We start from the raw sequence: 461,373 nt of genomic DNA, 5'->3' as shown, positions 1-461,373 counted from the left end.
GGGCAAGATGTTTATCCAACCATATCTGTTTAATGCTGTTAAATTCCAACAATGAAATTTTCCCTGCTTGATAAGCCATTTCAGCGATACGTAAACTTTCTTTGGTCGCAGGTAAAACGGTTTGATCAAATTGTTTAATTGAATCAATCAAGTTAGAGATTTCTATAGCTTTATTTTCTAGATCAATTTTAGAATTACGCGTGATCAATTCAGAAAGTGCTTCAGCATTTGTTTGTTCTGCTTGGGCAAGTGCAATGTTTCCCTTATTACGGTTGAAAACCGATAATGGAATAGAGGTTGATACCAAAAATACTTTATCACTGGTTTCTTGATAGTTACGTACACCCACCCCAAATGTGATGTCTGGTACAGCCTCTTTTTTCGCGAGATCAAATTGCGTTTGGGCTAATTGCTTTTTAATCGATGCTTCTTGCTCAGATAAACTGACTTTATCTGAAAAATTAATACTCAAAGGAACTTCAATTGCAGCTTCAGGAAGTGCAGTGATAAATTTTCCACAGAGATTTTTTTGGAATTGAACTTTTTTAAGTTCATTTTGGTGACGTAATTTAGCCTCAGAGGATAAAGCTGAACTCAGTTGCACATCTGATGGAATCACCCGTCCAAATTTTAATTTCTCATTTAATACATTCGCTTGGCGTGCATTCAATTTACTTTCAGTGGAATAAATCTCTGCACGTTTTGACGCTATATACCAATTTGACATACATAAACGTAAATCGGCTTTTAGTTCAGCTTGGCGTTTAACAATTTCAAATTGATTACTATTGCCCTGAAAACCCGCCAATTGTTTACGTAAAGCAAGTTTATTATTGAGAGGAATGTCCTGCGATAGACCAATCATTGTTGTTGGTCCATCTAGTTGTTTCAAATCCGAATTACCAAGATTATCTAATTCAACATTAAACGTTGGATTAGACAATCTACCTGCATATTTTTGATTAATTTCATATGCTTGCTGAGACTTTTGTAAACTCTTCAAAATTGAATCGTTTAAAATTACCTGTTGTTGTAGCTGTGCGTAATTAGATTCTGCAAATAATTGAGTCGCTGTTGCTACTAAACCACAGGCAAGGAATATCTGATATTTTTTAGACATGACTTCACCTATACAAAAAAAATGGAAATTATTTTTTGTATAGGTGAATCAATTTCTTAGAACAATTAGATCTTTTGTAAATGTATAGGAATTAAATAAATAGAATATTCTTTTCCTAAAATCGTATACACGAATTGGCCTTTCAAATAGCCCCAGAAAAAGTAATATAAGAGGAAAAATAAAACTTAAAATAAATATGGGATCAATCGTAAAGTGATTCTCGGTTTGATCTGGTTTTATTGAATGATGAAACTGTGGTTCATCATAGCTTTTCCAATTATGATTTTTAGTATCGTCTATAGACGATTTTTGGTCATCTTCATGATGAACCAAAGACCATTGACTTGAATCTTCAGCTTCAACAAAAATATTCAATTCATGATGATGATCAATATTTTTAGCAAAAACTGGCGCCCACGTATAAATCCCCGTCGTTGTTATAGCAAACAAAAACAGGACAAATACGAGAATAAGTTTTGATAACTTATTAGCTAGCATATGATCGAATCACTTAATGATTAGCGAAAGAATACTGAATCGAGTTTCAAATGTAAATCTTTGACTGATTAATTTCAGTAAAACAACAATTGATTATACAAAGTGAAAGCATTTTTTACTTTGCCTAATAGCTTGACCTGCTTCTTACTCAGAACACATTTTTACTTCTATACACATTCTAGATTACTAGGACTTACGCATTGACGGATTCAAAAAAGTATTAAAATACTTTATAAAGTATCTGTGATCAGACGAATTAAACATGCTTCTACAGCAACTTGTACATTACCCATTTATATGGGCTTTCTCATGACAGAACCGAACTCTATTAGCTGCACACAACTTGCCGAGACTTATAACATCTCGCATGATAGTGTAAATCGCTTTCTAGAACGTGAAGACTACACACCTCACGACCTATATCAAGAAGCAATTCAACATATTGATAATAATAAACTTATAGTCAGTATTGATGATACTGTTTTAGATAAACCCTATAGTCAACATATGGACTTGGTTAGCTATTTTTGGTCAGGCAAACACCACCGATCCGTCAAGGGTATTAATCTCATTACCTTGTATGCGACAGATCAGAATGGTCAAAATATTCCAATTAATTTCCGAATTTATGACAAATCTGAAAGTAAAACCAAGAATGATTACTTTATGGATATGTTAAGTGAAGTACTCAGTTGGGGTGCAAAGATTCAATTTATTACAGGTGATAGTTGGTATTCATCGACTGGAAATCTAAAAACCATAAGAAAATATGGTATTCGATTTATGTTTGGTATCGACTGTAACCGTAAGGTTTCCCCAGAAAAAGGACAATGGTTTCAACTGCGTTTATTGCCAAATTTCCATCAGGGTCAAGTGGTCTGGCTCAAAGATTTTGGCTTTGTACAATTATTTAAGACTCAGTTAAAAGAACAGCAGAGGTTTTATATTGTGCATCAAGATGAAGATGATTTATTGTCCTTTGAGGGTTTTCATGAATTACATTCAAGTCATTGGAAAATAGAGCAATATCACCGGGTGATTAAACAGGTTTGTCATATTGAAAAGTTTCAAGTAAGACGATCTAAACTGATTTTGAATCATATTTTTTCAGCCTTGATGGCCTACGTCGAGATACAAAAGAACCAGTTTGAGCGGATCTTTGAAAATGTATATCGTTGGCAGAAGAAATTATTTAGACCAGTTATCAAAAACTTCATTGATGACTTTATTCTCGATAAAAATCATCTGCTACCACAGAGAATCTATAAATAATAGTGCGTAAGTCCTAATTACTTATAAAAATTTAAACTCTAAACTTAAAGATCATGCATAATAATTTTAGATAAATTGAACAGGTTAATTTTATGGACCCTTCGCCGAGTATCAACTCAAGAAAAAGCAATATTCCTAATAGACTCATTAGAGGTACAAACTGATGGAGTTTTTGTTAGACCCTGGAATTTGGATTGGCTTATTAACGCTGATCGTTCTAGAAATTGTTCTTGGTATTGATAATCTGGTCTTTATTGCTATTTTGGCCGATAAGCTTCCTCCAGAGCAACGTGATAAAGCCCGTGTAATAGGACTTTCCCTTGCACTCTTAATGCGATTAGGCTTGTTATTTGCAATTTCTTGGTTAGTCACTTTAACAAAACCTCTGATTACAATCTTTGATTGGACATTCTCCGGACGTGATTTAATTCTTTTACTTGGTGGTTTATTCCTGCTTTATAAAGCAGTCAGTGAGCTGCATGAAAGGATGGAAGGCCATACTGAAGTTCAAGTGACTACGAATGTTGTGTATGCAAGCTTCACAGCAGTTGTTGCACAAATCGTAGTATTGGATGCGGTTTTCTCTCTTGATTCTGTTATTACTGCGATTGGGATGGTTGATAATATTTATGTGATGATGGTAGCTATGATTGTAGCTATGGTTGTTATGTTAGTTGCTTCTAAACCTTTGACTCGTTTTGTAAATCGTCATCCAACAGTAATCATCCTTTGTTTAAGTTTCTTACTCTTAATTGGTATCAGTTTGATAGCAGAAGGCTTTGGTTTCCATATTCCTAAGGGCTATATTTATGCAGGTATTGGTGTCGCGATCTTAATTGAAGCGTTTAATCAGTTCTCTCAGCGTAATGCTAGAAAGCACGAATCCAAAATTCCATTACGCCATCGTACTGCAGACTCAATTTTAAGAATGATGGGTGGAAAAATGGAAACTATCTCAGATAGTGCCCATCATGCTGAAGCCCAAGAAGCATTTGCGGATGAAGAGCGTTACATGATTGGTGGTGTATTAACACTGGCTGAACGATCTGTAGCAACGATTATGACTCCTCGCAGTCAAATCTCTTGGATAAATATTAATGAAACACCTGAGAAGATTCGTGAGCAGATACTGTCTGTTCCACACAGTTTGTTCCCAGTGTGTCGAGGTAGCTTAGATAAGGTCTTGAGTGTAGTTCGTGCTAAAGAAATATTAGAAGGGCTTTGTTGCACAAACCTATCTGTAAAGGCTTTTTCAGCGATATAATTTTCAAATGAAGAAGCCTACACACAAAATCTACCGCACAACCAATTGGCCCGCATATAACCGAGCACTCATGAGTCGCGGAAATATTGCCATTTGGTTTGATCCTGCTACGCAATGGTATGCTCCATCAAAAGGCAAACAAGGGCGAAATCAAACCTACTCCGACGCAGCTATCCAATGCTGCTTAATGATTAAATCCTTATTCCGTCTATCTTTACGTATGGTCACTGGCTTTGTGCAAAGTCTGATTAAACTTTGCGGATTAAATTGGACCGCACCAGATTACAGTACGCTTTGTAGAAGACAAAAGCATATTGATATTGCAATCAGCTACCAAAAAAGTAGCGATGGGCTGCATCTACTCGTAGACTCTACAGGCATGAAGTTTCTAGGTGAGGGCGAATGGAAACGCAAGAAACATGGAGCTGAATATCGTCGCCAATGGCGTAAACTACATATTGGTATAGATGCCAAAACCCTACAAATACGCGCTATTCAGCTCACAACCAATAATGTCAGTGATTCACAGGTGCTTGGTGATTTACTTAATCAGATTCCACAAGATGAGCAGATTGACTCTGTTTATACCGATGGAGCTTATGACACCAAGCAATGCCGTCAGGTCATTGCAGATCGGCAAGCACATGCGGTGATTCCACCTAGAAAAAATGCGAAACCATGGAAAGATACAAAGAGTAGCTCGCTAGAGCGAAATGAATTACTTCGAACAGTTAAACGTTTAGGCAGGACACTATGGAAAAAATGGTCAGGCTATCATCGGCGAAGTTTGGTTGAAACTAAGATGCACTGCATTAAATTATTAGGAGATAAACTCAGTGCAAGGAGTTTTGATAGCCAAGTGAATGAGATCCATGCACGTGTAGCAGTCCTTAACAGATTTACGGAATTAGGTCGACCACTTACCCAAGTTACGCCTTAAATTTGGCTCAATTAGGGGCGCTTTGCATTTCAAATCTTTGTGCAACAAAGCCAGCCCAAAATAGAAATGTCCGGTTTCTCCAAAGTAAAAATGTCCGCTTTTAGAATATGCACTTTTGCGATTATTGAAGCGGACGGTTTGATATGTTGGTGTCTATGTCGGATAAAGAACTTAAACGATTGTCGGTCTTGCAGGAAATCTGCGATCAACGCATAACTCAATCCCAGGCTGCTCAGCTACTTCATATTTCAGAACGTCAGATCAGACGCTTACTGCAGAAATACAAAGCTCAAGGCCCAGCTGCATTAGCCCATGCTGGTCGTGGCCAAACCAGCAACTGCAAACTTCCTGAAGAACTCAGACTCAAGTGCCTCAATATTGTTTCGGATCAACTCCATGGTTTCGGACCCACTTTAGCGCATGAAAAGCTCACTACCGTTCATGGATTCGATCTTTCAGTGGAAACCCTGCGTTGCTGGATGATTGCAGCCGATTTATGGATTCCTCGCTCCAAGCGCCTGAAACGCCCATATCAGCCTCGATATAACCGAGATTGTTATGGTGAACTGGTACAAATCGATGGCTCACACCATGACTGGTTTGAAGGAAGAGCCGCTAAATGCTGTCTGCTAGTCTTTATCGATGATGCCACAGGCAAATTGCAGCATTTACGCTTCTGTGAATCAGAATCAGCCTTTGACTATATGATTTCGACACGCTTGTATGTTGAACAGCATGGTAAGCCTTTAGCGTTTTACAGCGACAAACATTCAGTCTTTAGGGTGAATCAAAGCAGCAAGAAAGACAGCAAGATTACCCAGTTTGGACGCGTACTCAGTACCCTCAATATCGATATCATCTTCGCTAACTCCCCTCAGGCCAAAGGACGGGTGGAACGGGCCAACAGAACCCTTCAGGACCGTCTGATTAAGGAGATGCGCCTGGAAGGTATCAGTTCGATTGCAGATGCGAATAAGTGGTTACCCTGCTTTATTGAGCAGTTCAATCTCAAGTTTGCAAAGATGGCCTTTAATCCTAAGAACTTACACCGCTCTGCCACCGAAACAGCTGAGCAATTAGATGATATTTTTACCTGGCGAGAGCCACGTAGAGTCACCAATAGCCTGACCATTACTTATGATAAATGTGTATATCTCCTGGAGAGTACAGAAGAAAACCAGAGGCTGATTGGTAAATATCTTGAGTTTCTAGAATACCCGGATGGTACTGTAGCCATCATGCATGAAGGCCGGAAGATCAATTACAGCATCTTCGATAAATTAAGTCAGCTCAACCAGCGAGAGATTGTTGAGAATAAACGGTTGGGTGCTGTTCTGAATCATATCCAACAACAGCATGAAGAACTGGAACAACAAAACAAACGCAATCGTTCTCAAAAGATGCCAAGCAGACGTGCACAGAAAACAGCAATTCAACAACGAAATCTGAATCCTGTGCTTGACTTGGAAATGTCCATATAGGACATTTCTATTTGGTTATTAGGTAGGACATTTCTACTTGGGAATAACAACTTGATATTTATCATTAAATTTCAGTATATTAGATCAAGCCGTTGTGGGGCATAGGGTACCAGAGCGGCTTTTTATTGATTATTTATGTTCCACGCTTAAAATTCGAACAATGTTTCATGATTTTTATAAGTTAAACTAAATTTAGTTGCCAATCCCAATAAGCTATTCACTAACTTGTAAATATCGGTATACCGCCTGACGACTAATCCCAAAAGCTTTTCCTAATGCCATTTTTGATGGATACTTCCCTTCCCTCCATGCTTGTCGTAAAGCTTCAGCTTGGTCAGGCTGGCACTGTTGCAAATAGGCTGACATGATAAGCTAAATATCTTATTTATTTCGAGATACAGCAGATGAATCCCTTCCACGGTCGGCACTTTCAAGGTGAAATCATTCTTTGGGCTGTTCGTTGGTATTGTAAATATGGCATCAGCTATCGTGAACTTCAGGAAATGTTGGCCGAACGTGGTGTGAATGTCGATCACACCACGATTTATCGCTGGGTTCAGCGTTATGCTCCAGAAATGGAAAAACGTTTACGTTGGTATTGGCGTAATCCTACAGATCGACATTTATGGCATCTGGATGAAACTTACGTAAAAGTGAATGGCAAATGGGCATATCTATACCGTGCAGTTGACCAACGTGGCCATACTCTTGATTTCTATCTTTCTGCTAGACGAAATACCCATTCAGCTTATTGTTTTCTTGGTAAGATTTTGAATCATGTCAAAAAATGGCAGATTCCACGAGTCATAAACACTGATAAGGCTCATACCTATGGCCGTGCTTTGTCGCGACTAAAACAGGAAGGAAAGTGTCCTGAAGACCTGGACCATCGACAGATTAAATACAAGAATAACGTGATTGAATGTGATCATGGCAAGCTCAAACGGATCATCAAGGCTACGTTGGGATTCAAGTCTATGAAAACGGCTTATGCCACAATTAAAGGAATTGAGGTTATGCGTGCTCTACGCAAAGGACAAGCTTCATTATTTTATAACGGTAATATTCTAGGAGAAGTTTGGCTAGTAAATAGAGTTTTCGGTCTCTAAGCTTTTTTGAAGGGAAAATCATCGACTCAGATCCCTATTTGCAACAGTGCCGTTAAGGCTATCTGTCGTAACAAATAGCCTTAACCATCTACTTGCAGTTAAGCAATTTGAGCACCTAGTGCTGGGAATACATCTGTAAACAACAGACCAATCAATTGTTGTCCAGTAGGAGTAGACCAGTCTTGCGCGATTTCAGCCATGAGCGTATTAGTAGCTGTGAGTACAACGCCTGCATCGTGCATACGCTGACGAGAAAACTCTTCTGACAAATCACTTGGTGAGCCAGAAGCATCCATCACAGCTTGCACAGAAAAACCTTCAGTTGCAGCATCTATTGCTGGAAAAATAAGGCAGACATCTGTAGTAACACCCGCCATAATTAGATTTTTGCGACCTGTTGCAACCACTGCATCATGGAATTCTTTATAGGCCCAAGCATTAACTACACCTGGACGCTTAACACGAGCTTCATAAGCTTCAGGTAAAATCTCTGCGATTTCTGGCAGAATTGGTCCTTGAGCATTCTCTTCTTGGCTAGAGGTAATAACTACCGGCATGCCAAGAATCTTAGCCATCTTAGCCAATGCAATTGACTGCTTAGCAGCAAGTTCCTTGTCTATATTTTTGATCAGTTGCATCGTACCAACTTGATGATCAATAAGTAGTAATGCTGAATTTTCAGCAGTAAAGTATTGGTTAGTCATAGTAAATTCCTTCTTTGGATTGGATTAAGCAAATAGCGGAGGTCCGCTGAACAATACGATATGGGCATTGCCTTGTATGGCTTTAAACGTCATATCGCGAGAAACTTTTTGGGCTGGGAATACTGGAAGTTTAAGACTCTCTGGATTAAATTCTTGACCTTCTACTTCAAACATTCCCGCTATAGGCATGGCAAACATGTTGTGACCAATAGCAATTGGTACAGTGATCTCAGCACCATCTTGTAGTGAAATATCGAGCATCGTCACTTCAGTTGGTGGGTTCATTGGGGAATGAACATCACCATAACTACCTAATGGCACACGTACTTTTGCGTTTGATAGGTGAATTACAGGGACATCTTGAGCCTCAAGAATTAATGGAAAAGGCTCAATTTGACTGTTAGATTCAGAGAGATCTACAAAAAATTGTAATCCATGGACAGTTTTTCCAACCTCAGCAGGAACTTCTTCGTGTGATACACCACGACCTGCCGTGGTCCAATGTAGTCCCCCTGCCTGAATGAGATTCTGGGTCCCAATGGAGTCACGATTCGCCATTCCTGTTTCAGAATCTTCTAACAAGTAAGAGACAGCTGACATGCCCTGATGACGGTGAGGAGGGAAAGTCGGAGCATTCATCCAATAGTGATCGACACCAAGGATTGGAGAAATAAGCGATTCTTGCGTACGTAATCCATAGCCATGAAATTGACGACCATGGTTAGCGCGTTGAACTTGAGCGATAACAATAGACATAATTGCAGCCTTTAAATTTCAGTAGATGTATTTAAAGTTGGATAATCGACATAACCTTGTGCATCACCACCGTAATATGTCGTATTATCCGCTTCATTCATTGGTAAATTCTGTTGCAGACGACTTACAAAGTCAGGGTTCGCGAGGATCATTTGTCCATAAGACTCTAGATCTGCTAAACCTGATTCGATATCTGTTCCGATGTTTTCGCGCGGACGTCCAGGGCGGTTAATGATTAATGCCTGTGTCCATATTTGACGTATATCTTGCAAAAGTTCTTCATTGCCAAGATGCATAACATGTAAATATACGAGTCCTAGTTTATTAAGCTCTTTCACGAGATAACGATATAATTCAGGGCCTTCTTGACCTTCATCAATTCCCCAAAGCAGCGCGCCTGGAGAAAGACGAATCGCGGTTTTATCGGCACCAATTTCTTCTACAATGGCAGTTGCTACTTCAATGGCAAATCGAGCGCGATTCTCAATAGACCCACCATATTCATCAGTACGAGTGTTTGCACTTGGTGCAAAAAATTGTTGAATCAGGTAGGCATTGGCACCATGAATTTCCACACCATCAGCACCTGCTTCAATCGCACAACGGGCAGCATGTCTAAAATCTTGAACAGTCTGTTTGATTTCTTCCGTTGTCAGAGCACAAGGAACTGGAATTTCTTGCATTCCAGTTGGTGTGAATGTACCTGTCCCTGGAGCAATTGATGAAGGTGCTACAGCTTGACGATGATGCGGAGTATTATCTGGGTGTGACATACGACCAGCATGCATCAGTTGAATGAAAATATGGCCACCTTTAGCATGGATTGCATCAGTAATTTTTTTCCAGCCCGCAATATGTGAATCTGTATAAATACCAGGTGTTGCTAAATAGCCCTGGCCATCTTCAGAGGGTTGTGCGCCTTCTGCAATGATTAATCCAACACTTGCACGTTGAGTATAGTATTCGGTTGCTAATTCGCCAGGTGTCCCATCAAACTGAGCACGTGATCGTGTCATTGGTGCCATAGCTAGTCGATTTGCTAATTGATACTGACCGATACGAATAGGTTTAAATATTTGATTCATGATTCATTGTCCAATAAATTGATTTAGATAATTTGATGTAACTTAGTCTGATTTTCTTAGATACGAACTTGACCGCCATCTGCTGCAATCGTTTGACCTGTAACAAAGCCTGAGTCTGTAGAGCATAAGAATGAAACCACTCCAACGATGTCCTGTGGTTCAATCATTCGAGGAATTGCTTGCTGTTTTGGTAAGTACTCAAAAATATCTGCGTTAATTCCATGCATAGTTTTGGTATTGGTTAAACCAGGTGCAATCGCGTTAACGTTTATGCCAAAAGCACCTACTTCACTAGCCAACGCACGAGTAAAACCAATCACACCACCTTTGCTTGCGATATAAGCTGTCATCTCTGGCGCATTCAGCCAAAATGTTGTACTTGCTACATTTACAATTCTGCCAAAATGATTATTTTTCATGACAGGAACAAATGCTTTGCTCATCAGAAATGCGCCATCTAAGTTGACAGAAATCACTTTTTTCCATGTTTCATAATCGGTATCTTCAAATGATTTCCATGGATAAATTCCAGCATTGTTCACTAATGCGGCAACAGGAGGCATATTAGCTGCAACCTCAGTTGCAAATTTTTGAGTGGACTCTGGTGAGGTGACATCAACAATAGCGGAGAAAAATTTACGTCCTTCTGCTGCAACAAGTTGACGAGTTGCGGCTGCATCTACAACGTCTGCAACAGCAATATCGAAACCATCGGCAGCTAATCGTTGAGCATAAGCTTGACCAATACCATTTGCTGCACCAGTGATGACAGCAGTTCCTTTAGACATGTCACTATTCCTTATTAAAAGTTAAATATGCCAGTAAGTAGAAATAGTATTAACGAGTTAGCCTTTGAGATAAATATGGTAAAATGGAAATCATTAATCCATTAATGGGATAATTCGGATGGAATTTCTTAATGATATGGCGTTGTTCGTAGAAGTTTGCAAAGTGATGAGTTTTAGAAAAGCTGCGGATAACTTGAATATGCCAAGTTCAACATTATCAAGAAGAATTAGTCATTTAGAAAAAGAAATAGGTTTACGATTGCTCCATCGGACAACACGGAAAGTGGAGCTAACAGAAGCAGGCCAAGTCTATTTTGAGCGTTGTAAACGAATTGTAAGTGAAGCGCTACTGGCTCATGAACAGCTTGGAGAAATGCTATCTAAACCCAGTGGATTGCTACGTATTTCTTTACCAGTTGATTTTGGAGCAATGATTTTGGCTCCACTACTAACAGAATTCGCAGAACTTTATCCTGGCATTAACTTTGAAATTGATTTGACCTCTAAACTGGTTGATCTAGTTGCACAGAATATTGATGTAGCTATTCGAATGGGGAATCCACCAGGTTCAAATTTAATCGGCCATAAATTAATGCAATTTCGAGGACAACTTTATGCATCCGCAGATTATTTAGAAAAACATGGACACCCTAATCATCCTAACGATTTAGCACATCATCAATGTCTGAGCTTTCCTAACAATTTAGTGTGGAAATTGAATCATAAAAATGAAGCTGTAGAAGTTAAGATTAGTGGACGATTCATGCTGAATAGTGTTGGTATGATGCGAAAATTGTCAATTCTGGGCCAGGGAATTATTTTTACACCTCATGAGATAGTTCATGATGATGTTAATAAGGGGTTATTAGTACCAATTCTTACTGAATGGCAGGGCGATTTTTTACCTGTTTATGCACTGACAGAAACTCGTTTACTTCCTGCAAAAGTTCGAGTTTTTATTGATTTTTTACGAGAAAAATTAATGAATTTTACAAGTCACTCTGGCTTTGTTGCATAAAGTTTTGAAAGATAGAGCGATCCTAATTGAGCCAAATTCAAGTGACAACTTGGGTGTGAGGGCGCCCCAATTCTGTGAATTTGTTCAAGACGGCTACGCGTGCATGAATCTCATTCACCTGACTAGGAAAACTCCTTGCTGGGGTCATCAATACAGATAAAGCAGCGACCTATGGCCATGCTTTATCACGGTTAAAGCTGACTTTTTCAACCTGGTTTTTTGATTAGAAATTAAAGCTTTTTCTAAAGATTCATTAAATTTTTTGCAGAAATCATCCAAAATACAAAATACAAAATACAAAATACAAAATACAAAATACAAAATAATTCGGTAATATGATCCATTGAGAAGCCTTGTTTTATAACATTTTGTCTTGAGAACCAATATGTTACAAAAACAGGGCTTTTTTTCTACTCTTTTTTTATATCGAACTCAGGTTAATTATAGTCGCCAATTTCAACTGAGTTCCTCTCCGGCTTTTAAATAGCGGTATACCGCTTGGCGGCTAATTCCAAATGCCTGGCCTAATGCCATTTTTGAAGGATACTGCCCTTCCTTCCATGCTTGTCGCAAAGCTTCAGCTTTATCAGGCTTCAATTTATGTACCCGGCCTTTGTACTTCCCTTGAACAGAGGCGAGTTTAATTCCTTCCTTTTGCCTTTCTAGAATGATTTCACGTTCAAATTGCGCAAAAGCACCCATCAGTTGCAGCATCAAATTATCCATCGGCGTGGATTGGGCAGTAAAAGTAATATTCTCTTTTACAAACTGGATGGCGATCCCTCTTTTGACCAGTTTATCTACTTCAGTGACCAAATCTTTTAGACTTCGTGCAAAACGATCCATGGAATGTACAATCACCCTGTCTCCTTCCCGGACATAGTTCAACATTTCTTGAAATTTCGGTCGGTCGGTATTTTTACCCGAAGCACGGTCAACAAAAATCCGGTCGACTTCAATTCCCTCAAGTTGACGCCCTGTATTTTGCTCGACCGAACTCACTCGCACATAACCTACTTTTTGGCCTTTCACTCTTTCACGCCCCAATTAGATAAAAATGAACAATTTCGTAAATTATAAATCTTAAATATCAAAGTTACATGTTATATATGGTTAAAAATCATTTAAATGTTACATATTTTTAAGAACTTTTATATTGTTACTTTAGGGTGTAGTCTAAAGTAACAGAATGAATATTCTGCCCCCGATAGAAACAGCCGTACTCAGGGGGGAGATTTTTTTGATGTGCAGGTGCCGACCCTTACCAGAAGGCACTGTTGAAAATAACCACGAATCGTAAGCTGAATACTCTTTTAGCTAAAGGAGCAGCATATGAATTCTTTCCATAAAATTTAGGCTTGTATACCCAGAAAAATGTGGAACTTCTTAGGTTTCATACATGAGGATTTTGATAGGCTCACTGACTATTTTAAATTGTGTGCCTTAACTCTCTGTTCTAAAAGGCTATTCAGAATTTTTAGACTGTTTATTTTGAACATTCTTTTTACTCTGTGGTGGCGATGCCGTAATTGGACCTTGCAAGATGCATGGTCGTGTATGGGCGATGTCCAGAAAGAATTTGACTCAAAACTATTTTAGTTGGGAAGGAATGCTAAAAATTGGAGATTGATACATCTCATCGTTTGTTTAAATATTTTTTGATTAAATTTTCCCTTTAAAAATTCCATTTTTTTTAATGTCTTAACTTGTATTTAATATAGAAGATCCCCATAACAACAAAAGCACTACAGGAATACAACAATATGGCGAATCCACAAAAACACTATGCTAAGTTCCACACAAATATTCGATTAGGTCGTTATGACGAAGAAAGTACATTACGTGAAAAACGTGACCTTTTGATTAGCACCTTAAAAGATGAACTCAAAAAGGATCCAAATGGTCCTCAATTTGTTGAATACTTTAATCAAGGTAGTTATGCCTTGGGCACAGGGATTAAGCCTAAGAATGGAGATTATGATATTGATGTAGGAGTTTTATTAGATTGTGACAAAGAGGAATATGGCTCAGTAGAAATTAAAAAAATTGTTAGAGATGCTTTAACTCATTCAAATAGTAATGTGGTTCCGTTAATTAGACCACTCAATTCAGTTTTATAAGTGATAAATCCGCTCTAAATATTTAAATTATGCTGCCATTACTTTTAGTAAATGTTGATCATAAAATTCATCCGGTGTTGCCTTATTCAAACTTGAATGAGGACGTATCATGTTATAAAAATCCAAATATTCAGCAATTGATTGTTTCGCTTGTTTAACCGTATCGTAAGCCTTCAAATAGACTTCCTCATGCTTCACGCTGCGCCATAAACGCTCAATCATTACATTATCCATCCATCGTCCTTTCCCATCCATACTGATACGGATATTTCGCAATTTTAACTCATTCAAAAATGCCTCGCTTGTGAATTGACTGCCTTGGTCTGTATTAAACACCTCAGGACAACCATATTTCACAATTGCTTCTTGCAACGCATCTATGCAAAAGTCTGTTTCCATACTGATCGATACTCGATGAGCCAGTACTTTACGACTATGCCAATCTATAATTGCACACAGATAGACAAAGCCTTTAGCCATAGGAATGTACGTGATATCTGTACACCAGACTTGATTAGAGTGATCGATGACCATGTTTTTCAACAGATATGGGAAAATACGGTGTGCAAGATTAGGCTTACTGGTATTGGGTTTTGGATACAAGGCATGTATTCCCATCAAGCGCATTAAACGTCGGACTTTACGCCGACCTATTTGATGTCCTTGACGCTGTAGCATATCTCGTATCATTCGACTGCCCATAAATGGGTAGTCGAGATGAATTTCATCGATTAGACGCATCCAACTCAAATCAGTTGATGAAATCTCTTTGGGCTTGTAATACAACGTACTGCGATTGATTTGAATCAATTGCGATTGTTGTCGTACCGAAAGTTGATGGGTCTTATCGATCATTTTTTGCCGCTCAGCTGCCCTATTTTTCTGAGCGCACCTTCTAAAAAATCAATTTGCAATGCCTGATGTCCTATCTTGGCATGTAGAGCTTTGAGGTCAATCTCTGGTTCTTGTTGTGCTGTTGGTCGTGAAAAAATATTGACTGATTGCTCAAGCAGTTGATTTTTCCAATCGATGATTTGGTTTTGATGTAAATCGAATTGAGTAGAAAGTTCAGCGAGTGTGTGGTCGCCTTTAATTGCTGCGAGAGCAACTTTAACTTTAAACTCTGCTGAATGATTACGACGTTTTCTTCGTGTCATGGTTGACTCCAAAAACAAGCATTTCCCATGCTTATTGGGGAGTAGATTATCACTTATAGGCGTGGTCTAAAATCCTAGAACCACATCATAGAACTGTAACGATCAAACGACCTTGCGTAACTGTCACTTATCTCAAAAATGGTAGTCCCGATTATCATGTAGATCTGCCCATCTACGCTGAAGACGACAAAGGCAATATGTATCTAGCTCGAGGTAAGGAATTCTCCTCTGAAGACCTTAAGACTTGGGATATTTCAAATCCTACTGAACTTACCGATACAATTTTGGGAAAATTTGAAGATGATTCAGATTTACGTCATCAGTTTAGACGATGTACTCGCTACTTGAAACAATGGCGAAATGAGAAAGGTCTAGATTTTTTTAAGAGTATTGCTATCACTACAGCTGTATATGAGCATATAACAGCTGAAGATTATGAGAATGATAATAAGGTATTACTTTCTATAGTAAATAATGTATTAGATCAATTCACTACCTTTAGCATTGATCCAGAAAATAACGAGTATTACTTCAGACTCGTAATTAATTTACCTGCACATCAAGGTGTAGACTTACTCGAAAAATTGACCCGAAAACAAATGGAGCACTTAAAATCAAAACTTGAAGATTTAAAATCATCTTTAGAAGCTGTAAATGAGGAAACTGATACAGTAGAAGCTTGCAAAATTTTAAATAAAACTTTTGGAAGTCAATTCCCTATCCCTGAAATACAAGAAGTGTCCGAACCAGTAGTACAAACTTATTACACTCAAGAAGGAAAATCTGCTTAGGAAAACTCAATGTTTTTTGATAACCCAAAGTTAGACAATATTGAAAAGCTATTAAGTGAACATGGAGCTCAAAATATCCATGTCACTTCTATTACTAAGGATTGGGTTAATCTAAAATTTGATTTTCTCATTAATACACAACAGGTTTGCCTTGGTCTAATTTTTCAAAATAGAGCTAATTGGACGATACCTCCCATTTTTAGAATATTGACACGACCAATGTCTGCCTTAGATCATGTGAGTCAAAGTGGGGAAATTTGTACTACGGATCATCAAGGTGAAAACTTTGAAGGCTATAGACATAAAGAACTTATTACTGAATTCTTTGAAAGGGCTATAGATATACTCAAGCAATCTTTTATTAATTTTCAATTAAACAACCGAGTAAGCTTGTATAACGAACTAGAAGGATATTTAGGCAGCACTCAAAATATAAATGAGGATGTAATATTACATTGCGACCCTACTTCTACATTTAATTTATATGGTTGGTTAAGAAAATCATCAAAAGGGAATCATCAAATATTAGAGCATATTGATGATGGCGATAGTTCTTACATAAACCACAACCAGCTCACAAAAGTAAAAATTCATAAGATATTATTAGAAGATGCTTCTGTTTTCCCCATACCAGATATAGGAGATTATTTTAATGAGGACTATTTTCTAAAAATTGTTAATACCCTCTCTAATGAGAACAAACGATCTTTGTTAAAACAAGGCAATCATTATGCCCTAGTGGGAATTCCAAATGAACATGGATTTGCTTATGTGATTTTTTATTATGCCATTTGGTATTCTTTCAAAGAAAAAGTATCCTTCTAATGTGGTTCCGTTAATTAGACCACTCAATTCAGTTTTATAAGTGATAAATCCGCTCTAAATATTTAAATTATGCTGCCATTACTTTTAGTAAATGTTGATCATAAAATTCATCCGGTGTTGCCTTATTCAAACTTGAATGAGGACGTATCATGTTATAAAAATCCAAATATTCAGCAATTGATTGTTTCGCTTGTTTAACCGTATCGTAAGCCTTCAAATAGACTTCCTCATGCTTCACGCTGCGCCATAAACGCTCAATCATTACATTATCCATCCATCGTCCTTTCCCATCCATACTGATACGGATATTTCGCAATTTTAACTCATTCAAAAATGCCTCGCTTGTGAATTGACTGCCTTGGTCTGTATTAAACACCTCAGGACAACCATATTTCACAATTGCTTCTTGCAACGCATCTATGCAAAAGTCTGTTTCCATACTGATCGATACTCGATGAGCCAGTACTTTACGACTATGCCAATCTATAATTGCACACAGATAGACAAAGCCTTTAGCCATAGGAATGTACGTGATATCTGTACACCAGACTTGATTAGAGTGATCGATGACCATGTTTTTCAACAGATATGGGAAAATACGGTGTGCAAGATTAGGCTTACTGGTATTGGGTTTTGGATACAAGGCATGTATTCCCATCAAGCGCATTAAACGTCGGACTTTACGCCGACCTATTTGATGTCCTTGACGCTGTAGCATATCTCGTATCATTCGACTGCCCATAAATGGGTAGTCGAGATGAATTTCATCGATTAGACGCATCCAACTCAAATCAGTTGATGAAATCTCTTTGGGCTTGTAATACAACGTACTGCGATTGATTTGAATCAATTGCGATTGTTGTCGTACCGAAAGTTGATGGGTCTTATCGATCATTTTTTGCCGCTCAGCTGCCCTATTTTTCTGAGCGCACCTTCTAAAAAATCAATTTGCAATGCCTGATGTCCTATCTTGGCATGTAGAGCTTTGAGGTCAATCTCTGGTTCTTGTTGTGCTGTTGGTCGTGAAAAAATATTGACTGATTGCTCAAGCAGTTGATTTTTCCAATCGATGATTTGGTTTTGATGTAAATCGAATTGAGTAGAAAGTTCAGCGAGTGTGTGGTCGCCTTTAATTGCTGCGAGAGCAACTTTAACTTTAAACTCTGCTGAATGATTACGACGTTTTCTTCGTGTCATGGTTGACTCCAAAAACAAGCATTTCCCATGCTTATTGGGGAGTAGATTATCACTTATAGGCGTGGTCTAAAATCCTAGAACCACATCACTTCAAAGGCTTTAAAGTCTCTTTAACACAAAGAGCGTGGATAGATTATTTATTAAATAGAACGGGGCAAGAGAAAAAAACAAGACATATAGCGATTATCGGATGTGGGGCTTTAGGCTCAAAGATTGCAGAGATATTAGCTCAAACAGGCGTAAATAAATTTTCTTTCATAGATCCAGAGCTTTTAAAAACAGATAATATTTATCGTCATTCTTTAGGTTTGCAGTATGTTAATACCTATAAATCTACTTCTTTAGCTAATAAGTTTTTAATAGAAAGGCCCGGATTAACTATTTTTCCATTCGTAAGCCATGGTGAAAGCTGGATAAAATCAAAAATTACTGAAGATATTGATACTATCATCATAGCAATTGGCCATACTCCTACTGAGATTTCTCTCGTAAAAACTATTTATGAAATAAGTGCAAACATTCAAGTAATAATAGGCTGGTTAGAACCTTATGATTTAGGTGGACATTTTATTTCTTTCAATAATAAATATGTAGGATGTTTAAACTGCTTATATTTTGATGAAAAATCAAATAAAAGTCTTACCCCTATGTATAAATATGTACAATCTGGACAGCTAATTGCTAAAAATATTACAGGGTGTGCTGGTGCATTTACCCCCTTCTCTTCTTTAAATTGCATGAAGCTAGCAAGCTATATTTCTGAATATGTCCTGAATCAACAATTAGGATTTGTTTCTATTTCTGGCGACAATCAGAATGCAAATAAAAATGGAATAATTACTACCCCTTTTTATAATTCAGTAAATAATTCAAATGGAATTAATATATTGAATTTAAAAGAAATTTATAAAGAAGTATGCCCATGTTGCAATACATAACTCAATGGAGGATTAAATGTGACACACCTACAGGCCAAGTCTTTATTATTCAAGCAAATGTTTTAAAGAGTTTAAAGCAATTTATACAATTAGAATCAGATTCTCCAGAATCGGGTGGCATTCTAATTGGAAGAACAGACATAGAAACTAAAGCTAAAATCATTGAAAGCTTTACCTCTCCTATGGAAGGAGACTGTCAAACACGTATGTCTTTCTTTAGGTCAAAGTCCCACCAATATGCTTTAATACAAGCTTGGAACGAATCTAAAAAATTCTATAATTTTCAAGGCCTATGGCATACACATCCTGAAGATGTACCAACACCCTCTCCAACCGATTTAAGGGATATAGATACTGTTCTAAATGGCATTACCAATCTTAATGACCCAGTTTTATATTTAATAATCGGAAGAGTAAAAACTGGAATCTGGATTGGTAGAAAAAATTTTAAAATCAAACTGTTAGGTTATATTGAGTTAAATTGAAAATGCAACTAGACCCATCCCTAAGTTTACAGACTTCTTTATCAGCAATAGATGATTTATCAAATGCAAATAAATATATAGAAGAAATTTTAAAGCATATTTGTATAGATTCATTAGGTGTATTAGTTGATGAAGAACGTAAAAATATAATTTTTGTCTTATTGAAAAATAAAAGCCCTGAAAGTTTTTTCCGTATAATTCTCAATTATGATGATACTTTAACTTTTGTCCGAAGATTGCTTGCCAAAAAAATTTCCATTTATGCACGCTTTCTTCAAGGTCACATAATTGATGCCCACACTCTACATGATTTTGAAAAGTTAAAAGAAACATGGAATTTAACCTCCTCTCAAGAGAGCGAAGTTAAAGATGTAGATTTTGTTCCTAGAAAGATTCCTAAACAAAAACCAAACCCTGTAAACCAATTAGAATATTTCATAAAAAGAATTTTTGATTTTGAGCATCTTACAGGTAGGGGTAACGATTTATCTGAAAAAGATAAAAACCAGATTTATCTCTCAAGTCATGGCCGATGTATGTTTAAAGGATGTGGTGCAAAATTAAACATAGATGAAATAACTGGATTTGAAGGTACATATGGCGTTTTAGCTCATAATGTTGCAGCATCAGAAAATTCTACTCGCGGTATCCCCTTCTTCTCATATCAACTATCAGATGATCCAACGAATATTTTATTATTATGTGAAAAACATCATAGGTTAATTGATAAAGTTGCTGGCGCAGAATATACAGCTTCAAGACTCTCGCAAATGAGAAGTAATTTCATAGCACAATGCGAAGATTTATTAGATTCTTTAAGCTTTACTCCTATGCCAGTGTATTTATTTTTCTGGCCCGTGAATCGCAATATTCCTCAGTCTCCTTCACGACGTGATATTGCAAGCTGCCTTCTCCCATTAAAATCTATTTTGCATAAAGATAAGACACTAATTCATGAACCATTACCAGCTCATTTAAGAGCTTCAGCTGATGAGTTCTATAAAAAGTATTTTTTAGAAGAATTTGAAGTTCAAACAGAACAATTACTTAGGGAAACTAAATTTGATGATAAGAGAGTAGCTATTTTTGGCTTCGGCCCTATGCCATGCCTAATAGCATTAGGAAGTAAATTAGGAAATAAAGGGAAATTTATACCTATGCTTATGTATAGGGATGGAAGTTGTTGGATGTGGCCTGATCTTATATGTACAACCAAAGCGTATGAAATTAATAATTTCAGTGAAATAGAAGATTGTACTGAAATTACTATTAGATTGAATCTCACTGCTGATCCAGAAACCTCTAAAAATAAGGCTGTTGAATTAGGACATCCGGTAATTAATATTACTGCTAAACCAGAATATATGGGGAATGGAGCAATAAGAAATCCTGAACGAGGACTAAGTTTCATGCAAGATATTCATGCGTTATTTCATAGTCTAACAGATAAAGGAATTACCAAAATTCATGTCTTACCATGTGCATCCAATGCTGCTTGTATATGGTTTGGACAAGCATTTGATCTGCATCATCCTGAAATGGTTATTTATGATTACTTAAATAATTCAATGGTTCCAAGACTTCAAATTCGAAATAATGGAAGCAAGAATGAAATCGCTGTAATTTAAACAGTATATTTGATAGTACTTTCATACCATTAGATTTAAATATGACATTAGTAAATGGAGTTTAGCTCTAATGGGGCTTTGTTGCATAAATATCTAAGACTATGATTTTGTTTAATTTATTTTTGGATTAAAATTTAAACAAATCCTTAAAAATCAGTATCTTGAAGAATGTTTATACAACAAAGCCACTTATCATCGGAAGAATATGCAGGCTATTCAACTCTGTGCATCAGATGAATATCACCTAAGACAACGCAATAAAATAGAAACATTATTCAGCTTATTGAAGGGGCAATACAATTTAGTGACGAGTAAAGCACGTAGTCTTCATGGATTTCTGAGTGGAATTTACGCCTCACTATGTGCATATCAATTAACCCATCGAAATAAGCCAACAATTCAAATTAAGGAATCATCGGCTTAAGCAGGATTCGGGTTACTTAAATACTTGTTCTTATATTGCTCATATGGTTAGTGAGAATGAAATCAAGACAATTTATAAGAGCTTATTAGTACTACAATTATCAAAATGATTAAGTCCATCCCTAAAATTTATAGAACAACTATTTATTATCCTCACATCTAGCCCTGATCAATCGAAGAAATATCACGATTTAGTGCTGATACCCATTCGCTGGCTTTCTACAAAGTCTAATCGAACTATGTGAATTTTGAGGAAGCACTTCTACTCGTTATTTTGCAAAAATTGAAATTTTCCAATAGGTTCATGAACCTATTTTTCAATGAAAATTAAAATGTTTTATAAATTATTAAATTTTATAGATATATCTTGTGTTTTATTTATGAACTAGACTTTTGGTGAACATAAGTTAAATAGCATATCCAAGACTGTAGCCTACGCAACCTCAGTTGGTGCTACAGCTCGACATTGTGAATCTCAGTAAAATTATATTCACAATGCCGAGTACGCTAATGAACATAATATACGTTATGCCGAAATCTACGCACGCAACCTATCAATGTGATGATCTAACTTTATAAAAAATTGTTTAAGCTGATCTATTTCTTTATCGTTATCTAATTCTGAATTTTGCAGTTGTTCTAGGACTGTCTCCAGTAGATCGCGCATGTACTCATAGTCGGCTCTGGTGAGTGTGCCCTTGTTTCTGTCATAGCTGACTGTTTTGTACAAATGTTGGTTTACACGCATAAATCTTTACCGGCATCTTATTAATGGGGGTTTTCAATCCCCACTGTAAACTCGCTGTATTCGATTGTTTTTTGTTCTCAGGCAGATCAATCTCGTTGAATTGACTGTCAAAATTCCTTGAACTGAGTTTATCGCCTAATAACTTGATGCACAGCGTGACCATTTTTTCCATAGTGTCCTGCCTAGATGGTCAAAATACCTTCAATCTTAAGCTTTTAATCACTAGATGGCTGAATAATCTTGTGAACGATATGCTCATGTGTCGGTACGAGGCCAGCTTTTAAGCCAAGTGGTTTAAACACCTTATCTAACACGACCTGAGTCAGTTGACCTTTGTCCTGTTCAATGTCGGTTAAAGTACGCCGACTGATTCCAACCATTGCTGCATATTTTTCTTGAGATAGCCCCAATACATTTTTGCGCAAGTGGTTCAGCAGTTGCCCCAAGGTAATTTTACCGAATAAATATTGCGTATATAAATCAATGAGCAATTGCTGACGGTCAAGTGGCTGATTTTCCTTTTTCATAATAGCTCCCATCGACTCAATTTGGCTTCAATAAAGTCATATCCTAGACCTGGCATATCTATAATCGTTTGGGGAACACCTTTATTGATTAATTGCTGTTTGAGACCAATAAGTTTGCTCGCCAATGTTTTCAATGTACTTAAAGATATTTGTGGTTCACACCAATGTGCAAGATTTCGGCTAATACTTTCCCAGCGGTATTCCCCTCCTTCTTCATACGGACTTCCCCATGTTGTTGATCTCGTGACAACTTCTGGATCGGCTTTCATTGGGGCAAAGTCGTAAATTGGAGCAAGAAATATTCGTCCTGATTTTTTTAAGAATGACGTATTACGGCCGTGATTATCTGAGTTACCAAAAATGATATTCAGCAAATCCCTTTGTAACCACTCACAAACGAATTGCGAAGAATCAAAGTTTTTGTCCACCGATTTTAATAAGGTACAAAGCGTGTCTATGACCTCAAAATGATTCAAATGGCTCCCTGATGTTTTATTCAATACGGAATAAACTGACTCAAGCCCGAGTCGATGCCATTGTTGATTACGCCACTCTGTGTCAAATCTCGGCAACCATAACGAAGGGTATTTCTGACCTTCAATCAGCTTCATCTGAGAAGTTTCAATTGTTGTAAATCCAAGTTCATTCAGGACATGATAAAAATGATATTCTGCTCTCAATATGTCGCAATCTATTGCACTACGCTTATTTCGAGGGAATTTAACTAGATAATGCTGATCTGGTTCATCAAAAGAATTTTGATAGGTATCAATCCAAACTTGCTGATCCTTTGACACGCGAATTAATAGTTTTGGAGCCTCACCTCCTGCACCAGTTGCACCGCCACTAATTGCACCCATTTGTTGTGCGTATTCGAGAAAATCAACATTTCGTTCTGTAACATCACCAGTAGTGAACTTGCGTAAGTGTAATGTTGATTCTGGATTGATCGGAGGAACTGACTCCTTAACTCTTAGATTCCCTACAGGAGCAATTGTGCCCTTTTCTAATAAAGTAAAATCTTGTTCTGCTGGCGAAAGTTTTTGCAGACCTAGATATTGCACTAAATAACGTCGAGCAGCACCAGATGGAACAATATCATCTAAAAAACTAAACCAGACTTTCGATTCATGTTGAATAAGAATCTGAACAGGAAGTGCTAAGCTACATGCATGTTCATCTCTCTTATCTAGATAAGAAATGGCATATTCTAATTCGTAGGATAACTCACTCGCACTTGCAGAACCTTTATGTGGTTCTAATATCTTGAGTTCTGCTATATCTAGCCATTCTGTATCGAGAAGAGCTTGAATCGTTAATTTTTCCATAAATATTAATAAGCAAATATTTTCTCAAAAATATCATAAAATAAAAAAAATGCGAATATATTTGCGCATTTCTATGATAATTTAAATTAAATGAGCAAATATTTGCTCGATAAATAGCTAAAATTTCTTCCAATACTACAAATATAAAGCTCGTCCAAATCAGACAGTAAACAAAACATGTGCCTTAAGATCTCTAATAGTAGACTTGATCTGGTAATGGTTTATACGAGCGCGATCCATGGTGAAAAATGAAGCCACGTTGCTGGCGAGCGATTCTGTGAAGTAACCATTTTTGGCTTTAGTTGTGAATGAATCCTGCTATTTCAGCGCACATCAATGTTAATTATGTTTAAATTTCAACCCACTCATTTTTCAACTAGCTCAGGTTATAATGATGACCTCCAAAAATATGGTTGATCTATTATGAACGCCTCCAATGACCCTTTGCACGGCAAAAAACTTGCTGACATTTTGGATGAATTATTGGATTACTACGGTGGCTTTGAAGGCTTAAGTCGTAAAATTGAAATTAGATGTTTTTGTATAGATCCAAGTATTAAGTCATCATTACGGTTTTTACGTACCACACCATGGGCACGTGAAAAAGTTGAAAGCTTATATTTGTATGTCTTACGCCAAAAAACCAAACAAAAATCGTAGCTATCAAAACCCAGCCTCAGCATAATATTTTATACCAAATACTAGGCTGTATGATCAAAATCATACTGGCACTCTACACTGTAAATTTGAGAATGAATCTGTACGTACAGGCTCATTCCCTATCGCTAAAGATATTAGGAATAGCTATATAGAGCTTATTTCTAGCTTATTCAAATTTGTCGTTAAAATTAGGCTTTACTACGGATGAACAATAATTTTGACTGCAGACTCATTATTATGAATCAGTGTTTCAAAGCCTTTAGAAACAAGATCATCTAATGCAATACGTTGGGTAATAAAAGGTTCTAGATTAATCTTATCTTGCTCGACTAAGCGGATGGTTTCCTGATGGTCATTTACATAAGCAATCGTGCCACGAATATCTAGCTCTTTCATAACCACACTATGCACATTAATTGTGGCAGGATGGCTCCAAATCGAAACGATAACGACCACACCAGTTGGTTTCATTGCAGCCACCAGTGTATCCATGACTTTATTGACACTACTACATTCAAAAGCGACATCAACTCCGCGTTCTTCCGTAATTTTCATTACTTCAGCAACCACATCAACTTGGGAAGGATCTAATACATAATCTGCAACACCCGCTTCTATCGCTTTTTCTTTACGTTTTGCACTCAACTCAGTAATGATGACCGTGAGACCTTTGGCCTTTAAAATGGCTGATAAAAGCAAGCCTATAGGGCCTGCGCCACCAACCAGTGCGATATCGCCAGCTTTTGCACCACTTCTGACATAGGCATGATGACCGACAGATAAAGGTTCTATCAATGCTGCTTGGTCTAAGGGAATATCATTTGAAATAGGATGTACCCAACGTCGTTGAACTGCAATTTTTTCAGAAAGACCGCCGCCACGTCCGCCTAAACCAATAAAGTTCATATTTTTTGATAAATGATACTTATCATTCGGGCCAGTCGGGACATCATCCGCAATAATATAGGGTTCAACTACGACATGTTGTCCAATTTGGATATCGTCTACACCCTCACCAACTGCATAAACTACGCCTGAAAATTCATGTCCCATTGTTACAGGTGCAGATTCTCCCGAAATTGGATGTGGATGACCACAAGGTGGAATAAAAATAGGGCCTTCCATGAATTCATGTAAATCTGTACCGCAAATACCGCACCATGCAACTTGAATTCCAACTGTGCCTGGAAGTACTTTCGGTTCAGGGATATCTTCAATTCGAATATCCCCTCGATCATAAAAACGAGCTGCTTTCATTGTGTATTCCTCATGTTGATATTAACGGTAAACCATTCCACCATCTGTCAAAATAGACTGACCTGTAATATAGTTTGCATCCTCGCTGGCTAAAAATGCAACTAATGCAGCCACGTCATCTGGTGTTTCAGCACGTCCTAAAGCAATACCATCTACATATTTTTTATACGTTTGACCAATTGGTGCACCTGTAATTTCAGAGAACCGCTGATCTATTTCGACCCACATGTCTGTACCAACAACACCCGGACAATAACTATTTACAGTAATTTCAACACTGGCATATTCTTTAGCCGCAGCTTGCGTCAATGCACGAACTGCAAATTTAGTTGCCGAATAAACACCGAGTAAAGCAAAGCCTTCATGACCTGCTATTGAGCATGCATTAATAATTTTTCCAGCCTGTTGGCGTTGTTTAAATTTATTTGCTGCGGCTTGAATCCCCCAAAGTACACCACCAACATTGATGTTCATAATTTGGTTAAATTCATTCGGTGTTACTTCTGCCAAAGCTTTAACTTGTGCAATACCTGCATTATTGATCATGATATCAAAACCATTAAGTGTCGATTCGGCATGATCAATTGCATGACTTACTTGTATTGGATCTGAAATATCCGCAATAAATGTGGTGACTTTTACGCCAAAGGCTTCAACCTCTTTTTGAACAGCATTTAACTTTTCTTGATGAAGATCGACCAAGGCAATATGAACACCTTCTTGTGCTAAACGTAAGGCAATACCACGTCCAATTCCTTGTGCTGCACCCGTAATTAATGCAACTTTATTGTTTAAACCTCTAGGCATGTTCCGACTCCTTAGATATGAATGGCACGTTGCATTGCCGACAAGACCGACTCATGCATCGCCTCAGATAAAGTAGGATGTGGGAAAATGACCTGTGCTAAGCTTTCATCCGTTGCTTCTAGGTATTTTGCGATGGCAAAACCTTGAATGTGTTCGGTGACTTCATGTCCGACCATGTGAGCACCTAACAATTCCCCTGTTTCCTGACTAAAAATGGTTTTAACAAATCCTGCGCTATCGCCCAAAGCCAATGCTTTACCATTCGCTTGTAAAGGAAACTTACCCACATTGATATTCAAGCCCGCAGCTTTCGCTTCCTGTTCTGTCAAACCAATACTGGCCACTTGCGGATGGGTAAAGATACAGCCCGGAATTTGTGTACGATCTAAAGCATGTACATGACTTAGGCCTGCAATTTTCTCCACACAAAGAATGGCTTCATGACTGGCTTTGTGTGCCAAACACGGTGCACCTGCGACATCACCAATTGCATAAATGCCCACTATATTGGTTTTACACCATGAGTCGACTTTAATAAAACCATTCTCAAATTCAACTCCCAAAGCTTCTAGGCCAAGATTTTCAGCATTCGGTTTCACGCCAATAGCTGAAAGCACCTTTTCAACAGTAATGATTTGCACACCTGTGGCAGTTTCAATATGACAATGTACTTGAGCCTGATCAGTTTCTATTTTTTTTACAGTCGCTTCGGTTAAAACCTGCATACCCTGCTGTTCAAATTGCTTTTGTACATACTTCGCAACTTCAATGTCTTCGCTAGGGAGAATCTGCTTTGCAATATCAACCAAGGTAACTTGGCAGCCTAAGTCTTGGTATAGGCTTGCAAACTCACTGCCTATAGCCCCCGAACCAATGACCAGTAAAGATTTTGGTAATTGTTCCGGAACTAAAGCCTCTTTATAACTCCAGACCTGATGGCCATCTACAGGAATATGAGGCAAATTGGCCGCACGTGCACCTGTTGCGACAATAATATGCAGTGCAGAAATCTGCTGTTTTTGACCATTCGCATCTGTAAGCTCTAAATGCTCTTTGGCAATAAATTGGGCTGCTGCATTAAAAACAGTGATTTGATTCTTTTTCAATAATTGACCGATACCTTGTACCAGTTGCTCAGAAACCTGTCTGCTATGATGGACCAGTTTTTGAATGTCAAAATCAACCGCGTTAAGAGTAAAGCCAAACTGCTCTGCATGTTTGAACTGCTGCGCAAGCGCAGCCCCGCTCAATAATGCCTTGGTTGGAATGCATCCCCAATTAAGACACACTCCGCCTAAGTGTTGTTTTTCAACAATTGCTGTTTTTAATCCCAGTTGCGCTGCGCGAATCGCAGCGACATATCCTCCAGGACCAGCACCAATAACCACAAGATCAAATTGTGTATCTGACATGGCTATTCCTCCTACACCAAAATTAATGCAGGGTTTTCGACAAACTGCTTCAATGCCGATAAGAATTGAGCACCCAACGCACCATCAATGACACGATGATCACAAGACAATGTTGCGGTCACCATTTCACGAACAACAATCTCATCATTTTCAACGACAGCACGTTTCTCTGCTGCACCTAAGGCTAGAATTGCACCTTGAGGCGGGTTAATAATGGCATCAAACTGTTGAATACCCAGCATTCCCAAATTGGAAATACTGAAACTGCCCCCTTGAAACTCATCAGGTGCCAATTTTCCAGTTTTGGCACGTGTCGCCAGATCACGCATATCATTGGAAATTTGCGCCAAAGATTTACGGTTCGCTGCTTTAATAATTGGCGTGATCAGTCCATTTTCGATGGCTACAGCAACCGAAATATCAGCCTGTTCAAACTGTAAAATCTGCTGATTCTCTTCATCAAACTGAACATTAACTTGTGGAACTTTAATCAGTGCAGCAGCAGCAGCTTTAATCAGCATATCGTTAATGGAAAGTTTGACTTGCGGTACAGTACTGTTAATTTGCTGACGCAAAGCCTGAACCGACTCAACATTTAAGTCTATCGTTAAGCGAAAATGTGGTGCATTGCGTTTTGCCGCTTGTAGCCGTGCAGCGATTGCTTTACGCATACCATTCATAGCTACGGTGGTGAATTTTGCTGACTCTGTTGGATGCGCATGATCAGCATGTTGAGCTTGTACAGGGTTTTCACGTTGATATACAGCTTCAACATCTTCCTTACAGACTCGTCCACGTGAACCCGATGCGCGACAATCATGCAAATTAATGCCCCATTGTCTTGCCAAACGGCGGGCAACAGGTGTCGCTAGAACATCACTATCATCTGCTTTAGATTTCGCGGCTTTGGTACTGGCTTGATGACGCACATCTGGCCAAGAACCACCAGCAGCTTGAACTGCGGTCTGAATATCTTGAACACTAATACGACCTTCACGTCCAGAACCCGTAATCTGAGACAAGTTTACATTATGCTTTTCAGCCAATTTCAAGGCATGTGGCGTTGCAAAAATATCATCGCTTTGTTGGTAGCCTTGTAACGCAGCAGGAATAGAATATCCGCCCTGAGTCACCGCTTTTGATCCATTACCAACACTGTTCTGTTTAGGAGCAGCTTGCACTTTGGTTTCAACTTGAGCTACAGCTACTTTTTCAGGAACCGCTGCTACCGCTTTATTTTCTGTTACAGCAGGTGTTCCACCTAAGGACTGTGCAAATGCTTCAACTTCTGTATCTGAAACTTGAGCGTCTGCACAAATTGCAATAACTCCACCTACGACCAGCGTGTCGCCATCTTTAGCAATAATTTTGCGTAGCAAGCCATCAAAAGGTGCTTCAAGAACATTGACGATTTTTGTGGTTTCAATTTCACAAATTTCCTGTCCTTTACTAAATTGCGTACCTTCCTCAATCAGCCATTGGGCAATCGTACCCTCTTCCATGGACAAACCCCATTTTGGGATTTCTAAAGTTTTAATTTCGCTCATCCTAAGCCTCCAACGTCTTACGTACAGCCTGTTCGATGCGTTCTACACTGGGTAGCCATTCTTTTTCTAATACTGGTGAAAATGGTACGGGTGAATGTGGTGGAGTGACTAACTCGATTGGTGCTTTAAGATAATGAAAGCCTTTCTGTGCAATGAGTGCAGCCACATCATGTCCGAAACCGCAACGCGCCGCAGATTCATCTACAATCACTACGCGACCTGTTGACGCCACTGATTCTAAAATGCCATCTTCGTCTAATGGAGAAATGGTTCGAGGGTCAACCACTTCAACCGAAATGCCTTCTTTTGCGAGCTTATCCGCAACTTCATTGGCACGATGCACCATCAAGCTTAAGGCAATAATGGTAATATCAGTGCCTTCACGGGTGTAATTTGCGACACCAAAAGGAATAGTGTAGGCTTCATCTGGCACTTCGCCCTTAATGTCATACAACAATTTGTGTTCACAAAAGACTACTGGGTCATCATCTCGAATGGCTTGAATCAACAACCCTTTCACATCATAGGCACTTGAAGGCACCACCACTTTTAAACCAGGCACTGAGGCAAACACGTTATATGGCGACTGAGAATGCTGCGCTGCTGCGGAAAAACCTGCACCGATCATGCCTCGTACAACGAGTGGCGCTTTGGCTTTGCCACCAAACATATAGCGGAATTTAGCCGCTTGGTTATACAGCATGTCATAACACACGCCGTAAAAATCCATGAACATTAAATCTGCCACAGGTCTTAAACCCGTTGCAGCAGCACCTGCCGCCATACCAATAATCGCCGATTCTGTAATCGGGGTGTCAATGACTCGCTCAGAACCAAATTCAGTCCATAAGCCTTTGGTTACACCAAGTACACCGCCAAAACCTTCCAGTTTATTGTCATCGGTATTTTTGCCACCATGCCCACCACGAACATCTTCACCGACCACAATGACACTCGGATCTCGGCGCATTTCTAATTCAATTGCTTCTTTAATCGCGTTTCGATAACTTTTATTTGACATTTTTCTACTATTCCTTTAGTAAGAGACGTAAACATCAGTAAGTAACTGAGAGACTTCTGGGTACTTAGCTGCGCGTGCTTTTGCAACGGCATCGTCTACATTGGATTTAGACTGGGCATCAATCGCATCCAGTTTGGCTTCGTCAATTTTATCCTTGACTTTTTCACGGAATATTTTCAATGGGTCTTTATGTTCTTTGACATAATCCAGTTCTTCTTTGGAACGAATAAGCCCCGGATCACCTTCAAAATGTCCATAAAAACGGTTGGTTACCGTTTCAATCACACTCGGACCTTCACCACAGCGGGCACGTTCAATGGCTTTTTGTGCAACTTCATACACAGCAAAAAAGTCTGTTCCATCTACTTTTTCAGCAGGTAAGCCAAAACCTGCCGCTCGACCTGCAATGTCTTTACTGCCTACGGCATAGTCATGTGCAGTACCTTCACCAAAACCGTTATTTTCAAAAACAAAAATGACAGGGAGCTTTAACACGACAGCCATATTAATGGCTTCAAAAGTTAAGCCCTGATTTGACCCGCCATCACCGGTAAATGATAGACCAATCCCACCATTTTTCAGTGTTTTAGCACTTAAAGCTGCCCCAATAGCCAAAGGTGGACCACCACCCACAATACCGTTTGCACCGAGCATGCCTTTATCTAAGTCCGCAATGTGCATTGAGCCGCCTTTACCACGACACAAACCATCATCTTTGCCAAAAATTTCTAACATCATGGCGTGAATGTCACAGCCCTTAGCAATACAATGTCCATGACCACGATGCGTTGATGTAATGAAGTCCTTGTCTGTTAAATTTTCACAGATCCCTACGGCAATAGCTTCCTCACCGCTATATAAATGGATGAAACCGGGAATATCACCTGTATTATTTTCATCGTGAAGTCGATCCTCAAATTCACGAATGTCGCGCATTCTTTTGTATGCTGCTAGCAATTGCTCTTCCGTTAATTGCATATCTTTGTTCCTTATTAACTACGCTTAAAAGAAAATCCAAAAATTAATGGTTGGATTTTTAAACCGTATATTTATATAAATATATTTTTATTTAATTTCATATTAGACTAAAAAAATATAATGCATTAAGAGATGGGAAAAATATTAAAAACAGAAGGTTATGAACTTAAAAATTTTTTAAAATTTTACAATGGTTCAATCACATATGAAAACAAACCTTTAACCAACCTTTATTTTATATGATAAGTTTTTTGCACTGTTTTAATATTATTAAAGCACCTAAAAGAGCTTATTTAATATCGGGATCTATATTAATTATTTTAAATGATGGAGTGTTTGTAATGGATTTAAATAACACAGTGTTAACTGGAAAAAAGCTACGTGGCGCTGAAAAAATGGCGCGTATTCCAATTAAAGTTGTTCCAACAGAAACGACACCGAAAAAGCCAGAATGGATTCGGACTAAAATTAGTCAACCTGAGGAAGTTCAAATCATTAAGGATTTATTACGACAACAGAAACTACATACGGTTTGTGAAGAAGCGGCCTGCCCTAATTTGCCACAATGCTTTAGCGGAGGGACTGCAACGTTTATGATCATGGGAGATATTTGTACTCGCCGCTGTCCATTCTGTGATGTCGCACATGGTCGTCCTAATATCCTAGATCCTAATGAGCCAAAGCATCTGGCTGAAACAGTCAAGAATCTAAACTTAAAGTATGTCGTGATTACTTCTGTTAATCGAGACGACTTAAAAGATGGTGGCGCACAGCATTTTGCAGATTGCATTCGAGAAATTCGTCAAACCAGTCCAGAAACTCTGATAGAAATTTTGGTTCCTGATTTTCGTGGTCGTGCAGATATTGCCCTGAAGATTCTGAGCCAAAACCCACCCGATGTTTTTAATCATAATATTGAAACCGTTCCACGTCTGTATAAAGCCATGCGACCAGGCGCTGACTATAAGCACTCATTGGATTTACTCAAAAAATTTAAACACTATTGTTCTGAAATTCCAACGAAATGTGGTTTGATGGTCGGTTTAGGAGAAGTCGAGGCTGAGGTTATTGTGTTATTAAATGATTTGAAAGATTATCAAGTGGACTATGTCACAATCGGTCAATACTTACAGCCATCTAAATCTCATGCGCCAATTCATCGTTTTGTTACGTTGCAAGAGTTTAAGCATTATCAAACACATGGAGAGCGCTTAGCGTTTAAAAATATTTGGAGTGCGCCATTAGTACGATCAAGTTATTTTGCAGACCGTCAGTATCATGGTGAAGCTGTGCCTAGCCCTTACATGAGCGAATGAATTTTCATCCTATTTACGTTTATTAACATTTCAGATGGAAATAGCCATTTTCAGCTCATAAGAACACTTTTAAAGTAACTCAAGGACTGGTAAAGCCAAAAGATATGATTTAACCAAGCAAAGATAAAAGCATTTAAAATTGAAGCAAGAAGAAATGACGTAAATGACTATAAATTTGGAAACTCATTTCTAAAATTTAAAAATATTACAGTCTGATCATAAAGGAATATGATATGAACCTGTTCAATACCGCATCTGCAAAAAATCTGCAAAAGAGGTGGTCCCACTTGTTTGAACAACTAAAAGCGTATTTATAAGTGATATTCCGCTCTAGTTAAGCCACCTTGTTTTGTTGGGGTAGCTGATCATAGTAAAACTCATTTGGTGTCATTTTGTCTAGACTCGAATGAGGTCGTTTCAAATTATAAAACTCAAAATATGCACTTAATTGCTTTTTCGCATCTGTGACACTGCTATAAGCTTTGAGATACACCTCTTCATATTTAACGCTCCGCCATAATCGTTCAACCATCACATTATCTACCCATCGACCTTTACCATCCATACTGATTTGAATGCCATTTGATTTCAATACATCAATAAATGCATCACTGGTAAACTGGCTGCCTTGGTCTGTATTAAATATTTCAGGTCGACCATATTTTTCAATCGCTTCATTTAAAGCCGAAATACAAAAATCCACCTCCATACTAATCGATACCCTATGCGCAAGTACCTTGCGGCTATGCCAATCAATCACAGCACATAAATAAACAAAGCCTTTTGCCATAGGGATATACGTTATATCCGTAGACCACACTTGATTACTGCGCTGAATAGCCAACCCTTTGAGCAGATATGGATATTTACGGTGAGCTTGATTAGCCTGGCTTAAATTTGGTTTGCAATATAACGCCTGAATACCCATTTTCTTCATTAAAGTACGTGTATGACGTCGTCCTATATGATGTCCTTGACGATTCAACAAATCACGCATCATACGACTGCCTGCAAAAGGATATTGCATATGTAATTCATCAATACATCGCATCAGCTTCAGATCTGATGCACTCACAGGTTTTGGGCGATAGTAATAACAACCACGGGAGACTTTCAGCAGCTTAGCTTGCTTAGATACTGAAATCTGAAGTGAGTCGTCGATTAACTTTTGTGGTTGAAGCGGCCCAGTTTCTTCAACACACCTTCTAAAAAATCAATTTCTAATGCCTGCTCACCGATTTTTGCATGTAGTTTTTTTAGATCGATGGGTGGTTCTGTTGGAGCTTTTGATTGATCGAAAGCTTGCGAGGAAGCTGAAATCAGTTGATTTTTCCAGTCGATAATTTGGTTTTGATGAACATCAAATTCAGCACTCAATTCAGCAAGTGTTTTTTCTGCTTTAATCGCAGCAAGTGCTACCTTAGCTTTAAAATCATTTGAATGATTTCTTCTTGGTCTACGTGCCATAAAATACTCCATATATTGATGTTTATAACATCATTTGAGGAGCAGAATATCACTTATAGGAGTTGTTCAAATTTACGGATCCATCTCTAAACAACCCATTTAATTAATCAACATACTGTTCATGCCGCTCCTGTTTTAGCCTTACCTCCAGAAGATAAAACTTCTTTATTTCGCCGCTCTATCCAACATAATTATGCCGACTTACTCAAAATAGCTGATGATTCAGATATGGCGATTGGTCTCACAGATCATCAAGGTACTCTCTTATGGACATGGAGTAGTTCTGTAATGCTTTCTTCTGCCGAACAGGTTCATTTTATTGAGGGTGGGCATTGGTCTACACAGGCTGTTGGGACCAATGCGATAGGTATGACTTTAAACAGCCAAATATCAAGTTGTGTCTATTCTCATGAAAACCAAATGGACAGTGTTCGAGATTGGGTTTGTTATGCCGCGCCGATCTGGGATCCGACATCAGGGCAATTTCATGGCATTATTAACCTTTCCACAAAATATAAAAAACATACTCCTTTGGGGCTGCTTGCAGTTGAACGCTGTGCGGATTTAATACAACGAGCCATAAAGTTTGAACAGCAGAATTTTTTATACATTAAGGCGCTAGGCTCGCCTTGGGTTCAATTTAATGGGCATACCTTGAACTTGAGTCACCGTCAAATTGAAATACTTTGCATTTTAGCTTTGCACCCCCATGGCATTGGTTTAGAAGAGTTACACTATGCCCTTTATGGTGAGCGTAGTGTCAGTGAACCGTACCGGGTTTGTCGGAGACTTTTTTATTTAAGTTAGGCCACCTGACCTAACGGGTTAATCTTATCATAGTACATTGCTTCAAACTCAAAAGGCGATACATAACCCAGTGCACTGTGTACACGCTTTTTATTGAACCAATCTACCCAGTTTAGTGTCGCAAGTTGTACATCTGCTAAACCTTGCCAATCTGCTTTTAAATATTCAATCACCTCTGTTTTGTATAAGCCATTCACCGTTTCAGCCAGAGCATTATCGTATGAATCACCAGTTGTACCGACTGATGCTCGTAAATTTGCTGCTTCTAAACGATTGGTATAGCGAATAGAAAGATATTGAACACCTCTATCTGAATGATGAATCACATTCTTAGGCATACCTCGATCGTGCAATGCTTGCTCCAATGCATCGAGCACCATATCTGTATTCATCCGTGTAGATACTTTCCATCCAACAATTGCTCGTGAGAACACATCAATAACAAATGCGGTATATACCCAGCCTGAATGAGTTTGAATATAGGTAAAGTCACCCACCCATAGTTGGTTTGGATGATCAGCACTAAAATTGCGTTTCACCAAGTCATCTGCTCGTTTTTGATCATCTCGGCTACGGGTAGTTTGTTTATTCTTACCACGCCAAACACCTTGTATACCTAGTTTTTGCATCAATCGAGCAACTGTACAGCGCGCAATAATATAGCCTTCACGTTTCAGTTTTTGCCAAACTTTACGTACACCATATCGACCTGAACTTTCCTTCCAAATTCGTTTAATTTGTTCAGCATGATGCAAGTCATGTAAATCTCGTTTCGCTCGATGTTCTGGATTGTCCGCGAGATCTAAAGTCCGGTAATAGGTCGAAGGGGCGATCGGTAAAATCCTACAAATCGCCTCAACACCGTATAACGCTTTATTGTTATGGATAAAATCCACCATTATTTGTGTGGGCGGTCGAGCTCCGCCTGGGCGAAAAAAGCGGCTGCTTTGCGTAGAATTTCATTGGCTCGCTGCAGTTCTTTATTTTCGCGTTCAAGTTGTTTAATGCGTTCTTGGTCTGAAAGCTGCTGTACTTTGATTGGATTCTGTTGATTCAAATGCTTCTGATGCCAGGAACGTAGTGTTTCAGGAGTACAGCCAATCTTGGGAGCAATTGCTGTGATTGCAGCCCAAGTAGAAGGATAATCTTTTTCGGATTCAATCAATAATTGAACCGATCTTTCTCTGATTTCAGGGGTATATTTTAATTTTGTCATCGGGATAGTCTCTCAGAATATTGACTCTCCGACAAACCCGGTACGGTTCACAGCTTAAAAACCCTAAAGGCTGAGCTTTCACAACTTCGTAGCCTATTACCTCATTCAATTGAGCCTCGGATTTATAGGCTTAGCTGTGAAGTCCAATGTGATTTTTTAAGTGCTGAACAATCATTAAATGCAAATCTTATTTCCAGTACATTCTCGCTATATAAAGGTAGCTTTCTCTCTAAATCAGAAAGCCCTTTACTCAGCACTTGGAGACATTGTTTTGATGCCCGTTTAAGCCAGTTGATCTATCAAATAAAGGATATCGATCAATTATTAAGAATTATTGGGCAAACACATGACCGAATTGATGCGGTACAGCGTTTATTAGAGTTATTACCACAGGACAGTATCCACCGTAATTATTTTTCAAATCTGATTTAGATTTGATCTGTTGCTTCAACTCTAAAGTTTTATTGTGAAGCAGATTGAAAAGGAAGTATGATTTTCATACTTCCTTTAATAAAATTTAAAATTGAGAACTAAATACAGTGAAGTCTAGTAATTCACTTATCCAGCTTTGACACCTAGTTTGTCGCTGCAAGGTGTATCTATGCCATTACTACAGCTTTGCCGTTGTCAACGGCATTCTAAAATTGCCCCCCCTTTTACCTTACAAATGGCAAAGTAAAATTGACCCCCTTGATTTCGTATTAAGTTTCAACCTGAGGTTGAATCCCTATTCTTTTTTATCTTCAAACGATAACTCTCACCCGATATTTGTACCACATGACAGTGATGCAATAACCGATCTAACATCGCAGCGGTCAACGTGACATCATCTGCAAAGGATTTGGACCATTGGCTAAATGGTAAGTTACTCGTCAATATCGTACTGGCTTTTTCATAACCCTTGGCAATCACGTTAAAGAATAGATTCGCTTCTTCACGTCCAAAGGGTAAATAACCAATTTCATCGATAATCAGTAATTTCGGGGCGAGTATCACGCGTTGCATATAAGTTTTCAATTTACCTTGCTGATAGGCTGTACTGAGTTGCAGCATGAGATCGGCGGCGGTAATAAACTTGGTTTTGACATTGTTCATGATGGCCTTATAGCCTAATGCCATGGATAAATGCGTTTTCCCTACACCGCTAGCACCAAGAAACACCACATTTTCTGCTCTCGGGATAAAGCTCAGCTTGAACAACTCGACCACCTATGATTTGGGAGCACCCAGTCCATAATTAAAATCGTAACCTTCCAGGGTTTTGACTTGAGGCAGGCCTGAGAGTTTCATCAGTACCTGCTGACTGCGCTGTTGCCTGGCAGCATATTCATGCATCAGCATGGTTTCAATAAAGTCGGCATAACTTCCATCCTGACCTAATGTTTGTTGCGCATGATGAGACCATTGTGACGCAATTGTATGCAGACTGAGCTTCTGGCAAAGCTGCTCTATACGGTCGTATTGCAGATTCATCAGGAAACTCCTAGCAACTGCTCATATACCGATAACGGATGCGGCAAACTCTCGTAGGGCATTACATGCTGTGCCGCTGCAACAGGTATAGTGCCAGAACCCGTATCTGATTGCGGTAATGGCGTAAATCTTTGCTGCTCCTGTTGCAGTCGAACAGCCGGTTTTTCTTGCGTGGTGGCATGAATCCGCTGATTGGCGGTTTCATGCAGCCACCAGCCAATGTGGGCATTGGCAACATCAACATCTAACAGTAAACCCGAAGTCTTCAGGCTTGCTTTCAATGGCACAATAAAGCTTGATTTGAGGTATCCATTAAAGCGTTCAACTTTGCCTTTGGTCTGTGCACGATAGGACTTACATACGCGAGGACGAAAGCTGTACTTCTTGGCGCAGTCGAGCAGTTTGGGATTCCATTTTTGCTGCCCCTCCTGATAGGCGTCCCGTTCAATCATGATCGTTTTAGCGTTATCAAACAGGATTTCCTGAGGGCAGAGTAAAACTTGAAGTGCGACATAAACCACCTAATTAATTTAAAAGGTTTATGGAGTATATAAAATTGTCATACCATCATCTTAACTTTGAAGATCGTACTGCATTAATGCTTGAGTCAAGAAAAGAAGGCTTTTCAGCCAGAAAATTTGCTGAACTCATTAAAAGACATCCTAGTACGATCTATCGTGAGCTTAAAAGAAATAGCATCAATGACGTTTATCAAGCTCAATATGCTTCTGATAACACCTTCGCTAGACGTAGACGTGGTCACAGAAAACTCAAAATCGATTCAATCCTCTGGAAATTTATTGTTGAAGCGATCCGTTGTTTATGGTCTCCTCAGCAAATAGCAAAGCGTTTAAAGACATTTCCTGATTTGGATCAAACAATGAATGTAAGCCATACAACGATTTATTCAACGATACGAGCATTACCAAAGGGTGAGTTGAAAAAAGACTTATTATCCTGTCTGCGTCATGAAAATAAAAAGCGAAAAGCTAACGGTGAATCTAAAAAAGATTCTATATTACAGGATATTAAAACTATTCATAAGCGCCCAGCCGAAGTTCAAGAAAGAAAAATACCGGGTCATTGGGAAGCCGATTTAATTAAAGGTAAAGACAATAAAAGTTCGATAGCAACACCTACTGAACGAAATACACGGCTCTGTATCTTGGCAACATTACCTGATGCAAAGGCAGAATCAGTGCGCAAGGCTTTAGCTGAAGCTCTGAAATATTTACCTGCAGAACTGCGTAAAACGTTGACCTATGACTGTGGACATGAGATGTCAGAACATAAAATACTCGAAGAAGATTTAGACATAGATGTATATTTCTGTGACCCACATTCCCCCTGGCAAAAAGGCACATGCGAAAATATGAATGGTTTAATTAGGCAATATTTACCTAAAGGGATTGATTTAAACCAGGCAGATCAGCATTATTTAAATCAAGTTGCCATGTCACTGAATATTCGTCCTAGAAAAGCGTTAGATTGGCTTACACCATTAGAGAAATTTTCTCAGCTTATTGATTATCATAAGACTTTTGAAACTGTCGCACCTCATGTTTGAATTCGCCCCAATATGTAGTTTACGCCATTGGCGACGATATTCAGGTCCATGTTTCTTGCGTTTCCATTCGCCCTCACCTAGAAACTTCATCCCTGTAGAGTCCATGAGTAGATGCAGCCCATCGCTACTTTTTTGGTAACTGATTGCAATATCAATATGCTTTTGTCTTCTACAAAGCGTGGTGTAATCTGGTGGTGTCCAATTTAATCCGCAAAGTTTAATCAGACTTTGCACAAAGCCAGTGACAATACGTAAAGACAGACGAAATAAAGATTTAATCATTAAGCAGCATTGGATGGCTGCGTCGGAGTAGATTTGATTTCGCCCTTGTTTGCCTTTTGATGGAGCATATCATTGCGTAGCAGGATCAAACCAAATGGCAATATTTCCTCGACTCATGAGTGCTCGGTTATATGCGGGCCAATTGGTTGTGCGGTAGATTTTGTGTGTAGGCTTCTTCATTTGAAAATTATATCGCTGAAAAAAACGTTACAGATAGGGTTGTGCAACAAAGCCCTTAGTTGAAAAAAACTTTTAGATTTCATGCACACACCACCTAAAACAAAAAAATATCTGATTGATTTTACAGGATTTTAATTTAAGTCTTTATTCTACTCACTCGCAATATCAACGTTTAGTATCACGACTCACTAACTCATTAACTAAATATGGAGCAGTACGGCTATCTTGATTTTCTGTTATTTGTTTTGGTGTTCCTGCCACAACAATATTCCCACCAGCATTTCCAGCACCTGGTCCCACATCAATCACCCAATCTGCTTGTGCAACGGCACGCATATCATGCTCAATCATAACCACGGTATTACCCGCATCGACTAATCGCTGCAATTGAACTAACAATCGATCTACATCTGATGGATGCAAACCTGTAGTTGGCTCATCAAGTATATACAGTGTATTTCCACGCTGATTGCGTTGCAGCTCGGTCGCCAATTTAATACGTTGCGCTTCTCCACCAGATAGTTCAGTCGCTGGTTGCCCTAAACGTAAATAACCAAGGCCAATTTCCTTTAATAATTGTAGTGAACGAGCAATCGAGACCTCTCCATCAAAAAAATCACGTGCTTCATTGACGGTCATTCCTAATACTTCAGCAATATTACGTCCATTCCAGCGAATTTTCAGAGTGTCATCATTATATCGAGCACCATGACATGTCGGACAAGGGGCATATACACTTGGCATAAACAATAATTCTACACTGACAAAGCCTTCACCTTCACAAGTTTCACATCGCCCTTTAGCCACATTAAACGAAAAACGTCCAGCATCATAATGAGCTTGGCGAGCTTCAGGAGTCCCAGCAAATAACTTTCTAACATGATCAAATAAACCCGTATAAGTTGCCAGATTAGAACGTGGAGTACGGCCAATTGGTTTTTGATCAACCTGTACCAGACGCTGTATAGCCTCCACATCACCAGCCAGAGAACCCTGTGTAACCTCGGTAACCAACATTCCTTCATTTAAAGGATTATTTTCATTATTGTTTTCAGTTTCAGATTCATTGCCTAAATATGAAAGTACTAACTCGGGTAAAGCTTGAGAAACGAGACTAGATTTACCTGAACCTGAAATACCTGTAACTGCTGTAAGTACACCAAGAGGTATACGAGCATCAACATTATGCAGGTTATGTCGGTAAATATTGTTAAGTTCAAGCCAACCAGAGGGTGTACGTCCATAACTTTGAGTAACTGGGATTTTATTAAATAAATAACTTGCAGTACGTGAAGCTGAAATCTCACTTAAACCCTGAGGTACTCCACTATATAAAATATTACCACCTTGCTCTCCTGCATCTGGTCCAACATCCACTAACCATTGAGCACGACGCATGAGCTCTAAATCATGCTCTACAACAAATACGGAGTTTCCAGCGTCTCTTAATTTATCGAGAGAATCATATAATGACTGACTATCTGAAGGATGTAATCCAGCAGACGGTTCATCCAGTACATAAACTACACCAAATAGCATAGAACTTAATTGTGTTGCTAAACGCAAACGTTGCAACTCTCCAGCTGAAAGAGTTGGCGTGGCTCTATCTAATGTTAGATAACCAAGGCCTAACTGGCGTAATTGATTTAAACGGCCCATCACACCACTTGCTAAACGCTGGGCAGCAATTTTCTTTTCATCTGAAAGTGCTGACGTACGTCTTACATCTGGAGATACAGAATGCACTGCTCTACCTGTTGTTGCTCGTTCAGCTCTATCAAGTTGAGTTATTTTATTATTAATCCTTTCGCCAGCATCATGAGCGTCGAAATCGCCAAGAACTATAGGTTCAAGCAGACAAGTTAATTTATCCAAAGAAAGTTGCATAAACTCACCAATATCTACTCCAGCAAAGGTAATAGATAAGGCTTCTGGCTTAAGTCGTTTGCCATGGCAGGAAGGGCATATTTTTCCTTCCATAAAACGTGAAACACGTTTTTTCATCAACGTACTTTGGGTATTAGCAAAAGTATGTAGAACATAACGACGAGCACCAGTGAAAGTGCCCATATAGCTAGGTTCTAATTTACGTTTAAGTGCAGATTGAGTCTCAGCGGGGCTTAAACCAGCATAGACAGGAACTGTTGGGGTTTCTTCAGTAAATAAAATCCAATCTCGATCCGATTGCGGTAAATCTTTCCATGGTCGATCAACATCATACCCTAGGGTTACTAGGATATCGCGTAAGTTTTGCCCGTGCCAAGCAGGTGGCCATGATGCGATAGCTCTCTCACGAATACTGAGTGTCGGGTCAGGAACCATTGTCGATTCTGTAACTTCATAAATGTGACCTAAACCATGACAGGTAGGACAAGCACCTTGAGGAGTGTTCGGTGAAAAGTCCTCGGCATATAACATTGGCTGATCGGCAGGATATGCACCAGCACGCGAATAAATCATTCGCACGAGACTTGATAAAGTTGTTACACTTCCAACAGAAGAACGGGTATTACTTGCACCACGTTGTTGTTGCAATGCTACTGCTGGTGGTAGACCATCAATAGCATCAACATCTGGTACTCCTGCCTGATCTATTAAGCGTCTTGCATAAGGTGCAACAGATTCGAAATATCTTCTTTGTGCTTCAGCAAAAATAGTTCCAAAAGCAAGTGATGATTTTCCTGAACCCGATACACCTGAGAAAACAACAAGTGCATTTCTTGGGATAGAAACATCTACATCCTTAAGGTTATGCTCACGTGCACCTCGAACTTCAATACAATTATTAGATAAAGTAATGTTATTGTGTTCACCAAAAGAATGTATTTTCATGTTTCTACGAGCCTGTAAATTATTTTGTGTAAGTCCCATTTTTTATAAATGATCTTTTAATCGATCATCGAACTGAATCGTAAAACAATTCATTGCTAAACTAATACATTTAAATATGGCTGTCATTTGGTTTAAATCTTCAGGAGTTTTTAAACCTTTAGCTAATTCAGCTGTCATACTTTTGATTGTAGCTTCATCCATGTGAAGTACCTCTTTTTATTATCCTCAGTAGGATAAATGAAAATTAAGTACTTACACAAAATTTAGAACAGTCCCACAACTCATTTTGTTGAACTATATCTGTACAACAACTCTACCTCGAATTTTTCCATCTAAAATTTCATTTGAAATATTTAAAGCATCTGTTAACTGAATTTCAGTCGTTACTGTTTCTAATTTTGTTTGATCTAATTCTGTAGCCAAACGTTCCCATGCTTCTTTTCTTAATTCGATTGGTGCCATCACGCTATCAATTCCATATAAGGTAATCCCTCTTAGAATAAATGGAGCAACTGTTGCTGGAAAATCCATTCCGCCTGCCAAACCACACGCAGCAACTGCACCACGATATTTTGTACTAGCACATGCATTGGCTAAAGTATGGCTTCCAACAGTATCAATCACGCCAGCCCAAACTTCTTTGTTTAATGGCTTTCCTGGGGAAGATAATTCAATACGATCAATAATTTCACTCGCACCTAGATAGGTTAAATATTCTGACTCTTGAGGTCGACCAGTTGAAGCTGTAATCTCATAACCAAGATAATTCAAAATAATAATGGCAATACTACCTACTCCACCATTTGCACCTGTCACTAAAATTTTTCCATCACTTGGTTTAATACCATGCTTTTGTAAAGCCATGACACATAACATTGCGGTATAACCTGCTGTACCAATAACCATCGTATCTTTAAAAGAAAAAGCAGAAGGTTTTTGTATGAGCCAATCACCAGAAACAGTGACTTGCTCGGCTAGCCCTCCAAAATACTTTTCACCCACTCCCCAACCATTTAGTAGAACTTCATCTCTTTCTTTCCATGCTGGATGTTTTGATTCAATCACAACACCCGAAAAATCGATGCCTGGGGTCAAAGGAAAACTACGCACCACTGGTGAACGCCCAGTAATGGCTAAAGCATCTTTATAATTGAGTGTTGAATATTTGACTTCGACTCTAACCTCTCCTTCTTGTAAAGGCTTTGATGCAATCTCAGTAATTTGTGATGTGTAACCTGCTTCATCTTTAGTAATTACAATACCTTTGTACATAGAACTTCCTCTCTATTTAATTAGACTGCTTATCTAGAATTAATTAAAAAAATAAATACAGACGTCTGCATTTATTTTTTTAATTAACTTTTTACGTGATTTTGTTGTTTTACAGCTAAAGTAAACAAGCGATAAAATGCATCTAAGGGACTTGTTGATTTGACCAAACGCGCTCTTAGAACTGCACCTTCCCACCCAATCCAAAACTGATAAGCAGCTTCATCGCAATCAGCTAGGCTATATTGTGAATTTGACTGATGTAGGCAATCAGAAACTAATTTCTCCCATACCTTAAAGATACTTTCGATTCGGGCAATGATTTCTTGTGGCAAATACGACACTTCTTGTCCTAAGTTACCTAAAATACAACCTCGTTTAAAATCATATTTTTGCATTTTTTCACCCGCATCTTTTACAAAATTTTGCAGCTTTTCTAGTGGGGAAAGATCAGTTTGACTTAAAAACTTATTCAATCGCTTCACAAAATAAAGCTCATAAGCATCTAAGACTTCTAAAATAAAAGCCTCTTTATTTACAAAATAATGGTAGAAAGACCCTTTAGGAACTTGGACTGATTTCATGAGATCGTCCAAGCTCATAGCATTCATTCCACGTTCGGTCTGTAACTCGATACCTCGGCGGATTAAAACTTCTTTAGTGTCTGCATAGTTACAACCGTGTTTGGTTGGTCGACCACGTGGTCTTTTGGGTAAAGAAGAATAATTCATATAATGAAAATAGACTATGTGACTAGAAATATCAACAATAAGATTATTTGATTGAAAATTTTATCTAAACGGCATCTATTTCTTTGCTGGGAGAACTTAGCCTTTTATATAAATGTACTTAAAAATTCTACGAGTTCATGAACTCATTTTTAATAAATTCCTATTACTTTTATTCAAAATATTGAAATTAATAAATATATTGTAAAAATAATTTATAAACTAGATTTTAGGTAAACATAAGTTAAATCCGATACCAAAGGCTGTGGCCTACGCAACGCAGTTGGTGCTACAGCTCGACATCGTGAATCTCAGTAAAATTATATTCACAATGCCGAGTACGCTAATGAACATAATATACGTTATGCCGAAATCTACGCACGCAACCTATCAATGTGATGATCTAACTTGATAAAAAACTGTTTGAGCTGATCTATTTCTCTATCGTTGTCTAATTCTGAATTTTGCAGTTGTTCTAGCACGGTCTCCAGTAGATCGCGCATGTACTCATAGTCAGCCTTGGTTAAAACACCCTTTGATCTGTCATAGCTTCCAGTTTTGTAATGTCTCTGTTGATCAATCTTTACTGGCATCTTATCTATGGACTGTAGTTTGTGGTAAATCTACTTTATATTTAATGTTTTGCTTAAAGATTTGAATCGAGAATTTAGAATTATAAAAAATAGTCTGTATCACTTTGAATTTTAGGTGAAACATGCTGTTCAACCCAGGTTAACCATGCTCTTGTTTTAGCATCTATAAAATGACGCGACGGCAGCAAGGTATAAACACCAATATCAGGTGATCTCCAATCTGCTAAAACACGGCGTAATCGCCCAGTACGTACAGCCTCAATTACAGCAAAGGTTGGAAGTAATGCGATACCCATGTCTTGTTGCACCATGTCCAGTAATAGCTCTGGTGTATCTGCAATCAATTGGCCTGTAATATCGATTTGATACGAGCAACTATTTTCACTGACTAGATGCCATTGCGGTGTAATCGATGGATTAACCAATCTTAAACATGCATGTTTTTGTAGGTCATCTAATGATTTGGGTTCGCCATATTTTTCTAAATAGGCTGGTGATGCACAAAGTAATGAAAATATTGTTCCAATTCGGCGAGCAACAAATCTTGAGTCGGCCAAAGATTCAGTGAGATATAAACTGACATCAATTCCTTTGGCTAAAAGGTCTGGTACATTCTGCGAAGTACGGTATTCAACCGTAAGCTCGGGATAGGTTTGACAGAACTCAGCCAGCATCGGAGACACATAATGATGACCAAAACTGGCCATACTCAAAACACGTAACTTGCCCTGCGGTTTGCTTGCCATTCCCATGGCTTGAGCTTCAGCCTCTTCCACCATTGCGAGTACTTGACGACATTGCTCTGCATAAGTTGCACCAATATCGGTCAACGCATGCTGTCTGGTCGATCGTTGTAGTAATTTTGTACCTAGACGCCCTTCTAACTCGCTAATGAGTCGAGACACTTGCGCTGTTGTCAGTTCCATCTGCTCTGCGGCAGCCGTAAAGCTGCCACTATCAATGACTTTTAGGAAAGCATGCATTGCATGCAGTAATCCACCCTCAAGATTTTTGCGCATAACGTAAATATGTTTTTCTTAATTACGCATTGTTGCACCAGTCTGGATCACCCACAATGACATTAATGTACATACATTGAACAGTTTCATTGTCTTAAGTTGAACTGATCAATCTTTTTTCGAGTATGTCATTTACTCCAAATATTCAACGGGATGTTGAGAAAAGAAAGTAGCTCGATCTACAAAATTCAAAGGAGATATAAATGAATATAGCGACAAAATTTACCCCAAATAAAATTCCAACCAAGGATGTGTCACTTGAAGATAAATATCTCAGTGATGACGGTACTGCTTACATGACAGGTATTCAGGCCATGGTGCGTTTACCACTTGCGCAAACACGGCGGGATACTTTAAACGGTTATCATACTGCTGGTTTTATTTCTGGTTATCGTGGTTCCCCTGTCGGAAATTATGATAATTTTCTCTGGCAAGTTGAAGGCATACTCAAGGACCATCATGTGGTTTTTCAACCTGGTGTAAATGAAGATCTCGCTGCTACTGCAATTTGGGGTACCCAACAAGCCAATCTCGCAGGTCAAGGTAAATATGATGGTGTAACCGCATGGTGGTATGGCAAAGGCCCTGGTGTGGATCGTTCTGGAGATGTTCTCCGTCATGCCAACCTTGCTGGAACATCACAACGAGGCGGCGTGGTTGCCTTTTTTGGGGATGATCATTCTTGTAAATCGTCGAGTATTCCACACCAGTCTGAACACGTGATGATCGGTTGTGGCATTCCTATTTTTTACCCAACCTCAATACAGCAAATTCTTGATTTAGGTGCACATGCGGTTGCCATGTCACGCTTTGCGGGTGTATGGACGTCGATGAAGTTAGTCAGTGAAATTGTCGAAACCTCTGCTTCTGTTCATGTGGATTTAGATCGAGTCACTCCTGTTTTACCCAAAGATATTCAAATGCCTGAAGATGGTGTCAATATTCGTTGGCCTGATCACGGCATTCAACAAGAAGAACGCCTTTATCAATATCGCTTACCTGCTGTATTGGCTTATGCACGTGAAAATCAACTGAATCAGGTAACATGGCATTGTGCTGATGCGCGTATTGGTATTGCCGCAAGTGGTAAAGGTTATTTAGATACGATTGAGGCTTTACGCATTCTCGGAATTGAAGGTGAAACGGCCCAACAGCTCGGATTGAGAGTATATCAAGTTGCTTTAATTTGGCCTTTAGAACCGCAAGGTCTGCGTGAATTTGCCGAAGGTTTAGAAGAGCTGATTGTTGTAGAAGAAAAACGCCCTATTCTTGAAGCTCAAATTAAAGATGAACTCTATGCGCTTCCAGATGGCAAACGACCTCGTATCATTGGTAAGGCGAGTGATGGAAAAGGTGAATGGAGTACATCGATTAATGAAGCGCCTTTGATTGGTCACTATGAGTTCCAACCTGAACCGATTGCAAAAATGTTGGCAGCTCGATTCTTAAAATTAAATCTTCCAGAAAGTTTAAAAACACAGATTGAAAATAGAGTTGAGTTGCTACAAAAAGCAGAACATGAATCATGGCGAGTTCTGGATATTGCAGAACGTAAACCTTTCTTTTGTAGCGGCTGCCCTCACAACTCATCAACTAAGTTACCCGAAGGCAGTCGTGCACTGGGCGGGATCGGTTGTCATTATATTGCCGTGTTACAAAATCATGGCACAGAAACGTTCACGCAAATGGGTGGTGAAGGTGTGAGTTGGGCTGGTGCTTCTCATTTCACCAATGAAAAGCATATTTTTGCCAATCTAGGCGATGGAACCTATTTCCATTCAGGTTATCTTGCCATACGCCAAGCGATCGCTGCAAAACTCAACATGACCTACAAAATTCTCTATAACGATGCAGTGGCAATGACAGGTGGACAGCATGTCGATGGTCATCTGAGCGTGGCACAATTAACACGACAACTCGATGCTGAAGGCATCACAAAACAAGTCATCGTCACGGATGAACCTGAGCTGATTCATGCCGAAGAAGGTATTGCGTCTCACGTCGAGATTTACCACAGAAATGAATTAGATGATGTCCAACGCAAATTACGTGAGATTTCTGGGGTTACGGCGTTAATTTATGTTCAAACCTGTGCCAGTGAAAAACGTCGCCGTCGTAAACGCAATGCTTACCCAGATGTAGCAGAACGAGTTTTTATCAATAGTGAGATTTGTGAAGGTTGCGGTGACTGTTCTAAACAATCGAACTGTTTATCAATTGAACCTGTTGAAACTGCATTAGGAACGAAACGTCAAATCAATCAAAGCAGCTGCAACAAAGACTTCTCTTGTGTAGATGGTTTCTGTCCAAGTTTTGTCACAGTCCATACCCGTGATATGAAACGTCCAGAAATATTCAAAGGTATAGAAGCTGGCTGGCCAGAAAAACCAATCCTTCCTGAACTTGATCATCAGCCAACTCGGATCATGGTTGGTGGTGTTGGCGGTACAGGTGTAGTAACTGCAGGCGCTTTACTGGGAATGGCTGCTCATTTGGAAGGTAAAGCTGCACGTATCATGGATATGGCTGGACTGGCTCAAAAAGGTGGTACGGTTTACTCCTACATACAACTTGCTACAGAAGATGAGCAAATCTCCGCAACCAAAATCCCTGCGGGACAATGTGATCTTTTGATCGGTGCGGATGCCATTGTTGCAGGCAGTAATGCAGCACTTTCTCGCTTAAAAGCGGATGCTGTTATCATCGTCAATGAAGATAGTTCCCCTACCTCTGATTTCCTTCAATCTCGTGATTGGTATGCGCCAATTACAGATTTGATTCACCGACTTCGTGGCCGAACGACTCAAGGAAAACTCACATCTTTACCTGTAACACGTATTGCCACACAGGTTTTAGGTGATGCAATCTTTGCAAATCAAATCTTACTTGGTATGGCTTGGCAAGCAGGCCAGATTCCGCTTAAACGCGAAAGTATTGAAAAGGCAATTCATTTAAATGGTACGGCTACTGAAAAAAACCTTGAAGCTTTCCGTATCGGTTGTCATCTGATGAATGATCCTGACTTAGCCAAACGAATTGTTGCAACGATACCAACAATGAATAAACCAACTACATTGGTAGAATTAGTGGATGATCGTTCTGCGCGTCTGGTCGAGTATTGGAATCAAGATTATGCAATGCAGTATCGAAATCTTGCTGAACAAGCTGCCAAAGTATTACCCGAAGAACTCGCTGGAACCATTGCGACACAGCTCTATAGGGTCATGGCGTATAAAGATGAATATGAAGTTGCACGCTTACTCACAGGAAAAAGTTTTAAACAATCGATTGAAACCCAGTTTGGTCAAGGTTTACGTTTAACCTATCACTTAGCACCGCCAGCTTTGGGTGCTCATGGCACCATACGCAAACGTGCTTTCGGATATTGGATGCGTATTCCGATGATGATTCTTGCTCGCCTACAATGGCTCAGAGAAACTATTCTTGATCCATTTGCTTTGCAGCAAGAACGTCAAAAAGAACATGCTTGGCGTGATCGTTATATCGCATTTGTTAAAGCCATTAGTTCTGCACCTGAAAGTTATGACTTATCTGTTGCTGAGCAAATCGCTCAATTACCAGCAGATGTACGTGGTTTTGGTCATGTCAAAATGCAAGCGATGGACACAGCGATACAACGTTGGGATGAGCTTTCATTCAGTCTTCGTAGAGAAAGTTGAGATGAGGAAGATTTATCATGTAAATCCTCTCCCTAGCCCTCTTCTTTTAAAGGAGAGGGAATTTCCATTGTAAATAAATGTTCACCACAACTCGATTTTCGCAAGAAGCCTAAAGATGCTCTCTTTCTTTGATACTAAGCGTATAATATTGCGTATGGTTTATTATTTAAGTCTGCTATGAAAAATCCGTTTTCTGACAACGCCCAAATTAGTGTAGTTTCTACTTTCTCTGAACTTGTAAATTCCAAATTTCAAGGAAAAATGAATGCACTTTGCTGGCATAGAGATTTGATTGGTGATTTTAAAGAAATTGTGGCTAAACTTGAGTTAAAAGAAAATATTACAGAAGTTTCTATTGAAGATCTTTTAGCGCTACAACTCTCAGAACAAGGAAATTTAGCAAGGGATATTCTCTTAAGTGATATTCAGCTCTTAACTGATTTCGGTGCATCCCCTACACTTAATTTACTAAAATGTTATGAACGTGATGACGAGCTAGACTTTATTTCAACAGATGTATATTCGTTTCATATAGATCGTTCACCCATAGAAACAGATACTTTCTTATGTACCTACCACGGCGCTGCAAGTGATATCGTGCCCAATGATCAAGTAGAACAAAAGATCTTGATTCCCGAGATCAGGGAAAAACTCAAAGAATTACATGATGGCCCAGAAGCAGAATTTGAAACTTTCCTGGAAGAGTATTTTTTTGATTTACATTATCAGTCTAAACCCAATGCAAAACCTGTGAATTTAGGCTTAGGACATCTTTGGCGCTTGGAGGTAGATCATCCTACACAAAAAGTCTTACCTTGTGTGCATAGAGCACCAGTTGAAAAGGATGGTGAGTATAGATTGCTGTTGATTTGTTAAATATTTATTCAATATAGAGTCGATGAATTTAATCTATTTATAGACGGTAAAAAAGCACCTTAAATTTTTAAGGTGCTTAGCTGAAAAGCATTACTATGCGAGTTCACAGTTATTGGGTTTAGTAATCCCAAAAAATGCGTTGGATTTCCTTTGCATCTTTTGTTTTTGTTAAAGCAAGTGCAGCAAGTAATTTAGCTTTTTGCGGGTTAAGATCATGTGCGACGACCCAACCATATTTGTCATCTGGTTGTTCTGCATTTCTAAGAACAAAACCTTGGGGTACGCGAGATGAACGAATAATTTGCACACCTTGTTTTTGTAAGTCAGTTAATGTTGGGACAATATAATTGGCTACCGAGCCATTCCCTGTACCTGCATGAATAATAGCTTTTGCCCCTGCTTTCGCATAAGCCGTGTATGCATCCGGCAACATATTGCCTGAACCATAAACAATTTGTACCAGCGGTAAGCTATCACCTTTAATATTTTCAATATTAAATTCTGAGCTCTTATTATGACGTTTTGCTGTATTTCTAAACCAATATGGTTTTCCTTCGACTAAGGTTCCGAGTGCACCCCATTGGCTCATAAATGCATTGGTATGGATATTAATTGTTTTTGAAACATCTCGTGCTGCAAAAATGTCATCATTCATGAGCACAAAAGTTCCTTTACCTTTTGCACTATCGTCGGCCGCAAGTGCAACCGCACTATAAAGGTTCAACGGGCCATCAGCAGAAAGTGCAGTACTTGGACGCATTGACCCGACCAATACAATCGGTTTGTCTGAATGAATCACTAAATTTAAAAAGAAAGCTGTTTCTTCTAGGGTGTCTGTTCCATGTGTAATCACAACACCATTCACATCAGGCTTTTTAAGCAAGTCATTGACTTGACGTGCAAGGGATAATAATTCTTTATCCGTAATACTTTCTGATGCAACTTGCATTGCCTGCACACCAGTCACATTGGCAAGGTTTTGAATTTGGGGAACCGCATTTAATAATGCATCTACAGGAACTTTTGCCGCAGTATAAGTTGCACTATTGGTAGAGCTTGCTCCAGCACCTGCAATCGTTCCACCAGTAGCGACAACAACAACATTATTTTTGGCAAATGCTGCACATGGGAGTAATAGGCTTAAACTGAGTGTCAAAGCTGAAATCGTTTTTTTCATAGGTCATCCTTTTTGAGTCATTTTATTCTTAGCATTTTTCATACCATAGTAAAATTACTGGAAAAAGATAGGATTGTATAGATGTAGAAATTGTGTTTTATGTCGATCACAATTCTTAAATACAATTAATCATGGTGCATCTCTTGTAGTTTTGAGATGAGTCCTATTTACCCAATACAGAACAGTTACAAGAAAATATTCAAAATACGGTACGACTATTTTTAAATGGTTATCGCACTTTTTAGCATATTGTTATTTTATTTAGGATGAAAGCAATATGAAGTCCCTCAAAGAGTGAGGAACTGTATTGCATTATTTAGGCTGTGGTTATCACCACGCTATTTCATGAGCTTGAAAGTCGACAAACTGTTGTTCATTCTTGCCAATAAAATCCTCAACCACACGTACAATGCCCGTTGTGCTTTCATTTACGCTGACGGGTGCATGGCTTCCGCCCATTTCAGTTTGCACCCATCCTGGATGTAAGTTCAGCACGCCTATTTGGGCAGGAATTGCCTCATTTATTGCAAAGCCACGTGTGATACTGTTGAGAGCAGCCTTGCTTGCGCGATACAGCTCCATACTTCCATCATCGTTTAAAGCAACGCTTCCCATGCGAGAACTCATAAATGCAATGACACTCTTTTCTTTCATCAAAGGAAGAAGTTTTCTCGCAATCGTCACGGGTGCAATACTATTTACCAAAAACAGATTGGCAATCTCATTGAGCGTGCACTGCTCAACGCGTTGATGTTCTGGCCCAAGAATGCCCGCAGAAACCAACAGTAGGTCGATGGATTTTTCATGATATTTACTGAGTAAATGGTCAACTGTTTGTACATGATTTAAATCTAATTCGGTTAATTCAAGTCTGTCTGGATACTCAGAAAGCAGTTGATTTAAGCCTGTAGAGACTTGGTCTATGTCTCGGATGGTCGCGATAACCTGCCAGTGCTGATTGAGCAACTCTCTAACTAGACCTAGACCAATCCCTCTTGAAGCACCAACCACGATTGCGCGTTTATTCTTATCAAACATAAAATGTTCCTATATCACGATAATTCAAGATGTAAAAATAGATTCAGATCAAACCTTCAAAGTTCGCTTTTGAATATTGATTCACAAGCTTAAGAATTCGCTTTGATCATAGTGCAGTAAGAATTTTTTATACAAACCTATTTCTGTAGACTTATTCAACCTTCATCATTCATTCAATGAATAAGCCCACAACTAACACATGAGTCTTACCAGCAATAGGTTTTCCTACGACCCAAAATTGGAGAATTTAGAAAACCTAAAACCTAGCGATTTCTGTCTAGAAGTTCACAGTCCATGAAAATTGTGCTGTACGTGGTGTACCCAGAAATAAATAGTCATCCCCGAAAAAGCTTCCTGCATCTCGCCAATATTTTTTATTGAACAGGTTGTCCACATTCAGGCGAAGCATATTGTCATAACCATAAACACGGAAGTTATAAGCTGCACCCGCATCGAATACGGTATAGCCTGAAACTTTAACCGTACCCGTTTTGTTGGCGTATTTACTGCTGCTGTATTGCATACCTGCGAGTAGACGTAAACCTTCTACTTGAGGCATTTGATAAGACACATGACTAGCAAAACGAACCGTCGGTACGTTTTGAGTTTGATGCCCTTTATAAGCATCTACCTGTATATCTTCCAAACGTGAACGGGTCATTGCCAAACTTGATGTAATATCCAGATTTTCAGCAACGCGACCTTGCAAGCCCAATTCCAAACCTAGATTATGCTGTTCACCATCGGTGACATAGTAATTGTCTAAGTTGGTATATTGATGGTCTTGTGTTAAGTCAAACAAAGCGGCAGTAAATAGTAGCTCTTGCCATTGCTGTTTAAGACCTAACTCATATTGAGTTGAGCGTCTTGGTGCTAAAGTTTCAAAGGCATTTCCTACGATGCCTTTATCCTCATTACCATAGGCAGACCACGGCGCTTGACTGCCGTCGCTGATTCCTTTTGCATACGAAGCATACAGATGAGTGTTCTGCCAAGGCTGATACATCAACGCAAGCTGTGGCAAGAAGCGATTAAAGTCGGTGTCACGGATACTGTTGCCATCCGCAGCATAGGCACTTTCATTTAAATGTAAAAGCTTACCGCCCAGCAAAACTGACCAAGTATCATTAAATTCGATTTGATCCAACACATTGAGAGCTGTTTGTTGACTATCCAATGATTTGTAATGATTACCTAAATCTCTGTCATTCGGTGTGTGAGTAATAGGATCATTATAAATATTTCCAGCGCCAACATTCACCATACTATAAGTAGATTCATACTGAGTATGACGTTTGTAAGCATGTGATAACTCTAAACTCAGGCTATGTTGCCATGCTCCAGTGCTGAATTTTCCGTTCAAACCTGTTTTAAATTGATGGGTGAGATAACTGTCATCTGGGCTGCGGAAATCATAAATGTCATAGTTACCATCAGTATCAAAGGTATAGGCAAAAGCTGAGTAATCATCTACGACCACACGACTTTGTGAAGCAGACAGATTGCCGCTCCAGTTATCATTGATTTGATAGCTGTATTTCAGACTCGTATTTAGACTTTCATTTGTGACAGGTTTGCTCCAGCTTTGATAACCCAGTAAACGATCCCATTTCACTCCTGTCGGTACAGTTTTACCATCAAGTAGCTGATAGCCCGGTACTGAACGCTGTTTTTGACGCTGTGATTCAAGATCAAATTCAAGTTTTGAACGATCTGAAATTTTCCAGTCTAAAGCCAAGGAACCAAACAAACGTTTTCCATCAGCATGTTCAACATAGGGGTGAATATCTTCATAAGCTGCATTCACACGATAACCAAACTGTTGATTGTCCCCAAACCATCCACCAAGGTCAGTCGCCACAAGGCTGCCGCCATGACTGTCTGCTTCAAGGGTTAAAGACTGGACATCTTTGGGGCGTTTGCTCACATAGTTCACCACACCGCCCGGCGTTGACATCCCACTTTGAATCGCACTCATGCCTTTTAGGATTTCAACTTGCTCTTTGTTTTCAAGCGCTACATTTTGCTCACCGCGTAGCAAATTACCGTTCAGTAAATAACTTGATCCCGCATTTAAGCTAAATCCACGCATCACAAAGTTTGCATAGTAGCCAATGGGTGCATAACCATCCCCAACGGACGCATCGTTCTTTACCACATCGCCCAGTGTTTTCGCATGTTGATCTGCGATCAGTTCAGCAGTAACGGTGTGAATAGATGCAGGAATTGCTGCAAGGTTTTGCTGACTAAAGCCAGACAAATTAACTTTGGGTTGATAATAAGCCAGTTGTTCAGTCTGAGCAGTGGTTGTAATGGTTGCGAGTTGTTCCACATCACTTTCTTCTGCCGCATGTACCCATACCGAGTTCAGCCCTAGACATGAAAATGAACCAACCGCCAATAATGCTTTTTGTAAACGAGAAAATGGATACGTTTTCACTGTCGTTGCTAACCCCAAAAGATAAATTTACAGCCTGAATTTTGCGGCATGAGTATTCACAATTTTCTTAAAATGAACAAGCACATTATTCAACATATCTCAGCTTTTTTTTAAATTATTGGGAGATAGCTTTGAGTGTGTAGATTTTGAAATTGAGGTTATAGTTTAACCAACTGATTTTAAAGCATAACTTAGATATTCCTTCCATATCTTCAGTCGTATTTGATACAGCATATGGTATTGGGACTTTAGCTGACTTGAAACAGTGTATTGTGAATTGGAACCTAAAAGCTTAGGTTGATTTATTTCAATTTTTTAAGCCATTTTTCGATTTTAGAGTGATTTTTTAACTACAAACAAATCCATTAAAATGTTATAACATAACAATACAAAATCTAAACTACTCTCCTTCATGATGAATAAATTCTCTCTTTTTTCCTCAAGCATATATTTAAGCCTGCTGAGTTCTTTCACTTGGGCCGAAACTTCAACAGAAGTACTCCAGACCATCCAACTACAAGCCGAAACTGAGGGTGAAAACCTTCAACAAAGCACCGCAATGACTAAGTTTTCACATGACATTTTAGACGTGCCATTTAGTCGAAGTGTGTTATCCAAAGCTTTAATTCAGCAACAAGATGTGCAACGTATTGACGATGCATTAACACAAGTGAGCGGGGTCTATAATCAAACCAATTATGGTGGCGGCTTTTGGGATAACTTTTCATTTAGAGGTTTTAGTACAGACCCCAATATTGGGGCACAAATCATCAGAAATGGTCTCAGTGTCAACCGCGGGCTGAGTGCTCCCCGAGACATGGTGAATATTGAATCCCTCGACTTTTTAAAAGGCCCAATGGCTGCGCTCTATGGCCGCGGGGAAGCTGGCGGTCTACTGAATATCAACACTAAAAAGCCTGAATGGGAACGTTCTTCAGAAGTGAATTTACGTGCCAATAGTTTAGAAAAATACCGTGCTAGTTTTGAACATACTGCCCCAATCAGTGATGCTGTGGCTTATCGTATTGCGGTCGCACATGAAGATAATCAAAGTTTTCGTGATCATGTGCAGAGTGAGCGTTGGTTTTTCTCCCACCAACTCACATGGAAAATTTCAGATTCAACCCAATTAGATTTTGACAGTGAATTTACCCGACAAGATGGAACCTTCGACCGTGGTGTAAGTAGTTATCAAAAACAATTTGTGATGGACCCCAAAACATTTACAGGCGAACCTGATGATGGTGATCATATTCAAAAAGATCATTTCTATCAGCTTCGACTTGCACATCAGTTTAATGATGACTGGAAAATGAATAATGCTCTTAGTGTGAAAGATACTCAGCTCAAAGGCTTTTCCAGTGAACCTCGTCGTATTCAAAGTGATGGGCAGACATTAGAGCGCCAGCGTCGCTACCGTGACAATAAAAGTGATGACTTTCTCTTTCAAACAGAAGTTCTTGGGACGATCCAACAAGACTGGGCCCGTCATGAAGTACTTTTGAGCACTGAACTTGGGCAGATGAAGTATCGTCAATTACAACTGCGTCGAAACCACAGCAGTAGCGTGCCAAATAGCATTGATATCTATGATCCTATTTATGGACAATACTTACCCGAGCTTCCACTTTTCATTAACACCGAAGAACAGCAACGCTATTTTGCACTGAATCTACAAGATCAAATTTTCCTCAATGATGAATGGAGTGTGCTGTTTGGTGCGCGCTTTGATCACATCACTCAAGACTTTCAAAATAAACTTACAGATACATCCAATAAAAAGGATTTACAACAAACCAGTCCACGCTTGGGTTTAAACTATCGACTGAATGATCGTTGGTCATGGTATGCCAACTATGGAGAATCCTTTGCACTCAACAGTGGCATGGACCGAAACGGCGATGTGTTTAACCCTGAAAAAGGCAAAAGCTATGAGATTGGTGGGAAATATCAGATTACCCCACAGAGTTTGCTGAGTTTAGCCCTCTTTAAAATGGATAAAGAGAATGTCTTAACCACAGATCCAGCAGATAGTAACTATCAAATCACCGCTGGAGAAGTCTCAAGTAAGGGGCTAGAGTTGGATCTAGAGACACAACTCAATGATCAATTCTCTATACGTGCCAATTATAGCTACACAGACGCCCAAGTTGAAAAAGACCAAATTCTTGCTAAAGGTTCACGACTCAGCAATGTGCCGAAGCACAGCGGCTCTATCAGTAGCAACTATGAATGGACCCTTGCCAATGCAGACAAAGTTGGGCTGGGTGCAACGGCAATCTATGTGGGCAAACGTAGTGGACACAGTACAGATAACGGATTCAACTTACCTGAGTACACTTTGTTGAATCTAAATGCTTATTATGCGCCAACAGATCAGCTACGTTATCAGTTCAATGTGCACAATCTCTTAGACGAAACGTACTATGTTGCAAGCTATAGCGATATGTGGATTCAACCTGGCGACCCGTTAAATGCATCTATCTCGGTACAATGGAAGTTTTAAGGTTTATACAACCAGACTTGTCTCGTTAGGAGTCAAGTCTGGTGTTAGAAAAGTAAGATTCTGATTAGTTTCTGAAGTATTAGCTAGCTGCCATAGTTTTCTTTAGAGTTACTATTTACTTACTTCAAAAAGTATTCCCAAATGATAAATCCAAGAAAAAAACCAAGAAACGAATATAAAGTAATGATAAAGAATACAAACCAAGCTCTATTTTTCTTCAGTAAAAAGTTCATTTTCAATACCTCAACGCTCTATCTATATTCATTATTCTAAGGTTTCCTATACGAAAGGACAGATACAGTTCTTTGTGAAAAAAATATAACAGACTATAACAGATTTGCCATTTTTAACTCTCCAAAGCGATCAGACTGATATCAAGTATTATAAAAAAGTATGAGGAGACTATTTTGCCTCCCCATGCTTCAACTGATTAAGGGATTAAACTTTCGTTTCTTTTTTTGCATTCATCCAACGATACAACACTGGCAATAGCACCAAGGTCAATAACGTCGAAGAAATAATTCCACCAATCACCACGGTCGCCAGTGGACGTTGGACCTCGGCCCCTGTGCCTGTGGCAAGCGCCATGGGAACAAAACCTAAGGACGCCACACAAGCGGTCATTAGAACAGGCCTTAAGCGCAAAATCGCGCCTTGCCAAACAGCTTCATGCAGGCGGTATTGCCCTCTTAACTCTTTAATGAAGGTCAGCATGACCAAACCATTTAAGACGGCAACGCCAGACAAGGCAATGAAACCAATGCCCGCCGACATTGACAAGGGAATGTCTCTTAACCACAAGAAAAGCACACCACCAGTTAGAGCAAATGGAACACCAGTGAACACCAGCAGGCTTTCTTTGATGTTATGGAAAACAGCCATCAGCAAAATAAAGATCGTCAATAATGCCAGTGGAATCACAATCTGCATTCGAGCCTGTGCCGAGGCCAGATTTTCAAACTGACCACCATATTCAATCCAGTAACCACTTGGTAGAGGATACTGCTTAAGCTGACTTTGTACTTCTGTGACAAAAGAGCCCAAATCACGCCCTTCGACATTAGCCGTGACAATTACACGACGTTTGCCATTTTCGCGGCTGACTTGGTTGATGCCATCCATCATTTTTACAGTGGCAATATCAGTGAGCAGAATGCTGCCACCGTTCGGAAGCTGTATTGGCAGTTGCGCGATCCCACTGACACTACGGTCTTGTTCACTGAGTCGAATCACAAAGTCAAAACGGCGGTCACCCTGTAAAATTTCACCGACATTTTGTCCGCCAATGCTTGCTGACACATAGTCTTGTATGGTTTTGACACTTAGGCCATATTGCGCTGCCAAGCTTTTATCAATTTCCACATTGAGTAAAGGTAAACCCGACGTTTGTTCAACTTTAACGGCGGTACTGCCTGAAACCTGTTGAATCAATTTACTAATTTTTTCAGCTTCCGTATTTAATACTTGCATGTCATCGCCAAAGATTTTGACACCAACATCGCTACGTACACCCGATATTAACTCATTGAAACGCAGTTCAATTGGCTGAGAAAACTCACTGTTGTTACCGGGCAATGTTGCTAAATAGGCCTGCATACGGCTACGCAGTTCATCGAGTGTTTCTTTTGGATTTGGCCATGCATCACGGGGTTTCAGCATGACATAACCATCTGAAATATTCGGAGGCATCACATCGGTCGCCACTTCAGCCGTGCCTGTTCGCGCAAAAATAGCCTGTATTTCAGGGAATTTCTTCAGAAGTAGCTTTTCCGTATTTTCCTGAATACGAAGTGATTCTTCTAAACCAGTGCTTGGGGAACGCAGTTGCTGTACAGCAAAGTCACCTTCACTCAGTTGTGGTGCAAACTCACTGCCGATACGCGTTGCAAGTAATCCAGTCAACATCAACAAGCACAGTGCAAAGGTTAAAACCACCGCTTTATACTGATAGGCACAGTCCAATACCCGTTGATAATGCTCTTTTAACCACAACATCCAACGGCTTTCGGTTTCTTTGATATCACCTTTAACAAAAAGTGCGACAGCCGCAGGCACAAAGCTAATCGACAAAATAATGGCCGCAACGAGTGCAAGTACAACCGTCAAAGCCATTGGGTGGAACATTTTTGCTTCCACACCAGTCAGTGCAAAAATCGGTAAATACACCACTAAAATAATCAATTGACCAAAAATGAGTGGACGGCGGGCTTGGCGCGCTGCCAAAAACACTTCTTTAAAGCGCTCAGACTGAGTCAAGGGTCGTTTGAGTAACTGCTGGGCATGGGCTAAACGCCGAATACAGTTTTCAACAATTACCACTGCACCGTCGACAATAATACCGAAATCCAATGCACCCAAACTCATCAGGTTGGCACTGATATTCTGCTGTGCCATACCCGTTAAAGTAAACAGCATAGACAGTGGAATCACACAGGCAGTGATTAATGCAGCACGAATATTACCTAAGAATAAAAAGAGGATCACAATCACCAAGATTGCACCCTCAACCAAGTTCTTTTGCACCGTTTTAATGGCTTTTTCCACCAAAGTGGTCCGGTCATAAACTGTTTCTATTGTGACACCTTGCGGTAAACTGCTTTGCACCTCTTGAATTTTGGTATCTACAGCTTTAGATACCGTTCGACTGTTTTCACCCATCATCATCATAGCGATGCCGAGTACAGTTTCTTCGCCGTTATAGGTTGCGCCTCCTGTTCGGAGGTCATGATCTATTGAAACCTGCGCAATATCCGCGACACGGATCGGGCTGCCATTTGGGCTGGCAACCGTTGTATTTTCAATGTCTGCAAGACTGTTGAGTGTCCCTGGAACACGCACTGTGAGTTGCTGACCATTTTCCTCAATATAACCAGCACCACGGTTTTCATTATTTTCCTGTAAAGCTGTTTGTAGTTGGCTTAAGGAAATATTTAACTGTTGCATACGGTTTAAGTCGGGAGCAACCACATAGGTTTTGTTAAACCCACCAATACTGTTGACCTCGGCAACCCCCGCAACACGTTGCAATTGTGGACGAACGATCCAATCTTGGATCTCCCGCAAGTCCATCGCGCTATAAGCGGTACCATCCGCTTTTTTGGCATTCGGTTCGGCTTTAATGACCCATTGATAAATTTCACCTAAACCCGTCGAAACTGGTGACATGGTTGGGGAAACATCGCTAGGTAAGTCCGCTTTGACCTCTTGAACCCGCTGATTAATCTGCTGGCGAGCCCAATAGATGTCTGTGCCATCCTCAAATACGATGGTGACTTGCGACAAACCATAACGTGAAATCGAACGAGTCAACTGTAAATCTGGAATACCCGCCATTGCAGTTTCAATCGGATAGGTAATCCGCTGCTCAACCTCCAGTGCGGTAAAACCATTGGCTTGGGTATTAATTTGTACTTGTGTATTGGTAATATCGGGCACTGCATCGATCGGCAGTTTTTGATAGCTATAAACTCCGACCGCAATCCATGTACAGACAAAGAGCATGACCCAAATTGCATTTTGAATAGAGAACTGAATAATTCGTTCAAACAAACCCTCAGGCTTGGGTAAATCATGATTAGTGTGCATGATCAGCCTCGCCTTTTTCGAGTTCAGACTTAAGGACAAAGCTGCCTTGACTGACATAGCGTTGTCCTGCTGTTAGGCCTGAAATCACTTCCAACCATTGAGCGTCATTTGAAGCTTGCCCAAGCTGAACGGGCTGCGCTTTCAAATGCACTAGGCCTTTTTGTTCAGCGTCGACCACAAATAACGAAGTTTGACCTTCAATGTTTTGAATGGCACTTTTATGGACGCGAAGTGCTGTTTTTGAACTGGTATTGTCTAAAAAGATATTCACCAAAACATTTGGACGTAGTTCAGCCGCTTGGCTTTTTAATTTAGCACGTACCACCAAACGTCCTGTTTGCGCATCGGCTTGAGAAGTTAAGCTTTGGATGACGGCTTCATATTTTTGCTCAGAAGCATTCGGCTTAAATGTCAGACTCTGATTGGCTTGTAACTGACCTGAGTACTGAGCAGGCAGATTAAATTCAAGCCATAACTCTTTAAATTGTTCAATTACAAAAAGCTGATCGGCCAATTGTACGTTTTCACCCACCACGATATCTTTTTGGCTAATCACACCTGAAATGGGTGCTTTAATGGCAAAACGACCATTTACCCCACCTGTTGCCCCTAGGGCGTTTAAGCGGCTTTGCACGGACTGCACAGTAATCTGCGCTTGTCGGTAAGCATTTTCTGCCCGTTGGTAATCCTGCTTGGCGGAAATGCCCTGTGACCATAACTGCTGTTCACGTTGATAATCTTGACGTGCCAAATCCAAACTGGCTTGAGCCATTCGCAAATTGGCTTGTTGATCAATCAGTTCAGGGACAGACAATACCGCTAAGATTTGTCCTTTTTGTACGTTTTGACCAAGCTCAACATTCACCTGTTCCACATGCCCACCAAAGTTTGGCGAAATATGAGCTTGCTGATCGGTATTAACCACAAGCTTTCCGGGTAAAACAGTGACTTGAGACACCACACCTTGTTGAGCTGAAGCGATTTGAATGCCTTGCTCTGTCAGTTGCTGTGCCGTCAGTTGAATTTCACCTTCCTCGGCATGTCCTTTTTCTGCCTCGGGCTCATCCGAATGTTCAGATTCTTCATGTTCGGCATGCGCATGTTCATCGGTGGTTTTATCTTTTGAGCTAAACCAAATTCCTATAGCAATAAGGAGTGTTACTAGAAGCAAAAGCCCAATCATCAATGGCTGTGATATTTTTCCAAATTGGTTTTTTAGTTGCATATTATTGTGCTCCGCCAAGGATGAGGTCTTGTATTTGTGCGATCGAATTTTTACTGATTTGGCTATAAGCATCTGAACTACTGATCTGTTCATAGCTAGTACCTAGGCTAAGGGCTTCTGCGCTCAATGCGGTCTGCCAAGCTTGACGTAATAACTGCAACTGCCCAAGGCGTATGCTTTGCAGTTGTGAGTTAGCTTGTTGGATGTCGGTAATGGACAGCTTTCCCGCTTTAAAACCTTGCAGCGTGCGGACTTGCACTTGTTCTGCCAAAGTGGTTTGTTGACTGATCGCACTGAACTGCTGTTTTAGTCCTTTGAGCTCATGCATGGCATTGGCGATATCTAAAATCTGCTGTTTTAACTCGCGCTGTTGCTGCTGATTCAACAAGCTTTGCTGGCGCTGGGCCATCGGAATGCTGTATTGCTGACGGTTAAAAATATTCAGTGGAATATCCACGCCGACACCTAATGTGGTATCGCTATTTTCATTCGGTGCTTGGCTCCGTTTCATGCCGACATTTAAGGTCGGATTGGGATGTGCCTGCACTTTTAAACTTTCAATGTTTAAATTGGACTGTTGAATGTTCAGTGCATACAGTTTTTCCAACCAACCTTCAGCTATATAGCGCTGTACTGTGGCATCGCTTTGATCTGGCCATGGCATTGAGGTCGCATTGAGTTGAATATCGGCTTTGGTTTCGCCCCAAAGGTTTGAGAGTTGACGCTGTGCTACTTGTTCTGCCAGTACCGCTTGTTGGTATAAGCGCTGCATATCCAAACTTTCGATTTGCGCACGTTCATAGTCGACCAAAGCAATACTGCCCGCCTGATAACGTTTTTTGGCACTGTCTAAATTGTTTTGACTCACTTTTAGTTGTGCTGCGTACAGCGATTTTTCAACTTGTGCCAAAGCCAACTGAGACCATGCAAATTTCACCACCAATTGGCTTTGTGCTGTCCACAGTTGTTGCTGTAACTGCCCTTGTTGGTGCGCTGTTTCTGCGAGTTTTTGATTGAGCTTACGCTGTCCAAACACATCTAAGGGCTGACTGATGGCAATACTGAGCTCTTGATCGGTATTTGAACCAAAACCATCTTGATTGATATTTAAGCTAGGATTTTGCCATAGGCCACTGTTTTTGATGTTCAGCTCTGAAATGCTTTGACGCTGTTGCCCAATGTCGCTTTGGTTTTGATAGCGCTCTACTTTTGCTAAAGCTTCATCCAAAGTTTTGATCGGTTCGGCAAAACTCCATTGCATCGCGGCTGTTGTTATGCCCACAGCAAGGGCTTGGCGTATAAACGCCTTAAATTGATTCGACATGCTTTTTCCCACTAATTTTTAGAAGAAGTGGTGGGAAATTTTTTAGGCTACCCCACCATTAGCGGGGAAAGTTCAGGAGGAGGATGTTGTCCCAATAAATCAGGGGCTTGATAGGCATTGTGCCAAAAAAACTGTGGACGTTCGCGAACTTCAAACGCGAGCGGCAGTTGATAGTTTTTTTCTTTCGGAATAATCAAATGAGCCATTGAGGGCAAATGATCTTGATGGTCTTCACCCAATTCAAACGGATCATTTGCCGTTTGAGTATGGTCATCAACACTGATTTGTTGATGTGACTTATCATCAGACACACACAAGGTGGTTTGATGGTGGCCAAAATGAAAACTTTGTTGTGTCACGACTTGAGCTTTTTGTTCTTCATGGACGCAAAAAGCTGCCGCCACGTTCCAAAGACTTTGGAACATGAATAAAGCAACTAAGACGCTAATCCACGTGGTAGAACGCATAATGTCGTACTAAAATAAAGTGACGCTATTGTAAAGCCTAGACTAAGTATAAGGTCAAGTCTTTTTAATGACTATGTTCATGTTGGTGTGGATGGCATTCATCCTCTTCAATCTGCAAAGTCACTTGCGTAATCCCATGCTCATGCCCCAATAACTCCACGGCTTGGTGGTATAAAGTTCTCTGATCTACATCAGGTGCAATCAAATGCGCTGTTAAATGCACATTTTTAGAGGTAATGGCCCAAACTTTAAGCTGATGAATGCCATGTACACCATCTAAAGCCAGCAAGTCATTGCGTAAAGATTCGATATCAATTTCACTTGGCACACCTTCAAGCAAAATATTGATACTTTGTTTCAGTAGCACCCAAGTTCGAGGTAAGACCCAAAAGCCAATCAACACAGCAATAATGGTATCTACCCACATCCAACCTGTTAAATAAATCACCAGTGCGCCAATGATCACGCCCACAGAACCCAAGGCATCACTGAGCACCTCAAGATAAGCCCCTTTCACATTTAAGCTGTCTTGACTGCTCGACACCAAAATCTTCATTGAAATCAGGTTAATGATTAGACCCAAAACAGCAACAACCAACATGCCCAAGCTTTGAATTTCAGGTGGCTGACTAAAACGCTGATAGGCTTCATATAAAATGTAAATGGCTACCACAAACAACATCATGGCATTGAATAATGCTGCCAAGATTTCAAACCGTTGATAACCAAAAGTACGTTTATCATCCGCAGGTTTTTGCCCAATTTTGATGGCTGCTAAAGCAATGGCTAAAGCAGCCGCATCAGTAAACATATGCGCTGCATCGGACAATAAGGCCAAGCTTTGCGTGATAAATCCTGCAACCACTTCCACAATTAAAAAGGTAAACGTCAGAGCAAGTGCAATGGTTAATTTCTTGGCATTTTTTGCAGTCACTTCAACATGACTGTGATCATGGTTATGAGAACCACTCATGTAGGACTCCTTATCATTTTATTTAACGGAATGCTTCAGCATTGAAATCGAAGCTTTTTTTAAATTAAAAATTAATCGATTTAGCATACTCGGTTAAAACGATAAAATCATCTTTCATGTGAATACGTCTTTATTTGCGGCGTTTTTTTCCTGTCAAAAAGTTCATGGCCTGCGTATAGCCTGTTGGTGTAATACGCTGTACGAGATCGATAATTTTGGCATCTGTTCCAATTAAGACACGGCGCTCGTCTTTTTTTACAGCCTTTAAAATGGCCTGTGCTGCTACATCTGGCGGGGTTTTAAGCATTTTATTGAAAGAACGGCTGGCACGCTCAGGGTTCATACCTAATGCACGAATACTGTCACTCATTCGTGCACTATTGGCAATATTAGTACGTATACCACCGGGATGAACACAAGTTGCACTGACGCCACAGTCTTGCAAATCTAACTCTTGACGTAGTGCCTCGGTAAAACCACGGACAGCAAACTTTGTCGCATTATAGGCACTTTGAGTAGGTTGAGCAGTAAGTCCAAATAAACTTGAAATATTCACAATATGCCCAGAACCACTTTGTTTTAAGTAGGGTAAAAAAGCTTTGGTTCCATACACCACACCCCAAAAGTTGATGTTGAAAATCCATTCGGCATCTTCATAGCTTAAGCCTTCAACAGTGCTCGCTAACGCGACCCCTGCATTATTAAAAACTAAATTGACCTGCCCAAAGTCTTGCTCACACTGCTTTGCCCAGTCCTCTACTGCCTTACGGTCTGAAACATCTAGTTTTGTGAGCGTGACTGAAACAGGATAATCTTTGACGTGGTTTAAGGTTTCCGCCAAACCTTGTTCATTGAGATCACTGAGTGCCAAATGTGTACCTTGCTTTGCAAGTTGAATCGCCAACTGCTGCCCAATGCCAGAACCTGCACCTGTGATCGCAGCCACTTTATTCTCAAAATTTTTCATAATGCTCTCTAAATATAGTGTTCTAAATATCGTTTTACACTTAAACGCCATGCTGAAGGTTCAAGTGCTCTAGTCTACGCAGACAAGGTGCTATTTTAGTTAATGTACAAAAAATACAGTCATGAATGAAATGATCATTTCTAATGATTCAGTATGTATAAAATTCATGAGTGGTATTTTAAATATAATAGGACTTACGCACTGTTATTTATAGACTCTCTGTGGTAGCAGATGATTTTTATCGAGAATAAAGTCATCAATGAAGTTTTTGATCATTGGTCTAAATAACTTCTTCTGCCAACGATATACATTTTCAAAGATCCGCTCAAACTGGTTCTTTTGTATCTCAACGTAGGCCATCAAGGCTGAAAAAATATGATTCGAAATCAGTTTAGATCGTCTTACTTGAAACTTTTCAATATGACAAACCTGTTTAATCACTCGGTGATATTGTTCTATTTTCCAATGACTTGAATGTAATTCATGAAAACCCTCAAAGGACAATAAATCATCTTCATCTTGATGCACAATATAAAACCTCTGCTGTTCTTTTAACTGAGTCTTAAATAATTGTACAAAGCCAAAATCTTTGAGCCAGACCACTTGACCCTGATGGAAATTTGGCAATAAACGCAGTTGAAACCATTGTCCTTTTTCTGGGGAAACCTTACGGTTACAGTCGATACCAAACATAAATCGAATACCATATTTTCTTATGGTTTTTAGATTTCCAGTCGATGAATACCAACTATCACCTGTAATAAATTGAATCTTTGCACCCCAACTGAGTACTTCACTTAACATATCCATAAAGTAATCATTCTTGGTTTTACTTTCAGATTTGTCATAAATTCGGAAATTAATTGGAATATTTTGACCATTTTGATCTGTCGCATACAAGGTAATGAGATTAATACCCTTGACGGATCGGTGGTGTTTGCCTGACCAAAAATAGCTAACTAAGTCCATATGCTGACTATATGGTTTATCTAAAACAGTATCATCAATACTGACTATAAGTTTATTATTATCAATATGTTGAATTGCTTCTTGATATAGGTCGTGAGGTGTGTAGTCTTCACGCTCTAGAAAGCGATTTACACTATCATGCGAGATGTTATAAGTCTCGGCAAGTTGTGTGCAGCTAATAGAGTTCGGTTCTGTCATGAGAAAGCCCATATAAATGGGTAGTGTACAAGTTGCTGTAGAAGCATTTTTAATTCGTCTGATCACAGATACTTTATAAAGTATTTTAATACTTTTTTGAATCCGTCAATGCGTAAGTCCTATATAAGATCATTTTTTATTTTTTTGTATTTTCAAGTGATAGGGCTCTAAAAACTGAAAGCAAGTTACTGATATCTATATACTGTCCTCACAGGCTTTAGACTATAACAGCCCTGAGCAATTCTGCTTCATCTGTTATATTTTTTTAATCTTGTTTTTGTACCTGTTTCATCAGTTGTTTGCTTTGCATAATGTACTCATCACCTCAGTTGAGTGCAGTAACCATGAAAGATCTAGACTCAAAAAAACCAGCAAAATATGCAGATAGTTCAATTTCAGATAAAGCTTTTAAAAACATGATTATCTGGTTTGCGATTTACTGTGGGCTTTTTTGTATAGGTGTGATTTTCTTTGTCGGTGCAGATCAAAACTACCTTCTTCAATAAGAATCTGAAGTTTGCTGCACTAATATCAACATCTAAATTCGGGCCTCAAAATTAAACTCCACGAGAAAATACACTTTGGAGATTAAACCTAGACATGGGTTTAATCTCTATTTTTTTGAGTTGAAGACTAGTAAAACGGCAGTTAAATTATATTTTGAATGGTTAATGTCATTACAAATGAATGACGGGGATGTGTAAAGATCAGACTTCAAGCCCAAATCACTAAAAACGCTGCAATCACTACCAATACAATACCAAGATGTTCAGCACGTGCCAGCTTTTCTTTAAAGAAGTAGGCTGAAATCAACATACTAAAAATAATCTCAACCTGCCCCAAAGTTTTTACAATGGGCACGGACTGTATACTCATGGCACTAAACCAACCCAGTGACGCCAAAAAACTACATAAGCTGACACGAAATGTAAGTCCAATACGCTGCCACATGGCCCATAATGTTGCACGGCGAAATATACCCAAATACATTAAAAGTAAAAAGCACTGTGTCCCAATCACCATTAAGAGCACCCAAGCAGCACGGTGAATAAATGGTAAATTATCTAGTTCTAAACTGGCCTCACGTACCAAGAGCGAGGTAATGGCAAAACATAAACCACTACCGATACCTATACATAAGGTTTGCACGGAAAAATCAGAAAAGTCCCGCCCTTTGGACATTAAAAAAACTGCAAAACCTCCGACAGCAACCCCAAACCAGCCTAAAAGGCTTAAATGATCGGATAGAAAGACCACGGCGATAATCGCGGCAAGTACTGCCTCACTTTTAGCAAGACCCACCCCAATTGCATAATTTTTTTGCTTAAAAAGTTGCACCATCAAGGCTGTCGCTGCAATTTGGCTCAATGCTGCAATAAGTACATAAATAGCAAAACGGAGATTGAAATAGACGGACTCTGTCACAGGTTGGAAATGGTAAAGGCAACTGATGTAAATCAGTGCTCTGTACACGACAAATTTCACAGAACCCTTATCCTATCAGGATTCTGCCTTCTTAAAATTGCCAAAATCTCCTTAAACTCTTCTTTTTTCCCAAAACCAATTAAACGCTGAATCGCCATTTGAACATAGTCTAAACCATAGCGAAATAAACTCATTGAGAGTCGTCCATGCTTCTTTATTTTTATCGCTTTTTTTTGATCATGTTGCCATTCACCCGTTAAGTAACACCAACAGAAGCTTATAGCTAACACCGCAATCAATTTTTTCACTCGTCTAGGGTCTGTCAAGCGCGTATTTTCAAGATTAAACCCGCGTCCTTTGAGACAACTGAATAAGGTTTCAATTTCCCAGCGTAATGCATAATCCTCAATAGCATTGGCATTAAACTGAGGAGAAACGACGAGTAAAAGCTCTCCATTTTCTAACTGTAGTGCACTTATATATAGTTTCACCCGACCAACCAAAATCCGTCGTTTACGACATTCAATTTGACCAACTTTAAGATGGCGAAATAAATCACTAATTTTATGATTCTTTCCTAAATGATTGGTGACAATGAAGTTTTTTTAACACGAATGCAGAAGTTGATGTCTTGTTCAATTAACCATGTAAACCACTGCTCACCGATAAACTCTCTGTCTGCGAACACATTCACAATACGGTCTTTACCAAAAATGGCTATAAAGCGTTGAATCAAAGCAATGCGCTCTTTCGTATCTGAATTTCCACGTTTATTAAGTAATGTCCAAACGATAGGTATCGCTATTCCACGATAAACGATCGCAAGCATCAGGATATTAATATTTCGTTTTCCCCATTTCCAATTGGTTCTATCTAAAGTCAGTTGCACTTTGTCGAATGAAAACATATTGAAAATCAACTGAGAAATTTGACGATAATCAAAATACTGACCTGCAAAGAAGCGCTGCATACGTCGATAAAATGATTGTGGTAAGCACTTGATGGGCAAGGCTTTAGATGCAGAAGAAAGATTACATGTTTGCTTTAAAATAATCACAAGCATGATGAGCGCAAAGCACTTTAAATGTGACTTGTTCCATTTTAGAGATTTGTTTAAGATAAGATATAACTCATTGAGATGTGTCATAGTATTCGTCGTTAGAAAACAATTATTATGACATTATTTCAATGAGTTATCTATTTTTGTCGTGTACAGAGAAATCAGTGCTAAAGGTAAAGCAAAAATGAACCGCGCTAGAGTTACTCCATAAACATCTACAGTAGTACTGAGTTGCTTTTGAAAAGCGTTGCGCCAAGCCTGCATGAAAGCGGCCATAAGCGTAAAAAGAATCCATGTTATTGTCATCAAGTACTCTATATACAGTTACTTACCTCACATAATGTAACCCGTTGATGGCAGCAACTGTGCTTTATTTTCATGACTTATTCTTATGTGACAAATAACTTAAGTTCTGACGAAACTTCTACTATTGCATTACTTTCGCAACATTTCCTCAAAATTGAGTATTGAGGAAATTAAACAGCAAGACATAAAAAACCGAAGGGCTTATCCTTCGGCTTCTATGTGAAATTTCACTTCGATCTATACATATCAAAGTGAAAACGGGTTATCACTTCAAGTATTAGAAGTTATAAATCGCAACCAAGTTCACACGGTTGTCTTCACCTTTTTTACTACCATTTGCCGCAGGTGCAAATGCTTCACGCTCACCGTAAACATACTCTACGCCAAGGCTAACAGGCTGAACTGGGCTATAGAATAAATTACCCCATGCTTGCCATAAGTTTTTATTGATTTTGGTGTCATCAGCTACAGCATCAAGGTAGTCCTGATTTTTATCAAAAGTCATATAACCATAAGCCAAAGTACCACGTAATTTGTCATTAAACTTCTGTGTTAAACCAACAGTAATTGAGTCAAACTCACTTTGTTCAATACTTGTTCCTGTTGCAACTACGCCAGGGTTTGTAAAGGATACAAAGCTGCTATCACCTTTTACATGGTAGTAGTCAGCTTTCACAGAAGTCACAGGAGTAATATCAAATTTGGCACCAACACCTACGCCATACGCCCACTCTTCTTGATTTTGAATACGTTTTTCATGCGCCATTGCACGTCCACTGACTGAAAGGGCATCATTAAACTTATGATTTAGTCGTCCTGTAAATGCAGGCATACGTTGGCTCATGCCGGCATCTTTCGGGTCTTCCACTGCCGCGACTAAGTTGGTATTTGGCGTGAATTTATGGGTATAACGCACTTGAGGGGTACGTTTAATTGAAGCACCCACATAAGCCAAAGCATCAATCGTTTCAGGAATATAGTCTGGAGTCGCAAAGTTTGACCACGTTTGACCAATTAGCCAGTTACCATAGTTTAAATACGCATGACGAATACGTAAATTATCAAGGTTTGAGAGGTGGATCAGGAAATTTGAACAACACTTATAAGTGATATTTTGCTCCCCAAATGATGTTATAAACATCAATATATGGAGTATTTTATGACACGTAGACCAAGAAGAAATCATTCAAATGACTTTAAAGCTAAGGTAGCACTTGCTGCGATTAAAGCAGAAAAAACACTTGCTGAATTGAGTGCTGAATTTGATGTTCATCAAAACCAAATTATTGACTGGAAAAATCAATTGATCTCAGCTTCCTCGCAAGCTTTCGATCAATCAAAAGCTCCATCAGAACCCCCCATTGATCTTAAAAAGTTACATGCAAAAATCGGTGAGCAGGCATTAGAAATTGATTTTTTAGAAGGTGTGTTGAAGAAACTGGGCCGCTTCAACCACAAAAGTTAATCGATGACTCACTTCAGATTTCAGTATCTAAGCAAGCTAAGCTGCTGAAAGTCTCCCGTGGTTGTTATTACTATCGCCCAAAACCTGTGAGTGAATCAGATCTGAAGCTGATGCGCTGTATGGATGAGTTACATATGCAATACCCTTTTGCAGGTAGCCGGATGATGCGTGATTTATTGAATCGTCAAGGACATCATATAGGACGACGTCATACACGTACTTTAATGAAGAAAATGGGCATTAATGCGTTATATCGTAAACCAAATCTAAGTCAGGCCAATCAAGCTCACCGTAAATATCCATATCTGCTCAAAGGATTGGCTATTCAGCGCAGTAATCAAGTGTGGTCTACGGATATAACGTATATCCCTATGGCAAAAGGCTTTGTTTATTTATGTGCTGTGATTGATTGGCATAGCCGCAAGGTACTTGCGCATAGGGTATCGATTAGTATGGAGGTGGATTTTTGTATTTCGGCTTTAAATGAAGCGATTGAAAAATATGGATCACCTGAAATATTTAATACAGACCAGGGCAGTCAGTTCACCAGTGATGCATTTATTGATGTATTGAAATCAAATGGCATTCAAATCAGTATGGATGGTAAAGGTCGATGGATTGATAATGTGATGGTTGAACGGTTATGGAGAAGCGTTAAATATGAAGAGGTGTATCTCAAAGCTTATAGCAGTGTCACCGATGCGAAAAAGCAATTAAACGCATATTTTGAATTTTATAATTTGAAACGACCTCATTCGAGTCTGGACAAAATGACTCCAGATGAGTTTTACTATGACCAGCTACCACAACAAAATAAGGTAGCTTAACTAGAGCAGAATATCACTTATAAATAAGCTTTTAGTTGTTCAAACAAGTGGGACCACCTCTTTGCACCGCCTAAAAAGTCGACCTCAATTTTAGCATTTAAGTTCTGATCGGCGACTGGTGCTTTAAAGTCCAAACCTAATCGCATTGCTGAAAGGGTTGATCTTAAACGATCGCTATTTTCAGCATTTCCGTCTAAAGGTACACTATTGATTTGGTTATAGGGCATATCACGAGCACCACCTTCAGCTTGATACGATGCGTCCATTCGAACATTACCGTATAAGTTGAACTCTGCCCCACCTTTGGTCAAACCTAAACCCGTTTTTTCAACCGTTTTTGGCGTCGTCAACACTTGACGTTCAACAGCGCTCAATTTAACAGCTTGCTGCTGTTGTTGCTGCGTATTCTGTTGAAGTATTTGTTTTAACGCATTAATTTCATTTCTAAGTTGCTCAATCTCTGCCGTTGTATTGGTTTGTGCATGTAATGCTGCACTACTTAACATGGATAAAGTGACAACTAAAACGTTCTTCTTAAATTGTTTCATTTAACACGGGTCCTGTGTATTTAAGTCTGTCCTGACTTTTACTCTTTAATATTTAGCTCTCTTTTTCATCGCTGTTTTCTAACGCAATGCATTTCTTTTAATACTTTAAAATGAAACTTTTTATCGCATTAAAAATCGCGTTAAAAAACAACTTATAAAAAGCAAATTGATTTTAACAGTTCATACAGTTTTTGAAATGAGCCTACTACTAATGCACTAGACTCATGGGTTCAGTATTATTTAATTGGCTGTCGATTTAACTGCATCAAACACTTGTTTTGATTTGGTTTTTTCACCATCTACAGACACTTTTAAATTGACCATAAACACTGCCAAAGCTGCAATCACACCTGGTATCGCAATCACGAGAAAATTCATTTGATGTGGCAACTCAAAAGTTAATAATGCACCTGTTAATACTGGTCCAACAATTGCGCCAATGCGTCCTATGCCTGAAGCCCAGCCCATCCCTGTAGAGCGCACCGCAGTTGGATAGAACTGTGCAACAAAGGTATACAGTAGAATTTGTGAACCAATGGTTGCTGCGCCCGCAATTGCAATTAAACAGTACAGCACCATTTGTGGACTGTTGAAACCAAGTAGAATTAGTGCAATAGCACCCACGGTGAACATGGTTGTTAAAACTGGTTTTAAGTGGAAACGGTCTGCGAGCGCACCGCCGCCAATTGCTCCCACCATACCGCCAATATTTAAAGCAAATAAGAAAATCATACTTGCACCAAGCGAATAACCTGCTTGAATCATTAGTTTTGGTAACCAGCTTCCAAGCGCATAAACCATGAGTAAGCACATAAAGAATGCCACCCAAAACATCATGGTGCTAAAGGTACGACCTTGTTGGAACAATGCCTTTAATGGAGCATCATCACCTGCAACAGGTTCGTTGAGCTTAAATGTCGTTTCTGGCTGAATGGCTTGCTCAGGTGCAATTTTTTGCACAATTTCACGGACTTTTTCAGTTTCGCCTTTTTTAGTCAGGAACATTAAAGACTCAGGTAAAAACTTCCAAAGAATCGGCAAAGCCAGAAATGGAATGATGGCGATATAGAACATGATTTTCCAACCATAGTCTGTTACCAACCATGCACCCAGTAAAGCTGACGTCATCCCGCCAATAGCATAACCACTGAACATAACCGCCACGAGTGTGCTACGAATACGCTTCGGGGCATATTCAGTCATGAGTGCGACCACGTTTGGCATCACTCCACCAATGCCAAGTCCCGCAAGAAAACGTAAAATACCAAACTCAATAGGATTGCTTGCAAATGCGCCTAGAAAGGTGAAGCCACTAAAAATAGCCACACAAATCATAATGGTCTTTTTACGGCCCAATTTGTCAGACAACGTACCAAAACTCATCGCACCGAACATCATGCCAAACAAGGCTGTACTTGCAAGTAAGCCTGCTTGTACTGCACTGAGTCCCCACTCTTGCATCAGAAGTGGCAACGCCACGCCATAGATGACTAAATCATAACCGTCAAAAATAATAATCAGTAGACACCAAATGAGTACACTCCAATGAAAGGGCGTAAATTTGGCTTCATCGACCACCGTGTTGATGTTAACTGGATTTGTATTCACTTTAAGCCTCCTGCTTGCGAATGTTTGTTGCTGTGCACATTGCAGCAAAAGTAGCTTTCTTGTCCAAAACCGAATAACTCTATATTTATACCTTTAAGGTCGGTTAAGGTTTTTATTGTTTTAAATAAATAGCTTATATAAGCCATGATTGCAGTGAGAGACAGAAAATAAGCAAAACCAAGTGAAAATGACTATAAAAAAAGCCATCCCCTAAAGATGGCTGAAATGGTTCGTTTTCAAATGTAGACTTTAAAAGTATCGTGGAATTTAAATCCCCAAGTTTAGATAAATGCACGGTCATATTTGATCGCTTCAAGGTCATAGACCTGATAAATGCAATCAAATAGTGAACGAATATCTTCGCTTTCATCCATGGAACGAATCGCCAGAAAAATGGGGCTGGTCGCTGCATCATCTAAGATTGGAATATAGTTCAAATGCGGCAGTTGAATAGTTCGTGCACTTTCTGGAACCACACAAATTCCTTCTCCAGCGGCAACTAACCCCAGTGCCAACTGTATTTCACGAACTTCTTTTAAATGTTTAGGTTCCAGCCCGTATTCTGAAAACAACCCTTGGACTTGGGTAGAAAAGTTTGGCTTGGGATGACTTGGATAAAGAAATAAGTTTTGATCGACCAAATCCGACAGGTAAATGCCTTGTTTTTGCGCTGTCAAAGGATGACTAGAATGTGCCGCTAACATCAACGGTTCTTCACGCAGTAAAACCCGACGCACAGCAGGATCTGAAATACGTAGACGTCCGAAACCAACATCAATCCGCCCTTCTTTTAAGGCCTGAATTTGGTCTTTGGTACTCATTTCAATCAATTCGATTTTTAAATGCGGCTGCTGTTGGCGAAATAAATACACAATTTTAGGCAATAAACCATATAACAACGATCCCACAAAGCCCATGGTCACCGTTTTTTCAACCAAGCCTACACGCTGTGTCATGGCTTTGACTTCTTCGGCATTAGACAAAAGTTTAACAGCGTGTTGATAGAAGAATTGTCCTGCTTCCGTGGTCTTGAGTGGACGGCTGCCACGTTCAAATAATTGCACCCCCAATTCAGCCTCTAGATTTTGTATCTGGCGGCTTAGAGGAGGCTGCGCAATGAATAATTTTTCAGCAGCTTTGGTAAAACTCTGCTCTTCTACAACAGCTACGTAGTAGCGGAGGTGTCTCAATTCCATGACTATTTATACCTTTAAGATATATTAAAATGCTAATTTGATCTTCGACAGTTCATATTTATTCTTTTAAGGTATATCAAATCAGGTACACAACGCAAGGCTGCGCAGAGTTAAGATGTATAAATCTATAGAAACCTTACTCGTCGAAATCCCCACTATTCGCCCACACAAAATGGCGGTAGCGACTATGCAAACGCAAACGCTTGTCTTGGTGAAAATCAGCACTGAAGATGGCTTTGTCGGTTGGGGTGAAGCGACAACAATTGGCGGACTGGGCTACGGTGAAGAAAGCCCAGAAAGTATTAAGACCAATATTGAAACTTATTTTGCACCTTTATTGAAGTCCCTTAAAGCTCAAAATATTGCACAAACTATGCGTGCTTTAAAAAAGAATATTAATGGTAACCGTTTTGCCAAATGTGCAATTCAAACGGCTCTACTCGACATTCAAGCGCAACGTTTAGATTTACCCCTTTCTGAAGTGTTAGGCGGCCGCTTACGTGACAGTTTACCTGTACTTTGGGTGTTGGCATCTGGTGACACTGAAAAAGATATTGCTGAAGGCCGAAAAATGATTGAGGCAAGACGCCACAATATTTTCAAACTTAAAATCGGTTCACGCCGTGTAGAAGAAGATGTTGAACATGTTCTTGCGATTAAACAAGCGCTGGGTTCAGACATTTCTATCCGTGTCGATGTGAACCGTGCATGGTCTGAGCTAGATGCGATTAAAGGCATTCAACTCCTACAAAATGGTGGTGTTGATCTGATTGAACAACCGTGTGCGATCGACAACATTGATGCGATGCAGCGTTTAACGCGACGTTTTGATCTTGCCATCATGGCGGATGAATCGCTCATGGGACCAAGCTCAGCCTACCGTTTAGCCAAAACCAATGCGGCCTCTGTTTTTGCAGTCAAAGTGGCTCAGTCTGGTGGACTAATTGAAGGTCATGAAGTCGCGAAGATTGCCAACTTAGCAGGCATAGATTTGTATGGCGGAACCATGCTTGAAGGTGCCGTCGGCACGATTGCTTCGGCACATTTGTTCTCGACCTTTGAAAATTTAGCCTATGGCACCGAGCTATTCGGTCCTCTGCTGTTAACCCAAGATATTTTAAAAACCCCACTTCAATACACTGACTTCGCCTTGCACTTACCCCAAGGCAAAGGACTCGGTATTGAACTGGATGAAAACAAGATTGATCAGCTACGCCGCGCTTAAGCGACGTCTTAACCGTTTAGGAGTTACACATGCTTTTTCACGTACGTATGGATGTAAACATTCCACTGGATATGCCTGCTGAAACTGCCAGTGAAATTAAAGCAGTCGAAAAAGCATATTCGCAAGAGCTACAAGCTCAAGGCAAATGGCGACATATTTGGCGTATTACAGGTCAGTACTCAAACATCAGCATTTTTGATGTAGACAGCAATGAAGAGCTACACAACATTTTGCAAGGTTTACCCCTGTACCCGTATATGAACATTGAAGTGATGCCTTTAAACCGACATCCATCGTCTATTCGTGAAGATGATCGTTAATTAAATGGTCGAATAGAAACAGCTGAATCACTGACATCTAATCTACGATCCAGTGAAGGATATTAACAAGGAACGTGGCAGCTAAGCTTTTCAACCTATTCATAAAGCTAGCCACCACACAGCAAACATACTTAAGGAGCAATAGTATGAATCGTCAACAGATTGATGCATTAGTCAAAACAATGAATGTGGATACAGCAACCGGTTCTATAGACGCACGTACTCAACAAATTGTGGTTCGCCTATTGGGTGACTTATTCCAAGCGATTGAAGACTTAGATTTGAGCCAAACTGAAGTTTGGAAAGGTCTTGAATACTTTACGGATGCAGGTCAAGCCAATGAACTTGGTTTACTTGCGGCTGGTCTTGGTCTTGAGCATTACCTCGACTTACGTGCAGACGAAGCCGATGCCAAAGCAGGCATTACAGGCGGAACGCCACGTACCATCGAGGGTCCTTTATACGTAGCTGGTGCACCTGAATCGGTTGGTTTTGCACGTATGGACGATGGTTCTGAAGAAGGCAAAATTCCGACTTTAATTATTGAAGGGACAGTGACTGACACTGATGGTCAGATTATTGAAGGTGCAAAAGTTGAAGTGTGGCATGCCAATAGCTTAGGCAACTACTCTTTCTTCGATAAGTCACAATCAGACTTCAATCTACGTCGTTCAATCATGAGTGACCAAGATGGTAAATACGTTGCTCTCACCACGATGCCTGTTGGTTATGGTTGCCCACCAGAAGGGACAACTCAATTTGTATTGAACAAGTTAGGCCGTCACGGTAACCGCCCTTCGCACGTACATTACTTCGTATCTGCGCCAGGCTACCGTAAGTTAACCACCCAATTCAACATTGAGGGTGACCAATACCTGTGGGATGACTTTGCATTTGCAACACGTGAAGGCTTGGTGGCTACCGCTGTCGATATCACTGATGAAGCTGAAATTGCACGCCGTGGTTTAACAGGTCCATTCAAACACATTCAATTCAATGTTGAACTGGTGAAAGACCAAGCGGCTGCACCATCAACTGAAGTTGAACGTCGTCGCGCTAGCGCTTAATTACCCTTGGAACCGAAATAGCCACTGCAAAGTCGCATTTCGGGGACTTCCTCACTTTTGGAAAGTCGGAGAACGGACATGCCACGTATCCCAGTTATTAATACTAGCCATCTCGATCGTATCGACGAATTACTTGTCGACAACTTTGAAACAGGCGAATTCAAACTTCATCGTTCAGTGTTTACTGATCAAGCCCTTTTTGACCTAGAAATGAAGTATATCTTCGAGGGTAACTGGGTTTACTTGGCACATGAAAGCCAAATTCCAAATAACAATGACTATTACACGACGTATATTGGCCGTCAGCCGATTCTGATTGCACGTAACCGTAATGGTGAACTCAATGCCATGATCAATGCCTGTTCACACCGTGGTGCACAGCTTTGTCGTAATAAACGTGGCAATAAAGCAACTTATACATGCCCTTTCCATGGTTGGACATTTAATAACTCTGGCAAACTTTTAAAAGTAAAAGACCCAGCAGACGCAGGTTATTCAGACTGTTTTAACCATGAAGGTTCACATGATCTGAAAAAAGTTGCACGTTTTGGCAACTATAAAGGTTTCTTGTTCGGCAGCTTAAATCCAGATGTTCCCTCTTTAGAAGAGTACTTAGGCGAAACCAGCAAAATCATTGACATGATTGTGGATCAGTCTGAGCAAGGTCTTGAAGTTTTACGTGGTGCATCTACCTACACCTATGAAGGCAACTGGAAACTCACTGCAGAAAATGGCGCAGATGGTTATCACGTTTCTGCGGTGCACTGGAACTATGCAGCGACCACTCAACAACGTAAAGAAAAACAAGCGGGTGACAACATCCGTGCCATGAGCGCAGGCGCTTGGGGTAAACAAGGCGGTGGCTCATATGGTTTTGACAATGGTCACATGCTGCTTTGGACACAATGGGCTAACCCTGAAGACCGTCCAAACTTCCCGAAAGCTGACGAATACTCTGAAAAATTTGGCGAAGCAATGTCGAAGTGGATGATTGAGCGCTCACGCAACTTATGTCTTTATCCGAACGTCTATTTGATGGATCAATTCGGTTCACAAATTCGCGTACTTCGCCCAATTTCAGTCAATAAAACTGAAGTCACGATTTACTGTATTGCCCCTGTAGGCGAAAACGCGGAAGCACGTACGCGTCGTATTCGCCAGTACGAAGACTTCTTCAATGCCTCAGGCATGGCAACACCGGATGATTTAGAAGAATTCCGTGCATGCCAAGCGGGCTACGCAGGCATTGAACTGGAATGGAATGATATGTGCCGCGGTTCAAAGCATTGGATTCATGGCCCAGATGATGCTGCCAATGAAATTGGTCTAAAACCAAAACTTTCAGGTATCAAAACTGAGGATGAAGGGCTCTACCTTGCCCAGCACCAACACTGGTTAGACATGATGAAAATTGCAATTGCCAATGAAAAAGCACTGGCTGTTGAAACTGCAAATGAACAAGGAGAAGTTGCATGAATGCTCCTACAACACTCAACACCGTTAGCATCGAACAAGTCAGTCAGTTTCTGTATCAAGAAGCGCGCTTTTTAGATGATGAGCAATGGGATGATTGGCTTGCATGTTATGCCCCTTCTGCATCGTTTTGGATGCCTGCATGGGATGACGACGATACCTTGACTACAGATCCGCAGTCTGAAATTTCCCTGATTTACTACCCAGACCGCCAAGGTTTAGAAGACCGTATGTTCCGCATTAAAACTGAGCGCTCTTCTGCGACCATGCCAGACACGCGTACTTGTCACAATGTGAACAATATCGAAGTGATTGAGCGTGATGGAGACAAAGTTACCGTCCGTTTTAACTGGAATACGCTGAGCTTTCGCTACAAAACCAGTTATAGCTACTTTGGTATGTCACGTTATGAAATCGACTTTTCAGGTGAAAAACCACAAATTTTAAGTAAATACGTGGTACTGAAAAACGATTATATCAACCAAGTGATTGATGTTTATCACCTCTAAGTTTTAGCCACACATCCTTAGTATGCTTTCAGCCAAATGGAGTTTTGGCTGAGAGTTCCAAGTTTTAAAGTTTTTAAAGTTTTTAAAGTTTTTAAAGTTTTTAAAGTTTTTAAAGTTTTTAAAGTTTTTAAAGTTTTTAAAGGATATTCAGCCATGTCAAACCACAATGTTGCACTTCAATTTGAAGATGGCGTAACGCGTTTTATTACCGTGACTCAAGGTGAGTATTTATCAGATGCCGCTTACCGCCAAAAAATTAACATTCCGCTAGACTGCCGTGATGGTGCATGTGGGACTTGCCGCGCTTTTTGCGAATCTGGTAGTTATGACATGCCTGAAGAGACGTATATTGAAGATGCGTTAACACCAGAAGAAGCGGAACAAGGCTATATTTTGGCGTGTCAATGCCGTCCGACTTCGGATGCCGTATTCCAAATACAAGCTTCATCTGAAGTCTGCAAAACCGAAATTCACCAGTATCAAGGTACTTTAGTCGCTGTCGAAAACTTATCAGAATCGACCATTACTTTTGATATTCAACTTGATGAAGGTCAACCTGACATTCACTTCCTTGCTGGTCAATATGTCAACGTCGGAATTCCAGACACAGCAGAAACGCGTTCCTATTCATTTAGCTCAAAACCGGGCAACCGTCTAACGGGCTTTGTGGTACGTAATGTGCCGAATGGCAAAATGAGTAGCTTTTTAAGTAGTACTGCCAAAGCGGGCGATAAAATGACTTTTACAGGTCCATTTGGTAGCTTCTACCTACGTAATGTGGTTCGTCCTGTTGTCATGCTTGCAGGCGGTACAGGTATTGCCCCTTTTATGTCTATGCTACAGATTTTAGAAGAAAAAGGCGCTGAACACCCTGTTCGTTTGGTGTTTGGTGTCACCAATGACTTCGACTTAGTCGCTTTAGAACAGCTAAATGCCCTCCAAGCTAAACTGCCATGGTTTGAATACCGTACTGTGGTTGCAAGTCCAGACTCTGCGCATGAGCGTAAAGGTTATGTGACTGGGCACATTGACAATGAATGGCTCAATGGCGGTGATGTTGATGTCTACCTTTGTGGTCCTGTCCCTATGGTTGATGCTGTTCGTGGTTGGTTAGATAGCGAAGGTGTAAAACCTGCAAATTTCCTGTTTGAAAAATTCTCTGCAAACTAATACGCCACCCAATATTTAAGTTATAGAAAAAATGATACGCGAAAATGTCATGCGCAATTGTTCGAGGCCAAACTGCTTGGTAAAAATGCTTTTTCTGCGAGGAAGATATCAAGTAATCGGTTTCTGACGAGTTTTGCGATGAGGTGCACTGCACCGTAAGGTGGTTTCTTGCGAAGCGCTGCTTCTCATTTTCCCAAAAGAAAAGTAAGTCCAACCGAAGGTTAATCCGGTAAGTGATATTCAAATGTTAGGACACCGGCGTGCCAAATTTATAAATTTAGAAATTCATCTTTATATTGGATGATGAGCGAGTTAAAAAAATGGCGTTGAATCAAAGATTTTTAAACAAAGTCGTGATTGTGACTGGTGCCGCTCAAGGCATTGGTCGCGGTGTTGCACTCCAAGCAGCTGACGAAGGTGCGCAAGTTGTTTTAGCCGACTTATCTGACTATGTCGATGAAACATTAGCAGAAATTGAAGCAAAACAAGGTGATGCAATAACAGTCAAAGCTAACCTTGAAACCTTTGCAGGTGCTCAAAGTGTTGTAGACAAAGCACTTGAAGTCTATGGCCGTGTCGATGTGCTCATCAACAACGTCGGCGGTGCAATTTGGATGAAACCTTTTGAAGAGTTTTCTGAAGAAGAAATTATCAAAGAAGTCAATCGCTCATTATTCCCAACGCTGTGGTGTTGTCGCGCTGTTTTACCTGAAATGATTAAAAATCAGAAAGGTACGATTGTAAATATATCATCTATTGCAACCCGAGGTATTAACCGTGTGCCCTATTCGGCTTCCAAAGGTGGGGTCAATGCCCTTACTGCATCACTTGCTTTTGAGCATGCTAAAGATGGGATCCGAGTGAATGCAGTTGCTACGGGTGGAACCGAAGCACCGCCGCGTAAAGTGCCGCGTAATACAAATCCACTGTCTGAAAATGAAAAGTCGTGGATGCAACAAGTGGTCGATCAAACTATTGATCGTAGTTTTATGAACCGTTATGGCACGATTCAGGAACAAGTGAATGCGATTGTATTCCTTGCTTCAGATGATTCGTCATATATGACAGGTACAGTTGTTCCTGTCGGCGGTGGCGATCAAGGCTAATTGATCGTTACATTACTTTTATATACAGGATCATGTCTGCATGGAGGCAAATGAATGGCTACCCTGTTTAAAACTTTGAAAGAAGATTGGTCTATTTCAGCCACTGTCGCAGGATTTTTGGCCGTGCTGATTTCCTATTCAGGGCCACTCATTATCTTTTTTCAGGCTGCGCAACAAGCTCAGGTTTCCCCGACCATGATGATTTCATGGATTTGGGGTATTTCTATTGGAGCAGCCGTGGCAGGGATCTTTCTTTCCATTAAGTTTAAAGTCCCTGTGATTACAGCATGGTCTGCGCCAGGTACGGCTTTGTTGGTCACGCTGTTCCCGAATATTAGCCTGAATGAAGCTGTAGCCGCTTATATTACCTCAGCCTTGGTGATTTTCCTGATCGGAATCAGTGGTTACTTCGATAAATTATTGAAATGGATTCCGCAGTCAGTAGCTGCTGGGATGATGGCAGGTATTCTATTTCAGTTTGGTTTAGGTCTGTTTAGCGCAACTAACAGTATGCCGATTATTGTGTTTAGCATGCTATTTGTCTTTTTAGTCGCAAAACGAATTTCACCGCGCTATAGCATGCTTTGGGTACTGCTTTCAGGTGTGGCCTTGAGCTTTGGGCTTGGTGAAATGAATGCGGTGAGTTTAGATTTCCAACTTGCTATTCCTCAGTTCATTAGCCCTGAATGGACTTGGCACTCCACCTTAAACCTTGCCCTGCCTTTGATTTTAGTCAGCCTGACAGGACAGTTTCTACCAGGCATGGCCATCATGAAACTGAGTGGTTATGACATGCCTGCCAAGCCGATTATCACCACCACCAGTATTGCGTCTTTAGCTGTTGCATGTGTCGGCGGTATCACCATCGTTTTGGCATCGATTACGGCTGCATTGTGTATGGGCAAAGATGCGCATGAGTTAAAAGAAAAACGCTATATCGCAGGCGTAGCAAACGGCATTTTCTATATTTTAGGTGGTTTGTTTGCAGGCAGTATCGTTCTGCTCTTCAGCTTGCTGCCGAAAGAGCTTGTTGCCGCATTGGCTGGCTTGGCCTTATTGGGTGCGATTTCAACCAATATCGCTGTAGCCATGAAAGATGAATCTCAACGAGATTCTGCCCTCATTACTTTTTTAGCTACAGCTTCAGGTATGCACTTTTTGGGTCTAAGTTCCGTTTTTTGGGGCATCGTCATTGGTTTAACTGCGTATCTAATTTTAACCAAATGCAGCCCTGATGTTTCAGCTTTAGCTTCAACTCCAAGCTCCAATCCAAGTTCCAAAAGTTAATAGGTACGCTGTACCTAGGACAATATTATGATTGATAAAAGTTCAGCTTCTATAACAGAAGCACTTTCGCAAATAAAGGATGGCTCAACCATCATGATCGGTGGTTTTGGTACCGCAGGGCAACCTGCTGAACTGATTGATGGCTTAATTCAACTCGGCATTAAAGACCTTACCATCGTCAGCAACAATGCTGGTAATGGCGACTATGGTTTAGCCAAGCTCCTCAAAGCAGGTGCCGTGAAAAAAGTCATCTGTTCGTTTCCACGTCAGTCTGACTCTTGGGTCTTCGATGAACTCTATCGTGCAGGAAAAATCGAATTGGAACTGGTGCCTCAAGGCAACTTGGCTTGTCGTATTCAAGCCGCAGGTATGGGACTCGGTGCAGTGTTCACCCCAACTGGCTACGGCACCTTATTGGCCGAAGGCAAAGAAACCCGTCACATCGACGGGAAAGATTATGTACTGGAATATCCAATCAAAGCTGACTTTGCTCTGATTAAAGCACAGAAAGGCGACCGTTGGGGTAACTTGGTCTACCGCAAATCAGCACGTAACTTCGGCCCGATTATGGCCATGGCCGCAGGCGTGACTATTGCACAAGTGTCTGAAGTGGTGGAACTGGGGGCTTTAGACCCTGAACACATCATCACCGCAGGTATTTTTGTTCAACATGTGGTGCAGGTTCAGCCTGAACCAGTTGCTGTGTAATCGGGAGACTTTCATGAGCTATCAAAAACTCAGCCGTAACCAAATTGCAGAACGTGTCGCACAAGATATTCCAGATGGTGCGTATGTCAATCTCGGGATTGGCTTACCGACCAAGATTGCCAGTTACTTACCAAGTGACAAAGACGTATTCTTACATTCTGAAAATGGCTTATTGGCTTTTGGTCCACCACCTGAAAAAGGTCAAGAAGACCCTGAGTTGATTAATGCGGGTAAAGAATATGTGACCATGCTCGAAGGCGGTGCTTTTTTCCACCATGGCGATTCTTTTGCCATGATGCGTGGTGGTCACTTAGATATTGCAGTATTAGGTGCCTTTCAAGTGGCAGCCAATGGTGACTTGGCCAACTGGCATACCGGTGCACCCGATGCGATTCCTGCCGTCGGTGGTGCGATGGACTTAGCCGTCGGTGCCAAGAAAGTCTTTATCACCACCGACCATGTCACCAAACAGGGTGAACCGAAGATCGTGGCTGAACTGAGCTATCCAGCGACAGGTTTGAAATGTGTCGATCGTATCTACACTGACCTGTGTGTGATTGATGTCACCGCAGACGGTTTAAAAGTGATTGAGAAAGTCGACGGTCTAAGCTTTGCAGAATTGCAGGCGATGACGGGTGCTCCATTGGTGGATGCGACACAGTAAATTTCAGAAAAATTTGCTAGAGCTTATAGTCATCAACAACCTGTCGAGCGCTTTAAAAATATTGTTTTTGCAACAGCAGTGGAAAATTGCTGTGAGTGAACAGGTTTTGTTGATGACAAAGTTTTTGGTCACTTTTTTAAAAAAGGGACGAGAACGAGTTACTGCTATTTGACTGAACACGATAAGACTCCGTCGTGAATAGATACAGTTGATCTATCAGCAGAGTCCCGTTTTAAAGGACAAGATTAAACATGAAAGACGCATATATTATCGATGCCATTCGTACCCCATTCGGCCGTTATGCAGGTGGACTCGCTCCGATCCGTGCCGATGACTTGGGTGCAGTGCCAATTCAAGCCTTAATGCAACGTAATCCAAGTGTAGATTGGACCCAAGTCGATGACGTGATTTATGGTTGTGCCAACCAAGCGGGTGAAGATAACCGTAATGTGGGGCGTATGTCAGCACTGCTTGCAGGTTTACCCGTTGAAGTTCCTGCCACGACTGTGAATCGCTTATGTGGTTCATCCCTAGATGCCATTGCGATGGCAGCCCGTGCAATTAAAGCCGGCGAAGCAGATTTAATCATCGCAGGTGGCGTCGAAAGTATGTCTCGTGCACCTTTTGTGATGGGGAAATCAAAAACAGCTTATGGCCGTAGTCAAAAGATTGAAGACACCACTATGGGTTGGCGTTTTATCAATCCTAAGCTCAAAGCGATGTATGGTGTAGAGACCATGCCGCAAACCGCGGAGAACGTGGCACAACAATTTAATATTGATCGCGCAGATCAAGACCAGTTTGCCTTGGCGAGTCAACAGCGCACCGCAACCGCGCAAGCTCAAGGCTTTTTTACGCATGAAATCATCCCTGTGAATATTCCACAGCGTAAGGGTGATCCGATTGTGGTCGACACGGATGAACATCCACGTGCATCGACCACCTTGGAAGCTTTGGCAAAACTGAAGCCAGTCGTGACAGCAGAAGGCACCGTCACTGCAGGAAACGCATCAGGCATCAATGACGGTGCGGCTGCTGTACTGATCGCTTCAGAAGCAGCGATTGAGCAGTACCAACTTAAACCCCGTGCCAAGATTATTGCATCTACAGCTGTGGGGGTTGAACCTCGCATTATGGGCTTTGCACCTGCACCTGCCATCAAAAAGTTACTGAAACAAGCCAATCTGACATTAGAGCAGATGGATGTGATTGAGCTGAATGAAGCTTTTGCTGCACAAGCACTGGCCGTTACCCGTGACCTAGGTCTGGCAGATGACACCACACAAGTGAATCCAAACGGTGGTGCAATTGCGATTGGTCATCCACTGGGTGCATCGGGTGCACGTTTAGTCACCACGGCTTTAAACCAGTTAGAACAAACGGGTGGAACCTATGCCTTATGTTCAATGTGTATTGGGGTCGGCCAAGGCATTGCAATGATTATTCAGCGGGTTTAACCCTCCTTCTAATCTGACGTGGTGTTTCTGCTCATAACACGTTTTGCTGATAACAACAGTGGAAACACTCAAAATTTTTAATGAATTAAGGAAAAGCATATGCCAAGGTTTACTTCAAATAATGCCGAAATTCACTATCAGACCTTTGGTGCCCCCCAAAATCCCGCGATCGTTTTTTCAAACTCGCTAGGCACAAACTTCAACATGTGGAAACCACAAATTACTTTTTTCCAGAAAAACTATTTTGTGATTTGCTATGACACTCGCGGGCATGGTCAGTCTTCTTCGCCTCAAGGGCCTTATGATATTGAACAACTTGGTCTAGACCTGATCCATTTACTGGATCATTTAAACATTGAGAAAGCCATTTTTTGCGGTATCTCAATGGGCGGACTTACAGGTCAGTGGTTAGTCATTCATAAACCTGAACGTTTTCACCGTGCCATTGTATGTAATACCTCTGCCAAAATTGGTAATGAACAGGCATGGAATGATCGCGCATCACTTGTACGTACCCAAGGTTTAGAACCAATTGCATCAACGGCTGCGAGCCGTTGGTTTACCGAACCCTTTATCCAAAGCAACGCAGCAACTGTAGCAGCGCTTTCAAACGACTTAGGTGCTGGCAGTCCAGAAGGTTATGCGAGTTGTTGTGAAGCTTTGGCTAAAGCGGATTTACGTGAAAAACTCGAAAGTATTCAAGTGCCTTTACTTGTGATTGCAGGGCGTAAAGACCCCGTAACAACAGTCTCAGATGCACAGTACATGGTGAATCACATCCGAAGTAGTGCCCTATTTGAAATCGATGCCTCTCATATTTCAAATATCGAACAGCCCAAAGCCTTCAATCAGGCCATCTTAGATTTTATTGCTTAATGCTCTAGATCTGAACTCAAAACAGCCCTACATGGGCTGTTTTTTAGTACCTATCTAAAGAAAGCGATAGGAATACGTAAAACTCATTATTAAAAATATGCTGGCTTTAGCTCATTTTATTTTTCCTCTTAAAATCATCAAAACTCAAAAATTGTATATAAAACAAACTGAAATTATTATGGTTTCAAAATCATATCTTCAGAATTTCACTTATTGCCAATCCTAAACTCACTAGATCCCATCATGTAAAGCCGAATCTACCCAGTTAAAATGAGCAAAATAGCCAATTCTTTTCTTTTATAAATTTTCTCGCACAGCAAAAGCCCTGACGCAATAGGAGGATATTTTTTCAATACATTCTGCTACTCAGCAATTTTTCTACAGTCTTTTGCTTATTTAACGGCAAAATTTCTCAACCAAGAGGATGCTGAAAAGCACCGTTAGAAACCTGAATTTTCCTCTTACTGTTTCAAGTTTTTCAGTTTTTTTCTAAAAGATCATGGCATCAGCTAGATAGACGTTAACAACAGACAAAAACGTCCATCTACATTTTAACGTAACAAGTTGATGTTTTAATTAATGAAAGTGATATTTTTCAAGTTCAGTATTGATCCAATAAAGCTTAGCAACTGAATTGATCATGGTCGTCAAGCCAACCAAAAGAGCTGGAATAAATTGATCAGATCATGTACAGATACAAACCATATCAAACTTCAGCTTTATTTTGATATACAGTTTAGTTACATAAGAAATGATCTAGATCTCATGTAGAGTGAGCTACCGACTAAGAAGTCTGAGTTGACCTCTTTTCAGGACTCGAGTTGCACCTGTGGCACAAAACGGAAACAAATCTGCTGCTTTTGGTCAATTTGGCTTACAATGTAAAAAAGAGTAATAATCCGAAAATTTGTAATCTTTTAACATTGTCAATTCCTTGCAAAATTTACATTATATTGCCGAAGTTTGGCACTAAGCATCTACGTCAATTCAAACAAACTATAAAAAAAATGTAGAACTTTATGCCATAATACGCAAACTTTGCAGCCATCTTGCAAAGATTTATTGCAATTTATAAATGGAGCAAGCTAAATGAGTTCGACCATTTTGGTTATTCATGGACCGAATCTAAATTTGCTAGGAAAGCGCGAACCAGAAGTCTATGGTTCTCTAACGCTGAACGACATCAATCAGCAACTCATTGCACAAGCTGAAAATGCTTCAATTTCTCTCGACACTTTCCAAAGTAATTGGGAAGGTGCCATTGTCGACCGTATTCATCAAGCCCAAGCGGATGGCGTCCAATTTATTATTATTAATCCAGCTGCACTCACGCATACCTCTGTTGCTCTACGTGATGCCCTGCTTGGTGTAGCCATCCCATTTATTGAAGTTCATTTATCGAATGTTCATGCGCGCGAAGCGTTTAGACATCATTCATATTTATCAGATAAAGCCGTTGGCGTTATTTGTGGCTTAGGTACTCAAGGTTATAGCGCTGCGCTCAATTACGCTCTCACTAAAATTCAACCCTCTACGCAATCATAATTAGGAATACTGTCACATGGATATTCGTAAAATCAAGAAACTCATCGACCTGATGATTGAATCTGACTTACAAGCGATTGAAGTTAAAGAAGGCGATCAATCGATTGCACTGACTCGTCGTAGTCCAGTTGTTGCAGCTGGTGCTCCTGTTGCTATGGCAGCTCCTGTTGCTCAGGCTCCAGCGGCTAAAACACCACGTGGTGCTGTAGAAACATCTCCAATGGTTGGTGTGTTTTACGCGGCTCCAAGCCCAGGTGAAGCGCCATTTGTTAAAGTCGGTCAGACCATCACGGCTGGTGAAACACTTGGTATTATCGAAGCAATGAAAATCATGAACCCGATTGAAGCAACGCAAAGCGGCGTGGTTGAAGAAATTTTAGTGAAAAACGGCGAAGTGATCCAATTCGGTCAACCATTATTCCGCTACCGCGCGTAATAGACGGGGACTTATAATGTTGCAAAAAGTTTTAATTGCAAACCGTGGTGAAATTGCCCTGCGCATCACCCGCGCCTGCAAAACTTTAGGGATTAAGACTGTAGGGATCTATTCAGATGCCGACAAAGACTTAATGCACCTACGTTTTGTTGACGAAGCAGTATGTATTGGACCAGGTGCGAGCAGCGAAAGCTACTTGAACATTCCTGCCATTATTACAGCAGCTGAAATTTCAGGTGCAGATGCCATTCACCCAGGTTATGGCTTCTTATCAGAAAATGCTGAATTTGCTGAAATTGTAGAAAATTCTGGTTTCATTTTTATTGGACCACGCCCTGAACATATTCGTTTGATGGGTAATAAAGTTTCTGCAATTACAGCAATGCGTAAAGCAGGTGTTCCAACTGTACCGGGTTCTGCAAATGCGGTTACACCACAAAATGCACTGGCTGAAGCTAAAGAAATTGGTTTTCCATTGATCGTGAAAGCTGCTTCTGGTGGTGGTGGTCGTGGTATGCGTATTGTAGAACGTGTCGACACCCTACTTGAATCTGTTCAAGCCGCACAGCGTGATGCTGAAATGTGGTTTGGCGATGACACAGTGTATATGGAGCGTTTCCTACAAAAACCTCGTCACGTTGAAGTTCAAGTTCTTGCTGACGGTAATGGCCACGCGATTCACCTTTATGACCGTGACTGCTCTTTACAGCGCCGCCATCAGAAAGTGTTAGAAGAAGCGCCAGCGCCAAATTTACCTGAACAAGCACGTGCTGACATTTTAGAAGCTTGCGTAAATGCTTGTAAATTAATGCAGTACCGTGGTGCAGGTACATTCGAGTTCTTGTTTGAAGATGGTGAATTCTTCTTTATTGAGATGAATACACGTGTTCAAGTTGAGCACCCTGTAACTGAAATGGTGACAGGTATCGACATTATTGAACAACAGCTCCGCATTGCTGGTGGCTTAGGCCTTGAAATTGAACAAGATCAAGTTGAAGTCAAAGGCCATGCGATTGAATGCCGTATCAATGCTGAAGATCCAACGACCTTCTTACCTTCACCGGGTAAAATTGAGAATTTTTATGTGCCAGGTGGTGCAGGTATTCGTCTTGATTCGCATATCTATCAAGGCTATAGCATTCCGCCCTACTATGACTCGATGATTGCAAAGCTGATCGCACACGGTAAGGATCGTAAAACATCACTTGCTCGAATGCGCCAAGCGCTTGATGAAATGATTCTGACCGGTATTAAAACCAATATTCCATTGCATAAAGATTTGATTCTTCAAGATGAAAAATTCTGTGAACAAGCAATGGATATTCACTACCTTGAAAAGCATTTGTTAAAGCAAATTGAAGGTAATCAAGACAAATAATAGTTTTCTTGATCCTTAAATAAAAAACCGCGATAAATCGCGGTTTTTTATTTATAAAACAATTAAGGTAGTACACGACGTAGCGTTGCAAAGCATTGTTGTGCTTTATCATTGGCACAAAAATTAATGGTCGATGGACTTTGCCATTTCACAAAATACTGAGACATTTCACCAGTCTGATCTTCTTGAGACCCAGAACAATCCACTTGGTTATTGTCAAATTTGACTTGCAAAATCAAAGCAGGTAATTGCACATTTTTGTCGGTTGATGGCTGGTAATCATAAATTCCCGTAGACCATTCTTCCCCACTTTTAATCACAACATCACTATTACTTTTAAAATTATAGTATTCAACGCATTTACGATTATTTGGAATTTCCATTCCCCATAAGCCCACAATTTCAGGGCGTGTCGTTACACGAATATTATTTTGATTTGATGCTTGAGTATCCTCAGGCTGACTTGGCGTATTTGCCATAAGCACTGATGAAGTTAACATGAATAACATGCCGAGTAATGTTTTTTTCATACAAGCCATAATGTTTTTAAGCGTCTCACTAAATTAGCATATTTTGATTCAAAACATCATTTTATAACCATTTCATAACAATCTATTTTTTGCTATGCATTGCAATCTTAATTTAACAAAACGATTTATTGTCAGCACTAGATAAATTCTCCTTTCAGAATCGAAAAAAGACCGCTTAAGCAGTCTTTTTTGTATGTCGTGATATTTGAATTTAGGCTACAGGTGCCAGTGTAAACAGCACCTGACCTGTTTTTACCGTTTGCCCTTTTTCAATGGTAATGGTTTCAACCTTCATCCGCTCAGGTGCAATAATGGGAATTTCAATTTTCATGGCTTCAATCACGGCCAAAGTTGCCCCTTCTTCCACAATGTCTCCAGAGGTACATTCAATTTTCCAAATAGAACCCGGCATATGCGACTCGACTGCACAGCCACCTTCAGGAATTTGAATTTCACTGTCGTCTAAAACCGCATCTAGACTTTCAGAAACATATTCAGCCAAACCTGCCTCATGCCAGCGACGGCGTTCCTCTTCAAAGTTCGCTTGCTGTACCGCTTTAAAACTCGAAATGGATGCTGCATTTTCAATGAGGAAGTCATTATATTCTTTTAAATTTAAAACCCCATCTTCTACGCGAAGCTTTAAGCGCCCCGCTTTAAAGTCTTCCCGCATTTGCATCAGTTCTGTTTCAGACACTTCATAAAATTTAATTTGATCAAAGAAGCGCAGTAGCCATGGTTTTCCTTGTTCAAAGTCTGGATTTTTGCGGTAACGACTCCACATTTGTGTTGTACGCCCAACAAACTGATAACCGCCCGGGCCTTCCATGCCATAGACACACATATATGCGCCACCAATGCCGACTGCATTTTCAGGCGTCCATGTACGTGCAGGATTATATTTGGTGGTCACTAGACGATGACGTGGGTCCAGCGGCGTTGCCACAGGTGCACCCAAGTACACATCTCCCAAACCCATCACCAAATAATTGGTGCTGAATACGATATCCTTCACTGCTTGCTTTGAGTCTAAACCATTGATACGACGAATAAACTCTACATTGTCAGGACACCACGGCGCATCTGGACGGACTGTTTGCATATAACGTTCAATCGCCAACTGAGTTTGTGAGTCCTCCCAAGCCAAAGGCAAATAGACTGTGCGCGAAGGCACTTCCATTGCTGTCACATCAGGCAATTCACTTTCTGCCTGTTGTAATAATGCTAACAAATGTTTCTGATCAAGTTTTAATGAGTCAAAGTGAATTTGTAGCGAACGAATCCCTGGTGTTAAATCAATAATTCCTTCGATACTTTGGTCTTTAGCCCATTGCATTAAAGCATGAATACGGAAGCGTAAATTGAGATCTAAAACCAACTCTCCATATTCAACCAACAGATAACTATTACCTGCAGGACGATAAGTCACATCAGGTCTAGCGTTCTCACCTTTTAATGTCGCTAAAACGGCATCTGATAAGGTCTCCATTTCAGCATGAAAGCTTGGAGCAAATTCTACATTTTCAGTCGTATCCCCTGTTAACGCTGCGCTATATTTTTGATTTAATACTTGTGCTTGATCATAAGAAATTGGGATAAATTTAACTTTATCGCCCGCTTTAAGCTGACCAATTTTCCATAGTTCTGAGCTAACCACCACCGCTGGGCAAACGAAACCGCCCAAGCTTGGACCATCAGGTCCTAAAATAATTGGCATATCTCCAGTGAAGTCAATCGCGCCAATGGCATAAGCATTATCATGAATATTCGAAGGATGTAGTCCTGCTTCACCACCATCGGTACGCGCCCATTCAGGTTTTTCACCGACTAAACGAATGCCTGTACGACTTGAGTTAAAGTGAATTTCAAATTCTTGCTTAAAGAAGCGCTCAATATCTCGTTTGGTGAAAAAGTCTGGCGCACCATGCGGTCCATACATCACTGCAATGTTCCAAGTCTGACTAAAGCTTGGCACTTGTGCTGCACTGAGTGCAACAGTTTCTACCGAGCTGTAAGCCGTAATCGGCAACATATCTCCAATGAGTAAATTGCGTCCTGCATGACCACCAAACTGACCTAAAGTAAAAGTCGCTTGTGAGCCTAGGTAGGCAGGTACATTGAATCCGCCTTTAATACCAATATAACTTCGACAACCTGTGGTGATTTTACCTGTTTTAAGAATTTGCCCTTTTTTAACATTAAGGGTCTGCCACATGGCAACATCAACACCATCCAATGTCGCAAGCATGTCGCCACCCGTAATCACGATTTGGCTATCACAGTGAAACTTTAAAGTTGGGCCTTGTAATGTACATTCTAACGCCGCGGTATTAAATGGATTCCCCAATAGTTGATTGGCTACATTTAACGATAGTGGATCAATCGCACCTGATGGTGGAACACCAACATCCCAGTACCCCAAACGACCATTGACGTCTTGTATTGACGTTTGAATACCAGACTGTAATACCTCAACTTTTTGGGTTTTCCACTCAAAAGTATTTAAGAAACGTGTAGTCTGTGTCCCTGCTTTAAACACTTCACAGTCAATAATATTTTGTAAATACTCAAGATTGGTTTCAATTCCTGCCACTGAGGTTTTTGCCAAAGTATCGCTCATGGCCTGAATTGCACTTTCACGGTTCTCGCGGGTCACAATGATTTTGGCAATCATTGGATCATAAAAGGAAGATACATTTGAACCTGTTTCGACCCATGTTTCATTGCGTGCATGTGGGTCAAAGTCGACATAGGTCAGTAAGCCAGCACTGGGTTGAAAGTTCTTAATTGGATCTTCGGCATATAAACGGACTTGGATCGAATGGCCTTTAGATCTAAGCACCTCTGTTGGTGCAGTCCAGTCACCACTACCTAAAGTGACCATCCATTCTACAAGGTCTACAGCAAATACTTGCTCGGTCACGCCATGTTCAACTTGCAACCGTGTATTCACTTCTAAAAAGTAGAATTTTTGGGTGTCTGTATCCATCACAAACTCAACCGTACCTGCCGAACGGTAATCCACTGACTGCATCAATTGAATCGCAATACCCTGAATATAATCACGTTGTCCATCATTTAAATGCGGTGCTGGGGTCTCCTCGATTACTTTCTGGTTACGGCGCTGTACTGAACAGTCCCGCTCTCCCAAAGCCAAAACCAAACCTTGGCCATCACCAAAAATTTGGACTTCAATATGACGCGCATTTTCCACAAACTTTTCTAAATACAAGCCTGCATCTTTAAAGTTCGCTTGTGCCAAATAAGATACCGTTGCATAAGCATCTTTAAGCTCTGTTTCGTTCCACACCAAACGCATACCAATACCACCGCCACCTGCGGTACTTTTCAGCATCACGGGATAACCGATACGCTTTGCTTCGATCAGTGCTTCCGCTTCGTCTGCTAAAAGTTGGCTACCCGGTAACAATGGCACATTCGCCTGAATGGCAAGTTCACGCGCAGTATGCTTTAAGCCAAAACTACGCATTTGTGCAGATTTCGGCCCTAGAAACACGATGCCCTGTGACTCACACAAATCACAAAACTCCGCATTTTCAGACAGGAAACCATAGCCTGGATGAATGGCTTCAGCACCTGCTTCTTTCGCGACCTGTAAGATTTTTTCAATATTTAAATAACTTTGACTGGCTGGGCTATCACCAATAAATACCGCTTCATCAGCCAAAGTCACATGTAAGGAATCACGATCTGCTTCTGAATACACCGCAACAGACTGAATGCCTAAATTCTTTAATGTACGAATTACTCGGCAGGCAATTGCACCACGGTTGGCAATGAGAACTTTTTTAAACATGCTGATTACTCCTTGCCGTCACGTACAATCAGTTGAATTTTAGTCGGGTTGTAGGCATTACAGGGGTTGTTCAGTTGTGGGCAGTTAGAAATCAGCACGATGAGATCCATCTCCGCTTGAATTTCAACATATTTACCGGGCGCCGATATTCCATCGTCAAACTTGAGATGCCCATCACTGCTCACAGGAACATTCATAAAGAAATTAATATTCGGCCCAATATGACGAACATTCAGTCCATGCTTTTTCGCAATTGGGTGCAAAGCTAAAGCTGTCATAAAGTTATTGCGACAGCTGTGCATCGGAAATGTGTCGTGTGCATAACGTACGGTGTTACTTTCACATGAACAAGCACCGCCTAAGGTGTCATGACGACCACAGTTATCATCATGGATCGTGGCAATTTTGTTGCCATAGTTGGTATATAAGGCTGTGCCTTTTTCGAGATAAATCTGCTGATTGATGGCTAAAGTATCAGTTGCACTGTAACGCTCTTCAGGGTTGCTCGCAGAAATAAATAAGGTATCGACCGCTTGATTGCCTTCGAGATCAATAATACGGAAATACTGCCCTTTCTTGACTTCACCCATCCATGCCTCACCCGCTGGACAGACTTCATTTAAAACAGCTTGATCAAATGCTTGTAAAATGGTCATGCGTACTCTCCTTGGGCTTAAACAACATCAAATGCGTAATAACGTGCGTTGTTTTGAAAACCGCGTTGGTTTTGTGGGCATGAATCACGACAGATATCGTGCATTGCTAAAGCTGATGCTTTGAATAAACGCATTTGAATATCAGCAGGCTGATACTTTGCTGCTTGGCTCAAACCATGTGGCGCAGCAGATAAGAACACCAGACAGTCCATCTCAAAACGCAGTTCAATAGTTTGATGGGTATTGTCAGTATCAACATAAGATAAGTTGCCTGCATCATCAGGGCGAACTTTAGAGAATAGGTTGAGCGTAGCTGACAGGTCGGCTTGACCTAATGAGAACTTGGTCATTTCAAGCAACAGGCTGTCGCGTCCACTCCGATACATCTCATTTCGTGTATCTTGAAAAGTATGAGTACCGAATTGTTTTTGGATCTGTTCTGTGCGGCTTGGACCACACAAGGCATCATTCCAACCATGATCATCGTGAACAATTGAGGCCATAACCCGACCTAAGTCAGAATACAACACATGTCCTGTACTTAGAAATGCCGTATGCTGTGCCTTTAGGCTATCTGGCATATTAAAACGTTCAAGCTTGTCTTCGCTGTTGACACAGAAAAGTGAAACGTTGGCTTGTGCCCCCAAGGCATTAAACTGTAAAACAGTGCCGCGTTGAATACGCCCAGACCAGTGGTGCCCACCCGGTAAAAGTTCAGTCCATAGTGCGTTATCGTCGTGATAAGTTATTGTGCTCATGCGCCTCTGCCTAAATCGTAACTGTTTACCTCCCGGGCTTTTATCCCTCCGTGTAGCTCTTTCGAACCGTGAACTCTCGGTCGCAGACATACATAAAATAGATATGTATCGGAACCCTAGATCACTCTTTCAGATTAGACGATGCAAAGGCTGTGCCAATTTAGTATTACGATTTTTAAACTTCGTAATACTATTTATGAGCAATAAATGGGCACTTTAGATTTCAAGCACGCATATTTTCGCTATGCGCACTAAAAAGCATCAAATTTTAAGAATTACTTCATTAAAATTTCATGGAACATGTGACGCAGCCACTGATGACTGGTTTTGTGATGACAAGACATATGCCAATACTGTTTCACCCCATAACTTGGGAAGGCAATTGGTGCATTAAAGATTTTTAAATTGCCACGTGAAAGCAGCACTTCACTCAAATAATACGGCACTGTCGCAATCGCGTCGGTTTCTTGTACCACCAAACCTACCCCTAAATAGCTCGGTAAACGCATTAAAATGTCACGTTTTAGTTCTAAATTAAGCAGTTCATTTTCAATATGGTAATGTCCCATGCCTGCATCAATATCGATATGTGACTCAGCCAAGTACTGCGCTGTGCTGATACTGTCACCTGTCAAACGCGGATGATCTTTGGCAGCAATCACCACATAATACTGCTCGAACAGTTGCTGTTGATAAAAGCCATTTTCCAGTTGAGGTAAAAAACCCAGCGCCAAATCAATCTCACCATTTGCCATTTGATAACTGGTTTCAGAGGTGATCGGACGGATATTCAAACGAATATGCGGCGCATGTTTCTTTAAGTATTGCGAAATTTTCGGCAACAGCACCAAATGCGAAACATCGGTCATGGCCAAACTAAACTGTTGCTGCGAAGTGGCTTGGTCAAAATCAATCGTAAAGTTATTGATGATTTCAACCTTGTTTAAAGCCTCACTGACCAATGGAAATAACTGTTTCGACAGCTCAGTTGGCACCATTTCATTGCCAATCCGCAAAAATAGCGGATCATTATAATGTTGGCGAATTTTATTCAGAATGTTACTCACCGTCGGTTGACTCATTTCTAAATGATCAGCCGCCAGTGACACACTTTTAAACTTATAAACGTAAAAAAAGATACTGAGTAATTTACAGTCCAGTTCAAACACGAAAAAAATGTTCCTTATATGCATGTGATGGTAGACGATCCATCATCTACCCATTATAGCGATGATCCAATGCTCAAAACTTACTTTTATAAGCACCTAGGTCTAATATCAGACGTTTCAGCAATAAAAGTACATTAATTATACCTTTAGCTATACTGAACAATAGATGCTTTTCCTGAAAATTTATGACGCATGATCTGCATGTATTTTACATAACAAAAAAGGTCCGAATCAATCGAACCTTTGATGAAATCAACCATGCCACATTATAGATATTTAAATCATTTTCTTCACAGGCATAGCTAAGGATATTACAGCTTTAGTCTAGCAGCTCGACGGCAATAGCAGTCGCCTCACCACCACCAATACATAAAGCAGCTACACCCTTTTTCCCACCAGTACGTTTCAAGGCATGCAGTAAAGTCACGATAATACGTGAACCAGATGAACCCAATGGATGACCAAGTGCACAAGCGCCACCATTCACATTGACTTTAGCAGGGTCTAAATGAAAACCATCAATGGCAAGCATTGTGACCATCGCAAATGCTTCATTGACTTCCCACAGATCTACATCATCCGCAGACCAGCCTGCTTTGGCTAAAACTTTCTCAATGGCACCTACAGGAGCAATGGTGAACTCAGATGGATGCTGAGAGTTGCTTGCATAAGCCACAACTTTTGCCAATGGCTTAAGACCACGTGCGTCAGCCACTTCGGATGAAGTTACAACCAATGCCGAAGCACCATCCGAAATAGAACTCGAATTTGCCGCGGTAATCGTGCCATCTTTTTTAAATGCCGGACGTAAAGTTGGAATTTTATCCACTTTGGCATTGAGCGGTTGTTCATCCTGATCAACCACAACATCGCCTTTACGGCTACTTACCGTCACAGGCACGATTTCATCTTTAAAGAAACCACCTTGAATCGCAGCAACGGCTTTATTTAAAGAACCAATGGCATACTGATCTTGCTGCTCACGGGTATAGCCTTTTTTATCTGCCATTTCTTGAGCAAGTACACCCATCGACAAACCTGTTTCAGCATCTTCTAAACCTTCTTGGAACATGTGATCGGTGGTTTTACCATGTCCCATACGGTAACCCGCGCGTGCTTTTTCAAGTAAGTACGGCGCATTTGACATCGACTCCATACCACCGGCCACCACAATCTCAGCTGAACCCGCTTTAATCGCATCAGCCGCTTGCATGACGGCTTTCATACCAGAGCCACAAATTTTATTGATGGTTGTTGCACCCGTTGAGTCAGGTAGACCCGCCATACGCATTGCTTGACGTGCAGGGCCTTGTTTTAAACCTGCTGGAAGTACACAACCAAAGATCACTTCATCCACATCGGTCGGCTGTAAGCCTGAACGGTTTAACACTTCTTTAATTGTCACCGCACCAAGTTCAGGTGCGGTGCAGCTTGACAGTGAACCTTGAAAACCACCCATTGCTGTACGTACACCGTCTACAATAACAATCATTTTCTATTTCATCCTTTTTTTGCGGTTTATTTGCTTTAAGCCCAATTAAGAACCTTAAAGACATCCCTATCTATTTTTTCATATTACAAAGGGGTTAATCGTTTCAGATCTTATTTTAATGTTTTTCATAGTGCTACCGTCTCAAAGTGAGTCATCTATAAAGACATTAAAATAAATACACATGAATAATACATCGATCCATACGATAGGTGATTCATTTATCAACCCGCACTGCATTCGAGGCTTTAGTACTAAAGGTTCTTATCTCTAAGAACACAGTGGCTATACTGACAATAGTGTAAAAATCACGAAAAAGGAATGCAATGGCCCAAATTTGATCTCTAGAGATCAAATTTATTGACAACGAAATGCGAAAATGCACTTGTATTTATTTCTATTGTTGAACAAGTGGATATTTTTAAAACGATTGTAGTAATATCCAAGACCTTAGTTGAATTTTCATTTTCAACCAAGTTCAATAGCCTCTCTATAGTTCTCATGAAATACACTGGAATAAGCCAATGACTTCAGTACGCCAACAAAATTTTCTATTACGCAAAGAGAAAATTTTAGCCATGGCTGAGACTTTATTATTAGACAATAATCAAGACATCACCTTAAGCGAATTAGCAACGGAACTCGATATTGCGAAGGGTACGATCTACAAGCATTTCAAAAGTAAAAATCAACTTTATTTAGAGCTGATTATCTTGAATGAAACTCGCCTGCTAGAGATTTCTCAAAAGCATAACAATGATATTAAAACGTATGTTTCCGAATACATGCTTTATAATATGTTGAACTCGAACCGTACGATTTTACTGCACGTTATTGAAGAACGTTTAACCAATAATGAACGTAAACTCAAAGAACTTTTTGAGAAGCTCTATCAAATACGTGAACAACGTATTATCGAAATTAAAGACATGACCTCTGACTATTTAAAGTCTTTAGACAGTGCAATGTCCATTCGTGATTATTTATCTTATGTATGGACAGTGACCTATGGTGCGTCATTGTTACTCAATTCAACGCATTATCAAAAATCAATCGGTTCTCGCGAGCGTCTGATTAAACTGTATGTAAACCAAGCCCTCATGACACCTGATAAAATTTCACACGCAGCACTTTAAGTTTCTAAACGGCATAAAAAAAGCTAAACATTTTATGTTTAGCTTTTTTTCATCCAGAAAATTAGTCTACGGAAATATCTTCAAACAAAACTGAAGATAAATAACGTTCACCACCGTCAGGTAAAATCACCACAATAGTTTTACCTGCATTTTCAGGGCGTGCTGCAAGTTCAGCTGCTGCTGCCATCGCGGCACCACTTGAAATACCTACCAAAATACCCTCTTGACTTGCTGTTTTTCGCGCCCAATCAATTGCTGTTGCAGCATCAATTGGCATCACTTCATCGACCAAGTCGAGGTCTAAGTTTTTAGGAATAAAGTTAGCGCCAATGCCCTGAATCTTATGTGGTCCAGGCGTCAAAGTTTCACCACGTTTGGTTTGACCAATAATCGGCGATTCAGCAGGTTCTACCGCAACTGAATACAGGGCTTGTTTTTTTACTTTTTCAAAATAACTTGAAATCCCTGAAATCGTACCACCCGTCCCAACACCTGCAACTAAAATATCAACTTTACCGCCTGTTGCTTCCCAAATTTCTGGGCCAGTCGTTGCTTCATGAATAGCTGGGTTTGCTGGGTTTTCAAACTGTTGTGGCAAAAAATACGTTTCTGGATTTTCATCCAACAAACGCTGTGCTTCTTCTACCGCACCACGCATGCCTTTTGCAGGGTCGGTGAGAACCAAGTTCGCGCCCAAAGCTTTCATCACTTTACGACGTTCGATACTCATGCTTGATGGCATAGTTAGAGTTAACGCATAACCTTTTGCAGCAGCAACAAATGCCAAAGCAATGCCTGTATTGCCACTGGTTGGTTCGACAATGTGCATTCCTGCTTTCAGCACACCGCGTGCTTCCGCATCCGCAATCAGCGCAGCCCCAATACGACATTTTACTGAAAATGCAGGGTTACGGCTTTCAACTTTGGCTAAAACGGTGGCTGGACTTTGTATAATTCGGTTAATACGAACCAATGGTGTGTTACCAATCGCTTCTGCATTATTACTATAAACCGCTATCCCTAAATTATTAGGCGTTGGAAAAGCTGAGTCAGTACTCATACCAATGTTTCCTATGTTGTTTTTAATGATCCACTCATTATCATACCCTGATTTTTAAATGCAAACTGACATTTGGTCGGGCTTATGTTTTTATTTGATAAATAAATTACTTAAACAGAAAAAGCATGAGTTTTCTCATGTTTTTACTTGAAGAAAATAGTGGTTTTACCCAAAAAACCAGACCATAAAGTTACATAATCGACATCTTTCACAGAGGATGAAAAAAATTATACATTCATTTCAAAGTTTGCTTTTTGTTCAAAAATATTATCCAGTAACAATTATTCTTTTAATAAATGTATATATTTATTATTTTTATAATGTTATCTTAAAATAGTTGTGTAATTATGATTTTAAAACACACTATATGATAAAATATTCAAAGCTTATTATAAAAAGTCATAAAGAAAACTATTTTTTAATTCAATTTTTTGCTTAATTTATATAAATATCTGGAACTTAAGTGACATTTTGAATAACTAATTTTGATGTAAATGTTCAGTAGACTTCCTTCATAAATCATTTTTCAATCAATTTAATTGTTTATCTTTCACCCAATCTAAATTGTATATGCCAGCAAGTAAATTAAACCGCAGGTTTAATCTTTTACGACGATTTCTATATACACAAGATAAAATCTTAAAACATTTCATCCTTCCAAATACATGCTCTACTTGAATTCGTCTACGACCAATCTCTCTATTTAACTTTTTTAATTCAGAATCTAGTTTTTCAGTTTTCTTTGCTTTAGATGGCATGAGGCATCCAAAACCCAATTTCTTTATCCCTAAATACCCCTTATCAACGATAAAAAAGGGCTTAAATTTTAATTTCCTCATGCTTTTTTTAAATATTTTAAAATCATGCATGCTTCCATGACTTCCACATACACTCAGTATTTCACCTGTTGTATAGTGCATAGATAGCTGAAATTTAAAGGTATGTCGCTTTTTTTTACCGCTATACCATTTCTTCTGTTTTTTTTGGACGTTGAACTAATATTTCAGTGGCATCAATCACAACAACTTCCCAATCCACTTCATCTCGATTAGGAAGTTGTTTTGGCAAGTTAAATTTTCCAGAACCGATTAAGGTATCTTCAATAGCACGTGTGATACGAATTGCACTCGTTTCAGATACACCGTAACTCATACCAAGATGGAAAAATGTTCGATATTCTCTCCAATATTCTATACATAAGAGCAAACGATCTTCCAACGGTAATTTATGCGGTCGTCCTTTACCAATATGACGAGGTAAATGCTTATTTAGCTCGGCCAACATGAGGTTAAATGTAGCCCAACTAACACCGGTAAGCCTACGAAACTTAACGTCTGATAATTTTTGAATATCTTTGAATTTCATCCAAGGATTATCGCTTGAATTAAATAATTTTGCTGATTAATTTAAGATCAAATAAATTGTACGTTTTTTGATTTATGACGGAAGTCTAGTATATATAACTTTAGCTAATATTTTATTTCACTAAAAGCCATGCATATTGGACTTGAAAACACAGCATTATGAACGGCTTGCTTTTATACTAAGCGCACAGTTGTTTTGTTTTATGAGTAGGTTTTAAATGAACACAGGACTTGAAATAACGTCTATGCGCGACTCTGCTGAAGTTGTTGTGAGTATTTTAAAATCTCTAGCCAATACTGATCGTTTATTAATTTTGTGTCATTTGTCGCAACAAGAACTTAATGTTTCTCAAATTGAAGAAATTACCGACATCAAACAGCCGACTCTTTCGCAACAATTAATGATGCTACGTAAAAGTGATGTGGTAAATACGCGCCGTGATGGTAAGCAAATTTACTATTCCATTAAAGATGAACGCATGATTGAAGTTTTAAATACTTTGTATAGCTTGTACTGCCCAAAACCACGTCTCTAAACCAAATCACTTCTATATTTTCTGTGCTATGAAAACGAATGCTAAGACTTCTTAGCATTTTTTATGCATAATATATCTAAATTTGTGATTTAGATTTTTTTATGTCTGATTGGAATCGTCGTCTAAGCCATTATCTACCCGCATGGCAATGGCTCAAGCACTATGACACGCCTACGTTTAAGTCAGATTTACTTGCATCTTTTATCGTCATTGCCATGTTGGTTCCTCAAGGCATGGCCTATGCCATGTTGGCAGGTTTACCACCAATCACTGGGCTCTATGCCAGCATTATCCCAATGATTATTTATGCCATCGTTGGTGGTAGTCCCACACTTTCTATTGGCCCTGTTGCCATCATTTCGATGATGACCTTTGCGACTTTGAACTCGATGTTTGAAGTTGGTTCACCAGTTTATATACAAGCGGCATGTTTATTAGCCCTGATGGTCGGTATCATTTCCCTGCTGTTGGGTTTATTTCGGTTTGGTTTCCTCATCCAACTGATTAGCCACCCCGTCATCCAAAGTTTCATTATTGCGTCTGCTTTGCTGATTGCTTTGGGTCAGTTGAAGTTTATTGTCGATCTGCCTTTAAAAGCCAATAATATCCCCGAATTTGTGGTTAGTGTTTGGCAATACATCAGTTTGACTCACATAGGTACGCTTCTGTTTGGACTGTGTGCAATCGCATTTTTAATTTATGTACCAAAGCTGTTGAATACTAATGCCTTAAAAGGTTGGTTCGGATCGACCGTATTACTTTCGCGTACCATTCCTTTATTTTTAGTGGTTGCCTCGATTGCCTTGGTCTATTTTTTCCAACTGCAAACGCTTGGAATCAAAACGGTCGGAATTATTCCATCTGGTATGCCTCCACTCGATATGCCGTATTGGAACTGGGCTTTAGTTTTGCAACTTTTGCCAGGTGCAACTATGATCGCGATGATCAGTTTTGTTGAATCACTTTCCATTGCTCAAGCCACTGCTTTACAAAACCGAAGTCAACTCAACAGTAACCAAGAACTTATCGCTTTGGGGTTAGCCAATATCAGTGCAGGTTTCAGTTCGGCCTTTCCTGTAACAGGCAGCCTTTCTCGTACTGTCGTAAATGCAGATGCAGGCGCTCAGACTCCTATGGCTGGTGTGCTCTCTTCGCTGTTGATTATTGTAGTGAGCTTATACTTTACCGGTTTCTTTCAGAACCTTCCTTTAGCTATTTTGGCTGCAACAATTATCGTCTCCATATGGAAACTTGTGGACTTTAAACCCTTCATCGAAGCATGGAAGTATTCCAAAGCAGATGGTATCGCGATGTGGATTACCTTTTTTGGTGTTGTCTGTATCGATATTTCAACCGGCCTGATCATTGGCATGGTTTCGACCTTTATTTTGTTGCTTTGGCGGATTAGTCGACCACATATTGCTGTGATTGGCTTGGTCGAGGGGACGCAACATTTTCGCAATGTTGAACGCCATCAAGTTCAGACGACGGCACAATTACTGTCAATGCGTATAGATGAAAGCTTAACTTTCTTAAATGCCAATATATTGAAAGGCGAGCTGATCAATGCCGTGAGCCAACAACCTGAGTTAGCCCATGTGGTGATTAATTGCTCCAGTGTGAGCAGTATCGACTTGAGTGCTTTAGAAATGCTGGAAGATATTAATCTAGAATTGGCCAAGCAAAACATTCAACTGCATTTGTCCGAAGTTAAAGGTCCTGTGATGGATCGACTGCAAAGCTCAAAACTATTGAAACATTTGAGTGGGAATGTCTTTTTAACCCATTATCAAGCCATTCAGACCCTTTCACCTCAACTGCTTAAAACTTCATAAGAGACAGAATGCCTGCTTGCACTTTTTCAATATAGTGAGAAATATCAAGCAGGCATTTGTGATAAAAATCCATTAAACATGTCATTTTTATGAATTAAAATGAATAATAAAAACTGAAATTACAATAACTTAATTTTTATATTTAAATATTTTTCAGTCAGTTAGCAAATTAGGTATAAAATGGCGCACTTAAAATCCGTATTTTGTCCTCGTAATTTCAACAAGGCGCCTCTATGTTTTCTGTTTTAGCGCGAATGAGTCTAGTTACTCGAATTATCATTGCCATTATTTTGGGTATTGGTGTAGCCCTCGTTTTCCCAGGTGTTGCACCTTATTTGAGCCTGCTAGGCGACTTATTTATTAAAGCGTTAAAATCTGTCGCGCCTGTACTTGTATTTGTCTTGGTGCTTGCTTCTATTGCAAACTTTAAAGTGGGTCATAGTGCGAATCTGCGTCCTATTATCATCATGTATGCTGTGGGTATGTTACTAGCGGCTTTTGCAGCAGTTGCAGTCAGTATCGCTTTCCCAAGTACTTTGTTCTTAAACTTACCTGCAAATACTGACTTACAACCGCCAAGTAGCTTGATTGAAATTTTTAAGAACCTACTGCTGAGCTTTATTGCTAACCCTGTAACTGCCATTAGTGAAGCAAACTTCATTGGTATTTTAGCGTGGGCTGTGGCCTTGGGTGCTGCATTCCGTCATGCCAAAGACTCAACCAAAGACTTACTCAATGATACTGCACACGCAGTAAATAGCGTGATTCGTTTGGTGATTAACTTTGCGCCGATCGGTATTTTCGGTCTAGTGGCGGTAACCTTTGCAGAAACAGGTTTAAGCACATTAGTAAGCTATGCACACTTATTGGCTGTCTTACTCGGCACAATGGCTTTCGTTGCCTTAGTCATCAACCCACTTATGGTTGCTGTGGTAACACGTAGCAATCCATATCCTTTGGTATTTCAATGTTTACGTGAAAGTGGTATCACTGCTTTCTTCACGCGTAGTTCTGCTGCGAACATTCCTGTGAACTTAGATCTTGCCAAACGTTTGGGGGTACCTGAATCTACAGCGAGCGTAGCCATTCCACTCGGTGCGACCATTAACATGGCGGGTGCATCAGTAACTATTACGGTGCTTACACTGGCAGCAGTCAATACGCTAGGTCTTAATGTTGACTTTACCACCATGATGATTTTATCTGTGCTTGCAACAGTTTCAGCTTGTGGTGCTTCTGGTGTCGCAGGTGGTTCTTTGCTGTTGATCCCTGTTGCGTGTGGACTGTTTGGTATTTCATCTGATATTTCAATGCAAGTGGTTGCAATTGGTATGGTGATTAGCGTACTACAAGACTCTACTGAAACTGCATTAAACTCATCAACTGACGTATTATTTACTGCAGCAGTTGACCGCGCTTCAAAATAATATATTGTAGAATCAGTATATTATTTTCTTTTTTGAAGTTATGCCATTTCAACACTTACCACTTTGGATTCAACTGGGGGCATTCTTTCTTGCAGTCAATGCAGGAATGATTAATGTCTTAGGACTGGTGACTGTTTTACACCAGTCCGTTTCCCATATGACTGGTAATGTAAGTGTTTTGGCGATGTCGCTTGTACATTGGCAACCCGAAAGCATTTTATATTTGCTATTAGTAACTGTCTGCTATGTCATCGGTTCATTTTATAGCGGTGTAATTCTGGGAAATAGTCACTTTCGATTGGGACGCCGCTATGGCGTACCACTCACTTTAGTGGCTTTTTTTATTTTTCTGTGTTGGTTCTTTCTGCCTTATTTTCCACGCTATGCTTTACTCTGGGCCTGCGTCGCAATGGGTGTGCAAAATGCCATGGTGAGCCATTATAAAGGCACTATCATCCGCACCACACATTTATCGGGTGTTCTTACCGATCTCGGCTTAGCGCTTGGTTATCGTGTGCGCGGACTCGTGGTTGAGCGTCGACGCGTAGTTTTACATCTTTTGATTTTAAGTGGCTTTTTGATCGGCGGACTCTGTGCAAGTTGGATGTATCCCTATTTAAAACTCAATTCTTTTTTAGTTCCAACAGCATTAAGCTTGATCCTTAGTGTTGTATATTGGATCATTTACTTTCGTTATCGTCGTTTTTAAACGCAGTTGTGGAATTCGCTATGGTAAAAAATGCATTACAGGCTCAGTTACTCAAAGCCGGTTTAGTTGACAACAAAAAGGCCAAAAAACTTTCTAAACAAGCAGTGCATGAGCAAAGAACAGGTCAAAGCAGTGAAGCTGAGATCAAGGCAAAAATTGCACAAGACAAACAGCAAAAACAGGCCAAAGATCAAGCTATTGAACTTGAGAAGAAAGCGATATTGCAAGAAAAAGAGCTCAAAGCGACGATCATTCAAATGATCACGCAGCATAAAATCCGGGATACCGATGGTGACGTGGCCTATCAGTTTATTGACGATGGCAAAATCAAAAAACAATATATCAATCAACAAATTTATAATGCCTTGGTGGCTGGTAGCCTCGTGATTGCACGTGATCATGAAAGTTATGCCTTCTTACCTAAAGCTTTAGCTGATCGTATTAATGCCAAACTTGAAGGCTTTATTATCGTAAATACCTCAGAGAAAAATGAAGCAGTCACAGATGAGGAAGATCCATACGCTGCATACGTGATCCCTGATGATCTCATGTGGTAATTTGAACCATCAGAAGCTTCCATATTGGAAGCTTCGTTGTTTCCTAGTTCATTATAAAACTAATTTACCATTCCACTGCTCTGACATATCCCGACCATCAACAATTTATGCTTCATGACATTCAAATATCGATTTAAAAAACAAATCTACGAGAGTAAATAAACAAGTCGTTGAAAATATGTATAAACTTAGTGACACAATTTGCTTAATTCGTATAGCTGATTACACTATTTACAGTGTTTTAATCATAAGAAGATCGCATTTTGGATAATTTTCATTTTATACAGAGTTTAAAAGACTGGTCAGACCAGTATCCTTGGATCGAAATGTTGACAGGATTCTGCATACTCATTCTAGTGACTATACTGGCGTATATTATTGCCAAGCATGTTGTCGTTCGTGGTATTCGGCATCTCATCACTAAGCTAAAATTTGCCAATCACGACATCATGTCGCAGCATAGTGTGATTCGTCGAATTGCGAACATAGTCCCAGCAATCGTCATTATGAATGGTATCGTTACCGTTCCTCACCTGTCTGCGAAAATGGTCAGCTTTGTCCAAATGGCGGCACAGGCCTTTATTTTCTTAACCATTGCGCTCGCGATTGGTGAATTACTGAATATCTTCAATTTGGTTTATCAACGTAATCCAAAGTCTAGAAATAAGCCCATCAAAGGCTATTTACAGCTGATCAAACTGATTATTTTCATCGTTTGTGGTTTGATGATCTTAGGAACTTTCCTGAAAAAAGATGTCTTCACTTTGCTGGCGGGCTTCGGTGCTATGGCGGCAGTGCTGATGTTGGTCTTCCAAAACACCATTTTGTCTTTGGTGGCTTCTGTTCAGATTTCATCCTATGACATGGTCCGTATTGGAGATTGGATTGAAATGCCATCCCTGAATGCAGACGGTGATGTCATTGATATGTCATTACATACCATCACCGTACAGAACTTTGATAAAACCTTTACCACAATTCCAACCAACAAATTGGTCACTGATACTTTTAAAAACTGGCGTGGTATGTCACAGGCAGGCGTACGTCGTATCAAACGCTCACTTTATATTGATCAAAGTAGCGTTCACTTTATGTCTGAAGCAGAACAAAGCAAACTTAAAGAGTTCTTATTATTAGACCAATATCTGGATCACAAAAGTACAGAGCTGGTTGAGTTTAATCAAAAACTGAGCAATACATCTCCCTGCAATCAGCGACGTTTAACCAATATAGGTACCTTTCGTGCGTATGTTGAGTTGTACCTCAATCAGCATCCAAACATTTCAAAACATCAGTCTTTAATCGTACGTCAGCTACAACCGACTGAAAAAGGCTTGCCACTGGAAATTTATGCATTTAGCAATCAAATTGCATGGAAAGACTATGAAGCGATTCAGTCGGATATTTTCGATCATTTAATTGCCATTCTTCCCGAATTTGGTCTCAAAGTTTACCAAGCACCATCGGGATATGACATGCAAATCGCAATGTCAAACCCGTAATTTTTTCACTTTGGTATGCTAAAACCATTCTAGTTTTAGCATACTAAGGTCTTAAAAACGCAGAATAGGCATTTTAATTTACGTTCTAAATTACCAACTCTAGAATAAAAATTATAAAAATACATAACATTAGTTTTTCAACAACTGTGTTATTTACGTTGTGTATTATGTAAGTTAAATATGTGATAATTTACATGAAATATACCGCAATATCACAATACCAACCTTTTCTCTTCATTAAATTAGCCACTCCTTTTCACTTTGTAAGACTTTCTAAAATGAATACTTTAAATAAATCTTTATGTGCTGCCCTTTTAGCTGTAGCAGCGACATCTTCTTTTGCAGCAGAAACTCAAGTTGTAGAAACCACTCAAAATGCAGCACCTGCTTCAGAAGCTGCTGCATCTGATGCGGTTGCGACATCAGAAGCTCAAGCAAACTAATGCTTTAAGCATCTTAGGGGATTCATTTGGTTGGGTTCCCTTTTATCACTCTTCTCTATATCAGACTTTTATATCTATTCATCTATATTTCTTGCCATCAATACTGCTACAACATCGTTTAGCCTCTGGCAATTTACACAGACGACTGAGGTATTTTCATGCTAAAATTTTCAAACTCTGCTTATTTATAAAACAAGCCATTACCTTATAAATGGTTTATTTTTAGAAGGTTTTATTCATGTTCAAATGGTTTGAAAAACGTGTTGATCCCTATCCAGAAGAAGGTTTAAACCAACCTTTACCGACCACGTTCTTTCCGTTTGTATGGCAGGCAGCTAAAGGTGTGCGTGGCTATTTGCTGATTTTGATTTTATTCACGGCTGGTGCTGCCAGCTTTGAAGCCTTGTTTTATGCCAAAATTGGTGACTTAGTAAACTGGCTCAGTAAAAGCCAGCCAGAAACATTTTTAGCAGAACATGGTTCAAATTTAGTCCTGTTATTCTGTATTTTATTGGCCAATATTTTATTTGCCAGTTTACAGTCGATTATTAAACACCAAATATTATTTAGCACTTTTCCCATGCGTCTGCGCTGGCGCTTTCATAATTTACTGTTGAAGCAAAGTCTCGACTTTTTTCATAATGATTTTGCAGGAAGACTCTCCGCAAAAGTCATGCAAACTGCACTGGCAATACGTGAGTTTTGGGTTATTTTGGGTGACATGTTGGCTTATGTGCTGATTTATTTTGTCACGGTCAATCTGGTGCTTGCCGCTATCTCCCCGCTCCTAATATTACCTTTACTGGTCTGGTTAGCTTTGTTTATCTGTGCAGCGTATTACTTCATCCCACGTTTGAGCAAAGTTTCAAATGAACAGGCTGATGCCCGAGCTGTGATGACTGGCCGTGTTACCGATGCCTATACCAATATTCAAACAGTAAAGCTTTTTGCCCATGCAGGACGTGAAAGCTTATATGCCAAAGCCTCGATGCAAGAGTTCATGGTCACCGTTTATAAACAAATGCGTTTAGGTGCTAAGTATGAAATCAGTATCCTGTTTTTAAATATAGTACTGTACGCGGGCGTATTGGGCACTGCAGTTTGGTTATGGATGAATGGGCGAGTTGAACTTGGTGTTATTGCTGCTGCAACGGCTATGATTTTAAAACTGAGCAGTATCGCTGAATTTATCATGTGGCAAACCTCAGCACTTTTTGAAAGTGTCGGTACCATTCAAGATGGCATGAAAACTTTAGGTCGTTCGATCACGATTCAAGACAAACCTAATGCCAAAGACCTTGAAGTTAAACAAGGCATGATCGAATTTAAAGACGTCACTTTTGCGTATAACAGTAAAAATGTCATAGACAATTTAAACCTACGCATCCGAGCTGGTGAAAAAATTGGGATCGTGGGTCGCTCTGGTGCAGGGAAATCAACACTGATTCAACTATTGCTACATTTTTATCAATTGAAACAGGGTGAAATTTTAATTGATGGGCAGAATATCGAAGATGTCACCCAAGACAGTTTACGTCGTAATATTGCCTTAGTGACTCAAGACACCTCCCTGCTACACCGTAGTGTTGCAGAAAATATCAAATATGGCCGTCCCAATGCGAGTGATGAAGAAATGTATGCTGCTGTACGTAAAGCCAAAGCCGAAGAGTTTATTCCTCAGCTGAATGACTTACGTGGTAAATCAGGTTATGAAGCCTATGTTGGTGAGCGTGGAGTGAAACTTTCAGGTGGCCAACGCCAGCGTATCGCCATTGCTCGTGTGTTCTTGAAAGATGCACCAATCTTAATTTTAGATGAAGCCACCAGTGCCCTAGACTCAGAAGTTGAAGCTGCAATTCAATCTAGCCTTGATGACTTAATGCAAGATAAAACGGTGATTGCGATTGCGCACCGTCTTTCAACCATTGCTCAAATGGATCGTTTGATTGTGCTTGATGAAGGTCGTATTGCAGAACAAGGGACACATGAAGAACTGATTCAAAAAAATGGTATCTATGCGCACCTTTGGCAGCGTCAAACAGGTGGATTTTTAACGGAACAACATCCGATTAAAAAGAAAGAAGCCTAATTTTACTTTCCATTTTCAGCACGCTTAGATCGTTATCTCAATGATTTTAGCGTGCTGATTTTGAAAAGATTTTACTTAATTTTTAGCATCATTTGCTGAGCCTTTATTTTTATCGAGAGTCTTATATTTTTGCTCAGAAATTTATGATATTTATAATATCGTTCCACTAAATCAAAAATGTAAAGGATACTGAATTGCTATAGGCTCGGAACATATTGTCCAACAATATGCTCCATGAATTTGAAATATTCATGCCAATATAACTTCAGTCAGAAAAGAAAGAAAAATGCAATGGATCGCGCATGAAAACAGTTTCACTTCGCCAAGATCAAGGAATTCCTGGTGTTTATGGCTTATTGTTGTTAGATGTTGTGTCTCGTTGGGGCTATAACGCAGAGACGCTATTTTCCCCTTTTCAACTCACGAGCGAACAACTCGCAGAGCCTGACTTTCGCATACCTGTTCATACTGCCAATGAACTTGTGAAGTTGGCTAGCCGTCTCACTGGTGAGCCCACGCTTGGCTACCATCTAGGCACGCAAATGCGTATTTCAATTCATGGCTTCATTGGCTATGCCATTATGACAACTCATGATATTGGCGAAGCCTTGGTACTTGCTAACCGCTTTATTCAACTGCGCATGCCTTTTTTGCAGCTTTTCTTTTCCACCTTTGGCGAAAAAGCGACTTTACAATTACGCTGTGATGTCGATATAGAACCGTTGCGTACCGATATTGCGATCAGTATTATTTTTGGCATTGTTTCTATGAGTAAGGCGCTCACTGGCATTGAAAATCTGGCTGGGGAAATTGATTTCGATTTTCCAGAACCCGAAGGCTTTGATCGCTATCGTGCAAAGCTACCTAACCATAGTGTTCGCTTTGATCAACCACATTTACTTTTGAGTTTTGATAAGCATTATCTCGGCTTTAAAATGGTCAATGCTGAGCCACTTGCAAGCCAAATAGCCATTAATCAATGTGAAGCTGAGCTCTCAGCCATGGGCGAACGCCGAAGATTATCGATGCGTGTACGTGACATTTTGACGCGCTCAGAACAACACTATTTAAGCATCGAGCATGTGGCTGACCTCTTACACATGTCTGATCGAACACTGAAGCGCCAATTGGCTGCTGAAAGCACGTCTTTTTCAACCATTGTGGATGAAGTGCGTTACCGTCATGCCACGTCACTTTTGTCACGTACAGACTATAGCTTAGAGCAAATCGCGGATGAACTGGGATATAGTGATGTGGCAAATTTCAGCCGAGCATTTAAGCGTTGGAGTGGACGCAGCCCGAGTAATTGGCGTAAAGATCCGTATTTATAGATCTTTTGTTTTGATAGAAAAGCATGTATAAATCATGCGAAAAATGATTTTTGTATTTTAAGGAGTTATTCATGAATCATCCTTCAGAATTGAAGTATGCAAGTACACATGAATGGGTGCGTATTGAAGGTGATCTTGTTGTAACTGGTATTTCAGACCATGCACAGGATGCTTTAGGCGATTTAGTCTATGTTGAAACACCAGAAGTTGGTCAACAAATCACTGCGGGCGAACAAGCGGGTGTGGTTGAATCTGTAAAAACGGCTTCTGATATTCATGCACCGGTTTCTGGCACCGTGGTAGAAATCAATGCCAATCTGGAAGATGATCCTGACTTCGTCAATGATGACCCCTACGGCAAAGGTTGGATTTATAAAATCAAACCAGACAATATCGCAGATGTAGAACAACTCCTTTCAAGCACAGCCTATGAAGCAGGTCTATAAGCCTAGTATTCATATTTACGGCTCAAAAAATCAGTCTGCGGACTGATTTTTTTGCAATTATTCTCTTATTTTGATAAATTAACTTAATATTTTTATTTTCAAATCGCTTAAATATCAGCATTTATTACTACAATTATACTTTTCACGTGCATTATCTTATAATTTGATTGTTCTAATTTCACAGCCGTGACCTAGCTTCTACATAAAATAATAGCAACAGCTCACGCCCTGTGGCCTCATCTTCGGACCAAAGGTTCTGCATGTCTGCTCTTAATACATCTTCGCTATGGAATAAGTCTTTTATTCTTTGTTTAGCGAACAATCTGTTTTTGTTCATCTTTTACTTTGCGCAGACCTCAATCCTCCCAATCTATATTTTGAATGATTTGGGTGGAAGCCTTGCACAAGCAGGCTTAGCCATGACTTTGTTCATGGCATCGTCTATCGCAGTTCGCCCTTTTAGCGGACTCATTATTGAAAAATTGGGCAATAAGAAAACGCTTTTTATCGCGGAAGCCCTATTTTGTTTGTTTTCCTTGGCTTATTTTTTTGCCGATAATTTACAACTGCTGTTACTGATTCGTTTTCTACATGGCATTTGGTTCAGTATCGTCACCACAGTTGCCGTACCTATCGTCAATGAGTTTATTCCAGAAAAACGTAAAGGCGAAGGTATGGGCTATTTTGTCATGTCGATTAATCTGGGGATTGTACTTGGGCCATTCCTCGGTTTAACCCTGATCCAGTCTGTATCCTATCCAATGGTCGCAGGAATTTTAGCGTTTAGTGTCTGTCTCGGTTTCTTGTTTTGCTTCTTTATCCCAATTCAGCAGACCACTCAAAAATTGACACCACCCGTGAAGCGCAAGCTCAGTATCCATGACTTTGTTGAAACTAAAGCCTTGAATATTTCAATTATGGGTATGATCGTTTCTTTTTCCTATGCCAGTATTATGTCGTTCATTTCAACTTATGCAGAGTCTAAACATCTGCTGAACTACGCGAGCTTGTTTTTTATCGTCTTTGCGATTTCCATGATGAGTCTACGCCCGATTACAGGCAAAATTTATGACCGTCGCGGAGCGAGCTATGTGATTTACCCAGCGATTATATTATTTAGCTTAGGACTTGTGAGTCTCAGTCAGATTCAATCTCTGACGGGTTTATTGGTTGCGGCAGTATGCGTTGGCATGGGCTTTGGTTCTGCACAGCCTTGTCTACAAACTTTAGCTATTCAAGGTGCGGAAAAGCATCGGATTGGCCATGCGACCTCCACGTTCTTTACCATGTATGACTTAGGTATTGCTCTTGGCTCTGTATTGTTGGGTCTACTCATTTCTAAGCAAGGTTATAGCTTCACCTATTTATTCTGTGCACTGACAACCATTTTAAGTTTATTGTTCTATGCCGTTATCGCGAATAGAAAGAAAACCGCTTAAAATATCAGTCCGTATGCGCATAGCAATGAACATACGGACTCAGAAAATTAGGCGTCGGCCTTCTCTTCTTCAGCGTCTTTGGCTTTTTCAGCAACCGCTTGATCAAAAGACAAAGCACTATTTGAGTTTAACTGTGGGTTAGCACGACTACTTTTTAACTTAATCTGTAGACGTAATTCATTGACCGAGTCTGCATTTCGTAGTGCTTCTTCATAAGCGATTGCACCTTGATTGTATAAATCAAACAAAGCCTGATCAAAAGTCTGCATGCCTAGCTCACGCGACTTTGACATCACTTCTTTAAGTTCGTGGAAATTCCCTTTAAGTATCAAGTCTGACATCAAAGGTGTATTGAGCATGATTTCCACCGCTGCTCGGCGACCACGCCCATCTTCAGTTCGCACCAGACGCTGTGAAATAATCGCCTTCATATTGGAAGATAAGTCCATCAAAAGTTGATTGCGACGTTCGTCTGGGAAAAAGTTAATAATTCGATCTAAAGCCTGATTTGCATTATTGGCATGTAATGTGCCTAGGCATAAGTGGCCTGTTTCTGCAAAAGCTATGGCATGCTCCATAGTCTCCGTGTCACGAATCTCACCAATTAAAATGACATCAGGTGCTTGGCGCAAAGTATTTTTCAAAGCATTGTGCCAAGAGTGACAGTCCACACCCACTTCCCGATGAGTAATCATCGATTTCTTATGTTTATGTACATACTCCACAGGATCTTCAACCGTAATAATGTGCCCTGCCGAGTTTTCATTTCGATGATCAATCATGGCCGCCAAAGACGTAGATTTACCTGACCCTGTACCCCCAACGACCAATACTAAACCACGTTTTTCCATAATCACGTCTTTTAAAGACGTTGGAAGTTGTAGCTTAGTGAAGTTAGGAATTTCCGCGGTAATCGTACGAATCACCATCCCCACATGCAGTTGCTGCTGAAAAACATTGACGCGAAAACGCGAAACATTGGGAACGCTAATTGCAAAATTACACTCCAGCTCAGTTTCGAACTCTAATCGTTGCTTTTCGTTCATTAAGCTATATGCAAAGAGCTTAGTCTGATCAGATGGCAAATTTTGTTGACCCAATGGCTTCATGAGGCCCTGATGCTTAATACTTGGCGGAAAGTCTGCAGATATAAATAAGTCTGAGCCACCATACTCAACCACTTTGCTGAGCATGTGAAACATCATCCGACGGGCTTCTTCTAAAAGTTCTGCAGAATACATAGTGTTCTCTAAAAATTAGTGCAAATAGCTGACTTAAAAAGCATTTCTTTTATTCAAAATACAATTTTTATCGTGTTGTTTCAGGCTTCTGATTTTGCATAAGTTTATGCTCTAGCTCAACCTAATTTATCGTTTGATAAATAACTTTTAGCTTATTTTTCAATTTATTATCTTCATTTATTGAACTGGATCACAAAAAAGACCTTTCATTGAAAGGTCTTTTGGGCTGCGTTGATTAAGCACTACGTTGAATGGCATGACTGCGTAATGTGTCGGCAACCTCTAAAAGTACTTGCTCGGTTTTTTCCCAGCCTAAACAGCCATCGGTAACAGACTGACCATAGACCATGTCATCTGAAATTTTCTGATTACCATCAACCAAGTGACTTTCAAGCATGACACCACACACATTGCTTTGCGTACGTTCTGCAACAATGCGACGCAATACATTAGGTTGATTGAGTGGATTTTTACTACTGTTCCCATGACTACAGTCAATCACCAAAGCAGGTAATTCACCTTTGACTTTATCTTGCATATGACGAATATCGGATAAAGCATAGTTAGGCTCTGAGTTTGCACCACGTAAAATCAAGTGTGGCTTCGGATTTCCTTGGGACTGAAGCATACATGCCATGCCTTGCTGCCCAATTCCCATGAACTGGTGAGGGTTTGATGCAGACTGAATCGCATCCAGAGCAATTTGAATTGAGCCATCTGTGCCATTTTTGAAACCAATGCTAAATGGCATATGACTCGAAATTTCACGATGAATCTGCGACTCGCTGGTACGCGCACCAATGGCTCCCCATGCCAACAGATCGTCGAAATAAGCAGTCGCCATCGGGCTTAAAATTTCTGTAGCAATCGGCAGTCCCATTTCAATAATCGCTAAATACAATGCTCGAGACTGCTCTAATCCCAACTGCATATTGGAAGATCCATCGAGTAGAGGATCGTATAAAAAACCTTTCCAACCCACTGTTGTCCGTGGTTTTTCAATATAAGCACGCATCACGAAGAAAATCTGATCTGAAACTTTGGTTTGTAGTTGCTTTAACTTTTCAGCGTATTCTAAAACCGCAATAGGGTCATGAATGGAACACGGGCCAGTAATGACCATTAAACGATGGTCTTTGCCATCTAATATATTTTGAATGGTTTGACGCTGTTCAACAATTTGTAGTTTTAATGGCGCTGAAAGTGGCAACTGCGCTTTGAGTTGCTGCGGCAAACTAAAAAGTGTTTCTTGAACTGTCGTTTGAGTACTTTGTAGTGCAGTATTTAGAGCATTCATTGGTTTGTATCCTTTGGACTGTGGTCTTCAGTCCGATCTTTTATTTGAGCGTTATGGGTCTAATGGATTGCTGGGCTAAAGTCATAAATTGACTAAAGTAAAACCAATAAAAGTTGCTAAAGTATGAATAGTTAGTTGTTTTCATGAAATACTCCAAAATTTATTAAAACAGCAGATATAAAAAAACCTGACCAGGGTTGCCAATCAGGTATTAACTAGGTGGGCAACCTTTTCATGCCCGAACGCGTTCAGGCAATTATCTAAATTGCCAAAAGTAATAATTTGCGTTAGAGGTTACAGGTTGCTTTAACATTTTTATATCTTCAAAAAATATGTTATCTGAAATTTAAAATACGCTGATTTTTTTGCTTTTACAACACTTTTTTATACAAAAAATTCTGTTCTATCCCGTTTAAGCCACTGCCTTCGCCTTTAACTCAATGGCCTAATCATGTTTGAGTTCATGAGAACAGCCGCTATATGGAGCCATGCCTAGTGTAGTTTTAGCAACTGCATTTCTGCCTGCTGAGCACAAACAGGCGGACTAAACAGATAACCTTGCCCAATATGGCAGCCCATATCTCTTAAAAGCTGCAATTGTGTTTCAGTTTCAATCCCTTCAGCAACGATATCCATCGATAAAATCGGACCAAGCTTGGCTAACCCTTCGACAATAGCATAAATCGATTTATCATCGCTTAAATGTTGCACAAAAGAGCAGTCAACTTTAATAATATCAACAGGATAGTCACGTAAATGAGTAAGAGAAGAATGCCCTGTACCAAAATCATCCAATGCTATTCGCACACCATTTGCTTTGAGTTTTTTTAAGGCACGAACCACGTATTCATAGCCGCGTTCAGCCAAATGATATTCAGTGACCTCGATTTCAACAAATTTCGAGGGGATGCGGTAGGCTTTGAGACGTTTTAAGAAGATCTCTGCAAAATTATCACGCATAAACTCAACAGGTGCTGCATTAATTGAAATAGGTACAATCTGTAAGCCTTTTGCCCGCCATTCAGTAATCTGCTTGAAGACCTGATGTTGCATAATTTCACCAATACGACTGGATAACTCATAATCATTAAAAGCTGCTGCGATTCGTGCAGGGCTTTGAATGTTATTTTGATCATCACGCCAGCGTAATAGCGCTTCATAACCAATAATTCGTTCTGAGTCTAAACAGACTTTCGGTTGAAAGAAAGCCTCGATGGCAACATTACGAATAATTTGATGCGCACAATTAAGTTGTTCAGATTGCTCCCGTACCGCATTAAACATATCCTGATCAAACATGCGCATACCACCGCGGCCTTGTGCTTTAACATCATTGAGTGCTGTGTCAGCACACTTGAGTAACTCACTGAGGTCATTGGCGTCATCTGGATAGAGGCCACATCCAATGCTCATGCCACCATTGATGTAGTTACCCGAAAACGTAATGGGGATTTCTAGTTGTTGCAAAATCTGTTGGGCAATTTGATTGAGCTCACCTATATCCTGCACATGTGGAATAATCACACCAAACTCATCCCCACCAAGACGTGCCAAGAAAGCACGTCCTTCTAAAATTTGTTTTAAGCGTTTCGATAAAATTCTTAAAAGGTGGTCACCCGCTGCATAGCCCAGTGTGTCATTGATGGTTTTAAAGTGATCTAAATCCATCAGCATGACGGCTAACTTTTGTTTTTTATCACGTGCGCTGTTATACAGTTTTCTGATTTTTTCTTTAAACGCACGCCGGTTATTTAAACCGGTTAATTCATCACGTTCGCTGCCTTGTTTTAATTTTTGTTCGGTCAGATATTGCAGCGTGATATCACGTGAAACACATAAAATACTCTGGGTCTCTCCGTCAACATCAAGTACAGGTGTCAGAACATTTTCCCAATAATAAACTTTTCCGTCCGATAAACTCATGCCATTAAAACGGGAAATTTGGCCTTGGCCTGCGTCATGCAATGCTTTTTTGGCTTTTTTACGCACCGCAGGAGGCAAAAGTTCGACCCAAGACATACCAAAGTCCTTAACATCTGCACTTCCCAATAACATGACACATGCCGACTTATTCATATGTGTGACCGTGCCATCTGGCTCAACTACAATAATGCAGTCTACGCTGGCATTTAACATATCCGAATGGGCACGTAACAGCGCCAAAGACTCGATATAAATTTTCATGCCCTGATGAATATCAGTGCAACTCAGTTGAAATCCAGCTGTCGAGCGATCCATTTCACCTTGGACTAAGAACCAATGATACTGGCCCTGATGATTACGAATCCGACAGGTTTTTTCAAATGTGAGCTCGGCAATTATCGGTTGATGCAAAAATTCATCTACTGCTGGCACATCTTCTGGATGAATATATTCGACTAAATTGAAGCTATCTGCGGATAAATCCATTCCTCCCACATACTGACGTAAGGGTAAATTTATATATTTGCAGACGTCATTATGAATCCAAAAAAGCTGAGGAATAGTATCAATCAGATAGTAGTCTTTTTTTAAAGTAGAACGCTTTCCTGCCTGTTGATCATAAGCAATATTTTTAGATTTATTCTTAGGCTGTGAATGGGTTCGAGACATAATAATTATCTGCAACTTAAACTTGCTGGTTTAGTCCATAACCAGACATATTGTTTAAAAAAGAAATCAAGCAAAGTCATGAAAAACAATGAAAAAACAAAAAAGTAAATATAAGTATAATGACGCTGCGTGATTACCATCACAATATGCATCATATACAACTTATATAAGCGTATACCAATGAAAAATTGCAACTATTACACAAATTAGACAAATAACTGAGAGCCGTTTTCAATAGCAAATGAGCATTCATTTGAGCAACACTGCAAAGCTAAACAACTTTCAGTGAAAACCCAATATTAACAATAATTTATTTTAAGTAAATACCGACTATTCACATAATAGACTTCCGTCATAAATCAAAAAACGTACAATTTATTTGATCTTAAATTAATCAGCAAAATTATTTAATTCAAGCGATAATCCTTGGATGAAATTCAAAGATATTCAAAAATTATCAGACGTTAAGTTTCGTAGGCTTACCGGTGTTAGTTGGGCTACATTTAACCTCATGTTGGCCGAGCTAAATAAGCATTTACCTCGTCATATTGGTAAAGGACGACCGCATAAATTACCGTTGGAAGATCGTTTGCTCTTATGTATAGAATATTGGAGAGAATATCGAACATTTTTCCATCTTGGTATGAGTTACGGTGTATCTGAAACGAGTGCAATTCGTATCACACGTGCTATTGAAGATACCTTAATCGGTTCTGGAAAATTTAACTTGCCAAAACAACTTCCTAATCGAGATGAAGTGGATTGGGAAGTTGTTGTGATTGATGCCACTGAAATATTAGTTCAACGTCCAAAAAAAACAGAAGAAATGGTATAGCGGTAAAAAAAAGCGACATACCTTTAAATTTCAGCTATCTATGCACTATACAACAGGTGAAATACTGAGTGTATGTGGAAGTCATGGAAGCATGCATGATTTTAAAATATTTAAAAAAAGCATGAGGAAATTAAAATTTAAGCCCTTTTTTATCGTTGATAAGGGGTATTTAGGGATAAAGAAATTGGGTTTTGGATGCCTCATGCCATCTAAAGCAAAGAAAACTGAAAAACTAGATTCTGAATTAAAAAAGTTAAATAGAGAGATTGGTCGTAGACGAATTCAAGTAGAGCATGTATTTGGAAGGATGAAATGTTTTAAGATTTTATCTTGTGTATATAGAAATCGTCGTAAAAGATTAAACCTGCGGTTTAATTTACTTGCTGGCATATACAATTTAGATTGGGTGAAAGATAAACAATTAAATTGATTGAAAAATGATTTATGAAGGAAGTCTAATGATTAAATTTAATCCTACTTACACAAAGACATCATATAGAGGGGTTTTACGCCTTATTTTTGTGCAAAAAAAGCAGAAGCTTAATTGGTCAATATTATCCAATAAAGTTTCTGCTCTGGTACATACTTATGAGCTATTATTTAAAGATTTTTTTCTTCAATAAACTCAAATTGTGTTTCAGAAAAGACTGTGTAGGGTCACTTTTTTCATAACATTCATTTGGCAGCGAGTATTTAGCCAACTTCACCCAAACAGATGAAAACTGTTTGATAAAGCTCGCTTCATTGTAATGAATTCCATACTCTGCACACAGTGCTTTAATTTTGGGTGCGACTTGTGCGTAGCGATTGGCTGGCATGTCCGGGAAAAGATGATGTTCGATTTGATGACTCAAGTTCCCGCTTAAGATATGCAAGGCCTGTGTCCCACTAAAATTACTTGAGCCTCGAATTTGGCGCAGATACCACTCGGCCCGTGTTTCATTGTCAATATTGTCCATTTTAAAGTTTTCAGCGTCTTCGGTAAAGTGACCATTAAAAATCACCGCAGATGCCCATAAACTACGAATAACATTGGCTACCGCATTTCCTGCAAAAACTGGCAGTGCATTTGGCCCAGCAATGATGGGGAAAAAGACATAGTCCTTAATCACTTGGCGTTTCATTTTCTGCCTAAAATCATATGACTCTGCCCAAACTTCGCGCCAAGTTTTTGTTTTATAGGCGACCACATCCTCTATATGCAGATTTTGTATACCAACATACCACTCAAAAAACACCATTAACTGTGCAGCTAAAGGTAGATTCAGTAAAAAGCGAGGTTCCCAGACCTGTGCATCGCTCACACGGACTAATCCATAGCCGACATCATGGTCCATACCAACAATATTGGTGTAGGTATGATGGATATAATTATGCGTATGTTTCCAGTCGGGGCCTGTGGCCATAGTATCCCAGTCATAATTTACCCCGTTGAGACTCGGGTCATTTAACCAATCAAACTGACCATGCATAACATTATGCCCAAGCTCCATATTTTCTACGATTTTAGATACACCCAATAAACCTGTGCCCAAAATCCATACTGGAGGCAGCCATCCTGCAAACATGAGTATTGCACGTGCGCTTATTTCGCTATAGCGCACAAAATTTCGAATTTTGTAAATATATTGAGCATCTTTTTCATTGAGACTTTCCATCACTTCACGACGGATTGCTTCAACTTTCGCACCAAACTCTTCGACTTGTGCAGGACTTAAATATTTGGATTTACTGCTTTCACTAAAATAAACGGGAAGATTCATATCTATGCCTTCTTAAAGGTTGATCACAACAGGACTAACCGCCTGTGAAATGCATAATTTAATTTGTGTGTTATTGTTTTGATCAAGCTCTCCTGTGAGCAGATTCCGCACCACACCCTGAACTTTGGTACATGAACAAGTATTACAAATGCCCATACGACAACCATGTGCGGGACGTAAACCCACCTGTTCTGCACTGTCTAATAAATTGCTTTTGGCCTGAAACTGTTGCTGCGAACGTTGAAACGTGACCACTTGAGCACTTTGGGTGTGGTCGACAACAATTTGAAAGTATTCGGTATGCAGATGGTCCACTAAGTCTAAAGCTTGATAAATTTCTGTCAGGCTTTGCATCATATTGGCAGCACCGCAGGCATAGCATTCACGTTGTTCAAAACCTTCAATCTTTTGGCTAAGCAAGTCTTGGCTCAGATGTTGTTTATGGGTCCGTGTATTGACATGATGATATTTAAACTGCGGATAATGTTCAGTAAGTTGTTGCAGTTCTGCATGAAAGCTATCATCCCGCGTAAAGTAAATGAGATCAATATTGGAAACTGTTTGTGGGCGTTTTAATGCTGCATTGATCAATGCGTAAATTGCAGTAATACCACTTCCCGAGGCAATCATCAGTGCAGAGTGAGGCTGACTTTTTAAAACAAATTCGCCCTGCGGTTTGGAAATTTCAACTACACTTTTTACAGGCTGTTGAGTGAGTGCATTTGAGACTTTGCCCTGTTGTTTAACAGCAATCACAAGATTGCCATTTTCTAAAATCTCGACAATCGAATAGCTGCGCTGCCAACGTACACCAGCAATGAGTACTGTCACTAAGATACTTTGCCCAGCTTGATAGTCGGTTGCTTTAAAATGATGATTTGGCTGTAACTGCATGTACACAAAGTCATCTGACAAGTGATGCTTTGCAACAATCCGCGCTTTGGCTTTTTTCCATGCCCATAGCGGATTTACTTTTTCAGTCAGAAAATCGATGAAATCTTCACGTACCCATTCAGGACGGTATTCAACATGCTTTCCCATAGTCACCCTCTGCTTTAGTTTATTTTTATACAAGTGTGCATTATTGAGATATCAAGATAAGGTGAGAACCTATTTTCGACTATGTCATAAAAGGACAAAATCTAACGAATTGACATTTTTTATCATTTTTGTCTAACAACATGAACAGTTTTGCCAATTCACTATTCTTCTAATTAAAAACAAAAAACCAAGCCGTAGCTTGGTTTTTTAAACATCTTACAGCAAATTAGTCTTCAAAATGAATCACAGTACGGATTGATTTTCCATCATGCATTAAGTCAAAGGCTTCATTGATTTTGTCGAGACCCATGGTATGCGTAACAAATGGAGCTAAACGAATGTCGCCAGTCATTGCTTCTTCAACCATACCTGGCAGTTGTGAACGACCTTTTACACCGCCAAAAGCTGTCCCTTTCCAGGTACGGCCAGTGACCAGTTGGAATGGACGCGTTGAAATCTCTTGGCCTGCACCTGCCACACCAATAATCACCGACTGTCCCCAACCACGGTGTGCACATTCAAGTGCTGAGCGCATGACATTGGTGTTACCAATACATTCAAATGAGTGATCAACCCCCCAACCAGTCATTTCAACAATGACTTCTTGTACAGGACGGTCATGATCTTTTGGGTTTACAAAATCAGTTGCTCCGAATTCTGCTGCTAATTTATATTTGTCAGGGTTCGTGTCAACCGCAATAATACGGCTGGCTTTGGCTTTTTTTGCACCTTGTACAACAGCTAGACCAATACCACCTAAACCAAAGACTGCAACGGTATCACCCTCTTGTACTTTGGCTGTATTTTTGACTGCACCTAAACCAGTGGTCACGCCGCAACCCAATAGGCAGACGTGTTCAGGGTTAGCATCTGGATTGATTTTAGCCAAAGACACTTCTGCGACAACGGTATATTCAGAAAAGGTTGAACAGCCCATGTAGTGATAAATCGGTTGTCCATTATAAGAAAAACGCGTTGTACCATCGGGCATCAGACCTTTACCTTGTGTAGCTCGAACTGCAACACATAGATTGGTCTTGCCTGACTGACAGAATAAACACTCGCCACACTCAGCTGTATACAGTGGAATAACATGATCACCCAGCTGAACACTGGTTACGCCTTCACCGACCTGAACTACGATACCCGCACCTTCATGGCCTAAAACTGCTGGAAAAACACCTTCGGGATCATCACCAGATAGAGTAAATGCATCGGTATGGCATACACCTGTATGGGTAATCTTGACTAAAACTTCACCTTTTTGCGGTGGAGCAACATCAATTTCTACAATTTCGAGAGGTTGTCCAGGTCCAAAGGCAACAGCTGCACGTGATTTCATTTTCGCTATCCTTAAGGAAGTCTTTAACAGATGCGCTACAGTAACCGCTTTTTATTCTTTGTTTCAACCTATAACATGTGAAATATATAACTTATAAAAATTAGGTCTTTAAAAGAAATATGGCGATACCAACTCATTGTCGACCTCTGATTTTGCTAAGCACCGTTTTAACACTCGCGGGATGCCAGCTCGCCCCCAATCAGGCTAAGCCTTCAGCCCCTGTAGAGGTATATGCAGAGCATTGGCTCAAGGGTCAAGATGCATCTGCACAGAAAAAACAGGGACTTACGGCTTATTTGGCGTTGGACGAAGCATTTATGAGCATTGCCTCACGCTTACACTTGATACGAGAGGCCAAGCACAGTCTAGATGTCCAATACTATATCTGGGGAGATGACTTTATAGGCCATATGATGTTGCATGAACTGTTAAATGCTGCAGATCGTGGGGTGAAAGTACGTTTATTAATTGATGACCAAAACGGCACGGCACTTGATGAAACTTTCAAAAAGCTGAGCGCTCACCCCAATTTTGAAATCAAATTATTCAATCCTTACAAATACCGTCATTTACGTGTGATTGATTATGCTTTCCGCTTCAATCACATTAACCATCGTATGCATAACAAACTGATTATTGCTGATGGCGCAATAGCAGTAACTGGCGGTCGTAATATCAGCAGTGAATATTTTGACGCCAGTGAAAAATTCCAATTTACCGATTTGGACATTTTGTTTTATGGGCAAGCTGTAGAACATGCCAATAGTGTATTTCTAAGTTTCTGGAATGATGATCTCAGTTATACAATTCCCCAATTAGTGGGTCGTGGAACAAAAGAAGAACTGGCTCAATTAAAACAGCACTATGAAGCGGATGCCTTAGATAAAAATGTGATTGAACAGAAAATTGATTTGGCTCGGATACTAGTCGATTCAGAGCTGACTAAACATCCTGTTAACTGGGCAAAAGCTCATTTCATTGCCGATTCTCCCAATAAAATTCGTGGTGAAGCAGAGCCTGATGAAATCATTGTCAAACAAATGTTCGATTTGATGGGTAAGCCTGAAAAGCATATGGAGTTGGTCTCCGCATATTTTGTCCCAACCACAGCGGGTGCCGACTATCTTTCCAATTTGGCAAAAAATGGAACTCGAGTTCGGGTCTTAACCAATTCTTTATTGGCTAATGATGTTGCCATTGTGCATGCATTTTATAAAAAATATCGCCGTGGCTTGCTTGAAAATGGTGTCAAACTGTATGAGTTTAAACCCTATATCGAACGAGAGAAATACACATGGTATGAAGTGGCAACTGGTCATGTGATTCCAGCTAAAGGTCGAAGTTCCTCACGGCTCCATGCCAAATTTTTTGATATAGACGGAAAAGTCTTTGTCGGTTCGTTTAACTTTGACCCACGCTCAGCCCATTTAAATACAGAAGTGGGCTTAGTGGTGGAGTCAGATCAATTGCAAAATGCAATCTCACATAAGTTAGATGAATTTCTCCCACATATCGCTTATGAGTTAAAACTTAATCCTCAAGGCGATATCATTTGGCTTGAACATCAAAAAGATGGGAGTGTCATTGAACATCAAAATGAACCCGAAACTACAAAATTTCAGCGTTTTATGATGAAAGCTGTATCATACCTACCAATTGAATGGATGATGTAATTACAGGTGAATGACGTTATCCATATTCTCTAACGTACGATAGCTTTCTGTTTAGGCTAAGTGCTTTGTTTTTTAGGCTCAGCTTAAAAATGCTTTATCTATTGCTATTTTTAATAAACACCATTGAATATAAAATCCGAACAGAATAATTGGCTCTGATACCTAAATTCATTCAAGGGCTTGAAAGGTTTTACTCAGTACACACTTTGATTTAACATGCAGCCCATCTTTTTTATCTCCCCTTTACAAAGTTTAGTAATGCAATTTTTTGATTTAAGTCGTCAGTTTAATCTCAGTAATATTTTAACCCCTTACAAAACACTAGAAGATCTTGCTCGACAAGAATGGTTTCTAAGTAAAGTGCGTGTTGAACATGACTGCTTGAGTGACAATGACATGGTTGAAGGGCAAGTCGTTTTAAAATCCAATCAAAATATCCAAATTGAACTGGAGTGGCAAATCCAAGATACAGGCCATGAACTTTTGGTTCAGTTTAAAGGGATCGAAACAGCTGCAAGCGAAGAGACTTTTGTTTTGGTGAAAGGTGCACAATTGATCGATGAATCGCAACAGCCACTTTCGGCAGGTGCACTCAGCCTATGGATTGATGGAACATTATTTCCTATGCTGCCACAACTACGTAAACAGATTAAAGCGCGGCTTAATCTCTGGGACTATGTTGAGTACGAAGACTAAAGCAGACCAACCATCTACGAATGGCTGGAATATTCAGTCATGTGGATAATCCAAATAGTTACCTAAAGTAAGCCTATTTCAGAAAATAAGTTGTAATAAGCCTCGGCTTTTTTCTCTAAAGCCAAAGGATAGGCACGAGAAGAAGATGGCATCCGATAAAGCCTCAGATCTCGCCCAGCAAAATGTGTCTCGGACTTCATGCCAATTTGTGGTTTTAACGTACCTGTGGGCATAGACAGCATGAGCGTATCAGTAGCTTTATCGCCAGTGGTCATCACACTATGACATTCGGGCATTTTTTCAAGTAAATGTTGCACATTGGTTGGGTTAATAATGTGCAAAAACTTATCTGAAGCATTGCCTTTTTGGCGAATCACTTCATAGGCCGTATCAAAAATCGCAATGCCCCGTTCATTTAAAAATGTACGGATCTGTTGTTCTTTAAATGTCTTCTGTTCGATATTGAGAAAATAATTTTTATCTTGGAAAAAACACAGGCCAAATATTTTCCACATATCATTTTGAAAATTTGGATAGTAAAAGTCCATTTTCCAGCGGGTCTTGGGCGGCGGAAAGCTGCCCAGCATCAATAATTTGGCATTAGCTGGGAGGAACGGTTTAAGTGGATGTTTTTCAATTTCAACTGAATGTGTCATAAGCTATAGAAAATTTGTCTTTATTGCATTTTAAAAAGATTGGCGTATTTTTTCAGCCACTTGTTTACCCCAATACTGATAAATTTCTTTGCTGGGGTGGAAACCGTCTTTGGCCATAGCTAAGTTTAAAGCTAAAAACTTCTTTAGATCGTACTCTATCCACTCCATCTGTTTTTGCTGTGCGACAAATTGGCCTAATTCTAAGTTCATCGCTTTGGCATATTGACCAAACAACCATGCAAGTGGGTTTGGAAGTGCAGGAAACTGATCCATCGGAGGTACACCAGATGCAATCGTTAATTGTGGACTAAACTTATGTTTGAGTATTTGATAAAGCTGCTTCTGTTTTGCGATCCAAGCCTGCGGCGAAGTGAATTTTGTAATGTCATTTACGCCCACAGAAGTAATGATGACATCAAAATGCTGTGTCTCAAACGTTTGGATGGACTGAATGACCTGATCTGTGGTGAATCCCGTCGTTGCGTGTAAATAAAATTGAATACTAAACTCAGATGACAGTTCTTTTAAAATTGAACCCAATAAGGCATCATCTTGAACATTTACACCGACGCCCGCTGCTGCTGAATCCCCCAAAATGAGCAAGGAAAGCGACTTACCCACGCCTTTTTGTCCAATGCGCTCTCCTTCGGGTTCAGCCAATCTTGGTGTATTTTTTTTGACGGCATAACCTTGAAAAAGAATGACTGGAATCAAAGCCAGCGTATAAATTTTTAATCGCATATTCAGTGACTGGGTCTAAGCTAACTGAGAGATGAAAATAGTATACGTTGAATTGCACCGATACACAGACTTAAATATTTTTCAGAAATATTGCTGCAAAGTAAATAACATAACATCTATTAAATCAATAACTTATAAGACTTAATATTATTCTAACAATTTGAGTCTTTGTCTTCGGCTATTTTTCTAAGTGACAAATATAATCTACAACTTCACTTGCCATCATACTAAAGCGGCTGTTGGCAGGAACATCAAAACTTTCACCTGCACAATACAGAGTCATTTCAGTCTGTAGCCCAATTTTAACTTGGCATTGACCTGAAACAATTTCAATATGCTCCGCAACATGCGTTTCAAACGTCAGCGGTTGATCTGTAGGCAAAATAACCCCAAGGGTCTTTTGTGAACCATCTTCACATTGAATGACATGACTGATTGAGCGCCCACCAAAATGAACATTGGGCTTTTTTCTGACTGAAACAAAGTCGAATTGTGTGGACATCTTGATCACCTTTTTCTTCAATGCTACCTCGATTTTATGACCAACTCATGAATGCACTCAAATGATCATTTGGAAATAGCAACATATGTTTAGAAGGTACTCGCATAGTTAAAAATAAAAAGGCTGATTTACAGCCTTTTTATTTCAATCATTAACCCAGTTTATTAACCAATTTCAGCGGTAAAATTTTCATTGCTAAACCTAGTGGTAGCCATGGCCATTTAGGAACATAGGCTTTTACAGGGGCTTTTTCAATTTCTGCTGCCAACAGTCGTGAACCTGTTTTTTCATCGACTTCAAAAGGTAGTGGTTTTGCACCCTCATTGATTTCTGTACGAATATATCCAGGAAAAATAGTCGTAACTTTAATTGGGGTATTGAGCAGTTCTGCACGAATGCCTTCAGCCAAATGTGCAACACCTGCTTTACTTGCACCGTACGCTGTCAAATGTTTTGGCATACCGCGGACTGCACTCATAGAAGAGATAACAACCAAATGTCCTGCATTTTGCTCACGGAAAATTTCGACTGCAGCTTCACACTGTGCTAGAGCTGAAATAAAGTTGGTTTCAACCGTGGCTTTATTAATCGCAAAACTGCCTTTGCCAATTCGACGCCCATCTCCAATTCCAGCATTCACAATTACACGGTCTAAATGACCAAACTCTTGTTTAAATGCACGAAAAACTTCAAACACTTGATCGTAATTGGTCACATCTAAAACTTTAGGAATGACTTTTATCCCGTACTTGCTCTCAAGTTCCTGTTTTAGGCTTTCAAGGCGATCTAAGCGTCGTGCACAAATTGCCAAGTTATAACCTTTTTGTGCAAATTCGCGTGCCATACCTGCACCAATACCAGAACTTGCCCCTGTAATTAAAATTGTTTTAGCCATGTCTTAATCCTGTCCTTAGATCCATGTCAGTAAGTTTGAGTTTTCGGCTTTAATAAAATGATGTTCATTGAGACTTAAAAGCTGCGGTTCATTGCCCACCAGTCGTAATGTGGTCATGCTGCTGTTGGCAATAGCCCAATTTAGCGCAAAGGTTTTATTTGGACTTAAACCTAAGAGTTTGCCTGCTACCACTGAAATTACACCGCCTGAAGTAAACACCACAGCATAGCGCGGTTTGCTTTGAGCCAGTTCATCACACAAATCTTGTAAAGCGACTTCAATTCGACTTTTAAACTCAGGCCATGATTCATCGTATTCATGGTGATAGTCTCCACCTGTCCAGCGTTCAATTGCCCCTTCAAATATCTTGGCCAAATAAGCACGTGGGTTCGACTCTTTAGCCACATCGGCTTTTAGTAAATGTGGCTCGTTAAAACGTGGTTCATAATGAGCAAAGACTTGCTGATGATTGAACTCATTCCATGCAGAATTGGTCAAAACATCCACCTCAGGAAAGCACTCAGCCAAAGAAATACATGCCGTTTGTTGATGTCGCTGCATAGAGCCTGAAACCACCACGGGTGCTTCTTTTAAGATCTGGTCAAAATATTGACCTAAAATTTTGGCTTGGAGTTCACCATTGGGAGAGAGTTGATCATAACTTTCTGCACCAAAAGATGCTTGCCCGTGGCGAATGAAATAAATAGTGGTCATTTGCCTAATATTTCCTTCATTTTAACAATGTATTTTTGAGCGACTTCATTGGCTTCAATTTTCTGTAAACCAATCAATTTAAGTGCGCGAATATGGAGAGCATGAATTAAAATCCAAAAATCTTTGAAGGCAGGGTTATTGGTCTGTTTGTGGTGATAGCGATAATAAATTTGCTGGGCAATCACGGCTAAACGGAAAATACCAAAGACTTCATAAAAGGTCCAATTTTCTACTTCTAAACCTGTTTTTTCTAAATAATAATCGACCACTTCTTTACGTGTGAACATGCCTTTAAGATTTGTCGGTTGACGACGTGTGGCTTTAAAAAGTGCACTATCCGACTCTTCAACCCAATATGCCAAGGCCGAACCTAAGTCCATAAGTGGATCACCAAGCGTTGCCATTTCCCAATCCAAGACACCAATAATTTGTGTCGGATGATTCGGATCTAAAATAATATTATCAAAACGCCAATCGTTATGAATTACGCAGGTTTTTGAGTCTGCTGGAATATTATCCTTCAGCCACTTTCGCACATATTTAAATGAAGGGACGTTAATGGTTTTGGCTTTTTCAAAACGAGCGTCCCAACCTTCCACTTGACGACGACAGTAACCATCACCTTTACCAAGGTTCTCAAGTTCTGTGCCTTGGTATGGGACTTGATGAAGTTCGATCAGTTTATCAATCACATTGATACACAACTCACGAACTTGGGCTTCTTTAAAATCTAGATCTCTCGGTAAATTGGCACGTGGAATAATGCCTTCTACACGTTTCATCACGTAGAAGTCACAGCCAAGAACAGATTCGTCCTGACACAATGCAACCATTTCGGGAAGTACAGGATAAAAAGAGGTTAAATTCTTTTGCACATGATATTCACGTGCCATGTCATGTGCAGATTTAGCTTTGGTACCTTTGGGTGGGCGGCGTAGAATTAGATCGACATTGTCGTATTTCAATCTATACGTCCAGTTAGATGCACCGCCTGAGTATTGCGTGACTTCAACCTGCCCTTGTAGATCGACACCTTGTGCTTTGAGCCAGTTTTCTACGGCTACAGCATCCAGTTCTTCACCCGCCCGAACTGTTCCACCTACATCAATCGCTGACATTCTTTTTTCCCAAACTATCAATCTTTTCTTTATAACTTAGAAGATCATCTATTCTTATTTCAACACGATGAATTAAAGAGATGATCTTCTCCTCTATTATTTTTTACGACGCGTACTATAGCCGCGTTTTGCCAGTTCTAGTTTTGCAATCATGCCTTTATGGACTTCATCTGGCCCATCAGCCAATCGCAGTGAACGTGCTTGAGCGAAGAAACCTGTCAAAGGCGTATCACGCGACACACCTGCTCCGCCGTGAATTTGAATCGCCATATCGACCACTTTTTCAAGCACACTTGGCGCAACGACTTTAATGGCAGAGATTTCAGTTAACGCTGCCATATTCCCTAAAGTATCCATTTTATACGCAGCATACAAGGTTAATAAACGTGCTTGATCAATTGCAACACGTGCATCAGCCACGCGCTCTAGGTTCCCACCTAATTTTAAAATTTCTTTGCCAAATGCAGTACGACTCATACCACGATCGATCATCAACTCTAAAGATTTTTCCGCAGCACCAATGCAGCGCATACAGTGATGAATACGACCCGGGCCTAAACGACCTTGGGCAATTTCAAAACCTTGACCTGCACCACCAATAAAGTTGGAAACAGGAACACGAACATTACTAAAGCTAATTTCACCGTGACCATGGGGTGCATCGTAGTCACCAAAGACTGGTAACATCCGTTCAATTTTAACTCCAGCCGTTTCAACAGGCACTAAAACCATCGAGTGTTGATGGTGGCGATCTTTGGTTTCATCTGGTGTATGCGCCATAAAAATAATTATTTTGGCATTGGGGTCACCTAAGCCTGAAGACCACCATTTACGGCCATTTAACACAATTTCATCGCCTTCGATCACGGCTGTTGCTTGCATATTGGTCGCATCGGATGAAGCAACAGCTGGTTCTGTCATACAGAAAACAGAGCGAATTTTTCCATCCAAAAGCTGCGTAAGCCACTCTTGCTTTTGAGCTTCAGAGCCATAACGCCACAATACCTCCATGTTGCCAGTGTCAGGAGCATTACAGTTAAACACGGTCGGCGCAAGGAGACTACGACCTGTGAGTTCTGCAATATGAGCGTAGTCTTGAACCGATAGACCTTGGCCCAATTCAGGACAAGGCAAAAACATATTCCATAAACCCGCAGCTTTTGCTTTGGCTTTGAGTGTTTCAAGTTGTGTAGGCCACTGCCATTTGGTCCAGTCGCCACCTTGGTTCAGTTCATGTACCTCATGCCAAAAGTCAGTTTCGATCGGCTCAATTTCGTTTTGAATAAATTGTTTGGTACGTTCTACATAATCTTGAGCACGTGCTGAGAGTTCAAACATGGCTACTTCCTTCGATCTATTTTGATATTTTCGCTTTACATCAACATAACCTAAAAACTAATATGAACAAAATGATTTTATTTTATAGATCAGCATGAACGATATTCATAGTAAATCACCCATTGATATGGGGCTTTTTCATCGCATCGATATCAATTTATACCCGCTTTTTATTGCGATTTATGAGCAAAAAAGTATTTCAAAAGCAGCTCAAATCTTGTCGATTACGCAGTCTGCTGCCAGTCATGCTTTGCAGCGTCTACGTAGCCATTTAAAGGATGATTTATTTGTTCGCTCTGGCAGCCAAATGCTTCCAACACCTTTTGCAGAACAAAATTACCTAATTATTAAAAATGCTTTAATTGCAATTCAAAGTATTTTCATGCAGCAGCAAAGCTTCGACCCGAACATGGTTCAAAGCCTAAAAATTGCGATTCATGATGAAATCGAACCAATTGTTTTCCCAAAGTTAGTTGCTCACTTTCAGAAACTTGGACTAAGTATTCAGTTCATGAGTAGTAAGCTGGACCGTAAAACAGTAGATGCTGATTTAGTTTCTCAACAAATTGATTTTGTGATTGATTTGGAACAAAACTTTGGCGATAAAATTCAATTTGAGAGCTTGGTCAAAGACCAGTTTGTGGCTTGTACTCAGCTCCAGCAAATCAATGCTGAATTGTATTTGGCTGCACCGCATATTGGTGTATCTTCGCGGCGTACTGGTGTTTTAGTTGAAGATGTTCATTTAAATCGTAAGCAACTGTCTAGGCAGGTTTTTTTGCGTTGTCAGCACTATTCCACTGCGCTACAAATTCTAGAGCAATATCCCAATGCAATTTTAACGATTCCTCAAAATATTTTGAGCCATTTGCATGTTTCCCCTCTGCTGAATATTTTTGATGTTCCTGTGAAACTGCCGCAGATGAATATTGGAATTTATTGGCATAAAAATTTAATGGAAAATAAAAGACACCATTTTTTAAGGAGCGAAATTTATAAAATTTTTGCTTAGGCTATTTTATAAAATTTAAAAAAAATCGAAGTTCTAACTTAGTTCCTGTATTGACTGTCATTTGGAACCTCTAAACAACCAACGCACCAGTCTTACAAATTACTCCTTGTTTTTTCTAATTCTGTATCTTTGTTATATACACCATAACCATTTGTAGGAACACTCAATTTGAAAGTAAACAATAAGCATCTCATCTTAAGATGCTTAAAATATGGAATAAATGTTAATTTCTTAATAGCACCTATAAGGAATTAAAGCCGTTTAGAACTTAGCGACCGTACCAAGAGTTTATTCTTTTTTACATAGCTAACGGTAAATCTTCTTGTTTAGCTCGTTCAAATGCATCAAAAAATTCTTCGTGTTGTACTTCCCTATTTACCACAGCGCATACTGCTTTATCTTCTGCAGTTTTTTGATCTACCTCTTCGCCCTTTCCACTACGACGGGACTCATATACCGTTCTTTGACGGAAATAACTAAAAGGTTCAGCATTACTCATAAAACCGTACTTAGAGTCATGAATATAGTTTTGATAAAAGCTCATAATTTCTGGTGTTGATTCTTTATGCCAACTCGCGAACTCCCAATCTTCTACGTCTAAGAAAAACTCATATGCTTTTGAAACAGGTGACAATATTCTAAAAATATTTATTCCACCAGATTTATTAGGTGCTGTTAGGTTTTGTAATTTTTCTAAGCGGCTGATTTCAGTTGCCATATCTGATGGGCCGATCGGTAATATTTCACGAAATTTATTATCTTTACGTACATTTTGACTGACAGAGGCTGTCTTGCTTCTCGCCAATGTTCCATACGCACTATAATAAACTTTCATAGCGGCAGCAATTTGATCTTGAACTTTTCCTGTAGATGGTATTAGTGCTTTTACTGCATCATACAAACGCTGTGTTTCGTTTTGAATTTCAAACTGTTCAGTAAATAATGCCCCATATTTTTCTTTTAATTGGTTAGGCTTTGTTGCACAAACCTATCTGTAAAGGGTTTTTCAGCGATATAATTTTCAAATGAAGAAGCCTACACACAAAATCTACCGCACAACCAATTGGCCCGCATATAACCGAGCACTCATGAGTCGCGGAAATATTGCCATTTGGTTTGATCCTGCTACGCAATGGTATGCGCCATCAAAAGGCAAACAAGGGCGAAATCAAACCTACTCCGACGCAGCCATCCAATGCTGCTTAATGATTAAATCCTTATTCCGTCTGTCTTTACGTATGGTCACTGGCTTTGTGCAAAGTCTGATTAAACTTTGCGGATTAAATTGGATAGCTCCAGATTACACCACGCTTTGTAGAAGACAAAAGCATATTGATATTGTAATCAGCTACCAAAAAAGTAGCGATGGGCTGCATCTACTCATGGACTCTACAGGCATGAAGTTTCTAGGTGAGGGCGAATGGAAACGCAAGAAACATGGACCTGAATATCGTCGCCAATGGCGTAAACTTCATATTGGTATAGATGCTAAAACCCTACAAATACGAGCAGTTCAGCTTACAACCAATAATGTCAGTGATTCACAGGTGCTTGGTGATTTACTTAATCAGATTCCACAAGATGAGCGGATTGACTCTGTTTATACCGATGGAGCTTATGACACCAAGCAATGCCGTCAGGTCATTGCAGATCGGCAAGCGCATGCGGTGATTCCACCTAGAAAAAATGCGAAACCATGGAAAGATACAAAGAGTAGCTCGCTAGAGCGAAATGAATTACTTCGAACAATTAAACGTTTAGGCAGGACACTATGGAAAAAATGGTCAGGCTATCATCGGCGAAGTTTGGTTGAAACTAAGATGCATTGCATCAAATTATTAGGAGATAAACTCAGTGCAAGGAGTTTTGATAGCCAAGTGAATGAGATCCATGCACGTGTAGCAGTCCTTAACAGATTTACGGAATTAGGTCGACCACTTACCCAAGTTACGCCTTAAATTTGGCTCAATTAGGGGCGCTTTGCATTTCAAATCTTTGTGCAACAAAGCCCTTTGCGTATATTGATGCGCCTGAGTCCACTCAAAGCTATGGGCCTGAGTCCAAACGCTTAATCAAAAAAATGGTTTATCGGAAAGTGGTTCGTGTTCGCATTACAGACATTGACCGTTATGGTCGTTGTGTAGGTGAAATCTATCGTTTTCGGAGAAGTATGAATGAAGAAATGGTCAAACGTGGTGCAGCATGGGTCTATGAGGACTATATTAAGGATAAAAAGCATTTGAAACATATGAATGCTTTACAAAGTCATGCGAAAAAGCACAAGAAAGGTTTATGGCGCGGCACACGCCCTATTCGCCCGAGTGACTACCGCAAACTGAAGAAGTAGCCGATCTGTAAAAACTCAGCCTAAAAAAAGCCGCTCCATCGTGTAGAGTGGCTTTTTCATTAATTATTTGAAGACTTTAAAGCGTACAGCATCATCCACAAAGCCTTTTTCTTTAGCTTCGCCCTCAACTGAACCAAAGACCAGTTGTGCTCGCAGTTTCCAACTTGCAGGCACATCCCACTAAGCATGGACTTCTTCATCTACAATTGGATTGTAATGCTGTAAAGATGCACCTAAACCTAAGGTATGTAATGCAGTCCAAGTTGCAAACTGCGCTATTGCAGTTGAATGCTCTGCCCATACTGGGAAATTTTCAGCATAAGATGGAAATTGCTCTTGTAAGTCCTGAATTACATCTAAATCTTCAAAAAATAGACCTCTTGCGAAAGTAAAAACTACCTCAATATAGATTTCATGAAATATCAGAAATTAAACCGTTTTTCAGATTCTGAATTCCAGCGCTTGGTTGGCGTACCTCGACCAGTTTTTAGTGAAATGGTCGAAGTTTTAAAAGAAGCAGAATCACTTAAAAAGAAATCTGGGCGTCCTCATACTTTAGCTATAGAGGATCAATTGTTATTAACACTCAATTACTTACGGAATTACAGCACTCAATTGGAATTGGCTGCAAATTACCATATCGCTGAAAGTAATGTGAATCGAACTATTAAAAAGGTTGAAGATGCATTAATGAAATCAAGACGTTTTACCCTGCCAAAACGAAGCATTACCACAGCAGACGAACAATTTAACTGGGTAATTATTGATGCGACAGAATGTTCAATAGAACGCCCGAAAAAAAAATCAGAGTAAGTTTTACAGTGGTAAAAAGAAGAAACATACGTTAAAAGCCCAAGTGATCTATCATCCGAAGAGCAAACAAATCATAGGAGTAGATATATCGTTTGGCAGTCAGCATGATATTAAATTGGCAAGAAAAACAGTTAAGAAATTCAAACATTGTGACTATGTTATGACCGATTTAGGGTACTATGGGTTAGAGCAAGATGGCTTTAAATTATTGATGCCAATAAAGAAAAAGAAGAATTTACCCTTATTTGATGCTGAGAAAAATTACAATAAAATGATTGGAAAAATACGAGTTGTAATCGAACATATTAATAGTCAATTGAAAAGATTTAGAATACTAAGTGAACGCTATCGAAATAGACGAAAAAGATTCGGTTTACGCATTAACTTAATCGCTGCACTGGTAAACCGGATGAACTTGCAATAACGACTTTCGCAAGAGGTCTAATAAAACAGTTCCCACACCTGCTGAAAAACTGGTCATTTTTGCCGTTGTTTTAGCCGTGCTTTCTTCATCTTTAGCATAAGACTTCAGTTTTTCAGCCACAAAAGTCCAAAACTTTTCATGTTCCGTATTAAATAAAATTACCGCCCGAGATGACTGTGAATTGAACGATGATGGGCTTTGTTTAATGGCAGTTTGAATCAAATCAGTTAAAAATTCAGGGCTGTGCTCGACCTTTTTACCAATAGCATAAATGGTACGACGCTTTGTGATTAAGTCGATGAACTGATTTGACATATTATAAAATCCTTACGGTTATACTGTGAATGATGACGCAATGTATCAAGCAATATTAATTCCAACATTTGACCAAATAATAAAATTTAGTGCTTTAGATGCAGTTTAAATACTTTCTTGTGCTCGCAAATACATAGTTTTGCTATCGATATAAAAAATCCTCCATTTGGAGGATTTTTGAATGACTTAAAATTTGGCTTCTAAGACTTGAGTGGAAATTTTATTTTTCCATAAGTCACGAAGAACGGGTAAATAGAACTTTTCACCCAGTTCAACCAATTCTGCATCGATCAATGCATGAATCTCATGCATAAATAAATAATCGAGTTCAACTGTTTTCAACTGTTGCTGTGCTTTTGCAAAGTCTTTGCGCTTTTGTTGTGCACGTTTCACTAGAGCATCGGCAAAATCTTTATCTTTAAACTGTTTGATCGCGTTTAAGCGTAATTCAATAACGCCCCAACCACTCAACAACAGTTTGAAAAGTTCAAAGTCAGTCGTGGTTGATTCCCATGTCATTTCTTCAAGATTTTCATTTTCAGGTAGAACAGGAAGTAATAACTCCATAACACTTGGGAAAATCTTTTTGAAATTTAAAACAAATTTAACAGGATGTTCACCCGGATAATCGTTAAATTGCACGTTTTTCTGAACATCTGTCAAATAAATATCAAGCATGGTAACTCATCAGCAGTTTATCTTTAGTCGACCATTGTACCGACTTCGCCCAAAGATAAAAACCGCTGGTGTTCATTTGCTCTTTAGTTGAGCATCTGGACCAAGGGCTATTTTACATTTGGTGAAATCATTTGCTCTGGACGTACTACTTCATCAAACTGCTCAGCCGTGACTAAGTTCAATTCTACGGCCACCTGTTTTAACGTTTTCCCTTCTTTATAGGCTGTTTTGGCAACTTTCGCTGCATTTTCATAGCCAATCACTGGGTTTAAAGCCGTAACTAACATCAATGAGTCATGTAAGAAGTGGTCAATTTTTTCACGGTTTGGCTCAATACCCACGGCACAGTGATCATTAAAACTATTACATGCGTCACCCAAAAGCTGAATCGACTGCAACAAATTAAACGCAATCACTGGCATGAATACATTCAGTTCAAAGTTACCCGATGCACCCGCAACATTAATCGTGGTGTCATTGCCTAAGACTTGCGCCACCACCATGGTCATCGCTTCACTTTGAGTCGGATTCACTTTCCCCGGCATAATACTTGAGCCTGGTTCATTTTCTGGAATACGTAACTCGCCAAAACCACAACGTGGGCCACTTGCCAACCAGCGAATGTCATTGGCAATTTTGTTCAAGCTTACCGCAAGCGTTTTTAATGCACCTGAGGCAAACACTGCTGCATCACGCCCAGCCAATGCTTCAAATTTATTTGGTGCCGTCACAAAAGGCAGTCCTGTCAACTGTGCCAGTTGCTCCGCTGATTTTTCTGCATAATCAGGATGAGCATTCAACCCTGTACCTACAGCAGTTCCACCTAAAGGTAGTTCATACAAACCTGAAAGTGCTTGTTGTAAACGCTTTAAGCCGTGATCGAGCTGAGAAACATACCCGCTAAATTCTTGGCCTAAGGTTAAGGGTGTCGCATCTTGTAAATGAGTTCGGCCAATTTTGACGATGTCAGCAAATGCTTGAGACTTTGCCTCTAAAGTATCTCGAAGCTGTGTCACCGCAGGAATCAGTAATTCATTGATCTGAATACTTGCTGCGACATGAATCGCCGTTGGGAAGGAGTCATTGGTCGACTGAGCACGGTTCACGTGATCGTTCGGGTGTACAGGTTTTTGTGCACCTAAGGGATTGCCAAGTTTCTGATTGGCGATATTGGCAATCACTTCATTACAGTTCATGTTGCTTTGTGTGCCTGAACCAGTTTGCCATACCACCAAAGGAAACTGACTATCCCACTGCCCTGCAATCACTTCATCCGCAGCACCGACGATGTATTGCGCCAATTCTTGTGGAATTTGGTTGAGCTCAGCATTGGTCAATGCTGCTGCTTTTTTCACTAAGCCCATGGCACGAATCATTGGACGTGGTAGACGTTCACTACCAATTTTAAAGTTTTGCAAACTACGCTGAGTTTGAGCACCCCAAAGTGCTTCACTCGGTACTTCAACTTCGCCCATCGTGTCATGTTCAATACGTGTTTGCATTTTAACCTCTTCCTTTTTAAGTGAATTGCAAAATGATTATTTTGCGCTTGTTTTCCTTATCTTAATGATTAAGCAAAAATATATAAATGATAATTGTTATCATTAAATTAATTAACGACCATCTAGACTTTGTCGGTAGAAACGCCATCCATCTTCAAGGGTTTGTTCTAAACTGCGCTTCGCTTGCCAGTGTAAAACGTTTTTCGCTTTACTACACTCGGCTGCGACCTGATCTAATTCCACGATGTTCGAATCCTTCACATCGACTGTAGCAATATCACTTTGCGTCACATTTTCAACTTTTTCAACCAACTGCTGTATCGACACACTTTGACCTGCAATATTAAAAGCATCACAAGCAAACTGTTGAGTACTTAACCATTGTAACGAAGCAGCAATCGCATCACAGGCATCGAGTATATGTAAAAAACTACGCTCTACGGTATGATCTGTGGTTTGTGCACTTTTTCTAAGTTCAATATGATCACGCTGTTTTGCAGCGACTTGCATCAACAGTGGGATAATATTTTTCGGTAAAGGCGGAAACAATTCTCCGAGCATCGCATTTTCAAATGCACCAGCAACATTGCCCATTCTTAAAATTGCAATTTTCCATTCATTATCCGTTTTTGCTGTATCTCGAATAATTTCTTCGACCATTTGCTGCGACTTGATATACGGGTTTGGATAGCCGAAATTCAGCTCCAAATCTTCTTCTAAATGTAGGCTGGATTCACCATAGACCGCAAGACTGGAAAGATGAACCAAAGTGCGTACACCTGTGCGCTGCATGGCACGCAGTAAACTCATGATACAACTGACATTGTCATTATAGTATTCCAAAGGCTTCAGTACAGATTCTTCAAGCGATTTAAAACTTGCAGCATGCACTACCGCATCGATGGAATACTGCTCAAAAACTTTGTTTAAGGCAGGGGTATTTCGTATATCAATTTTGACAAAAGGCACGTACATGCCACTAATAAATTCTAATCGTTCAAGAGTTTGTAAGTTCGCATTGGATAAATTGTCTACAATAATGACCTCTTGCCCATGCACCATAAAGCTCAAAGCAATATGAGAGCCTATAAAGCCTAAACCACCAGTCACTAAAATCATTGTATACATACTCCTTATAATAATCAGCAAGTTGCGATTTATTGGTGTATTTTTGGTGTTTCAAATGACTTATCCACAGATATTTAACGCAAAAAACCGACTCAAAATTCTCTTGAGTCGGTCAATCTGCAAGAGCACTATATCATCATTTTAAAGGTTCGGAATATTGCATGTGTTACAGTTATAGCTATGTACTGTATCTCGTTTATGAAAAGAAAAAAATTAGTGAATGAAATGTGAAGTTTGTAATTTGAGGGGGGTGTTCAATGGCCTACATTACCAAAGATGGCAAGTGGCTTGCCTATCGAGATGCGACACAAGAAATACTGGAATACGATGATTTTTCAGATGTCCAACAGGTCTATCAACCTGAATGGTTTTGGGTCGATGATAAGGATGATGCTAAGGTATTTCACGCTGAAAGTATCGCCAGTTCCTTTCTGGTGCGTAGACGTGGGGAGTTTTGAAATGGTGCAAAGGTTGTTAGGAAATAAAAATACTGCTATAAGTTTTTTATTTTTATAAGAATATGAAGTTTAGTCATTTAATTTCTACAATTTTCCTCGCGACTGCATTTGGATGCATTCTTCTATTTGCGGTTATTTTTTGGTTTTATTCAAATGCTGACAGTAAAACACTAATCTTACTCAAAGACTCTCTTTCTACTGCATCAGGTTTTTTTGGTGGTATAACCACTCTTATTGCTGCATATATTGCATCTCGATTATTTAATGATTGGAAAGAACAACATAATAAACAAGTGCTTGCAACCGAAGCTAAAGAAACTTTTAAATTAATTCATAAGGAGCGTGATCTCATACATCAATTAAAATTTACTTGCGAAGATATATCTTTAAATAAATCAACTAAAAAAATTTCCTCATATTCTCTAGCATCAGATTTTGAAAATAATTTATTAAACCTATTTAATAAAAACAAAGACATTATGACTTCATTCTGCTTTTTATCCCAAGGGCAGGATATTTTTGGATTGATGTTAAATTATCGTGCAGAGATTGATAAATTTGCAAAAATGTTATCAGATGAGAGATCAAAGCCATTTAGTCAAACCACTTTCCTAACAAGTGAATCAGTGGTCAATATTTTAGAGTTGATAAAAGATATCGAACATAAAAATTGTGAGCTGTTAATCGGACTAAAAACATACATCTTTGTAAAATAAATGTAGAAAGCCCTCACGTAGAGGGCTTTTTCAATTCACACACTGAACACAAACAGTGACATGCACCTTTGTCGAAATCGAATGAGCTGTGCAGCCTGAAAGCAGGATGCACAGCATGAATGCTTTGATCATGATAGAAACAAAGCCTTTTCTTTAGCACGACGATTCACAAGCCCTTGCATACGCTTACCACCCGCATTCACCCACACATCAAACTGATCCGCAGCAGCACGATTATCATTGGCATTCAGCTTTTTCACCAAAGTTGATTTGCTAAATGCATTGGTCCCAATGTTGTAGGCAAGTGATACCAGTGCATCGAACTGATTTTGATTAAGTGGTACTGTCACCGCATTATTTACAGCAGCTTCAAATTTCTTTAAATCATGCGCCATAAAAGCCTTAGCTTGTGCTTCCGTGCAGGTATCACCTTTCATAACTTTAATGCCGTTCGGATAAACTGTGGTACCGAAACCAATCGTCCACACTCCCACCCCATCGTCATAGGCAGTAAGTCGCTTACCCTCGAAACTACAGATGAGATCTACACCAAAAGGGCTAACGGCCATCTGGTCGATCGCAATACCCAACATATCAACCACTGATGCATCTGTAGCCGTTGCAATCACTTGATTCGCAGCATCAACCTGTTTTTGAGTAAGTGTTCCACCACTGATCTTTCTTAAAAAATCAAATATCTGTTTCATTTTTCACTTACTCACTTAAACATTGCTTTAAAAGCTGATCGAATTTCAAAGATTAATTCACCAATGGTTTTACCACGTAACAGCTGGATTGCTTGATACCAGATGCCAATTAACAACATTCCGAAAATCGCAAAGATCAACATTACAAAGCCTTGCGTCATATGTGAATAGACATGCCAACCATAATATTCAATAAATGCTGAACCACCATACAGACTAATCGCCACACTAAACGTGAACTTCATAATCACACCCATCGTGATTTTAATTCGTCCCTCAGTGTCGATATCCCCCGATAACGTCAGAGCAAAGATTGCCCCAACCACTGCAGCGATAATTTTAAAAAGCCATGGTAGGCCCTTGATGCTTAACGGGTCATTCATAGACCACTCCTAATTTTTTGGCAATAAAAAAGCACCCGAAGGTGCTCTATGTTGTTTTATCCATCAGCTGTGACCTGCGTGATCTCTGCTGAGTAATTCCATGATGTTTGTTTCCACACGTCGCGTGCAGCCACACGAATGTAGTAGATCGTGGTCGAACTTAGACCTGTGATCATGCAAGCATTCTCGGTACCTGTCCAACGAGGTGCAGTCGTTTCAGGATCGAAACCTTGTGTTGTACTCACCCAAACTTGATAGTCTTTAAGATCGGGGACTTCACTTGGAATCCAAGTCACTGTGATCGAATCTGCAGTGGCAGATGTGTAGACGTTCAACAATTGTGGTGGCACCGGATTACTGATATTCAGCTCCGCAAAGGTACTGACAATCGAACCGTTTTTACTTGCGACCCGTAGAGTATAAGCACGTTGAATACCGTCAATCTTGGCTTCATCCATACTGTAACTGTAATCAGTATTTGTCGTTTCAACTTCACGTAGCAATACGCCACCTGACATGATCTGAACAATGTACCCTGTAGCACCAGCTGCACTTTGCCACTGAACTTTAAAGCTTGTACCTTCAAAGGCTGACTGAAGGGATAGACCTTTTACGCCAGATGGACGGCTGCCAGTAATGGTGTGACTATAAGCCGCCACCTCATCCAGAGTCTGTTCTTTTTGCTGCAATCCATTGAAGCTGGTGAACTTCAGATAAATCTGTTTTCCAACCATATTTTCATTGTAATCATGGCTAAAAATGGCACGATCAATACGAACAAATGATTCGCCTGCATTATGTGGCCCTGCATCATCGAAACGCCCACGGATCACATCGCTCAATGTATACAGCCCAGATCCATTCAATGTGGCCTCAATATAGTTAATATATTCGTCACCGACTCTACATAGAGTTGCATCAACTTCAGCATCTTCAACCGTACCACTGAACATCTGGCTGGATGTATTCAACTGAATCTGCATCTCGGTATCATCTGCATCAATCGCTGAAACCAGGGCACCATATCGAGCAGACCCATAGATCGTACCAACCATTTCATAAGTCGTATTATCCAGGCTGACCCAGACATTACAGCCGCCCCAATTAATTCCACCAGATACTGCTACCCAGATCTGATTTTTACCGCTAGTCAAATCTAATGGTGGTTCAAAAATATTCGGTGCATTCACGTTTCCTGGTTCTTCATTTCCTCCCTGATAGCCATTAGATGATTGAAGATCATATTCAACTGCAGAGCGAGATCCAACAGCCAGTTCTTCAGCCGTAATCGAGAGCATTCCGTCTTCATCTTCTTCAACCCGGGTGATCCGAACTGGAAACTGATTTAAGCCTAGTGATTCATCTGTGATGGTCACAATGTCCATCGGCTCTAAACGGCAGTACTTCCAGCCTAATTCGAACTCATATTCATTACGGACATAAAGTTTTCGCTGCAATAGCAACTGCACTGCATGACGGGCAATTTTAGGTTCACAGAAAAAATCATGCTTGACCGGATCTTGCGTACGTAGACCAAACATTTCAATATTTGCCTGGTCTTTAGCTTCAACGGTTTCAGTATTGTATTGATTGAAGCGGTTTACATATTCAATCTGGCAATGATTATAGGCATCAGTATCACGACTTCGACGTACCCGAACTGGCTGATCTTCACCTAGAAAATCGTCATCAGTAAGGTGATAAACCGGCTCTAGATCAGGTACGAACGTTACCCCATTTCCACTGACAACACTGTCACCATAAGACCTGATCTTCAAACCGTCTGGACTAGGAACCACAGCACAATTTACCGCTTCAACAATTTCATTGATGATTTCGAATGCTTCACGCTGTTCTGTCAAAGCAGGACTGACCAACAAATTAGTGGCAGCACAATAGGTTCGAAATTCAGATAAATCTGCCATTTGCAGACTTGGTGATGCGCCATAACGAGGATTGGTAATGAAGTCTTCAATTACATCTGCAGGATTGGCATCTTGAATCGTTTCTGAGAATGTAATATCGCTAATCACTTCAAAATTGTGATTCGATAAGCTGGCACTCCCCCCCAGATCGTAGTTGGCACATGCGACATAACCGAGAAATGGATAGTGCAATGCCTGGTCAGGATGCTTTGATGGGAGATAGCCCCAGACAGGATTATGATCACCATCAAATAATTCAAACCCTAGCTGATCAATAGGTTTAAGCTGAATACCACCTTCCGTTTTAGGAACAATCTGTTCTTTATCGCGCCAGATAATCCCAATGTCTTTGATTTTGTTTTCACAAAGCCCAAGCATGAATGAAGCGCTGTAGGTATAAGTCGTGTTTTTGGTTTTTACACCCCCACCCTTACCACCTTGTTTTGTCGTTGTTGTATGGGCTGTGGCGGTAAAATCACCATACCAGAACATATTTGCCGCAACACGATTTTTGCCATAAACCAGAGGCTGACAAAGACCATAAGCGGATTGTTGAATTCGCATTGAATTGATACGTTTATCAGATGTACTGACTGTACCACCCCCAAAAACACCACCCATTTTATAGCCCTCTTAAACGATAAAACCCGGCAATTCGCCGGGCTAAACTTCCTTTGGTTCCATCCTGGAGGATGACCCCCTGATGGATATATGAGTGGATGATCGTTGGCCACTCAACGACAATTGCAGCATGACTGATGCACTTGCCAAAATGATAAAGAACAATATCACCAGGCTGCGGCTCAGTCACTTGATCACAAAATTTCTGAATGTGTTCAAGATAGCGCTGCCCCATCTGGTGCATGTGCCAATCGGCTGGATATGGGCGCGGATCATAATGATCAATAAGCCCCACTGCTTCATAAACTTCACAAAGCAGTGTTGCACAATCCACACCCACACCTTTGACACGCCCTTGGTGGTGGTAAGGTGTGCCGAGCCATGTTAGGGCTTCGGCAACGGCTTCGAGGTTTTTCATTTTAGAGATCCGATGAAATTACTGTCACGCCAGATCCGAAAGTCGGATTATAGCTATCGTTTTCTTTGATCGAACCTAAAATCTTCACTTTAGCTGTACGACCTGCTGCTGTGGAGATTAGCGGTTGACCAGCTAGCTTTCCTTTAAACGTATTGCCCATCATCAGCACGTTCACAGGCTCATAAGTCATGCCATCTGTATTGATATTCGTTAAATTAATACGAGTATCACCGATCTCTGAATTGATGATTTTCACCGTTTTTAATGGTGTTACAGCACTAATCAATGTCGGAATGTCCGCTTGTTGATATAACCCGTCAAACACAATTCCGTCTTGATCAGGAATCTCAGAATTAGGGTAATAGCTACGTGAATGGCGATCTTTATCAAAATGAATCGAAATCCCTATTGGACGAGGCTTTTGAAGATAGATGTTTCTAAAAGTTAAACCACGAACACCTACAGAATGACCTACATTCTGATCTTGAATCATTGTCCACTTAATACCATCAATCGTTGCAGTTCCAGTAGCATGACTTGGCTCAGTGAGTGAAGTGTAATAAGTAACTGGATCTGTTACGCCATTACTCACTCGATACATCTTGCCATTACTTGCAACAACGGTATCCGACTGCTGAACAGTCATTCCACTTTTCCAATCAATCCAAGCACCTGCCAAAATTCGCGCAAAGTATCCTGTTGTGCCACGGTCAGGGTCAGCTAAGTCATAACAGTTTTCAATCAAACCGTTCGTCAATGAACCCAGCTCAGGCTGACCTGTCGCGTAATCATGGCAGTTCAATGCAATTGGATCGTCGTACGTTTTAAAACGACCATCACGGATTAGGTAGCAGTCTCCATTTCCAAGGTGAATTGCGTCTTTATATCCTTCAATGTGTGGACTGGTGATTTTGATATTCTCAAAAGTACAAACATGCACAACGTAGCTTTGAGCATCACCATCTAGCAACTCAAAATCGTCTAAATGAAAATTTCGGATATAGTGCATCGCGATATGACCACGCAAGCCAGGAATACCAGCTGTTCCATCAGTTCCATTTCCGATGCCGTTACAAATCATTTTCATTCCACGTAAAATGATATTTTCATTCCATTGCTTACGGTACGCACCTTCATTAATGAATGTGTATTTTGGAGACTTGCCACTAAATAACACTTTATTAATGTAGACTTTTGCACCAAACAAAATGAGTGTATTGCTCTCAAGTGGAATCGTTTGATTGATGTCATAAACACCTGGGTAATCGATTAAGATGGTACCGCCGCCTGCCACTGCTGCTTTTAATGCAACAACATTATCATCAGCATTGTTGTTCGGCAAAAAACCAAATGATGCAGCATTTTTAGTTACACCGCTCCCATTAATCGTGATTATTCCATTAATCAACGCATCCAATTTTGCTTTATCAACTGGCGACATAAGTCCAGATCTTTGAGCTGTGGCGTCTCCAATTACGACAACACCATTCCCATCTTTATTTGCATAGATCCCACCTACCACAACATTTTTTACTGCATCAGGATCAGTAGCAGTATCTCCTCCACCCGCTCCAGCAAGTTCAAATCCATTAATATGGGTCAGCTTAAAATCACCATTTGTAGAGCTGAAAAATTTAACAAGACCACTATCAAATACCACAGAATCAGTATTACCGCTTTTCAGTGTAATATTCGCTTTTACGGCATTGGCAGGCGCAGTAAAAATCCAATCCGCCATCTGACCTGCTGGCCGATTTGTCACACTGAGCAATGTACCGTTTGAATCAAACCAACCAATCCTTAGATTCGACAGTAAATCAGCGGTATTCTGAATTCTGTAAGTAAATCCCTGCACTACTGGAAAATCGACAATACTTCTACGATTTTTTGATCCTGTATTTTCAAGTAGACCTGTACTTGCATTGATATTCCCAACTTTCAAATATGCTGTGAAATCTATCAAAGATGCGGTGGCAGGCTTAATAATGTCTTGTTTTTGTTGAATAGCCACTTTGTTTAATGCAACAGTATTTGCATTTTCAGCAACCGTAGCTTTCATCTTGATAATTTCAGAAACTGGCGATGTTACTGTCACGACAGTTGTATTCGTTGTATGTGACTCAGTTTTAGAGATACGCACAAATACAACATTTAATCCCGAAGGGATGGTGAAGGAACTACCACCAGTGAAACCACCTTGGCTAATAAAACTCTTATCTGCTTTATATAAATTAATGCGATACATAGGCTTATCGCTACTAAGCACATCACCATCTTGAACGGAGATATATTCAAGATGCGACTGGGTATTTACTGTATTTAGGCCACCCGCGGAATCAAGACCAAATTCCAGCCAGTCGTTATATTGCTCGCTTTTAAAAATTTCTTTTTCGAGAGTATTTGTTTTTCCAGCTACAGAAGAAAGATTGGCTTGCAACCCTGGAACACGATCATCACGTAAGCTAAAGTTATTTACTTTTGATAATTCAAAAACGCCTGATGCCGAAGAATAAAATCTGACTAAAGATGCATCATACGCAATAGAATCAGTATTACCGCTTTTAAGTGTAATATTCGCTTTCGCAGCATTGGCAGGTGCTGTAAAAATCCAATCAACCATCTGACCTGCAGTTTTTGTAATAACACTTAACAGATTCTGATTTGCATCGAAAAAAGCTACACGCAAACTAGATACAACATCTGCAGTATTTTGAATTCTATAAGTCACCCCCTGCACTACTGGAAAATCGACAATACTTCTTCGATTTGTATATTGTGAGTTTTCTAGCAATCCTGTCGCTGCATTCAAATTACCAACTTGCAGGTAAGTAGAGAAATCTATTAATTCAGCCGTATCAGCAGAGATATGTTTCTGTTTTAAATCTACTTTCTGAATAGGTGCTACATTCTCGGCCATTTGCGCCATCATTTCACGCACTTCAGAATGTTTTTTAGTTCGGTCACGAAAATCAGCTGGCGTAGGTATAGGCATTTTCTCACCCCATAAAAAAACCCAGCTCAATGGCTGGGTATGGATTAATACAAATTTGGTTAAACGGCTGTTTCTGGTACAGGTATAAATGGCGCACCACGGAAACGGCTGAAATTATTAAAACGGTTTTGGCAGGTTTCAAGACGCTTATCACATCCTGGATAAACTTTGATTCGTTGCCCTGCTTGCGGTGCTTCCAACAATGGCAAAGTCAATAATAAAGCACCTGATTCATGCATACGAATTGTTCGTTTTAAACCTGCATTACCACCGTCCAAAAACTCAATTACACCCTGAGTAAACCAACCTTGCGGTTGATTCACCTGGCATAAAATTCGAGCTGGAGTACTGCCCGATTCAATGGTCGTTTGCACCATAAAGTTTTGACGCAATAGACCGCATGCCGTATCAAATAGCGTGTTGGTACAGCTTGGCTGATACAGGTTTCGTGGCATTTGCACGTTCAATTCATCCAGATCTGATGCCACACTGGCTTGAATAGAATTGCGATCCAAATCAGGTTCAATGATTCGACCTTCAAAAAGCTTGATAGCCCCGGCACTGGTATCGGTTGGTGTATTCATATTCATGAAAATCCGTTCCAACTTAAATCGAGCACCATCCAGTTGGCCATTATGAAAGGCCTGGACAACGTTGATACCATTCCATTTGTTATCGTCAATACAATCAATATTGATCGATAAATTATCGACTTCAATGCCGAGTGAAAGACTGATTCCATCACGGCTGATAATTGGGCCTTCCGAGCTATAGACCTGACCTGCAACCACCAGGTCAAAGTCATAATTCGTGTATCGAAAAACATCGCCCTGTACCGTTGTAATGGTATAGAGATCTGCCATCACAAACTGATCAGCATCAAGCAAGGCAATTAATTGTGGAGATGCTGTTCTCATACCTTATTTCCCAATGAGCCAATCATTTCAACTTTATTGGCTTTCCATAATTTGCTCATGAAGTTGGTGTATTGCTGTTCATCGTCGGCAAATCGGCAGCGGTAGTAATACGTCCCTTTCACCTCAAACTTATGACCTTGTTTCAAAGGCTTTGAAAGCGTAACCATGCCCGACTTGGTGACTTGAGCAGTTGTGTCATCCCAAAATAGATCATCATCGTTATCACTCCAAAACAAAGCGTTATCATCTTCATTCCAAAACGTTGGATCAATTTCAAATACAGTTATCGCTTTTGTATGCGCTAAAGGGATCTTTGAAGTGTGCATCTGCTTATAGATCTGATAGCTAGTCGTGCTGCCGTTCCCGTTAAATGAACAACTGTATTCACTATCGTCTGGCATTTTAAAAAGAAAAGAATCGAATGCACCACGGCGCTCGTAAAAGAAACTTTCGAGTTGCTGTAGCTCATTACGTCCTTTCGATTCACGCAGAAAACCGAATGACAAAGATATTTCATACTTGGGCACGGCCTGGTAACTTGCACGAAGCTCCCGACCGTTCACCGACTCCATGATCTTTGTATTGAAAATGGGTTTCTTGCTGAGATCCCATTCCAGTCCTGGCAATTCAGGAAACAATACATCAGACACGATTTTCTCCCTTATCGACCAAAATTACGGTTATAGCCTTTCAAACCACCAGCCAATTCACGACCATGCTTTTCCATAAATCGACGTACATCTTTTGAATCCCATGCCTGAATCGTAAAATTGTTAAAGGTTTGCGCTGAACTTCCACCGCCACCACCTATCCCTCCATCGGAGGATAAGCTTTTACCTAGGGCACGGATCGTATTGGCATGCTGTTTAGGCAGTACCATTTCCTCTTCATGGAGCTGAGTCATTGGATTCACACCTGCAGGAATATCGTAACCTCCTCGAGCAGATGCAACCTTGCCAACAATTGCCGATACACCAGCAAAAGCTGCAACACCTGCCGCAACACCCAATGCAGGGCCGACAACAGGAATAGCTGATAAGGCCGCCCAAGCTGCTGCCATGGCTTCCCATGCAGACATCATGATTGACTTGATAGTACCCATCAACTTAATGCCCAGACGTGTAAACACACCAGTGGCTGTTGCAGCTGTCTTCATACCCTCGCCAGCCACTACAGCACCAGTTTGGGCGGTTTGACCTGCAATTTCAGCCGCTGTTTCGGTTTTGATAAAACCTAATTTTATGGCCATGCGAGTTGCCAGACTGGCGGCATATTTCTTCAATGGTTCACTGATCATGCTTTGGACGAATGCCCCAGCCAGTTCGGCAAAGATTGCATTCATAGCGTTTCGCCACGTCAGAGTTCCATTCATCATTGACTGGATGCCTTTATCCCACAGTCCAGACATTCGTGACGTTAGACCACCAAACTTATCTTCAAAGTCTTTCATTTGAGCATCTGAAAGAACTCCTACTTGCTTGGTATCGGAAACCTTTTGATCAGTATCCAAATCAGAAATATTGTTCATAATCTGATTCTGATTGCCTTGTTTCCCTGAGATACCAGACATTTGGTTTTCAAGTGCAAGTCGATCCTCAAGCCCTCTGCGTTTAATTTCACGCAATTTGTCTTCTAACTCTTTTTCAAGCCGTGCTTTTTGAACATTTGAAATCTTTTTAGCATCAAATTCAGCTTGGATATTAGCTTTATCTATTTCATAGGAACGCTGCGCAATGAGTAGATCATTTTCAATGAGTTGCTCTTTGAGTTTTTTAATATCCTCAAATTCCTTAACACGCAAAGCAATTGTTTTATCGCTTGCCTCTTTTTCAGCGACAATTCTAAATTTTACTTTCTCAGCATCTGTGACTTTTGATTTCTCGATATCAGACAAAGCTTTCTTAAGATCTAGAGCAATCTTTTCTTCCTCTGTCGCAAACTTGTATCGGATATCAGCAAGTGCTTTAGCAGCTTGCTCAGCAGCTCTTTCCTTTGCTTTTTCATCAGCATCAGATTTAGCTTTTGCCGAACTTCCTTTAGAGTCTTTGACCCCTGTGCCAATACCTTTACCCGGGTTAAATGTCGGTGATGGTGTAGGCGGTGGTGCAGAACCAACTACAGTAGGATTTTTTAAGAACAGATTTTGAAGTCTTTGCCCACCTGTTGTTGCAGAATTGACAATAGCTGAACCTGCTGTACCCCAAGCATTAGCTGTGTTGCTTACACCAGTATTCCAACTTGTTTTTAGGTTGTTTAGACGTGACTGCATCTGACCTGTATAGCGATCAGTAATTGAACCTAATTGTGATAAACCACTTTCCCATGATGCTTTGGCAGCTGAGAAGTTAAAGTTCAAAACATTGCTGACAACATTGCCAAAGGTCTGAAACTTGATGGACAAGACATCAAGACCGTATTGAATCGTATCTCGGAATCCTCCAAATACATTCATTACAGTGTTCATTGAAATATTAATTGCTTGGCACACTGTAGCAACGACCGCACGAATAGCAGCAAAAGCAATTTCAATACTAACTTTCAGACCAACTGCCACAGCTGCGAATCCATTCATCGCACCAGCGACTAGATCCATAAACCCTACTTGTTGAATCGCTCCATCACCAATATCAGCTGTTAAATCACTCCAAATCCCACTGATCGTACTAAATAGACTTTGAACAATATCGAGAAGGCTTTCGAATATTGTGATTATCGCCGTGACTGCACTATCAATACCCTCTCTGGATCTTGATGCAAAACCAAGGAAATCATTTGCTAGATTTGTTAGTGCTGGTGCTGCTTGAGCAGCCAGTCTTGTAAATACGCCGTCTATAGTTTGCTGAATTGTACTTAACGCAGTATTGAATTCCTTAGTCTTCGCAATTGCATCCTGATCCATAATCAAACCAAGCTCATGCGCTTGATTTGAATATTGCTTTAACTTTTCTGCATTATTCTCAAGCAGTGGAGCTAAAAGCGTTGCATCATTAGCGATTGACTCCATGTAAAAAGTCATCTCAGCTTGGGATACGTTCGCTTTCTCTAACGTTTGATAATACTTTTCAAGAATTTGTGGACCAGTAAGACCTTGAAACTCTTTAGCGGTTACACCTACCTTTGGCGCAATTTTTTCGAAGAAATCAGCCATTTCTCCGCCACCAGTTTGCATGAAGTCACCAAACTTATCATTCACATCTTTCATGATGTCAGATAGCTTGTCTTGCTCAACCATGACTGATTTAGAAGCAAATGCCCACTCTTGAAATTCTTTTGTGGTTGTATTAGCCAAGCGTGCTTGAATTTCCAATTCTTTAGATGCTCGACCAACTTCAGACGTTAATGACGCCAATCCAATAGCCGCTGTCCCAACAGAAGCTGCTATACCAACTCCGATCGCAGCAAAGCTTTTAGTCAGATTTCCTGAGATTGATTTGCCAATATCCTCAAACCTATTATTGATATTCTTGGTTATGTCATCCAAACCAGTTTTAATGCTTGAGAAATCCAGTTTAAACTTAACTTTACTCCCAGTATCCTCAATTCGTTTGGCACCGTCGCTAACGATCTTTTCAGCATCATTCATGCCTTTCTTAAGTTCGGAAGTCTTCGCACCAACGTGCACTTCCACTCGATTGTTGCTCATAATTCCTATCTCACAGGCATAAAAAAACCGCCGTGAGGCGGTTGTTGTGTTAGAACATTATTTTCGCTGTTCTAGTAGTGATTGATGTGTAATTTTCCAAGGCTCAAACCTTTCTCTTTCAAGCTTGTAACGAAATTTATTTGCCGGAAAATTACTTCCTCCATCCTCACCACCATATTTGCTATCTGCATAATCCCAACTTATAACTTCAAAAGTATTACTATCAATTTTCTTAATAGATTCAATATACTTATAGTTCAGGCCAATATTCTGGCCAAAAGCATAATCACTTTGAATTGTATAAGGCTTCCAATCACCACCGTATTTGGCAACTTCAGTAACATAACCAGATAATGTACCTGAGCCTCCAGCACACCCCATGTCACCCCCCCATAAAATATAGAAAACAAAAGACCTATCTTTAAGATTGTACTCAACAGTATGGACATCTTTTATTGTTGTTGGATTACTGTTTTCAGGGTCATTTTCAAATGATGTCATGCAAGCAACCAAGCTTGTATATATTTTCATCATATTGAAAATTTTTTGCTTTTCGTGAATCTCAGATGTATTTGAAAAAGCCGAATGTGATGTAAGCATCAGTCCTAAAAAAACTAATAAAATCTTTCTCATTAGAAAATTATTACCTGTAAAAAATTAAGTTAGTCCTGATCTGTGTGCTTTAATTCAATTTTAGTTCCATCTGTGAACATGATAACTGATGGTTTAAACTCAAATTTAATTTTATCCAAGTCTGTATTCAACAACTTAGTATCTTCTGCCATGAACTCATTATAATCTGTACTTCCTTCATATTTGGCAGTTGATTTAGCTTTAACACCATCATCGTACGAGAGGGTTAAGTTTTTGATAGTGTCACCAAACATATCTTTAAAAGATATTATCCCTTTAAAGCCCGCAATATCTTTGTCACTATGATTTTCAAAAGCTAGTTGGAATCCGATATCAGTAATTTTATCAATATATTCATAGCGAGCATGCCCTGACTTGGAAACAATGGCTGCTGTCAGAATTCCATCCATTTGTTTTTTGACAGCTGCGTTTTCAGCTTCAATCTTTGCTTTTAATTCCTCCTGAGCCTTTTCCTTAGCATCTTTGTCTTCAAGCCATTTTTGTTGTTCTTTAATAGCTTCGCCTACTGTTGTTCCAGCTTCAATACCATCTCCACCGAAAGCAGCTCCCATTCCCTTACGCATCAAGTATTGTGTAAGTAACTTTTTATCTTCTTCATTCAACTTTTCAATTTGAGGTTTGAGCTCTTCCCATTTCTCTGGGTCTGTAGGAATTTGAGCTGATTTTGGATTGCTGCACCCAACTAAAAAAAGACTAATTACCCCAGCCATTAAAATATTTTTCATAAAGAACTCAGTTGATTGTTATATAAGTCATACAAACTTTAACCAACTCAAGTATATAAATCAATCAGGGCAGCCTTAGCCACCCTGAGGAAAGTTCTGCAGATCTGCAAACAAATCATCTTCATCATCGCTTTGCAAATCATCTGAACCGGTACTGTCTTCAATCCCCATAAATGCTTCTAGGATCCGACACAGACGCTGAATGCCAACATGGCTGGGAGGACACTGCTTGTGATACGCATTCAACGCTTTGACTCTTGGGAAATCCAATTCATTACGAACGTAGTCGTAATCCTTGCCTAAAGTCAGCACCAAATGCGTGTACAGCTCCTCCCAGTCTATTCCCCCGAATCAGTTGCCTGCTCGTCTTCACCTGTATAAACCAGACCAGAAGCCCCCATGACCGTCTCAAATACGGCGTTCACGTGGCCAATATCAAGCAGTTCATCAGCAATGTATTCACGGGTAATATCAGGATAGTTGCGCTTTAAAGAGCTATGTGCAACATCTGCCACTAAAGCAAAGTCACTTGGATCAAAGGTTTTAAGCTTTGGCATCAGCTTTTCAGCAGCACCTAATGACAACGGCGCAAAAATCCAAATCTGGCCATTAATTTTGAGTGGATTACCACGTGGGTTTTCGACCTGGTTAAATTGCATTTGATATTACTCCGAAGTAGTCCATTTGAAGACACGGCCTAAATCATCGGCCATTGGTTGGAATTCAAACTCAGGTAGATCGTAATCATCCTGTTTTGAACTGAACGCAAGCTTATTGCTGACACAGCGGAAGAATTCCATACCAAAGAATTTACCTTTGTAGTCACGGAATAGATCAACACTGAATTCAGGTGTGTAACCCATATCCAAGTTGCTTACGACACCGGACTTGGCACCTGCCACCGTTGCTGAGTATTTAAAGCTGATAAATACCGTTTTACCCACATCAGCTGCTGCAAAGGTATAAACACCTGTTGCTTCATCCACACTGTATTGACCTGCAACTGGCTCATTCGCCACACGCTTTAATGGAATCGCTTTAGCATCAGTCACACCTAAATCTTTTACGAATGTACCGCTATTCGGAACGACTGGCGTAACTGACGCTGCAACGACTTCACCATTGATGGTTTGTGCGACTGCAGTAATACCGCCTTCAATGACCACGCCACCAAAGAAAATGGAATTCAACAATGCGCCGTTGATACGACCCATTGTCGCTTTACACTTAATCGAACCTTTACCACGTGCGGCATCCACGGCGAACTGACCACGGCCATAGAGTTCTTTTAAGTCATAACTGATATCAACTGACGTTGACTGCAGTACGCCGACTTCTACCGGTGTGCCGTTGGTGATTGGATTACCGTGCACATCCTGTAATGGTGTGGCAAAGATTTTACCGGCACCAAATAAATATTGAGCCATATCGACCTCTTAAAAATGAGAAAACCGCCGTAGTGGCGGTCATGGAATTTATAAATTGCTTTAGGTAGTGGTGAGGATCCGGATCGGAATGATGGCAATCCCTTGGTCATCGAGCATGTTTTCCACTGCCTCAAAAACTTCGATCGTACCCTCGATCCAACAATGCTCGACCAATCCACCTAAGGTTTGGTATTCGCAGATATCAGGATTGTCCGGTACAAGCTTGGCACGCACTTGATCAATCATCTGATTCAACTGTACCGACGGCGGTATCGTTGGATCTGATTCATGAATGTAAACGTATACTTCTGCTTCAAGTTCAACCTTAGCATCCAAGCCTTTCACTGGTGCTTCGGTTTGATTGCCTTGCGTCACGAATAAGGCAGGACGGTCATCAGGTGCTACATGATTGAAATGCTTTAAACGGCGACTGGTGGTTTTAATCCCATCAATGCCTGAAAGACGGTCAAACAATGCCTGGTAAATGGCTTCACTATTCACTGCTCAATCCTCTTTCAATTGCAGCATCAATATTCTTCGGCACAATCTTCGCCACCTCATCCAATGAATCACGCATAAAACGGCGCTCTTTCATATCCACTTTACGCGAATGAGCTTTGATCATGATTTGACGCGGTGTGATTGGCTGACCAAAGACTTTCTTGATCATCCGAAGATGCGCCTTAATCGCCAAAGCACCTTTAAGCCCAAATTCATGAGCAAAGGCATACGGTACCAAAGCACCACCAGCACCGACTGTCCCCTCGATCCAGTCCTTATCCTCTTCCACTTTGGATGAAACAGATCCTCTTAAACGTCCAGACTGCACATTCAAACGCTGACCTGTCAGCATGTCTTCCTGAATGGTGCGCTGAAGTTTAAGTGTGAGTGCATTTACCGTGCGCCGTATTTCAGCACGTACACGCTCATTGACCTCGTTAAAATCAACATCAGCATCAACACGGTAATCACTCATACATCACCTACTTTGCAGCAGCAGTTTCCTTTTTAGGTTCTGCTTTGGTTTCAGGTACCGCACGTGTAAAACCTAATGGCTGTAATGCATAGAAAATATCTACATCAGATTCAATCGTGTGCTTAGTTGTGATGTGATAAGTCTGACCCGCACATTCAACGGAAGTGCCTTGAAAATGCACTGGTGCTTGATACTTAAATGACATGCCTTGCTCCTAAACAACAAAAGCACCAACGCCCAAACGATTGGGATTGGTACCATCATTGCCGATTGGAATTGAATTTTTTAATGCCAGGTAACGCTGGCCATAAATGCTTTGGTTATAAAATGCATCGGTACCAGAACGTGAAAAGCTCACACTCTGACCTGCAATGGTCATACTCGAGGCATCTGAAAAGCTGTTACCTGACTTTGATTTGAGTGCAACCTTAAGAATATGTGCTGCATATAGACCCACAGCACGTTCTTTCAGATCACCAAATTCAAGTGACTTCACAACGAGATCCGCTTCCTCTAATGCGTCTGCAATTTCTGTATCAGAAAGATTCATCAGCGCCGTGTCGTACTTGAACTTCAATTTAAAAGCTTGTGGGTCCATAGCTCACCTTATGCAGTCGCTTGAGCAAGTTTTTCTTGCAGCTGCTCAAGGGTTTCATCTTCAGCAAAGGTGATTTCAAGCTCAGTCAGTGCTTTACGCACGTCATCAATCGTGAGCTCGGCAAGTTTGGATTCATCCTTGCCTTTGCCATCGTCAATTTTGTTTTGATTTGGCTTTCCACGACCACTTGAAGCAGACTTTGGTTCAGCAATTTCTTCAATATTCAGCTCACCCACATCAATCAAATGCTTAGCGAACTTATTTTTTTGAAGTGCCTTGTGTTGGTCAGCTTCAAGTAATACGGCGATGCCTGTTGGTAAAGTTGCCACACCCGCAAAAACAAAAGCGGCATTAGAGCCGCTGTATTTATATGAATATTTAGCCATGTGGTTTTAATCCTTATGCATGGTCAAGGTAACGAAGCGAATCAACACGCTTCAGCCAAACGCCCTGGTATTTGTAGTGACCAGGTACAAGCACATCCAAGCCTTTCGGTTGCGCCGTCAAGAACTCAACGCTATTACCTTTGAACTGGATACATGATGGATCACGGCGGTAGATGATCGAACGGTCTGCGTTTGCAGTGCCTTTACCATTGCCACGACCAGAACCACGGATGGCTAATGGTTTGCCTTGAGTTGAGAAGATATTGTTTTCTTCAATGTACTTCAGGAATGTTTTACCACCTGAATCTGGCACGACACGTGTCGATAAGTGAGTGTACTGCGCTGATGCCATTAAGTAAGTGTCAGGCTCAATTGAAGAATCACCATCAAACAAATCTGACGAATCAGCCAATGAGTTATTGAAGTCGGATAAAACTTCTTCAATGGTCGCCGTAGCCCAATTATGCTGACCTGTCACGATGGTCACGCCTGTTTGGTTTAAGAAACCATTCACTTTTTCAAGCTGTCCACTGGCATTTGCTTTGGTGTAACCGTACCAAGCCACATTCGACATGTGCTTTTCAGCAGCCAAGTTTGCAGCCTGAACTTTATCCGCTTCAAGCGTGAGGTTCATTTGCTGTGCAGTCGCCAATTCAACCACTGAATATTGGTAGCCGATCACACCTACTTTCACCGGCAGGCTTACAGTGTCGTATTCAACTTCTGCAAGTGGAATATCATCACCAGTACCTGCGTAGTCTTCACCAATACCCACACCTTTTTTACGAGATAGGATTTCACCACCACCATAGACCGCATTTACATTGGTCACTGGAATAAACTTGGCATAGTCAAGGACCTGCGCCAGCTGCGGTGTAATTTCGTTTTGTTCTTCGATCTTGACGAAGAGCTGCGCCAATGCATCCATGTTGAACGCATCGCCAACTTGTGCCTGAATGGCATGTGAAATCGGCGTTAAACGCGCTTTCATTTTTGCTAATTTGCTCATGTTTTATTAAGCTCCACGAAGATTAAGAAGTGCTAAACCATCGGCACCAGTCACAGATTCCCATACTGCCCCTGGTAATTCGGTACCATCTATTGAAGATGAGGAAAGAGAACCTAACGGCGCTATAGTCGTACCGTTTGCAGTTTTCACGTAAACGGCTGCGGTAATGTCAGTGATTGGCGCTGTAGGCTTGACCCAGATCGCGCCTTCAAACATCACAGGGACCATATCAGCGGCTTTATAGGCTTCTTTACCGGCAGTAGTTTTACCAGTCTTACCTACCCCATGACGCACCACAACACCGAAACGTGTAGGTGTAGCACCTGCAATAGCGGTTACAGATTTGCCATCAGTCGTGCGGACAACTACATCACCGTCATTGACTAAAGTCAGACCTGAAAGCGGTAATGACAGTACAACTTCTTTGGCAGTTAAACGGCCACGCTGACCGACTACCGCATTTAATTGCTGAACCATGATTTAAGTTCTCCTTAAATTGTTTTGTATGCAGCAGACTTGTCATAACCCTTATTTTCTTTAGGGTCCTGATTATTGTTTTGCTGTTGTTGCTGTTGATGTAATACATCACCCACTGCATTGCCGGGTGTGGTCGACTTCACTGCTGACAGTGCGCGGAATACCGTGTCGATCTGTTCAGGCTTAGCATCACCGACGGTGACACCACCGAGTACAGCAGTCACCAATGTGTCACCTGCTTTGGCTGCAATCACGTCACGTTTAATTTGTTCACATGAACAGCCTTCAGTTTTGATCCCTGGTACCAATGCAACGGCGTCCGCAACCACTGACGCACGTTCAGCGACGACCTGATCAAGTTTTTCAGGTGTGATTTGGTTTTTCTCAAGATCACCGACTTTTTGCTTAAGTTCTGCATTTTCAGTCTGCAAGGTATCAACCACTGCTTGTACAGCTGGCAATTCATCACCGATGGCAAATTGTTTATCACCGACTTTGAGTTTTGCTGCTTTTAAGTTTTCAAGCTGGTCTTCTTGTTGCTTTACAGCATCAGCTAGCGCTTGGTTGTCACCAATCTCAAAGCGAATACCGTTTACTTTAATTTCCATCTTCTTCCCCTTTGGGTTTGGTTTATGGTCACCGACGCGACAATCACCGCCACAGCGACCGTATTTCACCAGCGCCACGTGATTGCCTTTAAAATTGATAAATTTGGCTTGATACGGCGTACCATCAGGTGCCGTGCCTTGTTCAAGGACGAGATCAGCTGCGTAGCCCAATGAGATCTCAACACGCTCATTGTTCTGAATAGCATTAATACTGTTCTGATCCTTGATGATCAGATCACCCAGCATGAATTCACCCTCTTGGCGCACATTCTCACAATCGCCAATGTGGTAGTCCTTCCAGTTGGAAGCATTGATTTCATTTTTAGGTGGGTGATAGTCCGTTGCGTCTACGCCGTCGAATCCTTTAATGACTTCAGGCTTAAATAGATCCTCAGCTGCCACATAGACATTGATAACCTGATCTGCTGAATAGCCTTCCAAATTCGGAAATTCATAAGCGTAGTACTGACGTACTTGAGGTGCTTTGGCCAAGCGAACACTGACGCATTTCAAATACCCTTCTTTGGTAAATGAGCGTGTGCTTTCACTCGGTGCAAAGTCACCAATTTTAAGTTGGTAAATGTGTTTCATAAATTTAGCTCAATAAAAAAGAGCCTTATCGGCTCTTGGGTATATAGGTAATAAAAAATCCACCTAAGTGGGTTGGTGGAATTAATACTTACATATCTATTGGTATACCAGTTCTTATCAAATACTCTGAACCAATGAACTCTGGATAAAAGAAAACGCTCTCTGGCATATCCTTATAATAACCAAATAGAATTCTCCCTCTCCAACTTTCATATTTTGTAGTGAAAAATGTTGGATCAAGAATAATTCCACCTGGTAAAGTTATCCAACAATGAAGATTTATAGGCAATTTAACTTGCCCTAACTCCAACTGACGTAATCTTTGATCCATTGATTGATGAAACACAGGCTGACCATCATCAATTACATGTCCTATGGTGATTAAGGCGCAATCCTCTTTAAAAAAATCATTAACTAAATCCCTTAGCCAGTGCGAAACTTTAAAGCAATTACCAAGCACCCCTTCATTTTGTTTTAAATGGATATGTAACTTGAAGAGATAGTCATCAAAGTCTTCTCCTAGCTCCATTCTGTTCAAGTTTAAAATAAAATCTTCAGGAATAAGGTTAAGCTCTCTGCTACGTTCGCATGCTTGTGTTAAACAAGAAATATAATCTGGTTTCAATTTTTATCTTATGTGATTGTGGTAATAATCAACTATATCAAAATATCCTCATAATTCGGCACTGCTGTACACCGACACCCAATCTTTTGACCAGGATGACCACCCTTAGGCGGCGTATCCCATCGAAAGGTTTTACCATTGTGACTGGCACATAGTGGGCGCACACGATCATCGTGTGAATCTAACCAATCATATGTTTCCACGCCCATTGAAGTCTGACGCTTTTTGTTAATCCCACCATTGATCTTGCCCATCTGGTCACGAGCAATCAGCCGTGCTCGATTATCTGTACTATGCCCAAGCTTTTTGATTTCCTGAGCAAGGTCATCATTGGTCTGCCCAGTCTGCAAAGCATTCATCACCAAGGCTTCAAGCTTATCGGCGTATTGACTTGGAATAGACTTAATCAAAGCCACATTGGCTTCAACCTGCTTATCAATCTCGTCCTGAATATCGACACCGCGATAAAACGGCGTTAAATCCACACCAAGAATAGACTTGGTATGGCTGGCAATCTGCTTATCAACTTCTTTACTGGTATCAGTAACCACCTTAGTGGCCAATGGGCGTGAAACCTCAATCGTGTACTTGATCATCTTTTCACGTAGAGCCGTGAATAGATCAGTAACCCAACCATCCCCGATGTTATAGCCCACAGTAGGTAAAATAAAAGCCTTGGTTTGTTCCTGGCAAAACTTTGATACTTCTAAAAGCTGACGTGTATAAAACAACTCAACACGGCGATTTACTTTGACTGCCTTGGGTTTTGCCTTGCGCCCTCTTTTACTTTTCTTAATTTGCTGTAACTGAGGTTTAAGGATCTGGATTATCGTCGTCATTTGGCTTCACCATTGTTTCCAGCTCTTTGATGTGCTTCTCATCAATGACTGAGTAAACACCATCAATTTGGAGCTGCCTTGCGATCTGAGGCTCAGTGATGATTGCCATGTTCAAATATTTCTCATCACGCTCTGCATTGGCTTTTTCGACCTCTGAGCGGACTTTGGCATCCAATTGCCATAAAGGATTAAACACCACATCCAAATCAGTAAGCTGACGGCCAAATGTGGACTGGCAGATGATAGAGAGAAACTTCATCAAGATCGGCTTAAGCATCCACTCTTGCTTGGTTGCTATCGAATCATAGTAATTACGAGTGTCATGCTCACCAGTTGCATTCATCCCTGCAGGTGATTGGCCAAACAGGATCGTATAAGGGATATCTGCAGCGCCAGCGGTCTGAACTGAAAATTCCCGCATCATGTCAGGCAAGCCTGCAAAGTTATATGATTTGGAGCTGTACTCTTCCTCTGCATCGAGAACCAACATGCCATTCAAGCTTTTCATCAAGCCTACTGACATAAAGCGCTCCATGACGCCTTTCATATCCTCTTTGATCTTATCTACTAACTGAGGTGTCTGAATGACATCGATCTTCGCTTCATGGACAAGGCTGGCAGATCCGCGCTTTACGCTGGCATGGTCAAGCAGATCTTCAAACACTTCTTGCAGGATGCTTTGCGGCTCTTCATTTACCACATCAGCATGGGCAATACGGATTAAGCGTGAATGGTGAATGCGCTTCTTCGCCTCATTCCCCATTTTCATGTCGTAAAATTCAGGCTGTTTGAGTAATCCACAACATGCCGACGGCGGTAAATACGAGTTCTTATCAGGTGTGATGTATTTCTTTTTCACGACCGTAAAGAACTCTAATCGACCTTGGCCAAGCTTAGAAATATCTAAAGGCTGGTCTAAATTACCACCATCAGCAGTGCCAAGCAAAATGTACACAACGCCGTAGAGGCGAGAAAGAATCAGGCCTGATAAAAGCACATGCTCTAAGTGAAACGCCTTACACGCTTCCTCAAGCCGTTTTAGATCATCACCTTGAATGCCTTCATAGAACCAACCTGCACGAAGCATGTCCGAAGCAGGACGGTTGACGATACGCCGTGCAAGCCAGTTTTGGTACACCGCTTCAAGCTGTTCATCATCAATGTCTTTACGTACGAACTTTCCAGCACTGGCTTTATCGCGCTCAGTACCAATATTCGATACCAAGTTGGTATATGCACCAGCATCACCAATGGCATTCATTGCCTGTTTTACTGCATCTGCCACAAGCGTTTTAATTTTACCGCCTGTATCAGACTTTTTATCTTTAGCCATAAATACCTCTAATCAAATACAGTCGGCTTTTTCGCAAGTGAATCGTTAATCGCATCGATGGTAGGGTCCCATTGGTCATCATGCTCATGTGACATGCTGGCAGTCAGCCCCTCGATCTCTTCCACATAGTTCAATAGCCACGGCGCACTTACAGGCAACATGACACGACCATCTTCAACGTAGAACACCACGTCCATGGTACGAGTCAGCTTGTCTGTATCACGCTGAATCGCCTTGATTGGTAATGTGGTATCTCGCGAAATGTTTTGAATCAGCATCGTTCCAGATGCTTTATCCTCGATGGCCATGTATCGAAGCTTGCCGATCTTGGTATTGCTTTCCTTATGCTTATTGATGAAAGCCTTAGCTTCCTTAATCAGCTCAGGTGCTTCCCATTTGCCACGGCGCACGTCAATGATGTACAGACGATTGTCATGACCAAGACCAGCACATAAGAACACTGAATAATCGTTATGCTCTTTAGTCTTTTGCGCCGTATCTGCCCAGATCGCACGCCACTTGAGTGGAGGCAATTCGAGATAGCGACCAAACCATTCAGCCTTAACAAGATCACCACCGAGCTTTTTAGGCTCTTGCTGATACTGGCTGCTGAATGTGTAACGCGATACCGTAGCACCGTCTTTGTCCTGTCCACCTTTCTCTAACTGCAGCAATGACTGCAATGATTCTTTCAGCGGCCAATAGCTTTGACGTCCTTTCTCATCACGTTCGACATCACGTGGCACTTTCTTACGAATATGCTCAGGCAATGAGTTGATATAGTCATCATCAATCAGTGCCGGTATCGAGATCTGATGCCATTTCCCTGGCACGTTGCCAGTCATCACAAAGTTAGTCGGATCCTCAACGTGTAAACGCTGCATGATCAGAATAATCGGTGTGGATGACTTGGCTTTACGTGAATTGACCGTGTTCAGAATCTTACGGTTTGCCTTGTTACGTGCCGTCTTACTAAATGCATCCTCAGGCTTAAGCGGATCGTCTAGGATAATTGCACCTGTGAATCCATTATCAGCCAATGTACCTGCACGGCGGCCCGTAACCTGACCACCCATCGAAGCAGAATAAACATGCCCTGCTTCATAGCCATCTACAGTCGTTTTCCAACTGGCCTTAGCATCTGTATTGGTTGAGATCTTCACTGGCCATAAGCCCTGAAAATCAGCCGATTTAACGATGTTTCGTGCTGTAGATGACACATCCTCAACTAGAGATTGTGAGAATGATAAATATAAGAATCTTGAACGCTGGTTCCGTGCAATACCGCGCGGGATCAAATTGGTCAGCAGCTCAGTTTTACCAGAACCAGGAGGAACATTAATTACGAGGTTTTCAATCCGCCCAGCAATAACCTCGTCAATCGCCCAAGCCATATACTCATGGTGCCAATTGACTGAGAACTTAAACCCCATGCGGGGCTTAAAGAATGCACGTGTAAAAAACAGGTGCTCATCTTCACACTTCATGCGCTTTGCTTTGAGTTTTACAGGATCAATATTCACTCTCGAGTTCATTTATTGCCTGCCTTATCTGCTCATCAGTAGCGGTCACAGGAGTGACGTTTTCACTCTGCAATGGGCCACCACCAGCGCCTGTAATTTCTTGCTTATTGGTATATTTACCACCCATATCTTCAGCTGCTTGCTTGAGAATGCTTAGCGCTGCTACTCGGTTTTTGCCATGCTTTTGGTATTGGTTTTCCAATCTCTGCAATCGAACAGTCAGGTTAGCAATTGGAATGTTTTGCGGCGCTTCTAAAAAATCTTTACGGGTAGCCTCAAATTCAGCTTTTAATTCAGCGCTTAAGTCTTTGCCAACGCGCTTGGTTGGGTCATAAGCTTCACACTGCTGACGGCTTACATCAATCGTAAATTCTTCTTTGACGAGCAGTACGGTTTCCTGAGGTGTATTAAACTGTGCAAGTGACCGCACAATAAAGAGTTTTTGCTTTTTATTTAAAGTAGCCATTTCCTTCTATCCGTCAAAGTACGTCAAAGAAGACGGCCAAATAAAAAGAGCCCAAAGGCTCAATTGATCACACAGTTCCCACAACACGCAGACACATTAAAATCAGATACAAACGGCGCATTCTTTGAGATTTCGACTAAGCGCTTGACACTCTCGTTTGCACCCCAACGTTTGACCACGCCATAGAACTCTTCAACGTCATGACCCGCTAAGTAATGCTTTGGTAAGCCAGTATTGTCGCTGTACATGATTTCGTCGTCTTGATCACGTTCTACGCCAATGTGGTAAAGCTCATGCTCGATCAAGGCACAGAAGTCATGATCTGAAGCTTGCTCACAGAATGAGGCATCGATGGTAATTAGATAAACAGGCACACAACCAAACCAGTCTCGCATCTGCTGTTCCTGCCGGGCTTTCTTCCATCCACCTTGGTTAAACATCACTTTTTCACATTGACCGAGTACCATGCGTTTCTTTGACTGGCATGCAGATGATGCCCAAGCAAAAGCTAAGAAGGTTTCATCGTCGTGTAGTAGCTCAGAGATATGGTCATGATCTGGATTGTGGAGGTGGCCACCAATGGTCAAATAGTTTTTAATCACCCATTCTTTTAATTCCACGGCGGGCGCAAGGCGAATTGCTTCTTCTTCCTCAGCCTGATCAATAAGATCCGTCGGTGGGAATGGTCTGATCTGTTCCATCTTCTAATCTCTCTAACTGCGACTTGATCCACCGAATCACACCACCCGACTCAATTGCATGTGGCTCAAAACGCTGAATCTTGTAACCCATATCTTCAGCCAGATCATACTTATTAAATGCGTTTGCTATCTTTCTTCCACCACGCCCGACAGCCCAAGGACTACCTGCTATTTCAATAAGAAGTCTCAGCTTCACAATATAAAAATCGAATCGCCAGTTTTTAGTGGATTCAAATTGAAATTTACGCTCATAGCCAATCAGGTGTTCTTCTAACTCCTGAAATAAAGTCTCTTCAGCTTCTAGGTATTTTTCTTTTGCTTTAGGAAGAGGTTTAGAGCGTGGTTTGGTTTTAGGTGGGCGCTTTTTTGTTTTCCAGAAATAGTCGTCTGCGTTCATATTTTGCGCCCATTAAAAAACCACCCGAAGGTGGTTTAGTTTAAAACAACATCGACATCTGCCCAAACTCATAAATCGTTAATGCAAGGACAAAGGCCGAAACCGAGATTATAAGCACATCTTGTGAAGCCATACTTTTCTCCCTTTATTGTTCTTTTTTTATACTCTCACAATTAAAAAAATTATCAACACTAAAAGAATACATTTCTCACAATTTACAGTGATAGATATGTAAGAAATTATACAAAGACGATGTATTAGTTAATTTTAGTTAATTATCGCATAGGGTTGTTCTTAGATTCTTAACCCGCTCTTTCAACTTAATCATAATGCCATCTATTGCCAGCATCTCATCCCGTGTCAAACCCGAACGGCTGAGATTCTGATACTTAGACAGCTCAGCACTGCAAAACTCTAAGTCTTTTTTAGCTTGTACTTTGTCTGTCATAGCATCCACCCAATAAGAAAAGAAAAACCCCGCCAATAATGCATATTGAGCGGGGTTTTATGTGCCGTAATCCGTTCGGCAAATGACTAAGGAAACGTAGCGAAAGGCCTTATATTTCTTTCAAACAATCACGGCATTCTTTGACTTCACCGTCAATCTCAGTTGCACCATGAAGGCCAAATAAACAAATTAACAATTGAAGCATTTCGTTCTCCTACAATCATATATTTATTACAAAACCCAACACTAACTAAATTGTTTAGAAGCCATGCAGAGCAGCTTTTTGAACAATTTTATCGAAGTTTGAGTGTGAAGCGTGTTTGCTAGCAATGCGCTTTGATCTATAGCAGCAACTTGCCATAACACCAATACCTAATAAAGTTAGTAGCTTCATCTTTAATTCCATCCATGTAGAATATTTAATTAAAAATATCACCCGAAATTGTATCTATCCAATCTCATTTTGATGAATTATTGTTCACTATGTAACTTAATAAGGATGTGGTGATCTGCCACACCCCTGCCTATAGTTCGATATTAATCAGCTCGGCAACTGATCTACCGCTACTCACAATCACATTAACCTTACATGCACGGTCAACTTCACTTGCTTTCATTCTCTTTAAGGTCGGGTTGCCAAGCCCTAGCTGGAATTGCCTAAACCATCTAGGCGTTTACTCAAGGCATGTTCTGTAAGCTGGCACACTCACAGGATAGGGTTGCCAAATTTCGGCAACAAAAAAGCCCAGTCATTTGACCGAGCTTTGATGTATGTAAAATCTGGGTGGCGGCATTAAATTTTAAACCACTACGAATAAAGTCAAGCCGCCATAAAAAAAGCCTAATCCACGGGGACTAGGCTATAAACTTTGAATCTTTTTTCGTTGGTAGCGGGAGCTGGATTTGAACCAACGACCTTCGGGTTATGAGCCCGACGAGCTACCAGACTGCTCCATCCCGCATCAACGAGTTAGCTTTATACGCCCTAAGCAACCACAAAGCAAACTTTATTTGAAATATAAGCACTTATAGTATTAACGAAATTCAAAATATCTTAAGCCTACCCTAAAATTGCTTCAGTTATAAATGCTGGATGAGATGCTCGATAGAGGCTCAATCTTCTCTTTTCACCCTCTAAAAACAACTTGGGTTCTTCTGACCATATTGATTTTCTCGAATCAAGCCCGGATAGACCTAATGCCCAATCAGAAACAGCCCCATAAACAAAAGTATTATCAGCGAAAATTAATTTGGTCTTGTTATGTGTACTATTTATAAGAACTTTATGTGTTGGTAATGAACCGAATATACTCATCTGAGTGTAAATGTATTTATAGATTTCAGGCATATAGAGGAGCACTTAAAAGAGAGTGTCACTATACCATCTTAGTTGTTTAAAAAGCCCATCAAAGCCCATGCAATTTGTATACAGCAATAAAAAAGCCCTACATCTCTGTAAGGCTTTTCCCCTTGGTCATTTGCGCCGATACAAGGAATCGTTGTTTTTTTATTTACAACAAAATAATTAAATCATTAATCGTATAAAAAATGAAGCAAAAAAAAACCTGCAACTTGGGGAAGATGCAGGTATAAACTGATATTAACTATCATGGAGAACTTAATACCACTAATATACTTGGTTTATATTGAGATCTCATTCACATTTTATTCCAAATTATTTAGGAATAAAAAAAAGCCCACCATTTGGCGAGCTTTCCTTGATGCTTAAACCTATTTTTGACACTTCACTTCAAGCTGGTATTCGTCTTGGGTAACCTTAATTTTAATATTTTTATATTTTCGTTTGTTTGGATCCATTGCCGATCCTGCTACTTCCTCAAAAAAGCTACGATCATTCATTAGCTCGCCATACGCTTTATAACCCAACAAAATCTTTTCAGGTTTTTTGCCGTTAACTACTAATTCACTAAGAGTATCATCTAATTTCTTGACAGTTAGAATTGCCATTTCAGTTAAAGCTCAAAACAAAAATTCATTATCGCTTATTTTCATGAACAAACTATGTCAAAAAAAAGCCCATCGTTTGATGAGCTTTTAAAGCTTGGTCTCGGATAAACCGTAATACGACCAGTATAGGAATAAGATACCCTAGTTAGCAGAATAATGCTAACTTATTTTTATAGCGCCAAAATACTATGCCTCAAACTCCTTGTATGTGGCACGGCGGTACTTATCAATTGCTTCTGATGCTTCCTTGATTGCCATTTCTAATGCAATTACCATAAGGTTTTCGTAAGGCTTCCATGTTTGTCGATAAATATTAGCAGGCATCTGAATAGTTGAAATTCCAGCAACAACTTCTAATCGGCCCTTGGATGTAAAATTGTTTTCGTAATCAGGATTTAGTGCAAAAACTATCACCATCTTTGCTACTTGCCATGATAGGTGGTAAATCGCAATTTGCTCAGGCTCGCGCTTCTTATCTGCATACGCAGCATCCATCATAATTTTAGCCAAATGATTACGAATGTACTCAAAGTCACTTACTGAACACTCACCATAAACAATAACTGAGGTTACCGACTTCGCTAGCTGGGTATCCATTGTAGCAATGGCACCTAAACGATCTTCGTAGTTCAAAGGCTTCTCCCCAGTGCCATGAGCTTGTGGCTCAAAGTTTGGCGACTTCGCAGTAATGCCATGAGTCAACCATTCAAATTGTTCAAATTTATCTGCCATAACTGCATTCATCCCAAATCCCCTACCATCTTCTCTATTTGCTCAATCGCTTTGCCGCTTTTCACTTGCTCGGTGCTAAACCGTATTACCTGATAACCCATCATTGTTGCTGTGTTGTATTTCTCTAAGTCTCCTAAATAACCCTTTCCCCTTGTATGTCTGCCATTACTCCAGATCCCTCCTTCCACTTCGACCAATACCTTTTTGCCCTTCAAATGAAAATCAGCTCTCCATTTACGTGTAGGATGAAACTTAAACTCCTGCTCAAACTCAACCTTTAAAGCTCTCAGAGCTGTGGCCAATATCACCTCACCCTCACTAACAACACGCTGTTTCTTGACCGATCCGGGACGTTTAGCTCTACGTTTTGGTTTGTAGATTCTTCGATATTCAGCGAGGGAGATGCTGGTCACTTGCACCTCGCTCCAAAACGATCTTCACAGCCTCTACCACCTGTTCGCATGTCCAACTACTGCGTGAAGAAAGACCATTCACACCGTGAAGCATTCCTGAGATTTTTCGCATTGATGTTTCAAATCGATCTTTCCTAACAACATCACCCGTTCCATCAAACTCTAAATCTTCTAGCTTGGAATCCTTAAATTGAGGTAAACGAATATCACGCTCAGTAACTTGATCTTTATTACCCATGTTCACCCACCCGATCGATTACGGTTTTAATGGCCTTCAATGTCATATCTTGATCAGTGGAATCACGTAAAAGATCAGCAATCATCAAAACTTTAGACTTGTACTTTTCAGCAGTCTTTTCCGCAGATTTCCACTTTCGATCAACTCGGGTGTCATGCTTAATCAACTCATTATGTTCTTGCTTGAGCTGGATATAACACTGCTCCATGTTGTTGAGCTGGGTTTTCAGGTTGTCGATGATGGCTTGTTGGTGCTTAACACCCTCCATAAACCCCTTAAACCTTGCTGCATAATTACTTGCATAAGGGTCAATCAACATGTATTCCGTTTGGGCGTAATGGTCACCACAGCGAGTAATGCCTTTAGGGATAGGATTGCTTTGCTCAAACAAATCTTGTAATTCACTCATGCTCAATCACCTTCGTATTTGGAGACACGTGATTCCGAATATCACTGCAAGTATCAATGCGGTCGTGGTCAGCAATGGCTTTGCGAATGTCGTCCAAGCAAGTAATATTGAGTTTGCTCCCCTTACTGGATGCTGCATAAACACTTAGCTCAAAACAAAAACCTTGTGCCCACTCAGGCGCTCCATCCACAATTTCCCGCATTTGTTCGATTGTTAAATTCATGGCTGCACCTCAAATAACCGTTTAGCCTTTTCTGTAGCCTTAAGGCTCATAGGGCTCTTGCTGTTTGTCTCCAAATACCCTTCCGCTAAAAGCTGATTTACAAAAACATTGGCATTACGTGGTGATATTTCCATCCATTCGGTAACTTCTTTCAAACTGGTTCGTCCAGACTTCTGAATGATTTTCTTTAAAACCAGCACCATGCGTTCGCCTTGTTTCACGGCTTGTTTTGTACTGAATTTCTGCTGCTTCACACTTCACCCCCAACACGATTGAATCCATTGGCTTTCATTGCCTGATACTCATTTGGATTATCAAAAGGATCTGGCCACTCGTTTTGAACCCGCTTCGCAGCTTCACTCACCTCAAGCTTTTGAGGTTTCGGAATTTCACGATTACGGACATTCAGTTTTCGCTTTAGGTTCTCCAGCTGCTGGCGTGCAATATCGTTGGTCACGGGTTTGTGGCTTGGATCATCACCAGTAAATCCACATTGAGCAATTGCTTCTAGTAATTCATCCGCCTCATTGCGCTCCTTAGCCTCAGATATGATTCGCTTGTAAACACTGCTATAAACTTTATAAAACGTATCTGTTGAACCTAAATATCCATAAGGCTTTACAACTTCATCAAATGCTTGTTTTGCAAATTTATTGATTTCATGAGATCGATTCTGTTTTTCGTAAGTCAAAGCCTGCAACCAAGCCTCATCATGGCTTTGGTATTCATACTTACCTAAACACCAATCTTTAAATTCGTTTACGGATGGTGGCCAAGCTGAAGTTTCAAGACGAATCAGTCCCCGATTAAATTGATCAAAGGTGATACCTGAAAGCTTCTGGACAAACTTATCAATCACCTGCCCCTTTTTTAAGCCTGACCATTGATCTGTAAAGCGTTTACCGTATGACAAAAGCATGTCTTCAACCAGCTTGCGCGCATCTTGCTCACCAAACTGTTGGACAGAATGATCTTGATTTTGTGTTAATTCATTACGCATATTTCACACCCTCCACTTCATGAACATCTCGAATTGATGGAGTGTCTTCACCACCAATTTCAGATAGCCACTCATTGACCTCACCCTGAGTTCTATTTCCTGCGCTTGATTGAGATTTTGGTTTTTGAGATGTTGATTGTGTTTCACGCTGACGTTTCGTAGCATCCTTGTTGTTTTGAATCCATGTGTACCACTTGACCAACCATAGACTTGGTGTGTTCTTGGATTCTTCACCCTTAGCTGAGAAGAAATCACCAAAGTTGGTAAACATAGAAATCAAATCTTGGATTTGAACTTCACAGAATCTTTGTCTTCCAAGTTCAATAAAATCGTTTTGGAGTGAGTATTGATTTACGCATTCGAGAATTGAATATCGCTTATGGTCTTCAGATTTGTATTGTGAAAACTGAATTGCTGGTAATGGAAAATTTTCCTCACACGTATTACTACTACTATCAATAATATTGGTTACTGGTTCATGGTTTATGGTTAGTTGCTCGTCCGTTAAATTCTCGTCTAACGGATTTTCAACGGTCGTTGAACTTTCGTTATTCGTAAGCTTAACTTGTGATGAACCACCATTGGGGTCTTGTTGCTTTTTCGCTGCACGCTTTTTAGCAGATGCTTTACCTGCCTCACTCGCTTGTTTACGTTTTCCGTGGTATTCAGCAATTTCACGCTCACAACGATTGTTGATATAAAGACCATCATTCAACGTGAAAAACTCATCTAGCACATATTGAAGAGCTTTTACTTGCTCATCAGTTGAGCATTGAACACGGCGAGCCAAACGATCCAAATTTGAAGCATCAAGGGGTTGCTCTGTGTCGTAATACATATCCAGTAAATCACGATAAATAGCACGCTCAACCAAGCTCAAATGGCGAGTCGCATTGTTGAAATCCCCAATATGATGTTGGTAATAGTTCATTTAGCTTCCTCCAATTTGACTAAGCCACGTTTTTCCAACTGACGAATAATTCGAGGTTCGACAAATTGATTGTTGATCTTGTACCTGGTGCGTGACTTTTCTTTCACCTGGATAAGTTGGGTACCTTCTTGCATTTGGCGACGTATCGCTATGGCTTGCCCCCCCATTTGGGTTGTATGCTCAAGAATGAAATAAGCTTCCTGAGCCTCAATAGCTTGGTTCATGACTGATAAGGGCATTGCGGCAAGTTCTTTAGGTGTGTATATCTTCACTGGATCAAGCAAAGGGATCATCACCTCGATAGGTGCTGGAGCTTGAACATCTTTCTGCCCACGTTTAGCTGAATATCTCACTGAGCACCCCCTTTTTCGATATTTTTAATAAAGCGGCCAAACATAAAAATATGACCTGCTCGATGTAGGCTTGAAATAATTTCACCTGCATACCAAACTGAAACATGATGTTCATTGATCAACGTTTCCATAAACTCTTCACGGGTGACGGCAGCATTCTTTTCATCACCCTTGATCTTGCGAAGATTTGCCCTACGGATCTCCAGCAATCCATCTAATGTGCGGAGTGCTGGCTCGTACCATGATTGAAGCTCAATCACCTGCTTATGCTCAGGCTTCTTTTGAATGGCCTTGTTGGTAATCATGGAACCTCCGCTAAGGCTTGTTCTGCATCTGTTAAACGGCGCTTTAATTTCAGCTCCAATGTTGTTGCATGACGGACCTCTGTTGGATCTACAACCACAACGATCACACCATTCGTTGTAACGCCAATACCACCCAACGAGGTTATGTACTCAACGGAAAGTAAATCGCCTGTATCAAAAGTACGATTCACAAGAGTCACTGGAGCGATTAGCACCACCGTATCCCCTTGTAAGAAATCGTTATTTAAATTGTCTTGAATTGCTTGTTGTGCTAAATTTGTTCTCATATTCATTGGTTCCGATAATTAATGAATTGAAAAGCCTGATTTCTGCGATCAGGCTTTTTCTTTTTGAGCATTTGCTGTGTACTTCTGCATTTGCTTAAGCGCTGCCTGATCCACGGCGGTAATCAACTCGATCAAGCCCTGGGTAATCTGGTGGATCTCTTCGTATTCCGCTGGTGTAATCACCCCATCCTCATAAGCCTCATACACAACTCGGTTTGCTTTCCCGCTCTTAATGTTGTGTTGCATCATTGCTTCAAAGATCGATAGCTCATGATGTTTGCTTGAGTCACAATCCACTGGTACTAATGCGTATCCCATCTGATGCGCCCACACCTTTAAAATTTCAGGGTTCTGCGTATACATCATGATGGTTTCAAGCTTCTTTAAGCTCGGTAAATGGTTTGGCATCCCTACGTTGCCGTAGTTGCATATGGTGTTATGCGAATCACCAGTGACCTGAGCAATTTCCTTTGGTGAAATTCCCTTTGTCTGGTTAATCATTTTAAAAATTGCCGTTTGAGCTTCACGGCTTAGTGTTATTTCTTGCATTTGTGAAATCCTTTATTTGTTTCACGTTTCTTTGAAGGTTTGACAAAGTGATAATTGGTTATATTGCCAATTGCTTGAAATCATTAAGAGATGGACATAACTCAACCGCTTTGAATTTTCCATCTGTCGCCGCCTGGGCTCTCATCGCAACGATCTCAGACATTCTTTTTGAGCCTCGCACCCAGCCAGACACTGCTGGTTGTTTGACCCCAAGGGCTTTTGCTGTATTTTCCTGCCCACCAAAATGGGTTACGAGCAACTGGAAAATATTATTTGTGGTGTTACTCATAGTTATATCCTCACTAGATATAACCAATATTATAACTATAGTTATTTTTAGTCAATAACTATAACTATTTGAACTCATATAACCAAGGTTATATATTTGTTATTAAGATTTTGAGGTTCTGAAAGATGGAATTAAAAGACAGACTTAAGCAGTCAAGAAAGCGTGCGGGGAAAACCCAAGCAGAAGTAGCGGAAGCTGTGAAAATGTCTCAGCCTGCATATCAAGCCTTAGAATCTGGTCGAAATCTGAAATCATCTTTCCTTCCACTGATTGCTAATTTTTTAAATGTTGACCCTCTATGGTTAACAACTGGTAGTGAATCAACTCCAGAAAAAAGCAATGCCGATATATCTGCGATGGAGGTTAATATCTATCAATCTGGCGATCCCGTTCCAGATGGATACGTAGCTATTGATTATTATGATGATGTATTTGTGAGTGCTGGCAATGGCTACTTAAATTTAGAAAAGCCAAGCAACAATAAGATGCTTTTCCCTGTTGATCTAATTAAGGAATGTAATGTTCAACCATCCGCAACCAAGGTAATTCACGTTCGCGGCGAAAGCATGTTTCCTAAATTAAAAGATGGACAGGCCATATCAATTGATATGTCTGCTAGAACCATTTACGACGGGGAAATTTATGCTTTTCAGGTTGGGGATGATACAAAAATTAAATACTTGTTTAATTGGAGTGACGAAGGTAAGGGTGGCTTTAAGGCTGTCTCAGCAAACCCTGATAAAAATCAATTTCCTGACGAGTACTACTCCCCTAGCAAAATAGAATCAGAAGGTATAACCATATTAGGGCAGTACTGGTGGAAACAGGTTGTAAAGCGAGTTCGACGCTAACAAAAGCCGCTATATGCGGCTTAATCACGTAATGAGAATGATTAATGAGTAAAGAATACAATAACATTGAGCTGAGCAAATATAGCGAGCTAAGCAGTGATGAACAAACTGCTATTCATGAAATGCTTATCTCATATGTACGCACAGATCATTTCTACAATATTGTCTTACTCCATGATAGTGAGCCTTACGACCTGGTCAAACTTGTAAGTATTAGCTTCGAGAATCAAGATGCTGCAATCTGGGTTCACTTCGAGACCATTACTGCTGAGAGACTGACTATGCCTTTAGACTTTATTTCAAGAATAGAGTTATGTAATCACGAAGAACTTTTAAATACTGCGAAGCTGGGCCGGTATGAGTTTGTTTAGGTTATCTCTGGATGTTTATAAAGTAAGTCATCAGTGACTTTGAAAAAGAATAAAAGCTGCGAACCCGACGCAGTCCTTAAGAATAGATCGGGTGGAGAATTAAGTGAAAATTGAATTTCAATATTTGGCTAAAGATGCTGATAGACCTGACAATATAACGCTATCCGATGCTGGATATGAAGTGGAGCAAGGAGAACCAATTCCCTCTATAGGTGATTGCATTATGATCGACCTTTGCAGCCCGTTAGAAGAAAGAGGAAATTTTGCTCATTTTAAGGTTATTGCGCGCCACTTTATGTATTTATCATCAGGGCATCAGCAAAAACACATGATTATTGTTGTCGCAGATGCTGACGACACCCCTGAAAATAATTATAGAGAGTGATTCATCTATAATATTGAGAATAAATCTTCGAGTAATGCATTCACTGGATCGCGCTTATTATTCTCAGAATAACTTAGAAGTTGGCTTTTATAAGCACGGAGCTGTTGATGCATTGGATCATTTAGAACGGTTTGAAGCAAGTCTTGTCGTTTTTTATTTGTCTCAACACCGACGAGAGTATTGTCACAAACCACTTTTACGGTCTGATGCATAGCATTTAATCGTTCGGTGCTCACTACTGCGCTAGAGAATACAAACTCCTCAGCTATTTTGATTTGCTCTTGAATAACAACTGGGTTTTGTGTTGTAGCCACTAAGGCTGTATACAAATTTGCTCGAAACTCTTCTTTAGTCATTAAAAAAAACTCCATCCAACCCACCCCAGCGGTGGGTTTTCTTTTGCCTATTAAAACATAAAAATTCTTACAACTATAATTTTATATAACTTTAGATATATTTTATTTGATTTTCTATTGACTATAAAAATAACTATAGTTATATTTATCTCACAGACATTAAAAAAGCACTCAAGACTTCGAACCCTTTGAGTGCTTTTACAGAAACTGCGAGATCAATTATGAACAAAACCTTATCCCCTTTCAATACCATCAAGATATCTCTTGGTGTAGCTGCTGTAACAATAGGCGTGCTTAGCTGTGGGTTTAAAACTGCACCTCAGGCTGCTCAACCTATCGTTGCCAACGTAGCACCTTCTGAATATCAACTCCTTGCATTACGCATGACTGGTGATAACCACGGCGAAGCGATTATTCGTTTAGATGGTTTCCGCGTTACTGCACGTTTTGAAGTTGAGGCATTTCCTGACAGCTACGGCGTACCAGGTAGTGAATTCACTGCAGTAGACGTAACCAGCCTTGATGAAGTGACCGTTTCAGATGCCTTAGGCAATCCATACAACGACTTCACAAACCATATCGACCATCAGAACTTCAATGCCCTCATCAAAGGCTATATCGAAAAACATCGTTTAGTGGAGGCGGGCTAATGACTACTTCTACTCAAAAGTTTTCCGAGTTCATCAGCCAAGATGACGAAGGCAACATCCGTATGCGTCTAGGCCATTCAACCTACTTTGAAAAAGGTCGCCATATCTATGTGGTCAATAAGGATGGTACCGAACAGTTAATCACGCTTGAGGTTCACGCTGCTAAGTCTTGGATCCGTGAAAACTTTGAACGTGAACGAGTTTTCCGACAAAGAAAAACTATGGCTATTCGTCTTCAGAAGTCACTTACACGCACTTATCCAAAATCATTTAAACGAGCTAAAGGCTCACTGTTCTGGGCATAAGGGGAAATAATCATGGCCATACCTATTATTCCAGCAGACCAAGCATTAAACGTAAGTGCGATTATTACTTACATTTATGCAGATCCGGGGCTTGGTAAAACGTCTTTAGGATTCACCGCAGATAAAGCCATTTCATTTGACTTTGACCGTGGTGCACACCGTACTGGTGAACTTCGTCGCGGAGCTGTTGTTCCAGTTCAGCAGTGGTCAGATATTGAAAACATTACTGAACAAGACTTAGCACCTTTCAATACTGTTGTTATTGATACCGTGGGCGCAATGCTTGAATCCATCAAGACACATTTGCTTAAAACAGCGAATAACCGTCAGCAAGATGGTGCACTCAAGTTAAAAGCCCAGGGCTTAGCAAACATGAAGTTTAAGCAGTACATCAATACGCTTTTAAGTTTTGGTAAGGATGTCGTCTTTATTGCCCATGCCTCAGAAGACCAAAGCGGTGATCAGGTCATCTACCGTCCTGAGCTTGGTGGCAAGAATCGTAATGAGCTTTATCGTATTGCAGACATCATGGGTTATTTGACCACTGTAACTACTGGTGAAGGTAAAAATGCGAGAGTCATTAACTTCAAGCCATCCCCAACACACCATGCGAAAAATTCAGGTGCTTTAGGTGGTGAGACTGGTGAGGTTTGGGTACCTGATCTTAAGTTACACCCTACTTTTCTTGCAGACTTAATTGCAGATGCGAAGACTCATATCAACACGCTTACCCCTGCTCAAATTGCATTAAATAAAGCACTTGAGGATTTGGATAACTGGAAACAAAGCTGCGAAGAAGCAGTTTATGCAAGCGACTTAAATCACCTGACCGAGACCCTAAAGCTAGACAAAGAACACACTTATTATCAAAACATGCGTCAAGCAATGCTTGCTCGAGCGAAAGTACTCGGCTGCACATTCGATATACCCCGCGATACATGGATAGAACCTCCTGAATTTAATGGGATATCAGAAGCCCTACGGGATGAATTACAGGAATTTATAGACCAGTGTGGATTAGATGTAAAAACAGCTTGTGAACACTTGGGTATAGATTCTCTTATGGAAATTGATTCAACCCAAGTCCAGAAAGTAATGAAAGAACTTGAAGAATTAGCAAAATCAGGAATCAGCCAATGAGCGCATTAATCCTAGACACAGAAACTCACGACTTGAATGGTTACCCAATTGAGATTGCTTACGCACCTTGCTCTTTTGAGCAAGGGGTGTTGGTAATCAACCAAGAGCAAGTTTTTGATGAGTACTTCTCATGCCCTGAGCCTATCGCTCTGGGTGCTTTAGCAACGCACCACATTCTTGAAGCTGATATTGCTGAAAAGCCAAGCTTTGACACATTCAAGATGCCTCAAGATGTCCAATACCTAATTGGACACAATATTGACTATGACATTAAAGCTATTCAGAAATGCCAGCCAGACTTCACTGTCAAAGGTATTTGCACGTTGGCTTTATGTCGCATGGTATGGCCTGAATTGCCACACACATTAAGCGCAATGTACTACCACGTTATGGATGATTTGGAGCTTGCACGAAAACACCTTCGACATGCCCACAATGCTAAAGCAGACATCTATTTCACTGGTGTAATTCTAAAAACATTAGTAGAGCAGTTGGGCATTAAAGACATGAATTCGCTTTTCATCATGTCAGAAACTGCCCGTATACCGAAGTACATAACTTTTGGGAAACATAAAGGCGCAGCAGTTAAAGACCTTGATCCAAGTTATGTGACTTGGTTGCTACGTCAAGATGACTTAGATCCTTACCTCCGTAAAGCATTGGTGACTCTATGAAAAAAGCAACTCTTGTCCACCCACTCATGAGTGAAGCATTTCTGATTTGGCTAGCGAAGCTTGGATACAAAGGTGTGGCGCGTGCTGGTGTTATCTCTTTTTACCACGAGATCAACAATCGAAACTTTCCACGTGGCGTTATGATTTTGGAAAACGGTCGATTAAACAGACCAGCTGCCAAATTATTTGAAGAATTTAAGAAACATGATCCATTTAATGAGGTGGCGTGATGGAAGATAACAAACTAGAGCCAGCTGAAATTGTGCGCAGTGAAATGGGAACTTGGACACATCCAGTTTATTCAAAATACATGAATGAGCATCTGGAAAACGAAGAATACGTAAGTCGTGAAGAGTGGGAAAAATTTAAAAGCCACTTTGGTGTAGACACTGTGATGTTCTGGATGGAGAGCCTTGTTAATTATGATGATTGGGAAATCATGATGGATGATTGTGATATCACCAAGTGGGACCCGATTGCACCAAACGGCTTTTTCTTAATTGATATCAATTTTAGTGAAGATGATGCCTATGCTATTTTCGCTCGAAATAAACGTGAATGCGAGGTTGCGTGATGGAAGTGCATGAGAAACGAATTCTACTTGAGGCTATTGAGATTTTAGTAAAGCGCCCTGCTCAAGCTGATGAAACAACATTAGGTAATGCAATTGGTTATTTCACTAAATTGATTGAATCAACAACAGGCGGTCAATTGACGATTGTGCCAGTGGTTAAATGAATATTTCGAGCAATTATTTGCGCAATTTAAACAATAAATCAGGATTTCGCGCAGATATTTGCTCAGCGAGGTGAAGTGATGGATGTTCAAAAACAAGATGATTTAATCAAAGAGGCTTTTGAAATTGAAGCAGAGGAAATTGGTTTCTGCTTAGATCAATTATGGGGAGATTATGAAAACCCTTATGAAAACAGTGATACTGCCCTAGCGTTTAATTTGTTTAAAAAAGGTTGGTTAGCCAAAACCCAAGCGGTGCCGGAAGGGTTTGTTTTGGTTGATAAGCATCAACTTGCTCAACTTATGGCAAATATGGACAGTTTTGGTAAAAAAGCACTTGGTGACGATTATGTGAGTTTTGCAGATATTGCAGAAGTATTGGATGAAGCACGGGAGCCAGCCAATGACTAAGCAAACCTGTTTTTACAAAATTGAAGATACTGAAACCTTGGCGAAAATTGATGCTTTTATGGATAAGCGTGATGCTTTTTATGAGCAAGTTACAAAGCTTTGTAAGCACTATGGTTTTGAAATGCATCAAACGCATGACAGCATTCAAAATGGTCTTCGTTTCTTCAACATGTCGGCAGACCCAAAGGCTGAAATTGACAAAACAAAATGGAAAACATCAAAGCATAAAAGTGGTTATTTAGCTATTTTGCCTCGTGCTACTGCCAAAGAACACAAGGCTGAATATGATGCCATGAAGCCAAAGTCTATGACTTACGATGAGTTGAACAAGATTATTCTGGCTGAAGAAGTCCTGCCTTGGGGTTCTGGTTATGGCTTGTCTTGGAAAAAGGGCGAATATTTTAAGTTCGAAACATCGCTAAAGGTTGCGCCAGTAGCTATTGAGATTCTGGGCAGTGAGTATCGAAAAGCTGATGTGGAGGACAAGGCCAATGACTGAAATTCAACAAACAAATGTCGACAAAGAATTAGAGATCAATAAGCAAGTAAACCTGATCGATCAGTTCATCCAAAGCGGTGAATTTGATAAGGCTTTTAAAGATGTGTTTGGGTTACCTGAAACGGTAGTAAAAAGTTTAAAGGAGGTGTCTTGAATGGCTCGTTACACCATCACTGTTGAAGCCGAAAGACCGCCTCAAATCATGTTAGGTCAGACTATTGGCGGTGCAACAGTGAAGGAGCTTAAAGAGGTTGATGTCGAATTGGTTTCAGCTTCTCACCTAGCTCAGAAATACAACTTGTCAGTGACCACGATTCGGGAAAAATTAGCCCCGATTAATCAAGGCACACAAGGCAAGGCGCTATACAATCCACGCCTTGCACATGACTTGCTGACCGTGAAAGTTAAAAGAGGCAGACCGAGAGCTAATTAGCTCTCACTGTCATTAAACATTTCCACCAGGTCTTGAGCATCTGGATTGTAATAAGTGTTCACCAGCATCGAAATCGTCTTGTGGCCTGTAATCTTGGCCAACACTTCTACCGGTAATTTCCTTACTTTCACCATTCTTGTAATAGCTTCATGTCGCGAGTCATGGAAGTTGATATGCGGCAGCCCTGCTCTTTTCTTAGCTCGAACCCATGTGGCGCAACATTGATCTTTATCAATTGGCAAAAGTTGATTATTGGTTTTAGGCAGTAATGATAAAAGTCGTTTCGCTTCCTTAGATAATGGAACGTTTCGGGATTCACCATTTTTAGTCATCGGTAAATGCACAAAGCCTTCTTTAATATCCTGTCTTTTCATGGCAAGGATTTCACCCTGACGCATTGCGGTTTCCAAAGCAAATAGGAATGCCCAGGCTACATAATGACGTGATGTTTCAGGTGTGGTGATTCCATCCCAACTTAACGCCTTGAGCATTAAAGCCTGATCTTCCTCAGTGATACGCTGACTTCTTGATTTTTCTTTGCCTGGCATCGTGACTGAATGCCACACATTGGAATCAATCAGAAATAGTTCTTTCATGGCATAAGTGAACACGGCTGAATAAATCGCATGCTCATTCCTGAGTGTTGCCACCTTTACTTCTTTCTTACGGTTATTTCGCCATTCTGCAATATCGGCAGGCTTAAAGTCATAAATAGACTTGTCTGCTAAATTTGGTGCAATTCGATCAAGGTTTTTTATTTTGAAATTGATTGTTCGTGCGGATCGCATGTGTCGACCATGCTCTTGATAGTATTTGGCGCATAGATCCCGAAATGGATAAGCAGGCTTTTCACCTTGTTCGATTGCTTTTTTGTTAGATCGAAGCTCGGACAATTTATCCATCGCCCAAAGCTCACATTCTTTTGCAGAGTCTTTGGTAGTCGAATAACGCTTATTTTGATAAGTCACAGTGATGCGCCAGCTGTTGCCGCGCTGAATCGGTTTGGGTAGTTTCATTTCTTGGTGCAGATTTGGTGCAGATTGCTTTTTATTCTATCTATAAAGTAAAAAAATAAAAGGAAATAGAGGGGATTTTGTGCAGATATGTCAGAGGTTTAGTGATGGTATTTGATTGATACATGGTTTTAAATTATTGTTTTTATTAGTTTAATTTTATTTTTACTTTTAATTTTTGTCTTATTTTTAGAAAAGATCATCTAAAATCATTGTATACTACCTTTTTATTATGAAGTCCGAATGTACCAAGCAAGCTTTGGACATTCCTCTAGTGAAGTTTGATGAGTACTTTATTACTAATTACCTCCGCACCGAGTTCAATTCATGCATGGCATGCTCTAGGTTTAGCGCAAGCACTGCATGGGAAAAATGAACCCTTTCGAGTGTTTTTCTACCAAGATGCTGTTCAAGTTGCCAATGCCCTGCAATGGGTACCTGACGACCAACGGAATCTATGTTCTGAGTGGCAAAAACTCGCCATTCGCCTACCCGTTTGTGTAAGTGCAGCCTTAGCCCGAGGAATTACCAATGCCGAAAACGCACAGCGTCATCAGTTAGCACAGCATAATCTTGCTACAGGTTTTGACTTGGTAGGCCTAGGGGAACTGGCCGATGCTGTTCAGTCTGCAGAGCGCTTAATTCAATTCTAAGTGCTAAGTTTTCAAGAATTTGTTGCTTTTAAAAGGTATATTGTGTGAAATCTGTACTGGTTATTTTAACCCAAGCCAATTTGAACTCTTTGCAAGTGCATGAAAGCCTGTCTGCAACGATGGTTCTTGCGACTTTTGGCTGTGAAGTCAAAGTCCTATTACAAGATGCTGCACTCAGCTTATTAAACAATACTCAATCATTTGAACCCTTAAAACATGCGTTTAAACTGGCTTCAAACATGGTTGATAGCTTTGAGTTTTATGACTTAAGCCCAATTTGGATTGAAACCAAGAATCAAGCTTCTGCTTTTGTTCAAGAAACAGAGCAAGAAATCGAATATGTTGAACTCAATGTCAATTTAATACAGCAGTTTGACCATGTATTGTATTGGTAAGGAGACAACTATGAGCAAAACACTTTATCTAGTGCAGTCTCCATTTTCCGCGACGGAACAAGCGCTGAGTAAGTTACAAAACCTGTATCAATCAGGGGATGATGTAGTTTTAATGGGAGATGCAGCCCTGTATATAGAGCATACTTTTATTCAGCAGTTGCCTTGTATATTTGTGCTTGAGCAGGATGCTGAAAATATAGCTGCTATCCATTCGAGTAACCTACAAACCATCAGCTATGCTAGGTTTGCTGAGCTATGCTTAAACCATAGTCGTTGTATCAGTTTGAAATAATTTTGAGTGTTTAGATGAATTTAGAATTAGACCAAGATGGTCATTTGGTTGATTACACCATTTGGAATCAAGAGGTTGCAAAAGAGCTAGCAAAATCTTTAGAGCTTGAATTGACTGATTGGCACTTTGAAATCCTCATGGCAGTACGTCAGTTTTACCAACAGTTTGGACACTCACCTGCAACACGTCCACTGATTAAGTTTTTAATGAAGACAGTCCGTGCAGACATCAATAATGCCATACTACAAGAAAAGTTTAATACTGGGCTTGTAGCGCGCCATCTGAGTCGTTTGGCAGGCGTGCCAAAACCTGCAAACTGTTTATAAACTTAAGCTTGTTTAACGTCTGATTGAACAGCTAAAGCATCGACATAAACCTGTGTCGGTATCGCTTTGATGTCTTTGGCATGTATGGCATCACCACATTCGTTACAAACCAAATGTGGCTGAATGCTATGCCCACAGGTTTTATGAATAAATTGCACGGGACGACCTAAGCCTTCGTCCATCCATTGATCGGCCCATATTGCCATGGACATCAGTACTGGGTATAAAGCCAAACCTTTTTCAGTCAGACAATATTCAAAGCGCTCTTGACGATCTGTATAGGGTCTTTTCTCCAAAATATCATGTTCAACCAAACGCTTTAAACGCTCAGAAAGCACATGACGAGTGACACCCAAGTTTTGTTGAAAACTTTCAAAACGGCGTGCACCCAAGAATGCATTTCGTAAAATCAACATCGTCCACCGATCGCCAATCACTGACAGCGTTCGTGCAATTGAACACGGTTGTTCCCCGATCTCATCCCATTTCATTGTAAAAAAACCAAGTCTCTCTTAGGTCTAACGTTAAAAGATTTAAGACCATAAGAAAAGCTCTTTTTACCCAGCTTTTCTTATGGTGTTTCCACATTTTAGTCGGCTCAAAGACATCTGAACGTCATGAAGGCTTAAGCACAGCTCATTTCAGCCTTTTGAGGTTGGTCAGGGATCATAAAGTCTTCCATTCCCAGCTCACCTTTTTGATATTCATTGAGACGTTTTTGAATAACATAATACAGCGCCTTTTTGTGCGCTTTTGACAGGTTCATCTGTTGAAGTTGTTGCTTCAAATGCCCTAACAACAGATCTATGGGCTGTTCCTCTTCTTCCATCAAATACAAATAGCCAAAGATCGCACCACTTAATAGTGCTTCAAAAGAAAATCCATGCGAGACATTGTACGCGACCGATGAAAATACACGTTCAAATGCACTCAACTTACGCAGTGGATCACGCCCAACCCGACTACATGGATCTTTATAGGCATACTGGCAAGACTGATCAAAACTTCGGGCTAAGCGCGTTAAATCATTTTTGCGTTTTGGCAGGTAATGCGTCAGACCCTGCGTTACTTCTGCAAGCAGTTTTTCAACGTAGTACTGTACTCGCGGGTCGCCCATCGCTACACCAATGGTCTGATGCCCGAGTAGGCTTGCATACCATGCAGTCATGGCATGTACGCCATTCCATAAACGGTTTTTAATAAGTTGAATATCTGAAATTTGATCTACCAAGATCATTTGACGCATTTTACTGAGTAAGGGACTTTTGTTTTCCACATAGATCGGCATATCCATTTCAGCATTGAAAAGAATTAAATCCATATGTTGTAAAATATGACTCGGTTGAAAATTTTGTCTTAAATCTTCTACATATTCACTGGCACGGCGCTCTTGTTCTGCACTCAGTTTACTAACATCTTCAACTTCAATTTGATTACTCTCGTCATCAAGTTGATATTGCTTAAAAATATTGTATTTAATGCATAATTGACGATATAGATTTTTATCGCTCAGCTTAGACACCATACGGTTCACCACCGTATCGCAGAAATAGTGCTGCTCTAAAATAAAGTCAGCAACAGCATGGTCTGTTAACTCTACCAATGTTTTACGCACTTGCTCTAGAACCAACTGCTTAGCACCAATTTTATTTAAGATAATTAACAGCGTCAGTGGAGTTTTAACTTGCTCGTCTTGCGCCAGATAGCGTGCATAGAGGCCCTGTGCAATGGTTGCAGCTTCACTGGCTAATGCATTTTCAGCTAAACAAATCGCAATTAAACTCGACTCGACGTACATGGCATGCATTTGCTGTAAATCTTCAGCATCGATAATATGCATATTTTCAATACGTTCATCATAAGACACTTGTCCATAACGTATGCAATATGCGCCAAAAGCATTTACGGCTGAACGGTATAAACTGTTACGTGTAGACGCATAGATTTTTTTAGGACGCGTATAGCCATCCCAATGCGACAGGATTTGTGCAATATAGCCTCCGCCAATGGCACCAAATCCATGAATCCCCACAGTTAGTTGATTTAAAGTTTGAGGAAAGCTTTCTTGTAAATTAGACATTTCCAGATGTGAGCTGTAGATATCTAATTCCGTTAGATAGTCATACATATTTTCAAAATAATAATTGGCATGTGCCAACATGCTTGCATTGGGTTCTTTAATATCTTTGAACAGTACACAGATTCCCCCAGCATCATGTGCCGAGCGGATACCATTTTCTGAGTCTTCAAACATGAAACACTGCGCAGGTTCGAGGTTCAGTTTTTGCGCTGCACTTAAGAAAATTTCAGGATGTGGTTTCCCCTTTTCAACCTCATCACCACAGACCAAAACATCAAAAAACTTATAAACATTGGCATTGATTAAATACTCTTCAGCAATCGCTCTTCGACTAGAGGTCGCCACAGCCATACGTAATCCTGCTTTACGTAAGCGTTCTAGAACTTGTACCAAACCTTTTTTAATCGGCACACCATATTGGCGCACTGTTTCTAATTCTAATTCATCTGCCCGTTTACGAATCTCTGCATAGGGAACTTCCTGTCCATATTGCTTTTGCGCCAAGGCTTCCGCACTTCGGGCGCTTAAGCCTAAACATGCCATAAGGTAGGCATCTGAAAACTCGACCCCAATTAGCTCTTTGGATGCCTGTTTCAAGGTTTGAAACCGTAAACGCTCGGTATCAAACATTGTTCCATCCATGTCAAAAAGCGCACCGTGCACAATATCATTCTTAAATTTAAACATTTAGCCTCCGTTTTTATGTTTGCACTTAGACTATACAAAAATCGGGCACAGAGACTTTGATCTGATTTTATGAAACATTTTTGTTTACTTATTAATCAATAAATTGGTATTTAGACATTTTTTTGTAAGCATAAGGTAACACTAGGTAATCAAAACGTAACCAGAGTGATCATTTTTTAATAAAGCGTGTCTGAAGATGAAATATCTAAAAATGAATTTGATCTTTATATTCATCAATGATCGATAACCATGCACGTGTTGCAGGATTCATCACCACGGTTGAATTCCATGCCATATTTAAGTTCCAACGTAAGCTGGGTTGTTCCACTAAACTGACACTGAATTTTGCGCGATCTAACTGCTCACAATAAATTTGCGGCAATAAAGCAATACCGACACCTGACTCGACCATTTTGGCAATAAAGTCCCACTGGCTACTTTTGCATAACACTTTGGGTTCAAAACCAGCCGCCATCGCCGCATCTAGAATCACATGGTTTAAAGTAAAGGTGTCTGCATACAGTAAAAATGACTCTTCTTTAAGTTCAGCAAACTGCACCACATTGCGCTTTCTCCACTGTGAATCGTAGTTGGAAAGCAAACACAACGGTGAATCGATAATTTGAATGCCTTGAATGCTGGGTTTTAACTCGCCCAATAAAATCCCAACGTCAATTTTTTTGGCCAAAATGGCTTCTTCAATGCCTGTCGCGCCGACTTCTAAAAAGTTCAATTCAATGTTGGGATACAATTTGTGAAATTTAACGATTAAGGAACTCAGCAGTACTGAACCTAAAGGTGGTAAACCCAATCTCAGCACACCTTGTTTCAGCCCACGAATTTGATCTGCTGCTTCAAAGATCTGTTGTTCTTGCTGTAAAATCTGCAGGGCATGCAGATAGACTTGTTCTCCCATATAGGTCAGTTTGACTTCTCGCTTACGCCCTGCCTCGCCTTTATGAAATAGAGGCAGTCCTATCTCGTCTTCTAACTGTTTTAAAGATTTACTAATAGTGGGTTGAGTTACAGATAGCTCCTCCGCTGCAAGACTAAAACTGTGACTTTTCACCAGCTGCACAAATATTTTTAGCGCTTTAAAATCCAAAATTATTCCAATTAAGCATAATTATTATTTTATTATTCATAATTACACGATCAGGTCAAACTTAAAATAACACCAACAACTTATACCCTGTGGTCTTCCAATGCATTCGTTCAAATTGCCTTATCGTTCTACTCTTCAAGTAGGTTTGCTGATTGGGATTTGGTATCTCGGAACGCTGATACAAATCGCCCTGTCTTTACCGATATCAGGTGGGGTCGTGGGTCTAACGCTTTTACTTATTTCTCTGTTAGCGGGTGTATTTAAGCTGGACTGGATTAAGTCAGGTTCGGATTTGCTTTTAGCTGAACTGTTGTTGTTTTTTATTCCCTGTATTATTGGCTTAATCAAATATAAACATCTTTTTCTCACCCAAGGTTGGCAACTGGTTTTATCTATTGTCCTTGGGACGATTTGCGTGATGACCTGCACTGCTTACTGTGTTTTCTTGGGCTTTAAGCTTGAGGCCAAGTTTCAAAAAAAGCCGAAGCAATCACATCAGCTGAAAAGTCACATTTAAGGAACGATCATGCATATTCACTTCGTTGCCTTGATCTGTTTTATCGGAACTATATTGGCCTATCTTTGGGGTAAAAAGTTTTATCAGAAACACCCGTATGTATTGCTCTCACCAGCGGTTTTTATTCCCTGCCTGATTATTTTGTGTCTGGTGTTTTTCAACATTCAGTATGACAACTATATGTATTACAGCAAATGGTTAGTCTGGATGTTAGGTCCTGCAACGGTCGCATTTGCCATCCCAATCTATGAATATCGCAAAGTCATTCAACAGCATGCTTTTTCAATTGCTTTAGGCATAATCGTGGGTATGTTGGTTGGCGTAGTCAGCTCTTTTTACTTGGCACGTTTATTCCATTTTGATGCTGTGACCAGTTACAGTCTGATGAGCCGCTCTATCTCTACCCCTTTTGCCATGGAAGTCACGCAAGCCGTCGGAGGCTCAGTCGAGCTGGTGATATTATTCACTGTGATTACGGGTATCGTTGGTGGACTCTTGGCTAACAGCGTATTGCTTGTTCTAAAATTGGATTCTAAATTTGCTCAAGGTGCATCATTGGGTAGTGCCGCACATGGTTTTGGTACCAGTACTGCTTTCAGACGTCATAAAGAAGAAGGTGTCGCGGCCTGCCTCAGTATGGTTTTGGCCGGTATTTTCATGGTGCTGTTTGGCCCAAGTTTAATTCACGCTGTCGTTTATCTTCTTGGTTAATCATCTTCGATAAAGGATCTCAAGCCATGCTACTTAAATCCTTGTTGGTTTGTATGTGTTTAAAGCTAAAGTACATCATCAGCCCCGTCATCAACGCCAATAAAAAATAATAGGGTAAATGTTGATTCCATTGATATAAGCCTGTACTTAGTAAAGGTGCAAAAACGAAACTCAGTGCTTGCGTAGCTGTGCATAAACTGGCAATTTTAGTTTGTAGCGTGGCTGGTGCGGTTTGCGCTGCCCCCGTGGTAAAAGCTGGAATTAAACAGGCCACGGCGATACCATAAAAAATATAAGCTGCTTGGAAAGTCCAAATCTGACTGGCACTCAGTGAAAGTAATAAACCTAAAACCATCGTCACAAGACCGATCCAAAGTAATTGTTTAATTGACCATTTAAACCATTTTGAAATCGCCAGTTGCATCAAAACCAGTGCTATCCCCACAATCAATGAACACTGAGAAAAATACATTGCACTTTGGTAGGTATCAAAATGGAATCGATCTTGGATATAAAAACCCGCAGTTAAATTCAGGGTAACAATAGCGACATATAAGCTAAAGCCCAGCAATAACCAAATCCCTAACTTTGACCATTGCAGCTTTTCTGTAGACACGTCTTGTAATTTCGCTGTGGTTTCGTCCCGTTCTTGTGTCTGTGACGCTTGCTTCCCTTGAAAGCCTAGTACAATCCAAGCCGCCATAGCCGTTAGAATAGCCACTGCACCCCACAATGGTGTCAACATGCTCCATGTCAACAATAATGTCGTCGCTAAAGGACCTATCACCACGCCTAAACTGTTCAGCGCGCCAAACTTCGCCATATTCTGGCTACGTTCCTGTTCACTTTGAAAAGCCGTCATAACATAACTTTGCAGCGCAATTTGTGGCATCGCCATAAAAAAGCCAGTACTGGCACGTGTCAATATGAGTAAGCTAAACAAAACAATAAACGACATGGCATAACTCAGCCCATAACTGAGTACCGCCGCAAATAAGCCCCAAGTGATCGCCATACCGATAAAACCGATACTTAAAAGCTGATAAATACTAAATTTTTGGGTTTGTTTAGAAATATAAATAGCTGAGATGGCCATCACCAAAGCACCAGCCGAAACCAATGTACCCCCTTGCAGTTCCGTCAGCCCCAGTTGCCGAATAAACGGTGCAAGTAAAGGTAAAATCATCGAAAAACAAGCGCCATTGGCAAGGCTGCCTGCAATAAAGATTTTGTTATTGCTATTCATTTTATTATTTAAACCATTTCTTAAAGCGAGATTACAAAGCAAAGAGGTAGCTGAAAGCTACCTCTGGTTGTGCAATTAGTATTTTAATGTGTAGCTCAAACCATAGGTTCGACCTTGAGCAGCTAAGCTTGAAATGGCGCCATAGGTTGGTGCGACAGCCTGACTAAATACAGTTTTATAGTCTGCATTCCATACGTTATACACACCAAAGCCCACAGTACCAGGACCTGCTTTGGCATTGGCTATAACGTCCATTGTTGCGAAACCTTTGATTTCAGCAGGAAGCGTTGAACCATACTTTACCGCATCTTTTTTGGCTTTATCTGTACCACCGATAGCAAGAGATTGAACGCGCAGGCTCATATCGTTGTTAAACTGCCACTCAGAAAATGCCGTGCCTTTTAGTGGTGCAACACGGATTGCATCTAGCTCTTGCCACTTTCCTGCGGTATTTTTAAATTGTCCGCGGGTGTAAGCCATGGTTCCACCCACTGTCCAATTTGGCTGCAGTCGATATGACAGATTTCCTTCAACACCATAAACGCGCTCATCGGTATCTAGTACTTCAATCGTGTAGTTGGGACGGCCAAACTTTAAACTTTTATCTGAGTCATTATAGAAAGTGGTGACACTTGCATTTAAACCGTTTTCAGCTTGTACACGCCATCCCAGCTCATAGTTATTGACTTTAATTGGATCAATAGTTTGACTATTCACAGTAAAATTTGCGGGTACATCACGAAGCATACGTTGAATGTCTGGTAGACTTGAGCCCTGAGAAAAATTTGCGAAAACTTGTTGAGCATCCGTCAAATGATATACAGCACCAAGATTAAATAATGTTGCATCATGTTTGATCGTACCACCATTTAAAGCAACTGGTGTATATGTTGGAATAGCATCTGCAACCATCGCTTCACTGTAAGGAATCGAGTCCTGAACTTCACTATCAATACGCTCATGACGAATGCCAGCTTGTAGATTTAAGTGATCCGTAACATCGAATTGTGTTTGTAAGAAAAGACCAAATTTCGACGTATCAACATCTGGACCAAAGGCATATTCATTTTGTGGATCGAGTGTCAAACCATTACTCGCCATAAAGGTTCCAAGATTATATTGTTGTGCAGTCTGAGAACCTTGCTCAAAATCATAATCCACACCATAAGTTAGGTTTAGACTACGGCTACCCAGATCAAAGGCTTTTTGTAAAGCAAGTCGAGCGCCCCATACATCAATATCAGTTTCAGATTGCGTTACGATATATGTACCACCACTTGGAATTGCAGAATGTGCTAAATAATTTGCACTTGGATAAAAACGCCCTGTTTCTGAACGATAATAAGCTTCCGCATTTAATATCTGCCCTAATAAATCTTGATGCTCATATTGCAGATTAAAGTTCGAACGTTTGGTTCTTGGCTGAGTATCGAGATCTAAACCTTTTACAGCATTTAAAGTCGGCTCCGCACCAAACAGGACAGCTAAGCCTGTACCATAATCAGGACCATACTCACTATCTTGCTCATCATTATAATATTGCGCACCAAAGCTTAGCTTTTGATTGTCAGTAAATTGCCAACTTAGACGACCATTCACATCGACAGTTTCTGTATCTTGACGATCAGTCTGGGCAACCTCAGGTCCAATACGATCACCGTGACTATCTTGAAATTCGCCACGTTTGTTATAACTCGCACCCAAATAACCACTTACATCACCTTGATTAAAGGCAACCGATTGGAATGCTTCATATGCCATAGCATCGCTACGGATATTATCACCAGACGTCACACCGAGTTTAGATTCAAAGCTCAGTGCATCATCACTACCTTTTTTTGTAATGATATTGATAATACCGCCTGTCGCACCTGCACCATAGATACTACTTGCACCTGATACCACTTCGATACGTTCAATCGAATTTGGGCTGATGCTATTCAACTGACGTGAGCTATCACGAGAACCTGTCTGAGGCACGCCATCAATCATGTATTGCACCGCACGACCACGCATGGTCATCCCGTAGTTACTGGTTGTGCCTGAACTTGGTGTTAATGAAGGAATTAAAAAGCCAATAATGTCAGCAGTTGAGCGACCTGCGTTGGCCTGTTTCTCAATTTCAGCTTGATCGATGCTATAAACAGTGCCTGCAATGTCCGCAATACTCTTTGCAGAACGGGTTGCTGTCATCACAATCGGTGCAAGTTGTGTGGTTTCTTTTTGTTGGGCTTCAACACCGCTTGTCTGACTTGCTGAATTTGTTAGAACGTTATCTTGAGCATATAACTGTGTACATACAGCCAGTGTTAAACAAGTCAACTGCATAGGTAACATAAAACGGTTCATTTCTTTTTCCTTTTATTAAACTTCTTGATTCAACAGTTTTTGTTGAGTTTTTTGATGACGTGCAATGATGTATTGGCTCAGTAGTACACTGACTACAGATGCAACCGCCAACACCACATAAAAATTGCCATAGCCAAGTGATTTGGCTAAAAAGCCCGATGCGGCTCCCCCGATGAAATAAACCAACAGTTCAAAACACACCAAGATGGTGAAGTCCGTGCCTGCCTGTTCTTTGGAACTGCTTTGCATGAAATAGGCATATAATGAAGTCATCGCGACATAACGAATCGCAAGCATAACAATTACAAATCCCCCCAAGAGCAAATGCCAATGGTTTAACCAGCCCAAAATAATGGCTGCGCCAATCACCCCATACAATGCTGTTCGGCACCACCCCGCCCAAATAAGCAACTGTGTAGCCTGAATTTTTTTCAATAAAAATGCGGCACTCACAGCCGCCAACAAACCAACACCTGCGCCAATTACAGACATCAGCACCCCAATTTGGGCAAGCGTCCATTTTTGGTCAATCAGCATTGGATTGAGCATCGCCATTGCTGGTGCTTCTACCACGCGATAACACAGGATCAGTGCCAAGGCAGATAAAATTTCAGGACGTTTGAAAGCACGGGCTAAGCTAGGCGCTTGTTTGACAATATTTGTCTGTTCGTTTGCATTTTCTTGAATATAAAAAACAGCAAACATCGTTAAAGCGGTCATGAGTGCTAAACACACCAATGCGCTTTCCCAACCGTAATATTGGTATAGCCATAATGTCGCTGCACCCCCCAACATACTCCCCAAAGCGATCCCTATACTCTGAGCCATACTGCCTAGACGATATTCAGACGCTGAAAAAGTTTCTACGGTATAACCATCTATGGCAATGTCTTGGGTCGCCGCAAAGCTTGAAATCCACAAGCCAATCACAACAAACACCACCAGTCCGTAAGAGAACTGGGTAAAGGCCAAGGCCAATACTCCAAGTACCAGGGCTACTTGTGTAAAGAGCAGCCATGTTTTTCGTTTACCTAACTTCATGATATAAAGTCGGTCAATGAGTGGTGCCCATAAGAACTTAAAGGCCCATGGAATATAAAGCAGCGACAGCATTCCAATCCAACGTAAATCTACCCCCTGATGTCGCAAAATAGCGGGTAATGCCACATTGTAAAAATACAAAGGCAAGGCATGTGCCAGATATAAAACAATGACAACGGCTAAGCTCAAAGCTGAGATTTGGCTTGTTGCTCTTTGTGTATTTAGGTTTTGCATATCCACCTCTGCACTGCCCATTGCAGTGCATCAGAATGATCAAGTGTGACGTAGTAAGGCACCCGCCATGCAGCATGCAGTGAAGGTGTATTCAGTCGTTCTTGATCGGTTGGGTCTTGTGCAATTCGAACCAGACCCAAGCAGTATTGAAAAAAAAGTTGTTTGTATTTTTTGTACCAAACCGCTTGCAATTGACGGTATTCCTCAGGAAATTCCGTACCGATATCGATTTGCATGACCAAAACAAAGTGCTGTTTTTTTAAGAAAAAACGTTCGACTTGACTGAGCCATTGTTCAAATTCAGCGACAGTGACATGCGCCGAAAAGCGCATGTCCATGATTTGTATATGTTCTGAGCTATAGCTCATGTAAGTTCCTCAGTCCTATTGAGTGGATTAGGGTTTTGCATAAATGCATTTGAATCAGTTAAATACCCTCCAAATTTTTCATAGAATTTTTGTTTAAAGCAGTAATACAACATGGCCGTTTTTTCAGGCATCGGGATCAAGCGCTGCGCCTCATAGCACATTTCTTCGACCACTGCGGCATAGGGTTTAACCGTATGGTCAGGCTCCCCGACAATTTTGTCGGAAGGTGCATTTTCAAAAATATAAAAACCTAATAGCCGCATCACTGGACGCAAGTAGCCTTTACCGAAAGCCGACTTTTCACCAAACAATAAATGCCAACCGAGGTCTAAATCATCACCATCGTAATAACGTCCTAGACGGTCACGCTTGCCTTCATAGATTTCGGTATAGCCCACATCCTGTCCATCCACCCCAACGATCAACAAACGGTGATGGTCATCGGCCAGCATTTTTTCAAAATACACCGCGAGATCAACTTCAGACTTATTCAGCTGCCACTGTGGAATAACATGAGGCTCATGCATCCATTTATGTAACAGTGCTAAGTCCTGCGGATACTGTACTTGGCGCAAGTAAAATTGCGTCTCATTCTCATAGTATTCGTAGAAATCGGGAAGTTGCTGTGAAAGTGTTTTCATATGGTAGCCTGCTAAATTTTTTGGTTTTTTATGATGCAATACGCTTTGTGGTTGTATCGTCAGTTGACTTGGACACCTGCGCTGACCATCGTTTTAAGGTTTCAGGGCTGACAGGATTGGCAATTGGATCTAAAAATACCGGGACAGGACGTTCTGCTTCGTCGTTGTAACTGGTGGTAAATAGACGCACTCGGTTTAAACAAATTTTTTCAAATTCGGCTCTAAACATGGCAAATTTTTCGATGCGTTCTGCCAACTCTGGATGTGCCTGATGAAAAGCATCAATGACAGATGAAATGGTCTGCCAAAATTCAACTTCGCTATGCTCAGGGTAGTCTTGTAGAAATACATTACAGATATAACGGTAATGCACCATAAACAGCCCAGTGAAAATAAAATGGCTGAGTTCATGCGCAGGATGACGCAGTAAAATTTGCCCTTCAATAGGTAAACTTGCCAATTCTGGAAAGTCTTCATCAACCAAATTGACATCATCAATAAAGTCTTTCAGCACCATTTTCTGCGGTACGCCATTGGCATGAATAAGCATGGTATTTTCCCCATGTGGAGAAAAAGCCAAGCCATATTTGTACAAGCAGATTAAGAGTGGAGTAACAGAGACTTCGGCAAAGCGTTTTAACCACTGTAATGGACTCAAACCTGACGCTTGAATCAACACGGCTAATATCGACTGTCCGTTGATGTCTCGATGTAATAAAGCCGCTTGAGAAAGTGCCTGTTCACCTGTTCCAATCACTGGATCTACACTTTCACGCCACAAACATCCAAACAGTTCTTTAAACTGATACGGCGCACCTTCAATCTGATCAAAACAAGGCTGATGAATAGTCAAAGTTGCCACTTCACCTAAGAATGCAACGCCAGACTGTTTCAAGTCTGGATCTTGAGTTTGAATCTGCTTTAACCAAGCTGTGACGGCTGGAGCTGCTAAATTTCGTTTAGACGGCAACCCACGATACACCGCAGTATTGAAGATACTGACAGGCAATTTGACATAATGACGCTCAGGCTGACTGATGTTGCAAAGCGTACGAATCGACTGCATAGGTACATAGTCATCTTGCCCAACGCCTAGTTCAATAATGCGCTGATCCACGATTTCATTGGCATAAGTTGGCACTAACCATTGATGCCACTGCCATGCATGTACTGGAATGAGGAAATAATCACCACAAGAGCAACCTCTCTCATGTAATTTTTGTTCAAAATTTGCGAGTTCTTCTGCACTTAACTCATGTTGATAAAGTCTCCCTGCTTGCCACTCCTCGGTGGAACGGAACTCTGCCAAATCACGATGCACCGCGAGCCACAGCACTTTGACCGTTGGCGAAAGTTCAGGAGCGGCACTTAAGTAGTCGTCATAACCAAAACCCATACGACCTTTGCTCATAATCAACCACGGATGACCACGGAGCATACCTTCAATTTCATGATGCGATGCCGTCAATGCTGCTTCACTGCTTAAACGACTTTCATCAAATAAATGCGCCTCGGCTAACCACGTATTGTTCATTTCTTTGATGAGATATGCCTTGGTAAAAGGCTTAACTTCGGTTTGATTTGAAAACGCGCGAATAAAAGTATGTAAGTTCCATGCAGGCAGGTCTTCAACCACGCTCAACTCACGTACTGAACCCTCCTCAATCTGCCAATGTCCCAATAAATAGTTTTGTGCTTTAAAAGTATAGGTTTGATCATCCAACGTCAGCTGGTAACGATTGTCCTTTAAATGGGCCACTTGAATAATTTCTTCATATAAAAATTCAGCAATCGCCATTTCTATTAAGCGCTGTCCTGCCAAACGCCACTGTTTCTGATTCACTTGAAGTTGTGCAAAGCTCATATGATTTTCTCGAATGTATAAGGCTGCATGGAGGGATGTGACCCTGTTTGTATTTTGCGCTGCTCAATATTTTTTGATTTAGGAATCGATGGTGCTAAAGCTGCTGTTCGTCTAATAGATGTGTCATTCTGCACATACATTTCAGGGTTCTGTTCAGGTCTGAAATGCTGAAACGTCTGTTCATTGCTGTCCAGTTCATAAAGCTGATAACCTAGTAGCTGATTGGCGATGGTCGCAGCACGAAATGCGCCTAGGCCTAAATCTGGTGTACCTACACCATGGCTGTGCATTTCTTGGTTTTGCACATAAATTTCCCCCATTGCTGTATGCTGCAAACGATAGTCTTGGCTCACCTTCCAACGCCCCGCTTGATCTGTTGCAATGAAGGGCTTTAAGTATTTTAAAAATGAAAACTCAGGGCTGTAATAACCTGTAGATGCCACTACAAAATCAGCATCCATATAAAAACGTTGCTTGGTTACAGTATGTTCAAGGCTCAAGCGAATGTACTGACTTTCCAGTAACTCAGCATCAAGCAACTGAATTTGTGCATGCAAATGCGTTGCTTGTGCAGCAGAGGCAATACTACGGTGGTAAAGTTTTTGGTAAATCTCACGTATGGTTTTGGCACTAATACCTTTGTACAGCAAACCTTGATCTTTTAACTGCGCTGCTTTTTGTGTTTCTGAGAGTCTATAAAAATATTGGGTATAGTTCGGACTAAAATGTTCCAAGCCCAATGGTGCATATTCCATCGGAAAAAAGCCATTGGAACGCGTCAGCCAATGCAACTTAAAGTTAGCCGTTGGTACACCATCATGTTGATACTGCTGATCAAACAAATCTAAAAAGACTTCAGCAGAAGACTGTCCTGAGCCTAAGACCACAACATTGCCTTTGAGCTTGCCTTTTTTATGGGTTAAGTACTCTGCTGAATGGATACATTTTTCAGGGGCTTGTTGTTGTAACTTACGCAGACATTCAGGCAAATAAGGCTGGTTGCCCGAACCAATCACCAAGTTTCGACACAAATAACGAATAAAACGGCCACCTTGCTCAACCACCACCTCAAAACCTTCGCTTTTGGCATAAATGGCCTTCACCGTTGACTGGTACTGTATATGACCCAGTTGATCTGCCACCCATTGGCAATAATGGTTATATTCACGGCGCGGAATATGCGGCTGCTCAAGGAAGTAGAACTTATATAAGCGCTGCTGCGATTTTAGGTAATTCAAAAAACTCAACGGACTGGTCGGATCAACCATCGACACCAAATCCGCCATGAATGGAACTTGTAAGACCGTATTGGGAAGTTGCATACCTGCATGCCAGTCGAACTGCGCTTTTTTTTCAAAAAATAGATAGTGCAATTCAGTCTTTTCATGCAGCAAGCTGGCAAGGCTTAAGTTAAATGGCCCAAGGCCAATCGCAATAAAATCAAGCATAGAGAGCATCCTTTTGTTTGATATACAGCGGATTGGCTAACTGAATATAGACAGACTGATTTTCAACGGGTGCAATCAATTCATCCAGTTCATATAAACGAGTCAGTAAATTACCTTTATAAGGCAACGTCGGTTGATACAACAGACTTTGAATCAAACTACTGTCTGGATACTGCTTCAACAGGTCAAAGAGGTGTTGCTGTAAAACAGACAGTAAATCTTGCTCACTTACAAAATCTGTTGCACCGATGGCATTGATGATGCCAAACAAGGTATTGCCAAAGAAATAATAACTAAAACGTTCATCGACAAAAGTCTTTGAACCTACCGCATGGGCTTTATCATGCAGTTCTGGAAATTGTTGTAAAATTTCATCTGCGAATTCTTCGATATAATAAAAACCTTGATTGTCCCGTAGCCATAGCCACTGTGGCCAGCCATCTTTCAACTCAACCAAGACATTTTGCTGATGCGACTCAAAGGCCATACCATAACGATGGTAAACATACATTAGCGGGGTCAGACTGATGTTTAAAAAGGTCTTAAACCAATCAAGAGCAATTTTCGCTTTATCATCTAAATTTTGTTGAGATGCAATCTGATCAAATAATGCATTAAAACGATTGCGATCTTCTACCGGATGATCCTGACACAATGAAGCAATACACGTGACCTGCTGTTCAGGAGTAAACGGCTGATCACGTACAATACAAATCGTTTCATCGATGATTTCACCATCCAACTGAAGAGCAATCCACGCCGGATCATTGACCGCTTTTAGAGTTGGATATTGTTTTAAAATACTTTGCCCTAACTCACTGTGCCAAAGCCGATGCGTCATTTCACCGCGGTGACATTCTTTTGCTAAATTGACGCGAATAGAGTTGGTAATCATCACTGAAAGCGAAGGTTTCAGCATCCACGGCGCGTTAAAACTCGCCAAAGTACGTACAGAAGTGGTTGGTGAAAATATCCATGCTTTTTCACCCAAATCGATGATTTTCAGTTTAGCTTTTAAACTTTTAAACCATACTTTGCTTTGCAAATAGCGGGCTTGCCACGGATGCAGTGGTAGCAGTTTGTAATGTGCATATGCAGCTAAGGTTTCAAGTTCCGATTCAGACAAATGCCATTTGATTTCTTGTTTAAGTTGTATTGAAAAAGCCTGCTCAAGCGCTGTTCCTTCTGCAATATATTCAGATGCCACCAGCCAATAATGCAGCTGGGTCTGACCACAAGCTTCAGGTGAATATTTTTGCCAGTCCTCATGGACAAAACCTGTTCGGCTTTTCGGTACGGGATGCATGCTATGACCTAAAATCAAAGCCTGTTCAGACTCTATAAAACCTTGTTCAAGCTGTACTAGCGCATCAAAATCCTCTGCCCGAATATTTAAAAACTGTTGTAATGCATCACGACTTTGAATCCAACGCTCAACCACGGATGCAGCATCGACACGGCCTTCGGATTGTTGCACTAACTCTTCTAGTAACAGACTGACCATGGCTACTGCGCTAAAGTTAAGCTTTTGGCCTTTTTGAAAAATTTGCGGTAAAGCCGCAATACGATGTCGCCCAACACGACTGACATAGCTTAACGGAACAAAAAGCTGTGCTTGGATTAAACTAAGCGGCAAAGATAACAGCGTCAAACCTTGGCTAAACGCGAGTTGAGTTGAATTTTGTTGATACTTCTCAAACAAGCTCGCTTGGCCTGTTTCTTGTGAGTATGCATTGACAAGATGCTGCATCGCCAAGCGATTGGCTAGCTCTTTCATCTGACCATTTCCTCTTTTTAAAGCTTATTCCAAGCTCATTTCATGTAATTATGTTTCTTAAAGATGTTCACGTTGACCAACGCTGCAGAAAGTATGTTAATGGTAATTATTATCATTTATCTTTGCAATTTTGTTTACTTTTGAAAATATACGCACTACACCAACATATATTATTGTTTTTTAATACTTTTAAAAATTTAATCAGTTTTTCTAATAAAGCCTATACGAAATTACACCATAGCTTTAAATGATAGTTTATGAATTTATAATTGATTCGAACTATAAAATTTCCCTATATTTCATAAGGAAAAGCCCATTCAGGTGACTGAATGGGCTTTCATTTGTGCTCGAATTAATACTCAAAAGAGCTCAAGACTTAAATCAAATAGGGACGAAGAAGTGAAGACTTCACTGTTCTTTATTCATCCAGTACATCAGCAAAAGTGGCTGAAAGTACTTTTGCTAAATCCTGAGGTTTTAAACCGATATCTAAGCCGCGCTTCCCCCCACTGACATAGAGTTTCTCCAACTGTTGTGCGCTTTGATCGATCACGGTTTTTAACCTTTTTTTCTGTCCAACAGGACTAATCCCACCGACCAAATAACCTGTCAGTCGTTCTGCATCTTTAGGGTCGGACATTTTTAGTTTTTTTGCCCCCACTGCCTGTGCAACTTTTTTCAAGTTTAACTGATGATGTACAGGAAGAATCGCAACAAAATAGTTTTTTTCATCGGTCACTAAAAGTGTTTTAAACACCTCTTCGACACGTAGATTTAATTTTTCTGCGGCTTCAAGCCCAAAGCTTTTTGCATTGGCATCATGTTCATATTCATGAATAGAAAAATCGATTTTATTGGCTTTTAAAAGTTTAGTTGCAGGTGTCATTTCTGTTCAATATTTTCACTACATATTCGGCATTATATGCCTATTCAAAAAGAAAGTTTAGCGGTACACCTATCATGATCATCGAACTTACAGGCACTCAACGAATCAATGACTGTAAGTTCGATGTCAACTATGTATGCAGCTTGTTATCGCTGAAATATCACAATTTAGTCAGCACTTAATCCAAATTTCTTAAAGATTTGAGCACGGCGCTTTGGCAAAATATTGGCTTTGGTCAAATCACCTTCGTAGTGATCGAACACTCGTTGATCCATCATTTTAAACCACAGCTTTGGAATTAACGCTGGAATCAACATCGTGGCATAACCACTCGGTAGCTCAGGGGCTTCATCAAAATGTCTTAAGGACTGAAATGGGCGGGTTGGATAGGCATGATGATCTGAATGGCGTTGTAACTGGTATAAGAATAAGTTAGTCACAATGTTGTTATTATTCCAGCTGTGTTCAGGCATGGTTCGCGCATAGCTGCCATCTTCCTTTTGACTACGCTTTAAACCATAGTGTTCAATATAATTAATAATTTCAAACAGACTCACACCATAAAATGCTTGTGTCACCAGATATGGCGTCACTTTTTTACCAAACAATTTCAACATGACTGCATGAAAACCAGCACTCATCGCCCATCCATGAAACAGTTCATTTTCTTTGGAGAAGAAAGACAGACCTTTTCGTTTTAGGCGTTTATGTTCAATTTCAACAGCCGACTTCAACCCGCCGAAAACGGTACGCGGCCAAAACTCATAAAAAGTCTCGCCCATTTTCGATGAAGCGGGATCTTCTGGCGTTGCAGCACGTTTATGGTGCCCATAAGGATGCTCAATGCGGAAATGGTTGTAGACCAACGGAGCTAAAGTCATATGCGACCAATAATGATCTGATTTTTTAGGACGGTGACACAGCTCATGTGCTGTATTTACTGCTACTCCATTAATTGCCCCCATGGAAACACCCAATAATATTTGGTCGAGCATCGATACATTTTGGCGAGTCACCACATAACCTGCAAACAAATTGGCTGCCATTTGTAGCGGAATGAACAATTTCACAATACGGTCATAGTACGGGTCATTTACCAAGACCTTAATTTCATCATCCGAAGGATTATTTTCATCTGCACCGACCAGACCATCTACCGCAGGAATAATGACATGCAGTAACAGCGGCCCACCCAAAGCGAAGATTTTCTTGGTGGGTTTCGGGCCAAAATGATAGCCCGCTAAAATGCCCATGCCAATCACAGGAAGCCCAGGACTCAATAACCAGCCAAAACGCTTTTTATCGATCCCTGCTGCATTTTTGACGACCACGCTAGCATTCGTCATTTTCACTGATGCATTCATTACCATTCTTCCAATTTTCTTGTTATGCCTTTATATTTCTAGAAATGGGACATAAAGAACAGTTGCTAACGTCCAAGAAAACAGCGTAATCGTCCTTGGCCTGAAATGACTTAAATTGACCCTAAATCAAATATTAAGCCTAAGATATAAAGACTAGAAATCGTAAAGTATGGATGCTTTAAGTAAAATTTTTGAAGATATACACCTCAACCAATCTGAGTACCTCTACCTTAAACCGCATGGTGAGTGGGCTTTTCGCTATACCGAACAATCAACCATGATGGCCTATGCGGTACTTCAAGGACAACTCACTATTTGTTTAGATGCTAAACAAATTATTGTTGCTGAAGTGGGCGACTTGATCTTACTGCCTTCAGGGCCAAGTCATGAGTGTCGCTCCTCAACTACCGACCAACTGTTAGAAGTATTCGATATTTCTGACTCATTTGCCCAAAACCAACACAAAGAAGTCTCTTTTGGCAGTGATGCGACACAACAAAAAACTGTGATCTTGGCCTTACATGCACATATGGACCCCATTATGGCGCGTCCTTTAGTACAGGCCTTACCCGCGTTTATTCACCTTCAGCACAAAGATCTCAGCACGGTTCCTGAATGGTTGCAAATTGGACTGCAATTTCTCGCTCTAGAAGTGCAACGCATACGCCCGGGTCGTGACAAAATTTTGGATCATTTGGTAAGTATTTTATTAATTGAATGTGTACGTGATTATATTGATGCGCTGCAAGACTCGAACAATTGGCTGAGTGCTTTGTCTCACCCTGAACTCTCCAATGCACTTGCAAAAATTCATGCGGAACCTGCACGGCCTTGGACAGTTGAGTCCCTTGCAGAACAGTGTTGTATGTCACGGTCTAAATTTGCCACATTGTTTAGCCAAATTTTAGGCATCAGCCCTTTGGCTTATTTGCAACAACACCGTCTGCGTTTAGCTGCCCAATACCTTCGTAATGGACAAGGTACTATTCAGCAAATTGCACATCGGGTGGGTTATAACTCTGAAACGGCTTTTAGCCAAAGCTTTAAACGACAGTACCAACTGAGCCCAAGCCAATATAGAAATAATCAAAACCCAACTTAAAATGCTCGTCCGTAATGGTTTAATAGCAATCTTCTCTCAGCTTATGTCTTTGTCCGTCGAGATAAATACCCTGAACTTGCAGACAAAGATTAGCATCTTGTGAAAATCACACTATAATATCCCGCATCCTTGCTAGAGATGGCTTCAAACCACTGCTTGTTTGTTCTTTTTCGCTCTAGCCACACTTTTTTTAAGTCCAGTTTTCATCCGTGATTCGGCTTATTTTTCAATATTTTATCTCTTGTATGTCCATACTGACATATAAGAAAATTTAGGTGCCAGCATGGAAATCAAGGTTAATTATCTCGATAATCTTCGCCAAGAAGCGAAGTTCGACGATTTTACAGTCATTGCCGATCAACCGATTCGCTACAAAGGTGATGGCTCTGCACCCGGTCCATTTGACTATTTTTTAGCATCTTCTGCGCTTTGCGCGGCTTACTTTGTCAAAGTGTATTGTTTGGCACGTGACATTCCAACCGACAACATTCGTTTGTCACAAAACAACATTGTTGACCCTGAAAACCGCTATAAACAAATCTTCAAAATTCAAGTTGAGCTCCCAGCGGACATTTCAGAAAAAGATCGCCAAGGTATTTTGCGCTCTATCGACCGTTGTACGGTTAAGAAAGTGATTCAAACAGGTCCTGAGTTTATTATTGAAGAAGTCGAAAGCATTGATGCTGATGCTCAAGCCCTACTTATTCCAAGCCTTGCTTCTGAAACCAGCACGATTATTCCGGGTAAAGACCTGCCTTTAGAAGAAACCATTGCCAATATGTCGGGTATTTTGGCTGGTCTAGGCATGAAAATTGAGATTGCCTCTTGGCGTAACATTGTGCCAAATGTATGGTCTTTACATATTCGTGATGCTCAATCGCCCATGTGTTTTACTAACGGTAAAGGCTCAAGCAAAGAAAGTGCTTTAGCTTCTGCGCTGGGTGAGTTCATTGAACGTCTGAACTGTAACTTCTTCTATAATGACCAGTTCTGGGGTGAAGACATTGCCAATGCCGAGTTTGTGCATTATCCAGATGAAAAATGGTTCATGCCAGGTCCAAATGGTGAAATGCCAGAAGGCGTTCTGGATGAGTACACCCTTGAAATTTATGACCCTGAAGAAGAACTGTTAGGTACGCATTTATACGACACCAATTCAGGGAAAACTGAGCGCGGTATTTGCTCTTTACCTTTTGTTCGCCAGTCTGATGCTGAGGTGGTTTACTTCCCATCGAACTTAATTGAAAACTTGTACCTTAGTAACGGGATGAGTGCAGGAAATACCTTAGCTGAAGCACAAGTACAGTGTTTGTCTGAAATTTTTGAGCGTGCAGTAAAACGTGAAATTTTGGAAGGTGAACTGACCCTGCCAGATGTACCGCAAGAGGTTTTAGCGAAATACCCTAGCATTTTAGCAGGCATTCAAGGTTTAGAAGAGCAAGGTTTCCCTGTACTGGTGAAAGATGCCTCTCTAGGCGGTCAATACCCTGTAATGTGTGTGACGTTAATGAACCCACGTACAGGTGGTGTATTCGCCTCTTTCGGTGCACACCCAAGCTTTGAAGTTGCACTTGAGCGTAGCTTAACTGAGCTACTACAAGGTCGTAGTTTTGAAGGTCTGAACGACTTACCTCGCCCAACATTTAGCTCAAATGCGGTCACCGAACCCAATAACTTTGTTGAACACTTCATTGACTCAAGTGGTGTGGTGTCATGGCGCTTCTTTAGTGCCAAATCGGACTATGACTTTGTCGAGTGGGACTTTACCAATCAAGGCCAAAACTCAAATGCAGATGAAGCTGATGAACTGTTCGGTATTTTGGAAAATATGGGCAAAGAAGTTTATATGGCCATTTACCAACATTTAGGTGCAACAGCGTGCCGTATCTTGGTACCAGGTTACTCAGAAATCTACTTGGTTGAAGACTTGGTTTGGGATAACACCAACAAAGCACTGCTTTACCGTGAAGACATCCTCAACTTACACCGTTTAGACGACGAACAGCTCGAAGCGCTGGTTGAACGTTTAGAAGAATGTGAGCTAGACGACTATACTGAAATCAAGACTTTGATCGGGATTGAATTTGATGACAATACCGAATGGGGTCAATTGACTCTGCTTGAACTCAAACTACTCATCTATCTTGCATTAGAGCAGTTTGAGGAAGCAAAAGACTTGGTTGAAGCATTCTTACAATACAACACCAATACCGTTGAACGTGGTCTGTTCTACCAATGCATGAATGTCGTGCTCGAAGTGATGTTGGATGACGACATGGAACTGGAAGAATATGAAGCCAACTTCCGCCGTATGTTCGGTGATGAACGTATGGATGCTGTAATAGGCACAGTTGAAGGTCGCATACGTTTCTATGGTTTAACAGAAACCAGTATGAAGCTTGAAGGTTTAGACCGTCACTTACGTTTAATCGACAGTTATAAAAAGTTACACGCTGCACGCGCCAAAGCTGTTGGACTAAAACCTTAAAATAAAAAGAAACAACCCAAATACGTTTGGGTTGTTTCTCACTGCACTATCACGATGTCTTAAAGAAAATTAATCTAAAATATTTAAAATCGCCTCAACAGGGTTTTCACTATTTCCTACAAGTAACTGTTTATGCATGGTAATGTGCTGCATGGCTTGAATCTGTGCGGTTTCAATATTCATTAATTTTTCAATTTCAGCCGCCAATTTCTCAGGTGTTGCATCTTTTTGAATTAATTCTTGTATCACTTTCTTGCCTGCAATAATATTCGGCAATGAATAATATTGAATCTTGATCAAGAATTTCACCACATGGTAGGTGAGCCAGTTCAACTTATAAAAGGTCACCATTGGACGGTGTAACAGCATGGCTTCTAAAGTTGCTGTACCTGATGCTAAAGCCACAATATTGGCTGCATTCATAACTTGGCGCCCAATCTTCGACTCGGTGCCTGAGTTTTCAAGCAAGTCAATTTGATCGACCAATGCTTTTGGATACTGGTTAAGCAAAGCTCCGATTTGTTGCTTACGCGCATCGTTGATAGCCGGTATCACAAAGCGATAGTTTGGATATTTGGCGTAGAGCAATTTTGCAGCATCTAAAACCAGTGGACCGAGCTTTTCAATTTCACCACGTCGACTTCCGGGCAATAAGGCAATATGCTTTTGGGTCAGATCTAAACCCAGTTCTTCTTTGGCTTGTAAAATTGGGTTTTCCAAAGGCAATTGGCTTGCCAAGGGGTGTCCTACAAACGCAGCAGGAACATCCCATTTTTTATAAAATGCTTTTTCAAACGGAAATAAACACAGTACCAAATCAATAGAAGCTTTGATACCATGAACCCGTCCCTGACGCCATGCCCAAACGGAAGGACTAACATACTGCACGGTTTTTATTGGCAGTTGTTTTTGCTTTAAACTTTTTGAAAGGCGCAGATTAAAGTCTGGCGCATCAATCCCAATAAATACATCGACAGGATGGGCTGTCCACTTCTCTACCAGTCCATCACGCACAGCAAAAAGCTTTTTAATGTCTTTAAGAACCTCAACTAGCCCCATGACAGACAAAATATCCATCGGATAAAAGCTCTTGAAACCCTCTGCAATCATTTGCGGGCCACCAATACCCTCAAATTCTGCATCAATTCCTTGCTCACGAAAACTGCGAATAAGTTTAGCACCTAAAGTATCACCTGATACTTCACCCACTACGATTCCAATTTTAAGTTTCCGATTTTGCAAAGCATTATTCCTTATTTTTCAACCCATGCATCATAACATAGCGTCTTTTAGTTTGGCGTGGGTATGTTTAAGCAACAATGATAAAGTGCCGTCAACTTACATCAATGGCCTTCATGAACTCTTAACCACTTCATATCGCCTCAATCAAAGATAATTTTTGATTTATTTTTTCAATTGTAAATAACTTGTAAAGCACACAAACAAACAATAAACTTATTAATAATTATTCTCATTAGTATTTGTTAATGCTCAACATCTCCTCTCGCGGCTTTAAGCTCTCTATCATTAGTTTAGCTATTCTTAGCGCTCAGTATACTTTTGCACAAGACACGCAAAACTTAGCAACCATTACCGTACAAGCAAGTGATGATCAAGCTGAAAAAAGTAAAGCTTATATCCTAAAAAATTCATCGAGTGCAGCAAAACTAAATCTGACCGTGAAGGAAACTCCACAAACTGTAAATGTCGTGACTCGCCAGCAAATGGATGACTTCGCACTAAATAGCACTCGTGAGGTTTTAAGTAATACACCCGGCGTAACGGTTACTAACCAAGAGACTGAACGTTCTACTTATATGGCTCGTGGTTTTGAAATCTCCAATATATTGACAGATGGCGTCGGTTTTCCATCGAGTAATTATAATTACAATAATACCAATCCAAATACATATTTTTATGATCGAGTTGAAGTCATTAAAGGTGCAGATGCTCTGACCAATGCTTTTGGCGACCCAAGTGCAACAATCGACTATATTCGTAAACGCCCAACCCAAGACTTTCAAGCAAATGCTGGTGTAAGTTATGGCTCTTGGAATACACAACGTTATGAAGCAGATGTATCAGGTGCCCTCACTCAAGACGGACGTATTCGTGGTCGCTTAATGGGTTATGAGCAAACTGGAGATTCATATATAGACCGATATTCTTCGGAGAAAAATGGATTTTCAGGCATTCTTGAAGCCGATCTGACAGATAGTACTTTACTTACTGTTGGCTATAGTGAAGAAAAAAATAAACCGAATGCAAATAATTGGGGAGCATTACCATTATTAGATGCTGATGGCAATCAACTGTCATATGATCGCAATTACAATCCAAACCCTGATTGGGCATATTGGGATAATAAAAGTCAAAAAGCATTCATAGAATTAAAGCAAAAGCTGAATGAAAATTGGGCAGCAAAATTCAGCTACAACTACACCAATACTGAGCACAATAGCAAGCTGCTTTATTATTATGGCTATCCAAATCAAGATGGCTCTGATGTATCACTTACCGCTTGGGGTGGTAAAGAAAATCAAGAAAGACATTTTGCAGATCTAAATTTACAAGGTACATATGCTTTGTTCGGTCAAGATCATGAAGCCACGATTGGATATAGTTATATTCACAGTAAGCAGCATGATCAACAAACCAATGGCTATATTAATGATAGTAATATTGTAGATGATTATTCGCTTGGCTACTTACGTCAATTAACGACAAACTTGGCAAGTTGGACTCCCCAATCTATAACTTGGTCCGAGTTCAATGAAGCTGCAAACTATACTCAAAAAATTAACTCTTTCTATGCTGCAACACGATTACACCTCAATGATGACCTAAAGATATTATTAGGTGCAAATTATGTTCAAGCTGAAAATGATGGAATAAGTTATAGCTCATCTGTGGCTTATGATGAAAGTAAAGTTTCCCCATACGCGGGCATCACTTATAATTTCACCCCTGAATATACAGGGTACTTAAGCTACACTTCTATTTTCCGCCCACAAACTGGCGCAGAAGTTAATAAAGCACTTAAACCTGTTGAAGGCGAAAGCTATGAAATGGGAATTAAAAGTTCATGGCTAGATGAGAAGCTAACGGGTACTTTTGCAGTATTTAGAACTGAACAAAGTAACTACCCTTTACGTAGCTCAGATGGCAATCCGCTTACACGTAAAGTGGAAACCAGTGATTTACGTTCCCAGGGCATTGAAGTTGGTTTAGCTGGTCAGCTCACCGATCAGTTGAATATATCTTTTGGTTATGCCCAATTTAGCTTAAAGGACCTAAAAAATGGTGGGGATGCTCGAACTTACAACCCGAACCAAACCATCAATCTTTTAACTACATATAGCATTCCAGCTTTACCAAAACTAAAAGTGGGGGCGGCACTGCAATGGCAAGATTCGACGAAACTGTATGATTCATCAGTAGACGGAACAATTACTCAAAATGCCTATGCTTTAGTCAACTTAATGGCAAGTTATGATTTGAATAAACATATTACTCTTCAAGCGAATGCAAATAACGTCACGGATGAAAAATACTTATATAGCTTCCCTGATGGTCAAGCATTTTATGGTGCACCTGCCAACTATAGTGTTGCTGTAAAATTCAAATATTGATTCAATAGCGCCTCGTTTTCTGTTATTTAACAGCACAGAAACTGAGGCGCTTTTTTCTGGGTTAAATGGTTCGTCATGCATAAATTTCAATATCCCCTATCCGTCTTGTATCGGTTTTTGATCGCATTTGGCTTAGGCTATTTATGTACATTCATGTTATCAGAACTGCTTACCCTCAGTTTTTACCCTCACTTAGCTAAAGCAGAATCCATTTATTTAGCGGCTTTTCTATCTCTTATTTTCTTTATCATTTTTGTCATTTTAAGCTTTTGTATTCAATCCCTAAAAAAGTTAACTGCGTCAACCATTTCGCTTTCTCTTTGCTTTTTTCTATTGCTGAAGTTCGTAGGTTAAACCATGCAAAAATCTGTTCGCCAGTCAATGGCATGGCTACACTCTTGGCTTGGACTAACACTGGGTTGGTTATTATTTGCCATATTTTTAACAGGTGCTGCGACCTATTATCGTCATGAAATAAATTTGTGGATGCAACCTCAATTTGCCACCATGCAGGTCAAACAAGACACAGCGATGGAGTCGGCATATCAATACTTACAAAAAAATGCCGCAGATGCGCAAAGTTGGTATATTGGCGTAGCTAGTCCTAGTTCACCTGTTAATAAAATCTACTGGCAAAAGGCCGATGGTGGCTACGAAAATAAGACTTTGGATGCGAACACAGGTAAAGAAGTCACCTTGTCAGCAACCCAAGGCGGTGAGTTTTTCTATGGCTTTCACTATCAGCTGTATGGTGTGCCCTATTTTATCGGTAGACTTTTAGTCACGATTGCTGCCTTCTTAATGTTGATCATCCTCATTTCAGGCATCATCACACACAAAAAAATATTCACCGAATTCTTTACCCTAAGAGCCTTCAAAGGGCAACGCTCGTATCTAGACTTTCACAATGTCACCTCTGTCATTGCTTTGCCCTTTTTCCTGACCATTACATTCACTGGTTTAGCCATTTTCTTTTATCTCATTCTTCCCAATGGCATGAAGAGACTTTATCCAGAGCAACCGTTCCAATATTTTGATGAAATTAGAAATATTAGCATCAGCTCTGATGATAAACCGGCACCTGCTACGATGCATCCAATTGAATACTTCATACAACAATCTGGGCAGCGTTGGGGTAAAACAGAAATTGACAATATTACGGTCAAACACCCCAATACCAATATCGCTCAGGTGAACTTGATTGAGTCAGCTGACCGAAGCATCACGCGAAACCAAGCCCAACTCAGCTTTAACGGCAAATCTGGTGTCCTGCTCGGAGACACTCGAAATAATAGTGCAATTGCCACGCTCAATAATGGAGTCTATGGTTTACATATGGCACACTTTGCGCAGCCCCTATTACGCTTTGCGTTATTTTTCTCAGGGCTTTTAGGCTGTGCCATGATCGCGTCTGGACTTTTACTCTGGAGCTTAAAACGTCAGCTACAAAATAAGAAACAAAGTTTCCACTTTGGACATTATGTGGTTAACCGCCTAAATACGGCTGCCATCATTGGCTTGCCGATTGCCATGCTCAGTTATCTTTGTGCAAACCGTTTACTTCAGTTAGAAGCAGGTCAACCCAACTACGAAATCTACGCATTTTTCGGCACTTGGTTACTCAGTTTAGTCATTGCACTGCTCACTCCACAGCAACACCTTTGGAACACTCAACTGAAGGTCTTCATTTTACTGACTGTATCTTTGCCTATTTTCAATCTTTACTATTTAATCAGCCACCAATATGTGCATAACTTGAATGAATATTGGTTATTCTTGCGAGTTGATCTTATGATCTCCATCCTTGCGATATTGGCTATTTTCTTACATCAAAAAATCCAGCCCATTCAACAAAAAGCAGTACAAAAAATTCAGAAAAAATATGCCAATACTGCAGTTCAGGAGCCCAATTCATGATCTACTTGATTGCAGGACTTCTCATCACTTTCGCGTGCTATGTATTATTTCTGGTGAGCGATAAGCAACGTCCAAAAACTCAAAAGTCACGTTGGGCCAAGTGTGCAGAACATTATCAAATCTGCCGATATCTGGCTTTTGGTGTACTGGCCGCGACATTAATTTTATTGATTCAATTCACGGGCCGCGGTGTGGGAAGTGTCAGTTTATTTGTATTTGCAACTCCGATACTTTTTATACTGATTTTAAGCATCAATGACTTAAAACCTAAAAGAACAGCTCAATCTAAGTAAGTATTTACTCTACAACTCACACGCCTTTTTATTTCGATCATGAGCCAAATAAAAAGGTGTGTAAATATATGAGCCAGAACCATCTCAACAGAATTTTAAAGAGTGATCAAAATCATTTAAGTTGAAACACCGCGATTTTTTAGTTATAACACGCTAAATAATAAGCACTTTTATACACCTTTTCACGGGACAAACATTGCGTTCAGCTTTAGATTGGTTACAACAAGAAATCATCATGCCCTTTCAATAGCTCTGCAGTTGGTCGAAGCATTATTTTGGCTGGACGCTTTTTATTTCCTTCATTTTCAATTTGCTTGTATTTATTTGTTTCCCAAGCGGCTGGATCCCTACTCCAATTCAAAGTAAAACCTTTAATGAAATCACTGTTGAAGTCGGTAAAGAACGAATCAACGCCTTGAAATTTAAACAACAGCATCATTTATGGATCGCAAATTGCGCATTGATGGGAGAACATGCTCAAACACTATGTAATCAATCGTCACCGATTTACAGCAAAGCAGGTCGAGGTTTACTATTTGAAGCATATTTTTTGGAACCTAAAAAATGCAAAAAAGGAGGCATTTATTCATCAGATTACATTAGCAGATCCACGTCTTCAACACTTACATATGACCTATAGCTCGACCGCGGCGGATTTTGAGCAATAAAAAAGCATCAGCTAGCCCCTCTTTATGTTATACGAACACTCATAGGTTTTAACCTATTGTGGTTACTGATAATTGTAGGCATGAAAATAAAAACGCGGCTGCAGCTCAAACAATAACTCCTATATCTCTTTTTAGAATAAGTAAATCAACAATCAAGACAACGACTTATATGAAAACGTCATAAGATATGCACGTTTTTTGATATTTTGGCATATAACAATGTTTGGTCCACTCGAATTTATTCTCGCAGGTGTTTTAGTCGGTTTTTGTGTGGGAATTACTGGTGTGGGTGGCGGTTCTTTAATGACGCCGATCCTCATTAGCCTTTTCAGAATTGAACCGCACATTGCCATTGGTACTGACTTGCTCTATGCCGCAATTTCAAAATTTTGTGGTTCATTTGTACATGCCAAAAAACTAAATATTGTGTGGCCGATTGTGCTTTGGCTTGCAATTGGCAGTATTCCTGCTTCCTTTGCAACGCACTGGGTACTCGACAACTATTTGAGCCAGTCTACCCACTACAAAGCCGTGCTCACCATGGTTTTAGGCTTCATGTTGACCATTACAGGTTTATCAATTGTCTTCCGTAATCAAATTGAAAATTTTTTCAACAAATTACGTAAAGATGAACTCCCTGACATGACTGAAGACTTAGAAAAAGTTCAGCTTCAAACCAGCAATAAACGTAAGTACATTGTGATGATGGGTGTGGTTCTTGGGGTCTTCGTGACACTATCATCAGTTGGTGCAGGTGCTTTCGGAATCATGGCTTTGGTCATTATGTTTCCCAACCTACCAATGATTCGTATTATTGGTTCTGATGTTGTGCATGCAGTACTACTTACTTTCGTTGCAGGTATGGGTCATATGACTTCAGGCAACGTGGACTTCCACCTCCTTATGTGGTTATTGGTCGGTTCTATTCCAGCAATTATTATTGGAACACTGATTAGTTCACGCCTTCCTGAAAAGATCATCCGTAAAGTGTTGGGTATTACCCTGTTCGCGCTGGGTGTGAACTTCATGTTGAATCCGATCAAAGCGAAACCTGTGAAACCTGCCGAAACGGCTCAAGTTGTTCAAATTTCAACAGTTAAGAATGCCTTAGTATAGGCATTCTGATTTAAAATAAACCTAAGATTCATCACTTTTTTTTCAAAGATTCATTCGACTTTTTTATAACCTTTTATCAGCTAAACCGTGTTATATTCAGCTTATAAAGCAACTTAATACGATCGAACCAGTGACGGCAATGAATACTCTACAGTCAAACTCTATTACCCAAAACGACATCGATGACGTGAATTTACAAAGCATTCATCCGCTAGTTACCCCAGCGGAATTAAAAACTGAATTGCCTCTCACTGAGTCTGCATATCAAACTGTACTTCACGGTCGTGAAACGATTCGCAATATTTTAGATGGTAAAGACAAACGCATTTTTGTGGTGATTGGCCCATGTTCAATTCATGACCCAGTTGCTGCTCACGAATACGCAGACCGTTTAAAAGTTTTAAGCGATAAAATTAAAGACTCAATCTATGTCGTAATGCGTGTTTATTTTGAAAAGCCACGCACCACTGTGGGTTGGAAAGGTCTGATCAATGACCCAGACATGAATGACTCATTCAACATTGAAAAAGGTTTACGCATTGGTCGTAAACTTTTGGTTGAGTTAAATGAAAAAGGCTTACCATGCGCGACCGAAGCCCTTGATCCAAACTCACCACAGTACTACCAAGACTTAATCTCTTGGTCAGCGATTGGTGCACGTACCACTGAAAGCCAAACGCACCGTGAAATGTCTTCTGGTCTTTCTTCACCCGTAGGTTTCAAAAACGGTACAGATGGTGGCTTAACTGTTGCAACCAATGCCATGCAGTCGGTCAAACATGGTCACCACTTCTTGGGTCTAAACAACCAAGGCCAAGTCTCTGTGATTCGTACTTCAGGTAACCCGTATGCACACGTGGTACTTCGTGGTGGTAATGGCAAGCCAAACTACGATGCTGGTTCTGTAGCAGAAGCAGAAGCAGCTTTGGCTAAAGCGAAAGTCAGCACCAAAATCATGATTGACACCAGTCATGCAAACTCGAACAAAGACCCGTTCCTTCAACCACTTGTTCTTAAAAATATTACCGAACAAATTATTGATGGAAATAAATCTATTATCGGCATTATGGTTGAAAGTCACCTGAAAGGTGGTCGTCAGGAAATTCCTGAAAACCTATGCGATCTTGAATACGGCAAGTCAGTAACCGATGGTTGTATTGACTGGGATACCACAGAAAAGGTATTACTAGAGATGCACGAAGCACTCAAAGACGTTTTACCGAACCGTTAAGTTTTTAAAACGCCATCTTCGGATGGCGTTTTTCATTCTAAGATTAAGAAATAATTATGAACGCTATTGAAACACACTTAAGCCAAACACTTAACTTTCAATTTATCCACGAGCATTTGTTTACTTCTGGACAACCGACTGCTGAGCAATTACAGCAAATTAAAGAGTATGGTGTAAACACGGTCATCAATCTTGCGGTCAGTAATAGCAATAACTATTTAGCCAATGAAGATCAAATCTGTTTAGAGCTCGGGTTGAACTATCTACATGTGCCTATTTCATGGGATACACCGTCTGATGATCAGTGCTTATTGGTCTTAGATATGATTGATCATTTGGTGCAAGAACAAACCATTTGGGTCCATTGTTCAGAAAATTATCGCGTCAGTAGTTTGATGTATTTATATCGTCAATATTATATGAATATCGATATGCCAACCGCACATGAAGCCATGCATCAAATTTGGGAACCCAATGACACATGGACAGGTTTGGTGCATGCTGTTGCCTTACAACTTCAAGGTCGTAAAGCAACACAAGAATTAAAGCTGGCTATGATCAATCCTGATCATTTTGCGTGAGAAATCAGCACTGTTGCTGTAGATAAAATACCTTCCTGACGACCCGTAAAACCCAGTTTTTCCGTGGTCGTTGCTTTAATGCTAATCTGTGTGATTTCAACATCAAGAACGTCTGCAATGCTTTGGCGCATCGCTAAATTATGCGGTGCCAACTTCGGACGTTCACATGCCACAGTAATGTCAGCATTATTTAACTGATAACCACGATCTAGAATGAGCTGATAGACATGTTTGAGTAATACTCGACTGTCTGCTCCTTTAAAGCGAGGATCGGTATCGGGAAAATGCTGACCAATATCCCCTAAAGCCAACGCACCCAATAATGCATCTGTTAAAGCATGCAAAACCACATCACCATCTGAATGTGCTTTTAAGCCGTGTGTATGTGGAATTTGAATACCTGCCAGTGTGACAAATTCACCCTCTTCAAAAGCATGTACATCAAGTCCCTGTCCAATTCGAATATGTGCAACCATGCTCAGTTTCCTTTAAGAAATAAATGATTGAAATCTTGTATTCACGCTTTCTCTTTCGCTATAGTTACAAGCAGCGCAACATAGTGAAAGTATAAGCGATCATGCTGTTGAAAACCGACATAAAACTTATGAAAAAATTTAGTATTTTAGTGTGTCTAAGTTGTCTTTGTACCAGCTTTAGTTATGCTCAAGTCATTGACTGTGATGATCCGACTTCATCTAGCCTTAAAAAGATCTGTAGCGATCAATTCAAAGATATTCGACAAAAATTAGACACGCAATCCATGACTGCTTTTTTAATCAGTGATGCGCCTCAGCGTTTATTGGTCGATACCCATCAGCTATGGCTAAACCGCCTACAGCAGTGTAAATCCTTAGCATGCTATCAGCAGCAGATGGACTTCCGAATTGATGATCTGAACTTCTACACATCATTAAATCAAAGTTTGACGCAACACTATTTAAAGTTTGAACATGGGGCCATTGCTAAACAACCTGTGCACCTACAAGTGCATCAGCTGTCTAAAGATAAAATTAAGATCGAAGGTGTTGCATATCGTAGTCCCAATAATCGTATAGAAACCCAAACCATTTCATTTTTGGCCTATACCACACCCGATCAAAAGCAAAACATCACGGACAATGAAAACAACTGTCACTACCAGTTCAACTTTCAAAAAGCCATTCTTTCAGTAAAAAGTGAAAGTAAAGCATGTAATCGTTTTGTTGGTGTGTACCGTGTTTATGACTAAGCTGTCAAACAGATCAAAATAATGGACATCGGGAGGCTAAAGTGGTGCAAGTACTCAAGCAATGCTGCAACCTCCTAGAACAGAAAAAATTGACCATTGCCTTTATCGAAAGTGCCAGTTCAGGTTATCTATCCAGTCAATTTTCGATTTATAAGCATAGCGGAGCTGACATTTTACTCGGTGGACTGGTGAGTTATGACCCCAGTATCAAATGTGAAATTTTAAAGATTGATCCTGCACTTATTCAGCAATATACAGCGGAGTCAATTGAAGTCACTGAAGCTATGGCACTTCACGGGCATCGACTATTTCGTCATGCCGATATTATTGTCTCCTGTACAGGGTTGCTCAAACCTGGTGGAAGTGCGACGCCTGAAAAACCAGAAGGCACCTTTTATATTGCCATTCATTATCAAAACAGTTTAAGTACTTACCATTATTTACTGCTAGGCAGTGCGCTCGAGCGACTTGATCAGCTTACGAAAAACGTAGCTCAAATGGTCATTCAACGTATTCAAAATGCTTAAATCTTTACACTAAATTTAATTTTTCTACATTTAAAACCCTTAAACTGAACCATAATCAATAAAAATGTGAAGCGCTTCATGATGATGAAAATAATCCATCCTCTACTTTTCAGCACCTTATTTTTTTCAAGCCACAGTTTTGCAACTGTAGGGGGACCACAAAATATTGAAGTTTTAGGTCTTGACCAAGCTGATCAAAAAATTTATGTGATGCGACATTATTTAGATGGTCGTGGTCGTTTACCACGATTGTATTATTATCAACTTAACAGCAAAACACCCTCCAAACTGATTGAAGTGAAATCTTTATATATCAATCCAAAAACTCAAAAAATTGACTATGATCAAGACAGTCAAAAGTTTGACCATGACATTGCAAAAATAAAAAAACGACTCAAAGCTTTAACACCAATTCCACCCAAACAGGTTAAAATTCAAGTCATCAGTAAAAAGGCTTCAAAAGAAGCTTCTTGGTATGATCCTAAAGTCGACATCCCGAAGTTTAGCTATCAATATCAAGTGAAATACAACAATTTGAAAAGTCCCGTACACAAGGCGGTGGACTATAAAAATGGGCTGCGCATTTCTCAAAGTTATAAAGTTCCTAATCAACAAAAAGTGCTGGTAACTGTTCAATATCTCGGAATTCCTTTTGAAACAGGTTATAACATTGAAGATCCTGTTTTATTGATGCCTAAAAAATAAAACCTCAGAAGAGGGAAAGCCAGTCAGTTAAGAAGTTGCCTGGCTTTTTTTAAAATTCATGATGTTATTCGATACACGGAAACGTCATCCGCAACTGTTCGAGGCAAAACTATTTTTAAAAAGTAAGTTTTCTGCGATTAATTAATCAATAAAAGGAATTTGGCGAGTTTTGCGGAAGACAAATGCTTTTGATTACTTTGGGCTTATCCAAAGTAATAGATGAGCTCCAAGTATATGATTTAAAAATATAAGACTCCCTCGTGCATAACTAAAAAGCTAAGGGCTTTATTTCTAAAACCCTTAACTGACTGGCATTACTCCGAAGAGGCTTTATTACACATTTTTCAATTTAAGCCGCTGAACGTTCTTCAATTGGCACTACCTTACGCAGTTCAGGCCCCGTATAGTCCGCACTTGGGCGAATAATACGGTTGTCCGCACGTTGTTCCATCACATGCGCAGCCCAACCTGTCACACGGCTCATCACGAAGATTGGGGTGAATAACTTGGTCGCAATATCCATGAAGTGGTATGCCGATGCATGGAAGAAGTCTGCATTACAGAATAATTTCTTCTCACGCCACATCACTTCTTCACAACGTACTGAAACTGGATACAGTACCGTATCACCCACATCTTTGGCTAAGCGCTCTGACCAAATTTTGATGATGCCATTACGTGGGTCATTGTCTTTGTAGATTGCATGTCCAAAGCCCATGATCTTTTCTTTACGTTCTAATTTGCCCAGCATTTCTCGCTCAGCTTCTTCAGGTGACGTCCAGTTTTCAATCATTTCCATCGCAGCTTCGTTTGCTCCACCGTGCAATGGACCACGTAGTGAACCAATTGCACCGGTAATACATGAATGCATATCCGATAATGTTGATGCGCATACACGTGCGGTGAAAGTCGATGCGTTGAATTCATGCTCTGCATAAAGGATCAGTGATACGTTCATCACTTGTTCATGCAGTTCATTTGGCTTTTCACCACGCAGCAGGTGTAAGAATTGAGCACCGATTGAGTCGTCATCGGTGTTTTCTTCAATGCGTACGCCATCATGGCTAAAACGGTACCAGTAGCAAATGATCGCTGGAAGCGTTGCGAGAATGCGGTCTGCAACATCTTGCTGTTCTGCAAAGGATTGTTCTGTTTCTAGGTTACCTAGCATCGATACGCCTGTACGCATCACATCCATTGGGTGTGAATCCGCAGGGATACGCTCTAATACTTCTTTGAGTGCTTGTGGCAGTTGGCGCAGTGATTTAAGTTTAGCCTTGTAAGTGGTGAGTTGTGCTGCTGTTGGTAGTTCACCAAAGAAGATCAGGTAGGCCACTTCTTCAAACTGGCAGTTTTCAGCGAGGTCTTGTACGTCATAACCACGGTAGGTTAGACCTGCTCCGCTTTTACCTACAGTTGAGAGTGCTGTCTTTCCTGCGACTTGTCCGCGCAATCCTGCGCCTGTGAGGACTTTTCCTTCAGCCATTTTTAATTCTCCTGTTTAAACAGCTTGTCTAATGTGTTTTCAAAGGTGTGGTAATCGAGAAATTCGTAGAGTTCTTTGCGCTGTTGCATTTTGTCAAGGACGTTGACTTGGGTGCCGTCATTGCGAATGGCATGCATGACTTCCAGTGCTGCCTTTTGCATGGCACGGGTCGGTGACAGTGGGTACAGCACCATCGAGATGCCTTGTTCTGCCAGTTGTTCTTTGGTGTAGTATGGGGTATCGCCAAATTCGGTAATGTTCGCCAGTACTGGAACACCGACTGCATCACAGACGGTTTTGTACATGGTAATGTCAGTCATTGCTTCAGCAAAGATCGCATCAGCACCGGCTTCTACACAAGCACAGGCACGATCAATTACCGCTTGTAGGCCTTCTTTTTGTAGGGCATCGGTACGTGCCATCACCACAAAGTTTGCATCGGTTTTGGCATCAACTGCGGCTTTTACGCGGTCGACCATTTCTTGTTGGGTGACGATTTCTTTGTTGGGGCGGTGGCCACAGCGTTTTTGTGCTACTTGGTCTTCGATGTGCACTGCGGCTGCGCCTGCGGCAATCATTTGTTTCACAGTGCGGGCAATGTTAAATGCCCCACCCCAACCCGTGTCGATATCGACCAGTAACGGGGTGTCTACACGTTCGGTAATGCGACGTACATCTTCCAAAACATTATCCAGACTGGTCATGCCTAAGTCAGGCAATCCATAAGAGTAGTTGGCTACACCAGCACCCGAAAGGTAGATGGCCTTGTAGCCCACCTGTTTCGCCATCATTGCTGCATAAGCATTGACTGTACCGATAATTTGTAATGGTTTTTCCACTTCCAGTGCTTGTCTAAATCTTAAGCCTGCAGATATTTGTTCTGTCATCGTCCGTTCCTTGAAGCGTTATGAATGAATGCGAAATGTTGTTTATTCCACGGCAAGTAAAATTGAGCCATAGGTCGCTCGTAAATCTTTTTTCAGGACTTTGCCTGTACCACCGACAGGAATACTATCGACAAAAACCACGCGATCAGGAATTTGCCATTTTGCAATTTTGCCCGTGTAATAATCTAAGAGTTCAGCTTCAGACACCTGACTGACTGCGGTCTTTTTAGCAATGAGAATAGGTCTTTCATCCCATTTTGGATGGGTCGCGGCAATAACTGCCACCATGTCAATTTCAGGATGTGCGATGGCAATATTTTCCAGCTCAACCGAGGAAATCCACTCTCCGCCTGATTTGATCAAATCTTTAGAACGGTCACTGATGACCATATAGCCATCTGAATCAATAGTTGCCATATCACCCGTATCGAACCAGCCATCTGCGGTGAGTGCATTGCTAAATTGATCGAAATAAGAATCTACAATCCAGTGCCCTTTAATTTGCAAATGTCCTGTAGTTTGTCCATCAGTAGCCAATTCAGTACTGCCCTTTTCAGCATCACAAATTCGAATGCTGACCCCAAACGGTGGCCGGCCTTGTGCGTAACGTAAGCTCGATTGCGCCGAGTCATCCAACTGCAAATGTTTAGACTTGAGTTGATTCACCACACCCAGAGGGCTGGTTTCCGTCATGCCCCATGCATGAATAGTTTCACACTGAAAATCATCTTTAAATGTTTTCAGCATTGACGGTGGGCAAGCCGCGCCGCCGACCACATTGCGTTTTAAGCTGTCGAGTTTGCTGCCAGATTGCTTCGCTGCTGTAAGCAGCCCTTGCCAAATGGTCGGTACACCTAAAGCTGTCGTCACTTTGTATTGATCAATCAGCTGAACCAAGCTTGCTCCATCTAACATCGGCCCCGGTAGCACCATACTGCAACCAACCATTGCCGCTGCATATGGCGTGCCCCATGCGTTGACATGGAACATGGGAACAACAGGTAAAATGCAATCTTGCGCTGAAAAATTAAATTAATCGGGTAAACAGGTTGCGTAACTATGTAAAATACTTGAACGATGACTGTATAAAACCCCTTTAGGATTCCCAGTCGTACCCGAGGTATAACACAGTGAACTGGCTTTAGTTTCATCCAGTTCAGGCCACTCAAAATGTTCACTTTGCTGTGCGATTAACTCATCATAAAACAGCACTTCAGGTAAAGCTTTTTGAATGTCTTCATCATAAGCATCGAGGCAGATAAAATGCTCTACATAGGGAATGAATGATTTAATTGACAATACTAGATTTAGAAACGTTTTATCAAAAATCAGTGCCTTATCATTCGCATCGTTAATAATATAGCTGAGCTGCTCAGGAAAAAGTCGTGGGTTAATGGTGTGACAAACCAACCCACTGCCTGATATGCCATACCATGTTTCTAAGTGACGATGATTATTCCATGCAATGGTGGCCACACGGTCGCTGACTGCAAAGCCAAACGACTGCAATACATTGGCAAAACGCTTTGAGTTTTTAGCAATTTGTCCCCAGTCTGTATGCAGCATCGACCCATCAGTATTTTTAGAGATAATGGCTGTATCTGCATGATAACGAGCGGCATGTTCAATCAGGCTGCTAATCAACAAAGGTTGAAACATCATATTTCCAATCATCAGAAACTTCCTTTTTAAAATCTTTTTAGACTTATTGTTTAAGATCCGCATATGATCGGTCTTGGTCATTTGTTTGTTAAAATACTGTCTTTTCCGATCTTCATTTTGTCATTTCGTTGTGTTATTTAGTCATTTGGTCACTTATGCACAAAAAACTTAAATCTTCTAATTTATTGTTTTAATTAATTATTTATACAAATATTCAATATTATAAAAAGTGATAATTAAGTCAAAACGAATCTGTGGAACATGCACCTGATTTCATATGATTTTTTAAAACTTGAATAAAAAAACACGCTGAGCAAGGTCAAGCTGGAATAGAGGTACACTCTAGAGAATTCAAGAAAAGACGTCTTATGAGGAATTTAAGGAGATAGTGCAAATGTGGACAGATGGAATGATTTTAAGCACCCATCAAATGCCGAACGCATATTTTAAGAAATAAAAATGAAGCTTAATCTGCACACTTTAAGCATGCAGATTCATCCGTCTCCAACGCCCGGGCGTGATGCCATACCAACGCTTAAATGCGCGGGTGAAATTGGCTTGATCGTCATAACCTACTTGATTGGCCACTTCTATAATCATAAGTTTTTTGTTTTTGAGTAACTCCGCTGCAATTTTCTTGCGCGTGGCTTCAAGCAAGGCTTCAAAACTGGTCTGATGTTTATTCAAATAACGATACAAAGTAAAACGGTGAATCGAGAAATATTCAGCTACACGTTCGACATTACAACTTCGATGCGGCAATAATTCCTCAATAATTTTACAAATCTGACCTATCAGATCGACACGATCGTGGCTTTGCAGCTCAGACAAATGCTGACGCAAAAATTGATCTAACTGACGATCATGCCCTGCTCTTTTTTGATCGAGCTGTTCCTGCGGAAAGGCTTTGTTGCACAAAGATTGGAAATGCAAAGCGCCCCTAATTGAGCCAAATTTAAGGCGTAACTTGGGTAAGTGGTCGACCTAATTCCGTAAATCTGTTAAGGACTGCTACACGTGCATGGATCTCATTCACTTGGCTATCAAAACTCCTTGCACTGAGTTTATCTCCTAATAATTTGATGCAATGCATCTTAGTTTCAACCAAACTTCGCCGATGATAGCCTGACCATTTTTTCCATAGTGTCCTGCCTAAACGTTTAATTGTTCGAAGTAATTCATTTCGCTCTAGCGAGCTACTCTTTGTATCTTTCCATGGTTTCGCATTTTTTCTAGGTGGAATCACCGCATGCGCTTGCCGATCTGCAATGACCTGACGGCATTGCTTGGTGTCATAAGCTCCATCGGTATAAACAGAGTCAATCCGCTCATCTTGTGGAATCTGATTAAGTAAATCACCAAGCACCTGTGAATCACTGACATTATTGGTTGTAAGCTGAACTGCTCGTATTTGTAGGGTTTTAGCATCTATACCAATATGAAGTTTACGCCATTGGCGACGATATTCAGGTCCATGTTTCTTGCGTTTCCATTCGCCCTCACCTAGAAACTTCATGCCTGTAGAGTCCATGAGTAGATGCAGCCCATCGCTACTTTTTTGGTAGCTGATTACAATATCAATATGCTTTTGTCTTCTACAAAGCGTGGTGTAATCTGGAGCTATCCAATTTAATCCGCAAAGTTTAATCAGACTTTGCACAAAGCCAGTGACCATACGTAAAGACAGACGGAATAAGGATTTAATCATTAAGCAGCATTGGATGGCTGCGTCGGAGTAGGTTTGATTTCGCCCTTGTTTGCCTTTTGATGGCGCATACCATTGCGTAGCAGGATCAAACCAAATGGCAATATTTCCGCGACTCATGAGTGCTCGGTTATATGCGGGCCAATTGGTTGTGCGGTAGATTTTGTGTGTAGGCTTCTTCATTTGAAAATTATATCGCTGAAAAAGCCTTTACAGATAGGTTTGTGCAACAAAGCCTATCTGCATTAATCTTTTAAGACTTGCCTGTGGAATCATGATTTCATTTGTTTTTTAGACTTATTGGTAGATGGGTATAATCATAAATTATTAAATTTTACATTTTTTGGATTGTTAGCCCTTATAGAGGTAGTCGTATTTTCATATTTTAAAGATTATTTACTTTTCAAAAATACTAAAATTTAAAAAAGAGAAGCCTTTCATATTCAGAAAGGCTTTGTGAAATAGTGTTTTGGAAATGATTAAAATAAGAAGTAACGCTGCGCCATTGGTAACACTTCCGCAGGCTCACAAGTCAAATGCACACCATCTGCACGTACTTCATAAATCTCAGGGTCAACCTCCATTACAGGACAATAAGTATTTAACTTCATATCTGCTTTCGAGATATTACGCGTGGCTTTACAAGGACTAATCAACTTCTTTAAAGCCAATTGTTCATGTACGCCTTGCTCTATTGCCACTTGCGATAAAAAGGTAATGCAGGTGTTATGTACGCCACGAGGGTAAGCGCCAAACATCGGACGATAATGCACAGGCTGTGGCGTTGGAATTGAAGCATTAATATCACCCATCGGCGCAGCTGCAATCATTCCGCCTTTAATAATCATCGAGGGCTTAACACCAAAAAATGCAGGCTTCCATAAAACAATATCGGCTAATTTACCCACTTCAATCGAACCAACTTCATGGCTTAATCCATGGGTAATGGCAGGATTAATCGTATATTTAGCAATATAGCGCTTCACACGATTGTTATCGTGATTTTGATTATCACCTTCGAGTGGGCCGCGTTGCACTTTCATTTTATGTGCTGTCTGCCAAGTACGTAATATTACTTCACCCACACGCCCCATCGCTTGCGAGTCGGAAGACATCATGGCAATTGCGCCCATATCCTGCAAGATATCTTCTGCAGCAATAGTTTCACGGCGAATCCGACTTTCAGCAAAAGCAACATCTTCAGAAATTGCAGGGTCTAAATGGTGGCAAACCATCAACATATCTAAATGTTCATCAATGGTATTGACGGTATATGGACGTGTGGGATTGGTTGAAGATGGTAAAACATTGGGTTGACCAATTGCTTTTAAAATATCTGGTGCGTGACCACCGCCCGCACCCTCAGTATGGTAAGTGTGGATGGTCCGGTTATTAAATGCTGCTAAGGTTTCTTCTAGAAAGCCACTTTCATTTAGTGTGTCTGTGTGAATGGCAACTTGTACATCGTATTGATCCGCCACACTTAGACAGTTATCAATCGCGGCTGGCGTCGATCCCCAGTCTTCATGTAATTTTAAACCCACCACACCGGCTTTGATTTGTTCAGCGATTGGTTCTGGCTGACTCAAGTTGCCTTTACCTAACAGACCAATATTCATAGGTAAATCATCAATAGCTTGTAGCATGGTCGCAATATGCCATGGGCCTGGAGTTACTGTGGTTGCAGATGTTCCTGCGGCGGGGCCTGTACCACCACCAATCATTGTAGTTGTGCCTGACATTAGTGCTGTTTCAACTTGTTGTGGGCAAATCCAATGAATGTGAGTATCAATCCCTCCCGCCGTTAAGATTTGTCCTTCACCTGCGATGACTTCAGTTGCTGCACCTAAAGGAATTGTAATGTCAGGTTGAATATCAGGGTTACCTGCTTTACCTATTTTCCAGATACGACCATTTTTAAGTCCAACATCGGCTTTGACAATACCCCACCAATCGACAATTAAAGCATTGGTAATGACGGTATCAGCGACCTCATCAGACAATAATTGTGACTGTCCCATACCATCGCGAATGACCTTGCCACCGCCAAATTTAACTTCTTCACCATAAGTCGTGAGGTCTTGTTCAACTTGAATAAACAATTCTGTATCAGCTAAGCGAACTCTATCACCTACTGTAGGACCAAACATTTCCGCATAAGCACGGCGAGACATTTTCATTAATATATTTCCTATTCTAGATTTTTTGGCTTTAGCAGCTTTTGCATCGGAATAAATTGAATACCCCATTTCTCCGTTAGCGCACCGACCACTTCAAATCCATATTTTTTATAAATATCGAGTGCATAATGACTTGAATTTATTGTGATTATATCGGGATCATTTTTAAGTATTTCTTGCTCTAAAAAGTCCCACATTTGTCGACCATAACCTTGACCGTGATATTCAGCTTTTAAGAAATAATGCATGACATGAGATGGAGCGATATACGCCAAATTCCCAACGATTTCTTCATTAATTTCTGCCACAAAATAATGAATAAGTGGTTGTTGGAAGATGTTTTTCAACATATCAGGTTTAAAGCGTTCACGTCCTTCTTCAGTCACGACAACATAATCGACAAAAGGTTCAATAACAGCAGCGATGGCTTCAACATCATCAACAGTTGCTGGGCGTATTTTCATTATTAACATTTAATTCTCTTATGCTTTTTCATGTACTTATTGAACTTATTACTAACAATAATTTAATTGTTCAACAAGACACTTGAGCATAAAAATAGTTAATCCAATTTACCCATAACACGCCCTGCAAACCCATACACCTCACGTTTACCTGCAAGTGCAACCAATTCGATATCTCGACTTTGGCCCGGTTCAAAACGAACTGCTGTTCCAGCAGCGATGTTGAGTCGATAGCCTCTAGCTTGCTCTCGATTAAATTGCAAAGCATCATTGGCTTCAGCAAAGTGAAAATGAGAACCGACTTGAATTGGTCGATCGCCTGCATTAGCAACACGCATTTTCAGTGTTTCTCGTCCGACATTCATTTCAATGTCTGAATCAGGCGTAATAATTTCACCAGGAATCATGGCTTACTCCTTATTTTTATTAGACAATGGGTTGATGAACTGTGACTAACTTTGAACCATCTGGAAAAGTAGCTTCGACCTGCACTTCTGCAATCATTTCCGCGACACCATCCATGACATCTTCACGACTTAACAAGGTTGTGCCGTAATGCATTAACTCGCTCACGGACATGCCATCGCGTGCGCCCTCAAGCAGTGCTGCTGAAATAAATGCAATTGATTCTGGATAATTCAATTTTAATCCACGCGCTTTACGACGCTCAGCAACAAGGCCTGCGGTAAAAATTAATAATTTATCTTTTTCAGTTGGATTAAGTTCCATAACAATTTCCTAATCTTCTAAAATGTAGAATGCAAAATGCGTGCAAATTCTTCTTTCGCTCTCGCACGTTTTGATTTTTAGTGTCCTAACCCAAAGGTAAAATGAACACTTAATCTATTAATCTTGCTAGACCTATCTACTTTCCAATGATGGCAAAACTTAAGTGCGCCAAATCCGTGGGAATTCTTCTGCTAGGTCATACCAATAGCGTCTTAAACGGGCACGGACTGCTGCAAAAGCATCATGGCATTCACGTACATCATCGCCTAAATAACGTGCACAAATCACATCATCTAACAGGGTTAAAGTCACCGCTAGATTCATCCGCATAATCAATTCACGGATTAATTCGATATGTTCAGCCAGTAATGTTGTTTGCCTTAAACGCGATGGTGCTACTGCCCAGAAACTTCCCATCACAGCATGTCCATTCATACCTAAACAGGATGTAAGCCACCGATCCTGCCCCTTAAAATTTAAACTATCTGCAACCAATAATTTGTCTGCACGATACAGCCTAAATTTGCTTTGGTATTGCCCTTGCTGAAAAATTTCACCACGTGCTTGTCGACCGATGACCAACATATCCCACCCAATAAAACTGGCCATTTCATCTAGATGAATATGTGTTTCAGAGTCTGCATTGGCACCATCAAAAAGCATGGTTTCTTGCGGTAACCATTCAAATGTCGCCTGTGCTGCGACATGTATATGAATATGCTGATAGGCTTGCTTGCCATTGGTTTTGTACCATTTTCCTGCACCGGGCGTGGTAACTAACGCATGCGCATTCGCCTCAACTTTCATATCAAAAGTCAGATGGTCTCCGCCAGCAATTCCTGCTGGTGGATGCACAATAATTGCATGGCAAATACCAGTTTTTTCAGGCCACAACATCTTCTGAACGCGTACAGGCCCATGATGCTTGCGATGCTGTAATACGGTTCGATTTGACTGTACTTGATAGGCAAAACCAAGTTCCAAACAGGCATACCACAGTTGGCTGTTATGCTGCTGTTGTGTCGATATAAATTTTGTTTCGCTTAATACCAGATCATTCATTTGCATCTCCCTATTATTTGAGATGAATGAGGCATCAAGCTAAACCAATTACAGCAACAATAGCTGTCAAAGCACCAATCATTTGCTTACCATAAGGCACATATTTTTGAATAAATGCGCCGACGAGCAAACCGAATACGTATATAGATGCCATCGCTGTAACCATACCAACGACCAGTAAAACTGCCTGACCGCTTTGGCCAAGTTCCGTACCATGTGCGATGCCATGAAAACCGGCCAAAAGTGCAGCAATAAAAGGAACGGCTTTATTGGTTTTGGTCCAAAGAGCAACAGCCAATACAATTAACGACGCAATAATGCCGTTTTCAGCAATTGCTGTTGCTAAGTTGAATTGTGCACCGATCATAAAACCGACAATCATTGCGGCAGATAAACCGAATAATCCGGCCCATTTCCAGCGCTGGTGTGCAGTCCAAATCAATACGCCAAATGCTAACGCCATCATTAGATGATCAAGCCCTGTAAATGGATGCACAAAACCGCTGATAAAACTATTATGGCTATGCTCATGGCCTGGATGCGCCATTGCTACCAAGGGAAAGAATGCCAACGATGTGAAGGTAATTCTTTGCAATAATAACTTCATAGTGGATGCCCCTTATGCTTTAAACAAACCTTGTTTCTCAATAAAGCTGATGATGTCATTTAAGCCATCTTTAGTTTTCATATTGGAAAATAGAAAAGGTTTTTCACCGCGCATACGTTTCGCGTCTTGATCCATCACATCTAAATTTGCTCCAACCATTGGTGCAAGGTCGGTTTTGTTTATGATTAACAAATCAGATTTGGTAATACCGGGGCCACCTTTACGCGGAATTTTCTCCCCACCCGCCACATCAATTACATACAGGGTTAAATCTGAAAGTTCCGGGCTAAATGTTGCTGCCAAATTATCACCGCCACTTTCAATAATGATCAGTTCAAGGCCATCAAATTTTTCGCACAGGTCATCAATAGCCGCTAGGTTAATGGAGGCGTCCTCACGAATTGCGGTATGCGGGCAACCACCTGTTTCTACACCAACAATACGCTCAGGTGACATAGCTTCATGGCGTGTTAAAAAGTTGGAATCTTCTTTGGTATAAATATCATTGGTCACCACCGCCATATTGTATTTTTCACGCAGTGCCTGACATAAATTTAAAGTAAGCGCTGTTTTACCTGAACCAACTGGACCGCCAATACCTACGCGTAATGGGCTACGTTCTGTCATGTGAAATGTCCTTTATTTTTAAGATCTAAATAATCGTGAATATTGTGTTTCGTGTGCCATACTGAGCATGGCGTAATTAGGTAAGGCGCTACTGAGTTCAGCATCTTGCAGTGCTAAAGCACGTTCAATTGCCTCTGGAATCAGCCCATGCACATGCCATAAAATCCGTTGTCCACTCATCTGTCCAAGTGGTACAGTTTTCACGGCAGCCAACACCTGATTTTCAAGTACGGTAAAGGTATAAGCAGTCAAAACCTCTGCAACATCAAGTTCGAGTTGCCCACAAAGATGCGCATAGATGGGTACGAAACCGATCTGCTTTTTTAATTTCACAGGCTTTTTCAGCACATCACGAATCCACGCATTTAATGAAAATGCCAATTGCTGTGATTCAGCCAATAACTCTTTGCTTTCTCGACTTGCTCTATATAACTGCGCCCAGTATTCAAACTGCTCAGGCTGATCAAAAGATATTATTAGGCGTTTCAAAACGGGCAGCTCAAACCGTACCAAAAGCATTTCAAGCACTTCTTCAAAATAAGTAATGCTCGAGGTTTCATCAAAAATTAAGCTCTGATCAATCGCACTTTCTACCCCTTGAGAATAACAGTACGCCCCAATTGGTAGTGCCGTTGAGGACAAAGTCAACAGACTTAAAAGCTGTGAAGCATTAGGTGTGAACATGATGCAAAGCCTTAATTGGGCTTAATCTGTGATCATGCTGATGCTGTGCATAAGCACCGCTTTCAGGCTCAAATGGATGCATGGTTTCATATACCGTTAAACCAAGTCCAATTATCATTTCAGCCAATACATGATCTGGCTCAAAATACAGCGCCGTTGGTGTGAGCATTAAAGGGACGTGACGATTACCTAAGTGATACGCTGCTTTTAATAAATCAAAGCTGCTTGGTGCTTCTACTTTCATGAGTTTTTCTGCTTTGGCATCGACACGCAGTACATCACCCTCTTGAGTTGCGATATATGAACCGTGCCTTAAAATGCCGGTACGGGGTAAATCTGCACCAATATCGTGCCCGTTAGCTAAAGTTGCACGAAAACGGCTCTTTTGTCGTGTATCAAATGTCAGTTCAACTATCTCAACATTTTCTTGTACGACATTACCCTCAAGTCTTTCCGTATAGATTTTCATAAATACCCAATCTCAATTTCTTTTATCGTGATTCGTGAACTAAATTGATGCTAAATTCAGCATTAAATGAATGATTTGCATTAAAATAATGCACTATTCATGCCAATCTTATTTTGCCAAGCGTTTTATTTTTGCCGTGTCTATCTAATTATTTTGAAATTTGCTTCGTGCAAGACATCTTAATTATTAAAAAATATGTGATTGCCGATAATTATTCAGATGGTCATAAAAAAATCCCCCCATCGATGGAGGATTGTAGAAATAGAATTTATGCCAATCTAGCTAAGCATTAATACACATCTCGTCGGTAGTGACCGGCCTTACGTAAGGCATTAATTTGTTTAGCACCTAAAATTTCTACTAAAGCATCATCAATACCTTGGGCCATATTTAAACTACCACAGAGATAATACAAAACACGAAGAAACCAGCCACATTCACATCAAATAAAATCAATAACTTAAAATAAAAATTCCAAATACACCCTATTTCCCACCCGCTTTGAGCCTCTCAAATTCATCAAAAACCGCCCACATTTATAACCACTTTCTTGATCTTTTTATAAAAATTAAAAGTTTTTTGTACTTCTTGATCTAAGTTAAAAAAATCAGGAGGGCGAATAAATGAAGCCTACAAAAGCAAATTCTCAGCTAGCCAATAAAAGACCGTTTTATACAAAGGAGGTCATGATCCGTCCTTACCCGCCTCTGTTCAAAATTTACCAAAGCTACGCTCAGATTTTAAATGCCTCGCAACTGCCAACACACTTTCAACATGACGTGAGCCTAATATCTGCTACTGCACCTGCTCCAGCTGAGTTATTCGCAACAGATAACTTTCTTCTTGTTTATATAGCACAACAACAAAATATTCGAATCAAAGCTCGAAGCATTGTAGAAGCTGATGTAGACCTCATTCAGGTTCAATATCAACTCAGCAACACACTCTTTAAGTTGATGACTGAGCTCAAGATCAATCCACAGGCTCTTAATCCCGATAAGCTACTTCATAACTTAAATCAGTCTCTATCGAAACAAGCAATTTACGATGTGAATCAAAAGCTTTATGACAAACCCAGATGCAGTCTTTCTCGAGACCTACTCGCTAAGTTAATCGATTGCAGTCGTAATCAGCTACTTTATCGCCAGAAGCAAATCAACGGCACTCACGACCTACGAATTCAAGCACTCAAAAATAAATGTAAAGCACTCACGAGCGTACAACCATGCGCATCACAATTTTGAAGTTTAGACCATGAAAATTGAAAACATCATTGAGCGAATGCTAGATCATGAATTTTTTGATCAGGACTATCAAAATGCTATCGCACAGCACTTAAAACCTACAGTCTTAATCCCTGAATTAAAACCCTTATTGAAAACAACAGTCAGCTTCGATGCAGACTCTAAGTTTGAACTCCCAACAAAACTACCTCTCTCCCCAAGTGTGTCTAAACATCCGATCTGTGCCTATCTCTATTCAGTAGATCAGCATGAATATCCTGTTATACAACGATGGGCTGTGCATAATTTACATGCAGCATGTATTCTTAAAGCAATTCCGAATCCGACTGAAAAGGATCACCAAACCACCATTATTAGAGTGTTTAATCGATTTAGATTAGCAAACGAAGCTTATGCCGCATCGCAACAAGGCAAACAATTGAATCGGTATCAGCAGGAATATTTGTGGTTATGGGAGCAATTGCCTAGCCATGAGATTACCTTGGCTGACTTCGTGAAGAGTTTACGGGAATTAGAAAACGACTCTAAACTCAATCGTTTTCAGTATCTATTACTGCTTGATATACGGCGATTCTATGATTATGTCTTAGCACTTAAACCCAAGAAACATTACTCAGCACCACCCAAGCACATCGATGAGCCAATTTATTTGGATGAACACAACGCCATTTTACACTGTCCATATGACATGCCTCAGAAACAGCATCCTGCTCTCTTTTATGAGGAATTACAGGATGAACAGCCAAATCAGCAATACTCACTCAATACAGCGCAGGTATCGCCTTTAGCAAGCCAATCGAGTTATTTGCAACATCAAGTGAGTAAACTGACACAACAGCATATCATTAGACAACAACATAATTTTAGCTGTAGCAAGCATTATCCAGATTTCAACAGCCTGAGCTTACTTGTAAAACATTGCCATCAAGTCTATTTGAATCATCCAGAAAAAAATAAAGCGTATCTTTTTATTCTACTCAGTTTCTTAAGCGGTGTTCCGATTGAGCAATGGCTGGAGTTACAGACAAATCAGCGCCGTGTCCTAAATAATCGACAGAAGCTCATTTTAGAAAACGACCAATATTTTTTACGTTCAAAATTCACGCTATTTGAGAACACTGACTTTAAATTTAAAGAACAGTTACTCAATCAAGTGACCTACTTCGACTTACCACTAATTAAAGAATTAGTAGATGGTCTAAAAAAATCTCCTGTTGTGAGCCAGGAGCAAGTCAATCAAGCATTAAAAAAATGCCGTTACGAACTGTTTATTCCGTCTTTATCAACTAAAAAAATAAGTGTTTTACTACATCATTGTATTTATAGACATACCAAGAACGAGCAACTCGCTGACATACTTACGGGTATTGATGCCAATCGATCGGTTTCTATTTCATATTGCTCATATCCAATCTACCGCTTACAGCAAAGTTATCAATCAACAATACAACAACTCTCAAATGCGTTAGCAAAAGAAATTCATGTCGTTGATGATGAACAATTAAGATTTGGTAGCGGCAAAGCTCCCAAAGCCCCGACAGTGACTGCTATATTTGCCTACTTACAACATCAGATCATTCAAGCCCGACACAGAAACCAAATGCTTGAGATGTTCAATCACTACAATATTTGGCTTTGGCACATTTTATTGCTATTCACTGCTGCTCGACCTGTAATTGGATTCCCAGGGTTCTTACGAAACTTTGATTTAAAACAAAAATGGCTTTGGGTTTCGGACAAAGAAATTCACACAAGAAATGAAGATGGACGCTTAATCCCATTATGTGATTTTGCAGTTCAAGAAGTCCGTCAATTTATTGGCTATTTAGGTGAATTCCAACAACTTCATCCAGAGCATCAATCACACATTCAAGAAATTTTAAGCAGTAAAAAGCCTCTGCTGAGTGTTTATCAACATGGAGAATGGCAAGCGCTTAGCCCTCATCTTATAAGCTCATTTACTCGTGTTATGGAGATCAACCACGCAAATTGGCTTAGGCATACAGCTCGTGCATATCTCACCGAAAAAGCAGATGAAAATTTAATTTTAGCCACGTTTGGGCATGAGCAAAACCAACAAGAAATCGGCCAAAAATTCTCAAGTCTGTCTCTTCAACAATATAGAGCCCTCGCTGATTACCTTAACGAGATGCAAAATTTTTACAGTATCGATGGAATGTATGAACATGCCTAAACAAACAAAGTATGCCCATGAACGCCGTGCGAACAACAGAGACCAAAAGCGAATTAAAGAGCGTATACAAATTCAAGCGATCATAGATGAGTTTCTGTCGTTCGAGCAATTACATCAAGCACAGCAGTCAGAAAGCATAACTACTGTCTATGACCAAGTTAACCAACACTTAGACCAACTAAAATGTAGTTTTTCTCTAAAAAAGGCATTTTATCAGCAGTTCCGTAAACGTATTATTCAATCTAATCGTGCCTATCATACTGATTTACCTTTACCCACCAAGCATCTCGTTTCTATTCAACGTACGCCGTTACTATTCAATGAGACTTGGCTAGAACAAACTAAATACATCTCACAGATCAAAGAAAAACTTTTAAGATATTGGTATACGGCGGATGACTTTACCATAGATGAAAGCATTGGAAATATACTGATCTGCGCAATTCTCTATGGTGGGATCTCTAATCTTTCGAGCCTAACAGCTTTGCTAGAACATTTAAAACAACAAGGTTCGATTGATCAGATCTCAAGAATACAAATCCCTCTGATCTTTCTAGAACCACAATCACCACATTATGGTGATTTATATGACCCTAAACGTCCCTTAAAAAAATCTAGAAATTTTGTACCCGATCGGCTAACACTGCTATGGATTACTAGGTTTAAAACACAAGCAATAGATATCCAACACGATTGTTACACTTATATCAATTGTATTTTTAATGCATTAGCACTTCCGTTTAATCCAAAACAATTCAAACAATTCTTACAGATGGCTAGTCATTCATGGATGCAACTAGATAGGGTTGATTTAAGCCCAGCACTAAGTCTTTGCTTATCAGAAGAGATTGAGACCTGCGGTTTAAGTCCAAGTGTTTTTAAACGCTATCTCACACCTCAGTTATCCAATTTCGATTTACAACAAACTGAAGAACCTCTACCTAAAACGCTAAATCCCGCAGAAAAAGAAGAAAAATCCTGCACAGATCACTCTCTAGATTCATCGTGAACCGTACCGGGTTTGTCGGAGACTTTTTTATTTAAGTTAGGCCACCTGACCTAACGGGTTAATCTTATCATAGTACATTGCTTCAAACTCAAAAGGCGATACATAACCCAGTGCACTGTGTACACGCTTTTTATTGAACCAATATACCCAGTTTAGTGTCGCAAGTTGTACATCTGCTAAACCTTGCCAATCTGCTTTTAAATATTCAATCACCTCTGTTTTGTATAAGCCATTCACCGTTTCAGCCAGAGCATTATCGTATGAATCACCAGTTGTACCGACTGATGCTCGTAAATTTGCTGCTTCTAAACGATTGGTATAGCGAATAGAAAGATATTGAACACCTCTATCTGAATGATGAATCACATTCTTAGGCATACCTCGATCGTGCAATGCTTGCTCCAATGCATCGAGCACCATATCTGTATTCATCCGTGTAGATACTTTCCATCCAACAATTGCTCGTGAGAACACATCAATAACAAATGCGGTATATACCCAGCCTGAATGAGTTTGAATATACGTAAAGTCACCCACCCATAGTTGGTTTGGATGATCAGCATTAAAATTACGTTTCACTAAATCATCTGCCCGTTTTTGGTCATCTCGGTTACGAGTAGTTTGTTTATTCTTACCACGCCAAACACCTTGTATACTTAGCTTTTGCATCAATCGAGCAACTGTACAACGTGCAATAACATAACCCTCACGTTTCAATTTTTGCCAAACTTTACGTACACCATATCGACCTGAACTTTCTTTCCAAATACGTTTGATTTGCTCTGCATGATGTAAATCATGCAGAGCACGTTTCGCTCGATGTTCTGGGTTATCAACGAGATCTAAAGCCCGATAATAGGTCGAAGCTGCAATCGGTAAAATTCTACAAATCGCTTCAACACCATATCGATCTTTATTGTTATGGATAAAATCCACCATTATTTGTGTGGGCGGTCGAGCTCCGCCTGGGCGAAAAAAGCGGCTGCTTTGCGTAGAATTTCATTGGCACGTTTTAATTCTTTAATTTCACGTTCCATTTGCTTCATTTTTTCTTGGTCAGATATCTGTTGTACTTTGGCAGGATTTAGTTGATCCAGATGCTTTAAATACCAAACACGCAATGTTTCAGGAGTACAACCGATTTTAGGAGCAATAGCTGTGATTGCTGCCCAAGTAGAAGGATAATCTTTTTCAGATTCAATTAGTAATTGAACCGCTCTTTCTCTAATTTCGGGGGTATAGTTTGGTTTTTTCATCGGCATAGTCTCTCAGAATATTGACTCTCCGACAAACCCGGTACGGTTCATCGATTGCATTGCATAAACAAATTTTAAAATTTTTTAGAAATAGTGATCAGACCGTAACAGATCTAAAAAATTGCTTACTCAACCAACATGCTCATCTTCCAGAAAATGCGAAGAGGCTCGGGCTGTGGTTATACAGCTTGTTTCATCCTACACGAGAAGATATTGAATATATTGCCGAGCTTTATCAGCTCGATCAAAGTAAGTACTCGCGTCATATAGCTCAACAGCAAAAAATTCGTCATAGCTCAATATATAGCTACTACACAAAACTCGCAGAGACTTGGTTATTGCACAGTACAGATTATCTAGAAGAGCTCAATCTCAACGATCATTTAGAAACGATTTATAGCCGTATGTTAAATGGCGTAGGTAAATCTAGATCACAAAAATTCGATCTTTTAAAACGATTCCATCAATTTCAACAGATGCTCTTTAACGCTGAATCGTTCCCTCTCAGCACTGAAGGACTACGTATTCACTCACCCAAAGCTGAGATTATTTCAGGAAAAACTTTTCAACATCTACTCAGTCAGCTTAGTCAATATAAAAACTCAAGCTATACCCCACATGATTTAGAAATGCTGAGTATCGTATATACGATAGCTTTTCGTACTGGTATGCGCATCAATGAAATACTCGGCATGCGAATCAAGGACGTGGAAGGTGTCAAAGCAAGTTCCATTTGGATACGTACATATCGTGCAAAGCATCAACAGCATTTTCTTAAAACGGATAGTGCTGAGCGCAATCTCAACGTTCAAATTTTACTTAGCGAAGAAGAGCATCTCCAATTTCAGAAATACTGCAAGGCACGCCGTATAGCCTATAACCCCAATCAATACCTATTCACGATGTGGAATAGTGCAGAACGTATTAGACCCTACATGGTCACCACACCTTTTCAAAAGACACTTGATTCAATTTTGCCAAATCATTGCTATACCTTCCATTCACTGCGACATAGTGCGACGAACAATCTAGCTATAATTTTGACTATGGACTACGAGTTTATAAACGTCTTCACTGACTATTCACCTAGGCATTACAACTTGATTCGTAGTCAGCTCTTATCGTCTCAAACACCTCAAAATTGTTGGTATCTACTTGCCCACTTATTGGGCCATATTGATCCTACTGAAACCTTTAGGAGCTATTTGCATCTAGCTTATATAATGGCAGGTTATCAATTAAGAAAATTTGACCCATGTTTGGATCGAACCGTTATTCGAAAAATCTGTCCAAGCTTAAAATCATCTAAACACCAGCAAATAGCACTTAGCTATTACGATGAACAAATAGTACAAACAATAAAAATAAAACCTATAACAATGCCTGATGAATACATCAACACATCTAAGATTAAAGGTGATTTAGTTCAAGCAGAAGATAGCAATTTTTTCTATGGAAGCAGTAAATCTAGTTATCCATTTTCTCTAGTCATAAAAATCCTCAAAGCCTTAGATCAATCATATACACCAGAGCTTCTTTCACAACAATATGATTTTCCAATTGAGACTCTGATGCCATGGCAACAGAATATACTTAGGCTCAAACAACTCAAAAACCGTAAAAATCGTCCGCGTTTCATCATTAATGCCGAAAAATCAGAGCGCGTACTTCCGCACATTGAAACTGCCGAAGACAAAAAACTTTTAGAATATTTTTTTAAACAGCTTAACCAGCATAGTTGTAATGATATCTATATATTAGATGCACTACATATTTTTGAAATGAAAGCCAATATTTCACATGCAGGATTAATTTTTAATGCTAATGATGTAAGACTAGCAAATCGATTTTTAAGGGGTATTTATTCTTTATTTCCAGAAAAATATTGGCATAAAGCGATATCACCTGACATTCCTCAGGAGAAGCTCATGGCAAGACTACATTCTAAACTCCCTTCTTGTCGTACGAACAGCAGTTTAAGTAACTCCTTTAAGTTGGAGCTGATATCTCAGAAAAATGGTAAATCACTCGGTATCTTTCGCTACTGCCTGTTGATTCTACTGATTTTATGTACGCAGTTGCCAGATCATAATTGATCTGGTTGATAACAGGAAAACTCATAAAAATCTTGAACCAATTTTTCATAAACATCAGAAAAATTGATTAACTGTTTTGGTTGCAAACCATAATGCTCAAAATAGCGAGCATCAATAAAGTAAGCCAAGCCGATATGCGTATTTAGATAAGTAGATACGCCAAGCTGCCTACAAAAATCAGGGTTATATTGTAGCTGTAACGCCGTATTTAGAATAATTTTTGACGTCACAATTTTAGCTACATTGCGAATATTCAGATGCCGAATACTTGGATGCATTGATGTCAAAACGCGACTCGAAGAATAATCCATCATGATCATTTGACCTTCTATTAATTTAAATTTTTATCAAGTAATGATTTAGTTGCTTCTCGTTTCGCAAGTTAACATCTAAACTATGTCTATATTTATATAAAAACATGACCAAAACGTCAAGTTTTTATTGTCTATTTGGCGGTAATAATGACACTTGAATTAGACTCGAATGAATTTAAAATTCGATTGAAAGAAGTTAGAAAGATACGAAAGCTAACACAGCTAGAACTTGCTGAAAAAACGGGGATACCCGTAACCTCGATTGCGCATTTTGAGTCAGGCTCTCGTAAACCCTCTTTAGAAAATTTCTATAAGCTCATTGTCGTGCTTAATGTATCATCCGATTACATCTTGGGACGCTGTGAAAAAATGAGTACCTCAGCGATTGATCCTATTACTAATGCTTTACAGGACCTACCAGAGTTGGAGCGTAAAATGATTGAGAAATTCATTGTATCTTTGACGAATGAGAACATTAAACAGAATGATTAGATGTGTTATTAAATAAAAGTTCTGGAAATTAAAAAACCACATAATGATGTGGTTCTAGGATTTTAGACCACGCCTATAAGTGATAATCTACTCCCCAATAAGCATGGGAAATGCTTGTTTTTGGAGTCAACCATGACACGAAGAAAACGTCGTAATCATTCAGCAGAGTTTAAAGTTAAAGTTGCTCTCGCAGCAATTAAAGGCGACCACACACTCGCTGAACTTTCTACTCAATTCGATTTACATCAAAACCAAATCATCGATTGGAAAAATCAACTGCTTGAGCAATCAGTCAATATTTTTTCACGACCAACAGCACAACAAGAACCAGAGATTGACCTCAAAGCTCTACATGCCAAGATAGGACATCAGGCATTGCAAATTGATTTTTTAGAAGGTGCGCTCAGAAAAATAGGGCAGCTGAGCGGCAAAAAATGATCGATAAGACCCATCAACTTTCGGTACGACAACAATCGCAATTGATTCAAATCAATCGCAGTACGTTGTATTACAAGCCCAAAGAGATTTCATCAACTGATTTGAGTTGGATGCGTCTAATCGATGAAATTCATCTCGACTACCCATTTATGGGCAGTCGAATGATACGAGATATGCTACAGCGTCAAGGACATCAAATAGGTCGGCGTAAAGTCCGACGTTTAATGCGCTTGATGGGAATACATGCCTTGTATCCAAAACCCAATACCAGTAAGCCTAATCTTGCACACCGTATTTTCCCATATCTGTTGAAAAACATGGTCATCGATCACTCTAATCAAGTCTGGTGTACAGATATCACGTACATTCCTATGGCTAAAGGCTTTGTCTATCTGTGTGCAATTATAGATTGGCATAGTCGTAAAGTACTGGCTCATCGAGTATCGATCAGTATGGAAACAGACTTTTGCATAGATGCGTTGCAAGAAGCAATTGTGAAATATGGTTGTCCTGAGGTGTTTAATACAGACCAAGGCAGTCAATTCACAAGCGAGGCATTTTTGAATGAGTTAAAATTGCGAAATATCCGTATCAGTATGGATGGGAAAGGACGATGGATGGATAATGTAATGATTGAGCGTTTATGGCGCAGCGTGAAGCATGAGGAAGTCTATTTGAAGGCTTACGATACGGTTAAACAAGCGAAACAATCAATTGCTGAATATTTGGATTTTTATAACATGATACGTCCTCATTCAAGTTTGAATAAGGCAACACCGGATGAATTTTATGATCAACATTTACTAAAAGTAATGGCAGCATAATTTAAATATTTAGAGCGGATTTATCACTTATAAAACTGAATTGAGTGGTCTAATTAACGGAACCACATTATAATGTGGTTTTTTTGCATAGCAGCATAATGGCTATAAATACATAATGTATTCGCTATGAAGAAAGTCACCATCTATTTCATAGATGGTCATTACAATTCTGATTATCTCTCACCTCTACATTTTGTTTTGTAATTTCTATACCATTCTTCTATTTCTTCAGTATCAAAATAGACCGCTGCTTGGCGAGAAGCCCCTTCTTTCAAAAATCTTGGGAAAGTAGGATCATTTTCGATAATTTTGCGCAAGCAATCTCGGGTGACATTAAGCAACTCACAAACTTGATTGTATTTTAAGCGAAGAGGCTTCAGATTCTGATAACCAACAGGTATATCTAAATCATCATTTTTTTGAACAGTACGTACAATACTTCGACGAGTATGTGATGTAGGCGCTTTAAAATGATCCAACTGAGGATCCTCATTTAACAATAGAGAAACCATCCTAGCAAAAATGAACAATTCAAATCCCATCCGTTCAAAAACTCACAAAAGTCTCCACTTTTTTAAATTAATGCTTAAGTAAAGACTCAATATAACCACTCCACCACTCCATGATTTCATATCGTTCTTCTAAGTGTGCCTCTTTATCATATGCTCCCTTGACCCCAGTTTTTAAATGAGCCAATGCTGATTCGATCACCTGCCATTTGTCACTATAGCGTTTATTCAAATTGGAGGATGCAATATGTCTAAATCCATGTGGATTTTGTTTTCCTCGATAACCTAATCGATTCAATGCCGCATTAAATGTTAAATTCGAAATTGGCTTATTAATGCTATCGCGACTTGGGAATAAGTATTCACTTTCAGGTGAAATTTTCTTTAGCTCCATCAATAATTTAATGACATGCTTGGACAAAGGAATCCCATGTTCGATACCTTTTTTCATTATATTTGAGGGACGTATCCACACCGCCTCATCAAAATCAAATTGCTCCCATTTCGCCTGTCGCAATTCCCCTGGACGAGGAAACATATGTATTAAAAGTTCTAAGCCTATTGCAATCGGTCTGGATGAGGAATTTCGAATTAATGAAATCATTTCTGGAAGCTGTTGAATAGCTACATGCTTCATACTTTGAGATTCCCCTTTCGCTAAATAATCACCAATCCCTTCCAATGGATTATATAAAATACCTTTTTTAAATTTTGCTAAACCATAAGCACCTGAGCAACATGAAATAAGCTTTTCAATTCTGTTATAAATTCCTTCATTCATTTGCTTGTTAGTAAAAAACTCCAACCATTCTGCTGGTGTAATTGAACCGTACCAGGTTTGTCGGAGAGTCAATATTCTGAGAGACTATCCCGATGACAAAATTAAAATATACCCCTGAAATCAGAGAAAGAGCGGTTCAATTACTAATTGAATCTGAAAAAGATTATCCTTCTACTTGGGCAGCAATCACAGCTATTGCTCCTAAAATCGGTTGTACTCCTGAAACACTACGTGTTTGGTATCAAAAATATTTAGATAAACAAAATCCAGTTAAAGTACAGCAGCTTTCAGACCAAGAACGTATCAAACAACTCGAACGCGAAAATAAAGAACTGCAACGCGCCAATGAGATTCTACGTAAAGCAGCCGCTTTTTTCGCCCAGGCGGAGCTCGACCGCCCACACAAATAATGGTGGATTTTATCCATAACAATAAAGATCGATATGGTGTTGAAGCGATTTGTAGAATTTTACCGATTGCAGCTTCGACCTATTATCGGGCTTTAGATCTCGTTGATAACCCAGAACATCGAGCGAAACGTGCTCTGCATGATTTACATCATGCAGAGCAAATCAAACGTATTTGGAAAGAAAGTTCAGGTCGATATGGTGTACGTAAAGTTTGGCAAAAATTGAAACGTGAGGGTTATGTTATTGCACGTTGTACAGTTGCTCGATTGATGCAAAAGCTAAGTATACAAGGTGTTTGGCGTGGTAAGAATAAACAAACTACTCGTAACCGAGATGACCAAAAACGGGCAGATGATTTAGTGAAACGTAATTTTAATGCTGATCATCCAAACCAACTATGGGTGGGTGACTTTACGTATATTCAAACTCATTCAGGCTGGGTATATACCGCATTTGTTATTGATGTGTTCTCACGAGCAATTGTTGGATGGAAAGTATCTACACGGATGAATACAGATATGGTGCTCGATGCATTGGAGCAAGCATTGCACGATCGAGGTATGCCTAAGAATGTGATTCATCATTCAGATAGAGGTGTTCAATATCTTTCTATTCGCTATACCAATCGTTTAGAAGCAGCAAATTTACGAGCATCAGTCGGTACAACTGGTGATTCATACGATAATGCTCTGGCTGAAACGGTGAATGGCTTATACAAAACAGAGGTGATTGAATATTTAAAAGCAGATTGGCAAGGTTTAGCAGATGTACAACTTGCGACACTAAACTGGGTATATTGGTTCAATAAAAAGCGTGTACACAGTGCACTGGGTTATGTATCGCCTTTTGAGTTTGAAGCAATGTACTATGATAAGATTAACCCGTTAGGTCAGGTGGCCTAACTTAAATAAAAAAGCCTCCGACAAACCCGGTACGGTTCAAATTGATTTATATGGTCGATGTCCAAAGACAGGAATTAAATGTCGTTCAACCGATTGTTTTTCCTTTTTATAAGTATCAGCAGCCCAAGTCTGCTTTTTTCGCTCTAACCACTCATAAATAAGATGCGAGAATAAAGCCTTTTCCTCCTCAAGCTGAATTTTCTTAATCTCAACCTGTGTTTGAATTAGTATTTCACCTAGCGTCATGGCCTCTGCTTTTTCACGTGCTTGCGCATAACTTACAGATGGATAACTACCTAATCCTATCCATGCCCATTTTCCTTGATCATTCTTATATCGATATTGCCAATGTTTTTTGCCATTCGGTTTAACCCTACAATACAAACCTGGAATATCAGTAGGCTCACGATATTCTTTCGCTTTGGGTTTAAGTGTTTTATAAATTTCTTCAACACTTTTTTTTCGGCGAACCTTTGTATTCTGCGATACAGATCTTAGACGAATATCATCGTGAGTATTAACATCAAAAACATTCATAACTTATGGAATCTCCAGTGATTTTTTCCTTGGTGTATCCCTGAGTTATATTTTAAATTTAGGATACAAACAAGGATACACAGAGCGTGTTCCCATACGAAGTTATATAAGTTTAAACAAAGCAATAAAAAACCCTTAACTCTTTTAGAATTAAGGGTTTAAGTATCATATGAGTGCATATGATTATAAAATTTGGTGGGCCCAGACAGACTTGAACTGTCGACCAACGGATTATGAGTCCGTTTACATGGCAATTAAAAATCAACAAGTAACATATATAAAATCAATACTATCATATATTTATATAATTTTAAAATTTTATTATTCACTCTTTTTGTTGATTAATATATATTGATTTTGCTTACTACTTGCTTACCAGACGCTTACTAGAATGAAGTTAACAAAACCTGCTATTGATAAAATTGATTGCTCAGACAAAAATAAACCAACTTTTTTTTGGGATGAGAAAACCCCAGGATTCGGTGTTAAAGTTACACCTAAAAATAATAAAAGCTACATCTTCCAAGGCCGTATTGGTCTTCAAAACCGTCGTATCAAAATTGGTGACGTTGATGTATGGAAATTAGATGACGCTCGTAAATATGCACAAGAATTGGCGATTATGTGCCACAAAGGAATTGACCCATTAATCGAGCGTAAGAAAGCTTTAGCTGATAATAAAGAACTGCTAAAACAAGAAAAGCGTAAAACTATTAAATTTAAAGATGTATGGTTTGAATATTTAAAAGCAAGACAACCTAATTGGCGACCAAGAAGCTATCAGGATCATATCGAATTATCTAGAGGTGGTTACGATCCTGAAAAAAATAGTATTTATACTAATCAACCCATTTATCAACTGTTCGAGTACAAGCTTTCTGAATTAACTGCAGATGTGTTTTGTGATTGGCTTGATCAGAATGACTATCGTCCTACAACATCAGCTAAAGCATATCGACTCACACGCGCTTTTCTGAATTGGTGCGAGGAACATGAGGACTATGAAAACTTAATACCTCCAAAATCATATAACGCCAAGAAGGTTAAAGATAAAGTCCCTTCCTCCAAAGCCAAAAATGATTGTTTGATGAAACAGCACCTAAAACCATGGTTTGAAGAGGTAAATAAGTTAACTAGTAGAAAAATTGCGATTTTTTTTATATGTAGTTTAATCACTGGTTGCAGAAAGAATGAGCTGCTTTCATTAAAATGGACAGATGTCGATTTTCGTTGGAAAACAGCAAAAGTCAGAGATAAAATTGAAGATGAAGGTCGCTTAATCCCTCTAACTGCATATGTTGAAAGCCTATTATTAGAACTAAAGAAAAATTCTGATTCTAAATTCATATTTAGCAGTAAGGGCGCTGCATGTGGACATATTGTTAATCCCTACGATAGCTTAGAGAAAATATGTAAAAAACTAAATATTGGACTTACTCCCCATGGATTGAGAAGGTCATATAAAACATTAGCTATATGGACAAAAATCAATGAAGGATCTTTAGCACAGATATCAGGTCATAAACCGAGTGCATTAGTTGAAAGACACTATATCGTACGACCTATGGATATGCTACGAGAAACGCTACAAGAATATGAGGATTGGATTTTACAACAAGTACGAAATGGCATTAATTTAAATACCCCCTGAAAATGTGAAACCCATTTTTACACAAGTAAATTTCAACCACTTCTTCTGCAAAAGATCGCAACCGTGTCGTAGCACTTCCAGGATCTGTATAAATCATAGCTTCCGCAAGTGCCCCTAAGTCAGATAAAAGTGGAAATTTTTCTCTTAAAAACTCAAATTTTTCAGATTGCATCACTACCCTTGTTAATTAGGTGTTTAGTCCCAGATTTTAATGGTGCAATATTCTCAGATAAATGGAAGGAAGCACTATGGGACAAGTTCTACACAGCAGCGCCACAACGACACAGGCAGTGCGTCGAGCAATACAAAATAGTCAAGAGAGCTTAAGAACGCTAGCCAAGCGTTACGGCATCAATCAAAAGACCGTCGCAAAATGGAAGAAACGTACTTCAGTAGATGATCTTACAACCGGCCCAAAGAATCCTCGCTCAAGCGTGTTATCGCCTGAAGATGAGGCGGCAATTGTTGCTTTTCGAAAACGCACTTTGTTGCCGCTAGACGATTGCCTTTATGCATTGCAGCCGAGTATTCCTTATCTGACACGCTCGTCGTTACACCGCTGCTTACAGCGGCATGGTATTTCACGACTGCCTGAGGTACAAGGTGATCGCCCTGTCAGGAAGCGCTTCAAGAGCTACCCCATTGGTTACTTTCATATCGACATCGCTGAGATGCAAACAGCACAGGGTAAGCTTTATCTCTTCGTTGCCATTGATCGCACTTCCAAGTTTGCGTTCACTGAATTGCATACTAAAGCCAGTAAGATGGCAGCCGCGGAGTTCATGCGCAATCTGGTTAAGGCTGTGCCCTATAGAATCCATACGGTGCTAACAGATAACGGCATCCAGTTCACGAACCGCACCTGTGATCGCTACGCCTCTGAGCACATCTTTGATCGGGTTTGTACTGAATGTGGCATTGAACATCGTCTTACCAAGGTTAAGCATCCATGGACCAATGGACAGGTCGAGAGGATGAACCGAACGATTAAAGAAGCTACTGTCAAACGGTTCCATTACGACGATCACACTCAGCTATGCATTCACCTTGCTGATTTTATTGCTGCATACAACTTCGGCCGCAGACTCAAAACACTCAGGGGCCTGACTCCCTACGAATTCATCTGCAAACAGTGGACAGATGAACCTGAACTTTTTAAAATTGATCCGATCCATCAAATGCCGGGACTAAACACACGATTAATCGCATCAAAACATGGTGCTGAATCCTGACGTAGGGCTTTGTAGAGTGCCTCACGCCCGGTAATCCCTCCTAAAAATAACCGCATTAAATAATGCGGTTAAAATTCTAAAAGATTGATAATCAGCTACTATTAAGCAATCATCTCTGCATATTTTTCCTTGAACATTCTATGACGCTGAATGAGATGTTCAGACAAATATCGAGAATCCTGATCAATACCTAGGAAACGTCCTGATCCCCAGGTATATAACCATGGTAAGCCGATAAAGCTGACATCTGGATCCATCGTGATACCGCGATCATGTTTTGGATAACCACTAGCTTCAAATATACCCAGATCAATCCACGAGTAATCCGGTCTAAAACCGATACACCAAATGATTGAGGTAATATTTTCTTCAGCTAAGTTAACTTCTGTTTGTTCTGCTTTGGGTTGCCAAACTGGCGTATAGACACTGGCAGGCTCAGCCGTTTCAATCGCATTTTGCTCAATATAGGCATCAATTGAAGCATTAATACGGTTGTAAGTGGCATCTGCATTATCCAGGTTTTGTACCAGATTTGGCTGGAATTTAAGTGAACCATTCTCGTAATCAGAAAAACGTCCGAATAATTGCATACCTTCCAGTGCAAATTTACGTAGATCGATATCCCGACCACCATCCCGACCAGTTACATAATGGTTGGTACTATTACGTACTTCTTCACTATAGCGATGGTCCTTAACATTGGTTTCGTAATAGCCCATATCGAACAGCCATTTCACCACATCCTTGTCACGATAAAAACGTGCACAACGTGGTGCATCACCAATAGACAGATAGACTTTTTTACCTGCTAAATGTAGATCCTCCGCAATCTGTGCGCCTGACTGACCAGACCCGACAACCAGTACATTCCCTTCGGGCAGTTGCGCAGGATTAAGGTACTGCTCGGAATGAATGGTATAGAACTGTTGGGGTAATTCAGAGCTGAGTTTTGGGTAAATTGGCGTGTGATAACCACCGGCTGCCACCACCACCTGATTGGCTGTGGTTTTACCTTGGCTGGTTTGAATCTCAAAATGTTGCTCTGCAATTTTATGCACCTGTTGTACCGTAATATTAAGCACCGCAGGTGGATTGAGCTTCTCAATAAAACCATCCAGATAGTCGACAATTTCATCCCGCTTCATAAAACCATCCGGTTCATTGCCGTGGTAGGGATGGTCAGGCAATAAACACTGCCAGTTTGGCGTGACCAAAGTAAAATTGTCCCAACGTTTTTTACGCCAGCTATGGGTTAGACAGTCTTCTTTTTCCAAGACTACATGATCGATATTAGCCTGTTTAAGATAATGGCTGACTGAAAGACCAGCCTGCCCGCCACCGACAATAACGACATCATAATGTGATTTTAAGTGTGTTGACTGAAACATGATGATTTCCTCTAGTCGATGTTATAAATGTCAGTAATCTCAATCGTATCTTCAGGCTTCAAGGAAAATGACTCTGCCTGTTCCTGAATACGGTTGAGCGTATCCATCGCTGAACTACAGGCAAAACCATAACGCGCACGTACTCGTTCTGAAGCAGCATGTAGGGCTTGATCAGCCTGGTTTAAAAATTCCTGCCCAGCCCATTGCTGACCTTTCTGAAAATATTCATAAACAATGGTGCTTGGTGAATAGAAATTACTGCTTTGACCATTTGGCCATTTCACCGTGAAATTTACGCTTGGCATAAGCTGAGCTCCCGTTGTCTAAAATTGTGTTGATATCTTTGAAAATCTTGAATCTGTTCTGCATAGCACAGGCCAGTAAAAAGCTGCTGTTGAAAATCCCAGAATTCAGCTTTTGACCCTTGATTAGAAACAGTGACTTTGCCTGAAGCATTCACCTGTCCAATGACTGCACAATGCAGATCCTGTGCAGCAAACAGTTCAATAATCTCTTCACATTCTTCATCGTCAGCAGTCAGTAAGAAGCCATAGCTTGGGAAGATTTGTAGCCAGTGCTGCCATTCAACATCTTTCGGTTTCGCAATCTGATCAAGCTGAATAACTGCACCACAGCCGGAGGCTTCCAGCAACATCAATAGGCTGCCAAGAATGCCGGCATTGCTGATATCACGTGCTGCATAAACCAATCCCTGTTCGGCTAGTTGCGGAAGGATTTCGAGCTCTGCCTGTAACTGGTCACCATCCACACCTTCAAAGCATTTCCAGTAAGTGGTATTTGGATGGAACTTACCTTTCAGGTTTAGCACCAACAATATGTTTTGCTGTGGTTGCACATGCATGACTGATAAAAGTTGTTTTGCCTCACCCTGAATGGCAACTGAAAGTCCTGGCTGAAAATTGGGATCAATATGGGTATGTCCACCCACCAATGGCACGCCATAGTGCTGACAAGCCGCCTGCATTCCCTGAACCAAAGCTTGTGCTTGCTCAGCACTTCGATGCCAGAAGCTGTTGACAACAGAGGTAGCTCGGCCTCCCATCGCTGCAATATCACTGATATTGGCCATGACCGCTGACCAGCCAGCAAAATAGGGATGATATTCGACGAAGCTGGGAATCATGCCTTCACAGGCATGTAGCATATAGCCATGTTCTGTTGCAATTGCAGCGGTATCATCTCCCGGCAGAACATAGAGATCTGCTATCTTTTCAATGTTTGGCTGGGCGATTTTAATCCCTTTCCCAATATTCATTTTGGCCTGCATCGCTGGTATCTGTCTGAGGTAGCCGAGCAGCCGTTCAAGTTCTGACTGATTCATTTATACCTCCTGCAGTGTATAGGACTGCTGCATGTAAGCCTGACTGATATTGCTCAATGGGTAATCTGCAAGATCTGCCTGCATCAGCACATGTGGAATATTGGCAACCTGAATGTTTTTCTCGCTATGCCAGTGCAGCTTCTGGAAATACGCTTCATTTTGTTGCTGTACCGTCGCGAGAAAACGCTGGCATCCCAGATTTTTTGCAGTTGAAACCGCCGCATTGATTAAGGCTTTGCCAATAGCGCGATGGTGACGATATAAGGGATCAACACAGAGTCGGCCACCCCACCAGGTCTGTTTACCTTCAGGGAAAATCCGGACTGCACCAATGACCCGATCCGGTTCACCAAACATCTGACCAATTGCTACAATACCGAATGCTTTGAAATCGTATTCATCCCGGTCTTCTTTCAGGATCTGCTGTTCATCACGAAAGGTTGCTTCACGAAGACGGTAATACTGGCGACGTTCCCAATCTTCGCTGACAATTTTGATCACGATATCCGCGCTGATAAATTCATCAGCCAGATAATGCTTGAGTTGCTGGTTAACTGCCTGCAACCATGGGTTTTGTGAAAGATCATCATCTAAATACATAGCGATCTCTCCTATTCATAAGCTTTGAGTGATGAGCAGGCACCACATTTGGCACATCCCGCCTGGGTGTCTTCAGACTTCAATTTATGCTGTTTCAGCTGTGCACCGATTTCTGGATAGAGCGCCTGCATAAACTCTGGTTCTGGTTTTGAATGATGCTCCAGTGGCGTGCCATGAATCGGCACAAATGGAACGACAAATGGATAGACGCCGATTTCAGTCAATTGGGCCGTCATTTCAAGAATTTCTTCTTTTGTATCTCCAAGTCCAGCCAGAATATAGGTACTGACCTGACCGCGGCCAAATACCTCGACTGCAGCCTTAAAAGCAGCAAAATATTTATCCAGTGAGACCTCAGCTTTGCCCGGCATGATCTTGTGTCGTACCCGATCACTGACGGCTTCCAAGTGCATCCCGATGGATACAGCTCCTGCATTTTTTAACTTTGCAAACCAGCTAAAATCATCAGGTGGTTCACATTGCACCTGAATCGGTAAATCGACTGCTGCACGAATGGCAGTGACTGAATCAAATAAAATCTCGGCACCACGGTCAGGCGTGTTTGGTGTTCCAGTCGTCAGGATCATTTGAGTAATCCCATCTAGCTCAACTGCGGCTTTAGCCACTTCTGCCAGCTGTTCAGGACGTTTGCGGATTAATGTCCGGCCATCTTGTAAAGACTGATCAATCGAACAGAACTGGCAAGCCGTTGACTTGTCATTCATACGAATACAGTGCTGCAAAACAGTGGTTGCCAGAACATTATGACTATGCAGGGTAGCAATCTGTTCATAAGTAATACCATCTGCGGTTTTCAGCTCATAAAACTTTGGACGTTTCGGTGCAGTTAGCGTAGCTACCGGTATCTTGTTCTTAAAGATAATTACGTTGTCCGATTCTTTGTCCTGCTGTGCGGTATAAGGAGAATTCTGGGCTGTAAGATTCAGCACGGGAATCATCATGGTCTGTCCATTCAGACTCAGGGCTTTATGGTCGCTTGGCCCAGCTCCACCTTTACGGGCCAGACCAACCTCACCTTCCCATTTCAGGCCATTGCATTGCAAGTCACTGAGTAATTCAACTGCTAACATGGCGACACTCCTTACACTTGATATTTAATTCATTTTCAAATTTAACTTCTACGCTTTACTCAGTTGCTCTTCTGTTAGCACGGTAAAGTTGCTGATTTTTTCTTGTGTTGTTGATTGAGATTCTGGATATTCATGTAAAACCTGGGTTTTGCGACGATCAATCAACAGGCTCAGTAATTCAGGGCGACTGTAATGTCCAACGGAATCCATCATGCGCTTGCGTTTATCGATCAAGCTAAAGTCCAAATCAGCAATCACATAGCCCTCACCTTCCGTTAAAGGTGCAGCTAAAAATTTGCCTTCAGGTGAAACAATCGCAGTAAAGCAGCCACCTGAGATTGGACCTTTTTCACAGCCGGTGTCCTGCATAATCTGTTGTTGCTGTTCCGGTGTCAGCCATGCGGTGGCATTCACCACAAAACAACCTGATTCCAGCGCATGATGCTGAATGGTTGCTGATATCTGGTCGGCAAAAACTTGTCCGACCAATGATCCAGGGAACATAGCCGCATGGATCTGTTCGCCATCAGCCATAAGCGCAAAACGTGCCAATGGGTTGTAATGCTCCCAACAAGCCAATGAACCAATTCGTCCAACAGCCGAATCAATCGCACATAAACCACTGCCATCACCCTGCCCCCAAACCATACGTTCATGATAGGTCGGCGTAATTTTGCGACGATGCTGAATGATGCTGCCATCCGTATCAAATAGCAGTTGGGCGTTATAAATTGTGCCCCCCACACGTTCGTTGACCCCAATTGAAACCACCATTTGCGCCGCACGGCATGCCGCACCAATTAGGTCAGTAGCCTCTGAAGGTACAACTACAGATTCATGCAAAAGCTTGAGATGCTCTTTACCCATCGCAAACGGAGGCTGAACAAAGGAAAAATAAGGGTAATAAGGCACCACAGTCTCAGGAAAAACTGCAAATTGCACACCTTGCTGTCCCAACTCAGTAATCAGGTCACAGACCTTTTTTACGGTACCTGCCTGACTATAAAGAACTGGACTACACTGTACGGCTGCAGCTTTTACGATTCTACTCATGGTTTACTCCCTTATTTTTCCAAGATTTGAATTACACTGTCCAAGTATCGATAATTAATGCATTGTCACGACGCATGAGCAGTTTAAGATCCATCACATCTAATGGATTGATGGCACGAATACCAGGAATGAGTGCTTTTTCAGTCTGACCATATAGCGCCTGAAGAGCAAAACGGCAGGCATAGACTTCACCACCTTCTTCCATGAATGCTTTGATCTGATTATTGACTGCCAGATGTCCTGGAAATGCTTCAGCGCCTAAAGTCGGGAAACCACGTTGTACCCCTAATTGCACACCTGGACCGTATAGCAGGATTTTGGTTTCGAAGCCTTTACGTAATAAGCGTTTAGCCTGTAACACATTAACCAAACCAATCGAACCTTCAAAAGCCACTGTATGGAATGTTACTAATGCTTTTTCGCCGGGCTGTGCTTTGACATCCTCAAATACCTTTTCTTCATAGTCGACCAGGAAGTCGCCATCTTTATATTGTTCGATATCTACTTTTGGCATAATGCGCTCCGATAAGATGAGTTAAACAACCTTGATTGGTTTGTCTTAGTTATTGCATAAGCTGTGCCAAGTTAAGAAAATTGCTATAATGTATTTTTTAAATCATTGTTTTTATTTGATAATCATGTTTTTCTCTGTTTAATGGTGTTCAGATAAAAACTTTTTACAATTATGAAATTTCGTATTACTATGATTTTTCATAGCTATATCTACGAAATTTCATATCATGGCAGCTGACTTTATTTCTGGTTGGGCAAATTCTGAAGATTCTTTAAGACCTTTAACTTTTGAGCATGCCGCGCAGGCATTAATGGTGATTGATCCGAAAGAGAATCGTTTTATTGATTTCAATATTGCGGCGGCCCGTATGCTACGTTACGAACGCCATGAATTACTGAATAAATCGGTCACTTCAATTTTTGGTCACTTTACCCAACTACCCTATCTGATTGCTTTTACCGAGGAAACGCTGAATAAAGGTCAGGCCTGGAATAATGAAATTTATGCCTTTGACTGGAACGGAGAGAAAATCCAGCTGGATGTACAAGCGACCCATTTGCCCTATCAACAACATGACTATATGATCTGGTCGCTTGTTGATGTCAAAGATCTAGAGCTACGCCAATTTAATAAAAATGCAGACAAAGCCATACGTTCTGGCTTAATGGAATGGCAAGCACTACAAGAACTGTTTATTGATTCAGACACTGGTAAACATTTGCTACTTAGTGCTGTTGGCGATGGAATTTATAGTATTAATCATCAAGGGTTATGCACCTTTATTAATCCAGTCGGTGCCAGAATGCTTGGGCTGAAACCCGAAGATGTTATTGGCAAGAATATTCATCAGATTCACCACCATACCCATGAAGATGGTCGTCATTATCCTGTTGAGCAATGCCCAATTTATGCTGCGGTACATGATGGTGTGGTACATGAGGGTATTCAAGAAATATTTTGGCGGGTAGATGGTAGTTATTTCCCAGTTGAATTTACCAGTACGCCTGTGATCCGTGATAGTAAGATTATTGGTGCAGTGGTGGTATTCCGCGACATTTCCGAACGATTAAATACTGAAGCCAAACTTACCCAGGCCTTAAATGAACTGCAAAACCTTAAAAGCCGCCTAGAACAACAAAATGAATATTTGCAGGAAGAAATCCTGCAGGACAACCAGTATCATGAGATTGTCGGGAATAGCAGCTCTATCCGAGAAATTATTGAAAAGATCAAGGTTGTTGCTCAAACAGATGCAAACGTAATGGTTTATGGCGAGTCAGGTACAGGTAAGGAATTGATTGCCCGTGCGATTCATCAGTCCAGCCACCGTAAGCAGCAACCCTTAATTCGGGCGAACTGTGCCGCTATTCCAGCCGAGCTATTTGAAAGTGAATTTTTTGGCCATGTCAAAGGCGCATTTACTGGAGCGGTTCGTGATCGTGCAGGACGCTTTGAACTAGCAGATCAAGGAACATTATTCCTGGATGAAATTGGTGAACTTCCACTAGAACTACAAAGTAAGTTACTTCGTGTATTGCAGGAAGGTACCTTTGAACGAGTTGGTGAGGAGCGGACTCGCAAAGTGAATGTGCGGATTATTGCCGCGACCAATCGCAATCTTAAAGAAGAAGTCAAACAAAAGCATTTTCGTGAGGATCTCTATTTTCGCCTGAATGTATTTCCAATTTTCTCGCCTGCACTACGTGAACGTAAAGAAGACATTCCTCTTCTGGTCAGCCATTTTAGCAAGCTGATCTGTGAACAGCGTAAAGTACCCTACCTTTCTTTTAGCCAGAAACATATCCAAGAATTGCAACGTTATAACTGGCCCGGCAATATCCGTGAATTACAGAATGTATTGGAACGTGCCATGATTACTGCTCGTCATGGTGCTGTGTCATTCCAGTATTTATTGGAACAGGATCAGCCTGTTTCTCAGACAAAGGAAACTAATGTAATCGCTAAGCATAGGACCCCAGATATTCTTACACTTGATGATCTTAAACAATTAGAAATTGAAAACCTAAAACGTGCTGTCCAGCATTGTGAAGGAAAAATATTTGGTGAGGATGGTGCTGCTCAATTGCTTGGAATTAATCCGACGACCTTAATTTCAAGATTAAAAAAATTTGGGATTAGCTATTAGTTTTTTACTTAGAGTGAGGATTTTATAAATAATAGATATTGTATCTTGGAGCTTGTAGTGATTAGCTTCCACTATATGCAAATTGTAGAGTTTGTAATAGACCTAAGACTTTTAGTCTGTGTAAGAGATAAAACCTACAATTTGCCCTAACCACTTGCACAACTCTGGACGGTAACTAAGCACTTTGATGCTGCATTCACAAGAAAAGACGGTGGTTATGCTAAAACAATAATTGAATAATTAAAGCAGGTAAAGATTATGTTTTATCCTGATATTGATGTTGCTAAAGCGCTTTGTTGCACAAAAACCTACCACTATGATTTTATTAATTTATTTTTTATTAAAATTTTCAAAAACCCCTAAAAAATCAGTATCTTGCAAAATATTTATGCAACAAAGCCCGTTAAATCATAAAAGTTATTTTATTCAAATACTGAAACCGGATTTGAACTTAAGTGCTCAGCGATTGATTGATTGATTGATTGAAATAGTATTTACCATGAGCAAAAAACACAAGACGTATACGGCAGAATTTAAAGCTGAAGCAATAAAAGCTATTGAGGAAAATAAAGGTAATGTTTCCGAAACAGCACGACAACTCGGTATTTCCATGAAAACTTATCAAATTGATACAAGAAAGCAAAGGTTGGGACATTAGCAGGAACACAACAATATTTGTCCGATCTCGTTGCTCTACTCGAAGAAAACAAGAAACTCAATTATTTTTTGGGGGATTACCATGTGGCCTGTTTTTTCAGCACACATCAATAATACAGTGTCGCGGAATGCTAATCTGCCCAATTATATAAACAAAATTCTTCAGTGGCTTGAGCCAGCTTTCTTATCCCCTCATCAATTTTATCTGCACTGATTGAACCAAACCCTAAACGAAGGAAATGTTTGTGTTTGTTATCATCTAAAAAGAAAGACTGCCCCGATTCAATGAATACCCCTAAATTTGCTGCATAATGAGACAAAACTGCAGTATCAATTTCTGCTGAGGTATCAATCCAACATGCTGAACCACCATTCAAAGCGTACGATTCCCAAGTCGGAAGATATTGTTTTAAAGCTTTATTGAGTATTTCACCTCGTTGGCGGTGCAACTGATACTGACGGCGCAACATGCTATGGTAATAGCCTTGATCGATAAACAAAGCAAAAACACGTTGATTAAAAACATTTGGATGTCGCAACATCAGACGGCGTAAATGTCGAAGTTCTTGTATTAATTCGGGTGCAGCAACGATATATCCTAGACGTAATCCTGGTGCCAATGGCTTAGACAGACTTCCAAGATAAATGACTCGCCCATGTCGATCTAAACTTTTTAACGCGGGTATCGTCGTATTTTGCACCAACACTTGAGCGTCATATTCATCTTCAATAATAATGCTGTCGTTTTGTTCTGCTAACTGCAATAAATTTTGTCGGCGCTGTGGTGACATTGTTACACCTGTTGGACATTGCCGTCCTGGCGTAACAAATAAATAATCGCACTCGCTTGCTCTAGTTAAAGTTACCCCCTCATGATCTACAGCTAAAGGAACAATATTCTGAGTTTGTAGCATAAATATATTACGTGCATCTGGATAACCAGGTTCCTCAACACCGATCACATGATTCTGCCGCATTAACAACGTTGCCAACATATATAAGCCATGCTGGCTTCCCACAGTCAGTAAGATTTCATTCTCTTGAGCCATGATGCCTCTCGTAGGCAAAATATGCTGACGGATTGCATTAATGAGATAGGCGTCGTCCCCCTGTTGAGTCATATCTCGTGACCATATTGAGGCATCTTTTGCAGATAAGGCACGTAATGCACATTCCCGCCAAGCTGAAGCAGGAAAGCTTTCCGCATCAGGTTGACCATAAATAAAGGGATAAGAATAATTCATCCAATCACTTGGTTTCGTCAAATGCCTTTGTGCTGAAGGTCGTATACAAAAGCGAGCCCCCCAAGTCGTCGCTTTTGACGTAGTACGAATGGTTTTTCTCTCACTACTATCAATCTGGAAATTTAAACAGACAAAATGTCCACTCCGCTGTTTAGATTCTAAAATTCGCTCAGCAACCAATTGTTGATACGCAATGGTGACCGTATTTCTTCCAACACCTAGTTGATCAGCTAAATCACGGCTAGAAGGTACAGCCATACCTGGCTTTAAATAACCCTGTACCAAAGCCGAAAACATCATACGACAGATTCTGCCCTGTAAATTCAAACCACTTTTTGCAGTATTAGAAAATAATGCCTGCCAAACTGTAGCTGAAATCGCTGTATTCACTACTCAATCCTTATATCTGTGCATTACTGCGATCCATTTTGATGCGTCCCAAATCAAACTGGTGCAAAGTTCATAGTTTCAGCCCATCTTTAAGTTAAAACTGGACTTACTCAATATAAAGCAAAAGGTATTCCACTCTTCAATATTTAAATTAAATCTATTAAAACAATAATTTAAGTTAATTTATTACTGGCTCCATCAAAACTCCAAATCTGGTACTACGCCATTTTTCACTATTTCCGTAAATTCAATTCAACAGCTAAATAAACCTTATTTTGGAGCAATACAAATGCAGCAAGCACAATTAATCCAACTACTTACAGATTTTTCTACAGCATGGAATCAACATGATGTCGAACAACTCATGGCATGCATGCATCCAGATTGCCGTTTTGAAACTGTAGCTGGTGAGGATGTTCATGGAACCCGAATTGAAGGCTTAGATGCTGTTCGTCAAGCATTTAGCAATACCTTCAAAAGTTTTCCAGATGCTCAGTGGCGAAACGGTAAACACTGGATCAGTGATAACGCTGAATTTGGTATTTCAGAAACAACCTTTACTGCGACAACTGCTGATGGTGGCTGGATTGAAGCCAATATGGTTGATGTCTTTACATTTAAAGATGGAAAAATTCTCGTCAAAAATGCATTCCGTAAAAATAGACCTGTTCAAGCAATCGCGTAAGGAGTCATTCAATGAATCAATCTGTCCAACATGCAAGTTCATTTCGCGAACACTTAGAACTGCATAAATCTATACCGCCACATAGTTTTAAAAGTTACGACGCACAGTTTGACCCATTAACCTCTCCTGTCTTACAGGGAAATGAAAATTATGCACCAACTTATTGGGTCGGCACAGCAGGTACACCACCTGAAGATGATGGTCCATTAATGGGTGACACCGAAGCGGACATCGTGATTATTGGTGGAGGATTCACTGGGTTATCTACAGCACTAACACTAGCTGAACAATTTGGTGCTGCCCCACTTGTCCTTGAAGCAAACCGTACAGCGTGGGGCTGTACTAGCCGTAACGGTGGGCAAGGTCAAAATGCCTCAGGTCGTTTGTACCGATCCCAATGGATTGAAAAATGGGGATTAGACACCGCCAAACGTCTTGATGCTGAAATTCGGGAAGGTTTTGATTACTTCAAAGACCTTGTGAGCGGCATTGAATGTGATGCTCAAGATGGTGGACATCTTTATATTGCTCATCGCGCAAAAAAAATGGCTTTCCTCGAAAATGAAGGCCGAGTCATGAAAGAAGTGTTTGGCTATCAAACTCGTATGTTGAGCCGTGAACAACTACATGAGGAATATGTTGCGGATCAGGAAGCTGCAGGTGCTTTGTTGGAACCCGATGGAGTTGGCGTACACCCATTAAAATTAGCTTTTGGCTATTTAAAACGTGCCCGTGCTGCTGGTGCCAAAGTACACACTTCAAGTCCGGTACTTGGATGGGAAACGCACAATGGCATCCATTATTTACGTACTCCAAATGGTATTGTCAAAGCAAAACGTGTGGCGGTTGCAACAGGTGGCTATACGCCTAACGGCTTACACCCTCATCTTTCTGGAAAAATCATGCCGATTTTATCCAACTCTATTGTGACGCGCCCTTTAACAGAAGCGGAACGTGCTGAGGCAGGCTTACACAGCACCACATTTATTACGGATACTCGAACTTTACGTCACTATTATCGCCTACTCCCTGATGGATCCATGCAATGTGGCAGTAGAAGTTCCTTAACCGGTGCAGATGCAGATAATCCAGTCCATCTCGAACGTTTAAAAGAAGGGCTTTATCGCAAATTTCCAAGCCTACGTGGCATACCTATTGCTTATTCTTGGTGGGGTTGGGTCGATGTGAGTCATGACATGATGCCTCGTATCGTACAACCCAACCCTGAGGAAAGCATTTATTACGCTATTGGTTATGGTGGTAATGGTGTGTCTTTCTCCGCGATGGCAGGACTCCGTCTCGCGGAACGAGTGATGGGAATACACCGCCCTCAATTTGAGCTTCCGATTTATCAATCCCCTTTGCCTTCACATCTGTTTCGACCATTCCGTCGACTCGGGCAAGCATTGTTATATCGCTGGTACCACTTAAGAGATGAAGTGCTTTAAGCACACATTCAGTCATCTGTAATGATTCGGTTATAAAAATATAAGAGGGAATCCATCATGTATGATTCAGATTCAAATCAAAGTTTAAAAAGTGCTTTAAAACCTCGTCATGTCCAAATGATGGCACTTGGCGGTGTTATTGGAATGGGACTATTTGTAGGTAGTTCAGTAGTGATTCAAGCTGCGGGTCCAGCCGCAATTTTGTCCTTTCTGATTACGGGTGTGTTGATTATTTTAGTGATGCGAATGCTTGGTGAACTTGCAACCGCCTCTCCTGTATCAGGCTCCTTCTATGCATATGCACGCCATGCTTTCCAAGATTCACCTTATTTATCTCGACTCGCAGGCTTCATGACGGGATGGATGTATTGGTATTTCTGGGTCATCGTGATTGCATTAGAAGCGATTGTCGGTGCAAAACTATTTGCTTATTGGTTACCTGATACACCACAATGGATCGTCAGTCTAGTTTTACTCGCCCTATTAACAGCAACGAACTTATTCTCAGTCAAATCCTTTGGTGAATTCGAGTTTTGGTTCTCATCTATTAAAGTTGCTGCGATTGGTCTTTTCATTTTCCTTTGCACTTTATATATGTTCGGACTTTGGCCAAACCATCAAGCTGCTGGATTTGGTGAATTGTTAAATCATGGTGGTTTTATGCCAAATGGTTGGGGACCAGTTTTATCTGGGGCTGTTGCCGCAACTGGATTTTACTTTGGTGCTGAGATCGTTACGATTGCTGCTGCAGAAACCAAAGACCCCGAAAAATCTGTTGCCAAAGCAACTCAATCTGTAATTTCACGTGTACTTATTTTCTATGTTTGCTCAATTTTATTAGTGGTATGTATCGTCCCTTGGAATAGTCCAGAAATTGCGACGCCTTATGTAAGTGCATTAAAAGTTCTTAATATTCCGTTTGTTGCAGACATTATGAATGTCGTAATTCTCGTAGCGGTGCTTAGTTGCTTAAATTCTGGTGTTTATGCTGCGAGCCGTATGTTGTTTGCGTTAACCCAAAATGGTGATGCACCTCGTAGCTTAACTAAACTTTCAAAAAATGGCGTTCCAATTCGTGCCATCCTATTCAGCACATTGTTTGGTTATCTATCAATTCTAGCTTCATACTTCTCACCAGATGCTGTTTTCCCTTTCTTGGTCGAATCTTATGGAACTGTAGCCTTATTTGTCTATATCGTGATTGCATTCTCGCAAATCCGTTTGCGTCGCCACTTAGAGCGTGTAGCACCTGAACGTTTAAAAGTTCGTATGTGGTGTTTCCCATACCTCAGTTATTTTGCAATCATCGGCATGCTTTCCATCTTTGCTGCCATGGCTTTTATTCCTAGTCTTCAAAAAGCGTTCTGGTTCGGTATCGCAAGTGCAGGCATCCTATTCTGTATCTTCATTATTCGTGATTACATAGAGCTGATTAAATTACGTCATCAAAGTACACAACTGAGTACGCTCATCCCTGCCAAACAAACCAAAATTTAATCCTCAAACACAATGACCTGTACCAAGTACAGGTCATCCACGTCTTTAGGAAATTACATATGCTTTTAAAAGATAAACTAGCTGCCTTCGCAGTCGTGTTCATCTGGGGTATTAACTTTTATTTTATGAAAGTTGGGGTCAGTGAGATACACCCTATGCTCCTCGGATGTTTACGCTATCTACTGGTTTTATTACCTGCCCTATTTTTCATCCGTATTCCAAGTGTCGGGTGGAAATGGTTATTACTCTATGGCTTTATTAGTAACTTTTCTCAATTTGCTTTTATGTTCAGTGCAATTGCGACAGGAATGCCTACAGGTTTAGTCGCTTTAGTTGTGCAATCCCAAGCCTTTTTTACTGTCATGATTGCAGCATTTTTATTACGCGAACAAGCCTTTTGGAACCAGTGGCTGGCTATCGCGATTGCCTTTATGGGCTTAATGCTGATTGCCTTTGGTCAACAACATAGTCATGTTCCATTAATGGGTTTAGCATTGGTATTATGCTCAGCAATTTCATGGGCCTGCGGTAATATCGTAGTCAAAAAAATGGGGCCTGTTCACCCAATTGGTTTAGTCATATGGGGCAATATTCTTACCCCTTTATGGTTTTTACTTTTAGCGGTACAGAATATTGGCTGGCAAGGTGTGGTTGCGGATTGGCATGCACTGACTTGGAAAGGATTCGGCGCCGCCGCATTTCTCGCCTATTTTGCCACGATTATCGGATATGGCTTATGGATCTACCTACTGACACATTATCCTGTTGCTAAAATTAGCCCATTGTCACTTTGGGTACCTGTTATAAGTATGATTTTTGCCTATTTATTTTTAGATGAAAAATTAAATACTTTGCAGTGGCTGGGTTCTTGTATTGTTATGCTGGGTTTGATGGTGCATTTATTAGGGCAAAAAATTCAGTCACACATCACTTCACGTAAACTTGTCCGAACAACATAAAATAATTAAATAAGGGGCTTAGGAAGTTAAGCATATAAAAAAAGTATGGTAACTTCCTTAGGCTTTATAGCATAAATATTTTTAAGTTAATGATTTTTAATGTGTTTATTAAATTTTAATAAAAAATAAACATAATAAAATTATAGTGTTAAGTATTTGTGCAAAAAAGCCCCCTTAAAATATTTTAGATTTAAAATATTATTTAGAATGCAATTATATCGATTCCAATAATAGAATTCATATTTCTTTATTGACCATTTAGTCTAATTTAAAATAAATCATGTAGGATAAGATTAAGTCGTTAGGTCAGGTGGCCTAACTTTAAAAAGTCTCCAACAAACCCAGTACGGAGCTTGCTGAGAAAATTGTGGAATTGGTTCGTCTGCAACAGATTGAGCTGATTTAAAATAAACCCGCTGAAAGGCGGGTTTCTTATTGTAAACAAATATTAATTTGGATTTTTGGATCGTCCAAGTTGGACAGAATAGACGCATAAATATTGTAATTTTCTTGATCGTAACAGATGAAATACACATGCTGGATATATTCAAAACTAGGTAGGCTTGACAGCACAGTACCAATTGCAATTTCTGCAGCTTCCTGTTTTGGATAGTTATATACACCAGTTGAGATATTTGGAAATGATAAGCTTTTTGCTTGAACTTCATTAGCTTTGACTAAACTGTTTAGATAAGCATTACAAAGTTCTTCGGCTTCATTTTTTGAGCCGCCCAACCAGCGAGGCCCAACTGTGTGAATGATGAATTGAGCAGGTAAATTACCAGCTGTGGTAACTACAGCCTGACCATTAGGAAGAGAGCCACCGATGTCATCATGAATCCGGTGACATTCCTGTTGCATCTCTGCACCAGCTTTTTTGTGAATGATATAATCTACACCACCCCCACCTAGTAAAGACTTATTGGCCGAGTTAACAATGGCATCCACATTTAAAGTGGTAATATCAGTTTGTAGTAGAGTGACTTTCTTCATTATATTTCACAGGGTAAAATTTAAGAATTAATTGGTTAATAGCTGTAATCAGGTTAGAGACCTCTGAGATATCTAAAGCGGCAATTGAGTACGTATATCTCATATAAGGAATACCCCCATATACACTTTCTTTTTCTTGTTTTTTAAAGTTTAAAAATTGATTGTGAAAAGCCTGTAAGAATTCGTCATCGTTTAATGATTTAGCTTCTATACATAAATGTACTTCACTAGGTAAATCCTTTTTTGAGGTATTAATAACAAGTGTAGGGCAAATCCAACGCGAATCAGCTAATGACGCATTACAAAACCAATATTCTGATTCGCCATTGTAGTAAGTGGGCCGGTAATTTCGAATGGAAAATTTTTCTTGTAATTCAGTTTGTAGGTTTCTAATTATGTGATCATTAATTTGTGAAAATACTTGTTGAGAAATTTGAAATAATTTCTGAATTTCAGAAGCATTATCTTTAATGAAGTTGAAATTTTCCATATTTAACGGCTTTAAATAGTAATTAGTAAGATGGTTGAGGAATTCTTTGGCAAAAGTAAACCATTTATTTTGAATATCAATTTTGTAAGATGGTATGAAGTTATTTACAGCATAAACCAAATTTTCATAGCTAATGCCATTCCAGGAGTCTTCTTGGAACTCGCTTATTCCATCGATGGATAACACAAAGTACAGTGGTTTTAATAAGGTATTGAGAACGCGTCTTTTTGCATAGTTGATATATGATTTAATAGGATTGTTTTGAATGTGATAAATCTTGCATTCAAAAATAAGTAAGTTTTTTGTAGTTTCAATAATTAAATCAATACGTTTTCCATCTAATGTACATACTTCAGTTTCAACTGATATGAACTCACCAAAAGTTGCTGGGTCTTTATTTACTTTCTTTGCAATGCAATCAATTAATCCATTAAAAAATAAAGTATTTAAATTGTGGACCTCTAAAGGATTTAAGAAAAAAGAAAGAAGCTCAGTCGTTGGATTTTCATAATACTTACGACTAGCTGTGTCAAAAAAATTCTTTTCCCGCATATCTAATTTATAAGTTCTTGCCTTATTTAGCAGCACTTGTAATGCATTAAGTGGGTATTGGTCTAACATATCCTCAAAGTTCCATTACATGATTATTTGAAAGATAATCTTTTATTATCAGGCGGATTCAAGCGGCAAGTGCAACAGGATAAAACCAGCCATAACTTCACTCGGTGTATACCAACCTAGTGTTTTTCTAGGACGATGGTCGAATGCAAATTCTATCTGCTCTATTTGTTCGTTTGACACGTCATCAACCGATGATGATTTTGGCAGATATTGACGGATTAAACCATTCGTATTTTCATTTCTAGCTCGCTAAATAGACTTATAGGGATCAGCAAAATACGTCTCTATGCCGGCATCAGTAATTCTTTTGTATTCGGAAAATTCCTTGCCATTATCAAATGTCACACTATAAGCATGGCTCATTCGTAAACGATCTTATGCACAAGTAATCGTTTGAGAGGATGCTCTCGTTGACCCTAAATGGGCATTGTCCATTTTTCAGAAGCCTGTTGAATGCCAATATATAGCAATTCCAGCAGGCTATTTTCATTTGGGAAAGCTACCTTAGTTTTGGTTAGTTTCCTGAATTGGCGATGTACTGCCTCAACCGGATTGATGGTATAAATCGGCTTCCTTACAGCTTTTGGATATTTGAAATAGGCACTAAGCAAATGCCATTTTTCACGCGATGAACGAATGACTTTCTCGTATTTATCACCCTATTTGGCTTTCAGCTCATCTAACGCCATTTCAGCTTGTCTGTAATATTGGTAATAGCACCCTCGGAAATATCCAGTGCATACATATCCGCAATATGTTTTTGAATATTACGGTAGTTCATGCCGAGTGCAAATAGCGAAATGACTTTACTATCGATCTCTTCAGAGAGTTTGGTTTTTCTTGACGAGTTGAGGCTCAAAATCACCGGTACGATCACGAGATGTTTCCAACTCAAATGAACCGGAGGATGATTTTGCGGTCTTGCCAGAGTAACCATTCCTGCGATTGGATGGTTGAGGATTTTCTTCCAGATAGTTTTCACACCAAACCCAATAACTAAAGTTTTTATCGAATTCCGTGCTGTTATGGATTTCACCAGAGCTAACTGCTTTGAAAAATTACACCAAGCCTGACAAGCTGCCTCCACAATTATTTCATAATTTGCCTCTGTACACGACAAATTTCACAGACCCCTTATCCTATCAGGCTTCTGCTTTCTTAAAATTGCCAGAATTTCCTTAAACTCTGCTTTTTTCCCAAAACCAATTAAACGCTGAATCGCCATTTGAACATAGTCTAAACCATAGCGAAATAAACTCATTGACAGTCGTCCATGCTTCTTTATTTTTATCGCTTTTTTTTTGATCATGTTGCCATTCACCCGTTAAGTAACACCAACAGAAACTTATAGCTAACACCGCAATCAATTTTTTCACTCGTCTAGGGTCTGTCAAGCGTGTATTTTCAAGATTAAACCCGCGTCCCTTGAGGCAATTGAATAAGGTTTCAATTTCCCAGCTTAATACATAATCCTCAATAGCATTGGCATTAAACTGAGGAGAAACGACGAGTAAAAGCTCTCCATTTTCTAACTGTAGTGCACTTATATATAGTTTCACCCGACCAACCAAAATCCGTCGTTTACGACATTCAATTTGACCAACTTTAAGATGGCGAAATAAATCACTAATTTTATGATTCTTTCCTAAATGATTGGTGACAATGAAGTTTTTTTAACACGAATGCAGAAGTTGATGTCTTGTTCAATTAACCATGTAAACCACTGCTCACCGATAAACTCTCTGTCTGCGAACACATTCACAATACGGTCTTTACCAAAAATGGCTATAAAGCGTTGAATCAAAGCAATGCGCTCTTTCGTATCTGAATTTCCACGTTTATTAAGTAATGTCCAAACGATAGGTATCGCTATTCCACGATAAACGATCGCAAGCATCAGGATATTAATATTTCGTTTTCCCCATTTCCAATTGGTTCTATCTAAAGTCAGTTGCACTTTGTCGAATGAAAACATATTGAAAATCAACCGAGAAATTTGACGATTATCAAAATACTGACCTGCAAAGAAGCGCTGCATACGTCGATAAAATGATTGTGGTAAGCACTTGATGGGCAAGGCTTTAGATGCAGAAGAAAGATTGCATGTTTGCTTTAAAATGATCGCAAGCATGATGAGCGCAAAGCACTTTAAATGTGAGTTGTTCCATTTTAAAGATTTGTTTAAAATAAGATATAACTCATTGGGATGCGTCATAGTATTGGTCGTTAGAAAACAATTATTGTGACCATTATTTCAATGAGTTATCTATTTTTGTCGTGTACAGAGCATTTTTTTATAACGTTCAGTATGATCAGTAAGCTCATTCATCCGAGCTTGGTTATATAAATCATCGTAAAATAATGTCATATGAAATTTGGCTTAGATAAAGATTCGATATCCAGCTACTTTCCATATTTTTCATCGTATTAACATGATTCAACTTATAACTGAATACTTAATTTATTATCATACCTAAAACCATAGGAAATGAGGTTTTACAGATGTTTCCATGTGCTAGTGTTTTTAGAATTTAGCTATATCGACCATTTTGATTAAGAGAATGTATTCTTCTCGTTCTAAAGAATTTAAGAAATCATAGATAATATTTTTTATAAGATGACCAATTGGTTGTACGATAGATTTTAGGGGGCAGGTTTATGCATTTTGAAATTATATTACTGAATAAGCCTTCCATTCTAGGTTTATGAAACAAAGCCTTTTTTATATTAAATAAATATAATAAGATACTAAATATATTTTCAATTATATCAGATCTAGTGCATATGAACTTTTTAAAAAAATTAAAAGATAAAATACATGAATTAAGACAAGAAACAGAAAAATGGCCTGAACAAGCTCAAGCTCAAGTAGCTGAAAATAGGATAAAAAGCGAACAGTCTCTGATGAAAAAACGCTATGAATTTATGAACTTTTGGTTACAAACTAAAAATTTACCTCTGTACAAATCTATGGATATATTTTTGGAACAGTTTGAGGAAAAGCAAAAAGAATATCTTTTAATTAAAGAAGAGTTTATAAAAAAAAATAAAAATTCTTCTTTAACTCAGGAACAAAAAGATTTTTTTATAGATCATAATGATATTTGGCTACCATTTTTAGCTAGCCAGGATGGCCTTATTGAATTACATGATTGTATTATAAATGATTTTATTAAAAAATATAACATTAAAAAATCTGGTAACCATTAGAATGGTTTTTAATCAAAAAAGAAATAATGTTTAAGGAATCATAACTACAACAGCTGTTAAAAATATGTGACAGGCTGTACAGCTGTGATCACAGCAGAACGGCTTTGTTGCATAAATATATAAGACTATGATTTTATTTAATTTATTTTTGGATTGAAATTTAAACAAATCCTTAAAAATCAGTATCTTGAAGAATTTTTATGCAACAAAGCCAGATTGGTTCAATAAAAAGCGTGTACACAGTGCACTGGGTTATGTATCGCCTTTTGAGTTTGAAGCAATGTACTATGATAAGATTAACCCGTTAGGTCAGGTGGCCTAACTTAAATAAAAAAGTCTCCGACAAACCCGGTACGGTTCAGCTTACTATTGAATAAAACCTATAAGAACAACATAATAGATTTATTCTCCTTCAAAAAACCTTAATTAAAATGCCTATAGAACATTCTTCCAATACAAATTGGCTTATTAATCAAAATTCAGAAAAAAACCAACTTCCTTCATATCCCAATAAGCTCTATATTGGTATTGATTTTGGCACATCCACAACAGTTGTAAGTCTGGTAGTCATTACTGAGAACTCCGTTGAAAAAGTAAAAACACTTACTCTTAATCAACCTGATGAATATGGTGCGACCATACGGCATCACCTAGTGAATACAGTACTTGCGTGGCGAAATAAAACTCTTATTTGGGGCCAAGATGCATATCGATTAAAATCGCTATTAACTGAAAGTCGCAATGTCTTTTCATCATTTAAAATGCGCTTAGGGTTAGCAATAGGTCCCACTTATCCATTGACCGCTCTATCTGAGAGCAAGGCTCAGCCTTATATCATTGAGACAGCAGAAGATGCTACTCAAGTTTTTTTTAGTAAGCTTTTAGAAAGTATTAAGAATGAAACTGGAAATTCAAATTTGGAAAATTACAAATTTGCTTTCTCCGTACCAGCCTCATTTGAAGCTAATCAAAGACGTAGTCTATTTAATAGCTTGGAAGAATGTGGGATTGTTCAGAATCAATGTTGTTTAATTGATGAGCCTAATGCCGCATTTTTAAGCTTTGTATATGATTGTACTAGAAATAATGCTACACATCCTTTTTTAGAAAAACTTAAGTCTAGACCAACAAACATACTAGTGTACGATTTTGGTGCAGGAACATGTGATGTGACAGTTCTTCAAGTTGATGCTTGCAACAACAAGTTTTCATCAAAAAATTTGGCAATTTCAAAATTTACGGCTCTAGGTGGCGATGACATCGATCGAGCAATTGCCAAAAATATACTATTACCTCAACTTTTAAGAGAGAACACACATTTCAAACCCGATTCAAGAGATATTTCAGAAATTGTCATCCCTGTTTTGCAAGCGACAGCAGAACAATTAAAAATAGCTGTTTGCAAATGGCTTAAACAAAAAAATATAAATCAATTTAGAAGCTTAGATCAATATTCCAGCGAAATTTTCACTTTACATTCTCTGGAAGGAATTAAAGTCAGAGACTCTAGATTAAATTTAACTAAACCGTCTATACGCCTTGATGAGTTTAAAATCATTATGGATGATTTTGTGGGGATGTATGATGGTATACACACACCAATGCATTTATCCTCTCCGATTGAAGATGCATTATCTAAAGCAAATATAGAACGTGAAGACATAGATGGTGTTCTTTTCATCGGAGGAAGTTGTCTTAACCCATTAGTGCAATCATGCGTAATGAATTACATGAATGAGTTTTCAGATGAAGTTGAAGCTATCTTACCTAAGGATGTAAGAGCTCATGTTTCTCTCGGAGCTGCAATTCATTCATTTAGCTATCATGGTCTAGGAATTGATTTTATTAGGCCTATTGTTTCAGAAGCTATATATATCATCACCTCTCATGAGCATTTGGAAACAATCATACCAGCATCAACTGAGGTTCCTACCCCAGAGCCATTCCATACTCAACTAATAGTCACTCGTGATGATCAAACCATTATCGATTTACCTATTTGCGTAGGAAGCAAAAATAAACTTTTAGGCATTTTGACTATAGAGACAGAAGATGATTATTTTAAGCAAGGAGCTATCGTTGATGTCTACGCCAATATTAATCATGAAAAACTTCTTAATGTTGAAGCTGTAATTGATGGTATAAAAGTAAACACCTCTATTCTAAATCCTCTAGCCAATAATACTTTAACAAAAGTGGAAGAACATATGCTTCGAGCAAAGCAAAAGTTTAATCAAGCACTTTTAGATTATAATGGTCGCCCTCCCGTAGATATTGCCGTTGAGTATGCCTCAGCCTGTTCAGAAGCGGGAGCATATGAACTAGCTGCAGATCTATACATCGCTATCGAACGCTTAGATCGTAATGCTAATCACGCTACTAACATTTGTTATAATTATGCTCGAGCCGGTAAATCACAAAAATCTAATGAATGGGCCGAAATTGCCTACAAACGCTCACCAAATGCTGTTAATGCGTTTAACATTGCTTGTAAGTCATACGGAGAAAAAGAGGAACTCTATCTTCGCAAAGCATTAGAACATGATCCAAATTTCACCTCCGCTTTATTAAAACTTGGTAAAATTCTTAAACTTCGAGCTGATAAAGAAGGCACTATTCTTTTAGAAAAAGCCCTCTTGTTACTTCAGGATGAAATATATACTAGCTCTGTACGTATCAGAGATTGTGATGACCTTATTGAAGTTTGTGACATACTTGAAGATTATGAACAGCTTAAATCTACAGCAACTGATATGAAGAAAAGAATAATCCATGAGAATAAAGAGATATATTCCTCTGAAAATTTAGTATCTAGTCTAAAACCAAATCTAGGCATGAAAGAGGGTTAATTATGGCTTGGTGGATTAAAAAGCAAAATTTGAGTGAAGAGCAACGCCAATACATTCTATCAATTAAAAACAATTTAAGTCATGTTCATTGGGTTCGAGGAGCTGCTGGTACTGGAAAAACAACAGTTTTAGCAGCTTTAACACAAGAACTTAAGCTTGAATACCCTAATGCTTCTTTTTGTTATTTGACATACACACACGCTCTTAAGGATTTAGCAATTAGTGCCTTTAAAGAAGAGAATGTGGAAGGTGTACACTTCCTTACACATACCAAATTTTTAAAAAATAATTGGCCATGCGATTTCGTGTTTCTTGATGAAGTTCAAGATATTTCTGCTGAAGATTTAAATACAATCAAGAAACTATCAACCCATTTAATTATTGCTGGTGATTGTGCCCAATCTATTTATGAACAATCGGCTACAGAAACAGAAATTATTTCAACGGTTAATCCATTCCAGCACGTATTAATGATTATTCATAGGCTTACAGAGTTTTTAGCTAAAATTGCTTTCAGCATTTTACCTAATAATCATTTACTTAGTGGAAAACCAGGAAACACTTTAGCAAATACAACCGCTAGATTGATCCAATTCGAAAATCAAAATCAAGAATTTATTTGGACAGCGGAAGAAGCATTAAGTAGAGCTAGGCCAGACAAGCCTAGTTGTATATTGCTATCACATCACAGAGATATTACTTCGCTTATTCAAGTGATTATCCAACATTTTTGTTCTAAAAATGCTGATGAATTGTTTTCTTATCAAGCAGGTAAAAGTGACCGATATGATTATAGACAAGTAAATACTTATTTAAGAGAAAATAACATAAATATTAGATACTTAGGCAATGACTTTGGCGACTTTAACGAGATGCCATCAAAGCCAATGGCATACCTTATGACGTATCATAGCTCAAAAGGTCTAGATTTTGAGCAAGTCTTTATTCCACAATTAAATAGTAATAAAGATATTGTCAAACCATTTGTGTTGGAAAAAAATCCAGATTTAGATAAGCGTCTGCTCTTTGTAGCAACTACGAGAAGTCGATGTAATCTGTTTATGAGTTATTATACCCCCTCTCCGCATAAACTAATTCAAAATCTTCCAAATATTACTCAAATTAAATATCAGCCTAATCAAGATGATGAGGATGAGGAGTTCTTTTAATGATCAATGGTCAATATATTGTTCTTAGCTTTAAAGAATGGAATAACTGGATCGCTCAAGGCTTATTAAAAATACACAGTTCTAGGATTCAACCTTATTTGAATACTCAACAGAGTTTTTTTAATCTCATGAATACTGCGGCTGATATTACACATTTAGATGATAATGAGTATATTCTTGCTGAACTATCTAAATCATATTCATCTTCTACTTATCAATCTGAAAATACTTTGGCTAGCTATATTGGTTTAGAAGCCGTACAACAATTTTATGCCTTAACCGAGCGGGGAAAAATTGCATTAAACTATAGTGCAAACAATCTGCAAGTAAGCTTAGCCACTGATCCACTAATAGCACAATTTTGGGGAGCATATCGCTTAGATCAAAAAACGACACTAGAACATGAGAAGGCAATCAAATTTACTGCGCTCATTTTTGAAAATCAAATTTCAAAAGAGCGTTTAATGAGCATTATCAATAATGAAACATTAAACCAATATTTTAACCCAACCAAATACAGCCCCGCTCGCCTTCATGCACAAGTACATGACGAACAAACACAAAAAAATCTTTTTTCCTTAGAAAGTTATGAAAAAACTAAAGCTTATGCCGGCATGTTTACACGTTTCTTGTTTAACATTGAAATCAATGATCAACAATTAACTGAAAAATACAAACAGATTTCGAAGCGATGTGGATCAAGAGAATATTATTCTAATGATTTAAGAGTAAAACAAACCAAAGATGAACTCACCTTAGATTTTTTGTCTGAGAAAATTCTGCAAGAAAAAACTCTAACTGAATATATACTCCTAGAATCGAATATTAAGCATTTGCCATTGCTTGCATTATCACTCTACTTTCATTATGAGATGTTAATTAAGCACGAATATTCATTAAATTTAAGTGCATTAAAGGCCGATCTTTACCGTCTTGATTTCTTTTATACACGATCAGAATGTAAAGAATATAAAGATTTGCCGTATTTGGTGGCTTTTAGCATTGGCAAGTTATTGCCATCTGAATTTATTAACACACTTTATTACTATAAAACAAAAGCCTATCCATGTTTTAAGGCGACTCATCAAACCGATTTAGAACAGGCTTTGCCAAGCATTGCTGATGAAGAGTTTCTAGAAATGACATTAAATCAACTAAATGAAAGAATTTCTAAAACTTGGACTGAAGTTCAGCGTAGCTTTCAGATGTCACAGATCTCCGACGTCACACCTACAGAAAAAACAGAAGACGTAAACGCTTCGAATATTACTCAACACACAGGATCAGCAAACATCACTCATCCATCAGAAAAGCATTTGGACACTAATCCACAAACAATGCCAATATCCGAAACAACTGATTTAAGCGCACATTCTGAGGTACAGAGCAGTCCATTAGTAACACCACCTGTTGTAACAGCAACTCAATCACAACCAGTCGATCAGCAACCCCCTATGCCAATACAGCAACCTGAACATCCAAAGCCACAAGCTTCATCAAGGCCAAACCTACAAGAGCAAATCAGTTTAATTGTAGAACATCAGATAAATGAGGAATCGCTACCGGTATCAGCAGCTGATGAGACAATGGCTATGCCACAAAATTCGCTTATTGAGCATTTAATACGATTGTTTAATGACCCAGAAATTCAAGATCTTAAATCTTTGATAGAAATGTTGAAAAAAGATTCCAAATTTAATGACATCACCACTCAAGGCAAATTAAGAGAACGATTAGTTACCGAAGGTATTCTAAATCCACAGGATGCACCTAAAAATGGAGACAAACTTTTTAATTACATGAAAAGAGAAATAGCTAAAAAGTCTTAGTTTTAACTGTGTGTTTCATTCTTCGGTACCCACTATAATTTTCTGAGAGATCAATCAATATATGAACTAAAGATTACTACTGTAATCTTTAGTTCAATATTGATTGAGAAAACCAACTCAATTCAAGTTGCTTTTTATGCCAGTCTACAATCCTATAAAGAAGAGAACTTAATAGCCTCTTCTGAGTTTGAAGCAAAGTACTATGATAAGATTAACCCATTAGGTCAGGTGGCCTAACTTAAATAAAAAAGTCTCCGACAAACCCGGTACGGTTCACTTTTCTATCTGCTTAACTTACTCTCATGCAACTTCTTGTACTTCAACCCAACTAATTAGTTCTTTTTCCAAATCTATAACTTTTGCATATTCCGGTCTCATCAATAACTCGGCATATTCAGATCCGTGCTCCTCATTAATTACTGAATCTTGCATTAGGAAGTCATTTTTAAAAGAACCTGCTTCAAATTTTACTCTTAAAATAGGTAAATCCTTTAACTTTACAATTAATGAAGGATTTTCACTACTGGTAGCAACTTCGACATACTGTACTTTAGATTCGTCGAAACCTATTTTAAGCAGCTTTGAATATAGAACATATGTTCTTAGTTCAGCATGAGCACCATTCATTTGTCTTGAACTTAATAAATAAATTTCGTTTTCATTATGGAAACGTATCTGATATTTTTGACAATATTTAATAGTCTTAGGTTCTTTAATGAAATAGCTACGCCAGTCTTTAACCTGGCTAATATTATTTGAAATAATATTTTTTAAGCTTTCAAACTCACTACCTTCATTGATTTGATTTAGTAAAGTTTTAAGCATTTTACGTCTGTCTTTATCTTCAAATACTTTTCGCCAATTTTCATTTCTTTGTCGAACAGTATTAAAAACTTGTCGCCCAAAACTCCAGTTAGATCCATCCTTTACTAAATAATCTCCGATGCTTAATAAGCTTCTATGGAAAATATAATCTTCATCTTTAAGGAATTTATCAGTAAAAATTTTACTGGAGATTTCTGCATACTTCGTGAATATATCCATAGAAACATTTTGATTCCCCTCATCTTTGGCATAATCAATTAAAAAACTGATTTGCCCATAGAAGTAGTCATGTTTTTCATACTTTCTAAATAGTGATTTCCATGCTGCATTATGATGTATTAATTCTGCTTTTTCTATTTCATGCTCAATATGCTGTTTATCAAATGCCGTAGTAAGTTTTTTAAATATTTCACTCGTCTCAGTCAATGAACGGATTTTATCTAAAATATTGTTTTCAGAAATTTCAACTGCTAAATGATTGATTGCATCCAAAACACTAATTAAATCTTTTTCAGCATTAAAATAGTTTTTGGCATTATTAACTAATCTCTTTGTAACATTAAACCAATCATCGAATTGGCTTTCATTATTAATGTATGCATTATAAAAATAGAGAATTGCAAATTGTGCCTGGGCTTCATAAGAACTATCTTTAGAGTTAAAAATATTCAGTAAAATACCCTGAATATTTTCTTCACCACTATAGTTTTTTAGAAACTCAAAAAACCTATAAATATTTTGCATAATTTGTACTTGTGAATTCGCATTGCCCAATAGCACTTCATATTCATCTGTTGTAATAATGAGGTTTTTTCTTAAACGACTAACCAAACTTTTTTCATCTTTATCATATGTACTCTCTGTTTTTGCATTTTTAAATGTTGCTAATACATAACTATGACACAATAAGCAGGACTTAAAGAGCTGCATATACATCTCATCAAAGTTAAGATTATGAGGCTTGTTAGTATCCTTTGATTTACTTGAAAACTGTTTCAAGGTCCACAAATAATCCGTCCATTCGCGATCTATTTGATTAAAGAAATCTTTCCTAGTCTCATTATCTATAGATTTTTCTAAATACCCCTGTAACCAAGCTTTGAAATTCTCAAATTCAGTAAGCTGAACTCCCCTAGCGTTCATCTTAATGTAAAGCTCCTCACTCAGGGCAAAGTCATTCATTGGCAATAGATAAAAACAAAGTACTTTGTCTATTGTCAAAGCTTTCCATAATTCAATTGCAGTTATTTCTGAGTAATTTACTAATGCTTGAAACTGACTATGAATTTCATCCAATACCGTCAACATCGATATAACTGTAGGGTCTTTTTTCCAGATAGCTAGATACCAAGCCTCATTTTCGATCATTGAAGATAACTTATTATCTTCGGCCACCTGTTTTATCTGTATTTCATGACCATGCTGAATGAGTTCAGAAATAAACATTCTTGAACTAACTCGAGTTTGATAGGTAAATTGACTTAGATTTTTTTTAATTTCAATTTTTTGAAGCTTTTCTTCAGTTCTATTTGCCAGATACCAATGTAACAGGAATAAAGTCGTCAATCGCTGCTGACCATCCAACAATTCCAATTCATCCTGATGTAAAGCACCGTATATGAAGTCCAATTCTAATGGGACTGAGGAAACAAGATGATCAAATAGGTTTTTAATAAAGCCTTTTCTAATCTGTTCAATCTGACGATCATCTTTTCGACCTTGAGCATAGTCTCGCTGAATAATAGGAATAATGACTTTATATTGCTGTAAAGTATTCCATAATGTATATGTTGCCATGCTATTCTCCCCCCATTCCAATATGGTTAAGTTGAATACCATATTTATTAAAACAATTTATTAATGCTTTTTTATACGCATCCCTATCAGCAATACCCCATTTCAGCATTTGGTTTACATTTGGACTAAAGTACTTTGAAAACACTTGTTGAGATGCCAAAGGTATAAAACTAGTTTTCAAATCAGTTTTAGTATTCCCGTGTTCCCATTTTTGTTCACTACTAATAATGTCTTGCCGTTTAATAAAAAATGGAGCATTTCCGATCGAACGATTAATTTCATCAGGTAAAAGACATAAGTTATCAAGTGTATGAACATTTTCAGATGTATCACCTACAACGGCGTATAATTCTTTCAAATATTCAGTTTGCAAGATATCAGACTCATCCTTATTCGCTGCTCTATATCTATCCAATGCTGTTCTTAAACGGGCTTGATCTTCGCTAGGTACATTGTCAATAATTTTATTTTGGTCTTCAAACCAACTTTTTAACTTATCCTCTTGTGAGAGTTCTGGGCTTTGCTGGGCATGAATATGCTCAATATCCCATTTACATGCATAATATTGTTTAAATGGAAACCGTGTTCTTTGCTGCTCATGGCGATATATATTAAACAATGTTAATAATGAGATCAGTTTTGGCCGAGCATTACTACGTTCATAATCAATAGCCTCAAAAGCCAAAATTTCCTTATCTTCTTTTTTTTGCTTAAAAATAGTTTTAAGTTCTTCTCCAATAAAACCAATCAATATATGCTTAAAATTATCACGTTTAGTTTCCTTAGCCGCTTCCCAAAGGTCCTGTATCTTCTTATATTTCTGCCCGATTAAATAACCGATTAAATGATAAAGCCGATCATCTTGATACCACTCATTTAAGCGTTGAAAACCAGTCAGTACATCTTGCCAAATTAACTCAAGGGTTTCTTTAAGTTGTTCTTTGGAATTGACATCGCTTTTAAACTGGTTTGCATAATGAAGGAAAGTTTGATGATCTTGTTCAATGGCTGAATGTTCTAACTTAGATTTTTGTGCAATCAAATCAAAGATCAATTCAATACGAGTATATTTATTCGTGTCTTTGTGTGGGCTTAGAAAGGCCCAAAAATCATTATCCTGTAATGATTGTTCAATTAAATCCCACTGATTCGCCATTTCCATCTGTTTTTGAATAGCAATTTCTGGGATTTCATAAGCCTTAACTACATTTTGTAAAAACAAAGCTTTGAGTAATTCAGCATCTGTTAAAGGAATCTTACCTTGATTCAGGCGAGTAAAAATTTCTATAGATTGTTTTCTGAAATCTTCATTTTCATTATTACGAACTGCATACCAAATCACTTTAGTATTCTTTAAAAGCTTTGATTTCCAATCCTCACGGCTAAACCCAGCCTCTTCCTCTTTTTTCAAAAACCATTCCTGGATGGCCTTGTAAGCTTCAAAAAAATAATGACTATCAATTGTACTTAAGGGAATCTCACTAGCATTTTCAGGCAAATTAGATAATTGATTTAAAAACTCTGTGCTTTCTTTCCGGGTTTCATATCTTAGGTGGAAAAATTTGTCTTTATTCAGGTAACTTAAAATAATAAAAATTGTAGTCATACGTTGCTGACCATCAATTAGTTCCCAATAGTATTGGACATCATCTTGTAATTTTGTTCGCTTAACTACGACAGGTTGTAAACAATAAAAATCTGAAGATTTTTCAATCTTAAACTCATCAATATCATCCAATAATGCTTTAACCTGTTGGGGCTTCCATTTGTAGCCACGCTGATAACTGTCTACAAAAAAGTGTTTGTTTGTTAACTCCTCAATTCTCTTAAGTTCAAGAGAATTTTCTCTTTGCTCTAAATCATTAATTAGATGATTTAAAGAACTTTCAGCAATTTCAAATAAATCAGGCTTTTGTCTTAAAATTTCTTGAACCTTTAATAGTAGTTTTTCAGCTTGCAAGATTTTCTCCTCAATTTTAAACTTGTTGTAGAAATCAATATCCGCATCAGATTCTCTATATTTTGGCAAAATTACTCATTAAAATTGTTCTCTACATATACATAAAAATCATTTTCCACTCGATCATATTTAAAGGCTATGGTGTTACGACTCATCCATCGCTTTAAAAGTTTTTCGTAGACATTCGCTTTTTTCGTAGAGGTCGCACTAAAAGACCAATAATGAATATCATGCTTATAAATAAGCTCCTCAACTCTCTGACTAATCGCATTAAAAACTTTCATGGCAGGTAACTTTAAGTTGATATCTTCATATATGGGATCATCTCTAAATAGGGCTAATTCAGGATGTTTACGGTAATTGATCTGGACTCTGGCACGGGGTGGTCTATTTAAAGAAAAGGAAAAACTATAATGATCAAATTTGGGTATGTAGTGTAATCCATCAATCATTAAGTCTTCTTTCAAAATCATACGATATCCTGCGTAAAATGATGATGAATAAGATTAGTGTATATCCTCATCAAAATATCTTGAGTCTGTGCTGTTTGAAGGCTTTGTTGCATAAATATTTTTCAAGATACTGATTTTTAAGGTTTTTCCTAAAATTTTAATAAAAATAAATATAATAAAATCATAGTGTTAGCTATTTGTGCAACAAAGCCAAGCCAGATTAAAACTTCTTCCTGTATTTCAAGTATCCTAGTACAAAGAGAAACAATGGAGCAAAAATCACGAATTTCCTCAAAAACTTGTGATTCACTTTGTCGTAGTAAGTCACTAACATTTGATCCATAAATGGTGCTAAAACAGTTTCAGGTCTTGTTTCAAAATAGTGGTTTAACCGCATATTTAAAAGAATTAAAACACAAAGACTAAGAATCAAAAACATCAAAGGAATGAGCCATACTCGCCAATAAGTCGTAATCACCCATATAAAGGTTTCAAATTCCTGCTGTAGCCAATGCATAACTCTCACTCCCAAATTAAGAATACATCTGCCTATTCATAATTAAATCACTATGTGTAAGCACATAGTCAAATATGTCATCCGCCTTCGCTTTACGATCTTCGAAATTAAACGTTTCCCATGACAGGGCATCAGTCAAAATAATTTCAGAGTTTAAAACTTCCAGCAATTGAGCTTTATTACTTTCTTGGTTGATCCAATTTACACCCTGCGATAAAACAGTTTGAATTTTATTCAACAAATCTTGAGCAATTTTTTTCACTGCTTTTTCTTCTTTCTCAGATAAATTCGGTTTCTTCAATTTATCGAATAGTGTGAGCTCTAGATCATTATCTAGTTCTTCTCTGACATAGCGAGTTTCTTCTTCAGACAAGTCCTCATACACTTTGATCAGCTCTTCAAAAACCTTTTGAATCGTCACATCAGAAATGTCTTCATTAATTTGCGTAATGATTTTTTGGTAATCTTCATGGAACTTCGCACGATCACCGTTTACAGCAGTGAGACGAGCTAATGCTTTTTCAATACGCTCCTGAAGCTCCATCAACACCGTTCTCTTATGTTTAATTTTCTCAAACTCAACTTTTAGACGGTGAAAATCAATGGCTGACAAGTCGTATTCTGCATCCTTTCCTTTCTTATCCGTTGCTTCTAAATGATGATTTACATAATTCTGAATCTGTCTTAGTTCTAGTGTAATGTCAGAACCTTCTTCACGCTTTGATAATCTACGATAGATCGCCTTTAAAGTATTCAGGTCTGCCTGATACATTGAAAGTTCATCACAAGGTAAAAGATTTTCTTTACGTAAATCTAAGTCATTAAACATAGTAATAAACGTTGCTTTTACCTGCTTGGTAACAGATAAAGCCTCTTTACATTGCAAGAGCAATTCCAAGCGATCTTCGTCTTTAGCCGACTTCAATGCTTGATAAGGAGCTTTCTTAGACTCAACATATTTGATTAAATTTTTCAGATATACACCAAATTCGATAAGCAACTTCCGTTTATCACTTAAAGGATCTGCTTCTACCTGTTGTATTTTTCCAGCAGAATTTTTACCCGTTGAGAACACTGCCAATGCACGTCTTAAACTTTGAAGCATGCCGTTATAGTCGATGATCGTCCCTTGCTTTTTACCTGGTGCAACTCGGTTAGCACGTGCAATCGCTTGCATCAAAGTATGGTTTTGCATCGGCTTATCAATATATAAAGTCGATAATGACTTCACATCAAAACCAGTGAGCCACATTGCACAGACAATGACAAAACGTAATGGATTATTGCTATCTTTAAACTCTTCATCCAACTTACGCTCTTGCATTACTTTACGATGCTTTAAAATATCTAAAGGCTTGCCATTGTGGTCATTAAACTTTGCGACTTCTTCAATTTCGCTTTGTTCACTACTGACCACAACCGCAAATTTGGTTTCTTTCATCCATGCTAAATGTCTACGTTTTTCCTCTAAGATATCTGGATCATGACAATGAATGATTTCTTCTTCTGCAAGCTCTTTCTTTTGTAACTCAATCGCTAACTGCCACTTTTCAGTAATCAGCTCATACATTTTCAAGCACGTATTACGGTCTAGACATACCAACATGCCTTTATTACAAGGTGATTTTTCCGTACCCAGCAACCAACGCTCTTTATAATGATCCACCACATCTTGCGCTACGATTTTTAAACGCTTCGGTGACGTTAAAATATTGTAGTCATCACTAGCCTTACGAACTAGTCTTTCGATATCTGCTTCGCTTTTGCCCTTTTTCTTCGCATCATCAATCACTTTCTGAATACGTTGATTTAACTCATCAGGATTGGCAATACTCAGCTGAGCACCATGATTTTCGTAAATTAAGGGTACAGTCGCACCATCTAAAATGGCACGTTTAAAGTCATAAATGGAAACGTAATCACCAAACCATTCTTTGGTTTTTTGATCTTCTGGAGAGTCCATTAAAGGCGTACCAGTAAACCCTAAATATTTAGCATTTGGCAGTGCTGCTCGCATATTACGTGCTAAATCACCATACTGACTACGGTGTGCCTCGTCTGAGATCACAATGATATTATCCGCAATACTATATGGCTCTGTCACAAGCTGATTAAATTTAAAAACTGTACTGAATATATATTTATCATTCGAGTTCGTAAGTTTTTTACGTAGTTGATCGCCACTGACTGCCTGATCATTCACCTTACTGGATTTACCACAGTCACTATAAAGCTTAGAGATCTGATCATCTAATTCAATACGGTCAGTGATAATCACAAAGCGATAATTCGATGAAATTTTTCTTAATACTTTTTCGGTAAAGAAAAGCATTGAAAAAGACTTACCGGAGCCTTGGGTATGCCAGTAAACCCCTAATCGACCTTCATTACGCTCTTTAATATGCGCTGGATCTTGGCTAATCAATCGTTCAATCACACGATTTACACCTAAGTATTGGTGATTTTTCGCTATGATTTTAATAGCTTTATCACCCTCTCCTTCAAAGGTAATAAAGTTCTCTACTAAATCAAGTAATCGTGTTTTGTCCAAAATTCCAAATAACAATCGCTTCAGTTGATTCGTATTGGCTGCTGGCTCTGGATCATCTTCATCATTTCGTTTCCACTGACCATAAAACTCAAGTGGTGATGTAAATGTCCCATATTTCGCTTCTTCGCCATTGGATAAAATGGTGATTGCATTAAAGTCAAAGAGTTGCGGAATTTTATCTTTGTAGTCTGTTAAATTTCCTTTAAAGGCACGATTAACGTCAATATCTACCCCTTTAAATTCAAAGAATACCAACGGCAAACCATTTACAAAGCAAATGAGGTCTGGGCGTCTACGCTCTGAGGTTAAGGTACTTTTTACCCATAGTTCATCCACAGCATGGTAAATGTTGTTTGCGACATTATTAAAGTCAATGATTTTAACCGTGTAGTCTTTTAACTGACCTGTCTTAGGATTTTTTGCCTGTGTTTTATGCCCGACTAGCAAATCTTGTTCATAGCGGTATCTGTTTTCAGCAATTGCATTTGCGTTGTAGCTACGACGATCTTTAAGATGTTTAATCGTGTTTTGAATGGCTTCTTGAGGTACATCAGGATTCAATTTTACTAAGGCTTGCTGTAAATCATTGAGCAAGACCACTTGTTGTTCAGACTCACGTCCAAAAATACTTATGCCTGATTTCCATTCGTTATCATAGGCATGTGTTGTACGCCAACCCAATTGTTCTTTCAGAATCTTGATGGCTGGTTTTTGAATCAGATTTTCTTCGGAGTATTGTGCGTGTGCCATAATAAAAATTTATAAAAATTAGTAAGTTTCTGTTACCCAATTTAGCATAGGACGTTGAAAAAAACCTGCGCTGACGCAGGTTTTTTTGAGGATTATTCAATACTTGAAATTTTGGAAACATCGAGTTCACCTGACATAAGTCGAGGTAATAATATTTCCTTTAAGTCTTGTAACTTCTGATTCTGAATTTGCAGGATATGCATTTGTTCATACATTAGCTCCACAACTTCATGAAACTTATCTAATAAGCTTTTAGGCGGAAGTAAAAACTCATAGTCTTCAAAGTCTTTATACGTCACAGCAGGATATGCAGCTCCTTGTGCAACACTGGTTAGATAACCACAAAAATCGTCACTTGCAGCTAATGCTGTTAAATACGTAAATGGAATTTTTGTTGGTCTTAATACCGTAAATCCTGTTGATACTATTAAGTGACTCTGAGGATTTTGAATTAATGCATATTGTTTTCGGTTAGGACGAACACATGACCAAATCACATCACCATGCTGAACTTTTCGTTTTGCTCGACCTGGTGCATCATCAATATGATATTGAGTGAAAGATTCAATTTTCCCTTGTCCCACTGATGAAATATCTACGTATAATATTTCATCTAGTTCACCTTTTTTTAAAGTCGAAGGATTTGTACTTATAACTTCTTTAAGAGATACATTTGTCCACCCTTCAGGAATACCATCAACAAACTTGACCTGTTCATGGTTTGAGAATTTAAAGTTGATAAACCACTCGTGATATAGCTTCTCAACCATTAACTTATGGTGATCAATCAAATCTGAATTACAAACTAACAGATCATCAATTGTTCCTAATACTCCAACTATTCGATTTTGAACATCTAACGATGGACAAGGTATCGGATACATTAGTAATTTTTCAAGATTCAAATTATCCTGTGCAGCACCTTGAGAAATTTTCTGTAAATTTCTCTGAAATAAACTATAAAAATACTTTACGTATTTCACATTAACTTTTGTTTCATCAGCAATAAAACCAATAATACTATCCGGAAAACATGCTTCCATATCTAGTATTGCTGTATCGGCAATATTTGCAGCAATCGTGAGACACAACGTTCCTTTTGGCCATAATTTACTTTGAGCTAAACCCTTTTCATTATATGTTTGAGAATATTCTCTAATGTACAACTCAGCCTTTTTTACATCTGCTGTTTGAATGAATGGATACTCCCCTCCATATAAGCTTGATATACGCTGAATTATCAGGAGACTTTCCCTTGGGAGATTCTAGGCAGCCAACTTATAAAAGTCTTCGGCCATTTGATTTGGTGTCTTAAAACCCAAACCCTTTTGAATTCTTCGATGATTATAAAATAATTCAATGTATTTTATAATATCTGCTTTGGCTTCTTCTCTGGTTTGATAGTTGTAATGATGCACTAACTCATTTTTCAGTATTCCCCAAAAGCTTTCAATCGGTGCATTATCGTAACAGTCTCCGCGCTTGCTCATTGAACCTTGAAAACCATATTGCTCAAGTATATTTCGATATTCATGGCTGCAATATTGACTTCCTCTGTCTGAATGCACAATCAGTTCTTTGGTTGGTTTTTGATTGTGAATAGCCATATTTAGCGCATTACAAACAAGCTGTGTTGTCATGCGCTCATTTAAGCTATAGCCAACCACTTGCTTCGTGTAAAGGTCTTTTACCGCTGCTAAGTACAGCCATCCTTCAACAGTCCATATGTACGTAATATCACTTGACCATGCTTGATTTGGTCTAGTCATTGAGAATTGTTGCTCCAGCAGGTTTTCATAGATCGCTCGATTATGGTCACTATTCGTAGTCCTTTTAAAACGCTTGTGTCGCTTACAATACAGGTGGTTCAGCGCTTTTATCTGACGTACAGCGTACATACTCATTTTTATGCCCTGAGCTTGTAAGTATTTGGTTAATCGAATATAACCATAGCTCTGCTTTGTCTCCTCATGGGCTATTTTCACCAATATCGTCTGTTGATTTCGTTGAATCGTTCTTTTGCTCACGCCTCTCTTGAACCAATCATAAAAACATGAAACTGAAACATGAAGTAATCGAGCCATTAAGGTAATTGGAAAAGAATATCTTTTTTGTTTCATATAGGCGTACCTTACTGACTTTCTTTGGCAAAGTACGCTGCTGCCTTTTTTAAAAATTCACGTTCCATTTCAGCTATTTTGAGCTGTTGTTTGAGTTTTTTATTTTCTTCGAGTAGAGCGTTTAGATCAGGTGAATACTGTTTTGTACCTGCTAAAGTTCCAGCCTTTGCTTTGGTATTCCAATTTGAAAGAGTTTGCATTGAAATGCTAAGTTGTCTGGCTGTTTCCGAGACATTGCCTTGATTGGCTTCAATTAATTTGATGGCTTCAGCTTTAAATTCTGTGGTGTAAGTCTTGTGTTTCTTGCTCATGGTAAACTCCTGATGAGTGTGTTTAGTTTACCAAGTTAAAACCTCCTGTTTTTTCAGCACACATCAGCTCTCATCATTTCTAGGACGATGCTTAGACTTTCCTCTTCCAACAAACCCTAACTGTTCTAATGGAATATACTCAATTTGCATCAAAATAACTCCTTCAAGTTGAAAGCTAATTTATTATGCAAAATTTGAGATACATCATTTAACTTGTCTATTTCTGCTAACAAACCAAGTACTTGTTCAGCTACATTTTCATTCACTGAATTAATCTCTTCAACTCCGACATAGCGTCCTGGAGTAAGCGAGTAATCCTGATCTTTAATATCTTTCTGCGATGCTAACTTACACAAACCAGCAACATCAGCATACACACCTTCAGGGAAACGCTCATTCAACCAAGTCACATCAGTAATACGATCGGCTAAGGCTTTTTCCAAAGTTTGTACTTGATCTTGAACAGTTTCAGGTTCACCTTCTGCTGAAGTATTCAAACCATTCAACAATGCAGCAATATCTTTATTTTTCCCCCAATGCTTTTTATCATTCTTCGCATACAAACTCTCAGCCTGTGCGACTAATGCCAAAGCTTCAGATTTTGTTGCACTTAATTTATCAAATACAGCCTGTGTCTGACCTAAAGCATTTTGCAAACTCGTAAATACGGCAATAATGGCAGCATGGTCTTGAGCATCTTCAAGTTGTTGGCGTAAGTCAGCCACACTTGGTAAAGCCTCAAGCAGGGCAATCTTGGCATTTTCAGCTAACTCTGACGCAAGACCTTGCTGTGCCTTTAAAGCAGACGCTTTTAAAGATGCAAGTTGCTCCGCTGTAATTGGCGTTGGTTTATCTTCAGATTCTTGTTCTTTCTTCGATAGCTTATTTAAAACATCAATTGATGTATTGGTCGCAAATTTGGCCACGTAATCAACAACAGTTTTAGATGAGCTTAAATAGTCTTTATAAACCACTGGCATCTGCTCAATGGTTTCGAGCATGTTAGTGATATAACGGCGTAACAAGTTTTGATACTTATCATGCTCTTCACGGTATAACCAAACAATCGCATTTAAAGCTTCTAATTGTGACTCACTGAAAATATGTGATTTCGCAGATACCACGGTAAATACATTACGTGCATCAAGCATCAATACTTTATCTTTACGACTTTCAGATTTTGACTTATCAAAAAACCAAAGTGCACATGGCAAAGAACGGGTATAGAAGAACTTTGGTCCAATCGATACCATAATATCAACATGACCAGTTTCGACTAATTTTTGACGAATTTCTTTGTCACGTCCACCTGCATCAGATGCACTTGATGGCATAACAAAACCAGCACGACCAGTCTCGTTTAAATAGCTATAAAAATATTGAATCCACAAGCTATTTGCATTTGAAACTTGCTCATTTTTTGCATCATTACCATCATTACGTTTACCACCAGACCTAGAAGTCACCCCTGGCAAACCAAAAGGCAAACGTTTCTTTTGAGCAATCGCGGCTTGAGCAATTTCAAAAGCGGTTGGTTCAGGCTTGCCTTCTTCTTGCTGTGGCACAACATAAACGTCGTTCTTACATTTGCTTGCATCCACCGCATCCACGTTAAATGGTGGGTTTGCCATAACAAAATCACACTGACCAATATAGTCTGGCAATGCACTATAAAAAGAGTTTCCTTCTACAATATTAGATGCATCTAAACCATGCACAACCATATTCATAATGGCGAGCTTTTGGTTATTTTCTGTTTTTTCTTGACCTACAAACTGCATCGGATTATGCGTGTTATTTTGCTCTTGGAAATGTGTTGTTTGAATAAACATCCCAGCCGAACCCACCGCAGGGTCAATCACTAAACCATGATCAGGCTCAATAAAATTAACGATGGTACGTACTAATGATGGCGGCGTGAAAAATTCCCCCCCTTCTTGTGCACCAGACTGAGCAAACTTATTTAAGAAATATTCATAAATTTTACCAAACACATCGCCTTCTGCATTTAATAAGGTATCTCGGTTAAAAATACGAACTACACGCTCTAACAGATCTTCTTCAAAATGCTGATAAGTCTTTGGTAACACACCTTTTAAAATTGGGTTTTGAGTTTCAATTGACTCCATAATGGCATCAAGTTCAGCACCCAAGTTATGGCCTGTTGGTAAGTTTGCTAAATAATTAAAACGTTGCTCTGGATTCAAATACAAAGCACTGCGTGCCTTAAAAGCAATTTCAAGTTGCTTTTCAAATGCTTCAGCTGGCATTTTGTTTTCATCAACAAGTTTTTGATAACTTGCCATTTGATGATCTTGCAACAATTCTTTTTTTAACGAGTAAAAACGTGACGTTGCATGCGATAAGAAAATGATACCCAAAATTGGTTGAGCGTATTCTGTTGCAGTTAATTTCGAGTTTGCACGCAGGTCATCTGCCGCTTCCCATAAGTCTTTTTCAATTAGAGAGATGTTCATACTGCCTCAATTTATTCGTTTGGGTCAGAACTGAGTCATACTGACTTTTTGTCTGACACCTAAAATCTGTTTCAAATGTTTAAATCCAAATTCGCTGGTATGAGTGATACTTATCGAAGTAACGACTGCACTTTCAAATACTGTTCAGGAGCTGATTAAATTCATCCTTAACTTTCAAATATTGCATTTGCTTTTCTTGCAGTAATGCGAGCTCACGCTCAAGATCTAACTGCTCAACTTCAATATGGACATCAAAATATTCGGCACAGTGTAAGCTATATTTATTGGCTTTGACCTGTTGGATACTGACATCTTTTGACCACTCAGTCTCTTGATCAACCGAGAGCAGTTCCTTTATTTTCTCTGCATCATCCAGACTTAAATGAAGTTTTCGACGCTGACGCTCACCGAAACTACGTGCATCTACCATGCGAATGGTATCTTTAGCTTTGGCTTTATTTAAAATGAGTAAACTCATTTCAATATTTGAATTAGTCAAAATACCAGCAGGAAGTAAAACAACAGCTTCGACCCAATTTAGTTGCACTAATTTTTCACGCAACTCTGCATCATATCCCCCTCTGAATAACCAGCCAGGGATAATCTGAAGATATGCTTTACCATGTGCATTTAAGTTGTACAGAGCTTGCTGAATCCATAAACTCTCAGATGCACTACTAGGAATACGAGCAGCAATAAACAATTCTTTTAAATAATTTTGTCCAGCTACAAAGGATTCAGACACCCTCATGTTAATCGGTGGCGTACTCACTACAAGGTCAACACCATAGCTTGTAGAGCCGTCACTTAATGAATCTGCTCGCTGAATATCTACCTCTTTCTCACTTAACGCATAAAGCAGTTTTGCCATCCCTACCGTTGGTTCATTGATATCACGTAATATAGGCTTTTGAGTATTAAGATCGTGTGCTAATAATCCTAGACCACATGCCCCATCGTAAAGTTTTTTATCCTCTACTGAGCCAACGACCACTTTAAAAACATTGAGGATATTTTGTGAATCAATATTAAATATGTCCCAATTTTTATTTGAATTAAGTGCAAAAGCTTTTAATACTTCAAAGGCTTTTTCACCATAATTTTGATTATTCGGACACTCTTCCCGCAGGCTTAAAAACACCTGAACAATATTCACAAGCTGATTGGCGTTCCAACGAATTACATCCTTTGAAAACCAGTGTAATTCTTTTTCCGCTACAAAATCAGAAATAAAAGTTGAGATGTTATCGTGTGTTGATAATAGAATATTTTCACTTCCCTCTCTATTCTCTTTTACAAGATAAGCAATCAAAGTAAATAGCTCTAATGCATCACTACGTATCATCGTGCCTGTCATAGTCGATAAGGCATCTAAATATTCGACTGTATTTTTCATTTTTAATTTCCTATTTAGGCCATCAACTTTTGAAAAGCGGCATTGGTTGCTTTAATTTGTTGAACTTTCAGTTGCTCTATTGCATGCAAGACTTGATTATTTTTGTGAAATACTTCTGCCAATTTATGCTGTATGCCTAAGTCTGGTACTGAAATTTCAATATCCTTTAGACTGCTCACAGGAATATTCATAATCGTCGTACCTTTATTCAGACTATTGATGACTGCTTGACCATATTCACTGTTTAAGAAAACAGTTAAAAATTCTGGTAAAGCAACTTCCGAATTTACCTTGATGACTAGGCATGTTGCAGGAGCAAATAAATTTAATTTTTCCTGTTCCGCAGTCACAATTGAAGCTCGTAGATTTGTGCCCTTTGATAAAAAAACAATGTCACCTTCTTTTAATTTCTTTTTTTCAATAAGCTCCTCATCGACAAATACTGTCTTCGTTGTACGAGTATCTACATCAAGAAAACCTTTATCGTTTAAGCTTTGACCTGTCAATAAACTGACTTGAATTAGATTTTCATCTTGAGCATCATTGAACTTATTGATTCCAACTGTAATACTTGAACATATTTCATGTAGTTTCATAATTACTCCAAATATAGTTTTATTAAAACCATTTATGATTTCCTTAAGCAAATATTAGTTGTAATTAATCTTTTCGTCAATGGTTTTTACAAAACTATTTCAACTAGAGCAAGGAAACTTCTTTATTGATAACTCAAATATCGAAATGTCGAGTGATCAGTAACTTTAACTTAACAACTTCAATTATGAGCTGAAGTAAGTATATCTATTATTTTTTGCCTGAATGTACGCCCACTCTGCCACCTTGTGCGAACGTTCTTTATCCGTTAGAAATCCTAGCACTGAAATTCGCTCCACGATGATCAGATCCTGTTCTTCATTCCGCTCCTGCCACTTATGCAAAAACTCTTCTGATGCAAGTAAATTACTTTTCTTAGAATTACAGCTTGAATCTGCCAACACAAAATTATGACCTGTATCTGATGGGTACATAGACCATGGAATAAAATGATCGACTGCATAATTGTCTTTTCGCATCGGCTTATTGCAATAGAAACATTTGCAATCTTGTAGCTCTACCAACACGCTTGCTACCGCATTCAACTGGTTTCGACTTGGCTCAAACATGAATTGTTCAAGATTCGGTAATTTATTCAAAATTGGGGCATTACTACTGTTCTTGCGGATATAGTCAATCCAACGTTTCTGACAGAGTTCTTCAATGATCTCGCTGAATTGACGTAGGCAATACATCACTTGAGGCAAAAGAATAAGTTGCTTTCCGCACTGATCAAGCCGATATAAAAACTCAAAATTTTGACCATTGATGTTTTGCAAGTAGCGGACTGGCATGTCTTTTACAGTGCGAGCGACATCTTTAACTAGCTTCAACCACACCAATGAATCTCGTCTTAATAACCCCAAAGAAGAGTAGCTTTGCCGAAGCCCAATGATTCGATTCACAATGGCAGCTTGTTTACCATTGTTCTGATTTAAAATCAGCTGACCTTCATCATTAAAGATATATGGAACAGCCTACTTCCAATACAGCTCAATAAATTTTTCAGCAATATCGGTATATTCGAGTGATAGACTTTCACCTGAATCTTCACCTTTTTCAATAGCTAATCGGCTTAGGCTAATCAGCAACGCAAATTTATAGGTGCTACTAAAACTACCCGACTGTAAAATCAGCTGAATATTTTTTAAGAATTTAAGTTGTTCTTGTGCAGCAGGTATATGCACATTAATCCTCTACTAAATAGATAATATAATTCGGATCATTCATTAAACATAGTCAAAGTATTCACCAAGTTTAATTCACGACAAAGCATGAAATTTGTCTGCTCGAATAACCTTTCAAACACTGGATGCCCTGATAATTGCTGAGTACCACGAAATGGATGATCTCGATATTCTGGCATCACTGGAAACTCTGCATTTCTCACTCTCAGTTCAAAGCTCAATGCATCAAACCACTCTTTATCAAAGCTCTTGTCCTGAAGTTTAACCAGCTCGTTTGCCGCTACCGGGTACGTCACCCAGAGCTTACGCATCATTCCCTGTTGCTCAACTTCCTTTGTATAGCTATCCGTTTCTGATTCAAGAACAGAAGAAATCATATTCGTGATCTCCCTGATATGCTTTTGAATGTTCTTATAGGCATTCAACTGAGGGAATCCCATCTGAAGGGCGATTAACTCATTTCGGAATTTCCTTAAAGAATCTTGTGAGAGATTATCATTGGCAATATCGAAAGACTCCTTATTACCAAAGTTCGAGCGATCTTCCATGATCATAGGCCCACAGATATAGATATTTTCAGGAATGGTCAAAGCATCTTCTTGATCGCTAATAGTGAGTAATCTGGACTTAAGCGAATGATTGTCCCGGCACCATTTCTCGTAGAACTGAAGTTCTTTTAACTCAGGCGTTAATGTCGGCGTGTAAAAACTTCGGTATTTGTTGGTCTTAGTGCTATAGGTAGAACTGAGCTTATTTGCTGAGTAAACCGTTTGGGCCTTCTCTACTACAGCCTTAAGCCTTCCAACCAATTCACCCTCGGTTGCAGAAATCTTATGAAGAACACTATTCACGTCCTTCATGAAATCCCTGATCAAAGAAGCCAGCCCCGGTTTATCACTGGCCTTATTCTTCACCTCACCAATTGGGATCATGGCGATCTGAGTTTTTTTGAAGCCAGCATCCCCAGTGATACGAGTGTATAAAGTCCCACGAATAAGCATGAAAATTGAGAGCATATCCAATGAGCTCTTAACTTTATATTCAAGCGCTGTCTGAGTTTCATCATTAGATACCAAGTAGAAATCTTCTACCAGAATCGTCAGCAGTCGATCACGTTCATCGCCGTTGACCCACTCATTTTTCTCTTTATCCAAATATCCACCACGTCCCCGGTAAACAAGCTGGGCGATTTCCATTAAAGAGGCTTCAATTGCGAAACGAGGCATGGCAGCAATGATTGAATCACAGTTCGGGAACGAAATACCCCTAGCTGCAGTCGAAGTAATCAGTACGACTTGCAATGTTTCTTTGCGATCAAGCAATTCTGAACGGTGGTATCCCATTAACTGGCTATCAAAAATGCCAATCTTAGAGCGTTCAACCACTCCTTCATCGACTAATGCATCTCTGAGTGCAGCCAATGCATTTTTATCCTGAGCAAAGTAGATAACTTGTTTTTTACCATCTTCAAGATTCTTTTGAATAAGCTCGATAGCAGTCTGTTGAGTCCTTTCCCCAGCTTTCTGGCGAAATAGATGAGTCAGGTTCTTATCCAATCCAAAATCATCTGTTTCAGGGACTACGGCGTATTGCTTGAGCATATATTGGATTTTAAGATCCCTTGCCGGGTAACAGTTCGCCATGATATGGATACTAGAACGAACACAGTTACCATCATCCAGATCTGCAGTCTGCATCTTGAATGGGAAATTACCCAAAGATGGAGAGATGAACATTTTTGCTGGTAACTGATCCTGTTTCTTCATGTAGTTCTGGATTGCATTCACATTACTGAGGGATGCATCAGCAAGAATCACAGTTACCGTAAATGGTGAATTACCTTGAAATGGTTCAATGAAGTTTTTGGAAAGGAATTTCAGCATCTCATTGATAAAAGTACGTGTGCCTGAATCCCCTGTAATTTCATCAAACATCACCACAATGTTAGGGAACTTTTTGGCAAACTCTCTCCGTTCGATTTTGGCCTCTGTCGGCTTCTTATCGATTTTGTATTGGAACATTTTTTCCAGCCCATCCAAACTGGAAGCTGCCACAGTTTTATTTTGGTTTTCCCTTGGGTTTCGTGGTCCAGCTGGGGTGGTGTTATATGGCATGAATGCCTGACTTGCTACAGTCATCGTCAGCTTATTGAGCTCAGGATGGAACCCTAGCAATTGCTGGGTCGCTTCCCCTAATGAATCAAACACTCTGGCAAACCTCTTATTGGTTGCCGTAATTTTAGATTCTGAGGTATTGGCATAGCGTCTATTGACATTTGCATTCTGTTCCAGGTCTTTGAGCTTCCAGTATTCATCTTGTTTGAACAATAGAACACTTGAGTCATGATCTATCTTCAGATTTTCAACACCACCCACAATAGCGGCACCACGAGCATTTACCTTACAATCCGTATTGTGAATCTTCGAATAGATTTGCTGTGCCTGTGTCACCACATCACTGTTACTGGTAATCGTGGCTGAGATTTTAGATAGATCACCCACCACATCATCGTTAATCAACACTCGTGGACTGGTATAAAAGAAAAAAAAGCCTTCCAAATCTGCCAACAAAGTCTTAACGCTCGATGTTTTCCCAATCCCCGGCGTACCAGTCAAACAGATGAAATTCACCCGACCTTGTTTACTTTCCTTCAGTGCCAGTACTACGGCGCATTTATGCAAATCACGTAAGGTGAATGAAGTTTTATTCTCAATTTTTCCCTTACGAATTGTTTTAAACTCAGCCCGCACCATATCTTTAAGTTTTTGTTTATGGTCTTCGTCATCGACTTGCCGATCTATCAAGTCAAAAACCCACTCTAAAGCCAGTGGCTGGTTAGGATTCACAAAATCCTTAAGCCTTTCAGTAATAGTGAAAGTAAGATCCTGACCGTAGGAAATATCGCTAATATTTTTGGACACGATTTCCGAGATGTTTTTGACAGGTTCATTCACCAGATAATTCAGAATCTCAACTTGCAGTTTCGTGCGTTCATCCATATCGTCCAGACTCAGAACGTTATCCTGATACTCCTTGCCCAGCTGATACATAATTTCCAGTTCTGGTGATTTATCTTTATCCGCAAATTCAGCAGAGATGTACTCACTTCCCCGGCTGGTGATCGCCATCACACTCAGACGAATATTTGGCATGTCATCTTGTTCAAACTTCCATTTAAAAGAATCAACAAAAGTGGTTGCATACGAACAGCCTTGCGCCATCTTAAATAGGACTTTTTCCTTACGGACATAGGCTCTCAAGTATTCACGTAGTTTTTTTGAGAACTTAAATGGGATCTCTTGAGCTTCTGCATTCACGTATGAGAAAACACTTTGGGATTCAGAATGTTTGATGTAACGCTTGTACTCTTGCAAATAGGTACAAGAATCCTTGGCGTTGAATTGTTCTGGTTCACCTAAAACGTAAAATAATGAATATTCCTGAACCAGCACATGATAGTTGGATTTGACTTTGATTACCGCCAGGAAATCAGCACGACCAAACATACCCTTACCAAACATTTTAGCGTGGGTAAGACTGAATTGTTGATTCCATGTTTCCAACGCCTTCTCCTTGAAGGCTTTAATAGCAATATGTTCTTCCTCAGTTGTGTAGTCATCTACAATGGTCTGGGTTATATCATTTGGCATTGTCAGTGGACACCAAATGCCAGATAAGCTCCAATTTGGTCTTGCATTCGCCGTTTTAGCCCTTGCAATACCTTTTGGCTTGATCTTTCTTAGAAACTCACGAGTATTGGTATAACCATGCCCGAATCCAGTTTTTATCAATTGCTGAAAATAGCTTTCGATATTTTCATGGATAGCGGCATTAATGACATCGCTATATAGCGCTTCCTTCATTTCCTGAAAGACATCAGCAATCTGTTTACTATTCCATTCTGCTACTACAGGATGGCTGGCTGATAATAGCTTTGCATCAAGCAAAGCCATAATCGAACCACGTTTAACAGCGATCTCATAAACCTCGCCCCAAACTTTGGCTTCATTGTTCACCACGACGCTTACTCCACATCAGTCGCTAAAATTTCTTCAGCTCCCTCTGGAATCGGCTCGATTGGATCAATCAAGTCTTCATTCTTCAGAATAACGTATTCTTCGAGCTTGCCGATTAAGGCTGGCAGACTCATGACGACTTCGCCTTTATTTAGACGACTCGACACGATGACTTCACCAAGCTCTTGAATGCCAGTGGTGCCACGAATATGGGAAGGCTCAAGTACCGGAGTGAAGTTTTTGCCAGCTGTAGGACGTTCAGACTCAAAGTAATGCAGACCACGCAATACAGAGCGAATTGATTTCATTTCATTGGAATCATTCACATCAATAATTTTACTGTGCAATCTGATTCGCTTATCGTTATGAATCGAATGCTCCTGACTGGTTAGCATATAGAAATACGAACAAATACCATTCTGAGTACGAACACCCACAGTACGTTTAGTCGCAAAGCTATATACGGACAAGGATTGTTTATATTCTTTTTGATTGATAATCGCCGTATGGTACTGATGGTGCGGTACCTCATAGACACGACTGTTATCACTGGTTTTTAAGCTCAGTGCTGGGATCGTATCAGACTGGAATGGATAGAAATTCATATTCGGGAACAACTGATCAAGTTGATCCAAAGCACTTTCACTTTCATGAATCAAGTTACTGGTTTCAGTCTTACCGATCTTACGCTGTGCAAAATGGTGTGAAAGCAATACAACATCTTCAAAACCATCTGACTGCAGTTTTTCGATGATACGGTGCATCGCCTTACTTGTTCTCAGATTGTCTTCAGCAACTGGGGCATGACTGACCTTCTGTAGTGATAAGCGACCCTGTTTATCGTTGATACGCTCAAGTGTATAGACGTAGCAGATGTAGCCATAATCTGGTTTAAGAAGTAGCAAATCCTTCTGATGCTGATACTTAAATTCCACATCATTCTCAGGTCGAGAGTTATAGCTAATACAGGCAATTTTGTCCTTAGTGCCCTCAAATGGGATGATGATTTCTGAATATCCTGACAGTGCTTCAATTGCAGCCTGAATACGGTAAGTCACTGTTTTATCCATAGCGAGATTCACCGGGGCACAAACTCGCTCACCATTTTGATTACCATAAGGCATAGGATCTGGTTGATACTTAAGCCCCTGTACCTTCACAATAGCATCATCATTGTTCAGCAACTTCTCAAGGGTATAAGCGGTGGCATACGCTCGTTTACACTCAGGATTAAACCCACCTTTTTGGATCTTTTTTGATTTCCTTTGAAATTGGGCTTTTTCTTCATTCTCATGTTCATCAACTGAGTCAATTCGCATTACAGGTACATATAAGCGCTCTTCAATACCCAGTTGATTTTTTACTTCTTTAATCAGATGTTTAAGGAATAGATGAATCGCAATCGAAAAACATGACGTACTGATGATCAAAGCATTTTCTTTTTCATCCAAACATAATTGAGCATGGCCGCCTTTTAGGTCACTCAATCGAAATAGCTTAGATGAATAATGAATCATGACCTTGTATTTAGATAACAAGTTGTCATAACTTAAGCTCTCAGGATGATAAAAATGTGGCAGCCCATTGTCGCTGACCTTCTTGTTGGTCGGCACCATCAATACTGGTAAACAAGGAATATTCAGATTACGAGCGACATCAAATTGATCTAGGTCGGTATTAGGATTCTCAATCGGTACCAACGTTCGAATTTTCAGTGTGGAATTAAACTCAATCTCGCTTAGGGCTTTACGAGCATAATCATTCTTTCGAATGATTTCGTCTTGGCTCATTTTCGCCAATTTTTTACGGCTAGCATCCACCATCGAGATGTAGCTATAGAAATTCGTTTCTTTACCCTTAAAGATACTGAAGAACTGTTCGGAATCCTCACCAATTGAACTCTTGAAAACATCCAGATTCACAATGCTTGGTAGGATGTAAAGTACCGTTTTAAGGCTGCTATCCTTTTCCATTTCACTGATGATGGAATCCAAATTTGCTTTTAACGCCGTAGTGATTGTGGACGTGATTGCCTTCATTCGCTCATGGGTATCTTCGCTATTCAGCATTTCATCCAAGATGCGAGCAAGGTTGTATCTGAGTTTTTGAGGATTTTTAAAGGATTCGACCAGTTTATTGAATACACTTTCAAAACTAGAAATTTCCATCTTCGGACCCGATAGGACGAAGTACATCATAATGAGCTGGAACATCTCTACTTGAGCAACACGATCTGAGCACTCGTTACTTAGACGTTCTTCAAGAATTGGATTGCCCTTATCATCCACAATATCCTTCAGCAGCAATGCTTCATTGATACTATGCAGACGAGCTTCATAAGCAGTCAGCATGGTATCCGTGTCCGAACGGTAGCCTTTGCCTGTCTTATAATTGATCCGCAACTTAGAGTTAAAGGAACTTACCTTTTCCTCTTTAACAAACTCACCATTCACCCGAAAGGCATAAGTGACTTCACGTTTTAGAGATAGCCCATCCTTATCCTCTTGGCGTATATCATTCATTTCAATTTTTGGTTTTACCCAAATTGGTAATGCATCTGTTGCGCTTACATAAGCCAGCAGCGCATTAAAATCAACTTTACCTACAGCGCCGTAGATAGCACCAAAATCAATGCCATAGTCTTTAATGGCTTCAGTCGTTTCATCATTCCAAGGTGCAATTCGATCACCGAAAATCTCAAAAAAAGCGACTGCTTTACGGATATAAGAAACAGCAGCTTCACGTTTAAAATCGTTTCGTTCATTCTTCTCAATGTGATCAGCAATGATCTCCATTATTTTGAAGCAATTTCGGATACGTGCTCGTGATAGTGCTTTGGTTTCTACGAAATTAAGTAGATTTTGGATGTCGTTATTTTCAACTGAACATTCAGCATCAAGAATTTCCTCCATACGTTCAGCAACTTCTACTGGTATTTTCTCACCAGCTGAGTAGGACTGCTTCACAATGGCTTTGATAGCATCACGAACTTCTTTCACCCATTTAGGTTTGCTGAGTTCTTCCGTTACGGTAAACAGTCGCAATTCGCCATCTTTTGCTTTTAAGTCGTTTGTATATTGCAAAGAAGCTACTTTAGATTGCCCTTTGACTTGCATAGGATATTGAGAATTTTTGGCAATCACTGGATCAGAATTTTTGAGATCGCCTAAGAATTGGTTGAGAGAATTCAGTGCCATACCTGTCGGAGCATTTTGAAGTACTTGCTGAACAATTTCAGACATCGCTTGGTCTAAATCACGATAAGTCTGGGCAGTTTTAGCTTCAGATTCCTTATCAAATAAAGTGCTTATTCTGAGTTTTGAATCTTCAGGTAATAATTGAATATCTTTGATGATGTTATAAATTGGCTTTGAATCGTTTTTAGTCCCGATCTGCTTAAATACTGCAGACACAAAAGCGGTGGCATCAAAATGCAAATTATGAGAAGGCCCATAATAATTGAAGAAATGATCTGACTGATGGTTGAACCGTACCGGGTTTGTCGGAGAGTCAATATTCTGAGAGACTATGCCGATGAAAAAACCAAACTATACCCCCGAAATTAGAGAAAGAGCGGTTCAATTACTAATTGAATCTGAAAAAGATTATCCTTCTACTTGGGCAGCAATCACAGCTATTGCTCCTAAAATCGGTTGTACTCCTGAAACATTGCGTGTTTGGTATTTAAAGCATCTGGATCAACTAAATCCTGCCAAAGTACAACAGATATCTGACCAAGAAAAAATGAAGCAAATGGAACGTGAAATTAAAGAATTAAAACGTGCCAATGAAATTCTACGCAAAGCAGCCGCTTTTTTCGCCCAGGCGGAGCTCGACCGCCCACACAAATAATGGTGGATTTTATCCATAACAATAAAGATCGATATGGTGTTGAAGCGATTTGTAGAATTTTACCGATTGCAGCTTCGACCTATTATCGGGCTTTAGATCTCGTTGATAACCCAGAACATCGAGCGAAACGTGCTCTGCATGATTTACATCATGCAGAGCAAATCAAACGTATTTGGAAAGAAAGTTCAGGTCGATATGGTGTACGTAAAGTTTGGCAAAAATTGAAACGTGAGGGTTATGTTATTGCACGTTGTACAGTTGCTCGATTGATGCAAAAGCTAAGTATACAAGGTGTTTGGCGTGGTAAGAATAAACAAACTACTCGTAACCGAGATGACCAAAAACGGGCAGATGATTTAGTGAAACGTAATTTTAATGCTGATCATCCAAACCAACTATGGGTGGGTGACTTTACGTATATTCAAACTCATTCAGGCTGGGTATATACCGCATTTGTTATTGATGTGTTCTCACGAGCAATTGTTGGATGGAAAGTATCTACACGGATGAATACAGATATGGTGCTCGATGCATTGGAGCAAGCATTGCACGATCGAGGTATGCCTAAGAATGTGATTCATCATTCAGATAGAGGTGTTCAATATCTTTCTATTCGCTATACCAATCGTTTAGAAGCAGCAAATTTACGAGCATCAGTCGGTACAACTGGTGATTCATACGATAATGCTCTGGCTGAAACGGTGAATGGCTTATACAAAACAGAGGTGATTGAATATTTAAAAGCAGATTGGCAAGGTTTAGCAGATGTACAACTTGCGACACTAAACTGGGTATATTGGTTCAATAAAAAGCGTGTACACAGTGCACTGGGTTATGTATCGCCTTTTGAGTTTGAAGCAATGTACTATGATAAGATTAACCCGTTAGGTCAGGTGGCCTAACTTAAATAAAAAAGTCTCCGACAAACCCGGTACGGTTCAGGTTTTTAAGAGTCCCCACCATAGCTTTTAATAAAGGGGAAAAAATTATTTTAGGTGCGAGTGTACTTAGTTCAGTACTAGAACCATTGTTATTTAATTGCATTAAGTTTTATCCATGACAAAGTTGGCACTAAGAGGTATTTTTGTATTTATTAAATATCAAAATCCTCTGTCTGAACTTTGATCATATTTTTTTTCATTAAGAATGTAAATATAAGTTATTTAGAGATTTCTTAAATCGCCACACATAACTTGATATTATGGAAGTAATTAAATCATATTGATAACCATAATTTTCTATATAACTTGGAAACTTGTACAGTAAAATGACTTCATAAACAGACGCGGATTAAAAACCATGGAATCCTCGGTAGCCTATAAATAACCGAAGTTATAAGTAGAGGTTAAGCAGCCATTAAAGGTGATCTTCCTTTTTTAGCTTGGTGTGGTCTTTCATGATTCGAATGCCACACCCAATCAGTTATGTAATCCTTGTGTCCTGCCATTTTTCAATAGCTAATCGTTTGAGAATAATCAATAGTGCAAATTTATAATGACTACTAAAACTCTCCGACTATAGAACCAGTTGGATATTTTTTAGGAATTTCAATTTTTTTGAGCTATAAGAATAAAATCAGGCATGTTTTTTCCAAAGTACATTCAGCCACTTCTCATCGCGATCAGGTCGCTGATCTACTGTAATCCACTGTTTTAATACCCTAACCCCATTCAACTGGTCTAACAATTCCTGAGCCTGCTCTTCATTTAAGTCAGTAAACGCCCTACCGCCTTTTACTCTATCTGCTGTTCCATATTTAAAAGACATATAGCACACACCGCCACGGCGTAATGCAGCATGAATACGTTTTAAAACATCAGGGAGACTGTTACGAGCACAATGTAGTAAAGAGGCACATGCCCATACCCCATCATAAACATCGTGCATATCAAGCTCATAAAAACTTAGCTGCTGAACAGCGATACCAGTCAGTTGGCTCGCTCGTTCGACCAATACTTCAGAATAGTCGATAGCATCAACTTGATAGCCTTTATTTTTAAAAGCCAAAGTGTCACGCCCTGAGCCACAGCCTAAATCCAGGATGCGAGCAGAATCTGGCACCTCAGCTAAAAATGGTTGGTATAGGCTTTCCATATCCACATACAACGTGGCTTGTAAAAATTGATCTGCGTATTGGTTGTAATAGTCTATTGTTTTCATATTGGTTGCTTAGGCTAAACACTGACCCCAGTCTACTAAAAAACAAAAAGATAAGGGAGCATTTGCTCCCTTATCTTTTTAGTCAAATAAATCTGCTCTTACTTCTTCCAAAGCACGATCTGACTTAAAACGATTACATATCGGATGAATAATTGCTCCATTTTCTAAAACACCGTAACCACCTTCTGCTTTCGATTCACGATGATCTACTTCAGTCGATTCAAGGTATAAAGCGCTATCACATACTTCGCAATAGCTCCAAGTTTTCCTTTCCTCACGTTGATACAGGTTTCTTTTGGCTGCGAGTGAAAAATTTAGAGGTTTTTTCTTCTTTGTTAGTCTTACTGATTTCACAAAGCTCACAACATCATCCACAATGCTCTCATCATAATCACCACCAAAACGGTCAAGGTAAAAATCATTAAAATTAATATAATCAAATGATTGACTCATCGAAAGAATGACGGTGTTCAAACAAACTTCATCTTCAAAATCTAAATCCATATTGAGTCCAATACAGATGAAGGCTTGATACACGTTCTTCAATCGCTCATGTGATCTGATCCCACTACCAAACTTACCGACAGTTTCTTTAATGGCCACAGGAATTTTTTCAATTAAACTTTCAACACCACGGCGTGCTCGAGTAAATCCAATAAAATCTATCTTTTTATTCTGTATTTCAAAACAGTCTTTTTCAATTTCACAGACGATAGAGAACCAGGCCAAAAAGGATGTCACTTGAAAACGATTATCTTTATAAAAATATAGTTTTGGGTGTAAGCCCAAACTTGGAATCCGAATACTAATTGGTGGTGTAGCGATACGACACAGCACAACTCTAAGTTTTAGCATTAAATTTTCTACACGCTGACCTTGGTCTATATTCACAGTATTCTGACTAGTATCACCAAACATGATATTCAGGAGTTCATTGACCAAGCCGATTTTTTTACCGTGTGTTAAATCTGGCTCTAAAAGTATTATCTTAAAAAGATGATCATGAATTTGCTCACCCAAAGTGATCACTTCATTTATCCGCTCGTAATTCAGTTCAGCCAAGTTGGATTTATTATCGTTTATATAACAACATGCATAAATCACATAAAAAGCATCACTTCCCCTATTTTGTAAATGATATTCTTCATCTGGATCTAATCGTTTCGTATCCGAATTGATTGAACAAAAGGCTTTTCGAGCTTCCTCAGGTGTCCCAATCACTTCAATAAAATTAATTTTGGTTGATTTTAATTTTTGCTGAAACTCAGAATCGCCACATAACTCTTGAAAATCAGCTAATCCACCTAATCGATTACGAATCTGACGAATATCTCGTTTTTGTGGTGCCGTGAATTTTGGGGCTCCTATTACTTGCTCATCAATAAAGTATCTTTTGATCCAAGCATAGATAATTGAAATCCTGTGCCCACCATCGATGATATAAATATTACCAGCAGCATCTTTCCAATAGCGAACGCATAAATTGACATTACGATCATTCAAACAGTTTAGAATAAACTCCTGAATTTCAGCAGGGCTCCAACACTCTGTGGAGCGTTGATTGTCTGCTTTATATAGTTTTTCTAGGATCTCATGGTTGGCGAAGTCATAAAGTGATATTTCAAAGTTATGGTGCAGATTTGAGTGCGACATTTCGTCAGGCACCATCATTTTTCTTTGAATAATATTGGTTAAAAGCTTAGTACGGGCCATTTTATTTTCTCTAGGCAATACTTCTCTATATCTCGTAAGATTACGAAATTAGAAGTAATTAAAATTAAAGTTAGTGATTAATGAAGTAAATATTCATTAATTCAGAAGTATCTTTTTGCTAGAGAAAAAACAGATAGAAATAATATAAAGACGCATTTTAAACCTCGTTGATAGATTGTCGTTTGCCAACATCCTTTCCACGAGATGGAGGCAAACCAAATAGGGTGTGGAAATACCGCTCAACGAAACGGCCAGCCAAAGACTGCCCTATCTGGCTTACCATAAAAGCGCCATGTAGACACAAAAGAGCCACTAAAAGCGACTCTTTAGTTCGTTGAGTAACAGGTTTCCACGCCTGGTCACAGATTTTGCTGTAACATCTTTATCTTATGTGCATAAATTCAATTGGTCAAATTTTATGATCAATATTTGATCAATCAATTCAAAAATAATTCCCTATATTTTTAGAGGCTTAAGAATACAGATAAGTATCTTATAATTTCTACAATATTTAGTTGCTGTAAACTGATCGCAATGAAACTCTATATATTTAAGCAGCGTGATTTAATAAAGGAAGTAGATTGAAACTGCAAATTTTATCGGATACTCACAATTCCAAATATTCAATATCAGAGCAAGCTGATGTCATTATTCACGCTGGCGATTTTTCTAATCGCTTAAGCGGTGCAATTGAGTTTGCCGAAAAATGTAAATCTCTCAATAAAAAATTTATCTTTGTTTTAGGTAATCATGATTACTACAGCTCTAACTACAGTTCAGTCGTGAATTTCTTGAAAGAAAACTACCCAAAAAATGCACTACTTGATGACAACCATATCAAAATTCAAGATAAAATATTTGTAGGTGGCACGCTGTTTACGAACTTTCGCTCCAATTCACCACTTACATCTCCTGAGGTACTTTTACAGTCCCAAAAAGATGCTGAACAATCGATTTATGATTTCGATCAAATCATGATTGACAGTGATCATCGAACGATAACTGCTAATGACTACATAGAATTATTTAAAAAATATCATGAAAATATTATGAAATTTAAGGATCAAGATAATGTGATTGTCATTACTCACTTCCCGCCTCATTTAGCTTGTCTTGATCCATATTGGGGTACGCATCCTGTTGCAGCAGCACTCAATCCCTATTTTATTAATGACTTAGATATAAAAGGCTTTAAATTATGGATTGCAGGACATACGCATACATCAGTGGATACTGTAGTCGATGGATGTAGATTAGTGATCAATCCTTTGGGTTATCCACCAGAGCAAGGTAAAAATGGGTTTAGAGAAAATTTGATCATCGAAGTTTAAGTAGTCATACTCGTATTGAAGTAATTTAAACCAACTCTAATATTATACATCCTATAGTACTGTTGATTTGGCTTCTACACCATGAACTAGGAGAAACTCATGTCGAATCCTTTAGACCCAGAAAATGATTGGAAAAATAAAATTGCAGATCAAATACTTGACAATTTAATCGAGATTGCCAAGCTTGAAGGTATGACTATTAAAAAAATGAAAGCAGATCAAAATGGTATTTTCTATGTGGAAGAGGAAATATCAATTGACGACGTACTCAAGCAATTTTGAACTCTGCTCATTGAAACGATATAAAGCGCTTGAATTTTATATTTAAAAGCTTAACCAAATTGTATCACCTGTAGATGCGTACATAGCTTCAGCAGTTTCTTTCAACACATCACTCTCATCCGTTTCCATTGATAGTTCATCACATGCAGGATACCTACTATCGCTTGTGGAAGAAAAGCTGGATTGAACAATAGACCCATCTTGCATAAATCTAGTTCTATCTTGCCTTAAAAGCTGTACACCACGGTAGCTAGCACGCATTTGATTTAATACTTGAAGATGTCTTTCATTTGTAGTCATTATTACCTTTCTCGACATTAATTTTTTCCTTGATTTTTATCTGAAATTAAGATTAATAAATTATGACATAAATTAAAATTGAGTAATGATCCCGCAATACTTCATTAAAATCACAGCGATCAAATAAAAATAAAACAATGTCTTAAAAATCAATCCTCTAAAAACTCCATGACATCTTTACCAGTTCTTACGATTTTCATAGGAGGTTGATTAGTTGCGTTTAGTATAGACCTGAGCTCGTCACACTTTATTATTTCATCTTACTAATTTTTTGCTTCGGATTTAGCGAATATTTTCGCATTATCTTTAGAAATAATTTGATCTACCATAATATGAACCTCACTTTACAAATTTTTCAAGATCTTGCTCTTCAACACGCTGATATGAAGACGAACTATTAATTAAAGAATACCCTCTTCTGAGTGCCAATTCTTTATTAATTTCTTGCTCAGCTATACTTGTCTCGCCGTGACTTTTTATGTATTCAGCGCGTTTTTGTATAAATGCTCGCTCACGCTCTCGAACGTTGGAATTCACCGCTGTATTTTCTACTGGGCGAGTAGCTACATAATTATAGCTAATCACTCCGAAAAGTACGATTAAAAAGAAACTGAGTTGCTTCTTTACACTTCTGGTCACAAATCATCCTTTTATATCCAGTTCAGACTGAAGTTATCGTGTACTCACACTAATAAATTTAAAAATTAGAATGGATAAGACACTATAAGGGTTAATCACTCATCTCTAGGATTGAAATCTTTAAATTCATCAGCATTGCTAGCAAATTCAATAAAAAAGTTATGCCATGCAAATAATGACTCTAATTCCTGTTTATTTTGAATCGGCTTAGGCAACTCATATCCAATGATCCAGTATGGTGCTGTACAGCAAACATGCTCAGGTATAAGGACTTGCTGTAAGGCTGTTTCAGCACTTTGAAAATATAAATTATCGTTTAAGTGGACAATACTCCCTTGCAAAGCTTCTTGAATACAATGATCTGCCTCTATATACGTATCCTTCATTTAGTTCGCCTCCATTTTTCAATTAATGGGATTTCTAAATCTGTTAAATTATTTAACGCTGAGATTACTATTTCAATTGCATCACACCATTTGACAACTCTTGTATACTACCTAAAAATTCAAAAAATTGATTGATTCAAAATTTCAAAATACGTAAGTTGAGTGGAAACGTTATAAACATCAACCTGAATATCAATATCCATGGCGCAAGCTCCACATTAGAATATTGCTACAACCTTCCTAAAAGGCACTGCTCACAACAAATAATATCAGGTACTCCCCCCTGGTGATTTACTAAATCACATTTCATCTGAGGAGCACATTGAATCCTTATATACCGATGGGGAGTCTATGATACGAAATGCTACAGACAAGTCATTTTAGATCGACTGGCACATACTTGTACTCTGCTAAAAAAATATAGAATCATGGAAAGATAAAAAATAGAGATCTTTATAAGTAAATGAATTCTTAAAAACATTCAAACTTCTAGGAAGAACATTCTGAAAAAGTAGTCAGGTGATCATCGCAAAAGTCTGATGGAAACCAAGTTGGGTTGCATCAAATTATTGAAAGAGTTATATCTCTAATTTATATTTTTTAGAGTAATTCCATCTTTCTATTCTTTATGTAACCACAGCACTTAGGTTTTAAACAGCATCCTACTAAATAAATTAAAAGCAAGAATCATCCTTTTAAAAATACCAAAAATTTTCAATCAATTAAAATCAACTCCTAAAATAGATTTTCACAACCATAAAAACTCCATTTACTATAAATAGATCTCTTGCGAAAGTAAAAACCACCTCAATATAAATTTCATGAGATATCAGAAATTAAATCGTTTTTCAGATTCTGAATTCAAACGCTTGGTTGGCGTACCTCGACAAGTTTTTACTGAAATGGTAGAGGTTTTAGAAAAAGCAGAATCACTCAAAAAGAAATCAGGTCGTCCTCATACTTTAGATATAGAGGATCAGTTGTTATTAACTCTCAATTACTTACGGAACTACAGCACTCAACTGGAATTAGCGGCAAATTACCATATCGCTGAAAGTAATGTGAATCGAACCATTAAAAAGGTTGAAGATGCATTGATGAAATCAAGACGTTTTACTCTGCCAAAACGAAGCATTACCACAGCAGACGAACACTTTAACTGGGTCATTATTGATGCGACAGAATGTTCAATAGAACGTCCGAAAAAAAAATCAGAGTAAGTTCTACAGTGGTAAAAAGAAGAAACATACGCTAAAAGCACAAGTGATCTATCATCCGAACAGCAAACAAATCATAGGGCTAGATATATCGAATGGCAGTCAGCATGATATTAAATTGGCAAGAAAAACGGTTAAGAAATTCAAACATTGTGAATATGTTATGACCGATTTAGGGTACTACGGATTAGAGCAAGATGGCTTTAAATTATTGATGCCAATAAAGAAAAAGAAGAATTTACCCTTATTTGATGTTGAGAAAAGGTACAATAAAATGATTGGAAAAATACGAGTTGTGATCGAACACATTAATAGTCAATTGAAAACATTTAGAATATTAAGTGAACGCTATCGAAATAGACGGAAAAGATTCGGTTTACGCATTAACTTAATTGCTGCACTCGTAAACCGGATAAACTTGCAATAATGACTTTCGCAAGAGATCTAATTAACACTTAATCCAATTGATCACATTAAAACCAATAAAATACTTTTTTTAAAGGAACAATAATTTCGAGATACCTCTATTAACTTTAACAAAGATTAAATATTAAAAAATTTCTCAAAAAGATTTGCATTTCTGTCTAAAACCACTCAAAAAAGCTAATAATAGGGGTGAAATCCCCCCCCTAAACGTCCCTATTTTTGAACACCAAAAACAGATTATCTGCTAAGAAATACTAACAAAAACCAATTTGCAAAGTTAAAAAACAATATCCATATGTTTTCAATGTATTTTTTTTGATAAATTTCCGTTGATATCGTCAACCTCTGATAGAACCTCTCAGCACTCTTTTTTGATACCATCAGCACTCTTTCATCTTGTAAAAGACGCTTTGTAACAGCATCTTTTGAATAAAATTATTATCTTTTTTATTCCATATTTTATATTTTTTTATTTTCACCTCGCCCTTTTTTACATTATTAAATTCACTCGGATTATATTCATCCCATTCAAAATTATCTGAATCTTTTGAAAAATTATCTGAATCTTTTGAAAAATTATCTAAATCTTTTGAATAAAGTTCATTGATAAAATCTAAGAATCTTTGATAGTCAATCAAGTCATTTTTAGATGATGCCTTAAAGTTCAAAATAGGACGATCTTTTTCTAGAGAAATTTTGCTTTCTAAACAATCAAAAAAATGTTTAAGATCTTTCTGGGTTACATTTTTATTTAAGTTAAAAGGTTGCTCAATCTCATAGAAATTAGACCATGTCACCATTTTCTTCCAAGTAAAACCGATAAGATCCTCATGATTAGCATCATTTTTGACGTGACTTGTATAGAGAGAAAACGGCTGGCTGATCGATTGAATGAATTTCAATACTTCAGGATCGATCGTTGCTTTTTCTTTTTTTTCCCGCCACTTCCGGTATTCGTCTAGAAACGTTTCACGGTATAAAAATACGTCCTGTTGTTGAGGCTGCTTCTGCTTTTTCTTGCTCTTTAATGCAGCAGTTTGAGAATTATTTTCTGTGTGTGAATGAATCTTCTTCATCAATTTTAAAATATCTCTTTCATTCGACTGAAATTTAACCTTGAAATCGCGATGCATCAACTGACTATCGCCTAATAATGCCTTGATCAATTGAGGTGAATATTCACGGTTTGCTTGATAAAACATGTCAGCAATCAGGATATTCAGATGATGCAGATAATGTCTTGCAGTGATCCGAATGTCTTCATGCCCCATCAGATGCGCAAGTCGAGACCAGGCTTGGGCACTACGCGATGAAGCATCCTTCATATTGGGTAAAATGTGCTTTTTAAGCTTACGCCCAAACTCGGAATCATAGTCAGTAAAACAACGTACCAGTGCTATGCTGCCTTTTAAAAGGATAGCCAAATGTGAAGCGGTACTATGCCTGAAAGCGTGAAAGGTATATTGATGATCGTTTGTCCCTAATACAGTATTAAACAGCAACTGGGTAATTTTTGATAAATTTGTACTGGATAAAGGTTGTTCACCCAGCATAAAGAGCTGTTTGATTTTTCTATTGCAGACTGCTGCAGTCGCTTTAGAGCCAGGTAACTGGTTTTGATAAAAGCGACAAAATCCTGTGAACTCGTCCGGTGCTAAAAAATAAGCTAAATCAAACTGACGCGTGGCATTATCACTTTTCAGATCACGCTCAGAATTTAGACGAATCCTAAGGGTGAGATCATCAATATCACCCATTGTTTTTCTCATTTTATGGTGAGATCGATCGTCTTTCTGCTGATCTAAAGCGGATTCAAACACATAATAGAGCTGTCGATTGTCAGGATGTTTTCGTAACTGCGGAGATACAAAATCATCGATACAGATCTCGGCAGCTTCATCAATACGCAAGCCCAGTCTAAATGCCAATGTATAGACCCATTCTAGACAGGTTGCATCCTGCTCAGTCAGACCCAAAGCTTCTGGGTATTCTCTAAGAATCCGTATCATCAATTGAAACATCTGCGGACTAATGAGTCTGGTTTTTAAAAATAAACCGTCACTTTGACGTTCATATAAATATTGCACAATCGGTGCACGATGATTCTTGACTAAGTATTGGTGAAAGGCTTTCAGCCGATCAAAGGCATAACCCGAGGTATTGTATTTTTTATTGTTGTTGGTTTGTGCGGTCGTTTTATGATTTTTCTGATCATTCAGCAGTTTTTCTTCAACAATCGTGCGATACATTTCCTCAAACTGCTCTTCAGTGGCTGTATCTAGATTGATCTGCTGTTCTAGAACATAACAAAGTAGGTCAAGCACAAAACTACTATAGTAACGCTTGATTGTTGAGACTTTAATCGCTGCTTTCCCATGATAAGCAAATTCGTTTTCTAACCACTGACACACGCGTAAATGTGCAATAGCCACTACATAATCTAGGTACTCGCCATTTCCAGCCTCATACGCAGATTTATAGTCCTCAGATTTTTGGATGCTTTTTTGGAGTTGATCCGCAAGCTGTTTGGGTTTGATATCCTGATGAAAAGATAAAAGCCAGGATTTCAGCTCATGACGTTGACCGGTTCGTCGATCATGAAATGTTTTGACTGTAACTGTAGGCATATCCAAGTCTAAGACTTGAGGCTTTTTTTCAAGATTTTTGATTCTAGCTTGAATAGTTTTCCAGCAATCGGGTTGATCATAGAGCTGTGTATACTGCTCATAGATTAAAGGCGAAGTGATGATCTGATTGTTCAGTACACTGGTACTTAACACATCCAGATTAGGAATCTCTTGCCACAAGACATAATCCATATGCTTAAAAATGGCAAAACCGGTCTTTTCCAAGCCTTTTAAAAATAGCTTCACGTGATTAAGCTGTGTAAATGGCTGCTGATCCTCACGTGCTTTTCTAGAGTCCCCCTCCTCCGCCATATTCAGTACAATGTTTAAATGGATTTTAAGTTTTTCTAGCAGTAAGGCTTCAGGCTGATTCCCCGTTTCAATTTCACTCTGTTCTTTTTCCCAGCACAGCAATGGCGAAGTGCTTTGTAATTGATGCCCTTGCGATCTATTGATTAGCTCCTGAATCCGTCGATAACATAGCATCGCAAAGGCATTGAAATAAATATTTTGGGTTTGCCATAACTCCGCCTCTTCTTCGCCATCCTGACGATAGATGTTGCCATACTTTGTCGAGGGCAACGTGTATGAAAAGACATAAGCTTTTTGAACCTTTTCGTCACCTGAATAGATCGGAAGCAAGCCACTATCCAGGTTCATATGAAAAATCGCATCATGAATGGCTATCAGTCGTTCAGGTTGCATGCATCCCTGATCAAAAATTAATGAAATACACAGACATTCAAACAAGGTATTCACTAATTTTTGTTGCTCTTTAGCCGTAGAGTATAAGAGGATACCTTGAGTTTGTTGTTTGAGATAATCCGCCCAATTCACATACAGTTTTTCTTTTACCTCGACGAGCATAGTTCCCAGCTGTAACTTTCGTCCTGAAAAAACGTTGTCTAGACGTTTAGGTGTGTAGACGATCCAATCGGGCAACTTAATCTCATAGCTCTCGGCATAGGAAGGGTAATCCTTTTGCCACTGCTGGTTTTTCTCCTTACAAATCTGTTTCACTTGTTTAAAACAGAATTGAAGGTAATCTGCAGCATTGTCCTTAAATTTGGATATTTGGCAGAGCTGCTCTAAAACTGCTCTATGGATATTGAACTTGTCCAGAATTTGCTGATCAAGCCACTTAAAATCAATTTGAGCAAGGTCAGAATTTACATCTGTGTATGTAGCAGTGATCAGCTGAGAAATTTCCTTAAAAATGTCGGCGATTTCTCTTTTAATGGCATTTTCTAATTGCGTAACGAGTGATGTATCAAGCACAAGATGGTCCTTTAAAGCACTTCAAGCTTTGCGATTTCTAGTTTGTTGAGCAAGCTTTTAACTTGCTGCTGAATGTCGTGTTTGTAGAAATAAGGGCTTAATCCAGAAATGTGACTGAATCCCATGCTTTGCTTATCATGGGTATATAGCGTATTGTGAATGTCACCACTCAAGGCGAGATGATTTTTAGTGAAATGCCTTGGCCAGTTTTTATAAATCTGCACGGTCTCTTTAAGGTAATTCGTGACAAAATCAGCAGACATGGGCTGTAACTCCAAATGCTCCACGACTTCCGCAAGATTCACCTGACCTTTTTGGGACTTGATCCGAGGATGTGAGATAACATAGAGCATAAAACCATCATTTTCCAATTTCACTTTAAAACTAGTTATCCCGAGTGTCTCGATGGTTTGCGTCAGATATTTTCGATATGCATTGAAATGATCCTGCCAGTAGCCTGTAACAGGAACAGGACGTCCTACTTTTCGTGAATCAGTTTTTTTATCATGCACATAAAGCAGTTGTGCCTTAGGATCGTAATGTTTGAGTAACCCCGGCATGCCGACTATTGGACGTACCGTCAGGCAGATTAAGGAAAGATGCCACATCCAAATGCTGTAAGCATTCAGCTTCTCGATCAGATTCGCTTGAGTATTGGCTAATGTGTTTTTGACAAAATGATAAAGCTGATTAAAAAATTCACTCGCGGCCTCTACAGTCCAGCATCGCTGACTACCAATACGTTCCTCACGATGAAAAATATGGCCAGGGTGTTCATTCTCAATCCATGGATCACCTTTTCTACGGTCTAATAGAACATTAATATAGCCTTGAAAATGCTGGTCGATTTGATCGATCTGACGTCCTTCATAGTTCAATTGCACGATATGATGAGTATCTCGATTAGCCAACAAGTGTGCGACTAGGTTATCACCAGTCTCCATATCCAAATGGAAATAGATTTGTCGCTCTAACATCCCGCAGGTGATTTCACCAATCTGATGCTCTTTAAAGACTTCCCGCAAAAAATTATTGTACTCAATCACACAAAATTCAGGTTCCTCTAAAGCCTCTAAACTGGTGATCCAGGGTGCTGGTATGCGCCATTCCAGGGTTAAGGCCCGATTATAACGCTGTGCTTTATCTTGCATGGCACCGGAATGATTGGCATTCAGCTTGGGATCGATCACCCAATAATAACGGATGGCTTTTTTGACTGATTTTTTTTTAATTCTACCAATACCAATCAAATACTTGATCTTTTGAAAGACCGTTGGACTCAGACCGGTCAAGAGACACATCAGACCACACACAGCTAAAGCCGATTGATATGCATCATTTCTCGTATTTTCTTGATAACACTCGTGCAATCGCTGATATACCTCAGTTAATAAACTGGGTTTCAGATAAAGCGGATTAGTTTTACAGGCTAAGTCACGTCGCTGAATTCGCTTAGCTTGCTTTTCAAGCTGTTTCTGTTTGTCGTCAGAGAAACTCCCCTTCACCCGCTTGGCGATCTCATCCTGTTCAGGATCAGAAATATTGACGTCTGTATCTTGTCCAGTATCCTCATTCTCTACATCCAACGATGATGTGCCTGAATCAGATTTATAGGTCATGCCCTTTTTAATATCGTTAATTAAAGCCTGAACATTAATTACTGCTGAATTTAATCTACTATTGGCAATCTCGTTGAAAACAATAATAAATTGTTGAATATAGCGGCCAAGATTAAGCTGTTCAAAATCATTTTTTATTGTTTTACGCTCTAAAAGAATTTTTAACTCGTTGGTATCAAATTCATCCATAGCTTGGAGTTTTCGTGTAACTTTTTTATACAACAGTTTATTTTTCTCAGTATTCGATAACTGCTTTTGCAAAAGAAGTTTTAAATTATAAGATACTGTATTGATTTTATTGTTGTTTTTACAATTATTTAGAATAACCTTTTTTTCATCCTTTTCATCCTTTTCATCCTTTTCATCCCTTGTAATCTTAGGCTCTAACAAGATGATTTCCTTCAGTATTTCACACAAGGCTGCAGTACAAAGATAGGAATAGATAAATACTTCTTTTTGTTGGTCGATTAGTTGTCCTATAGATGCACTTTTAGTCCATTGCGTTAAGCCTGCTAATAATTTCTGTTGTGTCACTATCCGATTATTTTTAATCACCACATGTATTTTGTGAGCAGCAGCATACAGTTCCTGTGCCTGCTGATCTTGCGCAAGGAGCTGATTCAAAATTTGTTTTTTTTCGCTCAGGGACTGATTGACCCATTCTTCCAATAATTTGGTTTCTTCGTCTAACACTGAAGATTTATCATTTTGACTCATAAAATCACCATAATTTTTTAGGGTAAAAATTGAAAATTAGGTTTTGCTCTAACTTGAGGTTCAAGTCTTTATGCAACTTGAAGTATTTTTTATAGGTGCTGGCACTCAATTGAACATGACGCTGCAGATTTGGATCCGATCGCATATGCTGTGATAACCGCAGACCTAAGGCTTCGGACAATTGAGTAAAAAAACAGGTAAACAGCACAGCATGCACATGTTTCTGTTTGTGCTTTGGAATCTGTTCCAAATCTAAAGAAATTTTATCGATTAACCATTTTAGGACCTCAAATTCATCAACGGCTTTATTCGATTTCGCCCCCGTGTTAAGAATTCTTTTGATGTAAGCATCCAGCTTGTTTTTAAGATTCAAGATAAAACCTCGAATAAAGTCTGGTAAATCTAATATCAAAACTGCTCTGAGTTTGATCAGAACTTCAAATGATTTTTTTTGCATGTTGAAACCTAGTAAATAGGTATGAGCAATTAGTCCATACCATCTTCAAAATTAGTCTTCTTTCACTCGGGCAAATTTATAGACTTCTGCCTTACTCCAGCGAAGAGTACGTCCATATCTAATAGGATTAATTGGGCCATTTTCATATAAAGCCCACTTACGTAAAGTTTGTTCTGCATACCCTAAGAGCCTAGCTGTCTCTTTAGTAGTTAGTACAAGTCGATCATCGGTAATCGGCTTATGTTTATGATTGAATCCCATTTTTTATTTCCGTGTTGATTTAAAGCCATCAAAACACACCTAAATTTGGAAAGTAATATTACAAAAATAGGTTTTTTCTTTCCTAATTTAAAATTAAAATGATTTGAACTTTAATTAGTCAGAGTGATGTATGGGTCGCCCGAGAAGAACCAGGATTGATTTTGCAAAAACGATAAGCTGGTATGACTTTTTTTATAATCAGTTAGTACATTCTGGTAGATATAAAAATGATTATGATATGGAGAAGTTTTTTTATGGATACCCAGAAGAACACGATGTAAAAAGCTTATTTAAAAAGTATAAATTTGGTTTATCTACACCACAAAAATATTGGATAAGTACAGTTGAATATAAATGTATTGGCTCATCTAATATTATTAACCATCCTCTATGGAAAATTTTGAAATATCAAATATTTGATGAAGATCTTATATTATTAGAATTAGCTACTTTACCTCACTATATCGTAGAGTTCATTTCATCCAATGGACGTATTAAAGACTTTGATAAGAGTTGCTTAAAACATATAGCAAGCTATGGCTCACTCGACAGCCTATGTGCATTGTATTTATTGCATCACTGGGGAGTAACCATTAATAGTACCGCTCTTTCTAATGATTGCTGTTCACTTCTCATAAATTCATTAGAGTTATTACTAAAAAGAAATCCTCACTTCCATCGTTCACATGTCTTTTTATTTGATGAATTATGTGATCAGATCTTCCTTATAGAATTAAAAGGATACAGTCGACCACTCAAAATTAAATTAAATTGGCGAGAATACAGAAGGAAAAACTGGTCTAGTGAAGTTAAAGAGATATCTACAAAAGCCGAAGCAGATTTCCGCATTCACCCGAAACTTCAAGACTTCATTCCAAGCACACATCCAAACCTAGAAGAACTATACAAAAAACTGTTTGTTTAAGTTGATTTCATCTGCTTACCATTTGCTTACCAGAATCTAAAAACAAAAAAACCACTTACGATTAATGCACGTAAGTGGTTGTTTTATATGGTGGGCCCAGACAGACTTGAACTGTCGACCAACGGATTATGAGTCAGAACAAGTATTCATTTTTTAACTATAAAAAACAATAATTTAGGTATACCAAAGATAATAAAAATCAATAAAATCAATAGGACCGCACTCAAAACACATAACCTCATGAACTGTAAAGGTTTTGTGGTTTTCATCCCCCTAAAACCGCATTGAGTGTGATTCTGTAAGTCCAAGAAAATACACCTATATTTTTTGCGATGGACCAGTAATGGACCGAACTTTCCCCTCATCTCTTGGATGGACCGTAGTGACTAAGTTCATGTTTTTCAACAAAACTTCCTTCGACCGTAAATGACCCTAGTTTCTGGAAGTCAATTTGCTCACTCAGAAACAGGACCATATCCGACTACTGTACTGTAAAGTGCGGATTTTCTGGATAATTTGGAAAGATCAATCATCCACAAAATAGTAAAAAATAAACAAAACCCCACCCTACCTTTCACGAATGTCGAAGAAAAATAATCCAAAATCACCAAGTCTCCACTATCCTTCTTTTTCCCCCTCAATCAATCTTTCTGCTCTGCTCAAACAGCTCTGTGAGTACACAAAGCTGTGAGTCGAGCATAGATGTTTGACTGAGCACTAAAGATCAATGAGATCAATCATTTTCATTGCCCAAAATGGCAAAGCTAACTAAGCAAAAAATGTAACTCACTGAACTCAGTAGGGTGCATAAGGCTAAGCTACATCATCAAAGAACTCCTCCTCTTCGATAATCAATCGTGATAGCACTAATGGACATGGCGTATCTGACACACACTCACCAGTCATTGAATCAAATACCCGTTGTCCAATTTGAAATTGTGGGGATACAATCTTGTATTTCGCCTGCTTTTTTGCCGTAGTCAAATACTGATAGTTACCAAATACGATACCATGGAACTCCAAATAACGTAGATCAGGCTTCTTCGCATTGCGGTCCTTCACTGCAAAAAAACGTACAAAGAAGTTGGCTGCCTTGCTAGGATCAATCACCATTTTTTTGGTCTTCGGATCCAACTTAACTCCAGACACTAACTTTTGGTCAAGGAAGGTTTTCATTGGGATATGTGTCTGTTTCTGTACGGCTGTGAAGGCATCTGTCATCCATGTAACAGCTTCATCAGGACGAAGTCGATAAGCCCCAAAATAGCGATCTGGACTATAGCGATAAAATCTGTTCACAAAGTATCGGACAACGATATTGTTGGCATAAGCCTTGGCAAGCATAATGACCTTTTCCGACTCGTTCCTCTTCAGAATCTGATATATGTCCTCAAGATTGCTAATGTATGTGGATAAGATTGCTATTGTGCTAACCAGTTCTGCTGTGACCTCTGGGTAGGGCACAACGTACTTTGCAACTAATCTCTGCACATAAAACTCATCATCTTCCTGCTCTCGTAAAATAAATACACCATAGTTTTTCAGCAAAATCTTGCTTTCAGTTTCACGATCAAGCAAATCTTGTGATGTATGACTCTCAGCAAATTGTTCTTCTGGCCCTTCGTCATCCTCATAAATCGCATATTCGTCATCCTCATAAATCGTATCTTCATCAATCCTATTGCTCATTCTGATGTTAAGACTTCCCTTGACTTCTTGCTCAGTTTTGCAATCTTCAATATCTGGCTCAACACTCAAGAATATCTCCATGGCAGTATCAATACTATCCTGCTTCTGCTGCTCGTTGGTCTTCTTGGATGCACCTAAAAATGACAGTATCGACTTGTCAGTCTTCAGGCTATGATCCTCTCGTAATGTCACATTGCAAGTCGGCAATAACTCCTGAATTCTGAATTTGAAATACGAAAAATTCTGATAGCTACATGCTTTGTCCATGCGGTAATACGCAGAAGAAATACTGGCAATATTTTTTTTCACAGCCCCATTGATAACAGCAAATATTTTTGAACCACTAAAGTATTCGAAAGTCTCGTTCAAGGTATTCACCTTCCGATATAGAGATGCATAGGAATGTTTTTCACACTCCTCATCATCGTCCCCAATCAGTTGATAGTCATCGTACACACTGATCAAAAGATCAGAAACAGTATTAATTTTCTCCAAAAACCGCATATTCTTTTTCAAGTAAATGTCATGTAATTTTTCTGGTGCAACTGTTGTGTCTACCGCCATATTGGTATGTAGCACAACGAAGCATGGAACTGTTGCATTTCTCAACCGCCCAAGGAACTGTACCAGCTCTTCTGGATGTGCATCTTTACCAAGAATAAATACCGAATCAATCTCCTCTTGTAAGTTGTTCAAGTTGATTGCCTCATCCATGATGGAAGTACTCAGCACTACATCAATGTCTTTCGGGATCTCCTGCCGTTGGAACATTCCCTTCACAGCGTCCTCATGCTTGTTTTTACTATGAACCACAAGCACTTTGAGCTTGAACATACTTTCAAACAACTTTGCAAGCATTTCGCATTTTTTACGGTTGTTCAGTCGTATCAAAATCTTGTCACGCTTACCCTTTTTTTTCATGGTATGGACGCGTTCAACGACTAAGTGGACAAAACTGTATTGGTCCCCTTTTTTGAGCAACACCACCTCAACATTTCGGTTCAAAATATTTTCTGAATACACGGTGTAAGTGTGATCCAGTGGGATATCCAAAGTTTTCCAACAATGCTCCGTAAATGTTGCAGTGAGGAATACGATAGTCGGAAATTTCTTTTTAAGGATGGAATACAAGAGGCTATTCAAAGCTTCATATCGATAGCTTCCTGCTGAATAGAGTTTGTGACATTCATCCACAACCAAGAGCGTTTTGTCCTCAAACCCTTTTGGTAAGCACTCTCTCACCTTCTCCAGTTTCTCATAGGTACATATCACTACATACTTGCGACCTTTTCTAAAGGTGGTTTCTGAAGGAACATGTTTGTCATAAAAAAAATGGTATTCTGTCCCACTGAATTGCTTCTTGTGAGCCTCCTTCAGTTCCGTCACTTTCAATACTGAAGGCATAACCATCAACACATAATCATAGTCTTTCGAAAACTTGTCAGTGACCACAGTTGTCTTACCAACACCTGTACCAGCCTGAAGCATTGTCAGTGCGTTCTTCTGAACAAATACATCACTATCTGTGAGATATTGACCTTGCTTCAAGTGAAATTCCTGAAATTCAGACATAAGAGCTCCTTTGGGCGTAGGTCATACGCCCAATATTTGTATATAAATTAATGAATTAGATTGTTGCGCTTTGTTGGCGAATCATATTGGCAACATTTGTCGATGCCTGATGAAGCGTGCTAGATTGCAAATGTGCATAGCGTTGTGTTGTTTGTGGTGAGGCATGGCCAAGTAATTTCTGCACAACAAAGAGGGATTCCCCACTGTTCACAGCAAGACTGGCAAAACTATGGCGTAAATCATGAATACGCATATTCGTAATCCCTGCGCACTGCATAATCTTGTCAAAAGTTTTTCGGATATCGTTGTACGGCTTTTGCGTTTGAGGATTGGCAAAGATAAATTCTGAGATTTTCGGCATAGACTGTAAAACCTCTATAGCATCTTCACTCAAAGTGACATATCGAGCCTTTCCAGATTTGTTGTACTTCAAATGCCAAGATGCTTTGCTAGGATCAACATCAGACCACTTCATATCCAAAGCCTCACGCTTTCGAACACCTGTAAGTAGTAAAAACTTGATGATTGCCGCAATCGTCTTGTTACCAATCCCATAGTAATGAGGATCATTCAGAATCGGCCAAAGTTTTTGAATTTCATCCTCTGACAAGTAACGCTCGATCTGATTGTTCTCTTGCAACTTCTTCACGCGCTTCATTGGATTGCTTGCAATCAACTCATGATCAATTGCAAGATTGAAGATCACAGACAATAACGCTCGAATACGATTCACGGTAGCATCTTTCAGGCCTTTAGCCTTTGCCGAATGCAAGACATCAGTCACCAATGCCATGTTCAGCTCATCAAATCTCTTTTCTCCTAGGTAGGGTAAAATATGTTTCCGTAGTCGTGATTCGTCATCTCGATGTGACTTTTTGCTAACTCTGGCACTCGGCAGATAGACCTCCATAACAAACCGCTCAAATGTCATTTCTTTTTTGCTCTTCTCATCCTCAGCGAATGGATCTAAGCCTTGCGATAATCGTGCATGAAATTGCTCTACTTGATTCACCCAATCTGGTAAAAATCTTGCTAGCTCATCATGTGTACATGACCCTAAACCTTGACTAATCTTCTTCCCTTGGTAAGTCAGGCGTACAAGACCACGTACTGCCTTCGCTGTTGCAACTAGACGGAGGCCTTTGACCTGCACTTCTGGACAAATGTTGCGAACATCTTGTTCTTTGCCCCACTTTTCTGGATCTTGTAAGGCCACAAATAGCACCTTCAAACCAGTCTCTATTTTCATAGTTACTCCAAATTTTGGGTGCAGAAACCTACTTCAAATAATCGAAATCATTTGAAATCAATATGTTTCTACACTAAGGGTTCAATTCAATAATATCTGATTGAGTTCAATTTCAACTCAGCCAACCAATGACAATTACAACTTGAAAATGATCAAGTACCATCTATTGTTTTTCACGGTAGATTTCACCCTGAAAAACCTTGCTGTTTGCTGCTCGATCAAACAGATACAAGCGTTATATCCGATTTTCCCTCAGCGTCCAAGCCCCCTACTTTTCTTGCAGAAAATTGACCCACCTGAAAAATAACACTCTCAAATATTTGATTATAAATAATATATATATTTTACCATTTGATAAAAAACCATTTACCCCCTAGTAATCACCGACAAAATGGGGAAATCCGCTTGAAGCCGTGGTTTCTAGGGACAAATCGGTTTTTCTTGTATAAAAAATAACCAATTTCACTCAAAAACAAATGTACGTTTTTTAACCAAACAGTCCAAAAGGTCCAAAAAACTGGACCACAGGACTACTAGACAGTGTCACTTTCCATCATCAAAAGGCATCTTCTCTTGCCACCCTTCACTTCACAAAAAGATCAACCGTAAAGCATGTTGCCCTACGGTCTTTTTCTCGGTCCATCAGTAATCACTGGGTAACAAAATGGTCGTCACTGACCGATCTGCTTCAGTAATGATCCAGATACTCCCTTCGGCAAATCTGTAACTCGACATGATGCGCAGTGGGAGTAATAGTGCTTCTTCATTGGACTCTCGATCTTCCTCACATACATCACCCCAATCACCACAATGATGACGTAAAAGTAATGCAACGAGGTCAATCTTCTGTGTTTCAGCAAACTGTAAGGCATTTCGTGTAGACACGACTTGGCCCAAAGCGAATAAGGGATGCTTTGTCATCAAAGGTTCTCACATTGGAATCAATAGGAAAAAAGTGCGGACAGGTCTGTCGTAACTAACTCAGATCACGTTGAGTTGATATTGCTCAAAAATCATATTCGGGACATAGACTAAGATACCTTCGTTGTCGTTGAGCATGATGTAGGCCTCGTACCAATCCTGCTTCTTCTCCACAAATTCGACCTCTCCTGCATGTAGCTTTTCTGCCAAGCTAAATGTCAAATCGGTAAATGGATCAGTGAGGTCCTGCTCACACTCACAAACAACAAACCACCCATATAGGGTGGCTTGATAGGCTTCTTGGTATTGCTCTTCCAACTCATCCATTGTGGTAGAGATAGCATGAGCAATTGCTTTGTCATGAATAAGTTCTAGGTTTTCCCTAGTGCGTACAATCTGCATCAGGTGATACCTCCTCGGTATGTACTATGCTCATTGGTTTTCCTTGTCGCTTTTTGGGCTGTTTTCCATTGCCTTGTGACGTATCGACTTCATCAACTGCGACTGATACAGGTATGCTTTCCAAACGACTAGGCCATAGCTCGTAATCTTCCATAACTTCTAGCAGCCTTGTCGTCTGCGGATGCAATCGAATTACTTTTTGATCGGCCAATACAGCACCAAAAAAGCTTGAATTGTTCACTGACTTTCCAATAAAGAGCTCCTTGAATGCGGTCGCATGAAATGGCTTTTGCTCCTTGTGCAATTGGCTCAGTATCTGCATCACATCTTCCACCAAGATCAGCTCAGCACTAAAGCCACCTGTGGATTCATTCTTGCTCAAAGCAAGGCCAAAGACACCAGTATCACTGTGCTTCCATAATTGATAATGTAATTTGTCCCGTGCTCGTTCAGAGAGTTTGTGACATTGGAAAGTTTGGATCAGCTCATAGCCGACTTTGTCATAAATACGTGGTTGCATGGTTTTGATTCCTATAGACGTAAAAATCCCGATACACCTATGGTGCATCGGGATATATAATTTTTGATTTTTTGGGTTAGATCAGTACTTCAAGTACAGCACACACTTTGGCGATATGGCTTGCTTCTGCATCGTTGCACACTCGCATTGCTTTGGATACAGATCGAACCTGTCGAGATGGCACTAAATCAAGTACATCAGATACATGCTCTAAGTCTGGGTAATGTTTTTTCATGGTCACTCCTATGTTAAGACCATAAAAATAATATGTCCCTCAAAACAAGCCTCTTACGGTATGTACCCATTTTCATCAGTATTACAATTCATTTGATTTTTTAGTATCTCACTTAAATTTAGTTTTTAAGTTTTTGATAACATGCTTTACAGACATGGCCATACGGATTACCTTGTCTACGATAAGTCGCACATGATTTACATACAAACCTTCCACAACCTACACAATCTTGAAGGTCTGTAATAAAAGTTGTTTTTCTACAAGATATACAACCTGCCTTGCCTTCTTTATTTAAATGGGTACTGGTTAAAGCCATATTTCTTTCCCTTCAGTAAATTATAATAAAATTATTTATTTTTTCTACGTTTTAAAATTTCCTTCGCTACAGTTTTATCTGATGACGATGCACCAAATAACCCTTTATCTTTAGATATTTTTTTCAGAGCATCATCATCTTTACCCTTTAATTTATCTACACTATTTAGTAGTCTCGCTCTAGTCTCTTGCTGTTTAGCAGCTTCTTCATTTAGTTTATTAACTATTTTATCAAATAGACCCATATGCTTTCTCCCTTAAATAAACTTATATTATTAATTAGACTAATAACATAAATATTAAAATATTAAAATATTAAAATATTAAAATTTTAATAAACCATTAAAAATCGTTATGTTGCAAAATATTTTGCAACAAAGCCTGTTAAGACCATAAAAATAATATGTCCCTCCAAACAAGCCTCTTACGGTATGTATCCATTTCCCCCATAACAACGATACCTGAACGACCTACATTGTCGTTTGATAGCAGAAAGATATCTCAAATCAGTCATTTCAGGCTAAACTACGACAAATTTCACGCTTTTCTAGGTTCAGTTCAATATGACCCAAGTACAACTTCAACAACTACAAAAACATCTTTGGAATATCGCAAATGACTTGCGTGGAAAAATGGGAGCAGATGAGTTCCGTGACTACATCCTAGGCTTCATTTTCTACAAGTATCTGTCTGAAAAAGCGATTGCCTTTGCCAATGAACTATTGAAGGATGAAGGCGTTGCAGAACAATATCAGCAACTCGATGAAAGCAATCCCGATCATGCAGAATTGATCAAAGGAATCAAAGAAAACTCAGTCGAAGAAGTTGGCTATGCCCTAGCACCAAAACAATTGTTCCACTCCATTGCTGAACTTGGTCGTCAAGGCACATTCATTCTGGATGATTTGTCAGATACTCTGCGAGGAATTGAACGTAGTACTTTGGGTGCTGAATCTGAAGATGACTTTGCCAATCTGTTTGAAGATCTTGACCTCAACTCAACCAAGCTAGGCAATAATGCTAATGACCGTAATGAATTGGTCAGCAAAGTACTCACCCATCTAGACAATATTGACTTCGATCTCAATAATTCAGAATCAGATGTATTGGGGGATGCCTACGAATATCTGATTGGTGAGTTCGCTTCTGGTGCTGGTAAAAAAGCTGGTGAATTCTATACCCCACAAACTGTATCCACCTTGCTTGCCAAGATTGTGACACAAGGGAAAGATCGCCTACGTTCAGTGTATGATCCGACATGTGGGTCGGGCTCATTGCTTCTACGTGTAAAACGAGAAGTCAAAGATGTCGATATGATCTACGGCCAAGAGATGAACCGTACCACCTATAACTTGGCACGAATGAACATGATTTTGCATGACGTTCACTTTGCGAAATTCGACATCAAGCAAGAAGATACGCTCACACGTCCTCAGCACATTGATCAGCGTTTTGAAGCTGTTGTGGCCAATCCTCCCTTCTCAGCAAAATGGTCAGCGGACCCAAGCTTCCTACAAGATGAACGTTTCAGCCGTTTTGGTAAGCTTGCACCAAGCTCAAAAGCAGATATGGCTTTTGTTCAGCACATGCTGCACCAATTGGATGAGCAAGGCACAATGGCCGTTGTTCTTCCACATGGTGTATTGTTCCGTGGGTCAAGTGAAGGTGTGATTCGTCAGTACCTGATTGAGAAAATGAATGTGGTAGATACCATCATTGGTTTACCTGCCAATATCTTCTACGGCACATCTATTCCAACCTGTATCTTGGTGCTCAAGAAAAATCGTACCCATACAGGTGATATTCTGTTCATTGATGCTAGTAATGACTTTGAAAAGCAGAAGAACCAAAACAAGCTACTGCCTGAGCATCTCGATAAGATCATTGCAGCTTTTGAACAGCGTCAAGATATTGAGAAATATGCCAAAGTTGCGACACTGCAAGAAGTCAAAGACAATGACTACAACCTGAATATTCCACGCTATGTTGATACCTTTGAGGCTGAAGATGAAATTGATCTGAATGCCATTGCTCAACAACTCAAAGAGCTTGAACAGCAAAGCCAGAAAACTGATGAAGTGATTGCTGAATTTTGCAGAGAGCTTGGCATTACTTCACCTTTTGCGGAGATGAAATAATGTCTGTACCTAAGTTACGATTTAAAGAGTTTGATGGGGCTTGGTCTGAAACCTTGTTTCAAGATTTATTTATTTTCAAAAATGGAGTAAATGCATCAAAGGAACAATATGGTTCTGGGATTAAATTCATTAATGTTTTAGATATTATCAATAATCCAAATGGCATTACTTACGATTCAATTATTGGCTCAGTAAATATTACTTCAAAGGAAATTGATAAGAACTTAGTTAAATACGGTGATGTACTTTTTCAAAGAAGTTCTAATGTGGTTCCGTTAATTAGACCACTCAATTCAGTTTTATAAGTGATAAATCCGCTCTAAATATTTAAATTATGCTGCCATTACTTTTAGTAAATGTTGATCATAAAATTCATCCGGTGTTGCCTTATTCAAACTTGAATGAGGACGTATCATGTTATAAAAATCCAAATATTCAGCAATTGATTGTTTCGCTTGTTTAACCGTATCGTAAGCCTTCAAATAGACTTCCTCATGCTTCACGCTGCGCCATAAACGCTCAATCATTACATTATCCATCCATCGTCCTTTCCCATCCATACTGATACGGATATTTCGCAATTTTAACTCATTCAAAAATGCCTCGCTTGTGAATTGACTGCCTTGGTCTGTATTAAACACCTCAGGACAACCATATTTCACAATTGCTTCTTGCAACGCATCTATGCAAAAGTCTGTTTCCATACTGATCGATACTCGATGAGCCAGTACTTTACGACTATGCCAATCTATAATTGCACACAGATAGACAAAGCCTTTAGCCATAGGAATGTACGTTATATCTGTACACCAGACTTGATTAGAGTGATCGATGACCATGTTTTTCAACAGATATGGGAAAATACGGTGTGCAAGATTAGGCTTACTGGTATTGGGTTTTGGATACAAGGCATGTATTCCCATCAAGCGCATTAAACGTCGGACTTTACGCCGACCTATTTGATGTCCTTGACGCTGTAGCATATCTCGTATCATTCGACTGCCCATAAATGGGTAGTCGAGATGAATTTCATCGATTAGACGCATCCAACTCAAATCAGTTGATGAAATCTCTTTGGGCTTGTAATACAACGTACTGCGATTGATTTGAATCAATTGCGATTGTTGTCGTACCGAAAGTTGATGGGTCTTATCGATCATTTTTTGCCGCTCAGCTGCCCTATTTTTCTGAGCGCACCTTCTAAAAAATCAATTTGCAATGCCTGATGTCCTATCTTGGCATGTAGAGCTTTGAGGTCAATCTCTGGTTCTTGTTGTGCTGTTGGTCGTGAAAAAATATTGACTGATTGCTCAAGCAGTTGATTTTTCCAATCGATGATTTGGTTTTGATGTAAATCGAATTGAGTAGAAAGTTCAGCGAGTGTGTGGTCGCCTTTAATTGCTGCGAGAGCAACTTTAACTTTAAACTCTGCTGAATGATTACGACGTTTTCTTCGTGTCATGGTTGACTCCAAAAACAAGCATTTCCCATGCTTATTGGGGAGTAGATTATCACTTATAGGCGTGGTCTAAAATCCTAGAACCACATCATTCTGAAACTCGTGAGGAAGTTGGACAGTCTAATGTTTATCTAGGCAAAGATCCTGTTGTCTTTGGTGGATTTGTGATTCGTGGATCAGCACAAAAGGAATACGATCCAATCTTTATGAATGGTCTCCTAAAGACTGATTCCTTAAGAGATCAAATTACTCAACTTAGTGGTGGAAGTACAAGATTTAATATTGGTCAAGATTCTTTAAATAAGGTTTCTGCTTATCTTCCATTGAAAGAAGAACAAACCAAAATCGCCTCTTTTCTTTCAGCAGTAGATGAAAAAATCAGTCAATTGACACAAAAACACCAACTCCTCAGCCAATACAAACAAGGCATGATGCAGAAGCTGTTTAGTCAGCAGATTCGTTTCAAAGCCGATGATGGAAGTGAGTTTGGGGAGTGGGAGGAAACTAACTTAATTTCAATTTCAGAAATTATTATGGGAAGTTCACCCAAGTCTGAACATTACAATGAAAACTCCATAGGATTACCCTTATTACAAGGTAATGCCGATATCAAAAATAGAAAATCAGTACCACGTCTTCATACATCTGAAATAACTAAGACATGCAATATAAATGATATCCTACTAAGTGTTCGTGCTCCTGTTGGTTTTGTTGCGACCTCAGAGCATATCGCCTGCATAGGTCGTGGATTGTGCGCCATACGAGCTAAAAATGAATACTCCCAAGATTTTTTGTATCAATGGTTATTGAATCATGAAAAATCGTGGGTAAGCCTTTCACAAGGAAGTACCTTTGACTCTGTCAATAGCGAACAAATCAAGAAGCTTTGCATACTAATACCTTGCCTTGAAGAACAAACCAAAATCGCTAACTTCCTGTCCGCCATCGACCAAAAGATTGATGTGGTTTCAGAGCAGCTAGAACAAGCTAAGCTTTGGAAAAAAGGACTATTGCAACAAATGTTTGTATAAGTAAACAAACTACTCCCATCTGATCTAAAGACTTTGAGGATAAAACATCACCGTATGTTTCGAGCTTCAATCAGATGGATTTCACTGAGATCACCGTAATTCAATAAAAAATTAGAGAAAGAGATGTCCGTACAAAGCGAAGCTCAACTTGAACATGAACTCATAGAACAGCTCAAACAACTAGGCTACCAACAAGTTGAGGTCAAAGATGAAAATCAACTGCTGAGCAATCTCAAAATTCAAGTTGAACGTGCGAATGACATTTCTGCTTTCTCTGCAAATGAATGGGCACAAGTTCTCAACCATCTCAAGGCTGGAAATAACTTCAACTGTGCCAAGGTATTGCGTAATCGCTTTCCTGTCACCTTCGATGATGGTTCTACACGCCACATTGATTTTTTGTTTGCTGACCCTTCAAAAAACATCTATCAAGTCACCAATCAGATCGCCATCGATCATAGAGCAAGCAACGGACATACCAGTCGCTTTGACGTCACATTGCTCATCAATGGCCTACCATTGGTCCAAATTGAGCTCAAACGTGCAGGCGTAGAACTTCCTGAAGCCTTCAACCAAACTCAACGCTATGCCAAGGATGCGTACGGCAGCGGATCAGGTCTGTTCAACTACATTCAGATTTTTGTCATTAGTAATCGTGACCATACGCACTACTACTCCACGGGCACAAAAAATTTCGAGTTCACCTTTCCTTGGGCTGACTTCGACAATAAGCACATCCACAAAATAGATGCCTTTGCAGCAAATTTCCTCAACCATGAGCACATCACAAAGATGCTCACTGAGTACATGGTAATTCAGACATCTAAAGAAATAAAAGTTCTGCGTCCCTATCAAATATATGCCGTACAGCAAATCATTCAGCGTGTACAACATTCAGATAAGAATGGCTATATCTGGCACACTACGGGCTCAGGTAAGACACTCACCTCGTTCAAAGCAAGTCAGCTCATCATGCGCTTGCCTGAAGTAGAGAAAGTACTTTTCGTGGTGGATCGTAGTGACCTCGACACCCAAACTGTTCGTGAGTTCAATGCCTTCAAAGAAAATAGTGTAGATACGACAAAGAATACAAGCACATTGGTTGCTCAGTTGGGCCAAACCCATGACAAACTCATTGTCACGACCCTACAAAAGCTCAATATTGCAATCAGCTCTGACCGCTATGCAGATCAAATTGGCTATCTCAAAGACAAGAAAGTCGTAATCATTTTTGACGAATGTCATCGCAGTCAATTCGGTGATACCCATAGAAATATCAAGCGTTTCTTCAACCAAGCACAAATGTTTGGCTTCACTGGTACACCAATCTTTGAGAAAAATAGCCAACTCAAGATAGACTCCAAAGCAGTAACCACCAATGCCCTCTTCGATGAATGCTTGCATAAGTATGTGATCACAGATGCCATCCGTGATGGTAATGTCCTACCTTTTCAAATTGCCTACTTGGGTAAATACACCAGTAACGGCATAGAAAATAGTGACAGCTATGAAGAAGATGTAGAAGGTATCGACACAAAAGAGTTGTTCGACAATCCTGCTCGCCTAGAAATGATCACGCGCTACATCGTTGACAATCACCACATTAAAACCAAGAACAGAACCTTCACCGCCATGTTCTGTGTCAGTTCCGTTGAAGTACTCACCCAGTACTACGAATTGTTCAAGAAAGTACAGCAAGAGAAGCAGCAACACGCCATAGATAATGGAGAAATATATAATCCACTCACTATTGCCACTATTTTCTCCTTTGCAGCCAATGAAGAACATACCGTAGATGATCAAACTGGACTCATCGAGGAGGAGTCTGCTGAACTTCCTACCAAGATCAGTCAATCAAATAGAGATAAGCTAGATCAGTACATTGCGGAGTACAATGCTAAGTTTGGACAAAATTTCAACTCAGGTGAAGAGTTCTACCCCTACTACCGTGATATTGCCAATCGTGTACGCAAAAAAGAAATCGACATCTTGCTAGTCGTAAATATGTTCCTGACAGGCTTCGACTCAAAGCCACTCAACACCCTATACGTGGACAAGAACCTCAAATATCATGGCTTGATCCAAGCCTTCTCACGTACCAACCGTATCCTCAATGCAGATAAGCCATTTGGGAATATTGTGTGCTTCCGTAATCTCAAGCAAGCAACAGACCAAGCACTCACGCTCTTCTCCAATCGTGCAGAAGCAGAAAAGATTGTGCTCATTCCAAGTTTCGAAAGTATCAAAGCAAAATACAATGCAGCGGTAGCTCATTTGCTCAGTATTGCCCCTGATCCTGATCAAGTCCCTCATACGCTACATACTGAAGAACAACAGTTGGAATATGTCAAAGCTTTCCGTGAAGTCATGCGTATCAATGCACAATTGGAAAACTTCGTAGAGTACGATCAAGACGATACAGACCTCAATAAAGCAGAGTTCCAGAGTCATACATCGCAATACAAGTATCTGTACAACAATGTACGTATCATGCAGCCTAAAGACAAAGTATCGGTACTCAATGATGTGAACTTCCAACTGGAACTGATCCACAGAGATACAGTGAATGTGGGCTACATCCTCAACTTGCTACAGTCAGTCGTCAACAACAAAGATCCTGAGAAGAAACAGCAATATCGCTCACAGGTGCAAGACATCATCTCCACCAATCACAACCTGTACGACAAGCAAGAACTCATCCAAAAATTCCTCGATGAGAACATTCCTCGTATGGTGAATGGTCAAAGCGTAGAAGAGGTATTCTCAGCATTCTGGGATGTTGAAAAGGAAAAAGCACTGGATGAGCTCTGTCAGCAAGAAGCACTCAAACCAGAAGTATTCAAAGCAGTCCTAGGACAGTACGAATACACCAAGCGTTTGCCAAGCCGTGAAGATGTCAAAGACCTACCAATCAATCGTCCAAAGATATCAGAACGTAAAACCCTCATGAACACACTGGTACTCAAAACTCGTACCTTCATCGATAAGTTCTACAAGGGCCTGTGAGATACAAACAAATATCAGTAGATTCCCCCAAGATAAAACCGAAATCCCCCTAATCCACTAGGGGGAAACAGGCAAACAGCAAAACCTCAAATATTCCCCACTTCATTTACCATTTTCTCTGCGCTCAGCTCGCGCGATGTACTGACATCGGATGAATCATCCACGATTCTGACCGCATCGCAAATGAGCATGAAGAAATGGTCTGAGTGATATTTTGTGGAACCTTGACTGGTCCCCATCGGACTTTCTGGAAGATGGACCACATTACGGTCTATAAAAGGCAGTTGAAAACACAATCAATAGGCAATAAAAAACCTCATAACTCAAATAGTTACGAGGTTGGATAAATGGTGGGCCCACACAGACTTGAACTGTGGACCAACGGATTATGAGTCCGCTGCTCTAACCAACTGAGCTATAGGCCCTAATATGCTGAATTTGTTATATATCAACAAGTTCAGGCGAAATGAATACTATCGAAGATTTTTTCAAAAGACAAGCTTTTTCATACATGGTTGTACACTATCCAAACAATCAGGGGAATTTACATCATCAAACTGACATATCAGGTCTTTCACGATGTTTGAGTTACATACTAAGACTCAAAAGCACTTATAAACACTACAATAATAAAATTTAACTCTGTACACGACAAAAATAGATAACTCATTGAAATAATGTCATAATAATTGTTTTCTAACGACGAATACTATGACACATCTCAATGAGTTATATCTTATCTTAAACAAATATCTAAAATGGAACAAGTCACATTTAAAGTGCTTTGCGCTCATCATGCTTGTGATTATTTTAAAGCAAACATGTAATCTTTCTTCTGCATCTAAAGCCTTGCCCATCAAGTGCTTACCACAATCATTTTATCGACGTATGCAGCGCTTCTTTGCAGGTCAGTATTTTGATTATCGTCAAATTTCTCAGTTGATTTTCAATATGTTTTCATTCGACCAAGTGCAACTGACTTTAGATAGAACCAATTGGAAATGGGGAAAACGAAATATTAATATCCTGATGCTCGCAATCGTTTATCGTGGAATAGCGATACCTATCCTTTGGACATTGCTTAATAAACGTGGAAATTCAGATACGAAAGAGCGCATTGCTTTGATTCAACGCTTTATAGCCATTTTTGGTAAAGACCGTATTGTGAATGTGTTCGCAGACAGAGAGTTTATCGGTGAGCAGTGGTTTACATGGTTAATTGAACAAGACATCAACTTCTGCATTCGTGTTAAAAAAACTTCATTGTCACCAATCATTTAGGAAAGAATCATAAAATTAGTGATTTATTTCGCCATCTTAAAGTTGGTCAAATTGAATGTCGTAAACGACGGATTTTGGTTGGTCGGGTGAAACTATATATAAGTGCACTACAGTTAGAAAATGGAGAGCTTTTACTCGTCGTTTCTCCTCAGTTTAATGCCAATGCTATTCAGGATTATGCATTACGCTGGGAAATTGAAACCTTATTCAGTTGTCTCAAAGGACGCGGGTTTAATCTTGAAAATACGCGCTTGACAGACCCTAGACGAGTGAAAAAATTGATTGCGGTGTTAGCTATAAGCTTCTGTTGGTGTTACTTAACGGGTGAATGGCAACATGATCAAAAAAAAGTGATAAAAATAAAGAAGCATGGACGACTCTCAATGAGTTTATTTCGCTATGGTTTAGACTATGTTCAAATGGCGATTCAGCGTTTAATTGGTTTTGGGAAAAAAGAAGAGTTTAAGGAAATTTTGGCAATTTTAAGAAGGCAGAACCCTGATAGGATAAGGGTTCTGTGAAATTTGTCGTGTACAGAGAAAATTTAATTAAATTGGATAAAAACTAAATACCGGCTTTTTCTTTTTTTCGTGACTCAATGAAAAACTCAACAATTGACCAAATAACCACCAAAGAAAAGAGAACGATTGCACATAAAAAAGTCGAAAGATAAGCCATTTTAACAATCCTGAACTTTGTTAAACCAAAGTTAAAGTGTGAAAATGCACACTTTAATCTTAGACCAAAGTCTAATCTTTCATTTCGATTATGAATAGTGGTATTTTCATTTTCACCATATTTATTTTCTATTTGATTAGATTTAAAACATCTTAATGTTCCATTTTCACCCTCTACTTCTTCAACTACTTAGGATTCAAGCCCATTCATAAAAGTGGTAAGTGCAATCAAGTAGGACTTGACTCAAACCGTAAACAAGCAGACATTAGCCTCTTTAAAAAACACTTGTATTTTTATGGTCATGTTAAAAAAATTCATTGGTGAGTCTGCGTTTAAACTCACAGGCTGGAAATATCATGTAGAACCAAACGTTTTGGAAGACAAGCAAGTCATTATTGGATTTGAACATACTTCTATGTTGGATGCTGTCTTGTCACTGGCGATTTTTCAAATCTACGATATGAAAATCCATACCCTGATTAAAAAAGAATTATTCAAAGGGCCAATGAAGCCCATACTCGAAGCCATTGGTGGCATCGCGGTCGATCGTAAGTCAAATAAAGACATTGTGTCTCAAATGGTTGAATACTTTAGCCAAAATGAAAAATTCAATTTAGTCATTGCACCTGAAGCGACACGCGCCAAAACAGGTGAAGTACGTAAACCTATTCGTACTGGGTTTTGGCATATTGCTAAAGCAGCAAATGTCCCTATTGTACTGATGTACGCGAACTCAAAAACCAAGCAAGGCGGTATTTTTGGAAAAATCTACCCTACAGACCTAGATCATGACTTAACGCTTATTAAAGCACTTTATAAAGAGCATGTTGGTTTAGATATTGAGATTCCAGAACCTAAAACTGCTGCACAATAAGGTCGTTTAATTAACCTAAAAGAATGTGAAGACGCTATTCTTTTAGGTCTCTGTGGGTGTTTCCCAACAGTTAATTTTTAAAGTGAACTGCCTCACAAGGTAAATTTTAAATAACTGGCTTTATTTCAAACAATTTTAATTCTTTTTTTGTTTGTTCAGGCGATTTTCAGAAAAACACCTACTTTCGCATAAAAAAGTGCTTATGGTAGAATTTGCACAATTTGATAGGCACAAAGCCAATCTACAAGGAGCATATTTCGCATGGCGGGTCATTCCAAGTGGGCCAATATTAAGCATCGTAAAGCAAAACAAGATGCTAGCCGTGGTAAACTTTTTACCAAATTTATTCGTGAATTAACAACTGCTGCAAAGCTTGGCGGTGGTGATGCTGCAAGCAACCCACGTCTTCGTGCAGTTGTAGAAAAAGCACTTTCTGTAAATATGACACGTGACGTTATCAACCGTGCAATCCAACGTGGTGCTGGTGGCGAAGATAACGATGATTTAAAAGAAATTACTTACGAAGGTTATGGTGTTGGTGGTGTTGCAGTTATTGTGGAAACCATGACTGACAACTTAAACCGTACTGTACCGGATGTCCGTCACTGTTTCTCAAAAACAGATGGCAACTTAGGCACAAACGGTTCAGTTGCTTTCTTGTTCACAAAACGTGGTGAGATCACTTTTGAAGATGTGTCTTTAGAAGATAAAATCATGGACGTGGCACTTGAAGCAGGTGCTGAAGATATCGAAGTCGATGAAGATGAAATCTTAGTCATTACTACACCTGAATCTTTTGGTGATGTACAAGATGCTTTAACTGCTGCAGGTTTAAAATCGGACAATGCTGAAGTGGTCATGAGCCCTTCAACTAAAGCCGAAATCACCGATATCGATCAAGCGAAAAAGATTATGAAAATGATTGATATGCTTGAAGATTTAGATGATGTACAAAACGTATATACCAATGTTGAATTCTCTGACGCGGTATTGGCAGAATTAGACGCCTAATCTTCTGCTTTAAAAATGCGTTCTCAAATATAGCTTTGGGAGCGCATTTTTTATGGCTGATTGAATACACTGTCAATAAATTTTGCTTTTTTAAATCGATATTCATCCATCGTTAAATATTGGCTGTCTTGTTTTAATTGATTATAAGCCATGACTAAATTCTGACTTTTCAACAAGCGATCACGAAAGATCAAAAAACTTTGCCACTGAGAGTTTTTCACGACCCATTAAATAGCAACATCATCCTGCTGTAGCGACTCTAGCATACACAGTTCATGCGTTCTTAAAGTATCAAGCTTTTCAACAAAACCTAAACTGGAAATACTAACGATGGCTGAGTCAAAATCTACAGCATCAACAGCCACATAAATATCCAAATCACCTTTAGAAACTGCATAAGGAATGGCAGATGAACCAATATGTTCAATCTGTGCTTTGGGTATGAAAGCTAAAAGTTGTCGCTGGTAGTATACAAATTTTTAATGGCAAGATGCTTGATACTCAGTAGCTGCATAGAACCTCAGCATACGCTAAACCTTACTCAACAAACCGCTACAGTTAAATACATTATATTCTTTAATCACAAAGCTTGAATGAAGTGCTACCACATGCTCAATTTTACCAATGCGTTTGAGTAAAATATCACTGTAATTTTCCATATCTCTTGCCACAACTTCAACAATAAAATCTGCTGACTGCCCTGTCACTAAAAAGGCATTGGTCACTTCAGGAATGCTTTCCAACTCTTCCAAGAACTTGGAAAAAGTGTCGGTATCATGTTTACTCAAAGATACTTGGAGTAAAACATGTAGGCTAAACCCGAGTTTTTGATAGTTAATATCTCGCTTAACTTTAGTCATAATCGCATTATCAATCAGATGCTTAATACGACGATGCACCGAACTGACCGATAAATTAATACGCTCTGATAATTCGTTTAGATTGATATCTTCATTACTTAAAATTTCTAAAATTTGCTTATCAAAACGATCTAATTCCATTATTTAACTCTCATGACAACTTATGTTTATAGGTGTTTATTTCATATTAAGCATTTCAAATGAAAGATAAAGCTTATTTGCAGTTTTTTTTCATATATTTTCAGATTAATAAAAAGATATCAGCTTTTTTAGACAAAGAGTGCCATGATCTTTTACAACGTGTTAAATAGACTGAGAAAATTTCTATTCAGTTTCTCAAAATAATGATATTGAAAATACAAGAAAGGCAAAGGCTGTATGTATCACATACCACCTTTGCCTTGTTTGGCTTGAGCTTATTTTAAACGCCGCGCCAGTCGACTCGAGCATTGCGCTCGGTTTGATAGACTCTTAAAACATACTGCCCCAAGGGTAAATTGGTTAAATAGGTTTTATAAGCACTAAATTCTTCAGATAGACTTTCCTCATGGTCTTTTTCCCAAGGTGTCCCTTTAATCTCCAGTACAGGCGCCAACATCGAACACACAGCAATATCCGCCAAACCTAAACGATCCCCGACAAAGTAACGTCCATGATTAGCAATTAACTTCTCATTCAATACTTCAATTAAACGCTGCATTTCGGCTTTGGAATGCTCTATTTTCTCTGCATTCAACTCATAGCCTTTCGACATCAATGTTTTCATTAAAGGTTTAGTGTATTTTTCAAATTTACGTAAATAGCCCTTTTCGCCCAACATAATCTGTAACGATTGATCGTTATCGGACAATGCATGGGCCAACCCCCAACGACGCACATGCAATCCCAAGTCGTTGGCTAGTGCATTAACATCTAAAGCCTCTTTACGAAGCTGTACTTCATTACGTAACAGTCGATGTTCTGGATAACGCTCATCAAGATATAATGCAATCTCGGTGGTATCAGCGACCCATTTGTTCTGATCACGCAAAATAGGCAGTTTATTTTGACCGGTCTTTAACTGTGCAAAAGCCCGGTGAACCCCAGGCACCACATTTTGTGCAACAAAATCTAGCTCTTTATGATCGAGCAACCAGCGAGCTTTCTCACAAAAATGAGATAAAGGAAACTGGTATAAAGTTCTCATAAATGCTCCACATTTATTTTTCTATTTTGACTTTTCAGAAAAGCCATCTATTTCAGTTGGATACTTTAGTCACTGTATTTAGGATTTACAATGTACTTTTTACTCAAAACTGCCTAGCAAATGCTCAACAGCCTTTATCAAATTTATACGTTTTTTTCTCTACAATATCTCAAATCTTGATAAGCAAGCCTTTGATCATACTATTTACCCCACCGTTAAATTAGTTATTCCTTATTTTTCAAATTCTTAACATATCTTCTAAATGATTAAACTTAGCATATTTTGTTTTTAACTTTTTAGCTGCTAAGTAATTCAAAATCCTTCATTTAATCATTCAAGCAATCCCAAGTAGCGTATAGGCATTAAGTAAAGGTGCTTTTATGTCTCATACACTCTCTAAAAATATTCACGTGATACAAAATGATCAGGACGCAATTAATGCAGCCTATCATGTCGCTGACTTTGCCTTAGAAGGTCGGGATCAACGTGATCAGAACCGTCAACTCCCTTTTGCTGAAGTCGAGTTATTTAGCCAAAAAGGATTAGGTGGTATTCGTATTCCTCAAGCTTTTGGAGGCGCATTTGTTTCCAACAAAACCTTAGCTCAGGTTTTTCGCATTATTAATAAAGCCGACTCAAGTGTCGGCCAAATTCCCCAAAACCAAATTGCGCTGCTTAACATGATTGATATCTTAGGCAACGAACAACAGAAACAGTTTATTTTTAATGAAATATTAAACGGCAAACGCCTTGCCAATGGCGGCCCTGAACGCAATACCAAAGACACTAAAACTCTGAGTACAACATTAAGCATTGAAAATGGTCGTTACTATGTCAATGGTGAAAAGTTCTACTCTACAGGCAGTAGCTTTGCCCATTGGTTAGCTATTAAAGCCATTCACCCTGAAGGATATGTGGTACTGACGCTTGTTGATGCCACAGCACAAGGTGTGGAAGTCATTGATAACTGGAACGGTTTTGGTCAGCGTACAACTTCAAGCGGCACAGTAAAATTACAACGGGTTGAAGTCGATCCACTACTTATCTTTGATGAGCGGAAACTGGTTGAAGACGTCAATTACCGTGGTGCTTTCTCGCAGTTAATGCAAGTTGCAATTGATGTCGGTATTGCAGAAGCCGCATTTGAAGACACTTTGTCAGCAGTGAAAAAAGCCCGACCAATTGTCGATGCGCAAGTTGAGAAAGCCAGTTTTGAACATTACACCTTACAAGAAGTCGGCAAATCCGCTGTCCTGTTGGATGCCGCTATTTTACTGCTCGATGAAGCTGCTGAATATTTAGATGAGCTCGACCGACTGAGCATTGTCAGTGCCGAACAAGCAGCTAAAGCTTCCATTCTAGTCGCCGAAGCAAAGGTCTATGCTAATGATGCTGCACTACAAATTTCTGAAAAACTCCTAGAGCTTGGCGGCAGTCGTTCGAGCCTAAGCCAACATAATTTAGATCAACATTGGCGCAATGCACGTGTGCATACCTTACACGACCCGATCCGCTGGAAGCTGCATGCACTGGGTAACTACTATTTGAACAACACTTTCCCTGCTCGCCACGCCTGGATTTAAGGAGAACATTATGACTTCATTTCAACCTATTCTTCCACTTCAATCCAAAAATGCAGCGTATGCACATATTATTCAAAGCGATGCCGAAGCCTTAGAGATTGCCAAAAATTTAGCTGAGCAGTTTAAACAACAGGCTATCCAACGTGATGCGGAACGTATTTTGCCTTTTGAGGAAATCGAAGCCTACAGTCAATCTGGGCTCTGGGCGATTACTGTACCGAAGGAATTCGGGGGCGCAAATGTTTCCAGCTATACGGTCGCGCAAATTATTGCACTAATGAGTGGTGTGGATGGTTCGATTGGACAAATTCCCCAGAACCATTTCTATGCCTTAGAGGTTTTACGTAACAACGGTACTGAACAACAAAAGCGTAAACTCTATGCAGAAGTGCTAAAAGGTGCACGCTTTGGTAATGCCTTGGCAGAGTTTAAAACTAAAAATGCAACACAAAAACAAACTGCACTCAGCCAAACTGAACAAGGCTATGTGGTCAATGGTGAAAAGTTTTATTGCACAGGTAGTCTGTTTGCAGACCGCATCCCCACTTTAGTCAAAGATGCCGATGACAAAGAGTTTCTGGTCTTTATCCCACGGAGTAGCCAAGGACTCGAACTGATTGATGATTGGTCGGGTTTTGGTCAACGTACCACAGGCAGCGGTACAGTCAAATTCAATCATGTCGCTGTAGATGCTGAAGATATTGTTCCTTTCGATACCGCTTTTTCTAGACCGACTCTGGTTGGGCCTTTTGCTCAAATTATGCATGCTGCCATTGAAACAGGCATCGCGCGTGCTGCTTTTGAGGAAACACTGGTTCGTGTGCGTCAGGCTCGTCCGTGGATTGACTCTGCTGTTGAACAGGCAACCGATGATCCTCTAACACAGTTTGAACTGGGACGAGTAATTGCCGATGTTCGTGCCAGTGAAGTCTTACTCAAACAAGCGGCCCGCTCAATCGATGCAGCACGTCCTTATCCAACCATAGAAAACATTGCTAAAGCATCACTGGATGTAGCGAAAGTTCGTGCACACAGTACAGAAACCGCATTAAAAGCCGCTTCGAAATTGATTGAACTGGCAGGCAGTCGTGGTAGTCAGCGTGAAGATGGCCTAGACCGCTTTTGGCGTAATGCACGTGTTCACACGCTACATGATGCGTCACGTTGGAAATATTACTTCATTGCCAATTATCTTCTTAATGGTGTACTTCCGCCACGCAGAGGGACATTGTAATGACATTATCATCTCAAAATAACAAGTCGAAGCAAATCATCCTGAATGCCTTTGATATGAATAGCGTAGGTCATATCAATCACGGTTTGTGGACACACCCACGCGATGAGTCACATCGTTTTAATGAACTCAGCTATTGGACCGATTTGGCGCAAACTTTAGAGCAAGGTTTATTTGATGGGTTGTTTATCGCCGACATTACGGGTGTTTACGATGTTTATCAAAATGGTCTTGATTTAACCCTAAAAGAGTCGATTCAGCTTCCAAGCCATGACCCAAGTACACTCGTTTCTGCTATGGCTGCCGTTACACAGCACTTAGGTTTTGGTGTCACTGTAAATCTGAGCTATGAGTCGCCTTATCAGTTTACACGACGCTTTGCGAGCCTCGATCATTTAACCCACGGTCGTATTGGTTGGAACATTGTCACGGGTTACTTAGACAGCGCAGAACGATTAATTGGTCAAAAAGGTTTAAAAGATCACGACTTACGTTATGAACAAGCTGAAGAGTTTCTCGAACTTTGCTATAAATTTTGGGAAGGTTCTTGGGAAGACGATGCCGTACAAAAAGATAAATTAAACCGTGTCTTTACCGATCCGTCAAAAGTTCATGCCATACAGCATCAAGGCAAATTTTTCCAAAGTCAGGGCGTTTTTCAAGTTTCTCCATCTATTCAGCGGACGCCTGTACTTTATCAAGCGGGCGCTTCAAGTAAAGGCTTAGCTTTCGCAACTCAGCATGCTGAAGCCATGTTTATTGGTGCTGACACGCCTAAAAAACTGAAACAGCAAGTCGATAAGATTCGTGCGCTTGCATTAAGCCATGGACGTGATGAGCAAGCTATTAAACTCTTTGTTGGCATTAGTATAGTGACGGCAGAAACGGACGAACTCGCACAAGAAAAACTGACAGAATATATTCGCTATGCCAGTCCAGAAGCAGGTTTGGCTCATTTTTCCAGTTCGGTCGGAATTGATTTGGGCCAATTCGCAGATGATGAAGCGATTCCTTATAAACAAACCAATAGCATTGCTTCGGTCAATAACAAATTTAAAGAACAAAAAGTTACGCGAGCTGATTTGAAAGCCCAGCATGTACTCGGTGGACGCTATCCACTGATCGTCGGGAGTGGAAAAACTGTAGCAGAGAAACTCATTCAGCTCTTAGATGAAACTGGCGTAGACGGCTTTAATCTCACACGAACCGTTGCCCCAGAGTCACATCAAGACTTTATTCGTTGGGTCATCCCAGAATTACAAGAGCGTGGACGTTATAAAACCGCCTATGAAACAGGTAGTTTACGCCACAAATTATTCGCTCAAGGTGACCGACTGGCCGCAGACCACCCAGTACAGCAGTATCGATGTCAAAGCTCGAGCTCTCATCCTAAAACACAGCAAAAACAAACCGCATAAATTTTAAAATACGAGAAATATCATGGCTCAAACTGCAAAAACAAAATTTACCGTTATTGGGGTAATTGTCGCCGCCATCGTCATTGCACTGGTGGCGTGGTCTTATCATAAAAAATCGAGCAACACTGAACTGGTGATTGGGATCAGCCCACCCTTTGCCAATCCGTTAAAGGTGGCTGTGGAAGAAGCAAAACAGCAAGGCATCAACGTCAAACTGGTCGAGTTTTCGGATTGGAATACCCCCAATATCACGCTCAACCATGGTGATATTGATGCCAACTATTTTCAGCATCAGCCCTTCTTAGATAACGCCATCAAAGAAACCCAATTTAAACTCAAAGCACTGGATAAAGGCGTCACCACACACGTCGGTTTATATTCAAAAAAATATGACTCGATTGCTGCGATTCCTGAAAATGCACGTACAGTTATTCCAAATGATCCAGTAAATCAAGGTCGTGCGCTTTTACTGTTACAACAGGCTAAATTGATTAGCTTAAAAGATCCAAACAATCACCTATCCAACCTGCAAGATATTGTCAGCAATCCTAAAAAGCTCCAGTTTATTGAAGTTGAAGGTCCACAAACTGCGCGTGCCGTTGATGATGCTGACTTGGTCTTTAGCTATCCACATTATTTACGTCTTGCAAAAACCATCGACCCAAATGATGCACTGATCTTAGATGACAACACCAATACCCTGTATTCGATTTTATTTGTGGTGCGTGACGACTACCAACAGCAACATCCAGAGAAAGCGGCACAACTTGAAAAGTTCATCAAGATTTATCAAACATCTGACAAAGTTAAACAGACTTTGAATAGTGAAATTGGTGAAAAACTTTGGTTCCCTGGTTGGAAGTGAGTATAAGCAATGACGCAATCTTTCATTCAAAATCGAAAAAAATGGCTGATTGGCTTAAGCATCATCGTGGCATTTTTTTCTCTAGCGGGTTACCGCTATAGCAAAAGCCATGCGCAAGATGATGTCTTAACGATTGGTATTAGCCCACCTTATGCCGAACTGCTGCAAAGCGTGGCAGATGATGTAAAAAAGCAAGGCATTCAAGTCAAACTGGTTGAATTCTCTGACTGGCATGCGCCAAATGTTGCTGTGCAAAATGGTGACATTGATGCCAATTTTTTTCAACAAAGTGTCTTTCTACGCAATGCGATTCGCGAAACAAATTATGATCTGCATGCATTCGCCACAGGAACAGGAAGTCATGTCGGACTGTATTCAAAAAAATATAAGTCCTTAGATTCACTACCAACTCAAGCACGTGTGGTCATCCCCAATGACCCTGTAAACTCGGCACGTGCTCTAATTTTACTGCATCGTGCAGGTTTGATTCAGCTCAAAGACCTCAACAATGAACTATCTACTGTACAAGATATTGTGAGCAATCCTAAACAGCTTCAGTTTATTGAAGTAGAAGGCCCACAAACTGCTCATGCGTTTAATGATGCCGATTTAATTTTTGGCTTCCCGCATTATTTAAAAATGGCCAAAGTCACAGATCCTCATCATGCCCTTTTTCTTGATCCTATAGACAAGAAATAAGCCATTTTATTTGTGACACGTGAAGACTATCCAGATCAAAACCAGAAACTTGCGACCTTTGTGCAAGCATTCCAAAACTCAAAACACGTTCAAGAAATTTTAGACCGTGATTTTGGCCAAGGTCTGTGGTTTGAAGGCTGGAAATAAGGAGAAAAAGAATGGTCAGCTTTGGTTCTCATGTGGATTTTTCAATTCCACATATCAAAATTCGTAACTTAAACAAACATTATGCAGTACAAGGTCAAACTGTACACGCACTCAAAAATATTGACCTAGACATCCCGACAGGGAAAGTGTTTGGCATTATTGGCAAAAGTGGTGCAGGTAAATCTTCCCTGCTCCGCACCTTAAATGGTTTAGAAAGTATCAGTGAAGGTCATATCCATATTCATCAGCAAGACTTGGCAGCATTGAACCACGCTGAGCTGATTCAGCTCCGCCAACGCATTGGTATGATTTTCCAGCATTTCAATTTAATGTCTGCCAAAACAGTCTATGAAAATGTTGCACTGCCCCTCAAAGCGGCCAATTATCCTAAACAAAACATCGAACAACGTGTCAATGAAGTTTTACAGTTGGTTGGGCTAAGCGATAAGTCACAGCATTACCCATCACAACTGTCTGGTGGTCAAAAGCAACGCGTGGGCATTGCCCGTGCATTGGTTCACCATCCTGAAATTTTACTCTGTGATGAAGCGACATCTGCGCTCGATCCAGAAAGCACCTCTGTAGTGTTGTCCCTACTCAAAGAGATTAATCAAAAGCTGGGTATCACCATTGTATTGATTACCCATGAAATGCAAGTGATTCGGGAAATCTGCGATCAGGTCGTGGTCATTGATGGTGGTGAAATTGTGGAATCAGGCGAAGTTTGGTCGGTGTTCTCTCAACCCCAACAAGGCATTACGCAAGAACTACTAAATCTAGAACAACTCGATTTGCCTTTTCGTTTAAATGCTGAACCTACGCAGCTCGATACACATGCCATTTTCAAAATTCGCTCGACGTCAGATGCGCATCATCCTCCTGACCTAAAACAAATTTTAGAACACTTTCCACAAACTTTGCATTTATATCAAAGTCAGGTCGACACCATCCAGAACCATTTAATAGGAACATTGGTTATTGCTGTTCCTACACAGAACTTAGAAATTCAATCGCTACTACAAAAACTAAAAGCGCATGTGACACATGTAGAGGTACTTGGCTATGCACGACCAACTCATTGATTTATTACTGACAGGCACTATCGACACCTTAATCATGGTCGGCGCATCTGCGTTTTTTGCCTTACTCATTGGTCTGCCAATGGCAGTGGTTCTGGTCAGTACCTCTGAGCATGGCATTTATCCTTCCAAAAGTATTAACCATAGCTTAGGCTGGTTGGTGAATATCACCCGTTCCGTTCCCTTCCTGATTTTGATGGTGGCCCTCATTCCACTCACACGTTGGATTGTAGGCACCAGTTATGGTGTTTGGGCAGCAGTTGTCCCTTTAACCTTAGCAGCAACACCCTTTTTTGCACGAATTGCAGAAGTCAGTTTACGCGAAGTAGATCAAGGGCTGATTGAGGCTGCGCAAGCTATCGGCTGTAACCGTACTCAAATCATTTGGCATGTGTTGTTACCTGAAGCTCTTCCTGGAATTGTCGCAGGTTTTACCGTAACCATTGTGACCATGATTAACTCCTCTGCCATTGCAGGCGCAATTGGTGCTGGCGGTTTAGGCGATATTGCCTATCGTTATGGTTATCAGCGTTTTGATATGCAGATCATGTTGGCCGTGATTGTCGTGCTCGTGATTTTGGTGATGTGTGTGCAAGTGATTGGAGACAATCTGGCAAATCAACTCGATAAAAGGAAGGTTTAATCCCATTTCCTATATAAAGCAGAGACTATACTGTCCACTTAAGTTTTTTAGCCCTCCTTTTTCTGAGGAGGGTGTTTCAATATGAAGTTCACTACCCATTTATAATCGCTTCTGATTTATGACAGCAGTCTAATCAACATTGTTTTTCTTTGAAATTCACATAGAAAATATAGCTCTCAATATACAGATAGAAATGAATAAGCTATAACGTATCTTCAAAGCTAAATAAGAATAACTACCTCAATATGCATCATTCCCCTAAAATTAAAGTACTCGCTTTCGACATCTTTGGAACTGTTGTGGACTGGCATTCTTCAATCGTTCAAGAAGTGAAAAGTCTAGCCTTGAACATTGATGCCAACCAATTTGCATTAGACTGGCGAGCAGGCTATCGACCTGCAATGGATCAGGTTTTGTCAGGTCAGCAGCCGTGGATCTCCATTGATGATATTCACCGTCTCATTTTGGATGAGCTTTTAGTGAAATATCCTCTGTACACGACAAATTTCACAGAACCCTTATCCTATCAGGATTCTGCCTTCTTAAAATTGCCAAAATTTCCTTAAACTCTTCTTTTTTCCCAAAACCAATTAAACGCTGAATCGCCATTTGAACATAGTCTAAACCATAGCGAAATAAACTCATTGAGAGTCGTCCATGCTTCTTTATTTTTATCGCTTTTTTTTGATCATGTTGCCATTCACCCGTTAAGTAACACCAACAGAAGCTTATAGCTAACACCGCAATCAATTTTTTCACTCGTCTAGGGTCTGTCAAGCGCGTATTTTCAAGATTAAACCCGCGTCCTTTGAGACAACTGAATAAGGTTTCAATTTCCCAGCGTAATGCATAATCCTGAATAGCATTGGCATTAAACTGAGGAGAAACGACGAGTAAAAGCTCTCCATTTTCTAACTGTAGTGCACTTATATATAGTTTCACCCGACCAACCAAAATCCGTCGTTTACGACATTCAATTTGACCAACTTTAAGATGGCGAAATAAATCACTAATTTTATGATTCTTTCCTAAATGATTGGTGACAATGAAGTTTTTTTAACACGAATGCAGAAGTTGATGTCTTGTTCAATTAACCATGTAAACCACTGCTCACCGATAAACTCTCTGTCTGCGAACACATTCACAATACGGTCTTTACCAAAAATGGCTATAAAGCGTTGAATCAAAGCAATGCGCTCTTTCGTATCTGAATTTCCACGTTTATTAAGCAATGTCCAAAGGATAGGTATCGCTATTCCACGATAAACGATTGCGAGCATCAGGATATTAATATTTCGTTTTCCCCATTTCCAATTGGTTCTATCTAAAGTCAGTTGCACTTGGTCGAATGAAAACATATTGAAAATCAACTGAGAAATTTGACGATAATCAAAATACTGACCTGCAAAGAAGCGCTGCATACGTCGATAAAATGATTGTGGTAAGCACTTGATGGGCAAGGCTTTAGATGCAGAAGAAAGATTACATGTTTGCTTTAAAATAATCACAAGCATGATGAGCGCAAAGCACTTTAAATGTGACTTGTTCCATTTTAGAGATTTGTTTAAGATAAGATATAACTCATTGAGATGTATCATAGTATTCGTCGTTAGAAAACAATTATTGTGACATTATTTCAATGAGTTATCTATTTTTGTCGTGTACAGAGTGAAATATCAAATATCCACACTGACCGAAGCTCAAAAAATGGATTTAAATTTTATTTGGCATCGTCTCAACCCTTGGCCAGATACAGTCGCTGCACTCAATCAATTAAAACAAGATTATATTATTTGCACCCTTTCAAATGGCAACATTCGCTTATTCGTCGATCTAGCAAAGTACGCAAAATTGCCTTGGGACACTATTTTCTCTGCTGAAAATTTCAAAGCCTACAAACCTTCTCCCCAAACCTATTTAGGTGTCGCAGACTTACTCAATGTTGTACCGAGTCAAGTGATGATGGTTGCCACCCATCAAGATGACCTTGCCGCAGCGCGTAGCTGTGGACTTCTGACGGCGTATATTGAACGCCCCTTTGAGTATGGTTCAGCTCAATTGAAAGACTCTAGTTCTTGCATAGACAATAATCTACATGCAACTGACCTCTTAAATCTGGTTTCTTTATTAAAAGAAAAGGCTCGTATATAGGGCTTAAATGAGGAAGTTCTGCCCACAACATGATTTACAACTTTGATTCTTCTCGCCTGAGACCTGACTTTGTCATGGCTTTCATGTAAAATCACTGGCAATTTTTATATAACACGTTGTGAGTTATTTCATGGGTTTTAATTGCGGTATTGTCGGCTTGCCGAACGTTGGTAAATCTACACTTTTCAATGCATTGACTAAAGCTGCTATTGCTGCTGAAAACTTCCCATTCTGTACAATTGAACCAAACACAGGCATCGTTCCTGTGCCAGATCCACGTTTAGACAAACTTACCGCGATTGTAAAACCTCAGCGTGTGATTCCAACGACGATGGAATTCGTGGACATTGCAGGTTTAGTTGCGGGTGCATCTAAAGGTGAAGGCTTGGGGAACCAATTTCTTGCAAACATCCGTGAAACGGATGCGATTGCTCACGTTGTACGTTGTTTTGAAGATGAAAACGTCATTCACGTTAACGGTAAAATTGACCCGCTTGATGACATCGCAACTATCAATACGGAACTTGCACTTGCTGACTTAGAAACTGTGACAAAAGCAGTGACTCGTTTAGCAAAATCTGCAAAAGGTGGCGACAAAGAAGCGCTTGCAACCAAAGCGGTTTTAGACAAAATTTTACCTTTACTAGATGAAGGCAAACCTGCTCGTGCAGCTGACCTAGATGATGACGAACGTAAATTGGTTCGTGGTTTTGGATTAATGACTTTAAAACCAACCATGTATATTGCGAACGTTGCAGAAGATGGTTTTGAAAATAACCCGCATTTAGATGCTGTGAAAAAACTTGCAGCTGAAGAAAATGCAATCGTAGTTCCGCTTTGCAACCAAATCGAAGCCGAGATTTCACTGCTTGAAGATGAAGACCGTGCTGAGTTCCTTGAAGCTTTAGGCATGGAAGAGCCAGGTCTAAACGTGGTAATTCGCGCAGGCTACGGTCTTTTAGGTTTACAGACTTACTTCACAGCAGGTGTACAAGAAGTTCGTGCTTGGACCGTTAAAGTGGGTGCAACCGCACCACAAGCGGCCGGCGTGATCCACACTGACTTCGAAAAAGGCTTTATCCGTGCTGAATGTGTTGCTTATAACGACTTCGTTCAATACAACGGTGAAGCAGGCGCGAAAGAAGCAGGTAAATGGCGTTTAGAAGGTAAAACGTACATCGTTCAAGACGGTGATGTTCTACACTTCCGCTTTAACGTATAAGTCGTTCCGAGTATAAAAAAACCCGATACCAATCGGGTTTTTTTATAAGCTTAAATCAAGCTTAAAAATAGCATTAAATAACATATGAGCACCTGATCCGTTTGGATCTCACACAATATTCTAACTTCTATTCTTTTACATTATCGCTAATTTAATCACAGGCACTAATGCCTTCATTGAACAAACGAAAATGAAAAAGATCAGCACATTTATTGCAGCAGGTTTATTCACAACGCTTAGCGCTACAGCATTTGCATGCCCACAAGGAGCAACACTGTCGGGTGGTACAGGTGCAAATCATAAAGGTGGTAAGTGCGTCGCAACCATGAACGTGACGAAACATGATCAGGCAATGAAACAAGCCAAAACGGCCAAACACGATCAAGCCATGAAACAGGATAAAATGGTGAAACATGATTCAATGAAAGCCAATGATGTGACCAATAAATCCCATAAAGATGCTCATGCTTCAAACCCGAATACACCCAAAGCTCAACCAGATATACATAAAGTCGCGAAGACATCTTAAAACAGCATAAAAAAAAGCCAGTGAAATTCACTGGCTTTTTTATCGATAAAATAATTCAGTTAATGTTATGCCACAGATACATGCTTGTTATCCATTGCAGCACGCTGTTTACGCGCTTCATCTAACATGCGTTGTTCAATGTCTTTTCTAAAACCAAGCATAAACACCATTTCCGCCAAAACAAATAGTGGACCAATGGCTAGGCCAATCACATCATCCATAAAGGCTGGTTTTTTCTTCTCATAGAAATGCCCGACAAACTGAAACGCCCAGCCGACAAGAAAAATACCAATACTGAGACTTAACCAAAGCCCCAAATCAAACTGTGCAATTTTATACGCCAATGGATAAGCCATGGCATAGATCACTAGCATGATCACACCAAAAATTCGATCTAAGCTTAAGTAGTAAACAATACTCGCTAATATCAAAACCATCGCCAAGGTAATTTCAAAACTGCCAATAGTCATGCCAGCTCTTGCGGTTAAACACATAATTGAAAACACAATCAGCGGAATCCCCACAAAGTGGGTCACGATATTTTTATGATCAAGATGATAAGCTGCATACTGACTTAATAATTTTTCTAATTTACTCATACTGTATTTCCTTATTGCATGATATTGATCACGATATAGAATAACTTTAAAGGAAAACAGCCCATCAAGTTGTCGTCGACCTGACAAGTTGCTCGATCAATCACGAAAGGACGCGGAATGCTGGAAGTTCAACATCAACAACAGTTACTCAATAACAATTGGTTCGCCAAACTACCACAAGCCTATCAACAGTATATTGTGCAACATGCCAAATATATTGACGTTGCAAAAGACCAAGCTGTTTTTCGCTCTGGGGATTTATTTGATGGCATCTATGCAGTCTTGAATGGTGCCATTCGCTTAGGTCATGTCGACATTGAAGGTAAAGAAGCAGTTGCAGCAATTGCTGAACCGATTATGTGGTTTGGAGAAATTTCATTAATAGATCAGCAACCGCGTTCGCACGATGCGATTGCTATTCAAAAAAGCACCCTGCTCCATCTACCTAAACGCGATGTTGAGGAATTTATCCAAGCCACCCCAGAATTTTGGTTTCATATTGCACAGCTTGCTTCGCAGAAGTTACGTCTCGCCTTTTTAGAACTAATCGCAATCCAAAGTCAAAATATCAGTCAACGACTGGCTCAACGCTTACTGTTTATTTTAAGCGGTTATGGCAACCATCTATCGATTACCAATGATGAAATTCATTTATCACAGGAGCAACTGGCTCAAATGCTGATGTGTTCACGCCAAACGATTAACCAAGAACTTCAAAACTTAGAAAAACAAGGAATACTGGCAATTGCGTTTAAAAAGATTAAGATTTTAGATCCTGCAAAGCTGCATACAATTGCACATAGCTCAGAATAGACAATCAAGTGTGCGCCTTAAGAGTGCAATTCACATAGAAGGAATGTATAGAAATATTGCTACACGGCCTAATGTCTTGGCTATTCGTCTCCCCGGCTTGAGACTGCTGTCACTGTGTTTGACAGATAGCTAATGTAAACATCGCAACAGCTAAATTTTTTAAATTAACCCTCAAAATTCGACTCAATTCCGATATTTTACTGCATTGGGATAATTTACTATTTTTATTATATTATTCATTAAAGCTACAACCATAAAAAAGCGAGTTTTAAAACTCGCTTTTAATCATGCTATATCGGTCTTAGACACCCACTTTTTTAGGGTCAGTATTGCCTAAACTGGGGTTATCAATTGCGCCCCGACATTGTGCTTTATCACGCTCATAATCGCTCTGTTTCTGTGCAACACTCGAAGAACCGTCTAAGGTCTCACGTGCCCACACTTCTAAGCTGGTCAAGGCTTTACGACACAGTGCGTATTTTCCTTCGGTCACTGAGTCTGTCATTTTGACATTAATACGCCAGTCCGTACTGAGTTTACGTGCAGGATGACGGACTTTAGCTTCAATCTGATCCAGTTGCTTGTTATATACCAAGCCATCTACTTCATTAATAAACACCCAAGCACGCTGGGCATATTCCGTCGCGTCATTGGTAATTTTTGGCGCAGCCTTAATTTCTACTTTTTGTTCAGGAGCTTGCTCTGACTGCCCACAAGCTTGCAAAAGTAAACTGCTTACAATTATAGCAGCCAGCCCTAAAGTACGTAATTCGAGCTTCAACATGGTTAAACGCCTCAACAAACAATTGGGCACTATGCTAGTGAATTCAGTTACAATACACAATCAATTTTGACCTATTGATAAAGTCTTCTTCAAGGTGTGTTGTGTCCGAACTTAATCCCACTCCTGCACAAGCTGCTGGCTTTTGGCAAGGGGCTAAGGATAGCCAAGCGATTATCTTTACCTATCTGCCTGTTTCTTTTGCCTTTGGTGTATCTGCAACCCAGTTTGGCTTTAATGCATGGGAGGCTTTATTTTTATCCTGCTCAATGTATGCAGGGGCCAGTCAGTTTTTAGTGGTTGCCCTATTGGGTAGTGGAACATCTATTTGGATGACTGCCCTCACTGTGATTGCCTTAGATATTCGTCACTTACTCTATGGCCCTGCACTACAAAACTTAATTCAAGATAAACTGAACTTAAAGAAAACCGCTATTTGGTCATGGGGGCTAACCGACGAAGTCTTTGCCTCAGGTATGATTAAACTGTCACAACGCCGTCAAGAGTGGTCTGAGTCTTGGATGCTCGGTTTAAGCCTGTTTAGTTGGCTCGCATGGGCTACAGGTTCTTTTCTGGGTGGAATGTTTGCAGACCAAGTCAGTCATTTACCCCAGTTTTTACAAGCCGCTCTAGACTTTCTATTACCAGCACTGTTCTTAAGTTTCTTATTGGCAGCTTTTGAAAAGAAACACACTTTTGTGGTGGCTGTGACCATTCTTGTATCTGCCATTGCCTGCTATTTTATTGACTTATCTGCTGCGATTTTTATTGGTATCAGTTCGGGTATTTTTGCAGGCTTGTTTAAGCACTATGTACTGAAAAAACCAGACCCTGAACATATGGGAGATCAAGCATGAATATCGAAATTATTTTGGTCGGCATTGTAGTGGGTATTGCAAATTTTGCTTCACGCTTTGGCCCATTCTTCGTCATTCAAAAGTTCCAGCAAGGTTCACAAAAGCGCGGTGCTCTATGGTTAAAAATTGCATTGGGTTCGATTGGTATTGCGGCGATTAGTTCAATGCTTGTGGTTGCAACTTTGCCACCACTGTTAGATACACCCAATAAAAGTTTTGCCATGTTAGTCGGCTTCGTCGTATTAGCCGGACTTTATTTCAAGTTTAAGCAAATTGTCCCCGCTACACTCACCGCAGCACTGAGCTATGGTTTGGTTTATACCTATATTCCTATGCCTTTTTAACCCATATCTTGCATCCATCAAAATCTGATTTACTATTTGAAGCGCTCAGCTGTGCAAGACATTTCAAGCTTGATTGGAAAAGTTTATTGAGCATCCTTTTGCATGAAAATTTTGACTTTGGAATGCGCAGCTTTATAAAAAAAATTGTTGGACAATATCATTAATTTATGTGAATGAACCCTGAAGACTTTTAAGAGTTCTGCTATGCTAAAAGCCCATAAAATCAAGCATGGATGATTTACATGAGCGTTACTATTGGTACTCCACTTCAGCCTTCAGCATTTAAAGTTCTGCTATTGGGTTCTGGAGAGCTTGGGAAAGAAGTTGTGATTTCTTTACAACGTTTAGGTGTAGAAGTTCATGCTGCTGACCGTTACGATCATGCTCCTGCAATGCAAGTGGCACACTATGCCTATACCTTAAATATGGCAGATGCGACAGCGCTTAAACAACTCATTCAGGACGTTAAGCCGAATTTAATTGTTCCCGAAATTGAAGCCATTGCGACACAAGTATTGGTTGAAATCGAACAAGAAAATATTGCCACAGTCATCCCCTCTGCAAAAGCGGTCAATTTAACCATGAACCGTGAAGGCATCCGTCGTTTAGCTGCCGAAGAACTGGGCTTACCGACATCGGCTTACCGTTTTGCAGATACTTTAGAATCTTTCCGTGCTGCATGTGATGACATTGGTTATCCAAACTTTGTTAAACCAGTCATGTCCTCTTCTGGTAAAGGCCAATCCCGCGTAAAAGAATTTTCAGAAGTGGATGCTGCGTGGAAATATGCACAAACAGGTGGTCGTGTAAATCAAGGGACTGTCATTGTAGAATCTCAAATTGATTTTGATTTTGAAATTACGCTATTAACAGTACGTTCAAAAAACCCAGAAACAGGTGAAATTGAAACTTCGTACTGCGACCCAATTGGTCACCGCCAAGACGCGGGCGACTATGTTGAAAGCTGGCAGCCTCAAGCCATGTCGCCAGTGGCCCTCGACGAAGCAAAGCGTATTGCCAATAAAGTCACCATCGCATTGGGTGGCTGTGGTATTTTCGGTGTAGAACTCTTTGTCAAAGGCGATAAAGTGTGGTTTAGTGAAGTATCACCACGCCCACATGACACAGGTCTTGTGACGCTTGCCTCTCAGTTCCAAAGTGAATTTGAACTACATGCACGTGCGATTTTGGGTCTACCTGTCAATACAGCACGTCATAGCGTTGCTGCGAGTGCCGTGATCTATGCAGGCGTAGATGATAATAACTTATCTTTTTCTGGCTTAAATCTTGCTTTGGCAAACCCAAATACTGATTTGCGCATTTTTGGAAAACCAGAAGGCTTTACACGTCGCCGTATGGGCGTTGCGACAGCACGTGCTGAAACAACTGACCAAGCGCGTGAACTAGCAGTACAAGCTGCTGGACTGGTTAGCGTTCATCAAAATTAAGCGTTGTTAAAATATACGGATACGGTTCATGATCAATACTTCTCCACTGCTTAACTATGTCAGCAGCAATCACGACATCAAAGCGATTAATCAATGGCGTAGTGATGTCGAAAATCAATTACAAGAAAGTTTTGATCATGGCCAATCCATCCGCGATGTCATTTTAACGCGTTCAAATATGACCGATGAAGCGCTTATTTTCCTATGGAAATATGCAAAACTCGATCAGACAGACTTAAGTTTATTTGCTGTCGGTGGTTACGGTCGCCGAGAGATGCTACCTTACTCAGATGTAGACATCATGATTTTGTCTGAGGATGAGTTTAGCGAAGAACAAGAAAAGCTCATTTCTGTCTTTATTTCCTCACTTTGGGATGTCGGCAATTTCAAGCCCGGCATTAGTGTACGTACCATTGCCAACTGTGTTGAACAAGCAACCTCCGACTTAACTGTTGCTACTGCCCTCATTGAGTCCCGTTTAATTACAGGCAATGAACACTTAGCCAAATGGCCGCGACGCATTGTTTCGCAAACATGGACAGATAAAACCTTCTATGATGCAAAAATGGAAGAACAGGCCAAACGCTATGCACAGCATAACTTTACGGAAAGTAATCTAGAACCCGATATTAAAAACGCGCCGGGTGGCATTCGGGACATTAACCAAATTGGTTGGATTGCTAAACGGCATTTCCGCGTCAACCGTATTTATGACTTGGTGCATTTAGGCTTCATTTCGGAGTTTGAGTTAGGTGTATTAGAAGAAGCCGAAAGCTTCCTCTGGGAAATTCGTCATCACCTACACCGCCTCACTAAACGTGATGAAAACCGTTTACTGTTCGACTATCAACGTGACATTGCCGCAAAGTTTGGCTATGTGCGTGAAGAAGGTAAATCACCGAATTATCCGATTGAACAATTCATGAAGCGTTATTATCGAAGCGCGCAACAAGTCACCACGCTGAATGAAATGCTGTTGGCTTATTTCAATGAATCTGTGATTACCCCACGCCTGCCGAACTATGAGCGTAACATTGAAGAAATCAATGAAAATTTTAAACTGGTCGACGGCAAATTGGCCGTTCAACACCACAAGATTTTCTCTGAGAACCCAAGTGCTATTTTAGAAATTTTCTATATATTGGCTAATCGACCTGAAATTACTGGCATCCGAGCACGTACGCTACGACTGTTAATTTTGGCAGCTAAACGCATTGACCAAAAATATAGAGATAATCCAGCGCATCAAGCCCTCTTTATGGCTATCATTCGCTCACCTCATCGTCTATACGAAACCATGGTAGCAATGAAACGTTATGGCGTTTTAGGTAACTATATTCCTGCATTTGGACAGATTATGGGGTTGATGCAGTATGACTTGTTCCATATCTATACAGTGGATGCACATACTTTATTATTACTGCGCAACTTAAACCGTTTCAAAGAACCTGAGTTTGCCAAAGACTTTCCTGTCGTCAGTTCAGTGTTCCAACGTCTAGCACGTCGTGACATTGTTTATTTGGCTGCCATTTTCCATGATATTGCTAAAGGCCGTGGCGGAGACCATAGTGAGCTAGGTGCAACCGATGCGATTGAATTCTGTCGTAGTCATGGTTTTACCGAGCGTGAATGCAACCTTGTCGCATGGCTTATCCAAAACCATTTACTCATGTCCGTCACTTCTCAAAAGAAAGACATTTCTGACCCCGATGTGGTTAAAGCTTTTGCTGAGAAAATGGGCGACATGGAACATCTCGATTATCTATATACGTTGACAGTTTCGGATATCAATGCCACCAATCCTTCACTTTGGAATACGTGGCGCGCATCTCTCATGCGTCAGCTCTATACCCATGCACGTGACGTGATTCGCTCAGGTTTAGGCCGTCCTGTGGATTATCAAATGCTCATCGAGGACACTAAGTTTTCTGCCAGCGAACAACTGGTCGAAGAGTTTGCACTAGATGATGTCGAAAAAGTCTGGCAAGAACTGGGGGATGAATATTTCCTCAAAGAATCTGCCGATGAAATTGCTTGGCACACACGTGCTATTTTACAACACGGTGACAACCCTGAACCGCTGGTTTTGATGCGTGCACAGCGTAAATTTGCTCAAGATGCGGTACAAATCTTTATTTATACCCAAGATCAGCCCAACCTGTTTGCAACAACGGTTGCTATTCTCGATCGTATGAATTTGGACGTACAAGATGCGCGTATTATTACCGCGACCAAAGCATTTAGCTTAGACACTTATGTCGTGCTTGACCGTTTTGGTACGCTGCTAACCGACCCTGAACGTGAAGCCAAAGTGCTGTCAGCGTTAAAAGATGCATTAGCCAATTCAGATAAATACCCTGGGCTCATGCAACGTCGCATACCACGTCAGCTGCGTCATTTTGACATTGAAAACACCGTTGATATTACGCTGAATGAAGCACTGCAACAAAACATGGTCGAAATTGCAACACTTGACCATCCCGGCTTACTTGCCAAAGTAGGCGGGTTGTTTATGATGCAAGGTTTAGATATTCACTCTGCTAAAATTGCCACCCTAGGTGAGCGTGCCGAAGATATTTTCTTTGTCACCAAAAAAGATGGTCAACCCATGACCGAAACTGAAGCTGAAACTTTTGCTGCACAACTAAAATCAGCCTTAGATGAAGCCTCTAGTCAGGTCTGTGGTCAACATTAACAATACACACTGGTATTTTGTTTCATGAACTCGAGTTTATCCCTTTTACATCCTTATCCTTTTGAAAAGTTGAATAAACTATTTCAGGATATTACTCCCGCAGACTTACCCCTCATTCCATTATCAATTGGTGAGCCTAAGCATCCTGCACCCGAGTTTGTGAAACAAGCCATTATCGATAATTTTCAGCATTTATCGACCTACCCAAACAGTAAAGGTATACCCGAGTTACGCACCAGTATTGCAAACTGGCTAACCCGTCGTTTTCAACTTAATCAGATTAGTGCAGAAAACAATATATTGCCTGTTTCTGGCACCCGTGAAGCAATCTTTTCTTTTGTTCAAGCATTAGTAAATCGTGAAGATGCGCCTTATGTGGTTATGCCTAATCCGTTCTATCAAATTTATGAAGGTGCAGCCTTACTTGCTGGGGCAAAACCTTATTTTGTAAATTGCACCGAAGAAAATGGTTATCTCGGTGACTTTGATGCTGTACCTGCTGAAGTCTGGGAGAAAACTGCCCTATTATTTGTCTGCACACCGGGCAATCCAACTGGTGCGGTGTTATCAAAAGAACAATTCAAAAAATTAATCGCACTGTCAGACCAATATAGTTTTGTGATTGCATCGGATGAATGCTATTCAGAGCTTTGGTTTGATACTGCACCTGTGGGCCTACTCGAAGTTTGTGCTGGAATAGGCCGAGATGACTACAAAAACTGTGTCGTATTCCACTCACTGTCTAAGCGCTCAAACTTACCGGGTATGCGTTCTGGCTTTGTCGCGGGTGATGCAGCATTGCTCAAACCTTATTTACAATACCGTACCTATCATGGTGCGGCGATGCCTGTACAGCACCAATTGGCTTCGATTGCAGCATGGGATGACGAAGCGCATGTTGAAGAAAACCGCGTGCAATATCGTGCAAAATTTGATTTATTTCAAAAGGAGTTAGGCCATATACTGCCCCTACAAAAACCAGATGCAGGCTTTTACTACTGGTTGAAAGTAGATAATGACGAAACTTTTGCAAAAATGCTCATGGAAAAAGCACATGTCAAAGTGCTTCCTGGACGTTATTTGTCACGCGATACTGAGCAAGGCAACCCAGGCGAAAACCATGTGCGTCTTGCGCTAGTTGCAGATCTTGCACAGTGTGAACAAGTCATTGCTCGCCTTAAAGCAATTTTATAAATAAGCTCATCTAAAAAGAAAACCTCCCATAACGGAGGTTTCCTTTTAATCAACTCTAAAAATGAGAGGCCTAATATATGTCCCTTATTTTTAATCATCCAGATATCATGAGCATGTCTGGAACAGGATTACACGCATGTTCTACATATGCAGGAACCAATACCAAAGTACCAGCGTCTATTTGTTGCGTTCCACCAAAGTGGCTAGTGAAAATACTGTTGCCTTGATCCACCGCTCCAATTGAAAATGTCGGATGACTATGGGCTTTATAACAAGTACGAATTGCACACGCCCGACGTGTTTCCACATAAGGCATGCGCGGATCACTCCAAAATTCAACTGAAGTACCTTGCTCTTTCATCACTGACGACACATCAACCGATTATTGTTGTAATGCTTTTTCAATATCTGCCTGAATCGCTTCAGGCTTGGTGGTTGGCGCATATCGATTAATTACTTTGCCATCTTTACCAATCAAGAATTTTGTAAAATTCCACTTAATACCGCTGCCGAGAATCCCTTTGCTGTTATTGGTTAAATAACGGAATATGGCGTGGGCTTCTGGGCCTTTAACATCAACTTTGGAAAACATGGGAAAAGTCACCCCATAGTTTTTCTGACAATACGTTCCTATTTGCTCATTACTTCCCGGATCTTGCCCCCCAAACTGATTACAAGGGAAACCTAACACCTCAAACCCTTGTGCATGATATTGCTCATAAATTTTTTCTAATCCCGCAAATTGTGGTGTAAAACCACATTTACTGGCCGTATTGACGATGAGCAGCACTTCGCCCTCATAGTCAGCAAAGGATTTATTTTTTCCATCTAACAATTCCGCTTCAAACTGATAAATGTTGGTCATGGATAAGTATCCTCATCACTTTTTTCTTGTGTTTCTAGTTCTAATGAAGCCGAGTTTACACAGTAACGTAAACCTGTAGGCTCAGGTCCATCTGTAAAAACATGGCCTAAATGAGCATCACAGTGATGACATACAATTTCAGTACGCACCATGCCATGTGTTGTATCTTGATGCTCTTCTATCACAGTCGTATTGAGTGGCTTATAAAAACTTGGCCAGCCGCAACCACTGTCATATTTATTTTCAGAATTAAATAATGGCGTACCACAGCAACGGCATACATAAGTGCCGGCTTGTTTAGTATTCCAATATTTCCCCGTAAAAGCTGGCTCCGTCCCCTTTTGTCGCGTAATGCGAAATTCGTCAGGTGATAACTCTCTTTGCCATTCTCGGTCTGTTTTATTGAGTTTTCCCATGATTACGTCCCTTTCTATCTTGCTATTTAAAATAGGATAATCCTATATTTACGTGATTCATCTTAAAATTTCTAGTGTTTAGTTCACAATTTACAAAAGACCTATAATTCCAATAAAAGCAAAAAGAAAGCAATTCACAAAAACGGGAAGCAATTTATTTTCTTAAATGCTTTTTTGTGAGCAAATTTAGTGTTAGTCTTATTGACATTCTTGCTCAGGATTAAAAAATGTCGCAAAAAAAGAGCGTTATTTTTAAACATCTACTGCCTGTGATTAAACAATATCAACAGGTGGGATTTACGCATGAAAAAATTGTTGCTTTACTCAGAGACGAACATGATCTCGATTTGGTGACAACTGAAACATTTAAAAGTTATTTATACCGTTATGCAAAAGTGACCTCCACTCTTTCCGAGAACATCAAAATGCCGAACACTCTCCAAACCCCACGCGAAATAAAAAAATCGTCTAAGCTCGAGCATGTATGCTACGACATCCGTGGACCAGTGTTACGAGCGGCCAATGAAATGGAAGAAGCCGGCCATAAGATTATCAAACTCAACATTGGTAACCCTGCGCCGTTTGGTTTTGAAGCTCCTCAAGAAATTATTAATGATGTGGCTTTAAACCTGCCAAATGCAGTGGGCTATACTGACTCAAAAGGGATTTTCCCTGCGCGTAAAGCCATCTGTCAGTACTATCAGCAAAAAGGCATCTTAGATATGCATGTCAATGATGTGTATATCGGCAATGGTGTCTCTGAATTGATCGTGATGGCGATGCAAGGCTTGTTAGATGATGGTGACGAGATGCTCGTGCCAATGCCTGACTATCCCCTTTGGACGGCTGCGGTAAATCTTTCAGGCGGTACAGCTATTCATTATAAATGTGATGAAGAAAACTTTTGGTATCCCGATATTCCGGATATGGAGAGTAAAATCACACCACGTACCCGCGGTATCGTGATTATTAATCCAAACAACCCAACAGGTGCAGTTTATCCACGCCATGTACTTGAGCAAATCGTCGCATTGGCTAAAAAGCACGATTTGATTTTGTTTGCAGATGAAATTTACGACAAAATTGTTTATGACGGTATTGAACATGTTTCTGTCGCTGCATTAGCTGGTGACCAACTCTGTATCTCTTTCAATGGCTTATCTAAAGCATACCGTATTGCGGGTTACCGTTCAGGCTGGATGGCCATCACAGGCGATAAGTCGCGTGCAGTCGACTATATTGAAGGTTTAGATATGCTGGCTTCTATGCGTTTGTGTGCCAACCACCAAGCACAGTATGCCATTCAAACTGCTTTAGGCGGCTACCAGTCAATCAATGATTTAATTCGTCCAGGCGGTCGTTTATACGAACAGCGTAATATTGCTTGGCAAATGTTGAATGACATTCCAGGCGTATCGTGTGTTAAGCCTGAAGGTGCAATGTATTGCTTCCCGAAATTGGACCCAGAAATCTATCCAATTCAAGATGATGAAAAACTGATGCTTGATCTACTTCGTGCGGAAAAAGTACTTCTGGTTCAAGGCACAGGCTTTAACTGGCCAACACCAGATCATTTCCGCGTAGTGTTCTTACCTGCTGAAAATGAACTACGTGAAGCCATTACCCGAGTAGGTCGTTTCCTTGCGAAAATGCGCTAATTGATCACTTTAAAAAACCGTACTTTATGTACGGTTTTTTTATTTACAAAACTGTAATACTTCGCTTTTTAAGTTTGGCATAAGTTTAAATTAAGCAGCCACATTGCTGTGATTCCATGTACATGATGGGGAGTCGCTTATGGGGACAATTGCGGTAACATCTTGGAAATACAACGCTTCCACACGCTATTTAAAAATTTTCTATGCCGATGGTTCAGGCGAGCTCTACCACCCTGTGCCTGAATTTATTTATAACAACTTAGTTCGATGTAATAATAAAACAGCCTTTGTTCATAAATATTTAGAATATGATTTGCACTTTACGCGCTTAAGTATTCATTAATTTTTGAATCTCAAACAATCAGGATTTATCCTGATTGTTTTTCATGATCCCATGTCACCACCAACAAGCCCGCACCAATCGCTAATGTAGACAGGTTAAACTGCTCGTCCTGCTGAATAATCGCGATGAAGTCCGTGACTTGATCTGCATGCGATAAAACATTATCAACCACCAAAACTCCGCGTGAAACACACATTAGTCGTTTCAAATCTGACCAATAGTCGACATAAGCATCACGCTCAGCATCTAGCAATATAAAATCAAAGATGGCTTGTGACTGCTTCAAATATTCAGCTGCGTCACCCACCCAAAACTCAACGCCATTGGATAAATTGAAATCTGCAAGATGAGCAGCGGCTTGTTGACTTCTCTCAGCATCAATTTCTAAAGTGGTTAATCGAGCATTAACTTGTTGCGCTGCATAAGCCAACCATAAGGTTGAGTAACCTGTTGATGTACCTATTTCTAATATCTGCTTAGGCTGTTGAATATGAACCAGTTGCGCCAAAAACTGTGCAGACTCAGGCTCAATATTGCGAAAGCGCGCAATGCGATCTGCTTGCGTACTGTCATGTTCTTGAAAGCGATGATATAAGGCCGATACTTTACTCAAAAATTCTGCATGCATCATCCAATCCCCCTCTACTTTACTTAGCGTTGTTTATACTTCTTGAATCAGTTTAAAGCGCTCAACTTCACGATCATCTTCTAGCATTACCGTTTCAGTAAACATGGCAAGTGGACGTACCCAAATCGAGTAATCCCCATATAAACACTGATAAACCACCAGTTTTTCTTCGGTTTCACTATGCGTCGCTACATGTAAAACTTGATACAGTTGCCCTTTATAATGCTGATAGATACCGCGCTGTAATTGCATCACTTGCTTCCCTATTTTTTAACTGTCTTGATCATACCTAATTTATACGGCTTAAACTGTAAATCACTTGAAAAATCATTTAAATCCCCCATATAGCTTTATGAAATGATTGAAGAAAATATCTTTAAATCTATAAAACCGATTACTAAAATAAAAACAAACTGTTTTATCTATTTTTAGATTTACTCTATGATTCTTCTATCATAGGACTTACGCACTATTATTTATAGATTCTCTGTGGTAGCAGATGATTTTTATCGAGAATAAAGTCATCAATGAAGTTTTTGATAACTGGTCTAAATAATTTCTTCTGCCAACGATATACATTTTCAAAGATCCGCTCAAACTGGTTCTTTTGTATCTCGACGTAGGCCATCAAGGCTGAAAAAATATGATTCAAAATCAGTTTAGATCGTCTTACTTGAAACTTTTCAATATGACAAACCTGTTTAATCACCCGGTGATATTGCTCTATTTTCCAATGACTTGAATGTAATTCATGAAAACCCTCAAAGGACAATAAATCATCTTCATCTTGATGCACAATATAAAACCTCTGCTGTTCTTTTAACTGAGTCTTAAATAATTGTACAAAGCCAAAATCTTTGAGCCAGACCACTTGACCCTGATGGAAATTTGGCAATAAACGCAGTTGAAACCATTGTCCTTTTTCTGGGGAAACCTTACGGTTACAGTCGATACCAAACATAAATCGAATACCATATTTTCTTATGGTTTTTAGATTTCCAGTCGATGAATACCAACTATCACCTGTAATAAATTGAATCTTTGCACCCCAACTGAGTACTTCACTTAACATATCCATAAAGTAATCATTCTTGGTTTTACTTTCAGATTTGTCATAAATTCGGAAATTAATTGGAATATTTTGACCATTCTGATCTGTCGCATACAAGGTAATGAGATTAATACCCTTGACGGATCGGTGGTGTTTGCCTGACCAAAAATAGCTAACCAAGTCCATATGTTGACTATAGGGTTTATCTAAAACAGTATCATCAATACTGACTATAAGTTTATTATTATCAATATGTTGAATTGCTTCTTGATATAGGTCGTGAGGTGTGTAGTCTTCACGTTCTAGAAAGCGATTTACACTATCATGCGAGATGTTATAAGTCTCGGCAAGTTGTGTGCAGCTAATAGAGTTCGGTTCTGTCATGAGAAAGCCCATATAAATGGGTAATGTACAAGTTGCTGTAGAAGCATGTTTAATTCGTCTGATCACAGATACTTTATAAAGTATTTTAATACTTTTTTGAATCCGTCAATGCGTAAGTCCTATATCAAATAAATTTATAGACTGCTTTGGAGAGCTTAACCATGTTAGATCAAAATACTTCAGCTCAATTAAAAACACTTCTTGAACGCCTTGAAGGTCCGATTGAATTGGTTGCGACTTTGAACGGTTCTGAGAAATCAGACAAAATCAAAGAATTGGTTGAAGAAGTTGCAGCACTGTCTCCACTGGTGACTGCACGTTTTGATGGTCAAAACTCACGTGCACCCAGCTTCGGTGTGGCAAAAGCCGGTGAAGAGCCACGTGTCTTCTTTGCGGGTTTACCGATGGGGCATGAGTTTACCTCTTTGATCTTGGCATTGTTACAGACCTCAGGTTATGCACCCAAAGTATCAGATGAAGTTTTAGCTTCAATCAAAGGTTTAGGTATCCAGTCTGACTTTGACGTCTTTGTCTCTTTAAGCTGTCATAACTGTCCAGACGTGGTGCAAGCGTTGAATCTGATTGCCATTTACAATCCAGGCACGACAGCAACTATGATTGATGGTGCATTCTTCCAAGACGAAGTTGAAGAACGCAAAATCATGGCTGTACCGATGGTGTTCCAAGACAACAACCATATCGGTCAAGGCCGTATGACCTTGGAAGAGATTGTTGCCAAACTGGATACCAATTCTGCGGCCAAAGAAGCTGAAAAACTCAATGCCAAAGAGGCTTTTGATGTTTTAGTGGTTGGTGGTGGTCCTGCGGGAAATACCTCTGCCATTTATGCCGCACGTAAAGGCATTAAAACCGGGATTGTGGCTGAACGTATGGGTGGTCAAGTCATGGATACCATGGACATTGAAAACTATACCTCGATTCAAAAGACTCAAGGGCCGAAGTTTGCTGCTGAAATGGAAGCACATGTACGTGAGTACGGTGTGGACATCATGAACTTACAACGTGTTTCTAACATCAAAGGTGCAGATGAGACAGCGAATGGCTTGGTTGAAGTCACTTTAGAAAATGGTGCGAAGCTTGAATCTAAAACAGTAATTCTTTCAACAGGCGCACGTTGGAGAGAAATGAATGTGCCGGGCGAAGCAGAATACCGTACTCGTGGTGTTGCTTACTGTCCACACTGTGATGGCCCACTGTTTAAAGGCAAACGTGTTGCCGTAATTGGCGGAGGTAACTCAGGTGTCGAAGCTGCGATTGATCTTGCGGGGATTGTTGAACATGTGAATTTTGTTGAGTTTGATAGCAAATTACGTGCTGACCAAGTGTTGCAAGACAAATTGCATAGCTTACCTAATACCACAGTGATCCTAAATGCACTCTCGACTGAAGTTGTGGGTGATGGTAAGCAAGTGACAGCATTGAAATATAAAGATCGTGCAACTGATGTAGAACATACGGTAGAGCTTGCAGGGATCTTTGTGCAAATTGGTTTATTGCCAAACACTGATTTTCTCAAAGAAACAGCAGTTGAGCTTTCAAACCGTGGTGAGATTGTGATTAACGATCGCAACGAAACCAATGTCAAAGGTGTATTTGCCGCAGGTGACTGTACGACAGTACCTTACAAGCAAATCATCATTGCCACAGGTGAAGGCGCGAAAGCCGCTCTGTCTGCTTTTGATTATATTATTCGTTCTGGCGTGTAATCCTCTCAGACGCTTCTCTGCTAAAGGCTTATAGGCAACTCAGCTTATAAGCCTTTTTATCACGCTGTTTTTTATAAAAAATTACATTTTTTTAACAATAATGTAGTCTGCTTTACATTCAAATTAGATTATATTTTGCCCAACCCCTACTTTTGGGTATAAAACGAAAAGGATATGAAAATGAATAAATTACTTATTGCTTTAGGTCTTGCTGCTGCTGTTGTTTTAGTGGGTTGTTCAAAAGAAAAAGCACCTGAAACAGGTGCAACGACAGGTGAACACCTTGAAAATGCTGCTGAACAAGCAGGTCATGACATTAACAAAGCTGCAAGTGAAGCCGTATCTGACACTCAAAAAGCTGCAGATGAAGCATCTGCAAAAATTGGTGCTGCCGCTGACGAAGCTGCTGCGAAAACAGAAGCTGCTGCTGAAGATGTTAAAAATGCCTCTAAAGAAGCAACAGCTCATGTTGCTGGTGCAGTAGAACAAGGCGCTGCTGATGTAAAAGAAAAAGCGCAATAATATTTCTAAGCTTAAAAAAGCCTCCCACTCGGAGGCTTTTTTATGGGCTATGCTATAGTAGATGAAACTTGCATTATTAAATAAATCATAACTTTAAAACTTTGAGGATGATCTATCGTCATGTCCTATTCTCACCATATTGAACCTCATTTAATTCATCGTACTGGTTGGCTACGTGCAGCGGTATTGGGTGCCAATGACGGCATCATTTCAGTGACCAGTTTGATTATGGGGATGGCGGCCAGTGGCGCAACCAGCCATACCTTACTCATCACGTGTATTGCAGGGCTCATTTCAGGTGCGAGCTCTATGGCTGCGGGTGAGTATATTTCGGTGAAGTCTCAATCAGATATTGAAGAAGCTGACTTAAAACATGAAGCCCGAGAATTAGATAAAAACCCGCATTTAGAACTTAAAGAACTGACTCAAATTTATATACAACGCGGACTAGAACCCGAGCTAGCACATGAAGTCGCGGTGCAACTCAGCGCACATGATGCACTGTCTGCACATGCACGTGATGAAATAGGCATCCATGAAAATACCAGTGCTAAACCACTTGAAGCCGCGGGCTCTTCTGCCCTCGCCTTTTCACTGGGCGCTCTGTTTCCCATGCTGGCCATTCTCTTAAGCCCTCAAGGCTATCTGACTCAGTCAGTTGCCCTTACAGGCGTACTGTCTTTACTCGGTTTAGGGGCTTTATCAAGCTATTTTTCTGGGACATCTATGTGGACAGGCGCATTTCGTGTGACGCTATGGGGGATTTTTGCGATGCTGTTTGCCAGTTGGATTGGTTCACTATTTAATGTGCATGTTTAACGTCAACAACACGATAAGCGTTAACAATCTACCTATTAAAAATGTAAAAAGCCCATGGATTGAATGGGCTTTTTACTATTTGAAGCATCATTCATCATCAACTTTAAGCTTGCACATTTTTCTCTGAGCCACTACTCAGATGCACCATTACTGACGGTTGCGCTTCAAGTCTACAGGTGAGAAAGCTTAGCCTCGAATTAGTATGAATTGTTTAACGTCTGTTCTTCTTCATCATAGCAGCCCAAAACGTCATAGAAATGATGAACCAACTCCTCCCTGCTTACATCTCGCTAGATTGTTTTTTCATTCATATAACGCCAGTAGCGTTTAGGAACATATTGCACATGTATTTTGATATTTTTTCTTGCCTCGATGTTGATACTTTTAAAATAATCTTTCCATAACTGGTCATACAGCAGCTCATCATCATCTAATTCAACACTAAAGGACTGGCTGTGTCCGACTTTGTGTGCATGATCAATTTGATCCACATCCATCTTCACCTGATGCACAGCTGTCAAATCATAATAAATTCCAAAATTTCTTCTTTCATCACGCAGATTCAAATCCCAAGTGCAACACATTTGTAGTTAGTTGAAAAAGTCAGGTGTATTCATAGAATCATTAGACTTTTTCAACTCGTAATTGGAAAGCACACAATGAAGAAATACACCCAACTTTCTCAAGATGAAAGATACGAAATTTATGCTACTTTGAAAAGTAAAAGTTCAATCGCTACCCTTGCTCGGGAATTAGGACGTTCACGATCAACCATCTACCGTGAATTAAAAAGAAATACTGGGCAACGTGGATATAGAGCTCAACAGGCAGCTAAATTTGCAAGTCAAAGACGGTACCGTCCTTCATCATCAATGACAGCATTTGCCTTCGCTTATATTGATTATTTGATTGGTTTGGACTGGTCACCCGAACAAATTTCAGGTGCTTTAACACAACGCGGTTGGCTGGATGTACCTTCACATGAGTGGATTTACCAGTACATTTATCAAGATAAATCAAAAGGCGGTAAACTTCATCTACATTTAAGGCATCAGAAGAAATATCGAAAACGCGGTTACAAAAACACGGATCGTAGGGGTCAAATCATTGATAAAACAAGTATTCACTGCCGACACCAGGTCATTGATCAACGACAACGTTTAGGAGATTTCGAAGGTGACACGGTGATTGGTAAACATCATAAAGGTGCTTTATTGACTCTCGTTGATCGAAAGAGCCTGTATGTACATATTGTTCATTTAGGGCCAACAAGAGCATCCTCTCAAACGATTACTTGTGCATTAGATCGTTTACAAATGAGCCATGCTTATAGTGTGACATTTGATAATGGCAAAGAATTTTCCGAACACAAAAGAATTACTGATGCTGGCATAGAGACGTATTTTGCTGATCCTTACAAGTCTATTCAGCGAGCTAGAAATGAAAATACGAATGGTTTAATCCGTCAATATCTGCCAAAATCATCATCGTTTGATGGCGTGTCAAACGAACAAATAGAGCAGATAGAATTTGCACTCAACCATCGTCCTAGAAAAACACTAGGTTGGTATACACCGAGTGAAGTTATGGCTGGTTTTTATACTGTTGCACTTGCCGCTTGAATCCGCCTCATAAATCAACCATCTTTGGTCTTGATATCGGTTTCTAAAATGCCGTTCTATCAGTGGTAAAACATTAAAATCTGGCTGTACCAAACTTAGAAACAATCCATCCTGACATTTTTTAAAGCGGACAAAAGCTTCCATACGATGCTTTTCCCTGCCCACTTGTTTGGCCCACTGCGAAACAGCCAATACATCCGTATGCGCATAGTTATGATTTACCGCATGTGTATTTTTAAACACATAGATACAGAAATTAAAAAGATGTTGATGTGCCTGTTCCTGCTCAGACAGAAAGCAATAATAAAAAGATCGCAGACTCTCAGCTGTGATTTTTTGTTTTAATCCCCGCCAAACTCGCTCTGCGTGTTCATCATTTGAAGCAACCTCAATACACTCATCAAACAAGCTGGCTTGGGAATTGTTAGATGCAAGCTTGACGTCAAAATCTTTAAACTGAAAGCTCCTATACACACAACTCAGCAACCCAGTCATGCTTTGATCAAAGCAATATATCGACATACTAAAAACCAAAGCCCAGTTGAGGTGAAAGCTGTTTTTGATATTTAGATTGCCCCGATTGCAAAATGTGCTGCCGAATCTGGTTCGCTTGTTGTTCTTTTTTAAACTTTGGCGTATCTGCACAGCGAATAAAATGCTGTGCCCGATTGTAAGCAATGCCCATACGCTTTAGTTGATCGATATAAATCTGCCCAAAACGACGAGCTTGCACAATTTTTTTAGCCGATTGAACACCTATCCCCGGAACACGTAAAATCATACGATAGTCTGCATGTTGAATATCAACAGGAAAATGCTCAGGGTTACGTAGTGCCCAACTTAGCTTCGGGTCGATGTCCAAATCTAAATTCGGATGCTGATCATTCACAATTTCCTGCGCATCAAAACCATAGAAACGCATGAGCCAATCCGATTGGTACAGCCGATTTTCTCTTAATAATGGCGGTGCAGAACCTACAACAGGAAGCATTTTTTCCTGTTCATTGATTGGGATATAACCTGAAAAATATACCCGTTTGAGCTGATACACTTTGTAATGATGATCTGCCATTAAAATAATATCTTTGTCTGTTTCTTGATGTGCGCCCACCACCATCTGAGTGGTTTGTCCCGCTGGTACAAACTTCGGCACATGCTGAATCACACGCCGCTCATCAGTCAACTGAATTAAGCGATCGCGTACAATACCTAAATCCTTTTGTACTTCTGCATGCGATTTTTCTGGTGCAAACTGTTTTAAACCAACTTCTGTCGGCATTTCCAAGTTAATACTCATGCGGTCTACATATAAGCCCACCTCGGTAATAATCTCTTGGGAAGCACCAGGTATCGTTTTTAGGTGAATATAACCATTAAAGTTTTCTTCAAGACGTAACTTTTTCACCACTTGCAGCATTCGCTCCATAGTGAAATCAGCTGATTTAAAAATACCTGAACTGAGAAATAAACCTTCAATATAATTGCGGCGGTAAAAGTTGATGGTTAAATCCACCACTTCTTGTACAGTAAAAGCGGCTCGCTTGACATCGTTAGAGCGTCTAGAAACACAGTAGGAACAATCAAAAATACAGACATTTGAAAATAGAATTTTAAGCAATGAAACACAGCGACCATCTTCTGTATAACTATGACAAATACCGTTTCCTGTATTTCCCAAACCTTGGTTTTTGTTTTTACGATTGCTACCACTGGACGAACAGGACACGTCATATTTAGCTGCATCAGCTAAAATCTGTAGCTTTTCACGGATACGATCGGTCATGACGATCCTCGGTAAAATCTAAAATAAAAGTATAAAAAATTTCAGACTAAAAGCATTACCAACGTACCTACCCAACGACATGGCCTGTCGCTAAAAACCGAAAAATAAACGTGATTGGTTTAGATATTTTTCGAGAAAATACTGAATATTATTTGCCAATTTTGCAGTGCTTGGGCAAAGTGTCTATATGTAAAAGGAGCAAGTACATGTCTTTATTATTAGAACGTCTTGAAATTAAACATCCTATCTTCCTTGCACCGATGGCCGGTGTTTCTACACCAGAGCTTGCAGCGGAGGTTTCAAATCAAGGCGGGCTAGGCTCACTTGGATTAGGCGCAAACACCGCAGAAGCCACACGTAGCCAAATTTTAAAAACTCAAGCACTGACCGAACAACCTTTTCAAGTTAATTTTTTCTGTCATCAAAGTGTCGAACTTGATCCAACTATCGCACAAACATGGATTGATTTTGTAAGACCTCATTTTGAACAATACGATGCAGAACCACCCACGCAACTGCACTGTATTTATCCTAGCTTTTTGGACAATGATGACTTTTTAAATGTCGTGCTTGAAACTCGCCCTAAAGCCGTGAGTTTCCACTTTGGTATTCCGCATCCGCATCAAATACAGGCGCTAAAAGATGCTGGCATTTTAACCATGGTTTCTGCAACCAACCTAGCAGAAGCACGGGCCATTGAAGCAGCAGGGATTGATTTTATTATTGCTCAAGGCATAGAAGCAGGTGGACACCGCGGGATTTTTAATGAACATTTTGATAGTGCAATACGTACAGTCGACCTTGTACAACTTCTGACGCAGCACTGTCAGTGCCCGATTATTGCTGCGGGTGGCATTATGAATGGTACACAGGCTCAGCAGATGTTAAGTCTAGGTGCGAGTGCGGTACAGTTGGGAACAGCTTTCGTACAATGTAAAACATCAAATGCCAATGATGCCTACCGTCATGCACTTTTCCATGAGCACATCACACAAATAAGTGCCAGTATTTCAGGTCGCCCTGCTCGCGGCTTACTGGGTCACTGGCATACCCAGATTGATCTACCGAACCGCCCTGCAGTTGCTGCATACCCATACTGTTATGATCTAGGGAAACAATTACATGCCGCAGCGACTAAACAAGGTGATCAAGGTTTTGGTGCATTTTGGGCAGGCACGAATGTTTCTCAAATTCGTGCCATGGAAGCACCTGACTTAATTAACCAACTGTTGGTTGAAATGCAACAAGTCAGCTATTAAGTCATATTATTCACTTAAAGCTCCATAAATAGACCTCTTGCGAAAGTAAAAACTACCTCAATATAGATTTCATGAAATATCAGAAATTAAACCGTTTTTCAGATTCTGAATTCCAGCGCTTGGTTGGCGTACCTCGACCAGTTTTTAGTGAAATGGTCGAAGTTTTAAAAGAAGCAGAATCACTTAAAAAGAAATCTGGGCGTCCTCATACTTTAGCTATAGAGGATCAATTGTTATTAACACTCAATTACTTACGGAATTACAGCACTCAATTGGAATTGGCTGCAAATTACCATATCGCTGAAAGTAATGTGAATCGAACTATTAAAAAGGTTGAAGATGCATTAATGAAATCAAGACGTTTTACCCTGCCAAAACGAAGCATTACCACAGCAGACGAACAATTTAACTGGGTAATTATTGATGCGACAGAATGTTCAATAGAACGCCCGAAAAAAAAATCAGAGTAAGTTTTACAGTGGTAAAAAGAAGAAACATACGTTAAAAGCCCAAGTGATCTATCATCCGAAGAGCAAACAAATCATAGGAGTAGATATATCGTTTGGCAGTCAGCATGATATTAAATTGGCAAGAAAAACAGTTAAGAAATTCAAACATTGTGACTATGTTATGACCGATTTAGGGTACTATGGGTTAGAGCAAGATGGCTTTAAATTATTGATGCCAATAAAGAAAAAGAAGAATTTACCCTTATTTGATGCTGAGAAAAATTACAATAAAATGATTGGAAAAATACGAGTTGTAATCGAACATATTAATAGTCAATTGAAAAGATTTAGAATACTAAGTGAACGCTATCGAAATAGACGAAAAAGATTCGGTTTACGCATTAACTTAATCGCTGCACTGGTAAACCGGATGAACTTGCAATAACGACTTTCGCAAGAGGTCTAATGGAGCTTTATTTATTTAGTTTCCAATAAATTGACCTGTTCAACTTGTACGTCATTCATGGTTTCACCATGAATAAGTAATTGGTCAAAGTAGTCTGCGACCACTTTAAATTGTTCAGTTGTACTTTCCACTTTGTACATGTTCTGACGAAACTCATTACTTGAACGTAAACCTTTGGTGTACCAAGCAATATGTTTACGTGCAATTCGGCAGCCAGAGTATTCCCCATAAAATGCATACAATTCGCCAAGATGTCCAAGTAGAACTTCTTTTACTTCTTGAATACTTGGTGCAGCCAAATGTTCACCTGTCTCCAAATAATGTGCGATCTCACGAAAAATCCATGGACGCCCTTGCGCAGCGCGACCAATCATAATTGCATCTGCACCGGTATAATCGAGTACATATTTGGCTTTTTCTGGACTATCAATATCCCCATTGGCAACCACTGGTATACGAATGAGCTGTTTTACTTCTTTAATCAAATCATAACGAGCCGTATTCAAATACATGTCTTCACGGGTGCGCCCATGCAACGCCAACGCGGCAATACCCGCCTCTTCCGCACGTTTCGCTACACGTAAGATATTTTCATGACCATTCAAAAAACCCAAACGAGTTTTAAGTGTGACAGGTACATCAACTGCAGCCACAACTTCATCCAAAATTCGAGCCACCAAGTCTTCATCTTTTAAAAGTGCAGAACCCGCCAGCTTATTACAGACTTTCTTGGCAGGACACCCCATATTAATGTCCACAATTTGAGCACCATTTGAGACCTGATATCGTGCAGCTTCAGCCAAATCTTTAGGGTCTGATCCCGCAATTTGTGCTGAAATAGGCGCCAATTCACCATCAAAATTAGCACGATATAAGCTTTTTTTACTCATCCGTAACGTTTGGTCTGATGTCATCATTTCACTGACAGCATGCCCTGCACCAAAGTATTTGCACAGAGACCTAAATGGACGGTCAGTTACGCCTGCCATCGGAGCAACAATCAAATTATTTGACAGTTGATACGGACCAATATACATATGAATTCATCACTTTTTCGACTGGCACAGTATACTGCATCTACACTTTCGGCTCATCTTTTATCATGTGTTATGTGACTATGAAATACTCATAATAAAAAAGCCAGACGAATCTAAAAGGCAGCCATCAGATAGCCTCTAAATCACATCATTTTTTTAAAAAGCATACTTTTTAAGACGTTATCTTTGAAAATGAAGTGGTGAACCAATGCCGCACAGGCATGCAAACCCACGAGCGCAATAAAGAGATTCCCTAAAAATTTATGCGCATCTGCAATATAGTCACTCCCCCAAACAGTACTCAAAAGCGGTAAATTTAAAGATAAAACGTGGAAATTATCAGTAAAACTCGATAATGTCATCCACCCCGCAATTGGAACAATACATAAGCTTAAGTAAAGGAAAAATCTGACCGTTTTAAATAACATTATCTGGTAAGAATTAATTATTTCAGTTTTAGGAATACTTTTTCTATACAGAAAAACAAAACTCAATCTCAAGAAAAATAAAATAAATATTAAAATCCCACCTGCAACATAAATCTGGCCTTTCCAGTCTGTTATTGTGGGATCACCTGCAGTCAGATATACCATTGTAACTAAAGCAAAGGTAATCCAATGCATGATTATTATAGGTTTTGGATAGTTATTCTTCATCGCTTTTCCTAAGTTTTAAATACGCAGATTCAAATCCCAAGTGCAACACATTTGTAGTTAGTTGAAAAAGTTAGGTGTATTCGTAGAATCATTGGACTTTTTCAACTCGCAATGGAAAGCACACAATGAAGAAATACACCCAACTTTCTCAAGATGAAAGATACGAAATTTATGCTACTTTGAAAAGTAAAAGTTCAATCGCTACCCTTGCTCGGGAGTTAGGGCGTTCACGATCAACCATCTACCGTGAATTAAAAAGAAATACTGGACAACGTGGATATAGAGCTCAACAGGCAGCTAAATTTGCAAGTCAAAGACGGTACCGTCCTTCATCACCCATGACAGCGTTTGCCTTCGCTTATATTGATTATTTGATTGGCTTGGACTGGTCACCAGAACAAATTTCAGGTGCTTTAACACAACGCTGTTGGCTGGATGTACCTTCACATGAGTGGATTTACCAGTACATTTATCAAGATAAATCAAAAGGCGGTAAACTCCATCTACACTTAAGGCATCAGAAGAAATATCGAAAACGAGGTTACAAAAACACGGATCGTAGGGGTCAAATCATTGATAAAACAAGTATTCATTGCCGACACCAGGTCATTGATCAACGACAACGTTTAGGAGATTTCGAAGGTGACACGGTGATTGGTAAACATCATAAAGGTGCTTTATTGACTCTCGTTGATCGAAAGAGCCTGTATGTACATATTGTTCATTTAGGGCCAACGAGAGCATCCTCTCAAACGATTACTTGTGCATTAGATCGTTTACAGATGAGCCATGCTTATAGTGTGACATTTGATAATGGCAAAGAATTTTCCGAACACAAAAGAATTACTGATGCTGGCATAGAGACGTATTTTGCTGATCCTTACAAGTCTATTCAGCGAGCTAGAAATGAAAATACGAATGGTTTAATCCGTCAATATCTGCCAAAATCATCATCGTTTGATGGCGTGTCAAACGAACAAATAGAGCAGATAGAATTTGCACTCAACCATCGTCCTAGAAAAACACTAGGTTGGTATACACCGAGTGAAGTTATGGCTGGTTTTTATACTGTTGCACTTGCCGCTTGAATCCGCCATATTTTTATAAAACGGAGCTGTTAAAAAAAAGCTTGGCAGAGTAAAACTTGAAGTGCGACATAAACCACCTAATTAATTTAAAGGGTTTATGGAGTATATAAAATTGTCATACCATCATCTTAACTTTGAAGATCGTACTGCATTAATGCTTGAGTCAAGAAAAGAAGGCTTTTCAGCCAGAAAATTTGCTGAACTCATTAAAAGACATCCTAGTACGATCTATCGTGAGCTTAAAAGAAATAGCATCAATGACGTTTATCAAGCTCGATATGCTTCTGATAACACCTTCGCTAGACGTAGACGTGGTCACAGAAAACTCAAAATCGATTCAATCCTCTGGAAATTTATTGTTGAAGCGATCCGTTGTTTATGGTCTCCTCAGCAAATAGCAAAGCGTTTAAAGACATTTCCTGATTTGGATCAAACAATGAATGTAAGCCATACAACGATTTATTCAACGATACGAGCATTACCAAAGGGTGAGTTGAAAAAAGACTTATTATCCTGTCTGCGTCATGAAAATAAAAAGCGAAAAGCTAACGGTGAACCTAAAAAAGATTCTATATTACAGGATATTAAAACTATTCATGAGCGCCCAGCCGAAGTTCAAGAAAGAAAAATACCGGGTCATTGGGAAGCTGATTTAATTAAAGGTAAAGACAATAAAAGTTCGATAGCAACACTTATTGAACGAAATACACGGCTCTGTATCTTGGCAACATTACCTGATGCAAAGGCAGAATCAGTGCGCAAGGCTTTAACTGAAGCTCTGAAATATTTACCTGCAGAACTGCGTAAAACGTTGACCTATGACCGTGGACGTGAGATGTCAGAACATAAAATACTCGAAGAAGATTTAGGCATAGATGTATATTTCTGTGACCCACATTCACCCTGGCAAAAAGGCACATGCGAAAATATGAATGGTTTAATTAGGCAATATTTACCTAAAGGGATTGATTTAAATCAGGCAGATCAGCATTATTTAAATCAAGTTGCCATGTCACTGAATACTCGTCCTAGAAAGGCGTTAGATTGGCTTACACCATTAGAGAAATTTGCTCAGCTTGTTGATTATCATAAGGCTTTTGAAACTGTCGCACCTCATGTTTGAATTCGCCCTTAAACGAAAAATGTAAAGAAAAATAGAATGCTCTGCTTTTTATTCAGGCTAGGCTTGACTTAAACCTTAAAAATCAATTGCCTGCCTATCCACTATTTCCAACATCTTGAAGATTAAAGTACTTTTAAATACAACATCCTTCATCGCTTCAAGTATTCCTTACATCCTTTGTAAAACTTCAGGTTGAACATTTGTGCTACATCATCTTTTCTAAACACTATGCTCTGCTACCTTTAATTTATTATGATGTATGTAGATAGCCCTATTATCCTTTAGAGTGTTCCATAAATTCATCGATAATTACATCTTCCAGTACATGGCAAAGGTAACCATATAAATAATTTTATAGACTATTGATTATATTAGATCTCCTGCGAAAGTCATTATTGCAAGTTTATCCGGTTTACGAGTGCAGCAATTAAGTTAATGCGTAAGCCGAATCTTTTCCGTCTATTTCGATAGCGTTCACTTAATATTCTAAATGTTTTCAATTGACTATTAATGTGTTCGATCACAACTCGTATTTTTCCAACCATTTTATTGTACTTTTTCTCAACATCAAATAAAGGTAAATTCTTCTTTTTCTTTATTGGCATCAATAATTTAAAGCCATCTTGCTCTAATCCGTAGTACCCTAGATCAGTCATAACATATTCACAATGTTTGAATTTCTTAACCGTTTTTCTTGCCAATTTAATGTCATGCTGACTGCCATTCGATATATCTAGCCCTATGATTTGTTTGCTGTTCGGATGATAGATCACTTGTACTTTTAGCGTATATTTCTTCTTTTTACCACTGTAGAATTTACTCTGATTTTTTTTTCGGACGTTCTATTGAACATTCTGTCGCATCAATAATTACCCAGTTAAAGTGTTCGTCTGCCGTGGTAATGCTTCGTTTTGGCAGAGTAAAACGTCTTGATTTCATCAATGCATCTTCAACCTTTTTAATGGTTCGATTCACATTACTTTCAGCGATATGGTAATTTGCCGCTAATTCCAGTTGAGTGCTGTAGTTCCGTAAGTAATTGAGAGTTAATAACAACTGATCCTCTATATCTAAAGTATGAGGACGACCTGATTTCTTTTTGAGTGATTCTGCTTTTTCTAAAACCTCTACCATTTCAGTAAAAACATGTCGAGGTACGCCAACCAAGCGTTTGAATTCAGAATCTGAAAAACGATTTAATTTCTGATATCTCATGAAATTTATATTGAGGTGGTTTTTACTTTCGCAAGAGGTCTATTGTATAAATCATAAACCAGCATTATTCATTAATTTAAAGTCTAATTTATGATATTAAGAAGAACAAGGAAAACAATAAAGAAACATAGTGATTCACTCCAATATGCCTCAATATTCTGAACACAAAAAATTAACAGCGACTGAATTCAATAGTTTAATGACTATGGCTATTCAGCAATCATTTAATGCGATCGTCATTACAAATGCCTGCTTTGAGAATAATGGCCCACACATCCTTTTCTGCAATCCAGCATTTTGTGAAATGACAGGTTATAGCGAAGAAGAGTTAATTGGACAATCGCCCCGTATCTTACAAGGGCCTGAGACAGATCTAACCGTGATTCAGGAATTAAAAGATTGCATATCTAATGGACTATTTTTCCATAACCATACGATTAATTATCGCAAAGATAAAACACCGTACGATGTAGAGTGGAACATCTCCCCGATTAAAACTGAAACAGGTGAAATCACCCATTTTGTATCCGTTCAACGAGATATCACGGAAAAAAACGAAAGTCTTAAATATCAAGCGATGCTGGTTGCAGCAATCAATACAACACCCGATACGATAGTGATCACGGATGATCAAGCTAAAATTAAATTTATGAATCATGCCGCAGAGGAACTCTCGTGCTACACCCTAGCAGATTTAAAAGATGAACCTATCACAAAATTATATCCACATGATCAAAAGCTGATAGAACTACAAAGAATAAAAAATCAGGATATTGAAAATAAAGACCATGTATATGAAAAGCATTTCTTAGAGCTCGTTTCATCCCCTCTAAAAGACCGTAATGGCACAATTACACACAATGTGAGTATCGGTAGAAATATTAATCATCATATCGAGATCAAGCGTCAACTTGAAGAGTGGGCCAATTACGACAGTTTGACGAGTATTTTTAATCGTCGCTATGGTGAACATCTTCTAGATACCATTCAAAAAGACATGTGCAATGAAGATAACTCTTGCTGCGTGTTATTGGCTGATATCGATTACTTTAAAACCATTAATGATACTCATGGTCATGCATTAGGAGATAAGGTCTTACAACAAGTCATGCATGAGCTCTCCAAAAATTTACGTAGCAAGGACACTCTCATTCGTTGGGGAGGAGACGAAATATTAATCGTATTACCAAGTATCAAACTAGATTCAGCTTTGAAAATGGCTGATCGACTACGCACAGTCATTGAATCTTGTAAGTTTCCGAGGATTGAAGAAGTGACTATGTCCTTTGGAGTAGTGACTTGGAAAAGGAAAGAGCTTAAAACCAGAGTTCTACGAAGAGCAGACGAGCAATTATATCTTGCTAAAGCAAATGGTCGTAACTGTATATCTCCACACTCAGTACCTTAAGCTAAAATCCATTTAAAGCGATAAGTTACCCCAGTTAAAACTTTCTAAGCTCGATATTAAAACTCTAGATCCTAAAAAGTCGCATTTTCTAACCTTCATTAAAAAATGCGACTTCATACATTTTAAAATTTATAATTTAACGCAACTACAGCAGACCTGCCGTCTCCCATATAGCCAGTTTTGTAGTTTGCAATGATGCGGGTGTAGTACTGCTCATCAAATAAATTATTAATATTTAGTGACACACGGGTTTTCTCATTAAGATCATAAGCACCATACAAACTTGCTACAACATAATCTTCTTGTTCCGCTTTTATTAGGTTAGGCTGAGCTCGTGTTCCCATATTGATATAATCATAGCTTGAACCATACCAATTTAAACTACCGCCAACTCTCAATCCAGAAAGATCACCACTAAACTGGTAGTTTGTATTGAATTTAGCTGTTTGCTTTGGATTTGCGGTATTAATTTTTTTGCCTTTCGCATCCTCTGTGTCATTGTATGCATATCCAAATGTAAGCGTCCATGCATCCGTAAGTTGACCTAATGCTTCAACTTCAAAGCCTTTCGTTTTAGCACCTTTCACAGCTCTATAACGCGCTTCAATGCCATTTAACCCAGTCCCAGCGATTTGTTCAGCGACATTGTCTTTTTGAGCATAGAAAACTGCCGCATTTACGTCTAGCCGATCATCAAAGAAACTGTTTTTTAAACCTAGCTCTGTATTACTGCCCGTAACAGGATCCAAGAAATTATCATTAGCATCTAAACTCGACTGTGGTTTAAAGATTTCGGTATAACTTGCATAAATAGTGCTAGTTGGAAAAATGTTATACGTAGCAGCCACATAAGGCACAAAAATACTAGATTGCTTTTGCTTTGAAGTCGTACTGATGAGTTGGCCTTGATTGAAGTTACGGGTTTTAGTCTCCCAGTCAGACATACGTCCACCGGTGAAAATCTTAAACTTGTCTGCGATGTTCCATCGTGTATTAATAAAAGTTCCAAACATTTTAGAGATGGATCCGTAAATTTGAACAACTCCTATAAGTGATATTCTGCTCCTCAAATGATGTTATAAACATCAATATATGGAGTATTTTATGGCACGTAGACCAAGAAGAAATCATTCAAATGATTTTAAAGCTAAGGTAGCACTTGCTGCGATTAAAGCAGAAAAAACACTTGCTGAATTGAGTGCTGAATTTGATGTTCATCAAAACCAAATTATCGACTGGAAAAATCAACTGATTTCAGCTTCCTCGCAAGCTTTCGATCAATCAAAAGCTCCAACAGAACCACCCATCGATCTAAAAAAACTACATGCAAAAATCGGTGAGCAGGCATTAGAAATTGATTTTTTAGAAGGTGTGTTGAAGAAACTGGGCCGCTTCAACCACAAAAGTTAATCGACGACTCACTTCAGATTTCAGTATCTAAGCAAGCTAAGCTGCTGAAAGTCTCCCGTGGTTGTTATTACTATCGCCCAAAACCTGTGAGTGCATCAGATCTGAAGCTGATGCGATGTATTGATGAATTACATATGCAATATCCTTTTGCAGGCAGTCGTATGATGCGTGATTTGTTGAATCGTCAAGGACATCATATAGGACGACGTCATACACGTACTTTAATGAAGAAAATGGGTATTCAGGCGTTATATTGCAAACCAAATTTAAGCCAGGCTAATCAAGCTCACCGTAAATATCCATATCTGCTCAAAGGGTTGGCTATTCAGCGCAGTAATCAAGTGTGGTCTACGGATATAACGTATATCCCTATGGCAAAAGGCTTTGTTTATTTATGTGCTGTGATTGATTGGCATAGCCGCAAGGTACTTGCGCATAGGGTATCGATTAGTATGGAGGTGGATTTTTGTATTTCGGCTTTAAATGAAGCGATTGAAAAATATGGTCGACCTGAAATATTTAATACAGACCAAGGCAGCCAGTTTACCAGTGATGCATTTATTGATGTATTGAAATCAAATGGCATTCAAATCAGTATGGATGGTAAAGGTCGATGGGTAGATAATGTGATGGTTGAACGATTATGGCGGAGCGTTAAATATGAAGAGGTGTATCTCAAAGCTTATAGCAGTGTCACAGATGCGAAAAAGCAATTAAGTGCATATTTTGAGTTTTATAATTTGAAACGACCTCATTCGAGTCTAGACAAAATGACACCAAATGAGTTTTACTATGATCAGCTACCCCAACAAAACAAGGTGGCTTAACTAGAGCGGAATATCACTTATAAATACGCTTTTAGTTGTTCAAACAAGTGGGACCACCTCTTTTTGGTGTCTGTTGTTTTGTCTACACCCGTTCTTTCTGGTTTGAAATCAGGAGATGCATTTCCGTAGAAATGTTCAATATCATTAATTGTATTTCCTGCTGAGTAAGTAGGGTAAGTGAGTCCATATTCATTAGCTTCTCTATCCCAACCATTAAAACCAAAGACCACTTGATGTTCTCGGTTAAATAAATCGAATAGTCCATTGACTGTTAAATCATATGTATTTTGGTTCAAATCCCCTTCAGATGCCCAATGTGAATAACTTAAACCCGTGCCATCTTTGTTTAAGTTTCCATTGTATGCATATGATGTTTTAGCAAATGCATCCAGATCCTGTCGACTGAATGAAAGTTTAGCCTTCCATCTGTCATTAAAGTTATGGTCTAAATACACATAACTATTTTGTAATTCACGTTGCCATCTCACCCAGTTCATCGAACCAAAGTTATCTTCTGATGAAAAGCTAGTTTGACTCCCATCGCTATAGAAAATTGGTACACCTCCACCAAGACTGTGAGGGTCATCATCTTGGTAATCAATACCCAAAGTAAGTTGAGTTTGATCAGTGAGTTTAGACGTTAATGATCCTGAAATCGTTGTTGTATTCTTTTCATAATAATGTTTCCCTGTTCTACCGTCTGATGTCGCAACAATTAAACGTGCGTTAAGTTTATCATCAGCTAACAGCCCGCCACTAATATCTCCAGTAAATCTTCGCCCATCGAAAGTATCGTAACTTGCTCCAAGCTGTGCATTAAGCTCTTGTGTTGGTTTTTTATGGACCATATTAATTGATGCAGAAGGCTCACCCAGCCCAGTGTTTAGGCCATTTACCCCCTTTAAAACTTCAATGTGATCATAAATTGCCGTATCAAACACAGGCATAGCAATTACGGAACCACTAACACCTGAATAAGATGATGCAATACCATCAATTTGAATATTATCGACTGCAAACCCACGAACGTTGTAATTTGGGCGTTCGCTATCGTTATATCCAATACTTACACCAGCTACTTGTTGCATCACGTCTGCAACAGTCGCTAAGCCTTGATCCTGCATTCTTTGCTGTGTAACAACAGTCACTGTCTGAGGTGTTTCTTTCAATGCAATATTCATTTTGGTTGCTTGAGAAGACTTACTCTTTTTATATTTTTTACTGTTTTCCGTAGCATCCTCCTCGTCTTCAGCCTGTACCACAATAGGGGCTAAACTTGCTACTGGCTCAGATGCTGCTGCATAAAGAGATGAACTAAATAAAGGAGTTAAAAGAACGACAAGCCAAATTTTATTAGGTGGGAAATATTGCATACTACAAGCTACCATTTGCAAATGAGAATCATTGTATATTAATTATCATTTACATTTCTACACAAATAGAATATTTACTCAAAATGATTGAGTGTTTATGCGTATATTCTGTATTTATAGATTATGAGGACAGATCATACATATCCTCTCAAGTCCCCTAAAAATTTGTAGATTCGAAGTTTACAATCAGGTCTTGTAAGTTGCCTTCTCGTCGCGTGTAATTCGATGGGGAGTTAGTTTGAGGTATTAATCATAAAAATAATTCAGATGAGTAAAATTACATGAAAGCCATTCTAGTTCCATGAGCTCTAGAATGGCCTTGCATAAAATAATGATGTTATATGTTAAATCTTAGGAATTTAACTAAAAATGTTATCCCGATTATTTTAGATAGAATTAAAAAGTTCTACATAACATGCTTCAGGCACCATTAGTAATTAATGGTATAACTTAGTGCAAAAGTACGACCTTCCGCTGGGATCGCTAACAATGAGTTGGCATTGGTCACTGCTGCTTGTTGGGCGAATACAGTTTTATATTGATTACCGCATAGATTATAAACACCAAAGTCCATACGGCCTTTCGCTACTGGAAAATGTGCTAATACATCCATAGTCGTATAACCTTTAATCTCTGCTGCACTGTTACTATCACTCAGTCCAGCTGCTTTTAACTCTAAGTCATCTTTATAGGCTTTGTCAGTTCCTTTGATTGCAAGCATTTGAGCACGTACACCATAGCCATCTTCATTATTCCATTCTGCAAACAATGTGCCTTTCACTGGTGATACTGCAAAAGCGTTTAACTCATGCCAGTTATTGGCCACATCCTTATACTGGCCTCTTGTGTAACCTAAAGTGCCACCCACCTTATAATTTTCCATAAATGGATAACTTACTGTTGCCTCCGCACCATAAACTCGCTGATCTGTGTCGACAACATTTACAGAACGATTCGAGTTAAATTGAACGACTTTATCAGAGTTATTATAGAAACCTGTTAAGCCCAAATTTAAGCCTGTGTCTTGATTTAAGCGCCAGCCTAGTTCATAGCTATTCACAGTGATTGGAGCGATACCAGACGTGGTTAAAGTATATGCTGCAACGTCACGCAATACGCGTTGTACATCTGGATAACTATAGCCTTGAGAGAAGTTAGCATAAATTTGTTGTACATCATTTAGCTTATAAACAGCACCTAGATTAAACAGAAATTTCTCTGAATCTGTAGAGTCTGCCGCCATTAATGTATATGGCTTACGTGCAGTTAAATAGCTGTCTGTGTCTGCCTGAACATATTGGTAACGTACCCCAGCTTGAATATTAAGCTGATCAGTTACGGCATAGTCCCCTTGTATAAAGGTACCAATATTCTGAATTTCAGTATCTGGTCCTGAGCCTTGTTTTTCTCCAGTTGGGGTATAAACTAAACCATTATTGCTTGGCGTGTAGTAGTCTGCCCACTGATGGTCTTTTTCCCAATCATAGTCTAAGCCATAAGTTAGTTTTAAATCACGGTCAGCAACTACAAGATCAGACTGTAAAGTTGAACGAATACCTGCGTAATCCACATTGGATTGACTTTGCTTTACACTAACACCGTCAGCTGAATAACCATAAGGTACGAAGCGTGACTTCTCATTTCGATAGTATGCTTCAACATTCAAAACTTGTCCTAAAAAATCCTGATTTTGGTACTGCGTATTAAAAGCATAACGTTCAGTAAACGGCTGATTATCTAAGCTCCAACCTTTGACCGCTTTTAAAGATGGAGCTGTTTTGGTAAGTAAATAAGAATAATCAGGCCCATATTCTGTATCTTGTTCATCTTTATAGTACTGAGCACCAAAACTTAAGCTTTGGTTGTCAGTTAAATTAAAGTTTAAACGACCATTCACATCAATAGTATCAGTATCCATGGTGCTGCCCTGCCAAGGACTTAATGAAATACGATCCCCATTACCATCAAATTGTGAGCCACGATTGGTATAGTCTAAGCCAAAAAAACCATCAACTTTGTCATTTGCAAATGAAGCTGTTTGTCCAACTTGATAAGCCAAACTATCACCTCGGAAGTTATCTGCCGATGTCACACCCAATTTGGCTTGAAAACTAACTGGTTCTGATTTATCGGCACGTTTAGTAATAATATTAATAATCCCGCCTGTCGCACCTGAACCATAAATACTGGTCGCACCAGAAACCACTTCAATGTGATCAATCATATTTGGGCTAATACTATTTAACTGACGTGACACATCACGTGAACCCGTTTGTGATACCCCATCAATCATTACAAGTACATTACGTCCACGCATAGTTTAACCATAATTACTACTCGTTCCACTGCTTGGTGCTAAAGATGGAACCAGTTGCGCCAAAACATCTGCAACTTTACGACCTGGGCCAGCCTGTTGAGCAATTTCATCAGCAGAAATGGTTTGGACAGTTCCTGAAATTTCAGCAATAGTTTTGGGTGTACGTGTTGCTGTCATCACGATAGTTGGAAGTTTAGTCTCTGTTTTTTTTGCTTCAGTTAATGCTGAAGTCATATCGTTTGCATAAAGTTGAGTACAAATAGCCGTAGTGAGCAAACAAAGACTAAAGTGAGACAAGCGCATTTTTATTCCTCTTTTGTAAAATATTTTTGAGAATGATAATTATTATTAATTTCAATGTAAAACTTTTTATTATATTTTTTAATGCAGTAAATTCTATCTTTAATACGAAAAAGCAGCCTTCAGTTCAAACAGGTGTTGATCGTCATACGCTAGTATTTCTATACTTACTTTCAAAGAGCTCAAATATGATATAGCTATTATTGTTATACGGCAGAAACCAGCTATGGATTTGGTTTATAAATACTTATTTGCGGAAGACGCTTTTGGAACTCATTTAGGAGCGAATTGAGCTAGCAATATAACGAATAATAGGCAAAGGGCTGCATCGAGAAACCAATCATTGGAAGAAATTTGGAGATTAAGAATTCCTCGTGGACAAGCTAACAATCCATAAATCAATAGCCTTCATATAGTAAAAGTGCCTAAATCCATATTTTTACAAAATATTTTTGCTAAAAAGACATTTTAGCTATGTCATTAAACTATTTATTAATAAACGTGTTCTGTGTGACATAGCCCTCTGCAAATTATCTAAAATAACTGTTCTATAATTTAAATAGATTTGAGAAGGAATGATTTGGGTTGTTTAGGATATTGTAGTATTAGTCGTCACGACCAAATTAAAACTAATAACGTTCAGATCAACTTGAAAATTTTACCGCTATTTAGACTTTGGAAGAACATTTCAAAACCAGGACGAATGTCTTCGCCATCAACAGTAATATATCTTAAATTTGAATGCAACATTGTGCTGCAAGAGTTTTTATCTACAGTTGCCTGAATAGAGTATTCAGTACCGAATTGATCTTTGACAGTAACATTTTTCTTTAACATTTTTTCTATACTTATAATATTAATTCATTTAAAAAACAATATAATCAAATATTTAGTTAGGCAACTTTATAGTTAAATTTAAATAATTGATTTAAAGCGGTATAGAATGTTCTACCATCTAAATTTAAGTCTACTTCGATTCCAGACTGAAGCAGCACACGCTTACCCACTTCAATAGATTTCAATCCATCACGGGTATTTTGCATTTTATTCAGAGGAATTAGCGAGACTATAATTTCAGTACCATTTGAAGATTTAGCAATTAAGGTATTAAGTTTTTTCAATTTTCACCAGTTTTTTTCATATATTCCACCAAGGAATAAATATTTAATTAATAATTTTTAGTCATTAAAAAAGCACTGTTCAGTGCTTTTTTATATTTAATGCTTCTTATAAAGCAACAATATTTACAGCATTTGGGCCTTTTTGACCTTGCTCTATGCTGAATGACACTTGTTGGCCTTCATGCAATGTTTTGAAGCCTGAACTAGCGATTTCGCGAAAGTGAGCAAAAACATCTGGACCAGATTCTTGTTGAATGAAACCAAAGCCTTTAGTTTCATTAAACCATTTAACTGTACCGGTAACTGTAGTAGACATAATATATCCTGCTGAATTTTAATAATTTTAGTCAAAAATAAATGACTAGATGTAACTTTGAAAATAATAAAAGTGGAGCTTAATATCTGAAACAACGGAGGATTATGACTAAAACTGCGATACTTAAAGAAGATTTACTAAACATTACTTTTTTCTAGTTAGGCCAAGTATACATGAAAAAAATAAATATTCAAGTTATTTATAGCTGTCATAAATTTTAATTATATTAGGTGTTTCCTGCAATCAATTGAAACGTCCTTAAAAATAGTAGTGTAGCATCTAAAAAAAGCCCTAGTCGTGTGCTGAGCCTTAGAATAGCTTGAACCAAAATATTGAGGCTAGAGGTGAAATTTCAAACGTTTCGCATAAGGTGTACTATGTGTGTATTCTAGATAAATAAAATAGCCTTTAAATACAGTTTCTTAGGATCAATAATGAATAATAAAGTTAGATTAATCTTTTGCATCGCCCTACTCTCAAATTTGGGAGCATGTGTTGGCAATATGAACCCTACAGGCGGCAATAGTAGGTCTGATTATCCCTATTACATCACGACACAACCAATGATCGTGAAAAAGATTAATGTACCTATAGGCACAAAACTAGAATATGAAGAACAACATTTTAAATCAGGCCAACAAGATTCATTACTGAACGAAAAAAAACTCATCAGAATTTCCTTCCCAGAAGATCAATCAATGAATTGGGGTGGTGTACCCATTGGTTTTATTCACAAATATTTTAACTCAGAAATGAAAGGCTTCAGCGTTTATGCACGTTTCAACCAACTCCCAAGCCATAAGCAGACGCGCTTTTCTCAACTTTGGCAGAAATGTAGTGATGACTTAGGCATTCGTGTTAAAAATACGGATGATTGGACATTCAATCTCAATAATATCGCCGATATCGATAGTTGTAGTGTGAATTATCAACGATACTTTAAAGATAACGTCCAACAACAACATTATCTTGATCAGCTTTACCAAGAAATGCAAAAAGCAGGAACAGTGAAATAGCTCTTGGGTATTCAAATAATCACAACTATACAAAATCCTCCATACTTAAGATTTTTAATACTCACAAAGGGCTTTGTTGCATAAATATGTAAGCATCTGATTTAAATAAATTTAATTTTGGATCAAAAAATAATCAAAACTTTTAAAATCATATAGTTATGAAATCTTTGTGCAACAAAGCCGTTATACAGACAAATTCGTCTTATAGTTACCAAAAGGATACTATTGAAATGGGTAAGCTAAAACATTCGCGTTTTGATTGCACACCAGGATGTTCTGTTGAAGCTGCCATAGGCTTACTTGATGGTAAATGGAAGAGTATTATCTTATGGCATTTATTAGAAGATGATGTTTTAAAGTTTAATGAACTGAGGAAGAAAATTCCAAATGTCACTCAAAAAATGCTCACTAGACAATTACGTGAACTTGAAGAGGATCAACTGATTCTACGAAAGGTTTATGCCGTTGTTCCTCCTAAAGTAGAATACCGATTATCAACACTAGGCACTTCTTTAGCACCTATTTTGGTTGCATTAAAACAATGGGGGGATAAAAATATTGGTTTATTTGGAAAACCCATTATGCCTTTAGAATCAGAATAAAACTTAAACCTGTTTTACGTCACTTACAACTCTGATATTTTCTAGAAATACTGTGCTTTCACTGCTTACACACCATTCCAGTAACTTGTATAAAAGCACGTTCTTAAAAACCGCTATGTATAAAATTAACCAGCCATAAAAAAAGCCTAATCTGTGAAGACTAGGCTATAAACTTTGAATCTTTTTCGTTGGTAGCGGGAGCTGGATTTGAACCAACGACCTTCGGGTTATGAGCCCGACGAGCTACCAGACTGCTCCATCCCGCATCAACGAGTTAGCTTTATACGCCCTAAGCACCCACAAAGCAAACTTTATTTGTAATATAAGCAGTTATTACATGAGCAACATACAAATTCTAGTGCTTAACCAATGCTTGCTTCAGTGATAAAAGCAGGATGTGAGGCTCTATAGATGCTTAATCTTGTTTTTTCACTGTCTAAAAATGACTTAGGCTCTTCAGACCATATTGATTTCCTAGAATCAAGACCCGAATGACTTAAAGCCCAATTAGAAACAGTACTATAAACAAAAGTATTATCAGCGAAAACTAATTTTGTCTTCCTTCCTACACTACTTATAAGAACTTTATGTGTAGGTAATGATCCAAATGTACTAATTTGGGTGTAAATGTATTTATAGGTTTCAGACATAGAAAAAAGTACTTAAATGACAGCACTACTATACCATTTTAACTCTTGAAAAAGCCCACCATTTGGCAAGCTTTTTCTTACTGATCTTTATCCATGGAATGTGGCGTTGTAGTTTTATCCTGCTCTTTCGTATCTGTATCTCTTTTTTGGCATGCCGTTAATCCCAGCATTAAAACTAAACTTACTATTGCAAATATTTTCATCATTTTTGCCTAGCACGATTTAAAAATATAACTTATCAAAATCTAAAGATTTCAATGTTTAATTTATGAAACAATATTATTTTCTTTCTTTACAGATTAGGCGCTTAGCGATTTAGAACTTTATGTGCCCAATGAATGAATTTTTCCTTTTCATGGAAATGTGGAATATTTAATAAGTGAATATGAGTAACCTCACCGAAATTACCTGAGATTTTATTCGGGGCCAAAACAATAAAATCCCTCTTATCCCCCACATGTAACTCCCTAAAAAATTCCATAACCTAAAAATGAAGATTCAGAGCAGTAAATCCTTCTCTTTCAATTAGAAAGTCATAGATTTGACTGAGTACATGTAATTCAAATTTTTTATTCATGGTCTATTCTTCTCATATTTATTTTAACAATCGGTATAATTTAACCTAATTTTATTTTTTGTTAAAGCAGATAAAAAACCCAGCCTCTGGAGAATCAATAGAGCTGGGTTAATGAAACATCATTGTCAAATTTTATTCTTGAAATTGATTCTAACGCACAAACCCAATAAATGCAAATAATTCTCAATTGCAATTATCATAATTTCAAATATACCTACCTAAAGATATATACAATTATCTACATCACCTATCAAACAGTGGGCTTACGATATAGATTAAGCAAAGAGAGTACGGGTATCGGAAGGTAGTTACCATTCACAGACACCTCACCCCCATCTTTTCTGTGCTGTTCCCAGTATTCGATTAATAATAAAGCAGCTTGTTTAATGGCAGATGGATATTCCGATCCAAAATTATCTGTAATGTAGTTTTTAATTATAGCGTCACCAGCAACAATAAAGCTTTTTAATGAAACATCATTGCTATCATCGGCATAGTGTAAGTGGCACTTCACTTCATGTAATTCAACAATACTCATAGATCACTCCATTTTTCCGAGTCAGCTTTTACACTTTCATCACTAAACTCGTTCCTAGAGTCTTTTACGGTGTCATAGCAAATATCACAATTTCACCTCATTCCTATTCTCATATTGATTACTTGGCATTGAAATCCCTTTATCTAGGGATTTTTCTACTATTCTTAATAAGTCCTTCAAAAGATTTCTTATAGATCAATTAATATTTGTTCATATGTTTTTTAAATAAGCCATTCACCGCCTAAAGATAGTGAGCGTACGACGCCTGAACAACCGAATAGTAAATAAGCTGCCATTAAAAAACCCGCTAACTGAAGCGGGTTTTTTAATTCACAATATTCTTAGATTACTGTGATAGAGCTTGCTTGAGGGCCTTTCTTGCCAGCTACAATCGTAAACTGAACACGTTGACCTTCATTCAACACTTTGAAACCGTTTGATTGGATTTCGCTAAAGTGTGCAAAAACGTCTTCTCCAGTATCGCTAGAAATAAAACCAAAGCCTTTAGTTTCATTAAACCACTTAACGGTACCAGTTGTAATGTTTGACATAAATATTCTCTTAAATTTTGAAAAATATAAGAATTAATCTTTTAAATCATATACATCGGATAAACCGCAGAGTTGAATCAATTGCGAAATAACTTTAGTAAATACAATAAAATAAATAATTCTAATACACTATCACTATAAGCTTTTTAGCGCGCAATAGATAGACCTTAACATATTATTTTATTGCTACCACCCAACCCCACATGAAATGCTTTTTCATCCATATTGATAAGAAAATCTTCACTAAAAGCGAATAAAGCTTATTTGCCCACTTCTAGCTAATTTTTCTTTCCTAAAATCAACTCAACTTGATGAGTAACATCCCATATTTTCATTTCTGCATGTCGCCAAAAATTAAAGACTTGATCGCCCTTAACGTACTTTTGCTTGATATAGCTCGATGATTTATTTTGATCTATCTCTTTTGCATTAAATCGCATCTTATTTAAAATCACTACTTGACCATCCAAGTCACCACCAATACAGATATTCATATTGTTCTGCCTGCTAAGTAACAATTAAACTATAGCACAAATAAAAAAACCTACTCTTTGATTAGCTTTTGAGGCTTGTTGCCGAGCCTTTGGCTGTACTCCATAACTCTTATTCATAGTTCATCGAAAATTAGAAACATCATTTTGATATCTTTGCACGACGGTCACGTCCAAGGATGACTTGTAATGACAAAATAAGATCTATCCTATCTCTCAAGTATGAAGTTTTTACTGTGCTATGAAAAAGCCACTTATAAAGTGGCTTTTTCTATTAGGAATTAGATGCTCTTTTAAAGTTGTCATCATTACTACAGTAATCCAAGCAATCTTTTAAAATGCCTACGGCTCTATATATGTGTTCAGGTTTATCTAAAAAAACTTGACCGTTATTTTGCACTTCCAATCCTGCCCGCTCTAACTCTTTTTTTCGATAGTCATCAATTGCTACTGCAAACTGAATGGTTGGTCTCTTACGATTTACATCATATCTAAATAACCAACGATTATTTTTATTCTGAAACAGCACGCTAAAATAGCTTTCTGTGTCTTTAGCCACCAATTCAACTTCAGGAAAGAGCTCTGTCACAATACGACTTAACTCCTGTTCATCAACAGTAGTCACAATTCTTTCATTTTCAGAGTTAACAATGTCAGCTAGCGTTGAGCTTTCAGACACAATCTCAATAGTCTCCTCTACTTTTTGTTCAACTGGCTGGGCAGTAATAATTGTAGGCGAGGATAGTCCTTTAACAACGGTATCACTAATTGGCTGCTCAACAGCTTGTTTTACAAAAGGCTGAATTGACTCTAAAAATTTAGTGTTTAATTGACGAGGAATACTTGCTTGTTGAGCCACATAGCGAACAAAATCAATATCAACTTCATTAATACTTCTTTTTATTACAGTTTTAAACTGCTGGATATATTGATTTTCTTCAGCAAAAAAGCGTAGCTTTTCTACATGAAAATTATCATGTTTAAACTCAGCTAGCTGTGTCAAATCCTCGGCTTTATTCTTCGTAAAATCAACTGTTAAAAATGGCTTATCATCCATCACATTTGGATTAATTAAATCAGTAAAAAATCTCCATTCTTTACCATTTGTGATCGCGCCAATCGTCACCCCTAAACTACTATTAAAATATCTAGATAGCTGCGGAGCATGATTCGTTAAATTAGCAACATAAGGTTTTGCTTCAATAAACATTACAGGTTGCCCATTACAGTAAAGAGCATAATCAACTCTTTCTGTAGATTTCACACCTGGAAAATCAGCTGCAAATTCTGCAAGCACCTTGGTCGGGTCATAAGGGCTAAAACCTAAAATATCTAATAAAGGAAGGATTAAAGCCTGCTTAGTTGTTTCTTCTGTAGTACAGTGGCCCCCTACTTTTTTCACATGCTCAATATGGCTTCTTAGTCTATTAATAAAATTTTCCATATTCCCCTCATTATTATTACAAGTACATTTTTTGATCTAATTTTAGATCTTAACCCTTTTACTTTATTTTTCAAATATTAATTTAAATTTGTTTTTAGAATATCATTACATTAGACTTCCTTCATAAATCATTTTTCAATCAATTTAATTGTTTATCTTTCACCCAATCTAAATTGTATATGCCAGCAAGTAAATTAAACCGCAGGTTTAATCTTTTACGACGATTTCTATATACACAAGATAAAATCTTAAAACATTTCATCCTTCCAAATACATGCTCTACTTGAATTCGTCTACGACCAATCTCTCTATTTAACTTTTTTAATTCAGAATCTAGTTTTTCAGTTTTCTTTGCTTTAGATGGCATGAGGCATCCAAAACCCAATTTCTTTATCCCTAAATACCCCTTATCAACGATAAAAAAGGGCTTAAATTTTAATTTCCTCATGCTTTTTTTAAATATTTTAAAATCATGCATGCTTCCATGACTTCCACATACACTCAGTATTTCACCTGTTGTATAGTGCATAGATAGCTGAAATTTAAAGGTATGTCGCTTTTTTTTACCGCTATACCATTTCTTCTGTTTTTTTTGGACGTTGAACTAATATTTCAGTGGCATCAATCACAACAACTTCCCAATCCACTTCATCTCGATTAGGAAGTTGTTTTGGCAAGTTAAATTTTCCAGAACCGATTAAGGTATCTTCAATAGCACGTGTGATACGAATTGCACTCGTTTCAGATACACCGTAACTCATACCAAGATGGAAAAATGTTCGATATTCTCTCCAATATTCTATACATAAGAGCAAACGATCTTCCAACGGTAATTTATGCGGTCGTCCTTTACCAATATGACGAGGTAAATGCTTATTTAGCTCGGCCAACATGAGGTTAAATGTAGCCCAACTAACACCGGTAAGCCTACGAAACTTAACGTCTGATAATTTTTGAATATCTTTGAATTTCATCCAAGGATTATCGCTTGAATTAAATAATTTTGCTGATTAATTTAAGATCAAATAAATTGTACGTTTTTTGATTTATGACGGAAGTCTATTCTATTCGTTGAACTATTTTCTGTTTAATTTATTAAAAAAACGAATCTCAAAAAATGGAAAAATCATAAGTTAAGTTCTCCTCAATCTATTACACTAATTTTGCGCCATCCGTCATAATAAAACAGATAACAGACTGAATAATATTCATTCTTCTTAATAACCCAACCCACCTGCCATAGGAACAACAACCAAATGATTTGACAGTTGATACCGACCAATATACATATAAATTCATCACTTTTTCGACCGACATAGTATACTGCACCTGCTGTTTCGGCTCACCTTTTATCATGTGTTCTCTGTTTATGAATAAAAAGCTGTTTCTTTCTTCTGGTTTAAAAACACTAAGTGTCTTGGCCATATCTATAGGCTTAACCGCCTGCGGTGATCGTTCATGGTGGACAGATGATGAGCCTAAGCTCAATGCTGAACAAATCGCACGCATCATTCCCGGACGCGTAAATGACCGCCGTTCATGGGCTGAAGATATATACGATATTTCAGAGCAGTTTGGTATTCCGCAAAATAAAGAGAATATGTGTTCGATCATTGCCGTGGTTGATCAAGAGTCTAACTTTGTTGCAGACCCACAAGTTTACGGTTTAGGTGAAAAAGCGGTTAAAGAAGTCCAAGATCGCTTAGATGAAAAATTTAAAGATAAGCTCGGTGATGCCATTGGTGGCACCATTGCAGGCTATTTCCAACAGGTTTTAAAAGAGCAGCCGAGTCCTGAAGATAACTATTTAAGCCAAATGCGCCGCGTTAAAACAGAACGTGAACTGGATGAACTGTACCGTGAAATTTTTGACTATATGTCAAAGCACTATCACGTCAGTGCACTCACAGGTGCAGCCAAACTTGTGGGTCAAGACGTGGGCGAAAAAATGAACCCAATTACTACATTGGGTTCAATGCAAGTGCATATCGGTTATGCCAAAGACAATAAACGCGAAGGTGGCAGCATGGCTGACCTACGTACCGACCTTTATAGCCAATATGGTGGTCTGTACTACGGCATCCACCGACTGATGATGTACCCTGCTGACTATGACAAACCGCTTTACCGTTTTGCTGACTATAACTCAGGTATGTACTCAAGTCGAAATGCAGCCTTCCAAAGTATGTTGAATGACTTAACTGAAGCTGAACTTGATTTAGACGGTGACTTGTTACTTTATGGCAAAGATGGCTCACCTAAATCTGCAAAGAGTCAATCAGAGCGTGAACTCATCAGTGTTTTCGCTCAGCACAATATTTTGGTTACTCCACGTCAAATTCGCTCTGACCTGAAAAAAGAGAAAGAGAAGAAATTTGAAGATACAGCCACCTATCGTGCTGTGGCTAAGCTTTATCAAGAAGTCACTAAAAAAGAACCTTTCTATGCCATGATGCCAGAAGTCGTCATTTCTGGTCCAAAGCTCAGCCGTGACTACAATACCAACTGGTTTGCCACTCGTGTCAATGGACGTTATCAAACATGCATGCAACGTGCAAAGCGCATAAAAATCTAGCCTTATTTGACTTTGATGGCACCCTGTATGACAAAGACAGTTTTACGGGGTTCATCTTCTATGTACACTCGAAACGGCATATTGCTCTACAAGGCTTAAAAGTTCTGCCTTATATTCAAAGTTATTATTTAGGTTTTTATCCTGCCCATCATATGCGCTCTAAACTTTTCCATGCGATGTTTAAGCAAGCTGAAGTGAGCGAAATTGACGCTTATGCAAAACGCTATGCAGAACTCTTAATCAAAGGACTTAATCCAGCACTTTATAGCCAACTAAAGCAACACCAAAGTTTGGGCGATGATGTGGTTTTGGTCTCTGCTTCAATTGATATCTATTTAAAATATGTGTGTGAAATCCTCTCAATTGAACTGATCTGTACCCAAGTTGAACAAGACCAGCAACACTATACAGGGCGTTATCTGACTGCGGACTGTAGCTGTGAGTACAAAGCTCAACGTATCCAAGAAAAATATGCGCTGGATAGTTATCATGCCGTTTATGCTTATGGAAATAGCATTGAAGATAAACAAATGTTGTCTTTAGCTGATTTTAGCTATTTGGTAGGGACAGATTTAAGTCTTCCTGACTTGTCAGAAACATCAAATCATCGTCAAATAAGCTAATTATTAAGTGCAGGTTAATAATTAGCCATATTAAATTTTTAAAAATATTTATTATTAAAATTCAGTATGTTTTATTTACCAAAAAATATATTTATGATAAATTTTGCCTAATAAAAATATTTTGAGAACCATTCCACTTAAATTATAAAAAGGCATCAGTATGGAACAGTTATCTCCACCCAAGTATGTCAAAGGTCTTTCGATTAAATTCGGTGAAAGCCCCTTTGTATTATTGGCGAAGTTCGCTTTTAATGCTTCAAAACAAAAATGGTTAAAACACGAAATTGAACATGTGCTCAATATCGCCAAACAAGGTGATTACCATCATCTGGTAAAGACCTTACGTCAATTTAGTAAATAACAAAAAAAGCCACTTCAAATGAAGTGGCTTTTTTACTTACTTTTTAAAGGGAAATGCATATTTCACAATACGTTTGATGACGCTACCATACTGTTTTACTAAGCTGGCATTGTTATAGTTAATGCCATACTTTTCACACACTGCTTGTACTTTCGGTGCCATTTTACGGTAACGACGCGCAGGTACATCTGGATATAAGTGATGCTCAATTTGATGACTTAAGTGCCCCGTCAAAATATGGAATGCTTCAGAACCCGTTAAATTCGATGAACCACGAATTTGTCGCATGTACCAGTGACCACGGCTTTCATTTTCCAGTACTTTTTTCGGGAAAACTTCCACATCTTTGGTGAAGTGACCACAAAAAATCACACTAAATGTCCACATATTACGGATACCATTTGCAATCAAATTCCCCGTAAAGACAGGCAACGCCGCAGGTCCTGCAATGAGTGGGAAAAACACATAATCTTTAAACAATTGTTTACCAATTTTGCGCTGCATAGGTTTCCATTCAGCTAAAGTCTGCGCTTTGCTTTTACGTCCCTTGAAGTATTTGCCTAATTCCAAGTTTTGGATCGCAACGCCCCATTGGAACAACAAACAAAATGGAATGCTATAAATCGGTTGTAATAAAAAGCCCGGTTTCCAACGTTGTTCAGGGAATAATCGAAGCAGACCATAGCCAATGTCATCATCCATTCCTTTAATGTTGGTATAGGTATGATGCTTGTAGTTATGGGTCTGACGCCAATTGTCTGCTGTACCTACGATGTCCCACTCATAGTTTTGACCATTAAACTTAGGGTCGTTCATCCAGTCATATTGACCGTGCATCACGTTATGACCTAATTCCATGTTTTCCATAATCTTGGCAAAACTCAGCAAGCCCGTGCCCAACACCCATGCAGGTGGGAACCAACCTGCAAATAAACATGCACGACCTGCAATAGATGCATAACGCACCGCTGCATAGACACGACGAATATATTGCGCATCTTTCTCGCCAATATCATCCAGTACTTCTTGCTTAATGGCATCTAGCTCACGTGCAAGTTCATCCAACTCAAATGTCGTTAACTCACGATTCTTCGGGTTTTTAAAATATTCAACTTTAACAGGCATATTCATTGTATTTATTCCCCTTATAAATCAACAATAAGATCGGTTTGTGCCGTATTGACACAAATTTTTAGAAAATTTCCAGGCTCAGAATTTTGTGCACCATTGACCAAGTTTTTAGTCGAACCTTCAACTTTGTTGCAGGCACATTTGTTACAGATTCCCATACGGCAGCCATGTTGAGGCTTAACATTTTGCTGTTCCAAACTTGAAAGAATGGATTGACCTTTGGGAATGCTTAAAATTTTCTTCGACTTTGTTAAGGTAATATTCACAAAACCAACATCATCATTTGCAAATGGACTCATGCTAAACGCTTCAGTTTTTAAGGTATTGGCATGAGCGAAAAGCTGCTCAACCGTAGCCACAAAACCTGAAGGGCCGCATGCATATACCGTTGCATTTTCAATCTGATCCAATCCAGACATATGGTTTTGGTTTAAACGCTCACCTTCATCTGACTCTTGGGTATAAAACATGCTGAATGTGAAGTTTGAGTATTGTGCTGCTAGTTGCTCAAAATATGCTTTGAAAGCTGCATCAGTATGTTTTTTCACCCAATACATCAAATGTACAGGCTGCTTTTTAAGCTTAGCGGTCTTCTCTAAACGTTTCAGTAAACTCAGCATGGGGGTAATACCACTGCCCGCAGCAAGTAAAATTAACTGTTGATCATTTACAGTCAATTGCATATCGCCATAAGGCTGACCGAATTCTAAAACATCGCCGATTTGAGCCTGCTCACATAGCCAATGACTTGCCTTGCCTTGGTCTACCATTTTTACATTCAGTAAGACATGTTGCGCATCAATCTGGGTCAAACTATAGGTACGTTCATAACGTACGCCTTGAACCACGACATATACAGGATGGTGTTGCCCCGCTTGCCCCATTTGAAAATGACGATTGGTTTGCAGCGTCAAGCTCACCATATCGTGTGCAACTTGCTCTTTTTTTACCACTTTACCCAAAGTTTGGTGTATCGACCAAAGTGGGTTGATTTTTTGAAGCCAAAAGTTAGTTGTGTGTCGGTCTATAACACTCTCAGCATACTCAGTTAAAGGAGATTTAGTTCTTTCAAGGATCTGCATAGTAAAGGACCACGCCATAGATTTTGAATTATTATACACATGTATATATATTTGTATATATACTCTGATTGTTTCGTTTCGTTTCACAATGCCGACCAGTGGGGCTATAATGAACCGATTGATTTAATTACTTGATAAATATGACACCGACCACCATTCAAACCCATACAACCAACACAGAGCATGAAGCTTCAAAAAAACATGCACCAGTGCTTGCACGTAGTGTTGGTCGAAAAGCAACGATTACAAAAGATGAACTGTTTCAAGCTGCTTTAAATTTGATTGGTCCTGAAAAAAGTATTGCATCCCTGAGCTTGCGTGAAGTCGCACGTGAAGCAGGCATTGCGCCGAATAGTTTTTATCGTCATTTTAAAGATACCGATGAACTTGCTATTGAGTTGATTGAACGTGCAGGTGTTGTGCTACGCCAAATTTTGCATGAAGCACGGATTAAGGCCATTCGCCAAGAAAGTATTATTCGTAGCTCAGTCGAAGTTTTTATTGAACAACTAGATGCGGATGACGGCAACTTAAGCCTGCTATTACGCGAAGCATATACGGGTTCAGCATCTTATAAAAATGCGGTCGAAAGACAGTTGAATTATTTCCAGCAAGAACTCAAAGATGATTTAATTCGTTTAGAACGTTTAAATAATAGCAAACTCTTCCACCCTGAATTGGTGTCCATGGCAATCACCCAATTGGTTTTCAATATGGGTGCCAAAGTGATTGATATGCCAAGTGTAGAGCGTAAAAAAATGGCTGAACAAACCATGATCATGATTCGCATGATTTTGGAAGGTTCGCGTCATTTGGATGAAGCGATGATTCGCTAATCTGTGATTACACCCAACAGATTCGCTGAAATATCTTATTATTTGTTTCGCTGTTGCTCTTTAATGAGCTGGTGCACAAATTCTGCGGTCTGTTTCGGTTGTTCTAGCGGAAACATATGCCCACCTTCAAGCACACTATAGTCGATCGCATAGGTTTTTTTCATCCCTTGGGGTAAACCTTGCTTATAGAAATGGCTATCTTTTGCAGTCAACACATGAATCGGCATATCAGGTGCTTTGCGTGGGGTACGCCACCACCACGCAGGCACTGTCCTGAAGATCTCAGCTTCAGTATGTTTGGGAATGGTTAGCGTCACCCCATTTCGAGTCGAATCACTTTTTAAACCACATGCTATAAAGTCCGCAAAACACTGTTCATCAAAGTCTTTAAAAATACGATTCGGTCTGAGCGCCTGACTGGCCTGCTCAATACTCTCCCAATGATCACGACGCTTGACAGTCACTGCAGCTGGGGTAAGTTTTTCAATGGACTTTGATCCTAGCCTTTGTAACGCTTCAAATAAAAAGGCCTTGGAACCAATCACAAACGGGGGGTCCATGATAATCACTTGCGAAAACAACTGTGGTTTTTTATAAGCCGCCATAAGCGTGAGTAAAGAACCAAAAGAATGCCCTAAACCAATCACTTGTTGCCGTGGAAACTGCTATTCAATATCTGAAATAACTTGGTCCACCAATGCTTCCCAACGGTATTCCACAGGATAGTGCGGATCTAGACCAATCATCGGAATCGCTTTGACATCAAAATCTTTATTTAAAAACTGAAAGAATTTTTGATAGCTGCCCGAGGGAATGCCGTTTGCATGGGTAAAGTGTAAGGCTGGTTTGCTCATGTCATTCAGATCTATTGTTTTATAGCCTATTTACCATAATCGTTTTTCAATCTAAACGAAATGGCGCAGGATGAATGCTAAGTCATAGACTTTGATCACTTCGGCCAATTTTAAAAATATTCCGGAATAGATCTGACATTACTTTGCAGAAACAGTTAAGTTCTGATTAGCTAAAAAAGTAGCGCCACAGTTGGTTTTGTCTCCTGCAATCACCACAGCACGCCCCAAGACCGTTGTACTCTGATCTGCTGCAATCGCAGAAACCACCATTCGACACTTAGGACAAAAATGCTTCATTCCATTTAAGTGCACAGCAATACCATTGATCACAAAACTGTTCTCACACTCAGTGACGATGCCACCATGTGTTGTTTTTGAACCCATTGTTACTAAAGCTTTAGACATAATTTATTGTTCGATACATTAGAGTTTTAATGGCGAAAATTCTAGCATAAGCAAGCGCTTAAAATTTCAATGGATTACTTTTCAAATACAACTTAGACATCCATTTTTTTAAGGACTCATTAAAAAAGCACCCGAAGGTGCTTTTCATACAGCAATTCCAATTATGGTTTAACCACAACCATCACTTGAATTGCTTCTGGTGTGACCGATAGGCCATCTAGCAAACCGAGACCTTCTTTTTGCAGTTTTTGTAGACGCGAAATTTCATCTTCACGAATACTCGGATTAAACTGCTTTAAATAAGACAGGCGGTCAATTTCGTATTGCCACTTGCTACCGTAGACTTCTTTCGCTTGTTGCACAAAGCTTGGTAAAGCCGCACGTGCAAGCTCTAATGCTTGTACATAACGCTGCTCAATCACTTCACGGCGTGCTTTCACGACTTGACGACAGCTATTACCATCCAAATGATGCAAGTATGGTTTTAAGATTTCAGGGGCAATTTTCTGCGACAGGTCTTGACCCTTTTCACTCAGCAAGACGCGAACCAGCTGCTGCGGTAAGCTTGAAGGTAAATTCAATGCTTTCGGCGCAACCACATCGACCTTAAACCACACTTCTAACAATACTGAACCTTGCGGTAAAGCAGCTGACTTCAACACTGCAACGTTGGTACTACCAAAACCTTGAGTGTTGATCATTTCCATTACGCTTTCAGTAAATGGATGCTCAAGAGTTAAATACTGAGCATCTTCACGTATCTGAGCTTGATCGCGGTAGAAGGTCGCAGTCATGCCTTCTTCGTCCAAGGTTAAACCTTGAACTTGCATTTGATCGGTTGGTTTAATGATGACTGTACCGTTGCTTTGCTCGTCAAAATCAATGTTTGTCGACGCCATAAAGCGCTTCATAAACATTGGCAAAGTGGTGTTGTCATCATAAGACTCAAGCGCTTGTACAATTTCTTGCGCCACAATTGGACGACAAGAGTTGTATTCAAGTAAACGGTCACGACCTGATTGTAACTCTGCTTCTAAGGCTTCACGTTGTACGCTAACTGCTTCGAGTAAGTCATCAAACTGCTGACCTTGATCTGTCAGTAAACAATCTTTCAATTCAACAATAAAGTTTTCTTGTAAAGTTTGAGCAGTTGGCGAGATATTACTGAAAATATTTAATGCTTCGTTATACCAACGGAACATACGTTCTTGTGCTGTTCCAATTAGATACGGCACATGAATTTGAATCCGATTTTCTTGACCAATACGGTCTAAACGGCCAATACGTTGTTCAAGTACATCTGGGTTTGCAGGCAAGTCAAATAAAATCAAATCTGATGCAAATTGGAAGTTACGACCTTCAGAACCAATTTCAGAGCACAGTAAAATTTGTGCACCATAAGATTCTTCAGCAAAGTAAGCCGACGCTTGGTCACGCTCAAGCAAACTCATGCCTTCATGGAACATTGCAGTACGAATACCCGCATGTAAACGGAGTACATTTTCAAGCGCTTCAACCACGGGACCAGTACGTGCAATGAGCAATACTTTTTTGTGTTTTAAGTCTGTACGTAGTTTTTCCATGAGCCACATGACACGCGGGTCAGCTTCCATCCACGCACCGTCAAGCTGCGCTTCTTCTGGCCACATTTGTTCACGCAATTTACCATCTTTAGACCAGTTTTCTGGTGCAGGCAAAGGTGCAGGCTGACAGTCACGACCTGGGAAACCTTGAATGGCCTCACGGGTGTTACGGAACAAAATACGCCCTGTACCATGACGGTCTAAAAGCTCATGAATGGCACGGAAACGTTGTTCTGGTGCATCTTCAATGCGATGCCCTAACAAACCTTCCAATGCAGCTAAATGCCCTTCTTCAAGTGGCATATCTGACATCAGTACTTCAGCAATTTTTGCAGTTTGTTGATACTGGGTTTCTTCATCCAAGAAACGATCCAGCGAACTAAAACGCTGTGGATCAAGTAAACGTAAACGCGCAAAGTGACTTTCCACACCCAGCTGTTCTGGGGTTGCCGTTAACAATAAAACGCCCGGTGTTTTTTCTGCCAATTCTTCAACGAGGTCATAGCGATCATTACCGCCATCTTCTTCATTCCACATCAAGTGATGTGCTTCATCGACCACCAACAGATCAAAACCCGCTTCTAGAGCTTGTTCACGCAAATCATCATGGTCAATCATCAGATCAATTGAGGCAATAATGCATTGTTCAGTCAGAAATGGATTCAGTTCAGGGTCATGTTCTTTGATTGAAGCCGTACGAGTTAAATCAAATAAAGAGAACTGCAAATTGAAACGGCGGCGCATTTCAATCATCCACTGATATTGCAGTGAATCTGGCACCAAAATCAGAATGCGTTCAGAGCGTCCCGTTTTAAGCTGTTGATGGATGATCAACCCAGCTTCAATGGTTTTCCCTAAGCCCACTTCATCGGCTAAAAGAACACGGGGAGCAAAACGTTGACCCACTTCGTGTGCAATATACAACTGATGAGGAATCAAACCGACACGCGAACCGACCATACCACGCAGTGGGCTCGACTTCATATTGGCTTGCATTAGCATCGCTTCAATACGTAAGTCGTACCATTCTTTATAGTCAATTTGACTTGCCAATAAGCGATCAAGCGGTTTAGACAGCTGAATTTGAGCGCCAATGCGAGTCTCATTCAGTGATTTACGTTCTTCCGTGCCATCTTCTAAGCGACGAACAACGTTATAACGCACCACACCATGACGGTCTTCATGTGATTCAACCGTCCACTTGGTGCCTTCTTGATCTTGTAATTCATCGTTCACGTTAAAAATGATACGTGATAAAGGTGCATTATTCCGTGCATATACACGTGTTTCATCACTTTTAGGGAATAAGATGCTGACAGATCGCTCATCTACATCAATAAGAACTCCTAGACCTAGTTCTGTTTCTGTATCTGATAACCAACGTTGACCAATAGCAAACTGCTGCAATTTTTCCACCTTTATCTACAAGTTAGGACTGCAAATTTAATGCTCAAACATTGTTTGATATTTGAGCAAAATTATACACCTTTAAGCAATATATTTTGACATAAAGCTCACTAAAAAAGTGAGCAAATTTGATGATTCCACGTACTTAAAATGGTACTGGACAAATAAATTCGATACGTTCATCTGTTTGGGGATGATGAAAACTCAAACGCTCTGCGTGTAAACACAAACGCGGCATCAAATCTTGCTGGTCAGGCGCAGCATAAAGCGTATCTCCCACGATAGGATGACCTAAAAACTGCATATGTACACGAAGTTGATGCGAGCGCCCTGTAATGGGGGTGAGTGCTACACGAGTCACGGGCTGACCCTGTATTTCAAAATGTTCAATGGCTTTCCACTCTGTCACAGCAGGCTTGTTATGACTGAGCTCTGCAATATGTAACGGTGGACGGGACGGATCATAAATGACAGGCACATCAACAGTGCCCTGACCCTCTAAATGACCAGCCACAATCGCTTGATAGGTTTTATCGGTTTGGCGCTCTTGAAACTGACGAGAAATGGATTTTTGTCCCCAACGGCTGAGACCAAAAACCAAGATACCTGAGGTATCACGATCAAGACGGTGGATCAGTAGTGTTTTAGGTTCTAGTTTGACTAAACGATTGATCATACAATCTTGTAAGTCTTCTGTCTTCCCCGGAACGGTGAGTATACCTGCAGGCTTATGGATGACCATAAAGTCCTCATCTCGATGAATCAGGTGTTCGGTTAGAAAATTACTCAAGGTTCTATTCCAAGCTGATCGCGAAAACAAGCGGGCAATAATAAAAAGCTTAAGCCAGAAATACAATGCAAAAATCGTTTTTTTTGATCATGAACCGATATTGATTGCATTAGACCTCTTGCGAAAGTCGTTATTGCAAGTTCATCCGGTTTACCAGTGCAGCGATTAAGTTAATGCGTAAACCGAATCTTTTTCGTCTATTTCGATAGCGTTCACTTAGTATTCTAAATCTTTTCAATTGACTATTAATATGTTCGATTACAACTCGTATTTTTCCAATCATTTTATTGTAATTTTTCTCAGCATCAAATAAGGGTAAATTCTTCTTTTTCTTTATTGGCATCAATAATTTAAAGCCATCTTGCTCTAACCCATAGTACCCTAAATCGGTCATAACATAGTCACAATGTTTGAATTTCTTAACTGTTTTTCTTGCCAATTTAATATCATGCTGACTGCCAAACGATATATCTACTCCTATGATTTGTTTGCTCTTCGGATGATAGATCACTTGGGCTTTTAACGTATGTTTCTTCTTTTTACCACTGTAAAACTTACTCTGATTTTTTTTTCGGGCGTTCTATTGAACATTCTGTCGCATCAATAATTACCCAGTTAAATTGTTCGTCTGCTGTGGTAATGCTTCGTTTTGGCAGGGTAAAACGTCTTGATTTCATTAATGCATCTTCAACCTTTTTAATAGTTCGATTCACATTACTTTCAGCGATATGGTAATTTGCAGCCAATTCCAATTGAGTGCTGTAATTCCGTAAGTAATTGAGTGTTAATAACAATTGATCCTCTATAGCTAAAGTATGAGGACGCCCAGATTTCTTTTTAAGTGATTCTGCTTCTTTTAAAACTTCGACCATTTCACTAAAAACTGGTCGAGGTACGCCAACCAAGCGCTGGAATTCAGAATCTGAAAAACGGTTTAATTTCTGATATTTCATGAAATCTATATTGAGGTAGTTTTTACTTTCGCAAGAGGTCTATTATTTAACGTCAAACGCGGAGTCACAGTCTGTATCGATAAGTGAGACATAAGAGATATCACTCTCTTATGACAAACGATTTCTAAATAACCACGCAGCCAAAGGCAAGGTAATTATGGCTAATACCAACATCGGTACAAAGTCCCATTTCACTTGCGCAAAACTCGCACCTTCCAAATACACCCTTTGTACCAAGTCTATACCAAAGCGTAGCGGGTTGGCATAAGTCAGCCAATTCAACACTTCTGGCATATTTTGTATAGGAGTTAGTAAACCAGATAAAAGTGTCAAAGGCATGATCAAAAAGAAAGTATACAGCATGGCTTGTTGCATATTCAGTGCAATCGCTGAAATCGACAGTCCCACACCCACAACGGCAATATTAAAGATAAATAATCCAAAATAAAGTAAGGTCAAGGAGCCATTCATCGGGATCTGGAACCAGAACAGAATAATTGCCAAAATAATGGAGGATTGAATAACCCCAATAATAATCGGCGGAATGGCCTTCCCCATCATAATCTGCGTCGGAGTATAAGGTGTAACTAAGAGCTGATCAAAAGTCCCTTGTTCACGCTCGCGTGCTACTGAAAGTGCCGAAAGTAACAGTGTCTGCATCATACTTAAAGTTGCAATCAGAGATGGCATGATGCCCCATCTCGACTCGACATTCGGGTTATACCATGTCCGCGCTTGTACCGTGATCGCGGAGTTGGTTCCCAAACGCTCTTGATTGACCTGCCCCACCACATTGCTGATGTAAGAACCAGCCATACTTGCGGTCGATGAGTTTCTCCCATCTAGAATCACTTGAAACGGCGAAGACTCATTATTATTGAGCTTATCCTCAAAATCAGCAGGAATGGTGATGACCGCCAAGGCTGTTCGATCATTAATCACCTGTTGGATTTGTTGATTATTCTGCAAATCTGCTGTTCTTTTAAAAATTCCTGAACCATCTAAATGCGCTAAAACTTGTTGTGAGCTTTGGCTTCGGCTTTGATCCAGCACAGCATAATCAACATGATTCACATCATAACTTGCGGCATAACCAAACAAGACCGCTTGGATAAATACAGGCGCGATTAAGGTCACCCGATTGGCAGGATCGGCTAAAATGGCTAAAAACTCTTTTCGGGTTAGCACCCAAAGATAACGAAACCAGCGCATTAACGTTGTCATAACACCATTCTTCCTTTCGTTAGCCCAAGCGCTTTTTCAGTGTACGCGCGGTCATTACTGTGAATAGCACGATATAGATCAGTAAAATGCCACATTCTTTGAACCACAAAGACCAATCATCACCACCGAGTAATAATGTTTTAATCAAAGTCATATAGTGCGTTGCAGGTAAAACATTGCTGATGATTTGCACAATTAGCGGTAAGTTCCGTGTATCGAACACAAAACCTGAAAGCATCAAAGCGGGCATGAAGCTGGCAAGGAGTGCCATTTGACTGGCTTGAAACTGACTTTTTGATAGGCCTGAAATCATCAGACCCAGCAGTAACGACACCATTAAATATAAAAAAGAAGCGCTCATGACAGAGAGCAGTGATGCGCGGATGGGTACATCAAATAAAACATGTGCTGCAACTAAGCACATCACAATATCGATCATCCCAATCACGATATAGGGCGCCAGTTTTGAAAGTACAATTTCTAGAGGACGTACGGGCGTAACATATAATGCTTCTAAAGTGCCGCGCTCGCGCTCACGTGCAATAAGCAAACCTGTTAAAAATGCTCCGACCAAGGTCAAAATTAAGACAATTAAACCCGGTACTAAAAACCATGTGCTATTTGCAGACTCGTTAAACCACATACGTTGTTCAACCCTGATAATGCCACCCACCGAAGCTGCATTTGTTCGGTCTGCTTGTATCAAACTGGCGGTATTGATCGCACTGGTAATATAACCCTGCAAAGCCGAAGCAATACTGGTCGAACGGCCATTGGTAATGACCTGAACAGCACCCGCCCCCTTTGCATATTGCTCCGCAAAGTTACTGGGTATATTGACGATGGCATCAATTTCAGCCTTGCCCATTGCGGCTTCAGCTTGGCTAAAGCTGGGATAGTGCTTGACAGTAATGTATCTAGAACCGTTTAACCCACTCATCAGTTGCTGACTCTGTGGCGTGGGCTGTTGCTCCACAACCCCGACTCGTCCGTTGGTTAAATCGAAAGACAGTCCATAACCAAACAGTAAAATTAAAATAATCGGTAGAATGAAACCGATCGCCATACTGCTTTTATCACGAAGCAGCTGTTTAGATTCTTTACGTGTTAAGGCAAACAGTCGTGTCCAGAAAGCTGCGAAATGATTCATCTGACGCTCCTCAGTGAGCCTGCATGTCCGCACGGGACTGTTCAACGATGGTAATAAACGCGCTATTCATATCGTTTACACCCTCTAACTGCGCCATCCCACGAATCTGTTGAGGTGTGCCAATCGCCAATAATTTCCCTGCATCTTGAATCGCAATCCGATCACAATATTCAGCTTCTTCCATAAAGTGCGTGGTCACAATAATGGTCATGCCTTGGTTCGCCAGCTCTCCAATGGTGTACCAAAAAGAGCGCCTTGCTAATGGATCAATACCACTGGTCGGTTCATCCAAAAATATAATTTCAGGCTGATGTAACAGTGCTGCTGCCATCGACAAACGCTGTTTAAAACCATTTGGTAGATCACCGCTTTTAGCATGTGGCTTAAGTTCAAACTGAAGCAACACTTTATCAATTTGCTGCTTTAACTGTTTGCCCGATAAGCCATAAGCACCACCAAAAAACTTTAGATTATCCAGTACGCTCAAATTGCCATACAGGGCAAACTTCTGCGATACATAACCAATTTTTGCCCTTGCCTGCGCACGAGCTGTACGCAAATTCATGCCTGCCACTTCCAACACACCACTGCTGGCGGGCAGTAAGCCACAGAGCATACGAAACGTCGTGGTCTTACCTGCACCATTGGGGCCAAGCAAACCAAAAATTTCGCCGCGGGATACATCAAACGAGGTACTGGCCACGGCGGTAAAATCACCAAAAGTGCGTACCAAATCCTTCACCACAATCACAGGTTTTTCGAGCTGCTGTTTTACATTCTGCTCTGTTTTCACTTGTGGTGGATCAGAGTTTTCTATCAAAGTTATTGAAGGGTCTAAAGCTAAATTTTCCTGTGCCAATACCATTTTTTGAGTATGCTTCGCCTCATGTAAAAGCAACATAAATGCATCTTCTAGCTCTGCTGCTCTCGGTTCCGCAACAACGCCTTTGGGCAAGAGATCTGCTGGAAGTGATGGGCTTTCAGTTCGCGTAATAAAACGCACTACATCTCCTTTGGGAACTGCATCGGCAATATAATATTGATTATCGAGTAAATGTGCTTGTAACACCCGCGCCTTCATGTCAGGTCTGGGTTTTACTTGCCATGTTTGTCCCTGTGCCTGAGCCGTCAGCTCGTCGGGTGTACCTTGCTTTAAGACTTGCCCATCCAACATGACATAAACCTGATGACAGCGCTCAGCTTCATCCATATACGCCGTACTGAGAATGACACTCAAGTTCTCCTCCCTCACCAATTGTTCAATGATGATCCACAAATCACGGCGTGAGAGTGGATCGACACCGACACTTGGTTCATCCAGCAGCAATAGTTCAGGTGAACGCACTAAAGTGCAGGCCAAACCTAACTTCTGCTTCATGCCCCCAGAGAGTTTTCCTGCGGGACGTTCAGTAAAGCGCGCCAAGTCGGTAATCTTGAGCAAACGTGCAAAACGCTCCTTGCGAACGTCCATTGGCACGCCATGCAAATCCGCATACAAGTCTAAATTTTCTTGAATACTGAGGTCATCATACAAACCAAACTTTTGCGGCATGTAACTGATACGATCTTGCACAGATTGCGGGTCTTTGGCGACATCCATTCCTAAGACCTCTAAGCTTCCAGCGGTTGGCTTATATAAACCTGCGATCAATCTTAAAAATGTGGTTTTACCAGCACCATCAGGCCCGACCAAAGCCGTTAGTTGCCCTGCCTTGATCTGCATATTTATGCCTTGCAAAGCCTGCACATCATCCAAACCTTTTTGTTCTGCTTTAAAGGTTTTGTTTAAATCCGTGGCAATTACAATGCTCTCTACTGACATCGACATATTCCCCTGCCTTAAGGATTGTTCGTGGCAGTTGGGCGCGATGATTTGGCTATGTTCACCGTCACAGGTTGTCCCATCTTCAGTTGGTCATTCGGGTCATCGACATAAATACGGACTTCATAAACCAAAGTCGTGCGAATATCTTCGGTCTGTACCGTTTTCGGGGTAAATTCCGCCACAGATGAGATATAACCAATTTTTCCTGTGATAGGCTGATTCGGTTGTGAGTCACGAATGACTTGTGCTGCTGCGCCCATGTTGATATGTCCAAGATCCATTTCACTGGCATAAACACGCACCCATTTAGGATGGATCAGGGCAATGGTATAGACGGACTTGTTTGAAGTCGTCATATCACCAACTTCTTGTAAACGTGCACGAATTACGCCATTCACAGGTGCTAGCAGCTTACTTTGAGTAATTTGGTAATCAATCAAATCAAGATTGGCCTTGGTCGATTCATATTGTGCTTTAGCCGCTTCACGATCTTCTGTGCGTGCACCTTTCAAAAGTAACTCTAGGTTGGCTTTGGTTTCACCGACGGCCGCTTCCGCCATTTTCATATTGCTTTTTGCAGCATCAACCTCTTGCTTACTCACCGCTTGACCCGCAGTACTCCGATTTAAGACATTTAAACGTTGGTATTGCTTATCGGCATTTTCAAATTGGGCTTGGGCAGACTGTACTTTCGCTTTCGCTTGGGTAATCTCTTCAGGTCGATTGCCCGCAGCTTGCTCATTTAAGGTTTGCTGTTGAACGTGTAACTGCGCTTGGGCTTGCTGTGCTTGTATAGTAAGGGATTTGGTATTTAGTTCGGCAAGAACCTGACCTTTTTGAACGCGATCGCCTTCTTGAACAGCCAAGCTTTGAATACGCCCAGCCGTTTCAAATGCCAGCGAGACTTGTCGAATATCAACATTGCCATATATAGTCAAACTACTTTATTATCCATACATTATTATAAGAAAACTCTAAATAATTCATCGACTTATTTGTATTTGTTTTATAATGATTTGACTATAACACCAGATGATCGGGATCGGCTTTGTCTCGACTGAACCACAAAAATGCAGCCGCTACAGCAATGAGCAATACCCCAACCAGCAGTATGAACTTACTTTTGTTCATGTACACCAAACCTTCGCTTAGTTTTAATACAAGTTTAAATTTAATTTAAACTATAACAATACAGTTAAGAAAGATATACTTCAAGTCTAAATTTTGATGCAGAGTAAATAATGTCTAGAGCTGGACGTAGCGATGGTGATTTAACCAAATCGAAAATTTTGGATGCTGCTGGCCGCCTAATTGCTCAGGATGGTTTTGCAAAAACCACGAGTAAAGCCATTGCCAAGCTGGCCGAAGTCGATTTGGCTGCCATTAACTATCACTTCGATGGTCGTGATGGGTTATATCGTGCCGTACTTGCCGAAGCACATACGCATTATATTGATGAACAAGAACTCTTGACCTTACTTAACAGCTCTAAAACGCCTACTGAAAAACTAGAAGCTTTTTTTGAAAGCCTGATCGGTAAATTGGTTGAAACCGATGTCTGGCACAGCAAAGTGTTTGTTCGTGAACTTTTTTCACCGACCACCCACCTATACACGTTTATGCAAAATGATGGTGCGCGAAAGTTTCTTTTGGTCAAAAAAATTATTAGCCAAGTTTCAGGGATTGATGAAAACCACCCTGCACTTTTGCCTTGTGTACTCAGCACGGTCGCGCCTTGTATGATGCTGATTTTGGCAGATGCAAATGGGCCAAGCCCACTTAAAAATGTCTCCAAACTTGAACCTGCGCTTTTGGTCAAACATCTCATGACCTTTTCAGTCGCAGGTTTACAAGCCGCTAAACAACTTTATCTTTGATAAACCAACTGTCCTTGCTTATAGGTTGCAAGGACTTTGATATCTTTGATTTTAGACGGATCAATTGTGATTGGATTGTCACTTAAAACAACAAAGTCACCGTATTTCCCAGTACTTAATGTGCCTTTGATGTCTTCTTCAAAATACTGATATGCAGCCCAGTCCGTCATCGTTTTAAGTGCGATATACGGGCTGACTTTGTGCCTCACCCAAAACTTTGCCTGTTCGTGTGGTGCGATTAACCGTTGCATCCAGCACCATCATGCTTTTCGGTGGGATAACAGGGGCATCGTGATGCTCGGTGAAAATCATGCCTTTTCTTAAGGCTGAACCTGTCGGAGAGATGTGTTCAGCACGCTTTTCACCTAAGGTTTGTGCTACATGCCAGTCGCCCCAGTAGTAGGTATGCAAAGAAAAAAATGAGGGGATCAAGTGAAGCTGTTTCGCCCGATCCAGTTGATCCTCTCGCATGGTTTGCGCATGAATAATCACATCTCTTCGCTGTGAGGCATCATATTTCTTTTGCGCATTGGCAATCACATTGAGGTATTGATCAATCGCAGCATCACCATTGGTATGTGCCAAAATTGGCCACTGCTCTTGAAAAGCCAAATCAATCATTTGCTGGACTGTTTTTTGCTCTGGAAATGCAGGATAGCCACGATAGTTCTTATCTTTCCCTTCAGGCGGAACCACATAAGGTTCGGTTAACCATGCCGTTTTACCTTGGGGTGAACCATCTAAGCTAATTTTCACGCCACCAATTCTAAAGTGATTGACATAGTTTTTGCTTACACCTTTTTCAAGCATATACGCCTGTTCAGAACTGATATCAGGATAAGAAACGACATCGATGGCTAATTTGTTTTGATTGGCCAAACTGCGCCAAAGTTCTGAAGTACCACGATCAGCTCGTCCTTCTTGTACCGTGGTATAACCATTTTTCATATAGGTCTGTACCGCAGTCAACGCCATCTGCTGCATCATTTCAGGTGGGACCGTTTTAAAAGCCTGTAACATGGCTTCAATCACAACACTTTCTTCCAGTACACCATTCGGAATATTGGTCCCCACTACGCGTCGAATCACACCACCACTGGGGTTGCTACTTTTTTCATTAAGGCCTAACAACTCTAGCGCTTTGTGATTCACAGAGGCCAAATGCCCTGACTGATGTAAAATCAGCACCGGTTGAGTCGTTGAAATCTGATCTAAATCTGTGGCTGTCGGATGAGCTTTCTCTTGTAGCTGGGCATCATCATAACCATTGCCAATAATCCAACCAGAAGTGGCTTGGACAAAGGTTGGATTTTGCTTCGCCCACGCCTTCATTTCTTGGATAAGTGTGGCAATACTCACCACCTTGCCATCTGGCGGCGGATATAAATTTGCCACAGTTTGCTGCATACCGACAGAGTTTAAATGACTATGGGCATCGATGATGCCAGGGATGACGGTCTTGTTATTCAAGTTTAAGCGTTTCGCCTGTGGCGCAGGCTTTTCAGCCTCAGACAATGTGCCTGTATAACGGATCTTTCCATCTTGAATTAACATGGCATCGACATAGCTGGGCTGCATGCCTTGCATGGTTAAAATGGGGCCACCATAGACCAATAAGGCATTTTGCGACTGTTGTTGTGTGTTTGAAGTGGTGCTAGACAGACTAGTTGCACAACCACTCATCATTACCACAGTGGAAGAAAGTAGAGCCGTGAGTGCAAAAGAAACCTTATTAAAAAGCATGGGTTAAACACCTCATATTGCTAAATATTATATTTTGCTCCATACGAGCATTCGTTATAGGTATAACACTTTGATACAACACATTATCACTCTACCTTAGCACTTTAAGCCAGCTCTTGTCAGGCAGAATAAGGTGCTCAATATTCAACAGATTATTGCAATAACTTTAAGATGTGTTGCAAACGGACATTGTCTATATTTTCTTTATACACTGCATAAATCGGCGCAATACATGGGTTATTGGCCTTAAGTGTTTTATAAACAATCTGCTTATTCCAAAAGTCACGAATGGCCTCAGGCACGATGGATAAACCAATCCCTGCAGCAATCAAGTTTAAGCTTGAGGTTAAACGTGGCGCTTCTTGTACAATTTTGGGACTAAATCCAGCTTGGTAACAACTGGCCAAAATATTATCGAATAAATCTTGTCCAGCTAAACGTCGGTATAACACAAAATCATGCGGTTCAAGATCCAGCAAGTGAATCGGTTCGGCGTGTTCAGCCAAAGGATGATTGTTTGGTAAGGCCACAATGAGCGGTTCATCTAATACATGTAGACTGGTTAAACCAAGGCCAATCGGTGCAGGTTTGCGTAAGAACACAATGTCATTTTTTTCATTACTAATGGAGTCTATCAGCGAGCTACTGCCATCTTCTTCCAGATGAATTGAAACACGTGGAAAAGTTTCCCGAAAGTTACGCAGCAAGGCCGGTAAAAAAGGATGCAAGCCAACCGAGTTGGTAAAGCCAATATTAATCTGACCTTCGACCCCCAAAGAAATATCCTGCACACGTTTAGGAATTAACTGTGCATGCGCCAATATCGCAAGGGCTTCTTTGTACAATACCTTGCCCGCTTCCGTTACCTCAACACCACGTGGCAAACGCTTTAACAGTTGAGCATTCAGCTCTTCTTCCAAGCTTTTGATAATCCGTGTCAACGGTGGTTGTTGCATATTCAAACGAACAGCAGCATGCGAAATATTACTTTCTTCTACCACTGCAACAAATGCTCTGAGTTTATGAATATCGATCATGTCCACCCTATTAAACATACTTTTTCAGTATATATAACGTCAAAAATAGCATTTTTCAACATATCTCTACAGGTTCATACTGGGCACATTCCACAAAAGGCGAAAGACATGAACACTGAAGTGCTCCCTGCTGAACAAATAACCCATCCAACTTCACGGGAATTATTTGCAGGCTTTATGAAGCTGGGACTCATGGGCTTTGGTGGCGTATTGCCACTTGCACATCAAATGGTTGTAGAAGACCAAAAATGGCTCAACACGGAAGAGTTCACGCACTTATTGGGTGTCTGTCAAATCCTCCCTGGAGGAAACATCATTAATATGGCCGTTGCGATTGGTTATGAGTTTCAGGGGGTTAAAGGTGCGATTAGTGCCGTTCTCGGGTTAATTTTTGCACCGACGGTGATTGTGATTTTGCTGTATCAGCTCTATAGCCAATTTCAAAGTATCCCCGTGATTCAGCATATGATACAGGGACTGGCAGCGGCAGCAGCAGGTTTACTGTTTGCCATGGGGCTAAAAATGCTGAAACCCATTCTGAAAAGTTACCTCACGATCTTTACCATTGCGCTGACCATTGTCTTTATGCTGATTATTAAGATTCCATTGGCATTAACGTTACTGATCTTAGTCAGCATCAATGTCGCAGTCTTAAGCTTGAAAAAAAGAGGAAAAAACGCATGATTTTAATCACCTTAGCCATCGTTTTTACCCAGCTTTCTATACTGGCCTTTGGTGGCGGCAATGCCATTTTGCCTGAAATGCAACATCAAGTGGTTGAAGTGCATCGTTGGCTTACTGCCACAGAGTTCAGCACCATGTTTGCCATGGCTCAAGCGGCTCCGGGCCCCAATATGATGATTGTGCCACTGGTCGGCTGGCATGTGGCTGGACCTGCTGGACTGTTTGTGACTTCACTAGCGAAGTTTGGGCCCTCTTCTGTACTGACTGTATTTGCACTCAAGTTTTGGAATCAGTTTAAGGATCATCCACTACGTAGCATGTTTGAAAAGGCGTTGAAACCACTTACCGTTGGCTTGGTTTTAGTCAGTGCATATATTATTGCCACTGCATCTGCTCAGAACTGGTTACTCATTGCAATCGTTATCGTCGCTACTGGTTTAAGTTTAGTTAAAAAAATTCATCCACTGTGGGTCATGCTCTTTGGAGCAATGTCAGGCGCACTGTTTTTATAAACGGTGTGTCATAAAAGTTCGTGTTCAATAGCACATACTTTCTATTTTATTGTTACTTTCAAATAAATAGCATAAGCCTTACATCTGATGCCCAAGATGTAAGGCTTAATTTCGTTTGGGCCAATAACCATGTGAAAAGAAAGCAAGTGTTTAGGAAATATTCCCACCCAAAGCAGTCATTAATTGCGCTGTATTTTTTAATTGCATTTGTTGTAACTCTAATGTGCTCTGTTCAGCTTGCAGCCTTAAATTCTGCGCCGTGACCACTTCCAAATAACTGACTAAACCTGCGTTATAACGTCGCATCACCACTTGTTCATTTTCTTTAGTCAGTTGCAGTAACTGAGCTTGCTCCAGTTGTTGTTGTTTCAAACTTGAAGTTTGCATTAAAGCATCATCAACTTCCTTCCAGCCCGTAAGTACAGCTTACTTATAGGCTGCTAATTTTTCATCATAACTTGCCCGCGCTTGGGCAATTTCAGCTTGCCGTTTTCCACCATCAAAAATAACCGAAGCCGCTTCTAATCCAGTAGACCATAAATATGCAGGGGGCTTGGAACAGCTGACCTAACACTTGGCTATTTAAACTCGCATTAAGACCAATATTAATATCTGGCAACCATGCCGTTTGTGCTAAACCTAACTGTGCATGTGTACTCGCAAGCTCCCGCTCTGCACGAATCACATCAGGACGTTGCATGAGTAAGCGACTGGGTAACTGTGCAGGAACAGTAGGAATACTCAGACCTTGCTGACGTTTCACCAGTTGAAACTGAACCACACTTTTACCCTGCAAGACCGCCAGCACATTTTCCTGTAAATTGCGTTCACGCTGCGTTTCGATCTGCTGTATTTGCACTTGTTTTAACTGTGTTTCTGCCTGTATCACATCTGCCCGCGCAATCATCCCTGCTGTATATTGGTTTTTTAAAATTTGCACTGAACGTACGTAACTTTTTTGGGTTTGCTGTAATACATCAAGTTGCGCATCCAAAACACGAATGTTCCAATAGGCCTCAGTCGCCAATAACTGTTGATTCAACTTTACTGCGGCTAAGTCCGCCTGCACCGCTTCTAAATTTGCCTGTTGTCCCTCTATCGCTTTCGCCACACGTCCCCAAACATCGGGAATCCAGCTGGCCTGAACCCCTGTGCTAAACTGACTGTTTGGAGAAGTATGCTTTACTCCATTACGTTTAGCAGCACCTTCTAAGCTTAGACTGACAGAACGACTGGCTTTTTGCTGTTCAAGTAAAGCATTGGCTTGTCTATAACGTGCCTCGGCCTGTTTCAAATTTAAGTTTTCTGCATTTAACTGTCGCAGCAGTTGGCTTAAAACGGGGTCTTGATAAATATTCCACCATGCGACTGTCGCGCCTTTTAAGCCTGCTGTTTCTGTCCAATTGAGCGCAGCATATTTATATTGCTCATCCGCGTGAATCAACGGTGTTTTATATTCGGGAGGGCGTACTACGGCTGTAGAACTACATGCAGTCAACAACAACACACAACTTAGGCTGAAGACATTTTTATAAACCAAACCTGACATTCTATTTTCCTATTTCTTTATCTATTTGCCTAAGCTTTGCAGCACAAATTTACGTTTAAATCTCGAACAAGATTCAGCCCATTTTTCAAAGAGCAAATACAAAACAGGCGTTGTGTACAAAGTTAAGAGCTACCCAAGCGCTAAGCCGCCCACAATGACCACACCTAAAGGCTGACGTAACTCAGCCCCCTTACCCCAACTACAAGCCAGCGGAATTGCACCCAATAATGCTGCGGTATTGGTCATTAAAATCGGGCGAAAACACAAAGCCGCCGCAGACAATACAGCTTGATATGCTGACTTTCCTGCACGCCGTTCATATAAAGTAAAATCAATCAATAAAATGGCATTTTTCACCACGATACCAATCAGTAAAAACATGCCCAACAATGCAATCAGAGTGAACTCAAAGTTAAAGATCCATAAGGTCAACAGTGCGCCCAAAGCCACAGCGGGTATGGTCGATAAAATCGTTAACGGATGAACCACACTTTCATAGGTCACCCCAAGCACGATATAAATCAACACAATCACTGCAAGAATTAGTAACGGTGTACTTAAGCCCGCTTGTAAACTTTCTGCTTCTACATCTTTATCCGTGGTCATAAAAACGTTGTTTGGCAACATCACTTCAGTTAAGACAGATCGGATCGCGGCATCGGCCTGTTCATAGCTATAGCCCTGTTTCACCACATAACCAATACCCATCGCGGCATATTGATTACGTCTATACACTCGATCATTGGTAATTCCATAAGACCATGTCGCAAAGTTACGTAGCGGCACAGCCTGTCCAACTTTATTAGGGACTTGTACATTGGCTAAGGATTCAGGATGTTCCGTGAAGTGCTTATCTACTTCCATGACCACATGAAACTGTTGGATTTGATCATAAATGGTTGAAATCTGGCGCTGTGAAAATGAGTTGTTCAGTACGCTCGAAATGCTTTCAATATCGACGCCCAAACGACGTGCTGCTTCACGGTCTACATCTAGGGTGACATGCTGTGCACCTTCATCCCCCATGGTTTCGACTTCCTCAAGTTCAGGCAGTTTTTGCATGGCCTGCGCGACTTTCGGTACCCATTGGCGTAGCTGTGCAACCTCGTCTGACTGTAGTAACAGCATATAATCTTGACCACTGCCACTTGAAAAAGGATCATCCAGTTCTAATTCTTGTTCCACACGTGCTGAGAAAATTGCCCCAGCCTGCCACGGCGCATTTTTTTCATACGCTCGACAATGGCATGTGAACTTTGCCCCTCACGTTCCGATTTGGGTTTTAAACTCACCATGAAAAAGGAATTTGTGGTTCCACCTGCTCCGCCTGAAGTTCCAACCACATCTTTTACAGCAGGATCACTCAGCAAGCTTTGGCTAAAGGCTGCAATTTTGGGTTGCATAATTTGAAAGGAAAACCCGTCATCACCACGAACAAAAGCCTCAACCCGTCCTGTATCCTGCTCAGGCAATACCCGTTTAGGGAGGTGCTGATAAACATAGAATGAAGCCCCAATCGCACCTAACCAAAACAAAATCACAACATAGCCATGTGCTAGCATCCATTTTAAAGATGTTAAATAAGCATGATTGAACTGCTGCATGCAACGATGGCTAAATTGATATAAAGGCTGTTGTTGGTCGCTCTCTAGCGGTTTTAAACAGCGTGCAGATAAGCTTGGTGTCAACACCAAGGAAACAAAAACGGATAACACCACGGTAAAAACTAAGGTCAGTGAAAACTCGCGGAAAAGCCGCTCAATCACACCGCCCATAAACAGCACTGAAATGAAAATCACCACCAAAGCCAAATTCATGGCCACTAAAGTCAGCCCTACCTCCTGAATCCCTTTAATAGCAGCCTGTACAGGAGAGTCTCCCTGCTCAATATGACGCTTAATGTTTTCCAGCACCACAATCGCATCATCCACCACCAAGCCAATAGCGACAATCACCGCCATAATGGAGAGGTTGTTGAGCGAAAAGCCTGCCAAATACACCAAACTACACGCCCCGACCAAAGTCACCAACATGACAATACCCGGCACAAGAGCACTTTGAATATGCCCTAACATCAAAGCAACGACAATAATGAACAACAGCATGGAAAATAACAACGTATCACGGGCTTCCGCTAAACCTGCGCGAATGATTTCAGAACCATCCATCACTGTAGTCAATTGTGCGTCTGCGGGAATCAGTGATTTTAATTCAGGCAGTTTTTCTTTGATTTGATCAATGGTCGCCACGGTATTGGCATTGGGTTGACGGCTGATTTTGATAATCACCGCAGGTTGACCATTATGAAAACCGCTGACATAGCGGTTTTCAACAGAGTCTTGCACCTCAGCCACATCTTTTAAACGAACGATGGCTTGAGCATTACGATGAATCACCAAGTTGGCAAAATCTTGCGCTTGTTTTAAATCATTCGACAGTGCGACTTGCCAACGAAGTTGATCGGTTTCAACCACGCCCAATGCTTGTACTGTATTGCTTTTTTCAATTGCAGTACGGACTTGTTCCAATGAAACGCCCTGTGCAATGAGTGCATTCGGATTTAAAGTAATCCGCACCGCAGGCATAGACGCGCCATCAATTTCAACTTCACCGACGCCAGTCATCTGCGCAAGATTGGGCTAGAGTTGATTGCTGGCAATTTCATATAATTTACCCGCAGATAAATGCGCTGAACTCAATGCCAAATAAAAAATTCTATCTTCTTGGTAAATCTTTGATGAGCTTTATAAATTCGTCCGCATATTTCTCAGCTTGATCTTTTTGTTCAATCACAGTTATATTTTCATTATTAAATGATGCTTTCACAGTCCAATTAAAAGAACCCGTAATAACTTTCTTGAAATCAATAACACAAAATTTATGATGCATTAAATTATTGAAATTGCCATTTTTAGGTGAGATTTTATAGTATTCGATCTCAGATTTTTCAAAGCGTATTCCCTTGCTTTCAGTCAAACTATCATCATTCACTATAATTCTTATGTTAACCCCTTTTTGATGTTGCCTATAAAGTGCCTCAGCTATCGGCTTAGAAGTAATCCATGCAACCGCAACCCATACGGAATACTTACTTGTTTTGATATGTTCTATTATTTCTTTCTCTATTTTTTCAAAAACAGGCTTGAGCTGTAAATCCTCTTGAGTAGATTTTCCACCAATTTTATAGATTTCATTCTCAGTTTTATAAAGCAATAAACCATCATGTTTCAGTATTTTATTGAGTTCACATGCAATCTCATCAGGATTTTGTGTTTGGCGATCATCAACCAAAATCTCGATCAAGGAAATTAATTTAAAAGTTCCATTTATCTCAGCAAGCTTTTTATTTGTGAAGTCCCTTCTACTACCAAATTCCCCTTTTTTATTCAACTCCCAATAATCATCACTGAACCCTAAATAATTAAATAGTTTTACAATATCAGAGCCCGATCTCCTCTCTGAAGAAAATTCACGCAAAATTACTGTTGTTAATTCATTTAATGATAAATCAGAAATTTGCATAATAAAAAGCCCCATTCAATGGGGCATATCTTAAGCAGCATTTAGCATTTTTTCTATCTCAGAAGCCGTTGGGTTGTAGTATGTGTTCACAAGAACCCCAATGGTTTTATGCCCAGTCAATTTAGCTAATATCTCAACAGGCAATTTTTGTTTATTCACAAAGCATGTAATGGCCTCATGACGTGAATCATGGAACGTAAATGCTCCAGCAAGTCCGACACGCTTTAAATTACGCTGCCAAAGCAATCTAAACGAATTGGAGTTGTGTTTGACCAGTAACCCTTCGCGCTTAGGCAGTAGATCTAATAGCGCTCTTGCCTTTGTCGTTAGTGGGACATCTCGTGAGGTACCATTCTTAGTATCAGGCAAATGAACATAATCAGGAAAGACATGTTGGTTCTCAATTCCTAATATCTCGCCTTTACGCATGGCAGTTTCCAATGCAAATAAGAAACTCCAAGCTACATAGTGCGCTGGTGTTTTCGGCACCATACCTTCTTCATAATTATCTAAACCCACCAAAACCATTTTGATTTGATCTTGGATTATACGGTTCTTTCGTGCAGGTGGTTTAATTGGCTTCTTAACCAAATTGAATGGATTTGAAGGCAGTAAAAATAGTTCACGTACTGCAAATGTGAAAACAGAAGATCCAAGGCTCATTTCCTTATGAATAGTCCCTGCTTTCACATACTGCAATCGTCTTTCTCTATTTTCAGTGATTAGCTTTGGAGTGAGATCATAAATTGAGTATTCGGTGAGTTTGCCGTAATACCGTTCTAAATATTTGATGTGATTTTTGATGTAGACTTTACTTTTGGTAAACTGCCCAATTTTTTCGTAATAGATATTAAATAGCTGCTTTACAGTGTATTGGGGTTTATCTAAATTTTTGAGCTGCTTTTCATACTCAAGCTGTAACTCCATGAGTCGCTTGTGCGCCCATTGAATACATTCTTGTGAGGTATCTCTTGTTGCTGCATCACGAAGATGCTTGTATTTAACTTGGATGCGCCATGCATTGCCGCGTTTGACAGGTTTTTGCATATTAATAAACTCTCAATATTTGGTGCCGAAAACGGGCGCCATCCATCTTGAGATACATACGACCATCTCAAAACGGCGCCCGAAAGCGAAATATAAAGCAGTTTTTAATGCAAATTTTGGGTATTTTGATTACCCAAAGCTGACCTATTTGACAATAAAAACAGGGAAATATCGTTACAATACCCCCTTAAAATATTGATTTTACTCAATATATATCTTGGTAGGTATATCCAGACTCGAACTGGAGACCTCTACGATGTCAACGTAGCGCTCTAACCAACTGAGCTATACACCTGAAGTAAAAGCATAATATTCACTTTTAAAAAGTATGACAAGCGCTATTTCTTGTTTTTTAAAGCAGATGCACAAGTTTTAAGCATCTGTTTAAATTGTTGAATGCTTTTTGAATTCAACCTATTGGAATAACGCATTTGTTGATAATAATCACCCGCCTGCTTAAATAAAACTTGCTGTTCAGGTTTAACGTCTTGAGCTAAACGCAACAACCATTTGTTTACCGTTTCGGCATCTTGTTTACGCTGCTCAGTTGTTAAGCTTCGAGAAAAAGATTGAATGACAATGTCATATTCAGAAGTTTGAGCACGTTTACACCAAAATATAGCGCACCAGTACAGTAAAACTAATCCACCAATGCTAATCATAATCAGCAATACCAATGAATAACTGGATTGGAGTCCTAGCTTCTGTAACCAACCTCGTTGAGTCTCTGCATTATAGCCAACCACCTTACTTTGCCATTGATAACTTACATAGTCACTCCAAATGCGCATTTTGTTTAATACCGAATAGCGCTGTACATGCCATCGACTACTCTCACCCCAAACACTGGTATCTTGGCTCATTAAATCTTGCATACCCTGTTCAATACGCTGCGGTGCAATCATGGCTGTTGGGTCATAGCGTTTCCAGCGCCCATCCACAAAGACTTCCGTCCATGCGTGCGCATCTAACTGTCGAACTTCCCAACTTTTTGCATCTGGTGAAGGCTGACCACCTTGATACCCAACCACAATACGCGCTGGAATTCCCGCATAACGCATCAGCATCACGAAGCTAGAAGCATAATGTTCACAAAAACCTTGTTTGGATTGAAACAAAAATTCATCAATACGATGCTGACCCAACAAGCCCGGTTGCAAGGTATAGCTAAAACCATTGTTGCGATACCATTGCAAAACATTTTGGATATAACGTTTCGGGTTCTCGTCACTTTGCTTAAACAGCTGCTGTGCCAATTGCTGCGCTTTCAAGTCCATGTGCTCAGGCGCTTTTAAGTTTATGCTTCGTTGTATTTTAGATAATTCACTTTGGCCAAATTGAACATTTCCCATCCATTGCAATGCAATAGGTTCCACACGCTGCACTTGACGATAAGCCTGAATACTCCAATCCTGACGTAGCTGATAACGTCGCTCTAAGGGTTGTGAATATTCCAATGCCATAATCCACGGAATCGCGACATCAGCAGGTAAATATTGATAGTTCCATTTTTTGAATGTTGAAATTTGCGTTAAGGTATCATCCGCAATGCTTTGTTGGTTAATAAAACTACTGGTCCACTTTTGCCCATCATATTGATCTAAAACCATCGCGCGCCAATAAAGCTCTGAACGATTTGGGAGCTGAGTGACATCACCAATAATACGAAAAGCCAAATGACTGGACTGGGATAATTGCGCAATATCTCCAGGTGACATAGTGTCACTCATTCCTGTCACCGCCTTATTTTCAGGAATTGGAATATGCCAAAGTGGGGGTAAGCGCGGAAAAAAGATAAACAGCAGCAAAAAAAAAGGCAGTGCAAAACCTACAAATTTAATAACGTGTTTTGCATCTTGCCGTAATGCCAGACGATTCGAATTTTCAGATGCAAAAGAATGGGTTTGCACTCGATACAGCCCCAACAAACAACTCAATAAACACAGCAAAACCATGGCAGCCGTCATAAATGACTGACTATGTAAAAACATACTTGCCGCAACAAATAAAGCAAAGTTAAACAAAATGATCACATCACGCTGCGTTTTTGTTTCTAAGGCTTTAGCAAAGAGAAATATGCTTAAAACAGCTACGCCCGCTTCTACCCCTAAAAAGCTTTGATAGCTCCAAAAAGTGACCGCTAGAGCAACAAGGGTCAAAATGTAAATTGCCCATTTCGGAAAATGGTTGCCCGTGGATTTCATGAAATACCATAGACAACCGATACAAATGGCAAAAATGACACTCAATAACACAGGGCTAAAACTTAGTTGTGTGATCCAAATCAAACTCAGTGTCAGTACAATGGCAATACGAATAGAAGAATGCATACTGTGCTCGCTATGCCTGCGCCAAAAGTAATTTGGCTTGAAGGTATTGTTCTCGCCCTATCCCTTTGGCTAATTCACTATGGGGTAAATACAGTGCATAGGCATACTGCAACTGCTCACATTGTTCAACCAAGCCCATCATTAAGCTTAATTTTTCTTCATGTGAAGGACTCAGCATATGTGCATAGTGGATTTCTAAACTGTGTTGATCCTGATGCTGTTCAAAGACTTTAATAAATAAACCTTGTCCTTGTGCCACTTGTTTCCATGAAACCGCCTGTAAAGAGTCACCCTCTTTAAAATTTCGCAATTCTCGAAATTCATCCATGTCCGGTTCAAAACTGTGCTGTTGCTGTTTATTTTCTGCCGCTAAAGACTTAGTTTTAGGCGCGATCCACAGGGTTTTCTGAATGAAAAAATAACTCCATGCACGAACGAGGCCAAACGGATATGTTGAGTAGATTTTAATCTCTGGAAAACTAAACCGCCCGCGTTCTATTGGAAAGAAATTTAAATCGACCACCTGATGAGTGTCTTGAATAAACAACTGCTCTATATGATCAGCATAAGCGAGCCAAAGGTATCGAGGCTGTGAATGCTGTTGTTTGAAATACATTTGTAATTGCAATGCACTCTCAACCTGTCCTATTTCAGGTAGTACAAAGTCAATACTTAAGCCATGTAGCTGTTTAAAGGTCAAATAAAAACTCATACACAGCACTGATTAAAAAACAAAACGCTAAAATTAAGTTATTGGCATAATTCACCCCAGCAATAAAGGTGATTAAAATCAGCACCACATACACATATCCTTGCTGATAAATAAACACCAGTACATCTTTTTGGGTCAATTGTTTTTCAGCCTTAAATTTAAAGCGTTTATTTATCCAGTTTTGCCACAGCATGCGTCAGCTTATCCTATCAGTGAACTTTGACTTGCTTCATAAGCTGCTCAGTTTCAGCTTCACCCAGCCCAATACGATGCGCGGTCACTGCGACAAATACAGCCTGTACATCATCGGGTGTAACAAATGCACGGGCTTTAACCAGAGCATAGGCTTGTGCTGCTTTCTTCAAAGCCAGTACGCCACGTGTAGATAACCCATGTCGACCTTTACGGGTTTCAGCCGCCAAATCTAAAATATAATCCAAGACTTCCTCAGACAAATAAATCTGTGGCACCAAAGCTTGTAAGGCGAGAATGTCTTGTTCGGAGAATACAGTCATCAACTGCTGAATCAAGTCATGACGGGATTGTTGCTGCAATAAAGCCTTTTCTGCCTGACGTGATGGATAACCCAAAGATAGCCGCATAAGAAAACGGTCGAGCTGTGACTCTGGTAGTGCATAAGTTCCACTTTGAAAAAGTGGGTTTTGCGTTGCAATTACCCAAAAAGGCTGTGGGAGTACATAACGACTTGAATCAATCGTCACCACACCCTCTTCCATCGCCTCTAAAAGTGCACTCTGTGTTTTCGGACTACAGCGGTTAATTTCATCTGCGAGTAAAATTTGAGTAAAAATTGGCCCTTGTTTAAACTCAAACTGATGTTCTTTTTGGTTAAACATATTCACCCCAATCACATCGCTTGCCAGCATGTCATTGGTAAACTGAATCCGTTTAAATTGAAGACCAGCCAAATGGGCCAAGCTACTGGCCAATGTGGTTTTGCCTAAACCGGGCAAGTCTTCAAATAAGATATGCCCACCTGCTAACAGACTACATAAGGCCAATTGGGTTTGTTGATTTTTATCTAAAACGATTTGATTAACTTGATTGAGAAATTCTTGGATTTTTGGATAAAAAACACTTAACTGCGATTCATCGAGCATGCTATGTTGCTGCGTTTCTACCGTTTTTTCTTTTCCCCAAAACACCTTATTCTCCCCAATCAAAATATAAATCAAGGTTTAACATACAGGTTTTTCAACCATACTCAAAGATGATCCTTATAAATCTTCAATGATTTGCGTATGTATAATCTCCCTCAGTTCAAGTTATTGTTTCGCTGCAGATTTCAACTGATCTTTTAAAGCATCTGCACTCATTGAAAATGAAGGAGATGATTTCTCTGCTTGCTTAATCAATTCTATGAGTCGCGCATTGATTGGCGCCTGTCTACCACATTGTTCTGCGAGTTTTAAAATCTCACCATTAATCCAGTCGACCTCTGTGGGACGGCCTGCAATTAAATCATCTTGCATAGACGACCGAGCCAGCGGATCGATTGCCAACATTTTACGACTTAATAATTTAAATAGTGGATTGGGTAAACTCAGCAATTTTGGAATCAAATGGGTCGGAACTGCGGTTAACTTTGCAGGTTTAATCTGAGCAGAATCAAGCAGTGCTAAAGCTTCCTGCTGCGCCATTGCCACACATTGGCGATATTTACGAATCGACAATTGCTCCTTTAGTGGTTTTTTTGACAATGCATTGATTGAATTATTTAAATTAAGTAAAAGCTTGGCCCACTGCACAGCCAGCATGTCTTTTTCAAAAACAATCTCTAAACCTGCTTTTTGAAATGCATTCTCAAGCAAATTTTGATTCGGATATTGCTTAACACTTAATGCACCAGAGGTACCTTGATGATAATGCCCAGCTTCTTGAGTAGCGACGTTAAAAGGAACCATCCCCTCTAAAATCATCTGCTCTTGCAAAACTCTTTTTAAAATAGGGACATTGCTTAAGCCATTTTGAAAGCTGATGATCAGCGGTGTTTTAGCCCCTAAATATTCTTTGAGTTCATGTGCAACTTGTTCGGTTGCCTCCGATTTCACACAAATTAAAATAACATCGGCATCCACAACCTGAGTCGGATCGGTCGTTAGTTTTAGTTGATGAGGTGCAAGTTTGATATTTTTGCCTAAATAATCGGTTAAGACTAAGCCCCATTGGGAAAGCTCTGCATGAATACGTGGACGCGTGATAAAAGTAACATCATTACCTGCAGCAGCCAAACTTCCGCCTAAATAACATCCAATGCTTCCAGCACCATAAATATATATTTTCATTCAATTTCCCTTTGCAAACATTCCAGTATTTTAAGAGCTATAACAATTAAAAGCTGTCCGATATACGACATGAACCTTTTATGCCTCACACTCCGTATTCGTTATGATTTAATCTACGATGCCACCACTTGCTTCATGCAAAAAAGTACACTGTCGAATCTAACACGAACAACCGCATGTAATTGATTATTTTCACTCGATTTTTCACAAAAAAAAACGGCACCGAAGTGCCGTCTTTCAATTGATTCATTACATTAACAAGGGCACTTTTTCATGCCATTCGTTGCAGATGGATAACGTGCATCCACACAATGACGATAAAAAGTTTTAGCATCCATCGCTTCTAAATCAGGATGGTGCTTTTTCATATGCTCCAAATAGTTTGGATAGTCAGGCACCCCTACCATCAAGCGGAAACTTTGCTGCAAACGTTGCCACAGCGTCGCAATTCGAGACCAATTTTTAGGGTTCAGAATCAAATCTTTCTGCGACATCACGGTCATTTTAATGATTTTATAAATCATCGTTTTTCCACTTTTAGCAAATTTTAGATTCATCTGACTCTCCTTAATGTCCAGCTTTTGATGGCTGAATGTCTTCAGGATCACGATAAATGGCTTCTGCCTCATGCACAGTCGGAACTGGGCTTGCCAATGCACGACGAATCACTCTAATCGCAGCAAACAGCATCACAATCGCCACAATCATAAAGAATCCACACAGTGCAGCATTGATCTGATTCGACATCGCAACAGTTTGCATTTCAGCAACCGTTTTTGCTGGTGCTAAAATTTCATTGTTTGCAATTGCATTGTTAAAGCGTTCAGCTTGTGCCAAGAAACCAATTTTTGGATTTTCGTGGAAAATTTTCTGCCAGCCCGCGGTCATACAGGTTACCAACAAGAATACTGTCGGGATAATCGTGACCCATACATATTTCTCTTTCTTCATTTTGAAGAGGATAACCGTACCTAAGATCAATGCCATTGCCGCAAGCATTTGGTTACCCACACCAAACAGTGGCCATAAGCTATTGATGCCCCCGAGCGGATCGACGACACCTTGGTAAACAAAGAAGCCCCACCCTGAAACCGCAACTGCTGTACCCAACAAGTTTCCGAAAAAGTTATGTGAGTTTTTCACCGCAGGAATCACAATCCCAACTGTGTCTTGCACCATGAAACGACATGCACGCGTACCCGCATCAACAGCTGTTAAGATGAAAAGTGCTTCGAATAAAATGGCAAAGTGATACCAAAACGCCATCATTTCACGGCTATTGAAAATTTCCGTAATGATGTGAGCCATACCAATGGCAAAAGTTGGCGCACCGCCAGTACGTGAAAGGATGGTACTTTCACCCACTTCTTGAGCCAGTAAAGTTAATGTTTCTGGAGTAACAACAAAACCTAAGTTACGAACAGCTTCAGCTGCGGTGTCGACACTTGTACCCAGTAAAGCGGCTGGTGAGTTAATCGCAAAATACACACCCGGATCAAGCACTGCTGCACAGATCAAGGCCATGATTGCAACAAATGACTCCATGAGCATACCGCCATATCCGATCATTCGAATATCACGTTCATTGTTCACAAGTTTCGGCGTAGTTCCAGACGACACTAAAGCGTGGAAACCTGAAATTGCACCACATGCAATGGTAATAAATAAGAACGGGAACATTGAACCTGCAAACACAGGGCCAGTACCATCAATAAATTGCGTGAATGCTGGTAGCTTCATTTCTGGCATTGCGAAAATAATACCGACTGCCAAACCTGCAATAACACCAATCTTTAGGAAGGTTGATAAGTAATCGCGTGGCGCAAGCAATAACCACACAGGCAGTGCCGAAGCCACGAAACCATAAATAATCAGCGCCCATGTCAACTGAGTGCCCGACAGTGTAAAGAGCGCACCCCAATATGGATGCTGTGCAATATTTTCACCGTAGACAATGCCGAGCATCATCAAGACGAAACCAATAATAGATACTTCTGCAATTTTACCCGGGCGGATAAAACGCATGTAAATCCCCATAAAGAGCGCAATTGGAATGGTTGCCGCAATACTAAATACGCCCCATGGGCTGTGTGCAAGTGCTTTGACCACGACCAGTGCCAAAACAGCAAGGATAATAATCATTACCCCCAATGCACCAAGCATGACCACAATACCTGCAAACGTTCCAAGCTCTTGCTTTGCCATTTCACCGAGTGAACGTCCATCACGACGGGTAGAAATAAACAACACCAAAAAGTCTTGTACTGCACCTGCAAGCACTACACCGACAAGTAACCAAATCGTGCCCGGTAAATAGCCCATTTGCGCTGCTAAAATAGGCCCTACTAATGGACCTGCACCTGCAATCGCTGCAAAGTGATGTCCAAATAGAACACTTTTGTTGGTTGGAACATAGTCCAGACCATCATTCAAACGATGCGCGGGAGTTAAGCGACGTTCATCAAGCTCAAAAACTTTATTTGCAATAAATAAACTATAGAAGCGATAAGCAATACTATAAATACAGCCCGCAGCAAGTACGAGCCAGATGGCATTGACATGCTCACCACGACTCAGTGCCAATATCCCAAAAGAGACTGCACCGACGATGGCTACCAGTAGCCAGATGATTTTTGAAGTCAGGGTTGACTTCGGCTGAACAGATTCCATTTCAATCCCTCATATTTGTTGCATTCAATCAGCGTCTTTAATTATTCGAGGTACTGCTGTTTTCCTTTGCGACTTTACTCTGCATCTCCTTGTTTTAATCTAATACTTTGGCATAAAAAAAGGGATGATTTTCATCATCCCTTCAGATAATAGTCTATTTTTAAACCATTATGCACGTTCTAAATAATCGCCAGTACGAGTATCTACACGAACGCTTTCTTCTTGCTGTACAAATAATGGAACACGTACTACAGCACCTGTTTCCAATTTTGCAGGTTTACCACCACCGCCAGAAGTATCACCACGTACACCCGGATCAGTTTCAACAATTTTCAAAACTACGAAGTTTGGTGGGTTTACTGTTAATGGCACGCCATTGAACAACATAATGGTACATTTTTCATTTGAATCGTCTTTTAACCATTTTGCAGCATCGCCCATTGCTGTTTTGTCAGCAGCGATCTGTTCAAATGATACAGGATCCATGAAGTTCCACATTTCACCGTCGTTGTACAAGTATTCCATTTCTACTTCTACAATGTCAGCCGCTTCTAAAGAATCACCAGACTTAAATGTTTTTTCTAAAACTTTACCAGAACGTAAATTACGTAGTTTTACGCGGTTAAATGCTTGACCTTTACCTGGCTTTACATATTCATTTTCCATGATTGAACATGGGTTACCATCAAGCATAACCTTAAGGCCTGACTTGAAATCATTCGTAGAATAATAGGCCATGACTGGCGCACTCCAAACTAACTAACTTAAATATTTATGTCTTTATCTTAGACACCAAAGCTTTGAAAAGCAGGGCCATAAAGATAGGGCATCTTTTTTGATGCCTCGCATTGTAAATGAGCAAGGTGTTATGAAGCAATGAAAATCCACTGCCTATAAGCCGAAGATCTTGATAAAATAGCCCTGTTCCGCGTGTTTTTGTGCATTGAAAAAGCCTTTTTAGACCACACACATCAGAACAACTCGTTTCGACATCACCCGATTTGATGACCTAACTTTCTTTTGTCCTAGTATTTGACCCCTTATTGCATGACTCATTATTTGTACCAAGAGCAAAATTGGCAAGCTCAACTCAGTGATTTAATTACCGATCCTTTAGAATTACTTAACATTCTAGAGCTTTCTCCTGAGCAACTGCTGTCAGGCGCACTGCTTGCATCAACCCAATTTAAACTCCGTGTTCCCCGTGCTTTTGTGACAAGAATGCAAAAAGGTAATCCGCTTGATCCTTTACTCCTTCAAGTCCTGCCCCATCATCTTGAGCTTGAAGAACATCCCGACTTCGTGACCGACCCCTTGGGTGAGGAACAAGCCAACCAACAACCCGGTGTTTTGCACAAATATAAAACTCGTTTCTTACTGACACTGACTGGGGCATGTGCCGTTCATTGTCGTTACTGTTTTCGTCGACATTTCCCCTATCAAGAGAACCTGCCAAAGTCAGAAGATTGGATCAATATTCAACACTATATTCAGTCGCAACCTGACATTAATGAAGTCATTTTGAGTGGCGGAGACCCCTTAACGCTGTCCAATCGTAAAATAAAATTATGGATTGAACGCCTAGAAAGTATTCCTCAACTTAAATTTTTGAGAATTCACTCACGAGTTCCTATCGTAATGCCTAACCGTGTCGACGATGAGCTAATTTCCATCTTAAAAAACAGTAGGCTGCGCATTATTCTAGTGGTACACTCAAATCATGCATCGGAATTGGATGATTTTACCTGCCGTCAATTACAGCAATTAGTCGCAGAAAAAATCACCATTTTCAATCAAGCGGTTTTGTTGAAAGGGGTCAATGATCATGTTCAAATTTTGACAGATTTGAGCTACCGTTTATTCGATGCAGGTGTATTGCCATACTATTTACATGTTTTAGATAAAGTAAAAGGGGCTCACCATTTTGATTTAAACCCGCAAGATATTGATTTCTTATACCAAGGATTATTGGCGAATCTACCCGGCTATCTGGTTCCCAAGCTGGTCAGGGAAATTGCGGGAGAAAAGAATAAGACACCACTTTTCGGGGTTTCAACTTTTTGAGTTAAATAATAACGATGATGACGACGAGTACTTCAGATATCTTCCAAAAACCAACCGAATTAAAGTTGGATAAGCTTAGTTTTTGCCCAAGCACAGTCAAAGGCTTACAAGAATGGTTAGCAAACTTATCCATTTTACAATTGGGTGACTCTTCTCGTTCCTTATTTCAAGCATTACTTGAAGTCTCCGAGCTTCAAGTCAGTGAAACACTTCGTTTTGATTTGGTTCAAGTACTGCATCCGAATTTGGAAAATGTGCTTACCAGTTTAGAGAAACATTTTTTTAATCAAGGCCTCATCACCACTGACCGAAATGACCATATTATTGAGCTTGCCTTATTAATGCGTAGTCATTTTGCTAAAGTCTATATCGACATTGCAAAACGTGTTTCTCAGCAAATCACTCAAAATAAGTTTTCTCTATTTGCTTTTAATCAAAAAAAGAACCTACAAACGGCTCGAACCGTATCGAGTTATTATGCTTTACAACAACTGTCACTGTTGTTGTACCAACAACACTTGCTCTATAGTTCCCCTATTCCGGGTCAGTGGCTAGCGGCTCATCAGCTCTTAGATTCTGCTATCCAAAATAACTTCTATTTGACCAACATTAATCAAATACAAGGTACACAGCATCAACTCAACAATATTAGCCAAGCCTATGCGCAGCTCATTCTATTGGATATTTTTAATACCCATCAAATCCGTCCAGGTGAGATTCAAGGGCTATTTTTGTGTAGTTTTGATTGGGCGAAACTGATTCAAATATTACCTAAAGAAACCACCTTATCTCGCTATATTGTCGATGCATCAAAAGACTATCCACCGACCTATAATTCTCAAAAAAACAGTCATATTCAACCCAATATTTTTATCTCGACGCAAGCCCTGCTTGATCATCTCTCAGAGATGCAAACCAAACGCGCTGAGCCACTGTCTCGCGATGAGAAGATTTTCCTTACCCCTGCTCTGCATTTTCACATTCATAACTTATTGACCAATAACATTGAACGTAAGCATGAGCGTTATGAATACTCTGCTCAATTACAAATTTGTTTTGGCCTGTCAGTCGCACATTTCTATTTGTCTAAAGGCAAGAACTTTAATGAAACTTTAGAGCTAGAAGGTAACTACAACTTTCAGAATGAAAGTCACGTGATCAACTCCATGAACAGTAATATTCCTGTGGAGACAAGTTCTGCTCGTATGATTGATCGTGAATCGAAACAAATCTACCCTGCCGAAGTTTTAGATATTAGTGTGAATGGTTACCGTATTCGTTGGACTGGACCAACACCTGCACATTTAAAAACAGGTGAGTTTATTTTGGTCCAAGAAAATGCGCATAGCCAATGGCGCGGTGGTGTGATTCGCTGGATTAAACAATCAAGTGAAAAAAGCTTGGAACTAGGGTTAGAAATCTTAGCGCAAGATCTTTTCCCATGTGCCGTAATGGTAAAAACAGACCGAACCACTCAGAACTATCAACCTGCGTTATTGGTACAAACGTCCCAGCTTGATGAAGTACAGACTAGTCTTATTGTCCCAGGTTCGAATATGTACCGAGAAAAACAAACCATTCACTTACGCCTAGGTGATGAAGATCTTAAAATTTATTTAGTAAAAGCACATTTAATTACACAAAGTTTTATTCGTTTTGATTATGAATTGTTGAATGACCAACAAGAACCATTGGTTCAAAGTTTTATTCAAAAGCAAAGGAATGCTATTAAGAATCACGATTTATGGGAAGCATTGAAGTGAGAAATCCATTATTATCTAAAAAGTTAAAACGTACGGAAACACGTTTACTCATTATTGATGATAATCAGATCCGTTATAACCAAATTCGTGACCTTTTAACTTCTAGCGATCATCAAGTTCATGCCACTTTACTGGATGACTTACAAAACTTTGAAAAACAGCTTCATCTGCCTTGGGATGTGGTGATTTTTGGTCGCGCTTATGACTTAAAGTATGAACAAGCACTAACTTTGATTCGCAACTCTAACCAAGTCAATTTACCGCTGATTTTATTAAAGCCAGATGAATATCAATCAACCCAATACGCAAGTTTTATTCGTAAAGGGGTCTATGATATTTTGGACTTAGAAGAAGCGGATAACTTTTACTTAGGTCTACTACGTGCGCTGTCATTAAGTCGTTTATTGCAAAGCCAACAACAACTTATGAATGAGCTTGAAACGGCTCAAAGCCAAGCACAGGCTTTAGTTGAAGAAAGTAATAAAGCCATTGCTTTAATTCAAGAAGGGATTCATGTTTCAGCCAATGCTGAATACTTACAACTGTTCGGCTTAAGCTCTGAAGATGATATTATTGGTCAACCGCTGCTTGATATTCTCCAGCCGAAAGATGTAAACGATTTCAAAATCCGTTTTAAGAAAATTTCACAAGGTCAGTTTGATTTAGGCGCTTTTGAAGTTGCTACTCTCAATAGCAATGCCCAAACTCAAAATCCTTTAAAAGTTGAGTTTTTAGCTGCACCTGAAGATGATGCTCTCCAACTGACGATTGAAGTCGAATCTGAACGCCCTGCTGCTCCATCAGCCAACACTGAAAAGCATGCGATACAACCTAATACGTATCAACAAATTAACCGTGCTATGACCAAACAGCCTTCTGATCAGAATGCTTTGGTTAGCTTTGCACTCAGCTCTTGTCCAGATGAAATTTTTAAAGCCAACTGGGCAACTACGCGTGATTATTTTAACAATATTTACAGCTTTTTAAATGAACAGACTCATATTCCTCTGTTTAAGGCGGGTGGGCAAACCATCGTTGGTTTATTCCAAGCAGAATCACAGGCCAAACTTGAATCTAAGCTGATTGCGTTAAATGCGCTCACCAAACCACAACTCATTACCGTAGAAAACAATAGCTATCCAGTAAATTTGCGCATTGGCTATACTTTATTGAAAGGGGAAATTTCAAATCAAGATCAGTTTGAAAACTTGTTATGCTCAGCCTTTAAAACCGCTTTACCGACCAATCAAGACGATTGCGAAATTGAGCAAAAAGCCAGTATTGATATGCCTGTGATTGAGTTGATTAATCCTACAGTCAGCGATACTTTAGACACCCAGAAAACAGCAAATGAACCTACGGTACTTAAAGCTTTACATCTAGCTTTGGAGCGTGGCGAGATTCATCTTAAATATCAACAACTTTATGACAAAGAAGACACCAATTTATATACCTATGAGGTTACCAGTGGCTTTATTTATGGTAACACATGGAAAGATATATCGAGTCTCAAAGAGTTAAGTGAAGACCACGAACTGTCTATTAAACTTGACCGCTGGATTTTAGTTGAGTCGTGTAAACAGCTACACAATTTTATCACTCAGTATCCTGAAGCAAAGTTGATTGTAAATTTAAACAAAGCCGTACTGTTGAATGACCGCTCTTTCCCTGAATTTATCGCCAAACTGATTACCATTGTACGCAGTAAGTTAAGTCACCCAATTACCCTTCAGTTCTCTGAGGATGATATCAGCCAGAACATTGCTGAAGCGCAAAAATACATTACCCAACTTCGCCAATATGGTGCTGAAGTTTCGATTCGTGACTTTGGTAATAGTATTTATAGTGAATCTATCCTACGTCAGCTCGATATCAACAATCTCACTTTACATGAAAACTTAACTCGCATGCTCAGTAGCGACGCCAACACGGAAGAGTTGCAAGAAAAAGTTGCGGTATACCATCAATTGAAAAACATTCAAATTATGCTGCGTGATCTGAATGATATGACGTCGTTTGCCAATGCATGGAATGTCGATGCCCGCTTTATTCAAGGCGATTATTTCCAAAAGAAACTCGATCATCTGATTGATGTGCAGGATCAGTAAAGCTTTGACCTTGGATACTGACCTCTAAATTTCAAGGCCCCTATACGGGGTCTTTTTATTATATGGTCTAACTAGCAGCCCCATGACTCTGTATTCAAATATCATAGGCATAAAAAAACGGGCAAATGCCCGTTTTTTTCTTTTGCTATTAGTCGCGTTTGATAGAACGTGACATGCCAGCAAAACGCTGTTTGAACTTGTCGATACGACCTCCAGTGTCAACGTTCTTTTGCTTACCAGTGTAGAATGGGTGGCAAGCTGAACATACGTCCAGGTAAACAGTTTCTTTACCAAGTGCTGAACGAGTTTCAATTACGTTACCGCAAGAACATGTAGCAACTAAAGTTTGGTATTTTGGGTGAATATCGGCGCGCATCGTCGATTACTCCATAAAAATTAAAGAAGGTTTTGCTGTCATCGCAATTGATCACTCTCAAAATTGAGGAAAGGGCCACTTAATTAAATTAAGTTGCAGATCAACACCATAACAGACCATTCTTTTGGCCCACCGAGACGGATACCGTCAGGGCTAAGCACAACAAGTGGCAAATATTATACGAGATATAGTATCAGATAGCCAATTATTCTTTCGTTTCAATTTCAGATTGCTTGGCCCAATAGTTAGCAATAATCCCACACACCATCAGCTGTATTTGATGAAAAATCATAATCGGTAAAACAATCATCCCCAAAGGTTGTCCAATAAAAAGAATCTGTGCCATCGGAACACCACTAGCCAAAGTCTTTTTAGAGCCACAGAAAAAAATGGTTTTCTGATCGGCACGATTAAAGCCTAACAAACGTGGTAAAAACAACCCAAGCAACATAATAATCGTCAATAAGACCGAACAGACAATGATCAATAAGATTAAAGTACCAACACTCACCTCTTGCCATAGACCGGCCACCACAGCACCGCTGAAAGCACCGTACACCACCATTAATATCGAACCCTGATCGAATGCTTTGACGATGCTTGGCATTTTCTGCATATACGGAAAGACATATGGTCGAAGTAGCTGTCCAAGGACAAAGGGAACCAACAGCAATAAGGTGATTTGAAGAATAGACGAGGTTGGATCAAAACCATGCTCTGATTGCCCCAAAATGAAAAAGGCCACCATCACAGGAGTAATAAACATCCCGATCAAATTCGAGAATGAAGCACTACATACCGCCCCAGCCACATTGCCTTGCGCGACCGAAGTAAACGCAATTGAAGACTGTACTGTCGATGGCAAAAAGCACATAAACAAAAAGCCCCAATACAACTCCTGCCCAAGTAGTGGTACCAATACAGGTTTAGCAAGCAAACCTAAAACGGGAAAAAGGATGAAGGTAAATGCAAAAACCAACGCGTGGAGTTTCCAATGCATCATGCCCTGAATCACGGCTTCACGGGATAGTTTAGCCCCATGCAAAAAGAATAATATTGCAATCGCGACCGTCGTCAGTACACCAAAAACACTGGCAGCTTGACCTGAAACAGGGACAAAGCTGGCTAAGAGCACCATAACAAATAGCAATAACGTAAACCGATCGAGTGCCAATAATTTCAACATACCAACATCCTGTCATTCCTCTAAAAATGAAAAAGCCCAGTGACTAATTTACCTTTGGGTAAATTCATCTTACTGAGCTATATAAATAAAGCTAGCTTTTACAGAATATGTTCAATATTTTTTTAATTAATACTGTGCATACACGCTGCATATGACCGAATAACGGTTTAGTTATTACGTGCATTATTATCTTGTTGAATCAGTTCAATTTTATAGCCATCTGGATCTTCTACAAAGGCAATAACCGTTACGCCACCCTTCATTGGTCCGGCTTCACGCACGACATTACCACCGCGCGCTTTGATTTCCTCACAAGCTTTATATGCATCGTCTACTGCAATCGCTATATGACCATAAGCATTGCCCAGTTCATAACTGTCCGTATCCCAGTTATGTGTCAGCTCTAAAACCGTATGATTTTCTTCATCACCATAACCCACAAATGCCAAAGTAAAACGACCTTCTTCATAATCACGCTTACGAAGTAAAGTCATACCAAGCACTTCAGTATAGAATGCCAAAGATTGTTCTAAATTGCCTACACGTAGCATGGTATGTAGCATGCGCATTGGAATTTCCTCATGATTTATTCTCAGCCACCCAATATAGGCAATGCCGCTCTATATTTCAAACCTCAACCATAAAAAAAGCAGCCACAAGGGCTACTTTTTTCATTCGAAATAAATCGATGCTTTAACTTTGCTCAGCGGCATGCTCACGTAGAAGTTTCGCCACCCAGACCACTAAGATTAAAATTGGGATCCCAATGAGTGTGGTCAGCAAGAAGAAATTTGGATAGCCAATATTGGACACAATTGTCCCTGAATATCCACCTAGTATTTTAGGTGTCAACGTCATCAATGAACTAAAAATCGCATACTGAACCGCAGTAAAAGATACGCTGGTCAAACTTGATAGAAATGCAATAAATGCAGCACCAGCTAAACCTGATGCCAAGTTATCGACAATAATCGCAAAATACAGCCAGTTTGAACTATATTCTTTAATCACCTTCCCTTTAACTTCTAACTGCCCATCAACTGCTTTATTCAAATTAATCGGTTGAAGATCAACATCTAGAGTTGCAGATTTCTCAGCTTCAGGATCCACCTGATAATTCAGTGCAGTGTGTTGTTGCGCACGCTCATTTTGCATCAATACGGCATTCAGCTTTTTAGAGTTTGAATCAAGAAGCAGTTGAGCAGGGATTGCTGCGCTAAACACACCTTCTTTGTCTAACTTTGCATCAAAGCTTTGACCATCTAAGCTCAATTTAATACTTTGGTTTTCAGCCAGTGTAGCAAGGTATTGACCTCGTACCACGATACTTCCTTCAGACTCTCGTTGATCAATCACATTATCAGCCGTGATCGGAAGCAAGAGCAATGCCGTAGATGCACCCGGTTGACTAATATAAGGCAATGTGACCGAGACAGGCTGTGAAGTATCATTTTGAAAACTGGCCGTTGCAGTTAGACGTTCATTTGCCTGAAGTTGCTCAACAGGAACCTTAATTGCCCATGCACCTGTCTCATCCGCTTGAGTTTTGAAACTTTGCTCACCGACATTGATCACAACATCATTTAAAGGTTGTCCTGATTTGACCAAGCCAATAAAGATGAGATTGGTTGAGCTGGCCAAAATTGCCCCGACAAACATCAGCTTCATGATGTTCATGCGCTGCGCCAGTAGTCCTCCTAAAAAACCACCAACCAAACTAAAAATCACCCCATAAACTTTCACCGCTTCAGCAATCTGCTCTTTGGTAAAGTTTAAGTCCTGATAGAACACATTGGAGATCACACCTGCAATAATGTCGGAAATACGGTAAAAACCAATCAACAATAGCAATACCAACGCCAATTTCACGCCATAGCGCTTAAAGAAGTCAGCAACAGGATTCACCCATGTTTCATAGGCCATTTGTTTATTCACAGCACCCATTTTGACAAGGCTTGAACCCACCACAAATGCAACAGCGCCAGAGCCAATAAAACGTAAAGCCTCAAAACAAAACAGTGCAAAACTATCTTTGATGGACCAGAGCTGAATCAGCATTTCTGTGAGCTTGCCTGAGTAAATATAACTCAGTACAAAACTCACCACAGATACAAAGAAAACTGCCACTAAACGATAATAATCTACTCGTTTATATTCTTTACGTACCCGATCAACTTGTGGCTCACGTATACATAATGTGGTTGCAATCCCGACCAACATGACCGCCGCCATTGCCAAATACGTCCACTTCCACGCCTCATAAATATAGTTGCCTTTGGCTGTACCCAAATAAGCCGCTAAAAATAACGCGCCCGCACCCGCAACGATCATCCCGATGCGATAACCAGCGTTATAAGTTGAAGCCAACACCGTTTGCATTTGCGTTTCTGACAGCTCAATACGATAGGCATCAATCACAATATCTTGTGTCGCGGCAGAAAAACCTAAAAGCACAGCACCCGCAGCCATCTGGTAAAGATAGCTCTGACCAAGAGACGGATCTGAAAAAGCCATGATAGATATGGCACAGATAATTAACAGTTGCGCGATCAATAACCACGCACGGCGACGACCCAATAATTTGGTCAGCACCGGTACAGGTAATTCATCAACCAAAGGGGCCCAAACAAATTTGAATGAATAACCCAGAGCTGCCCAACTAAAAAAAGTCACAGCGCTCTTATCGATACCTGCTTCCCCTAGCCATAAAGATAAGCTCGAGAAAATTAATAGGATTGGGATACCTGCTGAGAAACCCAAAAACAGCATGATCAACGCACGGCGATCTAAAAATGCAGTAAAGGCGGATTTCCATCCTGAAGATTGTGTTGTCATTACGTTTTTGTTGTCTTAAAACCAATGCTGCTATTCAAACCCTTAATACAATTTGTTTCAACCTGATTTATAAAATCAATGTTCTATTTTTGTCGACAAACACTGCGACTTTGCTTGATCTTTTGCATTAAACCTGTATACCTTTAAGTTTCTAACGCAATCTTTAGTTTCGGATTTCAAAGTGACCCAAAAACACGATCAAATGAGCTCTTCTATATCTGTACCACCCGCATTAAATAGTCAAGAAAATCCAGAAAACAACCTTAGTTCAGCATTTGACCAACCCGAAATTCAAACGACCTTAGCAAAGACACAACTTCAAGCAGAGCAACTGACGCACACCCCTGCTCTGGATAAGATTCCAGCCTCAACGCGTCGTATTAAACCGCTCAATAATTTTTTAGGGCAAGACCGTGCACGTGCTTCAGTTGAAGCAGGCATTTCATTACCTTACTCTGGCTATAACATCTTTGCCGTAGGGACAGCTGGCTTGGGCAAGCGCACCATGGTCAAGCGGTTACTCCAACAACACGCCAAAAATATGCCAACACCGAACGATTGGGTTTACGTTTATAATTTTAAAAGCCCACGTCAACCGATTGCTTTAGAGTTGCCTGCGGGTCAGGCAGTAAAATTTCAAACCATGTTACATCAAACATGGCAAACCACTTTAAAGCAGCTCGAGCGCCGCTTTACTGCTGAAACCTACCACAACCGTATAGAAGCCATTCACCAACAAACGGGTGACGTTCAGCAACAAGCCTTGATTGAATTGACTCAAGAAGGTGAAGAACTCGACCTCAAACTGATCTCTCGTAATGATGAGCACTGCTTTATTCCCGTCCAGTATGTAGACGATAAAGTATTGGAAATGACGCAGGCCGACATCAATGCGTTAAGCTCGAAAGAGCGTTCTGAAATTAATGCCAATATACGCCATATGGATAAAAAACTTGAGCGTTTAGGCATGCATTTAGGCGACTTGGAGGAAGATGCCCGCGATAAAGTTCAAGTATTGAACCGCGATATTGCCAAGCAAGTTTTATTACCTAAAGTCGAACAGTTACTGACTAAGTTTGCTGAGGTTGAGGGCTTAAAAGACTATTTAAAATATTATGCTGAAGACATTATTAACAATGTCGAGGTTGTACTCGAACAAGAAGAAGATGACTTTACCCCAGGCCTGTTTAGTCGTATCCCTTCACGCTATCAAGCCAATGTCGTTGTGTCGCATAAACCCAATGCTGGTGCACCGGTTATTTTTGAAGACTTCCCAACTCACTACAATTTACTTGGCCATGTAGAGCAACTGACTCAACATGGCACCATTACTACAGACTTTACCCTAATCCGCCCAGGGACATTGCATAAAGCCAATGGTGGTTTTTTAATGTTAGAAGCAGAACAACTGCTTGAACAGCCTTATGCATGGCAAGGTCTAAAACGTGCTTTAAAATCAGGCCAGTTAAAACTTTCTTCACTTGAACATATGTTGACACTGACAGGAAGTATCTCAATTGAACCTGAAGCAATCCCGCTTAATTTGAAAGTGGTTTTACTGGCTGAGCCTGAAATTTATTATGAAATACTCGAAGTAGAACCTGAGCTTGGCAGTGTCTTTAAAATCCGTGCCGACTTTACTGATACGTTGCAACGTAATGAAGTAAATGAACAAGCCTATATGCAGCTGATCGCAGACTATGTACAGGCCGATAAACTACTTCCTTTTGATCGATCTGCCCTTTCTGCGCTTTTGACCGACTCTAGTCGTCAAGCCGAAGATCAAAGCTCCCTATCTCTGCATGCCCTCACTTTGGGTGATTTGATTCGTGAGGCGCATCATCACGCCTTCCAATCAGGCGATAAAATGGTCTCGGATCAACACATTAATATGGCATTAGATCATCGCAAATATCGCTTAGGCTATTTACGTGAGCTCTATTGGCAGGATTTGTCACGTGGTACACAGCTCATCGAAACGCGCGGACACCGCCTCGGCCAAATTAACGCACTTTCTGTCATTCACTATGCGGATGTCGAGTTTGGCTTACCGTCACGTTTAACAGCCTCCGTGTATCAAGGCGGCGGCGATATTCTAGATATTGAGCGTAGTGTCGAGCTCGGTGGCTCTCTGCATGCGAAAGGTGTGCTATTGATGTCCTCATTCTTAAAAGCACACTTCGGTCGTGAACAAACCCTACACTTCTCTGCCGCGCTTGCTTTTGAACAAAGTTATGGTCAAGTCGATGGTGATAGCGCCACGGTTGCTGAACTCTCCGCTTTAATCTCTGCAATTAGTCAGCTACCGATTGATCAGTCTTGGGCGATTACTGGCTCAATGAACCAATTGGGTCAAGTTCAACCGATTGGTGGTGTCAATGCGAAAATTGAAGGTTTCTTTGATGCATGTAAACTTCAAGGTTTAACTGGCAAGCAAGGTGTGATTATTCCACGCCAAAACATGCAACATTTAATGTTACGTAAAGATGTGATTGAAGCGGTTTCAAATGGCCAGTTCCACATTCATGCTATAGATACGATTGATCAAGCGCTTGAACTACTTATGGCTCGACCAGTCGGCACTTTAGACAAGAAAGGACGCTATACCAAGAAGTCTATTTATGCGGCGGTGATGGATCAGCTAGATTATTGGCAAGCCATTGAAGATGGTGCTGAGTTTGAAGAAGAGCCGAAGAAAAAGAAAAAAAAGAAGAAGGACAAAAAAAAGGCAAAAGCTGAAAAGAAGACAGTTGCAACTGAAAATGCAGCGGAACAAACTCCTGAAACCATAAGTACAGCAACTACAGCGGATTAACCCTTTCCCTCAAACAAAAAAAAGCGCCTCAATGGCGCTTTTTTACAACTGAAGATTAAGCTTCAGGTGCTGGACTATGCTGTTCAACTAAAGGTTGTAATTCACCTTTTTGGAACATGTCTAGAATAATGTCACTACCACCAATCAACTCACCGTTGATCCATAACTGTGGGAATGTAGGCCAGTTTGCAATTTGTGGTAACAAAGCACGAATATCTGGGTTTTCAAGAATATTCACATAAGCAAACGGACGACCAATTTGACTAAGCGCTTCTACAGCACGTGCAGAGAAACCACATTGTGGAAACTGTGGGGTGCCTTTCATATAAAGAAGTACAGCGTGTTTTGCAATTTGGTCACGAATTAACGCTTCGGTATCGCGTGCTTGTTCAGTCATTGATCAATCCTCAACTAATCTAACCCGCATTATACCCAAAACGTAGAAAAACAGTATGCCTAAAGCAATATTTCGACTTTTATTTAGATTTAGGCTTTAAAACTACAAGCATAATTGCTTAATATTGGATTTCACTTACCCTCTAACAGATAAGAGTTAGTCATGAATAACATTACCCTTGCTCCTGTACAAACTGATCAACCCTCTCATTTGATGCCAGTATTTGGCCGTCAGCCGATCAGCTTTGTCCGAGGTCGAGGCTCTTATCTGTACACTGAAGATGGCACTGAATACTTTGATGCGCTAACGGGCATTGCAGTCTGTGGTTTAGGCCATGCTCATCCTGTCATTGCGGAAGCGATTGCAGAACAAGCGGCAACGCTCATTCATACCAGTAACTTGTTTGAAGTGCCTTGGCAAACGGCTGCAGCACAAAAACTTGCTGAAGTTGCTGGCATGGAAGAAGTATTCTTTTCAAACAGTGGTGCAGAGTCCAATGAAGGTGCAATCAAAATTGCCCGTAAATTTGGCTACATGCAAGGCATTGCCAATCCAAAAATCATTGTTGCAGAGCACTCTTTCCATGGGCGTACCATGGCAACGTTATCGGCAACAGGCAACAAAAAAGTCCAAGAAGGCTTTGGCCCATTGGTTGAAGGTTTTATTCGTGTCCCATTCGGCGACATTGAAGCCATTGAAGAAGCCGCAATTCACCATCCAGACATTGTCGCAATCTTTGTCGAGCCAATTCAGGGCGAAGGTGGTGTCAACACTGCTCCGCAAGGCTTTAGCTATTTGGAAGAGATTCGTCAAATCTGTAATCAACACAACTGGCTAATGATGCTGGATGAAGTTCAAACAGGTAATGGCCGTACAGGTGAATACTTTGCTTACCAACACACCAACATCATTCCTGATGTACTTACCACAGCCAAAGGTTTAGGCAATGGCTTCCCCATTGGTGCGGTGATGACTCAAGGTCGTGGTGTAGGTGTACTGACCGCGGGTAACCACGGTTCAACGTATAGTGGCTCAGCATTGGGTTCGCGTGTGGTGTATACCATCATCGACATTATGCAAAAAGAAAACATCGTTCAAAATGCGGCTGAACAAGGTGCTTACATCGTAGAACAACTGCGTAAGCAACTTGCCGATCAAAATGTGATTGTCCGTGGCTTTGGTTTGATGATTGGTGTGGAGCTACCAAAAGCATGTGGTGACTTGGTCAACATCGCTCGTGATGAATACCACACCATCATTAACGTTACTGCGGGTTCTGTGGTGCGTTTACTGCCGACCTTGAATATTACCAAAGATCAGGCGGATCAACTGATTGAACGTCTAGTGAAAATGATTAAAGCGTACTTGGCTTAAGCCAAAAAAGTCTGGTTCTAAAATTACTTTTTGCATATTTCGGAACCAGACTTTTTGAAATGAATCGGCCAACTAAATATTAAAGTTTTGGATCACGCATTTGCACCAAATTTGCGTTGGTTTTAGTTAAGGTTTCCATCACTTTATTCATGACTGCTGGTACCAAGGCATCTGCCATTTGCGCAGCTTGTAAGCCTAACTTCTCACCTAAAGTCGGTTTCTTACGCGTTGAGATGACATAAACATCATGGTCAGTCAGCAAATTAAGCAAATAAGCATCTGAAGTTTGTAACTGATCGACCAAATTCAAATCTAAAGCATCTTGCCCATACCAGTGCTCACCTGTTGCTACTTTCTCAACATTGAGCTGTGGACGATATTTTTCAACAAAGTGTTTAAACAGCACATGCGTCTGTTGTAACTCTTCTTCAAACTTCGCCTTACCTTCTGCTGTATTTTCACCAAACATCGTCACTGTACGTTTATATTGGCCTGCTGTGTACAGTTCAAAATCGATATTGTGTTCTTTTAGCAGACGATTAAAATTAGGGACTTGCGCGACCACACCAATTGAACCGACAACTGCAAAAGGTGCAGCAATAATCTGATTGGCGATACATGCCATCATATAACCGCCACTCGCTGCAACTTTATCGACACAGATCGTGAGATTGAAACCTGCATCACGTAAACGTACCAATTGTGCAGCAGCCAAACCATAACCATGCACCATACCGCCTGGGCTTTCTAAACGCACCACAACACGATCACGCCCTGCTTTGACTGTCGCTAAAATCAAGGTGATTTCTTCACGTAAGCTTTCTACCGCTGTTGCCGCAGTATCACCTTTAAAATCTAGAATATAAACTTTTTGATTGGCCTTTTTACGATGACGCGACTCTTTAGCTAACTGCTGAGTCAGCTGCAATAACTCTAATTTAGAGGCTGTAGTTTGCGCAATTTTTTTACGTTGTTCATTGATACGCGCATTTAAATGTGTAATTCGAATTTCAGCGGGAAGTTTCGGTAAATGAAATAACATAGAAATTATATTCTCTAAAATAATACGTCGGTATATGACCTAGATTAGGTCAATGGCATTTTTTTTCAATAGCCATTTTTTGTTTTATTCTGTAATGCGTTATCTTTCACATTTAATCATTTACAAGATGAGTCAATCTCTCAGGCAGCACACCTTCGCATCTTTTGTCCAATATGACTGCAATACACAATACCCATTATCATGGCTGTTTTAGTCACCAGACTTAATATCTGCTTATAACAAAAAAACAGAGCACTTAGGCTCTGTTTTTTCAAATATTTCAAGTTATGCGTATTAACCGAAACGACCGGTAATATAGGCTTCAGTTAGCTGATGATCTGGCTGAGTGAAGACTTTCTCCGTTGAGTTCACTTCAATCAAGTCACCTAAATGGAAGTAAGCGGTACGGTCTGATACACGTGCAGCCTGCTGCATTGAGTGCGTCACAATCGCAATCGTATACTGCGTTGAAAGTTCAGAAATTAGCTCTTCCACTTTCGCTGTTGCAATAGGGTCAAGCGCTGAACATGGCTCATCCATCAAAATCACTTCAGGGCTCACCGCAATGGTACGTGCAATACATAAACGCTGCTGCTGACCACCGGACAAGCCTGTGCCCGGTTGGTTTAAACGGTCTTTGACTTCATCCCAAAGGCCCGCTTTACGTAAGCTATTTTCTACAATTTCTTCTAAGTCATACTTATCACGTGCTAAACCATGGAGTTTAGGGCCATAAGCCACGTTATCAAAAATTGACTTTGGAAATGGGTTTGGTTTTTGGAATACCATACCTACTTGAGCGCGAAGTAACACCACATCAAGGTTAGGGTCATAAATATCTTGATTATCCAACATCACTTTACCCGTCACACGACAGCTATCAATGGTGTCGTTCATACGGTTCAAAGTACGCAAGAAGGTCGATTTACCGCAGCCTGATGGCCCAATAAATGCAATCACTTCATTTTCGTAGATATTCAGATCAATCCCTTTAATCGCTTCAGCTTCGCCATAGTAAACATGTACATCTGAAGTGCTGAGTTTGACTTGTCCTTGTGCCTGATCTTTCTTAGCAGAAGTCTGTGTATCAAACTGCGACACAAAAGAAGTACCCTGCTGACCTGAGGTCGTATTCGGGTTTGTAAATTGAGTGTGTTCTTGATTCACTGTTTGATCCTGATCTAAGGAATTTTTAACAACGGTATTCATATTTTGCCCTCACTTACCAACGGACTTCAAATTTCTTACGTAACCAAATTGCAATACTGTTGAGTCCAATCATCATTGCAAGTAGAACAATAATCGCAGCCGCTGTACGCCCTTCGAAGAAGTTACGCAGCTCATTACCTTGCCATAAGAAAATTTGTACAGGTAAAGCACTCGATTGATCAAATGGAGTCGCAGGTACACTCGCAACGAAGGCGCTCATACCAATTAATAACAGCGGTGCAGTCTCACCTAATGCTTGTGCTACACCAATGATTGCACCCGTTAGAATCCCCGGTAGTGCAAGTGGTAAAACGTGATGAAATACAGTTTGTACACGTGAAGCACCTAGCCCTAAAGCTGCCTGACGAATTGATGGTGGTACAGCTTTCAACGATGCACGTGTCGTAATAATCACCGTTGGTAATGTCATTAAACTCAGTACCAAACCACCGACCAATGGTGCGGAAAGCGGTAAATGCATCCAACCAATAAAGATCGCAGCACCGAGCAAACCAAAGACAATTGATGGTACAGCGGCAAGGTTGTTAATGTTGACTTCAATGACGTCAGTGATCCAGTTTTTAGGTGCAAATTCTTCAAGATAAATTGCAGATGCCACACCAATTGGAATCGAAATAATGATCACAATCAGCATCATGAACAGCGACCCCATGAATGCCCCTGCTAAACCTGAAGTTGCAGGAGAACTACGCGAGTCTGGACTAACGAAAATGTTGGTATTGAAAGTATTTTCCATTACCCCTGAAGCTTTCATTTCATCGGCAAGTTGACGAACTTCTGGGCTCAACTGTTGCTGTTCATCAGGCAAACTACGGTCAATATTTCCTGCGAGCCACACATCAACGTTTGCATCGGCAAGTACTTTAATGTCTTCTTTTTTACCGACCAATGATGGATCTTTCATCACCATATCACGTAAGCGATACGCTTCAGAACTGGTGTACAAAGAAGCCAAATCATCGCGTTTAGAAGCAAGTGCTGGGTCTTTTGCAATCATGGCATTCACGATTAAAGCATCCCAATCCACCATACCCATTTCAGTTTGCCAAGCAATAAAACGCTCTTCAAACTGTGCTGGAGATTCGCCTGCACGCTGTACAGGTTTTGCACCTGTCGTAATAATGGCAGGGTCAAAGTACACGGGTAAACTCATGCTACTTTGCCAAAAAGCAGGTAAGCCTTTCGATAAAATACTGCCAAAAAGTAGCGCGACAAAGAATAAACCTGCAATCACTGCCGAGAAACCAAAGAAACGAAAGGTTTTTTCTTTACGGTGACGTTTTGCCAATGAATTACTGATCGTTTGCTTACGCTTTTCTCGTAATTCTGCCGCAAGTTGTGGATCAAATACTTGATCTGCTGTGCTATTAGAAGTCGTCATTAGTCGTATTGCTCACGATATTTACGCACGATGTACAGTGCAACAATGTTCAAACCAAGCGTAATCACAAAGAGTGTCAGACCCAGTGCAAATGCCACCAAAGCTTGCGGGCTTGCAAAGTCAGTATCACCTGTCAATTGGTTTACGATGGTAATGGTCACAGTTGAAATGGCTTCAAGTGGATTGGCATGCAGTAAAGGACTGTTCCCTGCTGCAAGCACCACAATCATGGTCTCACCGATGGCACGTGATGCTGCAAGCAAGAACGCGCCGATAATGCCCGGAAGTGCTGCTGGTATCACCACCTGACGAATGGTTTCAGACTTTGTCGCACCTAAACCTAATGAGCCATCACGTAATGCACGTGGCACCTGCGTGATAATGTCATCAGACAGCGATGAAACGAAAGGAATAATCATGATACCCATGACGAAACCAGCAGTGAGTGCACTGGTTGCGTTGATGTGTAAACCAACGGACTCACCAAGCATTTTAAAGAATGGGCCAATGATCATCAGTGCAAATACACCGTAAACAATGGTTGGAATCCCTGCGAGCACTTCAATAGTTGGTTTTGCCCATGAGCGAAACCCAGAAGATGCATATTCAGCAAGATAGATCGCGATCATTAATCCCACAGGGACTGCAACCAAGAGTGCAATACCACTGACCATTAAGGTACCCCAAAGTAATGGCAGTAAGCCGTAGCTTCCTTCTGCATTACCAGAGGTACTAAAGCCTGGGTTCCATTCTGTACCGAAGAAAAAGTCGAGTGGACTCACGAAGTGGAAGAATCGCATCGCTTCGCTGAACATCGACATCACGATACCAATCGTGGTTAGAATCGCGACACCAGAACAGAGCGCAAGTGCAACATTAATGGTTTTCTCAACTTGGTTACGAGCGCGGAACTGAGTTGCAATGCGCTTTTTCGCAGCGACCAAACCTGCCAGTGCCGCACAAATCACCACTGCAATTTTGGCAAATGTACCAATGCTTTGAAACTTCGCCAGTTGCTCCGCAGCAGCAAGCTCATACGCGGCTGGTGTATCTGTGACACCAAAACCTGAAGCAATCGCTTCCACACGGTTGATCAACACATCCGTACTAGCAGCATCTAAGGTTGCAGCGACTTGTGCTGGCACGTGATTTAGTACCACATGATTCAAAACATTTGGTTCAACAATATTCCAAACAATCAAAATTAAAAAAGCAGGGATACCACACCACAAAGCCACTAACGCACCGTAATACCCCGGACGTGAGTGTAATTTTGCAGAATTATTTCCCTTACCTGCTAAGTTACGGCTCTGACTTAAGCCCATTTGATAGGCTATGGCAATCAGTGCCAATAACACACCTATAAGTAGCAGATTCATGTATTCTCCACGGTTCTTTCAATTTTCATTATTTGAAAAAACTTAATCCTAGTAAGAAACGTCAAAGGTAGGACTTGCCTACCGTTGACTGTTTCTACGCTTAATTACTTAACCGCTTTGCCTGCTTTGAAGTTCGCAAGAACTGCTGCACGCTCTTTGTCTGACATTGAGATCAAACCAGCACGCTCAAGCTTAGAACCTTTACCTGATACTTTCTTGCTGATGAAGTATTCAGTATATTCTTTTAAGCCTTTGATTGATTTCAAGTGCTCGCCTTTTACGTAGAAGAATAATGGGCGAGAAACTGGGTACGAACCATTCAAAATCGTCTTTTCAGATGGTGCAACATTGTTCACTGTCGCTACGCGTAACTTGTCACGGTTTTGGTCATAGAAACCTAAACCAAACACACCCACTGCGCTAGGCGACGTTTTTAAGCGCGCTAAAGTTTCAGTGTAGTCACCCGCAATCTCAATCACTTTGCCGTCTTTACGGAAAGTTGAACATGCTTTCTTTTGTGCATCTTTATCCATTGCTTTGATTGCTGCATAAGTTTCACAGCCTGCATCAACCATTTTTTCTTGGAACACTTCACGTGTACCGTGGTTTGATGCTGGAATCACTAAAGTGATTGGTTCGTTTGGAAGGCTTTTGTCAATTTGGTTCCAACGTGTATATGGGTTTGCAACCATTTTACCGTTAGATGGTAACTGCGCTGCTAAAGCTGCATAGACGTGCTGTGGACGTAATTTGTATGCTGCTTTGCTTGCATTTGAAGCGAACACAATACCGTCATAACCAATTTTGATTTCGATCACTTGGTTCACACCAGCTTTCTTACAAGCAGCTAATTCTGTATCTTTAATTTTACGAGATGCGTTTGCGATATCAATTGTGTTATCGCCCACACCATTACAGAACTGTTTTAAGCCACCTGAAGAACCGCCAGAACCAACAACGGGTGCTTTAAATTGTGGAAAGGTATTGCCAAACTCTTCAGCAACAATACTTGCATACGGTAAAACTGTTGAAGAACCCGCAATTTGGATTGTGTCACGAGCTGCGTTTGCCGTGGTTGCTACAGCTGCCCCAGAAACTACTACTGCAAGTGCGATATGGTTTAAGCGCATATTTGTTATCTCACATATTAAACATTTTGGAGTACGCCACTTTTTATTCAGTCTTGTACTTTTTTGGATAACTGCATTTTGATTTCAGAATATGACAAGCAAGTTACAGCATTGTGACACTTTCATGATGTTTATTTTTATTTGTCCATGATTCGTTACACTTTGTTCAATTTCACCCAGTTTAAACACCTAAAGAATTTTCCTTATTTTGATATAACACGAGTACGTAGTTCATTTTACATCAACATCTTTTACGCTTTTATAAAAAATAAAACACATTTAGAATCAATACATAAAGCAAAAAAGAACTCCATAGACTTTGATTTCTTTAACATTGAATAGCCCTTCTAATCTATAAAAATTTGCGTATACCCATATGCAGAATCCATATAAATTTTCGCCATTTGTCAGAATTTCATAACCTATAAATGACAAATGAGTGGTGTCATATTTAGAAAATTGAGCGTCATTTAGGTCTTAATTTTTACCTTTTATCCCCCATTTATTTCTTAGAAAATAGCATACTCATCTTGAATACGAGAGCAAATCTATGACTTTTTAGACTCAGGTACCTTTCTTATTTTTAGAAATATTTGTCCAAATAATGGGTATTTCTGACGAAACAGCTTTATCTTTTTTCTAAAAGATAGCTCAAAGAAGGAGATTTTGGACTTCTCCTCCCCTTACTGCCGCCTTAACCATTCATTTTTCGTAAGAAGCGTGACAAGTCATATGAGTGCGACATTTCCCATGACCACTAGCCAAACACATTTATTTACCCCTAATTGCCATGATTATGACAAGGACTTGCCTGTCATTCAGGTCATACCTTTAACTTAAAAATTCATGAAGAAAATCATTTGCCTATTGAAAATCAAAAACCCGAATATTTAGCTTTAGTCTTAAGCATTGAAGCTCATTTTCCTGAAAACCATAGTTCAAGCAGATATCGAAAACTACTTCATAGAAAAATAAAGCATCTCCAACATAATTAAAATTAGATGCTTAGCCAATAGATGTTATCCATTTTAATATTTACAACACATAAAAAAAGGAGCTGATATCAGCTCCTTTTTTAACACAAACAATCGATTAAGCAATTGCAGGTGTATAGGTTCCATCTGCGATTGAACCTTTGATACGATCCGCTTCTGCAAGGACAAGACCAAGCAGGTTCTTCACGTTATCTAAAGTCGCAACTGGACTTAAAGTCGTCATTTTCAATGATTGATTGTGGCCTACTTTAGTTACACCAATATTCGCTTCACCACGTGCAAACAATTCATCTGCAACGTTTTGGTTTAAGGTATCAAGCAATTCTACTGGATAGCCTGCTGGAACCACACGGAACAATACAGATGCAAATTGTGGATCAACCAACATCTCTAAACCAGCAGTTGCATTGATATAATCAGCAACGTCACGAGTTAAAGTAACGCCGTGGTCAATCATAGAGCCATACAGTTCTTCACCAAGCGCTTCAACAGTCATCCAAAGCTTCAACGCATCGAAACGACGTGTTGTTTGAAGTGACTTAGACACGAGGTTAGGCACGCCATGCTCTTCGTCATAAGCAGAGTTTAAATACTCAGCTTCGTAGTGCATGAAACGATAGTTCGCTTCGTCTTTTAACAAGAACGCACCACAAGAGATGGTTTGGAAGTAATGCTTATGGAAATCCAGCGTAATTGAGTCAGAAAGCTCAATACCATCCAACATATCGCGATGATTGTTCGATAAGATTAAAGCACCGCCCCACGCCGCATCGATGTGCATCCACGCGCCATATTTGTTGGTGATTTCACGAATTTGCTTCAGTGGATCAATTGCACCTGCATCGGTCGTACCCGCAGTTGCAACCACACACGCCACAATCTTACCTTCAGCTTGAAGGTGAGCCATGGTTTTTTCAAGTGCATCCACATCCATCTGCGCGTTCTCGTTCACAGGAACGGTCACGACTGATTGGAAGCCCATGCCCATCATCGCCATGTTCTTTTGTACAGAGAAGTGTGCATTTTCAGAACAAATAACTTTGACGTTGCGCATCGCATCGCCCGGCACGCCATCACGCTGTACAGACCACGGATTACCGTTTTCGTCTTTCCAGTTTTTCGCAATACATGCATCACGTGCAAGCAGTACACCCATCAAGTTTGACTGTGTACCACCAGAAGTGAACACGCCTGCCTGACCTGCACCATAACCCACTTTTTGACGAAGCCAGTCAATCAACTGAACTTCCATCAATGAACCTGCAGGACTTTGGTCCCAAGAATCCATCGATTGATTCGTTGCATTGATCAGCACTTCAGCAATTTGACTGGTCACCATAGTTGGACAGTGCAAGTGCGCGAGCGAGTGCGGGTGATGGACTTTTAAGCTTTTGTTTAAGAAAAGCTCAACCATACGTTCAAGCGACTTTTGTACACCCAAACCTTCTTTAGAAGGATTAAATGCAATCGCACTGCGTAGCTCTTTAATGCTACCGCCTGTGTACATTTTGTCGTTTTGCAACCATGCTGCAACTGCTTTAGTCGCTTGGTCCATTGCTGACGAGTAGTCAGCAATGGATGCAGCATCATTGCAGAGTAACGCCTTACGGTGTTCTGCAAAATCAACCATGATTACGCGCCTCGAGTTGCAACAAGTGCTTCAGCAATTGCTTTCTTGAAGCGAGAAACCGCTTCAACACATTCATCATGAGTGATGATCAATGGGCAAAGTAAACGAATGACTGTGCCGTTACGGCCACCTTTTTCTAACAACAATTTGTTGTTAAAGCATGCCGCTTGAATCGCTGCTGCCAATTGACCATCTGCAGGTAAAGAACCCATATGGTCCGCTGGTTTACGCTCATCAACAATTTCAACACCAATCATCAAACCGCGACCACGCACGTTACCGATACATGGGAACTCTTGAGCAAGCTTTTTAAATTCAGCTTGTAAGAAATCACCACGTTCTTGTGCATTTTGCGCAAGGTTTTGTTCTTTGATGGTCTTGATCGTTGCAAGACCAGTACCCATTGCCAATTGGTTACCACGGAAAGTACCCGTGTGACCTGCTGGCTGCCAAGCATCAAACTTACGTTTAATACCCAACACAGCAAGCGGTAAACTACCACCAACGGCTTTAGACATCACCACTACGTCAGGTTCAATACCCGCATGTTCAAATGCAAACATTTTACCTGAACGTGCAAAGCCTGCTTGAACTTCGTCAAGAATCAACACAATGTTGTGTTTTTCAGTCACTTCGCGGATTTTTTTCAACCATTTGGTTGGCGCTGTGACCACACCGCCTTCACCTTGAATTGCTTCAAGAATGACAGCAGCTGGCTTGGTTACACCACTTTCAACATCTTCAATGAAGTTTTCAAAGAAATATGTCAAAGCATCCACACCCGCTTCACCACCTAAACCAAGTGGGCAACGGTATTCATGTGGATACGGCATAAATTGAACGCCTGGCATTAAACCATTTACAGCATTTTTCGCAGACAAGTTACCTGTCATTGCAAGAGCGCCGTGCGTCATACCATGGTAACCACCAGAGAAACTAATCACTGTGCTACGACCGGTATACGTCTTCGCTAATTTAATTGCTGCTTCCGTGCCATCTGCACCAGATGGACCACAGAACTGTAGACAATACTCTTCCTTACCGCCTGGTAATTGTTCAAGTAATGCTTCAGTAAATGCATCTTTTAAAGGTGTCGTTAAATCCAAAGTATGCAAAGGAAGACCACTTGCAAGTGTATCTTGAATACTTTGAATTACCGCAGGATGATTATGGCCCAAAGCCAATGTTCCTGCCCCAGCTAAACAATCGAGGTACTCTGTACCTTCAACATCAGTAACCCAGCAGCCTAATGCTTTGGCTATCGCTAACGGTAATTTCCGTGGATAGCTACGAACATTGGATTCCATCTGACTTTGGCGAGTCAAATAGTATTCGTTAGTAGTATTAGTGGCAGGGTTTACAGAAGAAACGCTCATATCGAATTACCATCTCTGATATGGGTTGAAAGAAATAAGTCGGGTGACTTTTGGTCCTTTGACTCGGCGCTTTATAAATCTAGTCAGATAGCGTTTGGATACTTCATAACTAGGAGGCGGATGATACAGAAATTTTCAATAAAATAAACAGCTTTTAGACATTATCTGCCAGAAATTTACTAAAAAAATATATCATGCCAAACCATAGCTTAAATTATCCTCTTATAGTGTGACAACGTAAAGAAAAGCCGATGAATTTATTTATTTTTCAACTTCGCCACAAAATTTCAAAATACTCACCTTGGTCAAAAAATAAGTTTTTGAAATAAATCACTTTATCTAGGTTTTTTTGAAAAATATTTTGTACCTTTTTTTACAATCGAACCACAATATTTTCGCAAATTCACCACAAATTGGCTTTAAGCTTTTTACAAATGTTGCAAAACTCCTCCTAAATAAAAAAGGAATAAAAATGCGTCAATTCTTCATCCCAGCAATCGCGCTTAGTGCTTTATTTAGCTCAGCAGTTTTTGCTCAGTCTGAGAACCAATTAAACTACAATATTGTCAATGTTCAGGCCGAGGCAACACGCCAAGTATCCAACGATTTAATGAATGCAACGCTTTACATTGAACGTAGTAACAAACAACCTGCCGAACTCGCTACACAAATTACGCAGCTGATGAATCAAGCCACAGCTTTAGCTCGTAAATACCCAAGCGTAAAAGTTGAAACTGGTTCTCAAACCACCTACCCAATTTACAACGATGACAACCAAAAGTTAAAAGAATGGCGTGGTCGTGCTGAAATTAATTTAGAAAGTACCGATTTTAAAGCAGCGAGCCAGTTGATTGGTGAGCTGCAGCAAAACTTCCAAACGCAGTCAATTGGCTTTAGTGTGTCCGACACACAACGTAAGAAAGTGGAAAATGAGCTGATTGTTGAAGCATCAAAAAACTTTCAACAGCGTGCGCAATCATTAGCACAAGCATGGAGTAAGTCAGGTTATAACTTGGTTAACTTAAACATTAATACCAGCAACTACTACCCTCGCCCAGTCATGATGCGTGCAGAAAGTGCAAAATTTGCAGCAGCTGATGCGCCAATGCAAGATGTAGCTGGTGGTGAATCTAAAATCACTGTGAATGCAAATGGTACTGTTCAACTTAAATAACAGATTTCATTCAAATTCATCTAAAAAGCCACGTTAAACGTGGCTTTTTTATTGTGTGTCCATCAAGAAAACTTTAATTCGCCTATTAATTTTAGTGTTTTAATTGCAATAAGTGATAATGGTTATTAGGGTCTGTTGACATTTCAAGTATAGAATTTACCCGATAAAGGTAGCCAAATAAATATACAAGCTAATGCAACTGCCCCCTCATAGCTACACTTTAGCTTATCATATCGTGTTGCTATTCCTCTGAACTGCTTTAACCTACAAAATGCATTCTCAACTAAGTGTCTGATTTTATATAAATACCAATCCATATGATCATTATTTGACTGAGTATTTGATTTTCTTGGAATATTCGCTTTAGTTTTTTTCACAGATATTTGTTCTCTTAATGATTCAGAGTCATATCCTTTGTCTGCACAACATACTTCCGTTTCACTCAAATCAAGTTTTTCAATCATTTTGGGAGCAATCTTGACATCATGTATCGTTCCATCGGAGATAATAATTTCGATTGGATTGCCATCCGCATCAACAGCTAAGTGTATTTTAGAACTATTTCCACCAATGCTTTTAGAAATATCCTGATCTTTTATTCCAGCAGAATGTTGGTGTGCCCGAACATGACTAGCATCAATAAAAACCCATTCCATATCAGCATTTGAAGAAATTAATTTAAATATTTTCATTAACTTATCATTTTTACACCAACGATTATATTTTTTAAAGATTGAGTTATACGAACCAAATTCTTTAGGCAAATCACGCCATGGGCAGCCTGTTCTTATTCTATAAAGTATTGCTTCGACAAAATTTCTCAAATTAGATTTGAAATAGATATCAAAATTTCGGAAAATAGAAAGTAACTTAGACCAGTGTTGATCATTCAGCATTGTACGAGGCATAGCGAGAAGTAAATTTGGTTTGGCGATTAAATTTTACTTTCTCGCTATTTTTTTGAACAGAAAATGTCAACAGGCCCTATTTAATTTCAACAAAGTTCAGCATATGATAGCCGCGCTCTTTATTATGGATTGCGCACAAAAGAATGATTTCATCACGTCTTCATCTGCAGGATCGCAGATTATTCAAAGCCAAACAACTCAGTATTGCGATTGGACTTTCTATGAGCTGCTTGACCTATGCACAAGCAGAAGAACTCACTGAAGCAACGAGCAACAATGTGCTTCCGACCATCAAACTTGAAGCACAAGGCAACTGGTTAGAAGATGCCAATGCAGAGAAAGTGCAAAAGCATGCAGGCGCTCGTACGATTATTAATCGCAATCGCTTAGATTAAGTTGCTGCGACTTCAATTAAAGATGCCCTGAAGCAAGTGCCTGGTGTTCAAGTCCAAGAAAATAATGGTACTGGTGGCAGTGATGTTTCACTCAATATTGGGGTCCGTGGTTTAGCCTCTCGTTTATCTCCTCGTTCTACAGTACTGCTTGATGGTGTCCCGCTATCATTTGCGCCTTATGGACAGCCTCAGCTTTCTCTAGCTCCAGTATCATTAGGCAATATTGAATCTGTGGATGTGGTTCGTGGTGCAGGCTCTGTACGTTTTGGACCGCAGAACGTTGGCGGTATCATTAACTTTACAACTCGCTCGATTCCTCAAGAGTTTGCAGGTAATGTCAGCCTAACGACTGAATATGCTTCGGGTACAGATCAAGTTAAATACAGCCCGAACCTATTTGTAGGCGGAACCTTAGATAATGGTTTAGGCCTTGCTCTGCTTTATTCGGGCACAAAAGGTGATGGCTACCGTGAAGCCAATAATAAAACTGACATTGACGATGTCATGTTAAAAACGGCCTATCAAATTACAGATGCGGATGCGATTGCCTTAAACCTACATCACTATGAAGGTTATGGTGAAATGCCTGAAGGCTTAACTGCCGAAAAATATGCACAAAACCCTTATCAATCAAATAAGTCAGGTAATTATTTCTCTGGTCGCCGCTCAGATGTGTCATTCCGCTATACACATCAAGATGAAAAAAACAACTTTGAATTGCTGACCTATTATATTGACTCATTTCGCACGAGCGACTTAGAGACAGATGTTAGTGCGACCACTTCGCGTATGGATACCTCTCCACGCGACTATAAAGTTTTTGCCATTGAACCGCGCTGGTCTCGTGCATACCAATTAGGTAACTCAAATAGCGAATTTACTATCGGCTATCGTTATTTAGATGAAGATAGTTCTGAGTTCTCAGGTCGCTCATCGACATATGCATTGAATGCACCTGTGACCGAAATTAAAGCACGTACCACAAGTGAAGGGGGCACTAAAGCACATGCAATTTATGCAGATAACCGCTTCGATTTAGGTAACTGGGTCATCACACCGGGACTACGTTTTGAATCAATTGAAACGCATAACAATTTTACTGCCTATAACCAAGGCGTAGCAGTTAATACCGTTTCTCCAAAAATTGATTCAGATGAGTTTTTACCCAGCCTATCGGTCATGTATAAAGCGACAGACAATTGGAACATTTTTGCCAATGCGGGCGTCTCATTCGGCCCACAGCAATACAACCAATTGGCACGTTTAGAAGGTGGGGTTGCGCAAATCACAACTGATGGCTTGCATCCTGAAAAGTCCAATAACTATGAAATTGGGACGAAGTATTTAGGCAATGGTCTAAATGCAGAATTAACCGCGTTTTATTTAGACTTCAAAAAAGAGTTAATTTTAGAACGCGATGCCCAGAACAATGGCATTTGGACAGACTTAGGCGCAACCAGCCACAAAGGTGTAGAACTTGGTCTGGCCTATGACTTTGCTTATTTAACCGATGCGCTTGAGGGCTTAAAACTCTATAGCAACTACACCTTCACCAAAGCTGTGGCTGAAGCAGGCGACTTTAAAGACAAAGATCTTCCATTCTACTCACGCCACACCGCAAATGTTGGTTTAGGCTATAAAGTGAATCAATGGAGTGTCAATGCAGATATGTTTGCCCAATCTAAGCAGCATTCTCCAGGTTCGGGTGATACCTATCAAACTGACGAATCGGCTGATGGAAAATTAGGTGATATTCCAGGTTATTCCACCTTTGCGGTGCGCACAGCGTATGACTTTGGTGAGCAATTTCACGGTTTAAAAATCGCGGGTGGCGTTAAAAACGTGTTTGATAAACAATATTTCACACGTTCTACTGACTCAACAGGCGGAAAATATGTAGGGCAACCACGTACCTTCTACCTTCAAACGTCATTTGACTTCTAAAACTGAAAGTCAATTCGTTAAACCACATTGAACTGTTAAAAAAGACTACATTTTTGTGGTCTTTTTTATTTTAACAATATGACAAAATTATGACTCTCTTCTGTACTTGATAAACACAATCCACTTTCATGACTCTTTCAGAACTTAATTTATCGCTTTTTTCATGGATTAATGCTTCCCCTGAAGCCAGCAATACCAGTATTCATTTTGCCATTTTCATCGCCAATGACCTGCTCTATTGCATGATTTTACTGTTTGCTTGGTTTTGGCTACGTGGTAACTATGACACTAAAAAACAGATATTGAAGGCGTTTATTTTTACCAGTATCGCCATTTTGATCAGCCAATGTATTTCTCATGTGTATTATCACCCACGGCCTTTCGTCATGGAGGTCGGACGCACTCTCATTTACCATGCACCCAATGGCTCTTTCCCAAGTGACCATATGCTGATTTTTAGCACTATTGCCTTTTCTTATCTATTCTCTGCGCAGCGTAAACTGGGAGGCTTTCTCTTGATCATGGCTTGGCTGGTTGCATGGTCACGTGTCTATCTTGGTGTGCACTTCCCTTTAGATATGCTCGGCGCTTTTCTATTGGCTTTTGCCTTAAACTTCTTTGGCTTAACGCTTTGGAATCTCTATAAAGATAAAATCATGCAATGGGTACTCACCATTCACTTTTACTTATTTAAGCCACTTATTCAAAAAGGCTATATCAAATAACTTTTGCTTTAAAACAAGAAATCCCGCTCGAAAGCGGGATTTCTTTAATGCGTTTAAATCAGTAGATCGCCATGTGGTTTCGATGGATCATCTCAAGTGAACGTGCTTCACCTAGGACTTGGTGAACTTTATCTGACGCCAAGCCCTTTACCAACTCCGCAGAACGCGAACTAAAGTTGACACGTCCAACCGCAACACGTCCGCCTTGGATATCAACACATTCAACCACGTCACCGCGTTCAAAATGCCCTTCCACAGCTTTCACACCAACTGGAAGTAAACTACGATGATTATCTTTAATCGCCTTAACAGCACCATCATCCAACACCAAACGACCCGCAGTTTGTAAGTGAGCTGCTAACCACTGTTGATGAGCAGTAATGCGGTCATTGTCAGTAATAAACAATGTCCCAAGCATTTCACCATCCATCAAACGTGCAAGCACATTGTCGCTTTCACCACTGGCAATCAGCGTTGGACAGCCAGACTTTGCAGCCAAGCGTGCTGCACGAACTTTGGTCAACATCCCACCACGACCAAACTTGCCGCCACCGCCAGCCATATCAAACAAACTCTCATCTAGAGCACGCACAGTATGGAACAGTTTAGCGCCTGGATTTGAACGTGGATCTGAGTCGAACATACCTTGCTGATCAGTCAAAATAATTAACAAATCTGCATGGACTTGACCTGCAACCATCGCAGCAAGCGTGTCATTGTCACCAAAGCGAATTTCATCGGTCGAAACCGTGTCATTCTCGTTGATTACAGGAATGACATGCCATTCAATCAAGTTCTGTAAAGCGTCACATGAGTTCAAATAACGACGACGGTCTGCCAAATCATCATGGGTTAATAACACTTGCGCGGTCTGAATATGATGTTTTTCAAGCACACTTGACCACGTATGAATAAGGCCCATCTGACCAATAGCAGCACACGCCTGAAGACTGGGTAGATCGGTGGGTCGGCTGTCTAGCTTCATACGAACCATACCTTCAGCCACAGCTCCTGACGACACCAGAATAATCTCATGTCCTGCATTGTGTAGATCTGCGATTTGTTTCGCCCAATGCGAAATTGCATCTATATCTAAACCTTGCCCATTTGCTGTGAGTAAAGATGATCCGATTTTAACAACGATTCGTTTACAAGCTTCGAGCTTACGTTGCCCATCTACCACTTCTATCATCTTGTCCTCAGTTACTCATTACGAGCTTAACGTACGTAAAACACTTCCATTTCGCCGTCATCTTCATCATCGTCTTCATCATCATCAGCCAACAGGCCTGCAAGGCGTTGTTGGCGACGCATTTCACGATATGCTTCTTTAGCGGCAATAGTTTGTTCGCGTGTTTCAGCTTCAAGCTGCTCACGGAATGCTTTCACTTCTGCTGCATAGTCAGGATCTTCAAGCTCACGTTCACGTTGTTGCTCAATTTGATCCATCAGGTAATACACAACTGGTTTTGTCCCTTCAGACATCAAACCTGAAGTTTTAAATACAGGGCCATCCCACTGCATTTCATCTAAGATATGCTGACACCATTCATCACGCGTATCGTCTGCAAGTTGGTCAACTTTGTTTAACACTAGAACGATAGGTAACTTTGAAAGTGTCGGAGAGAACTTCTCTAATTCACCCAAGATCGCTTTTGCATTGTATGCAGGATCAGAACCATCAATCGGCTGAACATCCACAATGTGAAGCAAAATACGCGTACGCGCTAAGTGCTTTAAGAAACGAATACCAAGACCCGCACCTTCAGAAGCTCCTTCGATCAAGCCAGGAATATCCGCCATAACAAATGAACGGTGGCTGTCCGCATCAACCACACCAAGGTTTGGAACCATCGTAGTAAATGGATAGTCTGCAACCTTAGGTTTGGCTGCTGATACGGCACGAATAAACGTCGATTTACCTGCATTTGGCATACCCAGTAAGCCGACATCTGCCAGTACTTTTAGCTCTAAGCGAATTTCACGGAATTCGCCTTTAAAACCATGGGTACACTTACGTGGCGAACGGTTCGTCGATGATTTAAAGTGAGTATTACCCAAACCACCATCACCACCCGCTGCAACAAGCACACGCTGACCACTTTCAACCAAGTCGCCAATAATGTCACCTGAGTCAGTGTCAACAATCGTTGTACCTACAGGAACCTTTAATACGGTGTCTTCACCACCACGGCCTGCGCAGTTCGCGCCACGACCATTTTTAGCTCGTTCCGCACGGAAACGGCGAGTATAACGGAAGTCTACAAGGGTACTGGTATTATCATCAGCTTCGATAAATACGCTACCACCACGACCACCATCACCACCGTCTGGACCACCAAAAGGTACGAATTTTTCACGGCGAAAACTGGCTACGCCATTGCCACCGTCGCCAGCCTCTACGGTAATGACTGCTTCATCAACAAAGCGCATGCTGCCAATCCTCTAAATACTTTAAAACCGCATATTCTGCCATATTTTACAAAATTTCTCGAATAGAATTATTCAGCGAAACATGAAATTTAGTCACAAAAATACCAAAATCTAATTTTTTGACACTTTTCACCTGATTTTCTTCATTTTTTAATTTCAATGTGCGGACCATTTAGTCGTTCGGTCACTCTTCGACTCATTTTATTCAATCCTACTCAACTTTTACTCCAAGAAGAATTTTCTCATCAAAATAGTGCACTAAAAGAGTAGATTGTTTGATAACAAGACTTTTTTACAGCCTGAAATTCTAATCAAATCCAATCCACTTCCGCACTCCAGAGGAATTCACTCTTAAAGTGTAATTAAGGATTCACACAACCAATCCACATTACTTGTCATCTTTTATTTTAAAGCTGCTACTCGCTCTTTGCTTTCTAGAATTTCAGGCAAACTTTTTTCAATCCAACCAATCAAATACATGGTCTTCTCAGCAGCTTGAGAACCCAAGATCGTCAATTGATACTCTACTTTGGGTGGCACCACGGGATAGACCGTCCGTAGAATAAAGCCATCATGCTCAAGCGTTTTGAGCGTCTGAGAAAGCATTTTCTCACTCACGCCTTCTATACGCTGCTTGAGCTCACTAAAACGATGTACGCCATCACTTAAACAACGCAACACCAGTACCGACCATTTACTCGTAAGATGCTCCAAAATTTCACGAGACGGACACTCCGTGGATAAAACTTGACCTAACAATTTGCTTGTCGCATAGGTGTGCATCATTTCTCTCCATTTGGTTTATTACTTACTTTTTGGTATGTACTTACATTTAGTAAGTTAACAGATTAAGATACAACCATCAAGTATAGAAAACAACCAACATAGGTGAATTATGAAAATTGCAATCACAGGCGCAACAGGACAACTCGGTAACCTCGTTATAGAGCAACTTTTGCAGTTAACTGCTGCCCAGAATATTGTTGTGCTGGTTCGTAATGTAGATAAAGCTGAACATTTCAAAGTCCAAGGTATTGAGCTGCGTGAGTTTGATTATGACCGCCCTGAAACATTAGTTCCTGCTCTATCGGGAATAGATAAGTTATTACTGATTTCAGCCAATGAAATCGGTCGCCGTACACCTCAACACC

The 461,373-nt window shown here is 39.8% G+C and carries 407 protein-coding genes, 4 tRNA genes, 42 pseudogenes, 1 riboswitch and 4 other annotated features (2 of these 458 only partly in view); of the genes and pseudogenes, 173 read left to right on the top strand and 280 right to left on the bottom strand.

All coding sequences use genetic code 11. The annotated features are described in order from the left end of the window. Together AC4CUX_RS16120 and AC4CUX_RS16115 are read right to left on the bottom strand one after the other, a co-directional pair. On the bottom strand, nt 1–1,120 hold the 5' portion of the coding sequence (locus AC4CUX_RS16120) for a TolC family protein (protein WP_279692118.1). 80 nt of this gene lie to the left of the window's left edge; 1,120 of the gene's 1,200 nt are visible here — the first part of the coding sequence; its start codon is at nt 1,118–1,120; its stop codon lies beyond the left edge, outside the window. A 48-nt stretch (nt 1,121–1,168) separates the two neighbouring features. Further along, nucleotides 1,169–1,618, bottom strand: a complete 450-nt coding sequence (locus AC4CUX_RS16115; RefSeq protein ID WP_279692120.1) for a hypothetical protein — start codon at nt 1,616–1,618, stop codon at nt 1,169–1,171. Between the two features lie 243 nt (nt 1,619–1,861). On the opposite strand from AC4CUX_RS16115, the gene AC4CUX_RS16110 reads away from it, so the two are divergent. From AC4CUX_RS16110 to AC4CUX_RS16095, 4 genes and pseudogenes are all read left to right on the top strand, one after another. Further along, complete coding sequence (locus AC4CUX_RS16110; RefSeq protein WP_007116247.1) at nt 1,862–2,890, top strand: IS701 family transposase; 1,029 nt, start codon at nt 1,862–1,864, stop codon at nt 2,888–2,890. Nucleotides 2,891–3,053: 163 nt separating this feature from the next. Next, nucleotides 3,054–4,112: pseudogene (locus tag AC4CUX_RS16105) on the top strand (TerC family protein); the annotation flags it as partial. A 49-nt stretch (nt 4,113–4,161) separates the two neighbouring features. Beyond that, nucleotides 4,162–5,094 carry an IS5-like element IS17 family transposase gene (locus tag AC4CUX_RS16100; RefSeq protein WP_174894122.1) on the top strand — a complete coding sequence of 311 codons (933 nt, stop codon included), beginning with the start codon at nt 4,162–4,164 and terminating at the stop codon, nt 5,092–5,094. Between the two features lie 155 nt (nt 5,095–5,249). Beyond that, entirely contained in the window at nt 5,250–6,575 is a 1,326-nt protein-coding gene (locus tag AC4CUX_RS16095; RefSeq protein ID WP_139850444.1) for an ISNCY family transposase, read from the top strand. A gap of 213 nt (nt 6,576–6,788) precedes the next feature. On the opposite strand, the pseudogene AC4CUX_RS16090 reads toward AC4CUX_RS16095, so the two are convergent. Beyond that, nucleotides 6,789–6,917, bottom strand: a pseudogene (locus tag AC4CUX_RS16090) (DNA-binding protein); the annotation flags it as partial. Between the two features lie 62 nt (nt 6,918–6,979). On the opposite strand from AC4CUX_RS16090, the gene AC4CUX_RS16085 reads away from it, so the two are divergent. After that, nucleotides 6,980–7,684 (top strand): IS6-like element IS1007 family transposase, encoded by a 705-nt coding sequence (locus tag AC4CUX_RS16085; protein WP_001067793.1) that lies wholly within the window; start codon nt 6,980–6,982, stop codon nt 7,682–7,684. 98 nt (nt 7,685–7,782) lie between these two features. Here AC4CUX_RS16085 and AC4CUX_RS16080 read toward each other — a convergent pair whose 3' ends face one another. The 4 genes from AC4CUX_RS16080 to AC4CUX_RS16065 are packed head-to-tail and all read right to left on the bottom strand — an operon-like array spanning nt 7,783 to nt 11,017. Next, nucleotides 7,783–8,388: an isochorismatase family protein gene (locus tag AC4CUX_RS16080; protein ID WP_100535619.1), complete on the bottom strand. Its 606-nt coding sequence runs from the start codon at nt 8,386–8,388 to the stop codon at nt 7,783–7,785. 24 nt (nt 8,389–8,412) lie between these two features. After that, nucleotides 8,413–9,144: a pirin family protein gene (locus AC4CUX_RS16075; protein ID WP_100535620.1), complete on the bottom strand. Its 732-nt coding sequence runs from the start codon at nt 9,142–9,144 to the stop codon at nt 8,413–8,415. Nucleotides 9,145–9,155: 11 nt separating this feature from the next. Further along, entirely contained in the window at nt 9,156–10,229 is a 1,074-nt protein-coding gene (locus tag AC4CUX_RS16070) for an alkene reductase (RefSeq protein WP_100535621.1), read from the bottom strand. Between the two features lie 56 nt (nt 10,230–10,285). Then, a complete protein-coding gene (locus AC4CUX_RS16065) occupies nt 10,286–11,017 on the bottom strand; it encodes an SDR family NAD(P)-dependent oxidoreductase (protein ID WP_034700660.1) in 732 nt (243 codons plus the stop codon). A 118-nt stretch (nt 11,018–11,135) separates the two neighbouring features. Here AC4CUX_RS16065 and AC4CUX_RS16060 point away from each other — a divergent pair, with 118 nt between their 5' ends. Continuing rightward, nucleotides 11,136–12,035 carry a LysR family transcriptional regulator gene (locus AC4CUX_RS16060; RefSeq protein WP_100535623.1) on the top strand — a complete coding sequence of 300 codons (900 nt, stop codon included), beginning with the start codon at nt 11,136–11,138 and terminating at the stop codon, nt 12,033–12,035. A gap of 37 nt (nt 12,036–12,072) precedes the next feature. Here the strand turns inward: AC4CUX_RS16060 and AC4CUX_RS16055 are convergent. Both AC4CUX_RS16055 and AC4CUX_RS16050 read right to left on the bottom strand, forming a co-directional pair. Then, nucleotides 12,073–12,174: pseudogene (locus tag AC4CUX_RS16055) on the bottom strand (IS5/IS1182 family transposase); the annotation flags it as partial. A 317-nt stretch (nt 12,175–12,491) separates the two neighbouring features. Further along, the gene (locus AC4CUX_RS16050; protein WP_075316580.1) at nt 12,492–13,067 is read right to left on the bottom strand and encodes a recombinase family protein; all 576 of its coding nucleotides are present in this window, start codon (nt 13,065–13,067) and stop codon (nt 12,492–12,494) included. Nucleotides 13,068–13,798: 731 nt separating this feature from the next. Between AC4CUX_RS16050 and AC4CUX_RS16045 the strand changes: the two genes are divergently transcribed. Continuing rightward, complete coding sequence (locus tag AC4CUX_RS16045; protein ID WP_490792556.1) at nt 13,799–14,155, top strand: cyclic GMP-AMP synthase DncV-like nucleotidyltransferase; 357 nt, start codon at nt 13,799–13,801, stop codon at nt 14,153–14,155. 27 nt (nt 14,156–14,182) lie between these two features. Here the strand turns inward: AC4CUX_RS16045 and AC4CUX_RS16040 are convergent. Continuing rightward, nucleotides 14,183–15,312, bottom strand: a protein-coding gene (locus tag AC4CUX_RS16040) for an IS3-like element ISAcsp5 family transposase (RefSeq protein WP_100607972.1) whose coding sequence is annotated in 2 segments (ribosomal slippage) — nt 14,183–15,060 and nt 15,060–15,312 — 1,131 coding nt in all. Because the reading frame shifts where the segments join, the coding sequence is not laid out codon by codon here. Between the two features lie 197 nt (nt 15,313–15,509). Here AC4CUX_RS16040 and AC4CUX_RS16035 point away from each other — a divergent pair. Continuing rightward, entirely contained in the window at nt 15,510–16,103 is a 594-nt protein-coding gene (locus AC4CUX_RS16035; protein ID WP_490792555.1) for a hypothetical protein, read from the top strand. 9 nt (nt 16,104–16,112) lie between these two features. Then, the gene (locus AC4CUX_RS16030) at nt 16,113–16,928 is read left to right on the top strand and encodes a hypothetical protein (RefSeq protein ID WP_490792554.1); all 816 of its coding nucleotides are present in this window, start codon (nt 16,113–16,115) and stop codon (nt 16,926–16,928) included. A gap of 67 nt (nt 16,929–16,995) precedes the next feature. On the opposite strand, the gene AC4CUX_RS16025 is transcribed toward AC4CUX_RS16030, so the two are convergent. Beyond that, nucleotides 16,996–18,125, bottom strand: a protein-coding gene (locus AC4CUX_RS16025) for an IS3-like element ISAcsp5 family transposase (protein ID WP_100607972.1) whose coding sequence is annotated in 2 segments (ribosomal slippage) — nt 16,996–17,873 and nt 17,873–18,125 — 1,131 coding nt in all. Because the reading frame shifts where the segments join, the coding sequence is not laid out codon by codon here. A gap of 71 nt (nt 18,126–18,196) precedes the next feature. On the opposite strand from AC4CUX_RS16025, the gene AC4CUX_RS16020 reads away from it, so the two are divergent. The 4 genes and pseudogenes from AC4CUX_RS16020 to AC4CUX_RS16005 all read left to right on the top strand — a co-directional run. Next, a complete protein-coding gene (locus AC4CUX_RS16020; RefSeq protein WP_490792632.1) occupies nt 18,197–19,063 on the top strand; it encodes a ThiF family adenylyltransferase in 867 nt (288 codons plus the stop codon). Continuing rightward, nucleotides 19,048–19,548 carry a Mov34/MPN/PAD-1 family protein gene (locus AC4CUX_RS16015; RefSeq protein ID WP_035270585.1) on the top strand — a complete coding sequence of 167 codons (501 nt, stop codon included), beginning with the start codon at nt 19,048–19,050 and terminating at the stop codon, nt 19,546–19,548. Before AC4CUX_RS16020 ends, AC4CUX_RS16015 begins: the two co-directional genes overlap by 16 nt. 2 nt (nt 19,549–19,550) lie before the next feature. Beyond that, nucleotides 19,551–21,176 (top strand): SAVED domain-containing protein, encoded by a 1,626-nt coding sequence (locus AC4CUX_RS16010; protein ID WP_035270587.1) that lies wholly within the window; start codon nt 19,551–19,553, stop codon nt 21,174–21,176. Between the two features lie 187 nt (nt 21,177–21,363). After that, nucleotides 21,364–21,600 (top strand): annotated as a pseudogene (locus AC4CUX_RS16005) (IS982 family transposase); the annotation flags it as partial. An 835-nt stretch (nt 21,601–22,435) separates the two neighbouring features. On the opposite strand, the pseudogene AC4CUX_RS16000 reads toward AC4CUX_RS16005, so the two are convergent. From AC4CUX_RS16000 to AC4CUX_RS15990, 3 genes and pseudogenes are all read right to left on the bottom strand, one after another. After that, a pseudogene (locus AC4CUX_RS16000) lies at nt 22,436–22,548 on the bottom strand (IS5/IS1182 family transposase); the annotation flags it as partial. Between the two features lie 14 nt (nt 22,549–22,562). Further along, nucleotides 22,563–22,886 carry a helix-turn-helix domain-containing protein gene (locus AC4CUX_RS15995; RefSeq protein ID WP_373863465.1) on the bottom strand — a complete coding sequence of 108 codons (324 nt, stop codon included), beginning with the start codon at nt 22,884–22,886 and terminating at the stop codon, nt 22,563–22,565. After that, nucleotides 22,871–24,202 carry a type II toxin-antitoxin system HipA family toxin gene (locus tag AC4CUX_RS15990; RefSeq protein ID WP_279691973.1) on the bottom strand — a complete coding sequence of 444 codons (1,332 nt, stop codon included), beginning with the start codon at nt 24,200–24,202 and terminating at the stop codon, nt 22,871–22,873. Before AC4CUX_RS15990 ends, AC4CUX_RS15995 begins: the two co-directional genes overlap by 16 nt. A gap of 423 nt (nt 24,203–24,625) precedes the next feature. Between AC4CUX_RS15990 and AC4CUX_RS15985 the strand changes: the two genes are divergently transcribed. Further along, nucleotides 24,626–24,862 (top strand): VF530 family protein, encoded by a 237-nt coding sequence (locus tag AC4CUX_RS15985; protein WP_114837081.1) that lies wholly within the window; start codon nt 24,626–24,628, stop codon nt 24,860–24,862. A gap of 198 nt (nt 24,863–25,060) precedes the next feature. Here the strand turns inward: AC4CUX_RS15985 and AC4CUX_RS15980 are convergent, their stop codons facing one another. Genes AC4CUX_RS15980 through AC4CUX_RS15955 form a run of 6 tightly spaced genes read right to left on the bottom strand, consistent with a single transcriptional unit; the run spans nt 25,061 to nt 31,884 of the window. Continuing rightward, nucleotides 25,061–26,119: a 2,3-butanediol dehydrogenase gene (locus AC4CUX_RS15980; protein WP_279691975.1), complete on the bottom strand. Its 1,059-nt coding sequence runs from the start codon at nt 26,117–26,119 to the stop codon at nt 25,061–25,063. A gap of 21 nt (nt 26,120–26,140) precedes the next feature. Continuing rightward, a complete protein-coding gene (locus AC4CUX_RS15975; protein ID WP_114837083.1) occupies nt 26,141–26,926 on the bottom strand; it encodes an acetoin reductase in 786 nt (261 codons plus the stop codon). An 11-nt stretch (nt 26,927–26,937) separates the two neighbouring features. Next, complete coding sequence (lpdA, locus tag AC4CUX_RS15970; protein WP_279691978.1) at nt 26,938–28,338, bottom strand: dihydrolipoyl dehydrogenase; 1,401 nt, start codon at nt 28,336–28,338, stop codon at nt 26,938–26,940. Nucleotides 28,339–28,349: 11 nt separating this feature from the next. Next, the gene (locus AC4CUX_RS15965) at nt 28,350–29,885 is read right to left on the bottom strand and encodes a dihydrolipoamide acetyltransferase family protein (RefSeq protein ID WP_287166453.1); all 1,536 of its coding nucleotides are present in this window, start codon (nt 29,883–29,885) and stop codon (nt 28,350–28,352) included. Between the two features lies 1 nt (nt 29,886). Next, a complete protein-coding gene (locus AC4CUX_RS15960; protein ID WP_114837086.1) occupies nt 29,887–30,906 on the bottom strand; it encodes an alpha-ketoacid dehydrogenase subunit beta in 1,020 nt (339 codons plus the stop codon). 15 nt (nt 30,907–30,921) lie between these two features. Continuing rightward, entirely contained in the window at nt 30,922–31,884 is a 963-nt protein-coding gene (locus AC4CUX_RS15955; RefSeq protein WP_114837087.1) for a thiamine pyrophosphate-dependent dehydrogenase E1 component subunit alpha, read from the bottom strand. Between the two features lie 341 nt (nt 31,885–32,225). On the opposite strand from AC4CUX_RS15955, the gene lipA reads away from it, so the two are divergent. Further along, nucleotides 32,226–33,200 carry a lipoyl synthase gene (lipA, locus tag AC4CUX_RS15950; RefSeq protein ID WP_294191941.1) on the top strand — a complete coding sequence of 325 codons (975 nt, stop codon included), beginning with the start codon at nt 32,226–32,228 and terminating at the stop codon, nt 33,198–33,200. Between the two features lie 334 nt (nt 33,201–33,534). Here lipA and AC4CUX_RS15945 read toward each other — a convergent pair. After that, nucleotides 33,535–34,667 (bottom strand): IS3-like element ISAba14 family transposase gene (locus AC4CUX_RS15945; RefSeq protein WP_223155595.1). Its coding sequence is split into 2 segments (ribosomal slippage): nt 33,535–34,415 and nt 34,415–34,667, totalling 1,134 coding nucleotides; the frame shifts between segments, so codons are not numbered across the junction. A gap of 102 nt (nt 34,668–34,769) precedes the next feature. Between AC4CUX_RS15945 and AC4CUX_RS15940 the strand changes: the two are divergent. Next, a pseudogene (locus tag AC4CUX_RS15940) lies at nt 34,770–35,432 on the top strand (transcriptional regulator); the annotation flags it as partial. Between the two features lie 38 nt (nt 35,433–35,470). Here AC4CUX_RS15940 and AC4CUX_RS15935 read toward each other — a convergent pair. After that, nucleotides 35,471–36,690, bottom strand: a protein-coding gene (locus tag AC4CUX_RS15935; RefSeq protein WP_490792553.1) for an IS3 family transposase whose coding sequence is annotated in 2 segments (ribosomal slippage) — nt 35,471–36,414 and nt 36,414–36,690 — 1,221 coding nt in all. Because the reading frame shifts where the segments join, the coding sequence is not laid out codon by codon here. Continuing rightward, nucleotides 36,299–36,415, bottom strand: a sequence feature (AL1L pseudoknot). Its footprint overlaps the gene before it by 117 nt. A gap of 51 nt (nt 36,691–36,741) precedes the next feature. On the opposite strand from AC4CUX_RS15935, the pseudogene AC4CUX_RS15930 reads away from it, so the two are divergent. Further along, a pseudogene (locus AC4CUX_RS15930) lies at nt 36,742–37,122 on the top strand (transcriptional regulator); the annotation flags it as partial. Nucleotides 37,123–37,391: 269 nt separating this feature from the next. Here AC4CUX_RS15930 and istB read toward each other — a convergent pair. Next, nucleotides 37,392–38,163: pseudogene (gene istB, locus AC4CUX_RS15925) on the bottom strand (IS21-like element helper ATPase IstB). Next, a pseudogene (locus AC4CUX_RS15920) lies at nt 38,163–38,651 on the bottom strand (DDE-type integrase/transposase/recombinase); the annotation flags it as partial. The pseudogenes istB and AC4CUX_RS15920, both read right to left, overlap by 1 nt. 53 nt (nt 38,652–38,704) lie before the next feature. Here AC4CUX_RS15920 and AC4CUX_RS15915 point away from each other — a divergent pair. Beyond that, complete coding sequence (locus tag AC4CUX_RS15915) at nt 38,705–39,730, top strand: IS30 family transposase (RefSeq protein WP_490792552.1); 1,026 nt, start codon at nt 38,705–38,707, stop codon at nt 39,728–39,730. On the opposite strand, the pseudogene AC4CUX_RS15910 reads toward AC4CUX_RS15915, so the two are convergent. The 7 genes and pseudogenes from AC4CUX_RS15910 to AC4CUX_RS15880 all read right to left on the bottom strand — a co-directional run. Further along, nucleotides 39,728–40,192 (bottom strand): annotated as a pseudogene (locus tag AC4CUX_RS15910) (IS5 family transposase); the annotation flags it as partial. The gene AC4CUX_RS15915 and the pseudogene AC4CUX_RS15910 sit on opposite strands and share 3 nt — an antisense overlap. Before the next feature lie 165 nt (nt 40,193–40,357). Continuing rightward, a complete protein-coding gene (locus AC4CUX_RS15905; RefSeq protein WP_287166405.1) occupies nt 40,358–43,024 on the bottom strand; it encodes an excinuclease ABC subunit UvrA in 2,667 nt (888 codons plus the stop codon). Between the two features lie 42 nt (nt 43,025–43,066). Next, on the bottom strand, nt 43,067–43,225 hold the full coding sequence (locus tag AC4CUX_RS15900) for a hypothetical protein (protein WP_004979619.1): 159 nt from the start codon (nt 43,223–43,225) through the stop codon (nt 43,067–43,069). Between the two features lie 93 nt (nt 43,226–43,318). Continuing rightward, the gene (gene acuI / locus AC4CUX_RS15895; protein ID WP_078389309.1) at nt 43,319–44,296 is read right to left on the bottom strand and encodes an acrylyl-CoA reductase (NADPH); all 978 of its coding nucleotides are present in this window, start codon (nt 44,294–44,296) and stop codon (nt 43,319–43,321) included. 83 nt (nt 44,297–44,379) lie between these two features. Beyond that, complete coding sequence (locus AC4CUX_RS15890) at nt 44,380–45,024, bottom strand: TetR/AcrR family transcriptional regulator (protein ID WP_490792551.1); 645 nt, start codon at nt 45,022–45,024, stop codon at nt 44,380–44,382. Nucleotides 45,025–45,395: 371 nt separating this feature from the next. After that, nucleotides 45,396–45,614, bottom strand: coding sequence for a hypothetical protein (locus AC4CUX_RS15885; RefSeq protein ID WP_490792550.1), 219 nt, complete (start codon nt 45,612–45,614; stop codon nt 45,396–45,398). Between the two features lie 80 nt (nt 45,615–45,694). Beyond that, the gene (locus AC4CUX_RS15880; protein ID WP_114837346.1) at nt 45,695–46,633 is read right to left on the bottom strand and encodes a LysR family transcriptional regulator; all 939 of its coding nucleotides are present in this window, start codon (nt 46,631–46,633) and stop codon (nt 45,695–45,697) included. A gap of 203 nt (nt 46,634–46,836) precedes the next feature. Between AC4CUX_RS15880 and AC4CUX_RS15875 the strand changes: the two genes are divergently transcribed. Then, nucleotides 46,837–50,313, top strand: a complete 3,477-nt coding sequence (locus AC4CUX_RS15875) for an indolepyruvate ferredoxin oxidoreductase family protein (protein WP_419380739.1) — start codon at nt 46,837–46,839, stop codon at nt 50,311–50,313. A gap of 177 nt (nt 50,314–50,490) precedes the next feature. After that, a complete protein-coding gene (locus tag AC4CUX_RS15870; RefSeq protein WP_279692705.1) occupies nt 50,491–51,189 on the top strand; it encodes a DUF1826 domain-containing protein in 699 nt (232 codons plus the stop codon). A 118-nt stretch (nt 51,190–51,307) separates the two neighbouring features. Here the strand turns inward: AC4CUX_RS15870 and AC4CUX_RS15865 are convergent, their stop codons facing one another. The 3 genes from AC4CUX_RS15865 to AC4CUX_RS15855 form a co-directional block, all read right to left on the bottom strand. Then, nucleotides 51,308–52,366 (bottom strand): asparaginase, encoded by a 1,059-nt coding sequence (locus AC4CUX_RS15865; protein ID WP_087012958.1) that lies wholly within the window; start codon nt 52,364–52,366, stop codon nt 51,308–51,310. Between the two features lie 330 nt (nt 52,367–52,696). After that, the gene (locus AC4CUX_RS15860; RefSeq protein ID WP_490792549.1) at nt 52,697–53,404 is read right to left on the bottom strand and encodes an SDR family oxidoreductase; all 708 of its coding nucleotides are present in this window, start codon (nt 53,402–53,404) and stop codon (nt 52,697–52,699) included. A 277-nt stretch (nt 53,405–53,681) separates the two neighbouring features. Beyond that, a complete protein-coding gene (locus AC4CUX_RS15855; protein ID WP_279692303.1) occupies nt 53,682–55,844 on the bottom strand; it encodes a TonB-dependent siderophore receptor in 2,163 nt (720 codons plus the stop codon). A gap of 412 nt (nt 55,845–56,256) precedes the next feature. Between AC4CUX_RS15855 and AC4CUX_RS15850 the strand changes: the two genes are divergently transcribed. Continuing rightward, complete coding sequence (locus AC4CUX_RS15850; RefSeq protein WP_279692301.1) at nt 56,257–58,350, top strand: TonB-dependent siderophore receptor; 2,094 nt, start codon at nt 56,257–56,259, stop codon at nt 58,348–58,350. 119 nt (nt 58,351–58,469) lie between these two features. Here AC4CUX_RS15850 and AC4CUX_RS15845 read toward each other — a convergent pair whose 3' ends face one another. From AC4CUX_RS15845 to AC4CUX_RS15810, 8 genes are all read right to left on the bottom strand, one after another. Continuing rightward, nucleotides 58,470–58,583, bottom strand: coding sequence for a hypothetical protein (locus tag AC4CUX_RS15845; protein ID WP_010326689.1), 114 nt, complete (start codon nt 58,581–58,583; stop codon nt 58,470–58,472). A 205-nt stretch (nt 58,584–58,788) separates the two neighbouring features. Then, nucleotides 58,789–61,935 (bottom strand): efflux RND transporter permease subunit, encoded by a 3,147-nt coding sequence (locus tag AC4CUX_RS15840; protein WP_279692299.1) that lies wholly within the window; start codon nt 61,933–61,935, stop codon nt 58,789–58,791. After that, entirely contained in the window at nt 61,925–63,160 is a 1,236-nt protein-coding gene (locus AC4CUX_RS15835) for an efflux RND transporter periplasmic adaptor subunit (protein ID WP_279692297.1), read from the bottom strand. The genes AC4CUX_RS15840 and AC4CUX_RS15835 overlap by 11 nt, the downstream gene beginning before the upstream one ends. 1 nt (nt 63,161) lies before the next feature. Next, nucleotides 63,162–64,484, bottom strand: a complete 1,323-nt coding sequence (locus tag AC4CUX_RS15830; protein WP_490792548.1) for a TolC family protein — start codon at nt 64,482–64,484, stop codon at nt 63,162–63,164. Between the two features lie 47 nt (nt 64,485–64,531). Beyond that, a complete protein-coding gene (locus tag AC4CUX_RS15825) occupies nt 64,532–64,951 on the bottom strand; it encodes a cation efflux protein, CzcI-like (protein WP_279692293.1) in 420 nt (139 codons plus the stop codon). 64 nt (nt 64,952–65,015) lie between these two features. After that, on the bottom strand, nt 65,016–65,924 hold the full coding sequence (locus AC4CUX_RS15820; protein WP_279692291.1) for a cation diffusion facilitator family transporter: 909 nt from the start codon (nt 65,922–65,924) through the stop codon (nt 65,016–65,018). A gap of 130 nt (nt 65,925–66,054) precedes the next feature. Then, complete coding sequence (locus AC4CUX_RS15815) at nt 66,055–66,891, bottom strand: SDR family NAD(P)-dependent oxidoreductase (RefSeq protein WP_279692289.1); 837 nt, start codon at nt 66,889–66,891, stop codon at nt 66,055–66,057. 204 nt (nt 66,892–67,095) lie between these two features. Continuing rightward, nucleotides 67,096–68,124: an IS701 family transposase gene (locus AC4CUX_RS15810; RefSeq protein WP_490751649.1), complete on the bottom strand. Its 1,029-nt coding sequence runs from the start codon at nt 68,122–68,124 to the stop codon at nt 67,096–67,098. Between the two features lie 278 nt (nt 68,125–68,402). Between AC4CUX_RS15810 and AC4CUX_RS15805 the strand changes: the two genes are divergently transcribed. Further along, on the top strand, nt 68,403–68,564 hold the full coding sequence (locus tag AC4CUX_RS15805) for a hypothetical protein (RefSeq protein WP_004979714.1): 162 nt from the start codon (nt 68,403–68,405) through the stop codon (nt 68,562–68,564). A 208-nt stretch (nt 68,565–68,772) separates the two neighbouring features. Here AC4CUX_RS15805 and AC4CUX_RS15800 read toward each other — a convergent pair. The 4 genes and pseudogenes from AC4CUX_RS15800 to AC4CUX_RS15785 all read right to left on the bottom strand — a co-directional run. Further along, a pseudogene (locus AC4CUX_RS15800) lies at nt 68,773–69,522 on the bottom strand (EamA family transporter); the annotation flags it as partial. A 17-nt stretch (nt 69,523–69,539) separates the two neighbouring features. After that, nucleotides 69,540–70,630, bottom strand: a protein-coding gene (locus tag AC4CUX_RS15795) for an IS4-like element ISAba1 family transposase (protein WP_490792115.1) whose coding sequence is annotated in 2 segments (ribosomal slippage) — nt 69,540–70,090 and nt 70,090–70,630 — 1,092 coding nt in all. Because the reading frame shifts where the segments join, the coding sequence is not laid out codon by codon here. A gap of 66 nt (nt 70,631–70,696) precedes the next feature. Beyond that, nucleotides 70,697–70,849: pseudogene (locus AC4CUX_RS15790) on the bottom strand (multidrug transporter); the annotation flags it as partial. A gap of 277 nt (nt 70,850–71,126) precedes the next feature. Further along, nucleotides 71,127–71,993, bottom strand: a pseudogene (locus AC4CUX_RS15785) (DcaP family trimeric outer membrane transporter); the annotation flags it as partial. Between the two features lie 15 nt (nt 71,994–72,008). Between AC4CUX_RS15785 and AC4CUX_RS15780 the strand changes: the two are divergent. Beyond that, a protein-coding gene (locus tag AC4CUX_RS15780) for an IS3 family transposase (RefSeq protein ID WP_490792228.1) occupies nt 72,009–73,141 on the top strand; the annotation gives its coding sequence in 2 pieces (ribosomal slippage) (nt 72,009–72,261 and nt 72,261–73,141; 1,134 coding nt in all). A 65-nt stretch (nt 73,142–73,206) separates the two neighbouring features. Here AC4CUX_RS15780 and AC4CUX_RS15775 read toward each other — a convergent pair. The 3 genes and pseudogenes from AC4CUX_RS15775 to AC4CUX_RS15765 form a co-directional block, all read right to left on the bottom strand. Beyond that, a pseudogene (locus AC4CUX_RS15775) lies at nt 73,207–73,689 on the bottom strand (DcaP family trimeric outer membrane transporter); the annotation flags it as partial. A gap of 240 nt (nt 73,690–73,929) precedes the next feature. Continuing rightward, on the bottom strand, nt 73,930–75,297 hold the full coding sequence (locus tag AC4CUX_RS15770; protein ID WP_078425584.1) for an MFS transporter: 1,368 nt from the start codon (nt 75,295–75,297) through the stop codon (nt 73,930–73,932). 281 nt (nt 75,298–75,578) lie between these two features. Beyond that, nucleotides 75,579–76,493, bottom strand: a complete 915-nt coding sequence (locus tag AC4CUX_RS15765; RefSeq protein WP_130235429.1) for a LysR family transcriptional regulator — start codon at nt 76,491–76,493, stop codon at nt 75,579–75,581. A gap of 115 nt (nt 76,494–76,608) precedes the next feature. Here AC4CUX_RS15765 and AC4CUX_RS15760 point away from each other — a divergent pair, with 115 nt between their 5' ends. The 5 genes from AC4CUX_RS15760 to benB all read left to right on the top strand — a co-directional run bounded on the left by AC4CUX_RS15760 (nt 76,609) and on the right by benB (nt 81,087). Continuing rightward, entirely contained in the window at nt 76,609–77,718 is a 1,110-nt protein-coding gene (locus AC4CUX_RS15760) for a muconate/chloromuconate family cycloisomerase (protein ID WP_151836562.1), read from the top strand. Between the two features lie 29 nt (nt 77,719–77,747). Beyond that, entirely contained in the window at nt 77,748–78,038 is a 291-nt protein-coding gene (gene catC, locus AC4CUX_RS15755) for a muconolactone Delta-isomerase (protein ID WP_005399484.1), read from the top strand. Nucleotides 78,039–78,184: 146 nt separating this feature from the next. Beyond that, nucleotides 78,185–79,105, top strand: coding sequence for a catechol 1,2-dioxygenase (gene catA / locus AC4CUX_RS15750; RefSeq protein ID WP_279690726.1), 921 nt, complete (start codon nt 78,185–78,187; stop codon nt 79,103–79,105). A 78-nt stretch (nt 79,106–79,183) separates the two neighbouring features. Further along, nucleotides 79,184–80,581, top strand: coding sequence for a benzoate 1,2-dioxygenase large subunit (gene benA, locus AC4CUX_RS15745; RefSeq protein WP_279043317.1), 1,398 nt, complete (start codon nt 79,184–79,186; stop codon nt 80,579–80,581). Further along, the gene (gene benB, locus AC4CUX_RS15740) at nt 80,578–81,087 is read left to right on the top strand and encodes a benzoate 1,2-dioxygenase small subunit (RefSeq protein ID WP_279690724.1); all 510 of its coding nucleotides are present in this window, start codon (nt 80,578–80,580) and stop codon (nt 81,085–81,087) included. Before benA ends, benB begins: the two co-directional genes overlap by 4 nt. Nucleotides 81,088–81,104: 17 nt before the next feature. Here benB and AC4CUX_RS15735 read toward each other — a convergent pair whose 3' ends face one another. Continuing rightward, entirely contained in the window at nt 81,105–81,242 is a 138-nt protein-coding gene (locus AC4CUX_RS15735; protein ID WP_490792547.1) for a hypothetical protein, read from the bottom strand. Here AC4CUX_RS15735 and benC point away from each other — a divergent pair. From benC to accC, 10 genes are all read left to right on the top strand, one after another. Continuing rightward, nucleotides 81,241–82,257 (top strand): benzoate 1,2-dioxygenase electron transfer component BenC, encoded by a 1,017-nt coding sequence (benC, locus tag AC4CUX_RS15730; protein ID WP_490792546.1) that lies wholly within the window; start codon nt 81,241–81,243, stop codon nt 82,255–82,257. The genes AC4CUX_RS15735 and benC overlap by 2 nt on opposite strands. Nucleotides 82,258–82,577: 320 nt before the next feature. After that, the gene (gene benD, locus AC4CUX_RS15725; RefSeq protein ID WP_279690719.1) at nt 82,578–83,363 is read left to right on the top strand and encodes a benzoate diol dehydrogenase BenD; all 786 of its coding nucleotides are present in this window, start codon (nt 82,578–82,580) and stop codon (nt 83,361–83,363) included. A gap of 54 nt (nt 83,364–83,417) precedes the next feature. Next, the gene (gene benE / locus AC4CUX_RS15720) at nt 83,418–84,650 is read left to right on the top strand and encodes a benzoate/H(+) symporter BenE (RefSeq protein ID WP_279690718.1); all 1,233 of its coding nucleotides are present in this window, start codon (nt 83,418–83,420) and stop codon (nt 84,648–84,650) included. A 27-nt stretch (nt 84,651–84,677) separates the two neighbouring features. Continuing rightward, entirely contained in the window at nt 84,678–85,358 is a 681-nt protein-coding gene (locus tag AC4CUX_RS15715; RefSeq protein WP_279690716.1) for a 3-oxoacid CoA-transferase subunit A, read from the top strand. Between the two features lie 13 nt (nt 85,359–85,371). Further along, the gene (locus tag AC4CUX_RS15710; RefSeq protein ID WP_078425589.1) at nt 85,372–86,022 is read left to right on the top strand and encodes a 3-oxoacid CoA-transferase subunit B; all 651 of its coding nucleotides are present in this window, start codon (nt 85,372–85,374) and stop codon (nt 86,020–86,022) included. A gap of 251 nt (nt 86,023–86,273) precedes the next feature. Next, nucleotides 86,274–87,479: a 3-oxoadipyl-CoA thiolase gene (gene pcaF / locus AC4CUX_RS15705; RefSeq protein WP_279690714.1), complete on the top strand. Its 1,206-nt coding sequence runs from the start codon at nt 86,274–86,276 to the stop codon at nt 87,477–87,479. A 99-nt stretch (nt 87,480–87,578) separates the two neighbouring features. After that, entirely contained in the window at nt 87,579–88,355 is a 777-nt protein-coding gene (pcaD, locus tag AC4CUX_RS15700; RefSeq protein WP_114836660.1) for a 3-oxoadipate enol-lactonase, read from the top strand. 1,089 nt (nt 88,356–89,444) lie between these two features. After that, the gene (gene aroQ / locus AC4CUX_RS15695; protein WP_114836661.1) at nt 89,445–89,900 is read left to right on the top strand and encodes a type II 3-dehydroquinate dehydratase; all 456 of its coding nucleotides are present in this window, start codon (nt 89,445–89,447) and stop codon (nt 89,898–89,900) included. A gap of 16 nt (nt 89,901–89,916) precedes the next feature. Further along, nucleotides 89,917–90,336: an acetyl-CoA carboxylase biotin carboxyl carrier protein gene (gene accB, locus AC4CUX_RS15690; protein ID WP_004979753.1), complete on the top strand. Its 420-nt coding sequence runs from the start codon at nt 89,917–89,919 to the stop codon at nt 90,334–90,336. Between the two features lie 16 nt (nt 90,337–90,352). Continuing rightward, a complete protein-coding gene (gene accC, locus AC4CUX_RS15685) occupies nt 90,353–91,714 on the top strand; it encodes an acetyl-CoA carboxylase biotin carboxylase subunit (protein WP_004979754.1) in 1,362 nt (453 codons plus the stop codon). 62 nt (nt 91,715–91,776) lie between these two features. Here accC and AC4CUX_RS15680 read toward each other — a convergent pair whose 3' ends face one another. From AC4CUX_RS15680 to AC4CUX_RS15655, 6 genes are all read right to left on the bottom strand, one after another. Next, nucleotides 91,777–92,214 carry a hypothetical protein gene (locus AC4CUX_RS15680; RefSeq protein ID WP_224216854.1) on the bottom strand — a complete coding sequence of 146 codons (438 nt, stop codon included), beginning with the start codon at nt 92,212–92,214 and terminating at the stop codon, nt 91,777–91,779. A 241-nt stretch (nt 92,215–92,455) separates the two neighbouring features. Next, nucleotides 92,456–96,061, bottom strand: coding sequence for an urea carboxylase (gene uca / locus AC4CUX_RS15675; protein ID WP_279690712.1), 3,606 nt, complete (start codon nt 96,059–96,061; stop codon nt 92,456–92,458). Between the two features lie 5 nt (nt 96,062–96,066). Continuing rightward, nucleotides 96,067–96,717 carry an urea amidolyase associated protein UAAP2 gene (locus AC4CUX_RS15670; RefSeq protein ID WP_159128296.1) on the bottom strand — a complete coding sequence of 217 codons (651 nt, stop codon included), beginning with the start codon at nt 96,715–96,717 and terminating at the stop codon, nt 96,067–96,069. A gap of 17 nt (nt 96,718–96,734) precedes the next feature. Beyond that, on the bottom strand, nt 96,735–97,475 hold the full coding sequence (locus AC4CUX_RS15665; RefSeq protein WP_490792545.1) for an urea amidolyase associated protein UAAP1: 741 nt from the start codon (nt 97,473–97,475) through the stop codon (nt 96,735–96,737). A 27-nt stretch (nt 97,476–97,502) separates the two neighbouring features. Continuing rightward, nucleotides 97,503–97,606, bottom strand: a riboswitch (guanidine-I (ykkC/yxkD leader). A 144-nt stretch (nt 97,607–97,750) separates the two neighbouring features. After that, on the bottom strand, nt 97,751–98,644 hold the full coding sequence (locus tag AC4CUX_RS15660; protein WP_004979763.1) for a LysR family transcriptional regulator: 894 nt from the start codon (nt 98,642–98,644) through the stop codon (nt 97,751–97,753). A 319-nt stretch (nt 98,645–98,963) separates the two neighbouring features. Further along, entirely contained in the window at nt 98,964–100,136 is a 1,173-nt protein-coding gene (locus AC4CUX_RS15655; RefSeq protein ID WP_279690708.1) for a thiolase family protein, read from the bottom strand. 521 nt (nt 100,137–100,657) lie between these two features. Here AC4CUX_RS15655 and AC4CUX_RS15650 point away from each other — a divergent pair. Next, nucleotides 100,658–101,269, top strand: a complete 612-nt coding sequence (locus AC4CUX_RS15650; protein ID WP_004693224.1) for a TetR/AcrR family transcriptional regulator — start codon at nt 100,658–100,660, stop codon at nt 101,267–101,269. A gap of 61 nt (nt 101,270–101,330) precedes the next feature. Here AC4CUX_RS15650 and cysK read toward each other — a convergent pair whose 3' ends face one another. The 3 genes and pseudogenes from cysK to AC4CUX_RS15635 form a co-directional block, all read right to left on the bottom strand. After that, the gene (cysK, locus tag AC4CUX_RS15645) at nt 101,331–102,329 is read right to left on the bottom strand and encodes a cysteine synthase A (RefSeq protein ID WP_490792544.1); all 999 of its coding nucleotides are present in this window, start codon (nt 102,327–102,329) and stop codon (nt 101,331–101,333) included. 530 nt (nt 102,330–102,859) lie between these two features. Further along, nucleotides 102,860–103,252, bottom strand: a pseudogene (locus AC4CUX_RS15640) (transposase family protein); the annotation flags it as partial. A 37-nt stretch (nt 103,253–103,289) separates the two neighbouring features. Continuing rightward, nucleotides 103,290–103,694 carry a transposase family protein gene (locus AC4CUX_RS15635; protein WP_490792460.1) on the bottom strand — a complete coding sequence of 135 codons (405 nt, stop codon included), beginning with the start codon at nt 103,692–103,694 and terminating at the stop codon, nt 103,290–103,292. A gap of 217 nt (nt 103,695–103,911) precedes the next feature. Between AC4CUX_RS15635 and AC4CUX_RS15630 the strand changes: the two genes are divergently transcribed. From AC4CUX_RS15630 to AC4CUX_RS15580, 11 genes are all read left to right on the top strand, one after another. Beyond that, entirely contained in the window at nt 103,912–104,229 is a 318-nt protein-coding gene (locus AC4CUX_RS15630; protein WP_004693230.1) for an ArsR/SmtB family transcription factor, read from the top strand. A 101-nt stretch (nt 104,230–104,330) separates the two neighbouring features. Continuing rightward, a complete protein-coding gene (locus AC4CUX_RS15625; RefSeq protein ID WP_279690704.1) occupies nt 104,331–106,064 on the top strand; it encodes a SulP family inorganic anion transporter in 1,734 nt (577 codons plus the stop codon). A 233-nt stretch (nt 106,065–106,297) separates the two neighbouring features. Further along, a complete protein-coding gene (gene sstT / locus AC4CUX_RS15620) occupies nt 106,298–107,491 on the top strand; it encodes a serine/threonine transporter SstT (RefSeq protein WP_205668068.1) in 1,194 nt (397 codons plus the stop codon). A gap of 40 nt (nt 107,492–107,531) precedes the next feature. Next, nucleotides 107,532–108,200 carry a YoaK family protein gene (locus AC4CUX_RS15615; RefSeq protein ID WP_004693233.1) on the top strand — a complete coding sequence of 223 codons (669 nt, stop codon included), beginning with the start codon at nt 107,532–107,534 and terminating at the stop codon, nt 108,198–108,200. 20 nt (nt 108,201–108,220) lie between these two features. Beyond that, on the top strand, nt 108,221–108,757 hold the full coding sequence (locus AC4CUX_RS15610; protein ID WP_005399509.1) for a DUF2058 domain-containing protein: 537 nt from the start codon (nt 108,221–108,223) through the stop codon (nt 108,755–108,757). 263 nt (nt 108,758–109,020) lie between these two features. Beyond that, complete coding sequence (locus tag AC4CUX_RS15605) at nt 109,021–110,259, top strand: mechanosensitive ion channel family protein (protein WP_279690700.1); 1,239 nt, start codon at nt 109,021–109,023, stop codon at nt 110,257–110,259. A 194-nt stretch (nt 110,260–110,453) separates the two neighbouring features. After that, a complete protein-coding gene (locus tag AC4CUX_RS15600; RefSeq protein ID WP_279690698.1) occupies nt 110,454–110,702 on the top strand; it encodes a hypothetical protein in 249 nt (82 codons plus the stop codon). Nucleotides 110,703–110,940: 238 nt separating this feature from the next. Then, complete coding sequence (locus AC4CUX_RS15595) at nt 110,941–112,791, top strand: ABC transporter ATP-binding protein (protein WP_279690696.1); 1,851 nt, start codon at nt 110,941–110,943, stop codon at nt 112,789–112,791. Between the two features lie 302 nt (nt 112,792–113,093). Further along, nucleotides 113,094–114,122 (top strand): AraC family transcriptional regulator, encoded by a 1,029-nt coding sequence (locus tag AC4CUX_RS15590; RefSeq protein WP_490792543.1) that lies wholly within the window; start codon nt 113,094–113,096, stop codon nt 114,120–114,122. Between the two features lie 71 nt (nt 114,123–114,193). After that, the gene (gene gcvH / locus AC4CUX_RS15585) at nt 114,194–114,568 is read left to right on the top strand and encodes a glycine cleavage system protein GcvH (protein WP_004693240.1); all 375 of its coding nucleotides are present in this window, start codon (nt 114,194–114,196) and stop codon (nt 114,566–114,568) included. Nucleotides 114,569–114,828: 260 nt separating this feature from the next. Further along, on the top strand, nt 114,829–116,007 hold the full coding sequence (locus AC4CUX_RS15580; protein WP_279690694.1) for an MFS transporter: 1,179 nt from the start codon (nt 114,829–114,831) through the stop codon (nt 116,005–116,007). 47 nt (nt 116,008–116,054) lie between these two features. Here the strand turns inward: AC4CUX_RS15580 and AC4CUX_RS15575 are convergent, their stop codons facing one another. Together AC4CUX_RS15575 and AC4CUX_RS15570 are read right to left on the bottom strand one after the other, a co-directional pair. Then, a complete protein-coding gene (locus AC4CUX_RS15575; RefSeq protein WP_184118533.1) occupies nt 116,055–117,248 on the bottom strand; it encodes a PilT/PilU family type 4a pilus ATPase in 1,194 nt (397 codons plus the stop codon). Between the two features lie 235 nt (nt 117,249–117,483). Then, nucleotides 117,484–118,545: a 3-deoxy-7-phosphoheptulonate synthase gene (locus AC4CUX_RS15570; RefSeq protein WP_279690691.1), complete on the bottom strand. Its 1,062-nt coding sequence runs from the start codon at nt 118,543–118,545 to the stop codon at nt 117,484–117,486. On the opposite strand from AC4CUX_RS15570, the gene AC4CUX_RS15565 reads away from it, so the two are divergent. Then, complete coding sequence (locus AC4CUX_RS15565; RefSeq protein ID WP_171254088.1) at nt 118,491–118,637, top strand: hypothetical protein; 147 nt, start codon at nt 118,491–118,493, stop codon at nt 118,635–118,637. The two genes, AC4CUX_RS15570 and AC4CUX_RS15565, sit on opposite strands and share 55 nt — an antisense overlap. A 400-nt stretch (nt 118,638–119,037) precedes the next feature. On the opposite strand, the gene AC4CUX_RS15560 is transcribed toward AC4CUX_RS15565, so the two are convergent. Then, a complete protein-coding gene (locus AC4CUX_RS15560; RefSeq protein WP_279690690.1) occupies nt 119,038–121,137 on the bottom strand; it encodes an EAL domain-containing protein in 2,100 nt (699 codons plus the stop codon). Between the two features lie 430 nt (nt 121,138–121,567). Between AC4CUX_RS15560 and AC4CUX_RS15555 the strand changes: the two genes are divergently transcribed. Together AC4CUX_RS15555 and AC4CUX_RS15550 are read left to right on the top strand one after the other, a co-directional pair. Next, on the top strand, nt 121,568–121,972 hold the full coding sequence (locus tag AC4CUX_RS15555; RefSeq protein ID WP_490792460.1) for a transposase family protein: 405 nt from the start codon (nt 121,568–121,570) through the stop codon (nt 121,970–121,972). A gap of 37 nt (nt 121,973–122,009) precedes the next feature. Further along, nucleotides 122,010–122,402 (top strand): annotated as a pseudogene (locus tag AC4CUX_RS15550) (transposase family protein); the annotation flags it as partial. A gap of 166 nt (nt 122,403–122,568) precedes the next feature. Here AC4CUX_RS15550 and AC4CUX_RS15545 read toward each other — a convergent pair. From AC4CUX_RS15545 to AC4CUX_RS15535, 3 genes are all read right to left on the bottom strand, one after another. Beyond that, on the bottom strand, nt 122,569–123,735 hold the full coding sequence (locus AC4CUX_RS15545) for a fatty acid desaturase family protein (protein ID WP_279690689.1): 1,167 nt from the start codon (nt 123,733–123,735) through the stop codon (nt 122,569–122,571). Between the two features lie 12 nt (nt 123,736–123,747). Further along, a complete protein-coding gene (locus AC4CUX_RS15540; RefSeq protein ID WP_279690688.1) occupies nt 123,748–124,776 on the bottom strand; it encodes a flavin reductase family protein in 1,029 nt (342 codons plus the stop codon). A 226-nt stretch (nt 124,777–125,002) separates the two neighbouring features. Then, a complete protein-coding gene (locus tag AC4CUX_RS15535; protein ID WP_490792542.1) occupies nt 125,003–126,118 on the bottom strand; it encodes an S-(hydroxymethyl)glutathione dehydrogenase/class III alcohol dehydrogenase in 1,116 nt (371 codons plus the stop codon). Between the two features lie 119 nt (nt 126,119–126,237). Here AC4CUX_RS15535 and AC4CUX_RS15530 point away from each other — a divergent pair, with 119 nt between their 5' ends. Then, a complete protein-coding gene (locus AC4CUX_RS15530) occupies nt 126,238–127,791 on the top strand; it encodes a phospholipase D family protein (RefSeq protein WP_490792541.1) in 1,554 nt (517 codons plus the stop codon). A gap of 258 nt (nt 127,792–128,049) precedes the next feature. Further along, on the top strand, nt 128,050–128,487 hold the full coding sequence (locus tag AC4CUX_RS15525) for a hypothetical protein (protein WP_279692932.1): 438 nt from the start codon (nt 128,050–128,052) through the stop codon (nt 128,485–128,487). 62 nt (nt 128,488–128,549) lie between these two features. Here the strand turns inward: AC4CUX_RS15525 and AC4CUX_RS15520 are convergent, their stop codons facing one another. From AC4CUX_RS15520 to AC4CUX_RS15490, 7 genes are all read right to left on the bottom strand, one after another. Next, a complete protein-coding gene (locus tag AC4CUX_RS15520; RefSeq protein ID WP_005399523.1) occupies nt 128,550–129,143 on the bottom strand; it encodes a uracil-DNA glycosylase family protein in 594 nt (197 codons plus the stop codon). 30 nt (nt 129,144–129,173) lie between these two features. Then, the gene (locus AC4CUX_RS15515; protein WP_039889631.1) at nt 129,174–129,884 is read right to left on the bottom strand and encodes an SGNH/GDSL hydrolase family protein; all 711 of its coding nucleotides are present in this window, start codon (nt 129,882–129,884) and stop codon (nt 129,174–129,176) included. Between the two features lie 178 nt (nt 129,885–130,062). Next, nucleotides 130,063–130,386: a pyrimidine/purine nucleoside phosphorylase gene (locus tag AC4CUX_RS15510; RefSeq protein ID WP_005399525.1), complete on the bottom strand. Its 324-nt coding sequence runs from the start codon at nt 130,384–130,386 to the stop codon at nt 130,063–130,065. A gap of 151 nt (nt 130,387–130,537) precedes the next feature. Then, a complete protein-coding gene (locus tag AC4CUX_RS15505) occupies nt 130,538–131,281 on the bottom strand; it encodes an SDR family oxidoreductase (RefSeq protein ID WP_005399526.1) in 744 nt (247 codons plus the stop codon). Between the two features lie 15 nt (nt 131,282–131,296). After that, nucleotides 131,297–131,995 carry a histidine phosphatase family protein gene (locus tag AC4CUX_RS15500; RefSeq protein ID WP_078425610.1) on the bottom strand — a complete coding sequence of 233 codons (699 nt, stop codon included), beginning with the start codon at nt 131,993–131,995 and terminating at the stop codon, nt 131,297–131,299. Next, on the bottom strand, nt 131,992–133,113 hold the full coding sequence (locus AC4CUX_RS15495; protein ID WP_279692694.1) for a phosphotransferase family protein: 1,122 nt from the start codon (nt 133,111–133,113) through the stop codon (nt 131,992–131,994). The genes AC4CUX_RS15500 and AC4CUX_RS15495 overlap by 4 nt, the downstream gene beginning before the upstream one ends. A gap of 96 nt (nt 133,114–133,209) precedes the next feature. Further along, nucleotides 133,210–134,451 carry an acyl-CoA dehydrogenase family protein gene (locus AC4CUX_RS15490; protein WP_279692696.1) on the bottom strand — a complete coding sequence of 414 codons (1,242 nt, stop codon included), beginning with the start codon at nt 134,449–134,451 and terminating at the stop codon, nt 133,210–133,212. A 94-nt stretch (nt 134,452–134,545) separates the two neighbouring features. On the opposite strand from AC4CUX_RS15490, the gene AC4CUX_RS15485 reads away from it, so the two are divergent. After that, complete coding sequence (locus AC4CUX_RS15485) at nt 134,546–135,463, top strand: LysR family transcriptional regulator (RefSeq protein ID WP_279692698.1); 918 nt, start codon at nt 134,546–134,548, stop codon at nt 135,461–135,463. Nucleotides 135,464–135,761: 298 nt separating this feature from the next. Here the strand turns inward: AC4CUX_RS15485 and AC4CUX_RS15480 are convergent, their stop codons facing one another. Then, complete coding sequence (locus tag AC4CUX_RS15480; protein ID WP_279692702.1) at nt 135,762–136,364, bottom strand: hypothetical protein; 603 nt, start codon at nt 136,362–136,364, stop codon at nt 135,762–135,764. A gap of 124 nt (nt 136,365–136,488) precedes the next feature. Between AC4CUX_RS15480 and AC4CUX_RS15475 the strand changes: the two genes are divergently transcribed. Both AC4CUX_RS15475 and AC4CUX_RS15470 read left to right on the top strand, forming a co-directional pair. Further along, nucleotides 136,489–137,421, top strand: a complete 933-nt coding sequence (locus AC4CUX_RS15475; protein ID WP_053579251.1) for an IS5-like element ISAba12 family transposase — start codon at nt 136,489–136,491, stop codon at nt 137,419–137,421. A 53-nt stretch (nt 137,422–137,474) separates the two neighbouring features. Further along, nucleotides 137,475–137,810, top strand: a pseudogene (locus AC4CUX_RS15470) (thermonuclease family protein); the annotation flags it as partial. Between the two features lie 63 nt (nt 137,811–137,873). Here the strand turns inward: AC4CUX_RS15470 and AC4CUX_RS15465 are convergent. Continuing rightward, nucleotides 137,874–138,200: pseudogene (locus AC4CUX_RS15465) on the bottom strand (nitroreductase family protein); the annotation flags it as partial. A 24-nt stretch (nt 138,201–138,224) separates the two neighbouring features. Between AC4CUX_RS15465 and AC4CUX_RS15460 the strand changes: the two are divergent. After that, nucleotides 138,225–139,047, top strand: a protein-coding gene (locus tag AC4CUX_RS15460; protein WP_104794718.1) for an IS5 family transposase whose coding sequence is annotated in 2 segments (ribosomal slippage) — nt 138,225–138,605 and nt 138,607–139,047 — 822 coding nt in all. Because the reading frame shifts where the segments join, the coding sequence is not laid out codon by codon here. On the opposite strand, the pseudogene AC4CUX_RS15455 reads toward AC4CUX_RS15460, so the two are convergent. From AC4CUX_RS15455 to AC4CUX_RS15440, 4 genes and pseudogenes are all read right to left on the bottom strand, one after another. Next, nucleotides 139,024–139,362: pseudogene (locus AC4CUX_RS15455) on the bottom strand (nitroreductase family protein); the annotation flags it as partial. The gene AC4CUX_RS15460 and the pseudogene AC4CUX_RS15455 overlap by 24 nt on opposite strands. A gap of 186 nt (nt 139,363–139,548) precedes the next feature. Next, a complete protein-coding gene (locus AC4CUX_RS15450) occupies nt 139,549–140,040 on the bottom strand; it encodes a hypothetical protein (protein WP_010326627.1) in 492 nt (163 codons plus the stop codon). A gap of 107 nt (nt 140,041–140,147) precedes the next feature. Next, nucleotides 140,148–141,542: a class II fumarate hydratase gene (fumC, locus tag AC4CUX_RS15445; protein ID WP_004979849.1), complete on the bottom strand. Its 1,395-nt coding sequence runs from the start codon at nt 141,540–141,542 to the stop codon at nt 140,148–140,150. Nucleotides 141,543–141,653: 111 nt separating this feature from the next. After that, a complete protein-coding gene (locus AC4CUX_RS15440) occupies nt 141,654–142,661 on the bottom strand; it encodes an NAD-dependent epimerase/dehydratase family protein (RefSeq protein ID WP_279692152.1) in 1,008 nt (335 codons plus the stop codon). A gap of 266 nt (nt 142,662–142,927) precedes the next feature. Here AC4CUX_RS15440 and AC4CUX_RS15435 point away from each other — a divergent pair, with 266 nt between their 5' ends. Both AC4CUX_RS15435 and AC4CUX_RS15430 read left to right on the top strand, forming a co-directional pair. Continuing rightward, nucleotides 142,928–143,128, top strand: coding sequence for a hypothetical protein (locus AC4CUX_RS15435; protein ID WP_490792540.1), 201 nt, complete (start codon nt 142,928–142,930; stop codon nt 143,126–143,128). Nucleotides 143,129–143,190: 62 nt separating this feature from the next. Further along, the gene (locus AC4CUX_RS15430; protein WP_490792539.1) at nt 143,191–143,844 is read left to right on the top strand and encodes a hypothetical protein; all 654 of its coding nucleotides are present in this window, start codon (nt 143,191–143,193) and stop codon (nt 143,842–143,844) included. Between the two features lie 128 nt (nt 143,845–143,972). On the opposite strand, the gene AC4CUX_RS15425 is transcribed toward AC4CUX_RS15430, so the two are convergent. From AC4CUX_RS15425 to AC4CUX_RS15205, 45 genes are all read right to left on the bottom strand, one after another. After that, nucleotides 143,973–144,551, bottom strand: coding sequence for a lysozyme (locus AC4CUX_RS15425; protein WP_490792538.1), 579 nt, complete (start codon nt 144,549–144,551; stop codon nt 143,973–143,975). 11 nt (nt 144,552–144,562) lie between these two features. Then, complete coding sequence (locus tag AC4CUX_RS15420; RefSeq protein WP_087010935.1) at nt 144,563–144,934, bottom strand: hypothetical protein; 372 nt, start codon at nt 144,932–144,934, stop codon at nt 144,563–144,565. Nucleotides 144,935–144,990: 56 nt separating this feature from the next. Then, complete coding sequence (locus tag AC4CUX_RS15415; RefSeq protein ID WP_490792537.1) at nt 144,991–147,480, bottom strand: phage tail protein; 2,490 nt, start codon at nt 147,478–147,480, stop codon at nt 144,991–144,993. A gap of 1 nt (nt 147,481) precedes the next feature. Continuing rightward, entirely contained in the window at nt 147,482–147,898 is a 417-nt protein-coding gene (locus AC4CUX_RS15410) for an NlpC/P60 family protein (protein WP_490792536.1), read from the bottom strand. 1 nt (nt 147,899) lies between these two features. Then, nucleotides 147,900–150,890, bottom strand: coding sequence for a hypothetical protein (locus AC4CUX_RS15405; protein WP_490792535.1), 2,991 nt, complete (start codon nt 150,888–150,890; stop codon nt 147,900–147,902). 59 nt (nt 150,891–150,949) lie between these two features. After that, nucleotides 150,950–151,807 (bottom strand): DUF2163 domain-containing protein, encoded by an 858-nt coding sequence (locus AC4CUX_RS15400; RefSeq protein ID WP_490792534.1) that lies wholly within the window; start codon nt 151,805–151,807, stop codon nt 150,950–150,952. Further along, nucleotides 151,804–152,457, bottom strand: a complete 654-nt coding sequence (locus AC4CUX_RS15395) for a DUF2460 domain-containing protein (RefSeq protein WP_490792533.1) — start codon at nt 152,455–152,457, stop codon at nt 151,804–151,806. Before AC4CUX_RS15395 ends, AC4CUX_RS15400 begins: the two co-directional genes overlap by 4 nt. An 11-nt stretch (nt 152,458–152,468) precedes the next feature. Beyond that, on the bottom strand, nt 152,469–155,450 hold the full coding sequence (locus AC4CUX_RS15390) for a phage tail protein (protein WP_490792532.1): 2,982 nt from the start codon (nt 155,448–155,450) through the stop codon (nt 152,469–152,471). Nucleotides 155,451–155,507: 57 nt separating this feature from the next. Then, complete coding sequence (locus AC4CUX_RS15385; protein ID WP_490792531.1) at nt 155,508–156,083, bottom strand: hypothetical protein; 576 nt, start codon at nt 156,081–156,083, stop codon at nt 155,508–155,510. Nucleotides 156,084–156,112: 29 nt separating this feature from the next. After that, nucleotides 156,113–156,829 (bottom strand): hypothetical protein, encoded by a 717-nt coding sequence (locus tag AC4CUX_RS15380; RefSeq protein WP_490792530.1) that lies wholly within the window; start codon nt 156,827–156,829, stop codon nt 156,113–156,115. A gap of 75 nt (nt 156,830–156,904) precedes the next feature. Continuing rightward, nucleotides 156,905–157,141, bottom strand: a complete 237-nt coding sequence (locus AC4CUX_RS15375) for a hypothetical protein (protein WP_057063839.1) — start codon at nt 157,139–157,141, stop codon at nt 156,905–156,907. A gap of 26 nt (nt 157,142–157,167) precedes the next feature. After that, the gene (locus tag AC4CUX_RS15370; RefSeq protein ID WP_490792529.1) at nt 157,168–157,488 is read right to left on the bottom strand and encodes a hypothetical protein; all 321 of its coding nucleotides are present in this window, start codon (nt 157,486–157,488) and stop codon (nt 157,168–157,170) included. Nucleotides 157,489–157,494: 6 nt separating this feature from the next. After that, a complete protein-coding gene (locus AC4CUX_RS15365) occupies nt 157,495–158,256 on the bottom strand; it encodes a hypothetical protein (RefSeq protein WP_490792528.1) in 762 nt (253 codons plus the stop codon). Between the two features lie 60 nt (nt 158,257–158,316). Further along, on the bottom strand, nt 158,317–158,757 hold the full coding sequence (locus tag AC4CUX_RS15360) for a hypothetical protein (RefSeq protein WP_490792527.1): 441 nt from the start codon (nt 158,755–158,757) through the stop codon (nt 158,317–158,319). Further along, nucleotides 158,750–159,232, bottom strand: coding sequence for a hypothetical protein (locus AC4CUX_RS15355; RefSeq protein WP_490792526.1), 483 nt, complete (start codon nt 159,230–159,232; stop codon nt 158,750–158,752). Before AC4CUX_RS15355 ends, AC4CUX_RS15360 begins: the two co-directional genes overlap by 8 nt. A 7-nt stretch (nt 159,233–159,239) precedes the next feature. Next, nucleotides 159,240–159,437, bottom strand: coding sequence for a hypothetical protein (locus tag AC4CUX_RS15350; protein WP_265758545.1), 198 nt, complete (start codon nt 159,435–159,437; stop codon nt 159,240–159,242). A 9-nt stretch (nt 159,438–159,446) separates the two neighbouring features. Further along, nucleotides 159,447–159,830 carry a DUF4054 domain-containing protein gene (locus tag AC4CUX_RS15345; RefSeq protein WP_490792525.1) on the bottom strand — a complete coding sequence of 128 codons (384 nt, stop codon included), beginning with the start codon at nt 159,828–159,830 and terminating at the stop codon, nt 159,447–159,449. 8 nt (nt 159,831–159,838) lie between these two features. Beyond that, nucleotides 159,839–160,216, bottom strand: a complete 378-nt coding sequence (locus AC4CUX_RS15340; RefSeq protein WP_490792524.1) for a hypothetical protein — start codon at nt 160,214–160,216, stop codon at nt 159,839–159,841. Nucleotides 160,217–160,229: 13 nt separating this feature from the next. Beyond that, entirely contained in the window at nt 160,230–161,225 is a 996-nt protein-coding gene (locus AC4CUX_RS15335; protein ID WP_490792523.1) for a DUF2184 domain-containing protein, read from the bottom strand. A gap of 6 nt (nt 161,226–161,231) precedes the next feature. After that, nucleotides 161,232–161,702, bottom strand: coding sequence for a structural cement protein Gp24 (locus tag AC4CUX_RS15330; RefSeq protein WP_490792522.1), 471 nt, complete (start codon nt 161,700–161,702; stop codon nt 161,232–161,234). Between the two features lie 14 nt (nt 161,703–161,716). After that, nucleotides 161,717–162,901, bottom strand: coding sequence for a DUF2213 domain-containing protein (locus AC4CUX_RS15325; RefSeq protein WP_490792521.1), 1,185 nt, complete (start codon nt 162,899–162,901; stop codon nt 161,717–161,719). 88 nt (nt 162,902–162,989) lie between these two features. Then, the gene (locus AC4CUX_RS15320; RefSeq protein ID WP_490792520.1) at nt 162,990–163,526 is read right to left on the bottom strand and encodes a hypothetical protein; all 537 of its coding nucleotides are present in this window, start codon (nt 163,524–163,526) and stop codon (nt 162,990–162,992) included. Between the two features lie 32 nt (nt 163,527–163,558). After that, on the bottom strand, nt 163,559–164,365 hold the full coding sequence (locus AC4CUX_RS15315) for a phage head morphogenesis protein (protein ID WP_490792519.1): 807 nt from the start codon (nt 164,363–164,365) through the stop codon (nt 163,559–163,561). Then, the gene (locus AC4CUX_RS15310) at nt 164,340–165,626 is read right to left on the bottom strand and encodes a DUF1073 domain-containing protein (protein ID WP_490792631.1); all 1,287 of its coding nucleotides are present in this window, start codon (nt 165,624–165,626) and stop codon (nt 164,340–164,342) included. The genes AC4CUX_RS15315 and AC4CUX_RS15310 overlap by 26 nt, the downstream gene beginning before the upstream one ends. A gap of 80 nt (nt 165,627–165,706) precedes the next feature. Then, a complete protein-coding gene (gene terL, locus AC4CUX_RS15305) occupies nt 165,707–167,233 on the bottom strand; it encodes a phage terminase large subunit (RefSeq protein WP_490792518.1) in 1,527 nt (508 codons plus the stop codon). After that, nucleotides 167,211–167,687 carry a DUF2280 domain-containing protein gene (locus AC4CUX_RS15300; RefSeq protein WP_125273674.1) on the bottom strand — a complete coding sequence of 159 codons (477 nt, stop codon included), beginning with the start codon at nt 167,685–167,687 and terminating at the stop codon, nt 167,211–167,213. The genes terL and AC4CUX_RS15300 overlap by 23 nt, the downstream gene beginning before the upstream one ends. Before the next feature lie 59 nt (nt 167,688–167,746). Then, nucleotides 167,747–168,388: a putative metallopeptidase gene (locus AC4CUX_RS15295; protein ID WP_489773898.1), complete on the bottom strand. Its 642-nt coding sequence runs from the start codon at nt 168,386–168,388 to the stop codon at nt 167,747–167,749. Then, entirely contained in the window at nt 168,348–168,785 is a 438-nt protein-coding gene (locus tag AC4CUX_RS15290; RefSeq protein ID WP_489773899.1) for a PDDEXK family nuclease, read from the bottom strand. The genes AC4CUX_RS15295 and AC4CUX_RS15290 overlap by 41 nt, the downstream gene beginning before the upstream one ends. 271 nt (nt 168,786–169,056) lie before the next feature. Next, nucleotides 169,057–169,233 carry a hypothetical protein gene (locus AC4CUX_RS15285; protein ID WP_171428497.1) on the bottom strand — a complete coding sequence of 59 codons (177 nt, stop codon included), beginning with the start codon at nt 169,231–169,233 and terminating at the stop codon, nt 169,057–169,059. An 885-nt stretch (nt 169,234–170,118) separates the two neighbouring features. Beyond that, nucleotides 170,119–170,195: transfer RNA gene (locus AC4CUX_RS15280), tRNA-Met, on the bottom strand. Nucleotides 170,196–170,293: 98 nt separating this feature from the next. Next, nucleotides 170,294–170,581 carry a hypothetical protein gene (locus tag AC4CUX_RS15275; RefSeq protein WP_234303752.1) on the bottom strand — a complete coding sequence of 96 codons (288 nt, stop codon included), beginning with the start codon at nt 170,579–170,581 and terminating at the stop codon, nt 170,294–170,296. Nucleotides 170,582–170,964: 383 nt separating this feature from the next. Further along, the gene (locus AC4CUX_RS15270) at nt 170,965–171,201 is read right to left on the bottom strand and encodes a hypothetical protein (RefSeq protein ID WP_490792517.1); all 237 of its coding nucleotides are present in this window, start codon (nt 171,199–171,201) and stop codon (nt 170,965–170,967) included. 186 nt (nt 171,202–171,387) lie between these two features. Continuing rightward, complete coding sequence (locus AC4CUX_RS15265) at nt 171,388–171,945, bottom strand: hypothetical protein (RefSeq protein ID WP_148826319.1); 558 nt, start codon at nt 171,943–171,945, stop codon at nt 171,388–171,390. Then, complete coding sequence (locus AC4CUX_RS15260) at nt 171,942–172,346, bottom strand: DUF559 domain-containing protein (RefSeq protein ID WP_490792630.1); 405 nt, start codon at nt 172,344–172,346, stop codon at nt 171,942–171,944. Before AC4CUX_RS15260 ends, AC4CUX_RS15265 begins: the two co-directional genes overlap by 4 nt. Further along, nucleotides 172,324–172,584, bottom strand: coding sequence for a hypothetical protein (locus AC4CUX_RS15255; RefSeq protein ID WP_490792516.1), 261 nt, complete (start codon nt 172,582–172,584; stop codon nt 172,324–172,326). The genes AC4CUX_RS15260 and AC4CUX_RS15255 overlap by 23 nt, the downstream gene beginning before the upstream one ends. Beyond that, nucleotides 172,577–172,993, bottom strand: coding sequence for a hypothetical protein (locus AC4CUX_RS15250; RefSeq protein ID WP_490792515.1), 417 nt, complete (start codon nt 172,991–172,993; stop codon nt 172,577–172,579). The genes AC4CUX_RS15255 and AC4CUX_RS15250 overlap by 8 nt, the downstream gene beginning before the upstream one ends. After that, entirely contained in the window at nt 172,986–173,216 is a 231-nt protein-coding gene (locus AC4CUX_RS15245) for a hypothetical protein (RefSeq protein ID WP_490792514.1), read from the bottom strand. Before AC4CUX_RS15245 ends, AC4CUX_RS15250 begins: the two co-directional genes overlap by 8 nt. Continuing rightward, nucleotides 173,213–173,470, bottom strand: coding sequence for a hypothetical protein (locus AC4CUX_RS15240; RefSeq protein WP_490792513.1), 258 nt, complete (start codon nt 173,468–173,470; stop codon nt 173,213–173,215). Before AC4CUX_RS15240 ends, AC4CUX_RS15245 begins: the two co-directional genes overlap by 4 nt. After that, on the bottom strand, nt 173,467–174,216 hold the full coding sequence (locus tag AC4CUX_RS15235; RefSeq protein ID WP_490792512.1) for a hypothetical protein: 750 nt from the start codon (nt 174,214–174,216) through the stop codon (nt 173,467–173,469). Before AC4CUX_RS15235 ends, AC4CUX_RS15240 begins: the two co-directional genes overlap by 4 nt. After that, nucleotides 174,209–175,147, bottom strand: coding sequence for a YdaU family protein (locus AC4CUX_RS15230; protein WP_340874112.1), 939 nt, complete (start codon nt 175,145–175,147; stop codon nt 174,209–174,211). Before AC4CUX_RS15230 ends, AC4CUX_RS15235 begins: the two co-directional genes overlap by 8 nt. Then, the gene (locus tag AC4CUX_RS15225; RefSeq protein ID WP_131230307.1) at nt 175,144–175,500 is read right to left on the bottom strand and encodes a hypothetical protein; all 357 of its coding nucleotides are present in this window, start codon (nt 175,498–175,500) and stop codon (nt 175,144–175,146) included. Before AC4CUX_RS15225 ends, AC4CUX_RS15230 begins: the two co-directional genes overlap by 4 nt. Then, nucleotides 175,497–175,805, bottom strand: coding sequence for a hypothetical protein (locus AC4CUX_RS15220; RefSeq protein ID WP_094148391.1), 309 nt, complete (start codon nt 175,803–175,805; stop codon nt 175,497–175,499). The genes AC4CUX_RS15225 and AC4CUX_RS15220 overlap by 4 nt, the downstream gene beginning before the upstream one ends. Beyond that, nucleotides 175,802–176,098, bottom strand: a complete 297-nt coding sequence (locus AC4CUX_RS15215) for a hypothetical protein (RefSeq protein WP_490792511.1) — start codon at nt 176,096–176,098, stop codon at nt 175,802–175,804. The genes AC4CUX_RS15220 and AC4CUX_RS15215 overlap by 4 nt, the downstream gene beginning before the upstream one ends. Nucleotides 176,099–176,140: 42 nt before the next feature. Further along, nucleotides 176,141–176,641 (bottom strand): phage regulatory CII family protein, encoded by a 501-nt coding sequence (locus AC4CUX_RS15210; protein WP_159151754.1) that lies wholly within the window; start codon nt 176,639–176,641, stop codon nt 176,141–176,143. A gap of 58 nt (nt 176,642–176,699) precedes the next feature. After that, the gene (locus AC4CUX_RS15205) at nt 176,700–176,930 is read right to left on the bottom strand and encodes a Cro/CI family transcriptional regulator (protein ID WP_058952049.1); all 231 of its coding nucleotides are present in this window, start codon (nt 176,928–176,930) and stop codon (nt 176,700–176,702) included. 125 nt (nt 176,931–177,055) lie between these two features. Between AC4CUX_RS15205 and AC4CUX_RS15200 the strand changes: the two genes are divergently transcribed. The 3 genes from AC4CUX_RS15200 (at nt 177,056) to AC4CUX_RS15190 (ending at nt 178,537) form a co-directional block, all read left to right on the top strand. Beyond that, entirely contained in the window at nt 177,056–177,781 is a 726-nt protein-coding gene (locus AC4CUX_RS15200; RefSeq protein WP_151837172.1) for an XRE family transcriptional regulator, read from the top strand. A gap of 44 nt (nt 177,782–177,825) precedes the next feature. Further along, nucleotides 177,826–178,152, top strand: a complete 327-nt coding sequence (locus tag AC4CUX_RS15195; protein ID WP_151837173.1) for a hypothetical protein — start codon at nt 177,826–177,828, stop codon at nt 178,150–178,152. A gap of 103 nt (nt 178,153–178,255) precedes the next feature. Next, complete coding sequence (locus tag AC4CUX_RS15190) at nt 178,256–178,537, top strand: hypothetical protein (RefSeq protein ID WP_151837174.1); 282 nt, start codon at nt 178,256–178,258, stop codon at nt 178,535–178,537. 5 nt (nt 178,538–178,542) lie between these two features. Here AC4CUX_RS15190 and AC4CUX_RS15185 read toward each other — a convergent pair whose 3' ends face one another. Beyond that, entirely contained in the window at nt 178,543–178,908 is a 366-nt protein-coding gene (locus AC4CUX_RS15185) for a hypothetical protein (protein ID WP_490792510.1), read from the bottom strand. 206 nt (nt 178,909–179,114) lie between these two features. Between AC4CUX_RS15185 and AC4CUX_RS15180 the strand changes: the two genes are divergently transcribed. The 11 genes from AC4CUX_RS15180 (at nt 179,115) to AC4CUX_RS15130 (ending at nt 183,740) form a co-directional block, all read left to right on the top strand. Beyond that, complete coding sequence (locus tag AC4CUX_RS15180) at nt 179,115–179,543, top strand: hypothetical protein (RefSeq protein ID WP_490792509.1); 429 nt, start codon at nt 179,115–179,117, stop codon at nt 179,541–179,543. Further along, on the top strand, nt 179,543–179,848 hold the full coding sequence (locus tag AC4CUX_RS15175; RefSeq protein ID WP_201951001.1) for a hypothetical protein: 306 nt from the start codon (nt 179,543–179,545) through the stop codon (nt 179,846–179,848). The genes AC4CUX_RS15180 and AC4CUX_RS15175 overlap by 1 nt, the downstream gene beginning before the upstream one ends. 12 nt (nt 179,849–179,860) lie before the next feature. Then, the gene (locus AC4CUX_RS15170; protein WP_490792508.1) at nt 179,861–180,988 is read left to right on the top strand and encodes an ATP-binding protein; all 1,128 of its coding nucleotides are present in this window, start codon (nt 179,861–179,863) and stop codon (nt 180,986–180,988) included. Further along, nucleotides 180,985–181,662, top strand: a complete 678-nt coding sequence (locus AC4CUX_RS15165; RefSeq protein ID WP_490792507.1) for a 3'-5' exonuclease — start codon at nt 180,985–180,987, stop codon at nt 181,660–181,662. Before AC4CUX_RS15170 ends, AC4CUX_RS15165 begins: the two co-directional genes overlap by 4 nt. Continuing rightward, on the top strand, nt 181,659–181,892 hold the full coding sequence (locus tag AC4CUX_RS15160; protein ID WP_094148750.1) for a hypothetical protein: 234 nt from the start codon (nt 181,659–181,661) through the stop codon (nt 181,890–181,892). Before AC4CUX_RS15165 ends, AC4CUX_RS15160 begins: the two co-directional genes overlap by 4 nt. Further along, nucleotides 181,892–182,236: a hypothetical protein gene (locus tag AC4CUX_RS15155; RefSeq protein ID WP_490738470.1), complete on the top strand. Its 345-nt coding sequence runs from the start codon at nt 181,892–181,894 to the stop codon at nt 182,234–182,236. Before AC4CUX_RS15160 ends, AC4CUX_RS15155 begins: the two co-directional genes overlap by 1 nt. Further along, entirely contained in the window at nt 182,236–182,400 is a 165-nt protein-coding gene (locus AC4CUX_RS15150) for a hypothetical protein (RefSeq protein ID WP_490792506.1), read from the top strand. Before AC4CUX_RS15155 ends, AC4CUX_RS15150 begins: the two co-directional genes overlap by 1 nt. Nucleotides 182,401–182,478: 78 nt before the next feature. Next, the gene (locus tag AC4CUX_RS15145; RefSeq protein ID WP_490738421.1) at nt 182,479–182,808 is read left to right on the top strand and encodes a hypothetical protein; all 330 of its coding nucleotides are present in this window, start codon (nt 182,479–182,481) and stop codon (nt 182,806–182,808) included. Next, the gene (locus tag AC4CUX_RS15140) at nt 182,780–183,307 is read left to right on the top strand and encodes a hypothetical protein (RefSeq protein ID WP_490738420.1); all 528 of its coding nucleotides are present in this window, start codon (nt 182,780–182,782) and stop codon (nt 183,305–183,307) included. The genes AC4CUX_RS15145 and AC4CUX_RS15140 overlap by 29 nt, the downstream gene beginning before the upstream one ends. Beyond that, the gene (locus AC4CUX_RS15135; protein WP_490738419.1) at nt 183,300–183,461 is read left to right on the top strand and encodes a hypothetical protein; all 162 of its coding nucleotides are present in this window, start codon (nt 183,300–183,302) and stop codon (nt 183,459–183,461) included. The genes AC4CUX_RS15140 and AC4CUX_RS15135 overlap by 8 nt, the downstream gene beginning before the upstream one ends. Further along, the gene (locus AC4CUX_RS15130) at nt 183,462–183,740 is read left to right on the top strand and encodes a DNA-binding protein (RefSeq protein WP_125280172.1); all 279 of its coding nucleotides are present in this window, start codon (nt 183,462–183,464) and stop codon (nt 183,738–183,740) included. On the opposite strand, the gene AC4CUX_RS15125 is transcribed toward AC4CUX_RS15130, so the two are convergent. After that, on the bottom strand, nt 183,737–184,756 hold the full coding sequence (locus tag AC4CUX_RS15125; RefSeq protein ID WP_125280173.1) for a tyrosine-type recombinase/integrase: 1,020 nt from the start codon (nt 184,754–184,756) through the stop codon (nt 183,737–183,739). The two genes, AC4CUX_RS15130 and AC4CUX_RS15125, sit on opposite strands and share 4 nt — an antisense overlap. 281 nt (nt 184,757–185,037) lie before the next feature. On the opposite strand from AC4CUX_RS15125, the gene tusD reads away from it, so the two are divergent. From tusD to AC4CUX_RS15105, 4 genes are read left to right on the top strand one after another with little or no spacing between them, the layout of a single operon-like run. Continuing rightward, a complete protein-coding gene (tusD, locus tag AC4CUX_RS15120) occupies nt 185,038–185,406 on the top strand; it encodes a sulfurtransferase complex subunit TusD (RefSeq protein ID WP_279691383.1) in 369 nt (122 codons plus the stop codon). Nucleotides 185,407–185,450: 44 nt separating this feature from the next. Then, the gene (locus AC4CUX_RS15115; RefSeq protein ID WP_279691385.1) at nt 185,451–185,801 is read left to right on the top strand and encodes a hypothetical protein; all 351 of its coding nucleotides are present in this window, start codon (nt 185,451–185,453) and stop codon (nt 185,799–185,801) included. A gap of 10 nt (nt 185,802–185,811) precedes the next feature. Next, nucleotides 185,812–186,093 carry a DsrH/TusB family sulfur metabolism protein gene (locus tag AC4CUX_RS15110; protein WP_279691387.1) on the top strand — a complete coding sequence of 94 codons (282 nt, stop codon included), beginning with the start codon at nt 185,812–185,814 and terminating at the stop codon, nt 186,091–186,093. A 14-nt stretch (nt 186,094–186,107) separates the two neighbouring features. After that, nucleotides 186,108–186,419, top strand: coding sequence for a TusE/DsrC/DsvC family sulfur relay protein (locus AC4CUX_RS15105; protein ID WP_078389733.1), 312 nt, complete (start codon nt 186,108–186,110; stop codon nt 186,417–186,419). Between the two features lie 2 nt (nt 186,420–186,421). Here the strand turns inward: AC4CUX_RS15105 and AC4CUX_RS15100 are convergent, their stop codons facing one another. From AC4CUX_RS15100 to AC4CUX_RS15090, 3 genes are all read right to left on the bottom strand, one after another. After that, the gene (locus AC4CUX_RS15100; RefSeq protein WP_078389734.1) at nt 186,422–186,910 is read right to left on the bottom strand and encodes a winged helix-turn-helix transcriptional regulator; all 489 of its coding nucleotides are present in this window, start codon (nt 186,908–186,910) and stop codon (nt 186,422–186,424) included. Nucleotides 186,911–187,044: 134 nt separating this feature from the next. Beyond that, nucleotides 187,045–189,186 carry a bifunctional mannitol-1-phosphate dehydrogenase/phosphatase gene (mtlD, locus tag AC4CUX_RS15095; protein ID WP_279691390.1) on the bottom strand — a complete coding sequence of 714 codons (2,142 nt, stop codon included), beginning with the start codon at nt 189,184–189,186 and terminating at the stop codon, nt 187,045–187,047. A gap of 205 nt (nt 189,187–189,391) precedes the next feature. Next, entirely contained in the window at nt 189,392–190,291 is a 900-nt protein-coding gene (locus tag AC4CUX_RS15090) for a LysR family transcriptional regulator (protein WP_279691392.1), read from the bottom strand. Between the two features lie 100 nt (nt 190,292–190,391). Here AC4CUX_RS15090 and AC4CUX_RS15085 point away from each other — a divergent pair, with 100 nt between their 5' ends. Together AC4CUX_RS15085 and AC4CUX_RS15080 are read left to right on the top strand one after the other, a co-directional pair. Continuing rightward, entirely contained in the window at nt 190,392–190,808 is a 417-nt protein-coding gene (locus tag AC4CUX_RS15085) for a CidA/LrgA family protein (protein WP_490747750.1), read from the top strand. Nucleotides 190,809–190,817: 9 nt separating this feature from the next. Beyond that, a complete protein-coding gene (locus AC4CUX_RS15080; RefSeq protein WP_490747751.1) occupies nt 190,818–191,519 on the top strand; it encodes an LrgB family protein in 702 nt (233 codons plus the stop codon). 19 nt (nt 191,520–191,538) lie between these two features. Here the strand turns inward: AC4CUX_RS15080 and AC4CUX_RS15075 are convergent, their stop codons facing one another. From AC4CUX_RS15075 to AC4CUX_RS15030, 10 genes are all read right to left on the bottom strand, one after another. Continuing rightward, on the bottom strand, nt 191,539–192,765 hold the full coding sequence (locus AC4CUX_RS15075) for an MFS transporter (protein WP_490792505.1): 1,227 nt from the start codon (nt 192,763–192,765) through the stop codon (nt 191,539–191,541). Between the two features lie 75 nt (nt 192,766–192,840). Then, the gene (locus tag AC4CUX_RS15070) at nt 192,841–195,114 is read right to left on the bottom strand and encodes a TonB-dependent receptor (protein WP_490747753.1); all 2,274 of its coding nucleotides are present in this window, start codon (nt 195,112–195,114) and stop codon (nt 192,841–192,843) included. A 15-nt stretch (nt 195,115–195,129) separates the two neighbouring features. Beyond that, on the bottom strand, nt 195,130–196,389 hold the full coding sequence (locus AC4CUX_RS15065) for an MFS transporter (protein WP_490747754.1): 1,260 nt from the start codon (nt 196,387–196,389) through the stop codon (nt 195,130–195,132). Beyond that, the gene (locus tag AC4CUX_RS15060; protein WP_279698588.1) at nt 196,377–196,757 is read right to left on the bottom strand and encodes a hypothetical protein; all 381 of its coding nucleotides are present in this window, start codon (nt 196,755–196,757) and stop codon (nt 196,377–196,379) included. Before AC4CUX_RS15060 ends, AC4CUX_RS15065 begins: the two co-directional genes overlap by 13 nt. Continuing rightward, nucleotides 196,754–197,398 carry a GNAT family N-acetyltransferase gene (locus AC4CUX_RS15055; protein WP_279698587.1) on the bottom strand — a complete coding sequence of 215 codons (645 nt, stop codon included), beginning with the start codon at nt 197,396–197,398 and terminating at the stop codon, nt 196,754–196,756. The genes AC4CUX_RS15060 and AC4CUX_RS15055 overlap by 4 nt, the downstream gene beginning before the upstream one ends. Before the next feature lie 28 nt (nt 197,399–197,426). Further along, complete coding sequence (locus AC4CUX_RS15050) at nt 197,427–199,262, bottom strand: IucA/IucC family protein (protein WP_490747756.1); 1,836 nt, start codon at nt 199,260–199,262, stop codon at nt 197,427–197,429. Next, nucleotides 199,259–200,710 carry a lysine N(6)-hydroxylase/L-ornithine N(5)-oxygenase family protein gene (locus AC4CUX_RS15045; RefSeq protein WP_490747757.1) on the bottom strand — a complete coding sequence of 484 codons (1,452 nt, stop codon included), beginning with the start codon at nt 200,708–200,710 and terminating at the stop codon, nt 199,259–199,261. The genes AC4CUX_RS15050 and AC4CUX_RS15045 overlap by 4 nt, the downstream gene beginning before the upstream one ends. After that, nucleotides 200,703–202,487 (bottom strand): IucA/IucC family protein, encoded by a 1,785-nt coding sequence (locus AC4CUX_RS15040; RefSeq protein WP_490792504.1) that lies wholly within the window; start codon nt 202,485–202,487, stop codon nt 200,703–200,705. Before AC4CUX_RS15040 ends, AC4CUX_RS15045 begins: the two co-directional genes overlap by 8 nt. A gap of 418 nt (nt 202,488–202,905) precedes the next feature. Beyond that, a complete protein-coding gene (gene ybaK, locus AC4CUX_RS15035) occupies nt 202,906–203,373 on the bottom strand; it encodes a Cys-tRNA(Pro) deacylase (protein ID WP_126036314.1) in 468 nt (155 codons plus the stop codon). A gap of 167 nt (nt 203,374–203,540) precedes the next feature. After that, complete coding sequence (locus AC4CUX_RS15030) at nt 203,541–204,737, bottom strand: alkane 1-monooxygenase (RefSeq protein ID WP_490792503.1); 1,197 nt, start codon at nt 204,735–204,737, stop codon at nt 203,541–203,543. Nucleotides 204,738–204,906: 169 nt separating this feature from the next. Between AC4CUX_RS15030 and AC4CUX_RS15025 the strand changes: the two genes are divergently transcribed. Together AC4CUX_RS15025 and AC4CUX_RS15020 are read left to right on the top strand one after the other, a co-directional pair. Then, nucleotides 204,907–205,839, top strand: coding sequence for a helix-turn-helix transcriptional regulator (locus AC4CUX_RS15025; protein WP_490747759.1), 933 nt, complete (start codon nt 204,907–204,909; stop codon nt 205,837–205,839). A gap of 283 nt (nt 205,840–206,122) precedes the next feature. Next, nucleotides 206,123–208,327 (top strand): OsmC domain/YcaO domain-containing protein, encoded by a 2,205-nt coding sequence (locus AC4CUX_RS15020; RefSeq protein WP_490792502.1) that lies wholly within the window; start codon nt 206,123–206,125, stop codon nt 208,325–208,327. Nucleotides 208,328–208,396: 69 nt separating this feature from the next. Here AC4CUX_RS15020 and lpxB read toward each other — a convergent pair whose 3' ends face one another. After that, nucleotides 208,397–209,569, bottom strand: coding sequence for a lipid-A-disaccharide synthase (lpxB, locus tag AC4CUX_RS15015; RefSeq protein WP_490747761.1), 1,173 nt, complete (start codon nt 209,567–209,569; stop codon nt 208,397–208,399). Between the two features lie 245 nt (nt 209,570–209,814). On the opposite strand from lpxB, the gene AC4CUX_RS15010 reads away from it, so the two are divergent. The 4 genes from AC4CUX_RS15010 to AC4CUX_RS14995 all read left to right on the top strand — a co-directional run bounded on the left by AC4CUX_RS15010 (nt 209,815) and on the right by AC4CUX_RS14995 (nt 214,169). Further along, nucleotides 209,815–211,959 (top strand): TonB-dependent siderophore receptor, encoded by a 2,145-nt coding sequence (locus AC4CUX_RS15010; protein ID WP_490747762.1) that lies wholly within the window; start codon nt 209,815–209,817, stop codon nt 211,957–211,959. Nucleotides 211,960–212,034: 75 nt separating this feature from the next. Beyond that, nucleotides 212,035–212,313, top strand: a complete 279-nt coding sequence (locus AC4CUX_RS15005; RefSeq protein ID WP_490747763.1) for a hypothetical protein — start codon at nt 212,035–212,037, stop codon at nt 212,311–212,313. Between the two features lie 3 nt (nt 212,314–212,316). Then, nucleotides 212,317–213,876 carry a PepSY-associated TM helix domain-containing protein gene (locus AC4CUX_RS15000; protein WP_490747764.1) on the top strand — a complete coding sequence of 520 codons (1,560 nt, stop codon included), beginning with the start codon at nt 212,317–212,319 and terminating at the stop codon, nt 213,874–213,876. Further along, nucleotides 213,873–214,169 (top strand): hypothetical protein, encoded by a 297-nt coding sequence (locus tag AC4CUX_RS14995; RefSeq protein WP_490747765.1) that lies wholly within the window; start codon nt 213,873–213,875, stop codon nt 214,167–214,169. The genes AC4CUX_RS15000 and AC4CUX_RS14995 overlap by 4 nt, the downstream gene beginning before the upstream one ends. 217 nt (nt 214,170–214,386) lie before the next feature. Here AC4CUX_RS14995 and AC4CUX_RS14990 read toward each other — a convergent pair whose 3' ends face one another. Further along, complete coding sequence (locus tag AC4CUX_RS14990) at nt 214,387–214,608, bottom strand: hypothetical protein (protein WP_490747766.1); 222 nt, start codon at nt 214,606–214,608, stop codon at nt 214,387–214,389. 34 nt (nt 214,609–214,642) lie between these two features. Here AC4CUX_RS14990 and AC4CUX_RS14985 point away from each other — a divergent pair, with 34 nt between their 5' ends. The 4 genes from AC4CUX_RS14985 to AC4CUX_RS14970 all read left to right on the top strand — a co-directional run bounded on the left by AC4CUX_RS14985 (nt 214,643) and on the right by AC4CUX_RS14970 (nt 217,765). Continuing rightward, nucleotides 214,643–214,837, top strand: coding sequence for a hypothetical protein (locus AC4CUX_RS14985; RefSeq protein ID WP_490792501.1), 195 nt, complete (start codon nt 214,643–214,645; stop codon nt 214,835–214,837). A gap of 219 nt (nt 214,838–215,056) precedes the next feature. Next, nucleotides 215,057–215,953: a sulfite exporter TauE/SafE family protein gene (locus AC4CUX_RS14980; protein ID WP_490747768.1), complete on the top strand. Its 897-nt coding sequence runs from the start codon at nt 215,057–215,059 to the stop codon at nt 215,951–215,953. 139 nt (nt 215,954–216,092) lie between these two features. Beyond that, nucleotides 216,093–217,184, top strand: a complete 1,092-nt coding sequence (locus tag AC4CUX_RS14975; protein WP_004693350.1) for a 3-deoxy-7-phosphoheptulonate synthase — start codon at nt 216,093–216,095, stop codon at nt 217,182–217,184. A 56-nt stretch (nt 217,185–217,240) separates the two neighbouring features. Next, the gene (locus tag AC4CUX_RS14970; RefSeq protein WP_490792500.1) at nt 217,241–217,765 is read left to right on the top strand and encodes a protein tyrosine phosphatase family protein; all 525 of its coding nucleotides are present in this window, start codon (nt 217,241–217,243) and stop codon (nt 217,763–217,765) included. On the opposite strand, the gene ispF is transcribed toward AC4CUX_RS14970, so the two are convergent. Next, on the bottom strand, nt 217,753–218,241 hold the full coding sequence (ispF, locus tag AC4CUX_RS14965) for a 2-C-methyl-D-erythritol 2,4-cyclodiphosphate synthase (RefSeq protein ID WP_004979990.1): 489 nt from the start codon (nt 218,239–218,241) through the stop codon (nt 217,753–217,755). The two genes, AC4CUX_RS14970 and ispF, sit on opposite strands and share 13 nt — an antisense overlap. Nucleotides 218,242–218,342: 101 nt before the next feature. Between ispF and AC4CUX_RS14960 the strand changes: the two genes are divergently transcribed. The 3 genes from AC4CUX_RS14960 to AC4CUX_RS14950 all read left to right on the top strand — a co-directional run bounded on the left by AC4CUX_RS14960 (nt 218,343) and on the right by AC4CUX_RS14950 (nt 220,225). Continuing rightward, nucleotides 218,343–218,993, top strand: coding sequence for an A1S_1983 family putative colistin resistance protein (locus AC4CUX_RS14960; RefSeq protein WP_490747770.1), 651 nt, complete (start codon nt 218,343–218,345; stop codon nt 218,991–218,993). 44 nt (nt 218,994–219,037) lie between these two features. Continuing rightward, nucleotides 219,038–219,520, top strand: a complete 483-nt coding sequence (locus tag AC4CUX_RS14955) for a CinA family protein (RefSeq protein WP_348958646.1) — start codon at nt 219,038–219,040, stop codon at nt 219,518–219,520. 78 nt (nt 219,521–219,598) lie between these two features. Then, nucleotides 219,599–220,225 carry an aminotransferase gene (locus tag AC4CUX_RS14950; protein WP_490747771.1) on the top strand — a complete coding sequence of 209 codons (627 nt, stop codon included), beginning with the start codon at nt 219,599–219,601 and terminating at the stop codon, nt 220,223–220,225. Between the two features lie 349 nt (nt 220,226–220,574). Here AC4CUX_RS14950 and prpC read toward each other — a convergent pair whose 3' ends face one another. From prpC to ureE, 14 genes and pseudogenes are all read right to left on the bottom strand, one after another. Next, nucleotides 220,575–221,711 carry a bifunctional 2-methylcitrate synthase/citrate synthase gene (gene prpC, locus AC4CUX_RS14945; protein ID WP_490792499.1) on the bottom strand — a complete coding sequence of 379 codons (1,137 nt, stop codon included), beginning with the start codon at nt 221,709–221,711 and terminating at the stop codon, nt 220,575–220,577. A gap of 2 nt (nt 221,712–221,713) precedes the next feature. Next, nucleotides 221,714–222,598 (bottom strand): methylisocitrate lyase, encoded by an 885-nt coding sequence (gene prpB, locus AC4CUX_RS14940; RefSeq protein WP_151836137.1) that lies wholly within the window; start codon nt 222,596–222,598, stop codon nt 221,714–221,716. A gap of 42 nt (nt 222,599–222,640) precedes the next feature. Continuing rightward, nucleotides 222,641–224,272, bottom strand: a pseudogene (locus tag AC4CUX_RS14935) (long-chain-fatty-acid--CoA ligase). A gap of 468 nt (nt 224,273–224,740) precedes the next feature. After that, complete coding sequence (locus AC4CUX_RS14930; RefSeq protein ID WP_490747772.1) at nt 224,741–225,193, bottom strand: helix-turn-helix transcriptional regulator; 453 nt, start codon at nt 225,191–225,193, stop codon at nt 224,741–224,743. Nucleotides 225,194–225,215: 22 nt separating this feature from the next. Continuing rightward, nucleotides 225,216–226,148, bottom strand: coding sequence for an IS5-like element ISAba12 family transposase (locus AC4CUX_RS14925; RefSeq protein ID WP_053579251.1), 933 nt, complete (start codon nt 226,146–226,148; stop codon nt 225,216–225,218). 296 nt (nt 226,149–226,444) lie between these two features. Then, complete coding sequence (gene ureC, locus AC4CUX_RS14920; RefSeq protein ID WP_004778074.1) at nt 226,445–228,145, bottom strand: urease subunit alpha; 1,701 nt, start codon at nt 228,143–228,145, stop codon at nt 226,445–226,447. An 11-nt stretch (nt 228,146–228,156) separates the two neighbouring features. Then, complete coding sequence (locus AC4CUX_RS14915) at nt 228,157–228,618, bottom strand: GNAT family N-acetyltransferase (RefSeq protein WP_004778076.1); 462 nt, start codon at nt 228,616–228,618, stop codon at nt 228,157–228,159. An 89-nt stretch (nt 228,619–228,707) separates the two neighbouring features. Further along, a complete protein-coding gene (locus tag AC4CUX_RS14910) occupies nt 228,708–229,016 on the bottom strand; it encodes an urease subunit beta (RefSeq protein ID WP_004778077.1) in 309 nt (102 codons plus the stop codon). A gap of 19 nt (nt 229,017–229,035) precedes the next feature. Continuing rightward, nucleotides 229,036–229,338 (bottom strand): urease subunit gamma, encoded by a 303-nt coding sequence (ureA, locus tag AC4CUX_RS14905; RefSeq protein ID WP_004778079.1) that lies wholly within the window; start codon nt 229,336–229,338, stop codon nt 229,036–229,038. A gap of 159 nt (nt 229,339–229,497) precedes the next feature. Continuing rightward, on the bottom strand, nt 229,498–230,400 hold the full coding sequence (locus tag AC4CUX_RS14900) for an urease accessory protein UreD (RefSeq protein ID WP_004778080.1): 903 nt from the start codon (nt 230,398–230,400) through the stop codon (nt 229,498–229,500). A gap of 34 nt (nt 230,401–230,434) precedes the next feature. Further along, nucleotides 230,435–231,007, bottom strand: a complete 573-nt coding sequence (locus tag AC4CUX_RS14895) for a HupE/UreJ family protein (protein ID WP_004778083.1) — start codon at nt 231,005–231,007, stop codon at nt 230,435–230,437. Nucleotides 231,008–231,019: 12 nt separating this feature from the next. Continuing rightward, on the bottom strand, nt 231,020–231,634 hold the full coding sequence (gene ureG / locus AC4CUX_RS14890) for an urease accessory protein UreG (protein WP_004778085.1): 615 nt from the start codon (nt 231,632–231,634) through the stop codon (nt 231,020–231,022). Nucleotides 231,635–231,652: 18 nt separating this feature from the next. Further along, nucleotides 231,653–232,318 (bottom strand): urease accessory protein UreF, encoded by a 666-nt coding sequence (locus tag AC4CUX_RS14885; RefSeq protein WP_004778087.1) that lies wholly within the window; start codon nt 232,316–232,318, stop codon nt 231,653–231,655. Beyond that, complete coding sequence (gene ureE / locus AC4CUX_RS14880) at nt 232,305–232,787, bottom strand: urease accessory protein UreE (RefSeq protein WP_005090807.1); 483 nt, start codon at nt 232,785–232,787, stop codon at nt 232,305–232,307. Before ureE ends, AC4CUX_RS14885 begins: the two co-directional genes overlap by 14 nt. Nucleotides 232,788–233,410: 623 nt before the next feature. Between ureE and AC4CUX_RS14875 the strand changes: the two genes are divergently transcribed. The 3 genes from AC4CUX_RS14875 to AC4CUX_RS14865 are packed head-to-tail and all read left to right on the top strand — an operon-like array spanning nt 233,411 to nt 237,234. Next, entirely contained in the window at nt 233,411–234,031 is a 621-nt protein-coding gene (locus tag AC4CUX_RS14875) for a hypothetical protein (RefSeq protein ID WP_490792498.1), read from the top strand. Nucleotides 234,032–234,041: 10 nt separating this feature from the next. Then, nucleotides 234,042–236,225 (top strand): hypothetical protein, encoded by a 2,184-nt coding sequence (locus AC4CUX_RS14870; protein WP_490792497.1) that lies wholly within the window; start codon nt 234,042–234,044, stop codon nt 236,223–236,225. Further along, complete coding sequence (locus tag AC4CUX_RS14865) at nt 236,218–237,234, top strand: hypothetical protein (RefSeq protein WP_490792496.1); 1,017 nt, start codon at nt 236,218–236,220, stop codon at nt 237,232–237,234. The genes AC4CUX_RS14870 and AC4CUX_RS14865 overlap by 8 nt, the downstream gene beginning before the upstream one ends. Before the next feature lie 36 nt (nt 237,235–237,270). On the opposite strand, the gene AC4CUX_RS14860 is transcribed toward AC4CUX_RS14865, so the two are convergent. After that, a protein-coding gene (locus AC4CUX_RS14860; RefSeq protein ID WP_342049223.1) for an IS3 family transposase occupies nt 237,271–238,490 on the bottom strand; the annotation gives its coding sequence in 2 pieces (ribosomal slippage) (nt 237,271–238,214 and nt 238,214–238,490; 1,221 coding nt in all). Continuing rightward, nucleotides 238,099–238,215 (bottom strand) — a sequence feature (AL1L pseudoknot). It overlaps the preceding gene by 117 nt. Before the next feature lie 56 nt (nt 238,491–238,546). Here AC4CUX_RS14860 and AC4CUX_RS14855 point away from each other — a divergent pair. Beyond that, nucleotides 238,547–240,586: pseudogene (locus tag AC4CUX_RS14855) on the top strand (tyrosine-type recombinase/integrase); the annotation flags it as partial. On the opposite strand, the gene AC4CUX_RS14850 reads toward AC4CUX_RS14855, so the two are convergent. Further along, nucleotides 240,577–240,900, bottom strand: coding sequence for a hypothetical protein (locus AC4CUX_RS14850; protein ID WP_052431342.1), 324 nt, complete (start codon nt 240,898–240,900; stop codon nt 240,577–240,579). The pseudogene AC4CUX_RS14855 and the gene AC4CUX_RS14850 sit on opposite strands and share 10 nt — an antisense overlap. A 147-nt stretch (nt 240,901–241,047) precedes the next feature. Here AC4CUX_RS14850 and AC4CUX_RS14845 point away from each other — a divergent pair, with 147 nt between their 5' ends. Both AC4CUX_RS14845 and AC4CUX_RS14840 read left to right on the top strand, forming a co-directional pair. Then, entirely contained in the window at nt 241,048–241,392 is a 345-nt protein-coding gene (locus AC4CUX_RS14845) for a helix-turn-helix domain-containing protein (RefSeq protein ID WP_490747777.1), read from the top strand. A gap of 132 nt (nt 241,393–241,524) precedes the next feature. Further along, nucleotides 241,525–242,654 (top strand): IS3-like element ISAcsp5 family transposase gene (locus tag AC4CUX_RS14840; RefSeq protein ID WP_100607972.1). Its coding sequence is split into 2 segments (ribosomal slippage): nt 241,525–241,777 and nt 241,777–242,654, totalling 1,131 coding nucleotides; the frame shifts between segments, so codons are not numbered across the junction. A gap of 173 nt (nt 242,655–242,827) precedes the next feature. On the opposite strand, the gene AC4CUX_RS14835 is transcribed toward AC4CUX_RS14840, so the two are convergent. After that, nucleotides 242,828–243,196 carry a helix-turn-helix transcriptional regulator gene (locus AC4CUX_RS14835; protein WP_129717166.1) on the bottom strand — a complete coding sequence of 123 codons (369 nt, stop codon included), beginning with the start codon at nt 243,194–243,196 and terminating at the stop codon, nt 242,828–242,830. A gap of 37 nt (nt 243,197–243,233) precedes the next feature. After that, complete coding sequence (locus tag AC4CUX_RS14830; protein WP_490792495.1) at nt 243,234–243,944, bottom strand: tyrosine-type recombinase/integrase; 711 nt, start codon at nt 243,942–243,944, stop codon at nt 243,234–243,236. Nucleotides 243,945–244,036: 92 nt separating this feature from the next. Between AC4CUX_RS14830 and AC4CUX_RS14825 the strand changes: the two genes are divergently transcribed. Continuing rightward, a protein-coding gene (locus AC4CUX_RS14825) for an IS3 family transposase (protein WP_490792494.1) occupies nt 244,037–245,256 on the top strand; the annotation gives its coding sequence in 2 pieces (ribosomal slippage) (nt 244,037–244,313 and nt 244,313–245,256; 1,221 coding nt in all). Further along, nucleotides 244,312–244,428: a sequence feature (AL1L pseudoknot), on the top strand. (Overlaps the previous gene by 117 nt.) A gap of 36 nt (nt 245,257–245,292) precedes the next feature. Here the strand turns inward: AC4CUX_RS14825 and AC4CUX_RS14820 are convergent. After that, entirely contained in the window at nt 245,293–245,793 is a 501-nt protein-coding gene (locus AC4CUX_RS14820) for an integrase arm-type DNA-binding domain-containing protein (protein WP_490792493.1), read from the bottom strand. A gap of 391 nt (nt 245,794–246,184) precedes the next feature. Between AC4CUX_RS14820 and AC4CUX_RS14815 the strand changes: the two genes are divergently transcribed. After that, on the top strand, nt 246,185–247,444 hold the full coding sequence (locus AC4CUX_RS14815; RefSeq protein WP_490747778.1) for a tyrosine-type recombinase/integrase: 1,260 nt from the start codon (nt 246,185–246,187) through the stop codon (nt 247,442–247,444). Here the strand turns inward: AC4CUX_RS14815 and AC4CUX_RS14810 are convergent. Further along, nucleotides 247,425–247,616, bottom strand: a complete 192-nt coding sequence (locus AC4CUX_RS14810; RefSeq protein WP_490747779.1) for a hypothetical protein — start codon at nt 247,614–247,616, stop codon at nt 247,425–247,427. The two genes, AC4CUX_RS14815 and AC4CUX_RS14810, sit on opposite strands and share 20 nt — an antisense overlap. Nucleotides 247,617–247,692: 76 nt before the next feature. Between AC4CUX_RS14810 and AC4CUX_RS14805 the strand changes: the two genes are divergently transcribed. Then, nucleotides 247,693–248,676: an IS481 family transposase gene (locus AC4CUX_RS14805; protein ID WP_490792492.1), complete on the top strand. Its 984-nt coding sequence runs from the start codon at nt 247,693–247,695 to the stop codon at nt 248,674–248,676. Between the two features lie 101 nt (nt 248,677–248,777). On the opposite strand, the gene AC4CUX_RS14800 is transcribed toward AC4CUX_RS14805, so the two are convergent. The 7 genes from AC4CUX_RS14800 to AC4CUX_RS14770 are packed head-to-tail and all read right to left on the bottom strand — an operon-like array spanning nt 248,778 to nt 254,664. Next, nucleotides 248,778–250,064, bottom strand: a complete 1,287-nt coding sequence (locus tag AC4CUX_RS14800; RefSeq protein ID WP_490747781.1) for an MSMEG_0569 family flavin-dependent oxidoreductase — start codon at nt 250,062–250,064, stop codon at nt 248,778–248,780. 11 nt (nt 250,065–250,075) lie between these two features. Beyond that, entirely contained in the window at nt 250,076–250,369 is a 294-nt protein-coding gene (locus AC4CUX_RS14795) for an MSMEG_0570 family nitrogen starvation response protein (RefSeq protein WP_004682279.1), read from the bottom strand. Further along, nucleotides 250,357–251,406, bottom strand: a complete 1,050-nt coding sequence (locus AC4CUX_RS14790) for a sll0787 family AIR synthase-like protein (RefSeq protein ID WP_004682280.1) — start codon at nt 251,404–251,406, stop codon at nt 250,357–250,359. Before AC4CUX_RS14790 ends, AC4CUX_RS14795 begins: the two co-directional genes overlap by 13 nt. Continuing rightward, on the bottom strand, nt 251,407–252,006 hold the full coding sequence (locus tag AC4CUX_RS14785; protein WP_004679570.1) for an MSMEG_0567/Sll0786 family nitrogen starvation N-acetyltransferase: 600 nt from the start codon (nt 252,004–252,006) through the stop codon (nt 251,407–251,409). Between the two features lie 11 nt (nt 252,007–252,017). Continuing rightward, nucleotides 252,018–253,097 carry an MSMEG_0568 family radical SAM protein gene (locus AC4CUX_RS14780; protein WP_004679572.1) on the bottom strand — a complete coding sequence of 360 codons (1,080 nt, stop codon included), beginning with the start codon at nt 253,095–253,097 and terminating at the stop codon, nt 252,018–252,020. Nucleotides 253,098–253,145: 48 nt separating this feature from the next. After that, on the bottom strand, nt 253,146–254,150 hold the full coding sequence (locus tag AC4CUX_RS14775; RefSeq protein WP_004679573.1) for a Nit6803 family nitrilase: 1,005 nt from the start codon (nt 254,148–254,150) through the stop codon (nt 253,146–253,148). Nucleotides 254,151–254,181: 31 nt separating this feature from the next. Further along, entirely contained in the window at nt 254,182–254,664 is a 483-nt protein-coding gene (locus tag AC4CUX_RS14770) for an MSMEG_0572/Sll0783 family nitrogen starvation response protein (RefSeq protein ID WP_004679574.1), read from the bottom strand. Nucleotides 254,665–254,890: 226 nt separating this feature from the next. Between AC4CUX_RS14770 and AC4CUX_RS14765 the strand changes: the two genes are divergently transcribed. Together AC4CUX_RS14765 and AC4CUX_RS14760 are read left to right on the top strand one after the other, a co-directional pair. Further along, nucleotides 254,891–256,810, top strand: coding sequence for a sigma 54-interacting transcriptional regulator (locus AC4CUX_RS14765; protein ID WP_490747782.1), 1,920 nt, complete (start codon nt 254,891–254,893; stop codon nt 256,808–256,810). A gap of 499 nt (nt 256,811–257,309) precedes the next feature. Further along, a pseudogene (locus AC4CUX_RS14760) lies at nt 257,310–257,527 on the top strand (transposase); the annotation flags it as partial. A gap of 71 nt (nt 257,528–257,598) precedes the next feature. On the opposite strand, the gene pdxR reads toward AC4CUX_RS14760, so the two are convergent. After that, nucleotides 257,599–259,101: a MocR-like pyridoxine biosynthesis transcription factor PdxR gene (gene pdxR, locus AC4CUX_RS14755; RefSeq protein ID WP_114258590.1), complete on the bottom strand. Its 1,503-nt coding sequence runs from the start codon at nt 259,099–259,101 to the stop codon at nt 257,599–257,601. A 289-nt stretch (nt 259,102–259,390) separates the two neighbouring features. On the opposite strand from pdxR, the gene AC4CUX_RS14750 reads away from it, so the two are divergent. From AC4CUX_RS14750 to AC4CUX_RS14735, 4 genes are read left to right on the top strand one after another with little or no spacing between them, the layout of a single operon-like run. After that, a complete protein-coding gene (locus AC4CUX_RS14750; protein WP_032037828.1) occupies nt 259,391–259,786 on the top strand; it encodes a nuclear transport factor 2 family protein in 396 nt (131 codons plus the stop codon). Nucleotides 259,787–259,797: 11 nt separating this feature from the next. Then, nucleotides 259,798–261,234 carry an NAD(P)/FAD-dependent oxidoreductase gene (locus tag AC4CUX_RS14745; protein WP_114258589.1) on the top strand — a complete coding sequence of 479 codons (1,437 nt, stop codon included), beginning with the start codon at nt 259,798–259,800 and terminating at the stop codon, nt 261,232–261,234. 57 nt (nt 261,235–261,291) lie between these two features. Then, nucleotides 261,292–262,731: an amino acid permease gene (locus tag AC4CUX_RS14740; RefSeq protein ID WP_114258588.1), complete on the top strand. Its 1,440-nt coding sequence runs from the start codon at nt 261,292–261,294 to the stop codon at nt 262,729–262,731. Nucleotides 262,732–262,790: 59 nt separating this feature from the next. Continuing rightward, nucleotides 262,791–263,690 carry an EamA family transporter gene (locus AC4CUX_RS14735; RefSeq protein ID WP_490747784.1) on the top strand — a complete coding sequence of 300 codons (900 nt, stop codon included), beginning with the start codon at nt 262,791–262,793 and terminating at the stop codon, nt 263,688–263,690. A 432-nt stretch (nt 263,691–264,122) separates the two neighbouring features. Here the strand turns inward: AC4CUX_RS14735 and AC4CUX_RS14730 are convergent, their stop codons facing one another. From AC4CUX_RS14730 to AC4CUX_RS14710, 5 genes and pseudogenes are all read right to left on the bottom strand, one after another. After that, on the bottom strand, nt 264,123–264,683 hold the full coding sequence (locus AC4CUX_RS14730) for a macro domain-containing protein (RefSeq protein WP_140986740.1): 561 nt from the start codon (nt 264,681–264,683) through the stop codon (nt 264,123–264,125). Then, a complete protein-coding gene (locus tag AC4CUX_RS14725; RefSeq protein WP_114258585.1) occupies nt 264,655–265,794 on the bottom strand; it encodes a PD-(D/E)XK nuclease family protein in 1,140 nt (379 codons plus the stop codon). The genes AC4CUX_RS14730 and AC4CUX_RS14725 overlap by 29 nt, the downstream gene beginning before the upstream one ends. 48 nt (nt 265,795–265,842) lie before the next feature. Beyond that, nucleotides 265,843–266,217: pseudogene (locus AC4CUX_RS14720) on the bottom strand (IS30 family transposase); the annotation flags it as partial. Continuing rightward, nucleotides 266,214–266,774: pseudogene (locus AC4CUX_RS14715) on the bottom strand (transposase); the annotation flags it as partial. The pseudogenes AC4CUX_RS14720 and AC4CUX_RS14715, both read right to left, overlap by 4 nt. 143 nt (nt 266,775–266,917) lie before the next feature. Continuing rightward, nucleotides 266,918–268,009 (bottom strand): annotated as a pseudogene (locus AC4CUX_RS14710) (IS4 family transposase). A 569-nt stretch (nt 268,010–268,578) separates the two neighbouring features. Between AC4CUX_RS14710 and AC4CUX_RS14705 the strand changes: the two are divergent. The 5 genes from AC4CUX_RS14705 (at nt 268,579) to AC4CUX_RS14685 (ending at nt 274,851) form a co-directional block, all read left to right on the top strand. Then, nucleotides 268,579–269,004 (top strand): hypothetical protein, encoded by a 426-nt coding sequence (locus tag AC4CUX_RS14705; protein WP_004776956.1) that lies wholly within the window; start codon nt 268,579–268,581, stop codon nt 269,002–269,004. Between the two features lie 187 nt (nt 269,005–269,191). Beyond that, entirely contained in the window at nt 269,192–269,326 is a 135-nt protein-coding gene (locus AC4CUX_RS14700; protein WP_265596413.1) for a hypothetical protein, read from the top strand. Between the two features lie 109 nt (nt 269,327–269,435). Beyond that, on the top strand, nt 269,436–271,853 hold the full coding sequence (locus AC4CUX_RS14695; protein WP_490747787.1) for an Hsp70 family protein: 2,418 nt from the start codon (nt 269,436–269,438) through the stop codon (nt 271,851–271,853). A 2-nt stretch (nt 271,854–271,855) separates the two neighbouring features. After that, entirely contained in the window at nt 271,856–273,022 is a 1,167-nt protein-coding gene (locus AC4CUX_RS14690) for a 3'-5' exonuclease (RefSeq protein ID WP_490747788.1), read from the top strand. Continuing rightward, entirely contained in the window at nt 273,022–274,851 is a 1,830-nt protein-coding gene (locus AC4CUX_RS14685; RefSeq protein WP_490747789.1) for a hypothetical protein, read from the top strand. Before AC4CUX_RS14690 ends, AC4CUX_RS14685 begins: the two co-directional genes overlap by 1 nt. A 300-nt stretch (nt 274,852–275,151) precedes the next feature. Here the strand turns inward: AC4CUX_RS14685 and AC4CUX_RS14680 are convergent, their stop codons facing one another. The 12 genes and pseudogenes from AC4CUX_RS14680 to AC4CUX_RS14625 all read right to left on the bottom strand — a co-directional run bounded on the left by AC4CUX_RS14680 (nt 275,152) and on the right by AC4CUX_RS14625 (nt 299,217). Continuing rightward, entirely contained in the window at nt 275,152–277,473 is a 2,322-nt protein-coding gene (locus AC4CUX_RS14680) for a DUF262 domain-containing protein (RefSeq protein ID WP_490792491.1), read from the bottom strand. A gap of 1 nt (nt 277,474) precedes the next feature. Beyond that, nucleotides 277,475–279,502: a DUF262 domain-containing protein gene (locus AC4CUX_RS14675; protein ID WP_004679599.1), complete on the bottom strand. Its 2,028-nt coding sequence runs from the start codon at nt 279,500–279,502 to the stop codon at nt 277,475–277,477. A 2-nt stretch (nt 279,503–279,504) separates the two neighbouring features. Further along, a complete protein-coding gene (locus AC4CUX_RS14670; protein ID WP_490747792.1) occupies nt 279,505–279,906 on the bottom strand; it encodes a hypothetical protein in 402 nt (133 codons plus the stop codon). 512 nt (nt 279,907–280,418) lie between these two features. Continuing rightward, entirely contained in the window at nt 280,419–283,703 is a 3,285-nt protein-coding gene (locus AC4CUX_RS14665; protein ID WP_490792490.1) for a type I restriction endonuclease subunit R, read from the bottom strand. Between the two features lie 92 nt (nt 283,704–283,795). Then, on the bottom strand, nt 283,796–284,932 hold the full coding sequence (locus tag AC4CUX_RS14660) for a restriction endonuclease subunit S (protein WP_490792629.1): 1,137 nt from the start codon (nt 284,930–284,932) through the stop codon (nt 283,796–283,798). A gap of 36 nt (nt 284,933–284,968) precedes the next feature. Next, nucleotides 284,969–286,134, bottom strand: a protein-coding gene (locus tag AC4CUX_RS14655) for an IS3-like element ISAba22 family transposase (RefSeq protein WP_490792489.1) whose coding sequence is annotated in 2 segments (ribosomal slippage) — nt 284,969–285,876 and nt 285,876–286,134 — 1,167 coding nt in all. Because the reading frame shifts where the segments join, the coding sequence is not laid out codon by codon here. Nucleotides 286,135–286,283: 149 nt separating this feature from the next. Further along, entirely contained in the window at nt 286,284–288,611 is a 2,328-nt protein-coding gene (locus tag AC4CUX_RS14650) for a type I restriction-modification system subunit M (protein ID WP_490792488.1), read from the bottom strand. Between the two features lie 133 nt (nt 288,612–288,744). Continuing rightward, the gene (locus AC4CUX_RS14645; RefSeq protein WP_490792487.1) at nt 288,745–290,007 is read right to left on the bottom strand and encodes an HsdM family class I SAM-dependent methyltransferase; all 1,263 of its coding nucleotides are present in this window, start codon (nt 290,005–290,007) and stop codon (nt 288,745–288,747) included. Between the two features lie 14 nt (nt 290,008–290,021). Beyond that, nucleotides 290,022–290,603 carry a restriction endonuclease subunit S gene (locus AC4CUX_RS14640; RefSeq protein ID WP_317027900.1) on the bottom strand — a complete coding sequence of 194 codons (582 nt, stop codon included), beginning with the start codon at nt 290,601–290,603 and terminating at the stop codon, nt 290,022–290,024. Between the two features lie 183 nt (nt 290,604–290,786). Continuing rightward, a pseudogene (locus AC4CUX_RS14635) lies at nt 290,787–291,788 on the bottom strand (DUF8808 domain-containing protein). A gap of 35 nt (nt 291,789–291,823) precedes the next feature. Then, nucleotides 291,824–295,807 carry a hypothetical protein gene (locus tag AC4CUX_RS14630; protein ID WP_490792486.1) on the bottom strand — a complete coding sequence of 1,328 codons (3,984 nt, stop codon included), beginning with the start codon at nt 295,805–295,807 and terminating at the stop codon, nt 291,824–291,826. A 5-nt stretch (nt 295,808–295,812) separates the two neighbouring features. Further along, nucleotides 295,813–299,217 (bottom strand): hypothetical protein, encoded by a 3,405-nt coding sequence (locus AC4CUX_RS14625; protein WP_490792485.1) that lies wholly within the window; start codon nt 299,215–299,217, stop codon nt 295,813–295,815. Nucleotides 299,218–299,338: 121 nt separating this feature from the next. On the opposite strand from AC4CUX_RS14625, the gene AC4CUX_RS14620 reads away from it, so the two are divergent. Continuing rightward, nucleotides 299,339–300,558 (top strand): IS3 family transposase gene (locus AC4CUX_RS14620; RefSeq protein WP_342049223.1). Its coding sequence is split into 2 segments (ribosomal slippage): nt 299,339–299,615 and nt 299,615–300,558, totalling 1,221 coding nucleotides; the frame shifts between segments, so codons are not numbered across the junction. Then, nucleotides 299,614–299,730, top strand: a sequence feature (AL1L pseudoknot). Its footprint overlaps the gene before it by 117 nt. A 532-nt stretch (nt 300,559–301,090) precedes the next feature. On the opposite strand, the pseudogene AC4CUX_RS14615 reads toward AC4CUX_RS14620, so the two are convergent. The 3 genes and pseudogenes from AC4CUX_RS14615 to AC4CUX_RS14605 all read right to left on the bottom strand — a co-directional run. Continuing rightward, nucleotides 301,091–301,239: pseudogene (locus AC4CUX_RS14615) on the bottom strand (HNH endonuclease); the annotation flags it as partial. Continuing rightward, nucleotides 301,232–301,816, bottom strand: a complete 585-nt coding sequence (locus tag AC4CUX_RS14610; RefSeq protein ID WP_490792484.1) for a class I SAM-dependent DNA methyltransferase — start codon at nt 301,814–301,816, stop codon at nt 301,232–301,234. The gene AC4CUX_RS14610 and the pseudogene AC4CUX_RS14615, both read right to left, overlap by 8 nt. Nucleotides 301,817–301,894: 78 nt before the next feature. After that, complete coding sequence (locus AC4CUX_RS14605; protein ID WP_490792483.1) at nt 301,895–303,529, bottom strand: HNH endonuclease; 1,635 nt, start codon at nt 303,527–303,529, stop codon at nt 301,895–301,897. A 581-nt stretch (nt 303,530–304,110) separates the two neighbouring features. On the opposite strand from AC4CUX_RS14605, the gene AC4CUX_RS14600 reads away from it, so the two are divergent. Then, nucleotides 304,111–304,860, top strand: a complete 750-nt coding sequence (locus tag AC4CUX_RS14600) for a metallophosphoesterase family protein (protein WP_490792482.1) — start codon at nt 304,111–304,113, stop codon at nt 304,858–304,860. Nucleotides 304,861–304,959: 99 nt separating this feature from the next. Continuing rightward, the gene (locus AC4CUX_RS14595; RefSeq protein ID WP_198261323.1) at nt 304,960–305,142 is read left to right on the top strand and encodes a hypothetical protein; all 183 of its coding nucleotides are present in this window, start codon (nt 304,960–304,962) and stop codon (nt 305,140–305,142) included. Between the two features lie 42 nt (nt 305,143–305,184). Here the strand turns inward: AC4CUX_RS14595 and AC4CUX_RS14590 are convergent, their stop codons facing one another. The 3 genes from AC4CUX_RS14590 to AC4CUX_RS14580 all read right to left on the bottom strand — a co-directional run bounded on the left by AC4CUX_RS14590 (nt 305,185) and on the right by AC4CUX_RS14580 (nt 306,467). Further along, nucleotides 305,185–305,442 (bottom strand): hypothetical protein, encoded by a 258-nt coding sequence (locus AC4CUX_RS14590; protein WP_490792481.1) that lies wholly within the window; start codon nt 305,440–305,442, stop codon nt 305,185–305,187. 339 nt (nt 305,443–305,781) lie between these two features. Continuing rightward, nucleotides 305,782–306,081 carry a hypothetical protein gene (locus tag AC4CUX_RS14585; RefSeq protein ID WP_104794883.1) on the bottom strand — a complete coding sequence of 100 codons (300 nt, stop codon included), beginning with the start codon at nt 306,079–306,081 and terminating at the stop codon, nt 305,782–305,784. 95 nt (nt 306,082–306,176) lie between these two features. Then, nucleotides 306,177–306,467: a hypothetical protein gene (locus tag AC4CUX_RS14580; protein WP_104794884.1), complete on the bottom strand. Its 291-nt coding sequence runs from the start codon at nt 306,465–306,467 to the stop codon at nt 306,177–306,179. Between the two features lie 821 nt (nt 306,468–307,288). On the opposite strand from AC4CUX_RS14580, the gene AC4CUX_RS14575 reads away from it, so the two are divergent. Further along, nucleotides 307,289–308,111 (top strand): IS5 family transposase gene (locus AC4CUX_RS14575; RefSeq protein ID WP_087554504.1). Its coding sequence is split into 2 segments (ribosomal slippage): nt 307,289–307,669 and nt 307,671–308,111, totalling 822 coding nucleotides; the frame shifts between segments, so codons are not numbered across the junction. Between the two features lie 379 nt (nt 308,112–308,490). Here the strand turns inward: AC4CUX_RS14575 and AC4CUX_RS14570 are convergent. The 4 genes from AC4CUX_RS14570 to AC4CUX_RS14555 all read right to left on the bottom strand — a co-directional run bounded on the left by AC4CUX_RS14570 (nt 308,491) and on the right by AC4CUX_RS14555 (nt 315,069). After that, a complete protein-coding gene (locus tag AC4CUX_RS14570; protein WP_490792480.1) occupies nt 308,491–311,442 on the bottom strand; it encodes a hypothetical protein in 2,952 nt (983 codons plus the stop codon). A gap of 584 nt (nt 311,443–312,026) precedes the next feature. Then, on the bottom strand, nt 312,027–314,351 hold the full coding sequence (locus AC4CUX_RS14565) for a hypothetical protein (protein ID WP_490792479.1): 2,325 nt from the start codon (nt 314,349–314,351) through the stop codon (nt 312,027–312,029). A 4-nt stretch (nt 314,352–314,355) separates the two neighbouring features. Continuing rightward, on the bottom strand, nt 314,356–314,808 hold the full coding sequence (locus AC4CUX_RS14560) for a transporter (RefSeq protein WP_490792478.1): 453 nt from the start codon (nt 314,806–314,808) through the stop codon (nt 314,356–314,358). A 51-nt stretch (nt 314,809–314,859) separates the two neighbouring features. Beyond that, on the bottom strand, nt 314,860–315,069 hold the full coding sequence (locus AC4CUX_RS14555; protein ID WP_078426830.1) for a helix-turn-helix domain-containing protein: 210 nt from the start codon (nt 315,067–315,069) through the stop codon (nt 314,860–314,862). 130 nt (nt 315,070–315,199) lie between these two features. Here AC4CUX_RS14555 and AC4CUX_RS14550 point away from each other — a divergent pair, with 130 nt between their 5' ends. Further along, nucleotides 315,200–315,994, top strand: coding sequence for a hypothetical protein (locus tag AC4CUX_RS14550; protein WP_490792477.1), 795 nt, complete (start codon nt 315,200–315,202; stop codon nt 315,992–315,994). Nucleotides 315,995–316,807: 813 nt separating this feature from the next. Here AC4CUX_RS14550 and AC4CUX_RS14545 read toward each other — a convergent pair. The 7 genes from AC4CUX_RS14545 to AC4CUX_RS14515 form a co-directional block, all read right to left on the bottom strand. Next, the gene (locus AC4CUX_RS14545; RefSeq protein WP_490792476.1) at nt 316,808–319,255 is read right to left on the bottom strand and encodes a DEAD/DEAH box helicase family protein; all 2,448 of its coding nucleotides are present in this window, start codon (nt 319,253–319,255) and stop codon (nt 316,808–316,810) included. Nucleotides 319,256–319,310: 55 nt separating this feature from the next. Next, nucleotides 319,311–320,504: a tyrosine-type recombinase/integrase gene (locus AC4CUX_RS14540; protein WP_490792475.1), complete on the bottom strand. Its 1,194-nt coding sequence runs from the start codon at nt 320,502–320,504 to the stop codon at nt 319,311–319,313. A gap of 642 nt (nt 320,505–321,146) precedes the next feature. After that, complete coding sequence (locus tag AC4CUX_RS14535; protein ID WP_104490225.1) at nt 321,147–321,425, bottom strand: hypothetical protein; 279 nt, start codon at nt 321,423–321,425, stop codon at nt 321,147–321,149. Between the two features lie 60 nt (nt 321,426–321,485). Then, complete coding sequence (locus AC4CUX_RS14530) at nt 321,486–321,827, bottom strand: hypothetical protein (protein ID WP_490792474.1); 342 nt, start codon at nt 321,825–321,827, stop codon at nt 321,486–321,488. Further along, the gene (locus tag AC4CUX_RS14525) at nt 321,808–322,347 is read right to left on the bottom strand and encodes a hypothetical protein (RefSeq protein ID WP_490792473.1); all 540 of its coding nucleotides are present in this window, start codon (nt 322,345–322,347) and stop codon (nt 321,808–321,810) included. Before AC4CUX_RS14525 ends, AC4CUX_RS14530 begins: the two co-directional genes overlap by 20 nt. 76 nt (nt 322,348–322,423) lie before the next feature. Then, the gene (locus AC4CUX_RS14520) at nt 322,424–322,582 is read right to left on the bottom strand and encodes a hypothetical protein (protein ID WP_167333214.1); all 159 of its coding nucleotides are present in this window, start codon (nt 322,580–322,582) and stop codon (nt 322,424–322,426) included. 347 nt (nt 322,583–322,929) lie between these two features. After that, nucleotides 322,930–323,142, bottom strand: a complete 213-nt coding sequence (locus tag AC4CUX_RS14515; RefSeq protein ID WP_490792472.1) for a hypothetical protein — start codon at nt 323,140–323,142, stop codon at nt 322,930–322,932. 318 nt (nt 323,143–323,460) lie between these two features. On the opposite strand from AC4CUX_RS14515, the gene AC4CUX_RS14510 reads away from it, so the two are divergent. Together AC4CUX_RS14510 and AC4CUX_RS14505 are read left to right on the top strand one after the other, a co-directional pair. After that, complete coding sequence (locus tag AC4CUX_RS14510) at nt 323,461–325,035, top strand: type I restriction-modification system subunit M (RefSeq protein ID WP_490792471.1); 1,575 nt, start codon at nt 323,461–323,463, stop codon at nt 325,033–325,035. Next, entirely contained in the window at nt 325,035–325,340 is a 306-nt protein-coding gene (locus AC4CUX_RS14505) for a restriction endonuclease subunit S domain-containing protein (protein ID WP_490792470.1), read from the top strand. Before AC4CUX_RS14510 ends, AC4CUX_RS14505 begins: the two co-directional genes overlap by 1 nt. Before the next feature lie 27 nt (nt 325,341–325,367). Here AC4CUX_RS14505 and AC4CUX_RS14500 read toward each other — a convergent pair. Next, nucleotides 325,368–326,497, bottom strand: a protein-coding gene (locus AC4CUX_RS14500; RefSeq protein ID WP_100607972.1) for an IS3-like element ISAcsp5 family transposase whose coding sequence is annotated in 2 segments (ribosomal slippage) — nt 325,368–326,245 and nt 326,245–326,497 — 1,131 coding nt in all. Because the reading frame shifts where the segments join, the coding sequence is not laid out codon by codon here. A gap of 290 nt (nt 326,498–326,787) precedes the next feature. Between AC4CUX_RS14500 and AC4CUX_RS14495 the strand changes: the two are divergent. Next, nucleotides 326,788–327,525: pseudogene (locus AC4CUX_RS14495) on the top strand (restriction endonuclease subunit S); the annotation flags it as partial. A 123-nt stretch (nt 327,526–327,648) separates the two neighbouring features. Continuing rightward, complete coding sequence (locus tag AC4CUX_RS14490) at nt 327,649–330,531, top strand: type I restriction endonuclease subunit R (protein ID WP_490792469.1); 2,883 nt, start codon at nt 327,649–327,651, stop codon at nt 330,529–330,531. Between the two features lie 348 nt (nt 330,532–330,879). On the opposite strand, the gene AC4CUX_RS14485 is transcribed toward AC4CUX_RS14490, so the two are convergent. Next, nucleotides 330,880–330,956, bottom strand: a tRNA-Ile gene (locus AC4CUX_RS14485). A gap of 286 nt (nt 330,957–331,242) precedes the next feature. Between AC4CUX_RS14485 and AC4CUX_RS14480 the strand changes: the two genes are divergently transcribed. The 3 genes from AC4CUX_RS14480 to AC4CUX_RS14470 all read left to right on the top strand — a co-directional run bounded on the left by AC4CUX_RS14480 (nt 331,243) and on the right by AC4CUX_RS14470 (nt 334,375). Continuing rightward, nucleotides 331,243–332,333, top strand: a protein-coding gene (locus AC4CUX_RS14480) for an IS4-like element ISAba1 family transposase (protein WP_088631513.1) whose coding sequence is annotated in 2 segments (ribosomal slippage) — nt 331,243–331,783 and nt 331,783–332,333 — 1,092 coding nt in all. Because the reading frame shifts where the segments join, the coding sequence is not laid out codon by codon here. A 458-nt stretch (nt 332,334–332,791) separates the two neighbouring features. Further along, the gene (locus AC4CUX_RS14475) at nt 332,792–333,364 is read left to right on the top strand and encodes a 1-acyl-sn-glycerol-3-phosphate acyltransferase (RefSeq protein WP_317113631.1); all 573 of its coding nucleotides are present in this window, start codon (nt 332,792–332,794) and stop codon (nt 333,362–333,364) included. A 261-nt stretch (nt 333,365–333,625) separates the two neighbouring features. Further along, nucleotides 333,626–334,375 (top strand): YebC/PmpR family DNA-binding transcriptional regulator, encoded by a 750-nt coding sequence (locus AC4CUX_RS14470; RefSeq protein WP_004980080.1) that lies wholly within the window; start codon nt 333,626–333,628, stop codon nt 334,373–334,375. A 50-nt stretch (nt 334,376–334,425) separates the two neighbouring features. Here AC4CUX_RS14470 and AC4CUX_RS14465 read toward each other — a convergent pair. The 3 genes and pseudogenes from AC4CUX_RS14465 to AC4CUX_RS14455 all read right to left on the bottom strand — a co-directional run bounded on the left by AC4CUX_RS14465 (nt 334,426) and on the right by AC4CUX_RS14455 (nt 336,421). After that, a pseudogene (locus AC4CUX_RS14465) lies at nt 334,426–334,899 on the bottom strand (GrpB family protein). Between the two features lie 6 nt (nt 334,900–334,905). Next, the gene (locus AC4CUX_RS14460; RefSeq protein ID WP_086209319.1) at nt 334,906–335,376 is read right to left on the bottom strand and encodes an Lrp/AsnC family transcriptional regulator; all 471 of its coding nucleotides are present in this window, start codon (nt 335,374–335,376) and stop codon (nt 334,906–334,908) included. 280 nt (nt 335,377–335,656) lie between these two features. Then, nucleotides 335,657–336,421: a glutathione S-transferase family protein gene (locus AC4CUX_RS14455; RefSeq protein WP_490747845.1), complete on the bottom strand. Its 765-nt coding sequence runs from the start codon at nt 336,419–336,421 to the stop codon at nt 335,657–335,659. A gap of 380 nt (nt 336,422–336,801) precedes the next feature. On the opposite strand from AC4CUX_RS14455, the gene AC4CUX_RS14450 reads away from it, so the two are divergent. The 8 genes and pseudogenes from AC4CUX_RS14450 to AC4CUX_RS14415 all read left to right on the top strand — a co-directional run bounded on the left by AC4CUX_RS14450 (nt 336,802) and on the right by AC4CUX_RS14415 (nt 344,655). Then, on the top strand, nt 336,802–338,004 hold the full coding sequence (locus AC4CUX_RS14450; protein WP_490747846.1) for an SfnB family sulfur acquisition oxidoreductase: 1,203 nt from the start codon (nt 336,802–336,804) through the stop codon (nt 338,002–338,004). Between the two features lie 10 nt (nt 338,005–338,014). After that, nucleotides 338,015–339,238: an SfnB family sulfur acquisition oxidoreductase gene (locus AC4CUX_RS14445; RefSeq protein WP_490747847.1), complete on the top strand. Its 1,224-nt coding sequence runs from the start codon at nt 338,015–338,017 to the stop codon at nt 339,236–339,238. After that, nucleotides 339,238–340,656, top strand: a complete 1,419-nt coding sequence (locus tag AC4CUX_RS14440; RefSeq protein WP_490747848.1) for an LLM class flavin-dependent oxidoreductase — start codon at nt 339,238–339,240, stop codon at nt 340,654–340,656. Before AC4CUX_RS14445 ends, AC4CUX_RS14440 begins: the two co-directional genes overlap by 1 nt. Nucleotides 340,657–340,678: 22 nt before the next feature. After that, a complete protein-coding gene (locus AC4CUX_RS14435) occupies nt 340,679–341,521 on the top strand; it encodes a MetQ/NlpA family ABC transporter substrate-binding protein (protein WP_058869506.1) in 843 nt (280 codons plus the stop codon). 9 nt (nt 341,522–341,530) lie between these two features. Then, nucleotides 341,531–342,367 (top strand): annotated as a pseudogene (locus AC4CUX_RS14430) (MetQ/NlpA family ABC transporter substrate-binding protein). Between the two features lie 11 nt (nt 342,368–342,378). After that, complete coding sequence (locus tag AC4CUX_RS14425; protein WP_005399600.1) at nt 342,379–343,449, top strand: methionine ABC transporter ATP-binding protein; 1,071 nt, start codon at nt 342,379–342,381, stop codon at nt 343,447–343,449. After that, nucleotides 343,430–344,089 carry a methionine ABC transporter permease gene (locus AC4CUX_RS14420; protein WP_005399601.1) on the top strand — a complete coding sequence of 220 codons (660 nt, stop codon included), beginning with the start codon at nt 343,430–343,432 and terminating at the stop codon, nt 344,087–344,089. The genes AC4CUX_RS14425 and AC4CUX_RS14420 overlap by 20 nt, the downstream gene beginning before the upstream one ends. Nucleotides 344,090–344,334: 245 nt before the next feature. Next, nucleotides 344,335–344,655, top strand: coding sequence for an HAD family hydrolase (locus tag AC4CUX_RS14415; RefSeq protein WP_490792468.1), 321 nt, complete (start codon nt 344,335–344,337; stop codon nt 344,653–344,655). Here AC4CUX_RS14415 and AC4CUX_RS14410 read toward each other — a convergent pair. Beyond that, a protein-coding gene (locus tag AC4CUX_RS14410; protein WP_100607965.1) for an IS4-like element ISAba1 family transposase occupies nt 344,597–345,687 on the bottom strand; the annotation gives its coding sequence in 2 pieces (ribosomal slippage) (nt 344,597–345,147 and nt 345,147–345,687; 1,092 coding nt in all). The genes AC4CUX_RS14415 and AC4CUX_RS14410 overlap by 59 nt on opposite strands. A gap of 70 nt (nt 345,688–345,757) precedes the next feature. Between AC4CUX_RS14410 and AC4CUX_RS14405 the strand changes: the two genes are divergently transcribed. The 3 genes from AC4CUX_RS14405 (at nt 345,758) to AC4CUX_RS14395 (ending at nt 347,991) form a co-directional block, all read left to right on the top strand. Continuing rightward, nucleotides 345,758–346,240 (top strand): HAD-IA family hydrolase, encoded by a 483-nt coding sequence (locus AC4CUX_RS14405; protein WP_490792467.1) that lies wholly within the window; start codon nt 345,758–345,760, stop codon nt 346,238–346,240. A 130-nt stretch (nt 346,241–346,370) separates the two neighbouring features. Further along, complete coding sequence (gene ychF, locus AC4CUX_RS14400) at nt 346,371–347,462, top strand: redox-regulated ATPase YchF (protein ID WP_004693442.1); 1,092 nt, start codon at nt 346,371–346,373, stop codon at nt 347,460–347,462. Between the two features lie 190 nt (nt 347,463–347,652). Beyond that, nucleotides 347,653–347,991, top strand: coding sequence for a hypothetical protein (locus AC4CUX_RS14395; protein ID WP_078426512.1), 339 nt, complete (start codon nt 347,653–347,655; stop codon nt 347,989–347,991). Between the two features lie 65 nt (nt 347,992–348,056). Here the strand turns inward: AC4CUX_RS14395 and AC4CUX_RS14390 are convergent, their stop codons facing one another. After that, nucleotides 348,057–348,590, bottom strand: coding sequence for an Mpo1 family 2-hydroxy fatty acid dioxygenase (locus AC4CUX_RS14390; RefSeq protein WP_490747851.1), 534 nt, complete (start codon nt 348,588–348,590; stop codon nt 348,057–348,059). Nucleotides 348,591–348,707: 117 nt separating this feature from the next. On the opposite strand from AC4CUX_RS14390, the gene AC4CUX_RS14385 reads away from it, so the two are divergent. After that, nucleotides 348,708–349,403, top strand: a complete 696-nt coding sequence (locus AC4CUX_RS14385) for a Crp/Fnr family transcriptional regulator (RefSeq protein ID WP_490747852.1) — start codon at nt 348,708–348,710, stop codon at nt 349,401–349,403. Nucleotides 349,404–349,704: 301 nt separating this feature from the next. On the opposite strand, the gene AC4CUX_RS14380 is transcribed toward AC4CUX_RS14385, so the two are convergent. After that, nucleotides 349,705–350,187, bottom strand: coding sequence for a hypothetical protein (locus AC4CUX_RS14380; protein ID WP_004980102.1), 483 nt, complete (start codon nt 350,185–350,187; stop codon nt 349,705–349,707). Nucleotides 350,188–350,288: 101 nt separating this feature from the next. On the opposite strand from AC4CUX_RS14380, the gene AC4CUX_RS14375 reads away from it, so the two are divergent. From AC4CUX_RS14375 to dapC, 5 genes are all read left to right on the top strand, one after another. After that, entirely contained in the window at nt 350,289–351,041 is a 753-nt protein-coding gene (locus AC4CUX_RS14375) for an AzlC family ABC transporter permease (protein WP_004980104.1), read from the top strand. Continuing rightward, nucleotides 351,038–351,385, top strand: a complete 348-nt coding sequence (ygaH, locus tag AC4CUX_RS14370) for an L-valine transporter subunit YgaH (protein ID WP_005399608.1) — start codon at nt 351,038–351,040, stop codon at nt 351,383–351,385. The genes AC4CUX_RS14375 and ygaH overlap by 4 nt, the downstream gene beginning before the upstream one ends. Nucleotides 351,386–351,618: 233 nt before the next feature. Then, the gene (gene purT, locus AC4CUX_RS14365; protein WP_171054205.1) at nt 351,619–352,833 is read left to right on the top strand and encodes a formate-dependent phosphoribosylglycinamide formyltransferase; all 1,215 of its coding nucleotides are present in this window, start codon (nt 351,619–351,621) and stop codon (nt 352,831–352,833) included. 28 nt (nt 352,834–352,861) lie between these two features. Beyond that, the gene (glnD, locus tag AC4CUX_RS14360) at nt 352,862–355,528 is read left to right on the top strand and encodes a [protein-PII] uridylyltransferase (RefSeq protein ID WP_159128266.1); all 2,667 of its coding nucleotides are present in this window, start codon (nt 352,862–352,864) and stop codon (nt 355,526–355,528) included. A 24-nt stretch (nt 355,529–355,552) separates the two neighbouring features. Continuing rightward, nucleotides 355,553–356,722 carry a succinyldiaminopimelate transaminase gene (dapC, locus tag AC4CUX_RS14355; RefSeq protein WP_490747853.1) on the top strand — a complete coding sequence of 390 codons (1,170 nt, stop codon included), beginning with the start codon at nt 355,553–355,555 and terminating at the stop codon, nt 356,720–356,722. A 115-nt stretch (nt 356,723–356,837) separates the two neighbouring features. Here dapC and AC4CUX_RS14350 read toward each other — a convergent pair. The 3 genes and pseudogenes from AC4CUX_RS14350 to msrB all read right to left on the bottom strand — a co-directional run. Next, nucleotides 356,838–357,083, bottom strand: a pseudogene (locus AC4CUX_RS14350) (AraC family ligand binding domain-containing protein); the annotation flags it as partial. A gap of 21 nt (nt 357,084–357,104) precedes the next feature. Next, on the bottom strand, nt 357,105–357,587 hold the full coding sequence (locus tag AC4CUX_RS14345; protein WP_004980122.1) for a glutathione peroxidase: 483 nt from the start codon (nt 357,585–357,587) through the stop codon (nt 357,105–357,107). Continuing rightward, nucleotides 357,584–358,003 carry a peptide-methionine (R)-S-oxide reductase MsrB gene (gene msrB, locus AC4CUX_RS14340; protein WP_005399615.1) on the bottom strand — a complete coding sequence of 140 codons (420 nt, stop codon included), beginning with the start codon at nt 358,001–358,003 and terminating at the stop codon, nt 357,584–357,586. The genes AC4CUX_RS14345 and msrB overlap by 4 nt, the downstream gene beginning before the upstream one ends. Before the next feature lie 227 nt (nt 358,004–358,230). Between msrB and AC4CUX_RS14335 the strand changes: the two genes are divergently transcribed. Next, nucleotides 358,231–359,661: a pyridoxal phosphate-dependent aminotransferase gene (locus AC4CUX_RS14335; RefSeq protein ID WP_490747854.1), complete on the top strand. Its 1,431-nt coding sequence runs from the start codon at nt 358,231–358,233 to the stop codon at nt 359,659–359,661. A 139-nt stretch (nt 359,662–359,800) separates the two neighbouring features. Then, nucleotides 359,801–360,004 (top strand): KTSC domain-containing protein, encoded by a 204-nt coding sequence (locus tag AC4CUX_RS14330; RefSeq protein WP_004980128.1) that lies wholly within the window; start codon nt 359,801–359,803, stop codon nt 360,002–360,004. 25 nt (nt 360,005–360,029) lie between these two features. Here AC4CUX_RS14330 and AC4CUX_RS14325 read toward each other — a convergent pair whose 3' ends face one another. The 3 genes from AC4CUX_RS14325 to AC4CUX_RS14315 form a co-directional block, all read right to left on the bottom strand. Then, complete coding sequence (locus tag AC4CUX_RS14325; RefSeq protein ID WP_078426502.1) at nt 360,030–360,635, bottom strand: O-methyltransferase; 606 nt, start codon at nt 360,633–360,635, stop codon at nt 360,030–360,032. Nucleotides 360,636–360,665: 30 nt separating this feature from the next. Next, nucleotides 360,666–360,884 (bottom strand): DUF1653 domain-containing protein, encoded by a 219-nt coding sequence (locus tag AC4CUX_RS14320; RefSeq protein WP_004693482.1) that lies wholly within the window; start codon nt 360,882–360,884, stop codon nt 360,666–360,668. A gap of 220 nt (nt 360,885–361,104) precedes the next feature. Continuing rightward, entirely contained in the window at nt 361,105–362,133 is a 1,029-nt protein-coding gene (locus tag AC4CUX_RS14315; protein WP_007116247.1) for an IS701 family transposase, read from the bottom strand. 95 nt (nt 362,134–362,228) lie between these two features. On the opposite strand from AC4CUX_RS14315, the gene ahpF reads away from it, so the two are divergent. The 3 genes from ahpF (at nt 362,229) to AC4CUX_RS14300 (ending at nt 365,135) form a co-directional block, all read left to right on the top strand. Then, entirely contained in the window at nt 362,229–363,794 is a 1,566-nt protein-coding gene (ahpF, locus tag AC4CUX_RS14310) for an alkyl hydroperoxide reductase subunit F (RefSeq protein WP_490792466.1), read from the top strand. A 180-nt stretch (nt 363,795–363,974) separates the two neighbouring features. After that, complete coding sequence (locus AC4CUX_RS14305) at nt 363,975–364,316, top strand: hypothetical protein (protein WP_058869489.1); 342 nt, start codon at nt 363,975–363,977, stop codon at nt 364,314–364,316. A gap of 120 nt (nt 364,317–364,436) precedes the next feature. Continuing rightward, on the top strand, nt 364,437–365,135 hold the full coding sequence (locus AC4CUX_RS14300) for a VIT1/CCC1 transporter family protein (protein ID WP_234951731.1): 699 nt from the start codon (nt 364,437–364,439) through the stop codon (nt 365,133–365,135). Nucleotides 365,136–365,425: 290 nt separating this feature from the next. On the opposite strand, the pseudogene AC4CUX_RS14295 reads toward AC4CUX_RS14300, so the two are convergent. Then, nucleotides 365,426–365,689 (bottom strand): annotated as a pseudogene (locus tag AC4CUX_RS14295) (DUF4130 domain-containing protein); the annotation flags it as partial. Between the two features lie 105 nt (nt 365,690–365,794). Between AC4CUX_RS14295 and AC4CUX_RS14290 the strand changes: the two are divergent. Next, nucleotides 365,795–366,757 (top strand): IS30-like element IS18 family transposase, encoded by a 963-nt coding sequence (locus AC4CUX_RS14290; RefSeq protein WP_004691346.1) that lies wholly within the window; start codon nt 365,795–365,797, stop codon nt 366,755–366,757. Here the strand turns inward: AC4CUX_RS14290 and AC4CUX_RS14285 are convergent. Beyond that, nucleotides 366,695–367,279: a TIGR03915 family putative DNA repair protein gene (locus AC4CUX_RS14285; protein ID WP_490747856.1), complete on the bottom strand. Its 585-nt coding sequence runs from the start codon at nt 367,277–367,279 to the stop codon at nt 366,695–366,697. The genes AC4CUX_RS14290 and AC4CUX_RS14285 overlap by 63 nt on opposite strands. 1 nt (nt 367,280) lies before the next feature. Continuing rightward, complete coding sequence (locus tag AC4CUX_RS14280) at nt 367,281–368,540, bottom strand: putative DNA modification/repair radical SAM protein (protein WP_490747857.1); 1,260 nt, start codon at nt 368,538–368,540, stop codon at nt 367,281–367,283. A gap of 206 nt (nt 368,541–368,746) precedes the next feature. On the opposite strand from AC4CUX_RS14280, the gene AC4CUX_RS14275 reads away from it, so the two are divergent. Then, nucleotides 368,747–369,799 carry an NAD(P)H-dependent flavin oxidoreductase gene (locus tag AC4CUX_RS14275; RefSeq protein WP_490747858.1) on the top strand — a complete coding sequence of 351 codons (1,053 nt, stop codon included), beginning with the start codon at nt 368,747–368,749 and terminating at the stop codon, nt 369,797–369,799. Between the two features lie 71 nt (nt 369,800–369,870). Then, nucleotides 369,871–370,693, top strand: a protein-coding gene (locus AC4CUX_RS14270) for an IS5 family transposase (protein ID WP_104794718.1) whose coding sequence is annotated in 2 segments (ribosomal slippage) — nt 369,871–370,251 and nt 370,253–370,693 — 822 coding nt in all. Because the reading frame shifts where the segments join, the coding sequence is not laid out codon by codon here. A 32-nt stretch (nt 370,694–370,725) separates the two neighbouring features. Here the strand turns inward: AC4CUX_RS14270 and dusB are convergent. Together dusB and AC4CUX_RS14260 are read right to left on the bottom strand one after the other, a co-directional pair. Beyond that, nucleotides 370,726–371,751, bottom strand: coding sequence for a tRNA dihydrouridine synthase DusB (gene dusB / locus AC4CUX_RS14265; protein ID WP_490747859.1), 1,026 nt, complete (start codon nt 371,749–371,751; stop codon nt 370,726–370,728). Nucleotides 371,752–371,894: 143 nt separating this feature from the next. After that, a complete protein-coding gene (locus AC4CUX_RS14260; RefSeq protein WP_490747860.1) occupies nt 371,895–372,407 on the bottom strand; it encodes a cytochrome b in 513 nt (170 codons plus the stop codon). Nucleotides 372,408–372,532: 125 nt separating this feature from the next. Between AC4CUX_RS14260 and AC4CUX_RS14255 the strand changes: the two genes are divergently transcribed. Together AC4CUX_RS14255 and AC4CUX_RS14250 are read left to right on the top strand one after the other, a co-directional pair. Beyond that, nucleotides 372,533–373,495, top strand: a complete 963-nt coding sequence (locus AC4CUX_RS14255; protein ID WP_490792465.1) for an IS30 family transposase — start codon at nt 372,533–372,535, stop codon at nt 373,493–373,495. A 97-nt stretch (nt 373,496–373,592) separates the two neighbouring features. Next, a complete protein-coding gene (locus AC4CUX_RS14250) occupies nt 373,593–374,618 on the top strand; it encodes an IS30-like element ISAba125 family transposase (protein WP_081405716.1) in 1,026 nt (341 codons plus the stop codon). A gap of 392 nt (nt 374,619–375,010) precedes the next feature. Here the strand turns inward: AC4CUX_RS14250 and AC4CUX_RS14245 are convergent. After that, a protein-coding gene (locus AC4CUX_RS14245; protein ID WP_094148576.1) for an IS5 family transposase occupies nt 375,011–375,833 on the bottom strand; the annotation gives its coding sequence in 2 pieces (ribosomal slippage) (nt 375,011–375,451 and nt 375,453–375,833; 822 coding nt in all). 145 nt (nt 375,834–375,978) lie between these two features. Here AC4CUX_RS14245 and AC4CUX_RS14240 point away from each other — a divergent pair. After that, a complete protein-coding gene (locus AC4CUX_RS14240) occupies nt 375,979–377,241 on the top strand; it encodes a sensor domain-containing diguanylate cyclase (protein WP_490792464.1) in 1,263 nt (420 codons plus the stop codon). A 122-nt stretch (nt 377,242–377,363) separates the two neighbouring features. Here AC4CUX_RS14240 and AC4CUX_RS14235 read toward each other — a convergent pair whose 3' ends face one another. After that, the gene (locus AC4CUX_RS14235) at nt 377,364–378,254 is read right to left on the bottom strand and encodes a TonB-dependent siderophore receptor (RefSeq protein ID WP_490792463.1); all 891 of its coding nucleotides are present in this window, start codon (nt 378,252–378,254) and stop codon (nt 377,364–377,366) included. Nucleotides 378,255–378,345: 91 nt separating this feature from the next. On the opposite strand from AC4CUX_RS14235, the gene AC4CUX_RS14230 reads away from it, so the two are divergent. Next, nucleotides 378,346–379,478, top strand: a protein-coding gene (locus AC4CUX_RS14230; RefSeq protein ID WP_223155595.1) for an IS3-like element ISAba14 family transposase whose coding sequence is annotated in 2 segments (ribosomal slippage) — nt 378,346–378,598 and nt 378,598–379,478 — 1,134 coding nt in all. Because the reading frame shifts where the segments join, the coding sequence is not laid out codon by codon here. A 17-nt stretch (nt 379,479–379,495) separates the two neighbouring features. Here the strand turns inward: AC4CUX_RS14230 and AC4CUX_RS14225 are convergent. The 5 genes and pseudogenes from AC4CUX_RS14225 to AC4CUX_RS14205 form a co-directional block, all read right to left on the bottom strand. Beyond that, a complete protein-coding gene (locus AC4CUX_RS14225; RefSeq protein WP_490792462.1) occupies nt 379,496–380,851 on the bottom strand; it encodes a TonB-dependent siderophore receptor in 1,356 nt (451 codons plus the stop codon). 430 nt (nt 380,852–381,281) lie between these two features. Next, a pseudogene (locus AC4CUX_RS14220) lies at nt 381,282–383,471 on the bottom strand (TonB-dependent receptor). A gap of 636 nt (nt 383,472–384,107) precedes the next feature. Further along, nucleotides 384,108–384,305 (bottom strand): hypothetical protein, encoded by a 198-nt coding sequence (locus AC4CUX_RS14215; protein WP_010326560.1) that lies wholly within the window; start codon nt 384,303–384,305, stop codon nt 384,108–384,110. Between the two features lie 56 nt (nt 384,306–384,361). Continuing rightward, the gene (locus AC4CUX_RS14210) at nt 384,362–384,589 is read right to left on the bottom strand and encodes a hypothetical protein (RefSeq protein WP_004980159.1); all 228 of its coding nucleotides are present in this window, start codon (nt 384,587–384,589) and stop codon (nt 384,362–384,364) included. 106 nt (nt 384,590–384,695) lie between these two features. After that, on the bottom strand, nt 384,696–384,905 hold the full coding sequence (locus AC4CUX_RS14205) for a cold-shock protein (RefSeq protein WP_004693506.1): 210 nt from the start codon (nt 384,903–384,905) through the stop codon (nt 384,696–384,698). A 434-nt stretch (nt 384,906–385,339) separates the two neighbouring features. On the opposite strand from AC4CUX_RS14205, the gene AC4CUX_RS14200 reads away from it, so the two are divergent. Beyond that, nucleotides 385,340–385,921: a hypothetical protein gene (locus AC4CUX_RS14200; RefSeq protein WP_490747863.1), complete on the top strand. Its 582-nt coding sequence runs from the start codon at nt 385,340–385,342 to the stop codon at nt 385,919–385,921. Nucleotides 385,922–386,151: 230 nt separating this feature from the next. Continuing rightward, nucleotides 386,152–386,523, top strand: coding sequence for a winged helix-turn-helix transcriptional regulator (locus AC4CUX_RS14195; protein ID WP_490747864.1), 372 nt, complete (start codon nt 386,152–386,154; stop codon nt 386,521–386,523). A gap of 189 nt (nt 386,524–386,712) precedes the next feature. Here AC4CUX_RS14195 and AC4CUX_RS14190 read toward each other — a convergent pair. From AC4CUX_RS14190 to AC4CUX_RS14145, 10 genes and pseudogenes are all read right to left on the bottom strand, one after another. Continuing rightward, nucleotides 386,713–386,789 (bottom strand) — tRNA-Met (locus AC4CUX_RS14190). A gap of 96 nt (nt 386,790–386,885) precedes the next feature. After that, complete coding sequence (locus AC4CUX_RS14185; protein ID WP_336000315.1) at nt 386,886–387,173, bottom strand: hypothetical protein; 288 nt, start codon at nt 387,171–387,173, stop codon at nt 386,886–386,888. A gap of 77 nt (nt 387,174–387,250) precedes the next feature. Further along, on the bottom strand, nt 387,251–387,376 hold the full coding sequence (locus AC4CUX_RS14180) for a hypothetical protein (protein ID WP_017397253.1): 126 nt from the start codon (nt 387,374–387,376) through the stop codon (nt 387,251–387,253). A 104-nt stretch (nt 387,377–387,480) separates the two neighbouring features. Further along, nucleotides 387,481–387,750, bottom strand: a pseudogene (locus tag AC4CUX_RS14175) (hypothetical protein). A 250-nt stretch (nt 387,751–388,000) separates the two neighbouring features. Further along, nucleotides 388,001–388,288 (bottom strand): head-tail connector protein, encoded by a 288-nt coding sequence (locus AC4CUX_RS14170; protein WP_279678033.1) that lies wholly within the window; start codon nt 388,286–388,288, stop codon nt 388,001–388,003. 341 nt (nt 388,289–388,629) lie between these two features. After that, nucleotides 388,630–388,839 (bottom strand): cold-shock protein, encoded by a 210-nt coding sequence (locus AC4CUX_RS14165; RefSeq protein ID WP_004693516.1) that lies wholly within the window; start codon nt 388,837–388,839, stop codon nt 388,630–388,632. Nucleotides 388,840–389,117: 278 nt separating this feature from the next. After that, complete coding sequence (locus AC4CUX_RS14160; protein ID WP_004693517.1) at nt 389,118–389,333, bottom strand: hypothetical protein; 216 nt, start codon at nt 389,331–389,333, stop codon at nt 389,118–389,120. Nucleotides 389,334–389,604: 271 nt separating this feature from the next. Then, on the bottom strand, nt 389,605–390,774 hold the full coding sequence (locus tag AC4CUX_RS14155; protein ID WP_490792461.1) for a type I restriction endonuclease: 1,170 nt from the start codon (nt 390,772–390,774) through the stop codon (nt 389,605–389,607). A gap of 139 nt (nt 390,775–390,913) precedes the next feature. Then, nucleotides 390,914–391,306 (bottom strand): annotated as a pseudogene (locus tag AC4CUX_RS14150) (transposase family protein); the annotation flags it as partial. A gap of 37 nt (nt 391,307–391,343) precedes the next feature. Further along, a complete protein-coding gene (locus tag AC4CUX_RS14145) occupies nt 391,344–391,748 on the bottom strand; it encodes a transposase family protein (protein WP_490792460.1) in 405 nt (134 codons plus the stop codon). A gap of 395 nt (nt 391,749–392,143) precedes the next feature. Here AC4CUX_RS14145 and AC4CUX_RS14140 point away from each other — a divergent pair, with 395 nt between their 5' ends. From AC4CUX_RS14140 to AC4CUX_RS14130, 3 genes are all read left to right on the top strand, one after another. After that, entirely contained in the window at nt 392,144–393,349 is a 1,206-nt protein-coding gene (locus AC4CUX_RS14140; RefSeq protein ID WP_004980175.1) for a DUF1615 family protein, read from the top strand. Further along, on the top strand, nt 393,316–393,972 hold the full coding sequence (locus AC4CUX_RS14135; protein WP_348960435.1) for an HAD-IB family hydrolase: 657 nt from the start codon (nt 393,316–393,318) through the stop codon (nt 393,970–393,972). Before AC4CUX_RS14140 ends, AC4CUX_RS14135 begins: the two co-directional genes overlap by 34 nt. A 160-nt stretch (nt 393,973–394,132) precedes the next feature. Beyond that, entirely contained in the window at nt 394,133–394,333 is a 201-nt protein-coding gene (locus tag AC4CUX_RS14130) for a hypothetical protein (RefSeq protein ID WP_348960436.1), read from the top strand. A gap of 36 nt (nt 394,334–394,369) precedes the next feature. Here AC4CUX_RS14130 and AC4CUX_RS14125 read toward each other — a convergent pair whose 3' ends face one another. Next, entirely contained in the window at nt 394,370–395,464 is a 1,095-nt protein-coding gene (locus AC4CUX_RS14125) for a fatty acid desaturase family protein (RefSeq protein WP_184119188.1), read from the bottom strand. A 14-nt stretch (nt 395,465–395,478) separates the two neighbouring features. Beyond that, nucleotides 395,479–396,546 carry a ferredoxin reductase gene (locus AC4CUX_RS14120; RefSeq protein WP_411935586.1) on the bottom strand — a complete coding sequence of 356 codons (1,068 nt, stop codon included), beginning with the start codon at nt 396,544–396,546 and terminating at the stop codon, nt 395,479–395,481. Nucleotides 396,547–396,686: 140 nt separating this feature from the next. Here AC4CUX_RS14120 and fabR point away from each other — a divergent pair, with 140 nt between their 5' ends. Further along, nucleotides 396,687–397,382, top strand: a complete 696-nt coding sequence (gene fabR / locus AC4CUX_RS14115; protein ID WP_004693528.1) for an HTH-type transcriptional repressor FabR — start codon at nt 396,687–396,689, stop codon at nt 397,380–397,382. A gap of 38 nt (nt 397,383–397,420) precedes the next feature. On the opposite strand, the pseudogene AC4CUX_RS14110 reads toward fabR, so the two are convergent. The 9 genes and pseudogenes from AC4CUX_RS14110 to AC4CUX_RS14070 all read right to left on the bottom strand — a co-directional run. After that, a pseudogene (locus AC4CUX_RS14110) lies at nt 397,421–398,236 on the bottom strand (alpha/beta fold hydrolase). A 138-nt stretch (nt 398,237–398,374) separates the two neighbouring features. Next, nucleotides 398,375–398,641 (bottom strand): PAAR domain-containing protein, encoded by a 267-nt coding sequence (locus AC4CUX_RS14105; protein ID WP_004980182.1) that lies wholly within the window; start codon nt 398,639–398,641, stop codon nt 398,375–398,377. A gap of 161 nt (nt 398,642–398,802) precedes the next feature. After that, entirely contained in the window at nt 398,803–401,640 is a 2,838-nt protein-coding gene (rapA, locus tag AC4CUX_RS14100; RefSeq protein ID WP_490747868.1) for an RNA polymerase-associated protein RapA, read from the bottom strand. A 136-nt stretch (nt 401,641–401,776) separates the two neighbouring features. Next, nucleotides 401,777–402,421 carry an RluA family pseudouridine synthase gene (locus tag AC4CUX_RS14095; RefSeq protein ID WP_114837317.1) on the bottom strand — a complete coding sequence of 215 codons (645 nt, stop codon included), beginning with the start codon at nt 402,419–402,421 and terminating at the stop codon, nt 401,777–401,779. 130 nt (nt 402,422–402,551) lie between these two features. Then, nucleotides 402,552–403,374 (bottom strand): IS5 family transposase gene (locus tag AC4CUX_RS14090; protein WP_104794718.1). Its coding sequence is split into 2 segments (ribosomal slippage): nt 402,552–402,992 and nt 402,994–403,374, totalling 822 coding nucleotides; the frame shifts between segments, so codons are not numbered across the junction. 108 nt (nt 403,375–403,482) lie between these two features. Further along, nucleotides 403,483–404,598 (bottom strand): ABC transporter permease, encoded by a 1,116-nt coding sequence (locus AC4CUX_RS14085; protein ID WP_490747869.1) that lies wholly within the window; start codon nt 404,596–404,598, stop codon nt 403,483–403,485. A gap of 19 nt (nt 404,599–404,617) precedes the next feature. Next, nucleotides 404,618–405,748, bottom strand: coding sequence for an ABC transporter permease (locus AC4CUX_RS14080; protein WP_114837319.1), 1,131 nt, complete (start codon nt 405,746–405,748; stop codon nt 404,618–404,620). A 10-nt stretch (nt 405,749–405,758) separates the two neighbouring features. Continuing rightward, complete coding sequence (locus AC4CUX_RS14075) at nt 405,759–407,570, bottom strand: ATP-binding cassette domain-containing protein (RefSeq protein ID WP_171355075.1); 1,812 nt, start codon at nt 407,568–407,570, stop codon at nt 405,759–405,761. Nucleotides 407,571–407,587: 17 nt separating this feature from the next. Next, a pseudogene (locus tag AC4CUX_RS14070) lies at nt 407,588–408,511 on the bottom strand (HlyD family secretion protein); the annotation flags it as partial. 303 nt (nt 408,512–408,814) lie between these two features. Here AC4CUX_RS14070 and AC4CUX_RS14065 point away from each other — a divergent pair. Further along, complete coding sequence (locus tag AC4CUX_RS14065) at nt 408,815–409,450, top strand: TetR/AcrR family transcriptional regulator (protein ID WP_004693547.1); 636 nt, start codon at nt 408,815–408,817, stop codon at nt 409,448–409,450. On the opposite strand, the pseudogene AC4CUX_RS14060 reads toward AC4CUX_RS14065, so the two are convergent. Further along, nucleotides 409,441–411,193: pseudogene (locus AC4CUX_RS14060) on the bottom strand (amidohydrolase). The gene AC4CUX_RS14065 and the pseudogene AC4CUX_RS14060 overlap by 10 nt on opposite strands. A 152-nt stretch (nt 411,194–411,345) precedes the next feature. Continuing rightward, on the bottom strand, nt 411,346–412,230 hold the full coding sequence (locus AC4CUX_RS14055; protein WP_114837322.1) for a LysR family transcriptional regulator: 885 nt from the start codon (nt 412,228–412,230) through the stop codon (nt 411,346–411,348). Nucleotides 412,231–412,338: 108 nt separating this feature from the next. On the opposite strand from AC4CUX_RS14055, the gene AC4CUX_RS14050 reads away from it, so the two are divergent. Both AC4CUX_RS14050 and AC4CUX_RS14045 read left to right on the top strand, forming a co-directional pair. Beyond that, complete coding sequence (locus tag AC4CUX_RS14050; RefSeq protein WP_004693553.1) at nt 412,339–412,914, top strand: chromate transporter; 576 nt, start codon at nt 412,339–412,341, stop codon at nt 412,912–412,914. After that, a complete protein-coding gene (locus tag AC4CUX_RS14045; protein WP_114837323.1) occupies nt 412,911–413,426 on the top strand; it encodes a chromate transporter in 516 nt (171 codons plus the stop codon). Before AC4CUX_RS14050 ends, AC4CUX_RS14045 begins: the two co-directional genes overlap by 4 nt. A gap of 150 nt (nt 413,427–413,576) precedes the next feature. On the opposite strand, the pseudogene AC4CUX_RS14040 reads toward AC4CUX_RS14045, so the two are convergent. From AC4CUX_RS14040 to efp, 12 genes and pseudogenes are all read right to left on the bottom strand, one after another. Further along, a pseudogene (locus AC4CUX_RS14040) lies at nt 413,577–414,975 on the bottom strand (efflux transporter outer membrane subunit). A gap of 21 nt (nt 414,976–414,996) precedes the next feature. Beyond that, nucleotides 414,997–417,689: pseudogene (locus AC4CUX_RS14035) on the bottom strand (efflux RND transporter permease subunit); the annotation flags it as partial. A 1-nt stretch (nt 417,690) separates the two neighbouring features. Beyond that, complete coding sequence (locus tag AC4CUX_RS14030; RefSeq protein ID WP_005399650.1) at nt 417,691–418,497, bottom strand: phospholipase D-like domain-containing protein; 807 nt, start codon at nt 418,495–418,497, stop codon at nt 417,691–417,693. Between the two features lie 30 nt (nt 418,498–418,527). After that, on the bottom strand, nt 418,528–419,544 hold the full coding sequence (locus AC4CUX_RS14025; protein WP_490792459.1) for a tyrosine-type recombinase/integrase: 1,017 nt from the start codon (nt 419,542–419,544) through the stop codon (nt 418,528–418,530). A gap of 218 nt (nt 419,545–419,762) precedes the next feature. After that, nucleotides 419,763–419,839 (bottom strand) — tRNA-Val (locus tag AC4CUX_RS14020). A gap of 43 nt (nt 419,840–419,882) precedes the next feature. Next, nucleotides 419,883–421,874 carry a transglutaminase TgpA family protein gene (locus AC4CUX_RS14015; RefSeq protein ID WP_005399653.1) on the bottom strand — a complete coding sequence of 664 codons (1,992 nt, stop codon included), beginning with the start codon at nt 421,872–421,874 and terminating at the stop codon, nt 419,883–419,885. 10 nt (nt 421,875–421,884) lie between these two features. Next, nucleotides 421,885–422,779: pseudogene (locus AC4CUX_RS14010) on the bottom strand (DUF58 domain-containing protein). A 16-nt stretch (nt 422,780–422,795) separates the two neighbouring features. Continuing rightward, a complete protein-coding gene (locus AC4CUX_RS14005) occupies nt 422,796–423,752 on the bottom strand; it encodes an AAA family ATPase (RefSeq protein ID WP_419277253.1) in 957 nt (318 codons plus the stop codon). A 120-nt stretch (nt 423,753–423,872) separates the two neighbouring features. Further along, entirely contained in the window at nt 423,873–424,892 is a 1,020-nt protein-coding gene (locus tag AC4CUX_RS14000; RefSeq protein WP_419277255.1) for a 2-dehydropantoate 2-reductase, read from the bottom strand. A gap of 254 nt (nt 424,893–425,146) precedes the next feature. Beyond that, nucleotides 425,147–425,449 (bottom strand): YbdD/YjiX family protein, encoded by a 303-nt coding sequence (locus tag AC4CUX_RS13995; protein WP_004693572.1) that lies wholly within the window; start codon nt 425,447–425,449, stop codon nt 425,147–425,149. Between the two features lie 10 nt (nt 425,450–425,459). Further along, nucleotides 425,460–427,562 (bottom strand): carbon starvation CstA family protein, encoded by a 2,103-nt coding sequence (locus AC4CUX_RS13990; protein ID WP_490747872.1) that lies wholly within the window; start codon nt 427,560–427,562, stop codon nt 425,460–425,462. 168 nt (nt 427,563–427,730) lie between these two features. Continuing rightward, nucleotides 427,731–428,300: an elongation factor P gene (gene efp / locus AC4CUX_RS13985; RefSeq protein ID WP_004693574.1), complete on the bottom strand. Its 570-nt coding sequence runs from the start codon at nt 428,298–428,300 to the stop codon at nt 427,731–427,733. Between the two features lie 309 nt (nt 428,301–428,609). Between efp and epmB the strand changes: the two genes are divergently transcribed. From epmB to AC4CUX_RS13970, 3 genes are read left to right on the top strand one after another with little or no spacing between them, the layout of a single operon-like run. Beyond that, entirely contained in the window at nt 428,610–429,626 is a 1,017-nt protein-coding gene (epmB, locus tag AC4CUX_RS13980; RefSeq protein ID WP_279741156.1) for an EF-P beta-lysylation protein EpmB, read from the top strand. A 17-nt stretch (nt 429,627–429,643) separates the two neighbouring features. Further along, nucleotides 429,644–431,389: a cyclic-di-GMP receptor FimW-related protein gene (locus AC4CUX_RS13975; RefSeq protein WP_490748075.1), complete on the top strand. Its 1,746-nt coding sequence runs from the start codon at nt 429,644–429,646 to the stop codon at nt 431,387–431,389. Next, a complete protein-coding gene (locus tag AC4CUX_RS13970; RefSeq protein WP_178927882.1) occupies nt 431,371–433,497 on the top strand; it encodes an EAL domain-containing protein in 2,127 nt (708 codons plus the stop codon). Before AC4CUX_RS13975 ends, AC4CUX_RS13970 begins: the two co-directional genes overlap by 19 nt. A gap of 148 nt (nt 433,498–433,645) precedes the next feature. Here AC4CUX_RS13970 and rpmE read toward each other — a convergent pair whose 3' ends face one another. From rpmE to AC4CUX_RS13950, 4 genes are all read right to left on the bottom strand, one after another. After that, complete coding sequence (gene rpmE / locus AC4CUX_RS13965) at nt 433,646–433,873, bottom strand: 50S ribosomal protein L31 (protein ID WP_004693579.1); 228 nt, start codon at nt 433,871–433,873, stop codon at nt 433,646–433,648. Between the two features lie 205 nt (nt 433,874–434,078). Then, entirely contained in the window at nt 434,079–435,059 is a 981-nt protein-coding gene (locus tag AC4CUX_RS13960; RefSeq protein ID WP_178927881.1) for a bile acid:sodium symporter family protein, read from the bottom strand. Between the two features lie 167 nt (nt 435,060–435,226). Next, nucleotides 435,227–435,628, bottom strand: a complete 402-nt coding sequence (gene gloA, locus AC4CUX_RS13955; RefSeq protein WP_004693583.1) for a lactoylglutathione lyase — start codon at nt 435,626–435,628, stop codon at nt 435,227–435,229. Between the two features lie 124 nt (nt 435,629–435,752). Then, the gene (locus tag AC4CUX_RS13950) at nt 435,753–437,894 is read right to left on the bottom strand and encodes an AmpG family muropeptide MFS transporter (protein ID WP_490747874.1); all 2,142 of its coding nucleotides are present in this window, start codon (nt 437,892–437,894) and stop codon (nt 435,753–435,755) included. Between the two features lie 181 nt (nt 437,895–438,075). Between AC4CUX_RS13950 and AC4CUX_RS13945 the strand changes: the two genes are divergently transcribed. Further along, the gene (locus tag AC4CUX_RS13945) at nt 438,076–440,709 is read left to right on the top strand and encodes a Lon protease family protein (RefSeq protein WP_490747875.1); all 2,634 of its coding nucleotides are present in this window, start codon (nt 438,076–438,078) and stop codon (nt 440,707–440,709) included. A gap of 55 nt (nt 440,710–440,764) precedes the next feature. Here the strand turns inward: AC4CUX_RS13945 and grxD are convergent, their stop codons facing one another. After that, nucleotides 440,765–441,106 carry a Grx4 family monothiol glutaredoxin gene (gene grxD / locus AC4CUX_RS13940; RefSeq protein WP_004693588.1) on the bottom strand — a complete coding sequence of 114 codons (342 nt, stop codon included), beginning with the start codon at nt 441,104–441,106 and terminating at the stop codon, nt 440,765–440,767. A gap of 162 nt (nt 441,107–441,268) precedes the next feature. Between grxD and AC4CUX_RS13935 the strand changes: the two genes are divergently transcribed. Further along, nucleotides 441,269–442,480, top strand: coding sequence for an aspartate aminotransferase family protein (locus AC4CUX_RS13935; protein WP_125273105.1), 1,212 nt, complete (start codon nt 441,269–441,271; stop codon nt 442,478–442,480). A 79-nt stretch (nt 442,481–442,559) separates the two neighbouring features. On the opposite strand, the gene sohB is transcribed toward AC4CUX_RS13935, so the two are convergent. From sohB to AC4CUX_RS13900, 7 genes are all read right to left on the bottom strand, one after another. Then, nucleotides 442,560–443,531: a protease SohB gene (gene sohB, locus AC4CUX_RS13930; RefSeq protein ID WP_341767780.1), complete on the bottom strand. Its 972-nt coding sequence runs from the start codon at nt 443,529–443,531 to the stop codon at nt 442,560–442,562. A gap of 285 nt (nt 443,532–443,816) precedes the next feature. Then, nucleotides 443,817–444,731 carry a phosphate ABC transporter ATP-binding protein PstB gene (gene pstB, locus AC4CUX_RS13925; protein ID WP_004693593.1) on the bottom strand — a complete coding sequence of 305 codons (915 nt, stop codon included), beginning with the start codon at nt 444,729–444,731 and terminating at the stop codon, nt 443,817–443,819. Nucleotides 444,732–444,744: 13 nt separating this feature from the next. Next, nucleotides 444,745–446,133: a phosphate ABC transporter permease PstA gene (gene pstA, locus AC4CUX_RS13920; RefSeq protein ID WP_125280434.1), complete on the bottom strand. Its 1,389-nt coding sequence runs from the start codon at nt 446,131–446,133 to the stop codon at nt 444,745–444,747. After that, nucleotides 446,133–447,512 carry a phosphate ABC transporter permease subunit PstC gene (pstC, locus tag AC4CUX_RS13915; RefSeq protein WP_125280435.1) on the bottom strand — a complete coding sequence of 460 codons (1,380 nt, stop codon included), beginning with the start codon at nt 447,510–447,512 and terminating at the stop codon, nt 446,133–446,135. Before pstC ends, pstA begins: the two co-directional genes overlap by 1 nt. A 104-nt stretch (nt 447,513–447,616) precedes the next feature. Further along, a complete protein-coding gene (locus AC4CUX_RS13910; protein ID WP_004693599.1) occupies nt 447,617–448,642 on the bottom strand; it encodes a substrate-binding domain-containing protein in 1,026 nt (341 codons plus the stop codon). 1,092 nt (nt 448,643–449,734) lie between these two features. Beyond that, nucleotides 449,735–451,267 carry a pyridoxal phosphate-dependent decarboxylase family protein gene (locus AC4CUX_RS13905; protein ID WP_151837280.1) on the bottom strand — a complete coding sequence of 511 codons (1,533 nt, stop codon included), beginning with the start codon at nt 451,265–451,267 and terminating at the stop codon, nt 449,735–449,737. Nucleotides 451,268–451,269: 2 nt separating this feature from the next. Then, nucleotides 451,270–452,643, bottom strand: a complete 1,374-nt coding sequence (locus AC4CUX_RS13900) for a diaminobutyrate--2-oxoglutarate transaminase (RefSeq protein ID WP_004693606.1) — start codon at nt 452,641–452,643, stop codon at nt 451,270–451,272. A 472-nt stretch (nt 452,644–453,115) separates the two neighbouring features. On the opposite strand from AC4CUX_RS13900, the gene AC4CUX_RS13895 reads away from it, so the two are divergent. Beyond that, nucleotides 453,116–453,817, top strand: coding sequence for an SIMPL domain-containing protein (locus AC4CUX_RS13895; protein ID WP_004693610.1), 702 nt, complete (start codon nt 453,116–453,118; stop codon nt 453,815–453,817). Between the two features lie 143 nt (nt 453,818–453,960). Here the strand turns inward: AC4CUX_RS13895 and AC4CUX_RS13890 are convergent, their stop codons facing one another. Further along, nucleotides 453,961–454,725 (bottom strand): IS5 family transposase, encoded by a 765-nt coding sequence (locus AC4CUX_RS13890; protein WP_078426309.1) that lies wholly within the window; start codon nt 454,723–454,725, stop codon nt 453,961–453,963. Nucleotides 454,726–454,868: 143 nt separating this feature from the next. On the opposite strand from AC4CUX_RS13890, the pseudogene AC4CUX_RS13885 reads away from it, so the two are divergent. Together AC4CUX_RS13885 and AC4CUX_RS13880 are read left to right on the top strand one after the other, a co-directional pair. Beyond that, a pseudogene (locus AC4CUX_RS13885) lies at nt 454,869–457,064 on the top strand (TonB-dependent receptor family protein). A gap of 128 nt (nt 457,065–457,192) precedes the next feature. After that, nucleotides 457,193–457,789: a phosphatase PAP2 family protein gene (locus AC4CUX_RS13880; protein ID WP_151836710.1), complete on the top strand. Its 597-nt coding sequence runs from the start codon at nt 457,193–457,195 to the stop codon at nt 457,787–457,789. Between the two features lie 58 nt (nt 457,790–457,847). Here the strand turns inward: AC4CUX_RS13880 and proB are convergent, their stop codons facing one another. The 3 genes from proB to AC4CUX_RS13865 all read right to left on the bottom strand — a co-directional run bounded on the left by proB (nt 457,848) and on the right by AC4CUX_RS13865 (nt 461,005). Further along, nucleotides 457,848–458,981 (bottom strand): glutamate 5-kinase, encoded by a 1,134-nt coding sequence (gene proB / locus AC4CUX_RS13875; protein WP_151836711.1) that lies wholly within the window; start codon nt 458,979–458,981, stop codon nt 457,848–457,850. Between the two features lie 26 nt (nt 458,982–459,007). Next, nucleotides 459,008–460,222, bottom strand: a complete 1,215-nt coding sequence (gene cgtA / locus AC4CUX_RS13870) for an Obg family GTPase CgtA (protein WP_004980365.1) — start codon at nt 460,220–460,222, stop codon at nt 459,008–459,010. Nucleotides 460,223–460,624: 402 nt separating this feature from the next. Continuing rightward, complete coding sequence (locus AC4CUX_RS13865) at nt 460,625–461,005, bottom strand: winged helix-turn-helix transcriptional regulator (protein ID WP_004980366.1); 381 nt, start codon at nt 461,003–461,005, stop codon at nt 460,625–460,627. A 112-nt stretch (nt 461,006–461,117) separates the two neighbouring features. Between AC4CUX_RS13865 and AC4CUX_RS13860 the strand changes: the two genes are divergently transcribed. Further along, nucleotides 461,118–461,373, top strand: partial view of an SDR family oxidoreductase gene (locus AC4CUX_RS13860; RefSeq protein WP_151836712.1) — the 5' portion only. The gene runs 596 nt beyond the window's last position; the window shows 256 of its 852 coding nt (coding positions 1–256); it begins with the start codon at nt 461,118–461,120; its stop codon lies beyond the right edge, outside the window.

It is taken from the genome of Acinetobacter sp. 231_lipA (assembly GCF_058243005.1).
Note: the sequence above shows the minus strand (reverse complement) of the source record. Positions and strands in the feature narration are given on the sequence as shown.

Bases quoted from the DNA above. Each gene is read 5' to 3' on its own strand.
- AC4CUX_RS14705 (WP_004776956.1), top strand. From the start codon at position 268,579: ATGAACTTTTTAAAAAAATTAAAAGATAAAATACATGAATTAAGACAA.
- AC4CUX_RS15000 (WP_490747764.1), top strand. From the start codon at position 212,317: ATGCAAAAATCTGTTCGCCAGTCAATGGCATGGCTACACTCTTGGCTT.
- AC4CUX_RS15365 (WP_490792528.1), bottom strand. From the start codon at position 158,256: ATGGCTCAATATTTATTTGGTGCCGGTAAAATCTTTGCCACACCATTA.
- AC4CUX_RS15805 (WP_004979714.1), top strand. From the start codon at position 68,403: ATGAAAGATCTAGACTCAAAAAAACCAGCAAAATATGCAGATAGTTCA.
- benD (WP_279690719.1), top strand. From the start codon at position 82,578: ATGGCGTTGAATCAAAGATTTTTAAACAAAGTCGTGATTGTGACTGGT.
- ureC (WP_004778074.1), bottom strand. From the start codon at position 228,145: ATGAAAATGTCTCGCCGTGCTTATGCGGAAATGTTTGGTCCTACAGTA.
- AC4CUX_RS15195 (WP_151837173.1), top strand. From the start codon at position 177,826: ATGAGTAAAGAATACAATAACATTGAGCTGAGCAAATATAGCGAGCTA.
- AC4CUX_RS15060 (WP_279698588.1), bottom strand. From the start codon at position 196,757: ATGAGCTATAGCTCAGAACATATACAAATCATGGACATGCGCTTTTCG.
- AC4CUX_RS14785 (WP_004679570.1), bottom strand. From the start codon at position 252,006: ATGTATTTAGATGATGATCTTTCACAAAACCCATGGTTGCAGGCAGTT.
- AC4CUX_RS14335 (WP_490747854.1), top strand. From the start codon at position 358,231: ATGTCGCAAAAAAAGAGCGTTATTTTTAAACATCTACTGCCTGTGATT.
- tusD (WP_279691383.1), top strand. From the start codon at position 185,038: ATGAGTACTTTATTACTAATTACCTCCGCACCGAGTTCAATTCATGCA.
- AC4CUX_RS14165 (WP_004693516.1), bottom strand. From the start codon at position 388,839: ATGTCAAACATTACAACTGGTACCGTTAAGTGGTTTAATGAAACTAAA.
- AC4CUX_RS15845 (WP_010326689.1), bottom strand. From the start codon at position 58,583: ATGAACTTTTTACTGAAGAAAAATAGAGCTTGGTTTGTATTCTTTATC.
- AC4CUX_RS15270 (WP_490792517.1), bottom strand. From the start codon at position 171,201: ATGGCAATTCTAACTGTCAAGAAATTAGATGATACTCTTAGTGAATTA.
- AC4CUX_RS14390 (WP_490747851.1), bottom strand. From the start codon at position 348,590: ATGAGTAAATTAGAAAAATTATTAAGTCAGTATGCAGCTTATCATCTT.
- AC4CUX_RS14795 (WP_004682279.1), bottom strand. From the start codon at position 250,369: ATGCCAAGCGTAAATTTCACGGTGAAATGGCCAAATGGTCAAAGCAGT.
- AC4CUX_RS15760 (WP_151836562.1), top strand. From the start codon at position 76,609: ATGTATAAATCTATAGAAACCTTACTCGTCGAAATCCCCACTATTCGC.
- AC4CUX_RS14745 (WP_114258589.1), top strand. From the start codon at position 259,798: ATGAATCAATCTGTCCAACATGCAAGTTCATTTCGCGAACACTTAGAA.
- AC4CUX_RS15345 (WP_490792525.1), bottom strand. From the start codon at position 159,830: ATGGACCCACAAGCTTTTAAATTGAAGTTCAAGTACGACACGGCGCTG.
- ychF (WP_004693442.1), top strand. From the start codon at position 346,371: ATGGGTTTTAATTGCGGTATTGTCGGCTTGCCGAACGTTGGTAAATCT.
- AC4CUX_RS14875 (WP_490792498.1), top strand. From the start codon at position 233,411: ATGAAGCCTACAAAAGCAAATTCTCAGCTAGCCAATAAAAGACCGTTT.
- AC4CUX_RS14560 (WP_490792478.1), bottom strand. From the start codon at position 314,808: ATGCAAAAAAAATCATTTGAAGTTCTGATCAAACTCAGAGCAGTTTTG.
- AC4CUX_RS16100 (WP_174894122.1), top strand. From the start codon at position 4,162: ATGAAGAAGCCTACACACAAAATCTACCGCACAACCAATTGGCCCGCA.
- mtlD (WP_279691390.1), bottom strand. From the start codon at position 189,186: ATGTTTAAATTTAAGAATGATATTGTGCACGGTGCGCTTTTTGACATG.
- AC4CUX_RS14525 (WP_490792473.1), bottom strand. From the start codon at position 322,347: ATGCAACCACGTATTTATGACAAAGTCGGCTATGAGCTGATCCAAACT.
- AC4CUX_RS15315 (WP_490792519.1), bottom strand. From the start codon at position 164,365: ATGACGACGATAATCCAGATCCTTAAACCTCAGTTACAGCAAATTAAG.
- AC4CUX_RS15475 (WP_053579251.1), top strand. From the start codon at position 136,489: ATGAAGAAGCCTACACACAAAATCTACCGCACAACCAATTGGCCCGCA.
- AC4CUX_RS15275 (WP_234303752.1), bottom strand. From the start codon at position 170,581: ATGCCTGAAATCTATAAATACATTTACACTCAGATGAGTATATTCGGT.
- AC4CUX_RS14415 (WP_490792468.1), top strand. From the start codon at position 344,335: ATGCATCATTCCCCTAAAATTAAAGTACTCGCTTTCGACATCTTTGGA.
- AC4CUX_RS14105 (WP_004980182.1), bottom strand. From the start codon at position 398,641: ATGTCTAAAGCTTTAGTAACAATGGGTTCAAAAACAACACATGGTGGC.
- AC4CUX_RS16045 (WP_490792556.1), top strand. From the start codon at position 13,799: ATGGCGAATCCACAAAAACACTATGCTAAGTTCCACACAAATATTCGA.
- AC4CUX_RS15135 (WP_490738419.1), top strand. From the start codon at position 183,300: ATGACTGAAATTCAACAAACAAATGTCGACAAAGAATTAGAGATCAAT.
- AC4CUX_RS15540 (WP_279690688.1), bottom strand. From the start codon at position 124,776: ATGGGAAAGCATGTTGAATACCGTCCTGAATGGGTACGTGAAGATTTC.
- AC4CUX_RS15285 (WP_171428497.1), bottom strand. From the start codon at position 169,233: ATGACAGACAAAGTACAAGCTAAAAAAGACTTAGAGTTTTGCAGTGCT.
- AC4CUX_RS15140 (WP_490738420.1), top strand. From the start codon at position 182,780: ATGAAGCACGGGAGCCAGCCAATGACTAAGCAAACCTGTTTTTACAAA.
- AC4CUX_RS15180 (WP_490792509.1), top strand. From the start codon at position 179,115: ATGAACAAAACCTTATCCCCTTTCAATACCATCAAGATATCTCTTGGT.
- AC4CUX_RS14900 (WP_004778080.1), bottom strand. From the start codon at position 230,400: ATGAATGATCTGGTATTAAGCGAAACAAAATTTATATCGACACAACAG.
- AC4CUX_RS14205 (WP_004693506.1), bottom strand. From the start codon at position 384,905: ATGTCTACTACAGTTACCGGTACAGTTAAATGGTTTAATGAAACTAAA.
- AC4CUX_RS14870 (WP_490792497.1), top strand. From the start codon at position 234,042: ATGAAAATTGAAAACATCATTGAGCGAATGCTAGATCATGAATTTTTT.
- AC4CUX_RS14670 (WP_490747792.1), bottom strand. From the start codon at position 279,906: ATGATTTTGAAAGAAGACTTAATGATTGATGGATTACACTACATACCC.
- gloA (WP_004693583.1), bottom strand. From the start codon at position 435,628: ATGCGCATGCTACATACCATGCTACGTGTAGGCAATTTAGAACAATCT.
- AC4CUX_RS16075 (WP_100535620.1), bottom strand. From the start codon at position 9,144: ATGTCTATTGTTATCGCTCAAGTTCAACGCGCTAACCATGGTCGTCAA.
- AC4CUX_RS14565 (WP_490792479.1), bottom strand. From the start codon at position 314,351: ATGAGTCAAAATGATAAATCTTCAGTGTTAGACGAAGAAACCAAATTA.
- AC4CUX_RS15505 (WP_005399526.1), bottom strand. From the start codon at position 131,281: ATGGCTAAAACAATTTTAATTACAGGGGCAAGTTCTGGTATTGGTGCA.
- AC4CUX_RS14420 (WP_005399601.1), top strand. From the start codon at position 343,430: ATGCACGACCAACTCATTGATTTATTACTGACAGGCACTATCGACACC.
- AC4CUX_RS14120 (WP_411935586.1), bottom strand. From the start codon at position 396,546: ATGCAGATCCTTGAAAGAACTAAATCTCCTTTAACTGAGTATGCTGAG.
- AC4CUX_RS15515 (WP_039889631.1), bottom strand. From the start codon at position 129,884: ATGCGATTAAAAATTTATACGCTGGCTTTGATTCCAGTCATTCTTTTT.
- AC4CUX_RS15655 (WP_279690708.1), bottom strand. From the start codon at position 100,136: ATGATTGTTATTGTAGACGGTGTACGTACAGCAATGGGTGGTTTTCAA.
- AC4CUX_RS15355 (WP_490792526.1), bottom strand. From the start codon at position 159,232: ATGAGTGATTACCGTGTTGATGCTGATGTTGATTTTAACGAGGTCAAT.
- uca (WP_279690712.1), bottom strand. From the start codon at position 96,061: ATGTTTAAAAAAGTTCTCATTGCCAACCGTGGTGCAATTGCCTGCCGA.
- AC4CUX_RS15520 (WP_005399523.1), bottom strand. From the start codon at position 129,143: ATGACACATTCAGTTGAAATTGAAAAACATCCACTTAAACCGTTCCTC.
- AC4CUX_RS14975 (WP_004693350.1), top strand. From the start codon at position 216,093: ATGAATACTCTACAGTCAAACTCTATTACCCAAAACGACATCGATGAC.
- AC4CUX_RS15575 (WP_184118533.1), bottom strand. From the start codon at position 117,248: ATGTATTCTGCAGAACTTTTAGAAGAAGCCCGTCGGATGATGTTTCAC.
- AC4CUX_RS14395 (WP_078426512.1), top strand. From the start codon at position 347,653: ATGAAAAAGATCAGCACATTTATTGCAGCAGGTTTATTCACAACGCTT.
- AC4CUX_RS14050 (WP_004693553.1), top strand. From the start codon at position 412,339: ATGAACACTGAAGTGCTCCCTGCTGAACAAATAACCCATCCAACTTCA.
- AC4CUX_RS14750 (WP_032037828.1), top strand. From the start codon at position 259,391: ATGCAGCAAGCACAATTAATCCAACTACTTACAGATTTTTCTACAGCA.
- AC4CUX_RS15490 (WP_279692696.1), bottom strand. From the start codon at position 134,451: ATGTTTGAACTCTCAGCACGTGCTCAAGATTATGTAGAACGTACCAAA.
- AC4CUX_RS15615 (WP_004693233.1), top strand. From the start codon at position 107,532: ATGCCATTTCAACACTTACCACTTTGGATTCAACTGGGGGCATTCTTT.
- AC4CUX_RS14015 (WP_005399653.1), bottom strand. From the start codon at position 421,874: ATGCATTCTTCTATTCGTATTGCCATTGTACTGACACTGAGTTTGATT.
- AC4CUX_RS13900 (WP_004693606.1), bottom strand. From the start codon at position 452,643: ATGAGCGTTTCTTCTGTAAACCCTGCCACTAATACTACTAACGAATAC.
- AC4CUX_RS15580 (WP_279690694.1), top strand. From the start codon at position 114,829: ATGTCTGCTCTTAATACATCTTCGCTATGGAATAAGTCTTTTATTCTT.
- AC4CUX_RS15535 (WP_490792542.1), bottom strand. From the start codon at position 126,118: ATGAAATCACGTGCAGCTGTTGCCTTTGGACCTGGACAACCTCTCGAA.
- AC4CUX_RS15555 (WP_490792460.1), top strand. From the start codon at position 121,568: ATGAAATTCAAAGATATTCAAAAATTATCAGACGTTAAGTTTCGTAGG.
- AC4CUX_RS14915 (WP_004778076.1), bottom strand. From the start codon at position 228,618: ATGTTAATAATGAAAATACGCCCAGCAACTGTTGATGATGTTGAAGCC.
- glnD (WP_159128266.1), top strand. From the start codon at position 352,862: ATGATCAATACTTCTCCACTGCTTAACTATGTCAGCAGCAATCACGAC.
- AC4CUX_RS14305 (WP_058869489.1), top strand. From the start codon at position 363,975: ATGAATAAATTACTTATTGCTTTAGGTCTTGCTGCTGCTGTTGTTTTA.
- AC4CUX_RS15570 (WP_279690691.1), bottom strand. From the start codon at position 118,545: ATGAATGCTCTAAATACTGCACTACAAAGTACTCAAACGACAGTTCAA.
- AC4CUX_RS14530 (WP_490792474.1), bottom strand. From the start codon at position 321,827: ATGCAGATTGTACGCACTAGGGAAAACCTAGAACTTATTCATGACAAA.
- AC4CUX_RS14200 (WP_490747863.1), top strand. From the start codon at position 385,340: ATGAATAATAAAGTTAGATTAATCTTTTGCATCGCCCTACTCTCAAAT.
- AC4CUX_RS14780 (WP_004679572.1), bottom strand. From the start codon at position 253,097: ATGTTAGCAGTTGAATTACTCAGTGACTTGCAATGCAATGGCCTGAAA.
- AC4CUX_RS14275 (WP_490747858.1), top strand. From the start codon at position 368,747: ATGTCTTTATTATTAGAACGTCTTGAAATTAAACATCCTATCTTCCTT.
- AC4CUX_RS16115 (WP_279692120.1), bottom strand. From the start codon at position 1,618: ATGCTAGCTAATAAGTTATCAAAACTTATTCTCGTATTTGTCCTGTTT.
- accC (WP_004979754.1), top strand. From the start codon at position 90,353: ATGTTGCAAAAAGTTTTAATTGCAAACCGTGGTGAAATTGCCCTGCGC.
- AC4CUX_RS14550 (WP_490792477.1), top strand. From the start codon at position 315,200: ATGGGTCGCCCGAGAAGAACCAGGATTGATTTTGCAAAAACGATAAGC.
- AC4CUX_RS14385 (WP_490747852.1), top strand. From the start codon at position 348,708: ATGCTGGAAGTTCAACATCAACAACAGTTACTCAATAACAATTGGTTC.
- AC4CUX_RS15370 (WP_490792529.1), bottom strand. From the start codon at position 157,488: ATGCAATTTAACCAGGTCGAAAACCCACGTGGTAATCCACTCAAAATT.
- AC4CUX_RS14475 (WP_317113631.1), top strand. From the start codon at position 332,792: ATGTTAAAAAAATTCATTGGTGAGTCTGCGTTTAAACTCACAGGCTGG.
- AC4CUX_RS15300 (WP_125273674.1), bottom strand. From the start codon at position 167,687: ATGGCTACTTTAAATAAAAAGCAAAAACTCTTTATTGTGCGGTCACTT.
- AC4CUX_RS14730 (WP_140986740.1), bottom strand. From the start codon at position 264,683: ATGAAGAAAGTCACTCTACTACAAACTGATATTACCACTTTAAATGTG.
- msrB (WP_005399615.1), bottom strand. From the start codon at position 358,003: ATGGGAAAACTCAATAAAACAGACCGAGAATGGCAAAGAGAGTTATCA.
- AC4CUX_RS15420 (WP_087010935.1), bottom strand. From the start codon at position 144,934: ATGAATGACCCGTTAAGCATCAAGGGCCTACCATGGCTTTTTAAAATT.
- AC4CUX_RS14725 (WP_114258585.1), bottom strand. From the start codon at position 265,794: ATGTTAGACCAATACCCACTTAATGCATTACAAGTGCTGCTAAATAAG.
- AC4CUX_RS15985 (WP_114837081.1), top strand. From the start codon at position 24,626: ATGAACGCCTCCAATGACCCTTTGCACGGCAAAAAACTTGCTGACATT.
- AC4CUX_RS14505 (WP_490792470.1), top strand. From the start codon at position 325,035: ATGTCTGTACCTAAGTTACGATTTAAAGAGTTTGATGGGGCTTGGTCT.
- AC4CUX_RS14690 (WP_490747788.1), top strand. From the start codon at position 271,856: ATGGCTTGGTGGATTAAAAAGCAAAATTTGAGTGAAGAGCAACGCCAA.
- AC4CUX_RS15155 (WP_490738470.1), top strand. From the start codon at position 181,892: ATGGAAGATAACAAACTAGAGCCAGCTGAAATTGTGCGCAGTGAAATG.
- AC4CUX_RS15840 (WP_279692299.1), bottom strand. From the start codon at position 61,935: ATGCACACTAATCATGATTTACCCAAGCCTGAGGGTTTGTTTGAACGA.
- AC4CUX_RS14255 (WP_490792465.1), top strand. From the start codon at position 372,533: ATGAAGAAATACACCCAACTTTCTCAAGATGAAAGATACGAAATTTAT.
- AC4CUX_RS15290 (WP_489773899.1), bottom strand. From the start codon at position 168,785: ATGAACGCAGACGACTATTTCTGGAAAACAAAAAAGCGCCCACCTAAA.
- AC4CUX_RS15350 (WP_265758545.1), bottom strand. From the start codon at position 159,437: ATGTCATTTAAGTATCAAGCACCAGTGCATTTTCAAGGCACTTCCGTT.
- AC4CUX_RS14980 (WP_490747768.1), top strand. From the start codon at position 215,057: ATGTTTGGTCCACTCGAATTTATTCTCGCAGGTGTTTTAGTCGGTTTT.
- AC4CUX_RS15030 (WP_490792503.1), bottom strand. From the start codon at position 204,737: ATGAATGCATCAGTGAAAATGACGAATGCTAGCGTGGTCGTCAAAAAT.
- AC4CUX_RS15440 (WP_279692152.1), bottom strand. From the start codon at position 142,661: ATGATTTTAGTGACTGGTGGTTTAGGCTTTATAGGCTCTCATATTGCT.
- AC4CUX_RS15055 (WP_279698587.1), bottom strand. From the start codon at position 197,398: ATGAAAACACTTTCACAGCAACTTCCCGATTTCTACGAATACTATGAG.
- benE (WP_279690718.1), top strand. From the start codon at position 83,418: ATGGCTACCCTGTTTAAAACTTTGAAAGAAGATTGGTCTATTTCAGCC.
- AC4CUX_RS15210 (WP_159151754.1), bottom strand. From the start codon at position 176,641: ATGCAAGAAATAACACTAAGCCGTGAAGCTCAAACGGCAATTTTTAAA.
- AC4CUX_RS15040 (WP_490792504.1), bottom strand. From the start codon at position 202,487: ATGAAAGAGCTAGCCAATCGCTTGGCGATGCAGCATCTTGTCAATGCA.
- AC4CUX_RS16015 (WP_035270585.1), top strand. From the start codon at position 19,048: ATGTTGCAATACATAACTCAATGGAGGATTAAATGTGACACACCTACA.
- AC4CUX_RS14155 (WP_490792461.1), bottom strand. From the start codon at position 390,774: ATGGAAAATTTTATTAATAGACTAAGAAGCCATATTGAGCATGTGAAA.
- AC4CUX_RS14765 (WP_490747782.1), top strand. From the start codon at position 254,891: ATGGCAGCTGACTTTATTTCTGGTTGGGCAAATTCTGAAGATTCTTTA.
- AC4CUX_RS15510 (WP_005399525.1), bottom strand. From the start codon at position 130,386: ATGTCCACACAATTCGACTTTGTTTCAGTCAGAAAAAAGCCCAATGTT.
- AC4CUX_RS14030 (WP_005399650.1), bottom strand. From the start codon at position 418,497: ATGCAAATTTCTGATTTATCATTAAATGAATTAACAACAGTAATTTTG.
- AC4CUX_RS15330 (WP_490792522.1), bottom strand. From the start codon at position 161,702: ATGGTTCAGCAATTAAATGCGGTAGTCGGTCAGCGTGGCCGTTTAACT.
- AC4CUX_RS15410 (WP_490792536.1), bottom strand. From the start codon at position 147,898: ATGAAAAACCTCGAAGCCGTTGCCGAAGCCCTAACATGGCTCGGCACA.
- terL (WP_490792518.1), bottom strand. From the start codon at position 167,233: ATGAACTCGAGAGTGAATATTGATCCTGTAAAACTCAAAGCAAAGCGC.
- AC4CUX_RS15295 (WP_489773898.1), bottom strand. From the start codon at position 168,388: ATGGAACAGATCAGACCATTCCCACCGACGGATCTTATTGATCAGGCT.
- AC4CUX_RS15045 (WP_490747757.1), bottom strand. From the start codon at position 200,710: ATGCTTGATTTTATTGCGATTGGCCTTGGGCCATTTAACTTAAGCCTT.
- AC4CUX_RS16035 (WP_490792555.1), top strand. From the start codon at position 15,510: ATGTATCTAGCTCGAGGTAAGGAATTCTCCTCTGAAGACCTTAAGACT.
- AC4CUX_RS15235 (WP_490792512.1), bottom strand. From the start codon at position 174,216: ATGCGTAATGAATTAACACAAAATCAAGATCATTCTGTCCAACAGTTT.
- AC4CUX_RS15005 (WP_490747763.1), top strand. From the start codon at position 212,035: ATGCATAAATTTCAATATCCCCTATCCGTCTTGTATCGGTTTTTGATC.
- AC4CUX_RS14240 (WP_490792464.1), top strand. From the start codon at position 375,979: ATGCCTCAATATTCTGAACACAAAAAATTAACAGCGACTGAATTCAAT.
- AC4CUX_RS14045 (WP_114837323.1), top strand. From the start codon at position 412,911: ATGATTTTAATCACCTTAGCCATCGTTTTTACCCAGCTTTCTATACTG.
- AC4CUX_RS15915 (WP_490792552.1), top strand. From the start codon at position 38,705: ATGGAGTATATAAAATTGTCATACCATCATCTTAACTTTGAAGATCGT.
- AC4CUX_RS15400 (WP_490792534.1), bottom strand. From the start codon at position 151,807: ATGAGAACAGCATCTCCACAATTAATTGCCTTGCTTGATGCTGATCAG.
- AC4CUX_RS14225 (WP_490792462.1), bottom strand. From the start codon at position 380,851: ATGCAATATTTCCCACCTAATAAAATTTGGCTTGTCGTTCTTTTAACT.
- AC4CUX_RS14130 (WP_348960436.1), top strand. From the start codon at position 394,133: ATGGAACAGTTATCTCCACCCAAGTATGTCAAAGGTCTTTCGATTAAA.
- AC4CUX_RS15430 (WP_490792539.1), top strand. From the start codon at position 143,191: ATGAAGTTTAGTCATTTAATTTCTACAATTTTCCTCGCGACTGCATTT.
- AC4CUX_RS14805 (WP_490792492.1), top strand. From the start codon at position 247,693: ATGGGACAAGTTCTACACAGCAGCGCCACAACGACACAGGCAGTGCGT.
- AC4CUX_RS14085 (WP_490747869.1), bottom strand. From the start codon at position 404,598: ATGACAACGTTAATGCGCTGGTTTCGTTATCTTTGGGTGCTAACCCGA.
- AC4CUX_RS14300 (WP_234951731.1), top strand. From the start codon at position 364,437: ATGTCCTATTCTCACCATATTGAACCTCATTTAATTCATCGTACTGGT.
- AC4CUX_RS14685 (WP_490747789.1), top strand. From the start codon at position 273,022: ATGATCAATGGTCAATATATTGTTCTTAGCTTTAAAGAATGGAATAAC.
- AC4CUX_RS15635 (WP_490792460.1), bottom strand. From the start codon at position 103,694: ATGAAATTCAAAGATATTCAAAAATTATCAGACGTTAAGTTTCGTAGG.
- AC4CUX_RS15245 (WP_490792514.1), bottom strand. From the start codon at position 173,216: ATGAATTTAACAATCGAACAAATGCGGGAAATTGTGGATGGAGCGCCT.
- AC4CUX_RS13960 (WP_178927881.1), bottom strand. From the start codon at position 435,059: ATGTTGAAATTATTGGCACTCGATCGGTTTACGTTATTGCTATTTGTT.
- grxD (WP_004693588.1), bottom strand. From the start codon at position 441,106: ATGACTGAACAAGCACGCGATACCGAAGCGTTAATTCGTGACCAAATT.
- AC4CUX_RS14445 (WP_490747847.1), top strand. From the start codon at position 338,015: ATGACTTCATTTCAACCTATTCTTCCACTTCAATCCAAAAATGCAGCG.
- AC4CUX_RS14610 (WP_490792484.1), bottom strand. From the start codon at position 301,816: ATGAAAACAATAGACTATTACAACCAATACGCAGATCAATTTTTACAA.
- AC4CUX_RS14960 (WP_490747770.1), top strand. From the start codon at position 218,343: ATGCTGTTGAAAACCGACATAAAACTTATGAAAAAATTTAGTATTTTA.
- AC4CUX_RS15230 (WP_340874112.1), bottom strand. From the start codon at position 175,147: ATGAACTATTACCAACATCATATTGGGGATTTCAACAATGCGACTCGC.
- AC4CUX_RS14490 (WP_490792469.1), top strand. From the start codon at position 327,649: ATGTCCGTACAAAGCGAAGCTCAACTTGAACATGAACTCATAGAACAG.
- AC4CUX_RS14325 (WP_078426502.1), bottom strand. From the start codon at position 360,635: ATGATGCATGCAGAATTTTTGAGTAAAGTATCGGCCTTATATCATCGC.
- AC4CUX_RS15425 (WP_490792538.1), bottom strand. From the start codon at position 144,551: ATGAAACAGATATTTGATTTTTTAAGAAAGATCAGTGGTGGAACACTT.
- AC4CUX_RS15405 (WP_490792535.1), bottom strand. From the start codon at position 150,890: ATGCCTATACCTACGCCAGCTGATTTTCGTGACCGAACTAAAAAACAT.
- AC4CUX_RS15885 (WP_490792550.1), bottom strand. From the start codon at position 45,614: ATGCCAGTAAAGATTGATCAACAGAGACATTACAAAACTGGAAGCTAT.
- AC4CUX_RS14135 (WP_348960435.1), top strand. From the start codon at position 393,316: ATGCATGCAACGTGCAAAGCGCATAAAAATCTAGCCTTATTTGACTTT.
- AC4CUX_RS14160 (WP_004693517.1), bottom strand. From the start codon at position 389,333: ATGAATATCTGTATTGGTGGTGACTTGGATGGTCAAGTAGTGATTTTA.
- AC4CUX_RS15595 (WP_279690696.1), top strand. From the start codon at position 110,941: ATGTTCAAATGGTTTGAAAAACGTGTTGATCCCTATCCAGAAGAAGGT.
- AC4CUX_RS14580 (WP_104794884.1), bottom strand. From the start codon at position 306,467: ATGAAGGATACGTATATAGAGGCAGATCATTGTATTCAAGAAGCTTTG.
- AC4CUX_RS14280 (WP_490747857.1), bottom strand. From the start codon at position 368,540: ATGACCGATCGTATCCGTGAAAAGCTACAGATTTTAGCTGATGCAGCT.
- AC4CUX_RS15070 (WP_490747753.1), bottom strand. From the start codon at position 195,114: ATGAACCGTTTTATGTTACCTATGCAGTTGACTTGTTTAACACTGGCT.
- AC4CUX_RS15380 (WP_490792530.1), bottom strand. From the start codon at position 156,829: ATGAAAAATATTTTAATGGCTGGGGTAATTAGTCTTTTTTTAGTTGGG.
- AC4CUX_RS13890 (WP_078426309.1), bottom strand. From the start codon at position 454,725: ATGCCTCGTACAATGCTGAATGATCAACACTGGTCTAAGTTACTTTCT.
- AC4CUX_RS15010 (WP_490747762.1), top strand. From the start codon at position 209,815: ATGCTCAACATCTCCTCTCGCGGCTTTAAGCTCTCTATCATTAGTTTA.
- AC4CUX_RS14640 (WP_317027900.1), bottom strand. From the start codon at position 290,603: ATGAAACTACATGAAATATGTTCAAGTATTACAGTTGGAATCAATAAG.
- AC4CUX_RS14320 (WP_004693482.1), bottom strand. From the start codon at position 360,884: ATGCAATTACAGCGCGGTATCTATCAGCATTATAAAGGGCAACTGTAT.
- AC4CUX_RS15545 (WP_279690689.1), bottom strand. From the start codon at position 123,735: ATGAATCTTCCCGTTTATTTTAGTGAAAGCAGTAAATCCAAATATTTA.
- AC4CUX_RS14185 (WP_336000315.1), bottom strand. From the start codon at position 387,173: ATGTCTGAAACCTATAAATACATTTACACCCAAATTAGTACATTTGGA.
- ispF (WP_004979990.1), bottom strand. From the start codon at position 218,241: ATGGTTGCACATATTCGAATTGGACAGGGACTTGATGTACATGCTTTT.
- AC4CUX_RS14925 (WP_053579251.1), bottom strand. From the start codon at position 226,148: ATGAAGAAGCCTACACACAAAATCTACCGCACAACCAATTGGCCCGCA.
- AC4CUX_RS14180 (WP_017397253.1), bottom strand. From the start codon at position 387,376: ATGAAAATATTTGCAATAGTAAGTTTAGTTTTAATGCTGGGATTAACG.
- AC4CUX_RS15025 (WP_490747759.1), top strand. From the start codon at position 204,907: ATGGATGCTTTAAGTAAAATTTTTGAAGATATACACCTCAACCAATCT.
- AC4CUX_RS13895 (WP_004693610.1), top strand. From the start codon at position 453,116: ATGCGTCAATTCTTCATCCCAGCAATCGCGCTTAGTGCTTTATTTAGC.
- AC4CUX_RS14605 (WP_490792483.1), bottom strand. From the start codon at position 303,529: ATGGCCCGTACTAAGCTTTTAACCAATATTATTCAAAGAAAAATGATG.
- lpdA (WP_279691978.1), bottom strand. From the start codon at position 28,338: ATGTCAGATACACAATTTGATCTTGTGGTTATTGGTGCTGGTCCTGGA.
- AC4CUX_RS15670 (WP_159128296.1), bottom strand. From the start codon at position 96,717: ATGACCATTTTACAAGCATTTGATCAAGCTGTTTTAAATGAAGTCTGT.
- AC4CUX_RS14125 (WP_184119188.1), bottom strand. From the start codon at position 395,464: ATGAATATGCCTGTTAAAGTTGAATATTTTAAAAACCCGAAGAATCGT.
- pstA (WP_125280434.1), bottom strand. From the start codon at position 446,133: ATGACGACTTCTAATAGCACAGCAGATCAAGTATTTGATCCACAACTT.
- dusB (WP_490747859.1), bottom strand. From the start codon at position 371,751: ATGTATATTGGTCCGTATCAACTGTCAAATAATTTGATTGTTGCTCCG.
- AC4CUX_RS15495 (WP_279692694.1), bottom strand. From the start codon at position 133,113: ATGTCAGCGATTGATGTAGGTGGAACAGTTCGGGCGGGTGAAGAACTG.
- benC (WP_490792546.1), top strand. From the start codon at position 81,241: ATGTCAAACCACAATGTTGCACTTCAATTTGAAGATGGCGTAACGCGT.
- AC4CUX_RS14790 (WP_004682280.1), bottom strand. From the start codon at position 251,406: ATGAATCAGTCAGAACTTGAACGGCTGCTCGGCTACCTCAGACAGATA.
- ureE (WP_005090807.1), bottom strand. From the start codon at position 232,787: ATGAAAATCTATACGGAAAGACTTGAGGGTAATGTCGTACAAGAAAAT.
- AC4CUX_RS15125 (WP_125280173.1), bottom strand. From the start codon at position 184,756: ATGAAACTACCCAAACCGATTCAGCGCGGCAACAGCTGGCGCATCACT.
- AC4CUX_RS14820 (WP_490792493.1), bottom strand. From the start codon at position 245,793: ATGAATGTTTTTGATGTTAATACTCACGATGATATTCGTCTAAGATCT.
- lipA (WP_294191941.1), top strand. From the start codon at position 32,226: ATGGATTTAAATAACACAGTGTTAACTGGAAAAAAGCTACGTGGCGCT.
- AC4CUX_RS14520 (WP_167333214.1), bottom strand. From the start codon at position 322,582: ATGAAAAAACATTACCCAGACTTAGAGCATGTATCTGATGTACTTGAT.
- AC4CUX_RS15715 (WP_279690716.1), top strand. From the start codon at position 84,678: ATGATTGATAAAAGTTCAGCTTCTATAACAGAAGCACTTTCGCAAATA.
- AC4CUX_RS14985 (WP_490792501.1), top strand. From the start codon at position 214,643: ATGCTCAAACACTATGTAATCAATCGTCACCGATTTACAGCAAAGCAG.
- AC4CUX_RS15890 (WP_490792551.1), bottom strand. From the start codon at position 45,024: ATGAATTATTCTTCTTTACCCAAAAGACCACGTGGTCGACCAACCAAA.
- AC4CUX_RS15880 (WP_114837346.1), bottom strand. From the start codon at position 46,633: ATGCGCAAAAATCTTGAGGGTGGATTACTGCATGCAATGCATGCTTTC.
- AC4CUX_RS14455 (WP_490747845.1), bottom strand. From the start codon at position 336,421: ATGAGAACTTTATACCAGTTTCCTTTATCTCATTTTTGTGAGAAAGCT.
- AC4CUX_RS15815 (WP_279692289.1), bottom strand. From the start codon at position 66,891: ATGAAAAATTTTGAGAATAAAGTGGCTGCGATCACAGGTGCAGGTTCT.
- AC4CUX_RS15020 (WP_490792502.1), top strand. From the start codon at position 206,123: ATGGAAATCAAGGTTAATTATCTCGATAATCTTCGCCAAGAAGCGAAG.
- AC4CUX_RS14000 (WP_419277255.1), bottom strand. From the start codon at position 424,892: ATGAAAATATATATTTATGGTGCTGGAAGCATTGGATGTTATTTAGGC.
- rpmE (WP_004693579.1), bottom strand. From the start codon at position 433,873: ATGCGCGCCGATATTCACCCAAAATACCAAACTTTAGTTGCTACATGT.
- AC4CUX_RS13990 (WP_490747872.1), bottom strand. From the start codon at position 427,562: ATGGAATCTGTTCAGCCGAAGTCAACCCTGACTTCAAAAATCATCTGG.
- AC4CUX_RS14570 (WP_490792480.1), bottom strand. From the start codon at position 311,442: ATGCAACCTGAACGACTGATAGCCATTCATGATGCGATTTTTCATATG.
- AC4CUX_RS15050 (WP_490747756.1), bottom strand. From the start codon at position 199,262: ATGAGCTTTGCACAACTTCAAGTGAATCAGAAACAGTGGCGTTTGGCA.
- AC4CUX_RS15650 (WP_004693224.1), top strand. From the start codon at position 100,658: ATGACTTCAGTACGCCAACAAAATTTTCTATTACGCAAAGAGAAAATT.
- AC4CUX_RS15175 (WP_201951001.1), top strand. From the start codon at position 179,543: ATGACTACTTCTACTCAAAAGTTTTCCGAGTTCATCAGCCAAGATGAC.
- cysK (WP_490792544.1), bottom strand. From the start codon at position 102,329: ATGAGTACTGACTCAGCTTTTCCAACGCCTAATAATTTAGGGATAGCG.
- AC4CUX_RS15965 (WP_287166453.1), bottom strand. From the start codon at position 29,885: ATGAGCGAAATTAAAACTTTAGAAATCCCAAAATGGGGTTTGTCCATG.
- AC4CUX_RS14845 (WP_490747777.1), top strand. From the start codon at position 241,048: ATGACACTTGAATTAGACTCGAATGAATTTAAAATTCGATTGAAAGAA.
- AC4CUX_RS15200 (WP_151837172.1), top strand. From the start codon at position 177,056: ATGGAATTAAAAGACAGACTTAAGCAGTCAAGAAAGCGTGCGGGGAAA.
- AC4CUX_RS14995 (WP_490747765.1), top strand. From the start codon at position 213,873: ATGATCTACTTGATTGCAGGACTTCTCATCACTTTCGCGTGCTATGTA.
- AC4CUX_RS15130 (WP_125280172.1), top strand. From the start codon at position 183,462: ATGGCTCGTTACACCATCACTGTTGAAGCCGAAAGACCGCCTCAAATC.
- catA (WP_279690726.1), top strand. From the start codon at position 78,185: ATGAATCGTCAACAGATTGATGCATTAGTCAAAACAATGAATGTGGAT.
- AC4CUX_RS15825 (WP_279692293.1), bottom strand. From the start codon at position 64,951: ATGCGTTCTACCACGTGGATTAGCGTCTTAGTTGCTTTATTCATGTTC.
- AC4CUX_RS14285 (WP_490747856.1), bottom strand. From the start codon at position 367,279: ATGTCGATATATTGCTTTGATCAAAGCATGACTGGGTTGCTGAGTTGT.
- ybaK (WP_126036314.1), bottom strand. From the start codon at position 203,373: ATGACACCTGCAACTAAACTTTTAAAAGCCAATAAAATCGATTTTTCT.
- AC4CUX_RS14850 (WP_052431342.1), bottom strand. From the start codon at position 240,900: ATGATGGATTATTCTTCGAGTCGCGTTTTGACATCAATGCATCCAAGT.
- AC4CUX_RS14885 (WP_004778087.1), bottom strand. From the start codon at position 232,318: ATGTTCACACCTAATGCTTCACAGCTTTTAAGTCTGTTGACTTTGTCC.
- AC4CUX_RS14970 (WP_490792500.1), top strand. From the start codon at position 217,241: ATGAACGCTATTGAAACACACTTAAGCCAAACACTTAACTTTCAATTT.
- AC4CUX_RS15610 (WP_005399509.1), top strand. From the start codon at position 108,221: ATGGTAAAAAATGCATTACAGGCTCAGTTACTCAAAGCCGGTTTAGTT.
- AC4CUX_RS14770 (WP_004679574.1), bottom strand. From the start codon at position 254,664: ATGCCAAAAGTAGATATCGAACAATATAAAGATGGCGACTTCCTGGTC.
- AC4CUX_RS14075 (WP_171355075.1), bottom strand. From the start codon at position 407,570: ATGTCAGTAGAGAGCATTGTAATTGCCACGGATTTAAACAAAACCTTT.
- AC4CUX_RS15865 (WP_087012958.1), bottom strand. From the start codon at position 52,366: ATGAAAAAAACGATTTCAGCTTTGACACTCAGTTTAAGCCTATTACTC.
- AC4CUX_RS13880 (WP_151836710.1), top strand. From the start codon at position 457,193: ATGACTCTTTCAGAACTTAATTTATCGCTTTTTTCATGGATTAATGCT.
- AC4CUX_RS16095 (WP_139850444.1), top strand. From the start codon at position 5,250: ATGTCGGATAAAGAACTTAAACGATTGTCGGTCTTGCAGGAAATCTGC.
- gcvH (WP_004693240.1), top strand. From the start codon at position 114,194: ATGAATCATCCTTCAGAATTGAAGTATGCAAGTACACATGAATGGGTG.
- AC4CUX_RS14515 (WP_490792472.1), bottom strand. From the start codon at position 323,142: ATGGGTCTATTTGATAAAATAGTTAATAAACTAAATGAAGAAGCTGCT.
- AC4CUX_RS14590 (WP_490792481.1), bottom strand. From the start codon at position 305,442: ATGACTACAAATGAAAGACATCTTCAAGTATTAAATCAAATGCGTGCT.
- AC4CUX_RS14895 (WP_004778083.1), bottom strand. From the start codon at position 231,007: ATGAAGTTATTATTGCAAAGAATTACCTTCACATCGTTGGCATTCTTT.
- AC4CUX_RS14215 (WP_010326560.1), bottom strand. From the start codon at position 384,305: ATGTTAAAGAAAAATGTTACTGTCAAAGATCAATTCGGTACTGAATAC.
- AC4CUX_RS15995 (WP_373863465.1), bottom strand. From the start codon at position 22,886: ATGGGAGCTATTATGAAAAAGGAAAATCAGCCACTTGACCGTCAGCAA.
- AC4CUX_RS14555 (WP_078426830.1), bottom strand. From the start codon at position 315,069: ATGGGATTCAATCATAAACATAAGCCGATTACCGATGATCGACTTGTA.
- AC4CUX_RS15900 (WP_004979619.1), bottom strand. From the start codon at position 43,225: ATGGATGAAGCTACAATCAAAAGTATGACAGCTGAATTAGCTAAAGGT.
- AC4CUX_RS13995 (WP_004693572.1), bottom strand. From the start codon at position 425,449: ATGAATCTAAAATTTGCTAAAAGTGGAAAAACGATGATTTATAAAATC.
- prpC (WP_490792499.1), bottom strand. From the start codon at position 221,711: ATGGCTGAAGGAAAAGTCCTCACAGGCGCAGGATTGCGCGGACAAGTC.
- AC4CUX_RS14865 (WP_490792496.1), top strand. From the start codon at position 236,218: ATGCCTAAACAAACAAAGTATGCCCATGAACGCCGTGCGAACAACAGA.
- AC4CUX_RS15185 (WP_490792510.1), bottom strand. From the start codon at position 178,908: ATGGAGTTTTTTTTAATGACTAAAGAAGAGTTTCGAGCAAATTTGTAT.
- ahpF (WP_490792466.1), top strand. From the start codon at position 362,229: ATGTTAGATCAAAATACTTCAGCTCAATTAAAAACACTTCTTGAACGC.
- AC4CUX_RS14540 (WP_490792475.1), bottom strand. From the start codon at position 320,504: ATGAAAATAGAGACTGGTTTGAAGGTGCTATTTGTGGCCTTACAAGAT.
- AC4CUX_RS14815 (WP_490747778.1), top strand. From the start codon at position 246,185: ATGAAGTTAACAAAACCTGCTATTGATAAAATTGATTGCTCAGACAAA.
- AC4CUX_RS15335 (WP_490792523.1), bottom strand. From the start codon at position 161,225: ATGAGCAAATTAGCAAAAATGAAAGCGCGTTTAACGCCGATTTCACAT.
- AC4CUX_RS15160 (WP_094148750.1), top strand. From the start codon at position 181,659: ATGAAAAAAGCAACTCTTGTCCACCCACTCATGAGTGAAGCATTTCTG.
- AC4CUX_RS15080 (WP_490747751.1), top strand. From the start codon at position 190,818: ATGCATATTCACTTCGTTGCCTTGATCTGTTTTATCGGAACTATATTG.
- AC4CUX_RS15560 (WP_279690690.1), bottom strand. From the start codon at position 121,137: ATGTCTCGAACCCATTCACAGCCTAAGAATAAATCTAAAAATATTGCT.
- AC4CUX_RS15600 (WP_279690698.1), top strand. From the start codon at position 110,454: ATGAAATATACCGCAATATCACAATACCAACCTTTTCTCTTCATTAAA.
- AC4CUX_RS14450 (WP_490747846.1), top strand. From the start codon at position 336,802: ATGTCTCATACACTCTCTAAAAATATTCACGTGATACAAAATGATCAG.
- AC4CUX_RS14990 (WP_490747766.1), bottom strand. From the start codon at position 214,608: ATGATGCTGTTGTTTAAATTTCAAGGCGTTGATTCGTTCTTTACCGAC.
- ureG (WP_004778085.1), bottom strand. From the start codon at position 231,634: ATGACAGAACGTAGCCCATTACGCGTAGGTATTGGCGGTCCAGTTGGT.
- benA (WP_279043317.1), top strand. From the start codon at position 79,184: ATGCCACGTATCCCAGTTATTAATACTAGCCATCTCGATCGTATCGAC.
- AC4CUX_RS15680 (WP_224216854.1), bottom strand. From the start codon at position 92,214: ATGTTAACTTCATCAGTGCTTATGGCAAATACGCCAAGTCAGCCTGAG.
- AC4CUX_RS15145 (WP_490738421.1), top strand. From the start codon at position 182,479: ATGGATGTTCAAAAACAAGATGATTTAATCAAAGAGGCTTTTGAAATT.
- AC4CUX_RS14595 (WP_198261323.1), top strand. From the start codon at position 304,960: ATGTCGAATCCTTTAGACCCAGAAAATGATTGGAAAAATAAAATTGCA.
- AC4CUX_RS13905 (WP_151837280.1), bottom strand. From the start codon at position 451,267: ATGGTTGATTTTGCAGAACACCGTAAGGCGTTACTCTGCAATGATGCT.
- AC4CUX_RS13975 (WP_490748075.1), top strand. From the start codon at position 429,644: ATGACGACGAGTACTTCAGATATCTTCCAAAAACCAACCGAATTAAAG.
- AC4CUX_RS16065 (WP_034700660.1), bottom strand. From the start codon at position 11,017: ATGTCTAAAGGAACTGCTGTCATCACTGGTGCAGCAAATGGTATTGGT.
- AC4CUX_RS14545 (WP_490792476.1), bottom strand. From the start codon at position 319,255: ATGTCTGAATTTCAGGAATTTCACTTGAAGCAAGGTCAATATCTCACA.
- AC4CUX_RS14460 (WP_086209319.1), bottom strand. From the start codon at position 335,376: ATGGAATTAGATCGTTTTGATAAGCAAATTTTAGAAATTTTAAGTAAT.
- proB (WP_151836711.1), bottom strand. From the start codon at position 458,981: ATGATAGAAGTGGTAGATGGGCAACGTAAGCTCGAAGCTTGTAAACGA.
- AC4CUX_RS14830 (WP_490792495.1), bottom strand. From the start codon at position 243,944: ATGAATGAAGGAATTTATAACAGAATTGAAAAGCTTATTTCATGTTGC.
- AC4CUX_RS14055 (WP_114837322.1), bottom strand. From the start codon at position 412,230: ATGATCGATATTCATAAACTCAGAGCATTTGTTGCAGTGGTAGAAGAA.
- AC4CUX_RS15625 (WP_279690704.1), top strand. From the start codon at position 104,331: ATGTCTGATTGGAATCGTCGTCTAAGCCATTATCTACCCGCATGGCAA.
- AC4CUX_RS14735 (WP_490747784.1), top strand. From the start codon at position 262,791: ATGCTTTTAAAAGATAAACTAGCTGCCTTCGCAGTCGTGTTCATCTGG.
- AC4CUX_RS15220 (WP_094148391.1), bottom strand. From the start codon at position 175,805: ATGATTACCAACAAGGCCATTCAAAAGAAGCCTGAGCATAAGCAGGTG.
- AC4CUX_RS14775 (WP_004679573.1), bottom strand. From the start codon at position 254,150: ATGAGTAGAATCGTAAAAGCTGCAGCCGTACAGTGTAGTCCAGTTCTT.
- AC4CUX_RS15265 (WP_148826319.1), bottom strand. From the start codon at position 171,945: ATGAATGCAGTTATGGCAGATAAATTTGAACAATTTGAATGGTTGACT.
- AC4CUX_RS15110 (WP_279691387.1), top strand. From the start codon at position 185,812: ATGAGCAAAACACTTTATCTAGTGCAGTCTCCATTTTCCGCGACGGAA.
- AC4CUX_RS14440 (WP_490747848.1), top strand. From the start codon at position 339,238: ATGACATTATCATCTCAAAATAACAAGTCGAAGCAAATCATCCTGAAT.
- AC4CUX_RS15860 (WP_490792549.1), bottom strand. From the start codon at position 53,404: ATGTTTGATAAGAATAAACGCGCAATCGTGGTTGGTGCTTCAAGAGGG.
- AC4CUX_RS15500 (WP_078425610.1), bottom strand. From the start codon at position 131,995: ATGACCACTATTTATTTCATTCGCCACGGGCAAGCATCTTTTGGTGCA.
- AC4CUX_RS13950 (WP_490747874.1), bottom strand. From the start codon at position 437,894: ATGACAACACAATCTTCAGGATGGAAATCCGCCTTTACTGCATTTTTA.
- AC4CUX_RS14260 (WP_490747860.1), bottom strand. From the start codon at position 372,407: ATGAAGAATAACTATCCAAAACCTATAATAATCATGCATTGGATTACC.
- AC4CUX_RS15065 (WP_490747754.1), bottom strand. From the start codon at position 196,389: ATGCAAAACCTAAATACACAAAGAGCAACAAGCCAAATCTCAGCTTTG.
- pcaF (WP_279690714.1), top strand. From the start codon at position 86,274: ATGAAAGACGCATATATTATCGATGCCATTCGTACCCCATTCGGCCGT.
- efp (WP_004693574.1), bottom strand. From the start codon at position 428,300: ATGGCCTATTATTCTACGAATGATTTCAAGTCAGGCCTTAAGGTTATG.
- AC4CUX_RS15165 (WP_490792507.1), top strand. From the start codon at position 180,985: ATGAGCGCATTAATCCTAGACACAGAAACTCACGACTTGAATGGTTAC.
- epmB (WP_279741156.1), top strand. From the start codon at position 428,610: ATGACTCATTATTTGTACCAAGAGCAAAATTGGCAAGCTCAACTCAGT.
- AC4CUX_RS16085 (WP_001067793.1), top strand. From the start codon at position 6,980: ATGAATCCCTTCCACGGTCGGCACTTTCAAGGTGAAATCATTCTTTGG.
- AC4CUX_RS14680 (WP_490792491.1), bottom strand. From the start codon at position 277,473: ATGGCAACATATACATTATGGAATACTTTACAGCAATATAAAGTCATT.
- catC (WP_005399484.1), top strand. From the start codon at position 77,748: ATGCTTTTTCACGTACGTATGGATGTAAACATTCCACTGGATATGCCT.
- AC4CUX_RS15875 (WP_419380739.1), top strand. From the start codon at position 46,837: ATGAATATAGCGACAAAATTTACCCCAAATAAAATTCCAACCAAGGAT.
- AC4CUX_RS15325 (WP_490792521.1), bottom strand. From the start codon at position 162,901: ATGAAACACATTTACCAACTTAAAATTGGTGACTTTGCACCGAGTGAA.
- AC4CUX_RS16080 (WP_100535619.1), bottom strand. From the start codon at position 8,388: ATGACTAACCAATACTTTACTGCTGAAAATTCAGCATTACTACTTATT.
- AC4CUX_RS15105 (WP_078389733.1), top strand. From the start codon at position 186,108: ATGAATTTAGAATTAGACCAAGATGGTCATTTGGTTGATTACACCATT.
- AC4CUX_RS14740 (WP_114258588.1), top strand. From the start codon at position 261,292: ATGTATGATTCAGATTCAAATCAAAGTTTAAAAAGTGCTTTAAAACCT.
- AC4CUX_RS15450 (WP_010326627.1), bottom strand. From the start codon at position 140,040: ATGCTTGATATTTATTTGACAGATGTTCAGAAAAACGTGCAATTTAAC.
- AC4CUX_RS14080 (WP_114837319.1), bottom strand. From the start codon at position 405,748: ATGAATCATTTCGCAGCTTTCTGGACACGACTGTTTGCCTTAACACGT.
- cgtA (WP_004980365.1), bottom strand. From the start codon at position 460,222: ATGCGCTTTGTTGATGAAGCAGTCATTACCGTAGAGGCTGGCGACGGT.
- AC4CUX_RS16060 (WP_100535623.1), top strand. From the start codon at position 11,136: ATGGAATTTCTTAATGATATGGCGTTGTTCGTAGAAGTTTGCAAAGTG.
- AC4CUX_RS14650 (WP_490792488.1), bottom strand. From the start codon at position 288,611: ATGAACATCTCTCTAATTGAAAAAGACTTATGGGAAGCGGCAGATGAC.
- aroQ (WP_114836661.1), top strand. From the start codon at position 89,445: ATGAGTTCGACCATTTTGGTTATTCATGGACCGAATCTAAATTTGCTA.
- AC4CUX_RS14535 (WP_104490225.1), bottom strand. From the start codon at position 321,425: ATGACAAAGCATCCCTTATTCGCTTTGGGCCAAGTCGTGTCTACACGA.
- AC4CUX_RS14330 (WP_004980128.1), top strand. From the start codon at position 359,801: ATGGGGACAATTGCGGTAACATCTTGGAAATACAACGCTTCCACACGC.
- AC4CUX_RS15415 (WP_490792537.1), bottom strand. From the start codon at position 147,480: ATGGGTGGTGTTTTTGGGGGTGGTACAGTCAGTACATCTGATAAACGT.
- AC4CUX_RS14425 (WP_005399600.1), top strand. From the start codon at position 342,379: ATGGTCAGCTTTGGTTCTCATGTGGATTTTTCAATTCCACATATCAAA.
- AC4CUX_RS15960 (WP_114837086.1), bottom strand. From the start codon at position 30,906: ATGTCAAATAAAAGTTATCGAAACGCGATTAAAGAAGCAATTGAATTA.
- AC4CUX_RS14235 (WP_490792463.1), bottom strand. From the start codon at position 378,254: ATGTTTGGAACTTTTATTAATACACGATGGAACATCGCAGACAAGTTT.
- prpB (WP_151836137.1), bottom strand. From the start codon at position 222,598: ATGACAGAACAAATATCTGCAGGCTTAAGATTTAGACAAGCACTGGAA.
- AC4CUX_RS15435 (WP_490792540.1), top strand. From the start codon at position 142,928: ATGGCCTACATTACCAAAGATGGCAAGTGGCTTGCCTATCGAGATGCG.
- AC4CUX_RS14835 (WP_129717166.1), bottom strand. From the start codon at position 243,196: ATGGGATTTGAATTGTTCATTTTTGCTAGGATGGTTTCTCTATTGTTA.
- AC4CUX_RS15990 (WP_279691973.1), bottom strand. From the start codon at position 24,202: ATGGAAAAATTAACGATTCAAGCTCTTCTCGATACAGAATGGCTAGAT.
- AC4CUX_RS15150 (WP_490792506.1), top strand. From the start codon at position 182,236: ATGGAAGTGCATGAGAAACGAATTCTACTTGAGGCTATTGAGATTTTA.
- pcaD (WP_114836660.1), top strand. From the start codon at position 87,579: ATGCCAAGGTTTACTTCAAATAATGCCGAAATTCACTATCAGACCTTT.
- AC4CUX_RS14145 (WP_490792460.1), bottom strand. From the start codon at position 391,748: ATGAAATTCAAAGATATTCAAAAATTATCAGACGTTAAGTTTCGTAGG.
- AC4CUX_RS15735 (WP_490792547.1), bottom strand. From the start codon at position 81,242: ATGGCTGAATATCCTTTAAAAACTTTAAAAACTTTAAAAACTTTAAAA.
- AC4CUX_RS13970 (WP_178927882.1), top strand. From the start codon at position 431,371: ATGGGAAGCATTGAAGTGAGAAATCCATTATTATCTAAAAAGTTAAAA.
- pstC (WP_125280435.1), bottom strand. From the start codon at position 447,512: ATGAATCTGCTACTTATAGGTGTGTTATTGGCACTGATTGCCATAGCC.
- AC4CUX_RS16070 (WP_100535621.1), bottom strand. From the start codon at position 10,229: ATGAATCAAATATTTAAACCTATTCGTATCGGTCAGTATCAATTAGCA.
- AC4CUX_RS15980 (WP_279691975.1), bottom strand. From the start codon at position 26,119: ATGAAAGCAGCTCGTTTTTATGATCGAGGGGATATTCGAATTGAAGAT.
- AC4CUX_RS15525 (WP_279692932.1), top strand. From the start codon at position 128,050: ATGCAATTTTTTGATTTAAGTCGTCAGTTTAATCTCAGTAATATTTTA.
- AC4CUX_RS15075 (WP_490792505.1), bottom strand. From the start codon at position 192,765: ATGAATAGCAATAACAAAATCTTTATTGCAGGCAGCCTTGCCAATGGC.
- AC4CUX_RS14380 (WP_004980102.1), bottom strand. From the start codon at position 350,187: ATGTTGAAGCTCGAATTACGTACTTTAGGGCTGGCTGCTATAATTGTA.
- AC4CUX_RS14345 (WP_004980122.1), bottom strand. From the start codon at position 357,587: ATGACCAACATTTATCAGTTTGAAGCGGAATTGTTAGATGGAAAAAAT.
- AC4CUX_RS15710 (WP_078425589.1), top strand. From the start codon at position 85,372: ATGAGCTATCAAAAACTCAGCCGTAACCAAATTGCAGAACGTGTCGCA.
- AC4CUX_RS14665 (WP_490792490.1), bottom strand. From the start codon at position 283,703: ATGGCACACGCACAATACTCCGAAGAAAATCTGATTCAAAAACCAGCC.
- fabR (WP_004693528.1), top strand. From the start codon at position 396,687: ATGACACCGACCACCATTCAAACCCATACAACCAACACAGAGCATGAA.
- AC4CUX_RS14950 (WP_490747771.1), top strand. From the start codon at position 219,599: ATGATGATGAAAATAATCCATCCTCTACTTTTCAGCACCTTATTTTTT.
- AC4CUX_RS15830 (WP_490792548.1), bottom strand. From the start codon at position 64,484: ATGTCGAATCAATTTAAGGCGTTTATACGCCAAGCCCTTGCTGTGGGC.
- sstT (WP_205668068.1), top strand. From the start codon at position 106,298: ATGTTTTCTGTTTTAGCGCGAATGAGTCTAGTTACTCGAATTATCATT.
- AC4CUX_RS15820 (WP_279692291.1), bottom strand. From the start codon at position 65,924: ATGAGTGGTTCTCATAACCATGATCACAGTCATGTTGAAGTGACTGCA.
- AC4CUX_RS15835 (WP_279692297.1), bottom strand. From the start codon at position 63,160: ATGCAACTAAAAAACCAATTTGGAAAAATATCACAGCCATTGATGATT.
- AC4CUX_RS13935 (WP_125273105.1), top strand. From the start codon at position 441,269: ATGAATAACATTACCCTTGCTCCTGTACAAACTGATCAACCCTCTCAT.
- AC4CUX_RS15250 (WP_490792515.1), bottom strand. From the start codon at position 172,993: ATGAGTGAATTACAAGATTTGTTTGAGCAAAGCAATCCTATCCCTAAA.
- AC4CUX_RS14435 (WP_058869506.1), top strand. From the start codon at position 340,679: ATGGCTCAAACTGCAAAAACAAAATTTACCGTTATTGGGGTAATTGTC.
- AC4CUX_RS15975 (WP_114837083.1), bottom strand. From the start codon at position 26,926: ATGCCTAGAGGTTTAAACAATAAAGTTGCATTAATTACGGGTGCAGCA.
- AC4CUX_RS14195 (WP_490747864.1), top strand. From the start codon at position 386,152: ATGGGTAAGCTAAAACATTCGCGTTTTGATTGCACACCAGGATGTTCT.
- AC4CUX_RS14800 (WP_490747781.1), bottom strand. From the start codon at position 250,064: ATGTTTCAGTCAACACACTTAAAATCACATTATGATGTCGTTATTGTC.
- fumC (WP_004979849.1), bottom strand. From the start codon at position 141,542: ATGCAAACACGTATTGAACATGACACGATGGGCGAAGTTGAAGTACCG.
- ygaH (WP_005399608.1), top strand. From the start codon at position 351,038: ATGAATATCGAAATTATTTTGGTCGGCATTGTAGTGGGTATTGCAAAT.
- dapC (WP_490747853.1), top strand. From the start codon at position 355,553: ATGAACTCGAGTTTATCCCTTTTACATCCTTATCCTTTTGAAAAGTTG.
- AC4CUX_RS15485 (WP_279692698.1), top strand. From the start codon at position 134,546: ATGAACGATATTCATAGTAAATCACCCATTGATATGGGGCTTTTTCAT.
- AC4CUX_RS15100 (WP_078389734.1), bottom strand. From the start codon at position 186,910: ATGAAATGGGATGAGATCGGGGAACAACCGTGTTCAATTGCACGAACG.
- AC4CUX_RS15390 (WP_490792532.1), bottom strand. From the start codon at position 155,450: ATGAGCAACAATCGAGTGGAAGTGCACGTTGGTGCGAAGACTTCCGAA.
- AC4CUX_RS14510 (WP_490792471.1), top strand. From the start codon at position 323,461: ATGACCCAAGTACAACTTCAACAACTACAAAAACATCTTTGGAATATC.
- AC4CUX_RS14025 (WP_490792459.1), bottom strand. From the start codon at position 419,544: ATGCAAAAACCTGTCAAACGCGGCAATGCATGGCGCATCCAAGTTAAA.
- AC4CUX_RS15870 (WP_279692705.1), top strand. From the start codon at position 50,491: ATGAAAAATCCGTTTTCTGACAACGCCCAAATTAGTGTAGTTTCTACT.
- AC4CUX_RS15340 (WP_490792524.1), bottom strand. From the start codon at position 160,216: ATGGCTAAATATTCATATAAATACAGCGGCTCTAATGCCGCTTTTGTT.
- AC4CUX_RS14695 (WP_490747787.1), top strand. From the start codon at position 269,436: ATGCCTATAGAACATTCTTCCAATACAAATTGGCTTATTAATCAAAAT.
- AC4CUX_RS15850 (WP_279692301.1), top strand. From the start codon at position 56,257: ATGATGAATAAATTCTCTCTTTTTTCCTCAAGCATATATTTAAGCCTG.
- AC4CUX_RS15765 (WP_130235429.1), bottom strand. From the start codon at position 76,493: ATGGAATTGAGACACCTCCGCTACTACGTAGCTGTTGTAGAAGAGCAG.
- AC4CUX_RS15630 (WP_004693230.1), top strand. From the start codon at position 103,912: ATGAACACAGGACTTGAAATAACGTCTATGCGCGACTCTGCTGAAGTT.
- AC4CUX_RS14645 (WP_490792487.1), bottom strand. From the start codon at position 290,007: ATGAAAAATACAGTCGAATATTTAGATGCCTTATCGACTATGACAGGC.
- AC4CUX_RS15310 (WP_490792631.1), bottom strand. From the start codon at position 165,626: ATGAATGCCATTGGTGATGCTGGTGCATATACCAACTTGGTATCGAAT.
- AC4CUX_RS15255 (WP_490792516.1), bottom strand. From the start codon at position 172,584: ATGGGTAATAAAGATCAAGTTACTGAGCGTGATATTCGTTTACCTCAA.
- AC4CUX_RS14065 (WP_004693547.1), top strand. From the start codon at position 408,815: ATGTCTAGAGCTGGACGTAGCGATGGTGATTTAACCAAATCGAAAATT.
- AC4CUX_RS14250 (WP_081405716.1), top strand. From the start codon at position 373,593: ATGGAGTATATAAAATTGTCATACCATCATCTTAACTTTGAAGATCGT.
- AC4CUX_RS15955 (WP_114837087.1), bottom strand. From the start codon at position 31,884: ATGCAATTAACGGAAGAGCAATTGCTAGCAGCATACAAAAGAATGCGC.
- pstB (WP_004693593.1), bottom strand. From the start codon at position 444,731: ATGAATACCGTTGTTAAAAATTCCTTAGATCAGGATCAAACAGTGAAT.
- AC4CUX_RS15530 (WP_490792541.1), top strand. From the start codon at position 126,238: ATGGCGATACCAACTCATTGTCGACCTCTGATTTTGCTAAGCACCGTT.
- AC4CUX_RS15205 (WP_058952049.1), bottom strand. From the start codon at position 176,930: ATGAGTAACACCACAAATAATATTTTCCAGTTGCTCGTAACCCATTTT.
- AC4CUX_RS15170 (WP_490792508.1), top strand. From the start codon at position 179,861: ATGGCCATACCTATTATTCCAGCAGACCAAGCATTAAACGTAAGTGCG.
- AC4CUX_RS15215 (WP_490792511.1), bottom strand. From the start codon at position 176,098: ATGAATATGAGAACAAATTTAGCACAACAAGCAATTCAAGACAATTTA.
- AC4CUX_RS14470 (WP_004980080.1), top strand. From the start codon at position 333,626: ATGGCGGGTCATTCCAAGTGGGCCAATATTAAGCATCGTAAAGCAAAA.
- purT (WP_171054205.1), top strand. From the start codon at position 351,619: ATGATTTACATGAGCGTTACTATTGGTACTCCACTTCAGCCTTCAGCA.
- AC4CUX_RS15590 (WP_490792543.1), top strand. From the start codon at position 113,094: ATGAAAACAGTTTCACTTCGCCAAGATCAAGGAATTCCTGGTGTTTAT.
- AC4CUX_RS13865 (WP_004980366.1), bottom strand. From the start codon at position 461,005: ATGCACACCTATGCGACAAGCAAATTGTTAGGTCAAGTTTTATCCACG.
- AC4CUX_RS15385 (WP_490792531.1), bottom strand. From the start codon at position 156,083: ATGAGAAAGATTTTATTAGTTTTTTTAGGACTGATGCTTACATCACAT.
- AC4CUX_RS14810 (WP_490747779.1), bottom strand. From the start codon at position 247,616: ATGCAATCTGAAAAATTTGAGTTTTTAAGAGAAAAATTTCCACTTTTA.
- AC4CUX_RS14910 (WP_004778077.1), bottom strand. From the start codon at position 229,016: ATGATTCCTGGTGAAATTATTACGCCTGATTCAGACATTGAAATGAAT.
- AC4CUX_RS15085 (WP_490747750.1), top strand. From the start codon at position 190,392: ATGCATTCGTTCAAATTGCCTTATCGTTCTACTCTTCAAGTAGGTTTG.
- AC4CUX_RS13910 (WP_004693599.1), bottom strand. From the start codon at position 448,642: ATGCGCTTAAACCATATCGCACTTGCAGTAGTAGTTTCTGGGGCAGCT.
- AC4CUX_RS14290 (WP_004691346.1), top strand. From the start codon at position 365,795: ATGAAGAAATACACCCAACTTTCTCAAGATGAAAGATACGAAATTTAT.
- accB (WP_004979753.1), top strand. From the start codon at position 89,917: ATGGATATTCGTAAAATCAAGAAACTCATCGACCTGATGATTGAATCT.
- AC4CUX_RS14170 (WP_279678033.1), bottom strand. From the start codon at position 388,288: ATGAGTATTGTTGAATTACATGAAGTGAAGTGCCACTTACACTATGCC.
- AC4CUX_RS15665 (WP_490792545.1), bottom strand. From the start codon at position 97,475: ATGAGCACAATAACTTATCACGACGATAACGCACTATGGACTGAACTT.
- ureA (WP_004778079.1), bottom strand. From the start codon at position 229,338: ATGGAACTTAATCCAACTGAAAAAGATAAATTATTAATTTTTACCGCA.
- AC4CUX_RS16010 (WP_035270587.1), top strand. From the start codon at position 19,551: ATGCAACTAGACCCATCCCTAAGTTTACAGACTTCTTTATCAGCAATA.
- acuI (WP_078389309.1), bottom strand. From the start codon at position 44,296: ATGTACAAAGGTATTGTAATTACTAAAGATGAAGCAGGTTACACATCA.
- AC4CUX_RS14140 (WP_004980175.1), top strand. From the start codon at position 392,144: ATGAATAAAAAGCTGTTTCTTTCTTCTGGTTTAAAAACACTAAGTGTC.
- AC4CUX_RS16030 (WP_490792554.1), top strand. From the start codon at position 16,113: ATGTTTTTTGATAACCCAAAGTTAGACAATATTGAAAAGCTATTAAGT.
- AC4CUX_RS15905 (WP_287166405.1), bottom strand. From the start codon at position 43,024: ATGAAAATACATTCTTTTGGTGAACACAATAACATTACTTTATCTAAT.
- benB (WP_279690724.1), top strand. From the start codon at position 80,578: ATGAATGCTCCTACAACACTCAACACCGTTAGCATCGAACAAGTCAGT.